Annotated in this window: 435 protein-coding genes, 23 tRNA genes, 3 rRNA genes, 1 other RNA gene, 5 pseudogenes, 2 CRISPR repeat arrays, 2 riboswitches and 7 other annotated features (2 of these 478 running past the window's edge); of the genes and pseudogenes, 394 read left to right on the top strand and 73 right to left on the bottom strand. The window is 40.9% G+C overall.

Going from position 1 to position 461,373, the window contains the following annotated elements:
• From UE46_RS11400 to UE46_RS11300, 20 genes are all read left to right on the top strand, one after another.
• Nucleotides 1-1,261: the 3' portion of an MSCRAMM family protein gene (locus UE46_RS11400; protein WP_036059539.1), read on the top strand. The gene continues 887 nt to the left of window position 1, outside the view; only the last 1,261 of its 2,148 coding nucleotides appear in the window; its start codon lies beyond the left edge, outside the window; it ends in the stop codon at nucleotides 1,259-1,261.
• A gap of 83 nt (nucleotides 1,262-1,344) precedes the next feature.
• Nucleotides 1,345-3,753 (top strand): SpaA isopeptide-forming pilin-related protein, encoded by a 2,409-nt coding sequence (locus UE46_RS11395; protein ID WP_051492828.1) that lies wholly within the window; start codon nucleotides 1,345-1,347, stop codon nucleotides 3,751-3,753.
• Nucleotides 3,754-3,923: 170 nt separating this feature from the next.
• Nucleotides 3,924-4,421, top strand: a complete 498-nt coding sequence (locus UE46_RS11390; protein WP_036059537.1) for a PcfB family protein — start codon at nucleotides 3,924-3,926, stop codon at nucleotides 4,419-4,421.
• On the top strand, nucleotides 4,418-6,172 hold the full coding sequence (locus UE46_RS11385; protein ID WP_036059535.1) for a VirD4-like conjugal transfer protein, CD1115 family: 1,755 nt from the start codon (nucleotides 4,418-4,420) through the stop codon (nucleotides 6,170-6,172). Before UE46_RS11390 ends, UE46_RS11385 begins: the two co-directional genes overlap by 4 nt.
• Before the next feature lie 14 nt (nucleotides 6,173-6,186).
• Nucleotides 6,187-6,399: a Maff2 family mobile element protein gene (locus UE46_RS11380; protein ID WP_036059534.1), complete on the top strand. Its 213-nt coding sequence runs from the start codon at nucleotides 6,187-6,189 to the stop codon at nucleotides 6,397-6,399.
• A gap of 81 nt (nucleotides 6,400-6,480) precedes the next feature.
• The gene (locus UE46_RS11375) at nucleotides 6,481-7,272 is read left to right on the top strand and encodes a VirB6/TrbL-like conjugal transfer protein, CD1112 family (protein WP_472463137.1); all 792 of its coding nucleotides are present in this window, start codon (nucleotides 6,481-6,483) and stop codon (nucleotides 7,270-7,272) included.
• A gap of 17 nt (nucleotides 7,273-7,289) precedes the next feature.
• Nucleotides 7,290-8,078, top strand: a complete 789-nt coding sequence (locus UE46_RS11370) for an LPD16 domain-containing protein (protein ID WP_036059532.1) — start codon at nucleotides 7,290-7,292, stop codon at nucleotides 8,076-8,078.
• Between the two features lie 15 nt (nucleotides 8,079-8,093).
• On the top strand, nucleotides 8,094-8,498 hold the full coding sequence (locus UE46_RS11365; protein WP_036059531.1) for a PrgI family protein: 405 nt from the start codon (nucleotides 8,094-8,096) through the stop codon (nucleotides 8,496-8,498).
• Nucleotides 8,446-10,893 (top strand): VirB4-like conjugal transfer ATPase, CD1110 family, encoded by a 2,448-nt coding sequence (locus UE46_RS11360; protein ID WP_459166160.1) that lies wholly within the window; start codon nucleotides 8,446-8,448, stop codon nucleotides 10,891-10,893. The genes UE46_RS11365 and UE46_RS11360 overlap by 53 nt, the downstream gene beginning before the upstream one ends.
• A 68-nt stretch (nucleotides 10,894-10,961) precedes the next feature.
• Nucleotides 10,962-13,379, top strand: coding sequence for a CD1108 family mobile element protein (locus UE46_RS11355; protein WP_118907629.1), 2,418 nt, complete (start codon nucleotides 10,962-10,964; stop codon nucleotides 13,377-13,379).
• Nucleotides 13,380-13,397: 18 nt separating this feature from the next.
• A complete protein-coding gene (locus UE46_RS11350; protein ID WP_036059529.1) occupies nucleotides 13,398-13,664 on the top strand; it encodes a DUF4315 family protein in 267 nt (88 codons plus the stop codon).
• Nucleotides 13,654-14,373, top strand: coding sequence for a CD1107 family mobile element protein (locus UE46_RS11345; RefSeq protein WP_051492825.1), 720 nt, complete (start codon nucleotides 13,654-13,656; stop codon nucleotides 14,371-14,373). The genes UE46_RS11350 and UE46_RS11345 overlap by 11 nt, the downstream gene beginning before the upstream one ends.
• The gene (locus tag UE46_RS11340; RefSeq protein WP_036059528.1) at nucleotides 14,370-16,430 is read left to right on the top strand and encodes a type IA DNA topoisomerase; all 2,061 of its coding nucleotides are present in this window, start codon (nucleotides 14,370-14,372) and stop codon (nucleotides 16,428-16,430) included. Before UE46_RS11345 ends, UE46_RS11340 begins: the two co-directional genes overlap by 4 nt.
• Before the next feature lie 51 nt (nucleotides 16,431-16,481).
• Nucleotides 16,482-17,252, top strand: a complete 771-nt coding sequence (locus tag UE46_RS11335) for an antirestriction protein ArdA (protein WP_036059526.1) — start codon at nucleotides 16,482-16,484, stop codon at nucleotides 17,250-17,252.
• Between the two features lie 21 nt (nucleotides 17,253-17,273).
• The gene (locus UE46_RS11330; RefSeq protein ID WP_036059525.1) at nucleotides 17,274-18,296 is read left to right on the top strand and encodes a hypothetical protein; all 1,023 of its coding nucleotides are present in this window, start codon (nucleotides 17,274-17,276) and stop codon (nucleotides 18,294-18,296) included.
• Entirely contained in the window at nucleotides 18,296-18,520 is a 225-nt protein-coding gene (locus UE46_RS11325; RefSeq protein ID WP_036059523.1) for a transposon-transfer assisting family protein, read from the top strand. The genes UE46_RS11330 and UE46_RS11325 overlap by 1 nt, the downstream gene beginning before the upstream one ends.
• Before the next feature lie 11 nt (nucleotides 18,521-18,531).
• The gene (locus UE46_RS11315; RefSeq protein ID WP_051492824.1) at nucleotides 18,532-26,163 is read left to right on the top strand and encodes a helicase-related protein; all 7,632 of its coding nucleotides are present in this window, start codon (nucleotides 18,532-18,534) and stop codon (nucleotides 26,161-26,163) included.
• Between the two features lie 168 nt (nucleotides 26,164-26,331).
• Nucleotides 26,332-26,955: a hypothetical protein gene (locus UE46_RS11310; protein ID WP_143812886.1), complete on the top strand. Its 624-nt coding sequence runs from the start codon at nucleotides 26,332-26,334 to the stop codon at nucleotides 26,953-26,955.
• 53 nt (nucleotides 26,956-27,008) lie between these two features.
• A complete protein-coding gene (locus UE46_RS11305; RefSeq protein WP_036059522.1) occupies nucleotides 27,009-27,770 on the top strand; it encodes a hypothetical protein in 762 nt (253 codons plus the stop codon).
• Nucleotides 27,771-27,798: 28 nt separating this feature from the next.
• On the top strand, nucleotides 27,799-28,440 hold the full coding sequence (locus UE46_RS11300) for a DUF1643 domain-containing protein (RefSeq protein WP_036059521.1): 642 nt from the start codon (nucleotides 27,799-27,801) through the stop codon (nucleotides 28,438-28,440).
• Nucleotides 28,441-28,508: 68 nt separating this feature from the next.
• On the opposite strand, the gene UE46_RS11295 is transcribed toward UE46_RS11300, so the two are convergent.
• On the bottom strand, nucleotides 28,509-29,654 hold the full coding sequence (locus tag UE46_RS11295; protein ID WP_036059520.1) for a DUF3800 domain-containing protein: 1,146 nt from the start codon (nucleotides 29,652-29,654) through the stop codon (nucleotides 28,509-28,511).
• 114 nt (nucleotides 29,655-29,768) lie between these two features.
• Between UE46_RS11295 and UE46_RS11290 the strand changes: the two genes are divergently transcribed.
• Complete coding sequence (locus UE46_RS11290; RefSeq protein ID WP_118907628.1) at nucleotides 29,769-30,566, top strand: hypothetical protein; 798 nt, start codon at nucleotides 29,769-29,771, stop codon at nucleotides 30,564-30,566.
• 325 nt (nucleotides 30,567-30,891) lie between these two features.
• Here UE46_RS11290 and UE46_RS11285 read toward each other — a convergent pair whose 3' ends face one another.
• Nucleotides 30,892-31,797 carry a helix-turn-helix domain-containing protein gene (locus UE46_RS11285; RefSeq protein WP_036059518.1) on the bottom strand — a complete coding sequence of 302 codons (906 nt, stop codon included), beginning with the start codon at nucleotides 31,795-31,797 and terminating at the stop codon, nucleotides 30,892-30,894.
• Nucleotides 31,798-32,332: 535 nt separating this feature from the next.
• Here UE46_RS11285 and UE46_RS11280 point away from each other — a divergent pair.
• The 4 genes from UE46_RS11280 (at nucleotide 32,333) to UE46_RS11265 (ending at nucleotide 34,763) form a co-directional block, all read left to right on the top strand.
• Nucleotides 32,333-32,806 (top strand): hypothetical protein, encoded by a 474-nt coding sequence (locus UE46_RS11280; protein ID WP_143812885.1) that lies wholly within the window; start codon nucleotides 32,333-32,335, stop codon nucleotides 32,804-32,806.
• Between the two features lie 15 nt (nucleotides 32,807-32,821).
• Nucleotides 32,822-33,388 carry a VanZ family protein gene (locus UE46_RS11275; protein WP_051492822.1) on the top strand — a complete coding sequence of 189 codons (567 nt, stop codon included), beginning with the start codon at nucleotides 32,822-32,824 and terminating at the stop codon, nucleotides 33,386-33,388.
• Between the two features lie 177 nt (nucleotides 33,389-33,565).
• Nucleotides 33,566-34,057, top strand: coding sequence for a hypothetical protein (locus UE46_RS11270; RefSeq protein ID WP_036059515.1), 492 nt, complete (start codon nucleotides 33,566-33,568; stop codon nucleotides 34,055-34,057).
• 211 nt (nucleotides 34,058-34,268) lie between these two features.
• The gene (locus UE46_RS11265; protein WP_036059514.1) at nucleotides 34,269-34,763 is read left to right on the top strand and encodes an SMI1/KNR4 family protein; all 495 of its coding nucleotides are present in this window, start codon (nucleotides 34,269-34,271) and stop codon (nucleotides 34,761-34,763) included.
• Between the two features lie 75 nt (nucleotides 34,764-34,838).
• Here UE46_RS11265 and UE46_RS11260 read toward each other — a convergent pair whose 3' ends face one another.
• On the bottom strand, nucleotides 34,839-35,684 hold the full coding sequence (locus UE46_RS11260) for a helix-turn-helix domain-containing protein (protein WP_036059513.1): 846 nt from the start codon (nucleotides 35,682-35,684) through the stop codon (nucleotides 34,839-34,841).
• Between the two features lie 382 nt (nucleotides 35,685-36,066).
• On the opposite strand from UE46_RS11260, the gene UE46_RS11255 reads away from it, so the two are divergent.
• The 13 genes from UE46_RS11255 (at nucleotide 36,067) to UE46_RS11195 (ending at nucleotide 50,346) form a co-directional block, all read left to right on the top strand.
• Nucleotides 36,067-36,648 (top strand): C39 family peptidase, encoded by a 582-nt coding sequence (locus UE46_RS11255; protein WP_036059510.1) that lies wholly within the window; start codon nucleotides 36,067-36,069, stop codon nucleotides 36,646-36,648.
• Complete coding sequence (locus UE46_RS11250; RefSeq protein WP_118907627.1) at nucleotides 36,642-37,715, top strand: hypothetical protein; 1,074 nt, start codon at nucleotides 36,642-36,644, stop codon at nucleotides 37,713-37,715. Before UE46_RS11255 ends, UE46_RS11250 begins: the two co-directional genes overlap by 7 nt.
• 248 nt (nucleotides 37,716-37,963) lie before the next feature.
• The gene (locus UE46_RS11245) at nucleotides 37,964-39,745 is read left to right on the top strand and encodes an ATP-dependent nuclease (RefSeq protein ID WP_118907626.1); all 1,782 of its coding nucleotides are present in this window, start codon (nucleotides 37,964-37,966) and stop codon (nucleotides 39,743-39,745) included.
• On the top strand, nucleotides 39,735-41,075 hold the full coding sequence (locus UE46_RS11240) for a UvrD-helicase domain-containing protein (RefSeq protein WP_118907625.1): 1,341 nt from the start codon (nucleotides 39,735-39,737) through the stop codon (nucleotides 41,073-41,075). Before UE46_RS11245 ends, UE46_RS11240 begins: the two co-directional genes overlap by 11 nt.
• Nucleotides 41,076-41,172: 97 nt before the next feature.
• Nucleotides 41,173-41,448, top strand: a complete 276-nt coding sequence (locus tag UE46_RS11235; protein ID WP_118907624.1) for a hypothetical protein — start codon at nucleotides 41,173-41,175, stop codon at nucleotides 41,446-41,448.
• A gap of 291 nt (nucleotides 41,449-41,739) precedes the next feature.
• The gene (locus UE46_RS11230) at nucleotides 41,740-43,761 is read left to right on the top strand and encodes a hypothetical protein (protein WP_118907623.1); all 2,022 of its coding nucleotides are present in this window, start codon (nucleotides 41,740-41,742) and stop codon (nucleotides 43,759-43,761) included.
• Between the two features lie 317 nt (nucleotides 43,762-44,078).
• The gene (locus UE46_RS11225) at nucleotides 44,079-45,554 is read left to right on the top strand and encodes an AAA family ATPase (protein WP_118907622.1); all 1,476 of its coding nucleotides are present in this window, start codon (nucleotides 44,079-44,081) and stop codon (nucleotides 45,552-45,554) included.
• 3 nt (nucleotides 45,555-45,557) lie between these two features.
• Complete coding sequence (locus UE46_RS11220; protein WP_051492820.1) at nucleotides 45,558-46,502, top strand: HNH endonuclease; 945 nt, start codon at nucleotides 45,558-45,560, stop codon at nucleotides 46,500-46,502.
• Nucleotides 46,503-46,627: 125 nt separating this feature from the next.
• Nucleotides 46,628-47,671, top strand: a complete 1,044-nt coding sequence (locus tag UE46_RS11215; protein ID WP_118907621.1) for a hypothetical protein — start codon at nucleotides 46,628-46,630, stop codon at nucleotides 47,669-47,671.
• A gap of 167 nt (nucleotides 47,672-47,838) precedes the next feature.
• Complete coding sequence (locus UE46_RS11210) at nucleotides 47,839-48,126, top strand: TIGR04197 family type VII secretion effector (RefSeq protein ID WP_036059485.1); 288 nt, start codon at nucleotides 47,839-47,841, stop codon at nucleotides 48,124-48,126.
• Nucleotides 48,127-48,152: 26 nt separating this feature from the next.
• Nucleotides 48,153-48,455 carry a hypothetical protein gene (locus UE46_RS11205; protein ID WP_143812884.1) on the top strand — a complete coding sequence of 101 codons (303 nt, stop codon included), beginning with the start codon at nucleotides 48,153-48,155 and terminating at the stop codon, nucleotides 48,453-48,455.
• Nucleotides 48,442-49,902 carry a T7SS effector LXG polymorphic toxin gene (locus tag UE46_RS11200; protein WP_233230924.1) on the top strand — a complete coding sequence of 487 codons (1,461 nt, stop codon included), beginning with the start codon at nucleotides 48,442-48,444 and terminating at the stop codon, nucleotides 49,900-49,902. Before UE46_RS11205 ends, UE46_RS11200 begins: the two co-directional genes overlap by 14 nt.
• A 12-nt stretch (nucleotides 49,903-49,914) precedes the next feature.
• Nucleotides 49,915-50,346: a YrhA family protein gene (locus UE46_RS11195; RefSeq protein ID WP_118907619.1), complete on the top strand. Its 432-nt coding sequence runs from the start codon at nucleotides 49,915-49,917 to the stop codon at nucleotides 50,344-50,346.
• Nucleotides 50,347-50,600: 254 nt separating this feature from the next.
• Here UE46_RS11195 and UE46_RS11190 read toward each other — a convergent pair whose 3' ends face one another.
• The gene (locus UE46_RS11190) at nucleotides 50,601-50,792 is read right to left on the bottom strand and encodes a ribbon-helix-helix domain-containing protein (RefSeq protein ID WP_036060802.1); all 192 of its coding nucleotides are present in this window, start codon (nucleotides 50,790-50,792) and stop codon (nucleotides 50,601-50,603) included.
• Nucleotides 50,793-50,815: 23 nt separating this feature from the next.
• Nucleotides 50,816-50,998 carry a ribbon-helix-helix protein, CopG family gene (locus UE46_RS11185; RefSeq protein ID WP_036060803.1) on the bottom strand — a complete coding sequence of 61 codons (183 nt, stop codon included), beginning with the start codon at nucleotides 50,996-50,998 and terminating at the stop codon, nucleotides 50,816-50,818.
• A gap of 140 nt (nucleotides 50,999-51,138) precedes the next feature.
• Between UE46_RS11185 and UE46_RS11180 the strand changes: the two genes are divergently transcribed.
• The 12 genes from UE46_RS11180 to UE46_RS11130 all read left to right on the top strand — a co-directional run bounded on the left by UE46_RS11180 (nucleotide 51,139) and on the right by UE46_RS11130 (nucleotide 59,593).
• A complete protein-coding gene (locus UE46_RS11180) occupies nucleotides 51,139-51,408 on the top strand; it encodes a hypothetical protein (protein ID WP_036060804.1) in 270 nt (89 codons plus the stop codon).
• Between the two features lie 291 nt (nucleotides 51,409-51,699).
• Complete coding sequence (locus UE46_RS11175; protein ID WP_036060805.1) at nucleotides 51,700-52,587, top strand: helix-turn-helix domain-containing protein; 888 nt, start codon at nucleotides 51,700-51,702, stop codon at nucleotides 52,585-52,587.
• A gap of 556 nt (nucleotides 52,588-53,143) precedes the next feature.
• Nucleotides 53,144-53,278: a hypothetical protein gene (locus tag UE46_RS16415; RefSeq protein WP_257791166.1), complete on the top strand. Its 135-nt coding sequence runs from the start codon at nucleotides 53,144-53,146 to the stop codon at nucleotides 53,276-53,278.
• A gap of 272 nt (nucleotides 53,279-53,550) precedes the next feature.
• Nucleotides 53,551-54,435: a hypothetical protein gene (locus tag UE46_RS11170; protein ID WP_036060806.1), complete on the top strand. Its 885-nt coding sequence runs from the start codon at nucleotides 53,551-53,553 to the stop codon at nucleotides 54,433-54,435.
• A gap of 14 nt (nucleotides 54,436-54,449) precedes the next feature.
• Nucleotides 54,450-54,767 carry a DUF4176 domain-containing protein gene (locus UE46_RS11165; RefSeq protein WP_233230923.1) on the top strand — a complete coding sequence of 106 codons (318 nt, stop codon included), beginning with the start codon at nucleotides 54,450-54,452 and terminating at the stop codon, nucleotides 54,765-54,767.
• A 15-nt stretch (nucleotides 54,768-54,782) separates the two neighbouring features.
• Nucleotides 54,783-55,208: a hypothetical protein gene (locus tag UE46_RS11160; protein WP_036060807.1), complete on the top strand. Its 426-nt coding sequence runs from the start codon at nucleotides 54,783-54,785 to the stop codon at nucleotides 55,206-55,208.
• A 2-nt stretch (nucleotides 55,209-55,210) separates the two neighbouring features.
• Nucleotides 55,211-55,507 carry a hypothetical protein gene (locus UE46_RS11155; protein ID WP_036060808.1) on the top strand — a complete coding sequence of 99 codons (297 nt, stop codon included), beginning with the start codon at nucleotides 55,211-55,213 and terminating at the stop codon, nucleotides 55,505-55,507.
• 2 nt (nucleotides 55,508-55,509) lie between these two features.
• Nucleotides 55,510-55,920 carry a hypothetical protein gene (locus tag UE46_RS11150; protein ID WP_036060809.1) on the top strand — a complete coding sequence of 137 codons (411 nt, stop codon included), beginning with the start codon at nucleotides 55,510-55,512 and terminating at the stop codon, nucleotides 55,918-55,920.
• A 9-nt stretch (nucleotides 55,921-55,929) separates the two neighbouring features.
• The gene (locus tag UE46_RS11145; RefSeq protein ID WP_036060810.1) at nucleotides 55,930-56,976 is read left to right on the top strand and encodes a hypothetical protein; all 1,047 of its coding nucleotides are present in this window, start codon (nucleotides 55,930-55,932) and stop codon (nucleotides 56,974-56,976) included.
• 16 nt (nucleotides 56,977-56,992) lie between these two features.
• A complete protein-coding gene (locus UE46_RS11140) occupies nucleotides 56,993-57,775 on the top strand; it encodes a hypothetical protein (protein WP_036060811.1) in 783 nt (260 codons plus the stop codon).
• A 60-nt stretch (nucleotides 57,776-57,835) separates the two neighbouring features.
• The gene (locus tag UE46_RS11135) at nucleotides 57,836-58,621 is read left to right on the top strand and encodes a hypothetical protein (RefSeq protein WP_118907617.1); all 786 of its coding nucleotides are present in this window, start codon (nucleotides 57,836-57,838) and stop codon (nucleotides 58,619-58,621) included.
• 189 nt (nucleotides 58,622-58,810) lie between these two features.
• Nucleotides 58,811-59,593, top strand: coding sequence for a hypothetical protein (locus UE46_RS11130; protein ID WP_036060812.1), 783 nt, complete (start codon nucleotides 58,811-58,813; stop codon nucleotides 59,591-59,593).
• Between the two features lie 150 nt (nucleotides 59,594-59,743).
• On the opposite strand, the gene UE46_RS11125 is transcribed toward UE46_RS11130, so the two are convergent.
• Nucleotides 59,744-61,087: a relaxase/mobilization nuclease domain-containing protein gene (locus tag UE46_RS11125; protein ID WP_036060813.1), complete on the bottom strand. Its 1,344-nt coding sequence runs from the start codon at nucleotides 61,085-61,087 to the stop codon at nucleotides 59,744-59,746.
• Complete coding sequence (locus UE46_RS11120; RefSeq protein ID WP_036060814.1) at nucleotides 61,042-61,377, bottom strand: MobC family plasmid mobilization relaxosome protein; 336 nt, start codon at nucleotides 61,375-61,377, stop codon at nucleotides 61,042-61,044. Before UE46_RS11120 ends, UE46_RS11125 begins: the two co-directional genes overlap by 46 nt.
• Nucleotides 61,378-61,717: 340 nt before the next feature.
• Here UE46_RS11120 and UE46_RS11115 point away from each other — a divergent pair, with 340 nt between their 5' ends.
• The 4 genes from UE46_RS11115 (at nucleotide 61,718) to UE46_RS11095 (ending at nucleotide 65,124) form a co-directional block, all read left to right on the top strand.
• On the top strand, nucleotides 61,718-62,161 hold the full coding sequence (locus UE46_RS11115) for an RNA polymerase sigma factor (RefSeq protein ID WP_036060816.1): 444 nt from the start codon (nucleotides 61,718-61,720) through the stop codon (nucleotides 62,159-62,161).
• Nucleotides 62,145-62,387, top strand: a complete 243-nt coding sequence (locus UE46_RS11110; protein WP_036060817.1) for a helix-turn-helix domain-containing protein — start codon at nucleotides 62,145-62,147, stop codon at nucleotides 62,385-62,387. The genes UE46_RS11115 and UE46_RS11110 overlap by 17 nt, the downstream gene beginning before the upstream one ends.
• 29 nt (nucleotides 62,388-62,416) lie before the next feature.
• Entirely contained in the window at nucleotides 62,417-62,755 is a 339-nt protein-coding gene (locus UE46_RS11105; RefSeq protein ID WP_036060818.1) for a hypothetical protein, read from the top strand.
• A 581-nt stretch (nucleotides 62,756-63,336) separates the two neighbouring features.
• Nucleotides 63,337-65,124 (top strand): recombinase family protein, encoded by a 1,788-nt coding sequence (locus UE46_RS11095; RefSeq protein WP_118907616.1) that lies wholly within the window; start codon nucleotides 63,337-63,339, stop codon nucleotides 65,122-65,124.
• Between the two features lie 40 nt (nucleotides 65,125-65,164).
• On the opposite strand, the gene UE46_RS11090 is transcribed toward UE46_RS11095, so the two are convergent.
• Nucleotides 65,165-65,641, bottom strand: coding sequence for a DUF2798 domain-containing protein (locus tag UE46_RS11090; protein ID WP_118907615.1), 477 nt, complete (start codon nucleotides 65,639-65,641; stop codon nucleotides 65,165-65,167).
• A gap of 195 nt (nucleotides 65,642-65,836) precedes the next feature.
• On the opposite strand from UE46_RS11090, the gene UE46_RS11085 reads away from it, so the two are divergent.
• The 6 genes from UE46_RS11085 (at nucleotide 65,837) to UE46_RS11060 (ending at nucleotide 69,800) form a co-directional block, all read left to right on the top strand.
• Entirely contained in the window at nucleotides 65,837-66,190 is a 354-nt protein-coding gene (locus UE46_RS11085) for a hypothetical protein (protein WP_036060820.1), read from the top strand.
• A gap of 6 nt (nucleotides 66,191-66,196) precedes the next feature.
• Complete coding sequence (locus UE46_RS11080; RefSeq protein ID WP_036060822.1) at nucleotides 66,197-66,484, top strand: hypothetical protein; 288 nt, start codon at nucleotides 66,197-66,199, stop codon at nucleotides 66,482-66,484.
• 66 nt (nucleotides 66,485-66,550) lie between these two features.
• Nucleotides 66,551-66,808 carry a hypothetical protein gene (locus UE46_RS11075; protein WP_036060824.1) on the top strand — a complete coding sequence of 86 codons (258 nt, stop codon included), beginning with the start codon at nucleotides 66,551-66,553 and terminating at the stop codon, nucleotides 66,806-66,808.
• Nucleotides 66,809-67,167: 359 nt separating this feature from the next.
• A complete protein-coding gene (locus UE46_RS11070; protein WP_118907614.1) occupies nucleotides 67,168-68,073 on the top strand; it encodes an acetamidase/formamidase family protein in 906 nt (301 codons plus the stop codon).
• A 1-nt stretch (nucleotide 68,074) separates the two neighbouring features.
• Nucleotides 68,075-69,430, top strand: coding sequence for an APC family permease (locus tag UE46_RS11065; RefSeq protein WP_036060826.1), 1,356 nt, complete (start codon nucleotides 68,075-68,077; stop codon nucleotides 69,428-69,430).
• 103 nt (nucleotides 69,431-69,533) lie between these two features.
• Nucleotides 69,534-69,800, top strand: coding sequence for a hypothetical protein (locus UE46_RS11060; RefSeq protein WP_118907613.1), 267 nt, complete (start codon nucleotides 69,534-69,536; stop codon nucleotides 69,798-69,800).
• 16 nt (nucleotides 69,801-69,816) lie between these two features.
• Here the strand turns inward: UE46_RS11060 and UE46_RS11055 are convergent, their stop codons facing one another.
• Entirely contained in the window at nucleotides 69,817-71,274 is a 1,458-nt protein-coding gene (locus tag UE46_RS11055) for a sodium:solute symporter family protein (RefSeq protein ID WP_118907612.1), read from the bottom strand.
• A complete protein-coding gene (locus UE46_RS11050) occupies nucleotides 71,271-71,462 on the bottom strand; it encodes a DUF3311 domain-containing protein (RefSeq protein ID WP_036060827.1) in 192 nt (63 codons plus the stop codon). Before UE46_RS11050 ends, UE46_RS11055 begins: the two co-directional genes overlap by 4 nt.
• A gap of 150 nt (nucleotides 71,463-71,612) precedes the next feature.
• Between UE46_RS11050 and UE46_RS11045 the strand changes: the two genes are divergently transcribed.
• The 3 genes from UE46_RS11045 to UE46_RS11035 all read left to right on the top strand — a co-directional run bounded on the left by UE46_RS11045 (nucleotide 71,613) and on the right by UE46_RS11035 (nucleotide 72,978).
• The gene (locus UE46_RS11045) at nucleotides 71,613-72,173 is read left to right on the top strand and encodes a molybdate metabolism regulator (RefSeq protein ID WP_118907611.1); all 561 of its coding nucleotides are present in this window, start codon (nucleotides 71,613-71,615) and stop codon (nucleotides 72,171-72,173) included.
• Nucleotides 72,174-72,279: 106 nt separating this feature from the next.
• On the top strand, nucleotides 72,280-72,636 hold the full coding sequence (locus UE46_RS11040) for an addiction module toxin RelE (RefSeq protein ID WP_118907610.1): 357 nt from the start codon (nucleotides 72,280-72,282) through the stop codon (nucleotides 72,634-72,636).
• Between the two features lie 12 nt (nucleotides 72,637-72,648).
• On the top strand, nucleotides 72,649-72,978 hold the full coding sequence (locus UE46_RS11035; protein ID WP_051492915.1) for a helix-turn-helix domain-containing protein: 330 nt from the start codon (nucleotides 72,649-72,651) through the stop codon (nucleotides 72,976-72,978).
• Nucleotides 72,979-73,108: 130 nt separating this feature from the next.
• On the opposite strand, the gene UE46_RS11030 is transcribed toward UE46_RS11035, so the two are convergent.
• Nucleotides 73,109-73,447, bottom strand: coding sequence for a YjgN family protein (locus UE46_RS11030; protein ID WP_036060831.1), 339 nt, complete (start codon nucleotides 73,445-73,447; stop codon nucleotides 73,109-73,111).
• Between the two features lie 129 nt (nucleotides 73,448-73,576).
• Between UE46_RS11030 and UE46_RS11025 the strand changes: the two genes are divergently transcribed.
• From UE46_RS11025 to UE46_RS10980, 10 genes are all read left to right on the top strand, one after another.
• Nucleotides 73,577-74,053, top strand: coding sequence for a hypothetical protein (locus UE46_RS11025; protein WP_051492916.1), 477 nt, complete (start codon nucleotides 73,577-73,579; stop codon nucleotides 74,051-74,053).
• Between the two features lie 67 nt (nucleotides 74,054-74,120).
• Entirely contained in the window at nucleotides 74,121-74,549 is a 429-nt protein-coding gene (locus tag UE46_RS11020) for an Ohr family peroxiredoxin (RefSeq protein WP_036060832.1), read from the top strand.
• A 169-nt stretch (nucleotides 74,550-74,718) separates the two neighbouring features.
• On the top strand, nucleotides 74,719-75,486 hold the full coding sequence (locus tag UE46_RS11015) for an ABC transporter ATP-binding protein (protein ID WP_036060833.1): 768 nt from the start codon (nucleotides 74,719-74,721) through the stop codon (nucleotides 75,484-75,486).
• Entirely contained in the window at nucleotides 75,473-77,452 is a 1,980-nt protein-coding gene (locus UE46_RS11010; protein ID WP_118907609.1) for an FtsX-like permease family protein, read from the top strand. Before UE46_RS11015 ends, UE46_RS11010 begins: the two co-directional genes overlap by 14 nt.
• Before the next feature lie 57 nt (nucleotides 77,453-77,509).
• Nucleotides 77,510-78,187 carry a response regulator transcription factor gene (locus UE46_RS11005; RefSeq protein ID WP_036060834.1) on the top strand — a complete coding sequence of 226 codons (678 nt, stop codon included), beginning with the start codon at nucleotides 77,510-77,512 and terminating at the stop codon, nucleotides 78,185-78,187.
• 13 nt (nucleotides 78,188-78,200) lie between these two features.
• The gene (locus UE46_RS11000; protein WP_118907608.1) at nucleotides 78,201-79,079 is read left to right on the top strand and encodes an NAD-dependent epimerase/dehydratase family protein; all 879 of its coding nucleotides are present in this window, start codon (nucleotides 78,201-78,203) and stop codon (nucleotides 79,077-79,079) included.
• 242 nt (nucleotides 79,080-79,321) lie between these two features.
• Nucleotides 79,322-79,768 carry a hypothetical protein gene (locus UE46_RS10995; RefSeq protein ID WP_036060835.1) on the top strand — a complete coding sequence of 149 codons (447 nt, stop codon included), beginning with the start codon at nucleotides 79,322-79,324 and terminating at the stop codon, nucleotides 79,766-79,768.
• 37 nt (nucleotides 79,769-79,805) lie between these two features.
• Entirely contained in the window at nucleotides 79,806-81,536 is a 1,731-nt protein-coding gene (gene ade, locus UE46_RS10990) for an adenine deaminase (protein WP_036060836.1), read from the top strand.
• A 1-nt stretch (nucleotide 81,537) separates the two neighbouring features.
• Nucleotides 81,538-82,581, top strand: a complete 1,044-nt coding sequence (locus tag UE46_RS10985) for a sensor histidine kinase (protein ID WP_036060838.1) — start codon at nucleotides 81,538-81,540, stop codon at nucleotides 82,579-82,581.
• A gap of 7 nt (nucleotides 82,582-82,588) precedes the next feature.
• Nucleotides 82,589-83,689 (top strand): iron-containing alcohol dehydrogenase family protein, encoded by a 1,101-nt coding sequence (locus UE46_RS10980; RefSeq protein WP_036060839.1) that lies wholly within the window; start codon nucleotides 82,589-82,591, stop codon nucleotides 83,687-83,689.
• A gap of 168 nt (nucleotides 83,690-83,857) precedes the next feature.
• Here UE46_RS10980 and UE46_RS10975 read toward each other — a convergent pair whose 3' ends face one another.
• Both UE46_RS10975 and UE46_RS10970 read right to left on the bottom strand, forming a co-directional pair.
• Entirely contained in the window at nucleotides 83,858-84,514 is a 657-nt protein-coding gene (locus UE46_RS10975) for an RloB domain-containing protein (protein WP_036060840.1), read from the bottom strand.
• Nucleotides 84,515-85,852: an AAA family ATPase gene (locus tag UE46_RS10970; protein WP_036060842.1), complete on the bottom strand. Its 1,338-nt coding sequence runs from the start codon at nucleotides 85,850-85,852 to the stop codon at nucleotides 84,515-84,517.
• A gap of 216 nt (nucleotides 85,853-86,068) precedes the next feature.
• Between UE46_RS10970 and UE46_RS10965 the strand changes: the two genes are divergently transcribed.
• The 15 genes and pseudogenes from UE46_RS10965 (at nucleotide 86,069) to UE46_RS10900 (ending at nucleotide 105,433) form a co-directional block, all read left to right on the top strand.
• Nucleotides 86,069-86,524, top strand: coding sequence for a hypothetical protein (locus UE46_RS10965; protein ID WP_036060843.1), 456 nt, complete (start codon nucleotides 86,069-86,071; stop codon nucleotides 86,522-86,524).
• A 19-nt stretch (nucleotides 86,525-86,543) separates the two neighbouring features.
• Nucleotides 86,544-96,071, top strand: coding sequence for an RHS repeat-associated core domain-containing protein (locus UE46_RS10960; protein ID WP_233230922.1), 9,528 nt, complete (start codon nucleotides 86,544-86,546; stop codon nucleotides 96,069-96,071).
• Between the two features lie 16 nt (nucleotides 96,072-96,087).
• Complete coding sequence (locus tag UE46_RS10955; protein WP_036060844.1) at nucleotides 96,088-96,444, top strand: hypothetical protein; 357 nt, start codon at nucleotides 96,088-96,090, stop codon at nucleotides 96,442-96,444.
• On the top strand, nucleotides 96,441-96,992 hold the full coding sequence (locus tag UE46_RS10950; protein WP_036060845.1) for an RNA 2'-phosphotransferase: 552 nt from the start codon (nucleotides 96,441-96,443) through the stop codon (nucleotides 96,990-96,992). The genes UE46_RS10955 and UE46_RS10950 overlap by 4 nt, the downstream gene beginning before the upstream one ends.
• Before the next feature lie 152 nt (nucleotides 96,993-97,144).
• Nucleotides 97,145-97,360, top strand: coding sequence for an RHS repeat domain-containing protein (locus tag UE46_RS16335; protein ID WP_051492919.1), 216 nt, complete (start codon nucleotides 97,145-97,147; stop codon nucleotides 97,358-97,360).
• Complete coding sequence (locus UE46_RS10945) at nucleotides 97,357-100,731, top strand: RHS repeat-associated core domain-containing protein (RefSeq protein ID WP_233230921.1); 3,375 nt, start codon at nucleotides 97,357-97,359, stop codon at nucleotides 100,729-100,731. The genes UE46_RS16335 and UE46_RS10945 overlap by 4 nt, the downstream gene beginning before the upstream one ends.
• Entirely contained in the window at nucleotides 100,721-101,266 is a 546-nt protein-coding gene (locus UE46_RS10940) for a hypothetical protein (protein ID WP_118907607.1), read from the top strand. Before UE46_RS10945 ends, UE46_RS10940 begins: the two co-directional genes overlap by 11 nt.
• Before the next feature lie 148 nt (nucleotides 101,267-101,414).
• Nucleotides 101,415-101,597: a hypothetical protein gene (locus UE46_RS10935; RefSeq protein WP_051493054.1), complete on the top strand. Its 183-nt coding sequence runs from the start codon at nucleotides 101,415-101,417 to the stop codon at nucleotides 101,595-101,597.
• A gap of 195 nt (nucleotides 101,598-101,792) precedes the next feature.
• Nucleotides 101,793-102,386 (top strand): hypothetical protein, encoded by a 594-nt coding sequence (locus UE46_RS10930; RefSeq protein WP_036062854.1) that lies wholly within the window; start codon nucleotides 101,793-101,795, stop codon nucleotides 102,384-102,386.
• A pseudogene (locus UE46_RS10925) lies at nucleotides 102,383-102,747 on the top strand (hypothetical protein). Before UE46_RS10930 ends, UE46_RS10925 begins: the two are co-directional and overlap by 4 nt.
• An 89-nt stretch (nucleotides 102,748-102,836) precedes the next feature.
• A complete protein-coding gene (locus tag UE46_RS16330) occupies nucleotides 102,837-103,385 on the top strand; it encodes a hypothetical protein (protein ID WP_036062851.1) in 549 nt (182 codons plus the stop codon).
• Nucleotides 103,386-103,426: 41 nt separating this feature from the next.
• On the top strand, nucleotides 103,427-103,903 hold the full coding sequence (locus tag UE46_RS10915; protein ID WP_036062848.1) for a hypothetical protein: 477 nt from the start codon (nucleotides 103,427-103,429) through the stop codon (nucleotides 103,901-103,903).
• 38 nt (nucleotides 103,904-103,941) lie between these two features.
• On the top strand, nucleotides 103,942-104,424 hold the full coding sequence (locus UE46_RS10910; RefSeq protein WP_036062846.1) for a hypothetical protein: 483 nt from the start codon (nucleotides 103,942-103,944) through the stop codon (nucleotides 104,422-104,424).
• A complete protein-coding gene (locus tag UE46_RS10905; RefSeq protein ID WP_036062844.1) occupies nucleotides 104,412-104,897 on the top strand; it encodes a hypothetical protein in 486 nt (161 codons plus the stop codon). Before UE46_RS10910 ends, UE46_RS10905 begins: the two co-directional genes overlap by 13 nt.
• 17 nt (nucleotides 104,898-104,914) lie before the next feature.
• Nucleotides 104,915-105,433 (top strand): hypothetical protein, encoded by a 519-nt coding sequence (locus tag UE46_RS10900; protein WP_036062842.1) that lies wholly within the window; start codon nucleotides 104,915-104,917, stop codon nucleotides 105,431-105,433.
• Nucleotides 105,434-105,466: 33 nt separating this feature from the next.
• On the opposite strand, the gene UE46_RS10895 is transcribed toward UE46_RS10900, so the two are convergent.
• A complete protein-coding gene (locus UE46_RS10895; RefSeq protein WP_143812883.1) occupies nucleotides 105,467-106,111 on the bottom strand; it encodes a hypothetical protein in 645 nt (214 codons plus the stop codon).
• Nucleotides 106,112-106,211: 100 nt separating this feature from the next.
• Here UE46_RS10895 and UE46_RS10890 point away from each other — a divergent pair, with 100 nt between their 5' ends.
• The 19 genes from UE46_RS10890 to UE46_RS10805 all read left to right on the top strand — a co-directional run bounded on the left by UE46_RS10890 (nucleotide 106,212) and on the right by UE46_RS10805 (nucleotide 115,240).
• On the top strand, nucleotides 106,212-106,688 hold the full coding sequence (locus UE46_RS10890; RefSeq protein WP_036062839.1) for a hypothetical protein: 477 nt from the start codon (nucleotides 106,212-106,214) through the stop codon (nucleotides 106,686-106,688).
• Between the two features lie 2 nt (nucleotides 106,689-106,690).
• Nucleotides 106,691-107,092 (top strand): hypothetical protein, encoded by a 402-nt coding sequence (locus UE46_RS10885; RefSeq protein ID WP_036062837.1) that lies wholly within the window; start codon nucleotides 106,691-106,693, stop codon nucleotides 107,090-107,092.
• A gap of 18 nt (nucleotides 107,093-107,110) precedes the next feature.
• The gene (locus tag UE46_RS10880; protein ID WP_036062836.1) at nucleotides 107,111-107,527 is read left to right on the top strand and encodes a hypothetical protein; all 417 of its coding nucleotides are present in this window, start codon (nucleotides 107,111-107,113) and stop codon (nucleotides 107,525-107,527) included.
• 10 nt (nucleotides 107,528-107,537) lie between these two features.
• On the top strand, nucleotides 107,538-107,957 hold the full coding sequence (locus tag UE46_RS10875; protein WP_036062875.1) for a hypothetical protein: 420 nt from the start codon (nucleotides 107,538-107,540) through the stop codon (nucleotides 107,955-107,957).
• Between the two features lie 4 nt (nucleotides 107,958-107,961).
• Nucleotides 107,962-108,498 carry a CPCC family cysteine-rich protein gene (locus UE46_RS10870; protein WP_051493053.1) on the top strand — a complete coding sequence of 179 codons (537 nt, stop codon included), beginning with the start codon at nucleotides 107,962-107,964 and terminating at the stop codon, nucleotides 108,496-108,498.
• 17 nt (nucleotides 108,499-108,515) lie between these two features.
• Nucleotides 108,516-108,890, top strand: a complete 375-nt coding sequence (locus UE46_RS10865) for a hypothetical protein (RefSeq protein WP_036062835.1) — start codon at nucleotides 108,516-108,518, stop codon at nucleotides 108,888-108,890.
• Nucleotides 108,891-108,935: 45 nt separating this feature from the next.
• The gene (locus UE46_RS10860) at nucleotides 108,936-109,658 is read left to right on the top strand and encodes a hypothetical protein (RefSeq protein ID WP_036062833.1); all 723 of its coding nucleotides are present in this window, start codon (nucleotides 108,936-108,938) and stop codon (nucleotides 109,656-109,658) included.
• Nucleotides 109,659-109,670: 12 nt separating this feature from the next.
• Complete coding sequence (locus tag UE46_RS10855) at nucleotides 109,671-110,159, top strand: hypothetical protein (RefSeq protein WP_036062831.1); 489 nt, start codon at nucleotides 109,671-109,673, stop codon at nucleotides 110,157-110,159.
• 9 nt (nucleotides 110,160-110,168) lie between these two features.
• The gene (locus UE46_RS10850) at nucleotides 110,169-110,492 is read left to right on the top strand and encodes a hypothetical protein (RefSeq protein WP_233230920.1); all 324 of its coding nucleotides are present in this window, start codon (nucleotides 110,169-110,171) and stop codon (nucleotides 110,490-110,492) included.
• 19 nt (nucleotides 110,493-110,511) lie between these two features.
• On the top strand, nucleotides 110,512-110,991 hold the full coding sequence (locus UE46_RS10845; RefSeq protein ID WP_036062829.1) for a hypothetical protein: 480 nt from the start codon (nucleotides 110,512-110,514) through the stop codon (nucleotides 110,989-110,991).
• Nucleotides 110,992-111,113: 122 nt separating this feature from the next.
• Nucleotides 111,114-111,626: a hypothetical protein gene (locus tag UE46_RS10840; protein WP_143812882.1), complete on the top strand. Its 513-nt coding sequence runs from the start codon at nucleotides 111,114-111,116 to the stop codon at nucleotides 111,624-111,626.
• 41 nt (nucleotides 111,627-111,667) lie between these two features.
• Nucleotides 111,668-112,066, top strand: coding sequence for a hypothetical protein (locus UE46_RS10835; RefSeq protein WP_233230919.1), 399 nt, complete (start codon nucleotides 111,668-111,670; stop codon nucleotides 112,064-112,066).
• Entirely contained in the window at nucleotides 112,051-112,545 is a 495-nt protein-coding gene (locus UE46_RS10830) for a hypothetical protein (protein ID WP_036062823.1), read from the top strand. Before UE46_RS10835 ends, UE46_RS10830 begins: the two co-directional genes overlap by 16 nt.
• Before the next feature lie 12 nt (nucleotides 112,546-112,557).
• Nucleotides 112,558-112,896 carry a hypothetical protein gene (locus UE46_RS10825; protein ID WP_036062819.1) on the top strand — a complete coding sequence of 113 codons (339 nt, stop codon included), beginning with the start codon at nucleotides 112,558-112,560 and terminating at the stop codon, nucleotides 112,894-112,896.
• Nucleotides 112,897-112,923: 27 nt separating this feature from the next.
• Complete coding sequence (locus tag UE46_RS10820; RefSeq protein WP_036062817.1) at nucleotides 112,924-113,322, top strand: DUF4279 domain-containing protein; 399 nt, start codon at nucleotides 112,924-112,926, stop codon at nucleotides 113,320-113,322.
• A gap of 14 nt (nucleotides 113,323-113,336) precedes the next feature.
• Nucleotides 113,337-113,888: a hypothetical protein gene (locus UE46_RS10815; RefSeq protein WP_233230918.1), complete on the top strand. Its 552-nt coding sequence runs from the start codon at nucleotides 113,337-113,339 to the stop codon at nucleotides 113,886-113,888.
• Nucleotides 113,889-113,900: 12 nt separating this feature from the next.
• Complete coding sequence (locus UE46_RS16325; protein WP_159103121.1) at nucleotides 113,901-114,038, top strand: hypothetical protein; 138 nt, start codon at nucleotides 113,901-113,903, stop codon at nucleotides 114,036-114,038.
• Between the two features lie 15 nt (nucleotides 114,039-114,053).
• On the top strand, nucleotides 114,054-114,488 hold the full coding sequence (locus UE46_RS10810; protein ID WP_036062812.1) for a hypothetical protein: 435 nt from the start codon (nucleotides 114,054-114,056) through the stop codon (nucleotides 114,486-114,488).
• Nucleotides 114,489-114,610: 122 nt separating this feature from the next.
• A complete protein-coding gene (locus tag UE46_RS10805) occupies nucleotides 114,611-115,240 on the top strand; it encodes a plasmid pRiA4b ORF-3 family protein (protein ID WP_036062808.1) in 630 nt (209 codons plus the stop codon).
• A 166-nt stretch (nucleotides 115,241-115,406) separates the two neighbouring features.
• Here UE46_RS10805 and UE46_RS10800 read toward each other — a convergent pair whose 3' ends face one another.
• The 4 genes from UE46_RS10800 to UE46_RS10785 form a co-directional block, all read right to left on the bottom strand.
• A complete protein-coding gene (locus UE46_RS10800) occupies nucleotides 115,407-115,625 on the bottom strand; it encodes a type II toxin-antitoxin system RelE family toxin (RefSeq protein WP_051493052.1) in 219 nt (72 codons plus the stop codon).
• 52 nt (nucleotides 115,626-115,677) lie between these two features.
• Nucleotides 115,678-115,899, bottom strand: a complete 222-nt coding sequence (gene relB, locus UE46_RS10795; RefSeq protein WP_036062806.1) for a type II toxin-antitoxin system RelB family antitoxin — start codon at nucleotides 115,897-115,899, stop codon at nucleotides 115,678-115,680.
• 139 nt (nucleotides 115,900-116,038) lie between these two features.
• Nucleotides 116,039-116,983 carry an amidohydrolase family protein gene (locus UE46_RS10790; protein ID WP_036062804.1) on the bottom strand — a complete coding sequence of 315 codons (945 nt, stop codon included), beginning with the start codon at nucleotides 116,981-116,983 and terminating at the stop codon, nucleotides 116,039-116,041.
• A gap of 15 nt (nucleotides 116,984-116,998) precedes the next feature.
• The gene (locus tag UE46_RS10785) at nucleotides 116,999-117,835 is read right to left on the bottom strand and encodes an alpha/beta hydrolase (RefSeq protein ID WP_036062802.1); all 837 of its coding nucleotides are present in this window, start codon (nucleotides 117,833-117,835) and stop codon (nucleotides 116,999-117,001) included.
• A 137-nt stretch (nucleotides 117,836-117,972) separates the two neighbouring features.
• On the opposite strand from UE46_RS10785, the gene UE46_RS10780 reads away from it, so the two are divergent.
• Entirely contained in the window at nucleotides 117,973-118,533 is a 561-nt protein-coding gene (locus tag UE46_RS10780) for a TetR/AcrR family transcriptional regulator (RefSeq protein WP_051493051.1), read from the top strand.
• 10 nt (nucleotides 118,534-118,543) lie between these two features.
• Here the strand turns inward: UE46_RS10780 and UE46_RS10775 are convergent, their stop codons facing one another.
• Nucleotides 118,544-119,437 (bottom strand): LysR family transcriptional regulator, encoded by an 894-nt coding sequence (locus UE46_RS10775; RefSeq protein ID WP_036062800.1) that lies wholly within the window; start codon nucleotides 119,435-119,437, stop codon nucleotides 118,544-118,546.
• 220 nt (nucleotides 119,438-119,657) lie between these two features.
• On the opposite strand from UE46_RS10775, the gene gltB reads away from it, so the two are divergent.
• Both gltB and UE46_RS10765 read left to right on the top strand, forming a co-directional pair.
• A complete protein-coding gene (gene gltB, locus UE46_RS10770) occupies nucleotides 119,658-124,253 on the top strand; it encodes a glutamate synthase large subunit (RefSeq protein ID WP_036062797.1) in 4,596 nt (1,531 codons plus the stop codon).
• Between the two features lie 177 nt (nucleotides 124,254-124,430).
• On the top strand, nucleotides 124,431-125,900 hold the full coding sequence (locus tag UE46_RS10765; RefSeq protein ID WP_036062794.1) for a glutamate synthase subunit beta: 1,470 nt from the start codon (nucleotides 124,431-124,433) through the stop codon (nucleotides 125,898-125,900).
• Between the two features lie 212 nt (nucleotides 125,901-126,112).
• A CRISPR array of direct repeats spans nucleotides 126,113-126,800; the repeat unit is 29 nt.
• A 771-nt stretch (nucleotides 126,801-127,571) separates the two neighbouring features.
• A CRISPR array of direct repeats spans nucleotides 127,572-129,338; the repeat unit is 29 nt; unit sequence GTTTTATCTAAGTAATGTGAAATGTAAAT.
• A gap of 70 nt (nucleotides 129,339-129,408) precedes the next feature.
• Here the strand turns inward: UE46_RS10765 and UE46_RS10760 are convergent.
• Nucleotides 129,409-129,969 (bottom strand): TetR family transcriptional regulator, encoded by a 561-nt coding sequence (locus UE46_RS10760; protein ID WP_036062792.1) that lies wholly within the window; start codon nucleotides 129,967-129,969, stop codon nucleotides 129,409-129,411.
• Between the two features lie 110 nt (nucleotides 129,970-130,079).
• Here UE46_RS10760 and UE46_RS10755 point away from each other — a divergent pair, with 110 nt between their 5' ends.
• From UE46_RS10755 to UE46_RS10730, 6 genes are all read left to right on the top strand, one after another.
• A complete protein-coding gene (locus UE46_RS10755) occupies nucleotides 130,080-131,081 on the top strand; it encodes an amidohydrolase family protein (RefSeq protein ID WP_036062791.1) in 1,002 nt (333 codons plus the stop codon).
• A 19-nt stretch (nucleotides 131,082-131,100) separates the two neighbouring features.
• Nucleotides 131,101-131,400, top strand: a complete 300-nt coding sequence (locus UE46_RS10750; RefSeq protein WP_118907606.1) for a DUF2316 family protein — start codon at nucleotides 131,101-131,103, stop codon at nucleotides 131,398-131,400.
• A gap of 210 nt (nucleotides 131,401-131,610) precedes the next feature.
• Nucleotides 131,611-131,958 (top strand): carboxymuconolactone decarboxylase family protein, encoded by a 348-nt coding sequence (locus UE46_RS10745; protein WP_051493050.1) that lies wholly within the window; start codon nucleotides 131,611-131,613, stop codon nucleotides 131,956-131,958.
• Nucleotides 131,959-131,969: 11 nt separating this feature from the next.
• Nucleotides 131,970-132,548, top strand: a complete 579-nt coding sequence (locus UE46_RS10740; RefSeq protein WP_036062789.1) for a histidine phosphatase family protein — start codon at nucleotides 131,970-131,972, stop codon at nucleotides 132,546-132,548.
• 73 nt (nucleotides 132,549-132,621) lie between these two features.
• Nucleotides 132,622-133,605, top strand: coding sequence for a Gfo/Idh/MocA family protein (locus UE46_RS10735; protein WP_036062786.1), 984 nt, complete (start codon nucleotides 132,622-132,624; stop codon nucleotides 133,603-133,605).
• A 99-nt stretch (nucleotides 133,606-133,704) separates the two neighbouring features.
• Nucleotides 133,705-134,847 (top strand): DEAD/DEAH box helicase, encoded by a 1,143-nt coding sequence (locus UE46_RS10730; protein ID WP_077912596.1) that lies wholly within the window; start codon nucleotides 133,705-133,707, stop codon nucleotides 134,845-134,847.
• 237 nt (nucleotides 134,848-135,084) lie between these two features.
• Here the strand turns inward: UE46_RS10730 and UE46_RS10725 are convergent, their stop codons facing one another.
• A complete protein-coding gene (locus tag UE46_RS10725) occupies nucleotides 135,085-135,948 on the bottom strand; it encodes a hypothetical protein (protein WP_036062785.1) in 864 nt (287 codons plus the stop codon).
• Nucleotides 135,949-136,123: 175 nt separating this feature from the next.
• On the opposite strand from UE46_RS10725, the gene UE46_RS10720 reads away from it, so the two are divergent.
• The 6 genes from UE46_RS10720 (at nucleotide 136,124) to UE46_RS10695 (ending at nucleotide 145,268) form a co-directional block, all read left to right on the top strand.
• Nucleotides 136,124-138,805 carry a sigma 54-interacting transcriptional regulator gene (locus UE46_RS10720; RefSeq protein ID WP_036062784.1) on the top strand — a complete coding sequence of 894 codons (2,682 nt, stop codon included), beginning with the start codon at nucleotides 136,124-136,126 and terminating at the stop codon, nucleotides 138,803-138,805.
• A gap of 167 nt (nucleotides 138,806-138,972) precedes the next feature.
• A complete protein-coding gene (locus UE46_RS10715; RefSeq protein WP_077912595.1) occupies nucleotides 138,973-139,281 on the top strand; it encodes a PTS sugar transporter subunit IIB in 309 nt (102 codons plus the stop codon).
• A gap of 78 nt (nucleotides 139,282-139,359) precedes the next feature.
• Nucleotides 139,360-140,640 (top strand): PTS sugar transporter subunit IIC, encoded by a 1,281-nt coding sequence (locus UE46_RS10710; protein ID WP_036062783.1) that lies wholly within the window; start codon nucleotides 139,360-139,362, stop codon nucleotides 140,638-140,640.
• A 335-nt stretch (nucleotides 140,641-140,975) separates the two neighbouring features.
• Nucleotides 140,976-141,281 (top strand): PTS sugar transporter subunit IIA, encoded by a 306-nt coding sequence (locus UE46_RS10705; RefSeq protein WP_036062781.1) that lies wholly within the window; start codon nucleotides 140,976-140,978, stop codon nucleotides 141,279-141,281.
• Nucleotides 141,282-141,352: 71 nt separating this feature from the next.
• Nucleotides 141,353-142,438 carry a DUF871 domain-containing protein gene (locus tag UE46_RS10700; protein WP_036062779.1) on the top strand — a complete coding sequence of 362 codons (1,086 nt, stop codon included), beginning with the start codon at nucleotides 141,353-141,355 and terminating at the stop codon, nucleotides 142,436-142,438.
• Nucleotides 142,439-142,577: 139 nt separating this feature from the next.
• The gene (locus tag UE46_RS10695) at nucleotides 142,578-145,268 is read left to right on the top strand and encodes a YhgE/Pip domain-containing protein (protein WP_036062777.1); all 2,691 of its coding nucleotides are present in this window, start codon (nucleotides 142,578-142,580) and stop codon (nucleotides 145,266-145,268) included.
• Between the two features lie 230 nt (nucleotides 145,269-145,498).
• On the opposite strand, the gene UE46_RS10690 is transcribed toward UE46_RS10695, so the two are convergent.
• Nucleotides 145,499-145,572: transfer RNA gene (locus UE46_RS10690), tRNA-Arg, on the bottom strand.
• An 88-nt stretch (nucleotides 145,573-145,660) separates the two neighbouring features.
• Here UE46_RS10690 and UE46_RS10685 point away from each other — a divergent pair.
• Both UE46_RS10685 and UE46_RS10680 read left to right on the top strand, forming a co-directional pair.
• Entirely contained in the window at nucleotides 145,661-146,716 is a 1,056-nt protein-coding gene (locus UE46_RS10685; RefSeq protein ID WP_118907605.1) for an LptM family lipoprotein, read from the top strand.
• 248 nt (nucleotides 146,717-146,964) lie between these two features.
• Nucleotides 146,965-147,600: a CPBP family intramembrane glutamic endopeptidase gene (locus tag UE46_RS10680; protein ID WP_036062772.1), complete on the top strand. Its 636-nt coding sequence runs from the start codon at nucleotides 146,965-146,967 to the stop codon at nucleotides 147,598-147,600.
• Between the two features lie 61 nt (nucleotides 147,601-147,661).
• On the opposite strand, the gene mreBH is transcribed toward UE46_RS10680, so the two are convergent.
• The 9 genes from mreBH to UE46_RS10635 all read right to left on the bottom strand — a co-directional run bounded on the left by mreBH (nucleotide 147,662) and on the right by UE46_RS10635 (nucleotide 155,951).
• Nucleotides 147,662-148,669 carry a rod-share determining protein MreBH gene (gene mreBH / locus UE46_RS10675; RefSeq protein WP_036062769.1) on the bottom strand — a complete coding sequence of 336 codons (1,008 nt, stop codon included), beginning with the start codon at nucleotides 148,667-148,669 and terminating at the stop codon, nucleotides 147,662-147,664.
• Between the two features lie 190 nt (nucleotides 148,670-148,859).
• Entirely contained in the window at nucleotides 148,860-149,906 is a 1,047-nt protein-coding gene (gene mreB, locus UE46_RS10670; RefSeq protein WP_051493049.1) for a rod shape-determining protein, read from the bottom strand.
• Between the two features lie 129 nt (nucleotides 149,907-150,035).
• Nucleotides 150,036-151,040 (bottom strand): alpha/beta fold hydrolase, encoded by a 1,005-nt coding sequence (locus tag UE46_RS10665; protein WP_118907604.1) that lies wholly within the window; start codon nucleotides 151,038-151,040, stop codon nucleotides 150,036-150,038.
• Nucleotides 151,041-151,061: 21 nt separating this feature from the next.
• Nucleotides 151,062-151,709 carry a TetR/AcrR family transcriptional regulator gene (locus UE46_RS10660; protein ID WP_036062766.1) on the bottom strand — a complete coding sequence of 216 codons (648 nt, stop codon included), beginning with the start codon at nucleotides 151,707-151,709 and terminating at the stop codon, nucleotides 151,062-151,064.
• A 117-nt stretch (nucleotides 151,710-151,826) separates the two neighbouring features.
• Nucleotides 151,827-153,086 (bottom strand): MDR family MFS transporter, encoded by a 1,260-nt coding sequence (locus UE46_RS10655; protein WP_036062763.1) that lies wholly within the window; start codon nucleotides 153,084-153,086, stop codon nucleotides 151,827-151,829.
• A 121-nt stretch (nucleotides 153,087-153,207) separates the two neighbouring features.
• The gene (locus UE46_RS10650) at nucleotides 153,208-154,440 is read right to left on the bottom strand and encodes an aminopeptidase (RefSeq protein WP_036062760.1); all 1,233 of its coding nucleotides are present in this window, start codon (nucleotides 154,438-154,440) and stop codon (nucleotides 153,208-153,210) included.
• Between the two features lie 86 nt (nucleotides 154,441-154,526).
• Entirely contained in the window at nucleotides 154,527-154,763 is a 237-nt protein-coding gene (locus UE46_RS10645) for a hypothetical protein (RefSeq protein ID WP_036062758.1), read from the bottom strand.
• A 93-nt stretch (nucleotides 154,764-154,856) separates the two neighbouring features.
• Entirely contained in the window at nucleotides 154,857-155,168 is a 312-nt protein-coding gene (locus tag UE46_RS10640) for a hypothetical protein (RefSeq protein ID WP_036062756.1), read from the bottom strand.
• A 333-nt stretch (nucleotides 155,169-155,501) separates the two neighbouring features.
• Nucleotides 155,502-155,951, bottom strand: a complete 450-nt coding sequence (locus UE46_RS10635) for a flavodoxin (protein ID WP_036062755.1) — start codon at nucleotides 155,949-155,951, stop codon at nucleotides 155,502-155,504.
• A 273-nt stretch (nucleotides 155,952-156,224) separates the two neighbouring features.
• On the opposite strand from UE46_RS10635, the gene map reads away from it, so the two are divergent.
• Together map and UE46_RS10625 are read left to right on the top strand one after the other, a co-directional pair.
• Complete coding sequence (map, locus tag UE46_RS10630; protein ID WP_036062856.1) at nucleotides 156,225-156,983, top strand: type I methionyl aminopeptidase; 759 nt, start codon at nucleotides 156,225-156,227, stop codon at nucleotides 156,981-156,983.
• A 69-nt stretch (nucleotides 156,984-157,052) separates the two neighbouring features.
• Nucleotides 157,053-157,850 (top strand): AAC(3) family N-acetyltransferase, encoded by a 798-nt coding sequence (locus UE46_RS10625; RefSeq protein WP_118907603.1) that lies wholly within the window; start codon nucleotides 157,053-157,055, stop codon nucleotides 157,848-157,850.
• On the opposite strand, the gene UE46_RS10620 is transcribed toward UE46_RS10625, so the two are convergent.
• Nucleotides 157,837-158,058 carry a DUF1128 domain-containing protein gene (locus tag UE46_RS10620; protein ID WP_036062754.1) on the bottom strand — a complete coding sequence of 74 codons (222 nt, stop codon included), beginning with the start codon at nucleotides 158,056-158,058 and terminating at the stop codon, nucleotides 157,837-157,839. The two genes, UE46_RS10625 and UE46_RS10620, sit on opposite strands and share 14 nt — an antisense overlap.
• Before the next feature lie 96 nt (nucleotides 158,059-158,154).
• Between UE46_RS10620 and UE46_RS10615 the strand changes: the two genes are divergently transcribed.
• The 5 genes from UE46_RS10615 to mprF all read left to right on the top strand — a co-directional run bounded on the left by UE46_RS10615 (nucleotide 158,155) and on the right by mprF (nucleotide 164,453).
• Nucleotides 158,155-159,012, top strand: coding sequence for a YihY/virulence factor BrkB family protein (locus UE46_RS10615; protein ID WP_036062753.1), 858 nt, complete (start codon nucleotides 158,155-158,157; stop codon nucleotides 159,010-159,012).
• Between the two features lie 30 nt (nucleotides 159,013-159,042).
• Nucleotides 159,043-160,416, top strand: a complete 1,374-nt coding sequence (gene rlmD, locus UE46_RS10610; RefSeq protein ID WP_036062751.1) for a 23S rRNA (uracil(1939)-C(5))-methyltransferase RlmD — start codon at nucleotides 159,043-159,045, stop codon at nucleotides 160,414-160,416.
• Nucleotides 160,417-160,437: 21 nt separating this feature from the next.
• A complete protein-coding gene (locus UE46_RS10605; protein ID WP_036062749.1) occupies nucleotides 160,438-160,908 on the top strand; it encodes a GNAT family N-acetyltransferase in 471 nt (156 codons plus the stop codon).
• A 239-nt stretch (nucleotides 160,909-161,147) separates the two neighbouring features.
• The gene (locus tag UE46_RS10600) at nucleotides 161,148-161,813 is read left to right on the top strand and encodes a VanZ family protein (protein ID WP_036062746.1); all 666 of its coding nucleotides are present in this window, start codon (nucleotides 161,148-161,150) and stop codon (nucleotides 161,811-161,813) included.
• 33 nt (nucleotides 161,814-161,846) lie between these two features.
• Nucleotides 161,847-164,453 (top strand): bifunctional lysylphosphatidylglycerol flippase/synthetase MprF, encoded by a 2,607-nt coding sequence (mprF, locus tag UE46_RS10595; RefSeq protein WP_036062744.1) that lies wholly within the window; start codon nucleotides 161,847-161,849, stop codon nucleotides 164,451-164,453.
• A gap of 58 nt (nucleotides 164,454-164,511) precedes the next feature.
• On the opposite strand, the gene UE46_RS10590 is transcribed toward mprF, so the two are convergent.
• Nucleotides 164,512-165,405 (bottom strand): TIGR01777 family oxidoreductase, encoded by an 894-nt coding sequence (locus UE46_RS10590; protein WP_036062742.1) that lies wholly within the window; start codon nucleotides 165,403-165,405, stop codon nucleotides 164,512-164,514.
• 105 nt (nucleotides 165,406-165,510) lie between these two features.
• Here UE46_RS10590 and recX point away from each other — a divergent pair, with 105 nt between their 5' ends.
• Together recX and UE46_RS10580 are read left to right on the top strand one after the other, a co-directional pair.
• Nucleotides 165,511-166,323, top strand: a complete 813-nt coding sequence (recX, locus tag UE46_RS10585) for a recombination regulator RecX (RefSeq protein ID WP_036062740.1) — start codon at nucleotides 165,511-165,513, stop codon at nucleotides 166,321-166,323.
• A complete protein-coding gene (locus tag UE46_RS10580; RefSeq protein ID WP_036062738.1) occupies nucleotides 166,323-166,550 on the top strand; it encodes a YfhJ family protein in 228 nt (75 codons plus the stop codon). The genes recX and UE46_RS10580 overlap by 1 nt, the downstream gene beginning before the upstream one ends.
• A 245-nt stretch (nucleotides 166,551-166,795) precedes the next feature.
• Here UE46_RS10580 and UE46_RS10575 read toward each other — a convergent pair whose 3' ends face one another.
• Nucleotides 166,796-167,776, bottom strand: a complete 981-nt coding sequence (locus tag UE46_RS10575) for a metal-dependent hydrolase (RefSeq protein ID WP_036062735.1) — start codon at nucleotides 167,774-167,776, stop codon at nucleotides 166,796-166,798.
• A gap of 290 nt (nucleotides 167,777-168,066) precedes the next feature.
• On the opposite strand from UE46_RS10575, the gene mutY reads away from it, so the two are divergent.
• The 3 genes from mutY to ntdP all read left to right on the top strand — a co-directional run bounded on the left by mutY (nucleotide 168,067) and on the right by ntdP (nucleotide 171,324).
• The gene (mutY, locus tag UE46_RS10570) at nucleotides 168,067-169,143 is read left to right on the top strand and encodes an A/G-specific adenine glycosylase (RefSeq protein ID WP_118907602.1); all 1,077 of its coding nucleotides are present in this window, start codon (nucleotides 168,067-168,069) and stop codon (nucleotides 169,141-169,143) included.
• Nucleotides 169,140-169,886: an enoyl-[acyl-carrier-protein] reductase FabL gene (gene fabL / locus UE46_RS10565; protein ID WP_036062733.1), complete on the top strand. Its 747-nt coding sequence runs from the start codon at nucleotides 169,140-169,142 to the stop codon at nucleotides 169,884-169,886. Before mutY ends, fabL begins: the two co-directional genes overlap by 4 nt.
• A gap of 910 nt (nucleotides 169,887-170,796) precedes the next feature.
• On the top strand, nucleotides 170,797-171,324 hold the full coding sequence (gene ntdP / locus UE46_RS10560; RefSeq protein ID WP_036062731.1) for a nucleoside tri-diphosphate phosphatase: 528 nt from the start codon (nucleotides 170,797-170,799) through the stop codon (nucleotides 171,322-171,324).
• A gap of 64 nt (nucleotides 171,325-171,388) precedes the next feature.
• Here ntdP and UE46_RS10555 read toward each other — a convergent pair whose 3' ends face one another.
• The gene (locus tag UE46_RS10555; RefSeq protein WP_036062728.1) at nucleotides 171,389-172,057 is read right to left on the bottom strand and encodes an NAD(P)H-dependent oxidoreductase; all 669 of its coding nucleotides are present in this window, start codon (nucleotides 172,055-172,057) and stop codon (nucleotides 171,389-171,391) included.
• Between the two features lie 114 nt (nucleotides 172,058-172,171).
• Here UE46_RS10555 and UE46_RS10550 point away from each other — a divergent pair, with 114 nt between their 5' ends.
• A complete protein-coding gene (locus tag UE46_RS10550; RefSeq protein ID WP_036062726.1) occupies nucleotides 172,172-172,543 on the top strand; it encodes a winged helix-turn-helix transcriptional regulator in 372 nt (123 codons plus the stop codon).
• 21 nt (nucleotides 172,544-172,564) lie between these two features.
• On the opposite strand, the gene UE46_RS10545 is transcribed toward UE46_RS10550, so the two are convergent.
• Both UE46_RS10545 and UE46_RS10540 read right to left on the bottom strand, forming a co-directional pair.
• Nucleotides 172,565-173,650, bottom strand: coding sequence for an FUSC family protein (locus UE46_RS10545; protein WP_036062724.1), 1,086 nt, complete (start codon nucleotides 173,648-173,650; stop codon nucleotides 172,565-172,567).
• 94 nt (nucleotides 173,651-173,744) lie between these two features.
• Nucleotides 173,745-175,037: a glutamate-1-semialdehyde 2,1-aminomutase gene (locus UE46_RS10540; protein WP_036062720.1), complete on the bottom strand. Its 1,293-nt coding sequence runs from the start codon at nucleotides 175,035-175,037 to the stop codon at nucleotides 173,745-173,747.
• 143 nt (nucleotides 175,038-175,180) lie between these two features.
• Here UE46_RS10540 and UE46_RS10535 point away from each other — a divergent pair, with 143 nt between their 5' ends.
• The 27 genes from UE46_RS10535 (at nucleotide 175,181) to UE46_RS10405 (ending at nucleotide 184,304) form a co-directional block, all read left to right on the top strand.
• Nucleotides 175,181-176,125 (top strand): D-2-hydroxyacid dehydrogenase, encoded by a 945-nt coding sequence (locus UE46_RS10535; protein WP_118907601.1) that lies wholly within the window; start codon nucleotides 175,181-175,183, stop codon nucleotides 176,123-176,125.
• Between the two features lie 107 nt (nucleotides 176,126-176,232).
• Complete coding sequence (gene perR / locus UE46_RS10530) at nucleotides 176,233-176,682, top strand: peroxide-responsive transcriptional repressor PerR (RefSeq protein WP_036062718.1); 450 nt, start codon at nucleotides 176,233-176,235, stop codon at nucleotides 176,680-176,682.
• Nucleotides 176,683-177,242: 560 nt separating this feature from the next.
• Nucleotides 177,243-178,794, top strand: a 16S ribosomal RNA gene (locus UE46_RS10525).
• A gap of 262 nt (nucleotides 178,795-179,056) precedes the next feature.
• A 23S ribosomal RNA gene (locus UE46_RS10520) occupies nucleotides 179,057-181,988 on the top strand.
• Between the two features lie 94 nt (nucleotides 181,989-182,082).
• A 5S ribosomal RNA gene (gene rrf, locus UE46_RS10515) occupies nucleotides 182,083-182,198 on the top strand.
• Together the 16S, 23S and 5S rRNA genes with 22 tRNA genes alongside form the textbook arrangement of a ribosomal RNA operon.
• Before the next feature lie 14 nt (nucleotides 182,199-182,212).
• Nucleotides 182,213-182,285: transfer RNA gene (locus UE46_RS10510), tRNA-Val, on the top strand.
• A gap of 9 nt (nucleotides 182,286-182,294) precedes the next feature.
• Nucleotides 182,295-182,370, top strand: a tRNA-Thr gene (locus UE46_RS10505).
• Between the two features lie 29 nt (nucleotides 182,371-182,399).
• A tRNA-Lys gene (locus UE46_RS10500) sits at nucleotides 182,400-182,472 on the top strand.
• A 5-nt stretch (nucleotides 182,473-182,477) separates the two neighbouring features.
• Nucleotides 182,478-182,559: transfer RNA gene (locus UE46_RS10495), tRNA-Leu, on the top strand.
• A gap of 15 nt (nucleotides 182,560-182,574) precedes the next feature.
• Nucleotides 182,575-182,649: transfer RNA gene (locus UE46_RS10490), tRNA-Gly, on the top strand.
• A 30-nt stretch (nucleotides 182,650-182,679) separates the two neighbouring features.
• Nucleotides 182,680-182,768 (top strand) — tRNA-Leu (locus UE46_RS10485).
• 13 nt (nucleotides 182,769-182,781) lie between these two features.
• Nucleotides 182,782-182,855, top strand: a tRNA-Arg gene (locus UE46_RS10480).
• Between the two features lie 4 nt (nucleotides 182,856-182,859).
• Nucleotides 182,860-182,936: transfer RNA gene (locus UE46_RS10475), tRNA-Pro, on the top strand.
• A 29-nt stretch (nucleotides 182,937-182,965) separates the two neighbouring features.
• Nucleotides 182,966-183,041 (top strand) — tRNA-Ala (locus UE46_RS10470).
• Between the two features lie 32 nt (nucleotides 183,042-183,073).
• A tRNA-Met gene (locus tag UE46_RS10465) sits at nucleotides 183,074-183,147 on the top strand.
• Nucleotides 183,148-183,158: 11 nt separating this feature from the next.
• Nucleotides 183,159-183,235: transfer RNA gene (locus UE46_RS10460), tRNA-Ile, on the top strand.
• 21 nt (nucleotides 183,236-183,256) lie between these two features.
• Nucleotides 183,257-183,346, top strand: a tRNA-Ser gene (locus UE46_RS10455).
• 40 nt (nucleotides 183,347-183,386) lie between these two features.
• Nucleotides 183,387-183,460: transfer RNA gene (locus UE46_RS10450), tRNA-Met, on the top strand.
• Nucleotides 183,461-183,465: 5 nt separating this feature from the next.
• Nucleotides 183,466-183,538: transfer RNA gene (locus UE46_RS10445), tRNA-Asp, on the top strand.
• Between the two features lie 10 nt (nucleotides 183,539-183,548).
• Nucleotides 183,549-183,621 (top strand) — tRNA-Phe (locus UE46_RS10440).
• A 27-nt stretch (nucleotides 183,622-183,648) separates the two neighbouring features.
• A tRNA-Thr gene (locus tag UE46_RS10435) sits at nucleotides 183,649-183,724 on the top strand.
• Nucleotides 183,725-183,738: 14 nt separating this feature from the next.
• A tRNA-His gene (locus UE46_RS10430) sits at nucleotides 183,739-183,811 on the top strand.
• A 27-nt stretch (nucleotides 183,812-183,838) separates the two neighbouring features.
• Nucleotides 183,839-183,909, top strand: a tRNA-Gly gene (locus tag UE46_RS10425).
• Nucleotides 183,910-183,923: 14 nt separating this feature from the next.
• Nucleotides 183,924-184,000: transfer RNA gene (locus UE46_RS10420), tRNA-Ile, on the top strand.
• A gap of 11 nt (nucleotides 184,001-184,011) precedes the next feature.
• Nucleotides 184,012-184,084, top strand: a tRNA-Asn gene (locus UE46_RS10415).
• A gap of 19 nt (nucleotides 184,085-184,103) precedes the next feature.
• Nucleotides 184,104-184,194: transfer RNA gene (locus UE46_RS10410), tRNA-Ser, on the top strand.
• Between the two features lie 38 nt (nucleotides 184,195-184,232).
• Nucleotides 184,233-184,304 (top strand) — tRNA-Glu (locus UE46_RS10405).
• Between the two features lie 165 nt (nucleotides 184,305-184,469).
• On the opposite strand, the gene UE46_RS10400 is transcribed toward UE46_RS10405, so the two are convergent.
• Nucleotides 184,470-185,693, bottom strand: coding sequence for an ISL3 family transposase (locus tag UE46_RS10400; protein WP_118907600.1), 1,224 nt, complete (start codon nucleotides 185,691-185,693; stop codon nucleotides 184,470-184,472).
• A 142-nt stretch (nucleotides 185,694-185,835) separates the two neighbouring features.
• On the opposite strand from UE46_RS10400, the pseudogene UE46_RS10395 reads away from it, so the two are divergent.
• From UE46_RS10395 to UE46_RS10365, 7 genes and pseudogenes are all read left to right on the top strand, one after another.
• Nucleotides 185,836-186,801 (top strand): annotated as a pseudogene (locus UE46_RS10395) (MFS transporter); the annotation flags it as partial.
• Nucleotides 186,802-186,884: 83 nt separating this feature from the next.
• A riboswitch (SAM riboswitch) is annotated at nucleotides 186,885-186,991 on the top strand.
• A gap of 101 nt (nucleotides 186,992-187,092) precedes the next feature.
• Nucleotides 187,093-189,375 (top strand): 5-methyltetrahydropteroyltriglutamate--homocysteine S-methyltransferase, encoded by a 2,283-nt coding sequence (gene metE / locus UE46_RS10390; RefSeq protein WP_036060858.1) that lies wholly within the window; start codon nucleotides 187,093-187,095, stop codon nucleotides 189,373-189,375.
• Nucleotides 189,376-189,449: 74 nt separating this feature from the next.
• Complete coding sequence (locus tag UE46_RS10385) at nucleotides 189,450-190,577, top strand: aminotransferase class I/II-fold pyridoxal phosphate-dependent enzyme (protein ID WP_036060871.1); 1,128 nt, start codon at nucleotides 189,450-189,452, stop codon at nucleotides 190,575-190,577.
• Entirely contained in the window at nucleotides 190,570-191,739 is a 1,170-nt protein-coding gene (gene metC / locus UE46_RS10380) for a cystathionine beta-lyase (RefSeq protein WP_036060859.1), read from the top strand. Before UE46_RS10385 ends, metC begins: the two co-directional genes overlap by 8 nt.
• On the top strand, nucleotides 191,739-193,589 hold the full coding sequence (locus tag UE46_RS10375) for a bifunctional homocysteine S-methyltransferase/methylenetetrahydrofolate reductase (protein ID WP_036060861.1): 1,851 nt from the start codon (nucleotides 191,739-191,741) through the stop codon (nucleotides 193,587-193,589). Before metC ends, UE46_RS10375 begins: the two co-directional genes overlap by 1 nt.
• A gap of 297 nt (nucleotides 193,590-193,886) precedes the next feature.
• Nucleotides 193,887-196,142 (top strand): InlB B-repeat-containing protein, encoded by a 2,256-nt coding sequence (locus UE46_RS10370; RefSeq protein ID WP_118907598.1) that lies wholly within the window; start codon nucleotides 193,887-193,889, stop codon nucleotides 196,140-196,142.
• A gap of 84 nt (nucleotides 196,143-196,226) precedes the next feature.
• Nucleotides 196,227-200,069 (top strand): right-handed parallel beta-helix repeat-containing protein, encoded by a 3,843-nt coding sequence (locus tag UE46_RS10365; RefSeq protein WP_036060864.1) that lies wholly within the window; start codon nucleotides 196,227-196,229, stop codon nucleotides 200,067-200,069.
• A gap of 53 nt (nucleotides 200,070-200,122) precedes the next feature.
• Here the strand turns inward: UE46_RS10365 and UE46_RS10360 are convergent, their stop codons facing one another.
• On the bottom strand, nucleotides 200,123-201,067 hold the full coding sequence (locus tag UE46_RS10360; RefSeq protein WP_036060865.1) for a 1,4-dihydroxy-2-naphthoate polyprenyltransferase: 945 nt from the start codon (nucleotides 201,065-201,067) through the stop codon (nucleotides 200,123-200,125).
• Nucleotides 201,068-201,264: 197 nt separating this feature from the next.
• Here UE46_RS10360 and UE46_RS10355 point away from each other — a divergent pair, with 197 nt between their 5' ends.
• Genes UE46_RS10355 through UE46_RS10335 form a run of 5 tightly spaced genes read left to right on the top strand, consistent with a single transcriptional unit; the run spans nucleotide 201,265 to nucleotide 207,462 of the window.
• Nucleotides 201,265-202,659, top strand: coding sequence for an isochorismate synthase (locus tag UE46_RS10355; protein WP_036060866.1), 1,395 nt, complete (start codon nucleotides 201,265-201,267; stop codon nucleotides 202,657-202,659).
• The gene (menD, locus tag UE46_RS10350) at nucleotides 202,646-204,388 is read left to right on the top strand and encodes a 2-succinyl-5-enolpyruvyl-6-hydroxy-3-cyclohexene-1-carboxylic-acid synthase (RefSeq protein WP_036060867.1); all 1,743 of its coding nucleotides are present in this window, start codon (nucleotides 202,646-202,648) and stop codon (nucleotides 204,386-204,388) included. Before UE46_RS10355 ends, menD begins: the two co-directional genes overlap by 14 nt.
• A gap of 2 nt (nucleotides 204,389-204,390) precedes the next feature.
• A complete protein-coding gene (menH, locus tag UE46_RS10345; protein ID WP_036060868.1) occupies nucleotides 204,391-205,215 on the top strand; it encodes a 2-succinyl-6-hydroxy-2,4-cyclohexadiene-1-carboxylate synthase in 825 nt (274 codons plus the stop codon).
• The gene (gene menB, locus UE46_RS10340) at nucleotides 205,215-206,033 is read left to right on the top strand and encodes a 1,4-dihydroxy-2-naphthoyl-CoA synthase (protein ID WP_036060869.1); all 819 of its coding nucleotides are present in this window, start codon (nucleotides 205,215-205,217) and stop codon (nucleotides 206,031-206,033) included. The genes menH and menB overlap by 1 nt, the downstream gene beginning before the upstream one ends.
• A gap of 16 nt (nucleotides 206,034-206,049) precedes the next feature.
• Nucleotides 206,050-207,462: an o-succinylbenzoate--CoA ligase gene (locus tag UE46_RS10335; protein WP_036060870.1), complete on the top strand. Its 1,413-nt coding sequence runs from the start codon at nucleotides 206,050-206,052 to the stop codon at nucleotides 207,460-207,462.
• Between the two features lie 40 nt (nucleotides 207,463-207,502).
• Here UE46_RS10335 and UE46_RS10330 read toward each other — a convergent pair whose 3' ends face one another.
• Nucleotides 207,503-208,444 (bottom strand): metal ABC transporter substrate-binding protein, encoded by a 942-nt coding sequence (locus UE46_RS10330; protein ID WP_118907597.1) that lies wholly within the window; start codon nucleotides 208,442-208,444, stop codon nucleotides 207,503-207,505.
• A gap of 181 nt (nucleotides 208,445-208,625) precedes the next feature.
• Nucleotides 208,626-208,886, bottom strand: a complete 261-nt coding sequence (gene yidD / locus UE46_RS10325; RefSeq protein ID WP_036061594.1) for a membrane protein insertion efficiency factor YidD — start codon at nucleotides 208,884-208,886, stop codon at nucleotides 208,626-208,628.
• A 75-nt stretch (nucleotides 208,887-208,961) separates the two neighbouring features.
• On the opposite strand from yidD, the gene ytkD reads away from it, so the two are divergent.
• Genes ytkD through UE46_RS10310 form a run of 3 tightly spaced genes read left to right on the top strand, consistent with a single transcriptional unit; the run spans nucleotide 208,962 to nucleotide 210,584 of the window.
• Nucleotides 208,962-209,438, top strand: a complete 477-nt coding sequence (ytkD, locus tag UE46_RS10320) for an RNA deprotection pyrophosphohydrolase (RefSeq protein WP_036061593.1) — start codon at nucleotides 208,962-208,964, stop codon at nucleotides 209,436-209,438.
• 5 nt (nucleotides 209,439-209,443) lie between these two features.
• Complete coding sequence (locus tag UE46_RS10315) at nucleotides 209,444-209,686, top strand: DUF2584 domain-containing protein (RefSeq protein WP_036061592.1); 243 nt, start codon at nucleotides 209,444-209,446, stop codon at nucleotides 209,684-209,686.
• Between the two features lie 13 nt (nucleotides 209,687-209,699).
• Nucleotides 209,700-210,584, top strand: a complete 885-nt coding sequence (locus UE46_RS10310) for an L-lactate dehydrogenase (RefSeq protein ID WP_036061591.1) — start codon at nucleotides 209,700-209,702, stop codon at nucleotides 210,582-210,584.
• A 60-nt stretch (nucleotides 210,585-210,644) separates the two neighbouring features.
• Here the strand turns inward: UE46_RS10310 and UE46_RS10305 are convergent, their stop codons facing one another.
• Complete coding sequence (locus tag UE46_RS10305; RefSeq protein WP_036061590.1) at nucleotides 210,645-210,926, bottom strand: hypothetical protein; 282 nt, start codon at nucleotides 210,924-210,926, stop codon at nucleotides 210,645-210,647.
• Between the two features lie 126 nt (nucleotides 210,927-211,052).
• On the opposite strand from UE46_RS10305, the gene UE46_RS10300 reads away from it, so the two are divergent.
• The 6 genes from UE46_RS10300 (at nucleotide 211,053) to UE46_RS10275 (ending at nucleotide 219,405) form a co-directional block, all read left to right on the top strand.
• Nucleotides 211,053-211,406 (top strand): thiol-disulfide oxidoreductase DCC family protein, encoded by a 354-nt coding sequence (locus UE46_RS10300; protein WP_036061589.1) that lies wholly within the window; start codon nucleotides 211,053-211,055, stop codon nucleotides 211,404-211,406.
• A gap of 62 nt (nucleotides 211,407-211,468) precedes the next feature.
• Nucleotides 211,469-211,573: riboswitch (SAM riboswitch) on the top strand.
• Nucleotides 211,574-211,765: 192 nt separating this feature from the next.
• Nucleotides 211,766-212,977 (top strand): methionine adenosyltransferase, encoded by a 1,212-nt coding sequence (metK, locus tag UE46_RS10295; RefSeq protein WP_036061588.1) that lies wholly within the window; start codon nucleotides 211,766-211,768, stop codon nucleotides 212,975-212,977.
• Nucleotides 212,978-213,135: 158 nt separating this feature from the next.
• The gene (locus UE46_RS10290; RefSeq protein ID WP_036061587.1) at nucleotides 213,136-213,915 is read left to right on the top strand and encodes a carbonic anhydrase; all 780 of its coding nucleotides are present in this window, start codon (nucleotides 213,136-213,138) and stop codon (nucleotides 213,913-213,915) included.
• Between the two features lie 549 nt (nucleotides 213,916-214,464).
• Complete coding sequence (asnB, locus tag UE46_RS10285; RefSeq protein WP_036061586.1) at nucleotides 214,465-216,330, top strand: asparagine synthase (glutamine-hydrolyzing); 1,866 nt, start codon at nucleotides 214,465-214,467, stop codon at nucleotides 216,328-216,330.
• Between the two features lie 367 nt (nucleotides 216,331-216,697).
• Entirely contained in the window at nucleotides 216,698-218,014 is a 1,317-nt protein-coding gene (locus UE46_RS10280) for a glycosyltransferase (protein WP_077912558.1), read from the top strand.
• Between the two features lie 38 nt (nucleotides 218,015-218,052).
• Nucleotides 218,053-219,405 (top strand): nucleotide sugar dehydrogenase, encoded by a 1,353-nt coding sequence (locus UE46_RS10275; RefSeq protein ID WP_036061585.1) that lies wholly within the window; start codon nucleotides 218,053-218,055, stop codon nucleotides 219,403-219,405.
• Nucleotides 219,406-219,436: 31 nt separating this feature from the next.
• Here UE46_RS10275 and UE46_RS10270 read toward each other — a convergent pair whose 3' ends face one another.
• The 3 genes from UE46_RS10270 to mnmL all read right to left on the bottom strand — a co-directional run bounded on the left by UE46_RS10270 (nucleotide 219,437) and on the right by mnmL (nucleotide 222,130).
• The gene (locus UE46_RS10270; RefSeq protein WP_036061584.1) at nucleotides 219,437-220,504 is read right to left on the bottom strand and encodes a MupG family TIM beta-alpha barrel fold protein; all 1,068 of its coding nucleotides are present in this window, start codon (nucleotides 220,502-220,504) and stop codon (nucleotides 219,437-219,439) included.
• An 82-nt stretch (nucleotides 220,505-220,586) separates the two neighbouring features.
• On the bottom strand, nucleotides 220,587-221,174 hold the full coding sequence (gene mnmM, locus UE46_RS10265; protein WP_118907595.1) for a tRNA 5-(aminomethyl)-2-thiouridylate-methyltransferase MnmM: 588 nt from the start codon (nucleotides 221,172-221,174) through the stop codon (nucleotides 220,587-220,589).
• Nucleotides 221,171-222,130: a tRNA modification radical SAM protein MnmL/YtqA gene (gene mnmL, locus UE46_RS10260; RefSeq protein ID WP_036061583.1), complete on the bottom strand. Its 960-nt coding sequence runs from the start codon at nucleotides 222,128-222,130 to the stop codon at nucleotides 221,171-221,173. Before mnmL ends, mnmM begins: the two co-directional genes overlap by 4 nt.
• Before the next feature lie 145 nt (nucleotides 222,131-222,275).
• Between mnmL and UE46_RS10255 the strand changes: the two genes are divergently transcribed.
• The 21 genes and pseudogenes from UE46_RS10255 (at nucleotide 222,276) to UE46_RS10155 (ending at nucleotide 246,635) form a co-directional block, all read left to right on the top strand.
• Nucleotides 222,276-223,682 (top strand): amino acid permease, encoded by a 1,407-nt coding sequence (locus tag UE46_RS10255; protein WP_036061582.1) that lies wholly within the window; start codon nucleotides 222,276-222,278, stop codon nucleotides 223,680-223,682.
• Nucleotides 223,683-223,789: 107 nt separating this feature from the next.
• Nucleotides 223,790-224,422, top strand: coding sequence for a hypothetical protein (locus UE46_RS10250; protein ID WP_118907594.1), 633 nt, complete (start codon nucleotides 223,790-223,792; stop codon nucleotides 224,420-224,422).
• A gap of 305 nt (nucleotides 224,423-224,727) precedes the next feature.
• Nucleotides 224,728-227,142, top strand: a complete 2,415-nt coding sequence (gene leuS / locus UE46_RS10245) for a leucine--tRNA ligase (protein WP_036061600.1) — start codon at nucleotides 224,728-224,730, stop codon at nucleotides 227,140-227,142.
• A 145-nt stretch (nucleotides 227,143-227,287) separates the two neighbouring features.
• Nucleotides 227,288-227,935 (top strand): response regulator transcription factor, encoded by a 648-nt coding sequence (locus UE46_RS10240; RefSeq protein WP_036061579.1) that lies wholly within the window; start codon nucleotides 227,288-227,290, stop codon nucleotides 227,933-227,935.
• A complete protein-coding gene (locus UE46_RS10235; protein ID WP_036061578.1) occupies nucleotides 227,928-229,301 on the top strand; it encodes a HAMP domain-containing sensor histidine kinase in 1,374 nt (457 codons plus the stop codon). Before UE46_RS10240 ends, UE46_RS10235 begins: the two co-directional genes overlap by 8 nt.
• Before the next feature lie 149 nt (nucleotides 229,302-229,450).
• The gene (locus UE46_RS10230; protein ID WP_036061577.1) at nucleotides 229,451-229,960 is read left to right on the top strand and encodes a transglycosylase SLT domain-containing protein; all 510 of its coding nucleotides are present in this window, start codon (nucleotides 229,451-229,453) and stop codon (nucleotides 229,958-229,960) included.
• Nucleotides 229,961-230,095: 135 nt separating this feature from the next.
• Nucleotides 230,096-230,983, top strand: coding sequence for an N-acetylmuramic acid 6-phosphate etherase (murQ, locus tag UE46_RS10225; RefSeq protein ID WP_036061576.1), 888 nt, complete (start codon nucleotides 230,096-230,098; stop codon nucleotides 230,981-230,983).
• A 15-nt stretch (nucleotides 230,984-230,998) separates the two neighbouring features.
• Nucleotides 230,999-232,462: a PTS transporter subunit EIIC gene (locus UE46_RS10220; protein ID WP_036061575.1), complete on the top strand. Its 1,464-nt coding sequence runs from the start codon at nucleotides 230,999-231,001 to the stop codon at nucleotides 232,460-232,462.
• Between the two features lie 105 nt (nucleotides 232,463-232,567).
• The gene (locus UE46_RS10215; protein WP_036061574.1) at nucleotides 232,568-233,416 is read left to right on the top strand and encodes a MurR/RpiR family transcriptional regulator; all 849 of its coding nucleotides are present in this window, start codon (nucleotides 232,568-232,570) and stop codon (nucleotides 233,414-233,416) included.
• Between the two features lie 90 nt (nucleotides 233,417-233,506).
• Complete coding sequence (locus tag UE46_RS10210) at nucleotides 233,507-233,893, top strand: DUF1801 domain-containing protein (protein WP_036061573.1); 387 nt, start codon at nucleotides 233,507-233,509, stop codon at nucleotides 233,891-233,893.
• Between the two features lie 105 nt (nucleotides 233,894-233,998).
• Nucleotides 233,999-234,243 (top strand) — a binding site (T-box leader).
• A 215-nt stretch (nucleotides 234,244-234,458) separates the two neighbouring features.
• Nucleotides 234,459-234,702: a binding site (T-box leader), on the top strand.
• 67 nt (nucleotides 234,703-234,769) lie between these two features.
• The gene (trpE, locus tag UE46_RS10205) at nucleotides 234,770-236,137 is read left to right on the top strand and encodes an anthranilate synthase component I (RefSeq protein WP_036061572.1); all 1,368 of its coding nucleotides are present in this window, start codon (nucleotides 234,770-234,772) and stop codon (nucleotides 236,135-236,137) included.
• Nucleotides 236,134-236,745, top strand: coding sequence for an anthranilate synthase component II (locus tag UE46_RS10200; protein WP_036061571.1), 612 nt, complete (start codon nucleotides 236,134-236,136; stop codon nucleotides 236,743-236,745). Before trpE ends, UE46_RS10200 begins: the two co-directional genes overlap by 4 nt.
• A complete protein-coding gene (gene trpD, locus UE46_RS10195) occupies nucleotides 236,717-237,736 on the top strand; it encodes an anthranilate phosphoribosyltransferase (RefSeq protein ID WP_036061570.1) in 1,020 nt (339 codons plus the stop codon). Before UE46_RS10200 ends, trpD begins: the two co-directional genes overlap by 29 nt.
• Nucleotides 237,733-238,497, top strand: coding sequence for an indole-3-glycerol phosphate synthase TrpC (gene trpC / locus UE46_RS10190; protein WP_036061569.1), 765 nt, complete (start codon nucleotides 237,733-237,735; stop codon nucleotides 238,495-238,497). The genes trpD and trpC overlap by 4 nt, the downstream gene beginning before the upstream one ends.
• A complete protein-coding gene (locus tag UE46_RS10185) occupies nucleotides 238,494-239,102 on the top strand; it encodes a phosphoribosylanthranilate isomerase (protein WP_036061568.1) in 609 nt (202 codons plus the stop codon). Before trpC ends, UE46_RS10185 begins: the two co-directional genes overlap by 4 nt.
• Before the next feature lie 2 nt (nucleotides 239,103-239,104).
• The gene (trpB, locus tag UE46_RS10180) at nucleotides 239,105-240,307 is read left to right on the top strand and encodes a tryptophan synthase subunit beta (RefSeq protein ID WP_036061567.1); all 1,203 of its coding nucleotides are present in this window, start codon (nucleotides 239,105-239,107) and stop codon (nucleotides 240,305-240,307) included.
• Nucleotides 240,304-241,065 carry a tryptophan synthase subunit alpha gene (gene trpA / locus UE46_RS10175; RefSeq protein ID WP_036061566.1) on the top strand — a complete coding sequence of 254 codons (762 nt, stop codon included), beginning with the start codon at nucleotides 240,304-240,306 and terminating at the stop codon, nucleotides 241,063-241,065. The genes trpB and trpA overlap by 4 nt, the downstream gene beginning before the upstream one ends.
• A gap of 173 nt (nucleotides 241,066-241,238) precedes the next feature.
• A pseudogene (locus tag UE46_RS10170) lies at nucleotides 241,239-242,932 on the top strand (Hsp70 family protein).
• Entirely contained in the window at nucleotides 242,929-244,578 is a 1,650-nt protein-coding gene (locus tag UE46_RS10165) for a J domain-containing protein (protein WP_118907593.1), read from the top strand. Before UE46_RS10170 ends, UE46_RS10165 begins: the two are co-directional and overlap by 4 nt.
• A gap of 215 nt (nucleotides 244,579-244,793) precedes the next feature.
• Nucleotides 244,794-246,416 (top strand): putative polysaccharide biosynthesis protein, encoded by a 1,623-nt coding sequence (locus UE46_RS10160; protein WP_036061563.1) that lies wholly within the window; start codon nucleotides 244,794-244,796, stop codon nucleotides 246,414-246,416.
• Between the two features lie 18 nt (nucleotides 246,417-246,434).
• The gene (locus UE46_RS10155; RefSeq protein WP_036061562.1) at nucleotides 246,435-246,635 is read left to right on the top strand and encodes a hypothetical protein; all 201 of its coding nucleotides are present in this window, start codon (nucleotides 246,435-246,437) and stop codon (nucleotides 246,633-246,635) included.
• Nucleotides 246,636-246,676: 41 nt separating this feature from the next.
• Here UE46_RS10155 and UE46_RS10150 read toward each other — a convergent pair whose 3' ends face one another.
• Complete coding sequence (locus tag UE46_RS10150; protein WP_233230917.1) at nucleotides 246,677-247,129, bottom strand: Lrp/AsnC family transcriptional regulator; 453 nt, start codon at nucleotides 247,127-247,129, stop codon at nucleotides 246,677-246,679.
• A gap of 124 nt (nucleotides 247,130-247,253) precedes the next feature.
• Here UE46_RS10150 and UE46_RS10145 point away from each other — a divergent pair, with 124 nt between their 5' ends.
• Nucleotides 247,254-247,841, top strand: a complete 588-nt coding sequence (locus tag UE46_RS10145) for a DJ-1/PfpI family protein (RefSeq protein WP_118907592.1) — start codon at nucleotides 247,254-247,256, stop codon at nucleotides 247,839-247,841.
• A 50-nt stretch (nucleotides 247,842-247,891) separates the two neighbouring features.
• Here UE46_RS10145 and UE46_RS10140 read toward each other — a convergent pair whose 3' ends face one another.
• A complete protein-coding gene (locus UE46_RS10140) occupies nucleotides 247,892-248,734 on the bottom strand; it encodes an NAD(P)H-hydrate dehydratase (RefSeq protein WP_036061561.1) in 843 nt (280 codons plus the stop codon).
• Nucleotides 248,735-248,849: 115 nt separating this feature from the next.
• Here UE46_RS10140 and UE46_RS10135 point away from each other — a divergent pair, with 115 nt between their 5' ends.
• The 12 genes from UE46_RS10135 to UE46_RS10080 all read left to right on the top strand — a co-directional run bounded on the left by UE46_RS10135 (nucleotide 248,850) and on the right by UE46_RS10080 (nucleotide 258,539).
• Nucleotides 248,850-249,257, top strand: coding sequence for an NUDIX hydrolase (locus tag UE46_RS10135; protein WP_036061560.1), 408 nt, complete (start codon nucleotides 248,850-248,852; stop codon nucleotides 249,255-249,257).
• Nucleotides 249,258-249,371: 114 nt separating this feature from the next.
• Entirely contained in the window at nucleotides 249,372-250,784 is a 1,413-nt protein-coding gene (pepV, locus tag UE46_RS10130) for a dipeptidase PepV (RefSeq protein ID WP_036061559.1), read from the top strand.
• Between the two features lie 136 nt (nucleotides 250,785-250,920).
• Entirely contained in the window at nucleotides 250,921-251,784 is an 864-nt protein-coding gene (gene dat / locus UE46_RS10125) for a D-amino-acid transaminase (protein ID WP_036061558.1), read from the top strand.
• A 59-nt stretch (nucleotides 251,785-251,843) separates the two neighbouring features.
• Nucleotides 251,844-252,191, top strand: a complete 348-nt coding sequence (locus tag UE46_RS10120) for a nuclear transport factor 2 family protein (RefSeq protein WP_036061557.1) — start codon at nucleotides 251,844-251,846, stop codon at nucleotides 252,189-252,191.
• Between the two features lie 169 nt (nucleotides 252,192-252,360).
• A complete protein-coding gene (locus UE46_RS10115; protein WP_036061556.1) occupies nucleotides 252,361-252,801 on the top strand; it encodes a MarR family winged helix-turn-helix transcriptional regulator in 441 nt (146 codons plus the stop codon).
• Nucleotides 252,801-254,276, top strand: coding sequence for a multidrug efflux MFS transporter MdrM (gene mdrM, locus UE46_RS10110; RefSeq protein ID WP_036061555.1), 1,476 nt, complete (start codon nucleotides 252,801-252,803; stop codon nucleotides 254,274-254,276). Before UE46_RS10115 ends, mdrM begins: the two co-directional genes overlap by 1 nt.
• 487 nt (nucleotides 254,277-254,763) lie before the next feature.
• Nucleotides 254,764-255,576, top strand: coding sequence for a phosphotransferase family protein (locus UE46_RS10105; RefSeq protein ID WP_036061554.1), 813 nt, complete (start codon nucleotides 254,764-254,766; stop codon nucleotides 255,574-255,576).
• Nucleotides 255,567-256,208, top strand: coding sequence for a tRNA (guanosine(46)-N7)-methyltransferase TrmB (gene trmB / locus UE46_RS10100; RefSeq protein ID WP_118907591.1), 642 nt, complete (start codon nucleotides 255,567-255,569; stop codon nucleotides 256,206-256,208). Before UE46_RS10105 ends, trmB begins: the two co-directional genes overlap by 10 nt.
• Before the next feature lie 57 nt (nucleotides 256,209-256,265).
• A complete protein-coding gene (locus UE46_RS10095) occupies nucleotides 256,266-257,108 on the top strand; it encodes an MBL fold metallo-hydrolase (protein WP_036061553.1) in 843 nt (280 codons plus the stop codon).
• 122 nt (nucleotides 257,109-257,230) lie between these two features.
• Nucleotides 257,231-257,464, top strand: coding sequence for a metal-sensing transcriptional repressor (locus tag UE46_RS10090; protein ID WP_036061552.1), 234 nt, complete (start codon nucleotides 257,231-257,233; stop codon nucleotides 257,462-257,464).
• Nucleotides 257,465-257,527: 63 nt separating this feature from the next.
• Nucleotides 257,528-257,953, top strand: coding sequence for a MerR family transcriptional regulator (locus UE46_RS10085; RefSeq protein ID WP_118907590.1), 426 nt, complete (start codon nucleotides 257,528-257,530; stop codon nucleotides 257,951-257,953).
• Between the two features lies 1 nt (nucleotide 257,954).
• Entirely contained in the window at nucleotides 257,955-258,539 is a 585-nt protein-coding gene (locus UE46_RS10080; protein WP_036061551.1) for an NAD(P)H-dependent oxidoreductase, read from the top strand.
• 50 nt (nucleotides 258,540-258,589) lie between these two features.
• On the opposite strand, the gene UE46_RS10075 is transcribed toward UE46_RS10080, so the two are convergent.
• Complete coding sequence (locus UE46_RS10075) at nucleotides 258,590-258,901, bottom strand: PepSY domain-containing protein (protein WP_036061550.1); 312 nt, start codon at nucleotides 258,899-258,901, stop codon at nucleotides 258,590-258,592.
• Between the two features lie 176 nt (nucleotides 258,902-259,077).
• On the opposite strand from UE46_RS10075, the gene UE46_RS10070 reads away from it, so the two are divergent.
• The 3 genes from UE46_RS10070 to UE46_RS10060 all read left to right on the top strand — a co-directional run bounded on the left by UE46_RS10070 (nucleotide 259,078) and on the right by UE46_RS10060 (nucleotide 261,451).
• Entirely contained in the window at nucleotides 259,078-260,151 is a 1,074-nt protein-coding gene (locus UE46_RS10070) for a M42 family metallopeptidase (RefSeq protein ID WP_118907589.1), read from the top strand.
• On the top strand, nucleotides 260,144-260,386 hold the full coding sequence (locus UE46_RS10065; RefSeq protein WP_036061549.1) for a hypothetical protein: 243 nt from the start codon (nucleotides 260,144-260,146) through the stop codon (nucleotides 260,384-260,386). Before UE46_RS10070 ends, UE46_RS10065 begins: the two co-directional genes overlap by 8 nt.
• Before the next feature lie 162 nt (nucleotides 260,387-260,548).
• Nucleotides 260,549-261,451 (top strand): GNAT family N-acetyltransferase, encoded by a 903-nt coding sequence (locus tag UE46_RS10060; RefSeq protein WP_036061548.1) that lies wholly within the window; start codon nucleotides 260,549-260,551, stop codon nucleotides 261,449-261,451.
• Nucleotides 261,452-261,453: 2 nt separating this feature from the next.
• Here the strand turns inward: UE46_RS10060 and UE46_RS10055 are convergent, their stop codons facing one another.
• Nucleotides 261,454-261,897, bottom strand: coding sequence for a YtoQ family protein (locus tag UE46_RS10055; protein WP_036061547.1), 444 nt, complete (start codon nucleotides 261,895-261,897; stop codon nucleotides 261,454-261,456).
• Between the two features lie 85 nt (nucleotides 261,898-261,982).
• On the opposite strand from UE46_RS10055, the gene UE46_RS10050 reads away from it, so the two are divergent.
• The 5 genes from UE46_RS10050 to murC all read left to right on the top strand — a co-directional run bounded on the left by UE46_RS10050 (nucleotide 261,983) and on the right by murC (nucleotide 268,081).
• A complete protein-coding gene (locus UE46_RS10050) occupies nucleotides 261,983-262,342 on the top strand; it encodes a thioredoxin family protein (RefSeq protein WP_118907588.1) in 360 nt (119 codons plus the stop codon).
• An 18-nt stretch (nucleotides 262,343-262,360) separates the two neighbouring features.
• The gene (locus UE46_RS10045) at nucleotides 262,361-263,161 is read left to right on the top strand and encodes a DUF1444 domain-containing protein (protein ID WP_036061545.1); all 801 of its coding nucleotides are present in this window, start codon (nucleotides 262,361-262,363) and stop codon (nucleotides 263,159-263,161) included.
• Between the two features lie 5 nt (nucleotides 263,162-263,166).
• The gene (gene ytpR, locus UE46_RS10040; RefSeq protein ID WP_036061544.1) at nucleotides 263,167-263,778 is read left to right on the top strand and encodes a YtpR family tRNA-binding protein; all 612 of its coding nucleotides are present in this window, start codon (nucleotides 263,167-263,169) and stop codon (nucleotides 263,776-263,778) included.
• 248 nt (nucleotides 263,779-264,026) lie between these two features.
• Complete coding sequence (locus UE46_RS10035; RefSeq protein WP_118907587.1) at nucleotides 264,027-266,447, top strand: DNA translocase FtsK; 2,421 nt, start codon at nucleotides 264,027-264,029, stop codon at nucleotides 266,445-266,447.
• Between the two features lie 296 nt (nucleotides 266,448-266,743).
• A complete protein-coding gene (gene murC, locus UE46_RS10030; protein WP_036061543.1) occupies nucleotides 266,744-268,081 on the top strand; it encodes a UDP-N-acetylmuramate--L-alanine ligase in 1,338 nt (445 codons plus the stop codon).
• A 121-nt stretch (nucleotides 268,082-268,202) separates the two neighbouring features.
• Here murC and UE46_RS10025 read toward each other — a convergent pair whose 3' ends face one another.
• The gene (locus tag UE46_RS10025) at nucleotides 268,203-269,315 is read right to left on the bottom strand and encodes an aminopeptidase (RefSeq protein ID WP_036061542.1); all 1,113 of its coding nucleotides are present in this window, start codon (nucleotides 269,313-269,315) and stop codon (nucleotides 268,203-268,205) included.
• A 259-nt stretch (nucleotides 269,316-269,574) separates the two neighbouring features.
• Between UE46_RS10025 and UE46_RS10020 the strand changes: the two genes are divergently transcribed.
• From UE46_RS10020 to UE46_RS09995, 6 genes are all read left to right on the top strand, one after another.
• Complete coding sequence (locus UE46_RS10020; RefSeq protein ID WP_036061541.1) at nucleotides 269,575-270,033, top strand: DUF948 domain-containing protein; 459 nt, start codon at nucleotides 269,575-269,577, stop codon at nucleotides 270,031-270,033.
• 24 nt (nucleotides 270,034-270,057) lie between these two features.
• A complete protein-coding gene (locus UE46_RS10015) occupies nucleotides 270,058-270,585 on the top strand; it encodes a YtxH domain-containing protein (RefSeq protein WP_036061540.1) in 528 nt (175 codons plus the stop codon).
• A gap of 359 nt (nucleotides 270,586-270,944) precedes the next feature.
• Nucleotides 270,945-272,030: a bifunctional 3-deoxy-7-phosphoheptulonate synthase/chorismate mutase gene (locus tag UE46_RS10010; protein ID WP_036061539.1), complete on the top strand. Its 1,086-nt coding sequence runs from the start codon at nucleotides 270,945-270,947 to the stop codon at nucleotides 272,028-272,030.
• A gap of 536 nt (nucleotides 272,031-272,566) precedes the next feature.
• Entirely contained in the window at nucleotides 272,567-273,565 is a 999-nt protein-coding gene (gene ccpA / locus UE46_RS10005) for a catabolite control protein A (protein WP_118907586.1), read from the top strand.
• A 107-nt stretch (nucleotides 273,566-273,672) separates the two neighbouring features.
• Nucleotides 273,673-273,877: a binding site (T-box leader), on the top strand.
• Between the two features lie 63 nt (nucleotides 273,878-273,940).
• Nucleotides 273,941-275,200, top strand: a complete 1,260-nt coding sequence (tyrS, locus tag UE46_RS10000) for a tyrosine--tRNA ligase (RefSeq protein WP_036061538.1) — start codon at nucleotides 273,941-273,943, stop codon at nucleotides 275,198-275,200.
• Complete coding sequence (locus UE46_RS09995) at nucleotides 275,193-275,654, top strand: GNAT family N-acetyltransferase (protein ID WP_036061537.1); 462 nt, start codon at nucleotides 275,193-275,195, stop codon at nucleotides 275,652-275,654. The genes tyrS and UE46_RS09995 overlap by 8 nt, the downstream gene beginning before the upstream one ends.
• A gap of 98 nt (nucleotides 275,655-275,752) precedes the next feature.
• On the opposite strand, the gene rpsD is transcribed toward UE46_RS09995, so the two are convergent.
• Complete coding sequence (rpsD, locus tag UE46_RS09990) at nucleotides 275,753-276,355, bottom strand: 30S ribosomal protein S4 (RefSeq protein ID WP_036061536.1); 603 nt, start codon at nucleotides 276,353-276,355, stop codon at nucleotides 275,753-275,755.
• 216 nt (nucleotides 276,356-276,571) lie between these two features.
• Nucleotides 276,572-277,060 carry a GAF domain-containing protein gene (locus UE46_RS09985; protein WP_036061535.1) on the bottom strand — a complete coding sequence of 163 codons (489 nt, stop codon included), beginning with the start codon at nucleotides 277,058-277,060 and terminating at the stop codon, nucleotides 276,572-276,574.
• Between the two features lie 169 nt (nucleotides 277,061-277,229).
• Here UE46_RS09985 and UE46_RS09980 point away from each other — a divergent pair, with 169 nt between their 5' ends.
• From UE46_RS09980 to UE46_RS09905, 17 genes are all read left to right on the top strand, one after another.
• On the top strand, nucleotides 277,230-278,948 hold the full coding sequence (locus tag UE46_RS09980; protein WP_036061534.1) for a septation ring formation regulator EzrA: 1,719 nt from the start codon (nucleotides 277,230-277,232) through the stop codon (nucleotides 278,946-278,948).
• Between the two features lie 99 nt (nucleotides 278,949-279,047).
• Complete coding sequence (locus UE46_RS09975) at nucleotides 279,048-280,184, top strand: cysteine desulfurase family protein (protein ID WP_036061533.1); 1,137 nt, start codon at nucleotides 279,048-279,050, stop codon at nucleotides 280,182-280,184.
• Complete coding sequence (gene thiI / locus UE46_RS09970; protein WP_036061532.1) at nucleotides 280,184-281,395, top strand: tRNA uracil 4-sulfurtransferase ThiI; 1,212 nt, start codon at nucleotides 280,184-280,186, stop codon at nucleotides 281,393-281,395. The genes UE46_RS09975 and thiI overlap by 1 nt, the downstream gene beginning before the upstream one ends.
• 165 nt (nucleotides 281,396-281,560) lie before the next feature.
• Complete coding sequence (locus tag UE46_RS09965) at nucleotides 281,561-281,764, top strand: CsbD family protein (RefSeq protein WP_036061531.1); 204 nt, start codon at nucleotides 281,561-281,563, stop codon at nucleotides 281,762-281,764.
• Nucleotides 281,765-281,972: 208 nt separating this feature from the next.
• Entirely contained in the window at nucleotides 281,973-283,001 is a 1,029-nt protein-coding gene (argC, locus tag UE46_RS09960; protein ID WP_036061530.1) for an N-acetyl-gamma-glutamyl-phosphate reductase, read from the top strand.
• A 46-nt stretch (nucleotides 283,002-283,047) separates the two neighbouring features.
• Entirely contained in the window at nucleotides 283,048-284,244 is a 1,197-nt protein-coding gene (gene argJ / locus UE46_RS09955; protein WP_036061598.1) for a bifunctional glutamate N-acetyltransferase/amino-acid acetyltransferase ArgJ, read from the top strand.
• A gap of 23 nt (nucleotides 284,245-284,267) precedes the next feature.
• On the top strand, nucleotides 284,268-285,020 hold the full coding sequence (argB, locus tag UE46_RS09950) for an acetylglutamate kinase (RefSeq protein ID WP_036061529.1): 753 nt from the start codon (nucleotides 284,268-284,270) through the stop codon (nucleotides 285,018-285,020).
• On the top strand, nucleotides 285,017-286,165 hold the full coding sequence (locus UE46_RS09945) for an acetylornithine transaminase (RefSeq protein WP_036061528.1): 1,149 nt from the start codon (nucleotides 285,017-285,019) through the stop codon (nucleotides 286,163-286,165). The genes argB and UE46_RS09945 overlap by 4 nt, the downstream gene beginning before the upstream one ends.
• Nucleotides 286,162-287,103, top strand: a complete 942-nt coding sequence (argF, locus tag UE46_RS09940; protein ID WP_077912556.1) for an ornithine carbamoyltransferase — start codon at nucleotides 286,162-286,164, stop codon at nucleotides 287,101-287,103. Before UE46_RS09945 ends, argF begins: the two co-directional genes overlap by 4 nt.
• Nucleotides 287,104-287,223: 120 nt before the next feature.
• Entirely contained in the window at nucleotides 287,224-287,367 is a 144-nt protein-coding gene (locus tag UE46_RS16320; RefSeq protein WP_159103106.1) for a hypothetical protein, read from the top strand.
• A gap of 219 nt (nucleotides 287,368-287,586) precedes the next feature.
• Nucleotides 287,587-289,539 (top strand): glycosyl hydrolase family 28-related protein, encoded by a 1,953-nt coding sequence (locus UE46_RS09935; RefSeq protein WP_036061526.1) that lies wholly within the window; start codon nucleotides 287,587-287,589, stop codon nucleotides 289,537-289,539.
• Nucleotides 289,540-289,905: 366 nt separating this feature from the next.
• A complete protein-coding gene (locus UE46_RS09930; protein ID WP_036061525.1) occupies nucleotides 289,906-290,679 on the top strand; it encodes a hypothetical protein in 774 nt (257 codons plus the stop codon).
• Nucleotides 290,680-290,779: 100 nt separating this feature from the next.
• On the top strand, nucleotides 290,780-291,544 hold the full coding sequence (locus tag UE46_RS09925; RefSeq protein ID WP_051492982.1) for a hypothetical protein: 765 nt from the start codon (nucleotides 290,780-290,782) through the stop codon (nucleotides 291,542-291,544).
• Between the two features lie 20 nt (nucleotides 291,545-291,564).
• On the top strand, nucleotides 291,565-292,362 hold the full coding sequence (locus UE46_RS09920) for a LicD family protein (protein ID WP_118907585.1): 798 nt from the start codon (nucleotides 291,565-291,567) through the stop codon (nucleotides 292,360-292,362).
• Between the two features lie 27 nt (nucleotides 292,363-292,389).
• Nucleotides 292,390-293,160: a LicD family protein gene (locus tag UE46_RS09915; RefSeq protein WP_118907584.1), complete on the top strand. Its 771-nt coding sequence runs from the start codon at nucleotides 292,390-292,392 to the stop codon at nucleotides 293,158-293,160.
• Nucleotides 293,161-293,241: 81 nt separating this feature from the next.
• Nucleotides 293,242-294,597, top strand: a complete 1,356-nt coding sequence (locus tag UE46_RS09910) for a lipopolysaccharide biosynthesis protein (RefSeq protein ID WP_143812881.1) — start codon at nucleotides 293,242-293,244, stop codon at nucleotides 294,595-294,597.
• Nucleotides 294,598-294,684: 87 nt separating this feature from the next.
• Nucleotides 294,685-295,119 carry a dUTP diphosphatase gene (locus tag UE46_RS09905; RefSeq protein WP_036061520.1) on the top strand — a complete coding sequence of 145 codons (435 nt, stop codon included), beginning with the start codon at nucleotides 294,685-294,687 and terminating at the stop codon, nucleotides 295,117-295,119.
• Nucleotides 295,120-295,381: 262 nt separating this feature from the next.
• Here the strand turns inward: UE46_RS09905 and UE46_RS09900 are convergent, their stop codons facing one another.
• Nucleotides 295,382-296,182, bottom strand: coding sequence for an NAD kinase (locus tag UE46_RS09900; RefSeq protein WP_036061632.1), 801 nt, complete (start codon nucleotides 296,180-296,182; stop codon nucleotides 295,382-295,384).
• Between the two features lie 162 nt (nucleotides 296,183-296,344).
• Between UE46_RS09900 and sppA the strand changes: the two genes are divergently transcribed.
• The 5 genes from sppA (at nucleotide 296,345) to UE46_RS09875 (ending at nucleotide 300,955) form a co-directional block, all read left to right on the top strand.
• Nucleotides 296,345-297,367, top strand: coding sequence for a signal peptide peptidase SppA (gene sppA, locus UE46_RS09895; RefSeq protein WP_036061634.1), 1,023 nt, complete (start codon nucleotides 296,345-296,347; stop codon nucleotides 297,365-297,367).
• A gap of 10 nt (nucleotides 297,368-297,377) precedes the next feature.
• A complete protein-coding gene (locus UE46_RS09890; RefSeq protein ID WP_411431068.1) occupies nucleotides 297,378-297,899 on the top strand; it encodes an RDD family protein in 522 nt (173 codons plus the stop codon).
• 123 nt (nucleotides 297,900-298,022) lie between these two features.
• Nucleotides 298,023-298,523: a thiol peroxidase gene (gene tpx / locus UE46_RS09885; RefSeq protein WP_036061636.1), complete on the top strand. Its 501-nt coding sequence runs from the start codon at nucleotides 298,023-298,025 to the stop codon at nucleotides 298,521-298,523.
• Nucleotides 298,524-298,745: 222 nt separating this feature from the next.
• Nucleotides 298,746-299,738: a class I SAM-dependent methyltransferase gene (locus UE46_RS09880; RefSeq protein ID WP_036061637.1), complete on the top strand. Its 993-nt coding sequence runs from the start codon at nucleotides 298,746-298,748 to the stop codon at nucleotides 299,736-299,738.
• Nucleotides 299,739-299,761: 23 nt separating this feature from the next.
• A complete protein-coding gene (locus UE46_RS09875) occupies nucleotides 299,762-300,955 on the top strand; it encodes an acetate kinase (RefSeq protein ID WP_036061638.1) in 1,194 nt (397 codons plus the stop codon).
• A gap of 60 nt (nucleotides 300,956-301,015) precedes the next feature.
• Here the strand turns inward: UE46_RS09875 and UE46_RS09870 are convergent, their stop codons facing one another.
• Nucleotides 301,016-301,474, bottom strand: coding sequence for a universal stress protein (locus tag UE46_RS09870; RefSeq protein WP_036061639.1), 459 nt, complete (start codon nucleotides 301,472-301,474; stop codon nucleotides 301,016-301,018).
• A gap of 326 nt (nucleotides 301,475-301,800) precedes the next feature.
• Here UE46_RS09870 and ald point away from each other — a divergent pair, with 326 nt between their 5' ends.
• Nucleotides 301,801-302,916 (top strand): alanine dehydrogenase, encoded by a 1,116-nt coding sequence (ald, locus tag UE46_RS09865; RefSeq protein WP_036061640.1) that lies wholly within the window; start codon nucleotides 301,801-301,803, stop codon nucleotides 302,914-302,916.
• Between the two features lie 33 nt (nucleotides 302,917-302,949).
• On the opposite strand, the gene UE46_RS09860 is transcribed toward ald, so the two are convergent.
• Nucleotides 302,950-303,321 (bottom strand): iron-sulfur cluster biosynthesis family protein, encoded by a 372-nt coding sequence (locus tag UE46_RS09860; protein WP_051492989.1) that lies wholly within the window; start codon nucleotides 303,319-303,321, stop codon nucleotides 302,950-302,952.
• Between the two features lie 105 nt (nucleotides 303,322-303,426).
• Between UE46_RS09860 and fosX the strand changes: the two genes are divergently transcribed.
• Nucleotides 303,427-303,828, top strand: a complete 402-nt coding sequence (gene fosX / locus UE46_RS09855; protein ID WP_036061641.1) for a FosX/FosE/FosI family fosfomycin resistance hydrolase — start codon at nucleotides 303,427-303,429, stop codon at nucleotides 303,826-303,828.
• 29 nt (nucleotides 303,829-303,857) lie between these two features.
• On the opposite strand, the gene UE46_RS09850 is transcribed toward fosX, so the two are convergent.
• Nucleotides 303,858-304,955 carry a M24 family metallopeptidase gene (locus UE46_RS09850; RefSeq protein WP_118907583.1) on the bottom strand — a complete coding sequence of 366 codons (1,098 nt, stop codon included), beginning with the start codon at nucleotides 304,953-304,955 and terminating at the stop codon, nucleotides 303,858-303,860.
• Nucleotides 304,956-305,086: 131 nt separating this feature from the next.
• On the opposite strand from UE46_RS09850, the gene UE46_RS09845 reads away from it, so the two are divergent.
• Genes UE46_RS09845 through UE46_RS09835 form a run of 3 tightly spaced genes read left to right on the top strand, consistent with a single transcriptional unit; the run spans nucleotide 305,087 to nucleotide 308,049 of the window.
• A complete protein-coding gene (locus tag UE46_RS09845) occupies nucleotides 305,087-305,770 on the top strand; it encodes a metal-dependent hydrolase (RefSeq protein ID WP_036061642.1) in 684 nt (227 codons plus the stop codon).
• Nucleotides 305,771-305,788: 18 nt separating this feature from the next.
• Nucleotides 305,789-307,102: a CBS-HotDog domain-containing transcription factor YtoI gene (gene ytoI, locus UE46_RS09840; RefSeq protein ID WP_036062008.1), complete on the top strand. Its 1,314-nt coding sequence runs from the start codon at nucleotides 305,789-305,791 to the stop codon at nucleotides 307,100-307,102.
• Between the two features lie 17 nt (nucleotides 307,103-307,119).
• Nucleotides 307,120-308,049: a DHH family phosphoesterase gene (locus UE46_RS09835; protein WP_036061643.1), complete on the top strand. Its 930-nt coding sequence runs from the start codon at nucleotides 307,120-307,122 to the stop codon at nucleotides 308,047-308,049.
• A 146-nt stretch (nucleotides 308,050-308,195) separates the two neighbouring features.
• On the opposite strand, the gene UE46_RS09830 is transcribed toward UE46_RS09835, so the two are convergent.
• Nucleotides 308,196-308,582 (bottom strand): GyrI-like domain-containing protein, encoded by a 387-nt coding sequence (locus UE46_RS09830; RefSeq protein WP_051492990.1) that lies wholly within the window; start codon nucleotides 308,580-308,582, stop codon nucleotides 308,196-308,198.
• A gap of 109 nt (nucleotides 308,583-308,691) precedes the next feature.
• Here UE46_RS09830 and UE46_RS09825 point away from each other — a divergent pair, with 109 nt between their 5' ends.
• The 9 genes from UE46_RS09825 (at nucleotide 308,692) to UE46_RS09785 (ending at nucleotide 315,824) form a co-directional block, all read left to right on the top strand.
• Nucleotides 308,692-309,600 carry a helix-turn-helix transcriptional regulator gene (locus UE46_RS09825; RefSeq protein ID WP_036061645.1) on the top strand — a complete coding sequence of 303 codons (909 nt, stop codon included), beginning with the start codon at nucleotides 308,692-308,694 and terminating at the stop codon, nucleotides 309,598-309,600.
• A gap of 322 nt (nucleotides 309,601-309,922) precedes the next feature.
• A complete protein-coding gene (locus UE46_RS09820; protein WP_036061647.1) occupies nucleotides 309,923-310,225 on the top strand; it encodes an urease subunit gamma in 303 nt (100 codons plus the stop codon).
• A gap of 18 nt (nucleotides 310,226-310,243) precedes the next feature.
• Nucleotides 310,244-310,552 (top strand): urease subunit beta, encoded by a 309-nt coding sequence (locus UE46_RS09815; RefSeq protein WP_036061649.1) that lies wholly within the window; start codon nucleotides 310,244-310,246, stop codon nucleotides 310,550-310,552.
• Between the two features lie 12 nt (nucleotides 310,553-310,564).
• A complete protein-coding gene (gene ureC / locus UE46_RS09810; RefSeq protein ID WP_118907582.1) occupies nucleotides 310,565-312,277 on the top strand; it encodes an urease subunit alpha in 1,713 nt (570 codons plus the stop codon).
• Nucleotides 312,278-312,286: 9 nt separating this feature from the next.
• Nucleotides 312,287-312,745 (top strand): urease accessory protein UreE, encoded by a 459-nt coding sequence (locus UE46_RS09805; protein WP_036061651.1) that lies wholly within the window; start codon nucleotides 312,287-312,289, stop codon nucleotides 312,743-312,745.
• The gene (locus UE46_RS09800; protein ID WP_036061652.1) at nucleotides 312,735-313,421 is read left to right on the top strand and encodes an urease accessory protein UreF; all 687 of its coding nucleotides are present in this window, start codon (nucleotides 312,735-312,737) and stop codon (nucleotides 313,419-313,421) included. The genes UE46_RS09805 and UE46_RS09800 overlap by 11 nt, the downstream gene beginning before the upstream one ends.
• Nucleotides 313,422-313,450: 29 nt before the next feature.
• Nucleotides 313,451-314,065, top strand: a complete 615-nt coding sequence (gene ureG, locus UE46_RS09795; RefSeq protein WP_051492991.1) for an urease accessory protein UreG — start codon at nucleotides 313,451-313,453, stop codon at nucleotides 314,063-314,065.
• Nucleotides 314,066-314,890 carry an urease accessory protein UreD gene (locus UE46_RS09790; RefSeq protein ID WP_036061656.1) on the top strand — a complete coding sequence of 275 codons (825 nt, stop codon included), beginning with the start codon at nucleotides 314,066-314,068 and terminating at the stop codon, nucleotides 314,888-314,890. It abuts the gene before it with no gap.
• 13 nt (nucleotides 314,891-314,903) lie between these two features.
• Nucleotides 314,904-315,824, top strand: coding sequence for an urea transporter (locus tag UE46_RS09785; protein ID WP_036061657.1), 921 nt, complete (start codon nucleotides 314,904-314,906; stop codon nucleotides 315,822-315,824).
• Between the two features lie 62 nt (nucleotides 315,825-315,886).
• Here the strand turns inward: UE46_RS09785 and UE46_RS09780 are convergent, their stop codons facing one another.
• Nucleotides 315,887-316,720 carry a helix-turn-helix domain-containing protein gene (locus tag UE46_RS09780; RefSeq protein ID WP_036061660.1) on the bottom strand — a complete coding sequence of 278 codons (834 nt, stop codon included), beginning with the start codon at nucleotides 316,718-316,720 and terminating at the stop codon, nucleotides 315,887-315,889.
• A gap of 946 nt (nucleotides 316,721-317,666) precedes the next feature.
• Between UE46_RS09780 and UE46_RS09775 the strand changes: the two genes are divergently transcribed.
• The 52 genes and pseudogenes from UE46_RS09775 to UE46_RS09525 all read left to right on the top strand — a co-directional run bounded on the left by UE46_RS09775 (nucleotide 317,667) and on the right by UE46_RS09525 (nucleotide 376,958).
• Nucleotides 317,667-319,415 carry an ABC transporter ATP-binding protein gene (locus UE46_RS09775; RefSeq protein WP_036061663.1) on the top strand — a complete coding sequence of 583 codons (1,749 nt, stop codon included), beginning with the start codon at nucleotides 317,667-317,669 and terminating at the stop codon, nucleotides 319,413-319,415.
• Nucleotides 319,402-321,183: an ABC transporter ATP-binding protein gene (locus UE46_RS09770; protein WP_036061665.1), complete on the top strand. Its 1,782-nt coding sequence runs from the start codon at nucleotides 319,402-319,404 to the stop codon at nucleotides 321,181-321,183. Before UE46_RS09775 ends, UE46_RS09770 begins: the two co-directional genes overlap by 14 nt.
• Nucleotides 321,184-321,715: 532 nt before the next feature.
• Nucleotides 321,716-325,039: a DNA polymerase III subunit alpha gene (gene dnaE / locus UE46_RS09765; protein WP_036061667.1), complete on the top strand. Its 3,324-nt coding sequence runs from the start codon at nucleotides 321,716-321,718 to the stop codon at nucleotides 325,037-325,039.
• A 282-nt stretch (nucleotides 325,040-325,321) separates the two neighbouring features.
• Complete coding sequence (gene accD, locus UE46_RS09760) at nucleotides 325,322-326,197, top strand: acetyl-CoA carboxylase, carboxyltransferase subunit beta (RefSeq protein ID WP_036061669.1); 876 nt, start codon at nucleotides 325,322-325,324, stop codon at nucleotides 326,195-326,197.
• The gene (locus tag UE46_RS09755) at nucleotides 326,187-327,143 is read left to right on the top strand and encodes an acetyl-CoA carboxylase carboxyltransferase subunit alpha (RefSeq protein WP_118907581.1); all 957 of its coding nucleotides are present in this window, start codon (nucleotides 326,187-326,189) and stop codon (nucleotides 327,141-327,143) included. Before accD ends, UE46_RS09755 begins: the two co-directional genes overlap by 11 nt.
• A gap of 150 nt (nucleotides 327,144-327,293) precedes the next feature.
• The gene (locus UE46_RS09750; RefSeq protein WP_036061671.1) at nucleotides 327,294-327,578 is read left to right on the top strand and encodes a DUF3130 family protein; all 285 of its coding nucleotides are present in this window, start codon (nucleotides 327,294-327,296) and stop codon (nucleotides 327,576-327,578) included.
• Nucleotides 327,579-327,581: 3 nt separating this feature from the next.
• Entirely contained in the window at nucleotides 327,582-327,950 is a 369-nt protein-coding gene (locus UE46_RS09745; protein WP_036061673.1) for a hypothetical protein, read from the top strand.
• Complete coding sequence (locus tag UE46_RS09740) at nucleotides 327,947-329,344, top strand: T7SS effector LXG polymorphic toxin (RefSeq protein ID WP_051492992.1); 1,398 nt, start codon at nucleotides 327,947-327,949, stop codon at nucleotides 329,342-329,344. The genes UE46_RS09745 and UE46_RS09740 overlap by 4 nt, the downstream gene beginning before the upstream one ends.
• 1 nt (nucleotide 329,345) lies before the next feature.
• On the top strand, nucleotides 329,346-329,636 hold the full coding sequence (locus UE46_RS09735; protein ID WP_051492993.1) for a hypothetical protein: 291 nt from the start codon (nucleotides 329,346-329,348) through the stop codon (nucleotides 329,634-329,636).
• Nucleotides 329,637-329,681: 45 nt separating this feature from the next.
• On the top strand, nucleotides 329,682-331,763 hold the full coding sequence (locus UE46_RS09730) for an AAA family ATPase (RefSeq protein ID WP_036061674.1): 2,082 nt from the start codon (nucleotides 329,682-329,684) through the stop codon (nucleotides 331,761-331,763).
• Complete coding sequence (locus UE46_RS09725; protein WP_118907580.1) at nucleotides 331,756-332,724, top strand: HNH endonuclease family protein; 969 nt, start codon at nucleotides 331,756-331,758, stop codon at nucleotides 332,722-332,724. The genes UE46_RS09730 and UE46_RS09725 overlap by 8 nt, the downstream gene beginning before the upstream one ends.
• 236 nt (nucleotides 332,725-332,960) lie before the next feature.
• Nucleotides 332,961-333,920 (top strand): 6-phosphofructokinase, encoded by a 960-nt coding sequence (gene pfkA, locus UE46_RS09720; protein WP_036061678.1) that lies wholly within the window; start codon nucleotides 332,961-332,963, stop codon nucleotides 333,918-333,920.
• Between the two features lie 238 nt (nucleotides 333,921-334,158).
• Nucleotides 334,159-335,916: a pyruvate kinase gene (gene pyk, locus UE46_RS09715; protein ID WP_118907579.1), complete on the top strand. Its 1,758-nt coding sequence runs from the start codon at nucleotides 334,159-334,161 to the stop codon at nucleotides 335,914-335,916.
• Nucleotides 335,917-336,263: 347 nt separating this feature from the next.
• Complete coding sequence (locus tag UE46_RS09710) at nucleotides 336,264-336,644, top strand: FxsA family protein (protein WP_036061682.1); 381 nt, start codon at nucleotides 336,264-336,266, stop codon at nucleotides 336,642-336,644.
• 123 nt (nucleotides 336,645-336,767) lie between these two features.
• Nucleotides 336,768-337,229 (top strand): DUF441 domain-containing protein, encoded by a 462-nt coding sequence (locus tag UE46_RS09705; protein ID WP_036062017.1) that lies wholly within the window; start codon nucleotides 336,768-336,770, stop codon nucleotides 337,227-337,229.
• Between the two features lie 60 nt (nucleotides 337,230-337,289).
• The gene (gene citZ / locus UE46_RS09700) at nucleotides 337,290-338,411 is read left to right on the top strand and encodes a citrate synthase (RefSeq protein WP_036061683.1); all 1,122 of its coding nucleotides are present in this window, start codon (nucleotides 337,290-337,292) and stop codon (nucleotides 338,409-338,411) included.
• 14 nt (nucleotides 338,412-338,425) lie between these two features.
• The gene (icd, locus tag UE46_RS09695; RefSeq protein WP_036061684.1) at nucleotides 338,426-339,694 is read left to right on the top strand and encodes an NADP-dependent isocitrate dehydrogenase; all 1,269 of its coding nucleotides are present in this window, start codon (nucleotides 338,426-338,428) and stop codon (nucleotides 339,692-339,694) included.
• 159 nt (nucleotides 339,695-339,853) lie between these two features.
• Nucleotides 339,854-342,481 carry a DNA polymerase I gene (gene polA / locus UE46_RS09690; protein WP_036061686.1) on the top strand — a complete coding sequence of 876 codons (2,628 nt, stop codon included), beginning with the start codon at nucleotides 339,854-339,856 and terminating at the stop codon, nucleotides 342,479-342,481.
• Nucleotides 342,482-342,502: 21 nt separating this feature from the next.
• Nucleotides 342,503-343,324 (top strand): DNA-formamidopyrimidine glycosylase, encoded by an 822-nt coding sequence (gene mutM, locus UE46_RS09685; protein ID WP_036061688.1) that lies wholly within the window; start codon nucleotides 342,503-342,505, stop codon nucleotides 343,322-343,324.
• 9 nt (nucleotides 343,325-343,333) lie between these two features.
• Nucleotides 343,334-343,930: a dephospho-CoA kinase gene (coaE, locus tag UE46_RS09680; protein WP_036061690.1), complete on the top strand. Its 597-nt coding sequence runs from the start codon at nucleotides 343,334-343,336 to the stop codon at nucleotides 343,928-343,930.
• A gap of 53 nt (nucleotides 343,931-343,983) precedes the next feature.
• A complete protein-coding gene (nrdR, locus tag UE46_RS09675) occupies nucleotides 343,984-344,448 on the top strand; it encodes a transcriptional regulator NrdR (RefSeq protein ID WP_036061692.1) in 465 nt (154 codons plus the stop codon).
• Nucleotides 344,449-344,464: 16 nt separating this feature from the next.
• Nucleotides 344,465-345,871 (top strand): replication initiation and membrane attachment family protein, encoded by a 1,407-nt coding sequence (locus UE46_RS09670; RefSeq protein ID WP_118907578.1) that lies wholly within the window; start codon nucleotides 344,465-344,467, stop codon nucleotides 345,869-345,871.
• Between the two features lie 5 nt (nucleotides 345,872-345,876).
• Entirely contained in the window at nucleotides 345,877-346,800 is a 924-nt protein-coding gene (gene dnaI, locus UE46_RS09665) for a primosomal protein DnaI (protein WP_118907577.1), read from the top strand.
• Nucleotides 346,801-346,875: 75 nt separating this feature from the next.
• Nucleotides 346,876-347,110: a binding site (T-box leader), on the top strand.
• Nucleotides 347,111-347,206: 96 nt separating this feature from the next.
• Nucleotides 347,207-349,129, top strand: a complete 1,923-nt coding sequence (gene thrS, locus UE46_RS09660) for a threonine--tRNA ligase (protein WP_036061696.1) — start codon at nucleotides 347,207-347,209, stop codon at nucleotides 349,127-349,129.
• Nucleotides 349,130-349,235: 106 nt separating this feature from the next.
• Complete coding sequence (gene yihA / locus UE46_RS09655; RefSeq protein ID WP_036061697.1) at nucleotides 349,236-349,820, top strand: ribosome biogenesis GTP-binding protein YihA/YsxC; 585 nt, start codon at nucleotides 349,236-349,238, stop codon at nucleotides 349,818-349,820.
• Between the two features lie 93 nt (nucleotides 349,821-349,913).
• A complete protein-coding gene (hemA, locus tag UE46_RS09650; RefSeq protein WP_036061699.1) occupies nucleotides 349,914-351,230 on the top strand; it encodes a glutamyl-tRNA reductase in 1,317 nt (438 codons plus the stop codon).
• On the top strand, nucleotides 351,227-352,159 hold the full coding sequence (gene hemC / locus UE46_RS09645) for a hydroxymethylbilane synthase (protein ID WP_036061701.1): 933 nt from the start codon (nucleotides 351,227-351,229) through the stop codon (nucleotides 352,157-352,159). Before hemA ends, hemC begins: the two co-directional genes overlap by 4 nt.
• A complete protein-coding gene (locus UE46_RS09640) occupies nucleotides 352,152-352,859 on the top strand; it encodes a uroporphyrinogen-III synthase (RefSeq protein ID WP_036061703.1) in 708 nt (235 codons plus the stop codon). Before hemC ends, UE46_RS09640 begins: the two co-directional genes overlap by 8 nt.
• Nucleotides 352,859-353,842, top strand: a complete 984-nt coding sequence (hemB, locus tag UE46_RS09635; RefSeq protein ID WP_118907576.1) for a porphobilinogen synthase — start codon at nucleotides 352,859-352,861, stop codon at nucleotides 353,840-353,842. Before UE46_RS09640 ends, hemB begins: the two co-directional genes overlap by 1 nt.
• On the top strand, nucleotides 353,843-355,129 hold the full coding sequence (hemL, locus tag UE46_RS09630) for a glutamate-1-semialdehyde 2,1-aminomutase (protein WP_036061706.1): 1,287 nt from the start codon (nucleotides 353,843-353,845) through the stop codon (nucleotides 355,127-355,129). It begins immediately after the preceding gene.
• Nucleotides 355,130-355,172: 43 nt separating this feature from the next.
• Nucleotides 355,173-355,389, top strand: a binding site (T-box leader).
• A 65-nt stretch (nucleotides 355,390-355,454) separates the two neighbouring features.
• Entirely contained in the window at nucleotides 355,455-358,097 is a 2,643-nt protein-coding gene (locus UE46_RS09625) for a valine--tRNA ligase (protein ID WP_118907575.1), read from the top strand.
• Between the two features lie 74 nt (nucleotides 358,098-358,171).
• Entirely contained in the window at nucleotides 358,172-359,449 is a 1,278-nt protein-coding gene (locus tag UE46_RS09620; protein ID WP_036061707.1) for a bifunctional folylpolyglutamate synthase/dihydrofolate synthase, read from the top strand.
• A 243-nt stretch (nucleotides 359,450-359,692) separates the two neighbouring features.
• On the top strand, nucleotides 359,693-360,436 hold the full coding sequence (locus tag UE46_RS09615) for a prepilin peptidase (RefSeq protein WP_036061709.1): 744 nt from the start codon (nucleotides 359,693-359,695) through the stop codon (nucleotides 360,434-360,436).
• Between the two features lie 12 nt (nucleotides 360,437-360,448).
• Nucleotides 360,449-361,123, top strand: coding sequence for a RadC family protein (gene radC, locus UE46_RS09610; protein WP_036061711.1), 675 nt, complete (start codon nucleotides 360,449-360,451; stop codon nucleotides 361,121-361,123).
• Between the two features lie 242 nt (nucleotides 361,124-361,365).
• Entirely contained in the window at nucleotides 361,366-362,379 is a 1,014-nt protein-coding gene (locus tag UE46_RS09605; RefSeq protein WP_036061712.1) for a rod shape-determining protein, read from the top strand.
• A gap of 83 nt (nucleotides 362,380-362,462) precedes the next feature.
• On the top strand, nucleotides 362,463-363,326 hold the full coding sequence (mreC, locus tag UE46_RS09600) for a rod shape-determining protein MreC (RefSeq protein ID WP_036061713.1): 864 nt from the start codon (nucleotides 362,463-362,465) through the stop codon (nucleotides 363,324-363,326).
• Nucleotides 363,326-363,850 (top strand): rod shape-determining protein MreD, encoded by a 525-nt coding sequence (mreD, locus tag UE46_RS09595; protein ID WP_036061715.1) that lies wholly within the window; start codon nucleotides 363,326-363,328, stop codon nucleotides 363,848-363,850. Before mreC ends, mreD begins: the two co-directional genes overlap by 1 nt.
• 179 nt (nucleotides 363,851-364,029) lie before the next feature.
• On the top strand, nucleotides 364,030-364,707 hold the full coding sequence (gene minC / locus UE46_RS09590; protein WP_036062019.1) for a septum site-determining protein MinC: 678 nt from the start codon (nucleotides 364,030-364,032) through the stop codon (nucleotides 364,705-364,707).
• Between the two features lie 2 nt (nucleotides 364,708-364,709).
• On the top strand, nucleotides 364,710-365,510 hold the full coding sequence (minD, locus tag UE46_RS09585; RefSeq protein WP_036061717.1) for a septum site-determining protein MinD: 801 nt from the start codon (nucleotides 364,710-364,712) through the stop codon (nucleotides 365,508-365,510).
• Between the two features lie 89 nt (nucleotides 365,511-365,599).
• On the top strand, nucleotides 365,600-366,229 hold the full coding sequence (locus UE46_RS09580) for a hypothetical protein (protein ID WP_118907574.1): 630 nt from the start codon (nucleotides 365,600-365,602) through the stop codon (nucleotides 366,227-366,229).
• Nucleotides 366,226-367,578, top strand: a complete 1,353-nt coding sequence (locus UE46_RS09575) for a ribonuclease E/G (protein WP_036062021.1) — start codon at nucleotides 366,226-366,228, stop codon at nucleotides 367,576-367,578. The genes UE46_RS09580 and UE46_RS09575 overlap by 4 nt, the downstream gene beginning before the upstream one ends.
• 61 nt (nucleotides 367,579-367,639) lie before the next feature.
• Nucleotides 367,640-367,717, top strand: a sequence feature (ribosomal protein L21 leader region).
• Between the two features lie 12 nt (nucleotides 367,718-367,729).
• On the top strand, nucleotides 367,730-368,038 hold the full coding sequence (gene rplU / locus UE46_RS09570; protein ID WP_036061720.1) for a 50S ribosomal protein L21: 309 nt from the start codon (nucleotides 367,730-367,732) through the stop codon (nucleotides 368,036-368,038).
• A 21-nt stretch (nucleotides 368,039-368,059) separates the two neighbouring features.
• The gene (locus UE46_RS09565) at nucleotides 368,060-368,380 is read left to right on the top strand and encodes a ribosomal-processing cysteine protease Prp (protein ID WP_036061722.1); all 321 of its coding nucleotides are present in this window, start codon (nucleotides 368,060-368,062) and stop codon (nucleotides 368,378-368,380) included.
• A gap of 14 nt (nucleotides 368,381-368,394) precedes the next feature.
• Nucleotides 368,395-368,694 (top strand): 50S ribosomal protein L27, encoded by a 300-nt coding sequence (rpmA, locus tag UE46_RS09560; RefSeq protein ID WP_036061724.1) that lies wholly within the window; start codon nucleotides 368,395-368,397, stop codon nucleotides 368,692-368,694.
• A 469-nt stretch (nucleotides 368,695-369,163) separates the two neighbouring features.
• Nucleotides 369,164-369,976, top strand: a complete 813-nt coding sequence (locus UE46_RS09555; protein ID WP_036061725.1) for an MIP/aquaporin family protein — start codon at nucleotides 369,164-369,166, stop codon at nucleotides 369,974-369,976.
• 44 nt (nucleotides 369,977-370,020) lie between these two features.
• Nucleotides 370,021-371,514 (top strand): glycerol kinase GlpK, encoded by a 1,494-nt coding sequence (gene glpK, locus UE46_RS09550; protein WP_036061727.1) that lies wholly within the window; start codon nucleotides 370,021-370,023, stop codon nucleotides 371,512-371,514.
• 685 nt (nucleotides 371,515-372,199) lie between these two features.
• Nucleotides 372,200-373,489 (top strand): GTPase ObgE, encoded by a 1,290-nt coding sequence (gene obgE / locus UE46_RS09545; RefSeq protein ID WP_036061729.1) that lies wholly within the window; start codon nucleotides 372,200-372,202, stop codon nucleotides 373,487-373,489.
• 18 nt (nucleotides 373,490-373,507) lie between these two features.
• The gene (gene pheA, locus UE46_RS09540) at nucleotides 373,508-374,365 is read left to right on the top strand and encodes a prephenate dehydratase (protein ID WP_036061730.1); all 858 of its coding nucleotides are present in this window, start codon (nucleotides 373,508-373,510) and stop codon (nucleotides 374,363-374,365) included.
• A gap of 130 nt (nucleotides 374,366-374,495) precedes the next feature.
• Nucleotides 374,496-375,222: pseudogene (locus UE46_RS09535) on the top strand (YebC/PmpR family DNA-binding transcriptional regulator).
• A 91-nt stretch (nucleotides 375,223-375,313) separates the two neighbouring features.
• The gene (locus UE46_RS09530; RefSeq protein ID WP_036061732.1) at nucleotides 375,314-375,679 is read left to right on the top strand and encodes a DUF4064 domain-containing protein; all 366 of its coding nucleotides are present in this window, start codon (nucleotides 375,314-375,316) and stop codon (nucleotides 375,677-375,679) included.
• A 137-nt stretch (nucleotides 375,680-375,816) separates the two neighbouring features.
• Entirely contained in the window at nucleotides 375,817-375,948 is a 132-nt protein-coding gene (locus tag UE46_RS16410) for a hypothetical protein (protein WP_257791165.1), read from the top strand.
• Nucleotides 375,949-376,019: 71 nt separating this feature from the next.
• Nucleotides 376,020-376,958 carry an L-lactate dehydrogenase gene (locus UE46_RS09525; RefSeq protein WP_036062023.1) on the top strand — a complete coding sequence of 313 codons (939 nt, stop codon included), beginning with the start codon at nucleotides 376,020-376,022 and terminating at the stop codon, nucleotides 376,956-376,958.
• 38 nt (nucleotides 376,959-376,996) lie between these two features.
• Here UE46_RS09525 and UE46_RS16315 read toward each other — a convergent pair whose 3' ends face one another.
• Entirely contained in the window at nucleotides 376,997-377,143 is a 147-nt protein-coding gene (locus UE46_RS16315; RefSeq protein ID WP_159103109.1) for a hypothetical protein, read from the bottom strand.
• Between the two features lie 187 nt (nucleotides 377,144-377,330).
• Between UE46_RS16315 and ruvA the strand changes: the two genes are divergently transcribed.
• From ruvA to dtd, 13 genes are all read left to right on the top strand, one after another.
• Nucleotides 377,331-377,933, top strand: coding sequence for a Holliday junction branch migration protein RuvA (gene ruvA, locus UE46_RS09520; protein ID WP_036061733.1), 603 nt, complete (start codon nucleotides 377,331-377,333; stop codon nucleotides 377,931-377,933).
• An 18-nt stretch (nucleotides 377,934-377,951) separates the two neighbouring features.
• Nucleotides 377,952-378,953 (top strand): Holliday junction branch migration DNA helicase RuvB, encoded by a 1,002-nt coding sequence (gene ruvB / locus UE46_RS09515; RefSeq protein ID WP_036061735.1) that lies wholly within the window; start codon nucleotides 377,952-377,954, stop codon nucleotides 378,951-378,953.
• A gap of 14 nt (nucleotides 378,954-378,967) precedes the next feature.
• Complete coding sequence (queA, locus tag UE46_RS09510; protein WP_036061737.1) at nucleotides 378,968-379,999, top strand: tRNA preQ1(34) S-adenosylmethionine ribosyltransferase-isomerase QueA; 1,032 nt, start codon at nucleotides 378,968-378,970, stop codon at nucleotides 379,997-379,999.
• 87 nt (nucleotides 380,000-380,086) lie between these two features.
• Complete coding sequence (tgt, locus tag UE46_RS09505; protein ID WP_036061739.1) at nucleotides 380,087-381,226, top strand: tRNA guanosine(34) transglycosylase Tgt; 1,140 nt, start codon at nucleotides 380,087-380,089, stop codon at nucleotides 381,224-381,226.
• 35 nt (nucleotides 381,227-381,261) lie between these two features.
• On the top strand, nucleotides 381,262-381,594 hold the full coding sequence (gene yajC, locus UE46_RS09500; protein ID WP_036061740.1) for a preprotein translocase subunit YajC: 333 nt from the start codon (nucleotides 381,262-381,264) through the stop codon (nucleotides 381,592-381,594).
• 286 nt (nucleotides 381,595-381,880) lie between these two features.
• Nucleotides 381,881-382,168 carry a post-transcriptional regulator gene (locus UE46_RS09495; RefSeq protein ID WP_051492996.1) on the top strand — a complete coding sequence of 96 codons (288 nt, stop codon included), beginning with the start codon at nucleotides 381,881-381,883 and terminating at the stop codon, nucleotides 382,166-382,168.
• A 71-nt stretch (nucleotides 382,169-382,239) separates the two neighbouring features.
• The gene (gene secDF / locus UE46_RS09490; RefSeq protein ID WP_036061741.1) at nucleotides 382,240-384,501 is read left to right on the top strand and encodes a protein translocase subunit SecDF; all 2,262 of its coding nucleotides are present in this window, start codon (nucleotides 382,240-382,242) and stop codon (nucleotides 384,499-384,501) included.
• A gap of 132 nt (nucleotides 384,502-384,633) precedes the next feature.
• Nucleotides 384,634-384,891 carry a hypothetical protein gene (locus UE46_RS09485; protein WP_036061742.1) on the top strand — a complete coding sequence of 86 codons (258 nt, stop codon included), beginning with the start codon at nucleotides 384,634-384,636 and terminating at the stop codon, nucleotides 384,889-384,891.
• 128 nt (nucleotides 384,892-385,019) lie between these two features.
• Nucleotides 385,020-385,349, top strand: coding sequence for a LapA family protein (locus UE46_RS09480; protein WP_036061745.1), 330 nt, complete (start codon nucleotides 385,020-385,022; stop codon nucleotides 385,347-385,349).
• A gap of 99 nt (nucleotides 385,350-385,448) precedes the next feature.
• On the top strand, nucleotides 385,449-387,812 hold the full coding sequence (gene recJ, locus UE46_RS09475; protein WP_118907573.1) for a single-stranded-DNA-specific exonuclease RecJ: 2,364 nt from the start codon (nucleotides 385,449-385,451) through the stop codon (nucleotides 387,810-387,812).
• Entirely contained in the window at nucleotides 387,809-388,330 is a 522-nt protein-coding gene (locus UE46_RS09470) for an adenine phosphoribosyltransferase (RefSeq protein WP_036061747.1), read from the top strand. The genes recJ and UE46_RS09470 overlap by 4 nt, the downstream gene beginning before the upstream one ends.
• A 446-nt stretch (nucleotides 388,331-388,776) precedes the next feature.
• Nucleotides 388,777-390,996: a RelA/SpoT family protein gene (locus UE46_RS09465; RefSeq protein WP_036061749.1), complete on the top strand. Its 2,220-nt coding sequence runs from the start codon at nucleotides 388,777-388,779 to the stop codon at nucleotides 390,994-390,996.
• Between the two features lie 21 nt (nucleotides 390,997-391,017).
• On the top strand, nucleotides 391,018-391,473 hold the full coding sequence (gene dtd / locus UE46_RS09460) for a D-aminoacyl-tRNA deacylase (protein WP_118907572.1): 456 nt from the start codon (nucleotides 391,018-391,020) through the stop codon (nucleotides 391,471-391,473).
• 500 nt (nucleotides 391,474-391,973) lie between these two features.
• Here dtd and UE46_RS09455 read toward each other — a convergent pair whose 3' ends face one another.
• On the bottom strand, nucleotides 391,974-393,260 hold the full coding sequence (locus UE46_RS09455) for an N-acetylmuramoyl-L-alanine amidase (RefSeq protein ID WP_036061752.1): 1,287 nt from the start codon (nucleotides 393,258-393,260) through the stop codon (nucleotides 391,974-391,976).
• 153 nt (nucleotides 393,261-393,413) lie between these two features.
• Nucleotides 393,414-393,651: a binding site (T-box leader), on the top strand.
• A 102-nt stretch (nucleotides 393,652-393,753) separates the two neighbouring features.
• Here UE46_RS09455 and hisS point away from each other — a divergent pair.
• Nucleotides 393,754-395,046 (top strand): histidine--tRNA ligase, encoded by a 1,293-nt coding sequence (hisS, locus tag UE46_RS09450; RefSeq protein ID WP_036061754.1) that lies wholly within the window; start codon nucleotides 393,754-393,756, stop codon nucleotides 395,044-395,046.
• Nucleotides 395,043-396,812: an aspartate--tRNA ligase gene (gene aspS / locus UE46_RS09445; RefSeq protein ID WP_036061755.1), complete on the top strand. Its 1,770-nt coding sequence runs from the start codon at nucleotides 395,043-395,045 to the stop codon at nucleotides 396,810-396,812. Before hisS ends, aspS begins: the two co-directional genes overlap by 4 nt.
• A gap of 423 nt (nucleotides 396,813-397,235) precedes the next feature.
• On the opposite strand, the gene UE46_RS09440 is transcribed toward aspS, so the two are convergent.
• From UE46_RS09440 to cymR, 4 genes are all read right to left on the bottom strand, one after another.
• Entirely contained in the window at nucleotides 397,236-397,613 is a 378-nt protein-coding gene (locus UE46_RS09440) for a hypothetical protein (RefSeq protein WP_036061756.1), read from the bottom strand.
• A gap of 151 nt (nucleotides 397,614-397,764) precedes the next feature.
• A complete protein-coding gene (locus tag UE46_RS09435) occupies nucleotides 397,765-398,133 on the bottom strand; it encodes a P-II family nitrogen regulator (protein WP_036061757.1) in 369 nt (122 codons plus the stop codon).
• Between the two features lie 12 nt (nucleotides 398,134-398,145).
• Nucleotides 398,146-399,351, bottom strand: a complete 1,206-nt coding sequence (locus UE46_RS09430; protein ID WP_036061759.1) for an ammonium transporter — start codon at nucleotides 399,349-399,351, stop codon at nucleotides 398,146-398,148.
• Nucleotides 399,352-399,641: 290 nt separating this feature from the next.
• The gene (gene cymR, locus UE46_RS09425) at nucleotides 399,642-400,061 is read right to left on the bottom strand and encodes a cysteine metabolism transcriptional regulator CymR (RefSeq protein ID WP_036061761.1); all 420 of its coding nucleotides are present in this window, start codon (nucleotides 400,059-400,061) and stop codon (nucleotides 399,642-399,644) included.
• Nucleotides 400,062-400,322: 261 nt separating this feature from the next.
• On the opposite strand from cymR, the gene UE46_RS09420 reads away from it, so the two are divergent.
• The 11 genes from UE46_RS09420 (at nucleotide 400,323) to UE46_RS09375 (ending at nucleotide 411,169) form a co-directional block, all read left to right on the top strand.
• Entirely contained in the window at nucleotides 400,323-401,597 is a 1,275-nt protein-coding gene (locus UE46_RS09420; protein WP_036061763.1) for a replication-associated recombination protein A, read from the top strand.
• A 90-nt stretch (nucleotides 401,598-401,687) separates the two neighbouring features.
• Nucleotides 401,688-401,877, top strand: a non-coding RNA gene (ssrS, locus tag UE46_RS09415) — 6S RNA.
• Nucleotides 401,878-402,330: 453 nt separating this feature from the next.
• Nucleotides 402,331-403,476 carry a cysteine desulfurase family protein gene (locus tag UE46_RS09410; protein ID WP_036061767.1) on the top strand — a complete coding sequence of 382 codons (1,146 nt, stop codon included), beginning with the start codon at nucleotides 402,331-402,333 and terminating at the stop codon, nucleotides 403,474-403,476.
• 12 nt (nucleotides 403,477-403,488) lie between these two features.
• Entirely contained in the window at nucleotides 403,489-404,604 is a 1,116-nt protein-coding gene (gene mnmA / locus UE46_RS09405; protein ID WP_118907571.1) for a tRNA 2-thiouridine(34) synthase MnmA, read from the top strand.
• Between the two features lie 83 nt (nucleotides 404,605-404,687).
• Nucleotides 404,688-405,413, top strand: coding sequence for an alpha/beta hydrolase (locus UE46_RS16310; RefSeq protein ID WP_036061771.1), 726 nt, complete (start codon nucleotides 404,688-404,690; stop codon nucleotides 405,411-405,413).
• A gap of 15 nt (nucleotides 405,414-405,428) precedes the next feature.
• Nucleotides 405,429-406,097 (top strand): tetratricopeptide repeat protein, encoded by a 669-nt coding sequence (locus UE46_RS16305; protein WP_036062029.1) that lies wholly within the window; start codon nucleotides 405,429-405,431, stop codon nucleotides 406,095-406,097.
• Between the two features lie 31 nt (nucleotides 406,098-406,128).
• On the top strand, nucleotides 406,129-408,522 hold the full coding sequence (gene recD2 / locus UE46_RS09395; RefSeq protein ID WP_036061773.1) for an SF1B family DNA helicase RecD2: 2,394 nt from the start codon (nucleotides 406,129-406,131) through the stop codon (nucleotides 408,520-408,522).
• Nucleotides 408,523-408,770: 248 nt separating this feature from the next.
• Nucleotides 408,771-409,121: a DUF4180 domain-containing protein gene (locus UE46_RS09390; RefSeq protein WP_036061774.1), complete on the top strand. Its 351-nt coding sequence runs from the start codon at nucleotides 408,771-408,773 to the stop codon at nucleotides 409,119-409,121.
• 191 nt (nucleotides 409,122-409,312) lie between these two features.
• Entirely contained in the window at nucleotides 409,313-409,504 is a 192-nt protein-coding gene (locus tag UE46_RS09385; RefSeq protein ID WP_118907570.1) for a hypothetical protein, read from the top strand.
• Nucleotides 409,505-409,534: 30 nt separating this feature from the next.
• Nucleotides 409,535-409,807 (top strand): hypothetical protein, encoded by a 273-nt coding sequence (locus UE46_RS09380; RefSeq protein WP_036061777.1) that lies wholly within the window; start codon nucleotides 409,535-409,537, stop codon nucleotides 409,805-409,807.
• Nucleotides 409,808-409,870: 63 nt separating this feature from the next.
• Nucleotides 409,871-411,169, top strand: coding sequence for a hypothetical protein (locus UE46_RS09375; RefSeq protein WP_118907569.1), 1,299 nt, complete (start codon nucleotides 409,871-409,873; stop codon nucleotides 411,167-411,169).
• A 62-nt stretch (nucleotides 411,170-411,231) separates the two neighbouring features.
• Here the strand turns inward: UE46_RS09375 and pieS are convergent, their stop codons facing one another.
• Both pieS and pieR read right to left on the bottom strand, forming a co-directional pair.
• A complete protein-coding gene (gene pieS, locus UE46_RS09370; protein ID WP_051492997.1) occupies nucleotides 411,232-412,677 on the bottom strand; it encodes a two component system sensor histidine kinase PieS in 1,446 nt (481 codons plus the stop codon).
• Entirely contained in the window at nucleotides 412,674-413,369 is a 696-nt protein-coding gene (gene pieR / locus UE46_RS09365; RefSeq protein WP_036061782.1) for a two component system response regulator PieR, read from the bottom strand. The genes pieS and pieR overlap by 4 nt, the downstream gene beginning before the upstream one ends.
• 176 nt (nucleotides 413,370-413,545) lie before the next feature.
• Here pieR and UE46_RS09360 point away from each other — a divergent pair, with 176 nt between their 5' ends.
• The 8 genes from UE46_RS09360 (at nucleotide 413,546) to UE46_RS09325 (ending at nucleotide 419,030) form a co-directional block, all read left to right on the top strand.
• The gene (locus UE46_RS09360; RefSeq protein WP_036061784.1) at nucleotides 413,546-415,057 is read left to right on the top strand and encodes an ABC transporter permease; all 1,512 of its coding nucleotides are present in this window, start codon (nucleotides 413,546-413,548) and stop codon (nucleotides 415,055-415,057) included.
• A gap of 14 nt (nucleotides 415,058-415,071) precedes the next feature.
• Entirely contained in the window at nucleotides 415,072-415,758 is a 687-nt protein-coding gene (locus UE46_RS09355; RefSeq protein WP_036061786.1) for an ABC transporter ATP-binding protein, read from the top strand.
• A 350-nt stretch (nucleotides 415,759-416,108) separates the two neighbouring features.
• Entirely contained in the window at nucleotides 416,109-416,471 is a 363-nt protein-coding gene (locus UE46_RS09350) for a hypothetical protein (RefSeq protein ID WP_036061789.1), read from the top strand.
• Nucleotides 416,417-417,385: a hypothetical protein gene (locus UE46_RS09345; RefSeq protein ID WP_143812880.1), complete on the top strand. Its 969-nt coding sequence runs from the start codon at nucleotides 416,417-416,419 to the stop codon at nucleotides 417,383-417,385. The genes UE46_RS09350 and UE46_RS09345 overlap by 55 nt, the downstream gene beginning before the upstream one ends.
• A 12-nt stretch (nucleotides 417,386-417,397) precedes the next feature.
• On the top strand, nucleotides 417,398-417,883 hold the full coding sequence (locus UE46_RS09340) for a C40 family peptidase (protein WP_051492998.1): 486 nt from the start codon (nucleotides 417,398-417,400) through the stop codon (nucleotides 417,881-417,883).
• An 11-nt stretch (nucleotides 417,884-417,894) separates the two neighbouring features.
• Nucleotides 417,895-418,239 carry a DUF3139 domain-containing protein gene (locus tag UE46_RS09335; protein WP_036061794.1) on the top strand — a complete coding sequence of 115 codons (345 nt, stop codon included), beginning with the start codon at nucleotides 417,895-417,897 and terminating at the stop codon, nucleotides 418,237-418,239.
• Nucleotides 418,240-418,267: 28 nt separating this feature from the next.
• Entirely contained in the window at nucleotides 418,268-418,606 is a 339-nt protein-coding gene (locus UE46_RS09330) for a DUF3139 domain-containing protein (RefSeq protein ID WP_036061796.1), read from the top strand.
• Nucleotides 418,607-418,688: 82 nt separating this feature from the next.
• A complete protein-coding gene (locus UE46_RS09325; RefSeq protein ID WP_036061798.1) occupies nucleotides 418,689-419,030 on the top strand; it encodes a DUF3139 domain-containing protein in 342 nt (113 codons plus the stop codon).
• Between the two features lie 83 nt (nucleotides 419,031-419,113).
• Here the strand turns inward: UE46_RS09325 and UE46_RS09320 are convergent, their stop codons facing one another.
• From UE46_RS09320 to UE46_RS09310, 3 genes are read right to left on the bottom strand one after another with little or no spacing between them, the layout of a single operon-like run.
• The gene (locus UE46_RS09320; protein WP_036061800.1) at nucleotides 419,114-419,608 is read right to left on the bottom strand and encodes a cysteine hydrolase family protein; all 495 of its coding nucleotides are present in this window, start codon (nucleotides 419,606-419,608) and stop codon (nucleotides 419,114-419,116) included.
• Between the two features lie 15 nt (nucleotides 419,609-419,623).
• Nucleotides 419,624-420,049 carry an EVE domain-containing protein gene (locus UE46_RS09315; RefSeq protein WP_036061801.1) on the bottom strand — a complete coding sequence of 142 codons (426 nt, stop codon included), beginning with the start codon at nucleotides 420,047-420,049 and terminating at the stop codon, nucleotides 419,624-419,626.
• Between the two features lies 1 nt (nucleotide 420,050).
• Nucleotides 420,051-420,500 (bottom strand): MarR family winged helix-turn-helix transcriptional regulator, encoded by a 450-nt coding sequence (locus tag UE46_RS09310; RefSeq protein WP_036061803.1) that lies wholly within the window; start codon nucleotides 420,498-420,500, stop codon nucleotides 420,051-420,053.
• Between the two features lie 405 nt (nucleotides 420,501-420,905).
• Here UE46_RS09310 and alaS point away from each other — a divergent pair, with 405 nt between their 5' ends.
• The 4 genes from alaS (at nucleotide 420,906) to UE46_RS09290 (ending at nucleotide 424,850) form a co-directional block, all read left to right on the top strand.
• Nucleotides 420,906-423,536: an alanine--tRNA ligase gene (gene alaS, locus UE46_RS09305; RefSeq protein ID WP_036061805.1), complete on the top strand. Its 2,631-nt coding sequence runs from the start codon at nucleotides 420,906-420,908 to the stop codon at nucleotides 423,534-423,536.
• A 319-nt stretch (nucleotides 423,537-423,855) separates the two neighbouring features.
• On the top strand, nucleotides 423,856-424,125 hold the full coding sequence (locus UE46_RS09300) for an IreB family regulatory phosphoprotein (RefSeq protein WP_036061807.1): 270 nt from the start codon (nucleotides 423,856-423,858) through the stop codon (nucleotides 424,123-424,125).
• Entirely contained in the window at nucleotides 424,122-424,538 is a 417-nt protein-coding gene (gene ruvX / locus UE46_RS09295) for a Holliday junction resolvase RuvX (protein ID WP_118907568.1), read from the top strand. The genes UE46_RS09300 and ruvX overlap by 4 nt, the downstream gene beginning before the upstream one ends.
• 18 nt (nucleotides 424,539-424,556) lie before the next feature.
• Nucleotides 424,557-424,850: a DUF1292 domain-containing protein gene (locus UE46_RS09290; protein ID WP_036061809.1), complete on the top strand. Its 294-nt coding sequence runs from the start codon at nucleotides 424,557-424,559 to the stop codon at nucleotides 424,848-424,850.
• Nucleotides 424,851-425,088: 238 nt separating this feature from the next.
• On the opposite strand, the gene UE46_RS09285 is transcribed toward UE46_RS09290, so the two are convergent.
• Nucleotides 425,089-425,712, bottom strand: a complete 624-nt coding sequence (locus tag UE46_RS09285; RefSeq protein WP_036061812.1) for a DedA family protein — start codon at nucleotides 425,710-425,712, stop codon at nucleotides 425,089-425,091.
• A 178-nt stretch (nucleotides 425,713-425,890) separates the two neighbouring features.
• Between UE46_RS09285 and mltG the strand changes: the two genes are divergently transcribed.
• From mltG to mtnN, 6 genes are all read left to right on the top strand, one after another.
• Nucleotides 425,891-426,958 carry an endolytic transglycosylase MltG gene (gene mltG, locus UE46_RS09280; protein WP_036061814.1) on the top strand — a complete coding sequence of 356 codons (1,068 nt, stop codon included), beginning with the start codon at nucleotides 425,891-425,893 and terminating at the stop codon, nucleotides 426,956-426,958.
• Nucleotides 426,959-427,047: 89 nt separating this feature from the next.
• The gene (locus UE46_RS09275; RefSeq protein WP_036061816.1) at nucleotides 427,048-427,698 is read left to right on the top strand and encodes an O-methyltransferase; all 651 of its coding nucleotides are present in this window, start codon (nucleotides 427,048-427,050) and stop codon (nucleotides 427,696-427,698) included.
• The gene (udk, locus tag UE46_RS09270) at nucleotides 427,695-428,327 is read left to right on the top strand and encodes a uridine kinase (protein WP_036061818.1); all 633 of its coding nucleotides are present in this window, start codon (nucleotides 427,695-427,697) and stop codon (nucleotides 428,325-428,327) included. Before UE46_RS09275 ends, udk begins: the two co-directional genes overlap by 4 nt.
• A 292-nt stretch (nucleotides 428,328-428,619) precedes the next feature.
• Nucleotides 428,620-429,096: a transcription elongation factor GreA gene (greA, locus tag UE46_RS09265; protein WP_036061820.1), complete on the top strand. Its 477-nt coding sequence runs from the start codon at nucleotides 428,620-428,622 to the stop codon at nucleotides 429,094-429,096.
• A 421-nt stretch (nucleotides 429,097-429,517) separates the two neighbouring features.
• Entirely contained in the window at nucleotides 429,518-430,156 is a 639-nt protein-coding gene (locus UE46_RS09260) for a DUF1510 family protein (RefSeq protein WP_411814723.1), read from the top strand.
• A gap of 94 nt (nucleotides 430,157-430,250) precedes the next feature.
• The gene (gene mtnN / locus UE46_RS09255) at nucleotides 430,251-430,925 is read left to right on the top strand and encodes a 5'-methylthioadenosine/S-adenosylhomocysteine nucleosidase (RefSeq protein WP_036062035.1); all 675 of its coding nucleotides are present in this window, start codon (nucleotides 430,251-430,253) and stop codon (nucleotides 430,923-430,925) included.
• A gap of 38 nt (nucleotides 430,926-430,963) precedes the next feature.
• Here mtnN and UE46_RS09250 read toward each other — a convergent pair whose 3' ends face one another.
• Complete coding sequence (locus UE46_RS09250) at nucleotides 430,964-432,769, bottom strand: M3 family oligoendopeptidase (RefSeq protein WP_077912567.1); 1,806 nt, start codon at nucleotides 432,767-432,769, stop codon at nucleotides 430,964-430,966.
• A 182-nt stretch (nucleotides 432,770-432,951) separates the two neighbouring features.
• Between UE46_RS09250 and UE46_RS09245 the strand changes: the two genes are divergently transcribed.
• The 12 genes and pseudogenes from UE46_RS09245 (at nucleotide 432,952) to holA (ending at nucleotide 442,735) form a co-directional block, all read left to right on the top strand.
• Nucleotides 432,952-433,473: a YqeG family HAD IIIA-type phosphatase gene (locus tag UE46_RS09245; RefSeq protein WP_036061825.1), complete on the top strand. Its 522-nt coding sequence runs from the start codon at nucleotides 432,952-432,954 to the stop codon at nucleotides 433,471-433,473.
• On the top strand, nucleotides 433,470-434,570 hold the full coding sequence (gene yqeH / locus UE46_RS09240) for a ribosome biogenesis GTPase YqeH (RefSeq protein WP_036061827.1): 1,101 nt from the start codon (nucleotides 433,470-433,472) through the stop codon (nucleotides 434,568-434,570). Before UE46_RS09245 ends, yqeH begins: the two co-directional genes overlap by 4 nt.
• Nucleotides 434,571-434,589: 19 nt before the next feature.
• Nucleotides 434,590-435,411, top strand: a complete 822-nt coding sequence (aroE, locus tag UE46_RS09235) for a shikimate dehydrogenase (protein WP_036061829.1) — start codon at nucleotides 434,590-434,592, stop codon at nucleotides 435,409-435,411.
• Entirely contained in the window at nucleotides 435,411-435,701 is a 291-nt protein-coding gene (gene yhbY, locus UE46_RS09230) for a ribosome assembly RNA-binding protein YhbY (RefSeq protein ID WP_036061831.1), read from the top strand. The genes aroE and yhbY overlap by 1 nt, the downstream gene beginning before the upstream one ends.
• Nucleotides 435,702-435,716: 15 nt before the next feature.
• The gene (locus UE46_RS09225) at nucleotides 435,717-436,286 is read left to right on the top strand and encodes a nicotinate-nucleotide adenylyltransferase (protein ID WP_036061834.1); all 570 of its coding nucleotides are present in this window, start codon (nucleotides 435,717-435,719) and stop codon (nucleotides 436,284-436,286) included.
• Nucleotides 436,279-436,854 carry a bis(5'-nucleosyl)-tetraphosphatase (symmetrical) YqeK gene (yqeK, locus tag UE46_RS09220; protein ID WP_036061837.1) on the top strand — a complete coding sequence of 192 codons (576 nt, stop codon included), beginning with the start codon at nucleotides 436,279-436,281 and terminating at the stop codon, nucleotides 436,852-436,854. Before UE46_RS09225 ends, yqeK begins: the two co-directional genes overlap by 8 nt.
• A 3-nt stretch (nucleotides 436,855-436,857) precedes the next feature.
• A complete protein-coding gene (rsfS, locus tag UE46_RS09215; RefSeq protein WP_036061839.1) occupies nucleotides 436,858-437,214 on the top strand; it encodes a ribosome silencing factor in 357 nt (118 codons plus the stop codon).
• A 60-nt stretch (nucleotides 437,215-437,274) separates the two neighbouring features.
• The gene (locus UE46_RS09210) at nucleotides 437,275-438,006 is read left to right on the top strand and encodes a class I SAM-dependent DNA methyltransferase (protein WP_118907566.1); all 732 of its coding nucleotides are present in this window, start codon (nucleotides 437,275-437,277) and stop codon (nucleotides 438,004-438,006) included.
• 104 nt (nucleotides 438,007-438,110) lie between these two features.
• Nucleotides 438,111-438,728, top strand: a complete 618-nt coding sequence (locus UE46_RS09205) for a ComEA family DNA-binding protein (protein ID WP_036061841.1) — start codon at nucleotides 438,111-438,113, stop codon at nucleotides 438,726-438,728.
• 71 nt (nucleotides 438,729-438,799) lie between these two features.
• Nucleotides 438,800-439,238: pseudogene (locus UE46_RS09200) on the top strand (ComE operon protein 2); the annotation flags it as partial.
• A gap of 167 nt (nucleotides 439,239-439,405) precedes the next feature.
• Nucleotides 439,406-441,631: a DNA internalization-related competence protein ComEC/Rec2 gene (locus tag UE46_RS09195; RefSeq protein ID WP_077912568.1), complete on the top strand. Its 2,226-nt coding sequence runs from the start codon at nucleotides 439,406-439,408 to the stop codon at nucleotides 441,629-441,631.
• Between the two features lie 72 nt (nucleotides 441,632-441,703).
• On the top strand, nucleotides 441,704-442,735 hold the full coding sequence (gene holA, locus UE46_RS09190) for a DNA polymerase III subunit delta (RefSeq protein WP_036061845.1): 1,032 nt from the start codon (nucleotides 441,704-441,706) through the stop codon (nucleotides 442,733-442,735).
• A 365-nt stretch (nucleotides 442,736-443,100) separates the two neighbouring features.
• Here holA and rpsT read toward each other — a convergent pair whose 3' ends face one another.
• Nucleotides 443,101-443,355: a 30S ribosomal protein S20 gene (gene rpsT / locus UE46_RS09185; protein ID WP_036061847.1), complete on the bottom strand. Its 255-nt coding sequence runs from the start codon at nucleotides 443,353-443,355 to the stop codon at nucleotides 443,101-443,103.
• A gap of 244 nt (nucleotides 443,356-443,599) precedes the next feature.
• Here rpsT and lepA point away from each other — a divergent pair, with 244 nt between their 5' ends.
• The 16 genes from lepA to era all read left to right on the top strand — a co-directional run bounded on the left by lepA (nucleotide 443,600) and on the right by era (nucleotide 459,721).
• Nucleotides 443,600-445,423, top strand: a complete 1,824-nt coding sequence (lepA, locus tag UE46_RS09180; RefSeq protein WP_036061848.1) for a translation elongation factor 4 — start codon at nucleotides 443,600-443,602, stop codon at nucleotides 445,421-445,423.
• 97 nt (nucleotides 445,424-445,520) lie between these two features.
• Entirely contained in the window at nucleotides 445,521-446,648 is a 1,128-nt protein-coding gene (hemW, locus tag UE46_RS09175; RefSeq protein ID WP_036061850.1) for a radical SAM family heme chaperone HemW, read from the top strand.
• Nucleotides 446,649-446,784: 136 nt separating this feature from the next.
• On the top strand, nucleotides 446,785-447,822 hold the full coding sequence (hrcA, locus tag UE46_RS09170; protein WP_036061851.1) for a heat-inducible transcriptional repressor HrcA: 1,038 nt from the start codon (nucleotides 446,785-446,787) through the stop codon (nucleotides 447,820-447,822).
• A gap of 14 nt (nucleotides 447,823-447,836) precedes the next feature.
• Nucleotides 447,837-448,427 carry a nucleotide exchange factor GrpE gene (grpE, locus tag UE46_RS09165; RefSeq protein ID WP_118907565.1) on the top strand — a complete coding sequence of 197 codons (591 nt, stop codon included), beginning with the start codon at nucleotides 447,837-447,839 and terminating at the stop codon, nucleotides 448,425-448,427.
• A gap of 59 nt (nucleotides 448,428-448,486) precedes the next feature.
• Nucleotides 448,487-450,328, top strand: a complete 1,842-nt coding sequence (gene dnaK / locus UE46_RS09160) for a molecular chaperone DnaK (protein ID WP_036061852.1) — start codon at nucleotides 448,487-448,489, stop codon at nucleotides 450,326-450,328.
• Between the two features lie 141 nt (nucleotides 450,329-450,469).
• Nucleotides 450,470-451,597 (top strand): molecular chaperone DnaJ, encoded by a 1,128-nt coding sequence (dnaJ, locus tag UE46_RS09155; protein WP_036061853.1) that lies wholly within the window; start codon nucleotides 450,470-450,472, stop codon nucleotides 451,595-451,597.
• Between the two features lie 69 nt (nucleotides 451,598-451,666).
• The gene (gene prmA, locus UE46_RS09150; protein WP_036061855.1) at nucleotides 451,667-452,608 is read left to right on the top strand and encodes a 50S ribosomal protein L11 methyltransferase; all 942 of its coding nucleotides are present in this window, start codon (nucleotides 451,667-451,669) and stop codon (nucleotides 452,606-452,608) included.
• Between the two features lie 2 nt (nucleotides 452,609-452,610).
• Entirely contained in the window at nucleotides 452,611-453,363 is a 753-nt protein-coding gene (locus UE46_RS09145; protein ID WP_036061857.1) for a 16S rRNA (uracil(1498)-N(3))-methyltransferase, read from the top strand.
• A 215-nt stretch (nucleotides 453,364-453,578) separates the two neighbouring features.
• Nucleotides 453,579-453,752, top strand: a complete 174-nt coding sequence (gene rpsU / locus UE46_RS09140; protein WP_036061859.1) for a 30S ribosomal protein S21 — start codon at nucleotides 453,579-453,581, stop codon at nucleotides 453,750-453,752.
• A gap of 20 nt (nucleotides 453,753-453,772) precedes the next feature.
• Complete coding sequence (locus UE46_RS09135) at nucleotides 453,773-454,219, top strand: GatB/YqeY domain-containing protein (protein ID WP_036061861.1); 447 nt, start codon at nucleotides 453,773-453,775, stop codon at nucleotides 454,217-454,219.
• A gap of 155 nt (nucleotides 454,220-454,374) precedes the next feature.
• On the top strand, nucleotides 454,375-455,337 hold the full coding sequence (locus UE46_RS09130) for a PhoH family protein (RefSeq protein WP_118907564.1): 963 nt from the start codon (nucleotides 454,375-454,377) through the stop codon (nucleotides 455,335-455,337).
• Nucleotides 455,338-455,375: 38 nt separating this feature from the next.
• Nucleotides 455,376-457,547, top strand: a complete 2,172-nt coding sequence (locus tag UE46_RS09125) for an HD family phosphohydrolase (RefSeq protein ID WP_036061863.1) — start codon at nucleotides 455,376-455,378, stop codon at nucleotides 457,545-457,547.
• Nucleotides 457,548-457,555: 8 nt separating this feature from the next.
• On the top strand, nucleotides 457,556-458,038 hold the full coding sequence (gene ybeY, locus UE46_RS09120) for an rRNA maturation RNase YbeY (RefSeq protein WP_233231020.1): 483 nt from the start codon (nucleotides 457,556-457,558) through the stop codon (nucleotides 458,036-458,038).
• Nucleotides 458,016-458,402 carry a diacylglycerol kinase family protein gene (locus UE46_RS09115; protein ID WP_036061867.1) on the top strand — a complete coding sequence of 129 codons (387 nt, stop codon included), beginning with the start codon at nucleotides 458,016-458,018 and terminating at the stop codon, nucleotides 458,400-458,402. The genes ybeY and UE46_RS09115 overlap by 23 nt, the downstream gene beginning before the upstream one ends.
• A 15-nt stretch (nucleotides 458,403-458,417) precedes the next feature.
• Nucleotides 458,418-458,816 (top strand): cytidine deaminase, encoded by a 399-nt coding sequence (locus UE46_RS09110; RefSeq protein WP_036061869.1) that lies wholly within the window; start codon nucleotides 458,418-458,420, stop codon nucleotides 458,814-458,816.
• Nucleotides 458,813-459,721: a GTPase Era gene (era, locus tag UE46_RS09105; protein ID WP_036061870.1), complete on the top strand. Its 909-nt coding sequence runs from the start codon at nucleotides 458,813-458,815 to the stop codon at nucleotides 459,719-459,721. The genes UE46_RS09110 and era overlap by 4 nt, the downstream gene beginning before the upstream one ends.
• A gap of 64 nt (nucleotides 459,722-459,785) precedes the next feature.
• Here the strand turns inward: era and UE46_RS09100 are convergent, their stop codons facing one another.
• Entirely contained in the window at nucleotides 459,786-460,478 is a 693-nt protein-coding gene (locus tag UE46_RS09100) for a DUF4352 domain-containing protein (RefSeq protein ID WP_118907563.1), read from the bottom strand.
• A gap of 121 nt (nucleotides 460,479-460,599) precedes the next feature.
• Here UE46_RS09100 and recO point away from each other — a divergent pair, with 121 nt between their 5' ends.
• Nucleotides 460,600-461,373 carry the 5' portion of a DNA repair protein RecO gene (gene recO / locus UE46_RS09095; protein WP_036061873.1) on the top strand. It continues 6 nt past the right edge of the window, so 774 of the gene's 780 nt are visible here — the first part of the coding sequence; the start codon lies at nucleotides 460,600-460,602; its stop codon lies beyond the right edge, outside the window.

Below are 461,373 nucleotides of genomic sequence, written 5' to 3'. Positions count from 1 at the left end.
TGAAAATGGCGTTGCGGAATTACTCGACATACCAGAGGGTACAGAAGTGAAAGTTTCGGAGTTATTGGCACCAACGAACTATCATAATTTTGGTGAGAGCCAAATAATTACGATTAAAGCGAATGAGACTATGGAGCTTATTTTTAACAATAAGGAACAGCTTGGAACAGTGTCCTTATCAAAAATTGGACAAGCGTTTGGTACAGAAATGCCAAATGAACATTATAGTTTGCTAGGGGCGGTTTACGGGATTTATGATGCCTCAGATGTCCGTGTTGGAGAGCTGATAACGGATGAGATGGGAAAAGCAAAATCCACAGCATTGCCATTAGGGAAGTATTATTTACTGGAGGAAAAAGCACCACTTGGTTATCTGTTAAGTGAAGAAAAACTAGACTTTGATTTAGAGTACGCGGGACAGGATGTTGCGGTCACAGATACTCAAATGCAGGCAACAGATGTGGAGCAAAAAGGTACAGCTAAATTAATAAAAGAAGATGCTGAAACTGGAATTACTCCACAAGGAAAAGCGACACTGGATGGGGCTGTTTATGAACTATATCGCGCAGCAGATGACAGCCTAGTTGAAACAGTCACAATCAAAGACGGGCAAGCGCAGGTGGAAAATCTTATGCTAGATAATTACTACTGGCTAGAAAAACAAGCACCAACTGGTTACCAATTGGACACGGAAAAACATGCTTTTGATTTAGTGTACAAAAGTGATGCAACGACTGCGAGTGAAACCATCACGGTTAAGGAAAAAGTCATCAAAGAAAAAATGAAAGTGATCAAATGCGATGAAACTACAAAAGAGGCAATCAAGGATAATCCTGCGATATTTAAATTAAAGGATATGCAAACAGGTGAATTCGTGGAGCAAGAAGGTAAATCTGAATTTAGTACCGACAAGTCGGGTGAATTTACAACAGGTAATTTACCGTACGGTGATTATGAGTTAGTGGAGACAACGGCACCAACAAACTATCAACTAACGAATAAGCCAATACAAGTTACTATTGATGGGACACATAATGGCATAGTAGAAGTGAAAGTTTTGAATACGAAAAAACCTACGCCATTGCTGAAAAAAGCGAACCCAGAAAAAGTAGAGCCTGTAAAAGCATTGAAAGTCACAGAATCCAAGCCACTGCCATTGCTCGGAGATAATGGAGGAATCGCTTTGTTATTAGTAGGTTTAGGACTTATTGTAACAAGCTTATCCATGTATTGGAGTAAACATAAGAAGCAAAAGAAATGACTGTAAACATAAAAATTTAGAGTCTTTTTTTGTTGCTCAGCAGCGAAGTGTAAAACTCGCTTAAGATTGAAAGGAAAGAAATTATGAACCAAATGAATATCAATAAAATGAAAGTTATCGGGAGTTTGCTTGTGCTGTGCATAAGCTTACTTCTCCCAAGCATCCAAGTTTTTGCTGAGGAATTGAATTTAGATACAAAAACGGGATACAACTATACTGGTATTAATCCCGATGGAAAAACGATTACAGATATCAATTTAGAACGTATGAAATTAGATGGATTTGACGTTTTTTGTATTGAACATGGGAAATACGCGACGGACGGGGATGTATATCAGTCTGCTACCTATAACGGTAGTCACAAAGAGTTGCTCTCTAAAATTGCGTATTTTGGTTTTACGAATACTGATCAAACAAACTATGACTATGCTGTAGCACAGTTGATGATTTGGGAAACGCTGGGAGACCAATACCAATCATCAACTATTCCTAATTATGCACAAAGAAAAGGTGAGATTATGAAGCTAATTAATCGTTATAATACAGACCCGTCTTTTGCGAATAAGACGTATACCGTAAATGTTGGGGAGACGCTTGTGATTGAAGACAGTCATACAGTACTATCTGATATGCAACTGGCATCCATTCCTAAAAACCTAAAAGTGGAGAAAGACGGAAACAAGCTGAAAATTACGGCTACATCGGATTCTCAATCGGGCGTTGTGAGCCTGCAAAAAGTGGCGAACAATAAGATAGGGACATCGATAGTATACACAAAGCCTGACCGACAAGCACTAGCAAAATTTCAACTAGAAGATAAAGGTGAAGCTAGCTTTTCAGTTGATGTTCGTCATCGTGGGGATCTTGAAGTCATGAAAATTGATGAAGATACAAAAAAACCACTTGCGAATGCAAAAATCAAATTTCAATACGGTTCAACAACGAAAGACGTTGTTACTGGAAAAGATGGTATGGCTAAGATTGAGGGCATTTTGGAAGGCACCGAAGTAACTGTGAGTGAAGTCACTGCACCAAATGGATATGTGAATAAGGGTGAATTACTAAAAGCAGTGATTAAGCCAAACTCTTGTGTCACGTTGACATTGAATAACAAAGAGCAATTAGGAACAGTCAATATCGTAAAAACAGGTGAAGAATTTGGAGCAACCATGCCGAATTCTTTTTATTCGCTTGAAAATGCGACATTTGGAGTGTTTACAGATAAAGACGTACGTGTAGGTACTATTAAAACAGATTTAAAAGGGCACGGAGCTCTAAGTGACTTGAAGTTAGGCAACTATTACTTGCTTGAAGAAATGGCGCCAAATGGCTTTAAAATCAGCACAGAGAAGATATCATTTGTATTGGCTTATGCGGGACAAAATGTCGAAGTGGCATCCACATCAGTAGCCATCACCAATGAGGAGCAAAAAGGGATTGCCGTGTTAATCAAAGAAGATAGCGGGACGGGAGCTATTCCGCAGGGAGCTGCCACGTTAGATGGTGCAGTATATGAATTACATCGCGCATCTAATGATGAGTTAGTGGACACGGTGATTATTGAAGCTGGTCGAGCGCAAGTAGAAAATCTAATCTTAGATGATTATTACTGGCTTGAGAAGCAAGCACCGATTGGTTATCAGTTAGATACGAAAAAACACGCCTTTACAATCGCCTATGCTGGTGAAAAAGTAGAAACCGCCATTCAAGAAACTGTTGTAAAGGAAGATATCATTCTTGGTAGCTTTGACATCATTAAATTCGGTAACTACGACTGGAAGAATAGCTTGATTCAATATCTAAAGGGTGAAAATCCAGCTATCCTCCCACTAGAAAATGTTGAATTCACGGTTATTAGTCGTACAACAAACGCAGTTGTACAAGTTGGTATCACAAATGTTGAGGGTTATGTGTCATTCAAGGACTTGCCATACGACACATACACCGTCAAAGAAACCACAACGCCCGAGGGTTACAAAGTGTCCAATGATTTTGACGTGACTATATCAGAACATGGACAGACACATCATTATGCGGTCGAAAATAAAGTAATTGAAGAGCGAATAAAAGTCGTGAAGTATGATTTAGCAACGGGTGAAACGATTCCGCGAACTGGTGCAGGATTTCAAATTCGAAATGTAGGAACGGGAGAACTCGTACAACTACCGAATGTAGATTCTGACGGACTTACAGACACGTTTTATACAAATAGTGAGGGATTTTTACAACTGTCAAAAGCGCTAGGTTACGGAAACTATGAACTTAGTGAAGTGCAAGCGCCAGAGGGTTATATGCTGTCTGCTGAAAAAGTAAGTTTTACAGTAGATGGAAGCCATGGTGGACTGATTGTCATCCGTTTTGGTGACCAAGCGATCCCTAAGATTACTGAAAATTTAGTGGAAACAGGACAGCCGTTATTTTCGCATATCGCAATGGGAGCAACACTTACACTGGCGAGTTTGCTCACGATCTGGCGAGTACGGAAAGCATAAACGACAGTGAGAGTTTGAATTGGTTTGGTACAAACCGATTTGAAATCGCACTGCCACCAACCGAAAGGGCGGTAGCTCGATAATTGTAAGGAGATGATAGACTGATTTATTCAGAGTGGTGGTTTCATCCGCCATAGATGTAGTGATAGGACAAAAAGAAAGGAGGAGCTATGCAGGAAGAAATAACACATAAATCAATCGCTTTTTCTGTTAAAACGACAAAGATGACAGCTCAAGTACTGAAAACAACGCTTTCTATATTTTTGGGAATTGGAGGCTATGTTTTAGACAAGAATAAACAGCGAAGTCATACAGGGAAACAATCGTTAAAAAAATTGATGAAGCAAAATACAGGCTTATCCAATGTGGAGATTACGGATGATAATATAGGGAGTTTTAAGCGTGTTGCTCGGAAATATGGGCTGGATTTTGCGTTAAAAAAGGACAAGACAGCAGAAGAGCCAACTTATATCGTTTACTTTAAAGGGCGCGATGTGGATGTCATGACACAGGCTTTTAAGGAGTATACGCAGAAGCACGTCCAATCGCAGGAAAAGCCCTCGATTATCGCCAAGTTACAGGAAAACAAAGTCGAAGTAGAGCACGATTTAGTAGGCAGTATCGAAAAAGTGCTTGGGAAAAATAAAACGCAGGGGTTGGAACGATGAGTTCTGAAATAAAAAAACAAGTGATTATTCATTTGCCTTATCTTTTAATATTTTATTTGGCAGATAAGTTGGCAGAGCTCTATCGGTTGATTATAGGTGAAAGCCCCATAGAGAAAATCGTTCTACTTGTTGGACATATTGATTTGTTGTTCAGAAGTTATACACCTAGTTTTCATCTCCAAGATCTTTGCGTGGCAGCAGTAACTGTTGTAATGATTCGAATGGTGATTTATCAGAAGAGCAAAAATGCTAAGAAATATCGAAAAGGCATCGAATACGGGAGTGCGCGGTGGGGAACGAAAAAGGATATTGCGCCTTATATTGACCCTATTTTCAAAAAGAACGTCATCTTGACTGAAACTGAACGATTGATGATGGATGGTCGTCCAAAGCAACCGAAATACGCACGAAATAAAAATGTGCTAGTCATTGGTGGTTCGGGTTCAGGAAAGACACGATTTTTTGTGAAACCAAATTTGATGCAGATGCACAGCTCTTATGTCGTGACTGACCCAAAAGGCACCGTACTAGTGGAGTGCGGGCATCTGTTAGAGAAGGCGAACTACAAAATCAAAGTCCTTAACACGATTAATTTTGAGAAGTCGATGCACTATAATCCGTTTGCATATATCCGTTCAGAAAAGGATATTTTAAAATTGGTGAATACGATTATTGCCAACACGAAAGGCGAGGGCGAGAAAGCAAGCGAAGATTTTTGGGTGAAGGCAGAACGACTCTATTATAACGCGCTTATTGGTTATATCTGGTATGAAGCGCCAGAATACGAGCAGAATTTTATCACGCTATTGGAGTTAATAAATGCGAGTGAGGCACGGGAAGATGATGAATCATTTAAAAATGCTGTTGATTTGTTGTTTGACGAATTAGAGGCGAAAGAACCTGACCATTTTGCTGTGAAGCAATATAAAAAATATAAACTAGCGGCAGGAAAAACCGCAAAATCTATTTTGATTAGTTGTGGTGCAAGGCTTGCACCATTTGATATTAGGGAACTGCGTGAACTCATGTCATATGATGAATTAGAGTTGGACAAATTAGGCGACCGAAAAACAGCTTTATTTGTAATCATCAGTGATACGGATAGTACTTTTAACTTTGTTGTATCAATCATGTACACACAGATGTTTAATTTGTTGTGTGATAAAGCGGATGACGTGTACAACGGACGTTTACCAGTGCATGTCCGATGTCTGCTTGATGAATTCGCTAATATTGGTCAGATTCCGCAATTCGAAAAATTAATAGCTACGATTAGAAGTCGCGAAATATCGGCTTCTATTATTTTGCAGTCACAGTCACAATTGAAAGCCATTTATAAAGATAATGCTGATACGATTATCGGAAACTGTGATACAACATTGTTTCTTGGTGGCAAAGAGAAATCGACGCTTAAAGAAATGACGGAGATATTGGGAAAAGAAACGATTGACTCATTCAACACAAGTATCACGTATGCCCAACAAAAGAGTCACGGACTAAATTATCAAAAGTTAGGCAAGGAACTCATGTCGCAGGATGAGATTGCCACGATGGACGGTGGGAAGTGTATCTTACAGATTCGTGGAACACGCCCGTTCTTATCCAATAAATATGATATTACGAAGCACAAGTACTACAAATATTTATCAGATTACAGCGATAAAAATGTCTTTGATATTGAACAATATTTAAGACCATCCAATAATATATCAATGGATGAATCTATGGATATATATCAAATAAAATTATAGAAAGAAGGAATGTAATGGAATTTTTTACAGAAGCGGTGAACGTTTTAAAAGTATTAGTCATTGCGTTAGGTGCAGGACTTGCCGTATGGGGTGTTATCAACTTGTTAGAGGGTTATGGTAACGATAATCCAGGGGCGAAATCACAAGGTATAAAGCAATTAATGGCGGGCGGAGGCGTTGTATTAATTGGAATGCAACTGATCCCTATGCTCGGGAAGTTGTTTTAAGTCATGTTTGGCGTTTTCGACAAACTGGCAGAATGGATAAAAGAACTTCTGATAGGCATGGTGGAATCAAATTTGACCAATATGTTTGTGGATGTCAATGAACAAGTTGGGATGATTGCCAAAGAAGTTGGTAAAACACCACAAGGTTGGAATGCTGATATTTTTGGCATGATTCAAGCCTTATCTGAAAATGTGATAGTTCCCATTGCAGGGCTCATTATCACCTATATTTTATGTTATGAGTTAATCACATTGATTACGGAAAAGAATAATATGCAGGATATTGATACCTTTATGTTCTTTAAATATTTTTTCAAGATGTGTGTTGCCGTCATGCTTGTCAGTCATACATTTGATATTACGATGGCAGTTTTTGACTTAGCACAATATGTGGTGAATCAAGCTGCTGGTACCATTCATTCGAGCGCAAGTATTGATATTAAAGAAGTACTAGCAACAATGAAAGAACGAATGCAGGAAATGGGACTAGGTGAATTATTTGGATTAGTCTTTGAAACACTCATGGTATCGTTTTGTATGAAGATTATGGCTGTATTGATTATGGTCATTATCTATGGACGTATGATTGAGATTTATCTGTATTGTTCTGTGGCTCCGATTCCGTTTGCGACATTAAGTAACCGCGAATGGGGAACAATTGGAACGAATTATTTCAAGTCACTATTTGCTTTAGGGTTTCAAGGATTCTTTATCATGGTTTGTGTGGGTATCTATGCGATTCTAGTAAAAGCGATGACCGTATCGGACAATATCCACATGGCGATCTTTTCGATTGCCACATACACGGTTTTGTTATGCTTCACGTTATTTAAAACAGGAAGTGTATCTAAATCAATCTTTGGCGCCCATTAAGAAGGAGGGAACAAGCCATGAATACCAATGAAAAAACAGAGCTTGCGGTATCCGTTAGTGATAAGTATGTAAGCATTCAGACATGTGACGAGGGCTATGACTATTCTATTTATAGTATGTCCTTTGATCTTTTAGATGGTGGTATTATCGAATCACCAGAAATACCAATACAAGAAGCGCTAGATGATATCGTCGAAGAATTGGCGATGTTGCCCATCTATGCGGCACCAATAGATTATGCTGTACTTCGTGAAAAAGTAGAGGCAGCGGAGGAGCAGGATACAGTAGATGGCATTGTGGCGTCCTTTCGTTATAAAACGGCGCTACATTTCGATACGATTGTCGGAATGGATGTTGAGGGCGTAGAAGATGAGATTCGGCATGTACTAGATGATGTGGTGCAAGAATCAGGTTACCTCATTTCACCACACGATGTCGTGTTGACTGGGAAACGAGCGCGAGGCTTAGAGAACGTACATGACCCAATTGACGTTGTGGTTACACATGGTACGACTAGTTTAAGCGAAGAAGAATTAACAGAGGTTTTGAACGAACGAAACTTGAAACTGGATGATTTACCGATTCGTATTCACCCAGTAGAGGCGCAACACCTTGCTACTCATCTATTAGTGGAAGAAACTAAGCTAGCACGAGAGATGCGTCAGGCGTTTGCCTATCATAAAGCCCATGAGAAAGAAGAAACAGAGATTACTATACGACCGTCAATTGTGCAAGCCTTAAAAGATACGGAAAAATCACCAGAAAATAAAAAGAAAAACCAGACACCAAAACGAGAAGAACGATAAGAAAGGAGTGATTCGATGCCTTTTGTGCCAGTCCCCAAGGATTTGACAAAGGTGAAAACAAAGGTGGCGTTTAATTTAACCAAGCGCCAACTTATTTGTTTTAGTATAGCAGGAGCCATAGGAACCCCAAGCTATCTTTTTTTAAAACAACATATTAGTACCGATTTAGCGGCAATTGCCATGGTTATCATCATGCTACCGCTATTTTTTGTCGCTTTATTTGAAAAAGACGGGCAACCGTTTGAAAAGCTAGCGCGAAATTATATCCGTTCTCGCTTTATAAAGAAGCGAAAGCGTATCTATCGCACGAAAAATTACTACAAATTATTAGAACAACAAAACCAATTAATAAAGGAGGTCACGCCGATTGTTCAAAAACCTATTAAGCAAAAACGCCAAACCAAACGCTACAAAAAGTAAGCCGAAGCAATTAGTGATTACACCTAATAAAAAATTAACATCGAGTGAAAAGCGACGTGTTGCACGGGCGATTAAAAAAGCGAAGCAACAAACACAAAACAAGGATAGCACGCAAGTGACAATTCCGTATCAAAGCATTAATAAAGCAGGGGTCTGTAAGGTCAATGACAGACTGTACACGAAAACAATTCAGTTTTATGACATCAATTATCAGCTAGCTCAAAATGAGGACAAGCACGCGATATTTGAAAACTACTGCGATTTCCTCAATTATTTTGATAGTAGTATTCATATCCAAATGTCGTTTATCAATCAGTCTGTGGATATACTTGATTTTGAAAAATCAATTGATATTCCACCGCAAAAGGATGGCTTTGATGAGATTCGTTTAGAGTATGCGACCATGTTAAAAAATCAATTGACGAAAGGAAACAATGGACTCGTACGCACAAAGTATGTGACATTTGGGATTGAAGCTAATTCAATTCGGGAAGCAAAAACCCGACTAGAGCGAATTGAGATGGATATTCTGAATAATTTTAAAACTCTTGGTGTCCTAGCGCATGTACTGGATGGCTTTGAGCGATTGAAGCTTTTTCATGATGTGTTACATCCCAATACTCAAGACAAATTTCTATTTAATAACTGGAATCTACTTGCTGGAACAGGGCTTTCCACGAAGGACTTTATTGCTCCCGCATCGTTTGATTTTCGAGAAACCGACAGCTTCAAAATCAGGCAGAGTTTTGGTAGTTCGTCCTTTCTTCAAATATTAGCGCCAGAACTCACAGACCGCATGTTAGCAGATTTTCTGGAAATGGAATGCAATCAAGTGATTAACTTTCATATTGAATCGGTGGATCAAGCATCGGCGATTAAAACTGTGAAACGCAAGATAACCGATTTAGATAAAATGAAAATTGAGGAGCAGAAAAAGGCAGTACGTGCAGGCTATGACATGGATATTATTCCGAGCGATTTGAATACGTATGGGAAAGAAGCCAAGTCATTGTTAGAGGATTTACAGTCACGAAATGAGCGACTATTTCTAATTACAGTGTTGTTTACACATACTGCTAACTCTAAACAACAATTGGAGGATACTCTTTTTCAAGCACGAGGAATTGCGCAGAAATATAATTGTGCGCTAAAAACCTTAGACTTCCAACAAGAAGCCGCCTTGATGAGCGCACTGCCGATTGGGCAAAATCAAATTGAGATTCAGCGAGCGATGACAACATCAAGTACCGCTATCTTTGTGCCGTTTACGACCCAAGAGTTATTTCAAGGACAGAATAGTCTGTACTACGGTTTAAATGCCTTATCATCGAACATGATTATGGTGAATCGAAAATTGTTAAAGAACCCGAATGGACTCATTTTAGGAACACCGGGGAGCGGTAAATCCTTTAGTGCGAAACGAGAAATCACCAATGTCTTCTTAGTGACTGACGATGATATTATCATTTGTGACCCTGAATCGGAATATGCGCCATTAGTCGTCACACTCGGTGGGCAAGTCATAAAAATATCGCCGACGAGTACGCAATATGTGAATCCGATGGATTTGAATTTGAATTACAGCGATGATGACAATCCGCTATCCCTAAAAGCCGACTTTATTTTGTCGCTGTGTGAATTAATCGTTGGTGGGAAAAATGGCTTGGAGCCAGTCGAGAAAACCTTGATTGACCGAGCCGTGCGCTTTGTCTATCAAGATTATTTACTTGATCCACGCCCTGAGAACATGCCAATTTTAGAAGACTTATACAACGTTCTCAAAGCACAGCCAGAACTCGAGGCGACACGTATTGCAACTTCCCTTGAGATTTATGTCACAGGGAGTTTAAATGTATTCAATCATCAAACGAATGTGGATATTAATAATCGTCTTGTTTGTTTTGACATTAAGGAACTTGGTAAACAGTTGAAGAAACTAGGTATGTTGATTGTCCAAGATCAAGTATGGAATCGTGTCACATTAAACCGTGCGCAGAGGAAATCTACATGGTACTACATTGATGAGTTTCATTTACTGCTTAAAGAAGAACAGACGGCTGCCTATTCAGTGGAGATTTGGAAAAGGTTCCGTAAGTGGGGTGGGATTCCAACAGGGCTTACCCAAAATATTAAAGATTTGCTCGCTAGTCGTGAGATTGAAAATATCTTTGAAAATAGTGATTTCATTTATATGTTGAATCAAGCCAGTGGTGACCGTCAAATTTTATCCAAACAGTTGAATATATCGCCGCATCAATTATCTTATGTTACCAATAGTAACGAAGGTGAGGGACTCATTTTCTATGGGAATGTGATTATCCCATTTGTTGATAAGTTCCCGAAAGATACGGAGCTGTATAAGATTATGACGACGAAACCTGATGAAGTGGCATAACTAAATAGTAGGAGTTAGAGCATTCTCGAAACATTGGGAATGCTCTTTTCTAAGAATTGAGGTGACAGATGAAAAAGGAAGAACGATTTGAACGAAGTACTGATCGTGATAGCCCGTTACAGTTCAACAGTGAAGAAACCGAAGCGGAGCAAGACTTTGAGAAGAAGCTTGACCGACTTGAAGGAAAAGCCAATCGTGCGGAACAAAAATTTCAAAAGACAAAGCAACGTTTACCGCAGAAACGCGTGTTGAAAAGTGAATGGGTGACCGATGAGTCCAAAGGCAAGATAAAGCGTCGTTTCTATTTTGATATGGAAACGGAGACACCAGAGGTAGGGTTGCCGAATAAAGCCAAATTAAAGGCGCACCAACTATCCCGAAAAATGAGTCAATCCATACATCAAAAAGTATCAGAACACGAAGATGAAAATGTGGGTGTAGAAGCGAGCCATAAGAGTACCAAGCTTGTCGAACATAGCTCACAGAAACTTAAACAACATACGCGATTACAGGAGAAACGAGCATTTCAACGATTACAAAAATCAGAAGTGAAGCTAACGAAAGCAAACGTGAATTATATGTATGAGCGAATGAAATCCGAACAACCATCAACTAATCTATTAAATAAGTTACTTCAAAAACGCAACATCAAGAAACAGTATGCACAAGCGAAAAAAGTCGCGGGAACGGCAAAAACAACAACTACCAATGTAAAGCGTATCAAAGGTGGCATTGAAAAAGCAGGAGCAATAGCAAAAGAAGTATTTGCAAAGCGAAAAATAGTAGCAATTGTAGGTGTCATCATTTTACTGTTTGTATTCATATCGACCATTTTGTCGATGTGTTCCGCCATTATGACACAAACGGGTACAATGGTCGTTGCCTCTACGTGGTTATCCGATGATAGTGATATTAATCAAGCAGAGCTCTATTACACTAAATTGGAGGCAGAATTGCAAAAGAAGATAAATAATATTGAACATGAGCATGGTGGTTATGACGAGTACAACTATAATATTGGTGCGATTGAACATGACCCTGTGCAACTTATTAGCTATCTCTCTGCAAAGTTTGAAGAATTTCATTATCCCGATGTACAGGCTGAGATTGATAAATTATTTCAGGCGCAATATCAATTGGAGCTAAAAGAAGAAACGATCACTCGAACGGTGACGAAGGAAATAAAAGTTGGTGAGAGCTTAGGAAAAGTGGTTACATCAGCATATTGTAGTTGTGTGATTTGTACAGGTCAATGGACAGGTGGACCAACAGGGAGTGGTGTGATGCCACGAGCGAAACATACAATTGCAGTTGATGCGAAAAATCCAGTTGTGCCTATTGGAACCAAGATTATCATGAATGGCATTGAGTATACTGTGGAAGATACAGGGAACTTTGCACGATTTGGAGTTGCATTCGATATTTACTTTGATACCCATGAAGAAGCGATTCAATGGGGGCATAAAACGGTAGATGCGTATCTCGCCAATGGTAATAAAAATACCGTGACGGTGACAACAACGGAAACCATCAAGCAGTTGAATTCTACCTTAAAGCAAACCTCCATGACTGATTATATCCATGCTAACTTAAATGATGACCAGTTAGCGCTGTATGAAGTGTATATGGAATCGCGGGGTAATCGTCAAAATTTTGGTAGTCCTTTTAACTTCGATTGGTACCCTAACATTACAAGCTATCCTGGTTATCGCACCGATCCTTTTTCGGGTGAAATTAAACTGCATAAAGGGCTAGATATTGGTATGGCAGCAGGCACACCAACGCAAGCGATTCATGATGGTATTGTGACAACCGCAGGCTTTTCAAGTGGGGGTTATGGTAACTATGTCATTGTGGAAGATAAAGAAAAAGGCTACAAGAGTTTGTATGCCCATTTTGAGACATTGAACGTCAGCCAAGGACAAACGGTTAAAGTTGGTGATGTGGTCGGTTTTGTTGGAACAACTGGAGCAAGTACAGGCAATCATCTTCATCTTGAATTCTATTACGAAGAAGAATGGATGGATGCTTATTTTTACGCTAGCAATGTTGGAGAATCGAAGTCCAATATTGGAACTGGCACGACTAATGGTGCGATGAGTACGGCGGATTATAACAGGCTGATTACGTACGCTGAACAATACCTTGGCTTCCCTTATGTATTTGGTGGCTCCACACCTGAGGCTAGTTTCGATTGTTCAGGATTCATTTCGTGGGTGTACACAAATTCAGGCGTACACAACCTACCACGAACAACTGCACAAGGAATCTATGACCAAACGACGAAAATTAGTCGTGAAGAAGCACGAGCAGGAGACCTGATTTTTTTCACAGAAACATACCCTGCGGGACGACCAGTCACGCATATTGGTATTTACGTAGGCAACGGAAAGATGTTGCATTGTGGTGACCCGATTCAGTATAGCTCCATTGATTCGCCATACTGGCAACAACATTTCTATGGCTTTGGACGATTAAAAAATTAAAAACGAAGGAGGAATTTTTTGAAGCTAGATCGAATTAATCTCTCCATTGAGAAAATGGAAGAGCGCATTAAAAAGTTCCAACAAGAATTAAAAGACTTGCGGGAACGAAAAGTAGAAGTTGAAAATATTAATATTGTAAAACTTGTTCGTAAGTATGAAGTCACCGAACAAGAGTTATTACAAGCATTAGAGTTGCTTAAAAATAAGCGCAAAGATATGCGAAAAGTGATCGAAAAAGAAGAAAAAAATAAAGAAATGGAGCGTGATGCAAATCATGAAGTATAAGTTGATAATCGCAAATTTACTATTAGCAGGGAGTCTGTTTGGTGTTTTTACACCAAACACGCTCGTTATGGCGCAAGCAAAGGATGGGACTGGAGATGTTACTGTTACACCTAAAATCCCTAGCACTGACTCTAGTACAGCAGAAACGAATGGTGAGACAGATACCTCGGATACTGATGTCACGATTGAGGAATCTGACAAGCCAAGTGGTGGCGGTAGTGTGGTAGAAAGTAATAATACGACAGGAGACGGCAAAACATTCTACACTGTAACGACTAAAGATGAACAGGTTTTTTACATTATTGTTGATAACACCAAAGCGAGTGATAATGTGTACCTTTTAACCGATGTCACGCAAGAAGACTTAGCTAAGTTAGTTGCTGGTGAAGAACCAATTATTCAAGAAAAGCCAGAAAAAGAAACGGACAAGACGGCGGTTACAGATTCAGAAGCAGCTACGGAGAAAGTTCCTGAGCCCACATCAACGAATTATTTACCAATGATTTTACTAGGGCTAGCACTCATTGGCGGTATTGGTGGTGCGTACTATTACTTTAAGGTTTATAAGCCAAAACGTGATTTGGATGATGCGGAGGATTTGGAAGATTTCTCGTTTGTAGATGAAGTGGAAAGTTACCGAAAAGAACAAAACCAGTCTGATGATGTATATGACTTAGAAGTTGAGTATGAAGAGGGTGATGACGAATGAAATTAGTGATTGCAGAAAAACCAAGCGTTGCACAAGCCATCGCTAAAGTACTTGGAGGTATGAAGCGTCAGAATGGTTATCTAGAAAATGAGGACTTCGTGGTGACGTGGTGTGTCGGACATTTAGTTGCACTTGCCACAACAGAAGTATACGACGAACGTTATAAGAAGTGGCATCAAGCTGATCTACCAATTATGCCTGATCCTTTTCTGTATCAAGTGCTCAAAGGGAAAGAAGCTCAATATCAGATTGTAGCGCAATTGATGGCGGATGAGCGTGTAGAAAGTATTGTATGTGCAACCGATGCAGGGCGTGAGGGAGAACTCATTTTTCGACTTGCGTATGAGCAGGCACAATGTGAGAAACAAATCGAACGCCTATGGATTTCAAGCATGGAATCATCAGCGATTGAAGATGGATTATCCAATTTACAGCCAAGTAGCACGTACGACAACTTGTATCATGCAGCACTCTGTCGTGCGCAGGCAGACTGGCTAGTTGGTATCAACGCAACAAGATTGTTTTCCACGCTATATAACGCCAAATTAAATATTGGACGAGTACAAACACCAACTCTGGCGATGATTGTCGAGCGAGAACAAGTAATCAGTGATTTCAAACCTACAGCTTATTACACAGTTTCTATTGCGGTGGAAGAAAACAAGTTTACAAGCGAAAAAATAGCAAATAAAGAGGCAGCGGAAGACTTGCTAGCAGGTTGTAACAGTGCAGTAGTAAAGTCCATCATTGTTTCTAAAAAGACAAATAATCCACCAAAGCTGTATGATTTGACCACGTTACAACGGGAAGCCAATCGAAAATTTGGCTTAACTGCGAAACAAACATTGGATACGGTACAAGTTCTTTACGAAAAGAAATTAGTCACCTATCCACGAACTGATAGTTGCTATATCACACAAGACATGGAGCAAACTACATTAGCGCTCATTCCATTGATTATTGACCGATTACCAATGACCACAGGAATCACGCACATACCTGATACAAAACGGCTTGTAGATGATGGCAAAGTAACGGATCATCACGCCATTTTAGTAACAAAAGAAATAGAACGAGCGGATATCACAGCACTTCCAAAAGTGGAGCAAGATATTTTGATCCTCATTGCTAAGCGACTTATGGTTGCAACCGCACCATCACATTTATTTGAAGAGCAAGTGATAACCATTGATTCAGGAAAAGCAGCGTTTACACTTAAGCGCAAGCAAATACTTGAAAATGGTTGGAAAGCATTTGCTGATTTAGAGCAGGAAAATAAAGCTGAAAAGCCAAATGAACATTCCTTTGAAGAAGCTCAAGTTATGGAAGACTTTGCGACACAAGTGAATGAGCATTTTACAAGTCCACCAAAATCCTTTACCGAGGATACATTACTTTCAGCGATGGAACGAGCCAGTGCCGAAGAATCGGAGGATACAGTAGACTTCGAACATAAAGGCTTAGGAACGCCCGCAACTCGAGCTGGAATTATTGAACGATTAGTGCAAGGCACGTTTGTGGAACGGAAAGGTAAGCAGATGATACCAACACAAAAAGGTATAGCTCTCATCCAAGTTGTACCAGATACTTTAAAATCAGCTAAATTAACAGCAGAATGGGAATTTGCCTTAGCTCAGATGGAGGAAGGAAAGGAAGAACCCGAACGATTCATGACTGCGATAGAGCAGTTTGTTGAGCAGCTAATAGCTAATAATCAAGAAAAGAATGTTGATTTAGCTAGTCTTTTCATAGAAGAAAAAGAATCTATTGGTAAATGTCCACGTTGCCAATCAGAGGTTCAAGAATTTCACAAAGCTTTTGGTTGTGTGAATAAAGACTGCGGATTTATTATGTGGAAAAACAATAAATTTTTTACATCAAAAAAGAAGGAATTAACAAAACGAATTGCCAAGACTTTATTAGAAAAAGGCAAGTGTAAAGTTACTAAATTGTATTCCGAAAAGACAGGAAAAACGTATGATGCCAATATTGTCCTAGATGATACTGGCGATAAATATGTCAATTTTAAACTAGAATTTATCAACAAGAAGAAGTAAGACTGAAGAGGATGCGTCTTTGCATCCTCTTCTAATAAGAAGGAGAACAAAATGAAAGACAACATAGTAATAAAAAGATTTGATGGTCGAGATTTTGCGCAAGCATGGAAAGATGAAATGAATGCGGATGTGCCAGATGTGAAATGTCTAGCGATTTATATTGCGAATAAAGCGAGTTTAGAAACGAGTGATATAAAAGGAGAATGGCTCCCATTTCCTACCACAAAAGAGAGCGTGCAACGTATATTTGAACGAATAGGATTAACAGAACAAGCGGATTATATCTGTCTAGGGATAACGAGTCCTGTCGCTCATCTAGCTGAAAAACTAGATGCCAAAACACATCTGGATATTTTAAATACGATAGGGGAAGGAATCCAATTATTAGCGAAATCACCTCGAGAGCTAGCGATATTTGAATCTTGCTTAGAAGTATTTCCTGTGAAAAAAGAGTTTGATATTCTCAATATGATCATGAATACAGGACGTTTTAATCTAGTACAGGACGATAAAGGAATGCAAGAAATGGCAAATCGTTACCGAGATGACCTCCATCTTCCAAAGAAAATAAATCGTATCATTCATGTGGAGATGCCAGCTGTAGCAAATGCGCCAAGACCAAACACACAAGCATATATGACGCGAAATGGTTTTTTAGAACGATTACATCGGTCAAAGGTCTATTATAAAACGCAAGCGAACATACCTGATGCATTCCGTGTATTACCTACAAAATCGATCCAATCGGCGCTAGAAGAAAAGCAACAAGCACAAGACAAGCAAATAAAATCAAAATCCATAAAAAAGGACTTAGAACGATAAAAAGGAAAGGAGCCAGAAACAATGGCAGGAGATAAGAGATTTAGTCCAGACGAGCTGAACGAGTACAACAAGAAACAGTTAAATCAAGCGTATCAAGCGATTGCTCGAGGCATGGAAAACTTAGAAACACCACAATTATATAAAATCTATTTAGAACATGTTGGTCAATTACAAGGGCATACCTTAAATAATAGTTTGCTGATTCATGAAGCCATGCCCAACGCAACAAAATTGGAAACGTATGATAACTGGGGAAAAAAATATAACTTGCAGGTTAGTGCAAAAAGTAAGTCGATGCGTTTACTAAAACACAGTTCCTACGAGATGGAAGTGGATAAAGAAGTCCTTGATCCGAAGACAAATACGATTCTGCGTGATGAGGCAGGAAATGCGATTACGAAGAAAACACTGATTACCATACCTAACTATAAAACCGAAGCCGTATTTGATATTGAACAAACAAAAGGGGAGCGAACGCTTGTACCAGAGGAAATCAAACCGAAAACAATGGAAGTGATTTTACAAACCATCGAAAAAATCACGGACAGACCGTTATCTACTATTTCAGATATGAGCTCGCAAGACCAACACACCTTAGCAAAAAGTGCGATAGAAGGCTTTGTGGAGCAACAATTAACATATAAGAAAGATGTTTTCGTAAAAGATGAACGAGGCGTAACCACACGTATACCTAAATCAGAAGCGATGGAAGCATTTGAAAAGGAAAGTGCAGTCTATGCCATCTGTCATAACTATGGTGTAGCGATGGATGTAGGAAAATTATTAGGTCTTGCGCGTGATTTAGACAAATCAGATAGGAACCAATTTAAAGGGTTATTGGAATCGGTACATCATACAACCATGAGCGCAATAAAACAATTAGATGGACAGTATAAATCACTTGTACAGGAAAAAAATCAAGGCAAAGAGGCACCACAAAAGACGTCTATTTTGGACAAGTTATCACAAAATAAAGATGTGATTTTACAAAAGGATCAAAGTAATCCAATACCATCTAAAACAAAAGAAATGGGGTTATCTTAATGGACTTATTTACACTAGAAGAACAAAACTTATTAGCTGCGTATGACGTATCGTCACGAATGAATTTGTTACAATCGTTAGAAGACGCATTACCATACGTCTATGATTATGAAATGATGGGACTGATTAATGGCATTATCGGTAAATTACTAATTATTGATGACGATGTATTTGAGCTGGTTTCGTTTGATTATACCGAATACTATGAGGCGAAGAATGATTAGGAGGTGCGGCTATGTATACCCAATTAAATCAAACCCTCGCTCAATTTTCGAATACAGAAGCATTTCAAACCTTTATGGCAAGTGCCGCGTATTTATACAAATATCCATCGTATAATCAAGTCTTGATTTATAGCCAAGCACCCGACGCAAAAGCTGTGGCATCCAAAGAAATATGGGGAAATATTGGTTGCAAGCTGATAGAAAACGCACCAATTATTACTATTTTAGGTGAAGATGGATTCTCAGAAATGACCGTTTATGATATACAAGCTATTGAAAATCAAGAACAAGCAGCATCGGTACTTTGGGAGTGGAATAAGGAACAGGAAGCACCATTAAATCAAGCGTTAGCAACATTCCGTACAACCACTGAATCGTATCCTGACATAGAAAGTGAACTTATTTCTATCGTTCATGACATGGTAGAGGAGTATGTAAGCGACCAATGGAACGACCTATGCTATCAAGTGGAGCATAGTATTTTAGAAGAATTAGATGATACTAATTTAAGGCTTGCATTCGTTCAGAAGATAGAGTATTATGTAAACTACGAAATCTTTAAAAGATTAGAGCTACCTTTTGAAGCCTATTTTAATCAAGAGGCAGGTCACATACAATCTTTTAATACCGTTGCCGCCTTAAGCAGTCTCACCCACAGTATTCAATTTCTAAGTGAGCAGGTATTGAGCCAAGTAGCTAAAGAAGTGCGGGCGATGAATCGAATACAAATAGAAAGAAGTGAATCACATGACAGTGACAGAGGCCTTAGGGAAATACGGATTAATGAGACAAACGTATCTCAAGGAACAGAGACCAATGGTATTTCAAACAATGATTTTAGAGAGGACATTGAAGAACCATCTACAAACCGTAGATCAAGAAGCGAACGAACGGTTGGAGATTCTGATGGACCAATTGTTCGAGAAGAACCAAGCACCGAGCAGGGAAACGAGCCAAATGGCATGGGTGACCCACATGAATACACTGAAAGCACAGGCAGAGGAAAGCATCAAACAGGAACTGATTTACGTTTAGAAGAAACCCCGCTTATCCGCTACGACCACTTAGTAACAGATAAAGTATATGCGATTATAAAAGGCACTGAATTTCTCAAAGCAAGTCATGAGGATATTCAGTCCTTTTTTCTTTCTCATGATATTGTGGAAGAAAAAGTAGCGTATTTAAAAGCTATTTTTAACGATGGCGTGACCGAATTTGATGTAACCATAAAAAAAGAACAATCGATACACGATATATTAAACATGTACTCCAATGAAAAAACAGAGGATGATGTGGAAATTGGAGTAGAGTATACCATCCGAGTTGGTTATCAAATAGAGGAACATCAAGTCCACTTCTGGGAAGGTCATTTTCCCGTCCGTACAGCTGAAACACAGAAAAACTGGGCAAATGTTGTAGCGTATTTAGATGGTATGATTCTACTGGATAAGTTAGTAGACGAGCCTGTGCATGAAGTATCGCAATTTACGCTTTTTGGAGAAGCAGAAGTGCAAGAAGAGCCGTTTGTTTTTAAGCAAAAAGTCATTGATGCCGTATTGGTGAATGAACATGTCCGTATAAGAGGAGAAATTTATGACCAACTGAATAAGGGAGAAAGCAATAAACAAAATATTGATTTTCTGAAAAAATTATTTGGTCAAAGTGGTCATACGCCTGCGGTATCTGGAACACGTCTATCACAACACGCTAGTCCGAAAGGATATGAGATTGACCTCATGGGAACGGATAAGCGGGTATTGTTAAAATGGCAAGATGTCCTAAAAATGATGGTACGCTTAGTGCAGACAAATCGATTTATGACACAACAAGAAAAGGAAAATTGGAATACAGCGAAAGCCGAGTTAGGGAATCAGCCTGACTCGGCTTTTTCGTCTACGCAAGAGGAAGATGAGGAAGAATTGGACGATAATGAGTTCATAAAGGAAGCCAGTTCTCACAAAGATACATTTGAGTACATTGTTACCAAGCCTTCACTTTCAGAAGCAGAAGTATTTGATATAATCAAAACATCGAACTTGCTCAAATTGACACAAAAGGATATTTATGATTTTTTCCAAAAGGCATTGAGTCAGGAAGAGAAAGCAATCTATATAAAATCTGCCTTTAATGATGAGTATAGTGGCATATTAGTGGGTGAAGACAACTTAAGATATGGGTATAAAGCGTATGAGAATGGCTTGCATTGTTGGAAAGGCAACTTTATGACGCTTAGTACAGAAAGTTTTCATGCATGGAATGAAGTGGTGGATTATATTGATACGATGATAGCCATGGATGTGTTTTTAGAGGAAGTGTCACCACCACAACCTGTACAAAGTGACCTTTTCAATACGCTAGAAGCGAAACCTGACGAAGCTACTGAATACCACGCGGATGATGCAAGAACTAAGGATAATACAGATGTAGATGATGTGCTAGAAAGCATGATTTTCTTGGATGCCGAGGAAAAAGAAAAAATGGTGCATTTACTCGGCTTTGAAAATGGATATGAACGTGTAGAAGCTTATCTTGAACAGTATATCGGGACATCGGAGAGCAGTGAGTTAGCTACGGGTGAACAGGTGGATGTTTTTATTACACGCCATGGAATTACATTGGAAATTGCTAATGATGATGGAAATGCACTCCCAACGGTTCTTGCGTATGACTGGCATGAAGTGATTCTTGAGATGCAGCGTGTCCTATATGAGGAAGGCTATATCATCACAAAAGAAGCGGATGCGACAAAAAAAGAAACGGTGATAGAAGCAACACCGCATGATTATCGCATTGTGGATACTGACTTAGGGACTGGCGGTGCCAAATCTAAGTTTGCGAATAACGTCGCTGCCATCAAAACATTGCAACAAATAGAGGGTGAAAATAGACTTGGCACGGTAGAAGAACAAGACATCTTAGCACGGTATGTTGGATGGGGTGGTTTATCGCAAGCTTTTCACAATGAAAATAAGCTGTGGGAAAAAGAATATCAAGAGCTAGTCACCTTGTTGCCAGAAACAGAGTATGCTTCCGCGCGAGCATCCACGCTGAATGCCTTTTATACACCACCAGTTGTTATTAAAGCAATCTATGAAGCCGTTGAAAAAATGGGACTAAGCTCGGGTAATATTTTGGAACCTGCGCTTGGAACGGGTCACTTTTTTGGCTTGTTACCAGATTCGATGCAAGCATCCAAGTTGTACGGTATTGAGCTTGATAGTATTACGGGACGTATTGCCAAACAGTTGTATCAGACTGCTGAGATTCAAATTACTGGTTTTGAGAAAAGCACCACACCAGATAATTTTTTTGATGTGGCAATTGGGAATATTCCCTTTGGTGCGTATAAAATTCCAGATGCTACGTATGATAAGCACAACTTTATGGTGCATGATTATTTCTTTGCGAAAGCACTCGACAAAGTTCGCGTTGGCGGTATCGTTGCTTTTGTAACCTCGAAAGGAACAATGGATAAGAAAGATAGTCGCGTACGGAAATATCTTGCGCAACGTGCAGAACTTATCGGTGCCATACGATTACCAAATGATACGTTTCAAAAAAATGCAGGCACCGAAGTAACCAGTGACATTTTATTTCTGAAAAAACGAGACCATCTTGTAGATATAGAGCCTGATTGGGTGTATCTTGGTTATACAGAGGATAACATTCCAATCAATAGTTATTTTGTTGAACATCCAGAAATGGTGTTGGGAAAGATGGCTTTTTCAGCGAATCAGTATGGGGACGAGGAAGCGAGCGTCTGTTTACCATTTCCTGATACTCCTTTAGAAAACCAATTACAAGAAGCTGTGCAGCACATAGAGATAGGTGAGTCACTGGAATCACTAACAGAAGAAAGAGAGGAAGACGCAAGCCTATTAGCCGATCCTACAGTTAGAAATTTTAGTTATACCTTAGTGAATGACGATTTGTATTTTCGCCAAGATGCACGGATGCACCGTGTCGTATTATCAGATACTGCGATGAAGCGTGTGAAAGGATTAGTTGCTTTGCGCGACTGCGTGCACACATTGATGGACTACCAATTAGAAGGTCATTCGGAGGAAGCGATCCAAGCGCAACAACAGCAATTAAATACTTTCTATGATGCTTTCACCAAAAAGTATGGCTTAATCAACAGTCAAGGAAATAAATTAGCGTTTGCGAATGATTCCGCGTATTATTTGCTCTGCTCGTTAGAAATTTTGAAAGAAGATGGCACCTTAAAAGCGAAAGCGGATATGTTTACCAAGCGAACAATCAAGCAACAAAAAGTCATCACACATGTCGAAAATGCACAAGATGCTTTGGTCGTGTCACTGAATGAGAAAGCAAAAATTGATATGGCTTTTATGGCTGAATTAAGTGGTTTATCTGAGGAGCAATTAGAAAGTGATTTAGCAGGTGTTATTTTTCGTGATTTTAGTCACTGGCATTTGGAGGAATCACCGAGTGAGGCTTTTGATATACAAGCTTTTGATTTTGTGATGGCAAATGAATACCTCTCTGGAGAAGTGTGTAACAAGTTAGCGTTAGTCGAAAAATTACTACAAACGATACCAGCACATCATGCTATCTTCCAAACGCACATCGAGGCACTAACGGCAGTACAACCACAAAAATTAGTAGCCAGTGAAATCGACGTGAGATTAGGGGCATCATGGATAGACCCAACGTTAGTGGAGCAATTTATGTTTGAATTATTAAAAACACCAAGATATATGCAACATACTATTGTGTTACACTATGCGACCTACACGAATGCATGGCATGTACAAAATAAAAATCGTGATAGTTTGAATGTTGCAGCGAACATAACGTATGGAACAGATCGTGTGAATGCCTATAAAATTATAGAAGAGACACTCAACCTGCGTGATATGCGCATTTATGATACCGTGCGTGATAGTGAGGGGCGAGAAAAACGAGAACTAAACCGAAAAGAAACAACTCTAGCCATACAAAAACAAGAAGCTATCAAGCAAGCGTTTAAAGACTGGGTATTTGCTGAGCCAGAACGACGGGAGCGGCTGGTATCCGAATATAATGCGCTATTTAATACGACCCGATTACGGACATACGATGGTAGTCATATTACCTTTACCGGCATGACCCCTGATATTCAATTAAAAGCCAATCAGCAAAATGGTGTGGCTCGCATTTTGTATGGAAAGAACACGTTACTTGGTCATGTCGTAGGCGCAGGCAAAACATTTACAATGGTGGCCGCGGCGATGGAAAGTAAGCGATTAGGGCTATCCAATAAAAATTTATTTGTCGTACCCAACCATATTATTGAGCAATTTGCTTCTGAATTTCTCCAGTTGTACCCATCCGCGAATCTATTAGTTTCCAGTAATAAAGACTTTGAAAAAGCGAACCGCAAGAAGTTTTGTGCGCGTATTGCGACAGGAGATTATGATGCGGTGATTATCGGACATTCTCAGTTTGAGAAAATTCCTATTTCACCAGAACGACAAGTCCAACAATTTCAAAAGCAAATAACGGAAATTACCGAAGGGATTAAAGAATTGAAACAACATAAAGGGGAACGATTCGCCATTAAGGAGTTAGAGCGAACCCGAAAATCATTAGAAGGAAAATTAGAAGGCTTATCCAAAGAAAAGCGCAAAGATGATGTGGTGACCTTTGAACAATTAGGGGTAGATAAGTTATTCATCGATGAAGCACATAATTACAAAAATCTGTTTTTATACACGAAAATGCGAAATGTCGCAGGGGTGCCTCAAACGGCAGCACAAAAATCCACGGACTTATTTATGAAGTGCCAGTATTTAGATGCTATTACGGGTGGGAAAGGTGTTGTTTTTGCGACAGGGACACCGATTTCTAACTCGATGACCGAGCTGTATACGATGATGCGCTACCTTCAATATGATGTGTTGGAAGCAAAAGGATTAGCTCACTTTGATGCATGGGCAGCTACGTTTGGCGAAACAACGTCTGCGATGGAATTGGCACCAGAAGGAACAGGCTACCGTATTCGCACCCGATTTGCGAAGTTTTTCAACTTGCCCGAACTTATGACGATGTTTAAAGAAGTTGCGGATATTCAGACGGCGGATATGTTAAACTTACCAACGCCAATGGTGCATCGTGAAACGGTTGTGGTACCAGCGACCGAGATTCAAAAGAAGATGGTGCAATCCCTTTCTGAACGTGCCAGTGCTGTACGAAATGGTAGTGTTGATCCATGGATAGACAACATGTTGAAAATCACTAATGATGGTCGAAAAATCGGTCTGGATCAACGACTGATGAATGATTTATTGGAGGATGACGAGGCAAGCAAAGTCAATGCCTGCGTGCGAGAGGTCTTTCAACTATGGGAGCAGACCAAGGAAAAGCGATTGACGCAGTTAGTATTTAGTGATTTATCCACGCCAAAGGATCACGATACCTTTTCTGTGTACACCGATATAAAAGCAAAATTACTAGCGAGCGGGGTACCAGAACAAGAAGTCCGATTCATTCATGATGCCAAAACAGATAAACAGAAAAAGGATCTTTTTGCGAAAGTACGGAGCGGACAAGTGCGGGTCTTACTCGGCTCAACAGCAAAAATGGGAGCAGGAACCAATGTACAAGACCGATTAATCGCTTTACACAATTTAGATTGCCCATGGCGTCCCTCTGATTTGGAGCAACGCGGTGGACGAATTGAGCGACAAGGGAATCAAAATAAAGAGGTCTATATTAAAAACTATGTGACCGAGGGAACCTTTGACGCGTACATGTACCAAACCAACGAAACAAAGCAAAAATTTATCAGTCAAATCATGACGTCTAAATCTCCTGTCCGTGCTTGCGATGATATGGATGAAGCCGCGTTATCCTTTGCAGAAATAAAAGCCCTCTGCGCTGGAAATCCGCATATCAAAGAGAAAATGGAGCTGGATGTGGAAGTTGCCAAATTACGGCTCTTAAAATCTAACTTTCAAACACAAAAACAACAATTAGAAGATAATGTTCGGACCAGTTACCCGCAGCAAATCAAGCAGCTACAAGCGATGGTTCAGGCACAAACCACGGATTTGAGTCTAGCCATGGAAACGCAGGAACAAGATTTCGCCATACAACTACAAGAGGTGACCTTCCGTGAAAAAGAAATAGCAGGACAAACACTCCTAGCCATCAGCAAAAAAGCAAGTCATACAGAAACACCACAGGTCATTGGAATTTATCGAGGTTTTGATGTGGAGTATACGTACGATACGTATTACAATAAGGCGAATATTCGCTTGAAACATGCCGAATCTTATAAATTAAGTCTAGGAAATGATGCGGTAGGGAATATGACACGCATGGAAAATGTAGTTAAAGGAATTAGCGAAGAATTAGTGGAGTCTAAGCAAAAACTAGACAATATGATTGCACAAACAGAAAAAGCAAAAGTTGAAATTAACAGCCCGTTTTCACAGGAACAAACACTACAAGAAAAAGCAGCTCGATTAACTGAATTAAATCTATTATTAGAAATGGATGGAGAATTGACAAGGGGAGATGTGGAGAAGAAAGAACCAACGTCTATTTTGTCGCAGTTAAAAGAGAAACAAGCGGAAGTAGGTACGTTTATTGGTATAGAAGAGGGACAAAGCGTTGGAAAGGAATTTATGTTATGATTTAATTGTGCTAGTCAGAAAAAGGCGGTATCTCCATTAGGAGATACCGCCTTTTTCTACGTAACAATACACAGATATATTTGGAAATGTTTTGTTAATATTCTTAGTTTGAGGTATAGTTGAAATTAGGAATAATTATGAGGAGAATATCAAAAAAGGGTGGTATATGTGGATGAATATGAGGAAATGAAGGAAGATATAAAACGAGTGAGTGAAGAATTTATTGTAAAATGGGAAAGAAAAATTTTTAATTTGAATCCTTCAGAAAGAAATATTGTAACTAAGCTAGCTGAGGCGATCAATCAACTAATTATTGAGAAGCCAAGTATATACAAAGGATACCAAACAGATACGGAGTACAATCGAAATGCTGATAAGGTGAAGTATATAGAAAATAATGATATAGGAACCGTTGAATATTTAGCAATCACATGCGATCTTATCATTCATAGTGAAGGGAAGCGTGGACTGGATGACACTAATCAAAATGAAGATAATTTAATTGCTTTTGAGGTAAAAAAAAGCAACAATACTAGCAAGAAATATAGTGCAGAAAGTGATAAAAAACGGTTAAAGTTTCTTACAACACATTTTAATGATTTACACGATAAAGGTATATTTTTTTTAGATGGTATAAAGCTTCCCGAATCTGTTTGTGGGTATACTATGGGAGTCTTTTATGAAATTGATAGAAGCAAGTCTAGAATTAATATGGAATTCTACAGAAATGGAGAATTTGAAGATAGATACAGTCATGAATTGCATCGGCAGAGTGATGAAAAATATTTTTAACTAAGCTCTAAGAAGATTTTGTGACAAGCAGTAGAATAATGGGGAGTTTTAGGATGAAAGAAAACAAAAATAAGAACAAACATAAAAGCAAAGGCAAAGACAGCAAAAAATCATCACAAAATATAATTAATATAGCACAATGGTGTATATCTATTATTTTGACAATATCTCTATTTCACATAACGCAGTCATTTACAGAAAGAAATTCAAATTTAATTTTGGACAAGGAATTGACTAATTTTCAACTCATAACAAATCAGTTTTCTATGGATGAAATCAGCTTGCCGTTTGATACAGCAATAAAGGATAAGCCTTATAGGTCGAGTATTGATATTTCATTTGATCAAGAGATAGAGCAAGGAAACATTGATAAAACATATTTAATAACTATCGAAGACAATAAAATTACTCCTAAAAACTTTAAATTGATTAAGTCTACAAAGGAGTTCACTATAAGGAAAAGTTCAGCTAATAGAATACAAGTCATTCCTTTTATCCTGTTAATTATAGACAACAATAAAAATAAATACTATCAGTACTATCACATTATTGCTGAAGCAAACGGTGCAATTAGCTCTATTGAGCCTTCAGGGCTTACTGTAGAAGTAAGTCTACCCAAATTTATAAAAGTATTTTTTATAAATAATGATCAGTTATTAAATAATGAGCGTTTTTCAGATATAAATGCGACTATACAATCTGACAATCTAGCAGGAAAAAGCAACCTCCCTGTGGAAGCACTACGGATTAACCAAGAAAGTGTATTGGGTTATGTAGCACAAACAAACAAGATATATAATCAGTTATATAATTAAATGGATTATAAAGGAGATTAATATAATCATGGTCAATTATAATGAAAAATATGTAAATATAGCTTCTATAAAAATGGACCCACCTCAAACTAATGAGATAGAATATCGTTATAAACTTGAAATAGATTTAGTCGCTAGAGAAGCAACAAATAAAAACAGCAAAAAAACCCTGCTTGTTATTATGATGAACCCAAGTAAGGCTAAAACCGATGAATCTGATAGGACAGTCAATAGAGTTGCTAAATATGCATGGTGTGAAGGCTACAAAACAGTTTTGATATATAATAGTATGCCTTATTATGGAACAACGAAATCGGAGGTGACAGCGCTTGAAACTACTGTTAAGGAAGACGAAGATATACTGACTCAGAATATGAAAGATATAGAAAAAGAATTAATGAATATGAAGAGTAAAGATTTATTCCTAGCAACAGGCGTCCCACAGGAGTATTTTGAAAAATATGTGTGGCAAATTCATGAAATAATCAATAAAGAAAAGATTTCCTTCCTTGCTGCTAAATTGAAAGATAGTGGGCAAGTTTTGTCTAATAAAAACTATACTTTCCATCCAATATATACGAAAAATAAGATGCGTAAATATAGCAATGAACATGGGAAGATATTGGACTTAAACCTAGTTGGAAATCCAAGTGGGTTATGTGTTAAGTAAATTCAATATAGGGTCATGTTTTTTTATTTGTAGCTATACAGAGGCCTAAATGACAGGCGGTTTGATTGTTAGTCTAGTATTAGTGCGAACTGAAGTATAGCTGCCTCAGCCTCTCGGTGCTCTAGACTGGTACTGGAATGAATCAATAATTTACTGATATTCTCGGATTTTTCTAATAGCTGAGCAAACAATTTTAAATTCTTCCTTTGTACCGAATCAAGGGAATCAATTAGCTGAATTATGTTTTTATGATTTAAATTATTGATGAAATTCAGATGTTTGCCGATCAGACCCACTACGCAATCAGAAATTTGTATTAAGAGATTTTCTTTTGAATCGACAAAGGAGTAGTTGTTAAAGATACTATTATTATATAGAAGGCTGTCATACTGGCTAAATAGTTCTTCAACTAAATATTCATGGTCAAATATATGTTGAGAAGTCGGGAAAAGACCTAATGGGCGCAGGTAGAATAAATGATAATCCTCAATAATTGTATTTTCGGGGTTGTTTTGTAAGAAAACCATTTCATTTTGAGATTTTGCAGAGACTAGTATTTTTCTGAGAAATAACAACTCCATTGAGAGTTCAGTAATTGGTCTATCTATAAAATTAATTATTTCTTGATAAAATGGTGCAATAGATTGTAGGTCTATGTTTGGATAATTATACGTTAGCAGTAATTTATAAAATTCAGGATAATTTTTACAAGCAAGTTTATATAACTCATTTTTCATTAAATCAATAAATTCTATGGTCTCTGCCTTCATGTTGATATCATCAATGATATCAACTATGGCATAGTATAAATTGTTTATATTAGAATAATGAACATATAATTCACTTTGATGGAGCCACCCTAAGAAAATACGAACTTTAGGCTCTTTTAGGCAGTCCAAAAAATCTGCGCTTTTACTGATATATCTGAACTTGATCTCTTTAACAGATTTTTGTAAACGTAAGACTATTTTTATAGAATCAAAATCAATTGGAGGGGCGTCTCCGAAATGCATCACACCGCCTAAAATAAAGTCTTTATCAATAGGTGCATTGAAATCTTGTTTGTCAAGCCAAAATTTACGAATGTTATTTGTTTCATCGTAATAAAAGCTAGAAGTTTGATTCTGGAATTTTTTTAAATCATCACTGATATCCATGAATTGATTATTTAAAAGTAGTTCATTAAAAACTGTTAAATCCATTGAATTTCCCATTATGCATCACTCCTCTAAATAAAGACTATTATAGTGAATAATTGGGTGTGAAGCAATATTTTTTATCAAAGGGTTGGAAATGCAAATTTTATTAAGGAAGTAGGAAGACTAAACATGAGCAAGCAAAAACAAAAAAAACAGCAATATAAGAAGAGCTGGTGGTTGATTGTTGCCGAGATATTGATTGCGCCAATATTCGTATCGTTGGTGATATTATGGTTGAATCAATTAGATCAAAATCGAGTTGCACCTCTGAATTATAATTTAAGTCTACTTAGTTCAGTGGAGCCTCATGAACCTAAAAAGAAATCTGCTTTTGGGGCATGGCTTGTTATTATGGGGCTAAAACAAGCAGAATTTGAATTGAAAAGAGAACATCGGTCAGGCTATTTAGACGATTTGTATTTAACTGCGGAGATGGTTTCAGGTAAAGAGGTCCAATTACGAAAATGGAAAGATGTTGATGAATACAGTATGAAGGACGCAAATAAGATGTCTGAAATATCGGGAAGTGGACTCGAATTATACTATGAAGCTAAAATGAATCATAATTATAAACTCTTTTTCGGAGATAGCGATGACTTGGGAAAAAGACAAGAGGCGCTTAAAATATATCATTTAATTATAAAAGGCAAAAATAATACATATCAATTACTTACGTTCCTATATAAAAGCAACTATGATGAAGCTAATTACACTCTCAGGGATGATGTGAGTGGGTATGATGTAAGTGATGATGTTACACCAGATACACTAATTGTGTTTAATGGATTGGAGTTATACGATAAAATGGCTTGGTTCGATAAAACAAAAAAATATGATGATAAACAAAACATCCGAAAAATGTATCAAAAGGCAACAGCTAGTTATGAAAACTTGAAAAAATTTGTAGAGGAAAGGACGCTAAATTAATGCATACAAAGGAAGAAGAGATGGTTAATTTATATATGGTGGAAATTGCTTGTTCAGAATAAATAATATAAAGGTAAAGTTTGTGTGCATAATAGGCGAGGTTTCGTGAATCAGAAAACATTATTTCTGACAGGCTTTTTTAGGGTCTTGAATTTACAATTGAAGTGCAACAGGGGATAAAAAGAGAAATCGAAATAAAGAAATAGAACTGTAAATGAAGTTATTTTATACTTTCATTGTGCTAGTCAGAAGAAAAAGCGATGCCCCTAAAAATGGGAGTATCGCTTTTTCTTCTGACTAGCACAATATTAATCTGGGTATTTATTCAGTGAAGTGAAATAGATTGATTCACTTTGAATTGTTCCCAATCTTTTTTCATATCCTCTGAGACTTTCAAATCACCAATGAATTCCATAGAAGAAATGATACCTGCAACCTCAAGATCGCTTTCATCTTTGAAACCTTTTAACCAATAAATTTGATTTAGGGCAAACTTAATATCTAATATCAGGGTACCTTCTCTTGCATTTTTGGCAGATGCTAAAAGCTCATTGAGTATGCTCTCGGTTTCAAAGTATCTATTTTGCAATCGTAGAAGCGTACAATAATTAAATTTTGTTATTCTACTAATCCTATCAATATCCGCGAATCCAGCATATAGTTCGAAATATTTGTATAACTCATCTAGAATAAATTGAAGCGATTCGTCTTCAAACATATAAAAGATATTCGACATAAGTATAATATCATTGTAATACCATGTTTCTTTTTTTTGTATGTTTTCCCAGACTGGATCAAAGTATTTTCTCGCCATATCGATATTGCTTGTTTCTTGAAGTATTAAGTATCCATTCAAAATATAGTGTAGATTTTGTATAAAAGCGCTTTTATTTTTGAGTAGATAGTCATCGACCTCTTGAATAAGGTTTCTCATAGCATCAGTATTTAAAGTTGTTTTGATGCTTCTGAATTTATGAAAGAGTGTCTGTGTCTCTGAGCGTGAATAATCATTACGAATATATTCAAATTCATCTACATCCATAGAAAATTTTTGTATCACATTGAGAAGTAAAGGATATGTAGGAGTTTGAACATTTTTTTCAATTCGTTGTAAATGAGCTCTAGACATGACATTGCTATAAACCTCGGTTTGTTTCATCCCAGAACTTAGCCGAATAGCCTTTAGTGTTTCACCAATTTCCCATTTGCTACCAGAGTTGTTTTCTAGCATCTAATCCCGCCTTTTATTTGTATTAATGACATTTTCAAAACATTATTTTTGTGTGACTCTTATAAGTTACATTTTGGGAATGTCAGATTTTATATGATAAAATAAATTTGTCAGGAGGGTGAAGAAAATGTTAGCATCAGTATTTGCATACTTTATTATTGCTTAGGTTTTGATAGAGGTAGAGCTATTCAATCCCAGTTATCCCCAACTTGATTAAATAGCCCCGTCAAAACAAATGTTATAGTAAAATATTTCTACTGTTAGTATAGTTTGTTTTTCCAATAATGTCTAACAAAAGCTAATGCGGATAGTTGCAAACAAATACAATCTTCCTGACACGAAGCATAGTTTATTTCTATTCATCTCATTGGCTGTGATCTATATCCTAATCTCTCCCCCCATAGTTTGAAATAGATCAATGCAGCAGCGCTGATAATTATCGGCGTTTTTTTGTTTACTAGATGAGAACGCTCTCTGGTATATGGAATGTTTAGAAATAGGGTATATTTTGATAATAGTTCTAGATTAAGGTATAGTGAAATTTGGTAATATAAAAAACATAAAAGAGGAGTTGGAAGATTTGAGAAAGAAAGAGTTCAAAAAGATGATAGCAGCATTAGCATTGGGGAGTGCTATGCTCAGTATTCCACTAGTTACTGCATACGCATCGGTAAGTCAAAATGTGAATATTTCGATGCTACATGAGGAAACTAATGGTGCGAAGAACAACAAATACCACAAGCTATCTAAGGGGTATGCGAATTTAAAATTGAGTGTAGCTGCATCTGGAAATGCTGCGCCAACTGTGACAGTTTCACTTATGAAAGAAAAATTTGGATTTGATTCTTCCTATGGTAAACGAAACTTCACTCCAGGAAAGAAATGGAGTTACAAAACAACGACGCACCAATATTATGTTGATGGGAATTCATCAAGCTATTATTTAGTTGCTGAGAAATCTGGTAGATACTACGAGATTAGAGCTACAGGAACGCTGAAAAATAAATAGACGGGTGGAATAAATTTGATAGTCATAAAATCAGAAATACTACTTGTTATTGCACCCCTTATTTACATTCCTTTCTTAATTCATTGGATAAAGCAAAAGACACCAATTGAAAAAATAGTATTCAAAAGTTTTATGTTTATATATATCATTGGTGTGATCTCATTTACATTGTTTCCGATTGATCTTGCAACAGGTGATAGAGACGCTATCTTTAGTGATTTAAGTTGGTTCAATTTAATTCCATTTGGAACAATAAGCGAGATTTATTCATACAGAGAATATGACACAGCCGCATCTGTATTTCAAGTAGTGGCTAATATTATTATGTTTGTACCTCTGGGGTGTTTGTATCCGCTGTGTTCCAAATATCAAGTAAGTTGGAAAAGAATGTTGATCACGGCATTTATATGTACGCTGTCTATTGAATTAGCACAATTAGTTCAAAACCTTCTATACCAGACTGTCCCGCATAGGATTGATGTGGATGATTTGATTTTGAATACAACAGGAGCGATGATAGGATTTGGTCTATTTATGATCTGTCGCCCAGTGTTTAAAAAGCTGAATGTATATGAGTTTTAATGAAAAAACAGTTTAACTGGTAACAATGATACAGGAGGATATAGGGTATAGGCTGATATAGTTTTAGCTTATATCTTGTATCTTTCTATTTGAAGAAATATAACTTTTCGGATTTGATAAAGTGAGCTTAAAATACGTGTAATTATTATGATTTTGATAGAATAGGAGAAATTTCGAATGAAGCATAGTGATTTAAAAATATTAATTGAAAAATATAGAGCGGAAAATAGTAATGGGAATGACGCAATCACTCTATTAATAGATCTGTGTAGAGGGTGCCTAGAAACAAATGTGAAGCGAGCTCAATTTTCAATAACCATTCTTACAACATTAATGATGGCAATTGTTGCAGGTTTTTTTGGTCTACAACTTTTTCAGTACACATTGCATGAATATGATTTGAAAACAAAACAAGAATATCTTATTAATTATATGGACACGCCAGATGAAAAAAGTGCAGAGTATGCAGAGACACTTAATCAATACAACGACACTATAGAACTCGCACAACGTGGTATTAAACAATCGGAACAGGCTATTTATATGACAATAGCAATATACTTTATTATTATATCAATCATACTTGTTACATACTGCTACTATAATTGTTCTTTGAAGAAGAAACTTTTTTACTTGTCTAAAGAAAAATTAGCATCAATTGAAGAATAGAGAATGAAAAATTAAAAATGATATTATTATTTAGCATTAATCGAGATTTGGGCGTAGAATTAAAATTGGACAAATATTCAAATCCATCATAGGTTACCGTTACAATATGGCGGTACTAACGCGTTTTCTAATCTATTGCCAATTGGTACGTTGATCCACCAGAAAGCAGTGTCACCTGATGGACAGGATATTAAGTAAAGGTGGTTAAAGCGTGACAGAGATAATGGATAAGGTACTCAACGAGCTAAAAAGTAAGTACAAGCCAGATACTCCTATTGAGTTGAATGTAGTAGATGGAGTACCATGTAATGCGATTTGTGAGTATAAATCAGCATCTACACGGGATGATTTACAGTTATTAGAACATTATTTAGGTCGGACAATACCAAATGATTATAAAATGTTCTTGAACTCATATAATGGAGCTAGCATCTTAGCCACTTATGAAGATGGAATGGTCATAAAATCAGAAGGTCTTGAAATATTTGATGTGGAAAATGCCATTGATAACTCAAAAAATCTAGATTTAGAATCCAACTATATCGCCGTAGGAATATTTTTAGATGACTATTGGGTAGTTTCAGATTTGGATAAGAATTGTATCTGTATCTGTGAGTACGGGGAAATGACAGAGTTGAATATCAGATTCGAGCAGTTTGTTGATAAATTCATGAAGACTAGTAGGCATGCATTTTGGCAAGATTAATAGAAATAGAAAACACCTATGAAATTAGAGTTAATCTAAATTCATAGGTGTTTTTGCGTTGAGGGGAGCATCTAATTAGTGGATGGCATCTTTGGGAAAGTATTCTTTTTCAAACTGAAATAAAATAGCATCCTTTTCGATGGCAAGAAAAATATTTTTCGCCTTAGCTATTAGGCTAGGATCATTAGCATTAACTCCTTGTAAATAATATGCGCTAGCTAATAGATCAAAACGGTTAATATCCTTAGAAATAATGATAGCGGCATTTAAACTACTTGTAGTAATAGCAGAGTTATGTTGCATGAAAATAGAGGCAGTGTTGATAAGTAACGCTGCTTTTAAAGAGTTTAAAGACTTATCAAAAGCATTATATTTATCAATCATTATTAATAGGCGAGGTACAAATTTTTCGATTACATCCAGTGGAAAGTAAAATAGTATATTACATACGAGCCGTACCTCAATTAGTGAGAAGTGATCAATCTTTTCTAGTCGCTCCCATATTGGTTTGACAAGTTCTTGTGCATATTCAAATTCATTATTTGTTAAAAGAAGTGACGCTTTCAACGCAATTTTTATATCTTCTAGCAGATTATCTTTAGGATCATTATCAAGATAAGTATCACATCTGCCGATGATATCCATTATTTTCTCTGTTTGTGTATTAGAAACGAGCTTGAAAAAGGCTGCAATGATTTCCTCACGGGTGCTTAGTTTATAATCATTTTTAATAAATCGAAGTTCATCCATTGTTACATCTAACTTAATGATAATACTTTCGACTGTAGTAATAGTGGGTGTGATGTTGTTATTTTCAATTTTAGAGATAGTAGTTCGAGCAAGAATGTTGTTGGATACGTCAGATTGAGAAAGTGATTTGTTCTTTCGAATCTGTCGTATAGCAGCTCCATATGTTTTCATGATAACTCTCCTTCAATCGTGATGAATAAATAAAATATTTCGGGGGTGAATATAGTGAACATAAAAATAAATATATTTATAATTAGTGTAACATAATGGATATACAAATAACAGGCTTTGTGAAAGGAGTATCATACGATGTGGCTAATGATTAATTGGTTTCTCGGTGGAACAAAGTATATAGGTTAGGCTGTTAAATAGAACGTTTTCTAGATTGTATAATTAGGCAAGGCAAAAAAATGAGAGTGGTGCGACATGTTAAATAGACTTAATAATTTTATAACAAAGAATATTTAACAGATCGTACAAATAATATGAATGGAGGGAAGAGTTAGTTTGCAATAAATTAAGTGAGGCATAATAAAAAGTGGAGGTAACTAAAATGAAAAAAATTATTATCAGTATGATGGTGGCTTTATTGATTTTTGGAATACCAAAGACGGCATTCGCGGAGAGTAAAAAATTACCGATAACGCAATACACTCAAGAAACAGGTTATTATTGTGGACCAGCAGCCTTAAAAAGTGCATTAAGTACTGTAGGTAGAGGAACTTGGTATACGCAAGGAACTCTAGCAAGTTGGTTAGGTACTACGAGTAGAGATGGAAGTAGTGGCACAAGAATTGCTCAAGAATTAACAAATTTAGCAGGAAAAGGCTGGTACGCCGCAACATTTCCTTCAAGTTATTATCGTGATGTGAATGACTTATGGACACGAGCACGTGGGAGTATCAAGTATCAAAGTCGCCCTATGGTAGCGGGTGTCTACGGTGCATTCCCTGGATTCACTTCTCCAGACACTCGTCATTTTGTAACGATATATGGATTTTCGGGTACAACTGCTTCCAATATGACATACTACTATGCTGATCCAGCTGGAGGAAGAAATCATAATATTAAATATGGAGAAATCAAGGCGGACAGACTAGCTTACTTTATTGCAGACGGCTCAATAATATGGTAAAAAAGATTGTATGTATATTGTTTTTAATTTTGATTTTAACAGGATGTTCTAATCAGAGTGAGGCTTCATCAGAAAGGATGAGCGAAAAACAAGAGACTATTAAGATTGAACTATCTACCGTTTTAGGAAAAAATGGCAGTATCGTTGAAGGCAACGCTAGAAATGGCAACACTATTATTTTAGGAAATGACACAGAGATTGGTAGTTTTGATTTTATTGAAAAAAAGTATACTAAATATTTTGATGTTAGCTATGGGAATGAAGGTGACAGCGTTGTGGACATATCAGCTTCATTCCAAGATGACAGATATTTAGTCATTACGCAATTTCAAAAGCGTTCTATCAATTCTCAAATTCTTTGGCCAAAAACTTATTATGTATATGACAAAGGTAAAAATAAGTTGGTAGAAACAATCGAAAATCCAATCGAAATTTCTGACGATAAAAAAATTGGAGGGTACGCACCATTATCGGTGTTCAAAGATAATCAACTTGTCATGGAGCTTCAAGAACCGACAACTGGTATCATATCGCTATATAAGTTTGATTGTACCACTAAAACCTTTGTAAAACTCATCAATAATGCAGGCAACCCTAAACTATATGATGATATACTTTTTTATGTAACTATGGGTGATAAAGCGGTAAAAAGTTCTACCATAAATTATTGTGAGGATTGGTTAACAGATTGTTCAAATCTCCAGCAATTAATCTCAAACAATAATTTAATTGAAGAGTATCAAATAGTCGGTGATAAGCAGGTAGTTTATATCGAAGTCGAAAAAGATGGAAGAGAGTACAAAATGATGCTCAATGATGAACTTGTATTTGGCCAAGTGTCAAACACAGGATTGATTAGTTCATCAGGAAATAATTTAGTTCTAGATTATTATACAAACGATAACATCATTCTGTTTGATTATATTCAGGGTGAAAAGTCAGAAATTGCAAGGGGTTCTTTTATATCTAATGTTTCTTTAGACGGTGATATAGTTACATGGATACAACCAAAAGAAGGAGCTGAAAAAGGGAAGGAAGAGTACGTGCTGTACATCTATACAGTGTGATAAGAGTTTCCGTTAATAACTACTTTGCAACTGAATAAGATAGCGAAAAGAACGACTAGAGTGAGAGCTGTCGTTCTTTTCGCTATGTCATTCTTGAAATGCGGATTATCTTTAGGCGAATAAAAGAAAAACTAGTTTTTGGCTAAAGTCATTTTTTATAAAGAAATAATAATACAGTGGTGAATACGTTTTCTTAATGTTATAATATTCATGTTAATATTATGCAAAAAGAGGGAGCTGTGGAATAGATGGAAATTTCAAAAGTACATATCAAAAATTTTAGAAATATAAATGATGTTTTAGTACCTATGTTTGGTGTTACAGCGATTATTGGTAATAATAATAGCGGAAAGAGTAATTTTTTGAGAGCGATTACTTTGCCATTGTTATCAGATGACCTTGGTACAGGAAGCAAAAATTTAGGATGGATAGATATTGGTGATAGGGCAAAAAAGAAATACTATGATTATATAAAGGATAATAAGGACGATTTATGTAATGGTACTATTGAGAGTGAATCTTTTGCAAAAATTATACCAACTGTATCTGTTGTTGTAGATTTTCGTGTTGATGGTTCGGAAGGGTACGTGATGAAAGATTTTGTAGTTGACTTTTCAGAGGATGGAGAAGCAAACTACCAACTAGCTTATTCTTTTTCCTGTAAAAAAGTGCAAGAATTGTTAGATCATGTTGTGGAGGTATTAACTAAAGCAGGGAATGGTGACTTAGATGAATTGAGATTGAATTTACTACCAATCGATTTTTATAGCTATTCTATTTATGTACCATTAAAAGAGAAAAGTGTTAACTATGATAACTTACGATTATTGAAATACAATGCTATTGCAGCCGAAAGAGATGAATTTTCAACTAGTAGCTCACGTTTAGGTTCAAAACCATTAGTTCAATTACTTAATAAAAAATTACCTATGACCTCGATGATGCATATTGAAAAAGAGTATGCTAGTTTTTTTGAACAAATAAAATCGCTCACCGGTATGGAAGAAATTTTGAATTGGCAAGAGTATTCAGAAGTTACAAATGCATCGGAGTTCTTTTCAAAAATATCCATTTTACCCAATATGCCACCGATGGCTTCTTTACTTAGCAGTGTGAAACTAGGATATGAGGAATCTAATTTGGCATCGCAGGGGTTAGGACACAGAAATCTTATTCTACAGTTAGTCATAATTAATTCACTGATAGAAGCTAGTAATACATTATTTTCTCTTTTGACTATAGAGGAACCAGAGGCGCATTTATGCTACTCTAATCAACAAATAATGAATAGTTTTATATCAAATGTTGTGGATAAGAACGATAATCTTCAGCTGATATATTCTACGCATAGTACACAATTTCTTGATAAGCTTGACTTATCAAATCTTATTTTGATGAATAATGGTGATGGTTACGCTTTTGAGGATGAATTTGAAAAAGAAGAAATGAACTACCTTTCTAAAAACCCTAATTTGGATTTATTTAAACTATTTTATTCTAGGCGTTGTATTTTGGTGGAGGGGCTGACTGAGGAGTTATTTATTAAATCCTACTTTAAAACAAATCAAAACACACTTTCAGATATAGAAGTAATTGCATTTCATAAAGGGTTTACAAAAATAATTGATATTTGGTTGAAATTAAACAAAAATACTAATAATAAGCTAGGGATAATAAGGGATTTTGATAATCAAACAAACGCTCAATCAGAGCACGAAAAGTATAATATTTATGAAAATATTTCGATTGAAACAACAATTGAATATACACTAGAAAATGAAATTGTTTCGCAGGTGGGGAATTTTGAAATTCTAAAGAACTATTTTCATAAAAAACATGGTTGGAATGATATTGAAACAGAGAAAGAGTTATCTTCTAAATGGATAGGTGGTAAAGCAGAAGTGATGTTGATGTTTTGTCAGGATATGGGGAGTGAGGATTTGAAGGATTTTAAATTACCAGCTCATATTGATAAAGTTATTCAATTTCTTGAGAAAAAGGAAGTAGTAGGTGAATTAGTTGAAGGTTGAAGTTGCGGGCGCAGGAGGCGGAAAGACAACGAAGTTAGCCGAAAAGATAATAAAAAGATATGAACAAAATAATGGAGAAAATATTTACTGTGTGTCATTTACTAATGCATCAGCGGACATTATTGTGGAGAAATTAAAGAGACATTACCATGAAATTCCTGAGAAGATTAAAGTAAGTACAATCCATTCATTTTTGAATTCTGAGCTGATAAGCCCTTACTATTTTCTCTTATATAAAAAACAATTTCATCACAGCTCGCGTATCAATCTTAGTCATATACCAAGGTATAAAGCAGTGCATATTGCAAGATTAGAGAGTAAAGGCTGTCTGCATGTGGAGTCTTTTACAAACAAAGCTAAATATGTTGTATGCGAGAAAAGCAGTGATAAGAAGAGTGTGAAAAAAAATAGAGAAAATATTTGTGCCCTAATTTCAAGCTATATGGGTGCTATATATGTCGATGAAGCACAAGATATTGATGTGGACTTTAAACAAATTTTGGTTAAATTAGATTCATTAGGCATTGATATTGAATTGATTGGAGATCCTAAACAAGATTTAAAAGGGAGAGGAAGATTGACGGAATTGATAGTAGATTATCAAGATGATGTGACATATATACAAGAATGTCACAGATGTCCTGTTGAGCATTTGGCTTTATCTAATCAATATATATCAGTTATGGAGCAACAATTTTCTCCTGAAAATAAGGGTGGGAATCTACAGTGTTTTTTTGAATCTGATTTGATAAATATGGAGGAATTTATTAATGAAAATAGTTATGATTTGAAATATATATATCAAAAAAATGATATGTTCGATACACATATTAACACCTCCAAGAATCCACTATTCAATGAGTTGAAAATAATAATTTCAGATCACACAAAAAAAACTATAGAGGATATAAGCGTAATTAAACATGCAAGTAAGCTAGCATATGAGCTAATATCTTTAGTTACTATCGATAATAATACGCCTAGAGCAGCAATTAATAAAAAGATACCATTTAACTCCATAACGAAAGCTGAATATGCAAGATTGTTTGAGGCTTTAGAAGCAGACACAAAGGTGAGCGAGGAAAACAAGATTGCTGTTAGGTCAATTGAAGCGGTAAAAGGTTTGGAGGAAGAAAAATGTTTGTTTATCGTTACGCCTGAAATTGCGCCATATATGTTGAGACTAAAGACTGATATGAATAAGATGATGGCTAGCTTGTATGTCGCACTTACACGCTCACAGAAGGATCTAGATATTTTAATTACACGTAAGGCAGAAGAACAGTTTGGAAAAGAAGCATTTGAAACAATATTTAATGTCTCTATATAGATAATGATACTAATAAGTGGAACCATTAAAGATTCAATACATTTAATATAAGATATATTGTTGGGAAGAAACAAGAGCGATTGTTTTAACGAAAGATGTGGAAAATGCTATCGATAACTCAAAAAATCTATACTTAGAATCGAACTATATCGTCGCAGGAATATTTTTAGATGATTATTGGGTAGTTTTAGATTTGGATAAGAATTGTATCTGTATCTGTGAGTACGGTGAAAAGAAAGAGCTGAATATCAGATTCGAGCAGTTTGCAGATAGTTTTTTTGTTGAGGGGATATCTAATTTATTGATTTCATTCTTGATTGTGTTGATATTTCTTGCAAGCTTACTATTGCTGGTATCCATTAAAGTAAGATAATGGATTTGATAGATGAACCAATTTCATAATTCAAAAGCGTTGCAGCCCAATGATTTTCAATGTCCAAAAATGGACTACCTCCCCATAATTCAGATGACATTGCTGCAATATCAATAAGGGATTAGATAAAATGACTAAAATTGGCCAATTACCCCCCATTGATATGATGCGGTTTCCACTCGTTTTCAAGAGAAATAAGATAAAAATCAGGCTATTTAAGCTATTTTTCGACTTATGAAATTGATTCAGATATATACTTAATTTATTTATAATAGGGATGAGGGATTAAATGTGAAAGATAGAGTGAAATTTTATTCAGCAGGCGACCTAGGAGTTGGTTATTACTTACCTAGAGTAAAAGAAATTCTTGATGATTTTATTGAAGACTCTAATATTACACCTTCTTGTGTAGAAGATGCTATTGAGTTTCAGAATGTAGTAAAGTTTATCAATGCTAATATATTCTCCATCAAGTGGGAAAGTGAATATATAGAAAAAGCAAAAAAAACAAGAGATACAATACAAAAAGCGACGGCGAAATACCTAGGTATGCTGTCTGGCGAAGAAATACTGACTTCTATGGACATGTTAGAGCATACATATTATGATGATTTTTTTGAAAATTTCAAGCAGTTTAAGTATGGAGATAAAATTTCTGAAATTGATTTCAAGCAAACTTTCCTTTCTACTAATGTTCCTGTCAGGTATCTATTAAAAACATCCTATCTTGGTAATGCATACTCCATTTTTTTGAGGGACTATCTTTTAAGTGACTCCTTGCATATTGAACTGTTGCTTTGGAATTACACTGAAGGTAACAGTGACAAACTGATTTTTCCTGAAAATATTACAAAAGAAGATTGGAGTAAATTAGTTGATTCTTATATTGAAAACACCGATAGCAATATAAACTATCTGGGAATGCTTGAAAACCCTATTAAGAATCTAGATGCAACAAGGTACTTCAATATTTCACCAAGACAAAAGCTACGCATAAAAGAGAGGCTGAAGAAGTTTAGCAAAAGTATAGCCACTGAAAACTCTGGTGTGGTTGGAAACATGATTGTATACACTATCCGTAAACAATATGAAGACGAACTGTTGGAGGCAAAATTAAACAATGAAATGAGCCCTAAGGAAGCCATAGAGCGTAGCATTTTGAATAACATGATAGCTTCAACAGGCGCCTCACCATCTGAGCGGTTTAGCTATACTTTGAGAGGTCTCATTGATAGTGAGCAAATTGCAGAAGCGCATACCTTCTTAGATATATTTAAATATATTCGTGATGAGTATGATTTTTTTTCATCTAAAGTAATTTCCAAGTTACCAAGTTACCCAAATGACGAAATGGGAGTCGTGTTAAAGTCTTTAGGAATTAAAACTAATAACTCTTATCTCTATGACATGCACTTTGAGACGAAGCGGCATATGGCTTTGCAAAAAATGAAAGTTATATCCAATTTTATAGGCGAATGGCATATAAGAATTGAAGATATTATTGAATGGTACTTTGTGGATTATTGTAAAGAAAAATATGATATTTCATGGATACCTTTCGATCTTCCGCACAGTGACGAGACTGTCGGTAATAAAACCTCTACGTTATTCAGGATTGAGGAAAATATTCGTACACAATACGTTATTTTTTCTGAAGAGCGAATAATTGATAGAAATTTAGTGAATGAGACTCCAACACCGTCGATTGAACAACTTTCAAGTTTACTCGAAAAAAAGTATGCATATCTTTCCAAAAAGGAAACGGCAAAAAATATTTTGTATTTACTTTTTTCAGATCAGTCAAGCATGTGCTATATAGATAAAAGTTTAAAGGGAGAAGATTTCACCGTACTAATCAATAGTTATGACATTCGCATTTGTGATTTTAATGAGTATCAAAAAGGGACATTACAGTATCTCATTGACAATAGTATTATTGAGGAAAATAATGAGTTTTTAAGATTTACTGATATAACAAAAATTGAATTACTTCGTGATATATATTTATTTGGTGTAACGAGTTTTATCCATGCATCAAGTAAAGAGAAAACTGCTTTAGATGAATTAGAGAGAGATAATATTATTATTTTTGATAAGTCGTTATTTACAAAACAAGAATCAGACTACTTAAATTTCATACTGAACAATAAAGTTTTTGATAATAGTTTGGCAATTCGGAATAAGTATCAGCATGGGGAGCCCAATTACGAAAATATTGAGCAGTACGAAATAGATAACGTGACTGCATTACTTGTTTTGGTTCATTATATGATTAAGATTGATGATGAACTTGATATATTCTATAGAGAATAGAGGTTCTTCTGTAGCAAAAAGTAAGTTTGTCACCGCACAGTTATAAGCTTATTTTTTTCTCTTCATTTCAACACTAAATCACTCCTTTGCATCTTATCATAAATCAAATTATCATAATCAGATTAAACAAAAATTGGCTGGTATGAGTCCAGCACAATACCGACTTCATACCAGCCAATTGATGGTTTAATAATACAGGGGTTCACATCAGTATCTATTTAGGATAATAGTTAACTTTAGATATAATATTTGCGCTTTTTATGATTTAATAGAGTTAGTAGACTATAAAAGGTAGAATATAAAAAGGAGAGAGTGGAATGGAATACTTTGTGCGATCTTTTACAACTCAAAGAATGTTTAAACCAGAGGTTAATAACACTTCAGATAACTTTATTGTATTGACTAGTGATAATTGGAATGATTTCGGCTATGAAACTTGTTTTTCAATAGATTTATTTCAGCAGAATGAATTTAAAGAGATTGGTAATATAAGAATCCTACATGTAGACAAAGAAAAAACACGTTATGTAATTCCAAAAGAATTTTCGTCATTAAGCAAAGAGTATGTATCTTTGGGTATGGACCAAGAATTTTATATCTCATTAATTGATGTTTTAGGTAAGGAGGAAGCTCTATCGGTATTAAACGATTTAAATGACATTGCTATTAGTGGCTTGGAAAACAACCCTAACTTTGATATTGATAGCGAAGGAATTCAGCAGTCGTTTTTCAGGAGTTCAGATGGCAGGTATTTGTATAGGGAGGTATCCAATACGTACTTTGAAAACCAACAATCCTCTGATTGGGATTACAAATTCACTTTTGAATTTGAAGTAGATGAAGATGAATATACTCCAATTGACATAGATTTTTTAAAGTATGATAAATTGCCAAATAGATTATTTGCGTTAATTGGAAAGAATGGTGTAGGAAAAACAAGATTCTTGAATGAATTATCAAAAGCTCTTTACGATAGTTCAAATCCAGATAATAAAAGTCGTTTTTATTCGAATGAAATACCAGCATATCATAAAATTATTGCAATATCATTTAGTGTATTTGACCACTTTTTTAAAGGTGAATATGAAGAAAGAAATAGAAATGTAGAAACAAAACAAGCTAACTATACATATATAGGACTACATAAAATTGATAATACCGTGTATACGTCTGAGGAACTTGTTGATATAAATATTAGTACATTTAAGCAATTAATAAGTAAAAATAGAAATGAAAGATTTGTTGAGTTACTGAATATGTCTAATATATTATCAAAAGAATTTAAAAATAAGGATATAGATGATGCTTTTTTCAAAGAAAACTATAGTTCTGGACAAAAAATTTTTATTTCAATGCTATGTAGATTATTATTGGAAATTGAGGATGGTTCATTAATATTTTTAGATGAACCAGAATTATTTTTACATCCTAATGCTATTGCAAGTCTTATGAATATCTTCTCTGATATTCTAACAGAATATCAGTCATACGCGATTTTATGCACCCATTCTCCAATTCTAGTTCAAGAAATTCCTTCTAGATATGTTAGAAATTTATCACTTGTTGGGGGCGATCTAATTCAAACTGAAATAGCTATAGAGACCTTTGGAGCCAATGTCTCTGATATTATTAAGGATGTTTATAATGTAAAGGAACATGAGAGTCTATATAAAACAACATTAATAAAATTAGCTAAAGAAATGAGTGAGAAAGAAATTGAAGCACTTTTTAATGATGAATTAAGCCTGAAGGCAAGAATGTTTTTATCTAGTCTATTTGTTGGAGGTGAGTAGACCATGGCACTATTTTCTTTAAGACCAATTAACCTTGAAACTACTACTTCCTTTTCTTACTATGAAGAAATTGCAAAAGTGAAGAAAAATAAACGAGGTGAAATTTTATATGGAGAAGTACATGGAGGGAGTGTATTGTATAGCGAACTATACAATCATATAAAAGAGAAATATAACTTTTATGATAAAAATAATACATCGCTTGAATTGATAGGGGTACCGACCATTTTCATGGATGATGAAAAAGAGGCTTTGCAACACTGCTATGACAAAGGGACCACTGCACTTACAACGTTAAAAAGGGAAATTATACAGAATCAGGTGAAATATTACCAGAGTAAGTGTGCTTATTGTGGTACTGGTAGTATTGATGGTATGGATCACTATGTTCCCAAAGGAGGATATCCTGATTACTCGGTGCATCCACATAACTTGATTCCGTGTTGCAGTCATTGTAATGGAAAAAAATTAGAGGCTTTTTTAAATGAAAATGGAAGCCGAATAATTTTTAACCCATATTTTGATACCGTGGATAATAAAGTGCTAAATTTAAACATAGAGTATTTACCCTCGAATAATAGTTTTATGTTTAGTTTAGATATTACAGATGACAGATATTCTCCTCACATTGAAAGGCTTAAAATCAAATCAAAATACGAATCAGAGGCAGTGAATATCTTTGATAGTATGATTAATGATATATTGGGTACGTTTGGTGGTCACAGTGGAGTTTACAATAGTCTAAGTGAGTATACAGTGGGGCATAAAAAAAATATGGAAAAGAATAGGGCTCAAATACTTAAAAATCAAGGAATTAATTCTCTAGAGTATTTGCTTTATGATGCGTTTATTGATACCTCTTACAATAATATTGTTTTTTTAGTTGGAAATTTTGGGGATATAGAATGTAAAATGCAATTAAAAACTCTCATTGAGCAGAATAATTAAGTATTCTTTTCAAGATCGTGCGTAAGTATGTACTTTACTTTTAAATTATTAGACTTTTTATAAAAAGTCTAATAATTATGCACTTCTGCAATTTGGATAAGTTATAAGACTGGAGGAGGTATAAGATGATAACTGAAAATATGTGCATATACACGAAAAAATGTGAGGGTGAAACATTTAAATCACAGGAGCATATTGTTCCTGCATCGATTGGTGGTAAAAAAAAATTGCCTAATGGTTATGTATCAGACAGAGTAAATAATGAATTTTCAAAACTAGAATTAAATTTTGCTAGAGATTCAGTGGTTGGCATAGTTAGAGAATTTGATGGACCGGGTAAACGTGGGAGCTTAAAACAGGCATCCAAAGGTAAAGTAAGAGAGATTAGTATAGACGAGGAATTTTTGCTGGGATATATGCAAAATATGGAACCCGTCGTAATTCCGCAAATTATTTTTGCTGGAATGGTTGCTACATTTACAAGTACTACAGCTGATATACAAACTGATATTAATGATATAGATAAGATACTTAAGGAAAAAGAATTGAAAAAATATAATTTCATCGAAGGCAAAATTGACACGGAAAAATATATTGTGGGATTGTTTAAGGGGAAAGTATACGTCTTAGTAGGTCAAGGATCTAAAAATAAAGTAAAACAAGAACTTCAAAGCTATGGATCTGTGAAGGAAAATAAAAATGTTCAAGTGCATAGTGTAAAGAATAAAGGTACTGAAATCCATATGGAGTTCCAGATGGATTTACCATATTTTTATACTGTTTGTTGTAAAATAATTTTTAACTTTTTTGCATATAGTTTTGGACAAAGGCTAGCTTGCATGGGGGAATTTGATTTATTGAGGAAGCATATAAAAAATAGATCTTGCGAAGAAATTTCCAAAATGGAACAGGTACCTGAAGTTTTCTGGAAATGTGGAGATGTAGCGAGACGTATTGGACATGAATACGATAAGAGCGCACATGAAATTTTTGTATTTAAAACAAAAAATGAGCTCTTGGGAAGTATTAGATTTTATGGATTAGATTTTGTAGTTACAGTAAGACTTAGTGATAACATAGAGGAAATTAAGGATGAATTGAGCAATTGTTTTTTTGTGTGCGATTGGAAGAAGCAGAATGAGTTTGTTGTAGGAATGGGTGTAGAATAAAAGTGGATCATAGACCCAGAGTATATCATTCTTAAGTTGGGATTAAAGAAAAAAACTTGTGGTATTTGCTTTTTTCATTTCGATAAATCTAATGGTATAATTAAGGCGATGTATGAGAAGATTCTCCAAAAATTGCATGAAAAAACTAACTAGAAAGGGTGCAGGTAATGTCAAAGAAAATCCAATTACCAAGCGGGCGTTTATCTGAACACGCCAAAGAAATAGGCAGCAGTGCAAATGATATTTCATTTAACCTACAACCAACGATGTCTTATTCCACGAGTTCCGCGCGCCAACTCGTACAAAGCAGTATGGATGTCGAACACATGCTAAAAACGATGCCAGAAGCCTTTAATAAAGATGTACAGAACTTGAAAAATGTAGAACAAGCATTTGTTGCCTCAGAAAAAGCCGTGGCGGATATGTGGAGTAAAGCGCTCCATTTAGACAAATAACAGGACATGAGGAGTGAATGGAAGGGATGAATCAGCAGGAGGAAGCAGTTAGAAAGAGTATGGAGAAACAACGGGAATTAGAAGAAGTAGAGCGCGAGTTTCGGCAATTAAAACGCCAACAAGAGGATTTGCTCGCACAGGTTGGGAATGCATGGCGAGGAAATCACTCTGAGAACAAATTAGGTGCGATAGCGTTAGATTTGACGCAGGAGCAACGAATGACGCAAAAACGCCTCTACAACTTAGATGACCAAATACAAGCAGAGCATAAACAAGCAAAAGCCGACGTCGAACGAGCGGAAGAGGCGAAAGCAGATGCCACGCATTGATATTGGCGAAGTACGTTATTTTGTGGAGCAGTTTTTACGAGAGTCGCAAAAATTGAAGGAAGCGCTGACGAATTATCGAAAAGCAGTCGCGAAGATTATAGCGGATGATGAAATAAAAGGTGAAATCGCAGACAGCGCGAAGAAGTACTATCAAACGGTGCATTATCCGATTGTGGACACCACCAAGGCATGTATGACGGATGCCGAAGAGATCCTTAAAAAATACACGACGGATTTTCACGATCAAGTTGACCCATCTATGAATGCACGAATTGATTCCGATGAATTACAGGCGCTCCAAGGAGATATAAGGAAGTGTCAAAATCGATATGAAGACTTGCTAGTCAAAATGAAATCGATGGCAGGCGGTTCCTCGCTAGGGCAACAAATCGGGATGCAGTTAGGGATGCAAACAGCAATGGGGCAATTACAGCAGGAAATGCAAATTATTGAACGTTATTTAGAATTTGATTCAAGCCATCAAAATGTGATGTATGATGTTGCGGCAAAGCTACACCAAGTGAAACAAGGACTAACGGAAATTCAGAGTAGTAAAGCATTCAACACAGTGAGTCACACCTTTAATACTAAAAATATGAGCATGGGTTGGCTAGAAGGTTTAACACCAGCAAAAGAAAAAGACCCCTACGCAAAGTATGAAAAAACATTACAAGGTAGCTATTGGGTACTTACGAAAAACGGGAAGACAGATGCCGAGGCAGCAGAAGCAACAATTGCCTATAATAAAGGAATTAATGATGGTACAATTAAAGTTCCGCGCGATGAGAATTCCGATTTTGATGCAGAGCGAATTAAAGGTGCACTAGAGGGATACGATCCGATTTCTGGAAATAATTTAACGAGTATGCAGAGTTTCTCGGTACTTGCGGGGATTGCATCGGGAATGGTCGCGATTAGAGGTCGTGGGAGAGTCTATAAAAAATCTAATTTAGAAAATATTGAAGCTAATTTAAAGAATAATGATGTTTATAAAGTGAACAAAGGTAAAGAACACATTGGAACATTAAAAAAACAAGAAGTGAGATTACCAGATGTGTATGAGCAACCAGTCAATTACACTAAGCGAGATAGAGTTGAATTTAACAATCTGCGAAAAGATTTTGATAATGGGATTAGAAAAAAATTCTTAAAATCTTTGGCTGCTGATAACGGATTGGTTGCAACTTTTGAAAAAGTTGGACTATCAGCTCAAGATATTAAGAAGATGGAAGCTGGTAAGGTTCCAACAGGATATCAAGTGCATCATAAACTACCGTTAGACGATGGAGGAACAAATGATTTTAAAAACCTGGTATTAATTAAAAATGATCCGTTTCATAAAGTGCTTACTAATACCCAAAAGACGTTAACGAAAGATTTAAACGTAGGAGAGACCGTGAAACTAGAATGGCCAATACCAGATGGCTCAATTTATCCTAAAAAATAAGGAGGACTAGACATGCTTGTAGATTTATTAAGACAGCTTGCTGAGGAACAAAAATCTTTTGATGAAGAGCCTGATGCGCCTGCAACAGAAACTGAAATTTTGGAGTTAAAAAGACGAACTAACGATGATAAAATTAGTGATGTTTGGTTTCCTGATTATGCGGATTTCCTTAAAATAAGAAACGGTCTGGATTATGATGGACTTGTTATCTATAATGCCAATATGACTGATACTAATAATGGATTCATTGCTGCAAACGAGATATGGAATGAGAACGTCTGGGAAGATAATTACGTATTTTTTGGGGATTCCAATATTTCTTGGTATTGTTATAGTATTACGAAAAACATTTTCTTAGAACTTGATAAACCAAGTGGAGATATCATTAATCAATTTAGTTCATTGAATGAATTATTAGAATCAGCTATTAGAAATATTTTATGAGAAACAGGTTGAACTAATAATTTAGGTCTAATCTTGAACTTGTTAAAAGTTTGCCTCTAGAGCTGTATGACATATATAATAAGATTAGGTGCAGAAATGCACTCCTTTTGAGAACTCTATCAAGCGATGCTAGCTAGCTTGATAGAGTTTTTTTGAACAGCATAATATAACAAAAGCCGTATCGGGTGCGATTTATTAATCAGCACCCGATACGGCTTTTTCTGTATTCATTTTTAGATCTGAGAGCTTACTAGTTATTTCTTCTCTACAATCTCAACATGTGAAACATAATATTCCAATGCTTTGACAATTAGGTTGTTTCTGGAATAGCCAGTCTCATTACTTAGTTTGTCGATCTGCTCAATCAGTTGTTTCTCAGCACGGACGCTGAATGTATAAATTGTATCGTCTTTTTTCTCGAGCGGGATTTTATCATTTTTAGCCATACTCATCACCTAACTACATAGTTCTATTTTTTAACGATTTCAACGTGTTCTACAAAGTGAGTTAAAGCTTGGATGATTAACTTATTGCGCGAATGCCCAGTCTCAGAGCTTAGTTTATCTAACTGTTCAATGAGTTTTTTCTCAGCTCTTACACTAAATGTTTGAATGTCGTCCTGCTTTGGTTTCAATGGTATTTTATCCGTCATATTAATCACCTACCATAATTATAACTAATATTTGATATTTAAAATATGATTGAAAAATGGTATCAAAAATGATATCATAATAGGTGCGGATAATTAAACTTTAAGATGGTGAGGATAGACAATGACAGGAGGAAGAGGATATGGAAACGACATTTCAACTTGATTTCACAAATTTTTGTTGTTCACGTGTTGAACAAATATTAAATGAAACGGATGTAACGCTAGATTTCAGTCGGTTGAGTAAAGAGCAGTTTGATGTACGTGATAGGTTAGATGGCATGTTGGAAAGTACAGAAGCTAAGGAATGTCTGGATGAAATTTTTAAGTATGAAGCAAAAGCATTTGCAGTTATTTATGAAAGGGCATTTAAAGATGCGATGCTTTTTCTACAAAACGATCAGCAACTATAATAAATAATTTTAATCCTGTCTTGGAATGTACTCAATAGACAGGATTTCTATTTATTATACTCAAATATAGTAGTGTTAAGGTGTGACTATATTCACCTTTTGTGAAAAAAGATGATACATATGATAAAATTTTACAATATATCTAGTACAGCACATATTGTGTAATGGTGAAAAAAACATTAGAGTAATAATAATATCGTCGTGTAGACTATTTTTTTGATATTCTATAGTAGAGAATTTATTGAGTGTTTTATATAGGGGAATAATTTATTTCAGTTGGGAGGTAAGAACATGGACATAGACTTTAAATTAGGCTCAGTGATTAAGGAAATACGCGAAGATAAGGGGTATTCGCAAACAGAATTATGTAAAGACATATGCCATATTAATACGATTAGGAATATTGAAAAAAACACAACATCACCGTCATTTGAACTTTTAAGAGCTCTTGCTGGTCGACTAGGTGAAAGTATTGATGTTATGATTCGCAATGCTGAATTAAAGAGAAATGCATTTTATGTACAGCAGAAAACACAATTAGAAAAATATGCCGAAGCCTATGATTTAGATGCTTGTGAATCCGTTCTGTCTTTAATTGATTCTGCGGAACTTTATCCGCAGTTATTAGCTTCGGAGCAACAATTTATTGATCGAATAAGAGTAGTTATTCTCTTGTATACCTACAAGGATGTCGATAGAGCTTATAGTTTGGCAGAGAAGTCGCTCCTTAAAACGTTTAAAAAGGATGCGTATTTTACAAGAGAAGAATGCTTACTTATAAATTTACTTTTAAGCATGAAGCAAACAACAAAAAATATAGAATTAGCCAAAAAGGCACTTAAATGGATCAAGAAAAGAGATAGCTATTTGCAAGATACATATGCTTTTGTACTACTGGTCAATGGCTTGGTTATGTTGTCCTACATACAAGAGGACTGGTTCGAGTTACTAGATTATGCAACTATTGGCGAAAAGGCAGCGCTTAAGCTTGATAAATCTAGATTTATACCGAATTTTATTTTTATGCAAGGGTTAGCAACGCATAAACTTATGATTGATCCGAATTTTGGATTAAGTGAAATGAAACGTGCTATGGAGTATGCATTATTAATTCGACAGTTAGACAACTATCAGGATTTATATGCATATGCAAGAAAGCATAATATTGATTTATCTTAAAAAATCTCGTAATAGTTATAAAACTATACGAGATTTTGTATTACATTCCCCACCAAGTAAAGATATTAAAAAACATGACTCTCACCTCCTACTTGTTCATTCTAAATATATTATAGCTAATTAGATGTATATTATATACAATATTTTGTTCATCGTGCTATTTATTGATTTAGTTTAGCCGTTTTTATATACAATATTATAGTGTTTTCATACATGAAAAAATGCGTATACTAAATAGTAGGAGTTCAAAAAAGAGGCTTTTTGATTATATTATAGATACAAATTATATACGCGAACTCTAGTAATGGCTGAATCACTAGGAAACTCAATATTCATCCTAATTGAAAAGGAACTTTCAATTTCATTAGTGATTCACCATTATGACTAATATTAGAATGCATGGCGGGGTACATTCTAAAGCAGATGGAACCACAAATGTTTTGTGGTTTTTTTATACTCTATTCAGCATTTTTGTGTTCATTATGGGAATAATGTGACTTAATTGTGAATTACATTGAAAATGAGTGTAAAGCATCATATAATTAAATTACAATATATGGAAGAGTGGAGTGATATGGCAAGAGTCGTTCGGTTATCACCAGATGAACTAATCGGCGGACAATTACGCGATGTCGCGCAAATTGTTGAAGAAACAGATCAACAAATCGCAGGGAAAATGGGATTCCAATAAAACATTCCATGTCATGCTTGGCATATCCGTCAGGCGTGACCCTTTTAATTATTGATTTTTGCATGGTAGGGGATTCAAAAATGAGTGATTAAAATATGGAGGAATATGATGAGGAAGACAGTTCAACTTATAGCAATTAGTATATTGATTATCGCGGTTCCGATGTTTAGCGCGTTTTTTGCGTTTTCTAGAACAAATGAAATATCGGGATATAGCTAAAAAATTAAGTGAATGTTGTTCAAAATCTAGTTATTATACGAGGAGGAAAACATATGAAAATAGAAAACCCAACTATGTTTCAAGTAGCGCTGCCCGCAAAAGGTGAAAATGAAATCGAGGTTATGAAGAATCTTTTAGAAGAGATTGAAAGAATGAATGCTGATTGGAAGGGGAATCGACCATTGCCAATTCCGATGGTACCAGAAATCTTAACATATCAAGAATTTATTGAAAAAGAATCTGTCCAAAATGATCTTCAATCATTAAACTTAATACCCATTGGCGTGGATTATGAAGATGTTGAAAGTGTTGCTTGGGATAACAATTTAGGAAATCTTTTATTGGTGACAGGAAAGCAGGAAGAGGCACAGGAAATAATCAATAATATTATCAAAATAAAGCACGACGTAGAGATTATTTTGTTCGATGAAATGCCATCTCTAATGGATGTTCGTGCTGGAGTAACAATTCTAAGTGAGAAAGAAGAATATGAAAGTATGATTGAAAAACTACATCAATCTATGACAAAAAGAAAAGAGCTGTTTATTAATGATAAAAAGAAATATGGAGCTCAGTTCAATATGACTGACTTTAATAACCAATTCACTAAGAAGATACTGATTATCAATGGATGTGTGAACTTAGTTGCTCAACTCAGTAGCTCATCGCTAGCAAAATTAGCAGAAATAATTCAAGCAAACGGAAAGCATGCCATCTCTGTTGTTATTGGAAATGAGCTTTTTTCATTACAAAGTGCATTTGATGATGTTTCGAAAATTATAAAACGCATGCCAATAGCGGTGGTAACGGTAAGATTAACAGATCAGAACATCTTTAATGTATCTAACAAAAACTTTAAAGAAGTAGTATTAACAAATGGCGAAGCATACATGATTAAAGATAACAATGCAAATAAAATAAAATTAATACAATATTAAGGGAGAGAATGCACATGGAACGACCAGAAATTTTACCAATAGGAAGTGTACTATACTTAAAAGAAGGAATCAAAAAAGTAATGATTATTGGAAAGAGAATGATGAAAGAAAAGAATGGGATACAATATTACTTTGACTATACAGCCTGTTTATTTCCAGAAGGATTAATGAGCGATGAAGTCATATTTGTTAATGAAGAAGATATAGCAGATATCATTTTTCTTGGATACGACGACACAGATAGTGAACAAATAAATAAACGCATCATAGAGTGGCAAAATGAAAGTAACGTAAAAAAAGGGTCAATGGCTATTTTTGTGGATGAGGAATAAAAGGAGTAATGAACTATGAATTTTGATCAGCGTATTCAATCATTAAAAGAGCTTTTAGTGGAATTGCGAAACTTAGAAAATAATATCTATAATACGAACCAACAAGTTTTTATTATGGAAAATGCAGAACACTGGAGGAATACATTAGCACATGGGTCAGCAGATGGCATGTTTTATAGAATTAGAGTTGAGACATCTAATATGAAAGACGCATTTTCTAACTTTATTGAAAGTGTAAGGAATCAAATTGAAAAGATAGTTTCAGAAAAAGAAGAGCAATTAGCGCAGTTTAGATACCTCACTTATGTGGATGCAATAAATGATTTGCAAACAAGGCAGCGAGAATTAAATAATGCAGATATTGATGAATGTGTGCGTGAACAATTATCAAAAGAACTGGAATATAGCGATGTGATGTTTGGTAGTGGAGGAGGATATTAAATATGAAGATAAAAATCAATAAAGACGCTTTAGAAAATGAAATCAAAATAATTGTTGAGAAAATAAACGCTGTACAAGAGAAAAATAGTAATCTAAAAAATGCAATAGGTAATGCTAGCGATAGTTTTGAAGGTGCGAGTGCAGATGTATTTGTTGGAAATATTGCCAATATGATTATTCGAACACAAGTTGATATTGAAACAGTGAAATTAATGTGTGATTTACTTTTAGGTTATTGCGACAGTATGATAGAAGCAGATAATCAATTGAAACAACATTTTGAAATGATGGTGAATTAGAGATGGGACAAATTCAAATAGGCGAGGCTACTTTAGAGCCAATCGGACAAGCACTTTTAGAAGTTATTGACGCAGAAGATGCCTTAGCACAAGCATTAATCGCTTTAAATCGGCAAATTTCAGAACAATTTGAAGGTGGTGCAGTTGCAGGAATGCACACATATATTGGAGAAATTATTAAATTAATAAATAGCACGATTGGTGATGCTGTTCAAAAAAATTATAATGACTTATCAGTACTGCAAAATACATTTAAGGAAGTAGATGTGACTCTCGGAAATTATATAAATAATTCTAACTATAGAACATCAGATTTTGACGTAAGTATATCTGAAACACCAGTTGGTGATGCAAGCGGACATACAAATCAAACGTTAGAACATAATGCTGGAACGCAATATGCAAGAAAGTAGGTGAAGAATATGGGACAAGGAATTTTAGACATTGATATGGAAGCAATCGTTGGGAAATTTAATGATATGAAGGCTCGTGTGGATAATTTTACAAATGAAGAAAAAATATTAAATAGGCATTTAGCTAACTATTATGATAAAATTGATGAGAAAGATAAATCAGCAATTGGATACAATGATTTTAAGAATTTAGTATACAGAAGCAGTTATAAGTGTGAGTATGATGTGGCGTATGAGTTAAATAAATTAGTTGCAACTGATGAGAGTAATAAGGTTTTAGCAACCTACTATGCTACGGGTGAAACATTTAATCAATTATTTGCAAACTACTTTGATGGAGCAAACCCGACATCGAAGGAGTACCAAGAGAACGTTCAATTTGCGGCAATGGCTAGTCTAGGAATAGGTGTAGACCTTGCAACTGGAACCTTCAAAGTACTTAAAGAGGGAAATAGTTGGTTAGGGAGAGGAAATAAACTATGGACTGCTCTAACGGATCAATTAGACAAGGGTGTTAAGTTTGGTTCTTCACAAGGAAAGATCACTTTGTTTGGGACAAATGATTTTATCAAAGCGAACTATGGAGGTAATGTAAGATGGATGAACAAATCCACTTTTCTAAATTACAATTTAACAAAGGGACTTACGAATGCAAATGAAAAGATAACTTTTAAAAGTGGCGGAGTGTTAAGCAAAGCTGTATTAATTGGCTCAGTCGCGATGGTAGGATGGAACAATTATCAAACCTATGCGTCAACTGGTGATAGAGATCGGGCTTTTACTGATACGGTAGTTGATTTGACAAGTATTGGTGCGGGGATTTATGCAGGTGAAGTTGCAGGAGCAGGGGCAACGGGCTTAACTGTATTTATTGCAACTAGTGCAGGAGTTACATGCCCACCCCTATTAGTAGCAGGAGTTGTAGTTCTAGTTGGGATAGGAGTAGGTTTCGCGGTTTCATGGACATTTAATCAGATAAAAGGTCCAGTTCATGATGGTTTTGAATCTATTGGAGATAAAATTAATAGTTTAAAAGATTGGAATGTTGGATACTAAGGAGATGTTAAGTACTATGAACAAAAACGAAATCCAAGAATCAGAATATATAAAGGATGGCTATGAAATATTATATGGGAAATTAGCGTTGATTCCAATGCGTGGAACGAATAAATTATATTACGGATTGTCTGTAATGGCGGTTCTCTTCACTTTAATTCCATTTGTTGTTCCCAACCCGAATCATAAATTATTACCTGAGATACTTATGATTTTGATATATGGCTATGCTATTATGACAGGGCTCTTTGCTTTGTATAGTTGCATACGAGTAAGAATGATTTATAGAACACCTCGACCATGGAACTATGGATTAGAATTCAGTACCTATTTTTATTGTATTGGTTTTTTATTTTCGTTTAGTGGCATGTTTATTGCATTAACGATGTCTGTATATTTGTATAATAGCTCATTTATTGCCCCTATTCTATGTTTTGTATTTTGGCTAATATCCGTTCTTGCATATTCCATATTCTTTATTTATCGTGGACGAAAAAAAAGAAGCGGCGTGAGGAAGCAACCGAAGATGGGGAATATAGGGAAACTTCAAGCGTTAGGTGGTATTGTAGGAGGATTAGTTGTTTTTCTATATAGTCCACAAGTAGAAACACTCGGATATATTGCATTCCTTGGGATTCCGCTATTACTTTCATTGACTTTTGTAGGATTTATCTTTAATCTTTTTTGCTTACACTATATAAAAGGAATAGATTTTGGTGCATACTATGCAGTAATAGATGGGATCAACCCTGACAAAAACTATCCACCAAACTATGGTGAGAAGAAGAAAGTAAAATAATAACGCTTCTAACATTGACTCAGATGGTAAGGTCGCATTGACTACTAAAGGAGTGGTGGTATGAACAGAGAAGTTATTCAAGAACGAGAATATATAAAGTCAGGATTTGAAATATTATATGGAAAGCTTGGCTTAGTGAGTATGCGTGGGACGAAGAAAATATTTTCTGGTATGTTGGTAATTATGATGTTTATGGCGTTGATGCCTGTTGTTGTCCCTAATCCTATGCAAAAGGAAATAAATGATATTTTAGTGTTCTTGATGATCTTGAATATAATTTTGAACGCTTCAATTTTAAGTATTCTCTTAATTAGAGTTAATTATATATATAACACTAAAAAGCCGTGGAAATATGGTTTGGAATATAGTATTTATTTTTATTTGTGTCCAGTTATGATGTCAATAAGTGCTATAATGATTGCAACTATTATGTCGATTACTTTATTTAATAGTGACTTTACAGGTGTTATTATAAGTGTTGGAGCTCTTATTTTTGCTGTGATAGTATATTCAATCCATTTTGTTTATAGAGGGTGGAAGGGAAAGAGTAGCCAGCGCCATACACCGAAAAAAGAAAGCTTGGGTAAAATACAATTTTTAGGAATTGCCATTGTAGTATTAATTATTGTCCTTCCTGACGTAAGTGTAAATAGATTCGGGTATGCAGTTCTTTGCATTCTTCCAGCTACTTTTGCCTTAGTAACAGCGGGATTCTTTTTCGATCTATTTTGTTTACGCTATAAAAAAGGTATAGATTTTGATGCATATTATGCGGTAATAGATGGGATCAATCCTGACAAAAACTATCCACCAAACTATGGTGAGAAGAAGAAAAAAAGAAAATAGTGCAGTTAGTTTATGAAAGAAATATTTTCTTATGCTATATCATGTGAAAATATATTCATTGTGGTTAAAACTAATTTTTTAAGGTATCACTTACTGAAAGGTATATGATGTAATGCCGTATGAATACTCCATGTACAGGACGATTTAGGAAGTAATCTTATTTTTGTTATCACACAAGGAGGTGAGAGCATGAACAATAATGAAATCCAAGAATCAGAATATATAAAAAAGGGATACGAAATATTATACGGTAAGTTAGGTCTATCTCCTATGCAGGGGGCAAATAGACTGTATTATGGTTTGGCAATTTTGGCTATTGGTTTTGCATTAGGTAGTTATATTGTGCCTAACCCGAGTAATAAATTATTACCTGATATGCTTGCAATTATGATCAATGCTTATAGTATTATTACAGTATGCTTCTGTCTATTTAGTTGTATACGAATAAGAGCTATTTATCGAACACCACAACCATGGAAATATGGATTAGAGTTCAGTATATATTTTTGTTTTGTATTATTTCTATTCGCCTTTGGTGCAATATTTATAGCATTTACAATGGCAGTATATTTATATAATAGTGCCTTTATTTTCCCGATTATGAGTCTAGCGTTTTGGTTAATATCAGTTATTGCTTATTCTTTGTTTTATATCTATCGTGGACGCAAAAAAAGAAGTGGTGTCCGAAAACAGCCGAAGATGGGTAATATAGGGAAATTCCAGATTTTAGGTGGTGTCGTAGGGGGATTAGTTGTTTTTCTATATAGTCCTCAAATAGAGACACTAGGATATATAGCATTTCTTTTGTTGCCAGTCTTTTCATCTTTCCCATTTGTGTCCTTTATTTTTGATGTTTTTTGCTTGCAATATAAAAAAGGAATAGATTTCGACGCATACTATGCGGTGATAGACGGTATTAACCCTGAAAAAAATTATCCACCAAATTATGGTGAGAAGAAGAAAAAAAGATAATATTACAGTTAGTTTATGAAAGAAATATTTTCTTATGCTATATCATGTGAAAATATATTCATTCTAGTAATACTGATTTTTTGATACGAAGAATTACAAAAAAATGAACGCAAATGAGCAGAATTAAGCGTACTAGAAGATAGAAAAAGATTATCTATCTTTATCTTCTTTATTCACATTATCTTGCTTTAAGGTTAAGTTGATATTTGTGCTTATTAATTGATACTCTTTCAATTTCTTCTTCACGGCTTTATGTTCTTGATTTAAATCTTGTTGCTTTGCTTGTAATGTGGAAAGTCTTTCAAGTAGCTTGTTTTTGGAGGTGGCAGCAGGATTGATATGGAGTCCTTGAAGAGATTTGCTTGCAGTTTGATGCAATAAAATATCAGTTGAATGTGTATTGAAAAATGCTTTTTTATTCTTAGCGCTACGATAATCAGCATACACATCTTTCGTTTGGTGGTACAGCGAAACATTCTTCATAATTTCTTTTTGTTGGTTCATATCATGCTCGATGTTTTTGATTTTTTGGGTTAAGCTTTGTAGTTTCTCACTCGTTTGGTTCATAAGCGTTTCAAGTTCATCTAGTGAATCTATGTTGTTCTCCTTTAAAAAATTGACCGTTTTGGCTGCTTGCTTTAAATTATGCAACTTTGCCCAATGTTCATAACCTTTATTCTCCATTGCTTTCTTATTTTTATCAAGTTCAATCATAATGCTCAGGGGCTTATCGGTTGGGCTTATTTTTTTGCGCTTTTTACCAAGAATGGGCTCTTTTTTAGCGATGCGTTCTTTTATTTTTTCTTCGGTATAAGCCTCACCTAAACGTTTGCAACGAGTGAATCGCTCTTGACCATTCGCGCGAAAAGCGATGTGTTTTCCATGCTTGATTTCATAGCCTGCGAGTTCCATCTTGGTTAGAAAATCCTCGAAAGATTTCGCAGACTGAATGGCATCATCAATTGTATTTTGAAGTGCTTGTTTCCAACTAGTATCCGCTTGTCTCATTTGCCACTCATGATGCGTAATACCTTTACTTTCGCTTGGAGGAATAACCGATAAACCATGTTCAGCACAAAGCGCGTCACTTGCTTCGCGAAGTTGATAATAAGTTTTCTTACAGTCGTTATATTTTTTATGATCTACATAGCTAGAAGCATTAAAAACGACATGATTATGGATATGCGAAGTGTCTACATGTGTTGTTAAGACATATTCGTACTTCCCATTTAGATGTTGCTCCAGTAGTTGCATGCCTATTTCATGTGCTTGCTCAGGTGTTGTTTCCTCGGGCTTAAACGATTGAATCATATGATATGCCTTATTCGTGCCACCAGAGCGACTATTTTGTCCGAGAGTTAGCGCGAATTCTAAATCAGCAGTTTCAGGAGCACAGGCATGACTGGATACATAAACAGCCTTATTCGGGTTCAAAATATATTGGATAGCTAGATAGAGTGTTTTTCTAATAGACCAGATCTTTGTAACTGCCATATTTGTTTCATCATCTCCTTTAATTCATAAATCTTTTCTTCTGATATATCGCCATTTGAGTTTGCTATATGAGCAATCTGATTAATATTAGTTCCAATTTTATGAAGTTCAAAAATCATTTTTTTAGTTTCCTCAAAGTTAGAAGTAATGATGGTTCCATCAATCGCCATTTTTCTTAGATATGCTTCCCGATTGGAAATATTTGCTTCTTTCATTTTAATATCAATAAACTTTTTTTCCTCCTCACTTACTCTAAATTTCAATTGAATTTCTCGCTTTCTATTTTCCATACTATGATTTTCTATCCTTTCATTTTAAATTTACAAAACAGGGGTTTGGGGAGTATCCCCAACAAGCATTTCCAACCTATAGCGCGTAGCGAAATAGGCTGGAAATAGGGAATGGGTACCCATTCCCAGTGCTTGCTACTAACTGACCCTCCACTAATACTACGGAATTAAGACACAATCTGGTCACGGAAATAGGAAACTTTACAAAATATAATATAAAAGGTCTGTTTGTTAATAAAAAATTTTTTTTGATAAATATGACCAAATGAGCGATTCGAAACGTAGTATTAGTGTAGAGGAGGCTACCAAAACCAAAAGTAAGGAACGGAGGTGATGGGAAATGTTAAAAAATTGCAAACAGAAAAAGGATGAGGAATGGAAAAAACATAAACAACATACATTTGATACATTTTGCAAAAGAATTATCAGAAATGAACTAGTTGATTTTTATCGAGAGTTAAAGCGACAGCGAACAAATGAAGTATCTTTAACTCACATAAAGGAACAACAACTTTTCAATGAAATATCAGATGATTATATTTTTGTATTAAATGATATTGAGGTGGTTGTACGGGATAGTTTGCTGGGGGAAGCGCTAGAAAAACTGAGTGATAGAGAAAGAAAAATTATTCTATTATCCTATTTTCTTGATTTATCCGATGTTGAGATTGCAAGTGAATTTGAGATGTCGACAAGAAAACTAAATCGACTACGTCATAAAACGTTAGTTGAGTTAAAGAAAATCATCAAAGATGGAGGAAGCTTAGGTGAGAGAGAAACTTAGAAACCATACATTATTAGAGTACGAAATCATTGAACAAGCAACGCAAGGCGATATATTCGCTGTCAGATATGTTTTAGAGTATTTCGGTAGTTATATAAGTAAACTTGCCACTCGAAAACTATATGATGAGTTTGGCGTCTGTCAGGTTGTTGTCGATCATGATTTGAAGTCCAGAATTGAATCAAGGTTAATTTCGAAAATTTTTGAGTTTAATCTGGAGTATTAAAAAAACAAAACTTTAAGGAGAGAATGAGAATGGAACATTTTAATTTTATGAATACAAACAGAGATGAAGTATCACGATTAGAAAAAATGGTGAGCATCCAAATATATTTAAAGCAGGTCATCGTTCAGCTAGAAACAGTTGTAGAATTAATCGAACAGTTAGAAGATGAAAAAACTGAACAAACTTGTGAATGTTGTCACGATGGATTGGCGTATGATGACATAGCAGTTGACGTTAGTGATGCTATTTTTATTGTTGATCCAAATGGAGTAGCGCATATTGTTACCACAGATACGGATCAAATCCAAGAAGTGGAAAGAACACCAGCAATGTTGCTGAAACTACTAATAGATTTAGCATCTAACTAACGAAAATATCTGCGTGATACTTCGCGGTGTCATGCAGATTTTATAACATGCTTTCAAAAGGTATTTCCAAGGAAGTATCTTTTAAAAGACTGTTATAGCAGTCGAATGTTCTTTGACAATAGAATAAAGCATATTTGAATACAAACAGTGTATTGCTAGCGAAGAATAAAGGTACGCAATGACGCCTATTAGATTAGGAAGAGCGATGTTACTTATTTATTCAACTTGATGGAAACAAGTGGCAAAGATCAATACATTGCATAATGATACTCACGTGTATACGTCCTGTCTGAATGAGGGGTGGTGAAATTCCAGTGATGCTGTTTCCAGCAGCTGTTCAAATATGAGAAAAAATAGTTTAGAAGGTGAATAATGAAAAAAGATATACTAAATTATAGTATTCATGTCGCTATGTTGAGACACTTGCTTATAGAAAATCTAATTTCAGAAGAGGAGTACAGTAAGTTGAAGATAGTCATAATGTCAGAATATAATGTTATATCTGATATTAATTCTTGATTTGTTTTTCTTTATAGCATATAATAGACACTATAAAAGGAATACAATTAAGGAGGCTCATCATGAACGAGAAAAAAATAGAATTTATCAAAGCGGATCGTAAGCTAATAGATAGAAGCAAGAGCGAAGAACATAAGCTACAACGAACAGCTGCTTATTGCCGGGTAAGTACTAATTCAGAAGATCAATTAAATAGTTATAGATCTCAAGTCACGTATTATACTGATTTGATTAATCAAAATCTAGAATGGGTTATGGCGGGAGTTTATGCAGATGAAGCGATGACAGGAACGCAAGCGTCTAAACGAGAAAGTTTTCAAAAATTGATTAATGATTGTATGAATGGTGATATCGATGTAGTTATTACAAAATCTATTTCACGATTTGCAAGAAATACATTAGATACTTTGCGTTATGTGAGGATGCTAAAAGAAAAAGGTGTGGCAGTATATTTTGAAGATGAGAAAATAAATACACTTACAATGGACGGCGAGTTGCTCCTAGTGGTATTAAGTTCAGTGGCTCAGCAGGAAGTAGAAAATATATCATCAAACGTAAAAAAAGGACTAAAAATGAAAATGAAACGCGGAGAATTAGTAGGCTTTCAAGGTTGTTTGGGCTATGATTACAATAATAAAGATAAAACCTTGTCTATTAATGAAGAAGAGGCAGAAATCGTTAGGTACATTTTCAACCGATACATTCAAGGCGTAGGAACACACATAATTGCAACTGAACTCACAAGCATGGGATATAAAACGAAACGTGGAAATAGTAAATGGCCTGATTCAACAGTTTTAGGAATCCTAAAAAATGAAAAATATAAAGGAGATGTCCTTCTTGGGAAAACTTTTACATTAGACCCTATTTCTAAAAGACGGATGCGAAATTTTGGTGAAGAAGATAAGTATTACATTCATGACCATCATGAACCGATTGTGAGCGACGATGTTTTTGAAAAAGTACAAGAGATTTTACTGAAGCGAGGTTCCAGCAGGGACACTGTCGAAAAAAATGGTAGGAGAAAAAAATACACTCGAGAATACGCCTTTAGCTCTCTTCTGGAATGTGGATTTTGTGGGGGAAATGCGAGTCGTAGGAGTTGGCATGCTGGAAAGGATCATCGTCAAATAGTTTGGCAATGTAGTGTTGCGACAAAAAAAGGCAAAAAACACTGCCCACATAGTAAAGGCTTAGTGGAGAGCGCAATTGAACAAGCTTTCATGGAAAGTTATCGACTAATATGTGCGGACAATACAACTATACTAGAACAATTTTTGAAAAAAATTGAACGAGGATTAGTTGATGATGGTGTAAAGAAGAAGATAACAAAATTGAAAAATGGAATCCAGAACACTGAGAAGAAACGGAATAACCTTGTTGATATGAAAATCGATGGGCTTATTGATGATGCATCTTACGAAGAAAAGTATACAGAACTATCAGCAAAACTGGATGAACTAAGTTATGATTTAGAAGAATTGGAAACAACATCTCATAACGAGAATGACATAAAAAAACGAATTAGCTCATTTAGAAAGAACTTGGAACAAAATCAATTTTTAGAAAAATTTGACCGATATGTGTTCGAAAGCATCATTGAAAAAGTCATTGTAGGAGAAGTAGAAGAAGATGGGACAGTAGATCCATATAGGTTAACTTTTGTCTATAAAACTGGAATTTTCGATGGGCAAGATTCAGCAAAGTTTAAGCCCAAAAGAAGAAATGCTAAGTCGAATAATAGTCCCAGTGAATTGTCTTCCCAAACCACTAACGACCCTGAAAAAATGTATACCCAACCGAGTGACGACACATGTGGAATGTGTAACGGTGTTGGAACGATAAAATGAAAAAAGCGCATTGGTTTTCGAGCCAATGCGCTTTTTAGCGTTATTTATGAAGATTCGCCATCGCTTTTCTTGCTAAAGGTTGGGCAATGAGTAGTTCTAAAAATAGAACAATCGCAAAGTTTCTAGGCCAGGCAGTGAAAAATCTAGAGATAATACCGCTTTCTAAAGTAAATCCGTGACCGATGAAATCACCGATAAATGTCATGCAAAAGGACATACCCAAAACGGTGAAGAGGACTGAAAAAAGGATATTAGCGTTAAAACTATCCCCAGTGGCTGCGAATTTAGAAACCATTTTATCCGAAAAGTGGCGAATAAAAAAGTTTTCTACTAGCATGGCAACGATGAAAAATAGGGGTAAGGATGTAAGTACGGCGAAGAGAAATTCTGTATTTACGGTTTGAAATTGTAGATACACATTAAGCGATGTCATAAAAAAGACGGTAATCCCGCAAATAATAATGCCATATAAAAGTCCTTCCTTGCTATTTTGTGGTAAACGATAATCTTGATTCATAGTAATTCTCCTATTCAATGTTACTAGTGAACATAAAAAAAGACGCAGAATCCATCCTTATCAGATGGTTCCTACGTCGAACGTGTAATATTCACTGTACGATTACTATAACATAATTTGTAAAGGCTGACAATAGACTATGTTATAATAAAATGGAGCAATGATCTACAGTAAATACACGAGGAGGATCTACAAATGAAAAAACTATTTGACGAAACGAACGAATTTGAATCCAAGTATTACCGCACGATCTGGTATGGTTATGTAGTGGGGAGTTTAGATGAGAGGTTGCAAGAAAAAGTGGTAGCTACGGTGCAAGCTGATCTTGCGCAAAAAACAGAAAATCCACTGGCAGCAACGCATTGGGTCTTTTATAGTGAGGAGACTAGCAAGGACGCGATTGGCGATACAGTAAGACCTTCTTTGATGATTCGCGAACGAGATGGAGTATTTGTAGCGAATTATAATGTGAGTGATTTTGGCTTTGTAACAGCTTTTGATATGATTGCTGATTTTACGGAGAAGTTGGAAGAACAATTAAACGCATAGAAAAGGATGGATTTTGTGATTACAGTCAGCCAATTATTTTGGTTTGTATTCATTGCGCTTGCCTCTCATGTGTTTGATTTTATCCCGAAACATAGAGGACGCGCTTGGATTACGTTGATCGTCTTGGGATTGCGAATCTATTGGTCGATTTTTTTGCTTGGAATAGGTATTCAGGCAACGATTATTTTAGTCGCATTCGAGATGCTTACCGTGTTTATCGCTACAATTTATACAGCAAAAACGAAAGATGAGCGTAAAAATTATAAAACGAATGCCTACTTTTTGAAGAAATAGGGAATAGAGACACTATATAATGTTGTGTTTTTATCTATATTGAATTTGGTGTGAGGTGGTTCATTTATGCGTGAGCTGTATTTTCAGGAAAAGATGAATGGATTTCAAATGAGGCTGACATCTGAGAATTCTAAGTGGTACACGTATGTAACGATTATCGCGGAAAATGAGGCGGGGGAAAGATTTGAATATACGACTAAACACGTGACTTTCTTATTCCACCCAGAGATAATTCTCCATCATGCGACTAAAAAGTTTAACCAGAAAAACCCGTATGGCATTTCGTTTGATTGGAAGAAAAAAGCGGATATTATATTAGAATAGTGTTATTTTGCAAAGCTTCCTTTTTAGGAGGCTTTTTTGCTTATTCAATAAATCGATTTTCAAGTGTCGTTTCTAAAATCATGGTTGTTGTGACATCGATATTTGCAAACGCGATGATCTAACTGGTATCAATACGTATCAAAAGCAGGTCACGATGGAAGCTGTTGCGAGGGATCAAGAGCGAGAATATACGCCGATTTTAGAAATTCTAGAGGAAGTAACATAGGAATGGATGGTAACTGAATCTATGTCTAGTTTTTTGTGTAGCCTCATGATTCGCAATTGTAAAAAAACTACATTGACAAACGCCAAGTTTAGCTATAAGATAAATGCAATCAAATGGAAAGGGTGACAGACAAATGACACAGATAATAAAAAAAGGCGCACCGATTTATGCCATGGACAAAAACAATAAAGCGGTGGCAACAGTAAAAGACGGCGATCGGCTAATTTTTGAGGCGTATGATTGTTTCGAGGATCAAATCACAGAGGAACATGGCGCTTTTGAAAAGCTGGACTGGAACCGGATTAATCCTGCGACTGGCCCTGTTTTTGTAGAAGGCGCGGAGGTTGGGGATATTCTCGCTGTAACGATTGAAAAACTGGATATTGGCAATACGGCAACATTATTTACGGGTCCTGATTCGGGTGTGATTGGGGACGAGTTGACGGAAAATACGATTCGCCGACTTCCAATCGAAAACGGAACGATTAAATTTTCAGAAAAAATAAACATTCCGCTTAATACGATGATTGGCGTAATTGGAACGGCGCCAGCTGGGGAGGCTGTGTCGTGTGGAACGCCAGATGCGCATGGTGGGAATATGGATTGTAAAGAAATTGGGGAAGGTACGACGTTGTTTTTACCTGTCAATGTGGCGGGTGCTTTACTTGCGATGGGAGATTGTCACGCTGCAATGGGAGACGGCGAAGTTTCCGTTTGCGGAGCGGAAGTACCTTGTGATATTACGGTAACGATCAAAGTTTTCAAAAATAAGGATTGGCCGACGCCGTTTTTAGTACGTGATGGGAAGCTTGCGACGATTGCTTCTGCGAAAACGTTAGATGAGGCGGGTGTGATGGCGACGAAGCAAATGGTTCATTTCGTGGAGAGCTATACAGATTTATCGAAAGGGAATGCGATTCATTTGCTATCACTTGCGGCTGATTTGCGCGTTTGCCAAGTCGTTGATCCGAATAAAACGGCACGTATGGAATTACCACTGACATATCTTACAAACTGGAGTATTGAGGAGCTGAACTAACATGGCAGAAGCAGAAAAAGGGAGTTTGGAGTCATTTGGCTACAAGCAGGAATTAAAGAGAACGTTAACGCTGAAAGATTTAGTAATTTATGGACTAATATTTATGGTCCCGATTGCTCCGTTTGGCATTTACGGAGAAGTTGTGACAGCATCGAAGGGAATGATCGTACTTACATATATGATTGGTATGGTCGCGATGTTATTCACAGCACTTAGTTATGGCTCGATGTCGCGTGCTTTTCCAATCGCAGGTTCGGTTTATGCCTATGCCCAGCGTGGAATTAACAAAACAGTTGGATTTCTTGCAGGTTGGATGATTTTGCTGGATTATGTTTTTGTACCAGCCTTACTTTATGTCGTTTCGGCGAATTCGTTAAAAGCGATTGTGCCTGATGTGCCAGTTTGGATCTGGCTGGTTATTTTTATCTTGGTGAATAGTTGGATTAATATTCGTGGTATTGCTTTTACTGCGCGTGCGAACATTGTTTTTCTTGTGGGGGAATTGATCGTGCTGGCGATTTTTATCGCGGTTGGCGTTGTGGCAATCTCGAATGGCGTTGGTGACGGTGTGACGATGAAACCAATTTATAATGCGGCCGATTTCAACTTACCGTTTGTTATGACGGCTGTTTCGGTGGCGGTGCTTAGTTTCTTGGGGTTTGACGGAATTAGCACGCTTGCTGAGGAGACGAAAGGTGGAAATAAAACGGTCGGAAAAGCGATTTTGTGGGCACTGATGCTGGTTGGTTTCTTGTTCATTATTCAGACCTATATTGCAGCGTTGATTCATCCGAATTACCTCAATTTTGACAATATTGACACCGCTTTTTATCAAATTGCAGGAGAAGCTGGCGGGCCTTTCTTGAAAAATACGACGATCATCGCAACGATTCTTTCTTGGGGCTTTGCGAATGCACTCGCAGCACAGGCGGCTATTTCACGGATTCTTTTCGGAATGGCGCGCGATCAGAACTTGCCTAAGTTCCTAGCAAAAGTACATCCGCGATTCCAAACACCATATTTGAGTACGCTCATGGTTGGATTTGTTTCATTAGTGGTTGGACTTGTGTTCGTGAATGATATCGGAATTCTATCATCGATCGTGAACTGTGGGGCGTTGACAGCATTTCTGGTGATTCATGTGTCTGTCGTGTATCATTATATTATCAAAATGAAATCGAAAAATTATCTGTTACATTTGGTCGTGCCAGTGATTGGTTTCTTGATTATTCTGTACGTGATGATTAATCTTGATATTTTGGCGAAGATTATCGGTATTTCGTGGCTTGCGGTGGGGGTTGTGTACTACACGATTCTGCGCCTGACGAAAAAGAAAACGACGATTGATATGAATTAATTATGAAAGAAAAATGGCACAAATATTATCATTTATTCATGATACTGAAGATTCCTATCTGTTATACTTATTCGGTAACTTCACAACTCAACAGGAGGTAGTCATGAAGAAAAACTCAATTTTAAAATGCAGCGTTGTCATCATGCTGACTCTTAGCTTTTTCTCAGGATTCAGTACAATGAGTGAGATGGGCTTAAGCGTGCAGCAAGAGGTACATGCAGCTGTTGTGGAACAAAAGATACCGGATATGAATAAAACGGTTAAATGGAGCGTAACTGCCCCAAGTCATGATAAGGTGCATGAAAGTGTAGACACGCCACTGCATTTAAAAGAAGCAGAGAGAGCAGATACGAAACGAAGGAAGAAATAAAAACTCGGAGCAGACATTAAATGGTGTCTGTTCCGAGTTTTTTTCGTGTTAGGAGACTTACAACTAGTGTCACGATAACGTTTGCGATTAGAGGTAAGAAGCCAATGTTGATATCGCTAATTGCAGTTGGCACGCCTGGAAGCAAGGTTGCAAGCGTCATACTGTAATTGCTGATGAAGATGGTAATCAAAATACCGACAATAATCCCAGCGAGGGCGCCTTGTTTTGTTACTGGATTGCGCTTCATTAAACTAGCGAATAATGATGGGCAGAGCTGAACGATGAGGCTGTATCCGACTTGTAAAATCGCAGCCAAGGCATTGCCTCCTTGAAAAACGAATAGGCAGGAGATGATCGCCAGAACTGGGACGCAAAACTTGGAGAGGCTCGCAATTTTGTGATCGGGTGTATCCGGTTTGTAGCTGTAAATGATGTTTTTCGTCAGCAAGGTTGCGGCACTCATGAGAAGCATTGAACCTGGAACGAGAGCGGTGAGCATACCAGCCGCGCCAATGATACCAACGAACCATGGATCAAAAGTTTTCATCGCAAGTTGCAATAGGGCAAGGTCGCTCGCGTCGCCTTCTAACCCAGGAATTTGTAAAACAGCGGCAAGTCCGATAAAAATAACAAATAAGAGCATTAATGTATAAATGGGACTTATAATCGCGTTTTTACGGAATGTTCGAGCATTTTTCGCAGTGAATGTGGAAGCGAAAACTTGTGGCCACATGTAGAAACCTAGGACGTAAAATAAGACGGTCGAGATGAACCAAGTGACGGTATATGTTGTGTGCGGAAACGTGAGTAGTTCGGGTTTAACCGCCGCTATCTGGTCGAACATTTGGCCGATACCGCCATAATAATGAATGGGCAAGTAGATTCCCATGAATACGATGACGGCGAGAATCATGATGTCTTTTAGGACTGCAATCCAGGCGATACCGCGAATTCCGGAGATCACGGAGTAGATGATGATCGCAATGGTTCCAACAACAACGGCAACTTTCATGGGAATCGCGCCGTAAGATGTTAGGGAAACGATGATGCCGAGCCCTTTTAGTTGGATAACGACGATCGGGATAATCGCGATGACACCAACGATTGCAACAACGACGCCGAGCAGATTACTATTGTATTTTTTAGCAAAAAAGTCTGATTGGGAGACGAGGCGATGTTCGTGCGCGTACTTCCAAATGAGTGGTAATAGGAAATAAGAGGTGACATAGGATAGGGCGATGTAAACCATGACGTACACCGCGGATATCCCTTTGGAGTATGCCCAGCCACTTCCGCCAAGAAAAGAGAAGGTTGTGTAAACTTCGCCAGCTGTAAGTAGGAATACAAAGACAGTATTGAAACTCCTACCACCAACCGCCCAATTTTCTAGGTTCATTTTTTGTTTTTGACGTGCTCTGATTCCGATCACTAAAGTTAGAAGAAAAAAAGCAGTTAAGATGATGAGCGCGGTCATTGTTCTTCCCCCTTATTTTGTTTGTCGAAATGATAGACAATCGCTAAAATACACGTGGAAAGTAAGATCCCAGCGGCAACCCAAAATAAATTAAATGGCATGCCGAGAACCATCGGCTGGATTCGATTCGCAAATGGCATTCCAACTAGGATGAAGACAAACGGAATAATAAGCAACAGCTTGATCATGACATTCCCTCTTTTCGTTTTGAAAACTGCTTTTATCTTACAATATTCAGAGCCTTTTATCAATGGGCAATGGCTTTTGTTTTCAGATGAGGTTTGATAGAATAGGGTTGTGTAGAGAATCACAAATACGTTTAAGAGGAGACGAATATAATGGCAATTGATATGTATTTTGATGATCGGAAAGTTGGACTGGACAAAAAAACGAGCCATCCGCATTTTGTCGCGCATTTTAAATCGGATTTTTATTTTGATGGTACGGATGAAGCCTCACCGTTTGGCAATAAGGCTGGTGCTGACACACTTGTTGCATTAGAAGAATTTTTTCAAGATAAGGAAGTAGAGGGCATTAGTTTATCGGATTTCCCTCGGCATATTGTAGAATCGCAGTTGGGAATGACGTATTTTCCTCCGAAAGATATGGACTCGGGATCGCTTGCTAAACTGATGGAGGTGAGTGAAGCTGATGTTTGGCGGTCGGATCAGGTGGTACTTGCAACGGCATTTGGGCAAATCAAAATTACTGGGTATATTATTCCAGCGCTTAAGGACATGGCTCATGATGCGCTTGGACGGATGAAGGCGACGAATGATTTGTTGGGGCGCGAGGACGAGTTCGGTTATTATGATAAAATGCTCTATGATTTGATGACGTTTGAGAAAACATATGTATCCGTGCTGCCAGATCTTTGGTGTAAGAGGTGCCAAATGTAAATGGGTAATTAGGTAAACAAAACTGGGGGAGCTTTTTTTAGTAGAATGGAATAAAAAATTGACTTACCCTATTAAGTAGGGTATACTAAAAGAAAGCGAGACGATAATGATGATGCAACTATCCAGAGAGTTTGTTTACGTTGATGAATTTGACAGTCGCACGAAGAAATTAGGTTTTACAAGCGCGGACTACTATAATATGGAGCAAATACTGCTTTTGGAGCCTAAAAAAGGAGCCGTCATGCCATATACGAATGGACTTAGAAAGCTCCGGTATTCGCCTACTCATTCTAATGCTGGTAAAAGCGGTGGATGTAGAATCTTTTACGTAGATATTGAGAGCCATCATCTAATCATACTAGTAACATTAATAAATAAGCGAGAAGCGGATAATCTTAGCGACGCGGAATGCATCTATCTCGGTAAATTTGTATCGAAGTTGAAGGAATTATATATTGGATGAGGAGTGATGGACATGACGGAACTATTTGATTCGCTAGAAAAAGGACTAAAACAGGCCATTGCCCATGCGGATAATACAAAAAAAGCACGTACCAAAAAAATATTGATCACAGAATTGCCGACGTATAGTGCTAAAGATATCAAGGGATTTCGTCAAAAAGTCGAGCTCACACAAAGTGCTTTTGCTGAATTGATGGGCATATCTAAGAAAACAGTAGAAGCATGGGAAAATGGTCGGAATTCCCCTAATGGCTCGGCCACACGCCTACTCCAAATAATAGACTCCAATCCAGAAGTGCTGATGGATGAGCTGACTATAGAAAATGAAGCAATCGTCAATTAAAATATAGAACAGTCTTGGATAGAACCTGAGATAAAGCAAAAAAGCCTACCCATTTTTGGGGGTAAGACGAAAAATTTTGCTTTATACAAATCGAGCGTTTGCCGCTGATTTATCTCGGTTGTGTCCCACTCTAGTTTTTGAATGTTGTGTTGCGGGCCTTCCAATCTTCTAGTTTAATAAACACCCAAAGTGAATAAATTCCAAGTGTAATAATCATGAGCAATAACCATTTAATCCAATTTCCGAAGAGTCCAAATGCAGAACCGTTAAATTGCATCCGACGACCTTCGATAACGGTGTGATTGATTTTCCATCCGTAAATCATCGTTAGTGCCCAAGGATAACAAATGCCGACCGTTAATACTGTGACAAGGGTTCCAAGGATAGTCCAACCGATAAATTGTAGTAAACCGCCATCAAAAAAAGAAGTTCGTCCGTTTTTCGTTTCATAAAATTCTTCGCGAGCCATTTTTTAGCCACCTTCCATTATGCTTATTTTAACTTAGAAAACCAATTATTGTCGAGATTAACCTATCTTTCTGGTTTTATTCAAGGTACAATAATAGTAATAAATCTATTCTAGAATGAGGTAATAAAAGTGACAGAAAATTTTGCGGAAAAGATTGCAAACGGTGAAAAGGCACAGTTTAAGGTAAATCACGTATTGGTTATTTCGAGCAGTCTCTTGTGGATTGCGATTGGAATACTATTATATGGTGTTTTTGATCATATAAAATCGGTAAATGGGACGGAAAAGCTTATTTTACTCATTTTTATTGGGATTATTATTTTACGACCATTATTCCGATTGCTTAATTTAACGCCAACGTTGGAACTTTCAGCTGAGGGCATGGCTTATCGTGGGGATTTCCAGTCGTGGAACAGCGTCGAGGAAATTAAGATTGCTGTACCAAAATTCAAATTTTTCGCGCAGGGGAAGATGTTGGTTTACACGAAGATTAAAGATCGACGTGAAATGGCGTGGGATATCGTAGCAGCGGATGTGAACTTGCCACTTGCAGATTTGGAAATATTGATCAAAGAATGTATGGAACTGTATAAGACGGAGAAATGATGTTTTTTAAGCGTGTTTTTAGGGAAATAAAGATAAGGAAACATACACTTTAAGGAGGTCTTTTCGAATGGGAAAAACTTTTTTTACGACGAGTGCAACTGGTGTTGGAGGTCGGACTGGAACGGTGAGTTCGAATGACAGCGATTTATCTTTTAAACTGAGCCGTCCAAAATCCTTTAATGGTGAAGGTGGGGACGGGACAAATCCTGAGGAACTATTCGCGCTTGGCTATGCGGCGTGTTTTGGCAGTGCTTTTCAATCGGTAGCGCGCAAAGAGAAGTCGGACGCTAAGGCTGCGATTACGGTGGCAGTTTCGATGAATGAAGATGAGACGCTCGGTGGATACAAGCTGAGCATTGCGATTTCGGCTGAAGTTGCTGATGCGAGTAGTCTTGATGAGGCGCAAAAAATTACTTCCATGGCGCATGAGATGTGCCCATATTCGAAAGCGACTCGAGGGAACGTTGATGTGAGCGTTGACGTGAAATTGAAATAATGGTGAATAAGAGTAAGGAATAAGGTACGTTTTGATGATGTTAGTATTGTCGGAAAACGCGCTTAATTCCTTGCTTTTTTGTATAAATACGCCTCAAGTTCCGGTGGGCAGGGGCCAGCTTTTAGTGTACAATAGATGAGAGAGAATTTTGAGCGGAGGTTCAGGCGAGATGAGTGTTATTTTACAAGCAAAGAATGTTAGAAAAGTATATGGCTCGAAAAGTACGCTTTTTCCCGCGCTGAATAGTGTGAGTTTAGAGGTGCGCAGGGGAGAATTTGTTGGCGTCATGGGACCAAGTGGTGCTGGGAAATCGACGCTTTTAAATGTGCTTTCGACGATTGATAAAGCGACTTCGGGGAGCATTGAAATCGATGGGAAAGCATTTGAGGATATGCGGGCAAAAGAGATGGCCATTTTCAGGCGGGACAAGTTAGGATTTATTTTTCAAGATTATAATTTGTTGGATACGATGACAATTAAGGATAATATTGCTCTGCCGTTGTCGCTTTCAAAAGTGAAGCCGAAAGAGGTGGAAGATCGTGTTGCGGAGGTGATGCGCCAGTTTGGTATTTTAGAATTGGCGAACAAATTTCCAAATCAAGTGTCGGGTGGGCAGAAGCAGCGAACGGCGGTTAGTCGGGCGATGGTGACGAATCCAGCGCTGATTTTTGCGGATGAACCTACAGGTGCGCTTGATTCTAAAGCGGCGACGAATTTGCTGGAAAGCTTGGTCTATGCTAGAGAAGCACGAAATGCGACGATTATGATGGTGACGCATGATGCCTTTGCAGCGAGTTTTTGTGAGCGGATCTTATTTATTAAGGACGGCGAGCTCTTTACGGAAATTTATCGTGGTTCATCGACGCGAAAACAGTTTTACCAGAAAATTTTAGACGTGTTAGCGATGCTTGGTGGTGGAATGAATGACTCTATTTAAAATTGCTTTCACGAATGTACGCAAAAATTTTGGGCAGTTTTCGATGTATTTGGGATCACTGATTTTGAGTGTGCTCATTTATTTTACATTCGTGTCGCTGGCGTATAATAAAAGTATTGGTATCATTTTTAAAAAATGGGGACTTGGTGGGCAAAGTGTTTTTGTGGCGGCGTCCATTGTGCTTATTATATTTGTAGCCTTTTTTGTTTTCTATTCTAGTAATTATTTCACGAGGAGTAGGAAGCGGGAATTGGGTCTTTATTCGTTACTCGGTTTACGTAAGGCGCAGATTGGGCGCATTATTTTTTATGAGAATTTGATGATGCATGTGATGGCGGTTGTTGCGGGCGTTTTGATAGGTATCTTTTTTTCTAAATTTTTCTCGATGCTATTATTCCGAATTATGGGCTTGTCCATTCCAAGTGGATTTACGTTTTCTATCGCTGCGATCGGCTCGACTGTGTTTGTGTTTGCAATTATCTTAATTGTGACGTCAGCCAATGGTTATTGGATCGTTTATCGGCATAGTATGATTGAGTTATTTAAAGCGGATGTGCGAGAAAAAAATCCACCGAAGGGTTCGCTGACTTTATCTATTTTAGGGATTTTCTTGATTGGTTCTGGCTATTTTTTGGCGACGCGATCGATAGATGATTCGATTTTTTGGACGGAAAACACTTTTTTTGCATCGATGCTTTTTGTTCTTTTTGGTGTAATTTTAGGAACATGGTTGTTGCTCCGCTTTTTATTTCCTTATATTGTTTATAAATTATTTCAGCGTAAGTCGTTTTTCTATAGTGGGACGAATATTTTAACGGTGACCTGGTTGCGCTACCGGATGAAAAAGACGGCAGGAACACTGACGATGATTGCGATATTAAGCGCGACGACGTTGACAGCGATTGGGGCGCTCAGTTCGCTATATACGAATATTATTTCTTATGCAGAGAGTTCGAATCCGGATAGTTATGAAACGGTTTGGAGTACGGAAACGCAGCGCAAGGAGATTTTTGCGGCGATTAGGGAGAGTAAGGGGCATGATTTAATTTACCACGAGAAGGCGGACGTTTATGATGCTAACGTGATAGATAAAGTGGATAAGAACGAGCCATATAGCCATCACCGTATGACTTATTTTTCAGTGATATCTATCTCGGATTACAATCGGCTGGCGATGAAGCTGGATAATAATTCGAAAAAAATTAAAAGTTTGGGAGATGAGGAAGCGATTTTTCTGAGTCCAAATGGTTCTTTGGAAAATTCTAAGCGCAAAAATATATTGACCAAAAAACCTTACATGCTCCAATTTAAGAATAATTCCAAACAATATAAAGTGAAAATAAAAGATATTTATAATCATACGGTACTGAACGCAGATATAGCTTCGTCGGTTTTGGTCGTTAATGATGCATTATATAGCGAAATTGCTCAAAAAACGATGCCGACGCACATTGATATTTTTCAGGTAACGAATGAGGATAAGGCAGAGTCGCTTGACCATAAGATTCAAGCGATAACTGGAGAACCGAATAGCTGGTGGAGCACAAATATGTCAAGCTTTTACTCGAACTATCACATGATGAGTACGCTTGTTGGGGTTATTCTTTATATAGGTGTATTCATCAGTATCGTGTTTTTCGCGGCAACAGGAAGTATTATTTACTTTAAACAAATTACGGAAGCTGTGGATGAAAAGCCACGTTTTGCTGTATTGCAGAAGATGGGCATGAGTCAAAAAGAAGTACGTGCGGTTGTCGCAAAGCAGGTGTTGCCGGTATTTTTGATCCCGCTTATTTTGGGGATTTCGCATAGTGTAGCCGCGATGATTGGGATGTCGCTCAACTTGATGTTTAGTGTCAGCGCACCTGTTATTATTAGTACGACGATTTATACGGTGTTTTTCATTATTTATTATTTTATCTGTGTGGAGACGTATACAAAAATGGTTTCGAGTGAAAATGATTAACGTTTGAATGGTGGCTTGATTTTCGGTACAATGAGGTTGAGCCGAGGAGGTAGAAATATGGTAAAGGTATATATAGTAGAAGATGATATCGTTATTCGCGATACGATTCAAAAGCATTTGTCCAAGTGGGGCTTTGATGTCATGGTGGTGGCGGATTATAATAATATTTTGAATGAGTTTTTAGAAGCAGAGCCACAATTGGTGATTTTGGATGTGAATTTACCGTATTTTGATGGATTTTACTGGTGTAATCAGATTCGTGAAGTGTCGAATGTGCCGATTATTTTCTTGTCATCGCGGGATTCGCGGATGGATCAGATTATGGGGATGAACATGGGCGCGGATTATTATATTGAAAAACCGGTCGATTTGGATGTCTTGATGGCACGAATTAATGCGTTGATTCGTCGGACTTACTCGTATGCGGAACTTGAGGAACCAAATGTGATCGAGCATAACAATGTTTTCTTGCATATCGATACGAACACGCTCACTTATTTAGATGAAAAAGTAGAGTTGACGAAAAATGAATTCTTAATTTTATATGAGTTGTTGAAGCAAAAAGGTCGGATCGTGAGTCGCGATGAGATTATGCGTGTACTTTGGGAGGACGAGAGTTTCGTTGATGATAACACGTTGACGGTAAATGTCGTTCGCATTCGTAAAAAATTAGCGGAAATTGATTTAGCGAATTTTATCACAACTAAAAAAGGTCAGGGATATATGATTGAGTAAGGGAGTGCTTCATTTGAAAATTCTTGTTATTGGTGGAACGCGTTTTTTTGGAAAGAAATTGGTAACGAAATTACTTGCGGATGGACATGATGTTACGATTGCAACGCGTGGCAAGACGGTGGATGATTTTGGTGATCAGGTGAAGCGTGTTAGGATGAACCGGGAATCACGAGAGAATTTATTTTGTTTAGCGCAGGAAAAATGGGATGTTGTCTACGATAATATTTGCTACGCGCCACAAGATGCGCTTTATTCGATCGCTGCATTTGCGGATAAGGTTGGAAAATATGTCTATACGTCTTCGCTTTCTGTATACCGTGTACGTGATCGGGCGCTAGTAGAGGCTGATTTTGATCCATTTCATTATGAAATCGTATCAGGATCGCGCGAGGATTTTGAGTACGGAGAAGGCAAGCGTTTGGCTGAAGCAACATATTTCCAAAAGGCTAAATTTCCTGTTGTCGCGGTACGTTTCCCGATTGTGCTTGGGGAGGATGATTACACGGGGAGACTCGAGTTTCATATTGACCATGTACAGGCTGGGGAAGAGATTGGCATGCCGAATGAGGATGCTGAGATTGGGTTTATTTCATCAGATGAAGCGGCAGAATTCTTATGTTGGGTTGGAACGAAGTCGGATATCATCGGACCGATTAATGCGGCGAGTGATTCTGTGTATCAGTTGTCGGAGCTGATGGATTTGATTGAAAAAGCTACTGGGAAAACCGCGATTGTGGAAGAAATAACAGAGGATAATGATGATTCTCCTTTTGGAATTGAAAAAACGTATTATTTGGATAACACGAAGGCAAAAGAGGCTGGTTTTGAGTTTCGAGATTTGCATGAGTGGTTGCCGAAGTTGGTGGAATTTGATATAACGAAGAAGAAATAGGATGCCATGCGTTAATAGGCTTTTCCACTAAAGCCGTTACAAATGTTCAGTACATGAAAGAAATGACCTAACTTGTCTAGAGGTGGAGGTCATTTCTTTTTGTCGTGTGCGGGTCTGTTATGAGAACTACTAATCTTGCACATGTCTGGAAAGGATTGTTTTCTTTTTTTCAACGTTTTGCGTGGGATTTTAGTGTATAATAAAGCAGTGAAGAAAAATGAGAAAAAGGATGTGACGAAGGAATGCTTTCCTTTGAAGAGAAAAAGAATATTATTGATGAATATACAGAACTAGAGGCGCATCCAGTTTCGATGGGCCGGATTAACTATCATTTTCCTGCGAGTGTTCGTGAAAAGAAAATTGCAGTGAATCATTTGCATCCGAACGGTAACGCGTTTGTTTATGCGCCTTATTTGGATGATGCGGACAAGAATGGCTTTGTGAATATTCGTGAGGCTTCTGAAAGTGAAATTAGAGAACTTGTCGCAGGTTCGATTGCGTTTTTGAGTACGGATGGCGATGAGTTTGAAGAAGGTTATGAGGAAGCATTTCGTGATGCGTATCGGACAGTCGTGATTTTGCGATATGAGAACAAAATGTGGGCGGTTTATTCGGATGATCATTTGGAAGCGATTTTCCCTTCTCGTGAAGCGGCGGATGGTTATTTAGCGGACGAAGGCTTTCAGTGATATAAAGGCAAATGAAGCGTGAAAGGGGGAAGCGTTAATGCGGAAAGTAAAGCAATTGCAAGAGCGCGTTGCAGTCAGTGATTTGCGAGCTGCAGCGGATGTTATTATTAAGAATGGCCGGATTGTCAATGTTTTTTCTGGTGAGATTATGGAAGGCGATATCGCGATAAAAAGTGGCTATATCGTTGGGATTGGCGATTTTGATGAGGCGGCGGAAATCATTGATGCGAAGGGGCAGTATATTGTGCCTGGTTTCATTGATGCGCATGTTCATGTCGAAAGCGCGATGGTTCCACCTTCTGAGTTCGCGCGGGTATTATTGCCGAATGGTGTGACGACAATTGTGACGGATCCGCATGAGATTGCAAATGTTGCTGGTGCGAAAGGCATCGAGTTTATGCTGGCTGATGCGGCAGAAACACCGCTTGATATGTATGTGATGTTACCTTCTTCCGTTCCCGCGACGCCGTTTGAACATAATGGCGCAACGCTTGAGGCCAGTGATTTACGCGCGCTTTACCAACATGAAAAAGTGATTGGTCTTGCGGAAGTCATGGATTTCCCGTCTGTTGCAAGTGGTAAAACAGATATTTTGCAAAAAATCGTGGATGCGGAGAAGCACGGCGGTCGAATCGATGGGCATGGCGCTGGGCTTTCAAAAGCAGATTTGAATAATTATTTAGCGGTTGGAATTCGGACGGATCATGAGAGTACGACGGCGATGGAGGCGATGGATCGTTTGCGCGCTGGTATGTTCGTCATGCTTCGTGAGGGAACGGTGGGGCGTGATATGATTCATACGTTGCCCGCGGTGAATCCGAAGAACAGCCATCGTTTTTGTTTTTGCACGGATGATAAGTTGATTGATGATTTGCTTGAGGAAGGCTCGATTAATTATAACGTGAGACTTGCGATTGCGAACAAAATCGATCCAGTAATGGCGATTCAAATGGCGACGATTAACGCTGCGACGTGTCATAAGTTGCCACATTTAGGCGCAGTTGCTGCTGGATACCAAGCGGATATCCTATTTTTACGTGATTTGGAAACCGTGACGATTACAAAAGTAATGAAGCGCGGTGAAGTAGTCGTGGACGATGGTATTCGCGAGGAATCACTGTTTAAGAAACAGGATAGCAATTTTGAGTCCCCAGCAATTCTACATACGTTAAAATTAGAGGACTTAAAACTTGAGATCGCGGGTACGGCGGCGAATATTATTGGTATGCAGCCCAACAGCTTGTTTACCGAGCATTTAGTAGAGCCAATCACGGTTCAAAATGGTGAATTTCAAGTATCGGTGAAAGACGATCAACTGAAAATGGTCGTTGTTGAGCGCCATAAAGGTACGGGGTGCGTTGGTGTTGGAATTGTGAAAGGCTTTGGTATTAGGCACGGAGCGATTGCAACGACAGTCGCGCATGATTCGCATAATATCGTGGCGGTCGGTTCATCGGACGCAGATATCATGCTAGCGATCGAACATATCACGAAAATTGGTGGCGGTATCGCCGTTGTGGATAATGGAAAAGTGGCGGCAAATCTAGCTTTACCAATTGCGGGGCTTCTCAGCACACAGCCATATGAAGAAATTCAGCATCAATTAGATCACTTGAATGATGCGTTTCGTGGTGTGAGCGCGAAACAAGGTTTTGATCCATTTTTGACATTATCATTTTTAACATTGCCGGTTATTCCTAATTTGAAATTAACGGATCAAGGATTGTTTGACTTTAATGTATTTGGATTTATCGAAGTGGGGGTTTAATATGACTTGGTGGAGCTACGTACGCGATAAGAAATTTTTCCTATTATTCTTTGTGGTTGTGATGTTTTTTATTGGTGTTTTGCTTGCGGTTGATCCGAATAGTCAGTTGACGCTCGGGAATATTATTTATTTATATGTGTTTATGTTGCTGTTTTTGATCGCGTATTTAGTACTAGGTTATTCGTTTAAACGCACGTACTGGAACGAAATGCAGGAACTCGTGGAAGGTGAGATTGAGGAAAATATTCTTGAATTATTACCAAAACCGCGGACGCGTGAGCAGGCTTTTTTCAATGAGTTGATGCGGAAAAAACACCTGGAGGAGCAGCGCGAGATTACGAAATTGCGCGATAAGCAACAGGAGTACCATGATTTTATTTTGTATTGGGTGCATGAAGTGAAAACGCCGATTGTAGCGAGTAAAATGTTGATTAATAATCCAGATTTGAATGATCCAGCGACGATTTATCGCGGGGTCGAGGCGGAACTGGATTCTATTGATCGTTTGGTGATGCAGGCGCTTTACTATTCGCGATTAGACACCTTTGCGAAGGATTATTTCATACAGGAAATGGCGCTTGGACCAGTCATTAAGGATTGCGTGAAGCGACATTCGAAGCTGTTTATTTCAAAAAAAATGAAGCTTGATTTGGCCGAAATTAATGTAGAGGTTCGTAGCGATAGTAAATGGCTTGGTTTTATTTTGGATCAGGTGATGACGAATGCGCTGAAATATACGGAACCGGGCGGGGAAATCAAGATTTGGTGCGATTCAAGCGATGATGGCACGAAAACGGAGCTTCATATTCGCGATAATGGAATCGGCATTAAAGAAGAGGATTTGCCGCGTGTTTTTGAACAAGGTTTTACTGGTATGATTGGCCGAACGGAGAAAAAAGCGACGGGAATGGGGCTTTATTTAGCGCGTCAAATGTCCGGGAAATTGGGACATAAGATCGCCATTTCCTCGGAAGATGGCGTTGGAACGGAGATCGTGATTACCTTCCAGCAAAAAGAAGACTATTTATTAATTGCAAAGGACTGAGAAGCGAATGGAGAAAAATTTGATTGTTCGCGGTGCGCCGCAGGAGTTTGAGTGTAAAGTTGGGGCTTGGCAGGAGCTTGGCGGTCATTTAGAGCGTCGAGATATTCGCCGTGTGTTAGTTGTGCATGGTGGCGTTTCGTGGGATAAGGCGAGACGATTTTTCCCAGCGTTGGCGGGCGTTAATGTGATATTTGAACAGTATCGCGGCGTGTGCTCGTTTGAGGAACGCGACCGGGTTTCGGCGATTGCTGAAGCTGGGGATGTCGATGCGATTATTGGCGTTGGTGGCGGAAAGGTCGCGGATTTAGCGAAGGCGATTGCGGTTCATTTGGCAATGCCGGTCATTATTTTACCGACTTTGGCGGCGACATGTGCAGCGTGGACACCGCTTAGTGTGATGTATGATGCTCGCGGTGAAATGCTGCAGTATGATGTTTTTGCGCGAAGCAATGCGTTGGTGCTGCTTGATCCTGAGGTGATTCTTGACTCGCCAATTGAACTTATGATAGCTGGAATCGGCGACACGCTGGCGAAATGGTATGAGGCTGACGTGATTATTTCGCAGCTTGCGGAACGTTCGGTGGAGATTGATATTTCGCTTTATACGGCAAAATTGTGTCGAGATATTCTGCTGGAATCGAGTGCTGCGGCGCTTCAAGCTATGCGTGACGGGAAACTGAGCGAGGCATTTGTGAAAGCTGTGGAGACGAATATTATGGTCGGTGGTATGGTCGGTGGATTTGGCGATGATTACGGTCGGACTTCTGGTGCCCATTCGATTCATGATGCGCTTACGGTCTTGGATGAAACGCATCATATATTGCACGGGAATAAGGTTGCGTATGGTGTTTTTGTTCAGTTGATGATTGAGAAACGCCAAGATGAGATTGTGAAATTGACGCCGTTTTATCAAGAGTTAGGATTGCCGACCTGTTTGCGTGATATGGGGCTGGATGGCTTATCGGATGAGGCGCTGGAACGTGTCGCTGAGCGTGCGACGGCCGCGGACGAGACGATTCATTTGATGCCTGGTGAGATTACGGCGAGGACTGTTTTGAATGCGATGAGGGAATTAGAAATTTTAATGGAGGAAGTGCGGGTTCGATGATTACGATTGATGTCGCGAAAAAGGAAGATGCAAAAGGGATTCGTGATTGGAAATGTCGGACCAACAAGAATATGAATCTTATTTAGCGGTTATAAATAATGCTCAAATAGTTCGGAAAGTTAAAAGTGGGAGATCCAGATATAAGATTCTCCACTTTTAACTTTCCTATCACCGACTCAAATACTGCAATTCCTTCACTAACAAATCAACATACGTAAAAGTTTCGCGAGCAATAAAATAGTCGAGCAGGGCTTCGTCGTTGAAATTGGGAAGTTCTGTTACATAGCGTTTTTGGTCGCGCGTGCCGCCTGACAGGATGATGCGTCGGGATTTTTTTGCGTTGGCGCTGGCTGGTTTTAAATTGTTGTAAAGTCGCCCGCGTTCTTGAATATACCAGCGCTCTTTTTTTGTGTAGTCTCGTGCGACTGCTTTGTTGAGGGCGCTTTGGGATATAAAACGCTTGGTATAAACTCCGTGATACATGCAGAGCCAAACTTCGAAACTGCGGCCAGAGACGAATAGTTGGGCATTTTCTCCAAGAGCGGCGAGATTGCTGATTTTTTTCTTTACATATTTAAGGTTGGAACGGTCTTCTGTGAAATCTAGATCGGTTATTATGAAAAATTTATCATCGGGATGGGCGCTGAATTTCAGCGCTTTTTTGAATTTCGTTTCTTGGGCGTGTGTGTAGATTTTTAGTTGGTAGTTTTTTAGTCTGCGCTGGAAAAGTAATTTGAAATAGTGGGCTTCGCAGCTGTTTGGTTTGATGCCACCACTGTCTTCGGGGATGAAGAGGTGGACGATTTTCCTGATTTCACGGCTCATTTAAAACACCTCCGGAACGGCTCCAAAACGACCGTCTAAATAGAGATTCGTCCAATTGTGGTTGTCGTAGGTGATTTCATGGAATTCGCTGAGGCTGAATACTTCGCTGGCCTGGGTTTCGCGATCTTTCTGGATGAAAATGACTTGTTCTTTGGCGAAACGATCGGGATTTAGCAGGAGTGGGTTATGGGAAGCAATCAGAAATTGCGCTTTTTTATCGTTTTCTTGATGGATGAATTTGTTTAGCAGGCCTTCTTGGATTTTCGTGTGGTATTTGTTGTCGAATTCGTCGCTGATAAATAGGATTTCGTTTTGCAGCGCGTCGAAAAGTCGGATCGAGCTTTCTAGGAATTTCTTGGTGCCATCGGATTCCATACTCATGCTTAGTGGGTATGTCACGTCGTCCACGATATGCGCGGTGCTGATTTCAAAGCGGCGGTTTTTCTTCGTTGTCGCGATGAGTTGGGCTTTGACGTCATCGGAAAAAGTGGCTTGTTCAATGGATTCGACGAGATTATCGGTCATGTCGGTGACGGAAAAATCTTGGATTGCGAAATCAAAATCGTACAGTGTTTCTAGTATTTCTTGTTTGAAACCGCTGTCTTTGTTGATTTGTTCGGCGAATGCTTCTAGGGAATTGCCATCGAATTGTTTGGTTTGGAAGCCTTTGGTAACTTCGGTTGCCAGACTTTCGACGATTTTATAGGCTAGAGATGCGGTTTCTTTGCTGAAATAGGCTTTATTGATGTCGTGGATGAGTACGGATAGGATGGATTTGTGGGTTATGTTTTCTTGCTCGATTTTGTTGAAAAGGCTTTTTAGTTGGATACTTTTTTTAGGAATTTGGCTTTTTAGACGTTCAAAAATGATGGTTGGTTTGGATAATGTTGTTTTGAGCATTTTTTTGTACGTTAGGGATTCTTCTTGGATTTCTAGGGTGCCCGCGTCGATGGCGAGTTCGTAGGTGTATTGGATGTCTTGATTTTCCTGGAAGTTGGGTTCTGTAAAGGTTATGGTGAAGCGGCTAGTGGTTTCTTTCGCCGTTGAAAATTGGAAGGCGTTGGGCGTGATATCAAAATCTGTTTTTTCGGTGTAGGTATGGCTTTTTTGGGTCATGGTGCGCATGAATTCGAAGGCGTAGAGTAGGTTTGTTTTGCCGGATGCGTTGGCGCCGTATAGGACTGCTCCGTTTAGAATGCTGCGCTTTTTCTGGTTATCGTAGTAGGTGTAGAGGGTGTTTTGGTTGAAAATATCGGCCGGGCTGTAGCTGTGATCGAGTGTCAGGCTTATTTGGTCGTGGATGGAAAAGAAATTGCTGATAGTTATTTTAGAAAACATCGGATTCGACTCCTTGTCTTTTTGTTTTATTATACCATCATGGGAAAAAAGGTGCGTTTTTTTGCTTTGTCAAATCGGAATTGGTCTGTCAAGCTAGATATACACACAAACTGGCTATTAAATGTGTCCAAATATCGACACTTTCCAGTTGCTTCTAAAATCGTCCTGTTTTTGTGGTATACTAGCCGAGATTGTGGAAAAATGGGAGGGTTTTGGATGCAGGAATTGTTAAAAAATAAGAAGGTTTGGGTGGTACTGGCACTGTTTTTGGTGTTTATTGTCATACTCTTGTTAGCGCTTCAACAGTGTTCGCGTGATGGAGAAAAGGGCGAAGGCGGGAAACCGGCGAAAGTGGCGCAGGATTTCAAACGGGATTATGCGAAGTGGTCGGATTTGAAGTTGAATGGGGACATTTGTCAGCCGGCGTATTTGGCGGAGTTGCGGGAGATGGAGACGGGGTTTCGGGCGGTTTATACGAAAGCTAAGAAGCCTGATGTTTGGGACGGATTGTCGGAGGCAGATCGGAAAATTTATACGGCTTATGGGGATGTTGGATTGGAACTGAAGGTCATGAATGATGCGATTGAGGCGCGGGATTATAAGAAGGCGCAAGCAGTTTTGACGGGAATTTTGGAGATAGAGAAGAACGTGAAGAAGGAAACTACATTATAAAGGGAGACGGGGATTACATATGAAAAAGGGATTGAAGATTTTATTGGTGACGCTTTTGCTATTTTCGATGATGCCGTGGCAGTTTGTGCAGGGTGCGATGAGTGTGGAGAGCGAGTTTGGGAATTATTATGGGAAACGGTTGGCGTCGCAGGATAAGGTGACGGTGGCGGATTTGGATAAGGATGCGCAGAAGCAGTTGAAGGATGGGGCGCGGACGCAAGATGTGACGGATGCGGAGAGTTCGGATGGTGCGAACGCGGATGCTGTTCGGTTGTTTGAGGCGGAGACGCCGAGTGTGACGGATGGCTTGACGGAGGATGCGACGGCTGCTGGGATGGATGAGGTGGTCGGGGATCGGACGGAGAATACGAAGACATTTGTGAATTCGGACACGGGTGAGGGTGAGACGTATTATTTCACGGAGCCGGTGCATTTTAAGGATAGTGCGACGGGGAAATGGGAGGATTTTGATACGACGCTGGTGAAGGATGGCGCGAAGGCTTGGACGGCGAATGAGACGGCGCGGGAGGTTACGACGCCTGAAATCGTGACGGAAGATGTGATGCCGACGCTTGGTTTGGATGGCGCGGATGTGGCGGTTCGGCCGAGTGGGGATGCGGATTTGACGCAGGTCGCGACGCAGGATAACCGGATTTTGTACGCGAGTGAGGATGCTAAGCAGGATGCCTTTACGGTGCAGGCGGATAGTTTTGGGATGGAGCTCGGGCAGTATGTGAAGACGGGAGACGAGACGGCGCAATCGGTTGCGTTTGATTTGACGGTTCCGGATGGTGTGACGCTCGTGGATGATGCGAAGCGTGCGGCGACGTTGATTTATCGTGGGAAAACGTTGATTGGCGCGATTGCGAGCCCTGTTTTGGAGGACGAGACGGGTTCTGTGATTGATACGTTGTCGGCGAAATCGGTGAAGACGGCGGATGGCTATAAGCTCGAGGTCGCGGCGTTTAGTACGGCGAATGTGACGGGGAGCCTCGCTAAGGTCGCGGTCTCATTTGTGAGTACGAAGATTACGAACGGGATTGAGGCGACGAGTTTGCGCCAGTATCGGGATGATGTGGCGTACTCGTTTCAGCCGTATATGTATATTGGATACGATGATGGAAATAACTCGGGAACGCTTGGTGCGGCTCATTTTATCACATATGGTGTCGTGAAGGTTCCGGATAGTGAGATTAAGAAAATCGGGACGAACCGCGAAATTGAATCGGCGGAGTTGTCTCTTTTTAGAAGTGGAACGGAAGGTTTTTGGGGAGATCGTGCGAAGGATAGCAGTGGCAAAGTGATTCAGCGCCAGTTCGAAGCGCACGGGATTACGAAGGATGTTGGGGCGATCGATGACCTGACGTATGGCAAATTCCAGAGCCTCGGTTTTCCGTATGGTCCGCCTGCGAATCTAGATGGTAATGAGACGTATATTGGCGGGATTGATGATGCGAATCGTCGGGTTTCGTTTGATATTACGACGGCCGCGAAGGACTGGGTGAATGGCGGGAAAAATAATGGGATTCTGGTGAAAACGGCGAAGGTGAATGGATTTGAATTGCCGTATTCGCAGGCCGATGTTTTTGCTGCGCCGAAATCTGGTGTTACGAGTGAGTCGCCGTATGTGGTGTTTAAGCACCGCGAGCGTCCGCCGATTGATGCGGATATGCCGCTCAAAGATACGACGTTGTATTTGCGTCCTTTTGTGAGTGCGAATAATGATGGTATGCTTGATTTTACGGCGCTTGGTATGGATGGTGTTGGTCGTCCGGATGCGAAGATTAATTATAAAATTGTCGATACGTCGGATAAAAATAAGGTGACGTTTAGCGGGACGGATCCGTCGATTGGGCGGGATTATTTGTTCCCGGATTATCCGAAGCTGAATAATTTGACGCAGGAGTATCGTGAGTTGATGAGTAATTGGCAAACGAATACGATGCTTTTGAAGGGTGCCTTGAAAGAGAATCATTTGTATCAAGTGGAGGCGGAGATTAAGGACGGGAACGAGTCGGCGAGCAAGAAGTATGATACGTTTCAGATTTATCGGGTAACGGGGATGGACTCGTTGCCGCGTTTGTTGAAGTTTTACGGGATTTCGAATAAGCGGTCGCAGTTTATGTTGGATAATAATATGAAGGATGAGTTGCTCGTTCAGGGGAACGTGGTGTTTATTCGGAATCCGCAGCAAAATGCGGGCAAGGCGTATCAGACGGCGGCATATTCTACGGCGGATAAGATGCGACTCGATGCGCTGGCGGTTGGGCGTGGCAAGCATTGTACGTTCGGATATGAGCCGATTAATTTTGATAGTGGAAACTTGCTTTATGATATGGAGGACGCGAAGTGGTTTGATTTCGATAAGGAGCAGACGATTACGCGGACGTATAATTCGATGGGGCAGGGTAAGGATAGTCCGATGGGGCGGAACTGGACGTTTAATTTGGCGGATCAGCTTGGGTTCTTGGAAGACGGAACGGTGATGTTGACGCGTGCGGACGGCGGGAGTGTGTTTTTTGATAAACAGGCTAACGGGACATTCGTGATTGCGGAGGATGAACCGCTTGCTTTGACGAAAAAAGTGAGTAAGGACGGTGCGCGGGAGTTTGAGGTCGTGAACTCGGAGACGGGCGACGTGTCGCTTTTTGCGGCGAATGGGCAGCTTTTGAAGGTGACGGATCAGGCGGGACACGTGACGGTTTATTCGTATAATGCGGATGGGGATTTGACGAAGATGGTGACGGGGTCTGGGAAGGTGCTGACCTATGCGTGGGATACGCAGGGGCATTTGAAGGAGATTACCTTGCCGGACGGTGGCAAATTGGCGTATTCGTATGATGCGGACGGGAATTTGACGAAGCTCGTGGATCAGACGGGGAAAAGGGTGACGTATCAGTATGATGATGCGCATCACATGACGTCTTATAAGGATCATGACGGGAAATTGTTGATTGAGAACGTGTTTGATGCGGATGGTCGTGTGACGAAACAGACGGATGGCGAGGGGCATGTTGCGACGCTTGCTTATGCGGACGGGAAAACCACGACGACGGATTTTAATGGGAACAAGCAGGTGATTTATTTTAATGAGCGCTTGCAGACGACGAAAATCGAATACGCGGATGGATCGGTGACGGAGAACGTGTATGATGGGAAAAATCAGTTGGTTGCTTCGGTGGATCAGCTGGGAAATAAGACGACGTTTGTGAATGATGCGAACGGGAACGTGACGAAAACGGTTTATCCGGACGGGTCGACGGAAACGGCGACTTTTGATGGGAAAAATCAACTTGTGCGGGAAACGGATAGTCTTGGCGGGGTGACGACGTATGAATATGATGCGGCGGGCAACGTGGTTAGGTCTATTTTGCCGAATGGCGGGGTGGAAAAGTACGCCTACAACGCGGATGGGCAGCTGGTTTCGGAAACGGACGCGAATGGGGCGACGACGAAAACGGTGTTTGACGCAGCAGGAAATCCTGTGCGGGAAACGGATGGCCGTGGGAATGTGACGGTGTATGCGTATGATGCGTTGTCGATGCTTAGCGCGGTGACGGATGCGAATGGTGGTAAGGAAACGTATGTGCGGAATGCGCGTGGGGAATTGACGCGGGAGACGAATGCGCGCGGGGACGTGACGGTTTATGGCTATGACGCGAACGGGAACAAGGTTAGTGAGACGGACGCGAATGGGAATAAGACGGCGTATGTGTATGATGGTTTGGGTCGCTTGACGGAAGAGACGAATCCGATGGGTGGCGTTACGAAATATGCGTATGACGGGAACGGGAATAAAATCAGTGAGACGGACCCGCTTGGAAACAAGGAGAAATTTGCGTATGATGCGCTGAATCGGGTTGTGAAAGCGACGGCCGCGGATGGTGCTGTGATTCGTTATGCGTACGATGCGCTTGGTCAGAAGTTGTCGGAGGAGACGGCGGACGGGCAGAAAACGACGTATCAGTATGACGCGAAATCGGGGTATATGACGGCGGAAACGGATCCGTTGGGGAACGTGACGGCGTATGCGTATGATGCGGACGGTAATGTGACGCGGATTACGTATCCGGATGGCACGACGGAAGCCTTTACGTATGACAAAATGGGGAATATTACGCGTTTTGTGGATCAGGAAGGGCACGTGCAGGAGTACGAGTTTGATGCGAACGGCAATACGACGAAGCTGAAAGAGGCTCGGCGTGTGTCGACGTATGATTATGATGCGAATGGCAGTGTGGTTGCGGAGCGCGATGCGGCTGGTGGCGTGAAGCAGTACGCGTTTGATAAGCTGGACCAGGTGCAGACGGAGACGGATGAAGTTGGCGCGAAAACGCGTTATGTGTATGATGCGGATGGCAATGTGACGCGGATTACGGATGGCAATGGGCATGTGGTGACGCTTGCTTATGACGGGGAAGCGAACGTGATTCGGGAGACGGATGCGGAAGGTAACGTGACGAAATATACGTATAATGCGCTCGGATTGGTGGCGACGGAGGTTTCGCCGACGGGGGACATTACGCAGTATCGCTATAATAAGAATGGCGATGTGACGGCGGAAATTGATCCTTATGGGAACGAGACTGCGTACGAGTATAACCAGACGGGCGACGTGACGGCGATTGTGGATGCGCTTGGGAACAAGACGACGTACGCGTATGATGTGCGTGGGAATGTGACGGAGAGCGTGGATCCAATTGGTCGGAAAACGACGTACGAATATGATTTGGCGGATAATGTTGTAAAGCAGATAAACGCCGATGGTACGGTTTCCACTTTTGCGTATGATAAAATGGACCGTTTGTTGGAGCAAAAAGACAATACGGGACAAAAGGAAAGTTATGCGTACAATAAAATTGGCGATGTGACGCGTGTGGCGGATCGTAAAGGCCGGAGCGAGACGTATGACTATGATGCGTTTGGAAACGTTGTTGGCGAGACGGATGTGCGTGGGAATAAGACGGGTTATGCGTATGATGCGGCGGATCGATTGGTCGCGCAGCAACATCCAGAGGGCACGACGCAGAGCATTGCTTACAATAAACGCGGCGATGTGACGTCGGAAATTTTGCCGAATGGTGGGAAATATACCTACACGTATGACGCGGAAGGCAACATGCTGACGGAGACGAATCCGCTCGGCGAGACGACGCGCTATGGTTATAATGGCAACGATGACTTGGTGAAAACGACGGACGCGGCGGGCGCAGTATCGAGCGTGACGTATGACGCGAACGGGAATGTGATTAAAGTTGTCGATGAAAATGGCGGCGTGACGCAGCAGAAATTTGATGCGACGGGACTTGTGACGAGTCAGACGGATGCGGAAGGAAATGAGACGCAGTTTGGGTATGATCCGCTGGGACGTTTGACGACCGAGATTGACGCGGCTGGCTTTAAGTTGCTGAATCGTTATGATGCGGCTGGTCGTTTGACGGCGGAAACGGATAAGCGCGGGAACACGACGGTTTACACGTACGACGATGCGGATCAAATTTTGGTGGCAAAAGAGCCTGCGGGAATTACGTCCAAATTTGAATATGATTTGCGCGGAAATGTGTTGAAAGAAATCGACGCGAACGGCAAAGCGACGAAATACGCGTATGATAAAGACGATTTATTGCTTTCCGAAACAGATGAAATTGGCTACAAGCAGAGTTACGCGTACAACCAGTTCGGCGATTTGACAGAGGAAAGCGACAATCAATCGAAGCAGGCCATTGTGAGTTATACGTACGATAAATTTGGCCAGCAGACGTCTGAAAAAGACGCGAAAGGCAGAATCACGCGCTATTCGTACGACAAAACACAGCGTCTAGAAGCCATTACGTATCCGAATAAGCTATCAGTCGGCTATTCCTATGATAAATTGGACCGCGTGACGGCGATGCGTGATGTGCGCGGTAACGAGTCGAAAGTGCAGTACGACAAGGTTGGCAACGTGACGTCGATGATTGACCCAGGAAATCAGGCGTATCAGTACGCGTATGATAAAAAGGGAAATGTGACGAAGGAAACCGATCCGTTGAAGGCGAGCACCGAATACCGCTACAACAAAAACGACCAAGTGGTGAGTATGAAAGACCCGACCAATGCGGTGACGACGTATCACTATGACGCGCGCGGTTTGTTGGATTCGGTGAAAGATGCACGCGGCAACGAGTCGAAAATGAAGTATGACGGCAACGAGAACGTGACGGAAACCACCGATGCGAAAGGTCAGAAGGAACAGTTTAAATATGATGCGCTGGATCGGATGACGACGGCGAAAAACCGCTTAGGCCAGACATCGACTTATACGTATGACAAAGTGGATAATCTGACGGAAATCAAAGACGCCAAAGGTTTTGTGACGAAATATAGCTACAACGACCGCAGCGATATGGTCAAAGAAGTGACGCCAGAGGGCAAGACGGAGAAATACGCGTATCGCTTGGACGGTTCGCTCCAATCCGAAACGAAACCAGACGGCAGCAAGACGACGTACAAATATGATGAGCTGAATAATTTGGTTGAGCAGCAATTTGACGGAGGCGGCTACAAATATACGTACGACGAAAACGACGAGATCAAAACGGCGACATCGAAAGACGGGACGGCGACCTTCACGTATAACAAATACGGCGATGTAACAGCGGTCAAAGATGCCAATGGCGAAAACCTGAAATACGAGTACGATACGATCGGGCGCAAAACAGCATTGATCTACCCAGACGGCACACGCGTGACCTACCGCTATGACGACACAAACCAGTTAACCGATGTCATCGAAGCAGACGGCAAGAAAACGACCTACGACTACGACGCCAACGGTTTACCACTCGCGATTCACTACAGCAACGGCACCAAAACAACGTACCGTTACTCCGCAATTGGCGAAACTGAACACGTCGAAACCAGCAATAAAGCCAGTAAAGTCATCGCGTCGTTCGATTACACCTACGATGAAAATGGGAATGTCACCAAAGAAACGATCAATCAAAACGGCACGAAACAAGTCAAAACCCACACCTACGACGCCGACGATCAACTCATCGACACCACCGTCAAAGCAGGCAAAAACACCGAAGTCATCACGTACATCTATGATGCCAACGGAAACAGAACCAAACTAAAGCGCGTCAAAAACGGTAAAAAAACCATCGAGGATTACCGCTATGATGACGACAATGTGTTGGCAATGATCCAAGCCGATGGAGACGCCGACACGACCTACACTCACGACAAAAACGGAAACATTACCAAAAAAGCACTAAGAAGTGGTAAAGTAGAAACATACACCTACAACGGTGAAAACCAATTGATTCAATCCGCCGACAACGAAGGCCACGTCACGACCTACAGATACGACGCCTTCGGCAACCGGATTGGCAAAGAAACCATCACCGACAAAACCAAAGAAGTCAAAGGCACACTCAGCGAATGGATCACAACCTATGACAAACAAGCCAAAGACAAACTTAAAGTAACACCAGGCAAAACAGCCACAGAAGGAACAAGCACCAAAGAAACCACAACAAAAGAAGAAAAAAGTAAACAAGAAAGTCTAACTAAACAACTAGAAAAACGAGCCAATGGCACGTTCGAAGGCTGTCCCGCGATTGCCGAAGATGGTGCAGATGTCGTGACAAAAGAAGATGGAACAACCACAACAACTACCAAGGAATCGACAGCATCCAAAGATGCGAAAAAAGTCAAAGACGGCATTCAAGGCAAAACCGAGCTAAAAGAAAGCGATGGCAACAGCTCGACCAGCACCGAGCGCACGACAGAAACAACCAAATCCGTCGGGTATCAAGCCATCAGCACGATTCGCTACATCAATGACTTAACCCAAGAATACACCCAAGTCGCGCAACTAGACGAAACCACCGAAGACAACGGCGAAACGACGGAAACCAGCACCGATTACCGATTTGGCGAAGACGACCAAATACTCGGCACCGAAGACGAAAGCTATCACGAAAACGGCTTAACAGACATCGCAACGACATCCAACGGCGAAGAAAGCACCGATTACGATTACACCGACTACGGCACAGCCATCGCAGCCGTTCCAATGGCGAACCAAATCGGTTACCGCGCGCAAATGCACGACACCAGCGACACACAAAACCTACGCGCCCGTAATTACGACACCAACACCGGTCGCTTCCTACAAGCCGATAGCTATCGCGGCGCTCTAGACGATCCGCGGACGCAAAACCGCTACATTTACGGCGGCAACAATCCGAATTCCTATAGCGATCCGAGCGGACACTTCATGAACTGGCTGAAGAAAAAAGCAAAAAAATTCAAGAAAAAAGCCAAAAAAGCCGCGAAGAAACTCAAGAAAAGTATTAAAAAAGGAATAAAAAAAGTCAAGAAAGCCATCAAGAAAACGGTCAAAAAGGTGAAACGTGCGTTCAAGAAAATCAAAAAAGCGGCTAAAAAGATTTATAAAAAAATAAAACGAGCCACCAAAAAAGCAGTGACTAAAGTAAAACGAGCCGTTGCTAAATTCAAAAAAGCCGCTAAGAAATCCATCAAACAAATCAAAAAAGTGGCGAAGAAGGTTTATAAAAAGGCAAAAGTAGCACTGAAAAAAGTACAAAAAGTAGCCAAAAAAGTGAAGCATATTGTAAAAACCATCAAGAAAGCAGGTATCAAACAACTACGAAAAGCTTTCAGTTATGTCAAAGCCACAGGAAAAGCCATCAAAGCAACGGTGAAAAAACAACTAGCAGCCAAGAAAAAAGCAAAACAAAAAGCAGAAGAAGCTAAAAAGAAGAAAGCTTACCAAGCCGTATGTAAAAATACACAAGCCATCAGTTCGTATAACTTCTCTGATTATCAGAAGAGTCCGCTGGATGATGGCACCTATTGGCTATCGAAACCAGGTAATACACCACAACAAAATGCAGCAGCCAGTAAAGCATACACCGCAGCCATAAAAAATGGTACGGTAGCGACAAGTTCAGGTGGTGTGAATAATGACTTGATGGACATTTACATGCGACAAATGATGGCAGTTGAAACTGGTCTAAATCCATTCACAGGAAAACCACTAACAACATGGGAGAAAACACAATTTGGATATGCTGGGACATATGGGATGCTGAGTTTAGGTTATCTAGGATTTTGGGGTAGTGGTGTGTATAAGAAAAAAACACCTATTAATGCTAACGCACAAGCGCAGAATATTAACCCATCTAAGATTAGGTTTAGCCAGAGTTCAGTTAATGGGTCATCGGAGATTATAAAAAGTATGAAGGATAAAGGATGGGTGGGAGATCCCATTGACATTGTCAAAATGTCGGATGGGTTATATACAACGGTTGATAATACTAGGGTCGCTGCAGCTAGAGCCGCGGGGATAGATGTCAAGGCTACTGTTAGGAATTTCAATGACATTCTACCAGCTGAAATGGTTGAGAGGTTTACTACTAATAAAGGCGTACCAAAAACATGGGGAGAGGCTGTAGAATTAAGAATTAAGAAACAAAAAGCTGAATTTAGGAATAATAACCCTATGGGTTCCAATGAATTAGAAAAAATGAAATAAGGAAAGGAAAATCGGTATGACATATTGTATAGATTCTAATATTTATGTATATCCAGAGTCATTTCAAAAAATAGTAGAGCTAAATATGGTGAACTTTGACCTTTGGTATCTATTTGATGCTGAAAGAGCAACAAGAAGATATTATGATTTGAAGCGCAGATATCCAAAAAGAGATTTAATACCGTTTGCTAAAAGAGATGATAATGATGATATTGTATGTTTTGAAATCGGAAAAGGGAATAAAATCCAATTAATTCATGATTACTCTTCAGAAGGTTATGAACAAAGAGGAGAGTATGAAGATTTTTGGACATGGGTTAGAGATGCTGTAAATGAAATGATAGAGTTTAATCGGGAGGATGGGATTGAATGAATAGTAAGGATTACTCAAAGTTGAGCAAAGAAATATCTTATGCACTGCGTCATGCCCCTTGGGAGTTTGAATTGGAGCTGGATGATGAGGGTTTCACTCTGATAGAGCCATTATTAAAATCTTTAAGAGAAATAGAGGGGTGGCAAGATATTACACAAGATGACGTTGAAAAGATGATCTCTTATTCTCATAAAAAAAGACATGAGATCGTTGGCGATAAAATAAGGGCTTTTTATGGACACTCTACTCCAAGTAAGGTTATGAAGGAAGAAGCCATTCCACCAATGTATTTATATCACGGAACATCTCCAGATTATATAAATGATATAAGAAATGAGGGGCTTCTCCCAAAATCTAGGCAGTATGTCCATTTGTCACAAGATATGGAAACTGCTCGCTTAGTTGGAAAGAGAAAAAATGCTTTTCCAGTTATATTAACAATTGACACTAAGATGGCTACAGAGTATGGTAGTAAATTTTATCTTGGAAATGAGATGGTTTGGCTAGCTGATAAGATTTCTAGCAATTGTATTTCATTTACAGAGTAATTTTTGAGTGGTACACAAATAAATTAATCTTATTACTACTTATTGCTTTTGAATTGCAAAATTGGTTCAAATAGGAATTTTTGTAGAAATTATTACACCAAGAGAGTCAGTAACTCTCTTGGGTACATAGAATTGACGTCGCTGGCTTTAAGTTGCTGAATCGCTATGATACAGCTGGTCATTTGACGGTGGAAACAGATAAGCGCAAGAACACGACGGTTTATACGTACGATGATGCGGATAACATTTTGACAGCAAAAGAACCCGCAGGCATTACGTCTAAATTTGAATATGATTTGCTCGGAAATGTGTTGAAAGAAATCGATGCGAACGGCAAAGCGACAATCAATCCAAGCAGGCTATTGTGAGCTATACGTACGATAAATTGGACCGCGTGACGGCGATGCGAGATGCACGCGGCAACGAGTCGAAAATGAAGTACGACGGCAACGAGAACGTGACGGAAACCACGGATGCGAAAGGTCAGAAGGAACAGTTTAAATATGATGCGCTGGATCGGATGACGACAGCGAAGAACCGCTTAGGCCAGACATCGACTTATACGTATGACAAAGTGGATAATCTGACGGAGATTAAAGATGCGAAAGGTTTTGTGACGAAATACAGCTACAACGACCGCAGCGATATGGTCAAGGAAGTGACGCCAGAGGGCAGAACCGAGAAATACGCGTATCGCCTCGACGGTTCCCTTCAATCCGAAACGAAACCAGATGGCAGCAAGACCACCTACAAATACGATGAACTGAACAATCTGGTGGAGCAACAATTTGACGGAGGCGGCTACAAATACACCTACGACGAAAACGACGAAATCAAAACCGCCACATCCAAAGACGGCACAGCGACCTTCGCGTATAACAAATACGGCGATGTAACAGCGGTCAAAGATGCCAATGGCGAAACCCTGAAATACGAATACGATACCATCGGGCGCAAAACAGCATTGATCTACCCAGACGGCACCCGCGTGACCTACCGCTATGACGACACGAATCAGTTAACCGACGTCATCGAAGCAGACGGCAAGAAAACGACCTACGACTACGACGCCAACGGTTTACCACTCGCGATTCACTACAGCAACGGCACCAAAACAACATACCGTTACTCCGCGATTGGCGAAACCGAACACGTCGAAACAAGCAACAAAGCCGGCAAAGCCATCGCGTCGTTCGATTACACCTACGATGAAAACGGCAATGTCACCAAAGAAACGATCAACCAAAACGGCACGAAACAAGTCAAAACCCACACCTACGACGCCGACGATCAACTCATAGACACCACGATAAAAGCAGGCAAAAACACCGAGGTCATCACGTATATTTATGACGCCAACGGAAACCGAACCAAACTAAAACGCGTCAAAAACGGCAAAAAAACCATTGAGGATTACCACTACGATGACGACAATGTCCTCGCGATGATCCAAGCCGACGGAGACGCAGACACGACTTACACCCACGACAAAAACGGAAACATTACCAAAAAAGCGTTAAGAAGTGGTAAAGTAGAAACATACACCTACAACGGTGAAAACCAACTTATCCAATCCGCCGACAACGAGGGCCACATCACGACATACAGCTACGACGCATTCGGCAATCGGATTGGCAAAGAAACGATCACCGACAAAACAAAAGAAGTCCAAGGCACACTCAGCGAATGGATCACCACCTACGATAAACAAGCCAAAGACAAACTCAAAGTAACACCAGGAAAAACGGCCACAGAAGGCACGACAACGAAGCAAAAAGAGTCCACAACTAAAACCGAGAGCCTAGCCAAACAACTCGAAAAACGCGCGTCTGGCGATTTTGAAGGGTGCTCTCCGATCGCAGGAGAAGGTACTGACGTCGTGACGAAAGACAACAGCACGAAAACAATGACATCCGAAGAAGGCACAACAACGAAAACGAAAGACGGCATTCAAGGCAAAACCGAGCTAAAAGAAAGCGATGGCAACAGCTCGACAAGCACTGAGCGCACGACAGAAACAACCAAATCCGTTGGATATCAAGCAATCAGCACCATTCGCTACATCAACGACTTAACCCAAGAATACACGCAAGTAGCACAACTCGACGAAACCACCGAAGACAACGGCGAAACGACGGAAACCAGCACCGATTATCGCTTTGGCGAAGACGACCAAATCCTCGGAACCGAAGACGAAAGCTATCACGAAAACGGCTTGACGGATATCGCGACGACATCAGATGGTGAAGAAAGTACCAATTACGACTACACCGATTATGGTACAGCCATCGCAGCCGCACCAATGGCCAACCAAATTGGATACCGCGCGCAAATGCATGACACCAGCGACAGTCAAAATCTACGCGCACGGAATTATGACACGAATACAGGCCGATTCCTACAGGCCGACAGCTACCGGGGCGCCCTAGACGACCCACGAAGCCAAAACCGCTACATTTACGGCGGTAATAATCCAACCTCCTTTGACGATCCGAGCGGTCACTTCATGAATTGGCTGAAGAAAAAAGCGAAAAAGGCAAAAGCTAAAGTCAAAAAAGGTATGAAGAAACTCGGCAATAGCATCAAAAAAGGCGTGAAAAAAGTCACCAAGAGCATCAAGAAAAGCGTCAAGAAAGTCAAGCGCGTCTTCAAAAAGGCCAAAAAAGTCGTTCAAAAAATCAATAAGACTTTCAAACGTGCCAAGAAAAAAGCTGTCACAAAAGTTAAACGAGCAGCAGCGAAATTCTACAAAGCAGCTAAAAAATCTGTGAAGCAAGTCAAAAAGATAACCAAAAAAATATACAAAAAAGCAAAACACACGATCGTGAAACAAGCAAAGAAAATCAGCAAGAAAGTGAAAAGTTTTGTCCAACCAATCAAACGAGCAGGCTTAAAAGCATTGGCAAAAGCATCAAGCAAAATCAAAAACATTGGCAAAACCATCCAAGCAACGCTGAAAGCAAGAAAAGCAGTGCTTGCCCAAGCCAAGAAGAAAAAAGCCGCAGAAACAGCAAGAAAAGCCAAAGCCTACCAAGCGCTCTGTAAAGGTAAGACATTCGTAGCTATTCAAAATACTGGCTTTCAAGATCCAACCGCCAAGGAAGGCTATCCAAAACCAGGCGAAGTATGGGCATTTGATGCGAAAGGAAACATCGATAAGAAGAAAAGCGCAGAGCTTTCTAAGAAACTGGGAAATTGGAGTACATTAGCTTTAGGTCTCGTTATTCCTGTTTCTGGCGAAGAAATAGTAGCAGGTCTCCTTATTAAAGCAGCGGGTAAAACAGTAGTAAAATACATGCCTAAAGCTGTCCTGAATATCGGACCAAAAGCAGCAGCGACAGTAAAAACGTTATTAAGTAAATTGAAAAAGAAAGAAGCTGCCCCAAGATATATCAAATTTAACATTCAACATTTTGCAGGCTCAGGTATTGCAAAATCTTTCGAGAGGAAAATTAGTAAAATGGCAGCTGGAGACCGAGTGGCTGCAGTGAAAAAAATGGCTGAAGATGTTATGGCTAAAAATGGATGGTCAGAAGTAGGTAGAAATATCAAGAATAAAAATCCAGGTAGGATAATTTATACTGATAATAAAAATTATTATTCAGTAGACACTCAACATGGCCGATTCGAAGTGTTAAATAAGAGAGGTAAGCACCAAGGAGAAATTGATATGGATCTAAACAAAGTTTCAAATAAACCAGCAGATAAATCAGGGAGGCACGATATTAATGTTAAATAATCAAGTTATAAATGTAATTAATATGTACTACAAAGGAAAAAATGAAGAACTATACACAAAAAAATCAACTGAAAAAATAGGATTACCAGGGATAATCTACGATTTTTGTGAGTTGAATAATATTGGAGTAAAGTCACTGACATCATATGCAAATCCATCCGAGGAATGGTACTTCACTATGGGGAAATATAGAGATAATAGTTTTGAAGTTGAGTATAATTCAATATTAACTGTATCCAAGTTAGCTGATGTTTATTCTCTAGAGCATAATTTTAAGGTAGTAAATCAGGATCCCAAAAAAATTGCACCAGTACTGGTAGGAGAATCTGAGGACGCGTACAACCTTATACAATTTGATTTAGAGGAATTAATTAAGCGAGCGTATGATGCGAATAATTTTAGTCGCATGTTCTGGGTAGATTCTCTGCGTAAAATAGAAGGTATAACTTTTTCGGATGATGTTATTTTATTCGGGCCAGATGTTACACAAGAAGACATATTATTTAGAGATGTTTTAGACATACTGCCAGACTGAATATGGCTAGCGACTCAAGGGGGACTCTGTGGATACGATAATAAGTAGTTATTATGATGGATTTGAAGGAGAAATACAATTTATTCATGAATTTAAAAATGGTGATAAGGCTGTATTACGTATTTAGGATAGTTATTTTGATAATATAATGGATAAAATTGAGCCAGAGGGTAAAGGATGGACTGGTATTACCTATTATTATAAACTTAATGAAGGTTGGTATGAGGATAGTTCTTGGTTGATACCAAATAAGAAGAAGGTATTAGAGCAGTTTTATGGTATCGATAAAGCTGTATTAAAAGAAGTGGAGAGCGTCATAGCAGATGAGTAAATAAAAGATGGTGTAATTCATTCATAGACAAGAAGAAATGGTTAGAGAAAAATAACTTTAACACCAAGGGAAGTTTTATACTTCTCTTGGATACATAAAGAATGGATAGGTAAGATCAATGGATGGCATGTTATTACCTGATAAGATCAGTTTTACAGAAAGTATGATTCATAAACAAGAAAGGAGCGGTTATCAGTGATAAATAAATTATATCTATCCGTAAATGATCAGGATAGGCTAGAACTACATATACCAAGTACAGAAATTGATATTCACAGGTATGATGAAATAAAGATATTACTAAAAGCTCTTCATGACACCTTTACATTGTACAGTGAAGATTTCATTATTGAAGCTATAGTCGCTCTAAAAAATCTTCTTGAAAAGGTATTAAATAACGAACTTGAAGTACCAGATTCATTATCAAAGCTAGAGATTGGAAGATTGAGCAATGATAGTTATCAAGATATAGAGGATGACTTGATTTATGAAGATGCTAATTGGATTGGTACAAAATTTAATGTATGGAGTACGAACAACCTTGAAACATGGCTATACAATAAAAAAGGAGAAATATATATACAAGTAACACCAGTTTACAGATGGCATTTTGCTAAGCCGAAAAGTAATGATAAATTCAGCTGCTATTCACAATTTGTAAAAGAATATAAGATTATTTATAAAGCTAAAATAGAAAGAGACAACGCAATTCAGTGGTTAAATAAATGTAAAGAGATAATTAATATTATTGAAATGAATCAGAGGAAATCGGAGAAAGGAAGATTATGATGTCATATTTCATAGATTCTAATATTTATGTATATCCAGAATTTTTTCGGAAAATTGTAGAGTTAAATCTGGTAAATTTTGATCTCTGGTATCTATTAGAGTCAGAAGAAGTATCAAGGAGATACTATGATTTAAAACTTAGGTATCCCAAAAGAAATCTAGTGCCATTTGCTAAAAGAGATGATATTGTATGTTTTGAAATTGGAAATTGGAAATTGGAAAAGGAAACAGAGTTCAATTAGTCCATGATTTTTCTTCAGAAGGCTATGAGCAACGAGAAGAATATGAAGATTTTTGGTCATGGGTTAGAGTGGCGGTCAATGAAATGATAGAGTTTAATCGGGAAGACGGAATTGAGTGAACAGTAAGGCGTATTTGAAAAAAAGCTACTCGATGCCTTTTTAGACTTCTTAAGTTCCAACTCATTTAAAACAGGAGGAGATTTTACAAATGGAAGAATTCATTTTGGAAACAATAGACAGAGTTTATCGGAATAAAGATTATGATTTTTTTAAGCAGAAATGTGAAACAAGCTTGGCTATATTAGATGATTTTGTTAGCTTGATTGAGAATGCTGGATTTAAGGTTGCAGCGCCAGAAATAGAATCAGAGCCATCTATATCTGCATATATTCACTTTCCCGATTTTGAAAAAGGTGAAATGAAGGTTTCTTATAGAACCACTATTGAGATTTCAAAAATTATTCCTATTTATTATGTTAGTCATTATTTTGCAGTAAAAAATATCGATGAAAATCGTATGTGTCCTGAGTTAGATGGGGATAGTGGTATGCCATATACATTTAGTCAAGCCGAAACGTATGATGAAATATCTAAATTTTTGAATGAAAACGGATATTCGGAGACTACTTATGCAGAAATGAGTACAGTCGTACCTGATATAGAAATGCCAGATGATGTTTGGATATTCGGCCCTCAGTTTACTGTTGAAACTTGCCTGTTTCGTGATGTTTTAAATATTTGTGAGGTTGACGAGTAAATAACAATGAATTCCTAATTTTGAGGCTATAGGGAGATAGTATGAATAATGATATTGTTAGTTTATACAATAATTATAACGAAAATCAATTATCGGATTTTTTTGATCGGTTAATTGAATTTATTAATAAATATGAACGGATATTTTCCAGATTTGTTTTTGAAGATACACTACAAGCTGTTAAAAAGTTGGATTCCAGTGATTTTTACTTAGGGACATCTAAGGACAACACAGAAGGACTTGTTCGGGGTTATGCTAAGGAAATGGTGAAAGCCACTAAAAAAGAAATTTGCTACGATGCAGTGCACTTAATTTGGGATATAGCAGCTTTTACCACGCAGGAGACATGTCCAAGTTGTCAAGACGATGAGTTGAAGATCGCGTCTTCAACTGATCAAATGAAGATATACAAAGTTTGTGACAATTGCCTAATTACGCAATTAGATGGTGAATTCGTTGATAGACCTCAAGAAATGATACCAGCAACTAAAAAGCAAGTCCATATTCTTATAGGATAATTATTATTTTGTAGAATATTTAATCGCAGGAGGAAAAGATGAAACAGAATTTATTAGCTATTTATACAAAGTTTAACGTTAATAACAGGGCTCCTTTTTTTGACGGACTGGTGGCTTTCGTTGGAGATGAAGAAGTTATATTTTCCAAGTATATATCCAGGAATTTGCTTATTGGAGTGGAGAATTTTAAAGCTAGCGATTATATTTTAGGTCATTCTGATGATTTTTTTGAGGCAGGTATTTCGTATTATATTGATGTGTTTCCGGATTTAAATGATCGGCAAAAATGTGAACAAGTTATTGCTCTTATCTGTCGTATGGCGAATTTCATGATAACTAAGATATGTCCGAGTTGTAAGGATACAAATTTAATATTATATACTCCGAGTAGCAGGGAACAAATATATGAGTTTTGCGAAGAATGTTTATATATAGGTTTAGATGGTGAGTATATTGAGGTCGATGAAGAGCTTTTTCCTGCCAACAGGAGGCAAGTGGAGGAATACGGATGCGAGATGTGACAATTATGAAGCAACTGTGTGTGGAGGCTTTGAGCGAATTGAAGGATGAGCAACTTGCTGAGGGGCTGGAAGGTTTGAAAAGATTTGTTAATTTATTTAAAAATGATTTCAAATCGTGTGCGGATGCGTATTTTTTAGAGTTTGTAGGTCAACTGGATGTGAATTTATATAAGTTAGACAGTTCGGGAAATAATTTTAGGGAATTATCTAAAACGTATATTAAAAGAGTGAACCAAACTAATGTTGATACAGAGACGATTTGGGAAATTGTATCATCATTGATCTGGGAATTATGTGCCTTTTGTACAGACGAAATTTGTCCGCAGTGTAAATCCGATAATTTGAAAGAAGTTCAGAATCTAGATTCAGAGATTTATGAAGTGTGCGACACATGCTTTTACGCGGAATCAAATGGGATTGCTGTTTTGATGCCGATGGAGTTGTTACCAGTTTTGAAACGACACCGATTCTGAAATTTAGGAGAGCGTTTATGAAGAAAAATAAAGTATTTAGAAATCTATCAATAGATTACCGGTTAATATTTGCAGACGATACGAATTTGACCGATTACAAAAATTACTATGCTGCATTAGTCAACTTCATTAATAAAAATAGACCGTTCTTTACACCTCCTATTATGGAAAAGTGGGGCTTAGACGTCTTGGTAGCAATCGATCCAAATGAGTATGTTGTTGAAAAACCAGACCTGTCTTTAGATTTTGAGAAAATAAGGCTTGGCGGGGACTATAAAAATATAGATTCGTTAGCAATGTCAATCAGAGAAACATTATGGGATTTGGTAACTATATACTCGGGAAAGGATTGCCCAATAACGCCGAATGACGAATTACGATATATTAAAATTCGAAAGGATGACAACTCTGAGCAGTTTCTCTTAGAATGTGCCGGATGTGGACGGGCAGAAGATATATATGGGAATGAATATGTTGGGGGTGTGGGGAAGATGTGGCCAGTGAATCGAGTGGATATGAATAGATATTTGAAGTGAAAAATAACGACATTTTAGACACACTGAAAGGCATCATTTCTTAAAACAACTAAAAGTCAGCCCAACGTCTGGATTAACTGCGTTTGCAAGAAATAAATCCAAGTGAGAGTGCGGCAACGATTCTTCATATTCACTGTCATCGGTGTTTGATAAAAAGAAAATCATATCATTGTATAAATCGGTGTAGACGGGAGAACTTCCGTTGAGTAAAAGATAATTATTTACACGATCTATATCTAATTTTATTGTTGTATCTTTATAGTAGTATTTGTCGTAAAAAACTTTTTGGGGTTCTAAAGTATAATTCAGGCGAAATGATTCAGGCTTGATGTACTTGACTTGGCTTAGCAACTTTCTTAATTCTTTAAAACTGACTTGTTGTTTGCGATGCTTAATAATTATGTTCGCCGATTCCCAATCTTCTGGTGTTGAAATTAGTGGTGACTCTAGGTTTATGCCTTTTGGTGCTGGTAGTATGAAGATTCCTGTTGTTGACGTGCTCAGATATTTTAAAATGCCCGCTAAATTGGCGTAAAACGATGCAGTTCCGCTAATCCAATACGCTGTCTTCTTATTGAGATACCATTCTTGTTGAAGGAAATGCGGAATATATAGATAGGCGTTTAAAGATTTGATGTAGTATTTCTCGCCTTGCAATGTGATTTTGATAACGTTCAACTCCTGAATGTGTTTTATTTTTGAATGAAGAAGTAAGCTTATGTATATATTTTACTATACCTGTTTTAAATGAGCTAGGATTAAAGGAAGTGTTGGCGCAATGCATGAATATCGAATTACAAAATATAATCCAAAGTATAGAAATGTTAAAGGAGTTTTTGAACGAGAAGAATGGACCTCGTATTCTGATATTGGGCAAGTTTTTAATGGTGTGAAATTAACAGCGAACGAGTATGTGGCAACGGAAGAAAAGTATATTAGTGCGATTTTGTTAATGATGGTGTGTGAGAATGTGAAAACTATGTTTCTTAAAAATGTTGAGATGGATAGTTGTGATTTTGAGGCTACTTTTGAAGTGAGGGAAGGCGCTGCGTTGGATGTTAGTGAGATTCCCGTCCTGTGTCAACTTATTCTTCGGGAGCATATTTGGGCAAAACTAGAGTCGGAAAGAATGTTTGTGCATTTTGGATATGATTTTTATATGTATATTGGGGTAGCGGATAAGTGCGATGATGTACTAGCGAAAATAAGCGATTTAGGATTATATGTGGAGGAATATCGTTCTCCGTATGAGTGAGAGTGGGTGCAGCAATGTTAGTGAAGTGTATAGAATCATTTCGGCAACAAACAATTGAAGGGGAAATTTATTTAGTTTTAGAAATTTATGGAGCATTTGAAGCACGGGAAGCAAATTACCGAATTATTGATAGCGACGGATATCCTGCAATATATCCAGCGGCAAATTTTTCTATCGTTTCGAGTAGACTAGATGGATTAAACTTTTTTAGGAAAGGATCGAAAGCTGTTATTTCACACTCATTAATACAGAAATCGATTTTAAATGAGGAACATACGGAAGGTTTTTGGGGGTTGTTTTTTGATGAAGATAATGAGATGACGCGGGAAATACTTCAAGAAGTTGTAGTGGATTTGGCAAGAGCAGAGAATATCGATCCGCCGATAATACGGTTGGATGATTGAATATATGGAGGAGATGCAATGAGTTTGATACATGATTTTTTTCTATGCGATAAAGAACATATAGATTACCGGATAAATCATGGTGGGATTGAAATGGATGATGATTTGATCAGGTATTTGTCGGATTCACTAGGCTGGATTGATACGGAGTGGAATGAATTAGATAATAATAAAAGCGGATTGAATTACCATGGGATGACGATTTTTAGAGGGGAAAGCTTGTCTGAGCTGGTAAATATAATAAAAGGCTGGATAGAAGTCTTTAAGAATGCACCAGCGCGATTTTTGCTGACAGTAGATTATGATATTGATTCTGGTTTATACGAGAAGAAGGAGTTTGATAAGGTGCAGGTTATGGCTCAGATGACGGGATTGTTGGAGATGTGTGGCAAGGCTCAAGTAAGTAATAAGGTCCTCGTGCATGCTGGAATATAGTGAGGTGGCTATGAATCTAGAAGAATATGAGGAATTGCCGGATTTGTTATCGACGGATAAATTGGTCGCCTTGTTTCAAGGGGCTGTGGATACTTTTAAGGCTGGAGCCATCGATAAGGAATTGCTGTTACCAGTTCTGATCGAATTAACAGATAGGCAAGTGAATACGTATGAATTACTTGAAAATGAGGTGAGGGAGCAGGTAGATCGTATTCTTTGTAGTTTGTGGAATACTTATTGTTATAATGATGTGGACAGGATACTTTCGATTGTTGTGAATCTTGGGTTGAAGGATTGCTTTCGAATGGCTCAAAAAGCTGCTTACCAGAATGAAAATATCGACAAAAAGATTATGCTGGAGATATCGGAGGCGGTTGCTGAGGTTGGCTCGAATATATTGAATCCTTATGCTGGTATAGAAGGGATGTAATTGCATGGAGAGGCAAGAGGCGTTGGTTTTGATTAGTCAATATGATTTAGAAAAGCTATCGATTGAAAAAAGGCGGGATTTGCTGGAGGATTGGTGGGGAATCAATGCTGAGGAAGCTGAATTTCACAATCTACCAGAGGATTTGCAGAGTGAAATAGTTGAGTTTGAGGTTCCTGTGTTCCATTTTCAGGATACGAAATATAATCCTTTACTTTTAGAAGCGATCAAATATGGTTTTATCGGGGTTAAAAATGAATATTTGGCGGCATATGTTTCGGATATTTTAAAGAAAAGTGTGGAGGTTACCGGTGAAGAGGAGAAGCTTCTGGTATGCTTTTGCTGTTCGTATTTAACGATTCAGGAACGCGGGATGTATGATATATGTCCAGTTTGTGATTGGGAGGATGATGGTGGAGACAGTCTAGCTCATTACAGTTGCCCCAATCATATGACGCTGCTTGATGGGAAACAAAATTTTGAGAATACTTTTAAATTAGAGGGTATTAGTTTTGGAGGCATTGAAAAATATTATTCTGAGTAGTGGGAGGTTAGTGAGATATGAAAATTGCTTTGGATAAGATAGAATTCCATGAAACGCCGTTAGAGAAGGTGAGTATGGAGGCGATGTCTATTTGTGTAGCGCTTGATGATGTGACAGAAAAACGATGCTCTATTCGATTTTCACCATTCCAAGCATTTCGAATAACGACGGTTGATTGTGTCTTAATGGAAACTTTTTTGATTGATGGGCGTAAACCTGCATATTTGTTAGAAGATGTTGATTCAAGTTGGATTCGTGGGTTGAAAAAGGAATTAAATCGTAATGATGGTGGAGCTGATTTTTTGGATAAAGCGCATCATTATGTTTTCGCTTTTCAGGATAATGTTATTGAGATAGTAGCATGGGGTTTTGAAGTGGAGGAAGTGATCTGAGTACATAAATCTATGATTCAAGATATGAGGTGAGGAGGGGGATATATGTCGATAGTGAAATATATGGATATTCAAAATCATGATGTTTATCAAATGGGAGCTACCAAAGATTTTATTATTATCAATAATGGTTATACTGGAATCATGATATATGATAAGGAGTTGAATATCCAGAAAACGATGGTGATAGCTAGTGAACTCTTGATATCTAACATATATTCATCGCTTTTAAATAACTTTGTTGTCCTTCTAGATGCGGAAAATGAAAAATTATATGTGGTGAATTTGATGGAGGAAACAATCACGAGTATAGATACGAATAATAAGATTTTTAATGACTATTATTTTGTGGATTCAGATCGCTTTAGTTTGCGGGCTGGGGACAAAGCATATACATTTTTGTATGAATCTGTTGACGTCATTGACTTTACGGAGGTATCCAGACAATTTTTACTGGCAAATTATCAGGATGAGGAAGTGATCTGTAATGAATTTGGTGAGATTTTTTATTCGATACATGGCGGTGCTAATAGGCTTATTAAGGGCGTTTTAGGGCATGATAAAATTGCGACAGTTCAAGATGGGAATGTTATGATTTATGATGAAGAGCAGCTTTTTGTTTATTCGGATTTTATTTTAAAAAGGAAACAAGATGTTCCGCCAGATTATTCTTATCGAAAAGTAGTGTTTTTGGAAGATGGGAGTTTTATTGTGCTTTTGAATCGAAAAGACAATCATTTGTGTAGTAGATTGGAGAAATACGATTAGGGTGGGTTTGTGATGGAGAAAATGATGAACCAACGAATGCGTTTAAAAATTGGTGAATTAGGCGAGAAACATGCTACTAGATTGGATGAAAGTAAAGTTTCTAGGGTGCTTTTTCCAGATTTTGTTTCGGCTGATGGCTGTGTTTTGCTACACTTGTTTGAGTTGCCAAACTTGGATAATAATCGATTTATATCGAATGAACAGATTCCAGATCGAACCCAGTTAGAGGCATTTGTAAATCATATTCACCTCAGCGATATTTTTGAGGAATGTGCCGATTTCCCAGAGGATTCTTTGAGATTTGGTTTGGAAATAGTGGAAGCTTGGGCAGGTCGATTGAAAGTTTTGTTTCCTCAGGATCATTTTCATTTGGTGCTTTCTTATGATGAATTTGGAAGTGTGGTTCGCTTTTATAAGTTGAGAGACGATGAGGAACCTTGGATGGATGTCGAGAGGCTAGATGGTTATAGCGATGAAGGTATTTTGGTAAGGATAATTTAAGAAGGGCGGGTGAACGGCTTGTTTATTCAGTACGATGAGCTCGAGTTATTGGAATTATTTCTGCGTGAGCCGGTTAATATACTTGATGATGAATCGGGAGAATATATGTATACATACGAGGATGGGAATAAATTCAAGTTGATATTGATGATTGGAACGTATGAAAAAATGTGCAGGTTAAGTTTGACTTATAATGATTTTGACGTTTTCGATGGGGAATTTCGTAATGTAACCAGTCTAGAGAAAAAAGGTGACAGCCTGTTCATCAATGTTGAGGGACAGGAGGCAGTGAGGATTAAATTTTCGAAGCAAGTTGGGATTGAATTATTATAATGCTAAGGGAGGAAAGGACATGTCTTCAAACTGGAAACTAGATGAGGTGGATTCGGTGTCGCTTTTGAGTCATTGTGATGTGATGCTTGGTGAGACGGTAGAAGCTCGCGGATGCTACTATTCTTTGGAGCTTCATGATGGTATGCAAATTGGTCTGGTTGGTGCGGGGCATGGATTAGTGCCGCAAGTTTTAGGTGTATCGGTAAATAAATATGTGGTAGGAATTGATGATAATGTGTATTTTATTGATTCAGAAACTGGTGAGGCTTCCACACAAATATTGAATTCGCTTGTATATGAGTTCTTTATTTTTGAACGGTCGATTATAGTGGTTTGCGAATTGGATAGTTACAGCTTTTCATTTAATTTTGATAGGAATTGGGTAGTGAGTTTGGACGATGTGGTCATTGATTTTAGTTTGAGAGCGGGGAAATTATTGATTGAAACGGAGAGCGGCAGTTATGTAGTGGACTTGGTTAGCGGGTACATAATAGGCTAGGAGTGGAATGGATGATTATAAAATGTATTGCAAAACGGAGTCAGAGAGCGATAACTAGGGGTAAGGTATATGCAGTTTGTGCTGGTGAATATGGTGGTGAAACTTTTCAATCATATAAAATAGTGGATGATGCTGGTGGTCTGTCGGTGTATGAAACGACTGATTTTAAGGTTATCAATGAGGATCTTACTGGTTATGAATTACAGCGAGGCGAGAATGAGTATGTACATAATTTGATTGCTTATCCTAGTTTTTATGAGGATTATTATAATGATGATAAGCAAGCTAGAGAAAATTTGATGAGGGCAATGCAAGGAATTTATGAGAAAGACTGCTCGGAAGAAGATTTGGTAGATTGTATTTGTTGTGATGATTATTCTGATGATATGAAGTGCATTTTTCTGGAAATTTTAGTGTTAAAAACTGAGGAGATTGATACGACGGTATTACTAGGTTACTTTCATTTAGACTATTTAAGGAAGGATATGACACTGACGAAATCATTGTTTGCTGTGCTTGCTAAATCTAAGAATGAGGATGTGTACCATTTCTTTTTAGCGTACCTTTATGAGAATGCGGGACTAAGTGAGGAAATAGACGAGATAGTGCGGGTTTATTTTGATGATTATTATTGAGATTTGGATTGGTATTTTTGTGAGAGGAAGTTGGAAATTTGATGACGGAGGATAATGTTCAGTACGTTATGGAGACCACGATTTTAAAAGTTGTGAAGGATCTGGGTTTAGCGGCTCCAGATGATTTTTGCCAAGATTGGGAGTATGTTGTAGCGGATGCGTCTAGAACCGAGGAGTTTATTGCTTATTATGAAACTGCTAAACTTACGATAAATGAAAAATTTGCGTTGATGATTGTCGTTATTGCTTCTTTTAATGATTTACTGAAAGACAAGGAGAAATATTTACTAATTTGGGAACGGATTAAAAAGCAGCTTGAACGTGATAAAGGAATTCATGAAAATACAATGCATTATTGGGCTTTGAGTGGAGAAAAATTAGAAAATTGCTTTGCAGTTACGCCTTGTATTAGGGAGGTTTGTAGATGTCATTTGAGCTAAATGTTCTTGTGTTGGATCAAGAACAGCCGACTTATTTGGATGATTATGATTTTATTGTAGAAATTGCTAATGAACGAGATAATGAGGAGATATTTAGACGAAATGGTTGGGACTACATGAATCAACAGTCTGGTATCTGGTATAACTTAGGCATCGAAGAAGATGGGGGATTTTGGGCATTGCGGATGCTGGATGCAGACTTTGATACGAATTATTCCGTGCTACCTTACTGGATAGATGACGAATCGGTGACTTCTAATTTATATCCATTGACTGTGGTTGAGCGGTACCGTCGGGATGTGGAGCGGATTTTGGAACTATTGCTTGAGGGATCGCCGAAACGTACGGTTTATATTATGTCTAGAATGCAGGGCTGGGATACGGAAATTATTGTTGGTCCTGTTAGTCTGAAACGATTCTGGGAGCTTCATGATGCGGGGAAAGTGTTGTTCAATGTGTGTTATTTAATTAAGGAATAGGAGGAATCAAGTTTGGATAGAGACGACGTTTTGGAATTGGCGAAAAATATTAATCATGAATATGAAACTGGGATATGGTCGGAAATTAATTCTTTTTTTGGGTATCGAGAAGATGTTGCTGGTTTTGATTTAGTCTTTAATCGCGATGGAGATTTTTTTCAGTTGGATGTGCGAATGAAAAGCTTTAGTCATCATTCTGCGGATGATCTTTTTCTAGCGCTAGTTCGGTTTATTGAATATAAAGAAGCGACGTTTTATGTACAAGAAAGAACGGAGAATATGACGATTTTTCTAATGTTATCTTGTATGCATGGTAAAAAAGGTTTTCTGTTAGATTTGAAGTTTGGCTGATAAGTCCGAATTAGAGAGGATAATAATATGACATTCGAGCTACCTAGAGTACGCGTAAGTTTTTGCCTTACTGGGGCTGATTTTGATTTGGATACTGTTACGAAGGTTCTCCAAATAATTCCGACAAGTACACGAACAAAACGCGATTGGCCAGTAGCTGCAATGGCTAAAACTTGTTGGGAATTGGAAACGGAGAAGGAAGAATGCAAGGCAGTTTCTTGGCAGTTTGCGAAAATTATGGAGAAATTAAGTGGGAGGGAAGAGAGAATCAAGGCGTTATGTCGGGATTTAGAATTAGAAGTAATGTTCACGATTGTGATAGATATGGAGAGCGCGAATGGGCCGGAACTTGTGTTAACGAAGGAAATCGTGCAGTTTATTGGGTCGATGGGTGCTGAGGTTGGATTTGATGTGTATGTAGATTAAATATAAAGATCGTGATGGATCGAGAAAAGGATGATTGTATGGCTTTTTTAATTCAGGCAAGTAATCCACGACAGACTGGGATATTTGATGAGGCAGATTATAATTTATCAATGGCTATTGAAACGGTATTTCCGATGAATACGGAGGATGCGCTTATTGTGTGGAACCATATTAGGATACCTTTATCGTATAAATATGATTTGAGCTGTATGATGGATGATATTATTGATATGCTTCAGAAGCTTAGAATGTTATCTGCTGGGAAAACGGTTATCAGATGGCCATCAAATACTTTTGAAGGTACATGGGATATGGAGTGGGATGGAACTAAGCTTAGAATCGATAGCAGTTGGGAGAATGTTGTTGGGGGTGTGGGTGATTTATTAAATGCTAATAGCAAGCTCGTGATATCGAAGCTCGATTTTATAAGTGAGTGGAAAGAAGTTCTTGGGAATGTTATCTTAGGGTTAGAGCGTTCGGGTTATAGTGTGGATAGACTTAAGGATATAGATGCTTTGGTGGGTGAATTTATATCTATAGAAAGGGCCGGTATTTTGTATCGCTGAGAGGGTGTCAGAATGTTATTTTCAAATATTGATTTTGGACGAGGTAAGGTTGTTTTTGTTGATTTTGAGATTGATAAAGAGAACCGTTTAGATGCGCAGTTGGAAATAGATATTAAAGCGTGTATTACTTTTATCGAGGGAAAACTGTAAAAGAGGAGGCGGCTGATGGCGATTTGGCAATTTGAAATGTTTATTTTACCTGAGGAACAGGTTCATTCGGGTTACAATGATAGAAGCGAGATAAGTTGGGAAGGGAAATCTATCACGGAGTCATCAAAAGGGAAATTGGAAGATATCCTTATTCGAACGAAGAGTTGGTCCGATGAGATAGAACAATACGGCAGTAGCGATGGAACCTGTATGGAAATTTTTCATGATGGGAATCAAGTGATGGATATTCATGCCAGATTGAATCTTCGTAATTTGACTAAGACAGAATTGTTAGGGATTATTGATTTTATAAAAGAAAATAAAGCGGCAATTTTATCGGATAATGGTGAGGCAATACCTCTTCATTTAGTGGATATTATGGCAGAAATAAAGAAGTCAAGGGCATATAAATTTGTTAGAAATCCACACGGTAACCTTACCGATAAATGAGGTGCCTATTCACAAATAACATAAAACAAAGGAGCAATCAAATGAAGAATAATCAAACGCAAAATAATCATTTATCTATGATATACTGCATCTAATACATATTATTTAGAAAGAGGTGCGAGATGAAAGCATACTTATTAGATATTACATTACGATATTGCGAGCCGAGAATAAGTCGGCGCGTTATTTTGCCAGCAGAAATTACCTTTGAACAATTACATCGTGTTATTCAGGCAGCAATGGGATGGGAGGATTCTCATCTTTATGAATTTATTTTAGATGAGGCGCAAACGCAAATTTTAGATGGTATGGTTTATGATGATATGAAGGCGCAACAAAAATATTACCAATCATTATCTGTGAAAGATCTGGCGAAAATGCCGAATCCTTTCTTAGCGAAATTAAAGATTCGTAAACCTAGGGCGAAGATAGACCAGTATCTGGAAAAGGGAATGATTTTTCAGTATATCTATGATTTTGGGGATGATTGGATTCATGACATCAATGTAGTAGAAATAGAAGACAATTATAAAGCTAATTATCCAGAAGTCTTATCCTTTGAGGGTGGTTATCCTATCGAGGATTGTGGGGGACCACCTGGTTATGAAGAAATCCATCATGTCATGTCAAATCCCAATCATCCGGAATACAAGGACATGAAAAGTTGGTTAGACCCAAGTTGGGATGCTCCATATGATCTGGATTATGCAAATATCTATATGGAGGCCTATTTGCAATTAAAACGCAAATAGGGAGAGTGCTGCGTTTGGTCAAAGTAAAGCCCCTATCACTAGTATGCGATAGGGGCTTTACTTATTGGTTACTTTTTCTGGTATAGATTTTTTAGCAAGTAATTAGCCTGTGACTAGACCGATGAATATTAAAGGCAGAATCGTATATGTTATTACACGGAATCCACTATTTGTCATAGATCATGCGACGATGCCCGATGTTTAGAATCAAAATAACGATTTCATCATCTTTAATTTCCGCGATTAATCGATAATCACCAACTCGATACCGCCATTGTCCACCGCGATTTCCAACACGGCTCTTTCCGTGCACACGTGGATTTTTTGTTCCCTCTAAATGTTTTTCAATCCATGAAACAAGGAGCTTTGCCTGAAAACGATCCATTTTTTTAATGTTTTCTGTGCTTCTTTCTCGAAGCGTACATGATAGCCATCACTCATAAATCAAGTGCCTTTTTCATCTCTTGAAGAGAGAGGCTTTCATCTTTCGCATGATGGGCTTGCAGTGCGCTTTTGTATAGGTCTAAGTCGATTTGATTTTCTAAGCTTTCAAGAATTTGATTTCGACTGAGTTCAGATACAGAAATTCCATTAAACTCGGCCATTTTTTGGATGAATTCTTTTTCTTCATCAGAAACGCGGAATGTGATAGTTGTCATTGGTTAACACTCCTCTCAATATGCGTACCTTCTTTATCTTATGAATAATGTAACACATATGTGTACAGAAGGGGAGAAGAGGAGTTTATAATATCGGTCGAGTGTACTAACTTTTCGAGAAGGTTATTAAAAAAGTCAATCAACGCCCTAAAAGCTCTTGCGCATTCTCAAAAAATAATTTCTGCTTAAACTCCATAGAATACAAATCACTTTCCTCCAACACGCTAGCCAAGTGCAATACCGCAGGCGTTGGCGTGTAAGGCGTATCAGATGCATACACAAGTTTTTCAGGATCTATAAAATCCATCAATGCTGGCAATTGCTGCGGTAATACAAAGCCTGCTACATCAAAATATAGATTTTTCATAGCGCCTTTAAGATTCACTTGCGCGTCTGTCAATGCAGGGTTCAGCGCTTGTGCTAAGCCAACGCGTTCCACAATCAGCGAGAGAACAGCTCCACCGTGCGGAATAATGAATCGAATATTTGGATACCGCGTGAAAACGCCATTTTGAAGCATATTCATTACTGTGCGTGTTGTATCAAAGAAGAACTCCATAATCGGTGCGGGAATATCTCCAGCAACATTTTTGTCATGCGTCGCCGGTTCGTTAGGATGAATGGCAACGATGGCCGCCCGCTCATTCAATCGAGCCATAATCGGATCCAATCTAGCGTCACCAAGATAGACGCCATGCGAGTTTGTCGGAAGTGTAAAACCGATAGCATGTTGTTCATCTAGCGCCGTATCAATGGTTTCTAAGCTTGCTTGAACGTATGGAATAGGCAACGATGCAAAAAAGCCAATTTTGTCTGGGTAGCTTGCTTGTTGAAGCGCGCCGTAGCTGTTCACCTCATGAATCAAGGCAATTGTGCTGTCTTCTTCACCAGTATTGGGATGGGGAGAAGAAATCGAAATAACGGAATAGTCTATATCAGTCTGCGCCATAATACCAAGCGTTGTTTCAATTTCATATGCTGGCGTTTTCACACCGTCCCCCATGTCATCAAAATAATCATGCAAAAATTGTTTGTAGCCAGGGGAAAGGTAATGCGCGTGTAAATCTATTTTTTTATAAGTCATCGTGTCCATCTCCTTTTAACGAAAAAGCGCCATTAGTGTCGTTGCAAAGCCTTCTGGTTTTTGAACGTAGCCCAAGTGTGCACCCGGAATATCATAAATAGGTAAGTCTAAATAATCGCCAAGAACGTGCATAACGTCTTGAGGGAACGAGCCTTTTGAGTCGGTACCATTCAATAAACGAATTTTGTCGCGGTGTTGTTTAAAAGCATTAAAATCAATGTCACGGCTCGTATATTGGCGAATTTCATAATTAAACCAATAATTCATGCCTTGTACTTCTGGATTGCTCATATCAGTGAGATCAACATCAGCTCGTGACATCATCTTTTTATCTAATTCCACGGTACGCATAGCTTCGGCGAATTTTTCCATACCAAGAGCAAAGTTTTCCGTCAAAGCAATCGTCACAATCTCATTGTTAGCGTCTTGCCATTTCTTTGCATCCGGTAAAATAGTGTTGATAGGCGATTCATGGAAGGCTATTTGCTTCACAATCTCTGGGAAATCCTGCAATGTTTCCATGGCTACGATAGACCCTGACGATGATCCCAGAATGAATATTTTTTCGTCCCCACTTACAGCTTGTGCTAATGCTGAAACATCGGCGGCATCTGTTTTCAAGCGGTATGTACTGTTGATATCAGCTACCTCTTGCGGCATGTCTCCCGTCAATTTACTTTGACCAAAACCGCGGCGATCGTAAGTAACGACATTAAAATGCTCCTTCAAAAACATGCTAGCCGGTTTGAAAATATCACCAGTTCCATTAGCACCAGGGATCAGAATTAAAGTAGGTCCTTGCCCAGTTGTTTCATAAAATAAATTTGCTCCATCACGTGTTAAAATTGCCATTATCTATCGCTCCTCTAAGCTTTTTTGTGTAAATCAATATCAAAAACTCATGCCATGAGTTGAATGATTTATAAACGTAGTATACACTCATGGTATGAGTTAGTCAACAAATTGTATTTTAGGGGGCAGGAAATAGGATGAAACGTCGAGGATTGACGCGTGAAATCGTTTTAGAAAAGGCGCTAGAAATTACGTATCAAAAGGGGTTTCGCGACCTTACTTATAATGGTCTAGCGCGCGAACTTTCTGTACAACCACAATCACTTTATCGCTGGGTTAGTAATATTGCAGATGTCAAAAGTAGTGTTTTGGCAACATATTTGGGTAGTTTAGTGGATGCACTGCAAGCAGAGTTAGAGAATTATTCTGGGAAAGAAGTGTTAGAAATTTTTGCGAAGCGCTTTTCTGAATTTGTGGAGGCGGATTCGATTGATCGGTTCAATGTGTTGGATATATTAAGCGGTTTGACGGAATACGGGCACATAGAAACGGTGAACGAAGTATTGCTGAACTTGCGGGAACTTGCGCTTAAACCAGTGAGGGAGCTAACGAAGGACCCTGATTCCGCTCATTTGAACGAGTTGCTTTTTTTGAATGTTGTCATTGGGTATATCACGCTGGCCAGCACCGGTTTACAGCCAGCGGATTCCAAACAGGCTTTTCAAGAAAATATCCAGCGTATTATCGCGTTGTTTTGACTTGTTAAAGCTAGTTATTTTCTTCAAAATACCCCAACAAAAAATCACGGAACAGTGTCTCAGACGGCGACATGTTCCGTCTTTTTGTCGTGATAATCCCAACCGACCGCCGCAACTCATGGTCCATCAACGCAATGCTTCGCGTCTCTTTAAATATCGCCCCATCCAAAATCATCTCTGGTAAAATGCTGATGCCAAGCCCCGCGCCAACCAATCCTTGAATCGTGTGGAAATCGCGGCTTTGAAAAATTGTCTCGAGTTCAATGCCTTTCATCCGCGCCGTATCTTCCACTAAATGATACAAATCGAAATCTTGCGGGTACAAAATAAACTTCTCGTCCGCCAAATCTGCAAGCGAAACGGAGTGCTTCCCAGCCAACCGATGCCCACTCGGCACAATCAACTTCAACTTCTCATCAAAAAAGCGATGCGGCATAATCTCGTCATCTTCTTCTGGAACCGGCGATAAAAACGTCACATCAAGCGCGCCAGTCACCAACATCTGCTTCAAATCGCGATTCGAACCTTCCATGAAACGATACGTAATTTGGGGATACTTCTCCCGAAACGCAGAAATAACGGCGGGTAAAACTTTTGTGGCAATCGAGTTTGGCAGTCCGATGCGAATTTCACCAATCGTTGGGTCGGCGTATTCTTCCACGAGTGCTTGTGCTTTTTGCAACTCCTGTAAACCGATTTTGGCTTGGCGCAAGAAATCCTGACCTACCGCTGTCAGTTGCATATTGCGGCCAATCCGGTCGAATAGCTTGATTCCGAGCTCTTCCTCGAGTTTTGTTATCTGTCTACTGACGGCAGATTGGGCGACGTGCAAATTTTCCGATGCTTGGGTCATATGTTCGACGCGCGCGACTTCAATAAAGTACTTTAATTGTCGTAATTCCATTTCTTGTCTCCGATCTATCTCGAAATGAGATCGTTTTATTCTATTATATATATTGTTCCGATAAATGAAAAGGATTAAAATAGACATTACACCAAAACGTTACAAACTAGAAATTAATGGGTAGAATATAGAACGGGATAGAAATACATAATTACGGTCAGTTAGTTGGGGATCGAATTATCTGAACTCTTGAAAAATTGCGGTACAAGGAGGAATTAGGATGAAACAGACGAATATGCCTGAAAAACATGGGTTGTACGATCCGAAAAATGAACATGACGCTTGTGGTATTGGTTTTGTAGCGAATATTAAAGGGCGTTCTTCGCATAAAATTGTCGAGCAGGGAATTTACATGCTTTGTCAGCTGAAACATCGTGGCGGCGAGGTTGGCGGGGATACTGGCGATGGTGCGGGGATTCTTCTGGAAATTTCGGATGACTTCTTCCGCGATGCTTGCGCGAAAATAGATATTGTATTACCTGAAAAATATCATTATGCGGTCGGGATGTTTAATTTCCCGCAAAACGAGGCGCAACGCAAAATTTTACAAGCGGCGACGGAGTGTTTTATCGAGCAAGAGGGGCAAACGTTCTTGGGCTGGCGCAAGTTGCCAACGGATGTGACGAAAGTTGGGCTGGGTGCGCAAAAAACGGAACCGGCTGTGTATCAACTTTTTATCGCGAAAGATGAGACGCTTAATGAGGAAGCTTTTGAACGGAAATTATACTTAATTAGGAAACAAGTGGAGCGTTTTGCGGTGGGCGATGCGCGGATTACGGAAACGTTTTATGTGCCAAGTTTGTCGACGCGGACGGTTATTTTTAAAGGAATGTTGACGCCAGAACAGATTAATCAGTATTATTTGGACTTGGCGGATCCTGCTTATACGTCGGCTTACGCGCTGGTGCATTCGCGTTTTAGCACGAATACGTTTCCGAGTTGGGAACGGGCGCATCCGTATCGTTATTTGATTCATAATGGCGAAATTAATACGCAGCGTGGGAATTTGAATTGGATGAAAGCTCGTGAGAAACGCGCGGAATCGGATCTGTTTGGCGCGGATTTGGCGAAACTTTTGCCGGTTATTGATGAGGATGGAAGTGACTCGGCGACGCTTGATAATGCGCTGGAATTCTTGGTGCAAACGGGGCGGACGTTGCCTCACGCGGCGATGATGTTGATTCCGGAGCCTTGGGATAAAAATAAGGCGATGACGGATCCGAAACGGGCGTTTTATGAGTATCACAGTACGCTGATGGAGCCTTGGGATGGGCCGACGTCGATTTCATTTACGAACGGGCGCGTGATTGGGACAATTTTGGACCGGAATGGTTTGCGTCCTGCGCGTTATTATGAGACGAAAGATCACACGATTATTTATTCTTCGGAGACGGGCGTTGTGCCTGTGGAACCGGAGGAAGTGATCCGCAAAGTGACAGTTGGCGCGGGTACGATGTTGTTGATCGATTTGGAAAAAGGCGAGATTATTTCGGATGATGTCATTAAATCGGAGTTGACGACGGAGCATCCGTATCGTGAATGGCTGGACGCGGAGTTGACGGAGATTGGGACGTTGACGGAAAAAGATCGTTTGGAATATATTTCATTGAATAAGAAGGATTGTTTCAAGTTGCAGCGGGCGTTTGGCTATACGCAGGACGAGCTGAGCAAAATCTTGATTCCGATGGTAACGGAGAAAAAGGATCCGATGGGGGCGATGGGTTACGATGCGCCGCTTGCCGTGCTATCTTTTCGACCGCAGTTGTTGTTTAACTATTTCAAGCAGTTGTTTGCGCAGGTAACGAATCCGCCGATTGACGGGTTGCGTGAGGAGTCGGTTATTTCGACGATGACGCTACTTGGAAATGAGGGCAATATTTTAAATCCGACGGCTGAAAATGCAAACCGAATCCGTTTGGAGACGCCGATTTTGTCTCGGAAACAGTACGCTTCGATTGCGTTACAGAAGAAATTTGCGAAACCGACAGCGTTCATTAATGCGTTGTTCAAAGCGGAGGAAAAGGATAATTTGGCAGAAGTGCTGGATCGACTTTTTGCGGAAGCAGATGCGAAAATTGAGGCTGGCGCGGAGTTGCTCGTGATTACGGATGACGGCACGAACGATGAATTTATCGGGATTCCGGCGCTGCTCATCACGAGTGGACTGCATCATCATTTGGTGAAACGGGGCACGCGGATGAAGGTGAGCTTGATCGTGAAAACGGCGGAGGCTCGCGACGTGCATCATTGTGCGATGTTGGTCGGCTACGGTGCGGACGCGATTTTCCCATACTTGGCGATTGACGTCTTTACGAATTTAATCAAAGATGGCCGTATTAAAGGCTTTACGGTTGATGAAGCGGAGTCGCGCTACATTCAGGCGATTACGGACGGGATTTTGAAGGTGATGTCGAAAATTGGGATCTCTACCGTGCAAAGTTATCGAGGCGCGCAGATTTTTGAAGCGATTGGCATTGGCAACGATGTGATTGCGGATTATTTCCCAGGAACGGCGTCACAACTTGGCGGGATTCCACTGGAAGTCATTGCGCAAGAGTCATGGTTGCGTCACCGCGAGGCGTTTCACGATATCGGTTTCCAAGAGTTCACGCTGAACACAGGTGGCGAGTATCAATGGCGCTCGAACGGCGAATATCATGTTTTCAATCCGCTCGCGATCCATTCATTGCAACAGGCGACGCGTGAAAATAACCGCGAAACGTACGATCTATATTCAGATTTAATGCAAAATCAAAATAACGCTTTCCTTCGTGGTTTGCTGACATTTAATTCACACGGTCGCAAGCCGATTCCAATTGAGGAAGTTGAGCCTGCCGAAGCGATTTTCAAACGTTTCAAATCAGGCGCGATGTCCTACGGTTCCATCAGTCAAGAGGCGCACGAGTCGCTGGCGATTGCGATGAACCGAATTGGCGGGAAAAGCAACAGCGGGGAAGGCGGCGAAAATCCAGATCGGTTCGAGCGCGATGCAAACGGCGATTGGCGTCGGAGTGCAATCAAGCAAGTCGCGTCTGGTCGGTTCGGCGTAACGAGTCACTATTTAGTGAACGCCGACGAGCTGCAAATCAAGATGGCACAAGGCGCGAAACCAGGCGAGGGCGGTCATTTGCCAGGCGAGAAAGTGTATCCATGGATCTCGAAAACCCGCGGATCAACGACGGGAGTAGGCCTCATCTCGCCACCACCACATCACGATATCTACTCCATCGAGGATTTATCCCAACTTATTTTTGACTTGAAAAATGCCAACAAAGACGCGCGGATCAACGTGAAACTCGTATCGAAAACGGGAATCGGAACGATCGCAGCGGGTGTTGCGAAAGGATTTGCCGACGTGATCTTGGTCAGCGGTTATGAAGGCGGAACGGGTGCGGCGGCTAGAAGTAGTATTCGTCATACCGGTGTTCCGTGGGAAATCGGCTTGGCAGAAACGCACCAAACGCTGCTACTGAACGGTTTGCGCAATCAAGTAGTCGTGGAAACGGACGGCAAACTGATGACTGGAAAAGACGTGCTCGTTGCGGCAATGCTCGGCGCGGAAGAATACGGTTTTGCGACGGCACCGCTTGTGACGTTAGGTTGCGTGATGATGCGCGTGTGTCATATGGATACGTGTCCCGTCGGAGTGGCGACGCAGAACCCAGAACTTCGTAAAAAATTCGGAGGTTCCGCAGATTACGTCGTGAATTTTTTCAACTTTATCGTTGCTGAAATGCGCGAAACGATGGCCGAACTTGGTTTCCGTAGCCTCGAAGAAATTATCGGGCACAAAGAATATTTGGAAACCCATGAACGCAAGGAATCGCATTGGAAAGCGAAACATCTCGACTTTTCCAATATGCTATACACGGACGAATTTTATCAAAATCAAGTCCAATTCTGTACGAAAGAACAAGACCATAAAATCGACCAAACGCTTGATATGCGCGAACTGAAAGCCGTTGTGGCGCCTGCGATTGAACGCGGGGAGAAAGTCACGGGACGCTTTCCAATTCGCAACATCGACCGGGCGGTGGGCACGATTACGGGTTCTTATATCAGCAAGAAATACGGCGCGGCTGGCCTCCCAGAAGACACGATCGACCTAACCTTCACGGGCGCGGCTGGTCAAAGCTTCGGCGCCTTCGCTCCAAAAGGCATGACGCTACGCATTGAAGGCGACGCGAACGATTACTTTGGAAAAGGCCTATCTGGCGCGAAACTCATCGTATCACCAGACGTAAAAACACCAATCGTCGCGCATAATTCAGCGATTGTCGGAAACGTAACGCTTTACGGTGCAACAGACGGCGAAGCTTACATTCACGGAAAAGCCGGCGCCCGTTTTGCCGTTCGTAACAGTGGCGCAGACGTGGTTGTCGAAGGAATTGGCGATAACGGCTGCGAATATATGACAGGCGGAACCGTGGTTGTCCTTGGCGAAACCGGTGAGAATTTTGCAGCAGGGATGTCGGGCGGTGTGGCTTACGTTTACGCCCCAGACCAAGCCCATTTCAACGCAAAAGTGAATTCAGAACTCGTGACGTGTCGAGGGATTACGACACCGCGCGAAGAACGGAAACTACGCGAACTCGTAGAAAATCACGCGCGCTATACCGACAGCGAATTCGCCCGCCAACTACTTGCAAACTGGGAACGCGAAATCACCAATTTCGTCTACGTCATCCCGAACGAATTTGAAATCATGCTAACCCGCATCGAAAAACTAGAAGGGGAAGGTCAAACCCACGATTCCGCGGAACTTCAAGCTTTCTATGAACATAAAGACGGATTACTGGTAGAAGTGACCAAATAGGAAGCTGAATCCGCTCGTTCAGCTCTGAAAAAAACTGGAGCGGCCGCAGTGAAAATCCTCTTTTGATTTTTGCGGAGGGCGTGAAATTTTCGAAGAGCTAGCGGATGAAGCTAGACTGCGAACACTTGAAAGAGGCGCAGAGCTCAGAATAATTTCAAAACAAGGAGATGAAAAACAATGGGAAAACCGACAGGATTTATCGAATATGACCGAATTCCAAGCCCAGTACGCGATCCACTTACACGGACGCGTGACTGGAACGAATATAGTTTGCCAATGCCAGTTGTCGATTTACAAATCCAAGCCGCGCGTTGCATGGATTGCGGCGTACCATTTTGTCACACCGGCGAAGAAATCAAAAACGGCGTATCCGGCTGCCCGCTACACAACTTAATTCCGGAGTGGAACGACGCCGTGTACCGCGGAGAATGGCGCGAAGCCTTAGATCTCCTTTTAAAAACCAATAACTTCCCAGAGTTCACCGGCCGCGTTTGCCCAGCGCCATGCGAAGGTTCTTGTACAGTCGCCATCTCCGAACCAGCAGTCGGCATTAAATCCATCGAAAAAGCGATTATCGACCGCGGTTTTGAAGAAGGCTGGATCAAAGCCCAAGCACCGCAAAAACGAACTGGAAAACGCATCGCGATCATCGGCTCCGGCCCAGCAGGACTCGCGTGCGCCGACCAACTAAACAAAGCCGGCCACAACGTCACTGTTTTTGAAAAAAGTGACCGAATCGGCGGACTGCTCATGTACGGTATTCCGACGATGAAACTTGAAAAAGACTCGATTAACCGTCGCGTCAACCTGATGGCCGAAGAAGGCGTCGAGTTCGTGACCAATGTCGAAGCCGGAAAAGACATCACGATGGCGCAACTAAAAGAAGAATACGATTCCGTCGTGCTAGCAACTGGCGCCGGAAATGCCCGCGACGTCAAACTTCCAGGCCGCGACGCAAAAGGCATCCATTTCGCCGTCGACTACCTCACACAAAGCATCAAAGACAACCTCGACAACAAAGGCGTTCAAACCATGTCCGCAGAAGGCAAAAACGTCATCGTCATCGGTGGCGGGGACACAGGCGCGGATTGCGTTGCGACAGCTCTAAGACAAGGCGCGAAAAGCATCTACCAATTCGGCTTGCGAGACAAACTCCCAGATCTGCGTGCCATCCAAAATCCGTGGCCACAATTTCCAAAAGTGTTCCAAATGGATTACGCACATAGCGAAGCACAAGCAGTCTACGGCGATGACCCGCGCGAATACTTAGTCAACACCACCGAATTTATCAAAAATGAAAAAGGCGAACTCACAGGGTTGCGTACGATCGACGTGGATCACGTTGACGCCGATCGTAACCTCGTTGAAGTTCCAGATTCCACAAAAATTTGGGATGCCGACATCGTGCTCATCGCCATCGGATTCGCCGGTGCGACCCCATCTGTTTTTGAAGATTTCAAAGTAGGCAAAACAAAACGCCACACGATAGAGGCAGCAAAAGGCTTTTACCGCACCGACGTAGAAGGAATCTTCGCATGTGGTGACGCAAGATACGGCCAAAGTCTAGTCGTGACCGCGATTAATGAAGGACGCGAAGCCGCACGAGAAGTGGATTTCTATCTCATGGGTGAGACGTTTTTACCATAATAACAAAGAAGGCTCAAAAATCTGTCGACCTCCAGTAGCGTAAAAACTACAGGACATCGACAGATTTTCTTTATGGACTGGTATGACAGGGTTTGGGCGGTTTTTAAAAGAACTGAATGTAAGGTTAAGTAGGCGAAAAAGCCAATTTTGCAATCGGTCGACAGAAATGGGCTCTTGAGGTATTATGGGAGTAAGGCTAAAATAGCACGGGGTTTTTATCTAAGTAATGTGAAATGTAAATGTTTGAGCATTTACGTGTTGAACAAGTTCAAACAACGTTTTTATCTAAGTAATGTGAAATGTAAATCCATTTCCGCGGAAGATGAATATTCTGCCAACTGCCCGGTTTTTATCTAAGTAATGTGAAATGTAAATTGGATCTATTGTAAAACTTCCAGCATTATAGATAGTGTTTTTATCTAAGTAATGTGAAATGTAAATATTGATTCCAAAAATGCCTAACACAGTTTGTGCAACGTTTTTATCTAAGTAATGTGAAATGTAAATCCCACTGTCAAAATCATATCTAACGCCATATCTTGTTTTTATCTAAGTAATGTGAAATGTAAATACCATCGCTTAGGCTTCCACCGAATTGATGGAATCGGTTTTTATCTAAGTAATGTGAAATGTAAATCCCTTTGCATTTGTGACTATTGACCCAGGTTTTGTAGTTTTTATCTAAGTAATGTGAAATGTAAATCCGATTGAAGATTCATCCAGAATATTTTCAACCAGGTTTTTATCTAAGTAATGTGAAATGTAAATACGTATTACGTGTCAATACAGTCTTTCATCAAGTGCGTTTTTATCTAAGTAATGTGAAATGTAAATCACGATCTAAAAAAGTAATGGGTAAATTATAGCATGGTTTTTATCTAAGTAATGTGAAATGTAAATGTCATTAAGTTTTTCGGATTGTTATTCTCTCCCGTGTTTTTATCTAAGTAGTGTGAATTTAAATAAGCCGTCTCAAATAAATAACATTAATCGCGATTTATGCCTAAAAACCACTAAAAATACAAAACTCCAGGCCCAAATCAATTTCTTTAGGTTGCGTTTTAATCCAGTATTGTGTAATCTATATGAAGGAGCCGTAAAATATAGGCAATTGAACAACAGACTTATTCCAAAAGTCATCGAATCAGGCATCAATCTATAAAGTGAAAACGCAGTTGAAGGTGGGATCGACATGAAAAAAGGGCCAACAGCATGAACAGATCTATTTACAATGATTATTTATAAAATAGCACTATTTTCCTTGGCGATCGTATCTTGTATTATCTTTCTATTTAAAAGGAAAAAAGGCTAATCCGCAAAAGTAATAAACCTGTAAAAATATATCTAAACTATAGCAATCACTCCTTAATAACTGGAAATTCGATGTCCAAGTTAAAAATATAGAGTCAAATTGCTATTTTTTTATGCAAAAGAATAACCCATTTCTTCCTTCAAATTAAAAAACAGATAAACTATAAAAAATCTGTCGACCGCCAGTAGCGTAAAAACTACAGGCGATCGACAGATTTTGTTTGTTGACTGATATTACTGAGGTTAGAAGCATTTGTAGGAATTTATTTGTGAAGCTGACGATTAAAAATCATGATTTTGTTGTCGGTCGACAGATTGGGGGCTTTGAGGTATGATGGGAGTAAGGCTGAAATGGGTACGGGTTTTATCTAAGTAATGTGAAATGTAAATGTTTCAATAAGTCTACGTTTTAAATTTTCGTTGCGTTTTATCTAAGTAATGTGAAATGTAAATATCGCAATAATTGTTAATGGTTTATTGACCAATCTGTTTTATCTAAGTAATGTGAAATGTAAATCTGTAAGTTCCTCAGTGAACACCATGTAAGCGTCCGTTTTATCTAAGTAATGTGAAATGTAAATCATGTATTAGGCTATGTGAATGGAGATAAAAAGCTCGTTTTATCTAAGTAATGTGAAATGTAAATCTGCTAATTACAGTAAGTATTCAAAAGGCATGACGTTTTATCTAAGTAATGTGAAATGTAAATAACAACGAACGGTTGTCACTTTTACTTCAAAGGTTGTTTTATCTAAGTAATGTGAAATGTAAATTAGGATCGCCGTATTCTTTAAACCATATTTTTTTAGTTTTATCTAAGTAATGTGAAATGTAAATTCAGTCGCTAAGGTACCATTATCCGCGGTAAATTGTGGTTTTATCTAAGTAATGTGAAATGTAAATTTGAAAAGGTACGTTCTTCTGGTGCACCTACAAGCAGTTTTATCTAAGTAATGTGAAATGTAAATTGGGTTGAGCTCCTTTCTACTATTTATGTTCAATGTTTTATCTAAGTAATGTGAAATGTAAATGCAATCGCCAGCTTTTCGTAGTAACTAGCGGCATAAGTTTTATCTAAGTAATGTGAAATGTAAATAAACATACGCTATAGCCCTATCTGTTGTTGATTCATGTTTTATCTAAGTAATGTGAAATGTAAATGAAGAAGAGAATATAGAAAGCAAGCGCAAGCAAGCGTTTTATCTAAGTAATGTGAAATGTAAATATATGTGCAACATTCTTTTCGTATCTTAGGATCAAAGTTTTATCTAAGTAATGTGAAATGTAAATTGACCTGCTAATCGCAAGCCCATTGCTGTTATTTCTGTTTTATCTAAGTAATGTGAAATGTAAATCTAAGTCAGGGTGTCGGGTAATAGTGAGTAGTTACTGTTTTATCTAAGTAATGTGAAATGTAAATCTCGCAGCCTTTCGCCCATCTCTCTGCGGGTTTCTTGTTTTATCTAAGTAATGTGAAATGTAAATCCCTTTGTGTACGGAATGCTAGAATTTGCTGATAGTTTTATCTAAGTAATGTGAAATGTAAATCCCTTTGTGTACGGAATGCTAGAATTTGCTGATAGTTTTATCTAAGTAATGTGAAATGTAAATCCTCTAAAGGCAGTCGGTAAAATGATAGAAAGTCATGTTTTATCTAAGTAATGTGAAATGTAAATGGCGTTAATTGATCAAGATTTAGACGTTATTTATCAGTTTTATCTAAGTAATGTGAAATGTAAATGTAGGTACCCCAGTAGAGGTACTCAGTTGACCCTGGTTTTATCTAAGTAATGTGAAATGTAAATATTTGGCAGCAATCTCCGCTAGTTTGATTTGTTTGTGTTTTATCTAAGTAATGTGAAATGTAAATACGAGTAAAGACCCTTCACCTGATACTGTCCGACAGTTTTATCTAAGTAATGTGAAATGTAAATCCGTAAGATCCGCCCCCTAAAAGAGGGATCTGCATTGTTTTATCTAAGTAATGTGAAATGTAAATAAACAAGACGTGGGCGAGTTGGAAAGAAGATTGCGTTTTATCTAAGTAATGTGAAATGTAAATACCGCCACCGCCGCTTAAGGAAAGACTTGCTACGCAGTTTTATCTAGGTAATGTGAAATATAAATTCCATAACCACAATTTCATCTTGAGACATGAGCTCCTATTTCATCCAAGCACCATGAAATAAATCCACCCCTATCCCCGCGCCACAACCCCAACACTCTCCAAAACCAACCCAACCAACTGCCCATTCTCAAACTGCGTATCCGCCAGTCCAACTTCCAGCCCTAACTCCAAAATCATCCGCGCCAAATAATTCCGCGCAAACTGCTCATGCGTGAATTCCGCGCCAAGCAACAACCCAATCCGCAAAAATTCCCCAGAAATAATCTCCACAAATCCGCTTTCCATCCGACTCCACTCAATTACCTGAAACAACTCCCGATTATTCTGCACCATCTCAACAACCAGTCGAACCACATTTTCCCGTAACAACTGCTCTTGATCGAATCTAACCGAAAACTCTCGTAACTTCCGCAAAATCTGCACCTCAATAATCTGCGAAACCCACTCGTGATGCCGATAAAAAGTAGCACGAGATACACCAGCCTCTGCACATAAATCCTGCACAGAAATCGACTCGAAGGTCCTCCCAGCATGAAAAAAACCAGCTAAAACGCCATACAATTTGGTCTGCGTCTTCTGAACCCGTAGATCTATATTCAGCGGTTGACTAACTTGCAAACGAGCGCTCATGATCCTAACCTCCATTTTGTGATACATATTAGCTCTTATTGTATCGAAACGCGACTATTATTACAATCAAAATGGGCGTATTATATACATTAACAAGAGGAGGAATTATCATGAAATTAATTACAATCGAAGAACATTTTGAATCCGAACTAATCACGAATGAAATGAACAAAATCGCAGGCAACGCAATAAGCGGGCAAGTAAGCGCCGAAATGCTGGAATATATGAAAACCGACTTACCATCCGATGAAGAAATGCAGAGCACAGAAAAACGTCTTGCATTCATGGATAAACACAAAATAGATCGCCAAGTGGTCTCATATGGCAACATGTGCCCACAAAATCTGCCACCTAACATTTCTATCGATCTATGCCGAAGAGCTAATGACGAGCTCGCAAAACTAGTTCAAGCCCATCCCGAACGTTTTTCAGGATTCGCCGTTTTACCTGTAGGCTCACCAAAAGATGCGGCCCAAGAGCTGAAGCGCACCGTCGAAGAATTGGATTTTAAAGGCGTGCTTCTAAAAGGAAACTACGATCATAAGTATTTTGATGATCCGTTCTTTTTCCCAATCTTTGAAATGGCTCAAGAGCTTGATGTACCAGTCTATTTCCATCCTTCCTTTATCCCAAATACGATCACCCAACAGTATTTTGAGAGCGATCAATGGTCTGATGTCGTGACTGGCATTTTTTCCTCCGCAGGTTTCGGCTGGCACATGGACGTCGGCATCCAAGTCATCCGCATGGTCGTTTCTGGTATTTTTGATAAACTTCCTAACTTGAAAATTATTTCCGGTCACTGGGGCGAACTCATGCCTATCTTTTTAGATCGGATGGATGATATGCTGGCACCGCGGACGACTCTCAAACGTAAAATTTCGGAGTATTATCAAGACAATGTTTACATCACACCAAGCGGTATTTTGCACGCACGTGAGTTGAGATTTATACTCGATGTCATGGGCCCAGATCACATTATTTACTCGATCGATTACCCTTACGTAAAACCTGAAAATGCAGGAACTTTCTTAGATGAACTGGATCTTGACACAGAAACAAAAGAAAAAATTGCGTACAAAAATGCAGAAAAATTATTGCGTTTAAAATAAAACACGAGGTGAAATAATCATGACACTAACAAACCAACAAATCGCTAACACAAAAAAAGAATTCGCGGATAATATCCAAATTTCTGGACTAAGCATCCCGACGATTGCAAAAGAGCTCAACACAAACGAAGAAAAAATCGAGAGCATCTTAGCGTTGAATACGAAAGCATTTGAAGACGGCTGGATTTTGCGCAACTACCTACTTGAAAAAATTGAAGAACAAGGCAAACAACCCGAACCATTCACAGCGTTAGTAGGCGACCATCACGATTATTGGTTCCTAAATGCTCGAAAAATCGATAAGAGGAAAATGAGCTAAAACGCTAATTAATAGGAAAAAGTCAGATTCAGCAATTGGATCTGGCTTTTTTGCGTTGCTTGCAAATAGTACTTTAAAATTGACTTGGAGCCCACTTCAGGGTTTAGAGTTTACATAGAAGGCAAAATAATTAGAGCTTCCAGGTACAATCAGAGAGGACGACATCCAGAGACTTTCCGACAGAAAATCAATAAAAGGGAGGAATTGCAAATGTCTATTAGTAGAACGATACAAGCCGACCGCAATCAAATAGTAACTACATTAAAAGAAACAGATTCCGAATTCATCTCACTTTCCGATAATTTTGCGTTAGATGAAGTCTTGCAATGCGCAAAAGGGACAGGCAAACAGCGCATGAAAGAGATACTTGCCGTCTTGGTCGCGATGCAGTGCGTGGAGAAATACAAAATAATGCTAAACGGGGCTTTGAACAATGGCGTGACACCAACCGAAGCAAAAGAAATCGTCTACCAAGCCGCTCCAACTGTGGGATTAGGAAAAGTATTCGAATTTTCGCAAGTAACCAATGATATACTGATAGAAAGAAACATTTCTTAAGGAGGAGAACCATGAAAAAAACACTTTATCTCATGCGCCACGGTCAAACACTATTCAACGTAAGGAAAAAGATTCAAGGTTTCTGCGATGCTCCGCTAACAGAACTCGGCATCCAGCAAGCAAAAGTCGCGGGAGAATATTTCAAAGCGAACGGAATTACATTCGGCGCGGCATACAGCTCCACGTCGGAACGTGCTTGCGACACGTTAGAGTTGATTACGGATATGCCATACACACGTCTCAAAGGCTTAAAAGAATGGAATTTCGGCCTGTTCGAAGGCGAGAGCGAAGACTTAAACCCACCGCTCCCGTATGGCGATTTTTTCGCGGGATTTGGTGGGGAACGAGAAATGGATTTCAGGGCGCGGCTTGTCGAAACGATGGAATCGATCATGAGCCAAGAAAATCACGACGTCGTTTTAGCGGTTTCCCACGGCGCGGCTTGTGCCCAGTTCGCTCGAAATTGGGAAGCAAATAGTCAGATTGGCCAAATAACCGGCTTGAAAAACTGCTGCATTTTGAAATTTGAATATGAAAATAGCAATTTCACGCTCGTAGACTTTAAAAATCATGATTTTGCAAATGCCTAGCCAATCTTTTCGCAAAATGGCCGAATTTCCGCTATACTAAAGAAAGAACTTATTAAGAAGGGAAGTTTGGCTAATGAAACTTGGAATTATGGGAACAAACTGGATCACAGACGCATTTGTTGAAGGCGCGATTAACTCAGGAGAATGGGAAATGAACGCGGTCTATTCACGCACGCTCGAAAAAGCATATGCCTTTGGTGAAAAATATAAAGTAGAAAACTATTTTGATGATATCGAATTAATGGCAAGTTCTGATACAATCGATGCGGTGTATATTGCTTCGCCAAATGGTATGCATTATCAACACGCGCTTCAATTTTTACGTCACAAAAAACATGTCATCGTTGAAAAACCGATTTTCTCTACTGTTGCCGAATTAGAAGATGCGCACAAAGTAGCAAAGGAAAATGGTGTCTATCTTTTTGAAGCAGCGCGTCACATCCAAGAACCAAACTTCAAAATTTTGCAAGATAGTGTCCGTAAAGTAGGGAAGATTCACGGTGCTACACTTGCTTATATGAACTATTCCTCGCGCTATGACAACGTACTTGCGGGCGAAGAACCAAACATTTTCTCGCTCCAATTTTCAGGCGGATCGATTGTTGATTTAGGTGTTTACCCGATGTACACGGCCGTTGCGCTGTTCGGTGTTCCTGAGAAGGCGACATATTTTGCGACGAAATTACGGACAGGCGTTGACGGTGGCGGTCCTATTATTTTCGAATATCCCGATTTCACGGTGACAATTTTGCAGGCGAAGATGTCTCAGTCGTTCTTACCAAGCGAAATATACGGTGAAAAAGGGACGCTAGTCATCAATCCACTGACTGGCATCAAGGAAATCAAATACGTCGATAACCACACGAAAGAGACCGAAGAACTAGCAATGTCAACGATTCCGAATGATATGGAATTTGAAGCAACAGAATTTGCGAGAATTATCGCAGAAAAAGATACATTGGCGTACGAAGACCTGGAAGATATCAGCCAAGCGGTGCTCCAAATTTCCAACGACCTACGCCACCAAAATGGTATTTGGTTCAAAGCTGAAAAATAAGAAATGGAAACCAGATGATGCGAATTGTCTGGTTTTGTTGATTCCAGAAAAACATGGTATGATGGGAGTATCGAATTTAGAGGGAAAAAGGAGTTTATTATGACTATAAAAGAAATACCTGAAATCTGGGCCGAGCAGTGGAGCGCCCATAATTACGAAGAAATGACCGCCATCCAACAGGAATTATATACACCGATCAAAGAGGGCAAGGATGTTATCGCCGTTTCGCCAACAGGAACGGGAAAAACAGTCGCCTATTCCTTACCAGCAATCGAACGCCTAGAAGTAAAACCACACACGCAATGGCTTATCCTAGCGCCATCACACGAATTAGTCATGCAAATCGCTGACGTCGTGCGTTCGTGGTTACCGGCCGGCCTCAAAGTCGTTGGAATCATCGGCAGCGCCAACATCAAGCGCCAAATCGATAACCTGAAAAAGAAACCGCAAGTCATCGTTGGTTCGCCAGGTCGTGTTTTGGAATTGATTAAACAAAAGAAAATCAAGATGCATGAAGTTAAAATGATTACGCTCGACGAATGTGATCAATTATTGATACGCGAAAATGTTCCCACTGTACTTGAAATCGTCAACAGCGCGATGCGTGACCGCCAATTGGTGATGGCTTCGGCGACGAAACTAGAAGACCCAATGATGTTTTACCGTAATAGTGAGATTGAGCCTGTCGTGATCGAAGCGAAAGCGGAAGAGAGCAACGCCAACGTGAACCATCTGTATATGGATGTGGAGCAGCCGCGTGACAAGGCAATTTTGCTGCGACGGATATCGAACGTGGAAGGCATGCGCGCACTTGTTTTCGTGAAAGACAAAGTTCGGATGGACATCATTTTGGAAAAATTGCAATATGATGGTGTTGCCGCAGCTGGAATTCACGGTGAAGTACGCAAAGAAGACCGCAAAAAATATTTAGCAGCCTTCAAAAAAGCTGAATTGACGTATCTAGTTGTAACGGATGTAGCTGCGCGTGGTTTGGATATTCCCGATTTACCATTCGTGATTCATTGTGATGTAGCGATGGACGCGAAACAATATACACATCGTTCTGGTCGAACAGGGCGGATGGGTAAAGCGGGTACGGTTCTCTCGTTCGCAAACGAACGCGAAGCACGGACGCTGCGCCAATATTTGAAAGAACTGGGTAAAGATCCGATCAAAGTACGCTATTACGAAGGCGTTTTGACGGATGACTTGGGAAGTAAAGTAAGCGATAAACGTAAATAAGCCCTAGAAAGAGCTTGAGACAAAACTCAAGATAAAGCAAAAGCGCCCTCCCATTTCTTCGGGTAGGACGAAAGATTTTGCTTTAAACAAATCGAGCGAAAGCGTTTGTATTCAGGGGATTTGGTGGAAGCCGGAAGCGGAGTGTACGACTGTACATGAGAACCGGAAGTCCGCCAAATCCCCTGAATGCGAGCGCTTTTCGCCGATTTATCAGGCTTATGTCCCAGATTCTTTCAGTCATTTGTACTCAGAATTGCCTTTATTTTTGATTACCGTATTCAACTTTTTCTCCGACCAATTCGATAATCCAAGATACGTTGGATAACCCGATGTGATCGCCTCTTGACCCGAAGCAACATACGTTACCTTAGGCTTCAAAATAAACCAGAGATATTTTGATGAATCGGTATTAAGATCGAGCTCATGCGATACAGCCTCATTTCCTGGTGGAACGGAAAACGCGATAGATTGTAATAGCATCGCATCTGTTTTGGCCTCTACACGCTTTATTTTCACGGCGTTGAACTTATCTTTATTCTGCACTTCCAAATGGTAACTCTTCATGCTCGCTTGAACCCCAGCCCCAGCAAACGTAAGATCAGCAGGGGGTTTCGACGCATCCACATCAAATATCAGTTCGCCAATATTGACGGTGACGGACCTATCCCCAGAAACAAGCGTCATTTTCTGAGCGGTAAATTGGCCAACTTTATCAGATGAAATATTTAAATTGATATAGCCAATCTTCGTTTCCGCGTCTTTTGAATCCTTATTTTCCGTGATATCATCGACCTCAGCCTGCAAATCAGGCGTATCGAAAGTCACTTCAGAAATTTTATCGATATTCGTCTCGCCAATTAAAAACGGCAAACTAAGCGAAAAAGTTTCTCCTTTATGAAGCGAAATATAACCGTTACTCTTCAGAAAAATTGGATTGCTAATCTTTTGGAGATTTAATTCACTATCCGCAGGCGCTGGGTCATCTTCTTTTGTTACTAAAAAGACAACAACTATCGCGGCCACAGCAGCTATAATGAGGATTGGAACTAGATATTTTTTTATAGACAAAACAGAACCTTCTTTCCCTTTTATGGCAATCATTATCCTCCTCATCATACCACCTGAAAATAATGCCGTAAACCTTTGATCGAAATCGTGTATCCATTTGAACACCAATAAAGATGCTTATTTTGAGATCTGTTGATTTTTAGTTTGCCGAAAGAGTGTGATTACAGGTATAATAGAAGAATAGAGCTTTTAGTAAGGAGTCGGGCGCATGCTTAGTAGAAAAGAGGAAGTTTTTAAGCTTCTTAATAGTGTAAACGGTAAATTAACTGCCAATGATGTCGCTGAGAAATTACAAATGGATCGTGCTAACGCAAGTCGTTACTTAAATGAGCTTTTTAAGGAAGATAAGATTGATAAACTTCCTGGAAAGCCGGTTCTGTATCAAGCGTTTACAAAAGAGGAGAGCCTTGCTGGAATCGGCAGTACACAAACGGCTTTTGATCGGTTGATCGGTTCATCACAAAGTTTGAAGGTTAGCATTCAACAAGCAAAAGCTGCAATTCTTTATCCACCAAATGGTTTACATACATTAATTCTTGGGAAAACAGGTACAGGGAAGTCTTTATTTGCGGAGTGCATGTACAAGTTTGCCCGTGAAGCCGATATGGTCGATAAAAAAGCGCCGTTCGTATCTTTTAACTGTGCGGACTATGCGCAAAATCCACAACTGCTTTTTGGTCATATTTTCGGGGTCATAAAAGGAGCGTATACAGGCGCGGAGCAAACACGCGAAGGCTTGCTGGCAAAAGCTGACGGCGGAATTCTATTCTTAGATGAGATTCACCGCCTACCACCAGAAGGTCAAGAAATGTTGTTCACGTTCATTGATAAAGGTGAATATCGCCCACTTGGTGAGAGCCAGGCCGTTCATACAGCGGAAGTTCAAATTATAGGTGCCACAACGGAATCACCGGATAATTTCTTATTGGAAACCTTCACACGACGGATTCCAATGACGATTACGTTGCCACCACTTGCAGAACGGCAGTTGGAAGAACGTTATCAATTGATCGAATTTTTCCTAACGCAAGAAGCAACAAGGTTACACCAAACAATTCGCGTGCATCGCCAAGCACTAATGGCATTTTTGCTATATCATGCGAGCGCGAATGTAGGGCAGTTGCAGCGCGATTTAAAGCTGGCGTGTGCGAAGGCATTTCTACATTATAAAACCAAGGCAACGAACTATATTTTAATTGAGCAGGATGATTTGCCGATTTATGTTCAAAAAGGTCTGCTTCATTTAAAAGACGAGCCGGAGAAGATGAACCGGTTGATCGATGTGAACAAGACCATTTTTAAATTTTATGATACGAGTGAAGCGAATGATATCGCGATTGAGGATGTCGACGATGTGTATCAAGCGATTCAGACGAAGGCCGACCAGTTGATGAAAGAGGGCAAGGACCAGTCAGAACTTGAAAAAGCGCTTTATATGGACGTGGATCAATATTTCCATGAATATATGGGGCAACTTCCAACACAGCAATCCGCGAAAGAAATCATCAGCCCGGAGATTTGGGTGCTCACCGATGAGGTCTATACATTAGCAGAACAGCGCCTAGAGCGTAAATATAATGAAAAAATGCGTTTTGCGTTTGCGCTACATTTGCAAAGTACGATCGAGCGAATTCGCGAACAAAAACATATTGTCCATCCAGATTTAAATAATATTCGCAAAAAATATTCAAAGGAATTCCAAGCTGCGATCGATATCTCGGCACTACTAGAACAAGCGCTTGGCATTGAGATTCCTTTTGATGAAATTGGCTTTTTGACGATGTTCCTAACAGAAGAAGTAGTGGAATCTATTTTCACACAAGAGGCACAAGTCGAGGTCATCGTGATGATGCATGGTCGCTCAACGGCAACGAGTATGGTCGAAACAGTGCAGGAATTGCTTAATATTGAGTCGGGAACAGCGCTGGATATGCCATTATCGGTGGAAGTAAAAGCGATGTATGAAAAAGTGAAAGCGAAAGTGCACCAGCTAAATCCGACAAAAGGCGTCTTAATTTTATCGGATATGGGATCGCTTACCTCTTTTGGAAACATGTTAACCGAAGAACTTGGCATCCGCACCAAAACGATCAGTATGGCAAGTACGCCAGTCGTTTTAGAAGCAATCCGCAAAGCCTCACTGGGGCGCGGACTGGAAGACATTTACCAAAGCTGCCAACAACTTTTTGAAAATAAATATAAAGCACAAATTCTGCGTACGAAGCCAACGAAAAATGCGGTTATCTTCACTTGTTTCACGGGAGAAGGCGTCGCCGAACAGTTGCGTGCACGTGTAGAACCAGTGATCGACGAGACGAAAGTAGAAATTATCGTTTTACAGTTCCTTCATAAAGAAGCTTTCCGCGAACGAATCGATCAACTGATGGAGGAATACAATATTTTAGCGATTATGGGTTCGGTAGCATTCCAATATCGCGATATCCCATTTTTCAGTGCCATGGAAGTGTTTTCCGACGGCGGGCTTGATATCGTGAAGCGAATTATTAACGATGAAGTCCCATACGATCAGCTAATTACCTCACTTGAGGGCAATCTAAAAGAAGTTGAATCACCAGAACAACTTGTCTATTTCTTGCGTAAAATCATTTCGGAGTTACAAGTCCAGATGAATCTAGTGCTCGAACCAGGCGTTGATATCGGTATTATTCTACATCTCGCATTCCTAGTAGAACGAATGAAACTAGGCGGTGTCGATCGCGAATTCCCGAATATAGATCAATTTACGAAGCAGCATATGATTGAAATGCAAATCACGCAACAAATGATGGAAAACGTCAACATTGAGTATGATATCATCGTGCCACAGTCAGAAATCGCCTATCTAACACAGATGATGACGGCAAACAAAGTAATCACAAAAGAAAATTAACGCAGCGAATATAAGTGTGTACATATTTTACACACTTATCTTTTGTTCATGTGTAAGTGATGAAACCGCTTAGCAATACGTTTTTAGCCCATTTTAAAAGTTGGCACGGAACTTGCATTTATAAGAGTGAGGGTTAAGAAATAGCGTTTTAGGGAGGATGAATCGAAGTGAAAACAATCATGTTAGTTTGTTCCGCGGGGATGTCAACCAGTTTACTCGTTACAAAAATGGAGAAAGCTGCCGAGTCAAGAAATCTCGAAGCCAAAATTTTTGCAGTATCTGAAGCCGAAGCACCAGATAATATAGACAAGATCGACGTCTTATTACTTGGACCGCAAGTCAGGTTTTTAGAAAGTAAATTCAAGAAAAAGCTAGAACCACTAGGCAAGCCCGTTGCAGTCATCAATAGTATCGATTACGGTATGATGAACGGTGAAAAAGTATTAGAACAAGCACTAACCTTACTTGGGGAATAAGCGGTACTTCGTTACTGCTTAAATATAGGAGGGGACAAAATGTCTCATCCAAATTAAAAATTATTGGGGGAATTACAAATGAATGGTTTTATCGCATTTATGGAAAAATATTTTATTCCGTATGCAGCCAAAATTGGGGGACAGCGTCATTTAGTCGCTATCCGTGATGGTTTCATTTCAACAATGCCATTAATGATCTTGGGGTCATTAGGGACATTAATTAACAACTTACCAATCCAAGCTTACCAAGACTTTATGAACAACTTATTTGGGGAAGCACTTTGGAAATCTTTCGGGGGAAATATTTGGAACGGTACTTTCGCGATTCTAGCACTTTTAACTGCTTTTACTGTAGCTTATAACTTAGCGAAATCATATGATAAAGATGCTTTATCAAGTGGTGTTGTATCTGTTTCTTCTTTCTTTGCCATTGGTGGTTTAACAGGACTTAGCTCTTCAGGTCTATTTTTAGCACTTATTGTAGCTTTAGTTTCAACTGAACTATTTACTCGTTTAAGTGGAAATCAAAAACTTATTATCAAAATGCCAGACGGTGTTCCACCAGCAGTATCTAGATCATTCGCAGCACTTTTCCCAGCGATGATCACAGTAAGTATTTTCGCAATGCTTACAACGATCCTATTCGGACTTGGTGTAAAAGATATCGTTGGCGAATTCTACAAACTAATTCAAGAACCGTTCATGGGTCTTGCTAACACATTACCAGCAGCTTTATTACTAGCTTTCATTTCTTCATTCCTATGGTTCTTCGGACTTCACGGTGCGAATATTATCGAACCATTCATGCAAACAATCAACGTTGATGCGATCGCTAAAAACGTTATCGCAATCAATCATGGTTTAGATGCTCCTTATATCGTTAACAAACCTTTCTTTGACTCTTTCGTCAACTTGGGTGGAACTGGTGCAACGATTGCAATCATTATTTCGGTATTCCTATTCGGTCGCCGCAATAAGCAATACGTTACTGTATCAGGATTAGCTTCAGCGCCAGGACTATTCAACATCAACGAACCATTAATGTTTGGTCTACCGATTGTGTTAAATCCAATCCTATTCGTACCTTACATCTTGGCTCCACTAGTGCTTGTAACAATCGCTTACTTCGCGACATCATGGGGAATGGTTCCGGCAGCAACAATCGTAACACCTTGGACTACACCGCCGATCATTGGTGGGGTACTCGCAACACAAAGTTGGACAGGTGGTGTACTTGCCGCAGTCAATATCGCTGTCGCCGTACTCATCTACGCACCGTTCATTAAAGTAGCAGAAATTCAAGAAATTCGTCGTGAAAAAGCAGCAGCAGCCGGCGAAGAAACAAAAGATAACTTTTGATTAGAAGTGCTGACAACGCCCGTTAGCTTCGACAGAAATTGTTAGGGGACTCAGAAAAAGCCTTCCTTTGGCTTTTGCGGAGGCCACGAAATTTCCGAGAAGCTGGCGTTAGGAAGCCGGACACGATGAAGTGCTGACCACACCCGTTAGCTCCGAAAGAAACTGGAACAGGCGCAGTAAAATCCCGCAATTGGATTTTAAGGAGGCTGTGAAGTTTTCGAGGAGCTGGTGTGAGGAAGCCAGACAAGAAAAACACTACAAATTACATTGAGAACTTAAGTAGCCACCAGGTCACCTTAAATCTCAACAAAATCGACTCAAGGATGTGGAACTTAATGGAAGAATTAGAATTAACAATTATGAATCTAATCATGTTTGGCGGTAACGCGAAAAGCGACGCCATGCTAGCAATCGATGCAGCTAAAAAAGGTGATTTTGTTTTAGCGGATGAACAAATCCAAAAAGCAGAACAATCATTGCTTGAAGCACATCATTCTCAAACAAAATTAATTCAAGGCGAAGCTCGCGGCGAAAAAACAGAAGTATCTTTACTTCTAGTTCACGCGCAAGATCACTTGATGAACGCTATTACTTTTAAAGATTTAGCGATCGAAATTGTAGAATTATACCGCATCAAATAAAGCTACAAATGAGGAGTGAGGATTTTTCCTCGCTCCTTTTTTAATAAATATAGAGAGGAAGTTTACTTATTATGAGAAAATTAGGTATATCAGTATTCCCACAACATGCACCATTGGAGGACTCTTTAAACTACATCGAAACAGCTGCAAAATATGGTTTTAGCCGTATATTCACGTGTCTAATCTCGGCAAACGATGAGGCGGAATTCGCGAAATTAGAAACAATTTGCCAAACAGCGAACAAATTAGGCTATGAGGTTATTGCCGACGTTGATCCTGGCGTTTTTGCTTCACTAAACCTGACATATCAAGACTTAGGACGTTTTAAAGAACTAGGATTATCTGGTCTTCGTTTAGATCTAGGATTTTCTGGCGCGGAAGAAGCGGCAATGTCTTTTGATGATAATGATTTACAAATCGAACTAAACATCTCGAATGGAACGAAATATGTGGATAATATCTTGTCATACCAAGCGAATACAGCAAATATTATTGGTTGTCATAACTTCTATCCACGTCGTTACACAGCGCTTTCTCGTGAACATTTCCTTCGCACAAGTGCTCAATTTAAAAAATATAACTTGCGTACAGCGGCTTTTGTATCGTCTAACGCTGGTAAATTTGGCCCGTGGTTCGTTGTAGACGGTGGACTTCCAACATTGGAAGAACATCGCGGCATGTCAATCACAGTCCAAGCGAAAGACCTATGGAACACAGGTTTGATCGATGATGTGATTATTGGCAATATGTACGCGTCCGAAGAAGAACTAAAAGCGCTAGGCGAATTGAACCGCAACGAACTAGAGCTTGCTGTTACGTTCCTTGATGGCACGACAGACGTTGAAAAAGAAATCGTAACAACGCAAAAACATTTCAACCGTGGCGATGCTTCAGAGTACGTGCTTCGTTCAACAATGACACGTGTGAATTTCAAACAACATGAATTCCCAGCGCATGATACGGATACAATCGAACTCGGCGACGTAACCATTGACAACAACGGCTATGAACGCTATAAAGGCGAAATGCAAGTGGCGCTTCGCGAAATGGAGAACTCCGGCAACACAAACATCGTCGGCCGAGTGATTCCAGAAGAGCGCTATTTACTAAAAACAATCCAACCATGGCAACATTTCCGTTTAAAAGAACATAAATAAAAAGCACAGAGTCTAGTACGAGTCGCGAGTTCAGCGTCTTCTCCGTACTAGACTTTTTTTGTGCTTTTCTTCTCGTTTGCAGTCGGTCAATTCGGTCTGTATAATTAAATATAGAGAAAATATTAGAGGGGTGTAGAAAATGAAGAAAATCTGGGGAATTTTTATACTCGATTGGCGGCGGTTATTTAAGGCCCCGATTGCGTTAGTCCTAGTACTCGCGCTGATCATTTTACCATCTCTATATGCGTGGCTTAATATCGAGGCGCTTTGGGACCCGTATTCCAACACCTCGGGGATTAAGGTAGCGGTAGTGATTCAAGATGAGGGAGCCGAAATTAACGTTCCAGGCAAAGAACCGCAGAAAATCAATGTAGGTGCGCAATTAAAAGATCAACTTAAGAAAAATGATGCACTCGGTTGGACTTTTACGAGTGAAGATAAAGCGAAAGAGGGCGTGAAAAAAGGGGATTATTACGCGGCACTCTTTATTCCTAGCGATTTTTCCAAGGATATCGTTTCATTCGTTGGCGGGAATCCAACCAAACCAACCATTAATTATACGGTCAACGAGAAAATCAATGCGATTGCACCAAAAATCACGGATAAAGGTGCTTCCACGATCGTCGAACAGATCAGTACGGAGTTCATCGATAAGGTGAGTAAATCGGTGTTATCTGAACTAAATCAAGCAGGTGTTGACCTCGAAAAAGAACTACCGACAATTCGCCATATTAAAGATAAAGTTTTCCAAGTGAAACAGAGTATGCCGCAAATCATCGAGATGGGCAAGCAAGCCGTGCTATTAGAGAAGAAGCTGCCCGATCTTAAACAAAAAGCAAATCAAGTGGTCGAATTAAACAAGAGCATGCCTCAAATCAACGCAGCGGCACAAGACCTCTTACGAATCGAGGATCAACTACCACAGCTCGATAAGCTCGGAAAAGACATCTTAGTGTTACAGCAAAAAATCCCAGAGATCAAACAAATCGCGACTGACGTGAAGGCGATTGACGCTAATTTCGGAACGATTCAAAAAACGGTCAATGATGCGCTGGGGGAATCAACAAAAGCACTGGGTATTATCTCAGAAGCCGAGCAAGCTTTGCCAACCGTGAAAAAAATTGCGGATGATGGCTCGAAATATGTTAATAAAGTAACCGATTTTTCAAAACAAGTCGATCAGTCGTTCCAAACCGTGACACCAGCAATCAAACAGAATTTAATTTTGCTGCAACAGGTCACGAATAATGTTTACAGTCTAACCGAAGCGCTCAAAAATGGCAGTATCGACCCTGATAAAATCGTCGGCGTACTAGATCAAATCGATGAGCAATTGACAAGCGCTAACGGCATGCTAACTAAACAGATCGAACTTTTGACGTCATTAAATGAAACATTACCAAACAAGCCGTTAACAGGGTTCATAAGCGATCTGAAAGCAATGCAGCAAGATCTTAACGCGCAACAACAAACGCTTGCTGAAATAAGGCAAATCGTGCAGGATGGCAAAGAACCGAGTCAAGCGCTACTCGATCAACTAAACGCCGATGCGAAAAAAGTGAGCGATGATCTAACCGCGGTCATCAGCCAGTACGACTCGAAAATTGTACCAACGATCAATGCCGCGCTAAAAGAAATCACTGCTGATTTAACGAAGAGTAGCGATTTACTCGCCGGCGCTAAAGATAAACTACCAGAAATATCGTCTATCTTAAAAAATGCCAATCAGACATTAACAACTAGCCAAACGTATTTGAAAGAATTCCAACAAAGACTTCCAGAGTTAAAACAAACATTGGACGATGCGACGGCTTTCATCAATACGAAGCTCGACACCGTTATATCAGGCATCAATACTGCCGCAGCTTTTTATCAAAATGATTATCCAGAAGTAAAAGCGAAGATCCATAAAGCGGGAGATTTCGTTCGTAACGACTTACCAACTCTGGAATCGGAAATTAACAATGCTGCCAAACTAATTCAGCAGAAGTTTCCAGAATTTGAGAAAGCGGTGAAACTTGCGGCAAATTTATCTAGAGAAGAGTTGCCACAATTCGAGCAAGCAGTCAATAAAGCGGCAGCAAGAATCACCGAATTTGATCAAAACTATGATATGCAGCAAATCATTTCCTTCCTAAGAAATGACGTAGAAAAAGATAGTGATTTCATCGCGCATCCGATTCAACTAAAAGAGACGAAAGACTATCCAATTCCAAACTACGGATCTGCGAGTGCACCATTTTATACAGCGCTTTGTCTTTGGGTCGGGGCATTATTACTTGTCTCACTATTACGAGTAGACGTAGAAGTACCGCGAGGAATTTTCAACCATCATCATGTATATTTCGGAAGATTACTCACATTCCTATCGATTGGGCTCGCACAGGCGCTTATCGTAACGCTCGGTAACATCTACCTACTCGGTGTATACATCGCAAGTCCACTCTATCACGTACTGTTTAGCATGCTCATTAGTTTGGTATTCATGACGATCGTATACACGCTTGTTTCACTCTTTAATAACGTCGGAAAAGGAATTGCGATCATATTGCTCGTACTCCAAATATCAGGGGCAGGAGGGAACTTCCCAATCCAAGTTTCCCCGCCATTTTTCCAAGCGATTTATCCATTCTTACCGTTCACCTATGCGGTTGGTCTCATTCGCGAAAGTGTCGGCGGCATCTACTGGCCAAATGCAACCCACGATATTTTGATGCTAGTCATGTTCGGACTCCTTTTCATCGCCCTAGGACTCCTACTCAAAAAGCCGCTAGATAAAATAGTTCCTGGACTTTCCGCTAAAGCTAAAAAAAGTAAATTAATTCACTAATACGCATAACGTGAAAAAGGATCTGGTCATGATACCAGATCCTTTTTTGCATCAAAATATAGAAAATGTAATATTTCGGAAACCTTTCTGTAACATTAAAGTAAAAAAAGAAGATTAACGCTTTATTTTTGACATAAAAAAAGCTATAATGAAATAGTACGCGAAAAGCGTAGCAATTTCATTATAGCTGCTTCAAAAGAGAAATAGTTAACGTTTTATTATGTAGAAAATGTCCTGAGAGGGAATCGAACCCACGGCCTACAGCTTAGGAGGCTGTCGCTCTATCCTACTGAGCTATCAGGACACGTCATGAATCAACTTTATCATTTTACCATAAAACAGAGGCGGGGAGCAATCTGTTTGCAAAAAATTAAAGAGAGGCAGGGAATGGATTGAAGAAATTTATACCAATACTAGCAGGAGTATTACTTCTATTTACGTTAGCAGCATGTGGCAAAGAAGGCATAGACAAAGTTCTCAGCGATAATTCGCTCACCGTAATCCAAAACGTCAAGACAGATTTAAAAGACTACAAATTAGCGTACGTGGAGAATAAGAACGATAAAACAGGTGTGCTTGAGTACTATAAAGACACGAATGGTAAAGATATTTCTAATATACAATTGGACTCCGCGCTGAAAAAAGAAGATTCCAAGGTGAAAGTAAATCTAATGAATGGCTTAAACGGCCTTATTGCTATGGTAGAAATCAAGGATACCAAGCTTGCGAAAGAAGCGACAGAACTTGTTTTGATGGATAGTAATAAAGAAGTAGACGAGGCGACCGTCATTTCCCTCACGAATAAAAGTACGAATGATGGGACAACAGTAGCCATTATCGAAATACCGTCACTTGATCCGACGACAGCAAGTGCCCTAAAAAGCGTCGAGTTGCGCAATGATAACCACGAAAGTATTTACCAAAATGGTCTGAAAGCCAGCAAAATAAAACCACAAGCATCATCAGAACGCGCGAAAAAGAATGGCTTTTTTCCAGCGGTAAATAAATATATTGCTGACAAAGAATGGAAAATAGTAAGCAGCGCAACGCAGAAGAAACAAGTTTACACAGCCATTTTACGCGATAAAAATGGAGGCTACCATCTAGTGGAATTTACATATCCCGATGGTAAGTTAGCTGTAAAAGAAACGTCAAAAAATGATAATCCACAGTTCGATAACGAGCTATCCTTGTTACAATTACAAGGGGATAAGAATCAGTATATCGGCGTCGTCGCAGAACTTGAAACAATCATTCAAAAAGGTACGACAGTTGTTTTGAAAGCAACAGACGGCACGGAATATCAGCAACCTCTACACCAAGGTTATAATGATAGAAACGCGCTGATCCAACTTACGAAGAAAACAAAGATGACGATTGGGAACATCGCGTCTGTTACGATTCAAGATGCAGACGGCAATACACTTTACGAAATGACATTGAATTAAATAACGACAACAAGTTGGTATGGATTTAGCGAAAAGCTAAGGTTCATACCAACTTTTTTTTGATGGCACTTCATGTGACAAAAATGTAAGTTTAAACCCAATGAATGTAATATACTTCACATGTATAATGACTATTTATTTTGTATAATAATTGACAGGCCTTAAGATAATACATATTTTAGATTTATAAAAGTAGATAAGGGGTAAATAAACGTTATAATTTAAATTATTTTAAAAGGAGTACGCCAATGGAAAATTCAGTAAAAAACAAGAAGCAAGGGTATTTAATTATTTTGAGCGCTATTATAGTGGGGATTCTCTATCAGCTAATACCGCTAGTACTTCCAATAACGAGTACGACACAGGTTATTGCTTCCTTTTTCAACGTTACACTTATGTTTGTTATTTTATATGTTATCCTAAAAGAAGAATTTTTAGACTGGTTCAAGCATTTTAGCTTTAAATGGTTATTGATTGGGATTCCGTTTTTGGTGGTTGTGGGCACAGTCGCTGGTGCTCTTTGGTCTGCGATTGCAGGTGGCACAACGGCGAATGATATAAACAGCATCTTAACGTGGGATTATGTCATTAAAAATGTTCCATTCATGCTGATGGGGGAAGAATTACTCTCGATTGCCATTCTTTACGGAGCCTGGAAAAAGTTAAATTGGAGTTTCTGGCAAGCTACCTTACTATGCTCCGTCCTGTTTGCACTATGGCACTTACCTTCTTATGACTACAACGCATTACAATGTTTAGTCACGATCATCCCAAGCAGATTAGTTTTAAATTATCTATTCAAGAAAAGTAATTCCATCTGGGTTACTTGGATCGTCCATATCGCATTTGATCTCCTTACCTTTTTGCCGATATTATTAAAATAAGTTGCAAAAAAAACCAGGAAACACGAGCCGAATGACGACTTGTATTTCCTGGTTTTGCGTTTTAATTAATTTTTTTTGCTACTTTATCAATGTATTCCAGTGACAGGCCAGTTCCGATAGCGACGGACTCTAAAGGACTTGGCGCCATATGTACAGGAACATCAATCTGATTGATTAACCATTCTTGAACACCGTGTAATAATGCACCGCCACCAGTTAGGATGATGCCACGATCGACAATATCACCACTTAGCTCAGCAGGACATTGCTCAAGCGTCACACGAATCGCCTCAAGAATTCGATTTAACGTTTCTTCTAGCGCTTTTTGAATTTCAGTAGATGTAATCGTTAGTGTCATCGGTAGACCTGTTAAAAGATCACGACCGCGAACATCCATTGTGATTTCTGTGTGAGGAAGTGGCGCGTATCCAAGTTCCATTTTAATTCGCTCAGCTGTAGCCTCACCAACAAGGAGATTATAGTTTTTACGGATATGTTGGATAATTTCTTCATCCATATGGTCACCGCCAGTTCGCACGGACGTACTCGTTACGATGCCACCGTAAGAAATAATAGCGATTTCACTTGTTCCACCGCCAATATCGACAATCACATTTGCAATCGGCTCATCTACGGGTAAATCAGCACCAATAGCAGCTGCGACAGGTTCTTCGATGAGAGTAACAGCTTTTGCTCCCATCATTTTAACCGCATCCACAATAGCACGACGTTCCACAGAAGTTGCTCCAGTTGGTGCACAAACAACGACGTTAGGTTTCTTCACAGAATTACCAACAACTCCTGTAACACGGCGCATAATCTCGCGCAATAGCCCAGCAGTAACATCAAAATCAGCAATGACGCCATCTCTTAGCGGACGCACGGCAATAATATTAGTAGGTGTTTTCCCAATCATTTCTTTGGCTTCTTGGCCAATGGCAAGCACGGATTTCGTATTCACATCCATCGCGACAACAGAAGGCTCATTCAAAATTATTCCTTTAGATTTGCTATATACTAAGATGTTCGCGGTACCAAGGTCGATACCAATCGTTGTATTTCCAAACATTTTTTTAGCCTCCATATTTCCTTTTTCATGCTTTTATCGGCATAGTCTCTAGTATAAAGCAGTTTAGCCGTGGATGGGGCATATAAAGATAATGATATAAAAAGGTAATATAGGAATCGCGCGGGAATAGGCTTTCACTTGAAAAACGTAAACCGCATGTAAAAAACTTAATACAAATCCAGTATTTAACTTAAGAGAAAAATGGCAAATTAAGTCGTGGTGTCGTTAGTTCCAAATCACCAGATACCGTGCGTTGACTGTAAAATTGAATCCGTCCAGTTCCAATAGCAATTGATTCCAGTGGATTCGGATCGAGGATGACGGGGAAATCGACTTGATTTGTTAGCCATTCTTTAAAGCCATTTAGCAAGGAAGCACCACCAGTTAAAATAATACCTTGATCCATAATATCACCGCTCAGTTCAGCTGGAGATTGCTCCACCATTACATGAATCATTTTGATGATTTTTGCTAAAAATTCTGTAATTAATGGTTGGATGTCAGTAGAGGAGATGTTTGTCGTTGCTGGGAGGCCAGTTAGCAAGCTGCGACCACGAACATCCATTGATTTTAGAAGATGCGGGATGGGCGCAGAACCAAGTTTCATTTTAATTTTTTCGGCGGTCAAATCACCAATGAGTAGATGGTGTTCTTCGCGGAAATATTGGATAATTTCGGCATCTAGCGAGTTGCCAGCCGAGCGGATGGACATGTTTGCGAGCACGCCTCGGTAGGATACAATCGATACTTCTGTTGTGCCAGCGCCAATATTGACAATCATATTGGAGACAGGTTCGTTGATAGGAAGGCCAGCACCAATGGCGGCGGCAACGGGAGCTTCGACAATGGTGACTACTTTGATTCCAGTTGCAAGTACAGCATCACGAATAATATTTCGCTCGACAAGTGTTGCACCAGCGGGGACATTGACACTCGCGGCTGTTTTACGAATGGAGATATTAGCGATGCGAGCAACACGATCCAGAACCGCTTGCAATAACTTTACTGTATTATCAAAATCTGCAATAACACCGTCTTTTAGTGGTTTAATGGCAGTTAAAGTGGTAGGCGTTTTTCCGTACATTTGTTTTGCTAAATTCCCGATCGCATAGACTTCTTTTGTCTTAACATCTAAAACGACAACAGCAGGTTCACGAAACATGATTCCCCGCAGTTCATTGTAAACAACGATATTCGCTGTTCCGAGATCGATCCCAATGGAAGAATGACTAAACATAAGCACACACCTTACTTTCTAAATATATTTTTTTAATAGTACATATTCAGATAATTGCCGTAAAACGGTAAACGTAAACATTTCTTTCACAATAATTTGCGGATAATTTGAATAAATCTTTCCGGCTCCTCAATTAATGGAGAATGGGCGGAGTCTTCGAATGTGAAAAAAATCTTTTGCAGGAGCTTCCATAGTTTCGAAAAAGCGCTTGGATAGGACGTAGGAAACTTGATAATCGTGTTCTCCGTGAATGATATAGACCGGTATCTTAAAAGTAGTTGGCATATTATCGAGTAACAGGTCAGGAAAAAGGCACTGCAACGAGAATAGGGAGCCGCGCAAATAGTTTACTTTTTCTTTTAGCGTGTAGCCTTTGAAGAATAGAATTCGCATGGTTTGGCTATACATCGTGCGTTTTTTGTGCTCCAAACCAATACCATATTTGTTCATTAACGAAAGTCTTATACTTGTAATATAGCCTAATGATGGGAAGTCGGCCGAGTTTGAATCATATTTTTTTAACGCACGTAAAGCTCGTTTATCGCCAATTTCCGTTGCATGATGAAACACATAATCGTAAGCTAATTTTTCGGATGGCAGTTGTTGCGTGACTTGCCCAGTTCCAATATAGGCGTGGTAACATTCTGGGTATTTTTCAATTGTTTTTAGTCCTAGAGCAGATCCCCAAGAATGGCCTAAGATGTATATTTTCTCCTTTTGAAACCGCTGTTGTAGGTAGTTTGTTACTGCCAAATTGTCAGCTACCAGTTGTTCCATAGTCACACTCTCGGGCGAGATTGACTTATTAAAAGACATACCTGCTCCACGTTGATCTAGATAGCAAACGGTAAAAAGTTGCTCCAAGCGTTTATCAGGATCTTTTATATCAAGAAGTGGGAGCTCTGGACTTCCTGGACCGCCGTGTAAAAATAAGAGAACAGGGTTGTTCGTATTTTCGCTTTGGATAAAGCAACCAAGATGTGTATCGTTTATTGGCAACATTACTTTTTCGCAAATCGCAGTTTGTATTATTTCTCCATTTTTATTTTTCAGTGTAGCCAATTTACCAGGACTAATAAGTATTAATAATAATGAGAGCGCTAATATGAATAGCACTAATATTGCAAGTATCATTTTGTGAAACCTCCTTCTATGTCAGTATGAATCCGCTATCAATCGTTTCAAGTGAGCGCTAAATTCCTTGATAGTTGCATTATCTACACAAAGTATCCGCTGAATTAATTCCAAGAAGGCGGCAGTTTTCTGCGAACGAAAGAGATCATCGTTTGGAAATTCGCCGAGTGCAGAAAAAAACATGTCCCCAATGGTGTAGAGCGACTGAGCAATATCTTTCGGGTAGTCTGTGTGAAAAATACCTTCAGAAACACCGGTTACGATTATCTGCTCTAAATACGGTACAGCATATTTGGCATTTAAAATCTTGACTCGATAGGCGACAAGTGAATTCATTTGTGCCTGTTTGAATAGGGCAAATTGTGATTGGAATTCAGAAGGACTAAAAAAATCTGTGCGCATAAAGACGACTAATTTCTCTATTACTGTGGAGGCATTATTTATTTTTTCTTCAAAAGCTGGTAATTGTTCCTGAATCGCGAAAATAATAACAGCGTCTAATATGGCATCTTTAGATTCGAAATAGTGGTACATCCCGCCTTTTGATAATTGACAGGCTTTCATAATATCGGTGATTGTCGTTTTCTCATAGCCTTTTTCGATAAAAAGTTGTAGCGAGATTTTTACGATTTCAGCTTGCTTTATAGGGAAATTTATATTAGACTTCATAGCTTAACAAGAACTCCTTTCATCATAAACCGACCTCGGTCTATTTATTCTAGCACGAAAACGCAAAAAAGTCATTTATCCATAGCTAAGAAAAAGCGATGAATAAATGACTTTGAGTTACTGAGCACGATCTTGTTTTTCATACAGACTATACATGTAGAAGTAAATAAATCCGCTTATAACCGCGAGTACAGCAATCGTTGCAAATGTGGCAAAATAGCCGACAAACGTTGATAGTGTAATCGCAAGTGGTGCAATAACTTTACCGAATGTATAGCGAAGTCCAGCTGCTGAGAAATACATCGCCCGTTTATCGTCCGGAGCAATTTTAGCAACGAAGTTCTGTTGGATTCCGACGGTCATCAATTCTGCGAAACTAAATAAAATAATCGCTACGATAGCGCCCCATGGTCCTGTCGCGATCCCGAATAAGATGATCGCAATCCCGTAAAGGAAAGAGGAGTTCATGAAAACAAGTTTTTCACGGTAACGGCTCATCATTCGTGTGAAGAATACGGTCAATAAAGCGACACAAAAGCCGTTGATGGAAACAATGAAGCCGAATAATTGTTCTCCTGTAAGTTGTACGGAGAAAATCGACGCATCGCCGATAACCTCTGTAATATAGAGTGGAAATAATAAATCCAATTGCATAAAGGACTGCGAAATAATGACGCCAGCCACGATGTATAAGAAGAAAACTTTATCCGTAAAAATAAGTTTGTAATTGCGTATCTGCTCCATCAATACCGTCGTTAGTTTTTTCTGTTTTTGCGCTAGGCGTAACTCTGGATTAATAGCCATTGGCGCGGTTTCATGTCCAAATTTAGTGAGTAGGAATAGCAGTAATAAATCCGCCAAAACGATCGCGATCAACGTTTGTGACGTGTACTTATTAAACACCAGCGCCCCAATAATTGGCCCGATAACCACCGCGATATTGATCATCATGTAAAAAATCGAGTAGACGTGGCTCCGATGTTCCGGTTTCACGACATCCGCAATCATTGCTTGGCTTGCAGGTTGGTAAAATGACATGAAGATACTAGCAATCATGAATCCAAGAAACGCTATATAAGGCGAGTGAAACATCGAAGTCGCCGCAATCGCAAAAATTAAGAACCCAGCACCTTCACCGATAACCGAAATACTCATCATGCGCTTTCGCCCATATGTGTCGGCAAAATAACCCCCGAGTAGCGCAGTAATAACAGACAAAGCCTGCGATAGAATGAGTAGTAAACTCGTTGTTTGCCTCCCGATAGAATCCGAAAAATAAATAGTCAGAAAGGGGAATACCGCCCAAAAAGAAATATCAAGCAAGGCCTCCCCGAATAATCGCACTTTGAGATTAATATCCCAAGTTTTAAACTTCATATTAAAAATCACCTCTTTTATTCATTCATTAAAAAAAAAACCCTTGAAAAAACCATTTCAAGGGCAAATCATTAGAAAATAATACACAACTTAGAATCTAATATTCATAACTCAGGCGATATTAAAATGCCCAATCACCATTACGGAAAACAGGCACTTTTTCGCCAGTTTTTGTAATGCCGTCAATATTCATTTGGTCAGAACCAATCATGAAATCAACGTGAGTCATACTTGAATTGACTCCAGCTTTCTCTAGTTCTTCACGGCTCATATCTTCGCCACCTTTAATATTAAATGCATACGCACTACCAATTGCTAAGTGATTCGATGCATTTTCATCAAACAACGTATTGTAGAATAAAATTCCAGATTGAGAAATAGGAGATGGATCTGGAACTAGTGCCACTTCGCCTAAGTAATGCGAGCCTTCATCCGTTGCGACTAGATCTTTTAGAATTTCTTCTCCTTGTTCTGCTACCACATCCACAATTCGACCATCTTTAAAGGTGATTTTAAATTTATCAATGATATTTCCAGCATAGCTAAGCGGTTTTGTACTAGATACATAACCATTTACCTTATCTTTTTGAGCGCAAGAGAAAACTTCTTCTGTCGGCATATTTGCCATGAATTCTTTACCTTGTTTATTATAGCTACCAGCACCAACCCAAACATGGTTTTCCGGTAGACCAATTGTCAAATCAGTGTCAGGAGCTGTGTAATGAAGCGCCGTATACTGTTGGTCATTTAGATAAGCTGCTTTACTATTCAATGTTTCATCATGTGTTTTCCACGTTTGAATAGGATCAGCGGTGTTAATACGCGTCGTTTCAAAAATAGTTTCCCATAACGTAGCAACTTGCTCGCTTTGTGGAAGATTAGGGAAGACTTTTGCAGCCCAACCTTCAGATGCAGCACCGACCACCGTCCAACTAATCGCGTTCGACTGAATCATTTGGCGGAACTTCTCAAGCGCTTGTCCCATTGCTTTTTGGTTTGCAGCGATTTTTTGACCATCTACACCTTTTAAAAGGTCTGGATTTTCAGAAACAATCGATACAAATGCTGCGTTCTCACCAGCAAGTTCGATGCGTTCAGCGGCACGATGAAGTGGCGCTTGTTCAAAGATTTCAAGCGGTGAATTTTGGTAGCGAAGTAATGTGATTTCGTCATCCGCCCAGTTAATAATAACGTCACTTGCGCCAGCTTCATATGCTTTTTTAGTAAGTAAACGGCTTAGTGGTGCGCTTTCAACGGAACTATTAATTACTACTTTCTGATTGGGTTGAATATTTACCCCAACCTTGACGATTAATTCTGCATATTTTTCTAATTTCTCATTAAATGTTGCCATATGTAGCACCCCTCTTCTATTCGATAAAAGCATTGTATCCTAAAAAAAAGCGTAAAGCAACTGTTGCGACGCTTTCACGGGAACATTTATTCAAACCATTCTTGATGCAACTCTGTCAAAAAGTCAACAGAGATTGGAAGCTCGTCTAATTCAGGTAGAACAGCATCGATAGAGCAGAATGGGCAAATTGCCGTATCCTCCGCGTCCAACCACATCGTAATTTCACGCGGATCAAAAATTTGTAGACAGTGAAAACAGCCACATCGCTTGGAAGTGGCAAGAAGTAGCTTGTTGCCAATACAGTAATCATCTATCATCTTCATTTGCGATCTGACGTAAGCCGCCAGCTCCTCAAAAACTTCATGTCCTCCACAAAAAATAAAGGTGGTTTTTTCTTGCGGTGTTTCCGCTTGTCATTATTCAAACTCAATCTCACTGAGCGCCTCATCCATGGATTCTAAGATACCATATTTCGTAAAATAATCTAACCAAGCTTGGCGCAAATCTGGTGCATCGCGCTTAATCGATGGTTTTATTTTATCATACATTGTTTTCATAATACCTTGCCACATTGCATTGACCGCGCGATCTAATTTCACTTGTTTCCAGCGTTTAGCAGGTGGACGTTTCTTATTTTTCTCATTCTGAAATTCGAGTGCCTTTTCATAAAAGCTTTCTCGGGCAGTTAAGTTTTCCGTCATATAGACAGAAAATTCATTGAAAGTCATGGTAACACTCCTTCTAACTAGGTCATATAGTAACAGTAACATATCCAAAACAGAGCGTCTACTACATCCGAAATTGTAAAATTGATTTATGACGGATGCCACGTGATTTTAGACGCTGAAAAAAGTTTTTTAGAAAGGTTCTACATTTTTTTAGTTTTGCTGTTTTAACAAGGGAAATCATTGCAGGAGAACAGATACAGCTGTTCATAGCAAAGAATGTAAAAAATCATTTTGAAACTTTTTTGCATATTCGTAATTCCGCCGGATGAAGACAACTTGGGAGATATACAAAAAATGCACAAACCTATGATGGTTTGTGCATACAGTCTACATTTATTTACCTAGTAAGGCATCAGCAAACGTTTTAGCGTAAGCTTCCGCGCGAACAACATCGTCTTCATCAGGATCTAAATCCACTTTCAAGCCTTCTACAGGAACCGTCGCGCCTTGTTCTTTCAAACGCTTTTCAACAAGGTCTACAGTTAAGCAAAACTCATCGTAGAACGTATCGCCAGAACCGAATGAGGCGCAAACTTTACCAGAAAAATCAACGTCGGACATATCCTCATAAAAATCAACAAACTCATCAGGAAGTTCACCGTCATCATACGTGTAGCCGCCAATTAGCGCGCCATCATATTCTAATAATTTCTCAGGTTCAACCGAGATACACTCCTCAATTTCGACCTCAATATCATATTTTTCTAGTTCTTCGCCAAGGATATCTGCTATTTCTTCTGTATTACCAGTCATGCTGGCATATACGATCATTACTTTTGCCATTATATACATCACCATTTCTTTCCTTAAGTTCTAAGTTAATACGCTAAAAAAAGCACACTTGCAAACGCGGAATATGCTTGTTTCATCATTCACTAATACTTCCATTATAAAGAATTTCAGAAAAACTGCAAGAAATTCCGTTAAATTTAGCAAAAACGGCATATTCTTACTTTCAAAATGAGGCGAATAAAGCTATAATGGTAGAAGTGAGAATTTCTAGTTGGAACCCAAACTTAGATATTTTAAGGATAGGAAAGAGAAGGGATGGAAAAAATGATTACATTAAAATCAAGACGCGAAATTGATGAAATGAAACGCGCGGGAGAAATCCTCGTTGCGACCCATAAAGAAATTAAAAAACTAATTAAACCTGGTATTACAAGCTGGGATTTAGAGGTGTTCACAGAAGAATTTTTACGCAAGCAAGGTGCGACACCAGAGCAAAAAGGGTTCGAAGGCTATGAATTTGCTACCTGTGCGAGTATTAATGACGAAATTTGTCATGGTTTCCCACGTAAGCAAATCCTGAATGAAGGTGACATTATCACGGTAGATATGGTTGTTAATTTCCACGGTGCACTTGCTGATTCAGCCTGGACATACGGCGTTGGACAAGTATCTCCAGAAGCAGAGCGCCTGATGGAAGTCACTCGTAAATCGTTATATCTTGGTATCGAACAAGCACAAGTTGGAAGCCGAATCGGTGACATCGGCCATGCTATTCAAACCTATGTGGAAGCAGAGAAATTATCTGTTGTTCGCGAATTTATCGGTCACGGCGTTGGCCCAACATTGCACGAAAAACCCGAAGTACCTCATTTCGGCGCTGCAGGCAAAGGCCCACGTTTGAAAGAAGGTATGGTTATCACGATCGAGCCAATGGTAAACACAGGCGGTTGGAAAGCGAAAATGGATGATAACGGTTGGACAGCACGTACCGCTGATGGATCTCTTTCAGCACAGTATGAGCACACCATTGCGATTACAAAAGATGGCCCAGAAATTTTAACATATCAAGGCGAAAATGACTAAATAAGACTTAGGTGTGTTGCAATGAACGCGACACACCTAACTTTTTTGATGGTAAAGGGAGAAGTTTATATGGGAGAAAAAAGAGCCATTCATAGATCAAAGGTGCCACATACGGTGGATTCGATCAGTAAGGAACTACATAACTTAGGCATTACAAAAGGAGATACCGTGATTCTTCATTCTGCACTCGGTCAAGCTGGCTGGGTTTGTGGCGGTGGGGTTGCGATAATTAAAGCTTTTCAACAGGCTGTGACGAAACAAGGTAATCTAGTTATACCAGCACAAAGTAGCAATGTTTCCGATCCTGCAAAATGGCGTAATCCTGCTGTTCCTAAAGAATGGTGGTCGACGATATATGCCGAGATGCCTGCCTATGATCCTGAGGAGACGCCGACTTTTTTTATGGGCGTAATTCCAGAGACCTTTCGCAAAATGAAAGATGTAAAGCGGAGTTCTCATCCGAAATATTCTTTTTGCGCGTGGGGAAGCGATGCTGCGTTTATCACAGAGAAACATGCGCTTAATTTTGGCTTCGGCGAGCAATCTCCGTTAGGTCGGTTATATGAACTGCAAGCAAAAATTGTGTTGTTTGGTGTCGATCATGATAAAAATACGTCGCTGCATCTCGCAGAGCATCGGGCGAAAAAATTCCGCATTCAACAGGAGCAATCGCCAATGATGGTGAACGGGACGAAAGTTTGGCAGAAATATGATGAACTAGCTTATAATAGTGATGCATTTATCTCGATTGGGCGTCAATATGAACGCGAAACGGCACACCAGCCGACAACGCTTGCTGGTGCGCCTACAAAAATATTTGATATGTGTCGTCTGGTTGATTATGCGTCTGATGTTATTTCCGAATAGTACTCAGTTCCTCTGCAAAAAGTTGCATTTCACGCATGCTAATATTATTTTTGCGGTGAATGAGCGTATAAATATCAAGCAAAGACTCATAATGAATGGCGTCTAGAGTTAGATTTTCAAAGACGGACGCATTAACCATTTTTAATTTTGTCGTAATTTCAGTTAACATAAACGCAACATTTTCCTGCGTCGGATTTTCTAAATTCATAAGTAGGCACTTCCTTTCATACTTCAAAAATTGTAGCATAAAGACAAGAGTGGCGCCAGAGTTAGTATCTGTATTTGGAAAGAAAGGGGGAAAGAGATGCTAAAAAAAATACAAAATAATCGTTTATTTCGCTTTTGTATGGTCGTGAGTAATCGTTTTACAAAGAATGATGTATCAGGAAGCGCGGCCCAGCTTGCGTATTATATGCTTTTTTCGATTTTTCCAATCTTACTTATTGTGGCCTCTTTGCTTCCATATTTTCAGATTGATCAAGAGCAGCTTTTTACAACGATTAAACAGTTTGTACCAGAGGAGATTTACGATTTCATTAACTCCAATTTGGACCAACTTTTAAATAGCAACTCGGGAGGGATTCTTTCCATTGGTATCATTGGGACGTTGTGGTCGGCCTCTAATGGAATGAATGCAACGACAAAAGCGCTGAATAAAGCGTATGGTGTGAAGGATCGGAGAAGTTACATTATTAAACGCTTGCTGTCAATGGTTTTCACATTGGGAATGCTCGCTGTCGTCGTTGTAACGCTTTTACTCGTCGTGTTCGGACAACAAATCGGGATGTTTATTTTCAATCATCTCAATGTTTCTAAAGAGACGCTCGATACGTGGAATAATTTCCGTTGGGTCGTGACGCTTGCTGTGATCTTTGTCGTGTTCTCCTTTATTTATTGGATCGCACCAAATAGGAGAAGCAAGCTTATCAGTATTCTACCAGGAGCCGTATTTGCATCACTCGGCTGGGCGATTGCCTCGATGGGATTTGCCTATTACGTCAATAATTTTGCGAATTACTCAGCAACATATGGCAGTATCGGAGTCATTATTATTTTGATGCTATGGTTTTACCTCACAGGCGTTATTTTGATGATAGGTGGCGAAATCAACGCTACATTAAGCATATTAAGGCAGAAGAAGCTAGTTGGAGAGATCAATTAAAATTCAACAGTTAACAAAGGAGAGAATATTTTGAGCGAAAATCCAGTAACAGAAGGTCAACAATTCCCGCTGACAATTAAACGAATCGGTATTAACGGCGAAGGCATCGGCTATTTCAAAAGATCCGTCGTATTCGTAACAGGCGCATTAACAGGCGAGGAAGTCGTGGTGGAAGCAACGAAAGTAAACCCTCGTTACACAGAAGCAAAAATCCGCAAAATTCGTAAAGAATCACCACATCGCGTAAATCCACCATGCCCAGTATACGACGCATGCGGTGGGTGTCAATTACAACATTTAGCCTACGCGGAACAATTAAAAATGAAAAAAGATTTGATCGTGCAATCTCTTGAAAAACATACTCAATTTCCAGCAGATCAAATTCAGATTCGCGATACGATCGGAATGGGAAATCCATGGGGCTACCGTAATAAGAGCCAATTTCAAGTACGCGAAATCGATGACACAGTCGAAGCCGGCTTATTTGGAGCTGAAAGTCACGAACTTGTTCCAATTGAAAACTGCGTTGTGCAGCATCCAGACACAGTCAAAGTGACCAACCTTGTTCGTGATCTTTTAGAGGAGCTGGATATTCCAATCTACGAAGAACAGCGTAACAGCGGTATTGTCCGTACAATCGTCGTTCGTACAGGTATTAAAACTGGCGAAATTCAACTCGTTCTAGTAACGAATAGTAAAAAATTACCTCGTAAACGTGAACTAATCGAACGAATCCAAGCGACAATTCCAGAAGTTGTGTCAATCATGCAGAACGTCAACCAAGAAAAGACGTCTTTAATTTTCGGAGAAGAAACATTATTTTTAGCAGGGAAAGAAAAGATCACCGAAAAATTAGGCGAAATCGAATTTGATCTATCCGCACGTGCCTTTTTCCAACTAAATCCATCGCAAACGGAGAAATTGTACCGAGAAGTAGCACGCGCCATCCGCTTAACAGGTAATGAAAAAATCGTGGATGCCTATTGTGGCGTTGGAACGATTGGACTTTCCTTAGCAGGCAAAGCAGCAGAAGTTCGTGGTATGGACACCATCGCAGAATCCATTGAAGATGCCAAAGCGAATGCAACTCGTGCGGGAATCACGAATATAACGTTTGAAACAGGAAAAGCAGAGGAAGTTTTCCCGAAATGGATCAAAGCAGGATTCAAACCCGATGCAATCGTTGTCGATCCACCACGAGTAGGTTGTGAAGACCAGTTACTACAGTCGATTCTACGCACAAACGCGAAGCAAATCGTCTACGTATCATGTAACCCATCCACACTTGCCCGCGATCTACAAATACTATCCAAAAAATATAAAATCAAGTATATCCAACCATTAGACATGTTCCCTCATACGGCCCACGTGGAAAGTGTCACGGTATTAAACTTAAAATTCTAATTGAAAAAGGTGTGATAACGAGTGACACTAACATTGCAAAGTTATACAAAAGAAGCCCAACAAGCTATCCAAAACTATACGCTAACCGATGATACATTCTGCGCACACCCATTAGAATTACTCGCAAAAGCTGCTGACAAATCAAGTTACCATTGCATACTCATGTACGATCAAGACCAACTAGTAGGATTTTTCGTATTAGACAACGACGAGGACGTAAAAATCTACACAGAAGCACCTGATACTTTGCTTTTGCGCGGCTATTCTATCGATTCCACAAAACAAGGAAAAGGCTACGGCACACGATCTCTATCCCAACTAAGCGACTACGTAAAACACCATTTCCCAACCATCAAAACAGTCGTTCTAGCCGTAAACAAGCGGAACATCCCAGCTCAAAAACTCTACCTAAAAAGCGGCTTCATCCAGACAAACCGCACTATAATGGGCCCACGCGGCGAACAGTTTGTTTATGAATTAGCCATGAAATAAATGTTTTCAACATAAAAAAACTCAAAGCAAGATAATGTCGCCGAACGAAGAGGTTTTGGCGTAAGACGTACATTCCGCTTCAAACAAATCGAGCGAAAGCGTTTGTATTCATCCCGCATATACACAAGTCCCCACCTTGCGATAATGTAAGGTTGGATAACGCGACAGTGCTTTTCATTGGTCGCGTTTTTTGTTAAACTAAGGTAGACAATAGTCGAGAAGAAAGCGTGGCAGATATAATGAAAAATGATAAAATCCGATTTTTAGTTCTCTTAATACCGATCTTGTATATGGTGTATGGTATTTTCTTAGGTATTGATTTTGCTAGCAAAGCAGAGCTAATTAATGTGATTTTCAACGGCATTTTACTAGGTGTTTGCTCGGTTTTTATTGTTTGTAAAGCAACAATTCGGAATGTTGTAGATGTTATTTGGCTCGCGGTATTCATTATATATATATTTATTTTACATCATTTAGTTACATATATTTCAGCAGGAGATATTTTAAAAAGCACCTACACTGGAAATTTCCATATTCAGCGAGAAATGGTGAATCTTGTTCCATTTACGACGATTGAAAACACAATACATCAGGCCTTACCAACGATGCCAACACTTGTGCAACTTCTTGGGAATGCTTTGTTGCTAGCGCCATTAACTTTCTTTTTACTCTATTTTCAGATTGTGACACGAGTTTGGACGGCGCTTCTGACAGCGATTCTAGTCTCTACTGGGATCGAGTTAATACAATTCATACAAACGACAGTCATCACAGGATTCAGCGGTATAACACTTCCTGAGAACCGCTCCACAGATGTAGATGACATTATTTTAAATACACTGAGTGGACTTTTGGGCATTCTGGTAGCGTTCTGTATACCAAGCATACGCAAAAAACGAAAATAAGATAAAACGGGAAAAGCAAAGGGGATAAAGAGAATGAAAGAAAAATTTGCAAAATTAGTAACATGGTTCCAACAAAATAGTACGAAGGTTAAAATTATATTTGTTGTTTTTGTACTAGCGTTTGTTGTGTACGAAGTTATTAGTATCGGAACAACCACCGATTTTGGCGCGTTAAAAGACAATCTAACATCGCAAAGTCCAGAAAATATTATCATTATGATTGTCGTTGGGTTGCTTGCTGTAACACCAATGCTCATTTATGATTTTGTGATCGTAAAACTCCTGCCGGGAACTTTTCCGACGAGTCACATTATCGCCTCAGGGTGGATTACGAATACATTTACGAATATCGGAGGCTTTGGCGGTGTACTTGGAGCCTCGTTACGTGCCAACTTTTATGGAAAAAATGCCGATCATAAACAAATTCTCTTAGCTATCTCAAAAATTGCGCTATTCCTCGTTTCTGGCTTATCGATCTATTGCTTGGTTGGCCTTGTAACACTTACCATTCCTGGATTCGCTGACCATTTCCGTAATTATTGGCCATGGCTCTTAGCGGGAGGTTTATATTTCCCAATCTTATTCTTCGTTACAAAATGGAAAAGCAAAACCTTATTTGAAGACTTGCCGTTAAAACGAGAACTATTACTTGTACTCGCTTCATTACTTGAGTGGGCGTTTGCATTCGGTTGCTTTATCATCATCGGTGTTTTGATGAACGAGCCAGTCGACGTAGCAAAAGTATTTCCATTATTCGTTATCGCATCTGTTATCGGGATAGCATCGATGGTTCCTGGTGGTGTGGGCACATTTGATGTAGTCATGATTTTAGGACTCGAAGCACTTGGCGTACCGACAGATTTAAGTGTTGCATGGCTTTTATTCTACCGTATTTTCTATTACATCATCCCATTTGCTGCTGGATTATTATTCTTTGTCCAAAAAGCAGGGAAGAAGTTCAATGATTATTTAGAAGGCTTGCCACAACTCTTTTTACAGAAGTTAGCGCATCGTTTTCTAGTCATCTTTGTTTACTTCGCAGGGTTGATGCTGATTATCTCTGCTGCTATCCCAAACGCAATATATCATTTACCATTACTCTATAAATTAGCGCCGTTCAGCCTTTTCTTCGTATCACAAATTACGATGATCGCCTTTGGTTTCCTGCTTTTGGGCTTAGCTCGCGGGATCGAAAGCAAAGTGACGAAAGCTTACGTGACAACAATCGTAGTGTTAGGCTGTGCTATTTTTAACACGTTAGCACAAGGATTTTCCATCAAAGCTGCAATATTTCTAGGAATCGTCCTATTCTGCGTTTACTTGGCGCGGAACGAATTTTATCGTGAAAAGCTCGTTTACACGTGGAGTAAGATTATTTTTGACAGCGTCCTATTTATTGCTTGTATTGCCGGTTATGCCTTGATTGGAATTTACAACTCACCAAAAGTACCACATCACAAGAAGATTCCAGACTATCTCTTGATTCCATCAGAACATGTTTGGATTACAGGGTTTATCGGTGTCGCCATTGCGATTATAAGTCTGATTATTATCTTCTACTATTTCTCCATGACGAACACTACGATTGGTGAACCATTTGATGCTAAACGCTTACGAGCACATTTAGCAAAATACAAAGGTAACGAAGTAAGCCATACCATGTTTATGCGCGATAAATTATTATTCTGGGCAAAGGATGACAAAATGGTATTTCCATTCCGACTCAAGGCCGACAAAATGGTCATTATGGGAGAACCGGTCGGAGATAAAGCCTATCTCGAAGATGCTCTAGAAGAATTAATGATATACGCTGATAAATTTGGCTATCGTCCTGTCTTTTATGAGGTAGATGTGGATATGCTGGCATTCTTGCACGATCATGGATTTGATTTCATGAAGATTGGGGAAGAAGGCTTCGTATCTCTACCAGAATTCACGTTGACAGGTAAAAAACGAAAAGGTGAACGTGCCCTAATGAATAAATTCGAGCGAGAAGGGTATACTTTTGAGATTATCGAACCAGATTATGACGAGCGGACGATTCAGCGCTTGCGTGATATTTCAGATGACTGGCTAGACGGTAGAAGCGAAAAAGGTTTTTCACTCGGTTACTTTGACGTCTATTACTTGGAACAAGCTCCGATCGCGATTGCACGAAACGCAGAGGGTGAAATCATTGCCTTTGCCTCTATGATGCCATGTTATAATGACGAAATGACATCGATAGATTTAATGCGCTACGGCAAAGATGCACCGAGTGGGATCATGGATTTCCTATTCATTAATCTTTTCCAAAAAGGTCAAGAAGACGGCTATCAGATTTTTAATGCAGGTATGGCGCCACTCTCGAACGTCGGGGCCTCACAATTTGCCTTTTTAGGAGAGCGGCTTGCAGGACTTGTATACCGTTATAGCCAAGGATTCTATGGTTTCCAAGGGTTGCGTAATTACAAATCGAAATACGTGACTACTTGGGTACAAAAATTTGTTGCGTTCCGAAAACGTAGCTCGATCGCCTTTACAATGTTACAACTCATGGCTCTCGTAGGGAAAAAACGCCCACTATCACGAGAACAAATTGTAGAAGATATACCTGATGAAGATATTGAAATCATCGCAGAATCTGAAGAAATGAAATAAAAATAAGGCGCTTAGAAGATGTTTTGCTAATCTTCTAAGCGCCTTATTTCGCCTATTATTATTCTTTAATTAAGTCCGCCAATGCATCCTCAATTTTGGGGAATTTAAAGCTGAAATTCTCATTCAGCAGTTTTTGCGGATAGACGCGTTGCCCTTCTAAAATAAGCATCGCGCGCTCACCCATTGCTAAGCGAATCATGGAAGCTGGGGCTGCAATTTTGGCAGGTCGATTCATCGCTTCTCCTAATAGCTCTGCAAATTTTTTCTGTTGAATAGGATGTGGTGCCGTTATATTGATAGGGCCTTCCAGTTTATCATTTTCGATAATAAATAAAAGCGCCCGAACAACATCGTCAATATGAATCCACGAATACCATTGATTTCCATCGCCGAGCGGTCCACCAATCAAAAAGGAAAACTGCTTTGTGAGTACTGGTAAGGAACCACCGTCTGTACCTAAAATTAAACCGAAGCGGGTGAATACAGTCCTGATTCCAGAAGCACGTGCCGCTTTTTCCCAAGAAATAACGGTTTCAGCAAGGAAATTATCCGCTGTTTCATGTTCTTCGGTATCCAAGAAAAAGGTTGTTTGTGAGGTTGGATAGACACCGATCGCGCTGGCATTTAGCAATAATTTCGGTTTAGGTTGTAGATTATGAATGATTTTTACGAGTTCCGTTGTAGCATCGACACGACTTTCCAATATGACTTGTTTCCGATTATCCGTCCAACGCTTATCAGCAATCGCAGCGCCCGCAAGATTTATACATATATCAATAGAAATACCACTTAAATCAGGCGTATCTCCATTCATCCACTTGAGATAATGAATTTTCCTTGTATCCTCCTTGTCTTGACGCGTTAAAATATAGACGGTATGCCCATTATCAATAAGAGCTGGTACGAGATGACTACCGATAAAACCAGTGCCACCTGTCATTAAAATATTCATGTTTGTTCACTCCTGACGTGATAGATTTATAATACTTTTCCCTTTTAGATAGCTTTAAAACGGTTTATTGCGTATGATAAGAAGATAGAATAGGAGGCGATGACGATGAAAATAACATCCATTTCACAGCAACAGAAAAATAAAGAGCGTTACAATGTTTTTGTTGCAGAGAAATATTTATTTAGTGTAGACGAGGTCGTTCTTGCCAAATACCAACTTTTCAAGGATCGTGAATTGACGGATGAAGAACTTGCTGAAATTCAAGAAGAGGATGCGATCCGCCGTGGTTTAAACAAAGCGATTCAATATTTAGCGCATCGAGTTCGTTCAGAAAAAGAAATCCGCACACATCTTGCAAAAGCCGAGATGGAGCCTGATGAAATAAGTCTGGTTATTAAACGCTTGGCCGAAATGAAGTATATTAATGATTTAGAGTTCGCTCATCTTTACGTTCGGACGCAAGTGAATACGACAACAAAAGGGCCGCGCCAAATCGAGCGTGAACTCGTGACAAAAGGAATTATTCGCGACTATATTGAAGAAGCCCTTGCTGACTTTAAAGACGATGATCAACTTGAAAATGCCATAAAACTAGCTGCCAAAATCGTCAATAGAAGTCGAAAATCGGCCAAACGCCAACTGCAACAAAAATTAGTCACAGAACTTATCCAAAAAGGTTATACCACAGACCTTGCAAAAGAAGCAAGCGCTATTGCTCTAGAAGATTTTTCGGAAGAGCAAGAGCAGGATATTCTCGGTGAACAATTAGAAAAGTTACTGCGTAAAAATCGACGTTACGGACCAGGGAAGTGCCGCCAGAAGACGATCACATCGCTCTTGCAAAAAGGATTCTCCTATGATATCATTCAAGATTATATGCGTGAGAATGAATTAGATTTTGAAGAGGAGAAAGATTAATGCAAACCTATTTTGAAAAGTTAAAACTTGAATTATTAGCGGTAAACGATAATCTAACCCCAGACGAAGCCCTTTGGTGGGTCGAAATGCTATGGACTGATTTTGAAGCAACATACGCCAAAGCTGGTTACCCATATCGAGGTACGGAATACGCCTATGATTATGTTTCCAAGCAAATAAAGCAACACGGGGCATCGCTTCACTTAGTCGAACGAAAACCCCGCTAAAGTCTCTCAGCGGGGCGATAAATGCTCATCTCTGTCGTTAAAAGCTCTGTTCCGATGCTCATGTACCTGAGTACATTCCGCGTCGGTACTCGCTTTTGCCTAGGATCTAAGCATTTGTCGCCCCGCTGAGGTTTGGTGGGATATCATCAAGTCGAGCGGTTTTTCTGAGTCTACAATAAAACATAAAAACAATAAAATATAAAAGACCTTCTCGGTTTTAGTCTGAGAAGGTCTTTTATGTGCGATCAATTTGTTACGGGATGCAATTTTTTGTGTAGTTTTTCATCACTAAAGATCCAACCTGTATAAGAAGACTCGATATTTAGATCGTCATCCAATTTAACGACTGCGACGAATGGATAGTGCCCATTGCTACGATATCTTAAATCGGTATACGTAACGTAGGTGCCGTCCATTTTTTCTTCAATCCGCCAGTTATATACTTTGGAAAACGATACAAATGCCGCTAGATTCTTATCTTTCATTGCTGCGTGAATAATGTCATTGTCGGGAACTGGTAAACGATCAAATTTCTCATAAATCGAGATATTGCGTTTAAAAGCGCGACCTACATAATAGTGATCTTTTGTTGTTACAGCTACGCGCCATTGGAAAAAGCGAATGGTAGATGCGACAATAATTTCCTCAGAATCAGGAATGAGATTTTTAACAGCATGGGTGATGACTTTCTGTGTGATAAATCTTGCTACATAATAAACCGCCAGAATCGCGTAAAGCGTGAAGAACGTTGGTAGAGCTGGTGCGCCCATTAACCAAATAATGATAGCTACAACATGTGAGGCGAAGATGAAGATATCAAAAGTATTGATAAATCCAAAAGCGACCCACGTGTCCTTAAATGGCCTTAACGCCTGTGTTCCATATGCATTGAAAATATCGACAAAGATATGGAACGCGACTGCGACGAACGTCCACAACAAGAGATGCCAGAACGGTGCTGCTGGAAAAATGAGTGACAAAATGAAAGATAGTAAAAGAGGCCAAATTGCAAGACCTGGAAGGGAGTGTGTGATCCCACGGTGATTACGAATATAATCTGCATTATTTTTAAGTTTTAGAACAGTATCAATGTCCGGTATTTGTGAACCAATAATAGTGGCTGTCATGATACCTATGGCAGCGGAACTACCGACGATAGCAGGGTCGATTGCCGTTGCTACAGCGCCGAGTGCAATTCCCATTACAACATGTGTGCCAGTGTCCAAGATATTTCCTCCTCAAAATAAGTTACGATATGCCGTTCACGGTGTTATAACAACAACAAAAAGCCAATATTGACGTCTGTTCAAACAAGGCTCGGCATCTTATTTTATGATTTGTGAAAAATTCCGTTAAAGCAATTGGCTGTCCAATCGCATCTTGATTCTGTATAATAGTAACGGTGCCAAATCAAGGCTAGGAATTTTTCTTCCTGTCTACATTATACTACAAAACCTAGGAAAACGTTCATTAGAAAACTATGAGAATATACACATAAAACGAGGAGTAATATACGATGGATTGGAAACAAGAAAAAATAGTCACATTTAGAACAGCGTTAATTGACTGGTATGAAAAGAATAAGCGCGTTTTACCTTGGCGCGAAAATACCGAACCGTACCGAATTTGGGTTTCAGAAATCATGCTACAACAAACAAAAGTGGACACAGTTATGCCATATTTTGAACGATTCATGACTTGGTTCCCAACAATGCAAGATTTCACTGAGGCGCCTGAAGAGCGAATTTTAAAGGCTTGGGAAGGTTTGGGCTATTATTCGAGGGTGCGTAATTTACAAGCCGCGATGAAAACGGTTGTCGAGGAGATGGATGGAGTCGTTCCAGATAATTTAACCGATATCCTAGAACTAAAAGGCGTTGGGCCATATACGGCAGGAGCAGTTCTGAGTATTGCTTACGAACGCCCAGAGCCAGCAGTTGATGGTAATGTCATGCGTGTTATCTCACGCGTCCTTGAAATTGACGACGACATCATGAAACAGAAAACCAGAAAGAAATTTGAAGCCGCGCTCTACGAACTAATTGATCCAGAAAAGCCTGGTGAATTTAATCAAGGCTTGATGGAAATTGGAGCCCTCGTTTGTACACCGAAAAAGCCGATGTGCCTTGTGTGTCCGTTACAAGAGTTTTGCGAAGCGCACAAAGCGGGTGAGGAAGAACTTTATCCAGTTAAAATAAAGAAAACAAAAGTTAAAAAAATGTACCTTTCAAGCGCTATTGTGCAAACAGGAGCGGATCAGTTCATCATCGAACAACGCCCTGACACTGGATTGCTCGCTAATCTATGGCAATTTCCAACGGTCGAACAATCAGATAATCAAGAAGCGCTAAAACTAGCCTTTTTACAAAAGTACGGTATGGAGCTCCAAATCAAACCAGAACCAATAACGCACGTCAAGCACATCTTTTCACATCTAGTCTGGGAAGTGGACGTTTTCGCAGCGCAAGCGATAACAACACAACCCGTCGATTTAAAATTAAAAACCGTCACAAAAGAAGAAATGGGACACTTAGCTTTTCCGGTTCCATATCAAAAAATGTGGCAAGCATTTCAAAAGGGGGAAATACAATGAATAAAGTAGCATTAATAACGGGAAGTAGTCGAGGGATTGGTCGGGAAATCGCTTTGGAACTCGCGAAGCAAGGATACGATATCGCGGTAAATTTTGCGAGAAGTAGAAGTAAGGCGGAGGAAGTGGCCAAAGAAATTGAAGCGCTGGGACAAAAAGCAATTTTAGTTCGTGCCAATGTGGGCGATGTCGAAAAAATAAAAGGCATGTTTGAAGAAATTGATGCAGCGTTTGGAAGGCTTGACGTGTTAGTAAATAACGCGGCAAGTGGAGTATTACGTCCGATTATGGAATTAAACGAGTCTCATTGGGATTGGACGATGGATATCAACGCTAAGGCGCTACTTTTTGCAAGTCAAGAAGCTGCGAAACGGATGCAAAAAATCGGCGGAGGCAAGATCGTGAGCCTAAGTTCGGTCGGCGCGATTCGTTATTTAGAGAACTATACGACGGTTGGCGTGTCAAAAGCAGCGGTGGAGTCATTGACGCGCTACCTAGCTGTTGAATTAGCGCCATTCGGAATTGCTGTCAATGCCGTTTCTGGCGGACTGATTGAGACGGAGGCGTTGGATCATTTTCCGAATCGAGAAGAATTATTGGCCGATGCCGTTGCGAAAACACCTGCTGGACGAATGGTAGAATCACAGGACTTAGTGAAGGCTGTGTCATTCTTGATTAGTGATCAGGCAGATATGATTCGCGGGCAGACAATTGTTGTTGATGGCGGAAGAACGTTGCTGCTCTAAAGAAGAGATAAGTTATGAGTATACAAAAAATTAAAGAGCAGTTAGGCAAGGCATACAACAAAATTAGAAAAAGAAGTTGAACCATGTATAAAAATATTACAATTTAAAGCAGATTATAAGAAAAAAGTGAGGACAAAAATTATCAAAATTTTTTACTTCGCTAATCCTCAAAGTAGAAGTGAGATTCGAAGGTTGATGGAAAAATAATTTGGTAAAAATCGGGTAGGTCTCTGTACAGTAAAGAAAATTAAGTAGGCTGGCAATGCTTTGGTTTGTATATTTATAAGGAATCCATGTAGTTATTGGGCAATCCCATTGAGTTTTGTGATTATTTAAGCTCGGCAATCACTAGTACAAGAATGGTTTTGGGGCTGACTTATCATCATTTCGCGATCTAGCTTCGGAAGCCAGCCCCTCGAAATCTTCGTGGCCTCCGAAAAATCTAAAAGAGGGATTTATCTGCGCCCCCTAACAAATTTTTTCGGGTCTAACGGGCTTCCTTAGCTTTTCGCTAGATCTAGCTTCAAGAGCCAGCCTCTCGGAAATTTCGTGGCCTCCGCAAAAATCAAAAGATGATTTTCTCTACGCCCCTAACAATTGTTGAGACTCTTATGAAGCATCTTTTGCTGAATTAGAGTCTCAATATGCATGAGAACAAAGTGAGCATGTAATCCATGTACTGCGTCATGATTGGCGCTTTCAGATCCAGCTTCAACGGCTAGCTTCTCGAAAACTTCACACCCTCCATAAAAAGCAAGAGCGGCTTTTTACTGCGGCTGCTCCAGTTTTTGTCGGAGCTAACGAGCCGTTTCAGCTTTTCATCAGCCTTTTCAGTTTTTTTGCAGCGTATTGCATGCTATAATGGAAAAGGATGTTAGATCGATAGTACATGGAGAAAGTAGGATAGCGGATGTACTTACCTAAGGAGAAAGAAATTATTCAAATCAAGAGCTACAAACATGATGGATCACTTCATCGTACTTGGAAAAAAACAGTTGTCTTGAAATCGACAGAAAACGTTATTATCGGTGGAAACGATCACACGCTAGTGGTAGAATCGGACGGTCGCAAATGGGTGACTCGCGAACCTGCCATTTGCTATTTCCACAGTGAATACTGGTTTAATGTGATTTCAATGATTCGAGAAGACGGGATTTATCACTACTGTAACTTAGGTACGCCTTTTGCATCAGATGAGGAAGCGGTCAAATATATTGACTATGATCTGGATATTAAAGTTTTTCCAGACGGCCGATTCCATCTACTAGATGAAGGCGAATACGAACAACATAGAAGACAGATGAAATATCCAGACTCAATCGATCGTATACTGCGACACAATGTAGATGTATTATCTCACTGGATTTTGGACAAAAAAGGCCCATTTTCTAAAGATTACATTGACATTTGGTATGAAAAGTATAAAGAATATCGCTAAAATTGTAGTAAAAAACACGTAAAACAAGCTCTCTTAATGGAGATCTCGTTTTACGTGTTTTTGTTTAGTAAATCGTTTCTATAAGTGTTTCTAATGATTGGCGCTTTTTATCACGACTTGGTGGATTTGCACGATAACCAAAGGCTAACATGGCAGAAACCCCAAATTCTTCACTATTTATCACGTTCTTATCAGCCAGTAATTGCTCCACAGCTTTCATATCGAATCCTTCAATCGGACAAGAATCGATACCAATGGCCGCAGCGCTCGTCATCATGTTTGCCATTGCTAAGTAGGCTTGACGACTAGCCCAATCAAATACGCGGCGATCATCTACGAGCAAATCGAAATCATTCTTCAAAAAATTACCGAAATGTGCTGTATAAGCCTCTGCAACCTCAGCAGGCATTTCCAAAACATGATTCACTTGATTTTGAATATAATCTGACTCAGGCAGCAACGATTCTTTTTTGCGGGATAGGATAATTAAAAATTTGTCAGCAGTCGGTAATTGCGTTTGTGCGCCCCAAGCAAGTGGCATGATTTCTTGACGCAAAGTTTTGTTTTCCACAACGAGGATCTTCCAAGGCTCCAAACCGAAAGAAGAAGGTGATAATCTCCCAGTTTCCAAAATGAATTCGAAATCCTCATCAGAAATATTTTTCGTTGTATCGAATACCTTACACGCGAACCGGTAGTGAAATGCATTTATAATTTCTTGTTTTGTTGACATCTGAATATTCCTCCTAAATTTTTGACTTCTCAAGTATACCAAGTACAATTAAAAAAGGAAGTATGCACATTTTTGTTAGATAGGCACATTTTTAATACTATAAGGAGGCTGAATATGCAAAAACGTAAAACAGAATTTTCATGTGGGGCAGATGTTACGTCCTCCGTGATCGGCGGCAAATGGAAATTACAGATTTTGACTCACCTGATGAGAAGAACCACGCGTTTCAACGAGTTTCGCCGGCTTATTCCAGAAATCACACAACGCATGCTCACATTACAATTGCGAGAATTAGAGCAGGACGGCGTTGTTCATCGTAAAATATATCATCAGATTCCGCCAAAAGTTGAGTACAGTCTAACCGAATTAGGTATCTCGATGGTGCCACTCATCCAAGTAATGTGCGATTGGGGAATAAAGAATGAACAAATAATCAGTCAAAATCGTATCACCGCGAACCAAATAAAAGAACCGAGCCAGCTCTGAAGCTAACTCGGTTTTTCGCGTTTATTCATGCACATCGATATCAATTTTATTATCTTTATTATGTCGTAATTTGAAGCTATGCATTAATTTTTCCAGATAATCAACTGTTTCCTGATAAGCAAAGACACAAGCGATAATCCGCATTAAATGGTACTGATCAATGCCCTCATCATCGTCTTCCTTATCAATAACCTTCATTTCATTCAAGAACAACCGCATCAAATCTTGCGGGTCTTGCGCCAAATGTTTCTCTGCATAATGCAAATCCACAGAAACCTTATCAATATACGTTAAAAGAAGCTGCTCATGCGTATCCGTCAAATAATCAATTTGCCAGCGAATCACCTCTTGTTTATCAGGAGGTAGCTGTAAAAAGTCATTTTCATAGCGGTGCAGTATTTTTAACAACTCATAACCTTTTTGAGAACACAGGATCATTTGCCGGTAGATCGCTATTTTTCGTGATTTAGAAACCCTCGTTCGCCTCAGAAAAGTTCGCTCTTCCTGATATAACTCGTAGTAGCTCGTCATTTGCTTAATTTGCTTTTGCATCCACTTCATATCTTTCTTAAGGAGTGGAAAATCAGCAGCGTGCCTTAAATTAAGCTTAATCCAGCGCATAATCTCATCATTCGTACTGTAAATAAATTGGAATAACGTTTCTTCATATTTGGGAGGCAAGAAAATGAGATTCACAATAAACGCCGCGACAAGCCCCAGCATAATCGTACCAAACCTAGTGAGGGCAATCATCAAGAAGTCATTTGTTGGCGAGTCCATCACAATAACCAACGTCACAAGCGCAAGACCAATCGTGCTTTCAAGCTTAAACTGAATTAGCAAAGCGACACAAATAATAGATGCGACCCCGATTAAAATAAAGTCATTACCAATATAAAGTCCGAAACCAATCGCGATTGCAGCACCAATAATATTACCCTGTCCTCGCTTCAAAATTTCTAAATAAGACCGATAGATGGATGGTTGCACTGCGAAAATGGCCGAAATCCCTGCCAAAGAAGGCGAAGGGGAGTGGCAAAGTTGGGCAATAAAAAGTGCTAAGCTAATCGCAATTCCTGTTTTTAGAATCCTAGCCCCAAATTTCATCGCTGATTATTCCTTTCTTTCATGTATTAGAGTACAGGTTATCCTAAACTCATTTCTTCTATATATATCCGTAAATTGGACTTTGCAAACAAAATTAAGCCGTCATTTTTGCAAAAACGCGTTCCACAGCAGCGATTGTTTCGTCGATATCCGCCTGCGTATGAGCTGTAGTAATGAACCAAGCTTCATATTTGGAGGGAGCAAGCATAATTCCTTCTTTCAACATCAACTTAAAGAATTGGCCAAATTGCTCACCATCTGTCGCTTGCGCATCAGCATATGTCACAATTTCTTGATCCGTGAAGTACACAGTAAGCGCGCCTTTAATCTGGTTGATCGTAATCGTTATATGATGTTTTTCCGCAGCATCTAAAATCCCTTTTTTCAGAGAAGCTCCGAATTTGTCAAAGCGATCATATATCCCATCTTCCTGCAAAACTTCCAAACATGCAATTCCCGCCTGAATAGAAGCTGGATTTCCCGCCATCGTTCCTGCTTGATATGCTGGGCCAAGCGGTGCCACTTTTTCCATAATATCGATTCGCCCACCATAAGCGCCAATCGGTAAACCACCACCAATAATTTTTCCAAGGGCAGTCAAATCAGGTGTTACATGCAGCAAATTTTGCGCGCCACCATACATGAAACGAAACGCGGTAATCACTTCATCGTAAATAACGAGCGCACCAGCATCGTGCGTTAATGTATTAACTTCTTCTAAAAAGCCAGGAACCGGCCCAACAATTCCGAAATTCCCAATAATCGGCTCGACTAAAACGGCCGCAACTTGGTCTCCCCAAACGCGCAAAGCTTCTTTAAAACTCGTGATGTCATTAAAAGGAACCGTGATTACCTCTTTTGCAGTCGCCGTCGTAACCCCAGCCGAATCAGGCGTACCGAGTGTAGAAGGTCCAGAACCAGCCTCGACCAACACCAAGTCAAAATGCCCGTGATACGAACCAGCAAATTTAATTACTTTATCACGACCTGTGAAAGCACGAGCAACCCGGATCGTCGTCATCACAGCCTCTGTTCCCGAATTGGTAAAGCGAACTTTCTCTAAGGAAGGAATAGCCTCTCTCAACATGTTCGCAAACGTAACCTCATGGCGTGTAGGTGTTCCATATAAGATACCAGTTTCCGCCGCATGTGTAATAGCTTTTGTAATATGCGGATGTGCGTGCCCCGTAATGATCGGACCGTAAGCCGCCAAATAATCAATATATTTATTACCGTCCACATCCCAAAAATAAGCACCATTTGCACGTTCCATCGCAACAGGGACGCCACCGCCAACTCCTTTATAAGAACGAGAAGGACTATTCACACCACCAACAATACAGTCCAGCGCCTGTGTATGTAATTTTTCTGACTCAGAATGTTTCATTTTTCAATACATCTCCTTCATAAAATAACTTCCTCTCTTATTTTAGTGTAAATGGAGAGGAACTGCAATGATATAGAAGCAAGTTGATTGTTTAAGACACGAAAAGAGTTTAAAATAAGAAGGACAGAAGAGGAGTGATACATTTGAATATTCTTTTTACAATGGCAATTCCAACTGATTTAAAACAAAAACAAGAGCAACAATTCCCCGAACATACTTACAATTACATAGAAGATATAGCACTATACGAAAATTTAGCGGAAATAGATTGCATCGTGTCCTACGGTTCAGACATAACAGAAGCAGTTCTCGAAAAAGCAAAAGGATTGCGCTGGCTCATGGTATTTTCAGCGGGCGTAGAAGAACTTCCTCACGCAAAACTTCAAGAAAAAAATATCATAGTCACCAATGTTCGCGGTATTCACGCGATCCCGATGGCCGAATTCACAATGGCGTACATGTTATCTCACGTGAAAAAGCTATCCGATTTTGCCTCGAATCAAGCGAAATCAATCTGGGACCGGTCCATAGAGACGTTTGAATTAGCCGAACAAACAGTCATCGTCGTTGGAACAGGTGCTATCGGAAGCCAAATATCTCATTTAGCCCAAGTCTTCCAAATGAACGTTATCGGTGTCAACACGAGTGGTAAACCTTCCAAAGCCTTCGATAAAGCAATTGCAATTGAAAACCTAAAGGACATTCTACCCGATGCTGATTTTGTAGTATCCGTTTTGCCCGAGACCAAGGGAACGATAAATCTATATCAACGAGCTCATTTTGAGGCTATGAAAAAAACAGCAGCATTTATTAATATAGGTCGCGGATCCGCTGTTTCAGAAGAAGTCTTGCAAGAAGTAGCCAAGCAGCAACTCATTGATCACCTGTATCTAGATGTAACTCCAATAGAACCATTACCAAGCGATCATGCCCTGTGGACTTTCCCAAACGTAACGATTACCCCACACGTATCAGCACTTTCACCGAAGTATCTCTATAGAAGTTTCGAGATCTGGCTAGAAAATATGGAAAAATTTCAAAAGAAAGAACCATTATTAAATACAATTAATTTAAAAAGAGGGTACTAAACCGCGCGCAGAAAAACCAATAACAGCCTAATGTTGACAGACCTAGCATTTGTTCGGTAGAATAGTGGTAGTATACAATCTATTTAAATTAAGCGAGAAAGGAGTGCATGACGGTGTCTAATTCTCATTTACGAGAAGCAATAGATGTCTTGAAAAAAACTGGAGTCAGAATAACTCCTCAACGTCATGCTATACTTGAATTCTTAATTAATGCCGATACCCATCCTACCGCCGACGAGATTTACAGAGCGCTTGAAGGGAACTTCCCCAATATGAGTGTAGCTACAGTCTACAATAATCTACGCGTATTCCGAGAAGCAGGACTAATTAAAGAATTACCATATGGCGATTCATCTAGCCGATTTGATTTTTCTACATCCGAACATTACCATGCGATTTGCAACGAATGTGGTAAAATTGTAGATTTTCATTATCCAGGTTTAGATGAAGTGGAACATTTTGCTGCTAGTGTTACAGGATACGAAGTGAATAAACATAGATTAGAAGTCTATGGAACTTGTCCAGAGTGTCAAGAAAAAGCAAAATCAAACACTTGAAATTATAAATACATCCAGTAAAACCATCATTTCAGTAGAATTGGTGGTTTTCTTTTTTTGAAATGCATAAAACTATAAATTTTTATGCAAAAAATTTATAAAATCATAAATGGCATCACAGCAATGTTTAATGCATACATTTTTGTGGAATTAAAGTATAGAACGAAAAAAAAATTAAATAAAATGCATAACTTGGTTGACATTAGTAAGATTAATTGATATATTAGTTCTCGGCGCTACTAACCAACACTTTTACACAGAAAAACATCACAAAATAAATTATAAAAAAATGTTGACAGATAAGTGCTTGAATGGTATGATTTAAAAGTCGCGAAAAACAAAACAACATAAGTGATAGCAACGCGATAATGACCTTTGAAAACTGAACAGAAACAAAGATAAAACCAATAGAGACAGCGATGTTTCTAGGTAAGAATCGCAGGGCGGAAATAGAAAGCTATTTCCAAAAGTAATACTAGTAAAGTAATTTGCTAGCGAAGTCAATTTGACGCAAGGATCTTATTCACGGTGTTGAATAAGTATTCAGATTCATCTTTAATTTTAAAGAGAGTTTGATCCTGGCTCAGGACGAACGCTGGCGGCGTGCCTAATACATGCAAGTCGAACGAACCGAAGAAAGAGCTTGCTCTTTCCGACGTTAGTGGCGGACGGGTGAGTAACACGTGGGCAACCTGCCTGTAAGTTGGGGATAACTCCGGGAAACCGGGGCTAATACCGAATGATAACAAGCGTCGCATGACGTCTGTTTGAAAGATGGTTTCGGCTATCGCTTACAGATGGGCCCGCGGTGCATTAGCTAGTTGGTAGGGTAATGGCCTACCAAGGCAACGATGCATAGCCGACCTGAGAGGGTGATCGGCCACACTGGGACTGAGACACGGCCCAGACTCCTACGGGAGGCAGCAGTAGGGAATCTTCCGCAATGGACGAAAGTCTGACGGAGCAACGCCGCGTGTGTGAAGAAGGTTTTCGGATCGTAAAGCACTGTTGTTAGAGAAGAACAAGGATAAGAGTAACTGCTTGTCCCTTGACGGTATCTAACCAGAAAGCCACGGCTAACTACGTGCCAGCAGCCGCGGTAATACGTAGGTGGCAAGCGTTGTCCGGATTTATTGGGCGTAAAGCGAGCGCAGGCGGTTTCTTAAGTCTGATGTGAAAGCCCCCGGCTCAACCGGGGAGGGTCATTGGAAACTGAGAGACTTGAATGCAGGAGAGGTAAGTGGAATTCCACGTGTAGCGGTGAAATGCGTAGATATGTGGAGGAACACCAGTGGCGAAGGCGGCTTACTGGCCTGTAATTGACGCTGAGGCTCGAAAGCGTGGGGAGCAAACAGGATTAGATACCCTGGTAGTCCACGCCGTAAACGATGAGTGCTAAGTGTTAGGGGGTTTCCGCCCCTTAGTGCTGCAGCTAACGCATTAAGCACTCCGCCTGGGGAGTACGACCGCAAGGTTGAAACTCAAAGGAATTGACGGGGGCCCGCACAAGTGGTGGAGCATGTGGTTTAATTCGAAGCAACGCGAAGAACCTTACCAGGTCTTGACATCCTTTGACCATTCTGGAGACAGAACTTTCCCTTCGGGGACAAAGTGACAGGTGGTGCATGGTTGTCGTCAGCTCGTGTCGTGAGATGTTGGGTTAAGTCCCGCAACGAGCGCAACCCTTAATTTTAGTTGCCAGCATTTAGTTGGGCACTCTAAAGTGACTGCCGGTGCAAGCCGGAGGAAGGTGGGGATGACGTCAAATCATCATGCCCCTTATGACCTGGGCTACACACGTGCTACAATGGATAATACAAAGGGTTGCCAAACCGCGAGGTCGAGCTAATCCCATAAAATTATTCTCAGTTCGGATTGTAGGCTGCAACTCGCCTACATGAAGCCGGAATCACTAGTAATCGTGGATCAGCATGCCACGGTGAATACGTTCCCGGGCCTTGTACACACCGCCCGTCACACCACGAGAGTTTGTAACACCCGAAGTCGGTAGGGTAACCTTTATGGAGCCAGCCGCCGAAGGTGGGACAGATAATTGGGGTGAAGTCGTAACAAGGTAGCCGTATCGGAAGGTGCGGCTGGATCACCTCCTTTCTAAGGAAAAGGAAACCTGCTTTTGTTTTATCTTCTGTTTTGTTCAGTTTTGAGAGGTCAATTCTCTCTAAAGAAGAAAGTTGTTCTTTGAAAACTAGATAAGAAAGTTAGTAAAGTGCGGTATAAGTCTTTGACTTGTACCAACCAAGTAAGAACCGAGAATCAACTGAAAGTAACCTTTCAACTAACCGATACGGCCATCGCTGGCTCGTAGACGTTAGGAACATACCCGTGGCGAGTTCGAAAGAACAACGACCCACATGGTTAAGTTAGAAAGGGCGCACGGTGGATGCCTTGGCACTAGGAGCCGAAGAAGGACGGGACTAACACCGATATGCTTTGGGGAGCTGTACGTAAGCGTTGATCCAGAGATTTCCGAATGGGGGAACCCACTATCTTTAGTCGGATAGTATCCTTACGTGAATACATAGCGTAAGGAAGGCAGACCCAGGGAACTGAAACATCTAAGTACCTGGAGGAAGAGAAAGAAAAATCGATTTCCTGAGTAGCGGCGAGCGAAACGGAAAGAGCCCAAACCAAGAAGCTTGCTTCTTGGGGTTGTAGGACACTCTATACGGAGTTACAAAAGAAAGTGGTAAACGAAGTGGTCTGGAAAGGCCCGCCAAAGAAGGTAACAGCCCTGTAATTGAAATCATTTTCCCTCCAGAGTGGATCCTGAGTACGGCGGAACACGTGAAATTCCGTCGGAATCTGGGAGGACCATCTCCCAAGGCTAAATACTCCCTAGTGACCGATAGTGAACCAGTACCGTGAGGGAAAGGTGAAAAGCACCCCGGAAGGGGAGTGAAACAGTTCCTGAAACCGTGTGCCTACAAGTAGTTAGAGCCCGTTAATGGGTGATAGCGTGCCTTTTGTAGAATGAACCGGCGAGTTACGATTTGTTGCAAGGTTAAGCGGAAAAAGCGGAGCCGTAGCGAAAGCGAGTCTGAATAGGGCGCATGAGTAACAGGTCGTAGACCCGAAACCAGGTGATCTACCCATGTCCAGGATGAAGGTGAGGTAATACTCACTGGAGGTCCGAACCCACGCACGTTGAAAAGTGCGGGGATGAGGTGTGGGTAGCGGAGAAATTCCAATCGAACCTGGAGATAGCTGGTTCTCTCCGAAATAGCTTTAGGGCTAGCCTCGAGGTAAAGAGTCGTGGAGGTAGAGCACTGTTTGGACTAGGGGCCCTTCTCGGGTTACCGAATTCAGATAAACTCCGAATGCCATGTACTTATACTCGGGAGTCAGACTGCGAGTGATAAGATCCGTAGTCGAAAGGGAAACAGCCCAGACCACCAGTTAAGGTCCCAAAATATATGTTAAGTGGAAAAGGATGTGGGGTTGCATAGACAACCAGGATGTTGGCTTAGAAGCAGCCACCATTGAAAGAGTGCGTAATAGCTCACTGGTCGAGTGACCCCGCGCCGAAAATGTACCGGGGCTAAACATATTACCGAAACTGTGGATGAACATCTTTGGATGTTCGTGGTAGGAGAGCGTTCTAAGGGCGGTGAAGTCAGACCGGAAGGACTGGTGGAGCGCTTAGAAGTGAGAATGCCGGTATGAGTAGCGAAAGACGGGTGAGAATCCCGTCCACCGAATATCTAAGGTTTCCTGAGGAAGGCTCGTCCGCTCAGGGTTAGTCGGGACCTAAGCTGAGGCCGATAGGCGTAGGCGATGGACAACAGGTAGATATTCCTGTACCAGTGCTGTTTGTTTGAGCAATGGGGTGACACAGAAGGATAGGGAATCGCACGGATGGAAATGTGCGTCCAAGCAGTGAGTGTGAGAAGTAGGCAAATCCGCTTCTCGCGAAGCATGAGCTGTGATGGGGAAGGAAATTAAGTACGGAAGTTCCTGATTTCACGCTGTCAAGAAAAGCCTCTAGTTAGAATAGTACTGCCCGTACCGCAAACCGACACAGGTAGATGAGGAGAGAATCCTAAGGTGAGCGAGAGAACTCTCGTTAAGGAACTCGGCAAAATGACCCCGTAACTTCGGGAGAAGGGGTGCTCTATTAGGGTGAAAGCCCGAGAGAGCCGCAGTGAATAGGCCCAGGCGACTGTTTAGCAAAAACACAGGTCTCTGCAAAACCGTAAGGTGACGTATAGGGGCTGACGCCTGCCCGGTGCTGGAAGGTTAAGAGGAGTGCTTAGCGCAAGCGAAGGTACGAATTGAAGCCCCAGTAAACGGCGGCCGTAACTATAACGGTCCTAAGGTAGCGAAATTCCTTGTCGGGTAAGTTCCGACCCGCACGAAAGGCGCAACGATCTGGGCACTGTCTCAACGAGAGACTCGGTGAAATTATAGTACCTGTGAAGATGCAGGTTACCCGCGACAGGACGGAAAGACCCCGTGGAGCTTTACTGCAACCTGATATGGAATGTTTGTACCGCTTGTACAGGATAGGTAGGAGCCGAAGAGACGTGAGCGCTAGCTTACGAGGAGGCAATGGTGGGATACTACCCTGGCTGTATGACCATTCTAACCCACCACGCTTAGCGCGTGGGGAGACAGTGTCAGGTGGGCAGTTTGACTGGGGCGGTCGCCTCCTAAAGAGTAACGGAGGCGCCCAAAGGTTCCCTCAGAATGGATGGAAATCATTCGCAGAGTGTAAAGGCACAAGGGAGCTTGACTGCGAGACTGACAAGTCGAGCAGGGACGAAAGTCGGGCTTAGTGATCCGGTGGTTCCGCATGGAAGGGCCATCGCTCAACGGATAAAAGCTACCCCGGGGATAACAGGCTTATCTCCCCCAAGAGTCCACATCGACGGGGAGGTTTGGCACCTCGATGTCGGCTCGTCGCATCCTGGGGCTGTAGTCGGTCCCAAGGGTTGGGCTGTTCGCCCATTAAAGCGGCACGCGAGCTGGGTTCAGAACGTCGTGAGACAGTTCGGTCCCTATCCGTCGCGGGCGCAGGAAATTTGAGAGGAGCTGTCCTTAGTACGAGAGGACCGGGATGGACACACCGCTGGTGTACCAGTTGTTCCGCCAGGAGCATCGCTGGGTAGCTATGTGTGGCAGGGATAAACGCTGAAAGCATCTAAGCGTGAAGCCCCCCTCAAGATGAGATTTCCCATTTCTTCGGAAAGTAAGATCCCTGAAAGAAGATCAGGTAGATAGGTTTGGAGTGGAAGTATGGCGACATATGGAGCGGACAAATACTAATCGATCGAGGACTTAACCACATGTAATATGGAGGATCGGACTCCGAACGGTCACGCACAGACCGACTTTCTTATCTAGTTTTGAGAGAACAGCGTTCTTTCTATCAAAACATTGTCTGGTGGTTACGGCGAAGAGGTCACACCCGTTCCCATCCCGAACACGGAAGTTAAGCTTTTCAGCGCCGATGGTAGTAGGGGGCTTCCCCCTGTGAGAGTAGGTCGCCGCCGGGCAATGTACATATTTTGGGGGCTTAGCTCAGCTGGGAGAGCATCTGCCTTACAAGCAGAGGGTCAGCGGTTCGATCCCGTTAGCCCCCATTTAATCAGGCCGGCTTAGCTCAGTTGGTAGAGCAACTGATTTGTAATCAGTAGGTCGCGAGTTCGACTCTTGCAGCCGGCACCATATTTTTCACAGTATATATTTTGTATTGTGAGCCGTTAGCTCAGTTGGTAGAGCATCTGACTTTTAATCAGAGGGTCGATGGTTCGAGCCCATCACGGCTCATTTTTGCGGGTGTGGCGGAATTGGCAGACGCACCAGATTTAGGATTTGGCGCCGCAAGGTGTGAAGGTTCAAGTCCTTTCACCCGCACTATTATATTATGGTGCGGAAGTAGCTCAGTGGTAGAGCACCACCTTGCCAAGGTGGGGGTCGCGGGTTCGAACCCCGTCTTCCGCTCCAAATTTCAGTTGCCATTATTAAGTTTCCAAAGCCGGGGTGGCGGAACTGGCAGACGCACAGGACTTAAAATCCTGCGGATAGTGATATCCGTACCGGTTCGATTCCGGTCCTCGGCACCATTAATTATATTATGCGCCCGTAGCTCAACTGGATAGAGTACTTGACTACGAATCAAGCGGTTAGAGGTTCGACTCCTCTCGGGCGCACTTTCGGGAAGTAGCTCAGCTTGGTAGAGCACTTGGTTTGGGACCAAGGGGTCGCAGGTTCGAATCCTGTCTTCCCGACCATTAAGAAATATCCCTAATTTTATTATGAAGGGGCCTTAGCTCAGCTGGGAGAGCGCCTGCTTTGCACGCAGGAGGTCAGCGGTTCGATCCCGCTAGGCTCCACCAACTTTCTTGAGATAAAGGTATGTAAATATTATGGCGGTGTAGCTCAGATGGCTAGAGCATTCGGTTCATACCCGAAAGGTCGTGGGTTCGACTCCCTCCGCCGCTACCTTTAATTTTGGACCTTTAGCTCAGTTGGTTAGAGCAGACGGCTCATAACCGTCCGGTCGCAGGTTCGAGTCCTGCAAGGTCCACCATCACTATTATCATTTTATCATGGAGGAATACCCAAGTTTGGCTGAAGGGATCGGTCTTGAAAACCGACAGGCGGGTAAGACCGCGCGGGGGTTCGAATCCCTCTTCCTCCTTTTTCTACTTAGTGATTTGTGGATAAAATATTATTATTGTCGCGGGGTGGAGCAGTCTGGTAGCTCGTCGGGCTCATAACCCGAAGGTCGCAGGTTCAAATCCTGTCCCCGCAATTAGTGGTTCCGTGGTGTAGGGGTTAACATGCCTGCCTGTCACGCAGGAGATCGCGGGTTCAAATCCCGTCGGGACCGCTTTACATATGGCTTGGTAGCTCAGTTGGTAGAGCACTTGATTGAAGCTCAAGGTGTCGGCAGTTCGATTCTGTCCCAAGCCACCTTTTTACTATTAATTTGTATCTTAAGCCGGCTTAGCTCAGTTGGTAGAGCAACTGATTTGTAATCAGTAGGTCGCGAGTTCGACTCTTGCAGCCGGCACCATATTTATCATAGCGGCGGCTATGGCGAAGTGGTTAACGCACCTGATTGTGGTTCAGGCATGCGTGGGTTCGATTCCCACTAGCCGCCCTTGTAAGTAGTTTTAATTTGGATGATGCGGGTGTAGTTTAGTGGTAAAACTACAGCCTTCCAAGCTGTTGTCGTGGGTTCGATTCCCATCACCCGCTCTTTGTTTTTTTATGGGCCTATAGCTCAGCTGGTTAGAGCGCACGCCTGATAAGCGTGAGGTCGATGGTTCGAGTCCATTTAGGCCCACCATATTTTATTATTCCACAGTAGCTCAGTTGGTAGAGCAATCGGCTGTTAACCGATCGGTCGCAAGTTCGAGTCTTGCCTGTGGAGCTTGTAATTTGTTTATATTGGGGAAGTACTCAAGTGGCTGAAGAGGTGCCCCTGCTAAGGGTATAGGTCGTTAACGCGGCGCGAGGGTTCAAATCCCTCCTTCTCCGCCAGTATAAAATAAAAGATGCGAATTGAAATTAATAATTATGGCCCGTTGGTCAAGCGGTTAAGACACCGCCCTTTCACGGCGGTATCACGGGTTCGATTCCCGTACGGGTCATCGCTGATTAAAAAGAACAATGTCATAAATGACATTGTTCTTTTTAATGCAAAAAATTCATAGGAGGATAGGTATGAAAAGTAATAATTTTAAATTGGCTCTTTGTCAATTGTTGGGGTGAAATATCGAAGTACAAGCTAGAGAAACAATGGCTTGTACCTCTTTTTAACCTACAGAAATGTCAAAATCTTTGATAAAATGCTGGGCAAGTATTTTGGCACGGAATCGTGAAAAGTTTTGATAGCCATAAGAAGTGCGCTTGATAACTTTGGTTCGGTTGTTAATTCCTTCTACGAAACCATTGGACAGATGTGGGTAAATGAAGGCATTGATGATTTCTGTTTCCCAGCGTCGGAAAGTACCGATAGCTTTTATGAATTCTGGAAGCTGTTTGTCTTGTACGAGTTGATAGAAATCGTGTAAGGATTGACGAACGTCGTGGCGTTCTTGTGCTTTATTGGCATCAAACCAAGCCTGATAGGCTTCCTTGATGGTGTAGGCGGTTTGTAGATCAGGGTGCAAGCTTAAGTAACGGCGAATGATGCTTTTTTGCGCTGTGTCCAGCTTATGAGATCGCTTGAAAAGGAGTTTTTGTATCCGTTTCCCGTGTTTTCGATCTTTTTCTGAAAAACGTTGTTGGACACGAACGCGGACTTTATTCAGCGCCCAATAGATGTAGCGAGAGAAGTGGAAAGAATCGGCAATAATAACTGGTTTGTCAAGGGCTTGTTGCACGGCGTTTTTGAAGGTCGAACTCAAATCCATGATAACCATCTCTACCTGATGCCCGCGTTCTCTTAAATAACGTTGAATGGTTTTGGCGCGACGGTTTTCTAAGATATCAATGGGGCGACGAGTCATGGGATCAGCGATAATGAGTTGAAATTTGCCTTTGTCGGTATCTCCCTTGAACTCATCGATAGCGATGACCTTAGGAAGAGAGACGGGAGGCGTGGAAAAGGCTTCTGTACGCGCGTCGAATAGACGCATAATTTTAGGTGCGGTGGTCCCAAATGTTTTAGCAGTATAAGTAAAGGACGGAGCGGAAATACTATGAAAAAGGGCCGCTTGGTGCCAAAGCGTTGAAAAACGCTGATAGCGTGCCACAAGTCCTTGATTTTTTTCATCAAATGATTTTCCGCAGGAACAAGCATATCTGCGTTTTCGATAGTGCACATAGACACGTTTTTCTGCGACTTTTAGATGTTGGAAAGTGTGCGTACGATAGTCTTTAATGCGATCTGTCCGTGTTTTACAAGAGGGGCAGGCATGTTTTTTTCGTTTTAGTTGGATATGAATGTGGCAGATATGATTTTCAATCGAATAATCAAGAAGTTGGATGTTTTTATTTTCTAAACCGATGAGTTGTATGATAAAATGGTCTGGCATGGTAATATCGCTCCTTTGGATTGGGTTTCGTCACTTTTATCTTAAAGGATTTTGATATTACTGTGTATTTTTTTGTCTTGAAATGAGAACAAAAAAATGCTGAGGTAGATTATTTTCTACCCCAACATTTATTATAGAACCTGGGTATAAGCCTATTATTATTGTGGGTGGGGGACTTGTGGCCGTTGCGTTGCTTTTGTTCCCAATGTGGTTTAATTTATATTTTTGGTTTTTCTTACGTTTGGTGATCGGGGTTGGGGATCATATGCTGCATTTTTCATCGCAAACTTGGATTGGTGCCATGAGTCACCCGTCAAAACGTGGTCGTAACATGGCGATATATGGCTTGTTTTTCTCGTTAGGTTTTGCAATTGGACCGCAATTAGTAAATTTGATGGCTATTAATGTGAATTTGCCATTCTTTATATCAGGTATAATGGTAGTCATTGCATGGACACTTGTTTGGGCTTTGAAAAATGAATTTGTTGGAGAGCAGGCTGTTATTCGAGAAATTTCATTCTTTGGTAGTTTGAAACGTTTTTCGGAAGTGTTTAAAATGGCTTGGATTTCGATGATTCCACCTTTTGTTTATGGTATTTTGGAAACGGCGTTGAATGCTACTTTCCCAATTGTAGGGCTTCGAGATGGTATTCCACAGGCGATGGTTGTGACGATTATTTCTTCCTTTTCTGTTGGTACGATTTTATTCCAAGTTCCGATTGGGATTTTGAGTGATAGGGTTGGTCGGGCTAAGGTTTTGCCAATATTTGTGGGAGCGGGAGCTGTTGTTTTTTTTGTGACGGCGTTTGTTTCTAATAGTATTGTATTGATTGGGATGTTTTTCGTATTAGGGATTTTACTTGGGTCGATGTATTCGTTAGGCTTGTCTTATATGACAGATTTGACGCCGCTTGAGTTGTTGCCTGCTGGAAATATTTTAGTAGGGATGAGCTTTAGTTTGGGAAGTATTATTGGGCCTTCTACGACTGGGATTATGATTGGATTATTTGGAAATGATGTATTTTATTTTGTGATCACGGGGCTTTTGATAGCAGCGTTTTTGGCTTTGTTTTTTGGGAATATTCGTAAAAATTCGAGCTTGGCGTGATATTTTTAGTTGACAGGAATTTGATGGGATGGTAATATAAGTTCAACACATTCGAACTGGATGTAATTAATTTCATATAATAACTCTTATTGTGAGTGGTAGAGGGACTGGCCCTGTGAAACCCAGCAACCTTTCAATTTTTTGAAAAGGTGCTAAATCCTGCGAAGTGTGATGCTTCGAAAGATAAGAGAGTGAATACGTGTCTGCAAAATTCGGATATTCGTAGCCTCTCTGGTCTTGACTGGGGAGGCTTTTTATATGAAAAAAATAATAAGGGAATGGTGATGTGAAATGGCAAAAGTTCAAAGTTCAAATTTAGGGTATCCGCGTTTAGGTGAGAAACGGGAGTGGAAGAAGGCGCTTGAGAATTATTGGAATCATAAGATTTCTGAAGAGCAATTACTTTCTGAAACTAAAGAATTGCGTTTACATGCTTTGAAGAAACAGCAGGACAAAGGGATTGATTTGATTCCTGTCGGGGACTTTTCTTTTTATGATCACATTTTAGATACGAGTATTACGTTTGGGATTGTGCCAAAACGATTCAATTATGAGGCTGGGAAAGTGGATCTTGATACATATTTCGAGGTTGCGCGGGGGAATGATGGTGCGGTTGCTTCGGAGATGACGAAGTGGTTTAATACGAATTATCATTATATTGTGCCGGAACTTGTGGATGCGAAGCCGCAATTGACGGAAAATCGGGCGTTGTTTTATTATGAGGAAGCAAAACGAGAACTAGGGATTGATGGTAAGCCGGTGCTTGTTGGACCGATTACTTACTTGAAATTGGCGAAGGGGAATGATGATTTTAAGGGGTTGTTAAGTCAGTTAGTTCCGCTTTATGGTCAGGTTTTGAAGGAGTTGCAGGATGCTGGTGCGAAGTGGGTACAGATTGATGAGCCTTACTTAGCCACTAGTTTTGATAAGGAGGAGTTAGCGGTTTTTGAGGCGGTTTATGCTTCGCTTAAGGCAGTTGCTCCTAGTTTGAAGATTGAATTGCAAACCTATTTCGAAAGTCTTGATTATTTCGAAGATGTTGTGAAACTGCCGGTAGACGCGATTGGTGTGGATTTTGTGCATGACCATGGGGAATCGATTGAAGCGCTTGAGAAATTTGGATTTCCTGAGGATAAAATTTTGGCGGCTGGGGTGATTGATGGACGGAATGTGTGGCGTGCGGATTTGGATGCGAAATTGGAATTGCTTGAGCGAATTGCAAAAGTGGTGCCGAAAGATCGCTTAATCGTACAGCCTTCGAGTTCTTTGTTGCATGTGCCGGTGACGAAAGCCAGTGAGCCAGACTTAGATGAGGTATTGCTTGGTGGGTTATCGTTTGCGGATGAGAAATTACTGGAATTAGTGGCGCTGACGAAGGCGTTGAATGATGGGGATGTGACGGCGGAATTTGCGGATGCGAAAGCGGCATTGGATGCAATTAATGGATCGCATCACCGAAATAATGCGGAGGTTCAGGAAGCGATTCGCAATTTGGAAAATGTGGAAGTGAAGCGTGATTTACCATTTGCGGAGCGGATTAAGTTGCAACACGCGTGGTTGCAGTTGCCGTTATTGCCAACGACGACGATTGGTAGTTTTCCGCAGTCGCCTGAGGTTCGGAAAAAACGTTCGGACTGGTTGAAAAAAGTGATTACGGATGCGGAATATGAGAAATTTATTGAGACGGAGACGGAGCGTTGGATTCGAATTCAAGAGGATTTGGACTTGGATGTGTTGGTGCATGGTGAGTTTGAAAGAACGGATATGGTCGAGTATTTTGGTCAGAAGTTGGATGGTTTCCAGGCGACGAAATTTGGTTGGGTGCAGTCTTATGGATCGCGCGCGGTGCGTCCGCCATTGGTTTACGGGGATGTGGCGTTTACGGAAGCCATTACGGTGAAGGAAAGTGTTTATGCGCAGTCGTTAACGGATCGTCCTGTGAAGGGAATGTTGACGGCACCGGTGACAATTATCAACTGGTCGTTTGTGCGTGATGATGTGCCGGATTATGTGGTTGCTAATCAAGTTGGTTTGGCGCTACGTAAAGAGGTGGAGGCGCTTGAGGAGGCTGGAATTCGCGTGATTCAGGTAGATGAGCCGGCGCTACGTGAAGGGTTGCCATTGAAGCGTTCAAGATGGCAGAAATACTTGGATGATGCGGTTTATTCGTTCAAATTAACAACGACTTCGGTTAAAAATGATACGCAGATTCATACGCATATGTGTTATGCGGAGTTTGAGGATATTATCGATACGATTAGCGCGCTGGATGCGGATGTTATCTCGATTGAGACGTCTCGCAGTCATGGTGAAATTATTGAAACGTTTGAGAAGGTTGGGTATGATAAGGAAATCGGATTGGGTGTATATGATATTCATAGTCCGCGTGTTCCGACGACCGGTGAGATTCAAGAAAATATCCGCCGAGCGTTAAAAGTGATTGATGCGCGCCAATTCTGGGTGAATCCGGATTGTGGTTTAAAAACGCGTAAAGAGAAGGAAACGATTGAGGCGCTTCGCGATATGGTGAATGCGACGAAAGAGATTCGTGAAGCGTATAAAGTGATAAAATAATAGCAAAATTAGGCGCTAGGAACGGCATCATGTTGCTACTCCTGGCGCTTTTTAAATTGATGGAGGGGATTGGAATGACAAAGTTAAAAAAAGAAACAATTGTAGCGCAAATTGGAAATCGGAAAAGTGGAGCGACTGGTGCTGTAAACATGCCGATTTATTTGTCGACTGCATACCGTCATGAAGATCTTGGTGTTTCAACGGGGTATGATTATACGAGAACGGGAAATCCGACGCGTGAGGTTTTGGAAGAGGCGCTGGCGACATTGGAAAATGGGACGGCTGGTTTTGCGACGAGTTCGGGTATGAGTGCGATTCAGCTTATTTTCACATTGTTTGCGAGTGGTGATCATATTATTTCTTCACGGGATTTATATGGCGGTACATATCGTTATTTTGAATTGATTGCGAAAAAGTATAAAATTGATTTTTCTTATTGGGAGTCAACGGATTTGGCTGATTTGGAAGGGTTGCTGACGCCTGCGACAAAGGCTGTGTTTATTGAGACGCCGACGAATCCTTTGATGGTGGAGACGGATCTCGCGGCGGTTGTAGCTTTTGCGAAAAAGCATGATTTGTTAGTGATTGTGGATAATACGTTTTTGACGCCGATTTTGCAGCAACCGCTGGATTTGGGTGCGGATATCGTTTTTCATAGTGCGACGAAGTATCTTGGTGGGCATAATGATGTGCTTGCGGGTGCGGTGATTGTGAAGGACGAGGAATTGGCTGTGCAATTGCGTGATTTCCATAATTCGATTGGTGCGGTGCTTTCGCCGTTTGATAGTTGGTTGTTAATGCGAGGATTGAAGACGCTTGTTTTGCGGGTGGAGCAGCATCAGAAAAATGCGCGAAAAGTGGCGGAATTTTTGGAAGGACACGAGGCTGTGACAAAGGTGCTTTATCCTGGAAAGGGCGGCATGGTGAGTTTCTTGATTAAGGATGCTGCGCTTGTTTCGCCGTTGTTGCGGAGTTTGGAGTTATTTACGTTTGCGGAGAGTTTGGGCGGCGTGGAGAGTTTGATTACGTATCCGGTGACGCAGACGCATGCGGATGTGCCACGCGAACTTCGGGAATCTTATGGGCTGACGGATGAGTTGTTGCGAATTTCGGTTGGGATTGAAAATAGCGATGATTTAATTGCGGATTTGGATCAGGCTTTTGCGGCTGTTTTGAAAGAGGGGGTGGGCGTGCATGAGTGAGAAGTTTTCTTTTAATACGAAGGTTGTGCATGCGAGTCTTGGGATTGATGAGGCGACTGGTGCTCTCAATACACCGCTTCATTTGTCATCGACGTTTCACCAGCCGGATTTTGATAATTATCATGAATTTGATTATGCGAGATCGGGAAATCCGACGCGTCAGGCTGTGGAAGATGCGATTGCAAAATTGGAAAATGGGACGCATGGTTTTGCGTTTGCGACTGGGATGGCAGCCATTTCTGCAGCATTGTTGACGTTGTCGCAAGGGGATCATTTTATTATTTCTGGAGATGTGTATGGCGGTACGTTTCGGCTGACGGAGCAAATTTTGCCGCGGTTTGGGATTACGCATACGTTTGTGGATATGGGTGATTTGGATGCGGTGGCAGCGGCTTTTCAGGAGAATACGAAGTTGGTTTATGTGGAGACGCCGTCGAATCCATTGATGCGTATGACGGATATTGCGGCGGTGGCGCGACTTGCGAAGGAGCATGCTTGTTATACGTTTGTGGATAATACGTTTTTGACGCCGGCTTTGCAACGACCGCTTGATTTGGGTGCGGATCTGGTCGTGCATAGTGCGACGAAATTTATCGGTGGGCATAGTGATATTCTGGCGGGGCTTGTGGTGACGAATAACGAGGAACTCGCGAAACAGGTTTACTTTATGCAAAATTCGACGGGTGGCGTGCTCGGTGTTCAGGATTGCTGGTTGTTATTGCGCGGACTTAAGACGCTTGCTGTGCGGATGAATGTAGGCACAGATTCAGCGCAAAAACTGGCGGAATTTTTGCAAGGCGATGATCGGGTGAAAGAGGTTTTTTATCCTGGTTTGGCTAGCCATCCGGATTATGATATTCAGCAGAAACAGGCGGATTCGGCGGGCGCGGTTTTGTCATTTGACCTCGGTAGCGAAGAGGCAGCGCGCCAGTTTGTGAATCATGCGAAATTGCCAGTATTTTCGGTGAGTTTGGGCGCGGTAGAGAGCATTTTATCGTACCCTGCGCGGATGTCGCATGCGGCGATTCCAGAAGAAGAACGGTTGAAACTTGGTATTACGCCAGGATTATTACGCTTTTCGGCGGGGCTTGAGGATATTGCGGATGTTATCGCGGACTTCGAACAAGCGCTTGCTTATACAGTGGAAAGGAGTGCTCGGTGATGAATTTACGCCGCGATTTAAGTGAAAAAGTTTTAATTGCTGATGGTGCAATGGGTACGCTGCTTTATTCTTACGGAGTTGACCGTTCCTTTGAAGAGTTGAATTTATCACATCCAGATGATATTGTTGCGATCCATCGGGCTTATATCGAGGCCGGGGCGGATATTATTCAAACGAACACGTATAGCGCGAACTATATTAAGTTATCGCGATACGGATTACAAGATGATATTAAAAAAATTAATCAGGCGGCTGTGCGGCATGCAAAAGAGGCGGCGCGCGGGACTGGTGTGTATATTTTTGGTACGATTGGCGGGATTAATGGGGCAAATGATGCTCGAATTGCGGCGCCGAGTTTGGAAGAGATTAAGCGTAGTTTTCGGGAGCAATTGTATTGTCTGTTACTTGAAGGTGTGGATGCGATTTTGCTGGAGACGTATTATGATCTTGAGGAACTGAAAACGGTGTTAAAAATTACACGTGAAACGACGGACTTGCCGATTGTGGCGAATGTGTCGATGCATGAACCGGGGCTTTTGCAAAGTGGGCAAACGTTGGCATCCGCATTACAGGAATTGGCGGATTTGGGCGCGGATGTCGTTGGCGCGAATTGTCGACTTGGTCCATATCATATGTCCAAAGCGCTTGAGAGTGTGCCGTTGCTCGAAAATGCCTATTTGGCAGCTTATCCGAACGCGAGTTTACCTCAAATGGATGAGGGAAAAGTCGTTTATCAGACGGAAACGGATTATTTTGAGCAGTATAGCGAGATTTTCAGGCAGGAAGGTGTGCGTTTGATCGGTGGTTGTTGTGGAACGACGCCGGACCATATTCGGGCGCTACGACGAGGTTTGAAGTCGATTAAACCGGTGACGTCAAAAGTGGTTCATCCGATTTTGGAATTGGCGGAGTTGGATGCGGCGGAGGACGCGGGTGTGCGGCTTACGGATAAAGTGAAGGAGCAGTACACGGTGTTGGTGGAGCTTGATCCGCCGCGGACATTTGATACGGCGAAATTTTTCGAAGGGGCGCAGAAGCTTGATGCTGCGGGTGTGGATGCGATTACGATTTCGGATAATTCGCTTGCGACGCCGCGGATTAGTAACATGGCGCTGGCGGCGATTTTGAAGCAGGAGTATGATATTCGGCCGCTCATTCATTTGACGACGCGGGATCATAATTTGATCGGGATGCACTCGCATATCATGGGTTTTCATAAGTTGGGGATTCAGGATGTGCTGGCGGTGACGGGAGATCCGAGTAAAGTTGGCGATTTTCCAGGTGCGTCATCGGTGTTTGATTTACGATCGGTGGAACTTGTGCAGTTGATTAAGAAGTTCAATGATGGGATTTCCTATACCGGGAAATCGTTGAAGGAGAAGGCACGATTCCAAGTGGCGGCTGCGTTTAATCCGAACGTGCTGAAGCTAGATAAGGCGGTGCGTTTGATTGAGCGTAAAGTAGAATATGGTGCTGATTATATTATCACGCAACCGATTTATGATACGGAAAAAGCGGTACAGCTGAAAGAAGCGCTGGTTGATGCTGGGATTACGGTTCCTGTTTTTGTTGGTGTGATGCCGTTACTTTCGAGTCGGAATGCTGAGTTTCTGCACAATGAAGTTCCTGGTATTCGATTGACAGATGAAGTCAGAGAGAGAATGCGAGAAGCTGATAAGAGTGGAACAGGTCGCGAAGAAGGTATGGCGATTGCGAAGGAAATTCTCGACGCGATTTGCGAACATTTTAATGGGGTTTACATTATTACACCGTTTTTACGTTACGATTTATCGATTGAATTGACGAAGTATGTGCAGAGTAAGGAAAAAATCAGTGAGCAAACAGTATAAGTTGAGGCGAGGAATCCGCGAATGGATTTCTCGCTTTTTTTTCGCGCTGAAATGAAAATAAATTTTAAAAGTGAAAAACTATACTATTTCATGGATTGGATAGGAAGTTACTTAATCCAGCTATATCAACACTTTTGAGTTTTTGGAGAATCCATTTTTGTAGTAAATTTGGCATAATAAAATACACAAATAAGACACAAATAAAGCGCAAGAGCTATGCTATACTTAATATATAGTTTGTTACGAAAATAACAATGTATCCGTTTTAAAAATACATATAATTAGGAGGAGCATAAAGTGAAAAAATTAAAAAGCAGCATCGCGGTATTATCAATCGTGGGGCTATGTTTACCGAGTGTCGTCATTGGAATGCCAGTAATAGCAGAAACAACGGTAGGAGAAAGCGCGAAATCGACGAAATTAAGCGCAGAGGCAGATCTGTCAGAAACTAAACCGATTTCGGAATGGATCGAGGACCCGTGGTTAGCGATAGACATTGCAGAAAATTTGGGTGTTTCAAAAACAGCGAATGTCTCACGAGCGACGCTGGAAAATAGGAAATCATTGATACTATCGGATGAGTATAACCCAACTAAATTCAAATCCATGAAAGGGCTTGAAAACTTCAAAAATTTAACCCGTCTGTTATTTTTTGGTGAAGAAATACAAGATTATAGTGCATTGAATAACTTGCATCAATTGACGAGTTTGAGTCTGGGGCATTTTAACGATATAAAGCTGGATTTTATTAAAGAGATGCCATTATTAAAATCGCTTGTTATATACGATAGCCCCATAAAAGATATTTCAGCCCTCTCTAGCTTGAAAAACGTGACACACTTACAGGTGACGAGGGCTCAAGTAAAGGATATTAGTGTTATAAACCAAATGCCAAGCTTAGGTTCCGCATGGTTTGATGGTAATCAAATAGAAGAAATACCAACATCACTAAACTCGGATCAGATGCATAATTTATCATTAAATCAGAATAAGATTAAGTCTGTAGAAGGATTAAAGGGACTAGATGCGTTAATAACGCTATCTATCACGGACAATGAGGTAGAAACATTAGCGCCTTTACGTGGATTAACAGGTTTGCAAGAGTTAACCGCCATGAGAAATAAGATTACTACAATGGAAGGCATAAATGAAATGACGGGACTGCAAGAGCTTAGTTTGACAGAGAATGAGTTAACGGAAGTGGTGCCAGTGACGAATCTTACGGCGTTAAAGAAACTTTCTGTAGCAGCTAACCATATTTCAAACATAACTCCATTTAAGGATATTCCTAGTACCGTGAATTGGGATGCTAGTAGTCAATATTTAACTTTACCTAAACAGCGTATAGGTAAAGGCGACTCTTTAACGGCTATAAACTCAGTCATAGATTTGGGAAACTTACTTGTTACCGATATTATACCGCGGAGTGAGGGAATTTTTGATGAGAGTACGAATACGATTACATGGAATGGATTGGATGGTGAAGGCTCTGTCTACTATGTTTTTAGGGGTGGTCAGAGAGATGTGTTTTCAGGTTACGTCTATGCGCCCTATGAGGTAGTTGAAAAAAGGATGCTTACATTTGCTAGTGATAGTAAAAATATACAGGCTCTCGTGCCAGGAGATAAAGCTGTAGAGCCAGTGGAAGTGACGAAAAATGGGTACACCTTTCAAGGATGGACTTGGGAAGAAAATGGGATAGAAAAGCTGTGGGATTTTGCGACTACGGTAATGCCAGATTACGATGTATTATTACAAGAAAAGTGGGGCTTAAATAAGTACCAGTTGGCCTACAATGGTAATGGAGAAGATGAGAATAGCCTTCTTCCGAGTAACCAAACGTTCACAGTAGAGGAAGAAGCAATAGTAGTTGAACCAACAAGACTTGCTAAGAAAGGACATCATTTCTTAGGGTGGAACACGAAAGCGGATGGAACTGGAAAAAGTTATGCAGCTGGTGAGTCTGTTTCAGAAGCAAGTGATATAATTCTATACACACAGTGGGAGGCGAATACGTATACGATTCAGTTCGAGTTAAATGGTGGAGATTCAAAAATCCCAATAGCACAATTGTTAAATATAGGAGAATATATAGAAGAACCGGCAACCCCAACAAGGGCAGGCTACGAATTTCAAGGTTGGCAAAGTAACGTAGATGGTAAAGAAATTATATGGAATTTCAATACAGATACGGTATTAGCTCAAGATATGACGTTAACAGCGGTATGGGAGAAAGGAAATAGTGACCCAGTCAATCCCGTTACGCCAAGTATTCCTATTGCGCCAGTACTTCCTAATTACCCGAGTATTCCAGAAATACCAGTTTTTTCTAATAATGAGGATGGAACAAGCGATGGGGAGAAATCAATAGTAAAACATGCAAGTAAACTACCAGTAGAAGCGAAAAGAGCTGTGAAAACGAGCATACAAGATACCGTCAATCAGAGTTGCTTACCTCAGACGGGAGAAACTTCTAACTTGCCGATGACGATGGTAGGTGGCATTTTGGCGATGAGTGGATTAGTGTATCTATTTATTAGGAGACGATTATAATAATATATTTGGTATTTGAAGGAGGTGATCGTGAAAGTATAATTGGTAAAAAATACGATAAAGAAAATATGAGGAGGAAAATGGATGAAAACAGCAAGTATGAACAACTTTAAAACAAGTACTATTAAAGGGGAATATGCTAGTGAAAATGTGGAAGCATGGAGAGCGTTGACGGAAACGCTTAAATCAAGTGAAGAAGAGGTCGTTCTTCAATTTGGAGTGGGAGAGTATTTTTTCAATGCGTCTATTCCAGTGGTTTCGAATATAACCGTACGAGGCGTCGAAGCGAATGGTGAAAAGAAGACGAGTTTAACTTTCATTCATGCTGGATCTGGCATAGTCACCGGGTTGGAAAAGCAGCCTGCGGAAGGTGTTGCCGGTGATATGCTCACCAATGTATCGTTTCAGGATATTCAGATACAATATAGAATATCTCAAGATGGTTATGTTCCGGCACTAACTTATGCTAAGGAGGATCCAGCCAAAGACTATTCTTTAATTACGTTGCTACGACCATACGACCATAAATATAATGCCTATAGTGGTCTATCCAATATTAACTTTACGAATGTGCATGTCAACGCGAATGAGCGCGGACACGTGGCGTTAAACTTTGGTGGCGTGACAAACTTAACTATCCGAGATTGCCACGTAGAGGGCTCGGGTTATGGGAATGGTATCGGCGTGGAGTACAGCGAAAAGGTGTTAATTGAAAATAATACGGTGCACAATACTGGTCGTGCAGGTATCCAGTTATACCGTGGTAATAAAGATGTTACCGTGAAGGGGAATCATGTATCGAACTGGATGCAACGCTATGGTGTGTATCATTATCTGTATGTGATGAAGGAAGAGAAAGTCACGAATATGTTTGATGCAGGGATCGATAGCTATGGCCCGCATAATGATACGATTCATATTCTAGACAACATGGTTCAAGTAGGGGAATCGCATTTGGATGAAAATCCGTGTAATCGAAAAGCGGATGAGATGCTTAAAAAATGGGGTGTAGATAAGCCGCTCCTCAATGGTCAAGTACATGCTTACTACCAACCCTATCGCCTAAGCGGGGCTAAAAATGTCCTGTTAGAGAACAACAAAGCAATCATCAAAAGTGTGCACGCTTTTGGTTTCCTATTTGTTGCGGAACGAGCTTTTTCCAATGTACGTGGTGGAACAGAAATCGGAACACCATCCAATATCGTTGTTAGAAATAATGAAATGGAGATCAGCGGTGAATCGAGATTCCCACTTCGCCTTGTAAGCATCGCGAAAGAAAACGGAGTAGGCGTTGAATTTTATGACAATACGTTTACGATGGAAGGGCCTATCAACCATGGTGGTATTGTTGGGAAGCCAGATCCAGCCAGTAAACCAGCTTTTGCTACTGTTCGATTGGCAGATAGCGAACCAGAGTCGATCGATCTTGTAAAACCTTCCGAAGAACTGGTCCTCATAAATAACCGGATCATTCATAAGCCGATACCAGAGTCTGACGTTGTTTGGGCAAGGGTAGAAGTAACTGCCACGACAGCTACAATGGAAACAGGGATGGGTGCTTACAAAAGGATTAAACCCGTGTTGAATCGCCTGATCACTGTTGGAAATAAGGCAGAGCGGAATAAAGAAGTGGCTGATTTAAATAGTAAAACGGGAAATATACAAGACTTTGCCTTCAACCTTCTAACAGCCCCAATCTACGATGATATCCTAGCGAAATCGGAATACCAAGGAAATCTCGAAGCGCCAGTTGCGAAAGTTGTTCTGAGTCGGGATGGTGTGGATGTGAAAGAGGCTATGATGCAATCGAATGCTTTTCAGTTTACAGGAATGAATACGCTAACAGCTCAAAAAGACAGCAAATATGTGGTGAAAGGCTTTGATGCGAAGGGGTATCTTTTGCAAACGTTACCATTACAATTGCTATCTGCTGCTAATAAACTGTCAGCGAATGATTACATGATTGATGCCACATCGCTTTCTGGGAAGTATGGCGAAAATATAGCCTATGTTCGGATTTGGAAAGATGGAAAAGCGATTGGTCAGGCCGCGACGAACAATGGCATATTTACCCTTAGTGCGATGCTGAATTATAAGCTGAACGTGGCGGATAACGTGGAAATCGTTGGTGTGGATAAGAATTATAAAGAGTTGAATCGGGTTGCGCTTGGAATCTATAGCTATGAATTATCGGCGGATGTCTATTTGGTTGGAGCGGCTAGCCTCACCGGGAAAGTCGGAAAAGGCATGGGTAAGATCCAATTAACGATGGCGGGTAAAGTCGTGAAGGAAGTGGCGCCAAAAGGGGATGGAACGTTCGAATTCACCAATGTGGCTGATTTGTTAGTAGCGGGAAGTGATGTGAGGGTTTCAGGACTAGATAAAGACAACATCATTCAAAAAAGTGTCATCGTCCCTGTTCGCGATTATCGTTTGTCTGTAGAACCGTATCAAATTGGGCAAAATGAGCTGGTTGGAACATGTGGGCAGGATATCGTTAGTGTGGATTTCCAAACGCTAGACGGCATGTGGTTAAGCGCTGTCATTAATCCGACTACACGTCGTTTCCATTTTGCTGGTATGGCGGAATATGCCTTTAATGAGACGATCCATTTGGAGGCACGGAACAGCGACGGAGATATCTGCCATACGATGGTGGTTAATGTGAAGGATTACACGTTGATGGTATCGGCTTACGAAATGGGAAAAGTGCAATTGGACGGGATAGCCGGGAAAGATATTGTGAAAGTACAACTTATGAACGGGAATGGCACTCCGAAAATGGTAGATGTTCGGAATCGTGCGTTCCAATTTACGATAATGCTCTTGCAAGATATTCAACCAACGAGTGATGTCATGATTCAAGGGCTAGATTCGTTTGGAAAAGTGCAAAACCAGGTAACGCTTACGATACTTGATTACACGGTGACGGCCCCATTTTTGGAGGTTGGTCAAGATGTGTATCGTGGAACGTATGGAAAAGATGTATTTAAAGTCCGATTCATAATAAATGGTACTGTTGTACAAGCGACGACAGAAAACGGGATTTATACGTTCACAGGGTTGAAAAAATTCAATATTCAAACGAAGGACACGGTCGATGTGATTGCGGTACAACAAGAGAAGCATATCGAGCGCTATCGGGTTCCAGTTGCGGTGTATGATTTTTCATTAGCGGGACCGGTTTATAGTTTAGATCAGACTGTTTATTCTGGGAATTACGGAGAACATATCTACATGGTGGCGCTTTTAGTGAATAGGGTACAAAAAGCAGTGGCGACAAAAGCGAACGGCGTGTATACATTTTCTAACATGGCATCATGGATAAAAAACAGCGAGGACACCGTTGAAATTGTTGGGATTGACGCGCAAGGTGTCGTACGTAAAACATATCCGTTAAGCATCAAAGACGAACGATTACTGATATCAGACTATGTTTTGGGTGAAGGTACATATCAGGGAAGTTTCGGTGGCGCAATTGCCAAGGTTCGTTTGTGGGTGAATGGGAAAGTGGAGCAACAAGCGCAAACATCGCAGGGGATTTTTACATTTACTAACATGGATGGACTGATTAAGAGCGACCAAGTGTTGGCGGAAGTCGTCGGTGTGACTAGTAATTATGTAGAGCTAGCACGACGCGTGGTGACGATTCTTGATTACCGCTTGACGCTGACAACGTCCACCTATATATTAGGAAGTCCGAACTATCTTACGGGGAGTCGCGGGAAAGATATCGCGAAAATATTCCTCTTCATTAATGGTGAAAAAACGACTCGGAATGCGGGTTATACCGATGCTGGGTTCCAAATCTATCTGCCGCTTCATGTGAAGTCCGTGAGTAGTCCGACGCAAAAATATGAACTGGTTGGCTTTGATAAGGACGATCAAATACGCAGTCGACAAGAGTTTACGGTTATTCCTAGATAATGCATAAATAAAGCGAGGTAGCCGATTCATTAGGATACCTCGCTTTATTGTAGTTAAAAATCAACCATATTTGCGCTTAATAAGCTGATCAAAAATGCGATTGCTAGTAAAATTCCGAAGAACGTGAGCGCCTTACTTGTTGCTTTCATCGCGGGTACCATTGTGATTGGCACGCTTTTACCGATGAAGTGGCGAACGGCTTTCACGGCTTCTGGAACGCTGAGTAGGATGATTAGAATCCACGGTGTTGCTTCGATAGTGAAAATAAGTGCAATCTCCCAAACGTACGCGAAAATGAAAGCGCCGATGAATAACGCGAGTGCTCCTTTTCGTCCTAAAAGAATTGCAAGTGTGAGGCGACCGTTTGCTTTGTCGGGTTCTAAATCGCGGATACTGTTGGCGAGCAATAAGTTACCGACCAATACCATGACTGGAATCGAAACGTAAACAATGAAGGACCCGATAAATCCGGCTTGGATGTAGAAGGAAATGAATGTTATAATACCTCCCATGAAAAAACCCGCCATGATTTCGCCGAATGGTGTGTAGGCAATCGGATATGGTCCGCCGGTGTATAAGTATCCGACAACCATGGAAATAATACCAAGCAAGCCGATCCACCAGTTATTCACGTCCATGCATAAGTAGATACCGCCAAGAATCGCTAGTACGTATAGAAAAATGGCTAAGAATAAAATAAAGCCCGGTTTCATCCCGTTTCGGACTATGGCGCCACCGTTTCCTACAGTATGTTCATCATCTTGCCCTTTTTTGAAGTCGTAATATTCATTGAAAAGGTTCGCCGATGTTTGTATTAGGAAACAGGAAATTAGCATGACGAGGAAGCGCGTAAAATGAAAAGTTTCGTAGCTCATTGCGACACTAGTTCCTAAAAATACTGGGACAAAAGATGCGACCAGCGTGTGTGGGCGTAATAACATCCACCATTTATGAAAACCAGAGCGTCTTGCAATGGCTGATTTTGAGCCGTGTGCCATTAGTTTCTCTCCTTTTATAAAAGCATTGTACTTGTACAATTTTAGGCAATGTTCCCTCATTAGTCAATGAATATAGGAGATTTCTTTTTCAATTGGCTTTGGGAACTGTTTTTTCGGGAGTCTCTGGAGGTGTACAAATGCGCTTCTTTTGTTATAATGATGAGGTGAGTTGAGGCAATGAAGGAGAGATGAGTTATATGGGTTTAACATTGCCGATAGAGCTATTTGAGCAGGCAAAGCGGACGATGATTTCGCAAAATGAGAATGTGTTATTGAGCTGGGTGACGGAGCTAGAAGAGGGCTCGGCGAAGCACATATTTGATCAGGCAAGTGGGGCTTTTAAGGGGGAGCGTTTCTTCTGGCAAAATAAGGAGCGAACGTTGCGTCTTTCTGGGCTCGGTGCGATGGATCAGTTGAAGGTAGAACGCGGTCAGGATCGTTTTTTGGCGTTACATACGAGAAAAGAGCAGGTGCTTCGGCAGACGGTAACGAACAGCGAGGAAATGGCTTGTGGTGCTGTATATTTTGGTGGATTTAGTTTTGATGATGAGCATGATACGTCGCCAGAATGGGAAAAGTTTGGGGAAGGATTTTTTTATTTACCGCTTTTTTTAGTGACGGAGAAGGATGATCGTTGTTATTTATCGGTGAACATTTGGCTTTCGGCGGACGATGTGTATTCGAAAGTGGAGGCTGTGATGGCGCAGTGGGAAAAGATTGCGGCGGCGGAAGTTACGGCTGATCCTGAGGTTGCTTGTATTTTGGAGGAGCGCTTGGCGGAGGATACTTGGTTGCGGGCTGCGACGGATGTTGTGACGCTACTTCAAGAAGCGCCAGATATGCAAAAAGTGGTGCTGGCTCGGCGAATGCGACTTGGATTTGATGGCTTTCTTTCGAGTAGTCGGATGATCGCGCATATGGAGGAGCAGCAAGGGAATAGTTATTGTTTCGTACTCGAAAACGGGGCGAGTACTTTCTTTGGCGCGACGCCGGAACGATTGCTATTGGCGGATGAGGAGAAATTGGAGTCGGCTTGTGTGGCGGGTTCGATTGCTCGTGGGGACACGGAGAATGCGGACGCGATTCTTGGGTCTACGCTGCTCAATGATGCGAAAAATTTAGCGGAGCACCATTTTGTTGTGGAGATGATTAAGGCAACGATGGAGCGCTTTTGTGAGGATGTTGAGGTGTCGGCGAATCCGATGCTGCTCAAGAATCGGGATATTCAGCATTTGTATATGACGGTTTCGGGACGGCGAGGCGAGGCGGGGATGCTGGATGTGTTGCGTGCGCTACATCCGACGCCGGCGCTTGGTGGTTGGCCGCAAAGAGAAGCGATGACGGTGATTCGTTTGAAAGAAGAGATGGATCGCGGTTTTTACGGAGCACCGATTGGTTGGATTGATTCGCTAGATCGTGGAGAGTTTGCGGTCGCGATTCGGTCAGCGCTTGCGATAGACACGAACGCGATACTTTATGCGGGATGTGGGATTGTGGCGGATTCGGTGCCGGCAGAAGAACTTGCGGAAACGGCGATTAAGTTTCAGCCGATGTTGCGGGTATTAGGAGGTAAGGTACATGAACGAACATAGACAGGTCATGACGGAATATTTGGCGGCTTTTGTGGAGGAATTGGTGCAGGCTGGTGTGAAAGAGGCGGTTATTAGTCCAGGTTCGCGCTCGACGCCGATTGCTTTATTGATGGCTGAACATCCGACGTTAAAAATTTATGTGGATGTGGATGAACGCTCGGCGGGATTTTTTGCGCTGGGGATTGCGAAGGCTTCGAAAAGACCGGTTGTACTTTTATGTACATCGGGAACAGCGGCTGCGAATTACTTTCCAGCGGTGGCTGAGGCGAATTTATCGCAGGTTCCGTTGCTTGTTTTGACGGCGGATCGGCCACATGAATTACGAAATGTTGGGGCGCCGCAAGCGATGGATCAGGTTCGCCTGTTTGGATCGCATGTGAAGGATTTTACGGATATGGCGTTGCCTGAGAATTCGACGGAGATGTTGCGTTTTGCAAAATGGCATGGCTCGAAGGCTGTGGATATTGCGATGAATGCGCCACGTGGGCCTGTTCATTTGAATTTTCCGTTGCGTGAGCCGTTGATGCCGATTTTAGAGCCATCACCATTCGCGGTAACGGAGAAGAAGCGCCGCCATGTGCATATTTATTACACGCATGAGGTGTTGGAAGATGCAGTGATTGAGCAGATTACCCGAGCTTGTGCCGGGAAGCGTGGCGTTTTTGTAGCGGGACCTTTGGATAAAAAGGCTTTCTCGCCAAAACTGGTGGCGCTTGCGGAACAGATTGGTTGGCCGATTTTGGCGGATCCGTTGTCGCAGTTGCGGAGTTATGGCGCGATGAGTGATGTGGTGATTGACCAGTATGATGCGATTTTAAAAGAGGAGATGGCACGCGTGGCGTTGCAACCGGAAGTTGTGATTCGCTTTGGTGCGATGCCGGTTTCGAAGCCGCTCATGAAGTGGCTCGAGGCTTTGGAGGACGTGATGTTTTACGTTGTTGATCCTGGTGCGGCGTGGAAGGATCCGATTAAAGCGGTGACGAATATGATTCATTGTGACGAACATTTCCTTGTTGGCGCGTTGACGGCTGGTTGGCAGGTGAAAACATCGGCTGATTGGTTGTCGACTTGGGAGAGTTTGAATGGCAAATTGAAGACGGTGATGGATGCGCATATGGAAACGGTGACGGTTCTGGATGAAGGAAAACTTGTGTATGATCTTCGTGCGTGGATTCCAGATAAAGCAGGCTTGTTTATTGGAAACAGTATGCCGATTCGCGATGTTGATACGTATTTTGCGCAGGTGGATAAGCAGGTTCGAATGCTTGGAAATCGTGGCGCGAACGGGATTGATGGTGTTGTATCTTCGGCACTCGGCGCGAGTTTGACGGAGCAACCGATGTATTTATTGATCGGGGATTTATCGTTTTATCATGATATGAACGGACTTTTGATGGCGAAAAAATATGGCTTGAATTTGACGATTATTGTGGTGAATAATAATGGTGGCGGGATCTTCTCGTTCTTACCGCAGGCGTCTGATCCGAAGTATTTTGAATCGTTGTTTGGAACGGGAACGGATCTGGATTTCCGCTATACGGCGGCGCTTTATGAGGGTGATTTTCATGAGGTTGCGGATTGGGATGAGTTCCATGATGCGCTTGATCGGGCTCATTTTCATAAGGGGTTGGATATTATTGAGGTCAAAACGAATCGATATGAAAATGTGGACGCGCACCGGGCTTTATGGGAAGAGATGGCGACGGCAATTCGTTCGGAGTTGAAGTAGGGATGCGGATTCGGAACGTGGATTACCATGTTGTGGAAACGAACCAAGAATCTGGACGGGGAACGTTGTTGTTGCTCCATGGCTTTACGGGGTCGCACGCTACGTATGATGCGATTTTACCGATGTTTGCTGCGGACTTTCATTGTGTGACGGTGGACTTGTTGGGGCACGGGAATACGGATGCTCCGCTTGATTCTGCGCGATACGGAATGGAGGAACAGGCGGCGGATTTGATCGCGATTTTGGATGGGCTTGGCGTGCGTGCGGCATCGGTGCTTGGTTATTCGATGGGAGGGCGCTTGGCTCTTGGGCTTGCGACGCTGTACCCTGATCGGATTCGGACACTTGTTTTGCAGAGTGCTTCGCCTGGTTTGGAATCTGAGGAAGCACGTGAGGCACGAATTTTGAAAGATAACGCGCTCGCTGATAAAATTAGAACGCGAGGTGTGGCGGATTTCGTCGCGGATTGGGAGCAGTTGCCACTTTTTGCGACGCAGCGGTCGATCTCGGAAGATGCGCAGGATAAGGTTCGCGCGGAACGTTTGAATCAGCGGGCACACGGCTTGGCTGGAAGTCTTGATGGGATGGGAACGGGCGCGCAGCCTTCTTTATGGGAGGCGTTGCCGGAGCTTCAGATTCCGACGTTACTTTTAGCGGGGCAAGAGGATCAGAAATTTTGCGGGATTGCGCTGGAAATGAAAACGGTGCTTCCTGATGCAAAATATATAACTTTTTCAAATGCGGGACATACGATTCACATCGAGCAACCAGAAGCTTTTGGTTGTGCGGTTCGCAATTGGCTACGAATTAGAGGAGGAACGGAATAATGGGTTTTGAATGGAAGAAAGAGAAGGATTATACGGAAATTAAGTACGAAACATACGAAGGAATCGCGAAAATTACGATCGATCGCCCGCAAGTGCACAATGCGTTTACGCCAAAAACGGTGATGGAAATGATTGATGCGTTTACGATTGCGCGTGAGGATGCGAGTGTTGGCGTGATTATTTTAACTGGAGAAGGCGACAAAGCGTTTTGTTCGGGTGGGGATCAGAAGGTTCGTGGAAACGGTGGTTATGTCGGTGATGATAATATTCCACGTTTGAACGTGCTTGATTTACAGCGTTTGATTCGTGTGATTCCAAAACCAGTGATTGCGATGGTTGCTGGTTGGTCGATCGGTGGCGGAAACGTGTTGCAACTCGTGTGTGATTTGACGATTGCGGCGGATAATGCGAAATTTGGTCAAACTGGGCCGAATGTTGGTAGTTTTGATGCGGGTTATGGCTCTGGCTATTTGGCGCGCGTGATTGGTCATAAGAAAGCGAAGGAAGTTTGGTTCATGTGTCGTCAATATACGGCTGCTGAGGCGCTTGAAATGGGCTGGATTAACACGGTTGTTCCGCTTGCAGACTTAGAGACGGAGACGGTTGCTTGGGCGAAGGAAATGTTGAAGAAAAGTCCGACGGCGCTTCGTTTTATCAAGGCAGCATTCAACGCGGACACGGATGGTTTGGCGGGTCTTCAGCAATTGGCTGGCGACGCGACGCTTCTTTATTACACAACGGATGAGGCGAAAGAGGGACGGGATGCGTTTAAAGAGAAACGTGATCCGGACTTCGATCAATTTCCAAAATTCCCTTGATTGTTGGTGAAAAATGATGGAACTAACGAATTGGTTAGCAAAACGAGTGCGGCTTTCTCCTGGGAAGACCGCGCTCGTTTTTCAGGATAAGCAGGAAACTTTTTCAGAGATTTATGATGCTGTGCGGGAAGTGGCTGGGAAATTGGCTTCGTTCGGTGTTCGGGACGGGATGTATGTGGCGCTTCTTGGTAAGAATGATCGGGATACGTTTTTGATGATTCATGCGCTAGCTCAACTGGGGGCGCGGACGGTATTTTTGAACAATCGGTTGACAGCGACGGAGATCTTGTTTCAAATAGAGGATGCACGGGTGGAGCGGTGCTTTTATGCGGATGATTTTGTGGATAAAGTGACAGCGAATTTGGCCGTTTCGTTTACGTGTGTGAAGGAAGCACCTGTTTTGGATGCTCCGCTTGTCTCTAATTTTGCGATGGATACTGTGGCGTCGGTGATGTACACGTCTGGCACAACTGGGAAACCTAAAGGTGTGATGCAGACGTTTGGGAATCATTGGTGGAGCGCGACTGGATCAATGCTGAATCTCGGTTTAGTGGCGGGAGATAGCTGGCTGTGCGCAGTGCCGATTTTTCATATTAGCGGACTCTCGATTTTGATGCGTTCGGTGATTTACGGTATTCCGGTTTATTTGGAGGAGAGGTTCGATGTAGAGCGCGTGGATAAACTTTTGCGGAGTGGTGAGGTAACGATGATTTCCGTGGTGAGTACGATGGCGCAACGCTTGTTGGATGTTTTTCAGGCCCCTTATCACGCAAACTTCCGCTGTATGTTACTTGGAGGTGGACCGGCGAGTAAATCGATGTTTGAGGCGTGTTTTGAACGAGGGATTCCACTTGTGCAGTCGTTTGGCATGACAGAAACGGCCTCGCAAATCGTGACTTTACCGCCAGAAGAAGCGCTTTTGAAAATTGGCTCGGCAGGCAAGGCATTATTCCCAGCTGAGGTTAAAATCGGCGAACACGATGAAATTTTGCTAAAAGGACCTTCGATTATGGCGGGCTATTTGCACAATGAAGAGGCAACAACAAAAGCATTTGACGTGGATGGTTGGTTTCAAACGGGAGATATTGGTTATATCGATGATGATGGATTCTTGTTCGTACTAGAAAGACGTTCGGATTTGATCATATCTGGCGGTGAAAATATATATCCGACGGAAATCGAACATGTATTGCTGGAACATCCAAATGTGAGGGAAGTGGCTGTAGTCGCTTCGCCAGACGTGGAATGGGGAGAAATACCGGTTGCGTTTATTGTAGCGAACGGCGTTGTGGATTTGGCGCAACTTTATGAATTCTGTCAAAAACGACTCGCGAAGTTCAAGATACCACGCCAGTTTTATTTTTTAGAAACGTTGCCAAAAACAGCGTCACAGAAAATTCAGCGGCATCGCTTGAAGGAACGATTATAAAAAAAAGCCGAGTGATTTCGCATCACTCGGCTTTTTCTAGTTAATAATTCAATGCCTTATCCAGCGCTGCCAAATTATCTTTCATAATGGACATATAATCGCGTTTTGCATCGATATCTTTTTGTGTTAACGTCTCTAAATTATGCAGTTTCATCGTTTTTGTATCCGTTTCTTTTTGAATCACGTCTGCAATCTTAGAATTTGTATTTTGCTCTAATAAAATGTAAGGAATCTTATCTTTTTTTATCGTGTTCACAATCGATGTCAGTTTCTTTTGAGATGGTTCGTCGCTTGTTGAAATACCTGCAATCGGAATTTGCGTCAAGCCGTATTCATTCTCCCAGTAGCCATACGCCGCATGTGCAGTCACGAAATCTTTATGTTTCGCGTTTGCCGCCATCGTTTTGTAATCGGTATTCAGTGTTTTTAATTGCGATACGACTTGCTCATAATTTTTTTCAAATGTATCTTTTTGTGCAGGAAGTTCCTTACTCAAGTTATCCCGAACAACGCCCGCCATCGTCACCATATAATTCGGGTCAAGCCAAACGTGCGGATTCACATCACCGTGGTCATGATCCTCTTCGTCTTCATCCTCATGTTCGTCATGCGTCACAGTTGGTAATTTCAAGCCGTCTGTTGTCACGACAAACTTCACGTTCTCATTTTTTAGCGATTGTTTGGCTTTATCAACAAAGCCTTCCATACCAAGTCCGATATAGAAAAATAGGTCGCTATCTGCAATATTCATCATGTCTTTTTGTGAGGGGTCAAAGCTGTGGGCATCCGAACCAGCTGGATACACCGAATGCGCATCGACATAGTTGCCGCCAATCTGTGCCGCTAAGTATTGTAATGGATAAACCGTTGTGTAAACCGTTAACTTATCCGAATTTTTCGTCTTTTCGTCACTATTACCGCAACCGACTATAAAAACCGAGACAAGTAAGATCGTACTAAGTAAAATTGCTATTTTCTTCATGAAAAGTGGAACCCCCTAAATCGAAATGATTCTTATTTGATGCTGAAAAATATAAATCGTAGCCATTACGATTTAACATCAGAAATTTATAATACCGCATCTTTTGAAAAAAGGCAAGTGTTTTAAATCTTTTTTTCAATAAAAGAGAGCAGTTGCAAACACGGGTTTCTTGCACCTGCTCCTATTTTTCACTATAATGATGGTTATGGTGATGTTCTTCGTGATTGCACTTAACTGGTACTAAATCGACGCCGCCTTTATGAAAAGGATGACACTTGGAAATCCGTCGAATTGTGAGCCAGCCACCTTTTAACGCGCCATGTTCTGTGATTGCTTCCATTCCGTATTGAGAACAAGTGGGGTAGAAGCGGCAAGTCCCAGGTTTTAGTGGCGAAATATATTTGCGATACAAACGAATACCGCCTAGCATGATTTTCTTCATATATGGTCACCTTCATTTTGAGAAATTAGATATCTTTATCGTACCATAAATTTTGAAAAAAGAAAGGAAATAAGCATGTATATGTATCAGGATTCGCTTGGTAACGCGGTGTCAATCCAGTTTGATGCCACAAAAGAAGCAGATGATGTACTTGTCATTGCCAAATTTCATGATGCTTGGCTGTTTACCACGCATAAAAGTCGCGGCATTGAGTTTCCCGGTGGTAAAGGCGAACTTGGAGAAACAAATGAGGCAGCTGCGAGACGCGAAACAATGGAGGAAACAGGCGCTAAATTAGACAAATTACATAGGATAGCGCAATATGAAGTAAAGACAGCGGAGAGAGTTTTTAGTAAACGCGTCTATTTTGCGAATGTGATTGGGTTTGTGAATCAAGTTGATTACATGGAGACACTGGGACCAACGCTAATTGCAGGAGATTTAGCGAATATTGTGCAGCAGGAGCAGTTTAGTTTTTTTATGCGTGATGAAGGAATGCAGGTCGTGATCAAAGAGGCTTTGCGCCAACTAAAAATAAATAATTGGAGGTAATACAAATGGGAATGCCATTAGAAGTCAACACAATGATCGTAACGAAAGGGAAGGAAAAGCGGATTTCGGATAACTTTTTTGAATTGGAGAAGACGGGATATCGGATTTACCCAATCGATGTGCCGATAGAAGTACGCACGACAAAAGAAAGTGAATCAAACGGTATTGCGGTGCCTCTGAAGTTGACTTGGGAAAATGATACAACGGTGATTACATATGAATTGGTATCGCTGAACTCGAGTAACTAGGGGAGGTCTTTGTTTGAAACGAAAAGTTGGTATTATCGGTGTAGGTAATGTCGGATCGCAAACCGCTTTCTCGCTCTGTACGCGGGGCATTTGCGATGCGCTTGTCCTTATTGATAAAGATGAGAAGAAGGCGCAAAGTCATGCGCTTGACTTAAATGATATGGCGGCTTTTACAAACCCTGTTACAATTACGACGCAGGACTATGTGGAGCTTCGCGATGCGGATGTGATCATTTTGGCGGCTGGTCCGGAAATGATGGCGCAGGAAGATCGACTGACGGAGCTTGACGAAACGCTCGAAATTTTAGACGATGTTTTACCGAAAGTCATGATGACGGGTTTTGATGGGATCTTTTTAGTGATTACGAACCCATGTGATGTGGTGACATACTTCGTTCAGAAAAAAACAGGACTGGATCATCATCGCGTTTTTGGGACTGGGACGGCGCTTGATACAGCTCGAATGAAGCGGATTTTGGGGAACCTTTTACAAGTCGCTCCTGATTCGATAGAAGGTTATGTATTGGGTGAACATGGCGATTCACAGTTTATCCCATGGTCTACGGTACGCCTAGCAGGAAGCCCGATTTTAGAAGGTCTTCGCGCGAGTGTCGAGAAGGAAACGCGGGACGCTGGTTGGGCTATTTTACAAGGAAAAGGTTGTACGAATTTTGGTATTGGAACCACAGCCACCACGATTACAAAAGCAATTTTGGCAGACGAGCGACGGATTTTTCCAGTCTCGGTATTCGATGAGGAGGCGCAAGTGTACCTTGGATTACCAGCGCAGATTGGCCGTGAAGGCATTATTTTCACGAGTTGTCCCAAGTTAACGGAAGATGAGGAAAAGAAGCTACAGCATTCGATTCAAGTCATCCAGCAGGCTGCAAGTAAGTAATAGTTAGACAAAAAAAGTTGAGCCCCGTAAAAAGAGGATCAACTTTTTTGTAACTACTATTTAATCGTTTTTCTTAGCGGATAGACGGCGCATCCAAGCTACTAGACTAATAATTAACGCGAAAATGTATTCTCCAAGTGTGGCAACAAAGAGGGAAATCGCGATTTCAGCTTGTGACGTTCCGCCGCCATAAAAGCTGATAAAGAAGAGGACAGCACTGGCGATCAAGCCAAGTGTTGCTAAAAAGTACTTGAACCAACGCCATTTTAAAATGAATTCAAAAATGCATACAGCGATAATAAAGATCGCAAAAATAATCAAAGTTAATACTGAAAATATCATAGTTTCTTCTCCTTTGGTGAACCAAGCATTCATACGATCTGAGAAATTCCCGACGTATAAAACTCATTTTAACATAGTTTTGGGAGAATGGTAAGCGGGAAATATAATAGAAGGAGGTGCGAGAAGATGAAAGATATTGTTCTGTACGACCAAAAGTGCCGTTTTTGTAAGGCTACTAAGCGCGTATTTGAAAAGCTAGATTGGATGAACGCAATCGAGTGGATACCGCTTCAAGAAGCAGATAGCACGCGCTTTACGGAAGAAGAGTTACTACGTGAGATTCATCTGATTACACCGAATGGTAGCGCAAAAAAAGGCTTCTTTGCAGTTCGGCGGATGCTTATTCGTTTTCCATTAACTGGTCTGATCGGATTGATCCTCTATCTTCCGTTTTTAAAACCTGCTGGGCGTGCTGGTTACAAGATGGTAGCGGACAATCGAACTTGTCTTATGGGGAAAAAGAAAGATATTACCCAATAGATAATTTTCATGCGTGACAAGGTAAATGAAACATGTTACAATAACATGAAAACTAAATTAAACTCTTATCCAGAGCGGTAGAGGGACTGGCCCTTTGAAACCCGGCAACCTACAATTATTGTAAGGTGCTAACCTGTGGCAGGAATTGACTTCCTGATCGATGAGAGCGAAGGTATTGTAAATAATAGCCTTCTCTCTATTCCGCGCGCAATTGGCAAAATAGGGAGAAGGCTTTTTTGTTGGCATGCATTCATATGTATGTCACATAAAGCGTGAACAAAAAGGAGCAAGTCAAAATAAGTTCGCATTTTTTGCAAAGCCATACTTCGCGATGGACGAGAAAAAAGGAGGAAACAAGAATGGCAAGAAACCGTCATTTATTTACGTCAGAATCTGTTTCTGATGGACACCCAGACAAAATTGCAGACCAAATTTCAGATGCAATTTTAGATGCAATTTTAACAAAGGATGCCGATGCTCGTGTTGCTTGTGAAACGACAGTAACGACAGGATTGGTACTCGTAGCAGGAGAAATTACAACGTCCACCTATGTGGATATTCCGAAAATTGTACGCGATACGATTAAAGAAATTGGCTATACACGTGCAAAATATGGCTTTGACGCAGAGACATGTGCTGTTTTAACGGCGATTGATGAGCAGTCACCAGATATAGCGCAAGGGGTCGACGTCGCATTAGAATCACGCGATGGCTCGGATGATGCAGCAATTGACGCGATTGGAGCAGGGGATCAAGGCTTAATGTTCGGCTTTGCAACGGATGAAACCGAAGAATTGATGCCACTTCCAATTTCACTTGCTCATGCGCTAGCTCGAAAAATTGCAGAATTACGCAAAAATAACACGCTTACGTATCTACGTCCTGATGCTAAGACACAAGTGACCGTGGAATATGATGATAATAATCAACCAATTCGTGTCGATACGATTGTTATTTCGACACAGCATCATCCAGATATTTCACAAGAGCAAATTGCGACAGACTTGCATAAATTGGTGATTGAAGAAGTCATTGATCCAGCGCTTCTAGATGATGAAACGAAATATTTTATTAATCCAACTGGGCGTTTTGTTATCGGCGGACCTCAAGGAGATGCGGGTTTAACGGGTCGTAAAATCATCGTGGACACATATGGCGGCTATGCGCGGCATGGTGGCGGTGCATTTTCCGGTAAGGATCCAACAAAAGTCGATCGTTCTGGCGCTTATGCCGCACGTTACGTTGCTAAAAACATCGTTGCAGCAGGTCTCGCTAAAAAAGCAGAAGTGCAATTAGCTTATGCTATCGGCGTTGCCCATCCTGTATCGATTTCGATTGATACGTATGGTACAAGCGAATATAGCGAACAAGACTTAATCAACGCTGTCAATAAATTTTTCGATCTACGTCCAGCAGGTATTATTAAAATGCTTGATCTACGTCGTCCAATTTATCGTCAAACTGCGGCATTCGGTCATTTTGGAAGATTAGATTTAGATCTACCGTGGGAAAAAGTGGACAAAGCGCCACAAATGAAAGAATTTTTATTGCAAACTGCGACTATAAAATAAATGTAGAAAAACTAGCACTGGGGCTACCTTTGCTAGTTTTTCTACATTTTTGCGTCATTTTTAATAAAAAAACCTTGATTTAGACACAAAAAATACACACACTTATGAATCATTATGTAATATAATAATTAAGTTACTTAACGAAAGGAGTTTTCATCATGAAAACAAAATTATTAGCAGCTTCAGCAATTGCAGCATCACTTATTCTCGTAGCAGGTTGCGGAAATAGCGATGCAAGCGATACGAAAAAAGAGGAAAAAACAGAAACAACAGCAAAAACAGAAACAAAACACGAAGATCACTTAGACTATCATGATCAAAAATCGTGGCAATTTGAAGCAGGCGACACACAGTCCCCAATCAACATTGAAACAACAAAAACAGAACCAATGAAAGACACAGGGGCAATTGAATTAAATTACAATCAAAAAGTGACCGATGAAGTAGATAACGGCCATAGTATCCAAGTGGATGACGGCGGACAAGCGACTATCAACGGACGCAAATTTGAATTAAATCAATTCCATTTTCACGCAGAAAGTGAGCATACAGTGGATGGCAAACATTATCCAATCGAAGCCCATTTTGTAAATGAAAATCAAGATAGCCGTCTAGCAGTTATCGGCGTTTTCTTTAAAGAAGGTAAAGCAAATCCAGCCTTCCAAAGCATTTTAAACAATGTTAAAAAAGGCGAAAAAACAACAGTTAGCGAGCCAATTGACGTAGCAGCATTACTTCCAACAAACAAAACATATTATCACTACCTAGGTTCTTTAACAACACCACCGTTATCTGAAAATGTAGAGTGGTATGTTATGGCTACTCCAGTAGAAGTTTCAAAAGAACAAATTGCAGAATTCAACAAATACTATGATGGTAACAATCGTAAAGTTCAACCACTTCATGACCGTCCAGTATTGAAACATACGGAAAATTAAAAAGCACCCAGTGGCCGCCAAACGCTTATCTCCTTCGTTAAAAGCTGTGTTCCGATGCTCATGTACTTTAGTACATTCCGCGTAGGTACTCGCTTTTGCCTAGGAGCTAAGCATTTGGCGGCCCTTTGTGGTTTTGTAATGGATTTTTAGATGTACATAAAATACGATTTTTTTTTGCAAGAGACTTAGAAATAGGTTAGAAGGAAGTCGAATCATGATAAAATTGCAATATCATTGATTATTTTTGAGATAGGACGAATCCCATTTTTTTTGGTAAGACGTAAATTTTGCTTCAAACAAATCGAGCGAAAGCGTTTGTATTCAAGAGGTTTGGTGGAAGCTGGAAGCGGAGCATACTGGTGTATGTGAGAACCGGAAGTCCGCCAAACCTCTTGAATGCGAAAGCTTGCCGCCGATTTATCGGGGTTATACACCAATTCTAACCGTCTTTTTTTGCGGGATGCTGTTCAAACAAACCCTATTTATGATATGATAGACGTTGTTGAAAAAGAGAACTTAAATAGTTGAAAATAGAGGAGAAATGTGACGATGTGTGGATTTATTGGATGCGTGCATGACCGCATTGCTGAGATTACTGGCGAAGAGAAACAAACATTTAAAGAAATGAATGACATGATTACTCACCGTGGCCCGGATGATGAGGGTTATTTTACGGATGAACATGTTCAGTTTGGTTTCCGTCGCTTAAGTATTATTGATGTAGAGAATGGTCATCAGCCGCTGACGTATGAAAATGAACGGTATTGGATAATTTTTAATGGTGAAATTTATAATTACGTGGAACTGCGCGAAAACTTAGTGAACGAAGGCATGACATTTGAGACGAGCAGTGATACGGAAGTTATTATTGCTACATATGCCAAATACAAGGAAAAAACGGCGGAACAATTGCGCGGTATGTTTGGTTTTGTTATTTGGGATAAGCAAGAAGAGAAAATTTACGGTGCCCGCGATCCGTTTGGTATCAAGCCATTTTTCTATGCTGAAGAGGATGGAAAACTTTACATGGGATCAGAGAAGAAATCAATCTTGCACGCTCTTAAATCCACAAAATTGGATGAAGTATCTTTGCAAAATTATATGACTTTCCAATTCGTCCCAGAGCCTGATTCGTTAACGCAAGGTATTAAACGCTTAGAACCGGGACATTATTTCACTAAAAATCTAGGTGAGTCCATGAAGATTAGCCAATATTGGAAAGCAAAATTCCAACCAGTGGCTAAATCTGAGGACACGTTCATTAAAGAGATTCGCGATGTGATGTATGACTCTGTAAAAATGCATATGCGCAGTGACGTGCCAGTCGGTTCGTTCTTGTCTGGCGGTATCGATTCCTCGATTATTGCGGCGATTGCAAAAGAATACCATCCAGCGATTAAAACTTTTTCTGTTGGCTTTGAGCGCGATGGTTTTAGTGAAGTCGACGTTGCGAAAGAAACCGCTGAAAAACTTGGCGTTGAAAACATTAGCTACATTATTACACCGCAAGAATATATGGATGAATTGCCGAAAATTGTTTGGCATATGGATGACCCGTTGGCAGATCCAGCTGCGATTCCATTGTATTTCCTATCTCGCGAGGCGCGTAAGCACGTGACTGTAGCTTTATCAGGAGAGGGCGCGGATGAGCTTTTTGGTGGATATAATATCTATAACGAGCCGAATTCCCTATCTATGTTTAACAAGATGCCAGGAGCTTTGAAATCGATGCTACGCGGTGTTGCGAACGTCATGCCAGAAGGAATGCGCGGTAAGAGTTTCTTAGAACGCGGAACAACGCCGATGGAAGAACGTTATATTGGTAACGCGAAGATGTTTACAGAAGCTGAGAAGAAAATTTTGCTACCGAAATATCAATCAGGACACGATTATACAAAAATTACAGATCCGTTATACGCTGAAACAGTTGGTTACAATCCAGTGGAACGGATGCAATATATCGATATTCATACGTGGATGCGTGGCGATATCTTATTGAAAGCAGACCGTATGACGATGGCTAATTCACTTGAAGTTCGAGTACCTTTCTTGGATAAAGAAGTATTCCGAGTGGCCAAAGACGTTCCTGCATCGCTTAAAACAACGAATGGTACGACGAAATACGTCTTGCGTAAAGCAGCAGAATCCTTCGTGCCAGAACATGTTCTAAATCGTCGTAAACTTGGATTTCCAGTGCCGATTCGCCATTGGTTGAAAGATGAGATGAATCAGTGGGTTAAAGATATTATTCGCGATTCACCAACAGACGATTTAATTAATAAAAAGTATGTCTTACAATTGCTTGAAGATCATTGTGCTGGAAAACAAGACTATAGCCGTAAAATTTGGACGGTTGTTATCTTTATGATTTGGTATGATGTGTATGTAGTAGATAAGTATGATTTTGGAAAGTGATAATATAAACATCAAAGCACTTAATCTTTTTGATTAAGTGCTTTTTTACTACATTTATATAAGGTTTAATTTTTAACAATAAATGCTAGTATTGTTAGCGTCACCATTGCATTAAATCACCCTGTTTATGTATATATTGTGAATTTTTCTCTGAGAGCTTGAATAGTTAGGTTTATGAGGGTATAATGAATTAAGTAAGTGGATATTTACATTTTTAGGAACTTTTAAGGTGAATGAATCTAGACGTGAGAGGAGTTTGTAGTAGGAGTGTACCACATGATTTTTAAGAGCTCTGGATTAAAAAAAGTGATTATTCATTATTCTATAAAATATTTTCTAAATATTCAAAAAACAAAAGGAGTTGAGAATGCTGATTTCTGTGGGGGAACAAGAGAAAGTCTTAGAGAAAGAATACAAATATAGAACAGAGGAGACAGTCTGGTCGCGATTGCTGTTTTTAGCAATTATTGCAGTCTGTAGTGGTTTGATGTTTTACATATGTATTGTTGTTTACACAAACTGGGGAATGATTACAAGTATGCTAATGGCAGTACCATTATTATATACGTTGTTAAAATTATTTTTATCCTTTTTTTATCGTGCGTACCAAGATGATGTGGGCGAAAATAAAAAAGTAAGTGTTATTGTGCCTTCTTATAATGAATCACCAGAAAGTATTACAGATTGCGTACATTCCATTCTAGCTCAGGAGTATACTGTTCACGAGATTATTTTTATAGATGATGGTAGTCCAAATCAAGATGGTTATCAGGCTGCGAAGGAAATATCTCGTTATGTGAATAATAATGCAATGGAGACAGTCATGATTACGCATCGATTTCAAGAAAACCAGGGTAAACGAGAAGCCCAAAAATGGGGTTTTGAGAAAGCAACTGGTGACTTCGTGATGATTATCGATAGTGATAGTTACTTCTTCAAAACAACGATTAAGGAGATTATGAAGCCTTTTGTAAAAGATGATATTTGGGGTGTTACTGGACACGTTAGAGCTCGTAATAAGACTAAAAATATTCTAACGCTTTATCAGGATGCTCTTTATGATCGTGCTTTTTATGTGGGTCGTGGTTCTCAGAGTTTATCTGGCGATGTTCTGGTGTGTTCGGGAGCGTTGACAGTGTTTAGACGGGATTTCATTATCGAAAATTTGGATGATTTTACAAGAACTACCTTTGGAAAGAAAAATTCGATTGGCGATGATCGTAGATTGACGAATATGGCACATGCTGGTGGTGGACGAATTGTTTATCAAGCAACAGCGCAGTGCTTGACGGATGTACCTGATAATCCTAAGCAGTTTTTGAAACAACAAACGAGATGGTCAAAATCGTTCTTTGTCGAAAGTATTCGAGCGTATCAATTTGCTTGGAAAAGGCCGATATTCCTGTTTTGGCTAACTTGTGAACTTGCTTTATGGCTCTATTTTTTAATATCGCTCCTATTTCATCTAGACACGTTACATGAGTACTTTAGCTGGAGATTTTTGTTTTATCAAAGTATTTATATTATGATGATTGGATTTGTATGTAATGCTTACTATGCGAGGCAAAATTTTTGGTCATTTTGCTTATCACCAATCTACATTATTATTCATGCCTTATGGTTAATTCCTGTTAGAATCTATGCATTGTGTACACTAAATAATGCGAAATGGGGAACACGTTAAACTAGAGAGAAAACTATGAATATGCGGGGGACGAGCGGATGAATAATTTCGAACTTTTAAAAGACTATTTAAACAAAAAAGAAGCAGTTATTGCTGTTATGGGACTTGGTTATGTAGGTTTACCATTGGCGATTTCTTTCGCAGAGGCTGGATTCCAAGTTATCGGTTTTGATCCAAGTGAACCAAAAGTGACGCTTGTAAATCAAGGAATGTCGGATATCATGGACATAACGTCGGAGAGGCTTTCGAAGCTAGTTTTGAAAGAACAACTCATAGCGACGACAGATGCGAAAGAATTAGCTCGAGCGGACGCTATCATTATCTGCGTGCCAACACCGCTTACGAAATCATATGAACCAGATACATCGTACATCGTGAGCGCGGTTGACATGATTCGCGAAAATATGACACCAAATACGATCGTTGTGTTAGAGAGCACGACATATCCAGGTACTTCTAAAGAGCTGATCTATGCGCCCATTGAAAAAGATGGTTGGCGTCTGGACGAAGATTTTTACGTATGTTATTCGCCAGAACGAGTGGATCCAGGGAATAAGACATATCAGACCGAAAATACACCAAAAGTATTGGGTGGTATGACGCCAATTTCAATGCAAGTTGGGACGGCTTTGTATGAGCAGGTCATTGATCATGTGGTTCCTGTCGCATCAACAGAGGTTGCTGAAATGAGTAAGCTACTTGAAAATACATTCCGCAGTATTAATATTGCCTTTATTAATGAGATGTCGCTACTATGTGAAAAATTGGATATTGATGTCTGGGAAACCATCGAAGCATCAAGTACAAAACCATTTGGCTTTATGCGCTTCAATCCAGGTCCGGGAATTGGTGGGCACTGTATTCCACTTGACCCAATATACTTGTCTTGGAAAGCAAAAGAAGTGAATTTTTTCAGTCGTTTTATTGAACTTGCGCAAGAAACGAATCATCAGATGCCAGAGCATGTCGTGCATAAAGCGATGACTACTTTAAATAGTAAACAAAAGGCTTTGAGTGGTTCACGTGTTTTGATTTTGGGCATGGCTTATAAAGAAAATATTGATGATCTTCGGGAATCTCCGAGCATAGAAGTATATGAAAATCTCTTGAAAGCTGGGGCTAATGTTGATTTTTGTGATCCGCTAGCAACAAAATATAGAGAAAAAGACGGCACGATTCGCGACACAATTCCGCTTGATTATAGTAGTTTTGCTTTGTATGATTTGGTTATTATACTTACGTGCCATGATCTATTTGATAAGGAACAAATATTAGCGAATAGTTCACTTATTCTAGATACGAAAAATGTGATGCGCGAGTTTGGCTCAGCAAAAGTTGCTCGTTTTGGCGGGGGACCAGTTTTAGTTGCTAGTGAAATGTTAACAGTTTGATACTATAGAAGTAGCCTTAAGAATCGCGAGGCTACTTTTTAGTGTGTAATCGTAGTTGAATGATTTGTCCAGGTTGGATGAATGGCAATATTTGAATCGCGGCTGGATCTAGCTGACCAATGATGTTGCTTTTTGATTCTGCTGGTAAGTTGCGTAGAGCGATTGTAATTTCTCCTTGATAGCGGCCAAATAAGGCGTTATCAATCATGATACTACCTGTTGGACAGGCTCTTGATGGAATTGCTGGGATGTTCAAGTTTGCTAATGCGAGGCGTGATTTTTCTAAGCGAATGAGGTCGCGCGCTGGGTCCATTCGGTTATTGTCAGGCGATAGTAGATGTTGCTGAATTTGTGGGTCAAGATCGTTGTCTAATTGGCAATCAAGGAGTAGTGTGCTATTTTGCTGAAATGCTTGAAACTGGTCTGTTGTGCTAGGTTGCAATGATGGATCTCCAATATAAATGTGGTCAATGCCAAGTGTTTTTAACTCAAGCGCTGCGGCAAATGGGTGGATATCACGGTGTTTTTCGAGTGTAGGTAGACCGGCGTATAATGGTTGGCGTTTTTCCCCATTACCAGGTACGAAAGCGGCGATTTTTAAGCCATACTGGTGTAGAAAATCGTTCGTTTGCTTGAAAAAGGGAATATCCAGGCCTGTGTGTGGTTTTGGGTAGTAGTTATGAAAAGCTTCGACTTGTGAGATATCAACGCCGGCCTGCAACAGTGCGTCTAAAAAGGTTTTATTAATAGTGCTAGCGTTAAGGTAAACCTTGATTTTCGTCGCGAGTTTAGCTATTTCAGCTATGTTTAAGCCATAATCAACACGTAGACCAGTGACGCCTAGCTTGCTAATTTGATCTGCTTGGTCAATGGTGAGATCAAGGTGTGCCAGCGATTCCGCAGAAATATCGAGGATTAATTGCATCTTGTGTGCTTTTGCAGCATTGCCCAGCCGTGTAAGTAGATGGGAATAATGAGCGGGATCTTCTTCTGGGATATGTAAGGAGCTGAAAATAAGCGAGAAACCTTTCTCAGAAGCGCGTTCTATTGTTGTTTCAAAATCGTTGTTTTCAGATAAATAAATGGAAATACCGAACATGTGAACCACCGTATCTTTCTTTTGTTTTATTTTAAGTATACATTTCGTGAAACTTTATTTCAAACAAAAACCAGTTGCCACTTTATTTCGCGGGAACTGGCTTTGTTTTTCTTTTTTCGATAGCGATAACGAAAGGTGGGTTGTTGCGTTGGTTGATAAAGCGATATTCTAAAACGTGAAATTGCTCTTGCGCTAAAGATTCAGCATAATGTAGCACGGCTGATTTCTCTGTTTGACCTTCTGGATGACCGTGGTAAATCACGAGAATAACGATACCTCCAACAGCAAGCAAGGATAGGGCGCTTTCGATTGCCTGAATCGTTGTGTCCGCCAGCGTTGTAATTGTTTTGTCACCACCGGGCAAATAGCCGAGATTAAAAATGGCGGCTTTGATTGATTGATCTGCAAGCAAAGAGGTCATGTTAGCGTGGCTCTCACAAAAAAGTGTGACTTGATCGGCTAGTTGCTTTTCTTTTAAAAGTTCTGTCGTCGCGTCGATGGCTTGTTGCTGAATGTCAAAACTAAAGACGTGACCGTTAATGCCAACAAGTTCTGCTAGAAAGGCCGTATCATGACCATTTCCAGCGGTTGCATCGACGACGATATCGCCAGGCACGAGGAGGCGTGTGAGTAAATCATGACTGAATGGCAAAATGCTTTTTAAGTTCATGCTTCATTACCGACTTTCGCTGTTTTGTAGAACTTTCCTTGCCAACTATCGCGACGGACAAGTTCGGCATCGATGGAATTGAGAACTTCCCATTTATTTAAGCTCCAAATAGGGCCAATGAGGTCTTCTAGAGCGCCGTCACCAGTAATACGATGAATAACCATTTCGGGAGGCAGAATTTCTAACTGATCGCAAACAAGGCTGACATAATCCTCTTTTGTTAAAAACTTCAGTTCGCCGTTTTTGTATTGCTGCACCATTGGCGTGCCTTTGAGTAGGTGTAATAAGTGGATCTTGATTCCTGCAACGCCGCTTTCAACGACTTTTTGCACGGTTTCCATCATCATTTCTGGTGTTTCGCGAGGGAGGCCGTTAATAATATGCGTGCAAACACGGATACCACGCGCGTGTAATTTTTCGACACCGTCCACGTAGCAATCATAGTCATGCGCTCGGTTGATTAACACGCCAGTCTCATTGTGCGCGCTTTGAAGGCCAAGTTCCACCCACAGGTAGATTCGGTCGTTTAACTCGGCTAAATAGTCCACAACATCATCAGGAAGGCAATCTGGACGTGTTGCGATCGAAAGTCCGACGACACCTGGTTCATCCAGCACCGATTCATATTTTTCCCGAAGTTCCGCAACAGGGGCATGTGTATTCGTGAAAGCTTGAAAATACGCCATATATTTGCCATCTTTCCATTTTGTATGCATTTTATCCTTGATTTCATGAAATTGTGTTTTGAGATCATCGACACGATCTCCCGCGAAGTCACCCGACCCAGCAGCACTGCAAAAAGTACAACCACCGTGCGCCACTGTGCCATCACGGTTGGGGCAATCAAAACCACCATCAAGCGCGACTTTGAAAACCTTATAGCCAAAATGTTCTCGCAAGCAGTAATTCCACGTGTGATAGCGTTTATTATCGTTCGTATATTCAAATGGATTCATCTTTTTGTCAAACTCCTTCAAAATTAAAATCTTATCTTTGCTTATTTTATCACATTTTACGTGGTTGCGGTGATTGGGTCATTGTGCTATGATATAAAAATACTTTACTTTGGTAACGTGTTAAATCAACTTGGAGGTAATGGACATGGTGAAAACTAACAAAAAAATGGGATATCTCGTATTAACATCACTTGTTGTAGGAAATATGATTGGATCAGGAATATTCATGTTACCGCGTCAAATGGCAGCAGTGGCAAGCCCGCTCGGCATTATGCTGGCATGGATTTTAACGGGAACTGGCGTATTAATGATCGCGCTCGTATTCGGAAATTTGGCTGTGCGACGACCAGACTTAACAAGTGGTGCGCAAAGCCATGCGTTCGAATTATTCCGAAATCCGAAGCTAAAAAGGCTTGCAGGATTTATCGCAGTATGGAGTTACTGGGTGGCGAACTGGGCAGGAAACGTCTCGATAATCACCTCATTTGCAGGTTATCTATCGGTCTTTTTCCCCGTTTTAAACAGCCGGAAAATCATTTTTACAGCAGGATCGTACGAACTTGGACTTGGACAATTGCTCACATTCTTGATCTGTTCGCTACTCTTATGGGGCGTGTGTTTGATCATTATTCAAGGTGTGAATGGGGCTGGGCGGATTAATTTCGTAGCAACGACCGCTAAAATTGTAGGCTTCTTCCTATTCATTGTCGTTGGTCTGTTTGCCTTCCAATCTGCCATTATGGGCGCGTGGTACCATCCCGTTGTCGACACGAGTGGCTTGGAGCACGGTCTACTATCTCAAGTGAATAGCGCGGCGATCGTGACGTTGTGGGCTTTCATCGGTATCGAATCTGCTATGATGTTCGCAGGTCGTGCCAAATCAGGAAAAACGGTTCGCGCAGCAACAATATCAGGGCTTATTATTTCTGTTTGCCTCTACACCACCATCACGATTTTGGCGTTAGGTTTGATTCCTAAGTCGAAATTATTGCATTCCGCAAGTCCGCTTGCCGATGCGCTCAATGTTGTGACGGGTAGCGGTGGTTCCGCCGTGATGGCGCTCCTAGCTTTGATTTGCCTTTTTGGTTCCGCGGTAGGCTGGATTATGATGAGTTCTGAGGCCCCGTACCAAGCTGCTAAAAACGGCCTTTTCCTGCCATTCCTAGCGAAAACGAATAAAAATGGGACACCGGTTCTTGTGTTGATTTTGACATGTTGCGCGTCGCAGCTCTTTATTTTATCCACGCTTTCAGGCAATATCGCAGCCGCGTACGATTTCGTGGTCAAAGTGTCGACGCTGGCTTTCCTCGTGCAGTATTTCATTTCGCCATTATTCCAGTTGAAACTGACAATAACAGGTGCTACGTACGAAACAAATTCCATTGCTAAACGCTGCTTTGACGGCTTTATTGCGGCACTTGCTCTCACATATGCCTGCTGGATTATCAAAAGTGGAACGGAAGATTGGCGCGTATTTGCCTTGAGTCTAGGTCTGTTTTTCTTAGGATTTTTACTATACCCATTGATGAAATATAAGCCAAGTATGAAATAAAAATAAAGAGCGATTGTGTCTATCATAGAAGGCAGTATAATCATTGCTTTATCCGTTTATTTATGCTATTTTTAAGACATCTTTGTAAATGTGAAAGAAGTGGAGAAATGATAATTTTATATCTTGTTTTGGCTATTATTGCTTTAATGATTATTACAGCTTTTTATGGTAAATTTAATTTCAAAAAACATTGGATTGGCGTTGTTGTCATCATATTGTTACTGGCAGGGACAGCAATATTCTTTCGGCAAACTTTTTTCGTGGCGGGTAGTCCTTATCACGAAATTCATAAAGAAATTGCTTCCACCGACTTGTCATCTGAATCTGTGAATGACATCAAAATCAATCAATTGTTGGATACGGCTACTCAGAAAAAAGACTTTACATCGAAAAAAGTGACGGACAAAAGCTTGCAAAAAGAGATCAAAGTACTAGTTCCGAAGAAGAAGGATACAGCAACATATTGGATTTCGATTGAAGATGCCGATAAAAATCGCGTGATACATATTGAATATGCGAGCGATGCATTAAAAACGAGCCGAGGTATCAAATTCGGTGATTCTGTCGATAAGGTGACGAGCGCGTATGGTTCGGCGTATCGCAACTTGACGAAATCGGATCGTTACGAGCAAGAATTAGTTTACGAAGACCGAGATAATAATATCGAGTTACGCTTTGGTTTTTGGGATGATAAAGTCGAGATGATTTGGTTGACTTCACTTGATAAAGCGCCAATATAGAGGGTTGCTAAAGTATTCGGAATGGGCTACAATAGAACTATTGAAGATAAGACGGGGAGTAGTAGTATTTTAAGTTCATGCGAAGAGAAGTGGCGGTTGGTGCGAGTCACAGATGAACGAAATACGAACTTGCCTTGCCTAGCATAGATGCGGAACATTCCGCCGTTTTTTCCGCGTTAAGGAAATCGAGTTGAGTGGTGACACTAATTTGGGTGGTACCGCGGGAGTTCAGACTCTCGTCCCATGGCATTTTTTTTGCTGTGGGATTTTTTTATGCTTTTATTTAAAGAAGGGAAGTTGAAATGATGACATTTAATCACAAAGAGATGGAGCCGAAATGGCAGAAGAAGTGGGAAGAAGAGAAGATTTTTAAAACAACGGAGGACGCGGATAAATCGAATTTTTATGCGCTTGATATGTTCCCGTATCCATCTGGTTCAGGCCTTCACGTTGGGCATCCAGAAGGTTACACAGCGACAGATATTTTGGCACGCATGAAGCGGATGCAAGGTTTTAATGTACTTCACCCGATTGGTTGGGACGCTTTTGGTCTTCCAGCAGAGCAATATGCGATTGATACAGGGAATGATCCTGCTGCGTTTACGGCGCACAATATCGAGAATTTCACACGCCAAATCAAATCGCTTGGTTTTTCTTATGACTGGGATCGCGAAATTAACACGACCGATCCAAGCTACTATAAATGGACGCAGTGGATTTTCACGAAATTGTACGAAAAGGGCCTTGCTTATGAAGCAGAAGTGGCGGTTAACTGGTGCCCAGCGCTTGGAACGGTACTTGCAAACGAAGAAGTTATCGATGGCAAAAGTGAGCGTGGTGGACATCCTGTTTTCCGCAAGCCGATGCGTCAATGGATGCTAAAAATCACGGCATATGCGGATCGTTTGCTGGATGATCTTGATTTGGTAGATTGGCCAGAAAATATTAAAGATATGCAGCGCAATTGGATTGGCCGTTCAGAAGGAGCGGAAGTCGCGTTTCAAGTGAAGGATACCGATGCGAACTTTACTGTATTTACGACGCGTCCGGATACTCTTTTTGGAGCAACATATGCGGTCCTTTCACCAGAGCATGCTTTGGTAGACAAAATCGTGACGCCAGAACAAAAAGAGGCTGTAAAAGCGTATCAAAAACAAGTGGAACTTAAAAGTGAATTGGAGCGTACCGATCTTGCGAAAGATAAGACGGGCGTTTTCACAGGAGCTTATGCGATTAATCCTGTAAATGGCGAAGAAATGCCGATTTGGATTGCCGATTATGTGTTGATTCAATACGGAACTGGTGCGATTATGGCCGTTCCAGCGCATGACGAGCGTGATTATGAATTTGCGAAGCAGTTCGAGTTGCCGATTAGAGCCGTTCTTGCTGGTGGAAATGTGGAAGAAGAGGCATATACAGGCGACGGCGCGCATATTAATTCAGGATTCCTTGATGGTCTAGACAAGGACGATGCGATCAGTAAAATGATTGCATGGTTGGAAGAAAATAAAGCTGGTACCCGCAAAATTAGTTTCCGTTTGCGCGATTGGTTGTTCAGCCGCCAGCGTTATTGGGGAGAGCCAATCCCAGTTATTCATTGGGAAGATGGCGAAACAACGACGATTCCAGAACAAGAATTGCCGCTCCTACTTCCAAAAGCAACCGAAATTAAACCATCTGGAACAGGCGAATCACCACTTGCTAATTTGACGGATTGGGTTCACGTTGTCGATGAAAATGGTCGCAAAGGCGTTCGCGAAACGAATACAATGCCACAATGGGCTGGCTCTAGCTGGTACTTCTTGCGTTATATCGATCCTAACAACGATCAAGCTCTTGCGGATAAAGAAAAACTAGAACAATGGCTACCTGTCGACGTTTATATCGGTGGCGCCGAGCATGCCGTATTGCATCTCCTTTACGCGCGTTTCTGGCACAAATTTTTGTATGATATCGGTGTGGTTCCAACGAAAGAACCGTTCCAAAAATTGTTTAACCAAGGTATGATTTTGGGCGACAACAACGAAAAAATGAGTAAATCTCGCGGTAATGTTGTCAATCCAGATGATGTTGTCGATAAATATGGTGCCGATACGCTACGCCTTTATGAAATGTTCATGGGGCCGCTAGAAGCATCGATCCCGTGGAATGAAAATGGGCTGGAAGGCGCTCGTAAATTCTTGGATCGCGTGTGGCGTTTGTTTATCAACGAAGAAACAGGTGAAATAAACACGAAAATCACACCAGAAGCGAATGTAGACCTTGAGAAATCGTATCATCAAATGGTGAAAATGGTTTCCGAGCATTATGAAAATCTGCGTTTCAATACGGGAATTTCCCAATTGATGATCTTCATTAATGATGCCTACAAAGCAACAACCGTTCCAAAAAATTATGCAGAAGGATTCGTTCAACTTCTTTCGCCAATTGCACCACATTTGGCAGAAGAACTTTGGCACCGTCTTGGTCATACCGAAACGATCTCTTACGTGTCGTGGCCAACTTTTGACGCTTCGAAACTCGTAGAAGATGAAGTGGAAATCGTGCTTCAAGTCAACGGCAAAGTAAGAGCGAAAGTAACCATTGCGAAAGATCTAAACAAGGATGAACTAGAAAAAATCGCCCTTGCAGACGATAAAATCAGCGAAGAAATAGCGGGCAAAACGATCCGTAAAATCATCGCTGTCCCTGGCAAATTGGTCAATATTGTAGCGAACTAGAATAAATAAGAAGTCCCTCTAGCTATTTTCTTGAGCTAGAGGGTTTTTGACGTTTCTAAAGAATTTCTAAAGGTTTCCTTTTTGTCAATTTCGCGTCATAAAACTATGGTATGATGGAAAAAAATAAAGCAATAGGTGATAAATCATGAACGTACTCATAGCAGACGATCAAAAAGATATGTTGAAAATTTTGTGTGCTTATTTTGAAAAAGAGGGCTTTACTGTTTTTCAAGCAGAAAATGGGGAAGAAGCTTTAACTATATTTTATCGTGAAAAATTAGATTTAGCGGTGTTGGATTGGATGATGCCAGGCGTTGATGGTGTGGAAGTTTGCAAGGAAATGAAGGCGTCAAGCACGATTAAAGTCATCATGTTAACGGCCAAAAGTGAAGGGGAAGATGAGTACCTTGCTCTGGAGGCGGGCGCGGATGACTACGTGAAGAAGCCGTTTTTCCCGAAGGCACTTTTGGCGCGGGCGAAGAACTTAACAGGTTTTCAGAACTGTTTCCAAGTGGCTGATGTCATGATTGATACATATGCCAAGAAGTTATTCAAAGCAGGTGTTGATATTAATGCGACGAAAACAGAGTATGAATTGATGCGCGTTTTATATCAAAATAAGGGTGCGATTCTGAATCGGAATCAGCTACTAGATATCGTTTGGGGCATTGATTATGAAGGTGAAGAACGCACGGTGGATACGCATATCAGGCGACTTCGCGAAAAAGTGGGCGATGGCTTAATTAAGACACATCGCGGCATGGGATACAGTATCGAGGTTCATCATGAGTAAACTTGGCAGAAAACTGACGTGGCGGATATCGGCGGTCGTGATTGGCGTATTTGCCTTGTCGATATTGGTCAATCAATTTTTCCTACCAAAATATTATCATTATGAAATGAATCAAAAAGTGACGCAGGCGATGAAAGAGGTTGAAAGTTGGAGTAAGAGGCAGATTGAGAACGACATCTGGAAGCTTGAGGCAAAGTATGACGTCACGATTGTCTCGGAACAAATGACGAATAATGTGGACGATTTGAATGAGATGTTATCGCTTGATTTAGCCAAGAAACAAATCGCGTTGAACCGTTTTTGGGTCACTGGAGATACGCTAGATGAGCTGAAAAATGGCGCTATTGTTAACAAACTATACGATCAAGGAAAGCAGAAATCGAGTTTTCTTGTTAGCCTCAATGAGAAGGACGGTTTACTTGTCGTAGCTGGGGTTTCGATCGCAAATTATAGTGAAACGGCGAAAATAATTAATGAATTTAACTTGATGTTGATGTTGTTTGGATCGATTTTAGTCGTTGCGTTGACGGGTTTCTTATCTCGGAAAATTACGAAGCCACTTGAAGAATTAAAAACAGTTGCTGATCAAATTTCAAAGTTGGAATTTGGCACAGTGACGGTTGAAACGCGCGATGAGTTAGAGGATTTGGCCACGAGTATTAATGTGATGAGTGATGATTTGAAAACGGCGCATTACACGTTACTTCGCCGTAATAAAGATTTGAAGTATTTTATGGCGGATCTCACGCATGAGCTAAAGACTCCACTGGCGCTGATTAAAGCTTACAGTATGGGGATTCAGGATGGTTTGGATGATGGGACTTATATGGAGACGATTGTGAAGCAAACAGATCATATTTCGGCTATTATTGAAGAACTGTTGCGCTTTTCTAAAATGGAAGCTGATCCGCTACAGCTGGAGAAAATTCAGGTTAGGACGCTTTTTGATGGCTTGCTTGCGAATTATCAGGAAATGATGGGCATGGATATTCGAATAAAATCGGCAATTGGACCGGAAATCGTGATTTTGGCAGACAGAGCGAAACTAGAAATGGTTTTTAATAATTTAATTACGAATGCAGTGAAATATGCAACGACGGATCGGATTGAAATTGAATGGTCCGAGCGTAATGATAAGCTTTATTTTGGGATTAAGAATGAGACGACGATACGCGATCCACAAATTTTAGAACATATTTGGAAGCCATTTTATGTACGGGAAGCTTCACGAAATAAGAATTTTTCTGGAACGGGGCTGGGGCTTGCGATCGTGCAAACAGTGATGGAGCAACATGATTTTGACTATGGTGTCGATTTGCGAGAAGGCTGGATTACGTTTTATCTTATGTTTCAGAAAGTGGAATAATGAGGGAGGTACGGGCGAATATGAAAATCAGAAACATGATAGCAAGTGTTGCGCTTGTCTTGGTCGTCGCGATTTTACTTATTGTCCTAATTTGGCAACCAGATCAGGCTGGAAGTTTACCAAAATATAACTAATGAGAGGTTAAGGCTATGAAAAGAGAAACATTTATTTTTATATTGGGCGTATTAGCGGCCGGCGCACTTGTGTTTCACTTCTATGATCAGCATCAGGAGCGGGTTGCCATGATGGATATGATCCAAAAAACAGCGAAAAAACATGATATACCAGCTTGGATCCCACTTTCCATTGCTGAAACAGAGAGCGGCTTTGATCCAAAAACAATTGGTGATGAAGGAAGTTCGTTTGGCTTATTTCAATTGCATCGCGGTGGACTTGCGCCAGAGGAATTAACGGAAGAAGAGTTGCTTACACCTGAGAAAAATGCGGAAATTGCCATTACAAACATGACAAAAGCGTTTAATCGCGCGCAGACAAAAGGCTTAGAGGGAATCGAAATGTTGACGTATATCGCGAATACATCTGGTTGGCCGACCCAGCGCGGCACGGATTGGACAGATCAAAATACGAATTATAATAAAAAATTAGCAAAAAATTTCAAGAAACATATTAAAGTGACAGAATTGACATCAGTAGAATAAAGAGGAAAGTGGCTTAACACGGCAGTTAAGCTGCTTTTTTATCCTCATTTATGAAACTTTATTTCAAATTATAAAAATAAACATTGAAATATAATTCCGTTTGCGATACAATGATCGTATGAAAGAGGTGTTCTTATGTTAGAGAATTTATCCACGGAAAAGCGAAATGAAAAAACGACAGCTTTAGATATGCTAACTGTAAAAGAAGCATTGCAGATTATGAATGAAGAGGATGCGAAGGTACCGACGGCGATCGCGACGAATCTTACGTCAATTGAAACCGTTATCAATGGCGTGATCGGAAGTTTTAAAAAAGGTGGGCGGCTCATTTATCTTGGCGCTGGAACGAGCGGACGTCTAGGTGTTTTAGACGCGGCGGAATGTGTGCCAACGTTTGGAGTACCCGCGACAATGGTTGTTGGCCTGATTGCAGGTGGTGAGAAAGCGTTTTTACAAGCGGTGGAAGGCGCGGAAGATTCGGTTGTTTTGGGTAAAGAAGATTTACAAGCTATTTCGTTAACGGCGAATGATTATGTGCTGGGAATTGCGGCAAGCGGTCGGACGCCGTACGTGATTGGTGCGCTTGATTATGCGAAAGAAGTTGGTGCAAAAACAGGAGCTTTGTCATGTAACAAGAACGCGGCGATTTCGGCTCATGCGGATACGGCGATTGAAGTCGATTGTGGTCCTGAAATTTTGACGGGATCCACGCGATTGAAAGCTGGAACGGCGCAAAAGCTAGTTTTAAATATGATTTCAACGGTTTCGATGATTGGAATTGGTAAGGTATATAAAAACTTGATGGTTGACGTGATGCCAACAAACGAAAAATTAGTGGAACGCTCAAAACGTATCATCATGGAAGCAACAGAATGTGATTACGCGACAGCGACGAAGTATTTTGAGTTGGCAGGACAACATGTGAAGCCAGCGATTGTCATGATTTTAACGAAAACAGATCTTGCAACAGCGACAGAAAAATTAGCATCAGCGGATGGTTTCATCAGACGCACGCTAAACTAAAGGGAGGCGACGAACATGAGTAAAGAACAGGATTTAGGACAGAAGATTTTTGAAGAAGTCGGCGGTATGGGGAATGTTTCTAAGATCGCGCATTGTATGACTCGCGTGCGTTTAGGCATTAAGGATACGGATAAAGTGAACGTGGAAGGCTTGAAAAAAGCGCCAGGCGTGCTTGGTGTTGTAGAGGATGACACGCTTCAAATCATCGTTGGACCAGGCTTTGTCAATAAAGTAGCAGGTGCGATGTGTGAGATGGCGGGTGTGAAACTTGGCGAAACATTGCCAGATAATTTGGATGAAAATTTGACGCAAAGTTCGGCTAAAACAGGGAAAGAACTAGTGGAAGAAAAAGCTGCGGCAACAAAAGCGGAGCTGAAAAAGAAACAAAATAACACATCAGGTTTCAAACGTTTATTGAAATCAGTAGCGAACATTTTTGTCCCGCTAATTCCTGGTTTCGTTGGCGCTGGATTAATTGCTGGTATTGCAGCGATTCTTTTCAATAATATTCAAGCTGGAAAATTGGATGCTGAAACATGGATGCAATATGTGACAGTTTTAAATGTTATTAAAAATGGTATTTTCTCGTTTCTCGTTATTTATGTAGGGATTAATACAGCGCAAGAATTCGGAGGCACGCCAGTACTTGGTGGCGCCGTCGGTGGTGTGACGTTGCTCATGGGTGTGACACCAGAATTACCGATTAAAAATATTTTTAATGGTTCGGATATGGTCGCTGGACAAGGTGGTATTATCGGTGTACTTCTAGCGGTTTACTTGCTTTGTGTGTTAGAGAAGTTTTTACGTAAATGGATTCCAAATTCGCTAGACATTATTTTAACACCGATGTTAGCGCTGCTCATCATTGGCCTGTTCACGATTTTCATCATCATGCCATTTGCAGGCGTTATTTCGACAAGCTTGGTAGGAAGCATCAACTGGATTATCGCAAAAGGTGGACTGTTCGCTGGATTTGTTCTGGGGACGCTATTCCTACCAATGGTAATGCTCGGCCTTCATCAGGTCTTGACACCGATTCATGTTGAAATGATTGCGCAAGATGGATACACAATCTTGCTCCCAATGCTTGCTATGGCAGGAGGCGGACAAGTTGGCGCATCAATTGCAATTTGGATGCGTTGTCGCAAAAATAAACCTTTAGTTAACATGATTAAAGGCGGTTTGCCAGTCGGGATTCTCGGTATTGGCGAACCATTAATCTACGGTGTTACGGTCCCACTTGGTCGTCCGTTTATTACGGCGTGTCTTGGTGGCGGTATCGGTGGAGCTATTATTGGCTTCTTCGGTAATGTTGGCGCCATCGCAATTGGCCCATCTGGCGTAGCGCTCATCCCGCTTATCGCTAATAACACATGGTTTGAGTACGTAATTGGCTTACTAGCAGCCTATCTTGGCGGTTTCATCCTAACGTACCTTTGGGGTGTTCCAAAAGACGCAATGGAAGCAGTAGCAGAATAAAACAAAGAAGTGGGGCGAATCTGTCTCACTTCTTTTGTTGTATGCGCTAACTCCGTGTTATAATTGAAGCATAGAATGTATTCAAGGGAGGTGGCAACGTAGATTATGGGAAGTGTCATTAATCGAATTCAAGGTATTTTAGAAGAATTGCCGAAATCAGAGGCAAAAGTTGGTCGCGCGATTTTAGCAGACCCTAGCAAAATTGTAAAAATGTCCATTCACGAATTAGCTGAAAATTCTGGAGCGAGCGGTGCTGCAGTGATTCGTTTTTGTCATTCGATGGGGTTAGAAGGTTTTCCAGAGCTAAAAATGAAGTTATCCGTTGAATTAGTGCAACCTGAAAAAACGGGTTATTATGACATCGAGCCGAATGAGGATTTTGAGGAGATCACGCGAAAACTGGTATCCAATACGGTACAGACGTTGAACGATACAGTTGGGCAGCTTGATAAAGCAAAAGTACTGCTTGCGTGTGATATTTTGCAACAAGCAGACACCATTTATGCGTATGGCGTTGGAGCTTCCTGGTTGATCGCTGAGGATATCGCCCAAAAATGGATGCGTGCAGGGAAACATGCGATTGCGATTGCCGATCCCCATATTTTAGCGATGGCTTTTGCCGCGGGTTCTAAAGAAGCGGTTTTCTTCGCTGTCTCCAATAGTGGGGAAACGAGTGAAGTATTGCAGTTAGCGGATGAAGCGCTGAACAATGGCTTGGAATTACTGAGTCTAACTCGTTTTGGACAAAATAAATTAAAGCAAAAAGCAACGGTGGCGTTAGAGACATCACGTGCACCAGAAACCGAGCTCCGAAGCGCTGCGACGAGTTCAAGACAAGCGCAATTCTTAGTGATTGATATCTTGTTCTATTTCTATGCATCGCATCATTATGAAGAGATGATTGAGCAGATTAGAGCGTCACGGGAAGCGACGAACCGGTTTAGGGAATCGTAAAAGGGAGCTACATATATTTGGGAATGGCTGAAATCAGGATTAGCATCTATATTATTTTCATATGTGACGTACTAATGGGAGGAGGCAAAGATGGCTACAATGAATAATGAAATGCAACTGCGTTTTGAACAATATCCTGATCCGTACCGAGAACGACTTCTGGAAATTCGGGAACTGATTATGGAATTAGCAAAACAGGTTGTACCAATTGCCACTGTAGCAGAAAGCTTGAAGTGGAGCCAGCCTAGTTATGTTGTTAAAGGTGGTACGCCAATACGGATAGATCGGTTTGAAGAAGAGAATATTGCGCTATTTTTTCATTGCCAAACAACATTAATTGCTACTTTTCGTGATATGTTTTCAGATACATTGCATTTTTCCAGGAATAGGGCGATTATACTGGATCCTAGAGCGGATTTGCCGATTCAGGAGATTTCGATGTGTATTCAGATGGCGTTGACTTATCATAAAAAATGAATGGTATAATGAGAAATCCTGTTTTAAAGGTTGGACGATTGAAAAATTTACTATAAAAATGCTTGACTTTAAAGCGAACATCCGCTATCATGAATTCTATATTAAATAAACGCGTTGATGAAGAGTAAGTAACATGATGGATGTTTTAAGAGAGCTGATGGTTGGTGTGAATCAGTAGCAGAGATGATGTGAATGGACTTCGGAGCAACTAAACTGAACGGGATTTTTCCTCAGTAGGAGTTAGCGATTAGGCCTTATCGTTACACAAGGCACCCCATAGTGATTTGTGGGATTGAGTGAATCGGTTTTTCGATTAATAAAGGTGGCACCACGGGTCTCCCGTCCTTATCTAATGTTTATTTAGATATGGAGGGAGGCCCTTTTTTGTTGTGGTTCTTACGAAGCGTAGTGTGCTGAGTTAGAACCTCAATATGCATGAGAACGCAGTGAGCATGTAATCCATCAGCGGTTCTTATACGCTAACCAAGAACAACCAGTAAGCGAGTAAGAAGCAGAAAATCCAGAGAACTGCAATATGCATGAGAACAATAAATTATAAAAATAAACTAAAACATAAAGCGAGAAGAGTAAGCAAAGATAATTTTTCCAGAGAATCAGTGGTTGGTGTGAACTGATAAAGTTATTTTGCTGAAGTGGTCCTTGCGCGTGTGGCTTTGAACAATTGTAAGTAGGAGCTGCCGGGTTCTCCCGTTATAGAGATAGAGTATGTGATTCGTACTTGAATGAGATGGAATTATTAAGATTCCAATATGAGGTGGTACCGCGGTATTTGATTATTCGCCCTCTAAAGAAAACAGTAATTTGGCTGGGTTCTTTAGGGGGCTTTTTTGTATTCTAAAATTGGAGGAATGAGCGATGAAATTAACGAAAAAAATAAATGCGGATACGATTACGGCGATTTTGGCATATGAGCGATTGGATGGAAAAAATAAGGCTTTGCTTGAGGGCGCAGCGCGGGATGCGGATGCGGGACGGTATTCGATTATTGCGATGGATCCAGTGCATGAGATAAAAGTTTATGGGCAACGATTCGTGATGGATGGGGTGGAGAAGATAGTGGCTGATCCGCTGGCGGAGCTTGATAAGGTGATTCGGACGGCGCCAAAAATGGCAGACTCGCTTCCTTTTGAGGCTGGTGCGATTGGATATGTTGGCTATGACACGATTGCGTTATATGAAGATTTGGGTGAGATGCCGCGGGAAACGCGCGAGGGACTGGCGGATATTCATTTTATGTTGTACGAGTCGTTTTTGATTATGGATCATCAGGCGGAGGAAATGACGCTGGTGCAGGATAATTGTTACTCGAATCGGACGGAGAGTGAGATGCGGGAGGCGCTTGATCGGATGCAGGAGCAGTTGGTGACGGCGGGGGAACGTGAGATGCGGGATGTTGTGGTGACGCCGATGGAATATACGAGTAATGTGACAAAAGCCGAGTATATGATGCAGGTCGAGCGGGCGAAGGAGCATATTAGGAACGGGGACTTTTTCCAAATTGTATTATCGCAGCGTTTGGAGGCGCCATTCGCGGGCGATGCGTTTGATTATTATCGGAAGTTGCGATTGTTGAATCCTTCGCCGTACTTGTTTTTCGTTGATTTTGGTGAGACGAAGTTGATTGGGTCTTCTCCAGAGAGTTTGGTGAGTGTGACGGGGGATGTGGTTGTGACGAATCCGATTGCTGGGACGCGGAAACGTGGGGCAACGAAGCAGGAGGATGAGCGTTTGGCGGACGAGCTTTTGCATGATGAAAAGGAACTCGCGGAACATCGGATGTTGGTGGATTTGGGACGTAATGACATCGGGAAAATTGCGGTGACGGGAAGCGTGAGTGTGCCGGTTTACTTGACGATTGAGCGATATCGCTTTTTGATGCATCTGGTGTCGGTTGTGGATGGGGTTTTGAAACCAGGCTTGACGGCGATGGATGCGCTGAAATCGGTGTTGCCAGCAGGAACGGTGAGTGGTGCGCCTAAGATTCGAGCGATGGAACGGATTTATGAATGGGAAAATGTAAAGCGTGGTCCTTATGCGGGTGCGGTTGGGTATTTGACGCATCAAGGGGATTGTGATTTTGCGCTGGCGATTCGGACGATGGTGTTGCATCAGGAAACGGCGTATGTGCAGGCGGGCGCGGGGATTGTGTATGACTCGGATCCGGAGAGTGAATATTTAGAAACGCTGCAAAAAGCCAAAGCGTTACTGGAGGTTGGAAAATGATTTTATTAGTCGATAATTATGATTCGTTTACGTATAATTTGGAGCAGTATTTGGCGGAATACGCGGAAGAAGTCGTTGTTCGCCGAAATGACGCGGTGGATTTGATGGAGGTGGCGGCGAATGCGACGGGAATCGTGTTGTCACCTGGTCCTGGGAAGCCAAGTGAGGCGGGACTTTTGGAAGAGGTTGTTCGGCAGTTTGCGGATAAGAAGCCGATGTTGGGCATTTGTTTGGGGCATCAGGCGATCGGCGAGGTGTTCGGTGGAACGGTGAGTCAAGCGGATGCGATCAGGCACGGCAAGGTTTCCAACATGAAGCAAACGGCGGGCGCGATTTTTGCGGGCCTTGGTGAGGAGCTTGAAATCATGCGATATCATTCGCTGATCGTGGAGAAGAAAGGATTTCCTGATACGTTAGAAATTTTGGCACGGTCGCTTGATGATGACGAGATTATGGCGATGCAGTTACGCGGATTTCCAGTGTATGGTTTGCAGTTTCATCCAGAATCGATTGGAACGTTGGATGGTAAAAAAATGATGGCGAATTTTGTGGCGATTGTCAATAAGGAGGGGAATCAGGATGGAAGCTTACTTGCAGAAAGTATATGATCAACAAAATTTAACGCGAGAAGAGATGCAGGTTGTAGCGTCAGCGATTTTTGCGGGGGAATTGAGTCAGGCGCAAATTGCAGCATTTCTGATGGCCCTCAAAATAAAAGGAGAAACGATTGAGGAGATGCAGGCGATTGCACAGACGATGCAAGGTGTGGCGCTACAGTTGCCGATTGCGTCGGAAAACACGATGGATAATTGCGGAACCGGTGGGGATAAATCGCTTAGCTTCAACGTTAGTACGACGTCTGCTTTTGTTTTAGCGGCGGCGGGGATTAAGGTTGCAAAACATGGTAACCGTAGCATTTCGAGTAAGTCAGGGAGTGCGGATGTTTGTCAGGAATTGGGCATTGATATTTCGCTTGGTGCCGAGGATATGGTATATTTACTGGAGAATGCTGGTATTGCGTTTTTATTCGCGCCACATGTGCATCCGAATATGAAATATGTGATGCAGGTGCGCCGTGAGTTGAACACGCCAACGATTTTCAATTTGATTGGCCCGCTTACAAATCCTGTGAAATTAGAGACGCAATTGATGGGCATTTACCGTCGTGATTTGCTTGAACAAACCGCGCAGGTTCTTGGGAAATTAGGACGAAAACGCGCGATTGTTGTGAACGGCGGTGGTTTCATGGATGAGGCTTCGCTTGCTGGCGAGAATCATTATGCGTTGCTTGAAAATGGTGATGTGACTGTGCATACCTTTTTACCGGAAGATGTTGGCTTGGAAAGTCGAGGATTAGAGGCGATTCAAGGTGGCGATGCAAAACGGAATGCGGAGATTTTGGTGTCGGTGTTAAAAGCGGAACCGAGCGCATATTATGACACCGTGCTTTTGAACGCTGGTCTAGGTTTGCTGGCGCATGGCAAAGTGGCGACGCTTAAGGCGGGGATTGAAATGGCGCGCAATTTAATTGATAGCGGTGCGGCCTATGAAAAATTAACGAAATTACTAGCTTGTCAAAAGGAGCGATTAGTAGGATGACATTTTTAGAAGAAATTTTAGCGAAAAAAGCGCAGGAAGTTACAGAAATGCCTTTGGAAAAAGCGAGTTTGCCACGTCGGAAACCGTATTTTTATGATTTTTTAAAGGCGAATGAAAAAGCGGTACAATTGATCGCTGAGGTGAAACGAGCTTCTCCATCAAAAGGGGCGATTAATTTGGATGTCGATCCAGTGGCACAAGCGAAAAGTTACGAAGCAGCAGGTGCTGGCGCGATTTCTGTTCTAACGGACGAACATTTTTTCAAAGGCGATATCGAGGATCTGCGGGCAGTGGCGAGCGCGGTTAGCATACCTGTTTTATGCAAGGATTTCATTATTAGCGAGAAACAATTGGTGCGCGCGAAAAATGCTGGTGCTTCGATCGTATTGCTTATCGTCGCGGCTTTGTCAGAGCAAGATTTAGAAAGCCTCTATAGATACGCGACCTCACTTGATTTAGAGGTCTTGGTAGAAGTGCACAACGAAGCGGAATTAAATGTGGCGGAGAAGCTTGGAGCTAAGTTAATTGGTGTGAATAACCGTGATTTACATAGTTTCGTTGTGGATATCGCGGTGAGTGAACGTTTGGCGGATGAATTTTCGCGAACGGATGCGTTTTATATTAGCGAAAGTGGCTTCCGTGAACCTGCTGATGTAGCTCGTGTAGCGAAATCGTATCGTGTTGTTCTCGTTGGGGAAGCGCTAATGCGAGCGGATAATGTGGTGCAGGCTGCCAGTGATTTGAAGGTGAGTCGCCGATGACGCAGGTCAAAATTTGCGGGTTGAAATACCGCCAAGACATCGAGATCGCGGTCGCGAACGGGGCAAATATGATTGGCTTTGTATTCGCCGCGAGTAAGCGCCAAGTGACGCCAGATCAGGCACGAATTTTAGCGCAAGATATGCCAGCGAGCGTGAAAAAAGTGGGCGTATTTGTGAATGAAAGTCCCGCGGAAATAAACCGAATTGCGGCGATGGTTCCACTCGATATCGCGCAGTGCCATGGTCAAGAAACGCCAGCGGAACTAGCCAAAATAGAGATTCCAACTATAAAGGCGTTCTCAGTTAAAAATGGCCAGATCATTGGTGATATCACCGCGTATCCAGACAGTTTGATCTTGCTCGACGCGCCCGCTGCCCAATTTGAAGGTGGAAGTGGGGAAGTATTTGATTGGGAAGCACTTGCGAAAAGCGATTTACCAAGCGAACGACTTATCATCGCGGGTGGCTTGAACGCCGGCAATGTCCCAGAAGCAATCAAGCAATTTCAACCGTTTGCCGTCGATGTCTCCTCTGGCGTAGAAACAAATAACACGAAAGATCCTAAGAAAATAATCCAATTCATTCAAAAAGTAAAGGAGTCCTGAAAATGAGTTATAACGCACCGAACAAAGCAGGTTTTTATGGAAATTATGGCGGGAAATTTGTCCCGGAAACATTGATGAAAGCCGTCACAGAACTAGAAGAGGCGTATGAAATGTCGAAAACAGATGAGGCGTTCCAAAAAGAATTAAGCTATTATTTGCGAGATTATGTAGGCCGCGAGTCGCCACTTTATTTTGCAGAACAATTAACGGCGCATGCAGGTGGCGCTAAAATCTACTTAAAACGCGAAGATTTAAATCATACAGGAGCGCATAAAATCAATAACTGCATAGGACAAGCCTTGTTAACACGCCAAATGGGCAAAAAGAAAGTCGTAGCAGAAACGGGCGCAGGTCAACATGGCGTTGCAACAGCGACTGTGGCAGCTCTATTTAACTTAGAATGCACCATTTTTATGGGAGAAGAAGATATTCGCCGTCAGCAGTTGAACGTGTTCCGAATGGAGTTGCTTGGCGCGAAAGTTGTCAGTGTTTCAGGCGGAAGTGGCACACTAAAAGACGCGGTAAATGAGGCGCTCCGTTATTGGGTCGCAAATGTGGAAGATACGCATTACATCATGGGCTCCGTTCTTGGACCGCATCCGTTCCCTGAGATTGTCCGCGATTTTCAAAGCGTGATTGGATTGGAAGCACGGGCGCAACATCTCGAAAAAGAAAATCGTTTACCAGATGCGCTTGTTGCTTGTATTGGCGGTGGAAGTAACTCGATGGGACTTTTCTATCCGTTCGTCAATGATACATCTGTGAAAATGTATGGCGTTGAAGCAGCTGGATCTGGACTGGAAACGGCTTTTCATGCAGCATCGCTTTCCAAAGGTGAAATTGGCGTCTTGCATGGCGCGATGATGCACGTGTTACAAGATGATGCAGGCCAAATTCAGGAGGCGTATTCGATTTCAGCAGGGCTTGATTATCCGGGAATTGGTCCGGAACATAGCTTTTTACGAGACGAAGGACGCGCGGAGTATGCCTCTGTAACCGATGACCAGGCCGTTGAAGCGTTCCAATTGCTTTGCCGCACCGAAGGAATCATCCCTGCTTTAGAGAGCTCACACGCGATCTCTTTCGCTGTAGAACTTGCTGGCAAAATGAAACCCGAAGAAAGCATCGTCGTTTGCCTATCCGGCCGTGGCGATAAAGATGTAGATCAGATCCGCGCACGTTTGAAAGGAGGAGATGACAAATGAAGTTACAAGCAGCAATCGAACAAGCCAATTTGGCGGTAGTTCCCTATATTATGGCAGGTGACGGTGGCCTTGATCAACTAGAAAATCAAATGCAGCTCCTCAGTGACGCTGGTGCAACGGCGATTGAACTTGGCATCCCGTTTTCCGATCCAGTAGCAGATGGTCCAGTGATTCAAGAAGCTGGCGCGCGAGCCTTGGCCGATAAAATAAGTTTAGAACAAATTCTAGAAACATTAACGACGAGCAAAATCGATATCCCGCTTGTTGTGATGAGTTATTTCAACCCGATTTATCACCTTGGTGTGGAAAAGTTTATCGAACTTGCTAAAAAAACACCGATCAAAGGCTTAATCATCCCGGATTTACCGTATGAACATCGCGATTTCATCCTACCTCACATAGAAAATACAGATATAGCCCTGATTCCGCTGATTTCGTTGACGAGCCCAAAAGAGCGCATGGAGTTAATCGCAAATCAAGCACAAGGCTTTATTTATGCCGTAACGGTGAATGGGACAACTGGTGAGCGTGCGGTGTTTGGCGATAAGATTGACGAAAACCTAACCTACTTGAAAAAAATAAGCCCAGTTCCCGTTTTAGCTGGTTTTGGAATTTCAAACCTGGATCATGTGGCGCGATTTGCTGCCGTGTGTGATGGCGTTATTGTTGGTAGTAAAGTTGTACAACTGCTTCATGATCAGAAAATGGAGGAATTGAGCGAATTTATTGCAGGTGCAAGTGGATTAACGAGAAAATAATGATATAAGCAGTTTAGAAAAATGTAGGGGTTCCAGAATTTTTATTTTTGGAGCGCCTGCATTTTTCTGTTTTGGTGCCTAATTGTGACAAAAATATGGACTTTTATAAAATGTAAAGTTTTTCTATGTAATAACCGTTATAATAGATAGGAATACATAATTAGGAGGAAGCTATGGGAAAAATTGGGATTGATTTAGGGACATCAAATAGTTTGGTATCATACTGGCGAGATGGGCGTGCGGAAATTATTCCGAACGTTTTTGGAAATAATTTGACGCCGTCGGTGATTAGTGTGGATGATAATGGTGAAATTTTGGTTGGAGAGATTGCTAAAGAACGCCTGTTAACGCATTCTGATCGTACGATAAGTACATTTAAACGATTTATGGGAACGGAGAAAAAATATAAAATGGGGCAATTCTCTTTTACACCAGTGGAACTATCTTCACTTATATTGAAAAATTTACGCGTAGATGCAGAAAAGTTTTTATGTGAGGATTGTTCGGAAGCGGTTATTAGTGTACCTGCCTATTTTAATGATGCGCAAAGACAGGCGACGATGACCGCGGCGACACTTGCTGGGATTAAGGTGGAGTGCCTAATCAGTGAACCAACAGCCGCCGCAGTTGCCTATGGATTACATCAAACAGAGGAAGATATCACTTTTTGGTAGTGGATCTTGGCGGCGGGACGTTTGATGTATCTCTTTTGGAGATGTTTGATGGTGTCATGCAGGTGAAAGGGATAGCTGGGGATAATTTCTTGGGTGGGGAAGATTTTACGAGAGCCATTTTGAAAAGTTGCCTAGCCCAGAATGCGTTGAATGAAACACTCCTCTCAGCCGCAGAGTATGCGCTTTTATATCATAGAGCGGAGAAAGCAAAGTGTGAAGTAGGGACAAGGTCAGCGTACTTGATATCATTTGAATGTGGATCGAAAAATTATGAATACCAACTGACCGAAGAGAAATTGCAGGAATGCTGCGAGGATCTTTTTTTTAAAATGCGTGCGCCAATTATGCGAGTGTTGCGCGATAGCCAAGTATCAGTTTCGGAGTTGGAGCAAGTTATTTTAATAGGTGGGGCAACTAAATTACCACTTATTCGAAGTTTTTTAAGCAAGCTATTAGGGCAATTTCCTTATGTATCTATCAATCCTGATGAGGCTGTTGGACTAGGTGCAGCAATACAAAGCGCGTTGAAAGAACGGAAAGAAGGACTCGATGAGATTATTTTAACAGATGTGTGCGCTTTTTCATTAGGAACAGAAGTTGTAAATGAGGTGAACGGCGAATGGCGTGACGGCTTTTTTGCACCAATTATTGAACGAAACACAACGATACCGGTGAGTAAGGAGCAGGAATTTTATACAGTTGTTGATAATCAGCAATATGTGAAGTTTACTGTGTATCAAGGAGAAAATCGCTTAGTTGCTGAAAATATTAAACTCGGAGAAATAGAAATTAAAGTCCCCAAAATGCCAAAAAACCAGCCAGTTCAAGTACGATTCACATATGATAGCAATGGAATTCTTGAAGTCATTACTTGTGTACCAAAAACAGGTGAGACGAAGCGTTTAGTGATAGAAAATAAAACTTCTAGTATGACTAAAGAAGAAATAGAAGCGCGTTTAGTTGCTCTGGCTAATTTGAAAATACACCCACGGGAGCGATCAGAAAATCGGCTTCTTTTAGCAAAAGCAGAACGTTTATATGCGGAGTCGCTTGGAGAAAAGCGGAAATATGTAGAGCATTTAATTTTTCAATTTGAGAATGAACTAGCAAAACAGGAAGAGATGGCAGCGAAGAAGGCAGCGAAAGAATTTAGCCAGATCTTAAATCAGTTAGAAGAGGATATTCGGATATGACATGTTGGGAAATACTTAATATAGAGATTACAACGGATCGGAAAAAAATAAAATCAGCCTATGCAAAGAAGTTGAAAATAACACATCCAGATGATGATATAGAAGCTTTTCAGGAACTCAAGGAGGCATTTGATCAGGCGCTTGCTTATGCGAAAAATGATCAAGCGGATGGCTCAAAGTTAAGGGAAGAAATTATTATTTGGGAGGATACAAATGAGACTCCGATAGCAGTGGAAGATGATTTCGAAGAGCGAATTCAAGCGCTATGCCAGTCTTATAATACGAGAATTGATGTAAGTGCTTGGAAAAAAATATTAGCTGAGAGCATGGATTGGGATATGTATCAATATGAAACGTACCGGGAATGTATAAAAACATTATTGCTGGATTACTATACAATAATGTCTCGACCAGTGATAAGACTTCTTTTTGAGCATTTTCAATTATGGGAAACAGATGGATCTTATTATTATGAAGCGGAAGATTATATATTTGAAAATTACGCAGAAGAAATTTATGATGCGCCAGACTTTGCATTTGATACACTTGGTGATTTAAAAGGTGTGGTGTTAGATCAATTCTTAACGTTGCGCTATGCACTATATCGTTCCATTAAACAAGAGAAATTTACCGAGGCCGAAAAAATTGCAGAACAAGCTAGTGCCATTTACGCTTTAGACGCTGATTTAGTAGTTTTACAAGGTATGATATTATTCGAGAAAGGCTTGGAAAATTTACAAGATTATGGCGCAACCTTTAAGCGTAGTTTTGCTTATTTTAATAAAGCGCTGAGGCTTAACGCAAAGAACGTGACAGCCAGATTTTATACCATATTAATAAAAACGAAGAATGCAGAACGATTAGAAGCGGCTGATCGCTTATTTTTAAAAGATGTTCAGGGTGGATATGTACTGCATGTTGAACTTTTGACAGGCTTTATTTATTATTTCGGAAAAGAATATGGTGAAGCGATTCCTTTTTGGGCGGAATTATCGAAAGAACAACAAGCGCAAATAAAAAAAGAATGGATCTACGCACTACGCCACCAATTGAAATTAGTGAAGCAGATAGATGATATGGAGGAATATCGCGTATTAAAAATGTATCTTAAGGAAAGTAAGTCATTGATAAAAGACCGATTCAAGTATTGGAATTGGGCCATACAAATGGGAGTTTACATTTTAATTTTTGCAGCTATACAAGGTTGTATAAACCTGATGCCTGATCATTCGAGTGAATCAACACCAACGGATTATGAGGAGCAGATTGGTAAAGAATTTAGAAATGCGACCAGTGCTGAAAAAGAGTCACAGGCTGGACTTATTGCTCGCTTTATCGTGGCGTATGATAAAAAAGAAGATGCGAGCACGCGGGAATTATTTATGGAAGATGATGTGGCATTTTCCTATCAATGGGAAATTCGAGATGCAGTGACAAAGCCAGCACGTGACCTATTCGCTGATCGTCTGAATGAAAATATTACGTTTGCCGATAGTGATGGACAGGTGTATTCGCTTCTCTATGGCAATGATTTTTCAGAGTTGATTATTATAAGTGAAAATGAAAGAATCGTTAAAATTATGGGGGCCTATTTTGATCCAATGGACGGCGAGTTACGTGCAGCGATTGAACAAAAAATGGAATAAGGAGTCTAAATTAAAAACCATAATCCCACCTCAATAAAAAGGAGATATCGTTTTTCTCCGCTTTTTTCTAATTATTTTCAACTAATCATTGCAAGCTTGTTCAAGAAGGAGTAAACTAAAATTTAGTTGAGTTTTTGAAAAGTCATTTTTCATTTAAAAAGCGAAAAGTATTAATCGGCTCAAATAAGAGCACTTTATTATAAAGGACGAGGTCTATGTCTTCATCAAAACTGCTTCGAGGAACTTTCATTTTAACATTAGGAACCTTCATTTCTAAATTCTTAGGTCTGTTTTACGTCATTCCGTTCTATTGGATTATGGGTGGCGCTGGGCCAATGACTTTGTATAATTTCGGGTATGTACCATATCAAATTTTCCTTGGAATCGCAACGGCTGGAGTTCCGCTCGCAGTCGCGAAATACGTTGCGAAATATAACGCGCTTGGCGAATATGAAATCGGTCGTCGTTTGTTCAGATCTGGCGTTTACTTAATGCTTGCGACGGGGGTTGTTAGCTTTGTTGCGATGTATGCTTTAGCACCAGTACTGGCTGGCCTGCAATCGATTGAAGGGAGTGGTTATACAGTCGAGGACGTGACAGGGGTTATCCGAGCTGTCAGTTTTGCGCTTATCGTTATTCCAGTAATGAGCTTGATTCGCGGTTTCTTCCAAGGTTATCAGTCGATGGGGCCATCAGCGGTTTCTCAAGTGATCGAGCAAATCGTTCGGATCGCATTCCTGCTTATCGGTTCATCCGTGGTGCTTTACGTGCTTCACGGTACGATCACGAGTGCTATCAGTGTTGCTACATTTGCCGCATTTATCGGGGCTCTAGCTAGCTTAGCGTGTCTTCTGTGGTATTTCTTCAAACGGAAAAAAGGACTCGATGCCTTGCTGCGAACAAGTAAAGGCGAAGTAACGGTTTCTTTGCCCGCAATGTATAAAGATATTTTCATCACGGCGATTCCCTTTGTCGTGGTCGGTATTGCGAGCTCGCTTTACCAACAAATCGATCAATTTACGTTTGGTCGGATTTTGACATGGATTGGTTATAGTGGTCACGAAGCTGAGAATTTACTCGGTATTGTAAACTTTAGTGCGCAAAAACTAGTCATCATTCCAGTAAGTTTAGCGACGGCGTTTTCGATGACGATCGTGCCACTCGTAACAGCAGCATATGCACGTGGTGAACAAGAAAATGTGAAAAAACAATTAAACGATGTTTTCCAAGTACTACTTTTCATCACATTACCTGCGTGTATCGGGATGTCACTTTTGGCAGAACCGCTTTACACCGTGTTTTATGAACATGATCCAGCAGGAATTCAAATTCTAGCCTTTTACGCTCCAGTAGCGATTTTACTGTCCTTATTCAGCGTAACAGCCGCAATTTTACAAGGGATCGATGAGCAACGTTTCACAATTATGAGCTTGCTTCTCGGCCTACTTACGAAATCCGTTTTCCAAATGCCGCTGATGATGTGGATGGGAGCACGCGGATCTGTTGCTGCGACAGGGCTTGGTTATACCGTATCCGTTATTTTTGCGATGTACATGATTCGCAAGTACGCTAATTACAATTTCAGCGTGATTCTTAGAAGAACCGTTCTAATGTTGGCCCTGAATCTCGCGATGGCAGTAGCCGTATTACTCGTATATTTTGGACTAACACAATTCATTAGCCCAGAATCAAAACTTAATTCTATGATTTTACTGATTATCTGTGGTGCTGTAGGAGCCGCTGTTTATGGCTATCTAAGCTTGCGACTACGCCTATTTGATAAAGTATTTGGAGCAAGAGCCGCTGGAATTCGTCGTAAATTACGAATCAAAGCTTAAAAGAGGAGACAAGACTTCATGGAAAAACGAACAAGAAAAAGATCCAAAGAAGCAAGCCGCGCACGATTATGTTTTGTATTAGGTCTAGTTTGTATCATTGCTGGATTTGGCGCATTATTTCTCGGCTACACGTGGGTTGCAAGTTCGCTTGAAATAATAGGCGCGCTTTTAGTCGGAATTACGATTGGTATAAAACTACCAAGAACACGCGAAAATTAAATCAAAACGTCCTGCCAATCGAAATCGGGCAGGACGTTTTTTCATATTCCAATTTGGACATTAAAAATCGGCTTTTCGGTAGAGGAAAAAATAAGATGTGTCGATGATTTTCCGTATTTTATCGCCTCATCAATAAATAATTCGAGTGCTTCCATGCTGACGGAGCTAATTTTCACGAGATAACTAAATTGGCCGGCGAGGCGGTGGCATTCTAAAACATCAGGTTGTTTAACGCAGAAATCATAGAACGCCTTACAATTATGCGTTTCGAACAAGATAAAAGCAGTCATTCTACGGCCAAGCGCATCCAGTGAAATGTTGGTCGTATAACCCGTAATCACGTCTTTTTCTTCTAATTTCAGAATCCGTTCTTTGGTGGCAGGTGGGGTTAGCATCACAAGCCCAGCTAGTTCTTTCATCGATATCCGTGCATTCTTTTCTAAAATAGCTAGAATCTTTTCATCCGTCGCATCCAGTGAAATCACGTCCTTCATTTAATAAATTATTTAGCTTTATAATCTTTATTTTACAAAGTATAACACAAAAAAGTGCTTATAAAATAGATGTAGCTTTCCTTTTAAATCAGTTAAACTTAAGTAGATAAGAGGAGGTAATACGATGGCGAAAATTATGATGTTGTTAGCGGACGGATTTGAAGCAGTCGAGGCAAGCGTTTTTACGGATGTGTTGGGATGGAACGAGATGGAAGGTGGCGGCGGGACGGAGCTGGTAACGGTTGGTTTGCGTGATCGGCTGAAATGCACGTGGAATTTTACGGTGATACCAGAATTTACATTGGGCGAGGTGGAGCTTGCAGAATTTGATGCGCTTGTGATACCAGGTGGCTTTGAAGAAGCTGGTTTTTACGAAGACGCTTATGATCCCGCATTTCTAGATGTAATTCGGCATTTCGATACACATGAAAAGTGGATTGGAACGATTTGCGTTGCGGCGTTAGCACTTGGAAAAGCAGGAATTTTGCAGGGGAAACGAGCGACCACATATAATGGCGTGGGTAGCGTTCGCCAAGCACAATTAAAGGATTTCGGAGCGCAGGTGCAGCAAGATCCTATCGTAGTGGAAAATCATATTATCACCTCGCATAATCCTTCTACAGCGTTCGACGTTGCCTTTCTTGTACTGGAAAAGTTAACAAATACGGAAAACACCAAACATGTTAAAAAATTAATGGGCTTCGAAAAATGAGAAATGGCGTGAAATCAGGTGTAAAAACCCATTTTCACGCCATTTCTTATTTAATAAGGATTACCGTCCGTCTCGCTAAACTTCTTCAAGTAGAAAGGAATTTGTTCGGCGACTTCGGTAGGTAAAACAACGTATTTTTTCTTCGCCAACGTTTCGCCAATATAACTATGCAGGAATACGGCGGTGAGTACGGCATGCTTTGGTGTATCCAGCTGTCCCATGAGTGCAGCGATCATTCCAGCAAGCGTATCGCCCATACCTCCTGTTGCCATTGCTGGTGTTCCGTATATATTTTGCCAAATATCTTCCCCGATGTAAACGCGGGTTCGGTGGTCTTTTAACACGATAATCGCGTCCATTTCCGCTGCGAAATCTTGATTTTTCATGTCATCCAAATTTTCTGTATCGGTATGCGTCAACCGTTCCCATTCGATCCGGTGCGGCGTAAAAATGAGCGCTGCTTTAGGTTTTGCATAATCACCAGTAGCATAAAGCGTAATTCCGTCACCATCAATAATAACTCGCTGATTGGACGTTGCATATTCACAAACGAGCGCTAACAAGTTCTGCGCAGTTTCATCCAAGCCAAGCCCAGGACCAATTAAGATCGAATCAAATCGTGGTAAAACCTCAATTAAATAATCGAAGTCTGTGTAATCAATGAACATTGCTTCGGGTAATCTGGCGTGAAGTGCAGAACGATTCACGTGATGACCTGCGACGGATACAAGGCCAGCGCCACTGTAAACAGCCCCTTGCGCCGCCATAATAATAGCACCACCGAGTCGTTCATTACCACCGATCAGAAGTACGCGCCCGTAATCCCCTTTATTCGTTTCTTCATCGCGCTGATTAATCCATGCACAGATAACTTTTGGCGTGATCTTTTTCATTAGGAATCATCCTTTCATATTCTTGTATTTCGTATGTAATGTGTTCTATTTATTATAACGCTACTTGCTTAATTGTCCAATTTAGTATAATCTATCCACAAAAGGAGTGATGATGATGAAACCAATTTTTCCAGCAGTAAAAGCAGTCATTATACATAACGGTAAATTTCTAGTGTTGAAAAAAACCGATGTAGAAGGTGATGTTTGGGAATTACCTGGTGGCCGGATGGAGTTCGGTGAAACGAAAGGAGAGGCGCTGTTCCGCGAAGTGCAAGAAGAAACTGGGCTTCAAGTACAGCCATTTATACTGTATGATACGTGGGAATTTTTCCAACCAGAATATCAAATTACAGGCGTGATTTATTTGTGTGAAAAACCAGAGGGAGAAGTCCGATTATCGAGTGAACACCAAGCATACGAGTGGTTTCCGCTTGAGGCAAGCAGTTTGGAACGGATGGATGTTGTCTTTGCATCGCGTATGGTTCGCTGGGATTTTGAAGCAATTCAAGGATTTATGGCTTAGTTTACCCCAAAATGCTTTCATACGAGTCTAAAAGGGTATACAATAGGGGAGAATGAGTCTAGAGCTTTGTTCCAGACTTAGTAAATTATTACGACTTGAAGGGATTGTTATAGGATGAGTACAATTAATTGGCAAGAGGAAGTAGAAAAACGCCGCGACGATTTTAAACGCGATTTATTTGCGATTTTAAGCATTCCAAGTGTGCGCGATGATTCGAAAGCAACAGAAGAAGCACCATTTGGCCCCGACGTGAAAAGAGCATTGGATTTTGCTCTCGAACTAGCGGAAAAAGATGGTTTCACAACGAAGGAAGTAGGTCATGTTGCTGGACATGCGGAGTTCGGTCAAGGCGAAGAGCTCGTTGCAGCGCTTGGTCACGTGGATGTTGTACCAGTTGGCGATGATTGGTCACATGATCCGTTCGATCCTATTTTGAAAGATGGCAAAGTATTCGCGCGTGGCTCAGCGGATGACAAAGGCCCTGCAATGGCGGCTTATTACGCGATGAAGATCATCAAAGAGCTTGAATTACCACTATCTCGTCGTGTGCGCATGATTTACGGTTCTGATGAAGAAAGCGGTATGTCTTGTGTGGAGCGTTATTTCGAAACGGAAGAACAACCAACAATGGGCTTTGTTCCCGATGCTGAATTCCCAATCATCCATGCTGAAAAAGGTATTTCCGAGTTGGATATTTCCTTTAAAGATGGTGAAAAAGAAGGCAACGCGGATTTCCGTCTGATGAGCTTTACATCTGGTGAACGTTATAACATGGTTCCAGATCACGCGACAGCTGTTTTAGAAGATGTGAAAAATGTGGATCAAATCTCGAAACAATTTGCAACGTATTTGAAAGAAGCGAAAGTGACAGGTTCTATCGAAGAATCTGGCAACTCCGTGACGATTTCATTAGTTGGTAAAGCCGCGCATGCGATGGAGCCAAACAATGGTGTGAACGCTGGACTTCACTTAGTTGGATTCCTTGGTAAATTCACGCTAACTGGTGCAGCAAGCGATTTTGTAACGTTTGGTAAAGATTACTTATATGGCGATTCTCGTGCGGTTAAACTTGGCATTCGCTATGAAGATGAAGAAAGTGGCGAATTAACGATGAACGTTGGTGTCATTCGTTATAGCGTGAGTGAAGGCGGTCGTTACGGCTTGAATTTCCGTTATCCAGTAACAGCGAATATGGATCAACTGAAATTAAAAATGGAGACGGTGGTCAATGAATATAATGGGCAATACACGCATTATGATGATTCTAAACCATTGTTTGTGCCAAAAGACCATCCATTGATTCAAACATTACAAGAAGTTTACACGAACCAAACTGGCGAAGAAGCAACATTGCTTGCCATTGGTGGTGGGACTTACGCGCGTCATATGGAGACTGGTGTTGCTTTTGGAGCGCTATTCCCAGGCCGCGAAGACACGATGCATCAAAAAGACGAATTCGCCTATTTCGACGATTTAATAAAAACAATTGCGATTTACGCTGAGGCGCTTTACAAACTTGCAAAGTAAGGATATAATTGAAAAAAATTAAAGCAAAGATAGGAATAAGTGAAGGCGCTGGGATGCGATATCTCGGCCTTTCGCTCCTATTCTTATCGTGAATTTTTTGACAGTTGCAAAAACATTTTGTAAAGGAGCGCTGACGATGAAAGTATTAGTAAATGATCAGTTAATAGAACGTGACGAGGCAAAAATAGATATTGAAGATAGAGGTTACCAGTTCGGAGATGGGGTCTACGAAGTTGTACGTATGTATAATGGCAAGTTTTTTACATATGAAGAACATATAGATCGTCTGTATGCGAGCGCGGCTAAGATTGACCTAGTTATTCCTTATAGCAAACCAGAATTGCGTGCGATTTTGGACAGTTTAGTAACAGCGAATAACGTTGGAACTGGTAATGTGTATCTTCAAGTGACGCGAGGCATTCAATCTCCGCGTAATCATGTTATTCCTGAGACACCTCTAAAAGCAGTCTTGACGGCTTCCACAAGTGAAGTTCCGCGTGACATGACGCTGTTTGAAGATGGTCGTAAAGCGATTGTCGAAGAAGATGTTCGCTGGTTGCGTTGCGACATTAAGAGCTTGAACTTACTAGGTAATTCGATGGCTAAAAATAAAGCGCACCAAGCAGGAGCTTTGGAAGCGATTTTGCATCGTGATGGAAGCGTGACGGAAGGTTCGGCAACCAACGCGTATATGATAAAAGATGGAACGCTTTTCACACATGCAGCAGATAATCTTGTTTTAGCAGGTATTACGCGTCAAGTTATTTTACGAGTAGCACGCGAAAATGGGATTCCAGTGGATGAATCTGGCTTCACGCTTACCGATTTAGCAACAGCGGATGAGGTCTTCATTTCTAGTACAACGATTGAGGTCACGCCGATTATTGCGATTGACGACAAACCAGTTGGCGATGGCAAACGTGGCCCAATTACGAAACAGTTGCATACGTATTTTACAGCTGAAATTTTGAAACAATGTGGCGAATTAGCGTTTGTTTAAAATATGGAAACGAGTGGAATCTTCGGAATCTGCTCGTTTTTTATAGGAGGAGACTGGAAATGGAGACGTTGAAAAGGCATTTGCTAGCGCTCGAAGAAAAATTATTGCATGCAGACGTTCGCGGATCAGCGGCCGAATTAAATAAAATATTAGCGGATGGCTTCTTTGAAATCGGTAGTTCGGGACGGGTCTTATATAAGGAGGAACCGATCGCCGAAGCGGGAATTGGCGAGGTGGAGATGGCGTTGACGGACTATGAGATTCAGATCGTGACAGCCGAAGTCGTATTAGCAACTTATCGGATATTTGACGTGACCAAAAAACAACATTCGCTACGTAGTTCTCTTTGGAAATTTCAGGAGGATCGCTGGCAATTAGTTTTTCATCAAGGTACGAAATCTATATAATTATTTACATATAAAAAATAATCGCTAGAACGCCAGCATTGTGTTCGCTTTCATGCCGAAATTGTAAAAAAACACGCTTGACAACAGTAAAATTAGGCGTATAATTGCTAATGTTAATAGTTCGCATACGAATCTTTCGTTAGTGAACATTAAAGGGGGAGAACAAAATATGGATGAAAAATTGATACGCGAAGTTGTCCTCTCATTTCGAACGATGCAGCGGAAAATACACCATTATTTACAAGAAGAGGCTACAAAGCGTGATATTACGACGGTGCAATTATTCTCTCTAGGTACTCTAAAGAGAGAACCGCATTTGACGCTGGGGGAGCTTGCTGAACGAGTAAAGGTGAATAAAAGTACGATGAGTGGTATTGTAGACCGCTTAGTCAAAGCTAATTATTTAACGCGAGGCCGTGATGAAGGAAACAGACGCGCACTCAATTTACAGTTAACACCAGAAGGTCTGGCAAAAGTAGATGACACATATGATGTCTTTTTTGACCGTTTAGAGGCGGTTTTAGAAATAGACTCGGAAGAATTAAGAGCCATGCTCGCAACCCATGATAAAATGATTGCGTTATTAGAACGAAAAGGAGAAGCAGAATAATGAATATGAAAGCAGCAAGTGATGGAATTAAAACAAACGGTATCTTAATTGTGATGTTGATGGGGGCCTTTGTCACAATCTTAAACCAAACGTTGATGAATGTGGCGCTCCCAAGCATTATGACGGATTTCAATATTACGGCGAGCCAAGGACAATGGCTAACGACAGGATTTATGCTGGTCAATGGTGTCATGATTCCGATGACGGCGTTTTTAATTGAAAGATTTACGACGAGACAACTTTACTTATTCGCGATGATTACGTTCGCGATTGGTACGACGATTTCTGGCTTTGCAGGAGATTATACCGTACTTATTATCGGGCGGATGGTGCAAGCGATCGGAGCTGGTATTGTGATGCCACTTCTAACGGTCGTTGTACTGAATCTATTCCCAATGGAACGACGCGGACGGGCGATGGGACTTATTGGTCTCGCGATGAACTTTGCACCAGCGATTGGCCCGACTTTATCTGGTTGGATCGTGCAAGAATATGATTGGCGGAACCTATTTTACATTATCATTCCATTCGCCATTTTAGATGTAGTAGTTGCCTTTTTCCTACTTAAAAATGTTGGTAAAAGAACCTTTCCAAAATTGGATTTTCTCGGTGTTATTATGTCGACGATCGGTTTTGGTAGCTTGCTTCTAGGCTTCAGTAATGCTGGAGATCACGATTTCCTATCGATGAAAGTACTCGGATTTGTTCTTTTAGGATTCGTTGTATTGGCCGTATTTATTTGGTACCAAGGCCGTGCAAAAGCGCCTCTACTAAATTTCAACGTCTTCAAACACAGAACGTTTACACTAACAACGACCATCAGCTTTTTCGTTATGATGGGATTATATGGTGGTATGCTATTATTCCCGATTTTCTTACAAAGCGTACGACACTTCACGCCGCTTGAATCGGGGCTTGTCCTCTTGCCAGGCGCTGTTATGACCGCCGCGCTTTCACCAGTCACGGGAATCATGTTTGACCGCTTTGGCGCGAAGTATTTATCCTTGATAGGCCTGATTATTATGGCTGTAACGACGTTCATGTTTACCAATTTAGACGAGAGCACCACGCTCACCTATATCGTGGTCGTACAGACAATTCGGGCAAGCGGCATGGCAATGGTGATGATGCCACTGCAAACCGCCGCGCTCAACTCATTGCCACTATCCATGGCAGCGCACGGTTCGGCGATGTTTAACACCGTCCGACAAATCGCAGGCTCACTTGGAACAGCCTTGCTCATCACCACCATGTCAAAAAGTGCGAAAAGCTTTGGTGAAAATTTAACCGCAGCAGATGTTGCAGGTAAAACAAAAGAGCAGATTGCGAATCACGTATTGATTCACGGAATCGAAACGGCCTTCCTTGTTTCATCCATCTTATCTGTGATCGCCGTTATATTGGCTATCTTTATTAAAAAGAAAAAACAATCATTAGCACCAATTGTTACCAAAACAGAAGTTATGGAACATTAATAAGGACGAGGGTGGGACAAAACCTCGGGGTACACAAAATAAGCGAGATATCACGAATTCCTTTTTTCTGGGTAAGAAGTGAATCTTGCTTCAAACAAATCGAGCGAAAGCGTTTGTATTCAGGGGATTTGGTGGAAGCCGGAAGCGGAGCATACTAGTGTATGTGAGAACCGGAAGTCCACCAAATCCCCTGAATGCGAGCGCTTTTCGCCGATTTATCAGGGGTATGTCCTACACTCTTTTTTTATGAATTTCGCGTCGTTCTGCCATCTTTTGCAAAACAGAACATATGTTGACTTGACGGGAGGCTATAAGAGAAGTAAAATTTAAAAAGTAGCTGTTATAGAATGTAATAGCTATTTTTTTATCCATCTTTCTAATGTACATAGATAATAGTTCGTGCAACTGTGATTGGATTCGTCGTTGGAGTGAAAATAAGCGTTATGCGGTAGCAAGAGATAAACGACGTAATGTAGGTGAATGTAGAATGGAAGATAATTTGTTTGGGCAAGATTGGGAAATAGAACCAGCAGGTGGCGAAACTGGTAAAGCTTTTGTCGCTGTTCATGAAGACGAAAAATTCTTTTTAAAAAGGAATTCCTCGCCTTTTTTAGCTGCGCTTTCTGTTGAAAATATTGTGCCTAAATTAATCTGGACGCGACGTGTAGAAAATGGGGATGTCATCACAGCTCAGAAGTGGATTGACAACGGTCGGACGCTTACGGCAAGTGAAATGCGAGAACCACGAGTGGCCCGAATGATTGGGAAGATACACCGTTCAGAAGCGCTACGTGATATGTTACAGCGCATTGAAAAGAAAGACTATGCTTGTATGAATCTATTGACAAAGGTATTAGAAGATAAAAGTTTGCCTGATCAAAAGGAAGACCTTGTTTTGCATGCGAAAAATTACTTGCTCGCAAACGTGGAGCAACTCAAAGAAGGGCGTCATGTTGTTTGTCACGGTGATCTCAATCATAATAATTGGTTGGTTTCAGAACAAGATGAGCTGTATCTTGTAGATTGGGATGGAGCGATGCTTGCGGATCCGGCGAACGATCTAGGCGTCTTATTGTATCAATATATCCCTTATTCGGAGTGGCGCAGCTGGCTTGAGGAGTATGGTCAGGAACTAACAATAGAATTATACATGAGAGTCAAATGGTTTTCCGTTTGCCAAGTTTTAATGGCGATGAATTGGCAGTTAGAACATGGCAGGAAGCCGGAGCTTGCAAGACTCGAGCTTATTTTAAAAAAAATATTAGAAGATGATGAGGTGTACGGTACATTATGCGAGTGAAACACAAACCGTGGGCGAGAGATCATATTTTAGCTCACCCAGAAGTATGCGTGGCAAAACCTGAGGAATGGAAAGGGAAATGGCACCAACTTTTTGGAAATGAAAACCCAATCCATATCGAAATTGGTACTGGAAAAGGTCAATTTGTAACAGGAATGGCAGTCGCGAATCCTGAAATTAATTATATTGGCATCGAAGTCGTGGAAAGCGTGATTATAACAGCGCTCGATAAAGCACTCGCTGCAGGAATCCCGAACTTGCGTTTATTATCGGTGGACGGGGCAGAGTTGCTTGAGTATTTTGAGCCAGGCGAAGTAGCGCGCGTGTATTTGAATTTTTCCGATCCGTGGCCAAAAACGCGTCACGCTAAGCGTCGTTTGACAAATCCGCGCTTTTTAGATATTTATAAGGCGTTATTACCAGCGGATGGTGAGATTCATTTTAAAACGGATAATCGCGGGTTGTTTGAGTATTCCCTTGTGGCGTTCTCAGAGTATGGCTTACTGCTTCAATATTTGTCGCTTGATCTCCACCATAGCGATTTTGAAGGCAATATTATGACAGAATACGAAGAAAAATTTTCAGCCCAAGGGTTTCCAATCTATCGTTTGGAAGCAACATATAAATCATAGAGAGGTACCAGAGTTCGGGAATGTGGAGCTCTGGTCTCTTTTTTAGGAGGAATAAAGATGGATACATTGCGAGTAGGGGAGATAGAGATTCATTGGTTGCGTGGCGGCGTGACGCATTTTGACGGTGGAGCGATGTTTGGTGTCGTGCCTAAGGCTTTGTGGAGCAAAAAGTACCAGCCGAACGAGAAAAATCAGATTCGCTGTGTGACCGATCCGATGTATTTTCATTATCAAGGCAAGCATTATTTAATTGATGCTGGTCTTGGGAATGGGCGTTTGACGGAGAAACAAAAGCGTAATTTTGGCGTGACGGGAGAATCGTTTATGATTGAGGATTTGGCAACGCTTGGTGTGAAACCAGAGGACATCGATGTTATTTTAATGACGCATTTGCATTTTGATCATGTCGTTGGTTTGACGAATGCAGCGGGTGAAAGTATTTTTAGCAACGCGATTATTTATACGACGGCAACGGAATGGGACGAGATGCAGCATCCAAATATCAGATCCAAGGCGACATATTGGCCCGAAAATTGGCCGGGGATTGCAAGTCAAATAAAAACCTATGAGCAGGAACTTTTATTGAACGAGGCAATCACACTTCGCAAAACGGGAGGACATAGTCTTGGCCACGCGGTAATTGAGATTAATAGTGGTGGCCAGTCTGCAATTCACATGGCAGATATATTTCCAACCCATGCGCATAAAAATGTTTTATGGGTGACAGCATACGACGATTATCCAATGGATTCTATTTTTGCGAAGGAGCGATTGATAAAGGAAATTGACGGTAAGAAGAAGTGGTTATTATTTTATCATGATGCGTATTATCGCGCGTTGCAGTTTGATTTGGACGGGAATATTACTGAAAAAGTAGAGATGAATCTGGTTGGCGAATAATATACCTCTATACGGTATGTGAAAAATATATCCTCTATAGGGGGTTAACAATTCTCTTTAATATAGGGTGGTTATCGTGAAAATAGATTGAATTTAAATATTTTTCTATAGGGGGTATCCGGATGTTGGAGGTTAGAAAAGCCGTTTCCAATCGGTTGGCTAAGATCGAGGGGCACGTTAAATCGGTGAAAAAAATGACGGATGAAGACAGGCCGTATGAAGATATTATGCTACAAATAGCGGCCGTCAAAAAAGCATTAGAAAGCGCTGAAAAAGTTATTTTTAGTGAACAAATGAAAGAAATGGTCGCGCGTGGTGAATTCGATCAGAAACGTGTGGATAGTTTTATTAAATAAGGCTTGACCCTAAACCGTACTTTAGCGATATAATAAGGCTAAGTAAGGAAAGAGGTGTCAGCCATGCGTGGGCATGAATTAGGAGAATTGTTACACATACCAACGTCAACGCTACATTATTACGAGAAAAAAGGACTGATCCAGCCAGAACGTGAGGGAAATCATTATCGCAATTATTCTGCGCGAGATGTTCAAATGTTGAAGTATATCTTGATTTTAAAAGAAGCTGGTTTGACTTTAGCAGAAATCAAACAAGTTTTCCATCGCTATTTTCATCAGTCTCATGACGAGGCGTGCCAACGAGAGGCGCAACATTTTTTTAATCAAAAAATCAAGATCATGGAAGAAAAAATCGCGCGTTACAACACGATTATGGAGATTATGAAGGATTTGCCGGTCATGCTTGGAGATCAGTCTCTTACGGCTATTCAGGAAAAAAATGAGCAGCTTGTTGACGATTTCTTCGAGAAGGAACGGGGAGGTCGCTAATATGGCGCGTATTCTTGTCGTTCAGGCGGATTCCAGAGAAAAAGGCACAATGAAAAGCCTCAGTGAAATTTATATTGCTTACATGCAGGAGTTGAAGCATGAGGTGAAAGTGGTAGATCTCGCTACACTTGATTACGATAAAACCCTTAGTAAGGGGTACAAAACGGAGCGAACATCAGAAATGTTAAAGGTAAACGCTTACGCACATCAATCAGATTTACTTGTTTTCTTTTATCCGATCTGGTTTGCTAACGTACCATCTGCGCTAAAAGGATTTATTGAGAATTTATTCTGGGTGGGAGAAACGTACAGTTTTAAAACGAAGGAATATTTATTTCAAGGGAAATGGCGAGGCAAACGCGCGAGTATTTTTTATTCCATCGGAGGTAGTGAGTTCTATCATTATTTATTTGGATGGAGCGGTTATCGAGGACTTCGCCAGCCGCTTTGGCTCAGTGGTGTTTTTCGAATCAAGCACACAAGTTTTGATAGAATGGATCGCACGAAACGAAAATCAGAGACCTATTACAAAAAGCGAGTAGTAGCTTTAGCGAAGAGAGATGGTCGTCGTTTAGCGCATCTATAAAAAAATCCTCTTTTTCGGTTATAAAGCCGAGAAAGAGGATTTTTGTCTAATCAAGTTAAGTAAATATCGATAATTGTTCCTGTTGTAGCATCTGCGATAAATTCGAATTGTTTCTTTTCGCCGTCGCGAATAGCTGTGATGCCGCCATGATATACAAATGTATCCATCGCGAATTTTTTGTAATGTTGTTTTTTAAGTTGGATCCATGAGCCTTCAATGGGACCTTCTTTTTTGAATGCCTCTTTGACATTTTCAAGAATCACATCGCCCGACATTGTTTTTGGCTCAAGCAGATAGTGGTTGATTAAGTGACCAGCTGCTGCCCCTGCGATAACGCCTGTTATAAAAGCTTTACAGTTCATTATTTGCCTCCCTAAAATAGTACTTGTCTTTATCTTTCATGCTTGACTGTTTCTTATTATACCCTCTAAACTAAAAATATAAAAGCCTTTACATCTTTATCGCTACTCTTTTCTTAGACGCGGGCTTTCTAAAAGTGGTATAATGCAATGGATATCACCGAAAAGGACTGATTATATTGGAAAAAGAAACGTTGGATTTATTTAAAACATTGACGGAACTCCCTGGAACATCTGGAAGCGAACAATTTGTAAGAGACTTTGTTAGAAAAGAAATTACGCCAGTCTCTGATGAAGTTATTCAAGATGGTTTGGGTGGTATTTTCGGCGTGCGTCATGGCGCAGAAGGTGGACCTCGTATTTTAGTAGCCGGCCATTTGGATGAAGTTGGCTTTATGGTGACGCGTATTACGGATAACGGGATGATTGCGTTCCAAACGATTGGTGGCTGGAATCCGCAAGTGCTTCAAGCGCAACGAGTACAGTTGATTACGGCAAACGGTCCTGTGATTGGAGTCGTGGCTTCTGTTCCACCGCATTTATTGACCGAAGCGGAGCGCAGTAAACCAACAGATCCGAAAAATCTGCTTATCGATATTGGCGCGGATGATCGGGATGATGCGATTGCGATCGGCGTGAAACCTGGTCAGCAAATTGTGCCAGTAGCTGAATTTACACCACTAGCGAATCCAAAAAAAATCATGGCAAAAGCGTGGGATAACAGATACGGCGTAGGCCTTGCGATTGAACTTTTAAAAGCGGTGAAAGACGAGCAATTGCCGAATACGTTATTTGCTGGTGCGAATGTACAAGAAGAGGTTGGACTTCGCGGCGCTGGCGTTAGCGCACACATGATTCAACCCGATATCTTTTTCGCCCTCGATGCAAGTCCTGCAAATGATACGACGGGTGATAAAACACAGTTCGGCCAAATCGGACAAGGTTTCTTGATGCGTATTTTCGACCGAACAATGATTATGCATCGTGGCATGCGCGAATTTTTACTTGATACTGCTGAGTCCAATAAGATTCCTTATCAGTATTTTGTGTCGCCGGGTGGCACGGACGCTGGGAAAGTCCATACGTCGAACGATGGGATTCCGAGTGCGGTTATTGGTGTTCCTGCGCGCTATATCCATTCATCTAATTCGATTTTGCATGTGGATGATTATGCGGCAGCCAAAGAGATGATTACGACGGTGATTCGTAACTTGGATAAAACGACGTACGAAACGATTCGTGATAATGCTTAAAAAGTGGCGCTCGCCTGTCATTCTGATGGGTAGTATTATGTTTGTCTCGGCGCTGGTCTTTTTTATTGGCTATATGTTCCGCATCCCGTATTTGCGAGATGCCGAACTGGGATGGATTTTGACAACGTGTATAGGCGCGTTCTTAGTATTAGGCTTTGGCTTTTTCTGGGCTTGGAAAGACGATGTTAATAAACGAAAACGCAGCGGGACGACAAGCACTCATTCCCATCGTTAAAAGCTCCGTTCCGGTGCGCGCGTATTCAAGTATATTCTGGGCTGGTACGCGCTTTTTCCTAGGAACTGAGCGTTTCTTGTCTCGCTTGAATTTGGCGAAGAATCGTGTAGTTTGAAACGCCTGAAATAATGGGCGTTTTTTTCGTGAGAGGAGGGTTTGGTAATGTTAGTTGGTGGCCACGCGTACACGTTTAGGAAAGATTATCAGGAAACAGACGTTTTGCGACAGGAATTTAATCGTTTAACAAGGAATACTTACGGCTTTGATTTGGAGAAATGGTATCAAAATGGTTACTGGAGCGAGGGATGTCATCTGTATTCGCTCTTTGATGGTGAGGCTATCGTATCGCATGTGACGGTCAGTGAGATGGCGTTTTCTGTTCTTGGTGAGCGGCAAAAGTTTGTTCAAATTGGGACAGTTATGACGGATGAGTTTTATCAGAAACGTGGACTTAGCAAGGCTTTGCTTGAGGTCGTGTTGCGGGAGTGGGAGACGAAATGCGATTTGATTTATTTGTTTGCGAATGATGCGGTGCTGGATTTTTATCCGAAATTTGGTTTTGTGTCGGTAAATGAATATCAGGTGACTAAGTCTGTGCCAGTTCAGCGGAAAAACAATCCTGTGAGGCAATTGGATTTAGGAATAAAAGCGGATCGTGATTTCTTGTTCCGTGTAGCAGCCGAGGCGTTCCCTCAAGGGCGGTTGGCGATGCTCGGTGGCGCGGGTATGGTCATGCTTTATTGTGGTCATTTCGAATTGTTTACTTTGGAGAATAATCTGTTTTATATAGAGGAGCTGGATGCGATCGCGGTGGCGGAGTACGATGGCGTTGATTTGATTCTACACGATATTTTAGCGAGCGAAAAAGTCGATGTGGAGTTGGTTATCGATGCGTTGGTAAAGGATGAAACAAATCGGGTGACACTCGGATTTATGCCGAACGATATGACAACTTATGATGTAGCGCTGTTGAAAGAAGAGGATTCGACCTTGTTTGTGAAGCGGGGAAAAGAGTCGCTTTTTGAGAAAAACAAACTCATCTTCCCCTTGCTGTCACATACATGATGCTACGCGAAAAGATAATCGATGACTTTCGCGGCTTGTTCAATCGTATCCACAGTCACATTCGCTTTTTCCGATAGTTCTTTTAGTGGGTGATGTAGATCGGTTGGGCGAATTATGATGGTAGGTTTGCCTAGTGAGATAGCTGTTGCCGCGTCGGTAGCGGTATTCCATTGCTTGAACTTGTCGCCGAACAATGCGATGACCAAATCTGCTTTTTTCAAATGAAGCTCTGTACGTAGATTATTGATTTTGGATGCTTGCAAGTCTTTATATAGCGCGTTTGGTTGTGTGCCGAGGATGGATTCGCCGATCGCGTCAGACGTGTCATGATCCTCTTGTGGTCCCCAAAAATGAAACGTGATGCCTGGCTTTGCTTGAATGCTTGCGCGAAGCTTGTCGCGCCAGTCGGAATGAATTTCGCCTGCTAGATAAATATGATAGTCCATAAAAAACGCCTCCTTATCTTGTAATCATAAAAGAAACCAGGCATGATAGCAACTTTTGTGAGCGTAATTCTTTACTAATATCGGCATGAGCTTTAGGATTAATAAGTATAGAACGAAGAAGGAGTCGAGTAGAATGAAGCATTTAGAATCAGTAGAAGCATTTAATGATTTAAAAGATAACGGTAAAACAATTTTTATGTTCAGCGCCGATTGGTGTGGGGATTGTAAATTTATCGAACCTATCATGCCTGAAATTGAGGCGGAACATGACGATTTCACTTTTTCACATGTGGATCGTGACCAGTTTATAGATCTTTGTGGTGATTTGGCGATTTTCGGAATTCCGAGTTTTCTCGCTTTTGAAGATGGGGAAGAGATCGGTCGTTTTGTCAGTAAAGATCGCAAAACAAAAGAAGAAATTAACGATTTTATCAACGCTCTGTAACGAGAGGGGAGGGGGCAAATGATGAAAATGACAACGATGAAGATGAAGGAGCGCCTTGAAAAAGAGCTTGCGAGCGCGGCGCGGACCTTCCGTTATGATCGCGATAAAGACACACTGAAAGTGACGGAAGCGGGCAATTCAATTACATTATCGATCCCGCAAATTATCGCGAATTGGCAGGAAAACGGTGAAGTCGCTGTTGAAAAAATCGTCTATTATGTGGAAGAAGGATTGAAAGCGTCGCAAGCTAACATTGATATTCGAGCGAGTTTGCCAAACGTATACCCGGTTATTCGAGCGACATCTTTTCCGCGCAAAACGAAAGACGATAAGGCGCTTTTAGTGGAAGATCACACGGCAGAAACAGCGATTTTTTACGTGGTGGATGTAGGTTCGTCGTATCGTTTTATCGAAGAAGACGCGCTTTCTGGGACAGATGTGACGCTGGACGATGTGAGAATGGCCGCTTTCTCAAATTTGCGGACACGTGCCACGACGATGAAAAAAGATACGGTGAGTGACAACGATTATTATTTTGTGCGAACAAATGATGGGTATGACGCGAGTCGGATTTTGAATGAGCCATTTTTAGAAGAAATGCGCGCGAAAATCCAGGGTGAAATGGTGCTTGCAGTGCCGCATCAGGATGTGTTAATTATTGCAGATATTAGAAATAATACGGGCTATGATGTGTTGGCGCATATGACGATGGATTTCTTTTCGAGCGGACTCGCACCAATTACCTCTTTACCTCTCGTGTATAATGATGGTAAACTAGAACCGATCTTTATTATGGCCAAAAACAGACCAAAGGAGTAGTTAACGTGATTGTAAATGCATTTTATAACGAAAAAGGAGTAGGGGACACGCTTTTAGTCCACCTCAATGATGTAGAAAAAACAGATTTTGAATCAAAAGGAAATGTCACACGTATTTTTGATGTGGAAACAGGCGAAACGGTTGCGATCAACATTTTCGAAGTATCGAAAAAACGCACATTTGAGGCAAACGGTAAGGTGAATTTGACGCTAGAAGACGTGGAATTCATGAATAAAGAACTTGCGGATAACGGTTTTGATTTTGTTATTGAAGCAGATCTTTCGCCAAAGTTCGTAGTGGGACACGTAATCTCTAAAGAAAAACATCCTAATGCGGATAAATTGAATGTATGTCAAGTTGATTTGGGCGATAAAACGGTACAAATCGTATGTGGAGCCCCAAATGTAGATGCGGATCAAAAAGTAGTCGTTGCTAAAATTGGCGCTGTTATGCCAAGCGGTTTGATCATTAAGCCATCTAATCTACGCGGGGAAGACTCGTTTGGAATGATCTGCGCGGCGCGTGAGTTGGCGATTCCGGACGCACCAGAAGAAAAAGGTATCATGATCCTTGATGACAGCTATGAAGTAGGCTCAGAATTTCCAGTTTCATTTTAAAGGATAGGCGGCTCTTTTAACGAAGGGCCGTCTTATTCCGGTGTATTTCGTATACAATATAACGCCAAATTGTTCTTTTTGCGCTAAAGCAACGGGGGATAAGTTTATGTTATGTGTAATGAAACGTTGATATTAAGCCGTTTTTAGAGTATGTGACCTATCCAAGTGTCTTGTTAATAGCTTTATCCAATTTTCTCTGTTAGAATCAGTTTAGAAACGGATAAAAAATGAAGTAGGTAGTGATATAAATGGGATGGTTCAAAGATTTTTTCTTCGCAGACCGAGACGAAGAGTATGAAAAAACAGAAGTGGCTAAGCCAAAAAAAGAGGCAAAACCAGCGCCACAGATCCAATTGGCACCAACAACTAAAACTAAAAAACCAATAGAAACCACACAACAGAAGATGCAACCTGCAAAACAAAAACGAGAAATACAAGCAAAAGTCGTCTATCAATATCCAAAAGGAGAATTTCGTTTTCCACTTATTCCTGATGGCGGACAACAAGTAACAACGAATACAGCGTTACATAGCGAACCGAAGCAAGTGACACCAAAGCGGAATACGCAGCGGGTCATCGAAAAAAATAACGTACCAATAATGGAGAAGAAGCGACCGTTCAAATTGACTGATGTTCCTTCGCCAGTCTTTGCTTTCCAAAAAAGACCAAGCCGTTTTGAGTTTGATATTACAAAAGAATTAGAAACGGGTGAGCCAGTTCTTGATGAAGTTTTAATGGAAGAGGTTTCCAAAGTACATCCTGAAACGACCGTCGTGCCTGAGTTGGAAGAGGAAATTACTGTTTTAGATCAAGTAGAAGAACCTGCATTGGTGAAAGACGAGATCGAGGTGTTAGAAGAGGAGCTACCAGAAGCGGTTTTTGAGGAAGCTTTTGTCGAAGTAGAGGACGTATCGCTATCTGAAGCGGAAGAAATGGCTATTTTAGAACAAATTAAAGGCGCAGATGTGGTTGCGGATGAAGAAATCGCAGTGGCTCCCGTTGAGGAAGTGGAGCCAAAAACGGAGCGCATTGAACTTATTCATGAAGCGCCAAAGCCTGAGAAACCAGTGCGCACAAACGCGCCGCCAAAAACGCGCATTCCATTCAACGTTATGATGGTGAATCAAGACAAGCAACGCGTTGAGAAAAAAGAGGAAGTAGAGCAACAGCCAGTGAACACGACATTCGAGACTCCAAAAGAAGCAGAAATAGCACCCGTTTTCCCTGTGGAAAAAGCAACAACCGATAAACCAAGTAGTTACTATTTTCCGTCCTTAACTTTACTCAAACCACCCGTTTTTGAAAATGAAGACGAGGAGTGGCTAGCGTTTCAAGAAGAACTTTTAAATGAGACGCTTTTAAACTTTAACGTTGCTGCAAAAGTGGTCAATGTGACGCAAGGCCCAGCAGTTACGCGATTTGAAGTACAGCCTGAAAAAGGCGTGAAGGTCAGCAAAATCACGAATTTGACCGATGATATCAAGCTTAATTTAGCGGCAAAAGACATTCGTATTGAAGCGCCAATCCCAGGAAAAAGCACGATTGGTATTGAAATTCCAAATGCCACGAGCCGTCCTGTGATGCTGTCAGAAATCATGAATAGTCAAGCGTTCCAGATGAGTAAATCACCGTTAACAGCGGCGCTTGGGCTCGATATTTCAGGCAGACCAATCGTCACCGACTTACAAACGATGCCGCATGGACTTATTGCTGGTGCGACTGGATCAGGAAAAAGCGTCTGCATCAATTCCTTGCTCATCAGCTTACTGTATAAAGCAACCCCAGATGAGTTGAAACTATTGCTCATCGATCCAAAAATGGTTGAACTTGCGCCGTATAATCGGATACCGCATCTTGTTAGTCCAGTTATTACAGATGCTAAAGCGGCTACGGCGGCATTGAAGTGGGCTGTGGAAGAGATGGAACGCCGATATCAATTATTTGCTCATGCTGGCGTTAGGAACATGGAGAAGTTTAACGAATATTCTTCCCATCCAGAACATTCTGGCGAGAAATTGCCGTACATTTTAATCATTATCGATGAATTAGCAGATCTGATGATGGTGGCGCCAAGTGATGTAGAAGAAGCCATTAGCCGCATTGCCCAAAAAGCAAGAGCGTGTGGTATTCACATGATTGTGGCAACGCAACGTCCTTCTGTAGACGTTATTACAGGTCTTATTAAAGCGAACATTCCAACACGCGTTTCTTTCTCTGTGTCATCACAAATTGATTCTAGAACGATTATCGATACCGCTGGTGCTGAGAAATTACTTGGAAAAGGGGATATGCTATTCCTCCCAAGTGGCGCATCCAAACCCGTTCGTTTACAAGGGACATATGTCGGCGACCAAGAAATCGATGCCGTCATTGCCCATGTTCGTAATCAGGGCGAACCGAATTATCTATTCAAACAAGAAGAGCTTCTAGAACGCGAAATTGCCAAAGAAGAAGAGGACGATTTATTCGATGAAGCGTGTGATTTTGTATTAGGACAAAACGGAGCATCAACATCTTTATTACAACGTCATTTCCGAATCGGATATAACCGCGCAGCAAGACTGATGGAAGCACTAGAAAAGCATAATATCGTCTCCGCGACAAATGGATCGCGACCGCGTGATGTGATTATCACCAGAGAACAATTAGAAAAGATACGTGATAATTAATACATCAGTAGTCCTATTAGCGTATAAAAACATACTTTAAATCGCATAAAAGCTGAAAAATATAAGTCCTTGGATATAAATTTCGCGCAAGGATTTCTTAATGGCCAAAAAAGTGCTATAATTATCTAGTGAGATTTTTCATTCAAGGTCAACAAGTAACAACAAACACACATTCGAAAAGTAAGAACAAGAAGATGTCTAGAAATAATAAAAATAATGAAAATGCTATTTAAAATAAGCAACACACTATTTTTTAGGCTACCTCTTCAAAGATTATAATTCTGGGGGTTCAAGTAATGACAACGTATCATTTTGTTGGGATTAAAGGTTCAGGTATGAGTGCACTGGCTCAAATTATGTTTGATAAAGGTTTCCGAGTGCAAGGAAGCGATGTAGAAAAGTATTTTTTTACACAGAAAGCGCTAGAAGAAGATGGCATCAAGATTTTGCCTTTTTCAGAAGACAACATTGAGGAAGGCCTAACGATCATCGCAGGTAACGCATTTAAAGATGATCATCCTGAAATCAAGAAAGCACTGGATATGGATTTGCCAGTGATTCGTTATCACAAATTTTTAGGTCAATTATTAGAAGGATATACAAGTATTGCTGTTACTGGGTCGCATGGTAAAACATCGACAACTGGTCTTCTTTCCCATGTGTTAGAAGAGTTACGTCCGACATCTTATTTGATTGGTGATGGAACTGGTAAAGGTAACCGAGATGCAGAATATTTTGCTTTAGAGGCCTGCGAATATCAACGTCATTTCCTAGCTTATTCTCCAACATACGCGATTATGACGAATATCGATTGGGATCATCCAGATTATTTCAAGAGCGAGGATGATGTTTTCAGCGCGTTCGAATCATTTGGCCTCCAAGTGAAAAAAGCTGTCTTTGCGTTAGGCGATGACAAGCAATTGCGTCGTTTGAAATTGGACGTCCCCGTTGTTTATTTTGGTTTTGAAGACCATAATGAATTCCAAGCGAAAAATGTGATTAAAGAAACGACTGGCTCGACATTCGACGTGTATCATAATGGCGAGTTTTACGGTAATTTCGTGATCCCAACATACGGCGATCATAACGTCATGAATGCACTTAGCGTGATTGCTGTTACGGAATATGAAAAAATTTCAGCTGCAGATGTGGCGAAAGAATTACGGACATTTGAAGGTGTGAAGCGTCGTTTTAGCATCACGGAGAAAAAGGATCAAGTGCTAGTCGACGATTACGCCCATCATCCTTCTGAAATCCGCGCAACGATCCATGCAGCACGTCAAAAATATCCAGATCGTCCAGTAGTTGCTGTTTTCCAACCGCATACTTTTACTAGAACACAGGCCTTTTTACAAGGATTTGCAGATAGCTTGAATTTAGCAGACGAAGTATACTTATGCGATATTTTCGGCTCTGCACGTGAGAATCGTGGCACGCTAACGATCCAAGATTTATCCGCGAAGACAAAAGGAAATCATGTGATTCAAGAGCAACACACGGAAAGCTTGCTGGCATACAAAAATGCCGTTATCCTGTTCATGGGAGCGGGAGACGTTCAGAAGTTCCAAGCAGCATATGAAAGTGTTCTTGATGCAGGTGTGGAAATAATGGAGGAAAAGCGAGCAGTAAATTAAATAAACGAAAGAAACTGTAAGCTGGGTATTCCTGGTTTGCAGTTTTTTTATTCTAAGATGGCAAAAATGCATACAAAAAGGAACCCCATTCGTGACGTCGGGATTCCTTTTTGTGGTTAGGTTAAATTAGGTTTTCAGGATTCAACTTCTCAAGTTCTGGAATAACGAAACGGCCATCTTTACGAATCAGCACGTCGTCAAAATAAATTTCGCCGCCGCCGTACTCTGGACGTTGAATATTCACGAGATCCCAATGTATCGCTGAATTATTGCCGTTCGGCGCTTCATCATAGCATTGGCCAGGCGTGAAATGGAAACTACCTTCAATTTTTTCATCAAAGAGGATATCTTGCATTGGTTCGTGAATGAAAGGATTAACACCAATCGCAAATTCACCAATAAAGCGGGCGCCCTCATCTGTATCCAATATTTTATTAATGCGCTCAGTATCATTCGCCGTCGCTTTCACGATTTTACCATTTTCGAACGTAAAGGAAACATTCTCAAAAACGAAGCCTTGGTAAGGGGAAGGCGTGTTATAAGTGATAGTACCGTTGATAGAATCGCGCACAGGAGCTGTGTAAACCTCACCATCAGGAATATTTAACTGACCTGCACATTTGATCGCTGGGATGTCTTTGATCGAGAAACGCAGGTCTGTGCCTTCTCCGACAAGGCGAACGCGATCTGTTTGATTCATCAGTGTCACAAGGCTTTCCATTGCTTCACCCATTTTGCTGTAATCAAGGTTACAAACTTCAAAATAGAAATCTTCGAAGCCAACGGTGCTCATCTTAGATAACTGCGCCATCGAAGCACTTGGGTAGCGAAGAACAACCCATTTCGTTTGTTTCACGCGGATACTTGTATGCATTTTACCAACCGTTTCGCCGTTGATTTTTAATTTCTCAGCAGGAACATCGGATAATTCATTGATATTATCACCAGCACGTAAGCCGATGTAAGCGTCCATTTCTTTCATAACATTGCCTTCAAATTCAGCAATCTTCGCGTACTGTTCTGGGTTCGCACCAAGCATCATTTCGCGGTCCACTTGTGGCTCTTTCAAAGATACAAAAGGGAATCCGCCAGCTTTATAGGCTTCTGCGACAATCGATGTTACTAATTCCTTTTGCAAGCCAAAGTTTTCGATAAGTACTTTTTCACCTGGTTGCAAGCGTACAGAGTAGTTAATTAAGTTATAAGCTAATTTTTCGATACGTGGGTCTTTCAAGAAAATCACTCCATTTCATTTTTTCCACCGTTTTGCGGCACCTTTATAGTTTACTCCAATTCCTTCAAATATGCTCTCAAAAAGAACTTATAATCTGTGGCAGATGTAACGATATTGTTTAATGTGCGCTGGATATAGTATTTTACTTTCTTTTTTCGCGTAATATTGCTAAAATGAAAAGGACCCGTTCTTCAAAATAATCGTTTTACAAGAGGGCACGAGGGGTAAAGTGCTAGATATACGTGGAGGTGTGAAGAAGGTGGAAATAATTTTATACATTGCGGCTTTGATTGCTGCAATCGCGCTACTGGTTATTGCTGTTTACCTTGGCAAGACGCTAAAGTCAACATCAAAAACAATGGATGAAGTAGCTAAATCGCTCGAAGAAATGACAGGTGAGGTCAAGGGAATCACAGACCAGGCCGAGAAATTAATGAGTAAAACCAATGATCTTCTCGAAGATATCAATGGAAAAGTTGCGAAAGTAGATCCAGTATTTGATGCTGTTGGGGACATTGGCGTTTCATTACTCGGTCTTAGTCAATCTGTTCGTGAGTTGGCGACGCTTGCGACGAATAAAGTCCAAACCAATGAGACTAAAATCGTACAAGCAGTATCTTTTAGCAATTCGATCTTAGCTTTTCGTGAAAAAATGAAGGCAAACAAAGCAGCCAAACAAGCGGCTGCAGAAGCAAAAGAAGAAACAATAAGCTTATAAAAAACAAATATGGAGGTAATATATATGTCTGGAAAAGATGGAATTAACGTAAAAGATCTTCTAATCGGTGGTTTAATCGGAGGGATCGTAGGTTCTGTAACGGCACTACTTTTAGCTCCAAAATCAGGTAAAGAACTACGCGGTGACTTAAATGAGCACGTAGACGTGATGAAAGAAAAAGGTGCACAATGGAAAGACGTTGCTTACGAAAAAGGCATCGAGATTGGCAATGTAGCAAAAGATAAAAAAGATGCCATTATCGATTCTACATCAGGTTTTGTTGAAGTAGTTAGAGACAAATCAGGTCAATTATATGATACAGTTTCTAAACAAGCAAAATCAGTAAAAGAAACAGCTGTAGCAGGTACAGAAGCAACAAAAGAAGCGGCTAAAAAAGCTGCGGAAACTTTCAAATCAGAAGCGAAAGACACAGAAAAAGAACTAAAAGATGCGGCTGATAAAACAAAAGAAGAAGTAAAAGATGCTTCGAAAACAGCGAAAGACAAGACAGAGAAAATTGTTGACGACGCGAAAAAAGAATTGAAGAAATAACAACTAAGTGAGAAATCGCCTGAGTATAACAGGATATAAACAAAGTTTACTACTTTGTTTATATCCTGTTATTTTTCGTTATGAAATAGTCATTATATTCTCATGAAAATCTCTCATTTGAGGTAATTGGGTGTAAACGATTTATAATAAGCGTATTTATATGTAACGCCCCTTTGCTACTTGAAAAATAAGCTTGCAATTATAGATTAAGAATGTTACTATTAATCTATATTAGTCGCTTTAACACTTAAAAGCGCTTAAGTAGAAAAGCGACATGGTGACAAATCAATCGTTATCATTTATAATACAATACTATACTGTACAATCATATACAGGGAAATTGGAGAGGTGGCAAAATCATGGGAAATCCAAATTTAGAAGAATTACGAGCACAAGTTGATAGCTTAAACATCGAGGTTTTAGAGGCTATTAATAAACGAGCAAATTTAGTGAAAGAGATCGGCAAAATCAAAGGAATGCAAGGTGTGATTCGTTTTGATCCAGTTCGTGAGCGTCAAATGTTAAACGCGATCACAGATGCAAACGAAGGTCCTTTTGAAGATAGCACGATTGAGAAGCTATTTAAAGAAATTTTTAAAGCTGGTTTGGAGTTGCAAGAAGATGACAACTCGAAGGCTTTACTTGTCTCTCGTAAAAATAAGAAAGAGGACACAATTGTTAATGTGAATGGCGTGCCGATCGGAAATGGCGTACCAACATTTGTATTCGGTCCTTGCTCTGTTGAATCCTATGAACAAGTAGCTACCGTTGCTGGAGCTGTTCGCGATAAAGGCCTGAAATTACTTCGCGGTGGCGCATTTAAGCCACGTACAAGCCCATACGACTTCCAAGGTCTCGGTTTAGAAGGCCTACAAATTCTAAAACGTGTAGCCGATGAGTTCGGCTTAGGCGTTATTAGTGAAATCGTGACACCTCGTGATATCGACGCGGCGTTAGATCATATTGACGTTATCCAAATCGGTGCTCGTAACATGCAAAACTTCGAACTTCTAAAAGCGGTAGGTCAAGTCGACAAACCGATTCTATTAAAACGTGGTTTATCTGCAACGATTGAAGAGTTTATCGGTGCTGCTGAGTACATCATGGCTCAAGGTAATGATCAAATTATTCTTTGCGAACGTGGTATCCGCACATATGAAAAAGCTACACGTAATACATTAGATATTTCCGCAGTTCCAATTCTAAAACAAGAAACACATTTACCGGTAATGGTCGATGTGACGCATTCTACAGGACGTAAAGATTTACTACTTCCTTGTTCTAAAGCGGCATTGGCAATCGGGGCAGACGGCGTTATGGCCGAAGTACATCCAGACCCAGCAGTAGCTTTATCTGACTCGGCACAACAAATGGATTTGAAAGAGTTCGACGCTTTCTGGGAAGCTATTTTAAATTCAAAATTAGTCCCATCCAACATCCAATAAGCGGTCAGCGTGGCGACAAACGATCAGCTCCGTCGTTAAAAGCTCCGTTCCAGTGCTCTTCTACACTGCGTTTCGCATAACTTCTCACATGGTCGGGGATGAGACTCCCTCCTTGTTTTCAGTCAACGTACTCTAGTACGCTCCGCCCTGGTACTCGCTTTTGCCTAGGAGCTAATCATTTGTCGCCACGCTGAGGTTTGGTGGGGAGATCGGATTTATAAGTGAATCGTGTTTTGAGAGTGATTAGGGAATGATTTCCTAATCACTTTTTTTAGTGCTTGAAATTATGAGGTGGGTAGTTAGATAGATTTTTGTAAGGGAATACATTGGCTGTGTGTGGAGATTCTTTGGTTTTTTTGGTGAATAATCAAATGAAACGCTTTCTTCTGAATTTTTAGTAATGTAAATAATAAGTGAAAACAATTGCATAACGAAAAAAACTATCGTATTATTAAGTGTAGGCACGGTTGTGTACGTTTACAATGGTTACATATGGCTAACCGTTAAAATAAAATAAATTTGGAGAGTGAAAACAAATGAATATAACAATTTATGATGTGGCGCGTGAAGCGAATGTTTCGATGGCGACGGTTTCTCGAGTTGTCAATGGCAACCCGAACGTTAAACCAATCACAAGAAAGAAAGTTTTAGATGTTATCAAACAATTAGGATATCGTCCTAACGCCGTGGCTCGTGGACTTGCCAGTAAGAAAACAACGACGGTTGGTGTGATGATTCCAGATATTTCGAATGTTTTCTATGCGGAATTAGCGCGCGGAATTGAAGATATTGCAACAATGTACAAATACAATATTATTTTAAGTAACTCGGATGAAAATGAAGATAAAGAGCTACAGGTGTTGAATACATTGCTAGGTAAGCAAGTTGACGGCATTATTTATATGGGAGAACGTATTTCTGAGCAATTACAAGAGGAATTTGATCGTTCACCAGCGCCGGTTGTTTTGGCAGGTTCCGTCGATCCAGCGAACAAAATTGCATCTGTAAATATCGATTATAAACAGGCAAGCTATGAGGCTGTATCTCGCTTCACGAAGAATGGCCGTAAAAAAATAGCGTTTATCAGTGGTTCGCTAGATCAACCAGTGAACAGCGAGCTAAAATTGGGCGGTTACCGTGAGGCACTAAAAGAAGCGAAAATTAAATTTAACGAAGACTATGTTTTAGAGGCTGCTTACAATTACGAAGCTGGTGTCAAAGCTTGGGCGCAATTAAGTGCTTTAAAGGCTACTCCAGACGCAGTTTATGTGGCAGATGATGAGCTTGCAATGGGTGTTTTAAATGCTGCACTTGATGCAGGTGTGAAAGTACCGGAAGAGCTTGAAATCGTAACATCTAATAACACCAAATTAACTTTAATGGCACGTCCGCAATTATCGACGGTTGTTCAACCACTTTACGATATCGGTGCGGTTGCCATGCGTCTATTAACGAAATTGATGGCAAGCGAAGAAGTAGAAGAAAAAACAGTTATTTTGCCACATAGCGAGAAAATGCGCGGAACTACGCGTTAATTTTACGGAGAGTCGGGTGATCTAGAAATAGATTTGCTCGGCTTTTTCTGTGGTGCATCTTGACATCTGTTTCGTGCTATGTTAAAAATAGAAGTACAATCATATATCGTAAAGCTATGAACGGACGAAGTAGTCGCTTATCCCTGTAGAAAAGAGAGCTGGTGGTCGCTGTAAACCAGTACAAATAAGTTATGACGAATTACATCCTGGAGCGTATTTGCATTTGCAAACGGTTTTTGCCGTTATCTTAATGAAGCGAGGAAGATTTATTTCCTAAGTTGGGTGGTACCACGTATATTTTGCGTCCCTTCGTCTATTGACGGAGGGGCGTTTTTGTTTTTTAGCTAGAATTAAACTCGAAAAGGAGCGGTTGAGATGAATATTATTGATGAACTGGAATGGCGTGGCGCGATATACCAACAAACGGATGAGGCGGGACTTCGTGAATTAACAGAGAAAGAGTCGATTTCGCTATATTGCGGGATTGATCCAACGGGAGATTCGATGCATATTGGGCATTTGATTCCATTTATGATTTTGCGTCGTTTCCAAAACAAGGGGCATCGTCCAATTATTTTAGTCGGCGGCGCAACAGGGTCTATCGGTGATCCGAGCGGTAAGAAAGAAGAGCGTCAACTACAATCCATCGAACAAGTAAATAAGAATGTGGAAAGTTTACGTGGCCAGCTAGAGACAATTTTTGATTTTTCTGGTGATAATGGTGCGATCATGGTGAATAATTATGAATGGACGAAGGATTTAACGGTGCTTGATTTCTTGCGTGATTATGGGAAGAATTTCAATGTGAACACGATGTTAGCGAAAGATATCGTGGCGAATCGTTTGGAAGTCGGGATTTCGTTTACAGAGTTCGCATATCAAATTTTGCAAGCGATGGATTACAATGAGTTGTATGAAAAACATAATTGTCGCCTGCAAATTGGTGGTAGTGATCAGTGGGGGAATATAACGGCCGGACTTGATTTAATTCGTAAGAAACAAGGCGAGGGTTCTAAAGCGTTTGGGCTGACGATTCCGTTATTGACGAAGGCGGATGGTACGAAATTTGGTAAAACGGAAGGTGGCGCGATTTGGTTGAATCCAGAGAAGACGACGCCATATGAGTTTTACCAGTTCTGGATTAATACGGATGATCGTGATGTTGTGAAATACTTGAAATACTTCACATTCTTAGATCAAGGCGAAATTAGTGATCTGGAATCTGCGGTAAAATTAGAACCACATCGTCGTGCGGCACAACGTTCTTTAGCAGCTGAAATGACACGCTTTATTCATGGGCAAGCAGCGCTCGATCAAGCGATTAAGATTTCAGAAGCGTTATTTAGCGGAGATGTGAAGGCGTTGACGGCGGATGAGATTGAGCAAGGTTTTAAAGACGTACCAACGTTTACGGCAGGGCAAGAAGAGGCGTTGCTTGTAGATTGGCTTGTGGAGCTTGGAATCGAGCCTTCGAAGCGCCAATCACGTGAGGATATTGGAAATGGCGCGATTTACATTAATGGTGAGCGTGTACAAGACCTTGAAAAAGTTGTGACAAAGGCAGATCGCGTGGAAAATCGCTTTACAATTGTGCGACGTGGTAAGAAGAAATATTTCTTGGTGCGCTATGAGTAAGCTGTATTTTGAGCCCATGAAACAAGAGGAATTCAAAGATTTCTCTGAAAATCTAAGCGTTAATTATGCGGAGGACAAAATTCGGGCTGGGCTTTGGGATAAGGAAGATGCGCTCGATCAAGCGAGATTTGATATGTTGCATCTTTTACCAAAAGGCGTCATGACAAAAGATCATTTGCTCTGGAATGTGTGTAATGAGGATGATGAAAAAGTTGGGACGTTATGGGTTCTTGAAGAGAAAGATACGTACTTTATCTATGATATTATGATTTTTGAGGCATTTCAAAATCAGGGTTACGGAAGCGAATTGTTACGCGTGCTTGAAGAAAAGGCGCGTGATGAAGGTATCTCAGAGATTGAGCTGCATGTTTTTGGACATAATAAGCGAGCACTACATGTGTATGAGAATATGGGGTTTGAAGCGATTGATATCAATATGAGGAAACGTTTATAGGAAAAGGTGGCTGTTGCGGGGGAACTCGTAACGGTCTTTTTTTGTCAAAAAAAGAAGTTTGGATGCTTTTTGCATCCAAACTTCTTTGATAAGGCGTATTAACGTGAATAGAATTCTACGATAAACGCTTCGTTGATTTCAGCGTGTAATTCTGAACGTTCTGGCAGGCGGTTTAATGTACCTGTCAATTTTTCAGCGTCGAAAGTTAGGTATTCAGGCACGAATGCTGCAACATCTAAGCTTTCTGCAATTGCTGATAATTTTAGAGATTTTTCACGAACACTGATTACTTGACCAGGTGATACTTGGTAAGAAGGAATGTCTACGCGTTTTGAATCTACTAAAATGTGACCGTGGTTTACTAGTTGACGTGCTGCACGACGAGTGCGAGCAAGACCTAAGCGATATACCACGTTGTCAAGGCGTTGTTCTAGTAAGATCATGAAGTTCTCACCATGTTTACCTTGTAATTTGCCAGCTTTATTAAACGTGTTTTTGAATTGACGTTCAGTTAAGCCGTACATGTGACGTAATTTTTGTTTCTCTGCTTGTTGTAAACCATACTCAGAGATTTTTTTGCGTTGTGTTGGACCGTGTTGCCCTGGAGCATACGGACGACGTTCTAATTCTTTACCTGTTCCTGAAAGTGATAACCCTAAACGACGGGAAATTTTCCAGCTTGGACCTGTATAACGAGCCATTGATTGACTCCTCCTTTATATTTGTTTTAGCATAAAACAAACAAGTGTGATTAACCAAATAAGTGCAGTTTATCTTCATGTATCTTCGCCCTTGCAGCAGCAGGTTACAGGATACACCACGAAAAATCGGGGATAAACAACGGTCTTATTCATTTCACTCAAGCTGCATTTTACACGATCTTTAGTATAGTATAGTTTATAGGGTGTTGTCAATCTTTATTGTATAGATTTTGTTAAAATGGCAACGACTTGTTCTAAATATTCCTGATCTGTTGTGTCGAAGCGTTCTAGGGACGGGCTATCTACGTCAAGCACGCCAACAAGTTTATCTTGATGCACGATCGGGATAACAATTTCAGACTTGGAGGCCGCGTCACATGCGATATGTCCAGGAAACTCGTTCACATTTTGAACAAGATATGTTTTGCGTTCTTGTCCTGCTGAGCCACAAACGCCTCGGCCAAGCGGGATGCGAATACATGCGGGAAGACCTTGGAACGGTCCGAGAACAAGCTGATTCGTGCTTTCTTCATATAAATAGAAGCCGACCCAGTTAATATCGGTTAAAGCTTGGTTTAATAGGGCGGAAATATTACTGATATTAGCGATAAAATTGGGCTCACCAGCAATCATTGCTTCCACTTGTTTAACGCATAATTGGTAGTTTTCTGCTTTTGTTCCTGTAAATTTTGGAATTTCAATCATTTTTTTCACCACTTTTTCATTATTTTTGATTTTAAATAAGGCAAATACGGGAGAATCGTGTTAGAATAGTCTATGTGTATAATGAAATTAGTATAGCATGAAATTATTATTTTTACTTAATGAAGCGATTTGAAAATAGAGATAAAATTGAATAGTAGGAGGAAGCAACATGTTTGTTTGGTATTTAGTCGGCTTTGTGGTGATTGTAGCAGTCATTTTCGCAGTCGGATACATAATGAAACGAAAGCATTATCAACGCATCAACGCACTTGAGGCACAGAAAATTGAGTTGATGGAGCGTCCGGTCATTGATGAGCTTACGAAAGTGAAGAAATTACGGTTAACAGGGCAGACAGAGGATTTATTTGAATCGTGGCGTGATTCTTGGGACGAGATTGCAACGAAACTATTTCCTGATTTAGAAGAATATATCCTAGGGGCAGAGCAACATACAGACCGTTATCAATTTGGAAAAGCAACGCAGATGGAAAATCAGGTGGAGCAAGTTATTCATGATATTGATACGCAGATGAAGCAAATTTTGCGAGGATTGAAGGAATTAATTGCTAGTGAAGAACGCAATGCACTCGATATTCGCGCGGCAAAAGATACGTTTACGACGATACGCCGCGATGTGCTTAGCAATGGTTACAAACTTGGCGATGCGTTACACAGTATTGAGGGAGAACTTGATACGGTCGCGGAAAACTTGAACCGATTTGATATGTTAACGGAGCAAGGTGACTACTTGGAAGCGCGAGAAACCGTGCTTAATCTACAGCATGATTTAGAAAAATTGGCGAATAAGATGGATAAAATTCCAAGCTTGTTACGCGAAAGTGATATCATTTTGCCAGATGAAATGAGTAAACTACAAGCAGGCTACGATGAAATGGCGAATCAAGGTTATTATTTAGAGCAATTACAATTAGCAGCGGAGTTAGAGCGAATGAGTCATCGGGTTTCTGATTTAAAAGGCAAGATTGTTGCGGGTGAACTTGAAGCTGTGGAGAATGGCGTGGCGGAGCTGCATACGGAGATTAATCTGTTTTATGATACGCTGGAGCATGAAGTTGAGGCGCGTCATTTTGTGAAAGAAAACCGTATTGTTGTGGAAGCGAAATTAGAGAAGCAAATGGCTGTATCAGATGCGCTTGCGGAACAAATTAAAGAAGTGAAGCAGACATATCACGTGGCAGATGACGAACTGGCGGTCTATTTGAAAGTGGCGAGCCAATTGCAAACGCAAAAAGAACAGCTCGAAACGGTCACAGAACGCTTGTCTGAAGTTAAAATTGCTTATTCGGCGGCAGAGGATACGTTAAAAGAAATTGACGCGATTGTTTCTGGCATTGCACTGGAACAAGATACATTTGCTGAGGAGTTGCGTTCGCTCAGAAAAGATGAGCTCGAGGCGCGTGAGGATGCTAAGCGCATGCGCCGAGCGATTATGAACTTGAATCAAAGGCTAGATCGTGAGCGCCTTCCTGGTAAGCCTGATGAGTATATCACGCTATGCGAACATATGGAAGCATCGATTTCAAAATTAGAAAGCAAGCTGGAAGAGAAACCACTGAATATGAAAGCTGTGAACAATGAATGGCGTGTGGCGAAAGAAGATCTCGAACATTTGACAGAAAAAGCGGATGAAATGATTGAGAACGTCCATTTAGTGGAGCATGTTATCCAATACGCCAATCGTTATCGTCTACGTACACCAGACCTTGCAATCGCTCTTCGTAAAGCAGAAGATCATTTTTATGACGACTATCAATATAAAAAAGCCTTAGAAATAGCGGTAACTGCTTTGGAAAAAGTGGAACCAAATGCGTTTAAGAAAATTGAAAAAGCATATGAAATGAAGATTAATGTGGATGAAGTTGAATGAATAGTGAAAAGCGGGGAACTTGATTCCTCGCTTTTTTAATGCAAGGCTTGACATGTGTGGTAAAATAATTAGTGAGAATAGGATCGTGGAGGCTTTTAAATGATTTATTTTGATAATAGTGCAACGACGAAACCGCTAGATGCGTGCGTGGAAACCTATACAAAAGTAGCGACGAATTATTTTGCGAATCCGTCGTCGCTTCATCGGTATGGCGCGAAGGTGAGCGACTTGCATGAACAGGCGCGAACACTTGTGGCAGGAATGCTTAGCGTGAGTCCTGAAGAAGTTATTTTTACATCGGGTGGGACGGAAAGTAACAACATGGCGATAAAAGGCATCGCTGGTTTCTATTCTAATAGAGGGAAACATATAATTACGACGGCAATCGAGCATCCATCCGTTCAAAATACGATGCGGTATTTGGAGACGCAAGGCTTTGAGGTCACGCGCCTTCCTGTAGACGCATCCGGTGTCATTTCGGTGGCAGATTTGAAAAATGCATTGCGCGAAGATACGATTTTAGTGTCTGTGATGCATGTGAACAATGAAGTCGGCTCTGTGCAACCGATAGCGGAGATTGCGACGCTACTTGAGGACCGAGAGCAGACGTTTTTTCATGTGGACCATGTGCAAGGTTTGACAAAAGTGGCGCTTGATATGGCAGGGATCGATTTAGTGAGCGTTTCTGGACATAAAGTGCATGGCTTGAAGGGAACTGGCGTTTTAATAAAGAAGAAACGTGTATCATTGACGCCGCTTTTAGATGGTGGTGGACAGGAATTTGGGCTGCGTAATGGAACGGAGAATACGGCTGGAGTAGTGGCGTTTGCGAAGGCTTTACGAATCGGTTTGGAGGATCAAAAAGCGCATTTCACAGACTTAGAGACGATTCGTGATTATTTGCTAACGGCGCTTGCCGACATTCCGGAAGTATCGATTCATACAGATAAAAAGAAGGCCGCTCCTCATATTTGCTGTTTTTCCGTTATTGGGCATCGCGGTGAAATTTTAGTCCATGCGCTCGAGGAATATGAAATGTATGTTTCGACGACAAGCGCGTGTTCTTCCCGTGCCAAACTCGCCAGCAGTACGTTAAAAGCAATGAAGGTGACGGATGAAGAGGCGGTAGGTGCAGTTCGCGTGAGCCTGTCTTATCAAAACACGATGGCAGAAGCGCAACGTTTTATAGAAGTAATACAAGTGATTATCAAAAATTTGAATGAAGTGGTGAAATGATGAAATATGATCGTATAGTCGTTCGGTACGGCGAATTATCAACAAAAGGCCGTAATCGGAAACAGTTTATTAAAAAATTAGCGCATAATGTGAAACGCGCAATTGCAGATTTTCCAGAAGTGAAAGTGTTTGGCGAACGGGATCGGATGTATTTGCTATTGAATGGAGCGGATGATCAGGTTATTTTAGAGCGTTTGCGTCCGATTTTCGGCATTCAGTCGTTTAGTCCGGCGGTTCGGGTACCTCAAGATTTGGAGGAAATGAAGCAAGCTGGGTTGTCACTTGTACGTGCGATGCATCAGCCAGGTGGTAGTTTTAAAGTGAATGCGCGCCGTGCGGATCGTTCGTTTGAGCTCGATACGAACGGGATTAATCAGGAGCTTGGCGGGTATATTTTGCAGAATATGGAGGATTTACATGTTGATGTGAAGAAGCCAGACGTGAAGTTGCTTGTAGACGTTCGAAGCGAAGGTATTTTCTTGTCATGCCAAACGATTCAAGGTGCTGGTGGCTTGCCGGTGAGTTCTTCTGGGCGCGCGATGTTGATGCTTTCGGGCGGGATTGATAGTCCTGTTGCGGGGTATTTGGCGATGAAACGTGGCGTTGAAGTCGAGGCAGTGCATTTCCATAGTCCACCATATACGAGTGAACGCGCGAAGCAAAAAGCGGTTGATTTAGCTGGTAAATTGGCACAATATAGCGGTCAAGTACAGATGCATGTTGTACCATTTACAGCGATTCAAGAAATGATTAAAAAACAGATTCCAGAAGGCTTTACAATGACAGTGACGCGTAGGATGATGTTGCGGATTACGGATGAACTGCGTCGCCGTCGTGAAGGATTGGCGATTGTGAATGGTGAGAGTTTAGGCCAGGTGGCGAGTCAGACGCTAGAGAGCATGCTTGCGATCAATGCTGTGACGCCAACGCCGATTATCCGACCTGTAGTATCGATGGATAAAAATGAGATTATTGAGATTGCACAAGCAATTGATACGTATGATATTTCGGTACAGCCGTTCGAGGATTGCTGTACGATTTTCACGCCTCCTTCTCCAAAAACACGCCCTAAATTAGAAAAAGTAGAGCGTTACGAGAGCTTTATCGATTTTGAGGCGATGGTACAAGAAGCTGTGAATATGACAGAAACATTTTCAGTGGAAGTTGCTGATACGAAGAAAGTACAGGATGAATTTTCAGATCTATTTTAAAAAAGTGAGACGATGCCCAATTTTGCGGTATCGTTTTTTTTGTAGTGAATTTTGTGATATTTCAGACATGTTTTTTCAATTGTTGTTAGGGTAAAAAATAAATATAGCCAAGTCAGCGCTTGTGAAAATGATCGTTGGCTTGAATTTGAAGGAGGAATGAATATTATGGTAGACGATAAAGGCAAGAAGGATCAATTAAAAGGTGATGTCAAAGAAAAGACAGGGAAATTGACTGGCGATAAAGAGAAGCAGACAGAGGGCTTTGTGGAGAAAACGAAGGGCAAAGTGAAGGAAGCCGCGTCGGATGTAAAGGAAGCCGCAGAAGGCTTGAAAAAAGGTATGAAAAAGGAATCGGATAAAGAGAAATAACAGGTATTCGTATGGAAAAGTCGTTCTTATGAGCGGCTTTTTTTGATAAGGTCAAACTAGGATGTGAATCTATTTTGCATAAAATAAGCGATAATATACATATAAAACGCATAAATAAGCGTAATTATTTATAAAAAACCATTTGACATTATAAATATACAGGTTTATAATAAGTTTTATCATAAAAAATAAGAAGGGTGGGAAAAGCATGAAAGTTTCGATTATTGGAGCAACAGGTTATGGAGGTCTTGAATTACTCCGATTGTTACATCAACATCCGCACGTTGAGATCGTATCTTTGCATAGTTTCTCCGCCCAGACGGACGATATATCGCGATTCTACCCTCATCTACATACGGTTTATCATCATGAGCTTGCCGAGATTGACGTGACCAAAATCGCGGAGGAAAGTGAAGCTGTTTTTCTAGCAACGCCTAGTGGGGTGGCCAAGGAAGCAGCGCAACCGTTTATCGATGCGGGAATGAAGGTCATTGATTTGTCGGGAGATTTTAGGTTGTCGAAGGAAAAATATGAGAAGTGGTATAACAAGGACGCGGCGCCTGAGGCTTATTTGAATCAAGCGGAGTATGGGTTGGCGGAATGGCGCGAGAATGTGGAGACGACATTTATTTCGAATCCTGGTTGTTACGCGACGGCGACTTTGCTTGGTTTAGCGCCACTTGTGATGGAAGGTAAGATCGAGGCTGATTCGATTATTGTGGATGCGAAATCGGGAATTTCAGGGGCGGGCAAGACGCCGAGTGCGAATACGCATTTTCCGGAGACGAACGAGAACATGACGCTGTATCGGATGAATCAGCATCAACATATTCCAGAGATTATCCGGCAGTTGCGTGTTTGGGACGCGGGGATTGATGCGATTACGTTTTCGACATCGCTCATTCCAGTGACGCGAGGCATTTTTGCAACGATTTATGTGAAGGCGAAAGATGCGACATCGACGGAGGAACTGCTTGCACTTTACCGAAAAAGCTATGATGGGAAGCCATTTGTGCGAGTTCAGGACAAGGATGTTTATCCGAGTTTGAAACAGGTGACGGCATCGAACTTTTGCGATATTGGGCTTTGTTATAATGAACGAACGAATATGATTACGATTGTTGTGGTGATTGATAATTTGGTCAAAGGGGCGGCGGGACAAGCGATTCAGAATTTGAATTTGATGGCCGGATTTGAGGAAACGGCTGGGCTTGATTTTATACCGGTTTATCCTTGATTTAGGGGGAAATACGATGGAGAAGCTATTAGAAAAAGAGGATTGGATCTTGATTGAAGATGGTACGATTGCGACGCCGCTTGGTTTCTATGCGGACGGGAAGCATTGTGGATTGAAGCGTAGAAAGAAGGATATCGGCGTTATTTTTTCGGAAACTCCTGCTGAAGCGGCTGCGGTTTATACGATGAATCAAATGCAGGCAGCACCAATTTTTATAACGAAAGATAGTTTGGCGGCGGATCAGACGTTGCAGGCAATCGTTGTGAATAGCGGAGTCGCGAATGCTTGTACAGGAAAACAGGGCTTGGAAGATGGTTTTGCGATGCGAGCGATAACGGCGAAGCATTTAGGAATTGCCGAAACAGCGGTAGCAGTGGCTTCGACTGGTGTTATCGGAGACTATTTACCAATGGAAAAAGTGACAGCGGGCATCGAATCGCTAGTTGTAAAATCAGGAACGAGCAGCGGTTTTCATGAAGCGATTTTAACGACGGATACAGTGCAAAAAGAACTAACATTGCAAGCTGAAATTGGCGGGAAAACGATCACAATTTCAGGCGTGGCCAAGGGGTCAGGAATGATTCATCCAAACATGGCGACGATGCTTTCGTTTATTACGACAGATGCGGCAGTTCCGGCTAAACTATTGCAAAAATTACTAAAACAAAAAGTAGATCAAACTTTCAATCAAATAACAGTGGATGGCGATACATCAACGAATGACATGGTGGTTGTGATGGCCAATGGATGTGCTGGAAATACTGCATTTTCGGAAGGGACGCCAGAATTTACTGCTTTTACAAAGATGTTTTACGCAGTATGTCAACATTTAGCGAAAAGCATTGCGAGAGACGGTGAAGGCGCGACGAAGTTGATCGAAGCACAAGTCAAAGGTGCGACGTCAAAAGAAGATGCGAGAATGATCGCGAAACAGATTGTATCATCGAGCTTGGTGAAGACCGCGATGTTCGGCGAGGACGCCAATTGGGGCCGAATTATCTGTGCGATTGGCTACAGCGGTGGACGTTTTTCACCGGATAATATCACAATAAAAATTGGCGAGACTGCCATTTTGGAGAAAAGTGAGAACGCAGATTATGATCCTGAGGTGCTTGCTGACTATCTACAAAAGGAAAACATTTTAATCGAAGTGAATTTGCATAGTGGTTTGGAGACTGGAACTGCTTGGGGATGCGATTTGAGCTATGATTATGTCAAAATAAATGCGTGTTACAGAACGTGAACTAAAGAGGGGCGTGGGATCGGATGAGTGAAATAATCGTTGTCAAAATAGGTGGCGTCGCGGGAAGTCATCTGCATGAAAGTTTTTTCAATCAAATCAAAACGTGGCAGGCGAACGGGAAACAGGTCGTGCTCGTTCATGGTGGCGGCGTGCAGATCAATAAAATGATGGAGGCCCTGCAAATTCCAGTGGAAACGAAGGCGGGCTTGCGCATCACGACAAAAGAGACACTTGCTGTGACGAAAATGGTGCTGATCGGACAAGTGCAACCGGAGATTGTAACGGCGCTCGAAAAGGAACATATTTCTGCGGTGGGGCTACATGCAGGAGACGCCGGGCTGATGCAGGCGGAACAATTGACGGACGGCGAACTCGGATTTGTCGGTGAAATCACGCTTGTTAAAACAGATTTGATATCTCATTTGACGGAGCAAGGAATCGTGCCAGTTATCGCGCCACTTGGCTTAACAACAGCAACACAGTGGTTGAATGTGAACGCGGATTTAGCGGCATGTGCCGTCGCGGCGGCGCTTCAAGCAGAGGAGCTTATATTGTTGACGGATGTCGCGGGAGTCCTTGATGCAGGCGAAGTACTGACGCATATCGACACGGCAGAACTCGGTGAATTATTCGCAAAAGAAGTAATCACGGGTGGCATGATTCCCAAACTCGCAAGCGCGAAAAATGCGGTTACACAAGGTGTTGGGCAAGTCATTATTACGAATGAAATCACTACCAAAGGGACAATAATAAGCGATGGGGTGAAAATAGGATGAGCGATTTATTTCCAACATATGCAAAATTTCCAATCGAGATTGTAGAAGGGAAAGGAACCGTTGTTAAAGACGCGAATGGCAAAGCGTATCTTGATTTTACATCGGGCATCGCCGTTTGCAATTTAGGACATTGTCACGACGAGGTACTGGCTTCTGTGCAAAATCAACTCGGTCAAATTTGGCATACATCCAACCTATTTGAAAGCAGTATTCAAGAACAAGTAGCGACTAAACTAATCGCTGGTGTCGACCGCGCTGTATTTTTCTGTAACAGTGGGGCAGAAGCCAATGAAGCCGCGCTCAAACTAGCGAAAAAACATACTGGATGTGATGAGATTATCACGTTCAAACAGTCCTTTCATGGTCGCACAATTGCCACGATGACGGCGACGGGGCAAGGAAAAATCCACGATGGTTTCGGCGCACTCCTTCCAGGTTTTACATACTTACCATACAATGATTTAGCAGCTCTTAAAAACATGATTTCTGGAAAAACCGCAGCTGTCATGCTAGAAGTTATTCAAGGCGAAGGCGGTGTACTCCCAGCTACGACGGAATTTTTAGTTGGCGCATCAGAATTATGTCAGAAAAACGGTGCCTTGCTCATTATCGACGAAGTCCAAACAGGAATGGGCCGTACTGGAAAACGTTTTGCTTTTGAACATGCCGGGATTGAACCAGACATTTTTACATTGGCAAAAGGGCTTGGAAATGGCTTGCCAGTTGGCGCGATGGTTGGGAAGGCTGAACTTGCGGAAACATTTGGGCCAGGCGTCCACGGTTCGACATTTGGTGGAAATAAAATCGCGATGGCGGCGGCAGAAACTGTCATTGATATCATTTTTGATGATGATTTCCTTGCAGGTGTGACTGAAAAGGGTGTTTATTTTAAAGAATTGCTCACTGAAAAAATAGCAGCAAACATCGTCGAGATTCGTGGGGATGGTTTGATGCTCGGAATAGAGTTGGAAACAGAGGCAGGCTCGGTAGTTAAGGCGCTACAAGAAATCGGATTACTCACATTGACCGCTGGCCCCAATGTTTTGCGAATTTTACCACCGTTAACGGTAACGAAAATAGAGCTTGAACAGGCGGCGAATTTGATCGCGTCAGTGCTTATAAAACAGGAAGTAGGGATGAAATAATGATGTATCATAAAGAAACGACTAAAGGTAAAGATATGTTGAGTTTACTGGAATGGAGCAATGAAGAAATCGCGGAATTGGTGCAGTTAGGCCTTGCGATTAAGACAAATCCAACGCATTACAGCCATACGCTGAGCGGCCAGATTTTAGGGATGATTTTCGATAAGTCATCCACGCGGACGAGAGTTTCTTTTGAGGCTGGAATTTTGCAATTGGGAGGTCAAGCGATTGTGATGTCGTCAAAAGAGCTCCAAATTGGGCGTGGCGAGCCAATCAAGGACACGGCGCATGTCTTGAGCGAATATATAAACGCTGTGATGATTCGGACGTTTAGCCACGAAGGCGTCGAGGAACTTGCCGAACACGCTTCGATTCCGATTATAAATGGCTTGACCGACCTACATCATCCATGCCAAGCGCTTGCCGATTTATTGACGATTTTTGAAGTGAAAAACACCTTTGAAGGCGTGAAACTTGCGTATATCGGTGATGGAAATAATGTATGTCATTCGCTACTCTTAGCTGCTGCAATGGTTGGCTTAGATATTTCATGTGCGATGCCAGCAGGTTATGAGCCCGATGAGATGGTTCTAAATGAAGCCTATAAAATTGCCACAAAAACAGGTGCTAAAATCGAGATTACGACTGATCCAATTCTTGCCGTTTCTGACGCTGATTTTGTATATACGGATGTGTGGACGAGTATGGGGCAAGAAGAGGAGAACGCGAAACGTTTTGCAGATTTCAAAGGCTATGCCGTGACGAATGAACTGGTATCACATGCCAAATCGGACTATCATTTCTTGCACTGCTTACCAGCACATCGCGAGGAAGAGGTCGCAACGACGGTTATCGATGGCCCCCAATCACTTGTCTATCAACAAGCTGGAAATAGACTGCATGCCCAGAAAGCTTTACTCGTGCTGATTTTAGGATAAAATGGAAATCCAGTACGTGCTCCTACGCATGTATTGGATTTTTGAATATTTGACAGGGCTAACATAGAGCAGTGGAATGGTAGTATATGGGCAATGAGAATAGTAAATGAGGTGTAATAGATGAAAAGTAGAGTGGCGTCTTGCGCTATTTGTGGAAAATCATTTACTGAAATAAAGGGACTTTTCTTAGCGATAAATACAGAAACAGACTGCCGGGATGCGCTTAGTCCATCAACGGAGTACGTGGAAATAACGAAAATATAAGAAAATAATCTCGGGATTGCTAGATACTACTAGTGATTCTGAGGTTATTTTTTTAATTATGATACGATAGACCAGATTATTTTGATTAAAGTTCATAAAGTTGTCACATTATGCGGGTTAGGAAGTGACATATTACAACTCTAATTAAATTTATACTACCAAATTATATGTTATGCTTTTTTTGTTACATAAATAAATTTATAAAAGGAGAACAACGAGATGGCAGAGATGAAGAGAAATAATGTAAAAGATTTTGGGGCACTTGGGGATGGAGATTTGACGAAAGATGATTCAGTAGCTATACAGAAAGCAATTGATGATTTGTACAAGTCACCGATTGATGGGGTTTCTGGATTATTTGAAGAAGGTGGAATTGTATATTTTCCTCCAGGTAGCTATGTGGTGAAAAAACCAATATATATAAAAAGGGCAGGAGTAACCTTGGAAGGGCTTACTCCAATGTCAACTCAAATAGTCCCTATAAGTGAAGAACTTGTTGGGAAAAAGTCATTTGATGATCAAACAGATGGGAATGCTGTATTCGAATTTGTTTACTATAATGGGGCTGAATTACCAGGAAATAGAACGTTTATTCGAAATATAGGCATAAGAAACTTAGGATTTAATCTAAGGGGAATAAATACGACAACAACTATACGTATTTTAAGACCTTATGATTTATGTCTTTTCGAAAACTTAATTTTCTTCAATATAAGAGGAACTGCAATCAAGGCTGTGGGTGAATATGGAGAAATACCTGATACTAAGGCTAAAGGTCTTGGACAAGGTCTTATATTACGAGATATCCACATAGATAATAGTGCAACAGTAAGTGATTCAATGACTAACGGTATATATACTACAACCACTAAACTTCTAGATAGTGGTCGGATTGATTTAGCTGAAAAACCAGCTATACACTTAGAGAATATAAATGAAAGCAGCCTTACTAATGTGAAATTCATTGCATGCATGAGTCAAGTAGATGAGAACGGGAACATAATACGCAAACAAGTGGGGGATGAGATGGTTAGAACTCCAGCTCAAGCACCAAGGCAAGGTGTTCTCTTAGAAGGCTGTGCAGGCATATCGATAAAAGAATCTTCCTTTACGAATATCTCGAAACCAGCAATTCATATTCGGAGAGGGACATACGGAAGGCAGATGCAGGCTCTATACCACTTTATTCAAAGTAATACATTTGAAGAGATAACGGGATCAGGAGTAACAATTGATGGAGGGGCACCACAAACAGATGACAAAGGGCGTAAGGGAGTCAGTCAAATCACTATCTCTGAGAATCGTTTCTTAGGTAATAGTATTAATCAATATGCGTATATATTAGATAATTGTGATCTAGTAACTATACGAGATCGTGCAACAATTTATATCGGGGAGAAAGCTAGTAATACAACTGTCTATGCAGTAGACACTAATTCAGGTATAACACCTAAAATTGTCGATAAAGGCTTGCGTAGTATAATTATGGGAAGAAAGTATAATACTCTGGATCAAGAGAATACCTACACTTTTAATACAAGAATAGAACCACGTCGAATAACAATACCGACTATTAGTAAAAATAATTTATATAATTCTAGCGTAAAAGATGTGGAAGGTGATATCGTTTTAGTTGCATCTGATGATAGTTCAGAACATAAGTTAGCAATATTGCGAAAGTGGATAGACGGCTCGTTAAGGTGGACATACATGCAAAGTGAGTTAGTGTTGGCAGGACAACTTGAAGCTATCAATCCTTTTTTAGTGGAGGATACCTATATTCGTGGTGTTTATTCAGGGGATGTATGGTCGCTCATTGTAACAGCAACGCTTATGGATGGCTCTGTTATAGTGAAAAAAGGTGGGACACTAAAAGATGACGGGACTTTTGAATTCTACTATAAAGGTGTTGTTAAAGAATTTAGAAGGTGTAAAGGAATACAGGTTGAAACGCTAGATAGAGCGGGGAATAAGTTAAGTGAGCATAATGTTGAAATAATCAGACCTACCCTTTTGATATCGCCAAATTACCAAGTTGGAGGCAGTTTTATAACGGGTAATTACACGATGGTAAAGACGCTAGGACTGTACGTAGCAGATGAAGATGTAGAATATCCAGGAGGCGACTTAAATTCAGATGGCAGCTTAAATATTATGCATTGCCTCGAATAAAGAAAATAACTAGTACTTATATTTTACGAGGGTATAATTCAGAACGTGTGAAGGTCATCTCAGTAAATGTTTTAACAGGAGAAATAATAGATGAAGCTTAATAGATAGGCGCATGCCTCCTCAATTATTTTAGATATTCAAATTTGAGGGGGTTAACACGCAGAGTTATGCTGTAAGGCTCCCTTTTTGAATAAAATTTAAAGAACTAAGATTTTGCTGCAGGATTCAGCCTAGTATAGCATTCCATCTATGCCAGAAAATATTATAGCGGCATATGGATTGTTGTATATGTATAGATTCAAGGTAAAAAAATTTTAAATCACCTAAAAAAGGATAACGCAGTGATTAAAATAGGTAAGGTGAATTATGAAAAAATTACTCAGAAGTCAAATGAAAAAAATATACTTTACTTGTTTTCAAAAGAAGAAAAAAATGTCGAATGGGATAGAATTAACTTATTTACACTACAAAAAAGTCAAGAGTGATCAGTTAGTAGTAGTTTTTAGTGCTATGACAAGCGGTGATAATAAATATGCCTATAATTATATTCGGACACTGAAAGAAATGTCTTGCAATCGATTATTTATACTTGATAATTTTGGACTAGAGAAACGAGGGGTGTTTTATCTTGGTGAAAATGGAAGCATGGATGTGAGGGATGCTGTGGAAGAATTAATTCAACAAATTGTGAAACAGGATAACATCAGAAAAACTATTTTCTCAGGATCTTCAAAAGGTGCATTTGCTGCATTATATATCGGCATACGTATGAGCGTTCAACATATTATAATCGGTTCGCCGATTGTGCAAATAAAATTATATTTAGAAGGAATTGCAAATGAGAACGCCCTTTTTAAAACAATATCGCAATCTCAGAATAATTCTAATTTATATGATGAATTATTGCTAGACACTATCTCTGAATTTGATTATGCAGGTAAAATATATCTGCAGTATTCATCCAATGAAGAAACATATCAGCCCCATACTCAAAGCTTGATAAAGCAGTTAAAGCAATATAACTATGAGATGGAATTAAACGAACAAGCATATCTTAAGCATGAAGACACGCGGCTCTTTTTCCCTGTTTTTCTTCATGAAAAATTAGGAATATATATTAAGACGGATAAAAAAAATTAGAAAACTTCAATTGAAAATTTCAGATGAAAGCACAGTAATAATACTCCATTGCACCATACAAAGCAGAATACAAACTTAAATAAAAAAGGAAGTGCATTTTTTGAAAAAATGGTTCATTTCTCAAAGTAGAAAATTATATTTTGGGTGGATTCAACGTAAGAAAAAGATGAGCAATGGCACTAGATTAACATATATACTGAATACAGTACCACAGAGCGACACACTTGTTATTGTTTTGAGTTCACTAGCTTTAGAAGGAAAATCTGTCTATAATCACGTTCGTTCACTGAAAGATACTCCTTATAACCGATTATATGTACTCGATAATTTTGGTTATGAAAAAAGAGGTGTTTTTTATCTAGGAGAGAAGAATGGGATGGAAGTTCGTGATGCGGTAGAAGAATTGATTGGTGAAATTTGTGATTCAACTGCGATTACTAAGAAAATTTTCACGGGTTCATGTAAGGGCGGTACAGCGGCAATTTATCTTGGGTTACGTTTAAAAGCTTCCAAAATAATTGTTGGGGCTCCGATGTACTATATTAGCGATTGCTTGAATATGAAATTGAGAGAATATCTGATTCCAATGTTAGACAAACGAAATCCCAATGGTGAGAATGAGTTAAATCAGGTTATTAGAGAGACGGTTCACAATGTAACTTTTAATGGGCAGATGTATGTCCAATACTCAAGTAAAGATGAATACTATCCTTCTCAAATTAGGCCGCTTATCAATGATTTGGAAGAGCAAAAAATATCCTTAGTTGTGGAGCAAGCTGATTATTTGAGGCACGACCATTGTTCGCGATATTTCTCAAGTTTTCTAAAATCTGTGTTAGCAGATGGAATAAAGTTGTCTAGTTAACCTAAGTCAGGAGTTTTTTTATGAGTGCTTCAAGTGTAGATACTAAAGTCAAATTGTTAAGGGAACAACAGTTATCCATCTTGAAAAATGTTATTGAAATATGTAAAAAATATCATTTAACATATTTCTTAGATGGCGGTACACTAGCTGGAGCTATCCTGCATAATGGTTTTGGTGCATACGACGATGATATTGATATTTCCATGCCACGAAAGGATTTTGAAAGGTTCATCAGTATTTGTCAAAATGAGTTGTTGCAGGATAATTATTTAGATTATTATACAACTAATCCTAACTATTATTTAACATTTGCAAAGGTGAAGAACAGAACTGTAAACTACCCAGAAAAAGATAGAGAGAGTCAAGACTACAGTCATGTTTTCATAGATATTTTCCCTCTAGATGAAATAAAAAGAAAAAAGGGTATAAGCACGAGTATGACTATGTTTTTAAACGATATCATCAAAAATATGATTTTCATGAGAAATAGCACTAAGAAGAGACAGAAAATCAAGATAGCGTATAGTTATCTTTTGCAATTAATAAAAACAGCCCACTTGTTTAGACTATATTATTTTTTATTCACTAGAGAAAAAAACGGAAAATATTATACAAACCATGGAGGCAGAAGGAAAACTACAAGGCATCAAGTTATTCAGAAAGAATTGTATATACCTGCAAAAAAATGTTATTTCGTGGATAGTTACTATGATATACCGAGGATACCCGAGGATATAATCGGAACGTATGGTATCGGGTATATGGAGCGATACAGGAGTAAAGTGACATATAGTCATGTAGATGTCGAGCGATTATAGGCTGTTTTTATACTAAGGGGGCGCAAAATGCTGACACAGATTCGAGAAGAACAGCTCGCTATCTTAAGATATTTCATCCAAATATGTGAAGATAATGGGCTAACATACTATTTAGATGGTGGGACACTTGCAGGGAGTCAGTTATATAAAGGCTATTTACCGCTTGATGATGACATTGATATTTCTATGCCACGTAGCGATTATGAAACATTGATAAAAGTGGTATCCTTGGAACATGATAGTACTTTTATTGTAGAATCGTTTCGCAACAACTATTCTTGTCATGTAACATTTGCTAAAATAAAAAAAAGAAATACGAGTTATTGGGAAGTAACAACAAAGCGGATGACCGAAAATTTTATTGATATATTTCCTTTGGATCAAGTGAAACGCAGAGAGGGATTGAAATGGATATTAAGGGTAGCTTTTATTCAAAACCTAAAAGGCCTTTTGTTTTTGAGGCAGATAAATAAGGATATAAGGTTTTCTAAAAAGATGATGCTCTACAGCACTTATTTTATTCCTTCTCTAGTTATTCACAAAATATTATATTATTTGATGACCTATCAGAATGGGAAAGATGCTCGATTTGTAGCTAATTTCCCTGGGATGGTTCGTAGTGAAGAACGTGCGAGCAAATATGAGGATTACTTTCCACAAATAAAGACAACATTTTGTGAAATTCAGGTGAATGTGCCCCGTAATAGCAAACAAATTCTGATTGATATTTATGGCGATCATGTACAACAGTATGTACAAGTGAAACATTTTGAAGTGAAGCGAAATAGCTCTATATGATTAATAACTAATGCTCAAGAAAGGTAAGCCAAAAACTGTTGAAATAAGCAAATCTTGGCGGTGACATACATGAATAAATACATGAAAAAAAACATAATTATCGGCGTCGGGATGCAGAGTGTTTATTTGTTAGCATCTTTTGGAATACGTACGTTATTTATCCATACGTTGGGCGAGGTATACGTTGGGATGGACCGCTTATTTTCTAATATCTTAACGTTGCTTTCCTTTGCAGAGTTGGGAATTGGCGAGGCAATTATATTCCAGCTATATAAACCAGTCGTTCAAAAAAATTATGATAAGGCTAGGGATTTTCTTCTTTTTTATCGGAAAATTTATCGATGGATTGGTAGCCTTATTTTTATTTTAGGATTGTGTCTGGTTCCTTATATTATGAGTCTTTCTTTACTTGGTGAGGCGGGGGATGTTGAGGTTGGTCTCATTTTTATTCTATATGTTGCGAATACAAGCCTTAGCTATTTCTTTACGTACCGAAAAGCCTTGTTTTTAGTGCAGCAACAAGAATATATTAATGTGCTCTATAAACAAGGTAGTTTCTTAGTACAAGCTGTTTTGCAGGGGATTTATTTGTACATGACGCACGACTTGATTGGCTTTTTGGTTATTCAAATTCTATGTACGTTTTTGTTTAATTTATTCCAATCTATGTATGCGTACCGAAAGTTTCCAGAGTATTTGAAAGGGCGACCGAATCCACTTGAAAAACTAGAAATACGGGCTATCGTGGAAAATGTGAAAGGGATCGTTCTATATATGGCAAGTGGTGCTTTAGTTTTTGGGACGGAGAGTATCTTTATCACGTATTTTTTAGGTCTACAAATGACGGGAATATATTCGAATTATACGCTGATTTTTAGTGCGGTTGTTAGTATTCTTGCAAGGGCTATGCGAGGATTGCTTGGTTCCCTTGGACAAATGAACGCTAAAAATGATTTGGAACAGTCCTATCGTGTTTTTAATAAATTGTATTTGGTAATTGGAATTGTTTACAGTGTGATTGGATTAATGCTTTTCTTCATTATTAATCCGTTTATTGGACTATGGATTGGGGACAGCTTTATTTTACCGCAATATGTGGTTCTTGTTCTTGTCATTCAGTTTTTTATAAATGGCATGCAATATCCAGCGTATTCGTACAGGACAACGCTAGGATTATATACGAATGGGCGATTATCACCAGTGGCTTTAATCTTTATTTACGGGGTTTTATCCGTTCTTTTGATACCGCGGATTGGCGTGGCTGGCAGCGCTCTTAGTATGTTTGCTGCACGGCTATGCACGACAACGTGGGTTGATCCGTATCTTGTATTTCATGACTTTTTCAAGCGCAAAAGTGGTAGGTTCATATGGCGGCATTATGGGATTATTACGCTATGCATCATGCTACTTAGTTTGCTGACTATCATTATTTGGTAGATTCGCATACATTGGAGTGAAAATAAAGTACATAAGTCGGCGTATTTATGATACGATTGGGAGGTAAAGAATTAAATTATTGGAGTGATGAAAGTGGAGATAAAAGTAAAATATGCAGCAGACCAAGATGCAAGACTAAATAAATTAGAACAGGGAGATTGGATCGATTTATACGCGAATGAAGAGGTTCACTTGGCTTCCGGCGACTATAAATTGATCGATCTGGGGCTTGCGATGGAGCTACCAAAAGGATACGAAGCCCATGTTGTACCGCGTTCTAGTACATATAAACATTTCGGGATTATTCAGTCGAATAGTATGGGAGTCATCGATGAAAGCTATTGCGGCGAGAATGATTTCTGGAAATTCCCTGCGATCGCGATGCGTGACACAGTCATTGAAAAAGGCGATCGAATTTGTCAGTTTAGAATCATGGCGAAGATGCCAGAGGTGAAAATAACTGAAGTAACAAGTCTTGGGAATGCAGATCGTGGTGGATTTGGTTCGACTGGGAAGAAATAACGAGAAAAAAGCGGGGCTGGGACATAACCCCGATAAATCGGCGAAAAGCGCTCGCATTCAGGGGATTTGGCGGACTTCCGGTTCTCACATACACCAGTATGCTCCGCTTCCGGCTTCCACCAAATCCCCTGAATACAAACGCTTTCGCTCGATTTGTTTAAAGCAGAATTTTTCGTCCTACCCGAAGAAATGGGAGGGCGCTTTTGCTTTATCTTGAGTTTTGTCCCAAGCTCACTTTGTTTATTATCTAAACGTGTTTGTATTACAAGAAATTACGTCTTACTTTATCCCAGAATGAATTATTATGCAATTTGATAATATTCACAAAGCGATCGCCAACTTCAAGTTTAATTTCATCTACATGTTGGATGCTAAGCGCCTCTGAATCCATCCCCATAATCGGGAAATCATTCACGCCATTTGCACGCATATCTAAACGCAATTTACGTTTTGGGCTCAAAATGAAGGATGAACCAAGTGTACGGTAGCGGTTATTGTTGATCGAAGCGAGCTCACTCACTTGCATGGATGGTAACAACGGATCTACAATCGAACCGTTAATGGATTTGTTGTAAGCGGTACTTCCTGTTGGCGTTGAAATAACCATGCCATCACCACGGAATGTTTCGAACAAGCTATCATTGATATACACGTCGATTTGCAGTGTACGAATGATCGATGAACGGATATTGAACTCGTTTAGCACGTAAAAAGCTTTGGAATTGTTTACCGTACCATAAATCGTTGGGTAACGGCGAACAAGCCAGCGATCTTCTGCCGCAGCTTTAATAATTTCATCGATTTGATGTACGTGGAAATCGCAATATTGTCCAAGTTGTTCGGTAAGCGCAATGCCTGCATATAAACAATCAGAACGGAAACCAGTTTCGCGAACGGATTTCAAGAAAGCGCCGTCTCCACCGATACTGATAATTGCTGTTGCCTCTTCGAAATCATCGGTCACTTCAAAACCGTATTCTTTCGTTACTTTTTTTAGTTCATCGGCATGTTTTTGTAATTCTTCTGTTTTGCGATAGGAAAAGTAAAAAATTGTTTCAGCCATACTAAAACCTCCAGAGTTCTTAATTAATTCAATCTCGACTTATTATAACACGAATGCTCACTACTAATCTTGTAAAAAATAAGAAATTTGCAAGTTTTACTGTAAAATGTGCCAGTTTTCCGTTATGATGGTTCTATGGTAATAAAAAAAGGGGGAAAAAATGTGAATGCAAAAAGATGGATAGCGATCGGAATTGTGGCTGCATTATTAGTAGTAAGCGGCATCACGAAGATCGCAAGTACGCTTCTCGCAAGCGATGATGAAAATGAAATGTCCCTTGTAGATTCGTTAATGGCGACGGATTCTGGTGTAGCGGAAGTGGTTATGGAAGAAGGTAACCCTGATAAACGGATTGCGGTGCTTTCGATTGATGGCGCGATTCAAGATACAGGTTCCAGTGACTCGCTTCTTGGCGGTAGTGAAGGCTACAACCACACGAGTTTCATGGATCAACTGGAGCAAATTCGCGAGGATGACTCCGTTTCTGGTGTGCTTCTAAACGTGAATTCACCGGGTGGTGGCGTTGTGGAATCGGCTGAAATTCGCGATAAAATTTTACAGATCAAAAAAGAGAAGAAGTTGCCCGTGTATGTTTCATTCGGGAGCATGGCCGCATCAGGCGGTTACTACGTTTCAGCACCAGCCGATAAGATTTTTGCGAGCCCAGAAACTCTGACTGGTTCGATCGGTGTTATTATGCAAGGGTATGATTTCAGCGAATTAATGAAGAAAGTCGGTATTTCGGATAACACGATTAAGAGTGGGAAATATAAGGATATCATGAGTTCGACGCGCCCGATGACGGCAGAAGAAAAAGCGATTATGCAGTCGATGATTGATGATTCTTACAGTCAATTCGTGAAAGTCGTGGCGGAAGGTCGTCATATGACAGATGCCGAAGTTCGCAAAATTGCAGATGGTCGGATTTACGATGGTCGCCAAGCGAAAGCGAACGGCTTAATCGATGCGTTTGGATATGAAGAACAAGCGCTTGATGCTCTGAAAAAAGAGCAAGATTTAAAAGGTGCACAAGTGTTTGAGTACGATTCAAGCGGTGGCAGTTTAGCGTCGTTATTCTCATCGTCTGTTAGTCAAATCGTTGGACAAAAAAGTGAGGCACATCAAGCGGTTCAGTTGATGAATATGATGGAAGCGCCTCGTTTAATGTACTTGTATGGAAAATAAGGGAGGAATTCTGATGGAACAGGAAACGTTGCAACAAACCGAACGTCCAGTGTTTAAATATGAGCCTCCAAAAGACGAAAAGATGGGTTTTCCAGCGCAATATTATGCGGGTTTTTGGATTCGTTTTATGGCGTATCTGGTCGATTTACTGGTGACGACGGCCGTTTCAGGCATATTGATTAGTCCTATTTTCAGGTTGGCTGATTGGAACATGGATCGTTCGTTTTTCGCGATCTACGGTGCGCTTTTAACCCTTGTATTCCTCGCCTATTTTATCGTGATGACGAAGTTTTGGGGTCAAACGCTGGGTAAAATGATTTTCGGGATTCGCGTGGTTTCATTGAAAAACGAGAAGTTAACATGGCCAAATGTTCTTTTTCGCGAAGGGGCGTTGCGCTTTGTCACGTCGGTCGTTTGGGGATTGTACCTTGTTTGTGCGTTTACACCGAAGAAGCAGGGAATTGCGGATTTACTGGAAGGCACGGCCGTTGTACACGAAGGCTATTTAAAATTGGATAAAGATTGGAATTAAAATTGGAACTTGCGGGCATGTCTCGTAGGTTCTTTTTTCGAGTTATAGGCAAAAAAATAGTACATCGCCAAACACTTCGGTAGAATAGAGGGCGTAGATAGAAATCAAAGGAGGCAATTCAAAATGGCAGAAGTTACATTTAAGGGGACCCCAATGACATTAGTTGGGAAAGAAGTAAAAGTTGGTGACACAGCGCCTGATTTCACGGTTTTAAACCAGAGTCTTGAAGCCGTAACATTAAGCGATTACGACGGCAAGGTGAAAATAATCAGCGTGATTCCATCAATTGATACAGGTGTCTGCTCGCAACAAACACGCAAATTCAATGAAGATGCGTCTGGCTTAGATAACACGGCGATACTTACAATTTCTGTTGATTTACCATTTGCGCAAAAGAAATGGTGCGCGGCAGAAGGGCTTCCAAACGTAATTACACTTTCTGATCATCGCGATCTTTCATTCGGCGAGGCGTATGGCGTAGTTATGAAAGAATTACGCTTGCTGGCACGTTCTGTTTTCGTTCTTGATAGCAATAACAAGATCGTGCATGCGGAATACGTTGGTGAAGGCACGAATCATCCGGATTATGATACAGCAATCGCAAAGGCAAAAGAAGCAAAATAAGTATTTTTGGCTAGTGAATCGCATCCGGTTTACTAGCTTTTTTCTGTTACAGTATAAATGGAAGCGAAGACTAAAACAAGGCATCACGAGGTGGAAATAAAGCGCTTGCTCATTTGATCGCAAATATAACTTTTTAGGAATATAAAATGCTATCATCTTGGTTGGAAATGCTGTATAATATTTAATTGGTGTTAGAAAAGAAGGAATTCGAGGTGTTCACTTTTGACAAATGCAACAGTTGAGGAATTATTCCGTGTTCTCGATGATACAGCGATTATTATTCAGAATGAACTCGAGATGAGTTATCTGGAAGCTGTTTATGAGACAGGAGAGAATTTATTTCAGAAAGAGGTACTTCAAAAGGATGAACTTTCTGCTGAGGCGATCAAAAATCTGGAAGAGCGGTATGGTTCTGTTCAGTTGGAGGAGTTTGCAAAAGAAGATATCCGTAAGAGTTATCAACTTGCACTCTTAAAAGGTATGAAGCATGGTATACAAGTCAATCATCAAATGACGCCGGACTCGATTGGGTTCATTATTGGCTATTTGGTAGATAAGGCTTTTTCTGGTGAGAAGCAGATTCGCTTACTTGATCCTGCATGTGGAACGGGTAACTTAATCGCAACGATCGTGAATCAGTTGGAAGGCAAATTGGAGCTTGATGCTACAGGCGTTGATATTGATGATTTGCTGATTTCACTTGCCTATGTCGGCGCTGATTTGGAACGTTTACCGATCAATCTTTTACATCAAGATGGGCTTGGCAACATGCTTGTCGATCCAGTGGATGTAGTTGTCAGCGATTTACCGGTGGGGTATTATCCTGATGACACGCGCGCGGCAGAGTTTGAACTACATCACGAGGAAGGTCATTCTTTTGCACATTTCCTATTCATGGAACAAGGCATGCGCTACACAAAGCCAGGAGGATATTTATTTTTCCTAGTGCCGAGCTCGATGTTTGGAACGTCCGATTTTGCGAAAGTAGATCGCTTTATTAAAAAACACGGACATATCCAAGGTATTATTCAGTTGCCAGAAACACTTTTTGCGTCAGAGGGAGCTCGAAAAAGTATCCTGATTTTGCAAAAAGGGGCAGATGATCTGCAGCCACCAAAAGAAGTATTACTTGCGAATTTACCTAGTTTGACCGATCCAAGAGCGACGGCAAACGTGTTAGCTAAAATTGAAAACTGGTTTAACGAAAACAAGTAACGAAGGGAATGGATTAAATAAACATGGAAAAAACAATTGCAATTAATGCTGGGAGTTCATCACTTAAATTCCAATTATACGACATGCCATCAGAACGAGTTATTACAGCGGGAATCGTAGAGCGTATTGGCTTGAAAGACTCGATTTTCACAATCTCCGTCGATGGAGAAAAAATCAAAGAAGTAACGGATATTCCGGATCATGAAGTTGCGGTTCAAATGGTTCTTGATAAATTGATTTCGCACAATATTATCAAATCATATGACGAGATTACAGGTGTGGGTCACCGTGTTGTTCATGGCGGCGAAAAATTCACAGAATCTGTCCTTATTGATGATAAAGTTATTGCTGATATTGAGCAACTTTCTGAGCTTGCGCCACTTCATAACCCAGCGAACGTTACAGGTATTCGCGCATTCCGTAAAGTATTGCCGAATATCGTTGCGGTAGCAGTTTTTGATACAGCATTCCACCAAACAATGCCACAATCAAGCTACCTTTATAGTTTACCGTACAACTATTATAAAGACTATGGCATCCGTAAGTATGGTTTCCACGGTACGAGTCATAAATATGTTTCTGAGCGTGCCTCAGAGCTACTTGGTCGTCCTGTAGAAGAGTTGCGTTTAATCACGTGTCACTTAGGAAACGGTGCTAGTATCGCGGCGATTGAAGGCGGTAAATCTATGGATACATCGATGGGCTTCACGCCACTTGCAGGTGTTTCTATGGGAACTCGTTCTGGTAACATTGATCCTGCGCTCGTGCCATTTATTATGGAGAAAACAGGGAAAACAGCAGAGCAAGTATTGGACGTATTAAACAAAGAATCAGGTATGCTAGGCGTATCCGGTATTTCAAGTGATCTTCGTGACCTTGAAAGTGAAGCGGCAAAAGGAAATGATCGTGCGGAATTAGCGCTAGACGTTTTCGTTGACGGCATTCACAAATTTATCGGATCTTATGCTGCACGTATGAACGGCGTCGATGCGATTATTTTCACAGCTGGTATTGGTGAAAACAGTGCGTACATCCGCGAGCGTGTTCTTCGTGGCTTAGAGTTCATGGGCGTTTATTGGGATCCAGCTCTAAACCAAGTTCACGGTGTAGAAGCATTCCTAAACTACCCGCATTCTCCAGTAAAAGTAATTGTTATCCCAACAAACGAAGAATTGGTTATTGCGCGCGATGTTGAAATGATTCGTGCAAGAGGCTAAAATATATGCAAAAAAAGTAGGTTCCTTTTAACGGGAACCTACTTTTTTAATGATTATAAATTAATCTTTATACACTGGATCTTCGGTTCTAACTACAAGTACGTCACAAGGCGAGTGGCGGATGATGTATTCAGAGACACTACCGATAAGTAAACGTTCTACTGCATTCAGGCCTGTAGCACCACACATAATGAGGTCGGCTTTGAATGCTTGCGCAGCTTCTTTTGTGATGGCTGTTTTTGGAGAGCCATATTCGATGTATGTTTCAACGTTGGTTACACCTTGTTTTAAGGCATCATCTTTATATCCGTTTAATAATTCGTCCGCATATTCTGTGGCTTTGTCAGCCATTGATGTGTCGTAGTTTGCAACAGACGAGAAGGCACGCGTATCGATAACGTGAACAAGTCCAAGTGACCCTTCATTTCTTTTAGCAACTTGAATTGCTTTTTGGAATGCACTTTCCGCTTCTTTTGATCCATCGACTGCAACTAAAACTCTACCGTATTGTTGTAACATATTAATTCCTCCTACCCAGCGTGTCGGCAAACGCTCATCTTCGTCGTTAAATTCTCCGCGCCAGTGTTCGACTTTGCCTAGAATCTAAGCATTTATCGAGACGCTGTTGTTTGGCGGGGATAATGAAGATGGTTTTTTCGACAGTTTGGAAAATCTATTTATACTACTATTGTACCCTTTTTCTGCAAAAACAACCATTAAAAGCATTGCGGAATTTTTAAACCCGTATATTTTTACAATTTGGGTCATATGTGTTATTCTTATTATGTAAGCGTATACTTAATGTGTACTCATAGGCAATACTACTTAGTGAAGGGGCGATTAATGTGTTAATAGGTGTTCCAAAAGAGATTAAGAATAATGAAAATCGTGTAGCAATGACGCCAGCCAGTGTTTTATCTTACGTTCAATCAGGCCATAAAGTGCTTGTAGAGAAGAATGCAGGTGTTGGTTCTGCGTTCCATGATGAAGATTATGTGAAAGCTGGTGCAACGATCGTAGAAACGGCAGCAGAAGCGTGGGCTGCGGATATGGTTGTGAAAGTGAAGGAACCGATTGCGTCAGAATATGGTTATTTCCGCGAAGGTTTACTGCTATTTACATATTTGCATTTAGCAAATGAACCGGAACTTGCAAAAGCATTAACTGAGAAAAAAGTGAATAGTGTGGCGTATGAAACTGTCGAGCTCGACGATCGTTCGTTGCCGTTACTTAGCCCAATGAGTGAGGTTGCTGGTCGTATGGCAGCGCAGATTGGGACGCAATTTTTACAAAGAAATAATGGCGGACGCGGTATTTTACTTAGCGGTGTGCCAGGCGTTGAACGTGGGGAAGTTGTTATTATCGGTGGCGGTATGGCCGGAACGAACGCTGCAAAAGTAGCGATTGGGCTTGGTGCTAACGTGACGATTCTAGATCTGAACTTGCATCGTTTACGCGAATTAGATGATATTTTTGGCAATCAAATTACGACGTTGATGAGTAATGCTTTCAATATCGAAACAGCCGTGAAAAAAGCTGATTTGGTAGTTGGTGCGGTACTTATTCCAGGCGCGCGTGCTCCAAAACTTGTGAAAGAATCGCTTGTGAAGGAGATGAAACCAGGTGCGGTTATCGTGGATATTGCGATTGACCAAGGTGGTATCTTCGAAACGACGGATCGCGTGACGACTCATGATGATCCGACGTATGAAAAACATGGCGTCGTGCATTATGCTGTGGCGAATATGCCTGGCGCAGTGCCACGTACATCGACCATCGCGCTGACGAATGCGACATTGCAGTTCGGCTTGACACTTGCGAATAAAGGCCTTGCTGATGCGGTTCTTGGCAATCTTTCGCTGTATAAAGGTGTGAATACGATCGGCGGTTATGTGACGTATAAAGCCGTTGCGGATGATTTAGGCTATGAATATAAAGCGGTAGAAGAAGCTTTGGTCTAATTTAAAAGACATGAAGAAACGAGCAGGAACTCTTTAGTTAGAGATTTCTGCTCGTTTTTTTGTTGGGGTATAGATATAATTGTTATCAGCGTCCATGAGTAGGAGATTGCGATTATAAAATTGGCCGTCGCTTTTTAGAATAAGGGCATTGGATGTGGCGTCATAATCGATTTTTAGCTCCTCTTCCAGAAAAACTGCCGTCCAGCGTGCAATTAGGATAGGACCGAGATTAGATGAGAACTCGATGTCTTCTGGCGTTGTTTCCGTGACTAATTTGAGCGTGAAAATACCGCTATTTTCACAGCCGCAGCCTTCTGTTCGGTAATATAGATGGAGTTTGCCAGGATGGTCACCGCGAAGGGCTGAGAGACGGGAGATAGCCATTGCTGTGAATGTTAGGTTCATTTGGAATCACCTCTTTTGTTTTTATTGTACGGCGCGGCGTGTAGATTGGAAAGTTTATTGCTCACATATTTGAATTTGTATATTGTAGAAGAGGAGTGGTTTAGGATGGAAGGAATAAGTCATATGACGTTTATCGTTCGAGATTTGGAGAAGGCGACTATGTTTTTTGAGCAGATCTTTGATGCGAAAGAGGTGTATTCGAGTGGCGAGGACACTTTTTCTTTGTCGAAGGAGAAGTTTTTCTTGATTGGTGATTTATGGATTGCGATTATGGAGGGAGAAAGTTTGCCTAGTAGGACGTATAATCATATTGCTTTTAAAATCGAGGATGCGGATTACATGATGTATTTGGAGCGGATAAATGCGCTTGGTTTGGAGATAAAAGAGGGACGTGCGCGCGTGGTTGGTGAGGCGAATTCGATTTATTTTTATGATTTTGATAATCATTTGTTTGAACTTCATACGGGGACGCTTATAGAGAGGTTGCGGGAATATAAAAAGAAGTAGCTCAGCGGATGAACTACTTCTTTTTGTGCTTATTTTACATACGTTAATTCTTTCGGAAACTCCGTCAAAATTTCGTAACCGTCTTTTGTCACAACGATATCATCTTCAATACGCACGCCTGCAACGCCTGGAACGTAGATGCCGGGCTCGATGGTGAAGACCATATTTTCTTGTAGCGCCATTTCGTTTGTTTCGGTGATGGATGGGAATTCATGAACGCTTGCGCCTAAACCGTGACCAAGTCGATGTGGGAAATAGTCGCCATAACCCGCTTCTTTGATGATGTTTCGAGCGGTAAGGTCGACTTCTTTCGCGGGAACGCCAGCTTTTACTTTTTCGATAGCTGCGAGTTGTGCTTTTAATACGGTGTTATAGATTTTTTCTTGTTCGGCGTTAATTTCGCCGTATGCGACGGTGCGCGTGATGTCGGAGCAGTAGCCTTTATGCACAACGCCTAAATCGAATAATACGAGGTCGCCTTTTTTGATTTTGGTGTCGCCTGGTGTACCGTGAGGCAGGGCGCCGTTTGTGCCGGTTAGGACCATCGTTGAGAAGGACATCGCGGACACGCCTTTTTTCTTCATTTCGTATTCGATTTTAGCAACGATTTCAGCTTCGGTTTTGCCTTCTGCGATTTCGTCAACGCCAACTTGGACGGCGTAATCAGCCAGTAGCGCGGCTTCTTTTAAAATTTTGAGTTCTTCGGGTGTTTTGATGAGGCGGATCATCTGGATTTTTTCTTCGATCGAGATGAAGTTCGCATCGGTTAGGTACTTGGATAAAATTTCGAAGCGGTCAACGCTCATATGTGATTTTTCAATTGCGAATTTTTTCACGGTTGGCACGCGTTTGGTAATTTCTGTGACAATGATTTCCCATGGATTTTCAATGTCGCTGTAACCGTATGCATCATGTGACCAGTCGCTATTTTTTACGTCTTCTACTTCTAATCCTGGTGTGAAAAGGAACGGTTCAGCTTCGGTAAATACCGCCAGGCCTAGAACGCGTTCGTGTGGATCGCTGTGGTAGCCGGTGAAATAGGCAATGTTTTCAGGGTCGGTGATGAACGCGACCTCAGCATTTTGTTCTTTTAGCCAGTTTTGCAAAACATCAATATTTTTTTCCATCCTACATCCTTCTTTCCTTGATTCGTCCGCTTTATCATAACACGAAAACGCGCAGAAATTAAATGTTTTGAAATTCTGTTATAGTATAGCGTATAATGAAACTAGTACAATACAGAAGGGAAGTCATAAATATGAAAATTTCATTTCATGGGCAATCATGTATTAAAGTAGTAACGGAGGATGTGACGATTCTTGTCGATCCGTTTATTTCGGGGAATCCTCAGTGTGATCTAGTTGTGAGCGAGGAGAAACCGGATTATATTATCGTCACGCACGGTCATGATGATCATGTTGGGGACACGGTGACGATTGCGCAGAATTCGGGCGCGACGGTGATTACGAATGCTGATTTGGCAACGTTTCTTGGCATGGAAGGCGTAGAAAATATCGCGGCGATGCATATTGGTGGAAAGCGCAAATTTGATTTCGGTGTCGTGAAGTTGACGCAGGCATTTCATGGTTCTGCAACGGTTCGTGATGGTAAAATTATTAATTTAGGTTTGCCAACGGGATTTGTATTGACGATTGACGGAAAGTCGATTTATCACGCGGGAGACACAGGATTGTTCTCGGATATGAAATTGATTGGGCAGTTGAACGAGCTTGACGTGGCGTTTTTACCGATTGGGGATAATTTCACGATGGGGCCAGAGGATGCGGCGATTGCGGCGGAGTTTTTGCAGGCGAAGGTAGTTGTGCCAATGCATTATAATACATTCCCATTGATTGCGCAGGACCCGCACGCGTTTGTTGCGAGTCTAAATACGGAATTGCGTGGGAAAGTGCTGGATATTGGCGTGTCGATGACAATTTAGAGGGAATGGGTGAGTGGCTTGGCGACAAAGCATGAGCAGATTTTGAAATATATTGAAGAGCTTGCGGTAGGGGAAAAAATTTCGGTTCGGAAAATCGCGAAAAATTTGCATGTAAGTGAAGGAACGGCTTACCGAGCGATCAAGGACGCGGAAATTGTTGGCTTTGTTAGTACGATTAAGCGTGTGGGAACGATTCGGATTGAGCGGAAGCAAAAGGATAGTATCGAGAAGTTAACGTATGCGGAGATTGTGAATATGATCGATGGACAAGTGCTTGGTGGCCGCGCTGGACTACATAAATCGCTGAATAAGTTTGTGATTGGAGCGATGACGGTTGAGGCGATGGAGCGCTATACGGATGCGGGAAACTTGGTGATTGTTGGGAATCGGGTTGATGCGCAGGAATTGGCGCTAGAACGTGGAGCGGCAGTTTTGATTACGGGTGGTTTTGATACGGTGGACTCTGTGAAGAAGTTAGCTGATGCGAAGGAACTGCCAATTTTATCGACGACGTATGACACGTTTACGGTTGGGACGATGATTAACCGCGCGATTTTTGATCAGTTAATTAAGAAGGAAGTCGTGTTCGTGGAGGACATTTTGACACCGCTTGAAAAAACGGCTTATTTGAGCACTTCGGATCGGGTGGAAGACTGGTACAAGAAGGAAACTGCGACGGGACATAGTCGTTTTCCAGTGGTGAACAAGGCGATGCGTTTGTCAGGGATGATTACAAGTAAAGACGTGATTGACAAAAATTTATCGATCTCGATTGAGCGGGTGATGACGAAAAATCCGCTGACAGTTGGTCCGAAAATGAGCGTGGCGTCCGTATCGCATATGATGATTTGGGAAGGTATCGAGGTTATTCCAGTTGTGAAGGATGACTTGACGTTGATTGGAATTGTGAGTCGGCAAGATATTTTGAAATCGCTGCAAATGATTCAGCGTCAGCCTCAGATTGGGGAGACAATTGACGATACGATTACGAACCAGTTGATGGAGAAACAGACGGATGATACGGAGCTCGATTTCCAGTTTACGGTGACGCCGCAGATGACGAACAATATTGGGACGCTTTCTTATGGTGTGTTTACGCAGATCGTGTGTGATGTGGTGCAACAAAAACTGTTTTCTTTGAAGAAGCGGAATGTGGCGCTGGAGAATATCTCGATTTACTTTTTGAAACCGGTTCAAATGGATGCGACGATCATGATTAAACCGCGGATTCTCGAGATGGGACGTAAAGCCGGGAAAATTGATGTGGAGTTATTTTTGGAAGGTATTTTAGTCGGTAAAGCAATTGTTGCTTGCCAAATGATGGAACGTTAAGGATTGGTGGAGATAGGATGAAACGAGCAATTTTAGATGTGATGAAGAAATATGAAACGATTATTATTCACCGACATGTGCGGCCTGATCCGGATGCGTATGGTTCGCAAATGGGATTAGCCGCGATTTTGAAAGGTAATTTTCCTGATAAGAAGGTTTATTGTGTTGGGGAAGGCGAGCCGTCGCTTGATTTCCTCGGCGAAGTGGACAGGATCGAGGATTCGGTTTATGATGGTGCGCTTGTCGTTGTTTGTGATACGGCGAATACGGAGCGAATTGATGATGCGCGTTATACGCTTGGCGCGGAGCTGGTGAAGATTGACCATCATCCGAACGAGGACGTTTATGGCGATTATGTTTGGGTGGATACGGAAGCTTCGTCTTGTAGCGAGATGATTGCGGCGTTCGTGGAGGAGTTTCCTAAGGAACTTGCGATGAATGAGGCGGCTGCACGGTTATTGTACGCTGGTATTGTCGGTGATACGGGACGGTTCTTGTTCCCAAATACGACGCCAAAAACGTTACGTTATGCGGCAGATTTAGTTGCTTTCCCGTTTGACCGCACGGAAATATTCACAAAAATGTATGAAACACCACTAAATGCGGTTAAATTGTCAGGCTATATTTTGCAAAACTTCCAGATGTCGGAAAATGGCGCGGCACATATTTATATTAACCGTGCGTTGTTGGAAAAATTCGATGTCACGCCACGCGATGCGGCACAGTTGGTGAATCGGATTGATAGTGTGATAGGAATTAAAGCGTGGATTTTATTTATCGAAGACGGTGATATTATCCGAGCACGCGTACGTTCTAAAAAGCCTGTCATCAATGGCTTAGCAAAAGAATATCGTGGCGGTGGTCATCCGCTCGCAGCTGGTGCGACGCTTGAATCAGAAGCAGAGATTCCAGAAATGGTCGCGAAATTAGAAGCATTATGTGATTAAATAAGAGGAGGGTGGGACAAAACCTCTGGATACACAAAATAAGCGAGATATCATGAATTCCTTCTTTCTGGGTAAGACGTGAATCTTGCTTCAAACAAATCGAGCGCTTTTCGCCGATTTATCGGGGTTATGTCTCATACTCCTCTTTACGTGTTCAGGCCAATATAAATCCGAATGGAGCCGTCCGCCGAATATTCTTCGTAATCAAATAGGTAACTCCGATCTAACTCTGTCTTCCAAATTTCCTGCCATGTCGCGAAAACATCTTTTTCAACAGGAAAAGCGTGATATTTCTGCTCAGGGATGGATATTGTTTTCGCTTCTTTAAAAGGACAAATACTACTCGCAACGCTCACCGTATAGTCGCCTTTATAATCACTTTCATAATCTGCGTAAATCCCGTAAAAAATAGCCCCTTCCTGTTGATATTTCTGTGCTTGTCCCCATAAACCGCCTATTTTCACCGCTACGTCGGGATCTGTAAAGTTGTTTGTGCGCGTTTCGCTAATTAAAAATATGTCCTTGTTCTTCATTGTTAAAACCTCCTTTTCTTCTATCTTAACGGATTCAATTGACAACACTATGTCATATTTAAATTTTGTGGTACGATAAGTAAAAATGAAGTGGGAGGTGGGAGAAACTGTGAAAATTGATCGTTTGTTAGAGATTCTGATTTTATTAATGCATCGGAAAAATATCCAAGCAAAGGAGCTAGCGAGTTATTTTGGTGTTTCCACGCGCACGATTTACCGAGATGTGGAAACGCTCTCTGTTGCAGGATTACCGGTCGAAATGACACGCGGGCGAACGGGTGGGATTAGCTTGATGCAAGGCTTTACGCTTTCGAGGATTCCCGTCACAGCGAAGGAAAAAGATGTGTTGCAATTGGCACTTCAAAACCTTTCCACGACTAAATTTCCAGAAGTCGAGACGTTGATGCAGAAGTTTCAAGCGTTGTGGGATGCTACGATCGAAAGGGAGTGGATTGTGATTGATCCTGCGGAATATGGTGCTCCGCCTGAACGGAATGAAATTTTTGCAGTGATGAAGGAATGTATTTTAGAAAATCGTCAATTGATGTTTACCTATTATAATAGTAATCGTGAGGAAACGCGCAGGGAAGTGGCGCCGCTCAAGCTTTGGTATCGGGGGAGTGCTTGGTATTTGTGGGGTTATTGTTATTTGCGGCAAGATTATCGATTATTCCATGTTCACCGGATGCTGGATTTGGAGATATTGGACTATTTTCAGCCGATTTATGAGGAAGCAGCCTTTATACAATTTCGGGAAAATGCAGTGACGCCTGCGCCAAAAATCGCTGTCCATCTTCGTTTTGATCCATCTGTTTATTACCGACTGATGGCTATTTTTCCAGCAGAAATTCTGGTGAGCCTGTCTGGTAGTATTGAGTTGAAAACAGAGATTCCAAAGACGGATTGGCTCTATTCATTTTTATTGTCGTTTGGTGCAGATATGGAAGTTATTAGTCCAGATAATTTGCGCACAGAAATAAAGCAACAACTTCAAACGGCTCTGAATTTATATGAATGAAGCAGAAACGTTATTTTTTGATGTAAAATTTAATACTTTATAGCATGGTACTCTTTCAAGTTTAGAGTACTTTTTTTCTGTTTTGGTGCGTTTTTGCGACCTATAGCACAAAAATAAAAAAGCCCTAATTTAGCAATTAAAATTACGGGAAACTCCTAAAAAAGCACAAAAATACTACCCGAAAAAGCATAAATATAGCGATATTGTGACTTTCCATGTTTTCACTAGACGGTGCGATATCATAGTGCTAGAATTAGTCCCATTAATCGGCTAATACTTTAGTGGGTTAAATTAAATTTTGAAATGAGAGGAAGTCTGGATCATGAATTTAACAGCCAAGGAACAAGAAAAATTATTAATTGTCGTCGCTGCGGATTTGGCGAGAAGAAGGCGAGACCGTGGGCTGAAACTGAATTATCCTGAATCAATTGCGCTAATAACGTATGAAGTTTTGGAGGGCGCTCGTGACGGGAAAACGGTTGCCGAAATGATGCAGTATGGCGCTACAATTTTAACGGTGGATGACGTGATGGATGGCATCGCGGACATGATTAGTGATATTCAGGTGGAGGCGACATTCCCAGATGGGACGAAGCTTGTAACCGTGCATAATCCGATCCGATAAGCGAAGGAGGAAAACAGAATGAAACCAGGAGAACTTATTTTAGAGGACGGCCCGATTGCGTGTAATGTTGGGCGCGATACAGTGGAAGTAGAAGTGACGAATACGGGAGATAGACCGGTGCAGATCGGCTCACATTATCATTTTTTTGAAATTAATAGCGAGCTTGCTTTTGATCGTGATAAAGCGTTTGGCTATCGTTTAAATATACCTGCGGGGACGGCGGTTCGTTTTGAGCCTCAGGATAAAAAGACAGTAGAACTTGTAGCGCTTGCTGGAGAACGTAAAGTGTACGGCCTAAACAATAAAACAAATGGATCACTAGACTAAGGAGCGATTAGGATGAGTTTAAATATACCTCGTAAACAATATACAGATTTATATGGACCAACTGTCGGTGATGTTGTGCGGTTGGCGGATACAGATTTACTTATTGAAATTGAAAAAGATTATACCTCATATGGTGATGAAGTCGTTTTTGGTGGCGGGAAAGTGATTCGTGAAGGAATGGGCATGCATCCGACTGCTGTACGTGATGATGGCGTGCCTGATTTAGTTATTACGAACGCAACCGTGATTGATTATACTGGAATTTTTAAAGCAGATATTTCTGTGAAGGATGGCAAAATTGCGGCGATTGGTAAGGCTGGAAATCCGCTTGTAATGGATAATGTAACGATTCCAATCGGTGCTTCTACGGAAATTATTGCTGGTGAAAATAAGATTTTGACGGCTGGTGGGATCGATACGCATATCCATTTTATTTCTCCGCAACAAATTGAAGTGGCTGTGAATAGTGGTGTTACAACGTTAATTGGCGGTGGAACGGGGCCTGCAGAAGGCACGAATGCGACGACGGTAACGCCTGGTGCTTGGAACTTGGAACGGATGCTACAAGCGGCGGATGGTTTACCAGTCAACATCGGCTTACTTGGAAAAGGACATGCAGCATCAAATGAACCGCTTGCCGAACAAATTGAAGCAGGCGCGATGGGTCTTAAAATCCATGAAGACTGGGGCGCAACATTCGCCTCGATCGATCATTCCTTGCAAGTAGCCGATGAATACGATGTGCAAGTAGCGATTCATACTGATACGCTCAATGAAACAGGATTTGTAGAACGCACGATTGAAGCATTTGGCGATCGCGTGATTCATACGTACCATACAGAGGGCGCTGGCGGTGGACATGCACCAGATATTATTCGTTTAGCGGGTTACCCGAACGTGTTGCCTTCTTCCACAAACCCAACCTTGCCGTTTACAAAGAATACAATTGATGAGCATTTGGATATGTTAATGGTTTGTCATCATTTAAATCCAGATATTCCAGAAGATCTCGCGTTCGCTGACTCACGGATTCGCGAAGAAACGATTGCGGCGGAAGATGTTTTGCAAGATATGGGCGTTTTCAGTATGACCAGCTCGGATTCCCAAGCGATGGGCCGGATTGGCGAGGTTATCATCCGGACGTGGCAAACAGCGGACAAAATGAAAGCTCAGCGCGGCGCTCTAGACGGTGATTCAGCGAAAAGTGATAACACACGCGTGAAGCGTTACATCTCGAAATATACGATCAATCCAGCGATCACACATGGTATTGCGGATTATGTGGGTTCGATTGAAGTCGGCAAAATTGCTGATTTAGTCTTATGGGAACCGAAATTTTTCGGCGTTAAACCTGATAAAATTTTAAAAAATGGGATGATCTCAAACAGCGTCATGGGTGATCCAAATGGTTCGATCCCAACGCCACAACCAGCGCTTTATCGTCCGATGTTTGGCTCGATTGGTACAGCTTTAGCAAGAAGTTCGTTCACGTTTGTATCACAAGCTGCGCATGATAAAGATATCCGCTCGAAGTATGGCTTACAAAAAGAAACGTTGCCTGTAAAAGGTGTGCGTAAGTTAACGAAAAAAGATATGAAATGGAACAATGAGACACCAAATATCGACGTGAATCCACAAACATATGAGGTTAAAATCGATGGCAAATTGATCACGTGCGAAGCGGCGGAAAAACTTCCAATGGCACAACGATACTTTTTATTCTGAGGTGACGAAATGATTGTAGAACAAGTGGTTGGAAATATAGAAGATTTAACAGAAGAAGAGCTTGGAAAGTATCATGTGGAGCGTGTTTTCATCGAAAATGAGTCGCTTGCAAAACGGATGCACCTTGTGAAAACGGATCACGGCAATGAAATTCGAATTCGTTTGGCGCAAGGAAAGCATTTACACGTCGGCGATATTTTGCAACAAGAAGCGGGGAATATGGTTGTGGTCGATGTTTTATCGGAGGATGTATTGACGATTTCGCCACGCTCGATTCACGAGATGGGCGAGATTGCGCATGCACTCGGAAATCGGCATTTACCCGCCCAATTTATCGAGGACACGATGGTTGTTCAATTCGATTATTTGGTGGAGAACTTGTTGAAAGAAGCTGGGATTCCTTTCGAGCGAGAAAAGCGGTATTTAAAAGAAGCATTCCGCCATATTGGGCATAGTCATGATGAATAAAACGCTGACTTTTTTCCAATTGTGCGATTCTAATTTTCCGACGGGCGCTTTTAGTCACTCGTTTGGTTTTGAGACATATATGAACGAAGAGGCGATTCACGATGCTTCTTCGTTTGGTGTCTGGTTGAAGATTTTTTTGCAGGAGCAGCTAGTGTACTCAGAAGGGTTATCGGCGCGTTTGATTTATGAGGCGCTTGAGAATGGCGATCCAGATGAAATTATATATCGTTCGCAAGCGTTGACGGCGCAAATTTTGCCACGAGAAGTACGGGTTGCGAATCAAAAAATGGGCGAGCGGTTTCTTGTTTTAGGGCAAGACTTGTTTGAAATCAAGGAACTCGATATGTATCATCAAGCTGTTGTGAATAAAGAGGTTGACGCGCATCCAGTGGTGGTTTTGACGGTGATTGGGCATCATTTAGGATTGGGCAAACAAGAAACGATCGAGGCATTTCTTTATTCGACAATCGCAACAATGGTGCAAAATGCGGTCCGCGGTGTTCCGATTGGACAAACCGCGGGACAAAAATTATTACTTGCTTTTCAGGCCGAAATTAATGAGGCTTATTTACAAATTGAACGGTTGTCAGAAGGCGATTTTGGCTCGACACCGCCAGGACTTGAGATTGCCCAAATGCGGCACGAACTGCTATTTGCGCGGAATTTCATGTCGTAGTAATTTTTTAGGGAAGAAGGATGAGAATCATGGCAGATACAATAAAAATTGGCGTTGGCGGACCTGTTGGGGCTGGAAAAACGTTTCTTGTAGATCAGTTAACGCGTGTTTTGAAAGATGAAATAAGTATGGCGGTCGTGACGAACGATATTTATACGAAGGAAGATGCGAAATATTTGGTCGAAAACGGCGTGCTTGAGAAAGATCGAATTATTGGTGTAGAGACTGGAGGATGCCCACATACTGCGATTCGTGAAGATATTTCGATGAATGTTTCGGCAATCAATGAACTAGAACATTTGCATCCTGATGTGGAGCTTATTTTTGTGGAAAGTGGTGGCGATAACCTGGCGGCGACCTTCAGCCCAGAACTTGTTGATTTATCGATTTATATTATTGATGTAGCGCAAGGCGAGAAAATTCCGCGTAAAGGCGGCCAAGGCATGATTAAATCGGATTTATTTATTATTAATAAAATTGATTTGGCGCCATATGTTCATGCCAATTTGGACGTCATGGCTTCTGATACGAAAAAATTCCGTGGGGAAACAAAGCCGACTATTTTCACGAATTTACAAGATGGCACGGGACTTGCTGATGTTGTGGCTTGGATTCGGAAATATGCGTTTTTGGACGCGGTTTAAATGGAGAAATGGACAGGAATTTTAGAATTGGGTATTGCATCAAAAGATGGTAAATCAGTGCCGGCAGATGTGTATTTTCAAGGTGCGCTGAAGGTGATGCGACCGCAGTATTTGGATGAGTCTGGGCAGGTTGTCTATTTCATTTTGAATCCTGGTGGTGGGTACGTCGATGGGGATCGTTATCGGATTGCGGTGACACTCGAGGATTACGCGGAATTGATGTTGACGACGCAATCGGCGACGAAGGTTTATAAGACGCCAACGGGTGAGGTACGCCAAGATACGGAGATAACGCTTGGTAAGCATAGTACGCTTGAGTTTATTTCAGACCCGGTGATTGCGTATGAAGAGGCGCGTTATATTCAAAATCAAGTGGTGCATATGGATGCGACGGCGAATCTCTTTTATAGTGAAATGATTACGCCAGGCTGGGCTAAAAAGCAAGACGGTTTTCGCTATGAGAAACTATTGTTGAAAAATCAAGTGTATGTGGACGGGAAATTGGCGGTCATTGATGCCTTCCGTTTGACGCCTGCCAGCGGTTTATTGCATGAAATGGGGATGCTAGAAGGTTTCTCACATGTAGGATCGCTGTTGGTGGTGACGCAAGGAATTGACGAGGAGTTTATGCATGATTTCCAAGAAGAGCTGAAAGAGGCGTTTCCAGCACTTCGATTCGGGATTTCCTTACTCAATGTTAGCGGTTTTTCCGCGCGTATTTTAGCTGATTCGACACAAGAGTTGGAGCATTTTATCGCGTATTGCAATCGGTATGTTCGCAAGCGTTGTTTTGGAAAAGGCCCACTATTACTGAGAAAATATTAAAGAGGTGAATAATGTGGGGGAGAATGATGGGATTGTATCGCCTACAAGTGTTTTAAAAGGTATTTCGCAAGTGCTGCTGATTGAAAATGTGTGGAGCGGTTTTCTTATTTTAATCGGCCTATGCCTGGCTTCGATGGAAGTTGGCATTACCGCGCTTGTAGCAAGTTGTCTTGGGACGGCGACAGCCTATTTGATTGGTGCGAACAAGGCAAAAATTAATCAAGGTTTGTATGGTTTTAGCTCTGTTTTGACGGGGATTGCGTGTTTGCTTTTCTTAGATGGGGCTTCAAAATATGTGGCAGCGTTCATTGGCGCTGTTATCGCTGTCTTTTTCACGGTTGCATTTCAGAGTATCGCTGCTCGCTTTAACTTGCCAGCGCTCACTTTTCCGTTTATCGCGGTGACGTGGTGTATTATTTTGGCGAGTTATGCAATGACTCATGTTCATTTGAGTGATGCGATAGCGGTAACGCCGATTCAACAAATGACAGATAATCCGCAAACGGTGGATGTTTTTGGTGCCTTATTTAAAGATTTTGGTGAGGTATTTTTGCAAGATAGCTACCTTTGCTCGCTCTTTATTTTAGCGGGGATCGCGGTTTCAGGCTGGCGTAACACGATTATGGCGGTTGCGGGTGTGATTATTAGTATTATCGTTGTGTATATTTGTGGCTTGAATTTGCATAGTTTGGAAATGGGGCTTTATTCGTATAATACGATTTTGACGATGATTGCGATGGGCTCGGCATTTTACACGAAAATCCGTGGTGGTTACGTGTACGTCATTATTGCAGGAATTGTGACGGTATTGATGACGCCGGTAATTACAATTATGCTGGAACCGCTTGGATTACCAGCTTTAACAATGCCGTTCGTCGTGACAACTTGGCTTTTCTTGACGATTACGGAAAGTATGAAAAAAGGCGAATATTAATGGAAAAAAGGAACTGTATTTTTCTTAGGCCCGCGTGGACTTTGAAAAAGCAGTTCCTTTTTTTAGCTCGTTTTTTTGAGGACATCGGATGGTGGGAAGCCGTAGTATTTTTTGAAAAGTTTACTAAAGTAGAAGGCATCGTTATATCCGACGAGTTTAGCGGCTTCTTTGACGGTGACATCTTGGGAAGCAAGTAAGTCGTGAGCGCGCGCCAGACGAATTTTGATAAGGTAATTGATTGGCGAATCGCCGGTTTCTTCTTTAAAAATTTTAGAAATATAAGTTGGGCTGATGTACATTGTTTGGGAAAGACTGGAAAGCGTGACATCCTCCGTGTGATGCTTTTCCATATAGTGAATAATTTCGTTGACGAGTGATTGTTTTTCTTGCGCTTCGGTGGAGAGTTTGAAGCCATTATTTTCGAGTTGTTCTGGATCCGCGTCGCGCAGAATATAGATGATAAGGTGCATAACAAGCGCTTTTAGCATGAGATCGTATCCAGGTTTTTCATGGGATTTCTCGGTGAGGAGTTGGTTGCAAGTTTCCATGAATCGGGTTTTATTTTCGCCAAGTTGAATCACGGATGTTTTGAACGGGAAAGTATCGCGAGGATAGCCTTCGAGTGAAAAATGGCGGAAACCGATGTGGATTTGAGTATTTGGCGTCGCTTCTTTTGAAAATTCGAAATGGTCAACACCGGGATTGAAAAGGAGGACATCGCCTGCTTTTAGGTGGTATATTTTGTTGTTTATATTGTAGCTGACGCTGCCAGAATAGATAATACTCATTTCGATGAAGTCGTGGTGGTGCTTGGTTCCTGTACGGGGCTCGTTCATGTAGCAATCGGCGACGTAAAGGATTTGTGGGTTGAAGGTTGTGGTGTTGATTTTTAGCATTTGGGGATTGGCCTCCTTAATTGAGTGAGTTTTTTTGGTTGCGCTTACTTTTGTTGAGGCTCTTATGAGGCATCCCTAGCCGATTTAGAGCCTCAATATGCATAGGAGCGCAAGCGACTATGTAATCCATAAGTGGCTCTTATGACGCTGAGCTAGGAATGACCAGTATGCGTGTATTGGGGCAGAAAATTTAGAGCCTCAATACGCATAGGAGCGTAAGCGAGTATGTAATCCATAAGTGGCTCTTATGACGACGAGTTAGGAATGACTGGTGTGCGTGTATTGGGCAGAGAATTTAGAGCCTTGGTTATGTATAAGAGAGTTTTGAATATCTAATCCATCAGTGGTGTTATGGCTGTGAGTTTGGAATGATTTATGCATGTTTTGGAGTTGGTGCTTTGTTTTTAATTGAAGTTTGGAATTTAAGGGAGGTGTGGTTTCGAATTTTCGGTGCTTATTCGTGCTCTGCGCCTTCGGATCTAGCTCCAGCAGCCAGCCTCTCGGAATTTTCGGTGCCTCCGCAAAAACCAAGGGTGGGTTTTCACTGCGCCTCCTAACAAATTCTGTCGAGGCTAACGGGCTGCTTTCGCTTTTCGGGTGATCTAGCTTCAACGGCCAGATCCTCGAAATTTTCGGTGCCTCCGAAAAATCCAAAAGAGGGATTTATCTGCGCCCCCTAACAAATTTTGTCGGATCTAACGGGCCGTTTCAGCTTTTCGGGTGATCTAGCTTCGACAGCCAGCCTCTCGGAATTTTCGGTGCCTCCGCAAAAACCAGAAGAGGGTTTTCACTGCGCCCCCTAACAAATTCTGTCGAGGCTAACGGGCTGTCTGCGCTTTTCGTTTCATTATACAACATCCTCCATCCTTTTTCCTAACATACACCATTCTCTTTCGCCGTTAGGGGAGTAAACTAAATGGATGAATAGTTTGGGAAGGGTGGTCATATGGCTAGTTTGAAATGGATTTGGTATTATACGAAAGGAAAAAGGGGATTTGTTTGGCTGTCGGTGTTTTTTATCGTTATTGCATCGATGCTCAGCATGGTTTATCCGCTGGTCGGTGGGAAGGTTATCGATATTGTAATTGATCAGGGGAAAATGGGCTGGTTGTTGCCACTCCTTGGGATCATGATTGTGACGACGTTTTTGCGAACGATTTTACGGTATACGTATCAGATTATGTTTGAGCGTGTGGGGCAAAATGCGCTTTTTCAAATTCGGGAGGACTTATATAAAAAATTGCAATCGCTTGATTTCGCTTTCTTCAACAATACGCGGGTTGGAGATATTATGGCGCGAATGACGGGGGATACGGACGCGATTCGGCATTTTGTATCGTGGGTTGTCTATAATATCTTAGAGAACACTTTCTTGTTCCTGTTTGCGATTGTAGTGATGGCTTCGATCGACTGGAAATTAACGCTAGCGCTTGTTATTATAACTCCGATCATCGCGATTTTGACGATCCAAATGTCGAAGCGTGCGCAACCGATTTTTTACGAAATTCGGGAAAGTTTTTCGCGACTGAACTCGATGGTGGAGGAGAATATTAGCGGAAACCGGGTTGTGAAGGCCTTTGCTCGGGAGGATTATGAAATTGAGAAATTTAAGGAGCATAATGAGGATTTTAAACAACGAAACATGGATTCGGCGGATGTTTCTAAGAAGTACTTGCCAGTTCTGGATTCGCTTGCAGGCACTTTAGTGATTATTACGTTGATTTACGGTGGATTTCTCGTGATTCAAGATCAGATGACGCTGGGTGATTTAGTCGCTTTTAATGGGTTCTTATGGATGCTGAACGGGCCGATGCGGATGAGTGGCTGGTTGATTAATGATGCGCAGCGTTTTGTAGCTTCTTCGTTTAAAATTCGCGATATGCTAGAAACCGAGACGAAAATTCCGATTCGTTCGGAAAAAGAAGCGCCAGAATTAAAAGGTTTTGTGGAGTTTCAACACGTATCTTTTCATTTTGAGGATGATCCTAATACAGATGTACTTTCCGATATTTCGCTTACGGCCGCACCTGGTCAAACGATAGCGATTCTTGGTGAAACGGGTTCTGGGAAGTCGACATTGGTCAATTTGATTTGTCGATTTTATGATCCGACAGAAGGCATTATTTTGCTTGATGGTGTGGATGCGCGGAAATGGCATGTGCGTGAGCTTCGGGATCATATTGCAACGGTGATGCAAGACATTTTCTTGTTTTCCGATACGATTGAGGGAAATATTGCTTTTGGTGCGCCAGAAGCGACGATTGAAGATGTTCGGCGGATGGCGCGTATTGCAGACGCGGATCATTTTATTGAAACGATGCCTGAAAGCTACGATACGATTGTTGGAGAGCGTGGCGTCGGTTTGTCTGGTGGCCAGAAGCAGCGGATTTCACTTGCCAGAGCGCTTTTGAAAGATCCTTCCATTCTTATTTTGGATGACACAACATCGGCGGTTGATATGGAAACCGAAGTGAAAATTCAGGAGGAACTCAGTCAAATTACGCAGGATAAGACGACATTTATTATCGCGCATCGGATTTCGTCAGTGAAAGATGCGGATGAAATTTTGATTTTAGACCATGGGAAAATCGTAGAACGCGGAACACACGTGTCGCTACTTGAAAAGAAAGGCTATTACTATGATATTTACCAGAAACAACTAGGATTGGAGGGGAATGACAATGGCGCGCAATAAGTTTGATGTGGATGAGGAGTTAGAATCAGAATTTAATTTAGCCCATTTGAAACGGATTATGGTATTCGTGAAGCCTTACAGAAAGCCAATTTATATGACGCTGTTCGTTATTTTACTTGCCAATGTAGCGACGATGTTGGGGCCTTATTTAACAAAAGTTGTTATCGATACAGCGATTCCAGAAAAAAATATGACATTGCTTGCTTGGATTGGCGTCGTTTTTCTGCTATCGGTCATTGTGACAGGTATATGTATGAGATACCGCATTGGGGCAATCACACGAATTGGACAGGATATTTTAAAAGACATGCGGGCGTCCATTTTCGAGCATCTGCAAAAACTTCCGTTCGCGTATTTTGATAGCCGTCCGCATGGTAAAATTTTAATCCGAGTCGTCAATTATATCAATATGCTCAGCGACTTACTCTCAAATGGCTTAATCAACCTGATTTCTGATGTTTTGAGCGTGGTTGTGACGTTGGCATTTATGTTTGCCATCGATGTCAAGATGACGCTCTACAGCTTGATTTTACTCCCAGTTTTGTTTGTAATGGTGATGTTTATCAAAAATGCCCAACGTCGAGCGTATCAAAAACTGAGCAACAAGCAATCTAATTTAAACGCGTATATTCATGAAAGTATCGCAGGCATCAAAGTGACACAATCTTTCTCGCGTGAAAAAGAAAACCATGAAATTTTTACAGAAGTTAGCGATGCGTATCGCGATTCTTGGATGAAGGCCGTCAAAATTCAATTTTTGCTTTGGCCAGGTGTACAAAATATCGCGGTTATCACGACATGCCTCATTTATTTTGTAGGTATTAAAGGGCTCGGCGTCGAAGTTTCTACTGGGACGCTCGTTGCATTCGTTGGTTATGTCGGTAACTTTTGGAACCCAGTTATTAATATCGGGAATTTCTATAATTCCTTGATCACCGCGACGGCTTACCTTGAGCGTATTTTTGAGACGATGGACGTGGAGCCAGATATTAAAGATATGCCAAATGCGCGTCAAATGCCAGTTATCAAGGGAAATGTGCGCTTTGATTCCGTTCGTTTCCGCTACGAAGAAGGCAAGGATATTTTAAAAGGAATTTCATTTGATGTCAAAGCAGGCGAAAGTATCGCGCTCGTTGGTCCAACGGGAGCTGGGAAAACCACTGTTATCAACTTGCTGAGCCGTTTTTATGATATCAATGAAGGGAAGATTCTAATTGATGGAGAAGATATTTCAGAAGTGACGCTGCGTTCATTGCGGGAACAGATGGGCGTGATGTTGCAGGATACATTCATTTTTTCAGGCACAATTTTAGAAAATATTCGTTACGGGAAGCTGGATGCGACGGAAGAAGAAGTGATTGCAGCCGCAAAAATTGTCCGAGCGCACGACTTCATTTCAGCGCTAAAAGGTGGCTATCACGCGGAGGTAAAAGAACGAGGTAGCACACTTTCCGCAGGGCAAAGACAGCTGATTTCCTTCGCGCGCGCCTTGTTAGCAGATCCGAAAATCCTTATTTTAGATGAAGCAACATCAAGCATTGACACACAAACAGAAATGCTATTGCAAGAAGGACTGGAGAAACTCCTAGAAGGACGGACATCATTCATCATCGCACACCGACTTTCGACAATCAAAAACAGTTCACGAATTTTCTATATTGATAACGGACGCGTGCAAGAAGCAGGTAGTCATGCGGAATTGATGGAGAAAAAGGGATATTACTATCAGCTTTATCAGGCACAGTTCGACATGTTACAAGCATTGTAGAGAAAAATGCGAACGTATGGTTTCTTTTTTAGGGGAGAAGGGATATAATAGATTAAAAAGCTAAAACGGCCCGTTCAGCACCGAAAAAAACTGGAGCGGCCGGAATAAAAACCCGCCCTTGGTTTTTGTGGAGGGCGTGAAGTTTTGGAGGAGTTGCTAAAAGGAAGGCAGTTTCATTACATTCAACTGCATATTGAGGCTCTAAAAAAGCAAACGACGCTTTTCAAGAGCCACAACAAAGCTAGATCCGAAGACACAAACCACGAATAAACACCCAAACACGAGACCACACTTTCTCTAGACTCAAAACTTTAACAAAAAACAAAGCACTAATTCCAAACATAACGAGCAAGAGCGTCTGGTGTAACTTCTAAATGCTTCAGTTCCAATCTACGCACATCAGTGATCTCAAACTCGGCGTCATAAGAGCCACTGATGGATTACATATTCGCTGCGCTCTTATGCATATTGAGGCTCTAAATCGGCTAGGGATGCCTCATAAGAGCCACAACAAAAAGGAGGAAAAAGGATAATGAAATTCGTTCACTTACAAGTCGCAACAGCGTACGATCTTCTATCGAGCACAGCGGCTATCGACAATATCATTGAAAAAGCAAAACAATTTCATTATCCGGCCGTGGCAATCACGGATCATAATGTGATGTACGGTGTGATTGAGTTTTACCAAAAATGTCATGCTGCGGGAATTAAGCCACTCATCGGAATGACAATCTCCATAGAAGGCGTGACACAACCACTCGAAACCCACGAACTCCTCCTGCTTGCCAAAACAACACAAGGTTACCGAAATCTATTAAAAATTTCAAGCGCTATCGAAACGCGTGAGGAAACTAAATTACCAATAAAATGGCTAGAATCATACAAAGAAGGACTCCTACTATTTTCTCCAGGAATGACAGGTGAAGTCGAGCGTCTCATTGGACAGGGTTTACATGATGATGCCCATATTGTTATTGCAAAATGGCGCGAGATTGCCGATGATGCTAACTTTTATATGGCGTTACAAAAAGAAAATCCGCAATATGAGGCTATTCGTTCGTTTTGCGAAACAGAGGGGATTCCAGCTGTAGCAACGAAAAACGTCCAATACTTGGAGCCAAAAGGTATCCGTAGTACCGAAATTTTACGGGCAATCCGTGATAATGAAACGGTGTCATGGCAAAATTTACCGAATGCTGGTGGAGCTTATTTTGCTTCGCCGGAGGAAATGGAAGCGTTATTTACAACACCATTTGAAAAAGAAGCCCTCGCATTAACTGGGGAAATAGCAGACATGTGTGACGTCGAAATTGCGATGGATCAACATTTGCTTCCTAAATTCCCGCTAGCAGAAGGGTTCGAAGCTGGGCCAGTATTAAAGGACTTATGTTACGAGGCACTCAAAAAACGAGTGAGCAATCTTAGTGCCGTCTATTGGGAACGCCTGGATTACGAGTTGAATGTTATCCAAGATATGGGCTTCTCTGATTATTTCCTCATTGTCTGGGACGTCATGAAGTACGCGCGCGAAAGTGATATTTTAACAGGCCCAGGTCGTGGTTCCGCCGCTGGTTCACTGGTTTCTTTCGTATTACAAATCACAGATGTCGATCCGATAGAGTACCAACTTTTATTTGAACGATTTTTAAATCCAGAACGAGTAAGTATGCCGGATATTGACTTAGATTTTCCAGATAACCGTCGTGATGAGGTTATTTCGTATGTCGTCGAAAAATACGGGACGCAACATGTCGCTCAAATTGGCACATTTGGAACGCTCGCAGCCAAGGCGGCAATCCGCGATACAGCGCGGACGTTTGGACTCAACTCCGTTCAATTAACCGACTGGTCTAAACTTATATCACGGGAACTCGGAATGACACTCACAAAGGCGTATGAACAGTCTACAGCCTTACAACGCCACATTATTAGTTCGGAACAAAACCAGCTTATTTGGGAAATTGCGAACGAAATTGAAGGCCTGCCGCGCCACATCTCAACCCACGCAGCTGGAGTTGTTATCAGTGATAAACCGCTAGTCGATCAAATAGCCCTGCAAAAAGGGAGTGGGGATGCACTTTTAACCCAGTTTGCGATGGGAGACCTTGAGAAAATCGGACTCTTAAAAATGGACTTTTTGGGGCTTCGAAATCTAACATTACTCGATCGAACGATAAAAAATGTAAACTATCTCCGCGACACGCCATTAACCATACAGGATATCCCGCTAGATGATGCAAAAACCCTTCAAATTTTTCAAAAAGGTGATACAACAGGGATTTTTCAGTTTGAATCAGATGGAATCAGGCGCGTACTCAAGCATTTGCGCCCGACTTCCTTTGAAGATATCGTCGCGACCAATGCACTGTATCGTCCAGGCCCGATGGAGCAAATTGATACATTTATCGCGCGAAAACACGGGAAGCAAGAAATAGTTTATCCTCACCCTGATTTAGAGCCAATTTTAGGCGTGACTTATGGGATCATTGTTTACCAAGAGCAAATCATCCAAGTCGCCTCCCAGATGGCTGGATTTTCACTCGGAGAAGCCGATTTATTGCGTCGTGCAGTGAGCAAGAAAAAGGCGGATGTACTAGAAGAAGAACGGATACATTTTGTCACTGGTGCTAGTCAAAAGGGCTATACAAAAGAAAGCGCAAACCAAGTGTACGACCTAATCGTGCGTTTTGCCAATTATGGTTTTAATAGAAGTCACGCCGTCGCCTATTCGAAAATCGCCTTTCAACTTGCTTATCTAAAAGCTAATTATCCCGCAGCATTTATGGCCTCTTTGCTCAGCGCAGTGATTGGAAACGACGATAAAATTAGCCAATATATGACCGAAGCAAAAAATTATGGCATCAAAATGAAAGGTCCATCGATTAACCGCAGTTATTATCATTTTCAAGTAGAAGGTGATGCGATTCGCTTTAGCTTGCGCGTGATTCGTAAAGTGCCAAGTAAGTTTGTGATGGCGATCGTGAACGAACGAAAAGGCGCGCCATTCCTAGATTTCTTTGATTTTTGCGAACGGATGCCTCAAAAACAACTGACAAAACAAGTCCTAGAGGCTCTCATATACGCGGGATGTTTTGATGAATTTGGTAAAGATCGTGCTACTTATATGGCTTCCATGGATGCGGCGCTGCAATACGTCCACTTACTCGGCGATGATGAGAAGGGGATCAATCTCTTTACCACGGATGACGAACTTTTCAGCAAAATGAAGCCGAAATACCGTGAAGCAAGTCCGCTAGCATTAGATACGAAACTGGAAAAAGAGAAGGAGTATGTGGGACAATACGTTTCCGCGCACCCCGTCACTTTTTATCAAGATAAATTAAAACTTCTCGAAATTACAGCTTTATCGCAAGTGAAATCGGGTAAAAATTATAAAGTTGCGGCGTACATTCATGACATAAAATCAATCCGCACCAAAAAAGGCGAGTCGATGTGTTTCCTCACAATCAGCGATGATAGCCGTGAAATGAGCGCTGTCATGTTTCCTGAGACATACCGGAAATACGCCGATCTAGCCCAAAAAGGACTTATTGTTCTACTTCAAGCAAAAGTAGATCAGCGAAATGGCGAGTTACAATTAGTCATCAATAAAGCAGAGAACGTCAAAGATATTGAAGTTCCCAAGAGAGCCTTTTTAAGAATCAAGGATGTGTCGAAGCTGGAGCAACTAAAAACGATTTTGCTTGCAAATAGAGGCGATATTTCTGTTATTTTACATGATGAAACAACAAAAATAACGACGCAATTACAGCCCAAATTTTGCATTAATGGAAGCCCAGAAACGATAAAAACAATAACAGAATTTCTTGGAGAAGGAAATTTTATCATTCGTTAGACTTTTAAAAAATAAAAAAAATGTGGTATAGTGAGTGGACGGATAAAGTGTCAGGAGCCTGATAGAACCTAGGATTTTGCTTTTTCACGTCCGCTCTCGTCTGTAAATAGGCTAGAAAATAAATAAGACAAACAAGCCAAAAAATGCTACTATGGGAGAGTAACCGATTTATGTAGTAGGAAAATAGCTACCAAATGAAAGCGCGCTACGAAAAGCTATTATTATATGTATTATTTTTGCGCTGGTAGTAAAGAGATTGTGTTTTTAAGGGGGGTTCATCCTTTGTTAGGAGATTTATTTACAAAACCAAAGAAGAGAAAATATGCCACGATTCCATCAGACGGCTCGAAACCTGATGTTCCAGAAGGAATCATGACGAAATGTCCATCGTGCAAGAAAATTATGTACTCCAAAGAATTGCAGAAGAATATGAAAGTATGCACCTATTGCGGATATCACCACTCTCTTGGCGCTCAAGAACGAGTGGCTTATTTAGTGGACGAAGGCTCATTCCAAGAGTTAGACGGGAATTTGACAACAGCGAATCCATTACAGTTTGAAGATTATATGGATAGAATTGTAAAAGATAAACAGAAAACAGGTTTAAATGAGGCGATTTTAACAGGTACCGCAACGATAGCATCTTTACCATTTGTTGTAGCGGTGATGGATTCCCGATTCAGAATGGCAAGCATGGGCTCTGTTGTCGGTGAAAAAATACTGCGCGGCGTTGAAAAAGCAGACAAACTTGGCGTTCCATTCATCATTTTTACAGCATCAGGTGGGGCGAGAATGCAAGAAGGAATGGTTTCACTCATGCAAATGGCGAAAACATCCGCTGCATTCAAACGATTTAGCAATCATGGTGGGCTTGCAATCTCGATCATGACGCATCCTACAACAGGAGGCGTGTCAGCGAGTTTCGCGTCACTAGGTGATTATAATTTTGCAGAACCTGGCGCTATGATTGGTTTTGCCGGTCGTCGTGTCATCGAACAAACGGTACGTGAAGATTTACCAGAAGACTTCCAAACTGCGGAATTTTTGCTGAAACACGGTCAGCTTGATAATGTCATTTCGCGCCTTGATATGCGGGAAACTCTGCGCTTCCTCCTAGATATCCATACGAAAAAGGAGGACTCGATCAATGGCAAATGAGCTAGAGTTTGAAAAACCGATTTTAGAGTTACAAACAAAAATTGCAGACCTCAAAGAATATAATGAAAAGTCCGATGTGGATTTATCAAAGGAAATCGTAAAACTAGAAATCCGACTTGGTAAATTAGAGGACGCAATCTATGGCAACATGTCAGCTTGGGATAAATTCCAAGTGGCGCGTCATCCAGAACGTCCAACAACACTCGACTATATTCCATTCATATTTGATCAGTTTATGGAACTACATGGCGATCGTTACTTCGGTGATGACGCTGCGATCGTGTCTGGTGTTGCAACTTTCCAAGGTATGCCGGTAACTGTTATCGGTCATCAACGTGGAAAAGATACAAAAGATAATTTGCATCGCAATTTCGGTATGCCTCATCCTGAAGGCTTCCGTAAGGCGCTACGTTTGATGAAGCAGGCCAATAAATTTGGACGCCCAATTATCTGTTTTATCGATACAAAGGGTGCCTATCCTGGTCGAGCAGCAGAAGAACGCGGACAAAGTGAAGCAATCGCGCGCAATCTCTATGAAATGAGTGACATGACAGTACCAATTATTTCAGTTGTTATCGGTGAAGGTGGAAGTGGTGGAGCTCTAGGGCTTGGCGTCGGAAACCAGATCTATATGCTTGAAAATGCGGTATTCTCCGTTATTTCACCAGAAGGCGCTGCGGCAATTTTGTGGAAAGACGCAGGACTTGCCAAACAAGCTGCCGAATCCATGAAAATAACCGCTGCTGATCTCTTTGATTTGGGCATCACAGACGGAATTATTCCAGAAATTCGTGGTGGAGCACATCGCAATACCGAAGAACAAGCCGCTTTAATCTCAACCGTTATTCGTAAAGGCTTGAACGCATTGTCTGCCCTTGACGGCGAACAATTGGCGGATCAGCGATATGAGAAGTTCAAGAAGATTGGCGTTTACGAGGAATTATAAATGATAATAAAAAGTCATTAAAGTATGAACTAACTAATGTTGGTGACTATTTTAATGGCTTTTTTATGGGTTTCAAAATTTTACCTGACAATATCTCCATGTTCCTGTATAATAAGTAATTATCACTCAAAAGAGAAGAGGAGATACCAGTTGTCAGAAATCAAGGTAAATAGAGATGTTATGATGAACCATGCCGCGAATTTGGGCGATAGTGTTCAGCAATTAGATTATTATCCGATGAAAAATAATAATATGTCGTACACGCAAAGTCATTCAATATCAAATTGTCGTGAAACACTCATCACTTTATTAGAGAGCGTAGAGTCTTTTAAAGACATTGTGCAGGAAGATGCGATTCGAATCAAACAAGTGGGAGAAGCCTATGCCGCAAAAGACCAGGAAGTGGGTCAAAAACTACAGATGGAGGTACGTTAAGAGATGGATGCCAAAAGTGAACAAATCTATGAGACGCTCAAGCAACTTAGAAAAGAGCGGGGTAGTTATCTTGATAAGCTGATACGTGTCAATCGAAAACAGGCGGAGTTAGAAGAATTGGAAGAACGGTTACATAGAATGGAAAGGGAAAAATCAGAGATTCTGGCACAATCACAAGAAGTATGGCAAGGCAATCAAGGTAGAAGTGTGGCTCATTATGCAGAAGATATGGCAAGAGCACATCGGCAAAAAGTTACGCATACAATGGAAGCGCTACAAGAAGAGGTGGAGTTAGAACGAAAAACAATTCAGAATAGGCTCTATGATATGGAAAGTCAGGAAAAAAGGTTGCATAGGGAGCTGATTTTGTGACACGCATTGATATTGCAGAAGTTACGCATTTTGCACACCAACTTCGATCGAGTAATCAGGAAGCGCGTACAGGCATTGCGGCTGTCAAGCGAGCGGTGGAAAACTATATTAATGACAGATCAATCACTGGCGAAGCGATTACAACCTCGAAAGAATATTATGCGGCGACTTATTTTCCGTTATGCAATTCCATCAAGCAAGGATTAAACTTGAGTGAAGACTTACTTCAAAAATATATTACAGATTTTCATAGTCAAGTGGATGCTTCACCCAATGCTAGGTTGGACGCAGATGGGATTTATGATTTAGGACAGAAAATGAATACGTACGAAAATAAAATGGAAGATATCACCGCACAATTGAGTCATTTAACAGATGCCAAGAATGTATTTGAATTAAATGGATTAACTGCACAAATTTTCGAGGCACATAAAAAAGAACAGATCTTAGAGAAGCTTTTGGATTTTGAGCGTAGTCATGCCCGCTTTTTCGATGAGCTAGGGGACTTGGCGCATCATATTCAAGTAGCTATTCAGCAGATCAAACAGAATTTACGGTTCGATAGTCGTACAGGGAGTTATCATTTGGATACGTTGTCGGCAGAACCATTTGCGGATTTAGTGCGGATGTACGCAAGCCAGCAGGCAATCGATGATAAGATAAAAGCGATGGAGGAAATTGGGCTGACACCAAACATTCCAAAAGGAAATCAAGCTGGTTTTGTGCTTACGGATGGTATTTTAAATACGGAAGCGACTTTAGATTTGGCGAACCAGCAAATTATCTACTGGCAGAATGAGAGTACAATGCGCGAATTATTTGGGGTGGGTGCTTTATATCGCGCTGTATATGGTATTGACGCGGTTACTGCTGAGCGAATTAGTAATAGCAGACGTGCGATAGATGGTGTATCGGTAGTGACGATGTATGCGGGAAGCCTTTTTGGAGTTAGCAAATTCGTGGATACTATTGATTTACTGCCAATGTATCGAAAAACTGCAAATACGGGTGCTTTCAGTGGACTTAGTGAGCCAATGCAGTTACGGCATGTGGAACAAGTGGCTAAAGATGCGGGAATTGGATTGGAAGGTATTAAGATTAAAATTATTAGAGATACAGATTTGGTGAATAGGGAATTTTACGGAAGAGCAGTGCCAAAAGGAAATAGTATTGAACTATATCCAAGGGCTTTTACGGATAAGGAAAATTTGATAATGACCTTGGGGCATGAGCGCATGCATGTGTATCAAATTAAAACATTTGGAGCACCAGATAACTCTCGAATGTTGGGATTATATGAAAAGGGTGCAGAACTATCAGAACCAGAATGGCTGAATTATTATTACACAAATAATAGCGTGAAAACAAATGATTTTTTCAAGGTGGGAAAATAGAGTGAAGCAGAGATTTAGAAGATGGCTACCAATAATTGACTCCATTAATAGCATGTTACCGATGCGGGAGAAGTTAGTATGCCCTAATTGTGGCGAAAAAGAAGTTGACTACGCATATATTGGAAATATGGATACTCGGGTTGGTTATATGGTTGTTTGGTGTGAAAACTGTAATCATGGAATTCATGTGAGCAGAGTAGAAGTGCCAGAAAATGCTGAAATGATAGCGTTTGAAGATGATGAGAAATTTCAGGAAAAAGTGCCAGAAGTTATTCAATATGATGAAGCATGAGCTTATGTTTGAAAAATGTAATTAGTTAAGTGAGGTGTGTTAATAATGATGTCTCTTAGTAATGAAAGTAAGAAAATATATATGCAGATGGTGAAAGATTATTTCGCTTATGAAAATATTGACCAAAGTAGAGATTTGATTGAGTATCCGTTGCCAATTCCTGGTATATTTTGTAAAGAGGTAAAGTCAAAATGTCCTTTCTGTGGAGGAATTGAAGAGCTCTTTTTATCAGACTTCATCCCAATGAAATTTCATCCGTGGGAAAAAAAGGATGTAGAAGAAGGTTGGTCATTTAATGAGCAAATTTATATTGAGAGATTGGAAAGAAATAAATCGTTAATTTCAAACAAAATAGTTATTTGTGGTAATTGTTTGAAGTATAGAAGAGGTATTTTTCCTGTAAATAGTAAGGGGGAAAGGGAACTTTTGAACCCATTGAATTTAAATACAAAAATTAACTCGCATTTTAATTATACAGATGAGGGTGCTTTATTTGGAATTACCCGCAAAGGAAAAGTATCAATTGAGGTTTATGGACTAATGCGTAGAATCCTCATAGATACGCGTGCAGAAATGAGATTTATAGAGCGCCTTCCAGGTTATGATAAATCAAAACCTTTAGACTTAAATGATGATTTTGCCTGCGAACAAATAGATTTTTTACGGTATCGTTTTTTAAATGATGAATTATTTTATTTAGAAAGTGAAAAGTATTTTGATGATAGCATTGAAAGAATGGTGAATCAATTAATTCTTAGAAACTTTAAATCGAAGATATTCAAAAAAGAGGACAACATTGTCAGAGATGAAGTTACTCATCCAGAATTTGGAGTGATCGAGCATCGAATTAAGGATAACAATAGCGCTGTTTCTAAGAAGGATTGGATTAACAACGGAGAGGTCTATAGTTTTAGAAAAGGATTTTTCTCTATTGGAAGGGAAAAAGATGTGTATGGAGAACAGATTAAACCGGTATTTATAAATAGAGTACAAATAAAAAACTATAAAACTGTGAAAGATATCGAATTTAATATTAGGACTGAAAAAGGAATCAAACCTTGGGTAACTATACTGGGGGAAAATGGTGCAGGAAAAACATCTATATTACAGGCTATCGCCCTAGCCATGGTTCATCCTGAATATAGTAATCAAATCATTGGAAGTGAACTAGATTACGAAGTAAATGTGTTTTCAGAACTTGGGGACATCTACACTTTTAATAATAATAATGGGAAGTACCCACTGGTAATCGGGTATGGTTCAACAAGATTGAGGGATGGTGAGAATGTTGAAAGTAGTAACTATCCCAGCTCGATTAAGAATTTATTTGATTCAAGGATAGGATTGGTGAACTCAGAGGAATATTTATCAACTTTGAGTGCTATGGATTTTGAGACAGTTGCCAATGTAGTGAAAAAGATATTTATGCAGCCAACAGATATCTATTTAGAGCAGAAAACTCTATTTTTTAAAAATTACGATTGGATAGCTAAATTTAATGAATTAAGTGATGGATACGGTACTATGGTTGCATTAGTAGTTGATATTATGAAAACCATTAAAAATCATTATAGTCACTTTGATGGACAGGCAATAGTCTTAATTGATGAGATCGAAAATCATCTCCATCCTAATTGGATTATTAATCTTTCTGATATATTTAAAAAAATATTTCCTTATATCCAATTTATCACAACTTCTCACAATCCTCTATCAATTAGAAATTTAAAGCCATTTGAGGTATTGCGGTTAGAGAGAATGGATGGCAAGCTTACCATGAGTGATATATATATGGATCAATCAAATTTTTCTTTGGAAGGGGTGTTAAATTCAAATTTATTTAAATTATATGACACAAATCCTCAAAAAAATGAGCGAATAAGTAACCTTTATTCTGAAATAGAAAGGCTTAGATTGAGTGAAAACAATAAGCAAAATCTATTAGAGGATATTACAAAAGAGCTTAAAGAAGAGGTTAGAAACTTTCAAGGAAGTACTCAAACTATGAATTATCAATATTACTTAGAAGCAAAGCTGACAAAAGAGTTTGAAATAAGTGGACTTTCGATGAAGGAAAGAATTGATAGTTTGGTTAATAAACTACTTGATGGAGGGTTAAATGAATAAAATAACAAGAAGCAGAGCTCCGTTAGTTCTGCATAACAGAAAGGGATCGAGGAAACGCGCTGAACTGAATAGGAACAAGTTGAGAGTATCGAGAAATGAAAAATTGGAAAGTGGGCATTTCCGTGTCTATAAAGATCCAGAAGTCCGAGAATTATTAGAAAAAAACTTTTTGAATAAATGTTGCTATTGTGGGACGAAGGTACCTCTACATGTTTCACATGCTCATATTGAGCATTTTCGACCAAAGACTGCTGTTACCACATTGACAGGTAAAGTGAAACCTGGATATTATTGGTTAGTTGCTGAATGGTCTAATTTGCTATATGCTTGTCCATTGTGTAATGAAAATAAAGACACTCATTTTCCAGTCAGTGACGAGCGTCAGAGAAAAATAGAAATAGAAGACATTTTGGAAGAGAAAGAATTATTAGTTAATATATCTAGCCGAAATTATAGATTTGATGATAATTATTCGTATGACTTTGGTTGTAAAGAAAGTTGGATTAGTGAAGCGGTAGTGTTGGAAGGGAAATCAGAAAAGGGATGGAAAACAATAAGTATATGTAAGTTGTCTAGACCTGAGCTTAATGCTAAAAGAATGGAAATTAAGCAGAGTGTTTTAAAAGAGTGTAGTATGTTTTTGGAATTCTTGAAATTATGCGAGCAGGCAATAAGCAAAGACAATTATTTAGTCAAACGAAGATATTGTGAATGCGCAAAGGATTTTTTAAACAAATATTTTTCCAAAAAAAGTTTGGAATTAGAGCATTATTCGCTTAGAGTTAAAATTTTAGAAATGGCTATCATTAAAGATAGTAAGAGTTTAATAAAATTTAATAAAGTAGTAGAGAAGGAGTCTCAAGCTATTAAAATTTATGAAGAGCAAGAAGATGAAGATGTGTTGACAGAACTGAATGATATGGGTGTTATAGATGTTATAATCTCGAACTATGAGCTTTGAGAATATACGGATACAGCTTTCGTATATGATGTTTGATATACTCTACCAAAGGGTAAAAAACCAATACCAATTCCTAATAAAAAGGAATTGGTATACACCATTCGCAGGTGGAATTAATGAAAAGTTTCACAAAACATGAAAAAAGAACTAGATTCCTGCTTTCATTTTTAGGAAAAGTGATGTAGAATGTAACCATGTGATGAAAAAATATATTCATTGTTTGAGGTGGGATTTTGATGAAACGTATTGCAGTTTTAACAAGTGGTGGAGATGCACCAGGAATGAACGCTGCGGCTCGTGCCGTTGTTCGTAAAGGTATTTATGAAGGACTAGAAGTTTATGGTATCGATTACGGCTTTTTAGGCTTAGTAAACGGAGATATTCATAAGCTTGATCTAGGTTCTGTTGGTGATTTACTTCATCGCGGAGGAACGTTCCTATATTCGGCACGTTATCCTGAGTTTGCGACAGAAGAAGGACAACTAAAAGGTATCGAACAGTTGAAGAAATTCGGTATTGAAGGTCTTGTTGTTATTGGTGGCGACGGTTCTTATCACGGAGCTGAAGCACTAACAAAACGTGGCTTCCCAACAGTTGGTATCCCAGGAACGATTGATAACGATATTTCTGGTACTGATTTTACAATCGGTTTTGATACTGCTCTAAACACAGTGCTTGACGCGCTAGATAAAATTCGTGACACAGCAACAAGTCATGAACGTACATTTATCATCGAAGTGATGGGCCGCGATGCTGGTGATATCGCACTTTGGTCAGGTCTAGCTGGAGGCGCCGAAGCAATTATCGTCCCTGAACATAATTTTGTGATGGAAGATGTTGTGGAACGCTTAAACAAAGGTCTTGCTCGTGGTAAAAAACACAGCATTATCGTTGTTGCAGAGGGTGTTATTTCAGGTAACGAATTTGCAACTCAACTAGCCGAGTATGGCGATTATCATGCACGTGTAACGGTTCTAGGACATGTTCAACGTGGTGGTAGCCCAACAGCATTTGACCGCGTACTAGCAAGTCGTTTAGGCGCGCGTGCTGTCGATTTATTAATGGAGAACCGTGGCGGACTCGCTGTCGGTATCAAAAATAACAAAATCGTCGAAAATGATATTACCGCAGTTTTGAAAGAAAAACATGTGATTGATAAAGACATGTTTGACTTAGCACAAATTCTTTCAATTTAATACCAACGATAGAGGTTTCGGGTTTTTCCAATAACTTAGAAGCCTCTTCATACGGGTTGAAATGAAACAGGCATGAAAATATTACATAAACAAGTGCCTAAAAGGTTTGAAATGAGTAGTTAATATGCGCATAGATTCACAAAGCCTGTTATACACTAGTGAAGTTACTGGTAAAATGGAGCGGATGCGTTTATAATAAGTAATGAATGAATAGGTATTCTTAGGAGGAGTATAAAAGATGAAAAAAACTAAAATTATTTGTACGATCGGACCAGCAAGTGAAACGGTGGAAACATTAGTACAATTAATCGAATCAGGTATGAACGTATGTCGTCTTAATTTTTCACATGGTGATTATGAAGAGCATGGCGCACGTATCAAAAATATTCGTGAAGCTGTTAAAATTACAGGAACAGAAGTAGCGATTTTACTTGATACTAAAGGTCCTGAGATTCGTACAAACAATATGGAAAACGGTAAATTAGAATTTGCAAAAGGGGACGTTGTTCGCGTAGCAATGGAAGAAGTCCTTGGAACAAAAGAAAAATTCTCCGTAACATACACAGAACTATTTGATGACGTAGAAATCGGTTCGACAATTCTTTTAGATGATGGCCTAATCGGTCTTGAAGTTATCGAAAAAGACGCTGCAAACCGTGAACTAGTAACAAAAGTTCAAAACCCAGGCGTACTTAAAAACAAAAAAGGCGTAAACGTACCAAACGTATCAATCAACCTACCTGGTATTACAGAAAAAGATGCGAACGACATTCGTTTCGGTCTAGAACAAGGAATCGACTTTATCGCGGCATCATTCGTTCGTCGCGCAACAGATGTTCTTGAAATTACAAAAATTCTAGAAGAAAACAACGCAACACACGTTCAAATCATTCCTAAAATCGAAAACCAAGAGGGCGTTGACAACATCGACGAAATCTTACAAGTTTCTCAAGGTCTAATGGTTGCTCGTGGAGACCTAGGCGTTGAAATTCCTGCTGAAGAAGTTCCGATTGTACAAAAACAATTGATTAAAAAATGTAATAAGCTTGCAAAACCAGTTATTACAGCAACTCAAATGTTAGATTCTATGCAACGTAACCCGCGTCCAACTCGCGCAGAAGCAAGTGATGTAGCCAATGCCATTTTTGATGGTACAGATGCAATCATGCTTTCAGGTGAAACAGCAGCTGGGGATTATCCAGTAGAATCCGTACAAATGATGACTAAAATTGCGCTACGTGCCGAAGAAGCACTAGTTGCTCAAGATAAATTTGCACTTAAAGCCCACCAAAATTCTGATATGACAGAAGCAATCGGTCAAGCAGTTGGTCACACAGCGCGCAACTTGAACGTACACACAATCGTTGCAACAACGCAAAGTGGTCACACAGCACGTATGATCTCGAAATACCGTCCAAAATCACATATTTTAGCGGTTACTTTCAACGAACGCGTATGTCGCGGCCTATCTCTAGTATGGGGCGTATACCCACGTCTAGCTGAACCAATTGCTAATACAGATGATATGTTTGATCTTGCAGTAAAAGAATCCCTAGCGTCAGGTCTTGCAAAACAAGGAGATCTAATCATCATCACAGCTGGTGTTCCAGTAACTGAATCAGGAACAACAAACCTAATGAAGATCCAATTAATCGGTGACAAAGCAGTATCAGGTCACGGAATTGGCTCCACTTCTGTTATTGGTAAAGCAATCGTTGCTAAATCAAACAAAGAAGCATTAGAAAAAGCTGAAGAAGGTGGCGTTCTAGTCGTTAAAACAACAGACAAAGAAATGTTACCAGCATTCGAAAAAAGCGCAGCAGTAGTCGTTGAAGAAGGCGGTCTAACTAGCCACGCAGCAGTAGTTGGAATCACACTTGGAATTCCAGTTATCGTAGGCGCAACAAACGCAACAGACCTAGTAAAAGACGGCGAAACAATCACTGTCGACGCACGCCAAGGTAATGTTTACAACGGTAAAACAGCAACACATTAATAGAAGTGCTGAAACAGCCCGTTAGCCTCGACAGAAATTGTTAGAGGGCGCAGTAAAAGTCCTCTTTGACTTTTGCGGAGGCCACGAAATTTCCGAGAGGCTGGCTGTTGAAGCTGGATCCGAAGGCGCCAAACAAGACGCCCCACAAGAATTAACGCCTCACATCACACCAAACACCGAGGTGCTAACTCCAAACAAAATGCTAAACAAGAGATAAAACCAGATCACCATCCTTTCCCTAAAGGACATTGATCTGGTTTTTCTAATCCACCATACATCATCTTTTTCATTTCCTCCAAACTAAGTTATAATAAAAGAATCCACACCAACCAAAGGAGGCACCAACCATGAAGAAAATAATCTACTACTGGGCAGCGTACGGCCTAATAGAACTAATCACCTACATCCTATTATTCCAATGGATCGGCTTCTGGCCATTACTATTTATCCAAATCGCCTCCACAGCATTTGGCATATTCATCGTCAAACGCTTATGGCGCGGAATCACTCAAAATATGCGCGACAGAAAAGCAATGTCTCCATATTTACTCGACACAATCTGCTTAGTTTTCGCAGGAATTTTACTCGTTATTCCAGGTATCATCACAACTATCTGCGGATTACTCCTTTTCCTACCATTTGTCAGGTCATGGATAAAACCGCTTATGAATCGCTGGATAGAACGCAGAATGAGCCAAGGGAATTTTACCTATTTCGATATGAAGTAATAGGTCATTGGATTTTCTTATCTATTTCCTGATATACAATAAGTATCGCTTTACATGAAGGGGTATGTACGTGTTATAATACAACTAATCTGAAATTTTCTCAGAAGGAAAGGTTTGTTTTTCTTGTTCACAGAAAGCATGCTATTTTTACTACTATTTCTCGGACTCGGATTACTAGCCAAAAATAACTCGCTTATCATTGCTGTAGCCGTCGTCATTTTACTGAGGCTTTTTCACGTAGACGGCAAAATCATGGAGCTGATCCAAGCAAGAGGCATAAACTGGGGCGTCACAGTCATCACCGTAGCCATCCTGATTCCCATCGCGACAGGACAAATCGGTTTCAAAGATCTAATCGACTCGTTCAAATCGGCGGCTGGCTGGATTGGACTTTTTGCGGGGATTGCCGTATCGATTTTAGCAAAAAAAGGCGTTGGATATATGGCGGTAGACCCACAAGTAACGGTTTCCCTTGTTTTTGGTACGATTTTAGCTGTCGTATTATTTCGGGGCGTTGCGGCTGGGCCAGTTATTGCGGCAGGAATTGCTTACGTGCTTATGCAAGGAGTCGCTTTATTCAAATAATATAATAAACAAGTACATAGCAGGTTACGCTAAATTTGTTGACTGATAGGGGGAAAAAAGATGACAGTTTCAAGAGGATTGGAAAATGTATATGTGGCGGAAACGTCGATTAGTTCGATTTTAGATGATATGTTGACGTATGTTGGTTACGGCATCGATGATTTGATGGAAAGCAACGCAACATTTGAAGAGGTTATTTATTTACTTTGGCATTTACGCTTACCAAACGAAGAGGATTTAGCTAAGTTCACGGGCGAAATACGTGAAAATATGGCGGTATCTGAAACAATTATTACGAGCTTACGATTGCAAAATCACCAAAAATTACATCCAATGAGTGTGTTGCGGACGACGGTTTCCATGCTTGGCGTTTTTGATACAGAGTCGGAGATGGAGGACGGGGAAGCGGTTTACAGAAAAGGGATTCGTCTCCAAGCAAAAATGCCTACCATCGTGGCGGCTTTTTCAAGGATTCGCCGTGGCTTAGATCCAATTCCACCCCGCGATGATTTGAGTATTGCAGCGAACTTTTTGTACATGCTAACGGGTGAAGAAGCAGGATATCTTGCGGTAGAAGCCATGAATAAAGCGCTAGTTCTTCATGCCGATCATGAATTTAACGCTTCGACGTTCACAGCGCGTGTATGTGTAGCGACGCTTTCTGATGTGTATTCGGGTGTTACAGCGGCGATTGGTGCGCTTAAAGGACCGTTACACGGTGGTGCGAATGAGCGCGTGATTGACATGCTAGAAGAAATTAAAGAACAAGGGCGCGCTCGCGAATACATCCAGAGCAAAATTGACAACAAAGAAAAAATCATGGGCTTCGGGCATCGCGTTTATCAAGGCGGAGACCCACGTGCAATGCACTTAAAAGAACTATCCAAAAAATTGACGGAGCTAAAAGGCGAGCCAGAATACTATGAAATTTCAGCAGAAGTAGAAGAGGCTGTTTGGGAATTTAAACATCTAAAACCAAACGTAGATTTCTACTCCGCATCTGTTTACCATGCTTTAAACATCGATCATGATATGTTTACGCTCGTTTTTGCAATGAGTCGCGTATCAGGTTGGTTGGCGCATATCTTTGAACAATACCGTGATAACCGTTTGATTCGTCCACGTGCTATTTACGTAGGGCCAGAATCGCGAGAATATATTCCTGTCATAGAACGGGACTAGAGGAGGAAATTAATTTGACACAAGGTGAGAAAATTCAAGTAGTAGACGGTGCTTTAAAAACACCAAATAATCCAGTCATTCCATTCATCGAGGGAGACGGCACAGGTCCAGACATTTGGCGTGCTTCTAAACGCGTACTTGATGCTGCGGTTGCAAAAGCTTACAATGGCGAAAAAGAAATCGCTTGGAAAGAAGTTTTGGCAGGGCAAAAAGCGTTCGATCAAACGGGAGAATGGTTGCCACAAGCGACGTTAGATACAATTGATGAATACCTTATTGCGATCAAAGGACCTCTAACAACACCGATTGGTGGCGGAATTCGTTCGTTAAACGTGGCATTACGACAAGAGTTAGATCTTTATGTGTGCCTTCGCCCAGTGCGCTATTTTACAGGCGTTCCTTCTCCAGTGAAGCGTCCCGAAGATACGGATATGGTGATTTTTCGTGAAAACACAGAGGACATTTATGCAGGAATTGAATTTAAAGAAGGCAGCGATGAAGCGAAAAAACTGATTGCGTTCCTAAAAGATGAATTTGGTGTGGATAAAATCCGTTTCCCAGAAACATCAGGAATTGGCGTGAAACCTATTTCTAAAGAAGGAACAGAACGCTTGGTTCGCGCAGCTATTGAATACGCGATCAAAGAAAATCGTAAATCATTAACACTTGTCCATAAAGGGAATATCATGAAATTCACAGAAGGTGCTTTCAAAACGTGGGGCTACGAACTTGCTGAACGCGAGTTTGGTGATAAAGTCTTCACTTGGTCAGAATATGATCGCATTGTTGAAACAGACGGTGTGGACGCAGCTAACGCGAAACAAGACGCAGCGCTTGCAGCTGGCAAAATTCTTGTGAAAGATTCGATTGCAGATATTTTCTTACAACAAATCCTGACGCGTCCAGCGGAATTTGATGTTGTGGCAACGATGAATCTGAACGGAGATTACATTTCAGATGCACTGGCAGCTCAAGTCGGTGGTATCGGGATTGCACCTGGTGCGAATATTAACTACCTAACAGGGCATGCGATTTTTGAAGCAACACATGGCACAGCGCCAAAATATGCGAACTTAGATAAAGTGAACCCATCGTCGGTTATCCTTTCTGGAACGCTATTATTGGAACATATCGGCTGGGGTGAAGCGGCAGATCTGATCATTAAATCGATGGAAAAAACAATTGCTGATAAAACAGTGACGTATGATTTCGCTCGTTTAATGGACGGCGCAACAGAAGTAAAATGTTCTGAGTTTGCAGATGCTTTAATTCGCAACTTTTAAGTAATGGAAAACCGTATTTTAGAATCAGAGAAGGATTTCTTTCTCCGGTTTTAAAAACGGTTTTTTTGTGCTCTAAGGCAGGCTTTTTGTTACGGGCGTATTCGCTGTTTTTATGGTAAAATGGACATAATGAGCTTTAAATTTTGAGGAGGAATCCCTGTGAATAAACTTGTACTAATCGATGGAAATAGTATTGCGAATCGTGCCTTCTATGCACTTCCGCTTTTGAGCAATGATAAGGGTGTATATACAAATGCTGTATACGGTTTTGCGATGATGATTATGAACGTGCTAGAAAAAGAGCAACCAGATCATGTTTTGGTGGCTTTTGATGCGGGAAAAACGACTTTTCGAAACAGCCAATATAAAGAGTATAAAGGCGGACGCCAAAAAACGCCGAGCGAGTTGTCCGAACAGTTCCCATTCATTCGCGAACTCCTAGATGCATATTCCATTCCTCGTTACGAACTGCCCAATTATGAAGCAGATGACATTATCGGAACGATGACAAAACTGGCCGAAAAAGATAATCTAGAAGTGGTTGTTATTACGGGAGATCGCGATTTAACACAATTGGCCAGCGATAAAACAACGGTCTATATCACGAAAAAAGGCATCACCGACATGGAAAAAAATACACCAGAAACACTCAAGGAAAAATATGACCTTACGCCAGAGCAAATTATTGATATGAAAGGCTTGATGGGCGATGCATCGGATAATATTCCAGGCATTCCAGGCGTCGGTGAGAAAACAGCTTTAAAACTTTTACATCAATTCGGCACGGTGGAAGAGGTCCTAGCGAATGCTGATAAGATATCAGGCAAAAAGCTCCAAGAAAAAGTGAATGACAACAAAGAATCCGCGATTATGAGTAAAGAATTGGCGACAATTGATATAGATTCTCCAATCGAAATGAAAGTAACCGATACAAAATATGCTGGCTATGATATTGAAAAAGTGATTCCGTTACTAAAAGAACTCGGTTTTGCAACGATTCTTAAAAATCTGCAAGGTGAATCCACAGAACCGGAAAAAGAATTGGCGTCGATTTCTTTTGAAATGGTAGACGAAATAACGGCAAACCATCTTAGCGATAAGGCAGCATTATACGTCGAATTAGATGCTGATAATTACCATACCGCGCCATTTATCGGTATTACTTTTCACTCCAAGGCGGGTACGTTTTTCGCGAATGAAGCAACTCTAAAAAAATCAAAAGCGCTAAAAACATGGTTACAAGACCCGACGAAAGAAAAAGTTGTATATGACGCTAAAAAAACGATTGTTGGCCTATCAAAGTTCGATATTGCAGTGGAGGGTATTACTTTTGACATCATGTTAGCATCATACTTACTAAACCCATCCGATACGATTGATGATTTCGCAAGTGTTGCGCTCAGCCACGATTACGATGCCGTGAAAACCGATGAACTTGTGTATGGAAAAGGTGCCAAACGCGCTATTCCAGAAGAAGCCATTGTCGCAGAACATTTAGCACGCAAAGTAGTCGCTGTTTCTGAACTCGAGAAAAAGATGCGAGCAGCACTCGAAAATAACGAGCAACTAGGTCTATTTGAAGATCTTGAATTGCCGTTATCCAAAGTATTAGCAAAAATGGAAATGTATGGCGTGAAAGTGGACGTCAAGCGTTTGGAAGGTATGCAAGTGGAACTCGCCGGTCGCCTAAAAGAGCTAGAAAAAACGATTCACGAACTCGCTGGATCAGAATTCAATATCAACTCACCGAAGCAACTAGGCGTCATTTTATTTGAAAATCTGGGCCTTCCAGCAGAAAAGAAAACAAAAACAGGCTACTCTACGTCTGCTGATGTCCTAGAAAAATTAGCAGGATCGCACCCCATTATTGAAAGCATCTTGATGTACCGCCAGTTAGGAAAGCTACAATCCACCTATATCGAAGGGTTGCTAAAATTAACACATAAAGACACACAAAAAGTATACACGCGATTCAATCAAACATTGGCGCAAACAGGCCGACTCAGCTCGGTGGATCCTAACCTGCAAAATATTCCGATCCGACTAGAAGAAGGGCGTAAAATTCGTCAAGTGTTTATTCCGTCAGAGCCAGGTTGGAAGATTTTCGCGGCCGATTATTCCCAAGTCGAATTACGCGTTTTAGCTCATATTTCAGAAGATGAGAATTTGCAATACGCGTTCCAACACGACTACGATATCCATACAAAAACGGCAATGGATGTATTTCATGTTGAGCAAGACGAAGTAGATTCACTCATGCGTCGCCAAGCAAAAGCTGTAAACTTTGGAATTGTATATGGAATTAGCGATTATGGCTTGTCTCAAAATCTTGGCATTACAAGAAAAGATGCACGCGACTTTATCGATCGTTATTTTGTAAGTTACCCAGCCGTGAAAGAATATATGGAGGATATCGTGCGTTCCGCGAAAGAAAAAGGCTATGTAGAAACGATTTTACATCGCCGCCGCTATATTCCAGAAATTACAAGCCGTAATTTCAACGTCCGCGGATTTGCTGAAAGAACGGCAATGAATACGCCGATCCAAGGAAGTGCTGCAGATATTATCAAAAAAGCGATGATCTTGATGAATGATCGCTTGATTTCAGAAAAATTGGAAGCACGCTTATTGCTCCAAGTACACGATGAATTGATTTTCGAAGCGCCAGAAAGCGAAATTGCCAAACTGGAAGAAATCGTACCCGATGTGATGGAACATGCCGTAGAGCTCTCTGTCCCACTCAAAGTCGATAGCGCGTTCGGAAATACATGGTACGATGCTAAATAACACAAGTAAGGGGTTAAAAACATGCCAGAATTACCAGAAGTTGAAAATGTTCGGGCAACACTCGCCGAACTTGTTATAGGAAAAGAAATAGATCAGGTGACTGTAGGCGTTCCAAAAATGATCGTCGGTATGCCAGCAGAAATCTTTATTGGTAATATGATCGGTCAAAAAATCGAAGCAGTCCGCCGGCGGGGCAAGTTCTTACTTATTGATACAACGGATGGTACGCTTCTGTCCCACTTGCGAATGGAAGGTAAGTATCGACTAAATAAAGACGCGGATCCAGTGGATAAACATACGCACGTAACGTTCCATTTTACAGATAGTACTGAATTGCGTTACCTTGACGTTCGTAAATTTGGTACGATGGAACTCGTTCTAAAAGGTCAAGAAGGCCTCACCAAATCCATTCAAAAACTTGGACCAGAGCCGCTTTCCGATACGTTTGAAAAAACTGCTTTTGCAACAAAATTAAAGAAATCAGGACGCGCGGTGAAAACGGTGCTTCTCGATCAAAGTTTGGTCGCTGGAATCGGTAATATTTATGCAGATGAAATTTGTTTTCAAGCAAAAGTACTTCCTGAACGACCAGCGAATACGCTGAAACCCGCAGAAATCAGACGCCTTTTCGAAAGCACAAAGGCGATCATGACAGAAGCAGTTGCACTTGGTGGCTCGACGATTCGAACTTATGTGAACTCACAAGGAAAAATCGGCGGCTATCAAGACAAACTCCAAGTATACGGCGAAAAAGGCAACCCATGTCCGGTATGTGGCACGCCTATCGTGAAAATAAAACTAAACGGCAGAGGCACACATTTTTGCCCAAAATGCCAGAAATAGGTGCTAAGAATGGCTTACATTATCGGGTTAACGGGTGGTATTGCAAGTGGTAAAAGCACTGTCAGCCAAATGCTACAAGAAGCGGGTTATCCAATTGTTGACGCGGATATCGCAGCTAGAAAAGTCGTTGAAAAAGGAACAGAAGGTGCCCGTCAAATAGAAGCGACGTTTGGCATAGAAGTTTTTCAAGCGAACGGAGAGCTTGACCGTCAAACATTAGGTAACATTATTTTTCATGATCCTAAGAGACGAGAGCAGCTCAACGCGATCGTTCACCCGCTCGTAAAACAGTGGATGTTAGCAGAACGGGATCGGCTAATAGAAAATGGTGCAGAAATTATCGTCTTTGATATCCCGCTTTTAATCGAAAGTAAGCTGGAGAAACTTGTGGATACCATTGTTGTTGTGGCAGTGGACGAAGAAACACAATTAACACGCTTGATGGAGCGGAACAATGCAACAGAATCGGAAGCAATCGCGAGAATTTCCAGTCAAATGCCATTATCCGAGAAAGTGAAGCACGCGAATACTGTGATCGATAATAGCGGTAGTTTGCAAGAAACAAAACAGCAAGTAGATGCGCTCGTTCAGACTTTTTTAAAGTAAGCGAAGTCGTGGTATACTAGTGAAACGAATAAGATAAATAGGAGTGGGTGACAATGAGATGTCCATCTTGTAAAAGTAATAGTTCGCGTGTCGTGGATTCAAGACCAGCCGATGATGGCAATTCGATTCGCCGGCGCAGAGAATGTGAGGCGTGCGGTTTCCGATTTACAACCTTTGAAAAAGTAGAAGAGAGCCCGCTGATCGTTGTCAAAAAAGATGGCGTCCGCGAAGAATTTGCGCGTGATAAAATATTGCGAGGATTAATCCGCGCATGTGAAAAACGTCCAGTCTCCGTAGAGCAGCTAGAAGACGTTGTAAATAGCGTCGAGCGTGAACTAAGAAGTGACGGAGAAAGTGAAGTATCCTCTCATTTAATCGGAGAAAAATTGATGGATAAATTGGCAACACTCGATGAAGTAGCTTACGTTCGTTTTGCTTCCGTGTACCGTCAATTCAAAGATATCAGTGTTTTTGTAGATGAATTAAAAGATTTGATGAATAAAACAAGACATGAATAAAGAAAGGTGGAGTAGAGTGGCAGAATTTTGGATGGAATTACAACCGGTAGATAGCTATCAAGTAAAAGCGAATGGCGTCCTATCAGAAAAAGATCGCAAAATTATGACCTTCTTGTATCAGCCACTCATGGGCGCGGAATGTCTAGCGCTTTACGACACACTCGTTACAGAAGTGGAAGAAAACAGGCTGTGGTCAGAAAGTCATAGTCACAGCCAATTATTAAATCTACTCGGAATCAGTTTAGCTAATCTTTTCCAAGCACGATTGAAATTGGAGGGATTGGGTTTGTTACGTAGTTTCGTGCGAACGACAGGTGAATCCCGACATTACATATATGAAATGGCAGCACCGCTTTCGCCAGAACAATTTTTCTCAGATGGCCTTTTAAATATTTATTTATACAGCAAAATTGGTAATGCGCAATACCAACGCTTACGCCGCTTCTTTTCCGATGAGCCGATGTCAGAAGAAGGATTCGATGAGGTGACGTGTTCGTTCCAAGATGTTTTTGAGACGTTTAATGGTAGCGAGCATCCCGTAAGTGCCGTAACGAACGGTGAGCCGATTGGTCGCGCCAAATCACAGGGGGTTACCCTCGACGACAAGACCTTTGATTTTGCAGTATTGCTCCAGAGTTTATCGCCAACAATGTTATCCCGCAATGCGATAACCGAAGAAGTTCGCGCGTGTATTTTGAAACTCCATGCCATTTATGCCGTCGAAGAGCTCGATATGGTGCATTATTTATATCGCTCTGTACAAGCGGATGGTTCGCTCGATTTGGATTATTTGCGCAAAATTGTTCGAGATGGCTACCAATTGCAGCATAATCGTTTACCAGAATTAACAGCCAAAACGCAGCAAAATGTTAACAAAGAAGAAGCTGAGCAAATAACAAGGCCAGAAGATGCCTCTGATATCGAAGCGCTCCAAGCCTATCTAGACAGAGTCACGCCATATCAGTTACTCATCGACATAAGTGACGGAGCAGTTCCCGCCGAAACCGATTTGAAAATCATCGATGAAGTGATGAACCAACAAAACCTACCAATCCCAGTGATGAACGTATTAATCGAGTACGTATTGTTGCGTTTAGACGGTAAAATCGCGAAAAACTTCATGCTAACCATTGCGGCCCATTGGAAACGTAAAAAAGTGCAAACGGCAAAAGAAGCGATGGAAATGGCTTGGGCAGAACATGAAAAATATAAAAAACTACAAGAAGAAGGCACGAAGAAAGAACCAACAGATTACCGCAATAAAAATAATAAATATAAACAGCAAGGTCGAAAAGAAGTATTGCCAGACTGGTTCGATAAAGAAGAGGTCAAACCTGTTGAAAAAGCAATGACAAGCCGTGAAAAGTCAACTCTCGACAAGCAAGTAGAAGAAATGAAAAAACGCTTAAAAGAAGGTAGGTGACAAAGATGGATAAAATTGAACGCACACTTGGCCAACTATTCCAAGGTCGTGATTTTGAGAAGCAATATGAAACGTTAAAACAACAAGTTCTCGCCTATAGTCCAGTTCAGGACTTCTTAAAAGCAAATAACGAGGACATCAATGAGCAGATTATTAATCAAAACTTATCGAAACTGTACGAATTCATGACGGAGCATCAAAAATACCAAGATAAGAAAGACACATTAATGCCTGGTTATGCGCCTCGTCTAAGTCTGAATGGTGATTACATTACGGTAACTTATTATCCAACAGAAGAAAAAATACAAGCGGACCGACAGCGCGCTATCGAAAAACGAATTCGTTCTTTGTATATGCCGAAACAAATCATGGAAGCAACAATGGATGATTTCACAATAGACAACGAATCGCGCAGTGCGGCATTTTTAGCAGCAGGAGAATTCCTGAGCACGTACCAAAAAGGTTCAACCGGTATGCAAAAAGGCTTATATATTCATGGAAGTTTTGGAACGGGAAAATCTTATTTGCTTGGTGCCATGGCGAAGGATTTAGCCCTAAAAGGAATCTCCACAACACTTGTTTATTTACCTGAATTCATGCGTGAAATCAAACAATCTATCGCGGATAATAGCGTTGGTGAAAAGATTCAATTCGCGAAAGAAACAGAAATTCTGATGTTGGACGATATAGGCGCAGAATCCATGACAACATGGACTCGTGATGAAGTACTTGGTGCTATTTTACAATTCAGAATGCAGGAAGAATTACCGACTTTTTTTTCTTCCAACTACAGTATGGAGCATTTAGAGAATCATTTAATGTTCTCAAATAACGGAAATGAAGAACGGATGAAAGCACGTAGAATCATGGAGCGAGTGCGCTATCTAGCCAAAGAGGTAGAGCTTGACGGACGTAATCGCAGGTATTAGAAATCGTATTTTGAAATTTGCTTCAAGTAAAGCTTGCCATTTCAAGCAATCCGATTTATAATACAAGTAATGATGAAACAAGTATTGATAAGGACAACATTTTATTTTGTGTCTGATTCACAGAGAAGGAGGCATTGCTGAGACCCTCCTAATTAGCCAATAAAGTGACCCCCTTTGAACTTTTCACTCGAAATCAAGTTCTCTTGAAAGTAGGTTGAAACGGATCACACCGTTAACTGTGACAAGAGTAGAATTTTTCGGAATTCTTAAATCTTGGGTGGAACCACGTGTTGAAAGACTCGTCCCTTGCATAAGCATGGGATGGGTCTTTTTTTGTTCCTAAAAAGTTAGAATGTGCTTCAAATGTCCGCGTTTCGTCTAAAAATTGAAGAAGGAGTCGAAGAAAATGAAAATTACATTTCCAGATGGTGCAGTAAAAGAATTTGAGGCTGGCGTTTCCACAGCGGATATCGCGGCATCAATCAGCCCAGGCCTTAAGAAGAAGGCATTAGCAGGTAAAGTGAACGGAACATTGGTTGACCTTGTGACACCGATTCACGAGGATTCAAAAGTTGAAATCGTGACTCCAGATCATGAAGACGCGCTACAAATTCTACGACATAGCTCGGCACATTTACTAGCTCAAGCTCTAAAACGCTTATATCCAGATGTGGCTTTTGGTGTTGGTCCAGCAATCGATACAGGATTCTACTATGATATCGATACAGAGGCTGTAATCAGCGAAGAAACTTTCCCAGTGATCGAAAAAGAAATGCAAAAAATTGTTCGTGAAAACCTACCGATTACTCGCGAAGAAGTGTCACGTGAAGAAGCAATTAAGCGTTTCAAAGCTATCGGTGATCATTATAAACTGGAGCTAATCGAAGCAATTCCAGCAGACGAAACAGTGACTATCTATACACAAGGCGAATTTTTCGATCTATGTCGTGGTATTCACGTTCCTTCCACTGGCAAAATCCAAGTATTCCAATTACTAAGCGTTGCTGGTGCTTACTGGCGTGGAGATAGCAACAACAAAATGCTACAACGTATTTACGGCACAGCCTTTTTTGATAAAAACGGTTTGAAAGAATTTTTACGTATGCAACAAGAAGCGAAAGAGCGCGATCATCGTAAGCTAGGTAAAGAGCTAGAACTATTCGCTAACAGTCAAGAAGTTGGACAAGGCTTACCGCTATGGCTTCCAAAAGGTGCGACAATTCGCCGCGTTATTGAGCGTTACATCGTTGATAAAGAGGAACGCCTAGGCTACAACCACGTTTACACTCCAATCATGGCTAACGTGGAGCTTTACAAAACAAGTGGTCACTGGGATCACTATCACGAAGATATGTTCCCAACAATGAAAATGGACAATGAAGAACTTGTGCTACGTCCGATGAACTGCCCACATCACATGATGATCTATAAAAATGATATTCACAGTTACCGTGAGTTGCCTATTCGTATTGCAGAACTTGGTATGATGCACCGTTACGAAATGAGTGGGGCGCTTTCAGGATTGCAACGAGTTCGCGGCATGACGCTTAATGACGCGCATGTGTTTGTTCGTCCGGACCAAATTCAAGACGAATTTAAACGCGTAGTAGAGCTTGTTTTGGCTGTATATAAGGATTTTGATATCACTGACTATAGTTTCCGTCTTAGCTATCGTGACCCAGAAAACACTGAAAAATATTTCGATGACGACGCTATGTGGGAAAAAGCGCAAGGCATGTTAAAAGATGCGATGGATGATATGGGCTTAGATTACTACGAAGCAGATGGCGAAGCAGCGTTCTACGGACCAAAACTCGATGTTATGGTTAAAACTGCGATCGGCAAAGACGAAACATTGTCTACTGTGCAGCTAGATTTCCTACTTCCAGAACGTTTTGACCTAACTTATATCGGCGAGGATGGAGAAAAACATCGTCCAGTCGTTATTCACCGCGGTGTCGTGTCTACTATGGAACGCTTTGTTGCCTATTTGATTGAAGAATATAAAGGCGCATTCCCAACATGGTTAGCACCGATTCAAATGGAGGTTATCCCTGTTAGCATTGATGCCCATATGGATCATAGTAAAGCATTAAAAGACAAGCTAATGTATGCAGGCTTCCGTGTTGAAATCGACGAACGCAATGAAAAATTAGGATATAAAATCCGCGAAGCACAAACTAAGAAAATTCCTTACGCACTTGTTATCGGCGATCAAGAGGTCGAAAATAACACAGTCAATGTACGGAAATATGGCGAAAAAGATTCAGAAACATTGCCATTAGATGAATTTATTGCACGCGTTCAAGCAGAAGTATCCCAATTCTAGTATAATAAATGTAAATGAGGTTCTCCCATTATAGGAGAGCCTTTTTGCTTAATTGGGCTAATTCCGTTATACTTAAAAAAGATCATTTTAGATAAAGGTGGAAAATATGAATATAAATAATGTAGAACTTGTAATAAGTGCTGTTTGGAAAGAACAGTATCCAGATGGTGGATTGCCAGAATTCGCGCTTGCGGGCCGATCTAATGTAGGTAAGTCTTCTTTCATCAATACGATGATTCGCCGTAAAAGTATGGCTCGGATATCACAAAAACCAGGGAAAACGCAAACATTGAACTTTTATAAAATTGAAGATTCCTTTTTCTTCGTCGATGTTCCCGGCTACGGCTTTGCAAAAGTTTCTAAAAAAGAACGTCAAAAATGGGGCGAGATGATTGAAACTTACATGACGAGTAGAACGCCATTAAAAGCGGTGATTCAAATTGTAGATTTACGTCATAAACCGACCGAAGATGACCGGAATATGTATGAGTTTTTGAAATACTATCAAATTCCAACAATTGTTATTGCTACAAAAGCAGATAAAATTCCGCGTAGTAAATGGCATAAAAACATGAAAATTGTCAAAGAAGCACTAGATTTTGACCCAACAGATGGTTTTGTAATGTTTTCATCAGAAACAAAAATGGGCAAAGAAGAAGCTTGGCAACTTATTGAAGAGGCAATGAAATAAGTTCCGCTAATTCACAAGCGAACAAGTTGGCGCCCACTTGGAAAAGTGTTAGAATGAAGCTTGAATTTATTAAATGAAAAAGGAGGCTTATTGATGTACATTCTCTCTGTCGGTCTAAATCATACAAGTGCGCCAATCGAAATACGAGAGCGGCTAACTTTCAATCCAGAAGAAGAGGAGATGGCATTAGTTTCCTTGCATCAAGAAAAAAGCATTTTAGAAAACGTCATTATCTCTACCTGTAATCGCACCGAAATCTTTGCTGTAGTGGATCAAATTCACACAGGCAGATACTATATCAAACGCTTCTTAGCAAATTGGTTCCAAATGGACATGCAAATTTTGGAGCCTTATTTGCTGTTTTTTGAAGAAGAAGCTGCAGTTAAACATCTATATCGCGTCACAAGTGGTCTAGATTCTTTAATTATAGGCGAAACCCAAATTCTTGGACAGGTGAAGGACGCTTTTACCCATGCTCAAGATTTCGGGACAACTGGAACAATTTTAAATCAACTTTTCCGGGAAGCGGTTCATTTTGCTAAAAATATGCATCATACTATGAAGATAAATGAAAATGCAGTATCGATTAGTTACGCTGCTGTGGAAATCATCAAAAGAAGAAGCGAAGACGTAGCGAATAAGAAAACACTTATTATCGGAGCAGGTAAAATGGGCGTATTAGCGCTTCAAAATATGAAAGGAGCTAAAATATCAGATATAACTTTACTCAACCGTACGAGCGAACGCGCGGAAATGCTTGCGAATAAGCACGAAGTAAAGTGGGATCATCTGACTGATATAGCTCAAAAATTAGCAGAGGCAGAAATTGTGATCACGTCAACTTCATCAACAAAACCAATCATTGATCAAAAGATGATCGCGGATGTAATGTTGCATCGCGAAAAAGAGTTGATCATTGTTGATATTGCATTGCCGCGTAACGTTGAAGCGACATGTTCAAATGTTCCCAATGTAACGCTATTTGATATTGATGATTTAGGTGGCGTCATCGAAGAAAATACACAACAACGTCAAGCGCTTGTGATAGAAATAGAACAACAAATTGAAGAGGCATGTGCGCAGTTTTATGAATGGGAAAAACAACTTGGAGTCGTCCCAATCATTAAAGAATTACGTGAAAAAGCACTCATTATTCAAGCAGAAACAATGCAAAGCCTCGCCAATAAATTACCAGACCTTACAGAACGAGAACAAGTCCTAGTTGGGAAGCATATGAAAAGCATCATTAATCAGCTTCTTAAGCATCCTATTTCAGAGCTAAAGGAAATGGCGATGTGTCCCGACGCAACACACGATATAGAAGTCTTCCAGAAAATTTTCGACCTCGAAAAATCAGGATCTAAAGAAGTATCACAAACAATCAAAGAAAAAGTGGGTGAAAAAGCATGACTCGTAAAATAATTGTAGGCTCAAGGCGCAGTCAATTAGCCTTAACTCAAACGAAATGGGTTATTTCAAAGCTTCAAGCACATTTTCCTGACGTTGATTTTGCAATCGAAGAAATCGTGACAAAAGGGGATCGAATTCTAGATGTAACCCTTAGCAAAGTCGGCGGAAAAGGGTTATTTGTATCAGAAGTAGAAGATGCACTTATCGAAGAACGCATTGATTTCGCGGTACATAGCATGAAAGATGTTCCCTCAGAATTAGCAGAAGGACTTGTCATCGGCGCGATTCCGAAACGTGAAAATCCATTGGACTGCCTTATTTTTAAGCGTGAAAAGACGCTAAATGACTTAGCAGAAGGTGCGGTTGTTGGTACAAGCAGTTTAAGACGAGCGGCACAATTGCTTCATGTCCGGCCAGATTTAACAATTCAACCAATTCGTGGGAACATTGATACAAGATTAAGAAAGCTAGAAGAAGAGAATTTTGACGCTATCGTGTTAGCTGCAGCGGGCTTGAAGCGAATGAATTGGCTTGATAAACTCGAGCATGATTATATTTTTCTAGATGAAGCCACCTGCCTGCCTGCAGTTGGACAAGGCGCGCTGGCGATTGAATGTCGTGAAACAGATTCGTTTGTCAAAGAGCTACTGGAAATACTGCAAGACGCGGAAACCACTAAGGCAGTCATTTCTGAGCGAACCCTATTAAAAGCGCTCGATGGTGGATGTGAAATTCCAATTGCCGGGCATGCAACGATTAAAAATGGTCAACTTGAACTTAAAGGTCTGGTAAGCACTGTCGACGGTAAGGTAACCCATCAAGTCACAGAGCAAGGCCAAGATCCAATAGTATTGGGTCAAAGTGTTGCAGATAAATTGATACAAATGGGAGCCAAAGAAATTATTCAAGAGTTGAGAGAAAATGGCTAAACATGTGTTGCTCACACGCGAGGAATCTAAGAATAAACCTTGGTCTACGAAGCTGATGGAAGCGGGATTCACTGTTTCCGAAGTCCCGATGATTGAAACAAAAGCGATCAGAGCGGAAATTCTTGTTCATGCATACGATTGGATTATATTCACGAGTGCTAACACGGTTCATTATTACTTTCAAATGGGAGGCCATCTACCAAAATCAATCAAAATAGCAGTAATCGGTGAAAAAACGGCAGATGAACTCAAATATCATGGCTATTCCGCGGATTTTCAACCAACGCTTTATACGACTGATGTGTTTATAGTAGAGTGGTTAAACCTTGGAATGGAACCTCAACGTGTTTTAATACCCAAAAGTAGTATGGCGCGTAGCGAAATCGCAAAATGTTTTTCAGAGCAAGGGCATGATGTCACGGAGAACATTATCTATGAGACCGGATTGCCTGAACATGCATGTGAGTCATTGCAAAAAGCGACGTCGAAACAATCTATTGATGTGGCTATTTTTGCGAGTCCATCCGCTTGGAATAACTTTGTAGATTGTTACCAAGAAGATATTTCTAAGCTAACCATTGCGTCGATCGGACCAGTTACAACGGACGTGATACGTAAATCAGGCTTTTCCGTACTTTATGAGCCAGAAAATTATACAATGGAACAAATTTGTCAGCAATTAATTGAGGGGGAATTATAATGCTAAATCAAAATTTTGATCGGCACCGGAGATTGCGTAATAGTGCTGCCATGCGTGATCTTGTACGCGAAACGGTGTTACATACGGATGATTTAATTTATCCTATTTTTGTAAAAGAGGGACAAGAGCCCAAAACAGAAGTTACATCGATGCCTGGGGTTTTCCAATTTCCGTTGCATGAGCTGGAATCAGAAGTAGCTACACTTATCGATTTGGGTATTAAAGCCATTATTCTGTTTGGGCTTCCCGATGATAAAGACGATGTTGGATCAGGTGCTTATCACGACCATGGTATTGTTCAAGAGGCGATTCGGCTAGTTAAGCGTGTTGCGCCTGAGATGATTGTTATTGCGGACACGTGTCTTTGTGAATTCACTGACCATGGACACTGCGGTATCTTTGAAAACGGTGATGTAGAAAATGATAAATCCCTTGAGTTACTTAAAAAAACAGCGATTAGTCAAGCGGAAGCAGGAGCTGATATCATTGCGCCCTCCAACATGATGGATGGTTTTGTGAAAATAATCCGTGAAGGTTTGGATGAGGCTGGATATAATAATATTCCGATTATGTCTTATGCTGTTAAATATGCGTCTGCTTTTTATGGTCCATTCCGAGATGCTGCCAACAGTGCACCGCAATTCGGAGATCGTAAAACATACCAAATGGATCCAGCTAATAGATTAGAAGCTCTGCGAGAAGCTGCTAGCGATGAGCGTGAAGGTGCCGATTTTTTAATTGTAAAACCGTCACTTTCTTACATGGATATCATTCGTGATGTTCGGAATCAGACGAATTTACCAGTTGTAGCCTATAACGTCAGCGGTGAGTATGCGATGGTAAAGGCCGCTAGTGCTAACGGCTGGATTGATGAGAAACGTATTGTCTTAGAAATGCTAACAAGTATGAAACGTGCTGGTGTGAGCCTTATTATTACCTATTTTGCTAAAGATGTTGCGACCTATTTAAAAGGAGATGCATAAATGAATAAATATACTAATTCAATAAAAGCATTTAAAGAATCCAATAAAGTATTACCTGGGGGAGTAAACAGCCCGGTCAGAGCCTTTAAATCAGTCGATGCAGACCCTGTTTTTATGGATCATGGGAAAGGTGCATATTTAACGGACATCGATGGCAATGATTATATCGATTACGTGTTATCATGGGGACCACTTATTTTAGGACATGCTAACGAAACCGTTGTAAAAGCAGTAGCAAGTGCTGCGCTAAAAGGAACTAGTTTTGGCACACCAACCGAAATTGAGACAGAATTAGCAAAATTGGTTATCGAGCGTGTGCCATCCGTTGAAATGGTCCGCATGGTATCTTCTGGGACCGAAGCAACGATGAGTGCCATCAGGCTAGCAAGAGGATACACGAATAGAAATAAGATTGTAAAATTTGAAGGAAGTTATCATGGTCATGGCGACTCCCTCCTTATTAAAGCAGGGTCGGGCGTGGCAACGCTGGGACTTCCTGATTCACCTGGTGTCACACCTGGGCTTGCTGCAGATACAATTGCAGTTCCATATAATGACTTAGAAAGTGTTCAGTATGTTTTTGAAACATACGGCGAAGAGATTGCAGCGATCATTGTTGAACCTGTAGCAGGAAACATGGGTGTTGTTCCTCCAGTTGAAGGGTTTTTAGAAGGTCTTCGTGAGGTAACAACGAAATACGGTAGCTTGCTAATTTTTGATGAGGTTATGACCGGTTTCCGAGTAGATTTTTACAGCGCACAAGGGCTATACGTTGTGACTCCTGATATCACATGCCTTGGAAAAGTTATTGGCGGTGGCCTACCAGTTGGGGCGTACGGTGGTAAAAAAGAAATCATGGAACACATTGCGCCAGCAGGTACAATTTATCAGGCGGGAACGCTCTCAGGAAACCCCGTAGCAATGAACGCTGGCTATGCAACATTGAAGCAATTAACCCCGCATCATTATGATAGTTTTAGAACACTAATTGATCAGCTTGAAGAAGGATTATTAGTACTATCCAAGCAATATGATGTCCCAGTGTCTATTAATAGAGCAGGCTCCATGTTTGGTTCCTTCTTTACAGATCAAAAAGTAACAAACTATGAGACTGCAAAAACATCAGATTTGAGTTACTTCGCTAACTATTACCGAGAAATGCTGAATAACGGCATCTTCTTACCACCATCACAATTTGAAGGATTATTCATGTCAACGGTGCACACCGATGCTGAGATAGCTAAAACGCTTGAAGCAATAGAAGCATCAATGAAGGCACTACGTTGACGGTAGTATTTTTATTTGATACAATGAATTTATTCTAATATTCGTAAATGCATGGACGAGGAAGAGTAAAATATTTTTTCTTTCACAGAGAAGAGGCGGTTGGTGAAAGCCTCTAAGAAAAATATTTGAAAGTAGCCTCCGAGCAGTATTCCTGAACTAGAGTAGGGAATACCGGGAAACTTTCTCTCGTTAAATTAATGAAGTGCTGTATTTTTACAGTAAGAAGGTGGTACCGCGGAATAACTCTTTTCGTCCTTTATGGATGAGAGGAGTTTTTTGTGTTTTGCAAGTAAGAACGATAAATCGCTTTCTAGGAGGAAAAAAGATGACCGAGTTAAACATGCCAACAAAATATAATCCGCAAGATACTGAAAAAAATAGATATGACTGGTGGATAGAACAAGGTTTTTTTGAAGCAGATGGAAAAAATGAAAAGCCAGCTTATTCTGTTGTTATTCCGCCTCCCAACGTTACTGGGAAACTTCATTTAGGACATGCTTGGGACACAACCTTACAAGATATTCTTACACGTATGAAGCGAATGCAAGGATACGATACGCTATATTTACCAGGTATGGATCATGCAGGTATTGCAACTCAGGCGAAAGTCGAGGCTAAACTACGTGAGAATAATATCACACGTTATGATCTTGGACGCGAAAAATTTGTTGCTAAAGCTTGGGATTGGAAAGAAGAATATGCTTCTGTTATCCGTGAACAATGGAAAAAAGTTGGTTTAGGCCTCGATTATTCTAGAGAGAGATTCACACTAGATGCAGGTCTGTCCGATGCTGTAAATAAAGTGTTCGTATCCCTTTACGAAAAAAAACTAATATATCGCGGTCAATATATAATAAATTGGGACCCAGTTGCAAAAACTGCCTTATCAGATATTGAAGTTATCCATCAAGATGTAGAAGGGCAATTCTATCATTTGAAATACCCATTAACAGATGGCTCTGGTTTTCTTGAGGTAGCTACGACTAGGCCTGAAACTATTCCTGGAGATACTGCAGTTGCGGTACATCCAAAAGACGAACGGTATAAAGATTATATCGGTAAAACAATCACATTACCGATAATTGGTAGAGAAATTCCGATTATTGCTGATGATTACGTAGAACGCGAATTTGGTTCAGGGGTTGTAAAAATCACACCAGCACACGATCCAAATGATTTTGAAGTAGGAAATCGCCATGATTTACCACGCATTATCGTTATGAATGAGGATGCTACGATGAATGAGGCTTCTGGAAAGTATAACGGCATGGACCGCTTCGAAGCACGTAAAGCTATTATTGAAGACTTCAAAGGACTAGATTTATTCATTAAGCAAGAGCCGCATCTTCATTCAGTAGGTCATTCTGAGCGAACAGGTGCCATCGTTGAACCTTATTTATCCATGCAGTGGTTCGTTAAAATGCAACCACTAGCTGAGCAAGCTGTTAAATTACAAGAAAATGAAGATGAAAAAGTAAATTTCATTCCTGAGCGTTTTGAGAAAACCTATTTGACTTGGATGGAAAACATTCATGATTGGTGTATCTCGCGTCAACTATGGTGGGGGCATCGCATTCCAGCTTGGTACCATAAAGAAACTGGTGAACTATATGTCGGAGAAGAAGCTCCAACAGATATTGAAAATTGGAAGCAAGATGAAGATGTTCTAGATACTTGGTTTAGCTCCGCGTTATGGCCTTTTTCAACAATGGGGTGGCCCGATGAAGAAAATCCAGATTTCAAAAAATTCTTCCCAACGAGCACACTGGTAACGGGTTACGATATTATTTTCTTCTGGGTATCTCGAATGATTTTCCAATCAGTAGAGTTTACCGATGTAAAACCATTTAAAGATACATTGATCCACGGTCTAGTGCGTGATGCAGATGGTAAAAAAATGTCGAAATCACTAGGTAATGGTGTAGATCCAATTGAGGTAGTTGAAAAATATGGCGCAGATTCTCTAAGGTATACGCTATCAACAGGAACTGCCCCAGGTCAAGATTTGAAATTCAGCTTTGAAAAAGTAGAATCGACATGGAATTTCATTAACAAAATTTGGAACGCTTCTCGTTTTGCATTGATGAATATGGAAGGTATGAAATATGAATCTATTAATCTGTCGAATGTTACAGAGGTAAGTGATAAATGGATTCTGACGCGCCTTAATGAAACTATTGGGACTGTTACTAATTTGGCGGATAAATATGAGTTTGGTGAGGTCGGTAGAACCCTATATAACTTTATCTGGGATGAATTCTGTGATTGGTATATTGAAATAACGAAGATTTCTTTATACGGCGACGATCTGGAAGCAAAACAAACGACAAGATCCGTTTTAGCTTATGTTTTAGATAACACAATGAGATTATTACATCCATTTATGCCATTTGTAACAGAAGAAATTTGGCAAAACCTACCGCATAATGGTGTTTCCATTACAATCGCATCTTGGCCAGAAGTGAACGAAAGTCAGATTGACAAAGATGCAGCTGAATCCATGAAATTGCTAGTGGAAGTTATACGCGCTGTTCGTAATATTAGAGCAGAAGTTAATACACCATTAAGCAAACAAATTGAATTACAATTGAAACCAAAAACAGAGGCACACAAAGCCATTCTAGAGAAAAATATCTCTTATATTGAGCGTTTTTGTAATCCAGAAACAACGACAATTTCCTTTGACATTGAGCCATCTAAAACTGCGATGACAGCAGTAGTTTCAGGTGCAGAAATTTATCTACCTTTAGAAGGGCTAATAAACATTGACGAAGAAATCGCTCGCTTGGAAAAAGAACTTTCAAAATGGAAAAAAGAAGTTTCACGAGTACAAGGTAAATTATCCAACGAAAAATTTATGGCTAAGGCGCCTGCTAATGTTATTGAAGAAGAGCGAGAGAAAGAAAAAGACTATATGGATAAAAAATCATTAGTAGAAGAACGGATAAACTCATTGAAAAATAATTAAAAAGACTAGTCGGGCCTTCTGCGTAAACTTATGACAGGAGGCCTGCTTTTTAATAATTGGAGGAGAATATAGCGATGTATTTCAAAGAATATTCAGAAGCAATAACATGGATTCACGGTACGTTACGAATGGGAATCAAGCCAGGGCTTAAGCGTATGGAGTATATGTTAACAAAGCTTGACCACCCTGAAAATAAAAATAAATGGGTACATATTGCAGGTACAAATGGAAAAGGATCCACATTGACTTTTATTCGAAATGTTTTGGAACAATCAGGCTACAAGGTGGGTACATTCACATCCCCGTATATTGAAAGTTTCAATGAAAGAATTAGTATCAATGGTATTCCGGTGGATAACGATGCTATTATTACGCTTTGTAATCGTATCAAGCCTTTAGCAGATGAGCTAGCAGACACAGAGTGGGGTCATCCGTCTGAGTTTGAAATTATAACCGTGATGATGTTTCTTTACTTTGCAGAATACGCCACGATTGATATTGGTCTTGTGGAAGTGGGGCTTGGAGGAAGGCTAGATTCAACAAATGTTATCACACCATTAATCTCTGTAGTGACCACAATTGGGATGGATCATATGGAATTCTTAGGTAATACTATTCATGACATTGCTTTAGAAAAAGCCGGGATTTTCAAACCAGATATCCCAATCGTGAGCGGGGTTATACAGGTTGAAGTTCAGGAATTATACAAAGTGAGAGCAGATGATCTTGGCTCTGCTATTTACCAACTAGGCGTCAATTTCATTGCTGAAAAAGATAGTAATCAAAGACTAAGCTATGCGGCTCCTGGTTTGGAATTGACTAACATTCCAGTTGGGCTATTGGGAGATCATCAATTAAATAACGCTGCTGTAGCTTTGAAAACTGTGGAGTTATTAAAAGAAAAACAGTTTCAAATCACAGATAATCAGATGAGAGCGGGTTTGAAGGGCTCACGCTGGCCTGGCCGTTTAGAAAAAATGCAGGATAGTCCCACTATTTATTTAGATGGAGCGCATAATATTGAAGGGATAAAGGCTTTAGTAAAGGCTAGCGACATCTTTCATGGTGAACCAGTTAAACTACTTTTTACCGCTCTACAAGACAAAGAGTTTGTAGAAATGATTAAGCTTTTGAAAACTATTGAGAATGTTGATATATTCCTTACTACTTTTGATTATCCGAGAGCGTTATCAGTCAATGAAATAGAAAAAATTGCGAGTGAGAACGACATATCGTTTGTTTTAGATTGGAAAATGGCGACGGGTAAATGGGCGCAAGATAAGAGCGAGAATGTCATTATGGTCACAGGCTCGCTATATTTTATTGCTGAGGTTAGAAAAATGTTACTTTAATAAATGGATTCGTTATTAGAAGGCTCTTTACAAGGGTCTTTTTTTTATTATATTAAACGATTTTATATTTTTTGTAAAAGTACTATAAAAGTATTTTGAAGGGTGAAACCAATTGAAAATCTTTTTTTGTTCTAGATGAGAATACGATTTTCAGACTGCTTTTTCTGAGAGAAAAGATTTTTACTAGTATGACAGTAAAGATATATCGTGATATATTTGTGTCCAAGAAATTGGAGGTGCAATGTGGTTTATTTTATCTTGTCAGTCTATAGTTCGGTTTTTGCATCATTTCTACATGTTGTAGGTGCTAATTACCCAATAGGGAGACCATTTTTATTTAGAAGTTCTTCAGAATGTGATTTTTGTAAAACGAAATTGTCGATGAGATTTATGATACCGATTTTTTCTTTTATCTTTCTTAAAGGAAAAACGAATTGCTGTGGTCAATCAATGAGTAAAACTTATATTTTCGTTGAGACATTGGCACCAATATTCGTATGCTCCTTATATGCATTATACGGTTTTGAAGCGAATTTCTATGCATACATTATCAGTTTTTCTCTACTGCTAATCTTATTTGTGAGTGATATGCTCTATTTGCACATCCCGAACCGAATCTTACTGATTTATTTTATTTTTGCCGCCATTTTTTATGCATACACTGACATGGCTATTTTATTTCATCAATTAGAGCAATTTTTACTTGGTGGTGTGACGTTTTTATCATTGTATCTATTGATTAGAAAAGGGATAGGATTAGGAGATATCAAATTATTGATTGTGCTTTGTTTTTTACTAAGCTATAAGGAAGTATTATTTGTTTTTATTGCCGCTGTATTTGTAGGAACGCTCATAATGAGTACTATGGTGATGTTACGTCCGGACTTAAAAATGAAAAAGATACCATTTGTTCCATTTATATTGTCAGGATTTGTATGGAGTCCATTTTTATATGATATGTTTTGGGATTTTATTTTACGTCAATAAGGAGGAAATGACATGTTTATGAGAGAAATGGCGCAAACAGACAAACCGAGAGAGAGGCTTCAGAAGAAGGGAGTATCGAGTTTATCCAATATTGAATTACTTGCGATAATTTTAGAGACAGGGAGTAAAACAGAATCGGTTGTTGAACTTGCCAACAAGGTGATTAATCAATATTTAGAGATTGGAGAACTAAAAGATGCTACCTTACAGGAATTAACCCAAATAAAAGGTATTGGTCTAGCTAAGGCTGCAAAAGTACTTGCAGCAGTTGAAATAGGTAAACGAATGGGTCAGCAAAGGATCATAGAGAGCCCTATTATTAGAGGGCCACAAGATGGTGCAAATCTTGTTATGCAAGAAATGAGCCTGCTTTCCCAAGAGCATTTTCATTGTTTTTTCCTAAGCACTAGAAACCGATTACTGCATAGGGAGACAATTTTCATTGGGAGTCTTAATAGTAGCGTAGTACATCCAAGAGAAATTTTTAAGCAAGCGATGAAATATTCTGCAGCAAGTGTTATGTGTTTCCATAACCATCCATCGGGTGACGCAAGCCCTTCGCCACAAGATGTAACCGTGACGAAGCGATTGAAAAAAGTAGGCGATTTATTGGGTATTCCGTTGATAGATCACATTATTATAGGCAACAACGTTTATACTAGTCTAAAACAAGAAGGGTATTTCTAAAGAAAAGATAAATATTTCATGTATCTCATCAAAAATTAATGTCTGTTCTTCGTAGTTATGTTATAATAAGGTGGTTGTTTACATGTATCGGTTTTTACATAAAACATCATGGGATATCAGCATACCTAATTATTATAAGACAATACTTTGGGGCTGGAAATTTAAAAGCTAATATAGTAGTTAATAGAGAGACAGCAATCAAGAACAAAGTGATAATTTAGAAGAGAAAAGGAGATTAATAAATGTTTGGATTTGGGAATAAAGATATTGGAATTGACTTAGGAACCGCAAACACTTTAGTATATATGAAGGGGAAAAGTATCGTTTTAAGAGAACCTTCAGTTGTTGCGATGAAAAAAGACACACAAGAAATTGTCGCTGTTGGTAGTGAAGCTAAGAATATGATCGGTAGAACACCGGGTAATATTGTTGCTATACGCCCAATGAAAGATGGCGTAATTGCTGACTACGATACTACAGCTGCCATGATGAAATACTATATTCAAAAAGCAAGCAAGGGATCAAGTGCAAGTAAACCACGTGTTATGATCTGTGTACCTTCCGGAATTACAGGTGTTGAAAAACGTGCTGTAACGGATGCTACTCGTCAAGCTGGGGCAAAAGAAGCTTATACAATTGAAGAACCTTTCGCTGCTGCAATTGGTGCTGGATTACCAGTTTGGGATCCTACGGGTAGTATGGTAGTGGATATCGGTGGTGGAACGACAGAAGTTGCAGTTATATCTCTAGGTGGGATTGTAACAAGCCGTTCTGAGCGTACAGCTGGAGATGACATGGATGATGCTATTGTTAATTTTATACGTAAGAAGTATAATTTATTGATAGGTGACCGTACATCTGAAACTATTAAGATGGAAATTGGTTCAGCAGATCCAACCAATCTTAATTTAGAACCTTTTAGTATTCGCGGGCGGGATTTAGTAACGGGCTTACCGAAGACAATTGAAATTTCTCCTGAGGAAATAAGTGAGGCACTCGCAGATACAGTAGCTTCTATCATTGATGCTGTGAAGAGTACATTAGAAAATACACCTCCAGAATTATCTGCTGATATTATGGATAAAGGTATTGTATTGACAGGCGGCGGAGCGCTTCTTCGTAATTTAGATACAGTAATTGCTGAAGAAACTAAGATGCCAGTCATTATTGCTGAGAATCCACTTGATTGTGTTGCAATTGGAACTGGTAAATCACTAGAGAATATGGATTTGTACAAAAAGAAAAAAATGAACTAATACAACTTGCCTATTTTTGGTGAAATCAGAACCTATTTAACAGAATCATGAAAGAAGCGGATTGACGAGATGAGGTGTTCATTATGCCGCAATTTTTCTTAAATAAACGTTTAATTATCTTGTTGGTATCTATTATTGTTTTAGTTGCACTGGTAGGATATTCATTAAGTGGGAAAAGTAAAGCTTCATGGCCAGAACAGTTTGTAAAAGATGTTGCTGGTTTTGGTGAGAATATTGTATCCAAACCGGTAGGCTTTATCGCAGGCTTTTTTGATGGGGCACAAGACTTAAAAAACACTTATACAGAAAATGAACATTTAAAGGAACGTTTGGAAGAATTAGCGCAGCTTGAAAGTAAAGTAGCAGATTTAAGTAAAGAAAATGCAGAGTTGAAAAAATCATTAGATATTGAAGCTGATCTTAGTGATTACGATCCAATTAATGCAACGGTTATTTCTAGGAATCCTGATAATTGGAATACTCAAGTTCAAATTGATAAAGGTTCCGTTGATGGCGTGAAGCCTAATATGGCTGTTAGAACGCCAGAGGGAATGATAGGTAAAGTCACGAAAACAGGCGCTAAATCGTCTACAGTGAAGTTGCTTAGTTCCACAGATGATAGAAATCGAATCTCTGCAATAGTTCAAGGTAAGTCGGTGGCATATGGCATTATTAATGGATATGATGCTGAACAGCGTCTCTTGGAAATGAAGCAGTTGCCAGTAGATCAGAAATTTACTAAAGGTGAGAAAGTCGTAACATCTGGATTAGGAGGAATTTTTCCATCTGACATCTTTATTGGAACGATTGAGAAAGTGGAAACAGATAAGATGGGATTATCACAAACAGCATTTTTGAAACCAGGCGCTGATTTGTATGATTTAAACCATGTGATCGTATTGAAGCGAACACTGGAAGGTGACACTTCGGAAGGATCTGGGTCCTGATGAATATTAGAAAGTTTGTTGTAATGCCACTTATTGCGATTGCGGTTTTTATTCTTGAAGGTGTCTCTAGTCTTATGTTTAGTCAGTCTTTTTTTGGAGAACAACGCTTTTTTATTCCGCATTTTCTCATTGTTATGCTGGTACTAATGGCGACATTTTATGGTAGAAATCCTACTTTAATTTATGCCTTTATACTAGGTATGGTTTTTGATATCTATTATACTGGTATCTTAGGTATTTATTTCGCTATTTTTCCATTAGTCGTGTATCTTACAGATAAATTTATGAAAGTACTCCAAAACAGTCTTATTTTGGTTGGATTAGTAGTTGTGTTTAATGTGATTCTTACGGAATGTTTAGTTTATAGTTTTTACCTCCTTATAGGGGGAACGGATATGTTGTTTTCTACATTTGTGGATCAACGTCTATGGACCACTATTTTATTAAATCTAGCATTCTTTTTAGTTGTCTTTTTCCCATTCAGGAGTTTTCTCTTAGAATTAAAGAGAAGCGATGGAAGATGAAACTAACTTAAATTTGATATCAGTCTGTTTGCTTGTATGTATTTTTAATATGTACGTATCAGTTTAGTATTTATACTTGCTGAGAAGGCTTTACAGACTGGTATATTTTTATTACTATGGGGAATAGTATCTTTTGAATTCTATGGTATACTAATAATGAGCTGTGAGGTGAGTGTATGTTGAAAAAATACGTCCAAATAAAAGGGACTAAAGATGGTATTAGTATTTCGTTGAGTGATACGGCAAGTATTTTGGAGTTAGAAGAAGGATTAGTACAACACCTTAAAGAACAGCAAAAAACAGTATCGCAGGATCAGAAGCTTGCTGTTCAAGTACATATAGGTAATCGACTTTTTACTGAGGAAGAAGAAGCAAAAATCCGGACGATTATCCAAGAAAACAGTGCCATGGAAGTGAAGGGTTTTACTAGTAATGTGATGAGTAAGCAAGATGCTAAGAAGTGGAAAGAGGATGAGCAAATTTTCTCTCTTGCTACAGTTGTACGTTCAGGCCAAGTTATTAATGTTCCTGGGGATTTATTACTTGTAGGTGATGTTAATCCTGGTGGTTCTATACGCGCTTCAGGAAATATTTTTATTCTGGGTAATGTAAAAGGGATTATTCATGCTGGGTTTGACGGTGATACAAAAGCTGTTATAACAGGTAAATTTCAGTACCCTTCTCAAATTAGGATCGCTGGAGAAATTCGTGGTTTTGATGACGAAGAAAATAAAAATAAGATTGAAGAAAATATTTTAACGGCGTATATAGACAACACAAGTAAGCTTGCAATCGACAGCTTGCATATTTTAAGAAAAATTAGACCAGAGATCTCTAATTTTCAAGGAGGACAATGATCATGGGTGAGGCTATAGTTATAACTTCAGGAAAAGGTGGCGTTGGTAAAACAACTACAACTGCAAACCTTGGGACAGCACTTGCGTTGCAGGGTAAGAAAGTTTGCTTAGTCGATATGGATATCGGGCTTCGAAATCTAGATGTTATTTTAGGTCTGGAGAATCGAATTATTTATGATCTAGTGGATGTTGTAGAAGGACGTTGCAAGTTACATCAAGCTATTATTAAAGACAAGCGTTTTGAGGATTTACTTTTCCTCTTACCGGCAGCACAAACAACAGATAAGAGCGCTGTTTCAGGAGAACAAATGAAAGAGCTTATTGCACAAATGAAGCCAGATTATGATTTTATCTTGATTGACTGTCCTGCAGGGATTGAGCAAGGATACAAAAATGCTGTCGCGGGTGCTGATCATGCATTAGTTGTAACGACGCCAGAAATATCTGCGGTTCGCGATGCTGATCGTATTATTGGTTTGTTGGAACAAGAGGATATTGATGCACCAAAATTGATTATTAATCGAATTCGGACGCAAATGATGCGCAATGGTGACGTCATGGATATAGATGAGATTACGACGCATTTGTCGATAGAATTAATAGGTATTATCATTGATGACGATGAAGTTATTCGCTCTTCCAATAGTGGGGAACCTGTTTCTATGCAGGCGAGTAATCGAGCTAGTATTGGTTACAGAAACATTGCTCGAAGACTTTTAGGCGAATCTATTCCATTGATGTCTATCGATGAGCAAAAACAAGGATTCTTTAGTCGTTTGAAAACTTTATTTGGCGGTAATTGATCAGACAAGAGACGAAAGTTGGATCTATTAATGAAGACTGCTTTGGTCTTGATTAGTAGCCAGCTTTTTTGCTACAGGAGGAATTTCATATGGATAAACGGGAAAAAATGAAAACAGAACAGGCGATAGAACGTTATAAAAAAATGAACCCTCTACCTCATGAAAAACAGGATGAAGCTATGTATGATGAGATTATTCAGCATGTTCTAAAGCGTACGGACGACTTAACGGAAGACGAAATAAGGGCTGTTGTCGCTACGTCCTGCTACATGTATTTAGTGCCAGCTGACAAGCGAGCTTTCATTGGGGTGATAGCTAATTCCTATGATGTGACAGAGAGAGAAATAGTGGAGTGGGACAAAGCTATAAATACTTCCTTAGAAGAGCCTTCACCTGAGAAGAAAACAATTCCTTTTGATGTAGAGGAAGTGTTACTCTATTCGAGAACGGTGATGTCTCATTACGGTGTTTTGATAGAGGAAGAAGCACAGCATTTGCTGCGGCATTTTTTCGAGGCATTTCCTAAGACGATTAAACGGAATGTCAATTATCGTTCGATTGTTGGAGCAGTGGAATATGCTGTTATTGTGACAAATCATCCAGAGCTGAAAGAATTTGATCAACAGACATTAGCGAATAAATACGAAGTTTCTAGGACATCCCTGGCTGTTTGGTATAAAAATATAAAAAAATATTGTGGCCAGGAGGCAGTGCTTTGATAATAATAATAAATGCCATTGGAAAAGAGAAGCGGATTGCTTTTTTAGAGAACAAGGTTTTGATGGATTTAGAAATCATTAGACCGACAGATGAACCGCAAGTTTCAGATATTTATTTAGGTACGATTGTCAAAATCAATCCGAAAATAAATGCTGCTTTTGTGAATATAGGCTGTAAAGAGAACGCGTTTATACATTTACAGGATATACCAGAAACATACCGGGTACATGAGGGGCTGAAACTGCTTGTACAAGTGAAGCGCGAAGGTAATGCCACGAAAGCGCCTTTACTTACTGGTATGGTAGAAATATCGCGAGGAACCATTGTTTATAGTTATGGGAAGCCCTTTTTAGCAATATCTAAAAAAATAAAAGAGGCAGATAAGCTACGATTGCAACAAAGTATTTCTCCAGTATTAATGGAGCAAGAAGGTATCATTGTACGGTCAGTTGCTGCCAATATGCCAGTCTCGGAGATTGAAACGGATATTACCAAAGCTAGGGAAGAGTTTGAGGAGATTTTAGCGCGTGCAAAAGGCTCTAATCGGAAAATCCAAGCTACGACAACAAGTGTCATTTCGATGTTAACTAAAAATCCACTTATGACTAAAGATGCAGAGATTATTTGTGATAATCCCGAATTATGCCAAACGTTGAAGGAAACTTTTCCACATGTGACGGCTTTTCGAGATAAAAGTGGCATTTTTTCTGCTTACAATCTAGAAGTGACGATAAATCGATTATTACGCCCAACTGTCTTTTTGAAAAATGGAGCATCGATTGTCATTGAAAAAACAGAGGCGATGTGGGTTGTTGATGTTAACTCTGGCAACTATAAATCTCAAAAAGAAGCAGCAGATGTGGCCTTGGATATCAATTTATCCACTGTGGAAGAAATTGGACGTCAGATGAAACTACGTAATATGAGTGGGCTTATTCTGGTTGATTTTATCAGTGGGATGGACCATAAACAATTGGATTTGTTAAAAAAACACGTGGAAAAAATAACAGCTTTGGATGCAATAACTGTTCGTATCGAGGCGCTGGCTGAAAACGGTTTGATGCAGTTAACGCGACGTAAACGACAAAAATCTCTCATTGAAGAAATGCAATGTAAATGTCCTATTTGTGACGGAAGTGGCTATATACCTTCTGTTCAGACGCTTATTTATCAGTTGGAACGAGAACTTCGAGGGGTCTTTGCGAGTGATCCGTCTTATGTTGCTGTTACAGTTACAATGGATGTGATGGATGCCTTTTTGGATGAAATTTCGTTTGATGGGGATATTGATTGGATGATTGCGGATGAAGTGCGACCGTTTTACCGGATATCGCAAGTCGAACATTGAGAATAGTTGTTGACACGGGCTTTCTTTATATGGTATCATTCTAATGTTATGTTTGTAGCGCACCATGCTACAACCGCTCAGAATAGGGCTAAGTATTGTTTTTAACAATCCCCTCATGATGGCGAGTCTAAGTATATGAGGAGGTGCAAGTATGTACGCAATTATTGAAACAGGTGGAAAACAAGTTAAAGTTGAAGCTGGCCAAGAGATCTATGTTGAGAAATTAGCTGGAGAAGTTGGTGACGTGGTAACATTTGACAAAGTTATTTTTGTTAGTGGTGACGCTGTTAAAGTTGGGGCTCCATTCGTGGACGGCGCAACAGTTACAGCTAAAGTTGAAAAACAAGGTCGCGCTAAGAAATTGACTGTTTTCAAATATAAGCCTAAAAAGAACTATCACAAAAAACAAGGTCATCGTCAACCTTATACAAAATTAACGATCGATGCGATCAATGCTTAATTTGTAAAGGGGATGATACTTATGATTCATGTAGATTTTATTCGGCATGAAGAACGAATCGTTGCTTTTGAGATGGATGGACATGCGAATTTCGCTGAAGAAGGCGCTGATTTGGTTTGTGCAGGGGCCACATCGATTACTTTTGGCATGGTAAATGCTATTGGTGAACGAATGGGGGTCGAACCTGTGATGGAAGAAGATGATGGTTATCTTTATTATTCTGTCCCTGAAGAGTTAGGAGCTAGTGAGGATGTTCAGATATTGCTGGAAGGCATGGAGCATCAATTGATATCTTTAGCGTATAGCTATCCTGATTATATTACAATTAACTCCAAAAAGTAGGAGGTGGAATTTTCATGTTAAAATTTGATATTCAACATTTTGCCCATAAAAAAGGCGGTGGTTCTACATCCAATGGACGTGACTCCGAGTCAAAACGCTTAGGTGCTAAACGCGCTGATGGCCAATTTGTGACTGGTGGGTCTATCCTTTACCGTCAACGTGGGACAAAAATTTATCCTGGAACTAACGTTGGACGTGGCGGCGACGATACTCTTTTCGCTAAAGCAGACGGCATCGTACGTTTTGAACGTATGGGTCGCGACAAGAAAAAAGTTAGTGTTTATCCAGAAGTAGAAGCAGTACAAGAAGCATAATATGTTTAGAGACCTTTCTTTTGAGGGGTCTCTTTTTGTTGGGAGCGTTCGAACGAAGTGAGTTACGCTCCCAATATAAGAGTGAGCAAAGCGAGCGTTTAATCCATATCGTATGACTAGATAACACTTCCAAACCACATTCTTGTTATTTTTCACAAGAATCATGTTTACCTACTCTGGATGTTAGGGTATAGTCCATAAACAAGTGCAATAAAACACAAGCGAACCGATGGAACTAAAGGGTTGACAGCGTTTTCTTGATATGGTTTAATAGCTTTAAGTTAATAAATTTGTCAGGAGAAGAGATGACAATCAAAACGTCGGTAAGTGTGCCCTTTGGCATATCTTAGTTTTGGTTGTCATTCTTTTTTTGAAATAAATGAAGAAAAGGTTTACATCGAAACAGTAACAAGGGGTGCTTTATGTTGCAGGTGTTTAGACCAAAACTAATCAAAAGGAGCTGGAATAAATGGACACGAGTATTGGGACACAGTTTTTAGGAGAGTTATTAGGTACGATGATTTTAGTATTATTTGGCGGAGGCGTTGTGGCAGGCGTTTCGTTAAAAAATTCAAAGGCTGAAGCGGGTGGTTGGATAGTTATCACGATCGCTTGGGGTTTGGCTGTTACAATGGGTGTTTATGTGTCCGGTTACATGAGTTTGGCGCATCTGAATCCTGCGGTAACAATCGGTATGGCACTTGCTGGTAAATTCCCTTGGGCAGATGTTTTCCCGTACATATCCGCGCAGTTTATCGGTGCATTTATCGGTGCGACGCTTGTATGGCTTCATTACTATCCACATTGGGCAAAAACGGAAGACAAACCGACGAAACTTGGCGTATTTTCAACGGCACCAGCGATTCGTCATTTTACTTCTAACTTTTTCGGTGAAGCATTGGGTACGTTCATTTTGATCTTTGGACTACTTTCGATCGGTGCTAACAAATTTTCAGAAGGTTTGAATCCGCTTGTTGTCGGTGGTTTGATTGTTGTCATTGGGATGTCACTTGGTGGGACAACGGGTTATGCGATTAATCCAGCTCGTGATTTAGGTCCTCGGATTGCACATTTTGTTTGGCCAATTGCTGGAAAAGGTGGTTCTGACTGGTCGTATTCATGGGTTCCTGTTCTAGGGCCAATTATCGGCGGGGCGCTTGGTGGGCTCGGCTACAATGCAATTATAAACGAAGATTTCGGGATTTGGTTATGGGTTTTTGTGGCCTTGTTCCTTCTAGTTTTACTTTTCACCATGCAACTCGACAAAAAGCAAAAAGCGTGACAAAATGGAAAAGAATGCATACTTATTTTGAGGGGGAATTATAAATGGAGAAAAAATATATTTTAGCGTTAGATCAAGGTACAACGAGTTCAAGAGCAATGATCGTGGACGAAACCGGTGAAATAATTGGTGTGGAGCAAAAGGAATTTGAACAAATCTTTCCGAAACCAGGTTGGGTAGAGCACAACGCGAACGAAATTTGGGCATCGATTCTTGCGGTTATTGCGGGAGTACTTTTAAAAACGAATATTTCGTCAAAAGATGTGGCGGGTATTGGGATTACGAATCAGCGGGAAACGACGGTGGTTTGGGAGAAAGAAACGGGTAACCCGATCTACAATGCTATCGTGTGGCAATCTCGTCAAACGGCTGACATTTGTAATCAACTGAAAAAAGATGGATATAACGACATTGTTCGTGATAAAACGGGGCTTCTCATTGATGCCTATTTTGCGGGAACGAAAGCGCGTTGGATTTTAGATCATGTGGATGGTGCGCAGGAACGTGCGGAGAATGGTGAATTATTATTTGGTACGATTGACACATGGCTTGTTTGGAAATTAACTGGTGGGAAAGCCCATGTAACGGATTATTCAAATGCATCGCGTACGCTACTTTATAATATTTATGATTTAGAGTGGGATGATGAGTTGCTTGAGATGTTGAACGTTCCAAAAGTGATGTTGCCAGAAGTGCGTCAATCCTCGGAAGTTTATGGCACAACTGTACCGTATCATTTCTTTGGTGAAGAGGTTCCTGTGGCTGGTATTGCGGGAGATCAGCAAGCCGCATTATTTGGACAAGGTTGTTTTGAAAAAGGTGAGGCAAAAAATACGTATGGCACCGGTTGCTTCTTGCTCATGAATACGGGAGATAAAGCAGTGAAATCGGAGACTGGCTTGCTTACAACGCTTGCTTGGGGTATTGATGGAAAAGTGGAATATGCGTTAGAAGGTAGTATTTTCGTTGCAGGTTCAGCGATTCAGTGGTTACGAGATGGCATGCGGATGCTGCGTCATTCGGGCGATTCTGAAAATTACGCGTCCCGTATTGAATCATCTGACGGCGTCTATGTTGTACCAGCGTTTGTAGGTTTAGGAGCTCCATATTGGGATTCTGACGTACGTGGTGCGGTATTCGGCTTAACACGTGGTACAGAAAAAGAACAATTCGTTCGCGCGACACTTGAGTCCCTAGCGTACCAAACGAAAGACGTGCTTGATGCGATGGAAAAAGATTCAGGCATCGAATTGAAATTATTACATGTAGATGGCGGCGCATGTGCGAATGATTTCCTAATGCAATTCCAAGCAGACATTTTGAATGTTCCAGTAGAACGCCCAGAAAACCGCGAAACAACAGTTTTAGGAGCAGCATTCCTAGCTGGACTCGCAGTAGGCGTTTGGAAAGATAAGAAAGAGATTAAGAGACATTGGAAATTGGATAAGAAATTTGAAGTGAAGATGGAAGAAGAAGAACGCGCAGAATTATACGGTGGTTGGAAGAAAGCCGTGAAAGCAGCGCAAGCTTTTAAATAGAAAAGCTGAAAGAGCCCGTTTAGACTCGACAGAAATTGTTAGGGGACGCAGTAAAAGTCCTCTTTCGACTTTTATGGAGGCCACGAAATTTCCGAGAGGCTGGCTCTTGAAGCTGGATCACCTGAAAAGCTGAAAGAGCCCGTTTAGACTCGACAGAAATTGTTAGGGGACGCAGTAAAAGTCCTCTTTCGACTTTTATGGAGGCCACGAAATTTCCGAGAGGCTGGCTCTTGAAGCTGGACCACCTGAAAAGCTGAAAGAGCCCGTTTAGACTCGACAGAAATTGTTAGGGGACGCAGTAAAAGTCCTCTTTTGACTTTTGTGGAGGCCACGAAATTTCCGAGAGGCTACTAAAAGGAAGGCAGTTTCATTACATTCAACTGCATATTGAGGCTCTAAAAAAGCAAATGACGCTTTTCAAGAGCCACAACAAAGCTGGATCCGGAGGCGCCCGAACATGACGCATCACAGGATGGACGACGTACTCATAACGTTGCTCAAACTATTTCCAAAACCATTCCGAAAAAGAGTTTAAACCATGTTTATCGGTTTAAACTCTTTTTTTATGGTATGATAACACGATGGAAATAGGAGCATCCTATAAAAAAATTTCGAAAAAGGATGACTATGTAGCTAAAGTTCGTTATAATGAACAGATGATATAAAATTGGACGGGAGAATGATTATGTTTATAGATCAAGTTAAGATATATGTAAGAGCTGGTGATGGTGGAGATGGAATGGTGGCATTTCGTCGTGAGAAATTCGTCCCTAATGGTGGCCCGGCTGGTGGAGACGGTGGTAATGGTGGAGACGTTATTTTTGAAGTAGATGAAGGTTTGCGTACATTGATTGATTTCCGTTATCAACGTCGTTTTAAAGCAGAACGTGGAGAACACGGGATGAGTAAGAGTATGCATGGACGTGGCGCAGATGATTTAGTTATTAAAGTACCACAAGGAACAGTTGTATCTGACGCGGATACAGGTGAAGTCATCGCGGATTTAGTGGCGCATGGTCAACAAGCCGTTATCGCAAAAGCTGGTCGTGGTGGACGTGGAAATAAACGTTTTGCAACGTCAGCAAATCCAGCGCCTGAATTATCGGAAAATGGTGAGCCAGGCGAAGAGCGCTCGATTCAATTAGAGCTAAAAGTACTCGCAGATGTTGGTTTGGTAGGTTTCCCAAGTGTTGGTAAATCGACGTTACTATCCGTTGTTTCAGCGGCTCGTCCGAAGATTGCGGCATACCATTTTACAACGATTGTTCCTAATTTAGGGATGGTAGATACTGGTGATGGTCGTAGTTTTGTTATGGCTGATTTGCCTGGTCTGATTGAAGGTGCTAGTCAAGGTGTTGGCCTAGGTCATCAATTCTTGCGCCATATCGAACGGACGCGTGTTATTGTGCATGTGATTGATATGTCCGCATCAGAAGGTCGCGATCCATATGATGATTATTTAGCGATTAATAGTGAGTTAGAACAGTACAATTTACGTTTGATGGAACGCCCGCAAATCATTGTTGCCAATAAGATGGATGTGGAAGGCGCAGAAGAACAGTTAGAAATTTTCAAAGGGAAATTAAAGGATGAAATTCCGATTTTCCCAATCTCAGCGGTGACGCAATCTGGTTTGAATCCGTTGTTGCTTACGATTGCTGATAAATTGGAGAAAACAGCTGAGTTTCCACTGGACGAGTTACTTGAAAAAGAAGAAGAAGAAACAGTTCTTTATAAATACCAAGCAGAGGCGCCTGATTTCGAAATTACGCGTGATCCTGATGGTACGTATGTACTCAGTGGTGAAAAATTAGAACGACTATTTGCGATGACGAATTTCGAACGTGATGCTTCGATTCAACGATTCTCTCGACAATTGCGTGCGATGGGTGTCGATGAGGCCTTGCGTAAACGTGGTGCGAAAGATGGCGAAACGATCCGTCTCTTTGATTTCGAGTTTGAATTCATCGATTAATAAAGGGGTGGCATTTTGATGAAGGTTGGTTATTTGGGTCCGGTGGCGACATTCACACATTCTGCGGCAGTTAGCGCATTTCCTGATGAGGAGGCAATTGCATACGCGTCTATTCCCGATTGCATTATGGCGATTGAAAAAGGGAAAGTCGATGTAGCGGTCGTTCCGATTGAAAATACGCTTGAGGGAACGGTGAATATCACGCTCGATTATTTGTATCATATTTCAAGCGTGCCCATCGTAGCGGAAATTGTCGTTCCGATTGCGCAACATATTATGGTGCATCCGAATAACAAAGCGACGTGGCAATCTGTTCAAAAGGTGATGTCACATCCGCAAGCAATCGCGCAGTGCCATACGTTCTTACAAACAGAGCTATATGGTGTCGAGCGTGAGACGACCCCTTCTACGGCTTATGCGGCGGAATGGGTGAGTAATCATCCTAGTGAGCTTGTTGCTGCTATTGCGCCTTATATGGCGGCTGAGCAGTATGGTCTCATGATTGTAAAAGAAAATGCCCAAGATATTGAGTTGAATCAGACGAGATTTGTCGTTTTAAGTCGAAATCCAGTGAATATCGCGTTGCCAGATCGCGCGGAAGAGAAGACATCGGTAAGTGTTATTTTACCGAATAACATGCCGGGTGCGCTTCATAAAGTATTGGCTACTTTTGCGTGGCGGAATATTGATATGAGTAAAATTGAATCTAGACCGCTAAAAACATCGCTTGGCGAGTATTTCTTTTTAATTGATTTACTTTCTGACGGTGAGACGCAGCTGGTTCAAAATGCCTTGGAAGAGATTGCTTTGCTGGGTGGTAAAACACGAGAATTAGGAACGTATCATGTTTACAGACTGCCTGTGAAGATGAAATAATATATGGGAATCACGCCGAACCATGTAAAAATTGGTTCGGCGTGATTTTTTGTAGCGTTTTCATTGATGTTTTGAGTGAACTAGGCTAGACTTTTAACTAACAAATGAGTTTGAGGGAGTGTAGTGAAATATGGCAGGACATTCGAAGTGGAAAAATATTCAAGGCCGGAAAAATGCGCAGGACTCTAAGCGGGCAAAAGTTTTTCAGAAGTTAGCGAAGGAAATTTTTGTGGCGGCGAAGGGTGGGGCGGATATTGCTACGAATGCGTCTTTACGACTTGTGGTGGATAAGGCGAAAGCGGTGAATATGCCGAATGATAATATTAAGCGAGCGATTGATAAGGCTGCTGGGAATACGAATGGGGAGCATTACGATGAGATCACGTATGAAGGATATGGACCAGGTGGTATTGCGGTGCTTGTGCATACGTTAACGGATAATCGGAACCGGACATCAACAAACGTGCGCGTTGCATTTAATAAGAACGGCGGTAGTCTTGGTGAGACGGGAAGTGTTGCGTATATGGTTTGATCGTAAGGGATATATTGTGATCGAACGAGAGGGCTTGGAGGCTGATGAGGATACGTTTATGCTGGAGGCGATTGAGGCTGGGGCGGATGATGTGGAAGTTAGCGACGAAGCTTTTGAGATTTACACCGAGGCGGGAGCATTTACGGAGGTCAAAGATGCGCTTGATGCGGCGGGGTATCATTTTGCGACGGCGGAGTTATCGATGATTCCACAGGTGATAAACGAAGTTCCAGAGGATAAAAAGGAACAATTTGAGCGGATGGTTGATGCGCTAGAGGACGATGATGATGTGCAGGAAGTATACACGAATGCGGATGGGTATTGAGGTACTTTACAGCGCGCTGATATTAGTGTAATCTTGTTCTATAGGCTTTTTTACGTGGCTTTTAAATTCAAGAACAAAGAAGGAGAGCTCAATGAACAGAACAGCAGAATTTGTATTAGGATTAATTGGCGGGATTACAGGTATTATTGCAGCTGGAACAACGATGCTGGCTGGTTTATTTATGACGGCAGCTTCGGTTGCAACGATGGAGGATTTCGGTAGCCTCTTTGGATTTGGCGCTATTGCATTTGGTGTATTGATTTTTCTAATGTCCGGATTTGCGATTGTCGCATCTTGTCTAATCAAAGCGAATGCTAAACTTTGGGGTATTATCTTGATTATTATCGGCGGTGTTGGCTTTGTATTGATTCAACTACTTTGGATCGTGCCAGGCGTACTACTACTTATTTCAGGTATCATGTGCGTTTCTCGTAAACCACCATACGAAGATTTTTAAAAGAGGAACTTGCTTACTTTTGTAGGCAGGTTTTTTTTGTGTCAAAATTGTAAGGTAGATGTCATCTAAATCGCGGGAATTGGTCGCTCTTTATTGATAAAATGAACCTATAAATAAGGCGAATGGAGCGGGTAAAGATGAAAAAATTAATCGTAACTGGGGCAGTTTTAGGAACATTATTATTAGGTTTAAGTGGTTATTTCTTGTATCAATTAGAAGGTGCGGTTGTTGGGGCAAGTTCGCCACAGTTGGAATTGCTGCAAAAATAGTAAATCGATTACTTCCTTTTCGACTTAATTCTGTGTAAAATAGGAACATGAAGTGGGAAGGATTGATGAATTTGAAACCTAGAAAAGTGATGATTATCGGTGCTGGGAATGTTGGTTCGGCGGCGGCGCATGCTTTTGTGAATCAGAATATTTGTGAGGAATTAGTCCTTGTCGATTTAAATACAGAACGTGTGGAAGGCCATCGCAAGGATTTAGCGGATGCAGCGGCTTTTACGCATGGTATGATGAAAATTAGCGTACGTGAGGCGAAGGATTGTCGTGACATCGATATCGCGGTGATTACCGTGACGGCCGGTGCTTTGAAAGAGGGCCAAACGAGGTTGGATGAGCTAAAAAGTACATCGCGGATCATTGCAAATATTGTCCCAAAGATGATGGAGAACGGGTTTGAAGGTATCTTTTTAGTAGCGGCGAATCCGGTTGATATTATTACGTATCAAGTATGGCAGCTCTCTGGATTACCGCGTCATCGGGTGCTTGGTACTGGCGTTTGGCTAGATACAACCAGATTACGTCGTTTGTTATCTGAAAAATTGGATGTGGCACCGCAAAGTATTGATGCGTTTGTACTTGGTGAACATGGCGATTCACAATTTCCAGTTTGGTCGCATTCGTCGGTGTACGGAAAGTCGATCAACGCCTACAGCAAAGAAAAGTTTGGAACGGAATTTGATTTGAAGGATATCGGTGAACGTGCGCGCGATACTGGCTTTGAAATCTATCATCAAAAAGGGTGCACGGAATATGGTATCGCTGGAACGATTGTGGAAATTTGCCGTAATATTTTCAGTGGAAGCCACCGAGCCTTGGCGGTTTCTTGTGTCCTGGATGGGGAATACGGCAAGCATGGTATTGCAATTGGCGTGCCAGCCGTTTTATCGCAGGATGGTGTGAAGGAAATTATCACATTGCAATTGAATGCGTTGGAGCAAGAGCAGTTTGATGCTTCGGCCGCGGTGATTGCCGAAAATATTAAGCATATTGGCTAATTTATTAAACCTTACGAGAGAATTTTCGTGAGGTTTTTTTATCTGTTTTTGTTATCTTCTTTGTTCAATTGCTTTAGTTTTTGATCGACTTGATGTTGGGACAGATTTCGGTTAGTTGGATTTGCAATGGATGGCATCGCTTGAATGATTTTTCTTAGTGTTTTGAATATTGTTTTTTCAGTCATTATAATCCCTCGCAGTCTCTTTACTTTTATCCATTGTATGCGATTTCATTCGTCTTTACAAGAATTATTTGGAGAGTTGTGTAGTTTTTAAGTTTGTTGAAATTGTTGCGCGTTTAATAGTACAAATGTTCTTTTTTATGCTATCATGGAAGGAGCGAATTTATTTTTAGATGGAGGGGCATTTTCTTTGTATGAATATATAAAAGGTACGGTGACGGATATTTCTCCGGAATATATTGTGATCGAAACGGGCCACATTGGTTATCAAATTATCACTGGAAATCCGTTCTCTTTCTCCAGTTTGGAAGGGAAGGAAACGAAGGTTTTTCTATATCAGCATGTACGTGAGGACAATATTTCCTTGTTCGGTTTTCAGACATCAGAAGAGCGTTATTTATTTAAAAAACTGCTAGGTGTTTCGGGAATTGGTCCAAAGAGTGCGCTTGCGATTATTGCGGCGGGCGATCCTGTGCCACTTATTTCGGCGATTGAAGCGGAAGATGATGTGTATTTGACGAAGTTTCCGAGTGTCGGAAAAAAGACGGCGCGCCAAATTATTTTGGACTTAAAAGGGAAGCTTGCGGATGTGGCGGCGGATCAGATTACGGTTCAAAAGGCGACGAAGGACATTTCCGATGGGCTACCGCCGGCGCTTGAGGAGGCAGTTTTGGCACTCGAGGCACTTGGTTACAGCACACGTGAGCTCAAAAAAGTATTGCCTAAATTGGAAAAAGAAGTGTTGACGAGCAATGATTATATCAAATTGGCATTGCAGCTGATGACCAAGTAAGAACAGGGGGAATGTGACATGGAAGACCGCATCATTTCTGGTGAAAATGTGAATCAAGAAGAGGTTTCCTTCGAGAAAAGTCTCCGCCCACAGACCTTGGCGCAGTACATCGGACAAGAAAAAGTGAAGAATAACTTAGAGGTGTTCATCGAAGCGGCGAAACAGCGCGAAGAGGCGCTGGATCATGTGCTTTTATATGGGCCACCTGGGCTTGGGAAGACGACGCTTGCGATGGTGATTGCGAATGAAATGGGAACGACGATGCGAACGACGAGTGGTCCTGCGATTGAGCGACCAGGTGATTTGGCGACGATTTTGACGACGCTTGAGCCTGGAGATGTGTTGTTTATTGATGAGATTCATCGGTTGAATCGTTCGATCGAAGAGATACTGTATCCAGCGATGGAGGATTATTGTTTGGATATCGTGATTGGTGCAGGCCCTACAGCGCGTTCAGTACGCTTGGATTTACCGCCATTTACGTTGATTGGTGCAACAACGCGTGCTGGGCAGTTATCAGCGCCTTTGCGTGATCGATTTGGCGTGATTGACCACCTGGAGTTTTATTCGGAGGAGCAGTTGACGGAGATTGTGACACGGACGGCGGATATTTTGGATACGGAAGTTGAGAAATATGGCGCAGTTGAGATTGCGAGACGATCACGTGGAACGCCGCGTATTGCGAATCGTCTACTAAAACGGGTGCGTGATTTTGCGCAAGTTCGTAGTGATGGCTTGGTGACGGAAAGCTTGGCGCGCGAGGCATTGACGCTACTGCAAGTGGATCCGCGTGGTTTGGATACCATTGATCAGCGATTGCTTGCGACAATTATCGGCTCATTTCGTGGTGGGCCAGTTGGCTTGGATACGATTGCAGCGAGCATCGGCGAAGAACGCGAAACGATTGAGGATATGCAAGAACCATATTTGTTACAGATTGGATTTTTACAGCGGACGCCACGCGGAAGATTGGTGACGGACGCGGCTTACGAGCATTTAGGATTAACGAAAAGTGAATGAAAAGGTGTGTCGAAATGAGAGTAGAAGATTTTGATTTTGAATTACCAGAAGAATTAATTGCACAGACGCCGCTGCTTGATCGGACGTCGAGTCGGTTGTTGTTACTCAATAAGGAAACGGGCGCGATGGAAGATAAGCATTTCCCTGCGATTTTGGAGCATTTGAAGGATGGAGATGCGCTTGTTTTGAATGATACGCGTGTTTTACCAGCACGACTTCACGGCGAAAAAGCGGAGACGGGTGCGCATATTGAAGTTTTGTTGCTGAAGCAAATGGAAGGCGATGCTTGGGAAACGCTTGTTAAGCCTGCCAAAAGAATTCGTAAAGGAATGCGGATCGTATTTGGTAACGGTGAACTTTCAGCGGTTTGTTTGGAAGAGCTGGAGCATGGCGGTCGTATTTTACAATTTGAGTACAGTGGTATTTTTTATGAAATTTTAGAGCGATTAGGTGAAATGCCGTTACCTCCGTATATCAAAGAACAACTGGAGGATCAGGATCGTTATCAGACTGTCTTTGCTCGTGAAAATGGTTCGGCAGCAGCGCCAACAGCTGGTTTACATTTCACGCAGGATTTATTGGAACAGGTTCGCGCAAAAGGTGTGAAGGTCGTTTTCTTAACGCTCCATGTTGGTTTGGGAACGTTCCGGCCAGTGGATGTGGAAGATACGGAAAATCACAAAATGCACTCGGAATTTTACCGATTGACGGCAGAGGCTGCGCACGAATTAAATGTTGTGAAGGCTGCTGGTGGCAAAATTGTTGCGGTGGGGACAACATCGATTCGGACGCTGGAAACGATTGCGTCGAAATTTGACGGGAAGTTGCAAGAAGATAGCGGCTGGACGGAGATATTTATTTCGCCGGGTTACACGTTTAAAGCGGTGGATGCCTTGATTACGAATTTCCATTTGCCGAAATCGACGCTGATTATGCTGGTAAGTGCGCTTGCTGACCGTGAAAAGATTATGGCGGCCTACGAGCATGCGGTCGCGGAAAAATATCGATTCTTTAGTTTCGGTGATGCGATGTTTATTTACGCTTAATTTATTTTTTTACTAGAAAAGACTTGTTTTTCAGTGCTTTTTTAGATATGCTATGGTTTGGATATAACAAATAGAAAGAGGTAGAAAATGGCTGCGATTACCTATGAACTAATAAAAACAGATAAGCAAACGGGCGCCCGCCTTGGCAAAATTCACACGCCTCACGGTTCTTTTGATACGCCTATGTTTATGCCAGTGGGAACGCTTGCGACTGTTAAAACAATGTCTCCAGAAGAACTAAAAGCAATGGGTTCTGGTATTATTTTGAGCAACACGTATCACTTGTGGTTGCGACCTGGTGAGGATTTGATTGAAGAAGCTGGTGGTCTTCACAAATTTATGAACTGGGATCAGGCGATTTTGACGGATTCTGGTGGTTACCAAGTATTTAGTCTGAGCGATATGCGTGATATTAAAGAAGAAGGCGTGCATTTCCGTAATCATTTGAACGGGGATAAATTATTCCTTTCACCTGAAAAAGCGATTCAAATTCAAAATTCGCTTGGCTCGGATATTATGATGTCGTTTGACGAGTGTCCACCGTATCCTGCAACGCATGACTACATGAAAAAATCGATTGAGCGAACGTCTCGCTGGGCAGAACGTGGTTTAAAAGCACACGCGCGTCCGCATGATCAAGGACTTTTTGGGATTGTGCAAGGTGGTTCGTTTAAAGATTTACGTGAGCAAAGTGCGCGTGATCTTGTATCGATGGATTTTCCTGGTTATTCGATTGGCGGATTGTCGGTTGGGGAACCAAAAGATATTATGAATGAGGTACTTGAGTATACGACACCGCTCTTGCCTGCGAATAAACCGCGGTATTTGATGGGTGTTGGTTCGCCTGATGCCTTAATTGATGGTGTGATTCGAGGTATTGATATGTTTGACTGTGTACTTCCGACGCGTATTGCTAGAAATGGTACGTGTATGACGAGCCAAGGTCGTTTAGTTGTTCGTAACGCCAAATTTGCGCGTGATTTTCGTCCAATTGACGAAGCTTGTGATTGCTACACATGCAAAAACTATTCTCGCGCCTACATTCGTCATTTGATTCGTTGTGATGAAACATTTGGAATTAGGCTTACCACTTATCATAATCTACATTTTCTGTTAAACTTAATGGGGCAAGTTCGTGGAGCAATTATGAACGACCGCCTTGCTGATTTCCGGGAAGAATTTTTTGAGCAGTATGGCCTTAATGGTCCGAATGCGAAAAATTTCTAATATAGAATTAAGAATGAAAGGAGCTGAATAAACACATGGCAATGCTAATACCATTATTACTTATGATCGTATTATTTTACTTCTTGCTTATCCGTCCACAACAGAAACGTCAAAAAGAAGTGACTTCAATGCAAAGTGGTCTTTCTAAAGGCGATAAAATCATTACTATCGGAGGGTTGCACGGAACAGTCGTAGCAATTGAAGATGGCAATATTGTACTTGATTGTGCAGGTAGCGAACTAACTTTTGATCGCAATGCAGTCCGTACTGTTTTAGCGAAAGCAGACGCAGTTGAAGAAGTAGTGGAAGTGGAAGAAACAGAAGTGGAAGAAACACCTACCACAGACGTAGATACAGAGAAAAAGTAAGACATATTTTCCGATAAAACAAGCCATGGATTAATTTCCGCGTATTGGCTTGTTTTTTCTTGCAAATATCGGGGTATAAAGAAGTTAACTGCTTTTAAAGGAATTGTTGTGTTTTTGCTAGTAAAACCCTCTTTTGAACGCAAAAAAAGGTGCTTTTTAGGGCTAGATTCGATCAATTTGTGAACAACGTAGAAATAAAGATTTGTGTTTTTTGAAGATTATGCTTCCCATTTACTTCATAATTAGATAAAATGAATCTATGTTGTTTGAAAAAGAAGGTGTGAGAATGAGACGAAGATCTGACAAAGAGTGGTACGACCAGTTAGAAATAGCAATTTTAATTAGAGTAGAAGATTTTAAAATTATGGGGTACCGTGAAATCGAAGCGGAACATATTTGGTCTTTTTTAGTGGAAGTTATTTGGAAAGATCAAGAAGATCCGCAGTTGCATCAACGCATTCACGACATTTTGCAAATGAAAATAGCAGAACTAATGGACTTTATTACGATGGGTCCGCCAGATGAGGAAATGAAGGAAGATGCTTTAGAACTTCTGATGGGAGAGCAAGACTAGCATTCTACATAGCGTAACGACGTCAAAAAGGGCGTTCTGTTGTTAGTAGATGAGGGAGGAATTAGAAAGAAATGATAAAGAAGAGTAAGATAATTACATTTTTCCTGATTGTGGCGATTATTTTTGGAGCGGTTATTTTTACAGCAAAACCTGTTCTAGATAAAATCAATCTCGGCCTTGATCTTCAAGGTGGTTTCGAGGTTCTTTACCAAGTAGAGCCAGCTGACGGAAAAAGTAAAGTAACCAATGAAACACTGAAAGAAACCGTAGCAACACTTGATCAGCGTATTAATACGTTAGGTGTTACGGAACCGGTTATTACAATTGAGGGCGGCAACCGTATTCGTGTGCAGCTCGCAGGTGTAACGGATCAAACAGAAGCACGAAAAATCCTATCGACACAAGCTGTATTGTCATTCCGTGATGCGAATGATAAGTTGATGATGGATGGTAGTGACCTTGTACCAGGCAGCGCTAAAGCTGTGACAAACGATAAGAACCAAGCAATCGTTACATTGGAAATGAAAAGCAAAGATAAATTTGCTAACGTAACAAAAACAATTGCTGCAAAAGCGCCAGACAATCAATTAGTTATTTGGTTGGATTGGAAAGATGGACTGAAATATAAAACAGAACGCGTAAAAGAAAAACCAGCATTCCTTTCTGCACCAAACGTAGATCGGGAATTGGATACGAAGAAAGTAGAAATCTCTGGTAGTTTTACAATGAAGTCTGCAAAAGAACTAGCGAACTTGCTAAATTCTGGTGCGCTTCCAGTTAAATTAACAGAAGTTTATTCGACATCGGTCGGCGCACAGTTTGGACAAGATGCTTTGTCTGAAACGGTTGTTGCTGGTCTTGTAGGTGTTATTGCAATCTTTATCTTCATGATCGCTGTATACCGTTTACCAGGTATTGTGGCGTCTATTACGCTCGTGGCATACACATACATTGTGCTACTCATCTTAGGTTTACTAAACGCAACCCTTACTCTACCAGGTATTGCCGGATTAATTCTCGGTATTGGTATGGCGGTCGATGCCAACGTTATTACCTACGAGCGGATAAGGGAAGAACTCAAGGTTGGTAAATCCACGAAAACAGCCTTCGATACAGGTGGGAAAGAATCCTTCAGAGCTATCTTTGATGGAAATATTTCGACACTGATCGTTGCTGGAGTTCTTTTCTACTTCGGGTCAAGCTCGATTAAAGGTTTCGCGACCGTATTGATTATTAGTATTTTAGTGAGTTTCTTGACTGCCGTTTGGGGTTCAAGAGCGCTTATGGGACTTCTTGTAGGCAGTAATGCACTGAATAATAAGCCAGGATTATTCGCGGTTCGCCGTAAAGATATCCATGACTTACATGAAGGTAAGCAAACATTCGATTTGAAAACGCATTTTGATAAGTATGATTTCGTAAAACATCATCGCGCATTCTTAACTACTTTCGCGGTCATTGTGGTCGTCGGAATTGTTATTCTATCGGTGTTCAAATTGAATCTAGGTATTGATTTTGCGAGTGGTACGCGTGCGGAAGTCACATCGACGCATGCACTTACGGAGACGCAGATTAATAAAGATTTGAAGGAAATTGATATGCCTTCTGATGATGTTAATTTCCAAAATAACAATAAAACGGCTGTTATTAGTTATAAGGGTGCCTTGACGCAGGATGAAATTGCGAAGTTTAAAACGTATTTCAAAAAAGCGTACGGGGAAGATCCGAATATTAGCACGGTAACGCCAACTGTTGGACAAGAACTGGCGAAAGATGGTCTGTGGGCACTTGCCATTGCATCACTCTTGATTGTCGTTTATATTGCTTTCCGATTCGAGTTATCGATGGGGATCGCGACAATTCTTTCGCTACTGTTTGATGCCTTCATGATCTTTATCTTCTTCAGCATATTCCGCTTAGAGGTCGATCTGACATTTATTGCGGCGGTGCTGACCGTCATCGGTTATTCGATTAATGATACGATCGTTACGGCTGATAGGATCCGGGACGTTTCCTACAAAATGGGACGTTTCAAAAAACCAGAGGATATCGCGTTTGCGGTCAATCACGGTTTACGTCAAACCTTTATCCGTTCGATCAATACCATTTTGACAGTATTGTTCACGGTTATCGCTTTGATTATCTTCGGTAACGAGTCGATTCTGAACTTCTCGATTGCGCTATTAATTGGATTAGTATCTAGTGTGTTCTCATCCATCTTCATGGCAATGCAATTGTGGTATGTATTTAAGAAACGCGAACTGAAGAAAAAAGGCGTTATTAATACGCAGAAGAAGAAAAAACGCTCAAGAACGGACCAACCAGTCGTATAATCTGTGATAAGCGGATTTTCGGCAAGACTTAGCTAAGAAGCGTCTGATGCCGAATGTTTATCTTATCTGAGGAGAATCAGGTGAGATAAGCATTCGGCATTTTTTATTGATAATAAGGAGTAGGGCAAACATATGATTTGGCAGATAGTTGTGATAGCGCTTGGCGTGGGGCTTTTTGTGCTCGGATTATTCTATTCGAAAGATTGGCATAACGGTTGGCTAGATGGTGGTTGGCCTGATTTTGACGGGTGGGATTCATTTTTCATCTCGATTATTATTGGGATTATTGCTTTTATCTTTATGATTTTACCGTGGTATGTTATGAAATCGATCTTTATTGTGGGCGGCCTAACGCTTGTGTATTGCGGGATTTGGGTGTTTTCATTTTAGGAAGATTTCGATGACGCTGCGCAGTCGTATGGTGAGATTCATTTTGAACTGGCGGCAATTTTAGATATAAATATTGGTACGAGAGATTTGCATAATTTAACGTTGCTATACGAGAGGGGATTTTTAGAATGAAAGTACAATGGCAAGTAATAGTTGGGATTGTGTTAGCGATTGTAATTGCAATTTTTGCGATCATAAATGTGGATTCTGTTGAGGTGAATTTCTTATTTGCGAAGGCGAGTTGGCCGCTGATTTTAATTATTTTGGGATCGGTGTTGATTGGTTGCTTGATTTTCTTCTGCTTGAATATTGTTCGTGTTAATTCGATGAAAAAGCAGATTAAGACATTGGAAGCGGCGAAAAAAGATTTGGAACGTAATCTAGCTGCTGAAAAATCACGTAAAGTGAAGGTTTCCGAAGTGAAAGTTGCTGATGAAGCGCCAAAACCAACTGTTTAAAAATATCGGCAAAAGGACCGCCTGAACTTGGTGGTCTTTTTTGCGTATACTTTTATCATGTTTTTCGGTATAATGGGTAAGGTTGAGGGGTGGTATATCATGATTCATTCTAAATATAAATGGCAGGTCGAAACGGCCGATGAAACAGCGATGCAACAAGTGGCGGAAGAGCTGAAATGTACGTTACCGATGGCAGAGCTTTTTGCACGGCGCAAGGTGACGACGGCTGGTCAATTGGATAAATTTTTAAATCCGGATAAGTATGAGGCGTATGATCCATTTTTATTTGCAGAGATGGACAAGGCTGTTGCACGGATTAAGCAAGCGATTGAAGCTGGGGAAAATATTTTGGTATACGGTGATTACGATGCAGATGGTGTGACGAGTGTAACGGTGTTGCTAAAAACATTGCGAAACCTTGGCGCTAATGCAGATTTTTATATTCCTAATCGGTTCTTGGAAGGATATGGTCCGAATAGCGCGGCATTTACGCAGGCGAAAGAATCTGGCGTTGATTTATTGATTACTGTGGACAATGGGATTTCAGCGCTGGACGTTATGGCGCACGCGAAAGAAATCGGGCTTGATGTGATCGTGACGGATCATCATGAGGCGAAGGAGACGATGCCTGAGGCGGTCGCTGTGATCCATCCGCGGCATCCAGAGTCCAATTACCCATTTCCTGATTTAGCGGGTGTAGGCGTGGCTTACAAGCTTGCTCACGCGCTGTTAGGTGAGGAACCGACAGAATTGCTCGATTTAGTGGCGATTGGAACGGTGGCAGATCTTGTTTCTCTGACAGATGAAAACCGCCTATTCGTGCAAAAAGGATTGCGCGTTCTTCGTGAAAATGCCAATATTGGTGTGGCGGCACTTGCTAAACTGGCGAGCGCTAAGTTATCTGAGGCGACGGAAGAAACGATCGGCTTTATGATTGCGCCACGGTTGAATGCTGTTGGTCGTTTAGGTCCCGCAGATCCGGCGGCTGATCTTTTACTAACGGATGATCCCGAGGAAGCGGTTTTTCTAGCAGAGGAGATTGATGAGGCGAATAAAGAGCGTCAAACGATTGTATCTCAAATTACGGAAGAAGCTTTGGCGATGATTGAAGCTGATTTTATGGATGAGGGCAATGAGGTGCTTGTGATCGGTAAAGTGGGCTGGAATCCAGGGGTTGTCGGGATTGTGGCGTCTAAACTGGTCGATCGTTTCGCGCGACCTGTGATCGTGCTTGGAATCGATGAAGTGACGGGTATCGCGAAAGGGTCTGGACGGAGTATCGAAGCGTTTCACCTGTACAAGGCGCTTGATGCTAATAAGGAACTTTTAAAAGCGTTTGGCGGTCACCCGATGGCGGCTGGTATGACGCTTGATGCGGCGGATGTTGAAGCGTTACGCAAAAATTTATCGCAATTAGCGCGGGAAACATTGGCTCCTGAAGATTTTGTGTCCATTTTGCGGGTAGAAGAAACGATTCCTGTTGAGACGGTTACCGTTGAATTTATCGCCCAGTTAAATAAGTTGGCGCCATTTGGGACGGACAATCCAAAACCTATTTTTGCGTTTGAAGGGGTTCGCTTAGCGGGCACAAAGCGGATTGGTGCGGATAAAACACATTTGAAAACAGCGCTGACAGCTGATTCTGGCGCTTCGATGGATGCAGTTGGATTTGGCAGCGGCGAACTTGTTGAGAAAATTTCTCCGATGGCAAGAGTAGACGTTGCTGGGGAACTGTCCATCAACGAGTGGAATAACATGCGAAAACCGCAACTTCGTATTGTTGATTTACAGATTGGACATTGGCAATTATTCGATGTTCGCAGCCGTTCTGAATGGGAAAAACTATTGGAATCTAGAACGACGACGGATAAAGTTTTTGTTTGTTTTAAAGATGGCACGAAAGAAAAATTACTAGCTCAGAATGAGAACTTAATCTGTACGCAAATTCAGACGGAAACGGACTTGGTCGAGACAACAACGAAAGACCTTATTTTTGCGGATATACCAGATGATGTGGGCTTGCTTGAGGCGATTGTGATGAATACAGAAGCGGATCGGATTTACCTGCACGTTGCGGCTGAAAATGGTAATGCGATTGCGTCGATGCCGAGTCGTCAACATTTTGCGCAACTTTATGCGGTGCTCAAAAAACACCAACCTTTCCCACTCGCGCAGAATATGTCGCGGCTTTCCAAACAGTTTAGCTGGACGAATGATCAAATTGATTTTATGTTACAGGTGTTTTTTGATCTAAATTTTGCTACAATAGAGGATGGCGTGATTAGATTAAATGATGTCAAAGAAAAGCGTAACTTGGAAGATTCGGAGATTTATAAGGCTCGGGTATACCGAATTGCGTTGGAACAGAAATTACTCTATTCAAACTACAATGAACTGTACGAATGGATTGAGAAGCTGATGAATTCAAAGGGGAATTCAATTTTGGAGGAAATAGTAAAATGAACTTAGACGAATTGAGAAATTATGTAGCGATTGTAAACGACTGGCCAAAAGAAGGTATTGTTTTTAAAGATATCACGCCACTCATGAGTAATGGTGAGGCTTATAAATTCGCAACGGATCAGATTGTGGCATACGCAAAAAAATTAAATATTGATGTGATCGTGGGACCAGAAGCGCGTGGCTTTATTATCGGTTGTCCAGTGGCTTATTCGCTTGGAATCGGCTTCGCGCCAGTTCGTAAACCGAATAAATTACCGCGTGAAACGGTAGACATGGAATATGATTTAGAGTATGGTACCAATAAATTATCGATGCACAAAGATGCGATTAAACCTGGTCAACGCGTCCTAATTACGGATGATTTACTGGCAACAGGTGGCACGATTGAAGCAACAATTAAACTGGTAGAAGAACTCGGCGGCGTTGTTGCTGGGTGCGCATTCTTAATTGAACTGACAGAACTTGAAGGACATAAAAAACTAGCGGGTTACGACAAACTTATTTTAATGGACTTCTAAAAAAGTGGAAAAGCAGTTAACTCATTGGAGATGGCTGCTTTTCTACTTGGATAGGAGCAATTTCAAGGACATTTTCTGGGTCGCATACAAAAGATAAGAAAAGATTCGGCGGATATAGCTAAAATCAGTCAAAACTACTTTGTCAGTTTTCTAAAATATGCTATAATGTTAAATAAGATTCGATTTAGAAGAGCACTCACTTGTGGGTGCTTCAGACTGTAGAAAAACCGCTTTACATGATATTTTTTCTAAATTTCAGCATGTCGACAAATGCTTAGTTTCTAGGCAAAAGTGAGTACCAGCGTGGAGCGTACTAGGGTACGAGAGCACTGGAACGGAGGTTTTAACGACGACAATGAGCGTTTGTCGACATGCTGCAGCACTCACTTGTGGGTGCTTTTACATACTTAAAATTATTATGCGGGATGAAAAGGGTGTGGGGCATTATGGCTAAAGAACAAAATTTAACAGCGGATCAAGTGATAGAAATGGCTTCTCATTATATGAATGAGGAACATCTTACACTTGTTAAAAAGGCTTGTGACTACGCACGGGAAGCGCACAAAGACCAATTCCGCAAATCGGGAGAACCGTACATTATTCATCCAATCCAAGTCGCGGGGATATTAGTAGAATTAGAAATGGACCCAGCTACCGTGGCATCTGGATTTTTGCACGATGTCGTAGAGGATACGCCAATTACATTGAAAGACTTGGAAGAGGCGTTTAGCCCAGAGATCGCGATGATTGTAGACGGTGTAACTAAACTGGGAAAAATTAAATATAAATCGCATGAAGAGCAACAAGCGGAAAATCACCGCAAAATGTTCATTGCGATGGCGCAAGATATCCGCGTCATGCTCGTGAAACTGGCAGACAGGTTGCATAATATGCGTACTTTGAAACATTTACCAGTGGAGAAACAACGCCGAATCGCGAATGAAACGTTGGAAATTTTTGCACCGATCGCGCATCGTTTGGGGATTTCGCGTGTGAAGTGGGAGCTAGAAGATACAGCGCTTCGCTACTTGAATCCACAGCAATATTATCGTATTGTGCACTTAATGAAACAAAAGCGAGAAGAGCGAGAACGTTATTTGCGCGATGTTATTGATGGTGTAAACGAAAATTTAGACGAGTTAAATATTAAAGCTGATATTTCTGGCCGTCCAAAACATATTTACTCGATTTATCGGAAAATGTCGGAACAGCATAAACAATTTAACGAAATTTATGACTTGCTGGCTGTTCGAATTATCGTGGATAGCATCAAGGATTGTTACGCCGTTTTGGGTATCATCCATACGCGCTGGAAGCCGATGCCAGGCCGTTTTAAAGATTATATCGCGATGCCAAAATCAAATATGTATCAATCGCTTCATACAACAGTTATCGGTCCGCAAGGCGAGCCGCTAGAAGTTCAAATTCGGACGCTGGAAATGCACCAAATTGCTGAATATGGGGTTGCGGCGCATTGGGCTTACAAAGAAGGAAAAGTCATCAACTCGAAGACTTCTTTTGATAATAAAATGAGCTGGTTCCGCGAAATTATCGAATATCAAAATGAGTCGGAGAACGCAGAGGAATTCATGGAATCCTTGAAACTCGACTTATTTACCGATGTTGTCTACGTTTTTACACCAAAAGGCGATGTTTTCGAGCTACCAAACGGTTCTGTACCACTGGATTTTGCTTATCGAATCCATACTGAAATTGGTAACAAGACGATCGGCGCTAAAATTAATGGCAAAATTGTCACGCTTGATTATAAATTAAAAACTGGCGATATCATTGAAATTTTGACATCGAAACATTCTTACGGTCCGAGTCGTGATTGGTTGAAACTCGTGCAAACATCGCAGGCGAAAAATAAGATTCGTCAATTCTTTAAACGCCAAGCGAAAGAAGAGAATGTCGAAAAAGGCCGAGATATGGTCGAGAAAGAACTTCGCCAACTTGATTTTGAACCGAAGAAAGTGATGACAACAGATAATATTAATAAACTAGCGGAGCGCTTGAATTTTAGTCATGAAGATGATTTGTTTGCGGCGGTTGGGTATAACGGTATTACCGCGCTTCAAGTGGCCAATCGTTTGACGGAGAAAGAGCGTCGTGAGCGGGAACTAGAAGAGCAAACTGAGAAACTTTTAAATAAAATAGAAGAAAAGCCGAAGAATCCAGCAGATAGTAACAATGAACGTCTTAAAATCAAGCATAATGCGGGTGTTGTTGTACAGGGCGTGGGTAATTTGCTCATTCGTCTATCTCGTTGTTGTAACCCAGTTCCAGGGGATGAAATCGTTGGCTATATCACGAAAGGTCGCGGTATTTCGATTCACCGGAAGGATTGTCCGAATGTTAATGGCCCGGATACCGAGCGATTAATTGATGTCGATTGGGAAGACGCGGATATGACTGCTAAAACGGACTACAACGTTGATATTGAGGTATTTGGCTATAATCGTAATGGAATGCTCAATGATATTTTACAGGTCGTTAACAGCCTTACAAGCAATATTAACGGTGTCAATGCGAAAGTTGATAATAATAAGATGGCGACGCTTGTTCTGACATTGCAGATCCATAATATTACGCATTTACAACGAGTTGTTGATAAAATCAAGCAAGTTCCTGATGTGTACACGGTTAGGCGTTTAATGAATTGATAGTGAGCGGAGGAATGAGCGATGCGAGTTGTGGCACAGCGTTGTTACGAAGCAAGCGTGACGATTGATGATGAGATTGTGGGAGAAATCGCTAGTGGGCTATGTCTGCTAGTGGGTTTCACGCATGATGATACAGAGGAAGATGTGAAATATATCGCTAAAAAAATTGTTGGCTTGCGTATTTTTGAAGATGATTCTGAGAAAATGAACTTGTCGATTCAGGATTTTGGCGGTGCGATTTTGAGCATCTCACAATTTACGTTATATGCAGATGTGAAAAAGGGAAGGCGTCCGAGTTTTACGAATTCGGCTGGACCTGATGTAGCGTCTGGGCTGTATGATTTGTTTAATGACTTGCTTGGGCGTGAGGGAATAATTGTTGAAACTGGGGTTTTCGGGGCGTCTATGGATGTTCGAATTGTGAATCATGGTCCGGTGACAATTATTTTGGATTCGCAGGAGTTGTTGGGGAAATAGGGAATTTAAAGAGGAACGTGCTTGGGAGATCTGGATTTGCTTTTAAGTAGCGTTGCTGTATAAGAGATATTTATTTTTAGAATTAAAATAAGCCGCCTAAACAATTTGTTTAGGTGGCTTATTTGGCATGTTATGGCTCTTATGAGATAATGCTCGCTGATTTAGAGTCTCAATATGCGTGAGAAAAAAGTGAGCATGTAATCCATGCGGTTGGTTTTGTGGTTTGATTGCTAGCCTTGGAGTTATTCATGTTCGGCCCTCGAGTTTGAGGGAATTCATGTTTCTGTGGTGTAGTTTAATTTTCAGATCTAGCTCCAACAGCCAACTCCTCGAAAACTTCACGCCCTCCACAAAAACCAGGAGCGGGTTTTTATTGCGGCCGCTAACAGCTAAATGGTTGTCAGTTTCGCGTTGCTCAACTGCCTATTGATTCACTACAACAAAGCACACTACGCTTTGTAAGTTCATCAACATAAACGGGCTGTTTTCGCTTTTCGTCTTTAATTCCCAAAATAATTCCCTAATCCTTCGTAAATCGAGTTTGCTACTTCTTCGCGGAAGCCGTTGGAGTTCATTTTGGCTTCGTCGATAGTCGAGCTTAGGTAGCCTAGTTCGAGTAGGACGGATGGTTGGGTGTTTTCGCGTAGCACGTAGAAGTCGCCGTCACGTGTGCCGCGGTTTTTGCTGTTTATGTTGCTTTTTAGACTAGCGTTAATGCTGTCGGCTAAACTTTGATCTTTGTTTTTGTGATAGTATGTTGTTTGGCCATTGACGCTGGTATCGCTGGTGTCTTCTAAGGAATCGAAGTGAATCGAAATGAAGGCATCGGCGTTGTATTTTTCTGCAATTTTAGCGCGCTCTTTTAATGAAATGTACTCATCGCTGTCGCGTGTTAAAATTACTTTGGCGCCACTCTGTTCTAGACGCTTCGCAACTGCTTTCGCGGTTTTCAAGGTTGCTTTTTTCTCGACGGTACCGTTTTTGCCTTTTGCTCCAGGATCATTACCACCATGACCTGGATCAATGACGATAGTTGCTTCGGCAAGGGAGGTTGTCTTAGATTTTGGCGCACTCTGAGTTTTGGAATTGGAAACATCTACAACCCAGTTGGCGACATAACCATCTTCGCCGGAAGCGGTTTTGACTTGATACCAGTCACCTTGCACGCCTTCGATATTATATACGGTTCCTGAATCGGCTTTTTCAATGGTATTTGTATTTCGTCCAGCTCCAGATCGGATATTCGTTCCATCTGATCGTATGGTTACGGTCTGCAAATTGCTAGTAGATTCTTTTGTTGCGGATTCTTGCATCTTGATGTAAGAGGAGTTAACCCAGGCTGATTTTCCTTGATACTGAATCTGAGTCCAGCCGTTAGATTGACTTGTCACGGTGACTTGATCGCCAGCTTTTAGAGTTCCAAGGACAGAACTATTGGTGGATGCTTTACTTCGAACGTTTAAACCGCCGTCGCTTGTTACGGTTGCGAGGCTGTTACTCGAGGCGCTGACATCTACATTTTCAACAAGCCAACTAGCAACATAGCCGCTTTGGCCATTGCTCAGTCGAACTTTATACCATTTATTTTCTTCATCTATGACATTTAAAATTTCGTTCTTTCTGACTTGGGCTGTGACATCAAACGCGAGTCCTGGTCCGCCTCTGACGTTTAAGACTTCTGCTTTTACTTGCACTGTGTTAGCATTTGCCATTGCGATAGTAGATAAAACACCAGCTGCAATAAGCAAAAACGAGAGTACAGTGATAAACAGGAACTTATTTTTCATCAATCACATCACCTACACCTTAAAAAAATAGCTACTACCAAAAGATTATCACAAAAGGATGTATTATGAAACACTAAAGCTGTTTTTTTGTCATTATTTTTAAAACATTGTTGACTTTCGAGGCAGATTCTAGTAATCTTAAGGGTAATTAATAGATGACCGATGACGGAGAAAAGTAAGACATGCATTTGCTGAATAAGAGAGTCAAACCCTTAGGCTGAGAGGTTTGCCACAGTTGAAATTGTCAGGAAAGACACTCCCGAGGCTTCTTGCTAAACGGCATAGTGATGCTCAGTAAGTAAGGACGTTGACAGGCGTTAACTGTTTTGAGTGGAGGAAGTTTTTTATCCTCAATTTAGGGTGGTACCACGGGTTAACTCTCGTCCCTTGTTTTATTTAGTTAAGACAAGAGACGGGGGTTTTTTCTTTGGTTTCCTAGAAACAGCCGCCAAAGTCAGCGATACTATCGTAATTATTAGGAGGGATATATAAGATGCAAATGAAATTGCCAAGAGGAACACGCGATATTTTACCGGGAGAAGTAGAAAAATGGCATTATGTCGAGCGGGTTTTCCAGTCGATTTGTGAGAGATTTCAATATGAGGAAATCCGGACGCCGATTTTTGAGCATACAGAATTATTCCAACGTGGTGTAGGGGATACGACGGACATCGTTTCAAAAGAGATGTATACCTTCGAAGATAAGAAAAATAGAAGTTTAACGCTTCGTCCGGAAGGCACCGCATCTGTTGTGCGCGCTTTCGTAGAACATAAATTATTCGGACAAGTGAACCAACCTGTAAAATTATACTATTCAGGCCCGATGTTCCGTTATGAACGTCCGCAAGGCGCGAGACAACGCCAATTTACGCAAATGGGGCTAGAGGCGCTTGGAAGTAATGATCCAGCGATTGACGCGGAAATCATTTCACTCGCGATGACATTTTATAAAGAATTAGGGTTGCAAAACATCGAACTTGTGGTCAATAGTTTAGGCGATAAAGAAAGTCGTTTGAAGCATAAAGAGGCCTTGGTAGCTCATTTCGAACCACAAATTGATGAGTTTTGCGCGGATTGTCAAGTACGCTTGCATAAGAATCCACTGCGAATTTTGGATTGTAAAGTTGATCATGCGCACCCGCTAATAGCAACGGCACCATCGATTTTGGACTTTTTAAATGAAGAATCTACGGCTTATTTTGTAAAAGTGAAGACGTATTTGGATGCGCTAGGTATCACGTATACGGTCGATCCGACGCTCGTTCGTGGTTTGGATTATTATAATCATACGACATTTGAAATTATGAGTACCGCAGAAGGTTTTGGTGCGAAATCCACACTTTGTGGTGGTGGACGTTATCACGGTTTAGTGCAAGAATTCGATGGTCCAGAAACACCTGGAATTGGGTTTGGACTGGGTGTAGAGCGCCTGTTTGCGGCACTTGATGCGGAAGGGATTGAGCTCCAAGTCGCGCGTGAGCTAGATTGTTACATCGTTACGGCGACAGAAAGCGCAGAAGTGAAAGCTGTCACACTTGTTAATGAGTTGCGCCTGAACGGTTTTAGCGCAGAGAAAGACTACATGGGTCGAAAAATGAAAGGCCAATTAAAAGATGCTGATCGCAAAAAATCGCGTTTTACGATGGTTTTGGGTGATACGGAACTTGAAAATGGCGTTTGTAAATTGAAAAATATGCAAACAGGCGAACAAACAGAAATAAAATTAGATAATGTAACGGCAGGGCTTAAAGCGGCTTATAAACAAATAGAGGGGGAAATTAAATGAAGAAAAGAACATTATATTGCGGAGACGTGACGGAGAAACAAATCGGTGAAAAAGTAACATTACACGGTTGGGTTCAAAAACGTCGTGATTTAGGAGGGCTTATTTTCATCGATTTGCGTGATCGTGAAGGAATTGTCCAAGTTGTTTTCAATCCAGATTTTTCTGCGGATGCACTTGCAATTGCCGAGTCAGTTCGTAATGAATTTGTTGTGACGGTGGTTGGAACTGTTGCAGCGAGAAGTGAAGGCGCAAAAAATGATAAATTAAAAACAGGGCATATCGAAATTTTGGCTGAGGAAATTGAAGTGTTGAATGCTTCAAAAACACCGCCGTTTTATATTGAAGATGGGGTCAATGTTTCGGATGAATTGCGCTTGAAATATCGCTATTTAGATTTGCGTCGTCCAGAGATGAACCAAATTTTCCAAATGCGTCATACGGCAACGAAGACGTTCCGCCAGAAGTTGGATCAGATGGGCTTTTTTGATATTGAAACGCCTTATTTGACGAAGAGTACGCCTGAGGGTGCGCGTGATTATTTGGTTCCGAGTCGTGTTTATCCTGGTAATTTCTATGCGTTGCCACAATCACCGCAAATTTTGAAACAGTTGTTGATGTCTGCTGGTTTCGATAAGTATTACCAAGTGGTGCGTTGTTTCCGCGATGAAGATTTGCGCGGAGATCGTCAGCCTGAGTTTACCCAAATCGATTTAGAGACGAGTTTCCTGACGAAAGAGGAGATTCAAGAAATTACAGAAGAAATGTTGGTTGCGGTTGTAGAAGCGACGAAGGGTATTAAAATTGAGAAACCATTCCCGCATATGACGTATGCAGAAGCGATGGATCGTTTTGGTAGCGATAAACCAGATGTACGTTTTGGTCTAGAGTTGAAAAACGTGGCGGAAGTAGTTGCGGATGTTGACTTTAAAGTGTTCACAAACGCGATCGAAAGTGGTGGGCAGGTAAAAGCAATCAATGCGAAAGCTGCTGCGGCGAACTATTCACGTAAAGACATTGATGGACTGGGCGAATTCGTCGGTAGATACGGCGCGAAAGGCCTTGCTTGGATGAAGGTAGAAGAGGACGGTTTTAAAGGGCCGATTGCTAAGTTCTTCACGCCAGAAAATCAAGCGGCTGTAGCCAAAGTTTTAGATGCTGAAGTTGGTGATTTACTATTATTCGTAGCGGATAAAGCAGAGGTTGTTGCGGCGTCTCTTGGAGCGTTACGTTCAAAATTAGGTCAAGATTTAGATTTGATCGACCAAAATGAATTGGCATTCCTGTGGGTGACTGATTGGCCGTTATTCGAATATGATGAAGAAGCTGGCCGTTTCGTGTCTGCCCATCATCCTTTCACGATGCCACAAGACGCTTCGTTGCTTGAAACAGCACCAGAAAAAGCGATGGCCGAAGCGTATGATATCGTCTTAAATGGTTATGAAATTGGTGGAGGATCACTCCGTATTTATAAAAAAGAAATGCAACAACAAATGTTCCGTGCGCTTGGATTTACGGATGAAGAAGCGACCGATCAATTTGGATTCTTGTTAGAAGCGTTAGAATTCGGAACACCGCCACATGGTGGAATCGCGCTTGGCTTGGACCGGATTATCATGATCCTTGCAGGTAGAACGAATTTACGCGATACGATTGCATTCCCTAAAACAGGAAGTGCAGCAGATCCGTTGACGAATGCTCCAAGTGAAGTGAGCGCAGCGCAATTGGCTGAGTTAGAACTTGCGGTTGAGGCGAAGAAAGCGGAATAAAGATGGTTGGAATTTTGAAAAAGGATTTTCCGCGTTAATTTGCGTGGGAAATCCTTTTTTGATATGGCAGAGAATTTGATGTACAAAAAAAGTAGGCGTCGCAACTCGGTGCTGCACCTGCTATTTGAAGAGTCTTGGATAAACTTGAGATAAAGCAAAAACGCCTCACCCGTTTTGGGGGTAAGACGAAAAGTTTTGTTTTACACAAATCGAGCGAAAGCGTTTGTATTCAGGGGATTTGGTGGAAGCCGGAAGCGGAGCATACTGGTGTATGTGATGACTGAAAACAGGGAGAGGGTAGTTTTCCTCGACCATGTAAGAAGTTAAGCGTAGCAGTATGCGTAGTAGAACCGGAAGTCCGCCAAATCCCCTGAATGCGAGCGCTTCTCGCCGATTTATCTGGGTTATGCCCCAGACCATTTTTTAATTTGCTGAGGATGTATCTATCATTGTGACCTCAACCTCGTTCGCTAGGATTCCTGTGTTGGCATCGTTTGACCAAAAGGGACCTTCTAATGTTTTCTTCTCTTTGTTACTGACTTTATTCTTGTCATAAAATCTGGCTTCTACAGTGTAGCGATTGCCGACTTTTACTGACTTCCATTGGGATTTGTCAAGGTCGAGCTTAATCTTTTTGCTACCTGCTCCTTCGATGTTTCCTGAAATGGAATTGTCATCATTTTTCTGAGTGACTAGAAAATTAAACGAAACATCTATTGGAGAAGCGGAGTTTTGCAGAAAGTAATAACCTCCTGCTAAAAAAACAATCGCGATAATTGTAAAAAAGGGGATCTTTCGCATCTTTGTCTATCTCTCCTTCATATATAAAACATCCATTTAGCTACTTTCTCATTATAAGCGCTGTTTTTCATTTCGGGAAGGGGAAAACGCGATTTCTCATTGTATTTTTAGAATTAGTCGCTTTTTATTTATCCGCATCTCATTTGAAAGGTTATTTTTCTTTCGGATGATCTTGTAACGCATCCACGCCACGCTCGCCGGTGCTGATTTTAATGACTTCTGCAACGGGATAAATGAAAACTTTGCCGTCGCCTGGTTCGCCGGTTCGCAATGTATTTTTAACGACTTCTAAAACAGCTTCCACAGGGACCGTGCTAACAACAATCTCGATTTTCATTCGTTCGTGAACGTTTGTTTCTTTCTTTTTGCCGCGATAAAGCTCAATCAAGCCCTTTTCAAGACCGGTGCCGAGTGCTTTTGTGACGGTTAAACCGCTGACGCCGATTTCTGCGAGCGCTTTTTGGAATTCGTAAAAACGATTTGGTCGAGTTATAATTTCGATTTTTGTTAAATTTGACAATAAAACCACCCCTTAATCATGATAGGCTTTTTCACCGTGAAGTGTTAAATCAAGCCCTTTGTACTCTTGTTCTTCGTCTACTCTGATAGGTATGAATATTTTGATAACATAGATAATGATGATAGTAGCGATGGCGACGAAAACGACGGTGGAACCAATGGCGATCAATTGTTTACCGAGCAATCCAGCGTTTCCATAAAATAAGCCGTCCGCGCCGAGTTTGTTAATTTTGGTAGTGGCAAAAAGTCCTGTGGCAATACCGCCCCAGATACCGCCGATACCGTGTAAGCCAAAAGCATCGAGTGCATCATCATATTTCAACTTGCCTTTCAACCAGAAGACGGCCCAGAAACAAATCGCGCCACCGAGAAAGCCAATCAATAGGGCGCTGCCAACCGTGACGAATCCAGCGGCGGGCGTGATGGAAACAAGTCCTGCAATTGCACCAGAAATTGTGCCGAGCATGGTAGGTTTTTTATTGATCAGCCATTCAACTGCGACCCAACCGATAATACCAGCTGCAGCGGCTGAATTGGTGTTCACGAAAGCCGCCATTGCAACGTTATCAATCGTTAGCGCGCTACCAACGTTGAATCCGTACCAACCGAACCAAACTAATATACCACCAATTAAAGCGAGTGGCAAATTATGTGGGGAGGAATTCTCTGCTTCTTTACGTCGACCGAGAACAATCGCGAGCACAAGTCCGGTAACCCCAGAACTAATATGAACGACATTTCCGCCAGCAAAATCAAGCGCGCCGAGTTCGCGTAACCAACCGCCGTTGCCCCAGACCCAGTGAGCAACAGGAGAATAAACGAGTAGCGACCATAAAATAATGAAAATTAAGTATGCTGCAAAATTCATCCGTTCTGCAAAAGCTCCAGAAATGATGGCGACTGTTAAAATCGCGAATGTCATTTGGAACATCATGAATAAAGTATGTGGAATCGCATCGGAGTATGTTGCGTTAGGATCGAAACCGACGCTGTGTAGGAAAGTCCAGTCAAAACTGCCGATAAAGGCATTTCCAGGCGCGAAGGCTAGCGAGTAACCAACGACAACCCAAAGAATAGAGATGATAGCCATGGAACTGAAACTATACATTGCGGTACTAAGCACGTTCTTGCTGCGAACCATCCCCCCATAAAATAAAGCAATCCCTGGTGTCATCAGCCAAACTAACAAGGTACAAAAGAACATAAATACTGCTTCCATGCGACACTCTCCTTTTTGTTAGATATTCTAACATTTGTTTTGTGTTTATGTGCTAATAATACTGCAAACTGAAAATAAAGCAAGCTATTTTAACTGAAAATTTAAATTTTGTTAGATAATCTTACAGGTAGCGCTTTCTTTCTATGTTTTTGGAGTTTTAATTCGAATTTTCTTTTTATTAGAAGTTAATTTTTTGTGAGGAAATAGGTGACATATGGATGTGAAATGCAAAAAAAGACGAAATGGAGGATGCTCACTTCAGTCGGTGAGAACGCTTCATTTCGCCTTTTTTAAATATAGAACATGTAGCCGTCAAGTAGTGGATCATCGCCATGGCTAGCTAAATCTTCTAATGTTGTACTATCCAACACTTCTTTCACTGCGTTCCGGATACGTAACCATAATTCACGTTGCGCGGCTTCTTCATCTTCAATGCTTTCAACAAGCACGATAGGGCCTTCTAATGTACGGATGATGTCGCCTGCTGTGATTTTGGCGGGTTCATCACCTAAGATATAACCGCCATGTGCGCCGCGGATACTTTTTACAATACCAGCATTACGCAGTGGGCCGATCAGTTGTTCTAAGTAATGTTCCGACAAGCCTTTTTTTTCAGCGATAGAACGTAGGGAAATAGGGCCTTGGCCAAAACATCGTGTTAATTCTAGTACAATGGTTAAACCATAACGGCCTTTCGTTGTAATTTTCATAATAACCTCCAAATAATGTTGCGATTTTCTGATACAATGAAGAAGATCGCTTTCGTACGATTAGTTATAAAATGGCTAATCGTGATATCAGCATAATTATAAAGCAATTTGCTGAAAGAAGCGAGTAAAAGATGCGCACTCCTTGATTGAATGAAATGTTGGAGGAGAATCAAGTTTTTAGTAACAGAACAAATGTTCTTGTGTTATAATAGAAATAGGCGTTTTGTTGAGTTGTGAAAATGAAAGTAGAGGAGTGGAGATATGGCTATTCAACCACTTGCTTATCGAATGAGGCCAAAGTCGCTTAATGATATCGTTGGGCAGACGCATCTTGTTGGTAAGGATAAAGTTATTTATCGGATGGTAAAGGCAAAACAGTTGTCTTCCATGATTTTATATGGACCGCCTGGCATTGGGAAAACATCGATTGCAAGCGCCATTGCAGGCAGTACGAAATATGCGTTTCGGATGTTGAATGCGGTAACAAATAATAAGAAGGATTTAGAAGTTGTGGCGGCGGAAGCGAAAATGAGCGGAACGGTTATCTTGCTTTTGGACGAGGTGCACCGTTTGGACAAGCCTAAACAAGATTTTTTGCTGCCTCATTTAGAGAGTGGCCAGATTATTTTGATTGGAGCAACGACGAGTAACCCATACATTGCGATTAACCCAGCGATCAGGAGTCGGACGCAAATTTTTGAATTAAAGCCGCTTTCGGTTGCAGATATTGAGACGACGATGGATCGGGCGCTTGCCGATTCGGAGCGTGGGCTTGGGACATATGATGTTGTGCTGGATCTGGATGCGAAAACCCATTTGGCAACAGCGAGTAACGGCGATGTCAGGAGTGCACTCAATGCGCTTGAGTTAGCGGTTATTTCCTCGGAGCCAGATGACGAGGGGGAAGTGCATGTGACGCTCGAAGTTGCTGAAGAGTGTCTCCAGCGAAAAAGCTTGGCGCATGACAAAGACGGGGATGCGCATTATGATGTTTTGAGTGCGTTTCAGAAGTCGGTTCGAGGTAGTGATGTGAATGCCGCGCTCCATTATATGGGAAGGCTTATTGAAGCTGGCGATTTAGTCAGTATCAGTCGGCGCATGCTCGTTATGGCGTATGAAGATGTTGGGCTGGCAAATCCACAAGCGGCGACACACACGTTATCAGCTGTTCAGACGGCGGAGAAAATCGGCTTTCCAGAAGCGCGTATTCCGTTAGCGAATGCCGTTATAGAGCTGTGCTTATCGCCAAAATCGAATTCTGCTATTATGGCGATTGATAGTGCTTTGGCAGACATTCGAGCCGGGAAAAGTGGCGAGGTTCCAGATCATTTGCGAGACGGGCATTATTCTGGTGCAAAAGAGCTTGGACGAGCGCTCGATTATAAATATCCACATAGTTACGAAAATGCTTGGGTGGATCAGCAGTACTTGCCTGATCGGCTGTTGAAAGCGAAATACTATGAACCAAAGTTGACGTCGAAGTATGAGCAAACGATTGCTGGTGTATATGAGAAGATTAATCAGAATAAAAAATAGAATGAGCGTACAAAAAAATACATTTTTAAGTATGATGGAGTGTTCCAAATTGAAATCTACAAATTTTTGTGGTATTCTTAGGTCAATAAAGAAACCCTAATGTATTCGTTATGGTACCTATATTATTGAACCGAACAATTTGATCTACCTAGGGAGCCCAAGTTCGGGCGCAGCGCACATGCCTTTTCACGAGGACTTGTAAACCGTCAGACAGAGCACCCACCTGCTGTTAATAGCGGGTTCAAACAATGGTATTAAAGACGGTACGATTGGGGTTTCTTTATTATTAAATTAAGATTCGAGCGCTTCATTTGTGAACGGGATTCTGACGTTTCGCGAATGGGGTGCTTTTTTGTTGTGGGTCTTACGAAGCGTCCTTTGCTGAGTTAGAGCCCCAATATGTATGCGAACGAAGTGAGCAGGTAATCCATCAAGTGGCTCTTCGACGCAAAGCTCGAAATAAAATCAAAACAAATATAAGCAACCGATGTTTATTCTGAACAACTGTAAAACACAGGTAAGTAAGCAATTTTAAGAAATCAATCATTATACATCATGCTTTTCACTTAATAAATAGAACTAATTTTACCCAAACTAAACTTTTATCAGATCCCAGGACTAAATGCATCTCCCTTTTTTGCTTTCGGTAGCGTTTCTTGCTAAAATAGGGTAGGTTATAAAAACAATTTTTAAAGGCTGATTCTTAGTTTTTAATATAGAAAGAAGCGATTTTATGGTAGAACGAGTATATTTAGATCATGCAGCGACTAGTCCGATTCATCCAGAGGTTGTGCAGGCGATGTTGGCTAGTTTTACAAATAATTATGGCAATCCTTCAAGTATTCATTATGCGGGGAGAGAGGCACGTAAGGCGCTTGATGAGGCGCGTGCGGTTGTCGCGGAAAGTATCGCAGCTGATGAACGAGAGATTGTGTTTACGAGTGGCGGTACGGAAGGTGATAATATTGCGGTCATTGGTGCGGCGCTTGCCAATCAGGAACGTGGCAATCATATTATTACGACGGCGATTGAGCATCCAGCAGTTTTAGAGGCATGTGTGTATTTGGAAACGCAAGGATTTAAGGTGACGTATTTACCGGTTGATCAAACAGGCGTCATTTCACTTGAGGATTTTGATGCCGCGTTAACGGACGAGACGATTTTGGTTTCGATTATGTTTGGAAATAATGAGATTGGCTCAGTGCAACCGATTCGCGCAATTGGCGAGCGTTTGACGGATCATGAGGCGTTATTCCATACAGATGCGGTGCAGGCTTTTGGCATGTTTGACATCGATGTTGCGGTGCTTGGTGTGGACTTGCTTACGGTGACGGCGCATAAGATTAATGGACCGCGAGGCATTGGCTTTTTATATGTGAAAAATGGGACGAATTTGGTGTATCCTTTTCACGGCGGAGAGCAGGAACGTAAGCGTCGTGCTGGTACAGAAAATTTGCCGGGGATTTGTGGTTTGGCGGAGGCAGTGCGAATTGCGCAGGAGTCGCGGAAACAGAAGCGATCGGACTTTCTGGAGTATAAGCATGTTTTAGTGGATACATTTACAGAAAGAGAGATTCGTTTTGAAGTAAATGGATCGCTTGAAAAAGGTTTGCCGCAAGTTTTGAATGTGCGTTTTCCAGGTGTTTCGGTGGAGCAGTTATTGATGAATTTAGATATGGAAGGAATCGCGGTTTCAAGTGGTTCGGCTTGTACGGCTGGAACGGTGGACCCATCGCATGTTTTAGTGGCTTTATATGGCGAGGACCATGCGGGTGTGCGCGAATCGATTCGAATTAGTTTTGGCCTTGGTAATTCTTACGAGGAGATAGAAAGTGCGGCAAGCGAGATTGTAAAAGTGGTACAACGACTTTGTAAGTGAAGGTGAGGAGTAATTAAAATGGATAATAGTAAGACACGGGTAGTTGTTGGTATGTCTGGCGGCGTGGACTCGTCGGTAACGGCTTATTTGCTAAAAGAACAAGGCTACGATGTTATCGGAATCTTTATGAAAAACTGGGATGATACGGATGAATTTGGTATGTGCACGGCGACGGAGGATTACGAGGATGTTATTCGTGTCGCGAATCAAATTGGGATTCCGTATTATGCCGTTAATTTTGAAAAGGAATATTGGGACAAAGTGTTTACGTATTTCTTGGATGAATATAAATTGGGTCGGACGCCGAATCCAGATGTGATGTGCAATAAGGAAATTAAGTTTAAAGCGTTTTTGGAGCATGCGGAGAGTCTGGGTGCTGATTTTGTGGCAACGGGACATTATGCACGTGTTGAAACGATCGATAATGAAGTGAAAATGTTACGTGGTGTGGATAATAACAAGGATCAAACGTACTTTTTGAACCAATTATCGCAAGCGCAAATTTCGAAGGTAATGTTCCCGCTTGGTGGAATGGAAAAACCGGAAGTGCGTCGGATTGCGGAAGAAGCTGGGTTGGTGACGGCGGGCAAGAAAGACAGCACAGGAATTTGTTTTATCGGAGAACGCAATTTCAAGCAATTTTTGAGTGAGTATTTACCGGCACAACCAGGTGAAATGAAGACGCTGGACGGCAAAGTAATGGGTAAGCATGATGGCTTGATGTATCATACGATTGGGCAACGTCATGGCTTGGGCATTGGTGGCGACGGAGAGCCTTGGTTTGTTGTTGGGAAGGATCTTGCGAATAATGTCTTGTTCGTGGAGCAAGGATTCCATCATGATAGCCTTTATTCCGATTCGCTTGTGGCAACGGATATGAGCTTTGTATCGGATCGCCCGATGGAAGCAGTTTTCCATTGTACGGCAAAATTCCGTTATCGCCAAGAAGATGTTGGTGTGACGGTGCATTTGTTGGATGGAAATAAGGCAAATGTGGTTTTTGATGCGCCGGCTCGTGCGGTAACGCCAGGCCAAGCGCTCGTGCTTTATGATGGGGATGTTTGCTTAGGCGGCGGAACGATCGATGAAATTTACAAGCAAGATGCGCAATTGCAATATGTAGGATAAATAGTTAGAAAAGGGTTCGGGGCGTGATGTACGTCATGTTTTCCTGAACTCTTTTTTCGATAAAAGTTGAAAAGAGGATTTAGATGAAAAAGACGCTATGGATTGTGTTAGCCGTGCTGATTTTGATTGTTGGTGGCAGTTATTTTTATTTTAATACATCACCGAGCCCGTTTGCTGAAGCGGCTGGAGATTCGACGAAAAAAGTGGATGTCGTGGATGATAGTGGTTTTCTGATGTTCACGCCTTTAAATCAAGAGGTGAAAGAAAGTGTGATTTTTTATCCGGGTGCTTTTATTGATTCTTTGAGCTATGCACCGATGGCAAAAGGGCTTGCTGATGCTGGTTACAAGGTATATATTGCAGATATGCCGCTCGGTTTGGCTGTTTTCGGACAGAATAAGGCGGCGGATATTATGGATAGCAACACCGATGAACATTTCGTAATAGGTGGTCATTCGCTTGGTGGCGCGATGGCAGCTCGGTTTGCTCATAATAATATGGGTGAATTAGACGGTATTTTCTTTTTAGCGAGTTATGCAGATGAGAAAGGAACGCTTGCAGAAGCTCCGTTTCCAGCGTTATCGATCACTGCGACGAAAGATGGCGTGCTAAATTGGGATACATATGAAAAAGACAAAAAGTACCTGCCTGAGGACACGACTTTTGTATCAATCAAGGGTGGAAATCATGCACAATTTGGCGCTTACGGGAAGCAAAATGGTGATAATGATGCCACGATTAGCGTGGAAGAGCAGACAAAACAGACAGTGGCAGCGCTAAAAACCTGGCTTGCTGTTGCGGTAAAATAGGAGGAAAAAAACATGATGGATAAAAATGCACAAGGTATTGAAGCGATGCAAAAAAATGATTTAGAGACGGCGGTACGTCTTTTTACGGAGGTCATTGAAGAACATCCGAATGATCCGGTTGGCTTTATTAATTTCGGAAATGTGTTGCTTTCAATGGATGATTTTGAGCGGGCGGAGCGCTTTTTCGAGCGGGGAATTGAGCTTGATAGCAAGGCTTCAGCGGCGTATTATAGTTTAGGAAATTTGTATTATGTGTTGGAACGTTACCAGGATGCCGCGCAGCAATTCGAACAGGCGATTGCGAATGGGCTTGATTCAGCGGACGTTTATTTCATGATTGGGATGAGTTTTGCGCAAATGGATGAGAACTTGCTCGCGATTCCATACTTGCTTCGTTCGGTGGAATTGGCGCCGGATGACGTGGAGGCGGCGTTCCAGTATGGGATTGCACTCGCGAAATCGGACATGTTTGAAGAGGCGATTGGAGCGCTTGAACGGGTGCTTGTATTGAAGCCTGATGATGCAGATGCGTTTTACAATATTGGCGCGGCGTATTTGGCTTGGCAAGGCGATTTGGTGATCGGGAAAACGTATTTTGAAAAGGCTGTGGCAAGTGATGAAAATCATGAATTGGCGGCGAATGCGCTTGCGGCGATTCAAGATTTAGAAGCGAGCGGGGAATAAAAAACGGCATAAAAGACGAGGAGGTGGGGAAATGGACACGCAAGAAACGTTGGGACTGCTCGGTGAGAACGAGGAATTATACATGAAGGGAACCGTGATGTCGACGATTTTTCACAATAGTGAGAACTTGTTTTCTGTGGTGCGGATTCAGGTGCAGGATACGAATACGACGTGGGACGAGAAGGATATCGTTGTGACGGGTTTTTTTCCTGCCCTTCATGAGCAAGAGGTATACATATTTCACGGGAAATTGATGGATCATGCCAAGTTTGGACAACAGTTTAAAGCGGATCGGTTCAAAAAAGAGATGCCGCAGACGAAGCAGGGTTTGGTGCAGTATTTATCTGGGGAACTTTTTAAAGGAATCGGGAAAAAGACGGCGGAACGTGTGGTCGATACGCTGGGTGAGGATGCGATTAGTCGGATTTTGTCTGATCCGTCGCTACTTCAAGAGGTGCCGCGATTGCCGCTTGCGACGGCGGAAAGTTTGCTGGAATCGCTGCGTGAGAATCAAGGTTTGGAACATATTATGGTGAGTTTGAATGAGTATGGATTTGGTCCGCAGCTCTCGATGAAAATTTTCCAGGCGTATAAGCAGGATACGCTGAATGTGCTTGAGAATAATCCGTATAAGTTGATTGAGGACGTGAAGGGGATTGGGTTTAACCGCGCGGATGAGTTGGGGCGTAAGCTTGGACTTGGTGGGAATCATTATTCGCGGTTGCAGGCGGCGATTTTGTACATGTTGGAGCAGGAGTCGTTGCAACAGGGGAATGTATTTATGGAGCGGGAAGTGTTGTTGGAGACGGTGACGCAGCTGCTTGAGAATAGTGAGCCAATTCGGATTGAGCAGGAGCAGTTGACGAAGCAGTTGTTGGCGCTTGAGGAAGATCAGAAGGTGATGACGGAGAACACGCGGGTGTATGTGCCATCGCTTTATTTCGCGGAGGCTGGATTTGCGGCGCATGTGAAACGGATGATGCGACAAAAGGAATACGAGGAACTATTTCCAAAATCGGAGTTTTATATCGCGCTTGGTGAATTGGAGGATCGGATTGGTGTTTCTTATGGGGAAACGCAGAAGGTGGCGCTTGAGCAGGCGTTGATGTCGCCGATGCTGATTCTGACTGGTGGACCTGGTACGGGGAAAACAACGGTTATTAAGGGAATCGTGGAACTTTACGCGGAATTGAATGGTGTAAATTTGGACCCGATGTCGTATAAGGACGGGCAGAAATTGCCGATTTTGCTGGCGGCTCCGACGGGACGTGCAGCGAAACGGATGACGGAATCAACGGGATTGCCTGCGATGACGATTCACCGCTTGTTGGGAATGAACGGGCAGGAGCAGTTGGACGATGATAATGAGCGTTCGATTGAAGGGAAATTGTTGATTATTGATGAAATGTCGATGGTCGATATTTGGCTTGCAAATCAGTTATTCCGAGCTTTGCCAGCGCATATGCAAGTGATTTTAGTGGGAGATCAGGATCAGTTGCCGTCTGTTGGACCAGGGCAAGTTTTGAAGGATATGTTGCGGTCGAACGAGATTCCGACGGTGGAGTTGACGGATATTTACCGGCAGGAGGATGGGTCGTCGATTATTGAGCTGGCGCATGATATTCGGCAAGGATTTTTACCAGCGACGTTCACGAAAAATAGCACGGATCGATCGTTTTTCCATTGTACGGTGAACCAAATTGCGGAAGTCGTGGAGAAGGTTGTGGAAAACGCGAAGAAAAAAGGCTTTCGCGCGAAGGATATCCAAGTTTTGGCGCCGATGTACCGTGGACCTGCGGGAATTGATATTTTAAATCGCAAAATGCAGGAGATTTTCAATGCGAATCCGGATGGTAAGCGTAAAGAAGTGAAGTTTGGCGATATCGTTTTTCGGATTGGGGATCGGGTGTTGCAGCTTGTGAATCAGCCAGAGAAGAACGTTTTTAATGGTGATTTTGGCGAGATTGTCTCGATTATTTATGCGAAGGAAAACACGGAGAAGCAGGATATGGTCGTGGTGCAGTTTGATCAGACGGAGGTCGAGTATTTTCGGCAGGAGTTTGGCCAGTTGACGCACGCGTATTGTTGTTCGATTCATAAGGCGCAGGGCAGCGAGTTTCCGATTGTGATTATGCCGGTGGTGCGGAGTTACTACCGGATGTTGCGGCGCGATATTTTGTATACAGCGGTGACTCGAAGCAAGCAGTTTCTGATTATTTGCGGGGAAGAGGACGCGTTTCGGATGGGCGTCGAGCGGATCGATGAGGAGAAGCGGAATACGACGCTGTATGAACGGTTGCTGAGTGATGAAGATATGCTTGCGACGGTGAGTAATCGGAAGTTGTTGACGGAGGAAAATTGGATGACGATTAATCCGATGATTGGGATGGATGACATCACGCCGTATCAGTTTATGCGGGGATAGTTGGATATGCGGAGTAAATCGGTGGCAAGCGTTCGCATTCCGCAAGTTTAGCGGACTTCCGGTTCTTCTACGCTACGCTTCGCATAACTTCTCACATGGTCGGAGAAACTACTCCCTCCCTGTTTTCAGTCATCATGTACAGTCGTACACTCCGCTTCCGGCTTCCACCAAACTTGCGGAATACAAACGCTTTCGCTCGATTTGTGTGAAGCTAAGATTACGTCTTACCTGTTGGAAGGGGCATGAAAATGGAGATTCAGAAATTGGAAAGTGATGGCATTGCTCGGGTTAAGAGTGGTGAGGTTATAATAAAAGATACGGCGTCGATGTTAGACTTTGTGATGAGTGTGCAATACGAAACGACGTATTATAAAATTATCATTGACAAAGTCGCTATTTTAGAGGCGTTTTTCGATCTCAAAACAGGATTGCTAGGCGATGCTTTTCAAAAATTGGTGACATATCAGCTGAAAATGGCGATAATTGGTGATTTTTCGATGTATAGTGAGAATTTTAAGGATTATATATATGAGAGCAATAAGGGGAGTCATGTTTATTTTGTTGCTACCGAGGAAGAAGCGGTTGATAAATTGAGATGAGAAATAATGAAATTACGTCTTGCCTGGAAAAAAGGGTGAGGCGTTTTTTTATGGAGAAAATTTTGGTTTATCACATTAAAATATGTCTAAAAGTTCATAATTTAACCTTGAAATTAATATTATGACCTCCCAAAATGTACAAAGTGTAGTTATTTATCATGTAAAATTGTATGTGGAAGAAGGTTTTTAATATGAGGATTAATAATAAATCGCAAACATATCAAGAAATAAGATTATGGATTTGGGCAGTTGCTATCGTTTTTTTTGTTATTTACTTTTTAATCACTCATGCAAAACCATTACTTATTCCAATAGGATTTGGAATAGTTTTGTGGTCTAGAGATATGTTTTTTTATTGGAAAAGAAAAAAACATAAAGTTTGATATTAAATTGTAGACAGGAGCAATATTGAAATGAAAAAGGGTTTGATATTTACTATTATTTTCATGTTAGGATGTGCCTTATTTCCCGCAACAGAATCATCTGCACAAGAGAATGATTTAATCAATTATTTAGGATTAGAAAACATAAATGTTGAAAATTCTTTAGAAAAACCGGAAGGGCAATTTGCAAAATCAAGAAATCTTCTTCGTTCGGGATTGACAAATTCTATAATGACGAAACCCTATGTGAAATCAGGAGATATAACAGGGAAAGAGGATTTGGGTTATTTAGATATCTATTAGGCTAAAGCTGAAGGAGCTATTTCTTACAAGATTGGTATTTTTAACGGCTTTGAATATGATTTTGTGGATGTAGGAGACACGACTAGATGGAACTCGAATGGAAAAGGAATCTGGCCAACAAAAGAAGAAGTTTCAAATGGAAGATATAAACTCCATATAGATGGCAGTGGTGGGGATATTCAAAAAGATTCTTCTCTAGTTTATAAAAACGCCTACAATGCTACAAAAAAATACGATTATAGCACAAGGATTGCTCATTTTGTCAGAGTGATTGCTGTTTATCCACAAGGAGAGAGTCAGCCATCTGATATTGTTATGAATCTATTTAGTTTTCCAAAAATTAATGTGGGTGTTATATCTCAAGAAAATGAAGATAATAGAAATGGTTATTTAAGTTTTAGCTGGGATGATGTAGAATCAGCGGTAGGATATAAGGTTTGGATTTTTGATGGCAAATATTATGTTCCTTTCGATGTTGGAACAGCTACCTTGTGGGATACAGATGAAAAGGGAATTTGGCCAACAAAAGAGGAGTTAGAACGAAATATTAATAAGCTTCATACTGATTATAATGGAGGCGAGCTCTCCAGTGAGCCCTCAAGGCTGTATAAGTTAAATAGCATTGATTTTTCTTCAAATGATTTCTACCATACGAAGGTAACAGCATATGACAAATATGGTGCTACGATTGCTTATTTTCAAGTACCACCTATAAACTTAGGGGAAAATATAAATGCTGATGTAGGAGCCATAGATAATATACAAGGGAGTAATAATAGATTAGAGACAGAAAATTTTTCTATCTCGTACGAAGGAAATAATTCTTACAATGTAGAGGACAAAGTAAATAAAGAAAATATAGAAATTCAATTTACAAATGATGAACAAACCGAAGGAACTTGGACTGAAAGTGATGGTACTACATTAGCAATTGAAAAAGATTCAGAAGGTAGTATTTTTTTAGCTGGAGAAATGGTTTTGGACTCGCAATTTGATCCTAATCAGGCTACTTTAGATGAAAAGCTCACAAATGACTCGAATACAGAAGCTTTTACACCGCTACTTAAAGCGAATGTCAAGTACATTTATAGGACTACAACATATTTTGATATGAATTCAGTTCGCACGTATCGTGGCTTGCTTATTGGTGCTTGCGGATTTATTCCAGGTATAGGGTTCGTTTCGTGGGCAATAGGTGGTGCATATTCATTGTATGCGCTAAATTCTCCAAACTTATATGGAAAGCAACATATCTATAGTAGTCCAGACTATCGTTACTATAGATATAATATTTATATCTATAAGGACAAGAAAAGAACAAAACTAGTCAAGCAAACTACTAAATATATGAAATACTGGTAATATATAATTTTAATAGGCTGATTGAGAATGTAGCTATATTCTCAATCAGCCTATTTGCTTTTTTATTTGTCTCCGTCATTATCCACAAAAAACGGTAATTTAATCGTAAATGTCGTCCCTTCACCTGCCACGCTATGCACACTAACCTCACCATCATGATAGCTAATCAACTGCTTCACAATCGACAGCCCAATACCGGATTCACCAAACTTTGTGCTCGTCCGCGACATGTCGGCTTTATAGAAGCGATCCCAAATCTGCTCGACTTCGGATTCATTCATGCCAATTCCTGTGTCGCTAATTTCGAAAATCGTTTCTTTATATTCCTGCCTCGCCGAGAGGGTAATCGTGCCGTTCTCTGTAAACTGGATACTGTTTTTCACGATATTAATGAAAACTTGCATCAATCGATCGTAGTCTGCAAAAATTTGGACGGAATCTCGAGTGTCCACAATAATCTGGTCGCCTCTATTTTCAGCAGTCAATTGTAGCTGATCCTTGATAATATCCAAAAATTCATTCGCGGCGAAGGTCGTCTTATGCAGCTGAATCTGATTCGAACGAATGCGCTCATAATCGAGATTCTCATTCACAAGCCGTGCCAAGCGCCGTGCCTCTGTATCAATCAATGCAATACAGCGATCCGTCTCACTTTTTGGAATAATATCGTTGACTAAACCTTCCGTCAAACCGCTAATCGTCGTGAGTGGCGTCCGCATTTCATGGGAAACATCGGCGATAAACTGACGGCGACGCTTTTCTTGGCGCTCAATCTCAACGGCTGATTCTTCCAAAGTCTGCGTCATTTTATTAAAATCACCGGCCAGCGCGCCAATCTCATCCATCGAACTTTCCTTCAAACGCACGCTATAATTGCCCTTAATAACTTCTTTCGTCGCTGAACTTAGCTTGCGGAAGCGGTTTACCTGTAGTTTTGCGATAATCGCGCTCAAAATCAGAGCAATCGTAATCGAAATGAGAATCGTATAGAAAACGTACCAATTAATTTTCCCGATGACTTTCTCGGTGCCGCTAATCGGCGATGTAAGCATGATTCCACCGGCAAATTCGCCGTCCTTCTCAATCGGAATACTCACGCGCGTCAACTGATCGCTGAATCGTGTATCCATCAACGTCGAAACGGTCTTGCCTTCTTGCAATTCCTTCCATTCATCGGTTTTCAAATGGAAATCAGGTGGAAGTGGGCGATTGGACTGCGGATAAACAATCGCAGCGGTATCATCGAAAATCACATAATGGATGTTTTTCACGCCTAAAATTTGCTGATACGTCTGCAAAATCGGACTTCCAGTTTCCCGGTCCGACATGTTCTGCACATCCTTCGCAATTTCTTCCCCATACGCCGTCAAATCCGAAACTTGTGTCTCGTACAAATAATCCTTCATAAAATGCGAAATCAGCAGGCCAATCATCAAACAAGCGATAAACAAAATAATAAATTGTGTCAAAAAAAGCTGGTAAAAGTATTTAAATTTCATACGTATCATTCCGTTTCATCGAATTTGTAGCCGACGCCCCATATGGTATGAAGAAAAGGGTGCTCCTCGGTCGCGATTTTTTGTCGCAGTCGTTTAATGTGTACGTCCACCGTACGCTCATCTCCATAAAATTGGTAACCCCAAACCTGTTCTAACAATTGCTCCCGCGAGAAAACTTGGCGTGGATGCTGCATCAAAAAGTACAACAAATCAAATTCCTTCGGCGTCAAAGCCTCGAGTAATTGCCCTTCAAAATACATTTCCCGCGTCTTTTTACTAATTTTGAAATACTTCGTTTCTAAAATGTCGTCGTCCGCAGGTTTTGCCGTCGCGTCCACAGCTTGACCTTTACGACGCGTCACAGCTTTAATCCGTGCCATCAACGTCAGCGGGCTAAACGGTTTGGTAACATAATCATCCGCACCAATCTCAAGACCCAACACCTGATCTGACTCCGATTCCTTCGCCGTCAAAATAATAATCGGCACATCGCTCGTCTCGCGAATTTTATGACAAATCGTCATGCCATCCATCCCCGGCAACATTAAATCGATAATCACGATATCCCAGTCTTCCTTGCCAAATGTCTCAAAACCTTCCAAACCATCATGCACAAACGTGGCGTCTATCTTTTCCTTCATAAAAAACATCTCGATCATCGTACAAACACTGACGTTATCTTCTATCATTAATAGTTTCATCATTTTTGCCTCTCTCTCATTAAAGCTCTCCCTTAAAATTAGACTATATTCGCCATGAAATCAAGCTAAATAATGTTTTTCGCAAAAGTTTAAAATACCGCTCATAGTTTGTTCATATTTTTTTCACACCTTACGTCTAATCTATAGAAAGAGCAAGACGAAATGGAGGAAACGATATGAATTTTATCAAACGAGCATTACTCAGCATGAAAGCACGAAAAGGAAGAACAATCCTGCAATTATTTATTTTTACAATCGTATGCGTACTTATTCTTTCCGGATTCACGATTCAATCCGCGGCAAATAAAGCAAGCGAACTAGCACGTCAAGAACTTGGTGGGGACGTGACCTTAAGCGTTGACCGCGAGAAACAGATGGAGGCTCAGCAAAAAGAATCAACATCGAGTGATAGTACTACCAGCAGCAAACCAAAAATGTTCGAATCTACACCAGTATCCGTGGCAGCGGCGAAGAAATTAGCCGCACTTGACCACGTAGCAGGTTACAATCTTTATTCCAACACCCAAGCCCTGGCGTCCGGATTTGACCCGATCGCATCATCAAGCGACACATCTCAATCCGACGATTCCAGCACATCTTCAACAACCGAACAGCAACAAGGCCCAGGCGGCGATAGCAACGACTCAAACCGTCCGCAAATGGTTCAAGCTGACCTAAGCGTTTCTGGCGTACTTGATTCCGCGACAGCAACAACATTTAAAGCAGGCACCGATAAACTCGTATCTGGGAAAGCCATCACAGCAAGCGACGTCGGCAAAAACGTTGTTATGATCGAAAAAACTTTAGCAGAAGCCAATGACCTTAAAGTCGGGGACAAAATTAAAATCCAGTCGAGCGACGAAAAAACAACAGTAGAGCTAACAATTAAAGGAATTTACAAAACAACTGATTCAGGAAGTGACGCAGCCGCTAACTTCTCATTCTTAAATCCTTATAACACAATTTATGTACCATATACAGTTGCCAACACAATCAAAGGCAGCGATGCAAAAGACACGGTTGATTCCGCGATTTATTTCATGGATGACGCAGCCAACATCACTGCTTTTGAAAAAGAAGCTAAAAAAGTAAGCGCGGTGGATTGGGATACATTCAAATTAGATGCCAATGATGCGACGTACCAACAAATGATCGGACCTATTAACAACGTAGCTTCGTTCTCGAAAAACGTTGTCTATATCGTGACCATTGCTGGAGCACTCATCTTGGCATTACTCGTGATGATGCAAATTCGCGAACGCAAATACGAAATGGGCGTGTTACTCGCCATCGGGGAAAAACGCTCCAAACTTATCGGCCAGTTCCTCGTTGAAATTTTAGTGGTGGCGGTACTATCATTCGGAATTGCCGCGGTAAGTAGCCATTATGTCGCGCAAGTTGTCGGCAATCAGCTGTTGACACAACAAAACGAAACAGCATCCGAATCGACATCTACCACAACGAACCAACGTGGCCCAGGCGGAAATGGCGGCGGACCAGGTCAAGGATTCGGTTCATCGCTAACATCAAACACAGCAGAAATCAAATCACTAGACATCCAAGTCAGCCTTGAAGACATGCTGAAAATGGGCGGTATCGGCGTTGGCATAGCCTTCATCTCCGTATTACTCCCATCCATCCTAATATTACGCATGAATCCGAAAACAATCTTAACAAAACAAGAATAGGAGCGTGACCCTTTATGACAAAAATTCTCGAATTCTCAGATGTAAGCTATTCGTACCACCAAAATGATAATCCAATTCTCGATAAAATAAACTACACCTTCGCGACAGGCGTTTTCTATACGGTAGTAGGCAGCTCGGGATCAGGGAAAACGACTTTCCTGTCCCTCGCTGGTGGGCTAGATTCCCAAAAAGACGGCGATATTTTCTATAAAGGCTTATCCTTGAAAAAAATCGGCCTCAATAAATATCGAAATCAATACGTCTCCATCGTGTTTCAAAGTTATAACTTACTAACCTACATGACAGCATTACAAAACGTGACAACCGCAATGGAAATCACGCATGTCGATCAAAAAGATAAGCGCCAATTCGCACTCGACATGCTTGCCAAAGTCGGCATCGATGAAAAAATGGCACGCCAAAAAGTCCTCACTTTAAGCGGAGGACAACAGCAACGTGTATCGATTGCCCGCGCCTTATGCTGCGAAACCGACCTAATCGTTGCGGATGAACCAACAGGAAATCTTGACGAACGAACGAGTAAAGAAGTCGTGTCCCTATTCCAAGACCTGGCGCACAAAGAAGGGAAGTGCGTTATCATGGTAACGCATGATCCTGAAATCGCGAAAGTTTCCGATGTGAAAATTACGATGAAGAACGGGAAGTTTGATGTGAAAGAACAAGTAGTAGCAAGCATATAAAATAATAGAGAAACTAGTCCTAGCAAGCGATATAGGGCTAGTTTTTTCATGTTCTATAAAATATGTCGAACCAGTGACGATTTTTCTGAGAAAATCGAATTTAGAGCAAAGAAGTAATCAATAAAATCTTTTTATAGCAACGAATGAGATGATTTGTAGCATTAAAACAAAGTAGAATTTTCCTGTTAAAAATAATACATATAACCGAAAAACACCCGTTTAGCTCATAATGCTCAAAAAACCACAAGAAATTTATTGTAACAAGTGTTAAAAATGGATAAACTGGAAACAGGTGTCGCGAAACGATAGATAGCCTCACCAATATTAAGAGAAAAGGGAGATAGATCACCATGAAAAAATGGCTAATAATTTTTACAGTAATGATTTTGGCGTTAAGTCCACTCGCCAGTAATACGGCTATGGCGGAAGACGAGGTTACAAAACCAGCAGTAAGAATATCAGAAGAAAGAATACAATCACCGTTAGGAGAAGAGTTATTAGATTCTCCAGAGGGACAGTTTGGCAAAAAATTATTGAAAAGTCAATCGACGACACACGAGAAAATGAAATCGCCAGCTGTAGTCACAGAATCACTAGGGGTAGTGAAGGGGAACTTATCATTAGTTGGCCAAAAGCTACAGATGCGATTGGTTACAAAGTGGGTATATTTAATGGTAACACCTACGACTTTATCGATGTTGGAAATACAATAAGTTGGTCAACAAAAGGAAAAAATATTTGGCCTACTAAATCAGAACTATCAAATGGCAAGTACAACATACGTTCTGATGGACTTGGTAGCGAACTGCCCCTTGATCCTTCAAGTACGTATAAAACGGCTTATGCTGTTACTAAAAAGACAGACTATAGTACTAGATTGACCTATTTTGTACGTGTTATGGCGATATATGAAGATGGGGAAGGTCCAGTTTCGGATATTGTTGCTCCAATGATGCCGTTTGATGGGATATATTACACAGATGTCCAAACAAAATTAAATGATGCCAACACTGGGGCTACAACTTTATTTTGGGAAGCAGTGGAAGGTGCGGTTGGATACAAAGTGTGGGTATTTGACGGTAAACTGTATCATCCTTATGATGTTGGAAGTAGTTATAGTTGGAGTACAGAAAGTAAAGGAATTTGGCCAACGAAAACAGAGATTTCACAAGGTAAAAAAGGCTTACACCAAGATGGAAAGGGAGAAAATCTTTCTGTAGTTCCTAATGATGTTTATCAGGTAAACAACCCAGGTTTCCCAGAGGTTCCTAATTATTATTTACGTGTCACTGCATATGACGCGGATGGCGCAACAATTGCTTATCAAAATACACCACCAATTGTTTTGGAGGAGCAAGTAAAAAATCAATCGACGGATGATATTGATTTTCGAGAATTATATAACCAAGCTATTCAAGAAGGCGCGGTTGATGGGAGTACCAAGACATACGAACAGTTTGTAACCGATCAGGAGAATATATTACCGATTTATGAGAATGGCGTTGAGGAGTCTGCGATTGACAATACAATATCCGCAGAAGAATGGTTAGCTGGAAGTAATTATGGTGAAGCACCAGTAGCGAATGATATGGTGGAAGATATTACATTGCAGTTAAGGGCAACATAGAATGGATTTACAATGAAAAAAGGAGACATTTTAATTACAAATGCAACATCTGCTAAGGGGATTACCGGGCATGCAGCGATTGCAAATAGTGATAATTATGTTTTGGATATGCCTGGACCTTCAAAAAAATCGAAAAGTGATAATAATAGACAACTTCTTCTTAAAGAGTGGTTAAGCGATTATACAAGTGGTTGGATTAGAGCATATCGCTTAAAAGATCAGAGATTAGCACAGCAAATTGGGACTTACGCTGATAGGAATTTTTATTCAGCAAATGGTACGTCAACAAAGACGGTTCACATGCCGTACGATGTTTCAACATATCATTTGTATGAGAAAAAACCTAGCTATTGCTCGAAATTAGTATTTCAATCGTACTATTTTGGTTCTGGTAAGGTCGCTCTTATGAAACCGTATAGTGGATTTATTGGCCCATATGGATTGATTCGTGCAATTAATTGGCAATACCGGCCCGCAGAATATAAGGTATACAGGTAGGAGGAGAGCCAGTGAGGAAAAGTTTAATCTTAGTTACTACTTTAATTCTTATACTAGTTATAGTGGCAGTTTTTGTAGGTTTGCATTACAATAAAAAAGCTTATGCTGAAAGACAAATCGATGCCTTTATAGCTAAGCAAGGAATTCCTAAAGATAAAATTTATGATGAAAAATTTGTTTGGGATTGGAGTAAAAGTGGGGATTATGTCAAAAATTTTCACGTCGAAGGGGATGATCCTGCTATTTTGTATCAATATTTTTTCACGGAGAAAGGAAGCCTGATATTGTTTCGACCGTATACATCGACAACGGATTATCCTGATGTGAAATACCCTGCACCAACAGAGGAAAAGTAGTTTATACAAGGGATTGGAGTGATGTATATTGCGAAAACTAGTAATCGTAGGTATTTTGTTAGTCATAATGACTACAGTCGGGATGATGACGCTAAATCATTACAACACCAAAAGAATAGCGGAAGAAAAAATAGTGCAATATATAGAACAACAAAAAATCCCGAAAGAAAATATATACAACGAAACTTTTACATGGGACTGGGAAAATAGCGGACACTATATCAAGCAATTTAATGTAAAAGGCGATGATTCTAGAATAACGTATCAGTATAGTTTTATAGCAAAGGATAAACCCATTGTTTTTATCCCGTATACATCCACGGCGTTCGAAGTCAAAGTGAAATATCCAGCACCTGAAATAAAATAGGCAGGATTAAATTCTATTTTGCGAATCTAATCTTACTCATTTTAATATCAGATGTCGCAAGGATAGATAAGGAGTCAATGATTTGAAAAAATGGAGCATATTAGGAATCGTATGTATAGCATTAATACTAGTCACTTTTACGTTTGTAGCACTTCACTATAATAAAAAAGTATATGCCGAAAAACAAATTGATGATTATATTGAAAAGCAAGGAATTCCACATAAAGATGTCTATGATGAAAAATATGCATGGGATTGGCAAAAAAGCGGTTCTTATGTTAAAAATTTTCACTTAAAAGGAGAAGACCCTGAGCTTGTATATCAATATGTGTTCACTGCAAAAGGTCATCCTGTGATTTTTGGTCCATATTCACCATCAGGTGATTACCCAAAAACGAAATATCCAAAATTAAAGCAGAAATAAGATAGTAAACTATTAAGGTAGAAATTATCAAATTAGGCCGTCCTGATCCATTTCTTCGCAAAATGGATCAGGACGCTTTTTAATCACAAAAATGTCAAAAATCTCTTATCCCAAAGCGACTCATGATGCGCCATAATCGTTCCCGCATCCATCAAATCACTATCTGCCGTCGTATGCAATCCACGAACCATATAACAATCAAATCCCAGTCCATGCGCAAAACGAACCGTCGTATCTACACAATATTCCGTCTGTGCACCACAAAATTCGATTTTCTGGACATCTAACCCAGCAAGAATAGCGGGCAACTCCGTCTTATAAAACGAATTCGCATGCGTCTTATTCACATAGATATCATCCTGCCGACTGTCCATGTCCGGCATCAAGGCCCACGCATCACTGCCAATCACCAATTTCTCATCCACTTGCTGCACAAAAATAACCGATTTCCCAGCATCCCGATAACTCGCAATTCGTTGATTCACACCAGCCAATACACTTTCCAAATGAACTAACGGATAATCCACCGAATTCACACCATTTTGCAAATCAATCACAACCAAAACATCACTTATCATTCCGCGAAATCCTCCTTACGATTCATATTTCATCGGCAAACCCATCTGTTCGGCCAGCATCAAGAAGAAATCCTTATCAATCTCAAAATGCCCGTAACGAAGGGAAGAGCGATATTTCTGCCAAGCTTCTAGCTGTGACACCGCGCTGAGCGACACTTGTTTTGCACCTGGAAAGAAATCGACATCCTTACGATAGGGCACGAAGGTTTCCGTCATCGCAAATGGGTAAACATCCGCGCCTTTCACACGCCCAATCGCCGTAAATCGTTGACACTTCTCATCGCTGCCAAGCTCCTGTTTTGGACTATAATAAACCAACCAATCGCCAGGCTGCATCCGTTTCAGCGGCGCTTCTTTACCGTGACATAACTGCGAAAACCCGCCCTCCACACCACCCATCACATGATTCAAAGAAGCCACACCAATCCAATATTTCGTCATTTTAATCATCCTCTTTCGTTAGTTCTTGTAATGCCTGTTGAAAAAGTTCTGGTTCAGAAAGGTTCGCGAAAAACGTCGCGTCAATATTTTCTACAATCGGAAGTGCCATTTCCAGCTTCGCCTGTCCCGCCGTGGTGAGTGAAATAGCCTTAGCTCGCGGATCATTTTTGGCGATCGCTCGCGAAACAAGTGCCTTCTTCTCCAGCAATTTCAAAATTTGCGAGACCGTCATTACATCTATATCCGCCAATGTTGCAATATTTACTTGAAAAACTTCCTCGTCAGGTGAAGAAAGATAGCCAACTGCCGTCAAAACAACAAATTGGGGATGTGTTAAATCGATTTTCTTCAGTTGATGCTTCACTTGTGTGTGCCAATGGTTATACGCGCGTATGAATAAAAAACCAGTAGAACGCGAAGTATCTCGTCCAAAATTTGATGGAAAGTTCATTAAAACCCTTCTTTCTATATTGTATGTACACTTATTATATAACTTATTACTATATTGGTCAACCTAGCCCACTTCATTAATGATTGACAACAGCCCAACATATCCTTTATAATTTCAAGTATCATAAAATTAAAAATAGTGTGAGCTTAAAGAAACACGCGCGTTTGCAAGAGAAATGTTCCTATGGCTGGAAGAACATAAACGATAAGGCGATTTCTGTGCTACCTCACATCAACAAAGCTATTTTTCGTATTATCCGCGTTAAGGATTCTAAAGAGGTAATGATCAAGTCTTATATCATTGCAAACAGGGTGGTACCGCGAATATATTCGTCCCTGTATTGCGAGACGATATGAGGCTTTTTGTTTTGTATTCATGCTCGCGCAATCAAAAGGAGGAAATAAAATGAAACAATTAACCAGTGCTGAAGTAAGACAAATGTTCCTTGATTTTTTCCAGGAAAAAGGCCATAAAGTGGAGCCAAGTGCACCGCTCGTGCCAATTAACGATGCATCTTTGCTATGGATTAATAGTGGTGTCGCAACATTGAAAAAATATTTCGATGGTAGCGTGATTCCAGACAATCCACGGATTACAAATGCACAAAAATCAATTCGTACAAACGATATCGAAAACGTAGGGAAAACAGCGCGTCACCATACATTTTTTGAGATGCTGGGTAATTTTTCTATCGGTGAATATTTTAAAGAAGAAGCGATTGTTTGGGCATGGGAATTCTTAACGAGCCCGCAGTGGATTGGCTTTGACCCTGATAAGTTATATGTCACGGTATATCCTGAAGACGAAGAAGCAAAAATAATTTGGAAAGAAAAAGTTGGTTTAACGGACGATCACATTGTGCCGATTGAGGACAATTTTTGGGATATTGGCGAAGGTCCAAGTGGTCCAGACAGCGAAATCTTCTACGATCGCGGGGAAGCTTACGGAAATGACACGACAGATCCAGAATTATATCCAGGCGGCGAAAACGAACGTTATTTGGAAATCTGGAATCTAGTATTTTCGCAATTTAACCACAACGCAGATGGCACGTACACGCCACTTCCAAAGAAAAATATTGATACAGGGATGGGTCTAGAACGGATGGTTTCGATCATTCAATACGCGCCAACAAACTTTGAAACAGATCTATTCATGCCGATTATTCGTGAAGTAGAAATACTTTCAGGCGAAAAATATGGTCAAGATCCAGCAACAGATACAGCGTTTAAAGTTATCGCTGACCATGTTCGTACCGTTGCATTTGCGATCGGCGACAGCGCGTTACCGTCCAATGAAGGCCGCGGATATGTGTTGCGTCGCTTACTACGCCGTGCCGTTCGTTACGCTAAAAACTTAAATATTAACGAACCATTCATGTATAAACTCGTGCCTATCGTCGGCAAAATCATGAACAGCTACTATCCAGAAGTTGAAAATCAAACGGAATTTATCCAAAAAATCGTGCGTACCGAGGAAGAACGTTTCCACGAGACGCTAAACGAAGGCTTGGCAATTTTAGAAGAAATGATGGCTGCTGCAAAAGACTCAGGTCAAATGAACGGCGCCGATATTTTCAAATTATATGACACATTCGGTTTCCCAGTCGAATTGACAGAAGAATATGCAGAGGATAATGGCTTAACCGTTGATCATGCAGGCTTTGAAGCAGAAATGACGAAACAACGCGATCGTGCTCGTAACGCGCGTGCTGATGTTAAATCAATGAGTGTTCAAACTGAATTATTAACCAATTTGACAGAGAAAAGCACTTTTGTAGGTTATGAAACAACGACTGCTGCAACAGAAGTTCTCTATATTATCAAATCAGGTGGCCTAGCTGAAAGTGCGTCACGTGGCGATAAAGTCCAACTTATTTTCAAAGAAACACCATTTTATGCAGAAAGTGGCGGTGAAATCGCGGATCAAGGAACCATTACAAAATCAGGATTCCGAGCGGAAGTTTTAAACGTGCAAAAAACACCAAATAAGCAAAATATCCATGAGGTTCGCATTGAAGAAGGAAGTCTAAACAAAGGCGATCACGTCACGCTTAATGTTGATAAACACTCTCGTCGCGGTGTTATAAAAAATCATACAGCAACCCACTTACTTCATCGCGCGCTAAAAGATGTACTTGGGGATCACGTGAATCAAGCTGGATCTTTAGTAGAACCGAATCGTCTCCGTTTTGACTTCTCGCATTTCGGTCAAATCACAGATGCAGAACTGCAAAAAATGGAACATATCGTGAACCGCAAAATTTGGGAACAACTCGCAGTCGACATCAAAGAAATGCCGATTAAAGAAGCAAAAGAACTCGGCGCAATGGCACTATTTGGCGAAAAATATGGCGATGTAGTCCGCGTTGTCCGCATTGGCGATTACAGTATCGAACTATGTGGTGGTATCCACGTTAAAAATACATCCGAAATTGGGCTTTTCAACATCATTTCTGAGAGTGGAATTGGAGCAGGAACTCGCCGTATCGAGGCAGTTACAGGCGAATCAGCATATCGTTTCCTAAACCAACAAGAACATTATCTAAAAGAAACGGCGCACTTGCTTAAAGTAACACCAAAAGAATCGCCGCAAAAAGTGGAGCAGTTACATCAAGAAATGCGCGAATTAAAACGCGAAAATGATTCGTTGCTAGCTAAACTTGCGAACGCAGCAAGTGCCAATATTTTCAGTAATCCAGAAATGGTTGGCGGCGTACCAGTCATTGCGAAACAAGTGAACGCGAAAGACATGAACCAACTGCGTCAATATATGGATAATTGGAAAGAAACGAAGGCGAGCGGTATTCTAGTTCTTGGTGCAGCGCATGATGATAAGGTTAGCCTGATCTCAGCTGTTTCTGATGATTTAATTAAAGAAGGTTATCACGCTGGAAAACTATTGAAAGAAATCGCGACTCGTTGCGGTGGAAATGGTGGCGGACGTCCTGATACAGCACAAGCTGGTGGAAAAGACCCAGAGAAACTAGCTGGGGCGCTGGAGTTTGTTAAAGAATGGGTCGCTTCCCAACAATAAATCTCTCAGCGAAGCGACAAACGCTCATTTCCGTCGTTAAAAGCTGTGCTCCGATGCTCACGTACAAATCGTACGCTCCGCTTCGGTGCTCGCTTTTGCCTAGGAACTAAGCATTTGTCGCTCCGCTGAGGTTTGGAGGTTTGATCTTCGTTTAGAACATAAGAGATTTTAACTTTAAGACTTGGGACATTTGGAGTTGAGCTAGCGAAAATAAATGATTTGGTGGTTTGGTTAGCATCTTCTTTGTTATTTTCTTGGACTTAGTGTAAAATGAAGCATGGACAATAGTGATGACAAAAGAAAAGAGGTGCTGATCAAAATGGCTTCTGATAAAACAATGTTTTATAGCTTTGGTGACGATTCTATTGAAGAAGATGTTAAAATTCTGATGGGGAAAGTGTATGTAGCCTTAGAGGAAAAAGGATATAATCCGATTAATCAGATTGTTGGTTACTTGCTTTCTGGCGATCCTGCTTATATTCCGCGCCACAATGATGCTCGTAATTTGATCCGCCGTTTAGAGCGTGATGAAATTATTGAAGAATTAGTGAAGGCATATCTAAAAAACAATAAGATTGGTGACAAATGAGGACAATGGGATTAGATGTGGGCTCGGTAACGGTTGGTGTAGCTATCAGTGATGGGCTCGGTTGGACCGCACAAGGTATTGAGACAATTAAAATCAATGAACGCGCAAAGCAATTTGGCTATGATCGTGTTAAAGAGCTTGCCGCAGAATACGATGTCACAAAAATTGTCGTCGGTTGGCCAAAGAATATGAATAATACGGTTGGCGAACGCGCAGAAGCGTCAGAAAAATATGCGGAAGTATTGGAAAAACGCGTTGGTATTCCCGTTGTTTTATGGGATGAACGCTTGACCACTGCAGCAGCAGAACGCACATTGCTTGAAGCTGATGTTAGCCGTAAAAAACGTAAGAAAGTCATTGATAAGCTTGCAGCAGTTATGATATTGCAGTCTTATTTAGATTCAAATAATTAATTAAAAGAGGTGTCCATTATGACAGAAAATCACGAACATGATCACGAACATATCACAGTAGTAGACGAAGATGGCAACGAGGAGCTTTACGCAGTACTTTTCTCGTTCAATTCCGATGAGTTTGAGAAATCATACGTTCTTTATTACCCAGAAAGTTCCGATGAAGACGAAGAGATTGAATTACAAGCATCTTCTTTCATCGAAAATGAAGACGGTACGCAAGGTGAATTAAAACCTGTTGAAACCGAAGAAGAATGGGACATGATCGAAGAAGTGTTGGCAACATTCTTAGACGACGAAGACGCAGAATAATCGTTCAGAGGGCCGACAAACGCGCATCTGCGTCGTTAAAGCCTGCGCTACGATGCTCACGTATGTTTATACGTTCCGCTTCGGTGCTCGGCTTTGCCTAGCATCTGCGCATTTGTCGGCCCTCTGAGGTTTGGCGGGTACTACGCTTAATTTTGAAGTGATTCGGGGATTTTACTGCAAATAAAGAAGACGGGAAATTGGCACGGATTGTTTTGTGCTGACTCCTGTCTTCTTTTTGTTATGCGGTTGGTTTGCGTTTTTTGATGATTTTTACGATGAGGTAGACAACGATGATGACTAGAAGGGCTAGCATGGCGTAGCTGATTGGGCGGGTGTATTGTTCAACGACACTCCAATTGGCGCCTAGTTTGAAGCCTAGATATGTTAGGAAGATATTCCATGGGATACAGCCTAGAACGGTGTAGATGATGAATTTCCAGATGTTCATTTGGGCAATTCCGGCGGGGAGTGAAATGAAGGTACGGATGACCGGGAGAATGCGTCCGAAGAATACTGCTGAAGAGCCATATTTTTGGAACCAGCTTTCTGCGAGGTCTAAGTGTCCTACGTTTAGGAAAATATATTTGCCGAATTTCAAGACGAGTGCTCGTCCGCCGAATTTACCGATGTAATAAGCGATTAGGGATCCAACCAGGTTTCCAGCGATTCCAGCAAAGATAACGAGCCAGAAATTGAGATCGCCTGCTTCGGCCATGAAACCTCCGAAAAGCATAATAACTTCACTTGGGAGGGGAATACAGACACTTTCGATGACCATAGCCCAGAAAATTCCCCAGTGCCCGAAAAGATCAATTAATGTCATGACAAAATTCTGTAGTGCTTCAATAATGGAATGTAGCATAGATAGCCTTCTTTCAATAGAGTTCATTAGTCAATAGTGCTCCCTTATTATAGCTAAATTTGGCGAAAACGTCACGAATTTATATTTTTCTTATAAATGTAGTTGAACTATCATAGCGATTACCGTTATAATAGAAAAGAAAATGTTTCTAGCATAGACGAGTGAAAGAGGTTTAAATATGAAAAAATCTAAAAGCAGAATGATCACGATTATCATTTCAAGCATTGCTGTGATACTAGTTGCCATAACGGTAGGGGGCTATTTTTATGTTAATTCGCAGCTTCAAGCGGTAGATACAGCCGATAAAAAAGCAGTTATTGTCGACATTCCAGCAGGCTCAAAAGTGTCGGAAATCGGTGATATCTTGCAAAATAATAATGTTATAAATAGTAGTATGATTTTTACGTACTATGTGAAATATAAAAATGAGACGAACTTAAAAGCAGGAAAATATAAATTAAACCCATCCATGACAGTGGAACAAATCGTGTCGGAATTGAAAAAAGGTGAGGTAGTGGCGCCTTCAAAACTTGTCATACCAGAAGGTTATACGTTGGATCAAATTGCAGATCGGATGGTCAATTACCAACCAACGCTGAAAAAAGAAGACATTTTAAAAGTGATGGATGACAAGGCATTTATTAATGAATTAATCACGAAATATCCAGATACGGTGACAAATGATGTGTTAGCGGCGAACATTAAACACCCGCTAGAAGGTTATTTATACCCTGCCACGTATGAATTCTCGGGTAAAACGGATATTAAAACGATGATTTCAGATATGGTGAAGACAACAGATGCTAATATCGCGCAATATAAACCTGAACTCACGAAACAAAAAATGTCTGTGCATAAATTCCTAACAATGTCGTCTATTGTAGAAAAAGAAGCAACGGCAAATGTGGATCGTAATAAGATTGCAAGTGTTTTCTATAACCGCTTGAAGGCCAATATGCCATTACAAACGGATCCAACGGTGCTTTATGCGCTCGGTAAACATAAGTCGCGTACGATGTATAAGGATTTGAAAGTAGACTCTCCGTACAACACTTACAAAAATAAAGGTTTACCGCCAGGCCCAATTTCAAACAGTGGGAAAACATCGATGGAAGCTACCCTTCATCCAGAGAAAACAGAGTTCTTGTACTTCCTAGCAAACACGAAAACAGGTCAGGTATATTTTTCGAAAACATTGGAAGAACATAACAAACTAAAAGAAGAACATATTACCAGTAATAATTAATGATAGCATGCGATAAGCGTTTGTTCTTGGTCTTTCGGGACGTGAGAAACAGGCGCTTATCGTTAGTCTATTGAAGGGGAATTAGACCAGTGAATGATACATTAATTCATAATTACTTGCTCTCGCATATCCCAGAGCGCAAGCCATTTTTTATGGAACTAGAAGCGTATGCTAAAGAACATGAAGTGCCAATTATGGAAGTGGATTCGATGCATTTTATGTTACAGATTATGCAGATTCAACAACCAAAGCGAATTTTAGAAATTGGAACGGCGATCGGTTACTCGGCACTAAGAATGGCGGATGCTTTGCCAGACGTACATATTGTGACGATGGAACGCGATGAAGTAAGATACGACCGAGCTTGGCATAATGTCCGTGAATTTGGCGTGGAAGATCGAGTGGAAGTTTTACTGATGGATGCGTTAGAAGACAGTTCGATTGTTCTCGAAAAAGAGAACTTTGATGCCATTTTTATCGATGCAGCGAAAGCGCAGTACGCGAAATTTTTTAACGTCTATATTGATAAATTAGCGCCAAACGGGGTCATCTATAGCGACAATGTTCTATTTAAAGGCCTGGCGCTACATGATTCACCTCGTGCGCAACAAAAACAACGCGTTTCTAGAAAAATGCGCGAATTCAACGATTGGTTATTGCAAAATCCAGATTTCATTACGACGACTGTTCCTCTTGGGGATGGCCTTGCGATTAGTCGCAGAAAGGAAGGCGCGCAATGACAAAGAAGAAGCCGATAGTGGTTGGTGTGACTGGTGGGAGTGGTTCAGGAAAAACGAGCGTGAGTAAAGCGATTTATGATCATTTTACGGGACATTCGATTTTAATGCTGGAGCAAGATTTTTACTATAAAGATCAAGCGGAAATGGATTTTGAAGAGCGATTGCAAACGAACTACGATCATCCACTTGCTTTTGATACAGATTTGCTGATTCGCCACGTCAAACAATTATTACGTTATGAAGCGATTGATAAACCGGTATATGATTATGAACTCTATACGCGTTCGAATGAAATTATTCACCAAGAACCAAAAGAAGTCATCATTTTAGAAGGTATTTTGATTTTGGAGGATCCTAGATTGCGTGATTTGATGGACATTAAAGTGTATGTCGATACGGATGATGATATTCGGATTTTGCGGCGGATGGTGCGTGATGTAAATGAGCGTGGACGTACAATGGAATCTGTGATTGAACAATATTTAACGGTGGTCAAACCGATGTACCAGAAATTCATTGAACCAACGAAAAAATACGCTGATATTATCATCCCAGAAGGCGGCGAAAACAAGGTGGCCATTGATCTGATGACCACAAAAGTAGCGACGATTTTAGAAATGCACGTATAAATCGACGCTGTGGCTTGTAATTACACGTGAATTAAGATAAAATTTCACTATTGGACAAAAATTTGCTGGACATTTCCTGAGAATCATGTTAATCTTTCAGGCGTAAAGTAAATACATGTTGAGGTGTTTGGGGCGAAACTCACTTGCTCGCGAATCCATATATGATTAACATCCGTGTTTTATGATGATTCAATCATTATGTTTTGCGACGAATCAGGCTATATGATGCTGATTTATGTGAATTTTGTTCCAACCCTTTTCTAATAACATAACGATGAAGGAGAGAAAGCACTTGGCTACAGAAAAAGTATACCCAATGACATTAGAAGGTAAAGCAAAATTAGAAAATGAACTCAATGATTTAAAAACAGTAAAGCGTAAAGAAGTTGTAGAACGTATCAAAATTGCCCGTAGTTTCGGAGATCTTTCGGAAAACTCCGAGTATGATTCAGCAAAAGATGAGCAAGCGTTTGTAGAGGGCCGCATTACAACCCTTGAAAATATGATTCGCAATGCACAAATCATCGATGCAAACGCTATGAGCGGCGAAGTAGCACTAGGTAACACGGTGACTTTCGTAGAATTGCCAGAGGGCGACGAAGAAACTTACACAATCGTGGGTAGCGCAGAAGCAGACCCATTTGAAGGCCTAATTTCCAACGATTCACCAATCGCCAAAGCACTTCTTGGCTTTAAAGAAGGCGACGAAGTATCGATCCAAACTCCAGGCGGCGAAATGAACGTCAAAATCGTCAAAATAAGCGCTTAAAGCAAGGCGCAAGCAAAAAACAAAGAAAACCAACGCAAAACTTCAGCAGAGCGAGAACCGTTTATATTCTAGGCAAAGGCGAGTACCAGAGCGGAGCATACTTGGGTATGTTGACTGAAAACAGGGAGGGGGTCTTATCCCCGACCATGTGAGAAGTTATGCGAAACGAAGTGTAGAAGAGCACTGGAATAGAGTCTTAAACAAAGAGAAAAGCAGGTTCTCGTTGAGAACAAAAAACAAGTAGCAAACAAAGAAAACCAACGCAAAACTTCAGCGGAGCGAGAACCGTTTATATTCTAGGCAAAGGCGAGTACCAGGGCGGAGCATACTGGGGTATGTGAGCACTGGAACGGAGCCTTTAACGACGAAGATAGACGGTTCTCGCTCCGCTGAACAGAGGTTGGATGAGTAAGGTGGTGGCATTATGGACAAGAAATTACAAAAGGAAGAACAACAACGCATTGCCGAAAATCAAGTAGGAGCATCACGCTCTGAGCAGAATAGTAAACATAAAAAGACGAGTATTACTTTGAACGTTTTAATCGTAGTAATGATTTTAGCAATTATTGGCGTTTTATGGCTTGTTTTTTTTTTAACGGCTGATGATTCAAAAGATCAGGTAGAAACAAAGCCCGCAACAACGCAGACGCAAAAGTCGGATGAAACAAAAAAGGATGACTCGAAATCAGAGGACACCAAGAAGACGGAAGAGCAGACAACGGAAACAAGCGACGATCCTAATGTCTCAAAAGTTATTAAAAAAGATTGGAAACCAGTTGGGACGGAACAAAAAGGCGATCATGTAAATTCCTATGAAATGGATAGTCAAGATTGGGAAGAAAAAGTGAACGCATTTTCTGAGGCTACAGGTATTGCTAATGGCGATATGACAATTTGGTATGTCGGCCGTGGGGAAGAACCTGCTACGCAATCTATTGGAACGATCTCAACAAAAACGGATCCGGACAAAGCTTTCCGAGTTTACATTACTTGGGTGGATGGATCTGGTTGGCAACCTACAAAGGTAGAAGAACTAAAAACGAATGATAAAAGCAACTGATAAGACTGTGTTTCGGATGGATTATCCAATTCGAACACAGTTTTTTTAAAATGAAAGGGTGAGTGCAGTGGGGAAAATAGCGATTATTGGTGCGATGGAAGAGGAAGTCACGATTTTACGTGAGCAGATAGTGGGGCTCGAGGAAACAACGATAGCTGGTGCTGTTTTTTACACTGGGAGTCTGAGTGGCAAAGAGATTGTTTTACTGAAATCGGGAATTGGTAAGGTGAACGCGGCTTTATCAACAACGCTTTTGTGCGACCACTATGATATTTCGTTGATTATTAACACGGGTTCTGCTGGTGGTATTGGTGCTGAATTAGAAGTTGGGGATGTTATTATTTCGGATCATTTAGCCTATGGAGATGTGGATGCGACAGCTTTTGGTTATACATATGGACAAGTACCACAGATGCCTGCGCTTTATCAGGGCGATGAAGAGGCAATGCGCGTGGCACAACAAATCTACCAAGAAAACTTTTCAGAAGGAAATAAGGCAGTCTACGGGCTTGTGGTGACGACGGATTCCTTTATTCATCGACCAGATCAGCGAGAATTGATCACGACTTTCTTTCCTGAGGTAAAAGCGGTGGAAATGGAAGCCTGCGCGATTGCACAAGTAGCACATCAATTTGACGTTCCGTTTTTGATTATCCGGGCGCTTTCGGATGTGGCAGATAGTGAGGCTAGTGTGTCTTTTGATGAATTTTTAGTGACAGCAGCGAAGAATTCATCGGCTTGCGTTATTAAAATGATCGAACAATTATAAAAAAACGCCCGCTTTTTTTGAGTCAGCGGGCGTTATTATTATACTAGATCATTTGTAAGTGTTAGGAATTCTTCGACATCACTAACCGCTATTTCTAATGCGTCTTCCCAAAAATCTGGTTGGGTTAAGTCAATGCCGAGATGTTTTTGTGCAAGCTGTTCGGTTGTCATAGCGCCTGTGTCTTGCAATAAGGCGATATATTTATCTTCGTAGCCACTTCCTTCTGCAAGCGCTTGGTGATAAATTCCAAGAGAGAATAGGTAGCCGAATGTGTATGGGAAGTTGTAAAATGGCACGTCTGCAATGTAAAAGTGTAACTTGGAAGACCAGAATTGTGGATGGTATTCTGATAACGCATCTTGGAAGGCCTCTCGTTGTGCTGCTTCCATCAATGTGTTTAAACGGTCAGCAGAAACGATACCTTCTTTACGGGCTTCATAAAAACGTGTTTCAAATAAGAAGCGAGCGCGGATATCCATGAAAAAGGCGATACTGCGTCCGATTTTATCTTCTAACAGAATGATTTTTTCTTCTTTTGTTGCTGCTTCTTTAACAGAGGCATCAGCAATAATCATTTCGGCAAAAGTAGATGCGGTTTCAGCTACGTTCATCGCGTAGTTTGTATTTTCAAAAGGCTCTTCGCGAATAACGTGGGAATGGAAAGCGTGGCCCAGTTCATGCGCAAGTGTTGCAACAGTTCCAGGAGCGCCATCGTAGGTCATGAAAATACGACTTTCTTTCTCAGCCGGGAAGTCAGTACAAAAGCCGCCTGGACGTTTATTATCGCGGTCTTCTGCTTCAATCCATTGTTGTTCAAATGCATGTTTTGCAAAACTAGCCATTTTAGGACTGAACTTCGCGAATTGCGTCAAAATGAAATCGGCACCTTCTTGGTACGTATATTTTTTTGGCTCAGAATCTAGTGTCAATGGTGCAAACACATCGTGGAAACTCAATTTTTCGATACCAAATAGTTGTGCTTTGCGATTTAAGAACGAGACAAAAGTTGGTTTATGCTTTTCGATGACATCCCACATCGTACTTAATGTTTTTTCATCAAGGCGGTTGATTGCAAGTGGTTCGGAAAGGACATTATCCCATTTTCGCGTCCGATAAACAGCAAGTCGGAAACCGGCTAAATGATTGAGTGTGTCGCTGAATAGTTGTGATTTTTCTTGCCATGCTTTTCCGTAAGCTTCAAATACAGCGACACGAACGGCGCGATCAGGATGGCTCAGTAGATTAAGGGCTTGACCAGCGGAGACTAATTTCTCTTCACCATCAATGACAACAGGAACGCGGATGGTTGCAACCACAGTATCGTAATGATCAGACCAGCCACGGTAACCGTCAACATTTAATGCATTGATAACTGCTTCTTCCTCGCGTGTACCTTTTTTCTTACGATTTTCGCGTGCTTCATTCAAGACAAAGGCGATTTCGCTCAAGCCGTTTTCTTTCAATAAAGCATCCCATAAGGTATCAGGAATTAAGGCGAATTTTTCATGCCATTCATTTTCGATCGTTTCTAGTTCTGACAACTGTTGGTATACGCCACCGGTTAATTCGACTGCCTTTAAATCGCGTGTGTCGGCAGAAGATAAACATTCTAAAAAAGCCGCCGCATTCATAAGTTGCTTCGTAATATCTGCGTTTTGATTAATTAAAAGTAAAAATTCACTGACATCGTCTTTATTTTCTGGAATGGGCCAATCGCTCACCGCTTGTTTAAATAATTCGATTTCTTTCGTGGTCTCAGAAAGTGTTGCGGCTAAAGATTCCGAGCCACTTCCGCCTGAATAAATCGAATCCAAATCCCAGATTAATGCATAGTTTTTTGACATCATAATCCCCCTATAGTTCCGTATTTTCCACTTCATTATAGCACTTATCTCAGATTTTTTTGTAAAATAAGCGGAAAGATGTTAAAATTTATAAGGATTACATGTAAACGTGATTGTTTGGCATTCAAAAAGGATGATGTCAAAACACTTTTTAACCCACTAAATAAAAAGAGGTGCCTATTTTGCTGAAAAATTTTTCACCGGATAAAATGTTAACATCACCATTTGGTATCACCGCGGACCAATTGCGAAAAATGGGGAAAACGACGGTATTAACAGATTTAGACAATACATTACTTGCCTGGGACCAACTGGATGCGACTGACGAAATTTACAACTGGTTTCGGATTCTAGAGGAAGAGGGCATCAAAGTAATGATCGTGTCGAACAATAATGAGGAACGTGTGAAACGAGTGGCTGTTGCAACCAAAATTCCTTACTTGGCGAAGGCGAAAAAACCACTTGCCGCTGCGTACAAAAAAGCACTAGCTGATTTGGGTTCAACACCTGAGGAAACAGTCATGATTGGCGACCAAATTATGACGGATATTTTCGGTGGTAATCGCCAAAAATTAATGACCGTTTTTGTGCGCCCAGTGAAAGATACAGACGGTTTTGCGACGAAGTTCAATCGTTTTATGGAACGCATTATTTTAAAAAGACTAGCTAAAAAATCAGAATTAAAATGGGAGGATTCTCTGTGACTGAAGAACTTAGATGTATTGGCTGTGGAGCCGTGATTCAAACCACTGATAAAAATCAACCTGGCTATGCGCCGGAATCTTCATTAGAAAAGGAAGACATTATTTGTCAGCGCTGTTTCCGTTTGAAACATTATAACGAAATTCAAGATGTCCCGCTGACCGACGATGACTTTTTGAAAATATTAAATCAATTAGGAACGAAAGAAGCGCTGATTGTTTATGTTGTCGATATTTTCGATTTTGACGGCAGTTGGCTACCAGGTTTGCACCGTTTTGTTGGGAATAACCCCGTATTGCTTGTCGGAAATAAAGCCGATTTGTTACCTAAATCATTGAAACGCGAACGCTTAACACAATGGATGCGTGGCCGTGCACGTGAACTTGGCCTTGCACCAACCGATTGTGTATTAGTAAGCGCTGAAAAAGGCCAAGCATTTGACGTTTTACTTGAAAAAATAGAAGAAGAACGTGCTGGACGTGATGTTTTTGTTGTTGGCTGTACAAATGTTGGTAAATCAACGCTAATCAATCGTATTATCAAAGTTGCCACTGGTGAAAATGATGTAATTACAACATCTCAATTCCCTGGTACGACGCTTGATAAGATCGAAATTCCGCTTTCCGATGGTAGTGTTCTGGTAGATACGCCAGGAATCATTAACCATCACCAAATCGCGCACGTTATCGATACCAAAACGTTAAAACTAGTATCACCGAAAAAAGAAATCAAACCCGTTACCTACCAATTAAATGAGGAACAAACCTTATTTCTTGGCGCATTGGCACGATTTGATTATACAAGCGGTGGCAGAAGAGCGTTCGTTGTTTATACATCGAATAACTTGATGATTCATCGTACAAAATTGGAAAAAGCCGATAATCTGTACGAAACACAAGCTGGTAAACTGCTACAACCACCTGGTGAAGAAGACATTGAAACGCTACCGAAACTCGTGCCTTATACTTTTTCGGTTAAAGAGAAAGCGGATATTGTATTCTCTGGTCTTGGCTGGATAACCGTTTTAGAAGGTGGAGCAAAAGTAACAGCTTGGGTTCCAGAAGGCGTGAGTGTTTCGATTCGTCGTTCCATCGTGTAATAAAAGGAGGGCTCCCACAATGAAAGAGTTATATTGCGTTATTGGCAATCCCATCGCGCATTCGTTGTCTCCTGTGATGCATACGGCGCTATTGGAGCAGAACAAGATCGACGCGAGTTTCGTTCCTTTTTTAATAAAAGAAGGCACGTTTACAACCGTCATGGAAGGACTAAAAGCACTCGGGATTAGTGGATTTAACATTACTAGCCCGTTTAAAGAAGATATTTTACCGTTTTTAGATGAACTTGATCCAGAGGCCGAATCTTGCGGGGCAGTAAATACTGTCGTCTCACAAAATGGGCGTTGGAAAGGCTTTAACACAGATGGTATCGGTTATTTGGAAGGTTTGCAGGATATTCGAGCAATCACAGAAGCAGATCGAATTTTAATCGTTGGTGCAGGCGGGGCGAGTAAGGCGATTTTCCAAGCACTGACGCACCACACGGATGCGCGTTTAACCGTTGCTAATCGAACGCTTGAGAAGGCGGTGCAAATGGTAGAAGGAACAGCGCATAAAGCCATTAGTTTAGCGGATGCGGAATCCCAAATTGCCAATTATACCATCGTTATCCAAACAACATCATCAGGACTTACAAAAGAAAATGCCAACTTACCTATCAGATTACATGATTTGACCGCAGGAACGATCGTGTCAGATATCATCTATAACCCAGCACAAACCCCGTTCTTAAAAGAGGCAAAAGCATATGGTGCCGTTACTCAAAACGGTTTGCCGATGTTTGTTAATCAGGCAGCGATTGCCTTCGAACTTTGGACAGGGAAAAAAGCAGATCGTGATCTCATGCGAGAAATCGTATTGAAACAATTAGGAGGAAAATAATGTTAACGAATGTACAAAAGCGTTTTTTACGTAAAGAAGCTCATGATATCGATGCCATTTTTCAAGTAGGAAAAGGCGGCGTAGCACCAAATCTAATTAAGCACGTTGCAGAAGCAATTGAAGTTCGCGAGCTTATCAAGATCTCAATTCTACAAAACTGCGAGCAACCAAAAGAAGAAGTAGCAGAGATGATCAGCTCACGCTCAGGTTCAGAAATCGTGCAAGTCATTGGCCGCACGATCATACTCTACAAAGAATCTAAAAATAAAAAACAAATCCAATTGCCGTAAGAAGGTGTATCTGATTTGAAATCGAAAATCGGTATTTTAGGTGGTACATTTGATCCGCCACATCATGCGCATTTAATCATCGCAAACGAAGCACGTATAAAATTGGGGCTTGAGAAAGTGATTTTCTTGCCGAATGCCGTTCCTCCGCACAAACAAAAAAGTGGTCTGACAAGCAACGCTGATCGCCTAAAAATGATCGAACTTGCCATCGCTGACAATTCTTTTTTTGAAGTGGATGACCGTGAAATGCACCGCTCAGGCAAGTCTTATACGTATGATACGATGATTGAAATGACAAAGGAGTTCCCAAATGCCGCTTTTTCCTTTATAATTGGCGGAGACATGGTTGAATATTTGCCGAAGTGGTATCATATTAATGAACTGATAAAACTTGTAAGCTTTGTTGGCGTGAATCGACCTCATTATTCAGAGGACAGTCCTTATAACATTGAAACGATTCGTGTTCCAGCGATGGACATCTCGTCTGCCATGTTACGAGAGCGTTTGGAAAACGGACTGCCAATCGATTATTACGTTCCAAGCCAAGTGAGCAAGTATATAAAGGAGCATCATTTATATGAATAGAGAAGAAATATTAGAAGCAGTCAAAGAAGCGATGCCTGAAAAACGTTTTATTCATACACTTGGCGTTGAAAAAACAGCTTTAGAGCTTGCCGATCACTATAAAATAGATCGAAACAAAGTGAGCCTTGCTGCGCTGTTACATGATTATGCAAAATATATGGACAAAGAAGCGATGATGGCCGTTATGGTGGAACAAAAAATGGATCCGAAATTATTCACCTACAATCAAGAACTTTGGCATGCACCAGTTGGCGCGTTTTTTGCCAAGACAAAATTTGATGTAGATGATGAGGATGTTTTGCAAGCTATTTCTTGCCATACGACAGGAAACGCAGCGATGACAACACTCGACAAAATTCTTTATTTAGCTGATTATACAGAACCGAATCGCTCTTTCCCAGGAGTTTACAAAGCGCGTCGTCTTTCTTTTGACTCGCTTGATAAGGCTATGTTATTTGCTTTGGCGAACACAATCACGTTTTTAATTACGAAAAGACAACCCATTTTTCCAGATACATTCGATGCTTACAACTATTTTGCACGTTTACAAATTGAAGGTGAGGTATAACTATTGAAAAGTCATGATTTATTAATGTTAACCGCAAAAGCAGCGGACGATAAACGCGCAGAGGACATTTTAGCGCTGAATATGGAAGGACTATCCGCATTTGCCGATTATTTCGTCATTTGCCATGGTAACTCCGACAAACAAGTACAAGCCATTGCCCAAGAAATCAAAGAACAAGCGAACAAAAACGATGTAGAAGTGAAACGTTTGGAAGGCTTCGACGCTGCCAAATGGATCTTAATCGACCTAGGAGACGTTATCGTTCACGTTTTCCATAAGGATGAGCGTAGTTACTACAATCTTGAAAAACTATGGGGAGATGCTCCGCTTGAAGATGTACGCGAAGCATTTACTGTATAATAAAACGAGAAGGGGGCTTTCATTGGCTCCTTTTTTTGTGGAGAGGAGTTGCGATAAGTTATGAGTTATGAATATTTCCCGAATTTCTATGATCTCCTGATGGACGAGGAGCTGTATGACGACTGGTTTTCATTCGCGACGCCCTATTTGCCAAAAGAAGGCGGAAAAGTGCTTGACGTCGCTTGTGGGACCGCTGAGCTTGCTGTGCGTCTAGCTAAGCGTGGATTTGAAGTCACAGGTGTAGATTTATCCGAAGAAATGCTGAGTGTGGCAAGTGAAAAGGCATTTCAGGAAGAAGTTCCTTTAACGTTATTGCAGCAGGATATGTCAGAGCTGGAAAAACTAGACACATTTGATCTAGTGACGTGCTTTTGTGATTCACTAAACTATTTGGAGACGGAAGAGGCTGTTCATGGGACGTTGCGCAGTGTATATGCTAATTTAAAAGAAGACGGCATATTTTTGTTTGACGTTCATTCTGTCTATAAAATAGACCAACTTTTCAAGGATTATAGTTATGGTGACAGTGATGAGGAGGTTTCGTGCATTTGGAATTCGTTTGAAGGTGAGTTTCCGCATTCCGTTGAACATGAACTAACATTTTTCAAACAAAACGAGAACGGTAGCTACGATCGCTTTGACGAGCTACATAAAGAGCGTACTTACCCCGTAGAATGGTACAAAAAAGCAATAGAAGCAGCGGGATTTCGTAAAATAAAAATTTGCGCGGATTTCACAGATTTTGAACCCACTGAAACAAGCGAAAGAATCTTTTTCATATGTGAGAAATGACTTTTTACCGTCATTTCTCTTTTTTTGTGTTTTCGAGCTTCTAGAGGAAATAAAGGAAAAAGAGGAGAGAGCGCGAATATAAATACTAAAGGCAGGTGATAAGAATGTTGGAAAAATGGCAAGCTTACAAGAAATATATCATTGGTGTCGCGGTATTACTCGTAGCTATCGGTCTATTCTTTTTTAATCAGGATCAAGAGGAAGCCGCAGTCCCAACGGCAGCCGTGGCAAAAGAGGAAACACCAGTAAAGGAAGCGAAAGGTACAGATGTAGTGTCGACAAAGATGCTCATTGTCGATGTAAAAGGCGCTGTAAATAAGCCAGGCGTTTACGAACTGGCTCCGGATAGTCGCGTGAAAGATGCTATTTTAAAAGCAGGCGGTTTGTCATCAGAAGCAGATGTGAAGCTGTTAAACATGGCTCAAAAAGTGACGGATGAGATGGTTGTCTATGCAGGGAAAGTAGGCGAAGAAGGTCTAACCCCGGTGACAACAACAGCTGGTGCAGAGGCGACAGGCACAGATAGCAGTAAAATCAATATAAACACAGCAGACGCAACAGCATTACAGACTATCCCAGGAATCGGAGCAGTAAAAGCCCAAGCTATCATAGATCATCGCGAAAAAGAAGGACTATTTACAACCATCGCTGACCTTGCAAAAGTATCAGGAATTGGTGCTAAAACAGTAGAACGATTGAGTGAACATATTACAGTGGAGTGATAAAGCTATTGACGCGGCGAATTCTAAAAGCATATACTAAAAGCATCAACCTATAAAAAGGAGCGACAAATATGCAAAGAATAGCTTGGGATCAATTCTTTTTGGCGCAGAGCCATTTAATATCTTCTAGGAGTACATGTACACGTCTGATGGTAGGAGCAACGATTGTTCGGGACAAGCGGATTATTGCTGGGGGTTATAATGGATCGATAGCTGGTGGAGATCACTGTGATGAAGAAGGTTGCTATGTTGTAGAAGGACATTGCATTCGTACCATTCACGCAGAAATGAATGCCATCTTGCAATGTGCTAAGTTTGGTGCATCCACAGATAATGCAGAAATGTATGTGACACATTTCCCTTGTATAGCATGTTGTAAATCGATTATTCAGGCTGGAATTAAAGCGGTATACTACGCCAAAGATTACAAAAATCACCCCTATGCGATTGAGCTTTTTGAACGTGCCGATGTGATTGTTAAGAAAGTACCTTTGGATGAGCATGTGCTGAACAATACGGCCCAAATCGAGCAAACTGTGATACAGACCGTACAAGAAGTGTTGCAACAAGAGGACGTAGCTCAGGAAACGATTGCGCACCTAGAAGATAAATTGCGTCAACAATTTCTAAAATAAAATGAGGTGAGGACTATAGAACGTCTTTTTTTGACGATAACTATGGCTATTATCCTCGCTGTCTTATGTTTATCCATTTCAACAAATATTCTTCTGTTACTTGGTATTCTACTCGTTATCTCGTTTCTGTTTAAGCGATCTAAGCTAGTAGTCTTTTTCAGTCTTACCCTTGTAGCAGGAGGTTTTTTCTGGTTTTCAGACAATCAAAATAGTTCACAACATGCGGCTGGTGAACTTACAGGAACTGTTACTTTAAATGATGGTATTGTCATTGACGGGGACGCTTTTCGTGCCCAAGTTTTATATCAAGGGGAGCGATTCCAACTAAGCTATAAAATAACATCAGAACAAGAACAAAAAGAATTCATGAAGTTAAACTATGGCGACCAATTGCAAGTAGCTGGTGAATTAGAAGCTCCTGAACAAAACCGGAATAAGAATCAATTCAACTATCAAGCCTTTTTGTACCGAAAGCAAGTTCATTGGCTATTAAAAACGAATACCGTACAACCAATGGCTGGAAAAAGCACATCATGGATCTATAGTTTAAAAAATTTTCGGAAAAAACAATTGGAAAAGATCGACACAGAAATGGACCCCCAAATTGCTCCATACATCGCCTCCCTAATATATGGAGATAGAAGTTACGTGGAAACATCGGTTTATGAGAGTTACCAACGTCTTGGTGTGGTTCATTTGCTGGCGATTTCTGGATTGCACGTGAACTTAATTATCTCAGGATTATTGTTGTTACTAAGGCGCTTAGGTTTTCAAATTGAAAAAACAGCCATTATCGTAATGTGTTTATTACCGCTCTATTGTTTTATGACTGGCGGAAATGCCCCAGTTGTTCGCGCAGCAATAATGACTATTTGTCTGATGGCAGGACGATTATCACCAATACGCGTGACATCACTTCAAGCGTTATGTGCTAGTTTTATTTTAGTTTTCCTGTTCAATCCATATAGTATTTTTGAAATTGGTTTCCAACTTTCTTATGCCGTTTCATTTGCCATTATATTATCTGGCCGGAAAATTTTGCGCAAGGTATCGTCGTCTATACTCAGTTCTCTTTATATCTCGCTGATTTCTACTGTCTCAGGAATCGCTGTCATGAGCTATCATTTTTATGAGTTCTCGATTGTAGGCGTGTTTCTAAATATTATTTATGTGCCACTATTCACGTTTATCTTATTACCACTAAGTTTCTTAGCGATATTTTGTCTAAACATAGCTCCATTTTTACTTTTCATCCCGTCTGTGATTATGAAAATGGCAGTAAATATATCGGAATCACTCGCCACACTCCTACAAAAAATTCCCTTCACAACATGGATAACAGGAAGGCCAGATCAAATTTTACTGTTACTATTAATCATTTTTACCATTTACTTTTTCTATAGTTGGGAGAAAACAGGTAAAGCATATCGCTATCTGATTCCAATATGTCTATGCCTTCTTATCGGGACGATTAATATAACCGGTAAAGTATCGTTTATCGATGTTGGACAAGGTGACAGCGTTCTGATTCAATTGCCGTGGAATAAAGGAACGTATGTGATTGATGTAGGCGGGCAAATGGCTTTTGAAAAAGAAGCATGGGCGGAGCGTAAAGAGCCATTCTCCGTAGGGAAAAATATTGTGACACCAGTCTTAAAAGCCAATGGGATTTCGAAAGTCGATAAACTAATCGTGACACATAGTGATGCTGATCATATGGAAGGGCTCATTGATGTCGGAAAAGCGATCCAAATCAAGGAATTAATTTATGCAGAGGGCGCCGAAACAAAAGGTATTATGAAAAAAGCCCTTCAAGCTCTTCCAAATATCCCTGCAAAAGCGATACTATCCGGTTACAGATGGAAGAAAGGGGATGCCACTTTCCAAGTTATCAGTCCAACTAAGAAAGGCGAAGGCGGTAACAATGATTCCATCGTTATTTCAGCTCTATTAGATCAAAAAAGGTGGTTGTTTACAGGCGATATTGAGAAGGAAACAGAACAAGCCTTGTTGGAAGATCCTTTAATAAAAGCAGATATCTTAAAAGTTGGGCATCACGGTAGTAAAACATCAACCACCCCAACATTTATCGATAAAGTAGAGCCATCAATATCCATTATTTCTTGCGGTGTTGCCAATCGGTTTGGCCATCCACGTGAAGAAACCTTAGCAACCTTACGAAATTCTAATACGACCATATATCGTACAGATCTCCAAGGTGAGATTATCTACACTTTTTCGAAGGGATTTACCTTTGGGATAGAGTGATATTTGCACTTGCACAAACTTCCTTCTTGATTTACGATAGGGTAGAGATATTTAGGAAGGTGAGGGCGGTCTATGATTGCAGAATGGAAGAAAATAGAGAAGAAACAATTTGCACCTGTTTATCTAATTATTGGGACAGAGGACTATATTATTAACGAAACGAAAAAGCGCCTTGTCACAGGTATCTTAGATGCAGAAGATACAGATTTTAATTATGCGAATTTTGATTTGGAAGAAACAGCAATTGAGCAAGTTGTGGAAGAGGCAGAAACAATCCCTTTCTTCGGCGATCGGCGTCTTATTATTGCATCTAATCCAACATTTTTAACGACGGAAAAAACAAAGAGTAAAATCGAGCATCGAACGGCGAGACTAGAAGATTATTTGAACGAACCAGTGGATTATTCCATTTTAGTTTTTGTTGCGAGGGTAGAAAAACTAGATGAACGAAAAAAACTCACCAAACTAATCAAGAAACAAGCGACAATAATTGATGCGAAGCGCCCAAACGAAGCCGAATTACGAAAGTGGCTACAAGGTGTAACGGATGCCAACGAATTCCAAATGGACAACGCAGCTACAAATCGACTTATCGAACTAACAGGGGGCCAATTAACAACGGCGATGAATGAATTAGATAAACTGATGCTCTACAAACTAGATGAGCGGGCTATCCATACAACTGATGTTGAAAGCTTAGTTGTGAGATCACTTGAACAAAATATTTTCTTGCTACTCGACAAAATGATAGCTCTAGATATCAGTGGAGCACTGAGTATTTATTACGATCTCTTAAAACAAAAAGAAGAACCAATCAAAATATTGGCCCTCATTGCTAGCCAGTTCCGTTTACTGACCCAAATTAAATTATTAGAAAAACAAGGATTTAGTCAACAACAAATAGCCCAAAAATTAAAAGTTCACCCGTTTCGAGTCAAAGTAGGCGCTAGACAAGCTAAAAGTTTCTCCTATCAAGAACTAACAGCAACCTTAGAAAGACTAGCGCAAATGGACTTCGAAATGAAAACTGGCTATGGAGACAAATCTCAAAAACTAGAATGGTTCCTATTCTCCCTACAAGACCAAAGAAAACTACAACGATAGGGCTAAGAATTATTTTTAAAGGGGTAGGACAAACACCACGGTTTCAACAAATCGAGCGGAAGCGTTTGTATGCATTTAGGCCAAAGGAAGCTGGAGAGCTGCACCTATTTGTTTATGTAAGAAGTTAAGTGTAGCGAGTATTGCGTAGCCGAACCATAGAAATGAACCGCATCCTTATTCTAAAACTCCTGAAAGAACGCCTATTCGCGATGCTCGCTCATAGGCATATTGGGGCTGTAACTCACTCTGTTTCGAACAGCCCCAACAATGCGAACGATTGCCGCCGATTTACATCGCATAAGAGCTATTTCCAAGCACAAAAAAACATCACACGGGGTGCGATGCTTTTGCGGTTTTAAATCATATTATTTAGCTAGTTTTTTAGCTAAACGAGATTTATTACGTGCTGCATTGTTTTTGTGAAGTAGACCTTTGCTTACCGCGCTGTCTAATTTTTTGCTAGCTTCAACGTAAAGTTCTTTCGCGTTTTCTGCATTGTTTTCTGCAGCTTGTTCGAATTTTTTAACAGCTGTACGCATTGCAGTACGTTGAGAAGTATTACGGCTATTGCGAGTTTCAGTTGTTCTTACTCGTTTGATTGCTGATTTAATATTTGGCATTTCATTCACCTCCGCCCAAAATTATGAGGTAGTATCTATAATATATACCATACCCTTCAAAATTACACTAGAACAAATGTTATTATACCTAAAGAAAGCGGATATTGCAATATTACTTTACTAATTTATTTATTTTTTCACAAAAAAAGTCGGAAGTGATTGAAAATAGCGAGCTCTACTGATATAATCTATCTTAGCTTGCCATCGTTTTAATAAGATGAGTTCGAATTCGGGAGCTGGAGAAATGAAGAAGGAAGAAATGCTAGAAAGACAAAAGAAAATAAGAAATTTTTCGATAATAGCGCATATTGATCATGGTAAATCAACGCTTGCCGATCGTATTCTCGAAATGACGAATGCACTCACGCATCGTGAAATGAAAGCACAACTGCTCGATTCGATGGACTTGGAGCGCGAGCGGGGCATTACTATTAAGTTGAATGCTGTGGAATTATCGTATAATGCCAAAGATGGCGAAACATATATTTTTCACTTAATTGATACACCAGGGCATGTCGATTTTACGTATGAAGTATCGCGTAGTTTGGCGGCGTGTGAAGGTGCAATTCTAGTAGTAGATGCGGCGCAAGGGATTGAGGCGCAGACACTTGCTAATGTTTATTTGGCGCTAGATAATGATTTGGAAATTATGCCAGTTATCAACAAAATTGATTTGCCAGCAGCGGAACCAGAACGTGTTCGTGGAGAAATTGAAGATGTTATAGGGCTAGATGCATCGGATGCTGTACTCGCGTCTGCTAAATCGGGCATTGGAATTGAAGAAATTTTAGAGCAAGTGGTAGCGAAGATTCCAGCACCAACGGGAGATATTGATGCGCCGCTAAAAGCACTTATTTTTGATTCTGTGTTTGATGCGTATCGTGGTGTTATCGCGAATATTCGTATTATGGATGGTGTTGTTAAAGCCGGTGACAAGATTCGAATGATGGCGAATGGTCGTGAATTCGAGGTTACTGAAGTTGGTGTGTTTACGCCAAAAGCGACGCCGAGAGATCAGTTAATGGTTGGAGATGTTGGTTATTTGACGGCTGCTATTAAGAATGTTAGCGATACAAGTGTTGGGGATACGATCACACTTGCCAATAACCCAGCATCCGAGGCATTGCCAGGTTATCGTAAATTAAATCCGATGGTATATTGTGGTTTATACCCTATTGATTCGGCGAAATACAATGATCTACGTGATGCGCTTGAAAAATTAGAATTGAATGACTCGGCCTTACAATACGAAGCAGAGACATCTCAAGCTTTAGGTTTTGGTTTCCGTTGTGGGTTCCTTGGGTTGCTTCATATGGAAATCATTCAAGAGCGTATTGAGCGTGAATTTAATATCGATCTAATTACGACGGCGCCAAGTGTTATTTATCACGTGAACTTGACGGATGGATCGATGGTTGTTGTTGATAATCCAGCAGAAATGCCAGAGCAAGGTGTTATAGAGTCTGTGGAAGAACCTTACGTTAAGGCGACAATTATGGTACCAAATGATTACGTGGGTGCTGTCATGGAGCTTGCTCAAAATAAACGTGGTAATTTCATGACGATGGAGTATCTAGACGATATTCGTGTCAGCGTTATTTACGAAATGCCACTTTCTGAAATTGTGTATGACTTCTTTGATCAATTGAAATCAGGTACAAAAGGGTATGCGTCGTTCGATTATGAACTTATTGGCTACCGCGAATCTAAACTTGTGAAGATGGATATCGTGTTAAACAATGAAAAAGTCGATGCGCTTAGCTTTATTGTTCACCGTGACTTCTCGTATGATCGCGGAAAAATTATCGTAGAAAAACTAAAAGAATTGATTCCAAGACAACAATTTGAAGTGCCAATTCAAGCGGCTATTAGCACTAAGATTGTGGCGCGTTCGACGATTAAAGCGCTCCGTAAAAACGTCCTTGCCAAATGTTATGGTGGAGATGTATCGCGGAAACGGAAACTTTTAGAGAAGCAAAAAGAAGGTAAGAAACGTATGAAATCTATTGGTTCTGTAGATGTTCCGCAAGAAGCATTTATGGCAATTCTAAAAATGGATGATAAATAAGAAATGGCGAAAAAAGCGATTTTATCTTGTTCACTTTTGCAAAAAATGTGAGCGAGACAAGTTCGCTTTTTCTCCTTAATGAAGAGGGTGTATCAAGATGACGGCTGTATATATTCACATTCCTTTTTGCGAGCATATTTGTTATTACTGCGATTTTAATAAAGTTTTTTTAGAAGGGCAACCAGTGGATGAATATGTGGATTTATTAATTAAAGAAATGGAAATGGTGACAAGCAAGCATACAATGGAGCCGGTTGAGACGGTTTTTGTGGGTGGTGGGACTCCGACGACGCTTACCGAGCAACAACTGGCTAAGTTGTGTTCGGCGGTACAGCGCATTTTTCCAATGACAGAAGACGCTGAATTTAGTTTTGAAGCGAATCCTGGAGATTTAACGATCAGTAAACTGCAAGTGATGAAGGACCACGGTGTTAATCGTTTGAGTATGGGAGTCCAAAGTTTTAATAATGAGCTCTTAAAAAAAATAGGGCGTATTCATACGGTGGACGATGTTTATCAATCTGTAAATAATGCTAAGCAAGTAGGTTTTGAGAACGTTAGTATCGATCTTATTTTTAGTTTGCCAGGTCAAACGGAAGCGGATTTTGAGGATACACTGACGAAGGCACTTGACCTTGATTTGCCACATTACTCTGCCTATTCCTTAATTATCGAGCCGAAAACGATTTTCTATAATCTAATGCAAAAAGGAAAACTGATGCTTCCAGGTGAAGATGCTGAGGCGAACATGTATGAAATGTTGATGACGACGATGGAAAAACATGGCCGTAAACAGTATGAGATTAGTAATTTTGCAAAACCTGGTTATGAAAGCCGTCATAATATTGTGTATTGGAGCAACGAGCATTATTATGGTTTTGGTGCAGGCGCACATGGTTATATTGGCGAAACACGTTATTCGAACTACGGCCCCATCAAAAAATACATGCAACCGCTAGAAAATAACGAACTTCCGCTTTTTCAGCAAAAGGAATTAACCATGAAAGAAAAAATGGAAGAAGAGATGTTTCTTGGTTTGCGCAAAGTTGCTGGTGTGGATAAAATGCATTTTAAAAATAAATTTGGACAAGAACTGGATATAACATTTGGACACGCGATTGATAAGACAATCGAAAAAGGCTGGTTGGAATCAACATCAGAAAGTGTCCGTTTAACGCGAAGAGGGCGTTTTTTAGGGAATAATGTTTTTCAAGAGTTTTTATAAGAACGCTTGGTTTCAGCTAATTACTACTTTAGTCTGAAATCGAGTGTTTTTTGTTGACAGTTGGCGACCATAATGGTAAATTTATAATTGTATTTAGCACTTAAACCTATCGAGTGCTAAAAAGAGGTGATAGATTATGTTAACGGAAAGGCAATTGTTGATCTTTCGTGCCATTATCGACCATTTCATCGAGACTGTGCAACCAGTTGGATCCAAGAATTTGCTGAAGGAGAATAACTTACCATTTAGCTCAGCGACGATCCGCAATGAGATGAGCGTTTTAGAAGAACATGGCTTTATTGAAAAGACGCATTCTTCATCTGGACGTATTCCTTCTGAGAAAGGCTATCGTTTTTATGTGGATTATTTACTCGAACCGCACAAGTTGGATAAGAAAGATATCATGTCGATTCAGTCGCTTTTTTCGGAGACTTACTTTGAAATGGAGCAACTTATCCAGAAATCAGCCTTTATGTTATCGGATTTGACGAATTATACATCGATTTTACTTGGCCCAGCGTCGAAACAAAATCGATTGAGCGGATTCCGATTTGTACCAATAAATCGAAATCAAGCGATGCTAATTCTAATCACCGATCAAGGGCATATTGATAATCATGTGGTGAGTATCCCTGAAACGATGACGCCGAGTGACATGGAGCGAGTCGTTAATATTTTGAATGAGCGTTTGGTGGGACTTCCTTTGGATCAAATGAATGCTAAGATTCCAGCAGAGGTCGCAGATTTACTTCGCACCAATGTTGTGAATCACGAGTTGATGCTTTCGGTTTTGAAAGAATCATTTCAGCAAATCAGCAAAGAAAAAGTATATTTTGGTGGAAAAACGAATATTTTGAACCAACCTGAGTTTCATGATTTTGAAAAAGTTCGTGAGTTACTAAGATTGATGGATCAGGAAAAGGATGTGTATCAGCTCTTTTCTGATCTTCCAAAAGGTCTAAATGTGAAAATCGGTACGGAAATCAATAATCATTTGATGGACAATTGTAGTATTATTACTGCGACGTACAGTATCGCGAATGAGCATGTAGGAGGCATTGTCCTTCTAGGTCCGACCCGAATGGAGTACGATCGCATGATAGGTTTAGTTGATCTCGTCAGTCGGGATTTGACTACCGTTTTAACAAAGCTTTATCATGATAATCAAAAATAGAAGAGGTGACAAACGTGTCTGAGCAAAAAAACAAAAAAGAAAAAGTAGAACAAGAAATCGAAAAAGAAGCAGCAGAAGAATTGAACGCAGTGGAAGAAGAGATGGAAGTTCACAATGAAAACGTGGAGAACGAGGATGTCACGTTGACAGAAGTTGAGAAACGTTTGCTAGAAATTGAAAACAAATTAGAAGCATCTGAGGATCGTTACTTGCGCTTGCAAGCCGATTTTGAGAATGTAAAAAAACGTAATATAGCGGAGCGTACGGCGAATCAGAAATACCGTTCGCAAAGCATTGCCGAAGAGTTACTGCCGGCGCTTGATGGTTTCCAGAAAGCATTGGATACTGAAAGTGACTCAGAGCAAATGGAAGCACTTTTAACCGGTATGAAAATGGTGTATGGCCAGATCATGACGGCGCTTGAAAAGGAAGGTTTGGAAGTAATTCCCGCACTCGGCGAGCAATTTGACCCGAATTTCCATCAAGCGGTAATGCAAGATAATGATGAAACAAAAGAAAGCAATGAAATCACGATGGAGCTGCAAAGAGGGTACAAGCTGAAAGATCGCGTTATCCGCCCATCGATGGTAAAAGTAAACCAATAAAATAAAACGAGAATCCGATTGCTGTTGAGGCGGTTGGTAACAATAGGAGGAATATTATTATGAGTAAAATTATCGGTATTGACTTAGGAACTACAAACTCTGCGGTGGCAGTATTAGAAGGCGGAGAAGCAAAAATCATTCCAAATCCAGAGGGTGCGCGTACAACACCATCTGTTGTCGGCTTCAAAAACGGCGAACGTCAAGTTGGGGAAGTTGCAAAACGTGCAGCGATTACAAACCCAAACACGGTAGCATCGATCAAACGCCACATGGGTACAGATTACAAAGAAACAGTGGAAGATAAAGACTATTCACCACAAGAAATCAGCGCTATCATCTTGCAATACCTTAAAGGCTACGCAGAAGATTACCTTGGTGAAAAAGTTGATAAAGCGGTTATTACAGTACCAGCTTATTTCAATGATGCACAACGTCAAGCAACAAAAGACGCTGGTAAAATTGCAGGACTTGAAGTAGAACGTATCATCAACGAACCTACAGCAGCAGCACTTGCTTACGGTATGGACAAAACAGACAAAGACCAAACGATCCTTGTTTTTGACCTAGGTGGCGGTACTTTTGACGTATCTATTCTAGAACTTGGCGATGGCGTATTCGAAGTTCACTCAACAGCCGGCGATAACTTGCTTGGTGGGGATGACTTTGACCAAAAAATTATTGATTTCCTAGTTGCTGAATTTAAACGCGACAACGGTATCGACCTTGCGCAAGATAAAATGGCATTACAACGCTTGAAAGACGCTGCTGAAAAAGCGAAAAAAGATCTTTCTGGTGTGACAAGCACGCAAATCTCTCTACCATTTATCACAGCTGGAGAAGCTGGTCCACTTCACTTAGAAGTAACACTTACTCGTGCTAAATTTGATGAGTTAACACACGATTTAGTAGACCGCACAATTGCTCCAACTCGTCAAGCGTTGAAAGATGCGGGACTATCGGCTAAAGATATCGACGAAGTTATCTTAGTTGGTGGATCAACTCGTATCCCAGCTGTGCAAGAAGCAATCAAAAAAGAATTAGGCAAAGAGCCGCATAAAGGTGTTAACCCAGATGAAGTTGTAGCGATGGGTGCTGCAATCCAAGGTGGCGTAATCACTGGTGACGTGAAAGACGTTGTACTTCTAGACGTAACTCCACTTTCTCTAGGAATTGAAACAATGGGTGGCGTGATGACTCCACTTATCGAACGTAACACAACGATTCCAACATCGAAATCACAAACATTCTCGACAGCGGCTGACAATCAACCAGCAGTAGATATTCACGTATTGCAAGGTGAGCGTCCAATGTCAAAAGATAACAAAACGCTTGGTCGTTTCCAATTAACAGATTTGCCACCAGCACCACGTGGCATTCCGCAAATCGAAGTTTCTTTTGATATCGATAAAAATGGTATTGTAACAGTTCGCGCGAAAGATCTTGGAACTGGTAAAGAACAAAACATCGTAATCAAATCTTCTTCAGGCTTAACAGACGAAGAGATTGAAAAAATGGTGAAAGATGCAGAATTAAATGCAGAAGAAGATAAGAAAAACAAAGAAAACGCAGAACTTCGCAACAATGCGGATCAATTAGTGTTCACTGTTGATAAAACATTGAAAGAACTAGAAGGCAAAGTAGACGAAGAAGAAGTGAAAAAAGCAGAAGCGGCTCGCGATGAGTTGTCAGAAGCGCTTAAAGGCGAAGATTTCGAGGCTATCAAAGAAAAAACAGACGCGTTAAATGAAATTGTTCAAGCTCTCTCTGTAAAACTTTATGAGCAAGCAGCGGCAGAACAACAAGCAGCACAAGGCGAAAACCCTGAAGCTGGCGCAGCAAACGACGATGTTGTAGACGCTGAATTTGAAGAAGTAAACGACGATGACGCTGAGAAAAAATAAGCGCTAAAAAATAGCAGGGGAAAAGAGTCAAAGTCGAGCTGGCTTTGGCTTTTTCTCTTGGTATGTTGTTTAATTTTGAGAAAACATGTGTTACAATACGTTAAGAGAAATACGAGAAGGACAAGGAGTGAGACGCAAAAAATGGCTAAACGTGACTATTATGAAGTGCTTGGCATTTCCAAAAGCGCCTCAGCAGATGAGATAAAAAAAGCATATCGTAAATTATCGAAGCAATTTCATCCGGATATCAATAAAGATGCTGGCGCTGACGCGAAATTTAAAGAAATATCTGAAGCCTACGAAACACTAAGCGATGAATCTAAACGCGCACAATACGACCAATACGGACATGTTGACCCAAATCAAGGTTTTGGTGGAGGCGGCGGTGGATATAGCAGCCAAGGATTCGGTGGTTTTGAAGATATTTTCGATACGTTCTTCGGAGGCGGTGGTTCGGCTCGTCAAGATCCAAATGCCCCGCGTCAAGGTAGCGACCTGCAATACACGATGCGCTTGAAATTCAAGGAAGCGATTTTTGGTAAAGAAGCTGAAATCGAAATTCCTCGTGAAGAAGCCTGCGATACGTGTGACGGCAGCGGTGCAAAACCTGGAACGCATCCAGAAAAATGTTCGCACTGTGATGGGAAAGGTTCGATTAACGTTGAGCAAAATACGCCATTCGGTCGGATTGTCAATAAACGTACGTGCCAATATTGTCATGGTACGGGTAAAGAAATCAAAGAAAAATGCGACACATGTCATGGTTCAGGTCGCGTAACGAAGAAGAAAAAAATCAAACTTAAAGTACCTGCTGGTGTGGATGATGGACAGCAAATGCGCGTTGCTGGTGAAGGTGAAGGCGGCGTTAATGGAGGACCAAACGGCGATCTTTATGTTGTATTCTCCGTAACACGTGATGAATTCTTTGAACGAGAAGGTAACGATATCTATGTGGAAGTTCCAATCACGTTCGTTCAAGCAGCCCTTGGTGACGAGATTGATGTCCCAACCGTTCATGGTAAAATCCGCTTGAAAATTCCTGCTGGCACTCAAACTGGTACGACTTTCCGTTTAAGAAACAAAGGTGTTCCGCATCTTCGTGGTAACGGAACGGGCGACCAGCATGTCGTGGTTAAGATTATCGTTCCGAAAAAACTGGACGAGAAACAAAAAGAAATTCTCCGTGATTTCGCGACAACAACAGGTGATAAAGTAGATGAAAACAGTGAAGGTTTCTTTGATAAAATGAGAAGAGCTTTTAAAGGATAAAATAGATGAAAAAGGCTCAGGTATTGCGTTTTCAGTAATACTGAGCCTTTTATTTGGAGGGAATTAAAAATGAAATGGTCAGAGATTGAGATTCACTCTGTAAATGAGGCGGTAGAGCCGATTACATATGCTTTGAATGATTCGGGGGCAAGCGGTGTTTCGATCGAGGATTCTGCTGATTTGACGCGTGAACATGAGGATCGTTTTGGTGAGATTTATGATTTGCAAGCAGCAGACTATCCTGAAGAAGGCGTTATTATTAAAGCTTACTTTTTAACGACGGAGGACTTTCTAAAGATGGTTCCGGAGATCGAAGCGCGTATTCGTGGTTTGGTCGAGTTTGATATACCGCTTGGCGACTTAACTTTTCAGGTCAATGAAGTGAATGATGAAGAATGGGCGACGGCTTGGAAAAAATACTATCATCCTGTTAAAATTACGGATCGGATTACAGTGGTACCAACATGGGAAGACTACACCCCAGAAACGGAAGACGAGATGATTATCGAGCTTGATCCAGGTATGGCGTTTGGCACAGGGACGCATCCGACAACGCAATTATGTGTGCAGGCTCTTGAGAAAATCGTGAAACCAGGCGATGAAGTGATTGATGTCGGGACGGGTTCTGGCGTGCTGAGTATTGCCAGCGCAAAACTTGGTGCTAAAAGTGTCTTGGCAACGGACCTTGATGAAGTAGCGGTTCGCGCGGCGAGAGAAAATATTGCGCAGAATCATTGCGAAAAGATCGTGACAATTCAGCAGAACGACTTACTAAAAGGCATCGATCAAAAAGCAGACGTGATCGTAGCGAATATTTTGGCGGAAGTAATCGTGTTGTTCCCGGAAGACGTACACGCGGCGCTAAAACCAAATGGTATTTTTATCGCGTCAGGAATTATTGAACCAAAACGCGAAATGGTGATTGAAGCGTTAACGAAAGCTGGATTAGCGGTCTATCACGAGGAGCAAATTACGGATTGGGTAGCAATCTACGCCAAGCGAGGTGAATAAGGATGCAACGTTATTTTGTGGATGAGATAAAAGCAGAGACGGCCGTGATTACTGGGGATAATTTTCATCATATAACACGTGTGATGCGAATGAAGCTCGAGGATGAAGTCTATCTTGTCACACCAGACGAGAGAACAGCGGTAGCGGCGATTAGTGAGCTTGGCGAAGATTTTGTACGACTCAATGTGATATCATGGCTGGAGGCGTCTTCAGAGCTTCCTGTTGAAATCACGATTGCGAGCGGTTTGCCAAAAGGTGATAAATTAGAACTGATCACGCAAAAAGGAACGGAACTTGGCGCCAAGCATTTCTTGTCTTTCCCAGCGAAACGTTCGATTTCCAAATGGGACGGTAAAAAAGCGAAGAAGAAGACAGAGCGTTTAGAAAAAATCGCAATGGAAGCCGCTGAACAGTCTCATCGGAGTTTTATTCCTGATTTTGAGCATCTGGATACGTTTGCGGCCTTGCTCGAAAAGTCGGCCGCGTACGATTATGTCGTGGTTGCCTATGAAGAAAGCGCTAAAGAGGGTGAAACGGCTGCTTTAGCCACACTTTTTGGCACGATGGAAAAAGACCAATCGGTACTCGCTATCTTTGGTCCAGAAGGCGGTTTTGACGCGGAAGAAATTGCTAAACTAGAAGCTCATCATGCGCTTAAAGTAGGGCTGGGTCCACGAATTTTGCGAACGGAAACAGCACCGTTTTATTTTTTAGCAGCGGCATCTTATGCGTTTGAACTTGCTAAAAATGGGTAAAGGAAAAGAAGATTGTTAACAAACTGAAAAATAAATCGGCAAAAGTTAACGATTGCATATTGACTCGCCTCAAGGATTGGTTTATAATTTTTAGTGAGTGAATGCAAATAGTATGTGCATTACTTTGGACTCATTCACAGGCTAGTCTTGTGCGAGGTTTCCAAATAGCTTAGGGCATCCTTGTCCATTTAAGTGTCGGAGGGAGGGAAAGAGAGATGTCAAAAACAGTAGTTCGTAAAAACGAATCGCTTGAAGATGCTCTTCGTCGCTTTAAACGTACTGTTTCCAAAACAGGTACAATGCAAGAAGTTAGAAAGCGCGAATTTTATGAAAAACCAAGCGTAAAACGTAAAAAGAAATCAGAAGCAGCAAGAAAACGCAAATTCTAATCGAAGGGACGAAGTAAAGCATGAGTCTCCTTGACCAACTGAATGAGGATATGAAGCAAGCGATGCGCGCGAAAGAGAAAGAAAAGCTTTCCGTTATCCGCATGTTAAAAGCGGCTTTGCAAAATGAAGCCATTCGTCTAGGTACAGATGATCTATCTCCTGACGACGAAGTGACCATTCTTTCCCGCGAAATGAAACAACGTCGCGACTCTCTAAACGAATTCGAAAAGGCAGATCGAGCTGACCTTGTCGAGAAGTTACAAGATGAGATTGTGATTGTGGAGGCGTATTTGCCAAAACAACTTTCTGAGGAAGAAATCGCTGAAATTGTAAAAGTTACGATCGAAGAAGTTGGTGCAACATCTCCAGCCGATTTTGGCAAAGTGATGACCGCTGTTATGCCTAAAGTAAAAGGTAAAGCAGACGGAAATGCAGTCAATAAATTCGTGAAACAATATCTTTCATAAAACAAAATCAAAAGAGTCAGTTCGCTGGCTCTTTTTTTGATACGCTACATATCCATTAAATGGCTCTTGTTGCGCCGAATAATACCCAAATCCCGCGCTTTCGTGTATAATATAGTCACACACGAAGTTAATTTTAGAGTGAAGGGGTTATTTGGATGCCAACAGACCATGAAAATAAAAAGATGACACTTGCGGACGGGTTTGACGCTAGGGAACTGTTTGGAAATAATGATGCACACATTAAATTAATCGAAGACGCTTTCCAAGTACAGATCATCACTCGCGGAGAGACGATAACAATACAAGGAACGGAAGTTGATGAGGCGCATGTAGCTGCAGTTTTGGAAGCGCTAGTCAGTGTTATTTTAAAAGATATACATGTGGATGAACGAGATGTGACACAAGCTATAAAAATGGAGCAAAATGGGACTGTTGAGTATTTTGCTAGTCTCTATGATGAAGAAATAACGGTGAATGCAAAGGGAAAGATGATTCGTCCGAAAACGTTTGGTCAGCGCAAATATGTGCGCACGATTAATAAATTTGATATTGTTTTTGGAATCGGTCCTGCTGGAACTGGGAAAACGTATCTTGCGGTCGTGAAGGCTGTAGAGGCTTGGAAAAAAGGGACGGTGAACAAGATCATTTTGACGCGTCCGGCTGTCGAGGCTGGCGAGAGTCTAGGTTTTTTACCTGGGGATTTGAAAGAGAAGGTCGACCCATATTTACGCCCGGTTTATGATGCTTTGTACGATATTTTTGGCGTAGAGCATACAACTCGTTTGATGGATCGTGGGGTTATTGAGATCGCACCTCTTGCTTATATGCGTGGGAGGACACTCGATAATGCATTCGTTATTCTTGATGAAGCGCAAAATACGACGGTCGCGCAGATGAAAATGTTTTTAACGCGGCTTGGATTTGAATCGAAAATGATTGTCAACGGCGATACGACGCAAATTGATTTGCCAAAAGGTGCAACGAGTGGGCTTGTCAATGCTGAGTCGGTTTTGCGTGATGTGAAAAATATCGGTTTTGTCTATTTTGAACATTTTGATGTTGTGCGTCACCCGCTTGTTGCGGAAATCATTAAAGCGTATGAAGGAAAGTTGAAGTAGAATGAGAGAGTTTACTTTATGCATAAAAGGAGGTACGGATGAAAAATCGAAAGAAATGGATAGACTGGTATGATAAAACGGGGAAAAGGTACGTAACACCAGTTATTTTAATCTTCTTTTTCGTTGTAGCCTTTGTACTTATTTGTCAGATGGTGAAGCCGGAATCTTATAATGTGAAGCTTTTTGAAGTAGCGGAGAAAACGATTCGTTCGCCGCAAACGATTGAAGATCCAGAGAAAACGGCGGAGGAGCAAACAAAAGCTGCCGCGGACGTGGATGATGTGTATGTCTTTAACCGGGAAACGGCGCAGAATCGCGAATCGCTCATTAGCTCTTTATTTGCTTATGTGACGGAGGTAAACCGAGACGCGGCTGAAAAGGATGCGGCTAATAAAAAAGCAGCAGAGGCAGCGAATAATGCCACTCCTGCTCCAACGACGCTAGATGAGAAGCTGGCATCTTTAAAATCAAAACTATCAAAGGATGTTTCTGAGAATATCACGTCAGCACTTAGTAATACGGTTCTAACGACACTTCTACAGATGACCGTGAAAGACATACAGGCTGTTGAGAAAGAGGTCATTAGTGCTCTTGATGTCGCGATGGATCAGAGTGTTCGTAAAGATAATTTAACGGATATAAAAGTTGGTGCGCGTGATACGATTGAGCTTTCTAATTTGCCAACGAGCTATAAAGGTATTGCTAAAACGATCCTTTCCTACGCGATTGTTCCAAATGAGGTTTATAGCGCACAGCAAACGGAGGACAGGCGGAAGGAAGCCTCGGCTAATGTCGTCCCAGTGAAGATACTTCAAGGTCAGGTTGTTGTGCAGGAAGGACAAATTATTGATCGCGAAATTTATCGGCAGTTGGACTTACTACATCTATTAGATCAAAAAATGCCAATTAAACAATATGCAGGATTCGCTTTGTTGTTATTATCACTTGCGGTCATGCTATATTTCTTCACAAACAAGCAGAAAAGTCTTGATAAACCTACTAAAAATCAATATATGTTAGTTTTTTCATCGGTATATATCATTGTATTACTGATGTTACTTATCATTCGCTTTTTAGAAGGTGTTTATATCAGCAACATTTCCTTCCTGTTCCCAGCCGCGTTTGGCCCAATGATTATTAAAATCCTGCTAAACGAGAAGTTTGCCTTTATGATGACCATTTTTACGTCTGTCGCGAGTTTCTTTGTGTTCCAAAGTGATGCAACGGCAGCGGTTAACATAACGGTTCCGACATACATTTTGCTTAGTGGTCTAGCTAGTATTGTTGTTTTGCGCGATTACAGTCGACGTTCTGCGATTTTACTCTCAGGATTTATCGTAGGGCTCGCGAACACGGCTTTTGTCATTTTGCTCCTATTAATCAGTAATACAGGCCTGCTCACGCTTGCGTTTTGGGGACCTGTTGGGTATGCTTTTCTAGGCGGTGTCGGTTCCTTTGTTCTCGGGATTGGCATGATTCCACTGTTTGAAACTGTCTTTGGGATGCTTACGACCAGCCGTTTAGTGGAGTTATCGAATCCAAATCATCCATTACTTAAGAAAATTATGATGAAAGCGCCTGGAACATATCACCATAGTTTGATGGTTGCAAATTTGGCTGAAGCTTGTGCGGACGCCATTGGTGCGAACAGTTTGCTAGTGCGTGTTGGTTGTTTTTATCACGATATTGGGAAAACGCTCAGGCCGCCTTACTTTGTAGAGAATCAGCTGCAAGGAATTAATCCGCATGACCGCTTGACGCCAGAGCAGAGTCGCGATATCATTATTGCGCATACGACGGATGGTGCTGCGATTTTGCGTGAGAATCATTTCCCGCAACCGATTATTGATATTGCGCTGGAACATCACGGTACGACGCTTGTGAAGTATTTTTATTACAAAGCGAAGGAAGAAAATCCAGACGTGAAGGAAGCCAATTTCAGATATCCAGGGCCAAAACCGCATACGAGAGAAATTGCGATTATTAATATTGCGGATAGCGTTGAGGCAGCGGTGAGATCTTGTGATGCGCCGACGAAAGAGAAAATTAAAGCGATTGTTGACAGTATCATTGAAGATCGAATAAAAGATAAACAGTATGTCGAATGCGATATTACGTTTCAAGAAATAGAAGTGGTGCGTGCAACTCTGTGCGCCACGCTGAATGGAATTTATCATCAACGGATTCAATATCCTGCGGAAGATAAGTGAGGAGGTAAATAATGACTTTAGATCTTGCTATGATGGATGAAACAGAGGAACTATCACAAGAGGCGCTTGAATTGGTCGAGGATTTACTACAATTCGCGGCTGAAAAATTGGAAATTCAAGATGAAAGCGAACTTGCGGTAACGTTTGTTGAAAATGCGCGAATTCAAGAGATTAACCGAGAGTATCGGGATAAAGATCAGCCGACAGATGTGATTTCGTTTGCCCTAGAAGAATTGGGTGAAGGAGAAGTAGAAATTGCTTGGGATGCGGATATGGCGGCACCTCGTATTTTAGGGGATATCGTTATATCGACGGAACGGGCGTTAGAACAAGCGGACGAGTACGGGCATGGATTCGATCGCGAACTTGGTTTTCTAGCGTTACACGGCCTGCTGCACCTCTTAGGCTATGATCATATCGAGCCTGCGGATGAAGACGAGATGTTTTCATTACAAAGAGAAGTGTTGAATGCCTATGGACTCGAAAGATAAAGTAGTAGCTTCGGGTAACCGGCGTTTCAGAAAATCATTTATTCATGCCTTTACAGGGATTAAAACAGCTATTTTAGAAGAGCGCCACATGCGTGTTCACATTACAGCTGGAATGATTGTCATTATTTGTGGTGTATTTTTCAAAGTGACAAAAGTAGAATGGTTATTTCTGATCTTTTCCATTTTTAACGTGTTGGCGTTTGAGATGATTAATACAGCGATAGAACGTGCGGTGGACGTGGCGACAGAAGAATTTCACCCCTACGCAAAAAAAGCGAAGGACGTTGCAGCAGGCGCAGTTTTGCTCGCTGCGTTATGTTCTGCCGTCATTGGACTTATTATTTTTATACCAAAATTATTTTAAAAGGAGCTTTTTGAGATGAAAGAAAATAATTTAATTGATTTAGCGAAACAAGCACGTGAAAATGCGTACGTGCCATATTCTAAATTCAAAGTTGGCGCAGCGCTTGTGACAACGGATGACGAGGTCGTGCTTGGTTGTAACATCGAGAACGCGTCGTACGGCTTAACTAACTGTGCGGAAAGAACGGCGATTTTTAAAGCAGTGTCAGAAGGTAAACATACTTTCAAAAAATTGGTGGTCGTGGCTGATACTGAAGGTCCCGTTGCTCCTTGTGGCGCTTGCCGTCAAGTTATCAGCGAATTTTGCGCACCAGAAATGCCAGTAGTTTTAACAAATATGAAAGGTGATACTGTGGAAGTGACTGTTTCCGAACTACTTCCAGGCGCCTTTACTCCGGGGGATCTTAAAAAATGAGTGACGTTTTCAAGTCAGGTTTTGTGGCAATTGTCGGCCGTCCTAACGTAGGAAAATCGACGTTATTAAATCAAATTATTGGGCAAAAAATCGCGATCATGAGTGACAAAGCCCAAACAACACGCAATAAAATCCAAGGTGTGTACACAACGAATGATGCGCAAGTCGTGTTTATCGATACACCGGGGATTCATAAACCAAAGCATAAATTAGGCGATTTCATGGTACGCGTAGCACTAAATACGTTCCGAGAAGTGGATATGATTTTCTTTGTGATCGACGCGGAAGCAGGTTACGGTCGCGGCGATGAATTCATTATCGAAAAACTGAAAAGAGTAGAGGAAACACCAATTTTCCTATTGATTAATAAAATTGACCTCGTTCAACCAGAAGCATTGTTGGACTTGATCGCAAAATATAGCGAGTTGCTTGATTTTGAGGAGATTGTTCCGATTTCGGCGCTTCAAGGTAACAATGTTGAGACCTTACTTGTGGAAACAACGAAGCATTTAGCGGAAGGTCCGATGTATTATCCAGAAGATCAGATTACGGATCATCCAGAGCGCTTTATTATCGGCGAGCTGATTCGTGAGCAGGTTTTGAAATTTACGCATGAAGAAGTACCACATTCCGTTGCGGTCGTTATCGAAGGCATTGAAACAAATCCCGAGACGCAAAAACTGCATATTATGGCACAAATTATCGTAGAACGCAGCACGCAAAAAGGTATTTTGATTGGGAAGCAAGGCCAGATGCTGAAGCAAATCGGGATGCGCGCGCGGAAAGAGATCGAACTTTTATTAGGATCGAAAGTGTATTTGGAAATCTGGGTGAAAGTGCAAAAAGGCTGGCGTGATAAAGAGCATTATTTGCATGACTTTGGTTTTGATCATGACGAGAGTTAAGACGTATTAATGAAATAAAAACAGAACCGACTCTAAAAAGTCCGTTCTGTTTTTATTTACCGTCTTATTTTACCGCGCCACTCCATGACACATCATAAAGCGCCACATGAAACGGTCCATCCCCGTAAACATCAAAGTAAACGGTCTTCGTTACTTTCGTTCCCGGTTTTACAATCTCGCGCCAGTCTTCTTTGTACGCGTTATCGCCCTCGGCACCAGTGTTATCATAAATCAAGAAATCGTCAGCGTAATAAGTAGCTGATCGCGTGCCTTTATTTTCGATAGTGACGGTTGCTTTCACGTAATAACCCGCCATTGGACTGTCTAAATCTGTGTCACCAGGCCATTTTTCTAGCTTCGTAACATTGATCCAGACGTTATCCTCGAATTCAGCTACTTGGCCAACTTTGTAGGTGATATAGTCATCTGCGTAGTAACCTTCGTCTTCACTATATTCCTCAGAACCATCATAAGGATCATCTTCGCCGTTCGTATCATCGTAGTTCGAACCATCCATTAAATCGTCGTACATCATGGAATGGTTGCCCATCATCGAATAATCGGATGAAAGGCCGCTAAAAGCGATTCCTACAGCAAATACGCCGCAAAAAATAATACCAAGAAAAGCAGAAGCGGAAGTCATGATCGCGCCAGGCCATTTATTTTTCCTAACAATGAGTAGGATAACACCAACAACGAGGGCGACAAAACATAAAAATAAGAAAAAAACTGTAAAAACAAGCAATGCTGTGATCATCTGAAACGCTCCTTTTATATCTTAATATTACCATTGTACAATAGCGCACGCATTAAATAAACGAAAATTTATCTTTTTTTCAAAATGATGTTGTATAATGGAGGTTAAGGAGTGAAACGAAATGGAAAAATGTGAAGGAATTGTCATCCGAACGACCGATTACCGAGAATCTGATAAAATTGTCGTTATCTACTCCCGAGAATACGGTAAAATTGGTTTAGTCGCTCGTGGCGCGAAGAAAACGAAGAGTAGACTCGCTGGTGTGACGCAACTTTTCACAAATGGTGTCTTCACTTTTTATCCGAATCGAGGGTTAGGAACGCTACAACAAGGCGAAGCGATTACTTCTTTTTCATCGATTCAAACGGATATTTTTCTAACGGCGTATGCGACCTATGCTTGTGAATTGTTAGATAAAGCGACAGAGGAACAGCAAGCGAATGGCTATTTATATGAACTTTTTTATCAAATTATTCATCATATTGATGAGGGATACGATCCGCAAGTATTGACGCAAATTTTTGAGATGAAGATGTTGCCGGTTCTAGGTTTATACCCGACGATGGATAAGTGCGCGATTTGTGGGCAGACAGAGGGGCGATTTGATTTTTCGGCGTATTCGAATGGTTTGGTGTGTCACCGCTGTTTTGAGCGTGATAGATATCGTTTACACTTGTCGGAAAACGTCGTGAAATTATTGCGTTTATTTTATATTTTTCAGTTGGATCGCCTTGGAAATATCAGCGTAAAACAAGAGACGAAAGAGCAGTTGCAGCGCGCGATTGACACGTATTACGAGCAGTATTCTGGCCTGTATTTGAAGAGCAAGAAGTTCCTTAATAATATGAAGAATTGGGATGAATTATTAAAAACGAAGCCGGAAAAAGAAGATGGC

Origin of the sequence: Listeria weihenstephanensis (assembly GCF_003534205.1) — a bacterium.
Taxonomy (GTDB): Bacteria; Bacillota; Bacilli; order Lactobacillales; family Listeriaceae; genus Listeria_A; species Listeria_A weihenstephanensis.
Note: the sequence above shows the minus strand (reverse complement) of the source record. Positions and strands in the feature narration are given on the sequence as shown.

Bases quoted from the DNA above. Each gene is read 5' to 3' on its own strand.
- UE46_RS11395 (WP_051492828.1), top strand. From the start codon at position 1,345: ATGAACCAAATGAATATCAATAAAATGAAAGTTATCGGGAGTTTGCTT.
- UE46_RS11390 (WP_036059537.1), top strand. From the start codon at position 3,924: ATGCAGGAAGAAATAACACATAAATCAATCGCTTTTTCTGTTAAAACG.
- UE46_RS11385 (WP_036059535.1), top strand. From the start codon at position 4,418: ATGAGTTCTGAAATAAAAAAACAAGTGATTATTCATTTGCCTTATCTT.
- UE46_RS11380 (WP_036059534.1), top strand. From the start codon at position 6,187: ATGGAATTTTTTACAGAAGCGGTGAACGTTTTAAAAGTATTAGTCATT.
- UE46_RS11375 (WP_472463137.1), top strand. From the start codon at position 6,481: ATGTTTGTGGATGTCAATGAACAAGTTGGGATGATTGCCAAAGAAGTT.
- UE46_RS11370 (WP_036059532.1), top strand. From the start codon at position 7,290: ATGAATACCAATGAAAAAACAGAGCTTGCGGTATCCGTTAGTGATAAG.
- UE46_RS11365 (WP_036059531.1), top strand. From the start codon at position 8,094: ATGCCTTTTGTGCCAGTCCCCAAGGATTTGACAAAGGTGAAAACAAAG.
- UE46_RS11355 (WP_118907629.1), top strand. From the start codon at position 10,962: ATGAAAAAGGAAGAACGATTTGAACGAAGTACTGATCGTGATAGCCCG.
- UE46_RS11345 (WP_051492825.1), top strand. From the start codon at position 13,654: ATGAAGTATAAGTTGATAATCGCAAATTTACTATTAGCAGGGAGTCTG.
- UE46_RS11340 (WP_036059528.1), top strand. From the start codon at position 14,370: ATGAAATTAGTGATTGCAGAAAAACCAAGCGTTGCACAAGCCATCGCT.
- UE46_RS11335 (WP_036059526.1), top strand. From the start codon at position 16,482: ATGAAAGACAACATAGTAATAAAAAGATTTGATGGTCGAGATTTTGCG.
- UE46_RS11330 (WP_036059525.1), top strand. From the start codon at position 17,274: ATGGCAGGAGATAAGAGATTTAGTCCAGACGAGCTGAACGAGTACAAC.
- UE46_RS11325 (WP_036059523.1), top strand. From the start codon at position 18,296: ATGGACTTATTTACACTAGAAGAACAAAACTTATTAGCTGCGTATGAC.
- UE46_RS11315 (WP_051492824.1), top strand. From the start codon at position 18,532: ATGTATACCCAATTAAATCAAACCCTCGCTCAATTTTCGAATACAGAA.
- UE46_RS11305 (WP_036059522.1), top strand. From the start codon at position 27,009: ATGAAAGAAAACAAAAATAAGAACAAACATAAAAGCAAAGGCAAAGAC.
- UE46_RS11300 (WP_036059521.1), top strand. From the start codon at position 27,799: ATGGTCAATTATAATGAAAAATATGTAAATATAGCTTCTATAAAAATG.
- UE46_RS11295 (WP_036059520.1), bottom strand. From the start codon at position 29,654: ATGGGAAATTCAATGGATTTAACAGTTTTTAATGAACTACTTTTAAAT.
- UE46_RS11290 (WP_118907628.1), top strand. From the start codon at position 29,769: ATGAGCAAGCAAAAACAAAAAAAACAGCAATATAAGAAGAGCTGGTGG.
- UE46_RS11285 (WP_036059518.1), bottom strand. From the start codon at position 31,797: ATGCTAGAAAACAACTCTGGTAGCAAATGGGAAATTGGTGAAACACTA.
- UE46_RS11270 (WP_036059515.1), top strand. From the start codon at position 33,566: ATGAAGCATAGTGATTTAAAAATATTAATTGAAAAATATAGAGCGGAA.
- UE46_RS11260 (WP_036059513.1), bottom strand. From the start codon at position 35,684: ATGAAAACATATGGAGCTGCTATACGACAGATTCGAAAGAACAAATCA.
- UE46_RS11255 (WP_036059510.1), top strand. From the start codon at position 36,067: ATGAAAAAAATTATTATCAGTATGATGGTGGCTTTATTGATTTTTGGA.
- UE46_RS11250 (WP_118907627.1), top strand. From the start codon at position 36,642: ATGGTAAAAAAGATTGTATGTATATTGTTTTTAATTTTGATTTTAACA.
- UE46_RS11245 (WP_118907626.1), top strand. From the start codon at position 37,964: ATGGAAATTTCAAAAGTACATATCAAAAATTTTAGAAATATAAATGAT.
- UE46_RS11225 (WP_118907622.1), top strand. From the start codon at position 44,079: ATGGAATACTTTGTGCGATCTTTTACAACTCAAAGAATGTTTAAACCA.
- UE46_RS11220 (WP_051492820.1), top strand. From the start codon at position 45,558: ATGGCACTATTTTCTTTAAGACCAATTAACCTTGAAACTACTACTTCC.
- UE46_RS11215 (WP_118907621.1), top strand. From the start codon at position 46,628: ATGATAACTGAAAATATGTGCATATACACGAAAAAATGTGAGGGTGAA.
- UE46_RS11210 (WP_036059485.1), top strand. From the start codon at position 47,839: ATGTCAAAGAAAATCCAATTACCAAGCGGGCGTTTATCTGAACACGCC.
- UE46_RS11205 (WP_143812884.1), top strand. From the start codon at position 48,153: ATGAATCAGCAGGAGGAAGCAGTTAGAAAGAGTATGGAGAAACAACGG.
- UE46_RS11200 (WP_233230924.1), top strand. From the start codon at position 48,442: ATGCCACGCATTGATATTGGCGAAGTACGTTATTTTGTGGAGCAGTTT.
- UE46_RS11195 (WP_118907619.1), top strand. From the start codon at position 49,915: ATGCTTGTAGATTTATTAAGACAGCTTGCTGAGGAACAAAAATCTTTT.
- UE46_RS11190 (WP_036060802.1), bottom strand. From the start codon at position 50,792: ATGGCTAAAAATGATAAAATCCCGCTCGAGAAAAAAGACGATACAATT.
- UE46_RS11185 (WP_036060803.1), bottom strand. From the start codon at position 50,998: ATGACGGATAAAATACCATTGAAACCAAAGCAGGACGACATTCAAACA.
- UE46_RS11180 (WP_036060804.1), top strand. From the start codon at position 51,139: ATGGAAACGACATTTCAACTTGATTTCACAAATTTTTGTTGTTCACGT.
- UE46_RS11175 (WP_036060805.1), top strand. From the start codon at position 51,700: ATGGACATAGACTTTAAATTAGGCTCAGTGATTAAGGAAATACGCGAA.
- UE46_RS16415 (WP_257791166.1), top strand. From the start codon at position 53,144: ATGGAAGAGTGGAGTGATATGGCAAGAGTCGTTCGGTTATCACCAGAT.
- UE46_RS11170 (WP_036060806.1), top strand. From the start codon at position 53,551: ATGAAAATAGAAAACCCAACTATGTTTCAAGTAGCGCTGCCCGCAAAA.
- UE46_RS11165 (WP_233230923.1), top strand. From the start codon at position 54,450: ATGGAACGACCAGAAATTTTACCAATAGGAAGTGTACTATACTTAAAA.
- UE46_RS11160 (WP_036060807.1), top strand. From the start codon at position 54,783: ATGAATTTTGATCAGCGTATTCAATCATTAAAAGAGCTTTTAGTGGAA.
- UE46_RS11155 (WP_036060808.1), top strand. From the start codon at position 55,211: ATGAAGATAAAAATCAATAAAGACGCTTTAGAAAATGAAATCAAAATA.
- UE46_RS11150 (WP_036060809.1), top strand. From the start codon at position 55,510: ATGGGACAAATTCAAATAGGCGAGGCTACTTTAGAGCCAATCGGACAA.
- UE46_RS11145 (WP_036060810.1), top strand. From the start codon at position 55,930: ATGGGACAAGGAATTTTAGACATTGATATGGAAGCAATCGTTGGGAAA.
- UE46_RS11140 (WP_036060811.1), top strand. From the start codon at position 56,993: ATGAACAAAAACGAAATCCAAGAATCAGAATATATAAAGGATGGCTAT.
- UE46_RS11135 (WP_118907617.1), top strand. From the start codon at position 57,836: ATGAACAGAGAAGTTATTCAAGAACGAGAATATATAAAGTCAGGATTT.
- UE46_RS11130 (WP_036060812.1), top strand. From the start codon at position 58,811: ATGAACAATAATGAAATCCAAGAATCAGAATATATAAAAAAGGGATAC.
- UE46_RS11125 (WP_036060813.1), bottom strand. From the start codon at position 61,087: ATGGCAGTTACAAAGATCTGGTCTATTAGAAAAACACTCTATCTAGCT.
- UE46_RS11120 (WP_036060814.1), bottom strand. From the start codon at position 61,377: ATGGAAAATAGAAAGCGAGAAATTCAATTGAAATTTAGAGTAAGTGAG.
- UE46_RS11115 (WP_036060816.1), top strand. From the start codon at position 61,718: ATGTTAAAAAATTGCAAACAGAAAAAGGATGAGGAATGGAAAAAACAT.
- UE46_RS11105 (WP_036060818.1), top strand. From the start codon at position 62,417: ATGGAACATTTTAATTTTATGAATACAAACAGAGATGAAGTATCACGA.
- UE46_RS11095 (WP_118907616.1), top strand. From the start codon at position 63,337: ATGAACGAGAAAAAAATAGAATTTATCAAAGCGGATCGTAAGCTAATA.
- UE46_RS11090 (WP_118907615.1), bottom strand. From the start codon at position 65,641: ATGAATCAAGATTATCGTTTACCACAAAATAGCAAGGAAGGACTTTTA.
- UE46_RS11085 (WP_036060820.1), top strand. From the start codon at position 65,837: ATGAAAAAACTATTTGACGAAACGAACGAATTTGAATCCAAGTATTAC.
- UE46_RS11080 (WP_036060822.1), top strand. From the start codon at position 66,197: ATGGATTTTGTGATTACAGTCAGCCAATTATTTTGGTTTGTATTCATT.
- UE46_RS11075 (WP_036060824.1), top strand. From the start codon at position 66,551: ATGCGTGAGCTGTATTTTCAGGAAAAGATGAATGGATTTCAAATGAGG.
- UE46_RS11070 (WP_118907614.1), top strand. From the start codon at position 67,168: ATGACACAGATAATAAAAAAAGGCGCACCGATTTATGCCATGGACAAA.
- UE46_RS11065 (WP_036060826.1), top strand. From the start codon at position 68,075: ATGGCAGAAGCAGAAAAAGGGAGTTTGGAGTCATTTGGCTACAAGCAG.
- UE46_RS11060 (WP_118907613.1), top strand. From the start codon at position 69,534: ATGAAGAAAAACTCAATTTTAAAATGCAGCGTTGTCATCATGCTGACT.
- UE46_RS11055 (WP_118907612.1), bottom strand. From the start codon at position 71,274: ATGACCGCGCTCATCATCTTAACTGCTTTTTTTCTTCTAACTTTAGTG.
- UE46_RS11050 (WP_036060827.1), bottom strand. From the start codon at position 71,462: ATGATCAAGCTGTTGCTTATTATTCCGTTTGTCTTCATCCTAGTTGGA.
- UE46_RS11045 (WP_118907611.1), top strand. From the start codon at position 71,613: ATGGCAATTGATATGTATTTTGATGATCGGAAAGTTGGACTGGACAAA.
- UE46_RS11040 (WP_118907610.1), top strand. From the start codon at position 72,280: ATGATGATGCAACTATCCAGAGAGTTTGTTTACGTTGATGAATTTGAC.
- UE46_RS11035 (WP_051492915.1), top strand. From the start codon at position 72,649: ATGACGGAACTATTTGATTCGCTAGAAAAAGGACTAAAACAGGCCATT.
- UE46_RS11030 (WP_036060831.1), bottom strand. From the start codon at position 73,447: ATGGCTCGCGAAGAATTTTATGAAACGAAAAACGGACGAACTTCTTTT.
- UE46_RS11020 (WP_036060832.1), top strand. From the start codon at position 74,121: ATGGGAAAAACTTTTTTTACGACGAGTGCAACTGGTGTTGGAGGTCGG.
- UE46_RS11015 (WP_036060833.1), top strand. From the start codon at position 74,719: ATGAGTGTTATTTTACAAGCAAAGAATGTTAGAAAAGTATATGGCTCG.
- UE46_RS11010 (WP_118907609.1), top strand. From the start codon at position 75,473: ATGACTCTATTTAAAATTGCTTTCACGAATGTACGCAAAAATTTTGGG.
- UE46_RS11005 (WP_036060834.1), top strand. From the start codon at position 77,510: ATGGTAAAGGTATATATAGTAGAAGATGATATCGTTATTCGCGATACG.
- UE46_RS10995 (WP_036060835.1), top strand. From the start codon at position 79,322: ATGCTTTCCTTTGAAGAGAAAAAGAATATTATTGATGAATATACAGAA.
- ade (WP_036060836.1), top strand. From the start codon at position 79,806: ATGCGGAAAGTAAAGCAATTGCAAGAGCGCGTTGCAGTCAGTGATTTG.
- UE46_RS10985 (WP_036060838.1), top strand. From the start codon at position 81,538: ATGACTTGGTGGAGCTACGTACGCGATAAGAAATTTTTCCTATTATTC.
- UE46_RS10980 (WP_036060839.1), top strand. From the start codon at position 82,589: ATGGAGAAAAATTTGATTGTTCGCGGTGCGCCGCAGGAGTTTGAGTGT.
- UE46_RS10975 (WP_036060840.1), bottom strand. From the start codon at position 84,514: ATGAGCCGTGAAATCAGGAAAATCGTCCACCTCTTCATCCCCGAAGAC.
- UE46_RS10970 (WP_036060842.1), bottom strand. From the start codon at position 85,852: ATGTTTTCTAAAATAACTATCAGCAATTTCTTTTCCATCCACGACCAA.
- UE46_RS10965 (WP_036060843.1), top strand. From the start codon at position 86,069: ATGCAGGAATTGTTAAAAAATAAGAAGGTTTGGGTGGTACTGGCACTG.
- UE46_RS10960 (WP_233230922.1), top strand. From the start codon at position 86,544: ATGAAAAAGGGATTGAAGATTTTATTGGTGACGCTTTTGCTATTTTCG.
- UE46_RS10955 (WP_036060844.1), top strand. From the start codon at position 96,088: ATGACATATTGTATAGATTCTAATATTTATGTATATCCAGAGTCATTT.
- UE46_RS10950 (WP_036060845.1), top strand. From the start codon at position 96,441: ATGAATAGTAAGGATTACTCAAAGTTGAGCAAAGAAATATCTTATGCA.
- UE46_RS10940 (WP_118907607.1), top strand. From the start codon at position 100,721: ATGTTAAATAATCAAGTTATAAATGTAATTAATATGTACTACAAAGGA.
- UE46_RS10935 (WP_051493054.1), top strand. From the start codon at position 101,415: ATGGATAAAATTGAGCCAGAGGGTAAAGGATGGACTGGTATTACCTAT.
- UE46_RS16330 (WP_036062851.1), top strand. From the start codon at position 102,837: ATGGAAGAATTCATTTTGGAAACAATAGACAGAGTTTATCGGAATAAA.
- UE46_RS10915 (WP_036062848.1), top strand. From the start codon at position 103,427: ATGAATAATGATATTGTTAGTTTATACAATAATTATAACGAAAATCAA.
- UE46_RS10910 (WP_036062846.1), top strand. From the start codon at position 103,942: ATGAAACAGAATTTATTAGCTATTTATACAAAGTTTAACGTTAATAAC.
- UE46_RS10905 (WP_036062844.1), top strand. From the start codon at position 104,412: ATGCGAGATGTGACAATTATGAAGCAACTGTGTGTGGAGGCTTTGAGC.
- UE46_RS10900 (WP_036062842.1), top strand. From the start codon at position 104,915: ATGAAGAAAAATAAAGTATTTAGAAATCTATCAATAGATTACCGGTTA.
- UE46_RS10890 (WP_036062839.1), top strand. From the start codon at position 106,212: ATGCATGAATATCGAATTACAAAATATAATCCAAAGTATAGAAATGTT.
- UE46_RS10880 (WP_036062836.1), top strand. From the start codon at position 107,111: ATGAGTTTGATACATGATTTTTTTCTATGCGATAAAGAACATATAGAT.
- UE46_RS10875 (WP_036062875.1), top strand. From the start codon at position 107,538: ATGAATCTAGAAGAATATGAGGAATTGCCGGATTTGTTATCGACGGAT.
- UE46_RS10870 (WP_051493053.1), top strand. From the start codon at position 107,962: ATGGAGAGGCAAGAGGCGTTGGTTTTGATTAGTCAATATGATTTAGAA.
- UE46_RS10865 (WP_036062835.1), top strand. From the start codon at position 108,516: ATGAAAATTGCTTTGGATAAGATAGAATTCCATGAAACGCCGTTAGAG.
- UE46_RS10860 (WP_036062833.1), top strand. From the start codon at position 108,936: ATGTCGATAGTGAAATATATGGATATTCAAAATCATGATGTTTATCAA.
- UE46_RS10855 (WP_036062831.1), top strand. From the start codon at position 109,671: ATGGAGAAAATGATGAACCAACGAATGCGTTTAAAAATTGGTGAATTA.
- UE46_RS10845 (WP_036062829.1), top strand. From the start codon at position 110,512: ATGTCTTCAAACTGGAAACTAGATGAGGTGGATTCGGTGTCGCTTTTG.
- UE46_RS10835 (WP_233230919.1), top strand. From the start codon at position 111,668: ATGACGGAGGATAATGTTCAGTACGTTATGGAGACCACGATTTTAAAA.
- UE46_RS10830 (WP_036062823.1), top strand. From the start codon at position 112,051: ATGTCATTTGAGCTAAATGTTCTTGTGTTGGATCAAGAACAGCCGACT.
- UE46_RS10820 (WP_036062817.1), top strand. From the start codon at position 112,924: ATGACATTCGAGCTACCTAGAGTACGCGTAAGTTTTTGCCTTACTGGG.
- UE46_RS10815 (WP_233230918.1), top strand. From the start codon at position 113,337: ATGGATCGAGAAAAGGATGATTGTATGGCTTTTTTAATTCAGGCAAGT.
- UE46_RS16325 (WP_159103121.1), top strand. From the start codon at position 113,901: ATGTTATTTTCAAATATTGATTTTGGACGAGGTAAGGTTGTTTTTGTT.
- UE46_RS10810 (WP_036062812.1), top strand. From the start codon at position 114,054: ATGGCGATTTGGCAATTTGAAATGTTTATTTTACCTGAGGAACAGGTT.
- UE46_RS10805 (WP_036062808.1), top strand. From the start codon at position 114,611: ATGAAAGCATACTTATTAGATATTACATTACGATATTGCGAGCCGAGA.
- UE46_RS10800 (WP_051493052.1), bottom strand. From the start codon at position 115,625: ATGGATCGTTTTCAGGCAAAGCTCCTTGTTTCATGGATTGAAAAACAT.
- relB (WP_036062806.1), bottom strand. From the start codon at position 115,899: ATGACAACTATCACATTCCGCGTTTCTGATGAAGAAAAAGAATTCATC.
- UE46_RS10790 (WP_036062804.1), bottom strand. From the start codon at position 116,983: ATGACTTATAAAAAAATAGATTTACACGCGCATTACCTTTCCCCTGGC.
- UE46_RS10785 (WP_036062802.1), bottom strand. From the start codon at position 117,835: ATGGCAATTTTAACACGTGATGGAGCAAATTTATTTTATGAAACAACT.
- UE46_RS10780 (WP_051493051.1), top strand. From the start codon at position 117,973: ATGAAACGTCGAGGATTGACGCGTGAAATCGTTTTAGAAAAGGCGCTA.
- UE46_RS10775 (WP_036062800.1), bottom strand. From the start codon at position 119,437: ATGGAATTACGACAATTAAAGTACTTTATTGAAGTCGCGCGCGTCGAA.
- gltB (WP_036062797.1), top strand. From the start codon at position 119,658: ATGAAACAGACGAATATGCCTGAAAAACATGGGTTGTACGATCCGAAA.
- UE46_RS10765 (WP_036062794.1), top strand. From the start codon at position 124,431: ATGGGAAAACCGACAGGATTTATCGAATATGACCGAATTCCAAGCCCA.
- UE46_RS10760 (WP_036062792.1), bottom strand. From the start codon at position 129,969: ATGAGCGCTCGTTTGCAAGTTAGTCAACCGCTGAATATAGATCTACGG.
- UE46_RS10755 (WP_036062791.1), top strand. From the start codon at position 130,080: ATGAAATTAATTACAATCGAAGAACATTTTGAATCCGAACTAATCACG.
- UE46_RS10750 (WP_118907606.1), top strand. From the start codon at position 131,101: ATGACACTAACAAACCAACAAATCGCTAACACAAAAAAAGAATTCGCG.
- UE46_RS10745 (WP_051493050.1), top strand. From the start codon at position 131,611: ATGTCTATTAGTAGAACGATACAAGCCGACCGCAATCAAATAGTAACT.
- UE46_RS10740 (WP_036062789.1), top strand. From the start codon at position 131,970: ATGAAAAAAACACTTTATCTCATGCGCCACGGTCAAACACTATTCAAC.
- UE46_RS10735 (WP_036062786.1), top strand. From the start codon at position 132,622: ATGAAACTTGGAATTATGGGAACAAACTGGATCACAGACGCATTTGTT.
- UE46_RS10730 (WP_077912596.1), top strand. From the start codon at position 133,705: ATGACTATAAAAGAAATACCTGAAATCTGGGCCGAGCAGTGGAGCGCC.
- UE46_RS10725 (WP_036062785.1), bottom strand. From the start codon at position 135,948: ATGATTGCCATAAAAGGGAAAGAAGGTTCTGTTTTGTCTATAAAAAAA.
- UE46_RS10720 (WP_036062784.1), top strand. From the start codon at position 136,124: ATGCTTAGTAGAAAAGAGGAAGTTTTTAAGCTTCTTAATAGTGTAAAC.
- UE46_RS10710 (WP_036062783.1), top strand. From the start codon at position 139,360: ATGAATGGTTTTATCGCATTTATGGAAAAATATTTTATTCCGTATGCA.
- UE46_RS10705 (WP_036062781.1), top strand. From the start codon at position 140,976: ATGGAAGAATTAGAATTAACAATTATGAATCTAATCATGTTTGGCGGT.
- UE46_RS10700 (WP_036062779.1), top strand. From the start codon at position 141,353: ATGAGAAAATTAGGTATATCAGTATTCCCACAACATGCACCATTGGAG.
- UE46_RS10695 (WP_036062777.1), top strand. From the start codon at position 142,578: ATGAAGAAAATCTGGGGAATTTTTATACTCGATTGGCGGCGGTTATTT.
- UE46_RS10680 (WP_036062772.1), top strand. From the start codon at position 146,965: ATGGAAAATTCAGTAAAAAACAAGAAGCAAGGGTATTTAATTATTTTG.
- mreBH (WP_036062769.1), bottom strand. From the start codon at position 148,669: ATGTTTGGAAATACAACGATTGGTATCGACCTTGGTACCGCGAACATC.
- mreB (WP_051493049.1), bottom strand. From the start codon at position 149,906: ATGTTTAGTCATTCTTCCATTGGGATCGATCTCGGAACAGCGAATATC.
- UE46_RS10665 (WP_118907604.1), bottom strand. From the start codon at position 151,040: ATGATACTTGCAATATTAGTGCTATTCATATTAGCGCTCTCATTATTA.
- UE46_RS10660 (WP_036062766.1), bottom strand. From the start codon at position 151,709: ATGAAGTCTAATATAAATTTCCCTATAAAGCAAGCTGAAATCGTAAAA.
- UE46_RS10655 (WP_036062763.1), bottom strand. From the start codon at position 153,086: ATGAAGTTTAAAACTTGGGATATTAATCTCAAAGTGCGATTATTCGGG.
- UE46_RS10650 (WP_036062760.1), bottom strand. From the start codon at position 154,440: ATGGCAACATTTAATGAGAAATTAGAAAAATATGCAGAATTAATCGTC.
- UE46_RS10645 (WP_036062758.1), bottom strand. From the start codon at position 154,763: ATGAAGATGATAGATGATTACTGTATTGGCAACAAGCTACTTCTTGCC.
- UE46_RS10640 (WP_036062756.1), bottom strand. From the start codon at position 155,168: ATGACTTTCAATGAATTTTCTGTCTATATGACGGAAAACTTAACTGCC.
- UE46_RS10635 (WP_036062755.1), bottom strand. From the start codon at position 155,951: ATGGCAAAAGTAATGATCGTATATGCCAGCATGACTGGTAATACAGAA.
- map (WP_036062856.1), top strand. From the start codon at position 156,225: ATGATTACATTAAAATCAAGACGCGAAATTGATGAAATGAAACGCGCG.
- UE46_RS10625 (WP_118907603.1), top strand. From the start codon at position 157,053: ATGGGAGAAAAAAGAGCCATTCATAGATCAAAGGTGCCACATACGGTG.
- UE46_RS10620 (WP_036062754.1), bottom strand. From the start codon at position 158,058: ATGAATTTAGAAAATCCGACGCAGGAAAATGTTGCGTTTATGTTAACT.
- UE46_RS10615 (WP_036062753.1), top strand. From the start codon at position 158,155: ATGCTAAAAAAAATACAAAATAATCGTTTATTTCGCTTTTGTATGGTC.
- UE46_RS10600 (WP_036062746.1), top strand. From the start codon at position 161,148: ATGAAAAATGATAAAATCCGATTTTTAGTTCTCTTAATACCGATCTTG.
- mprF (WP_036062744.1), top strand. From the start codon at position 161,847: ATGAAAGAAAAATTTGCAAAATTAGTAACATGGTTCCAACAAAATAGT.
- UE46_RS10590 (WP_036062742.1), bottom strand. From the start codon at position 165,405: ATGAATATTTTAATGACAGGTGGCACTGGTTTTATCGGTAGTCATCTC.
- recX (WP_036062740.1), top strand. From the start codon at position 165,511: ATGAAAATAACATCCATTTCACAGCAACAGAAAAATAAAGAGCGTTAC.
- UE46_RS10580 (WP_036062738.1), top strand. From the start codon at position 166,323: ATGCAAACCTATTTTGAAAAGTTAAAACTTGAATTATTAGCGGTAAAC.
- mutY (WP_118907602.1), top strand. From the start codon at position 168,067: ATGGATTGGAAACAAGAAAAAATAGTCACATTTAGAACAGCGTTAATT.
- fabL (WP_036062733.1), top strand. From the start codon at position 169,140: ATGAATAAAGTAGCATTAATAACGGGAAGTAGTCGAGGGATTGGTCGG.
- ntdP (WP_036062731.1), top strand. From the start codon at position 170,797: ATGTACTTACCTAAGGAGAAAGAAATTATTCAAATCAAGAGCTACAAA.
- UE46_RS10555 (WP_036062728.1), bottom strand. From the start codon at position 172,057: ATGTCAACAAAACAAGAAATTATAAATGCATTTCACTACCGGTTCGCG.
- UE46_RS10550 (WP_036062726.1), top strand. From the start codon at position 172,172: ATGCAAAAACGTAAAACAGAATTTTCATGTGGGGCAGATGTTACGTCC.
- UE46_RS10545 (WP_036062724.1), bottom strand. From the start codon at position 173,650: ATGAAATTTGGGGCTAGGATTCTAAAAACAGGAATTGCGATTAGCTTA.
- UE46_RS10540 (WP_036062720.1), bottom strand. From the start codon at position 175,037: ATGAAACATTCTGAGTCAGAAAAATTACATACACAGGCGCTGGACTGT.
- perR (WP_036062718.1), top strand. From the start codon at position 176,233: ATGACGGTGTCTAATTCTCATTTACGAGAAGCAATAGATGTCTTGAAA.
- UE46_RS10400 (WP_118907600.1), bottom strand. From the start codon at position 185,693: ATGCCAGACCATTTTATCATACAACTCATCGGTTTAGAAAATAAAAAC.
- metE (WP_036060858.1), top strand. From the start codon at position 187,093: ATGGCAAAAGTTCAAAGTTCAAATTTAGGGTATCCGCGTTTAGGTGAG.
- UE46_RS10385 (WP_036060871.1), top strand. From the start codon at position 189,450: ATGACAAAGTTAAAAAAAGAAACAATTGTAGCGCAAATTGGAAATCGG.
- metC (WP_036060859.1), top strand. From the start codon at position 190,570: ATGAGTGAGAAGTTTTCTTTTAATACGAAGGTTGTGCATGCGAGTCTT.
- UE46_RS10375 (WP_036060861.1), top strand. From the start codon at position 191,739: ATGAATTTACGCCGCGATTTAAGTGAAAAAGTTTTAATTGCTGATGGT.
- UE46_RS10365 (WP_036060864.1), top strand. From the start codon at position 196,227: ATGAAAACAGCAAGTATGAACAACTTTAAAACAAGTACTATTAAAGGG.
- UE46_RS10360 (WP_036060865.1), bottom strand. From the start codon at position 201,067: ATGGCACACGGCTCAAAATCAGCCATTGCAAGACGCTCTGGTTTTCAT.
- UE46_RS10355 (WP_036060866.1), top strand. From the start codon at position 201,265: ATGGGTTTAACATTGCCGATAGAGCTATTTGAGCAGGCAAAGCGGACG.
- menD (WP_036060867.1), top strand. From the start codon at position 202,646: ATGAACGAACATAGACAGGTCATGACGGAATATTTGGCGGCTTTTGTG.
- menH (WP_036060868.1), top strand. From the start codon at position 204,391: ATGCGGATTCGGAACGTGGATTACCATGTTGTGGAAACGAACCAAGAA.
- menB (WP_036060869.1), top strand. From the start codon at position 205,215: ATGGGTTTTGAATGGAAGAAAGAGAAGGATTATACGGAAATTAAGTAC.
- UE46_RS10335 (WP_036060870.1), top strand. From the start codon at position 206,050: ATGGAACTAACGAATTGGTTAGCAAAACGAGTGCGGCTTTCTCCTGGG.
- UE46_RS10330 (WP_118907597.1), bottom strand. From the start codon at position 208,444: ATGAAGAAAATAGCAATTTTACTTAGTACGATCTTACTTGTCTCGGTT.
- yidD (WP_036061594.1), bottom strand. From the start codon at position 208,886: ATGAAGAAAATCATGCTAGGCGGTATTCGTTTGTATCGCAAATATATT.
- ytkD (WP_036061593.1), top strand. From the start codon at position 208,962: ATGTATATGTATCAGGATTCGCTTGGTAACGCGGTGTCAATCCAGTTT.
- UE46_RS10315 (WP_036061592.1), top strand. From the start codon at position 209,444: ATGGGAATGCCATTAGAAGTCAACACAATGATCGTAACGAAAGGGAAG.
- UE46_RS10305 (WP_036061590.1), bottom strand. From the start codon at position 210,926: ATGATATTTTCAGTATTAACTTTGATTATTTTTGCGATCTTTATTATC.
- UE46_RS10300 (WP_036061589.1), top strand. From the start codon at position 211,053: ATGAAAGATATTGTTCTGTACGACCAAAAGTGCCGTTTTTGTAAGGCT.
- metK (WP_036061588.1), top strand. From the start codon at position 211,766: ATGGCAAGAAACCGTCATTTATTTACGTCAGAATCTGTTTCTGATGGA.
- UE46_RS10290 (WP_036061587.1), top strand. From the start codon at position 213,136: ATGAAAACAAAATTATTAGCAGCTTCAGCAATTGCAGCATCACTTATT.
- asnB (WP_036061586.1), top strand. From the start codon at position 214,465: ATGTGTGGATTTATTGGATGCGTGCATGACCGCATTGCTGAGATTACT.
- UE46_RS10280 (WP_077912558.1), top strand. From the start codon at position 216,698: ATGCTGATTTCTGTGGGGGAACAAGAGAAAGTCTTAGAGAAAGAATAC.
- UE46_RS10275 (WP_036061585.1), top strand. From the start codon at position 218,053: ATGAATAATTTCGAACTTTTAAAAGACTATTTAAACAAAAAAGAAGCA.
- UE46_RS10270 (WP_036061584.1), bottom strand. From the start codon at position 220,504: ATGTTCGGTATTTCCATTTATTTATCTGAAAACAACGATTTTGAAACA.
- mnmM (WP_118907595.1), bottom strand. From the start codon at position 221,174: ATGAACTTAAAAAGCATTTTGCCATTCAGTCATGATTTACTCACACGC.
- mnmL (WP_036061583.1), bottom strand. From the start codon at position 222,130: ATGAATCCATTTGAATATACGAACGATAATAAACGCTATCACACGTGG.
- UE46_RS10255 (WP_036061582.1), top strand. From the start codon at position 222,276: ATGGTGAAAACTAACAAAAAAATGGGATATCTCGTATTAACATCACTT.
- UE46_RS10250 (WP_118907594.1), top strand. From the start codon at position 223,790: ATGATAATTTTATATCTTGTTTTGGCTATTATTGCTTTAATGATTATT.
- leuS (WP_036061600.1), top strand. From the start codon at position 224,728: ATGACATTTAATCACAAAGAGATGGAGCCGAAATGGCAGAAGAAGTGG.
- UE46_RS10240 (WP_036061579.1), top strand. From the start codon at position 227,288: ATGAACGTACTCATAGCAGACGATCAAAAAGATATGTTGAAAATTTTG.
- UE46_RS10235 (WP_036061578.1), top strand. From the start codon at position 227,928: ATGAGTAAACTTGGCAGAAAACTGACGTGGCGGATATCGGCGGTCGTG.
- UE46_RS10230 (WP_036061577.1), top strand. From the start codon at position 229,451: ATGAAAAGAGAAACATTTATTTTTATATTGGGCGTATTAGCGGCCGGC.
- murQ (WP_036061576.1), top strand. From the start codon at position 230,096: ATGTTAGAGAATTTATCCACGGAAAAGCGAAATGAAAAAACGACAGCT.
- UE46_RS10220 (WP_036061575.1), top strand. From the start codon at position 230,999: ATGAGTAAAGAACAGGATTTAGGACAGAAGATTTTTGAAGAAGTCGGC.
- UE46_RS10215 (WP_036061574.1), top strand. From the start codon at position 232,568: ATGGGAAGTGTCATTAATCGAATTCAAGGTATTTTAGAAGAATTGCCG.
- UE46_RS10210 (WP_036061573.1), top strand. From the start codon at position 233,507: ATGGCTACAATGAATAATGAAATGCAACTGCGTTTTGAACAATATCCT.
- trpE (WP_036061572.1), top strand. From the start codon at position 234,770: ATGAAATTAACGAAAAAAATAAATGCGGATACGATTACGGCGATTTTG.
- UE46_RS10200 (WP_036061571.1), top strand. From the start codon at position 236,134: ATGATTTTATTAGTCGATAATTATGATTCGTTTACGTATAATTTGGAG.
- trpD (WP_036061570.1), top strand. From the start codon at position 236,717: ATGGAAGCTTACTTGCAGAAAGTATATGATCAACAAAATTTAACGCGA.
- trpC (WP_036061569.1), top strand. From the start codon at position 237,733: ATGACATTTTTAGAAGAAATTTTAGCGAAAAAAGCGCAGGAAGTTACA.
- UE46_RS10185 (WP_036061568.1), top strand. From the start codon at position 238,494: ATGACGCAGGTCAAAATTTGCGGGTTGAAATACCGCCAAGACATCGAG.
- trpB (WP_036061567.1), top strand. From the start codon at position 239,105: ATGAGTTATAACGCACCGAACAAAGCAGGTTTTTATGGAAATTATGGC.
- trpA (WP_036061566.1), top strand. From the start codon at position 240,304: ATGAAGTTACAAGCAGCAATCGAACAAGCCAATTTGGCGGTAGTTCCC.
- UE46_RS10165 (WP_118907593.1), top strand. From the start codon at position 242,929: ATGACATGTTGGGAAATACTTAATATAGAGATTACAACGGATCGGAAA.
- UE46_RS10160 (WP_036061563.1), top strand. From the start codon at position 244,794: ATGTCTTCATCAAAACTGCTTCGAGGAACTTTCATTTTAACATTAGGA.
- UE46_RS10155 (WP_036061562.1), top strand. From the start codon at position 246,435: ATGGAAAAACGAACAAGAAAAAGATCCAAAGAAGCAAGCCGCGCACGA.
- UE46_RS10150 (WP_233230917.1), bottom strand. From the start codon at position 247,129: ATGAAGGACGTGATTTCACTGGATGCGACGGATGAAAAGATTCTAGCT.
- UE46_RS10145 (WP_118907592.1), top strand. From the start codon at position 247,254: ATGGCGAAAATTATGATGTTGTTAGCGGACGGATTTGAAGCAGTCGAG.
- UE46_RS10140 (WP_036061561.1), bottom strand. From the start codon at position 248,734: ATGAAAAAGATCACGCCAAAAGTTATCTGTGCATGGATTAATCAGCGC.
- UE46_RS10135 (WP_036061560.1), top strand. From the start codon at position 248,850: ATGAAACCAATTTTTCCAGCAGTAAAAGCAGTCATTATACATAACGGT.
- pepV (WP_036061559.1), top strand. From the start codon at position 249,372: ATGAGTACAATTAATTGGCAAGAGGAAGTAGAAAAACGCCGCGACGAT.
- dat (WP_036061558.1), top strand. From the start codon at position 250,921: ATGAAAGTATTAGTAAATGATCAGTTAATAGAACGTGACGAGGCAAAA.
- UE46_RS10120 (WP_036061557.1), top strand. From the start codon at position 251,844: ATGGAGACGTTGAAAAGGCATTTGCTAGCGCTCGAAGAAAAATTATTG.
- UE46_RS10115 (WP_036061556.1), top strand. From the start codon at position 252,361: ATGGATGAAAAATTGATACGCGAAGTTGTCCTCTCATTTCGAACGATG.
- mdrM (WP_036061555.1), top strand. From the start codon at position 252,801: ATGAATATGAAAGCAGCAAGTGATGGAATTAAAACAAACGGTATCTTA.
- UE46_RS10105 (WP_036061554.1), top strand. From the start codon at position 254,764: ATGGAAGATAATTTGTTTGGGCAAGATTGGGAAATAGAACCAGCAGGT.
- trmB (WP_118907591.1), top strand. From the start codon at position 255,567: ATGCGAGTGAAACACAAACCGTGGGCGAGAGATCATATTTTAGCTCAC.
- UE46_RS10095 (WP_036061553.1), top strand. From the start codon at position 256,266: ATGGATACATTGCGAGTAGGGGAGATAGAGATTCATTGGTTGCGTGGC.
- UE46_RS10090 (WP_036061552.1), top strand. From the start codon at position 257,231: ATGTTGGAGGTTAGAAAAGCCGTTTCCAATCGGTTGGCTAAGATCGAG.
- UE46_RS10085 (WP_118907590.1), top strand. From the start codon at position 257,528: ATGCGTGGGCATGAATTAGGAGAATTGTTACACATACCAACGTCAACG.
- UE46_RS10080 (WP_036061551.1), top strand. From the start codon at position 257,955: ATGGCGCGTATTCTTGTCGTTCAGGCGGATTCCAGAGAAAAAGGCACA.
- UE46_RS10075 (WP_036061550.1), bottom strand. From the start codon at position 258,901: ATGAACTGTAAAGCTTTTATAACAGGCGTTATCGCAGGGGCAGCAGCT.
- UE46_RS10065 (WP_036061549.1), top strand. From the start codon at position 260,144: ATGCTTAAAAAGTGGCGCTCGCCTGTCATTCTGATGGGTAGTATTATG.
- UE46_RS10060 (WP_036061548.1), top strand. From the start codon at position 260,549: ATGTTAGTTGGTGGCCACGCGTACACGTTTAGGAAAGATTATCAGGAA.
- UE46_RS10055 (WP_036061547.1), bottom strand. From the start codon at position 261,897: ATGGACTATCATATTTATCTAGCAGGCGAAATTCATTCCGACTGGCGC.
- UE46_RS10050 (WP_118907588.1), top strand. From the start codon at position 261,983: ATGAGCTTTAGGATTAATAAGTATAGAACGAAGAAGGAGTCGAGTAGA.
- UE46_RS10045 (WP_036061545.1), top strand. From the start codon at position 262,361: ATGATGAAAATGACAACGATGAAGATGAAGGAGCGCCTTGAAAAAGAG.
- UE46_RS10035 (WP_118907587.1), top strand. From the start codon at position 264,027: ATGGGATGGTTCAAAGATTTTTTCTTCGCAGACCGAGACGAAGAGTAT.
- murC (WP_036061543.1), top strand. From the start codon at position 266,744: ATGACAACGTATCATTTTGTTGGGATTAAAGGTTCAGGTATGAGTGCA.
- UE46_RS10015 (WP_036061540.1), top strand. From the start codon at position 270,058: ATGTCTGGAAAAGATGGAATTAACGTAAAAGATCTTCTAATCGGTGGT.
- UE46_RS10010 (WP_036061539.1), top strand. From the start codon at position 270,945: ATGGGAAATCCAAATTTAGAAGAATTACGAGCACAAGTTGATAGCTTA.
- ccpA (WP_118907586.1), top strand. From the start codon at position 272,567: ATGAATATAACAATTTATGATGTGGCGCGTGAAGCGAATGTTTCGATG.
- tyrS (WP_036061538.1), top strand. From the start codon at position 273,941: ATGAATATTATTGATGAACTGGAATGGCGTGGCGCGATATACCAACAA.
- UE46_RS09995 (WP_036061537.1), top strand. From the start codon at position 275,193: ATGAGTAAGCTGTATTTTGAGCCCATGAAACAAGAGGAATTCAAAGAT.
- rpsD (WP_036061536.1), bottom strand. From the start codon at position 276,355: ATGGCTCGTTATACAGGTCCAAGCTGGAAAATTTCCCGTCGTTTAGGG.
- UE46_RS09985 (WP_036061535.1), bottom strand. From the start codon at position 277,060: ATGATTGAAATTCCAAAATTTACAGGAACAAAAGCAGAAAACTACCAA.
- UE46_RS09980 (WP_036061534.1), top strand. From the start codon at position 277,230: ATGTTTGTTTGGTATTTAGTCGGCTTTGTGGTGATTGTAGCAGTCATT.
- UE46_RS09975 (WP_036061533.1), top strand. From the start codon at position 279,048: ATGATTTATTTTGATAATAGTGCAACGACGAAACCGCTAGATGCGTGC.
- thiI (WP_036061532.1), top strand. From the start codon at position 280,184: ATGAAATATGATCGTATAGTCGTTCGGTACGGCGAATTATCAACAAAA.
- UE46_RS09965 (WP_036061531.1), top strand. From the start codon at position 281,561: ATGGTAGACGATAAAGGCAAGAAGGATCAATTAAAAGGTGATGTCAAA.
- argC (WP_036061530.1), top strand. From the start codon at position 281,973: ATGAAAGTTTCGATTATTGGAGCAACAGGTTATGGAGGTCTTGAATTA.
- argB (WP_036061529.1), top strand. From the start codon at position 284,268: ATGAGTGAAATAATCGTTGTCAAAATAGGTGGCGTCGCGGGAAGTCAT.
- UE46_RS09945 (WP_036061528.1), top strand. From the start codon at position 285,017: ATGAGCGATTTATTTCCAACATATGCAAAATTTCCAATCGAGATTGTA.
- UE46_RS16320 (WP_159103106.1), top strand. From the start codon at position 287,224: ATGAAAAGTAGAGTGGCGTCTTGCGCTATTTGTGGAAAATCATTTACT.
- UE46_RS09935 (WP_036061526.1), top strand. From the start codon at position 287,587: ATGGCAGAGATGAAGAGAAATAATGTAAAAGATTTTGGGGCACTTGGG.
- UE46_RS09930 (WP_036061525.1), top strand. From the start codon at position 289,906: ATGAAAAAATTACTCAGAAGTCAAATGAAAAAAATATACTTTACTTGT.
- UE46_RS09920 (WP_118907585.1), top strand. From the start codon at position 291,565: ATGAGTGCTTCAAGTGTAGATACTAAAGTCAAATTGTTAAGGGAACAA.
- UE46_RS09915 (WP_118907584.1), top strand. From the start codon at position 292,390: ATGCTGACACAGATTCGAGAAGAACAGCTCGCTATCTTAAGATATTTC.
- UE46_RS09910 (WP_143812881.1), top strand. From the start codon at position 293,242: ATGAAAAAAAACATAATTATCGGCGTCGGGATGCAGAGTGTTTATTTG.
- UE46_RS09905 (WP_036061520.1), top strand. From the start codon at position 294,685: ATGAAAGTGGAGATAAAAGTAAAATATGCAGCAGACCAAGATGCAAGA.
- UE46_RS09900 (WP_036061632.1), bottom strand. From the start codon at position 296,182: ATGGCTGAAACAATTTTTTACTTTTCCTATCGCAAAACAGAAGAATTA.
- tpx (WP_036061636.1), top strand. From the start codon at position 298,023: ATGGCAGAAGTTACATTTAAGGGGACCCCAATGACATTAGTTGGGAAA.
- UE46_RS09875 (WP_036061638.1), top strand. From the start codon at position 299,762: ATGGAAAAAACAATTGCAATTAATGCTGGGAGTTCATCACTTAAATTC.
- UE46_RS09870 (WP_036061639.1), bottom strand. From the start codon at position 301,474: ATGTTACAACAATACGGTAGAGTTTTAGTTGCAGTCGATGGATCAAAA.
- UE46_RS09860 (WP_051492989.1), bottom strand. From the start codon at position 303,321: ATGAACCTAACATTCACAGCAATGGCTATCTCCCGTCTCTCAGCCCTT.
- fosX (WP_036061641.1), top strand. From the start codon at position 303,427: ATGGAAGGAATAAGTCATATGACGTTTATCGTTCGAGATTTGGAGAAG.
- UE46_RS09850 (WP_118907583.1), bottom strand. From the start codon at position 304,955: ATGGAAAAAAATATTGATGTTTTGCAAAACTGGCTAAAAGAACAAAAT.
- UE46_RS09845 (WP_036061642.1), top strand. From the start codon at position 305,087: ATGAAAATTTCATTTCATGGGCAATCATGTATTAAAGTAGTAACGGAG.
- UE46_RS09835 (WP_036061643.1), top strand. From the start codon at position 307,120: ATGAAACGAGCAATTTTAGATGTGATGAAGAAATATGAAACGATTATT.
- UE46_RS09830 (WP_051492990.1), bottom strand. From the start codon at position 308,582: ATGAAGAACAAGGACATATTTTTAATTAGCGAAACGCGCACAAACAAC.
- UE46_RS09820 (WP_036061647.1), top strand. From the start codon at position 309,923: ATGAATTTAACAGCCAAGGAACAAGAAAAATTATTAATTGTCGTCGCT.
- UE46_RS09815 (WP_036061649.1), top strand. From the start codon at position 310,244: ATGAAACCAGGAGAACTTATTTTAGAGGACGGCCCGATTGCGTGTAAT.
- ureC (WP_118907582.1), top strand. From the start codon at position 310,565: ATGAGTTTAAATATACCTCGTAAACAATATACAGATTTATATGGACCA.
- UE46_RS09805 (WP_036061651.1), top strand. From the start codon at position 312,287: ATGATTGTAGAACAAGTGGTTGGAAATATAGAAGATTTAACAGAAGAA.
- UE46_RS09800 (WP_036061652.1), top strand. From the start codon at position 312,735: ATGATGAATAAAACGCTGACTTTTTTCCAATTGTGCGATTCTAATTTT.
- ureG (WP_051492991.1), top strand. From the start codon at position 313,451: ATGGCAGATACAATAAAAATTGGCGTTGGCGGACCTGTTGGGGCTGGA.
- UE46_RS09790 (WP_036061656.1), top strand. From the start codon at position 314,066: ATGGAGAAATGGACAGGAATTTTAGAATTGGGTATTGCATCAAAAGAT.
- UE46_RS09780 (WP_036061660.1), bottom strand. From the start codon at position 316,720: ATGCTAAAAATCAACACCACAACCTTCAACCCACAAATCCTTTACGTC.
- UE46_RS09775 (WP_036061663.1), top strand. From the start codon at position 317,667: ATGGCTAGTTTGAAATGGATTTGGTATTATACGAAAGGAAAAAGGGGA.
- UE46_RS09770 (WP_036061665.1), top strand. From the start codon at position 319,402: ATGGCGCGCAATAAGTTTGATGTGGATGAGGAGTTAGAATCAGAATTT.
- dnaE (WP_036061667.1), top strand. From the start codon at position 321,716: ATGAAATTCGTTCACTTACAAGTCGCAACAGCGTACGATCTTCTATCG.
- UE46_RS09755 (WP_118907581.1), top strand. From the start codon at position 326,187: ATGGCAAATGAGCTAGAGTTTGAAAAACCGATTTTAGAGTTACAAACA.
- UE46_RS09745 (WP_036061673.1), top strand. From the start codon at position 327,582: ATGGATGCCAAAAGTGAACAAATCTATGAGACGCTCAAGCAACTTAGA.
- UE46_RS09730 (WP_036061674.1), top strand. From the start codon at position 329,682: ATGATGTCTCTTAGTAATGAAAGTAAGAAAATATATATGCAGATGGTG.
- UE46_RS09725 (WP_118907580.1), top strand. From the start codon at position 331,756: ATGAATAAAATAACAAGAAGCAGAGCTCCGTTAGTTCTGCATAACAGA.
- pfkA (WP_036061678.1), top strand. From the start codon at position 332,961: ATGAAACGTATTGCAGTTTTAACAAGTGGTGGAGATGCACCAGGAATG.
- pyk (WP_118907579.1), top strand. From the start codon at position 334,159: ATGAAAAAAACTAAAATTATTTGTACGATCGGACCAGCAAGTGAAACG.
- UE46_RS09710 (WP_036061682.1), top strand. From the start codon at position 336,264: ATGAAGAAAATAATCTACTACTGGGCAGCGTACGGCCTAATAGAACTA.
- citZ (WP_036061683.1), top strand. From the start codon at position 337,290: ATGACAGTTTCAAGAGGATTGGAAAATGTATATGTGGCGGAAACGTCG.
- mutM (WP_036061688.1), top strand. From the start codon at position 342,503: ATGCCAGAATTACCAGAAGTTGAAAATGTTCGGGCAACACTCGCCGAA.
- coaE (WP_036061690.1), top strand. From the start codon at position 343,334: ATGGCTTACATTATCGGGTTAACGGGTGGTATTGCAAGTGGTAAAAGC.
- nrdR (WP_036061692.1), top strand. From the start codon at position 343,984: ATGAGATGTCCATCTTGTAAAAGTAATAGTTCGCGTGTCGTGGATTCA.
- dnaI (WP_118907577.1), top strand. From the start codon at position 345,877: ATGGATAAAATTGAACGCACACTTGGCCAACTATTCCAAGGTCGTGAT.
- thrS (WP_036061696.1), top strand. From the start codon at position 347,207: ATGAAAATTACATTTCCAGATGGTGCAGTAAAAGAATTTGAGGCTGGC.
- yihA (WP_036061697.1), top strand. From the start codon at position 349,236: ATGAATATAAATAATGTAGAACTTGTAATAAGTGCTGTTTGGAAAGAA.
- hemA (WP_036061699.1), top strand. From the start codon at position 349,914: ATGTACATTCTCTCTGTCGGTCTAAATCATACAAGTGCGCCAATCGAA.
- hemC (WP_036061701.1), top strand. From the start codon at position 351,227: ATGACTCGTAAAATAATTGTAGGCTCAAGGCGCAGTCAATTAGCCTTA.
- UE46_RS09640 (WP_036061703.1), top strand. From the start codon at position 352,152: ATGGCTAAACATGTGTTGCTCACACGCGAGGAATCTAAGAATAAACCT.
- hemB (WP_118907576.1), top strand. From the start codon at position 352,859: ATGCTAAATCAAAATTTTGATCGGCACCGGAGATTGCGTAATAGTGCT.
- hemL (WP_036061706.1), top strand. From the start codon at position 353,843: ATGAATAAATATACTAATTCAATAAAAGCATTTAAAGAATCCAATAAA.
- UE46_RS09625 (WP_118907575.1), top strand. From the start codon at position 355,455: ATGACCGAGTTAAACATGCCAACAAAATATAATCCGCAAGATACTGAA.
- UE46_RS09620 (WP_036061707.1), top strand. From the start codon at position 358,172: ATGTATTTCAAAGAATATTCAGAAGCAATAACATGGATTCACGGTACG.
- radC (WP_036061711.1), top strand. From the start codon at position 360,449: ATGTTTATGAGAGAAATGGCGCAAACAGACAAACCGAGAGAGAGGCTT.
- UE46_RS09605 (WP_036061712.1), top strand. From the start codon at position 361,366: ATGTTTGGATTTGGGAATAAAGATATTGGAATTGACTTAGGAACCGCA.
- mreC (WP_036061713.1), top strand. From the start codon at position 362,463: ATGCCGCAATTTTTCTTAAATAAACGTTTAATTATCTTGTTGGTATCT.
- mreD (WP_036061715.1), top strand. From the start codon at position 363,326: ATGAATATTAGAAAGTTTGTTGTAATGCCACTTATTGCGATTGCGGTT.
- minD (WP_036061717.1), top strand. From the start codon at position 364,710: ATGGGTGAGGCTATAGTTATAACTTCAGGAAAAGGTGGCGTTGGTAAA.
- UE46_RS09580 (WP_118907574.1), top strand. From the start codon at position 365,600: ATGGATAAACGGGAAAAAATGAAAACAGAACAGGCGATAGAACGTTAT.
- rplU (WP_036061720.1), top strand. From the start codon at position 367,730: ATGTACGCAATTATTGAAACAGGTGGAAAACAAGTTAAAGTTGAAGCT.
- UE46_RS09565 (WP_036061722.1), top strand. From the start codon at position 368,060: ATGATTCATGTAGATTTTATTCGGCATGAAGAACGAATCGTTGCTTTT.
- rpmA (WP_036061724.1), top strand. From the start codon at position 368,395: ATGTTAAAATTTGATATTCAACATTTTGCCCATAAAAAAGGCGGTGGT.
- UE46_RS09555 (WP_036061725.1), top strand. From the start codon at position 369,164: ATGGACACGAGTATTGGGACACAGTTTTTAGGAGAGTTATTAGGTACG.
- glpK (WP_036061727.1), top strand. From the start codon at position 370,021: ATGGAGAAAAAATATATTTTAGCGTTAGATCAAGGTACAACGAGTTCA.
- obgE (WP_036061729.1), top strand. From the start codon at position 372,200: ATGTTTATAGATCAAGTTAAGATATATGTAAGAGCTGGTGATGGTGGA.
- pheA (WP_036061730.1), top strand. From the start codon at position 373,508: ATGAAGGTTGGTTATTTGGGTCCGGTGGCGACATTCACACATTCTGCG.
- UE46_RS09530 (WP_036061732.1), top strand. From the start codon at position 375,314: ATGAACAGAACAGCAGAATTTGTATTAGGATTAATTGGCGGGATTACA.
- UE46_RS16410 (WP_257791165.1), top strand. From the start codon at position 375,817: ATGAAAAAATTAATCGTAACTGGGGCAGTTTTAGGAACATTATTATTA.
- UE46_RS16315 (WP_159103109.1), bottom strand. From the start codon at position 377,143: ATGACTGAAAAAACAATATTCAAAACACTAAGAAAAATCATTCAAGCG.
- ruvB (WP_036061735.1), top strand. From the start codon at position 377,952: ATGGAAGACCGCATCATTTCTGGTGAAAATGTGAATCAAGAAGAGGTT.
- queA (WP_036061737.1), top strand. From the start codon at position 378,968: ATGAGAGTAGAAGATTTTGATTTTGAATTACCAGAAGAATTAATTGCA.
- tgt (WP_036061739.1), top strand. From the start codon at position 380,087: ATGGCTGCGATTACCTATGAACTAATAAAAACAGATAAGCAAACGGGC.
- yajC (WP_036061740.1), top strand. From the start codon at position 381,262: ATGGCAATGCTAATACCATTATTACTTATGATCGTATTATTTTACTTC.
- UE46_RS09495 (WP_051492996.1), top strand. From the start codon at position 381,881: ATGAGACGAAGATCTGACAAAGAGTGGTACGACCAGTTAGAAATAGCA.
- secDF (WP_036061741.1), top strand. From the start codon at position 382,240: ATGATAAAGAAGAGTAAGATAATTACATTTTTCCTGATTGTGGCGATT.
- UE46_RS09485 (WP_036061742.1), top strand. From the start codon at position 384,634: ATGATTTGGCAGATAGTTGTGATAGCGCTTGGCGTGGGGCTTTTTGTG.
- UE46_RS09480 (WP_036061745.1), top strand. From the start codon at position 385,020: ATGAAAGTACAATGGCAAGTAATAGTTGGGATTGTGTTAGCGATTGTA.
- recJ (WP_118907573.1), top strand. From the start codon at position 385,449: ATGATTCATTCTAAATATAAATGGCAGGTCGAAACGGCCGATGAAACA.
- UE46_RS09470 (WP_036061747.1), top strand. From the start codon at position 387,809: ATGAACTTAGACGAATTGAGAAATTATGTAGCGATTGTAAACGACTGG.
- UE46_RS09465 (WP_036061749.1), top strand. From the start codon at position 388,777: ATGGCTAAAGAACAAAATTTAACAGCGGATCAAGTGATAGAAATGGCT.
- dtd (WP_118907572.1), top strand. From the start codon at position 391,018: ATGCGAGTTGTGGCACAGCGTTGTTACGAAGCAAGCGTGACGATTGAT.
- UE46_RS09455 (WP_036061752.1), bottom strand. From the start codon at position 393,260: ATGAAAAATAAGTTCCTGTTTATCACTGTACTCTCGTTTTTGCTTATT.
- hisS (WP_036061754.1), top strand. From the start codon at position 393,754: ATGCAAATGAAATTGCCAAGAGGAACACGCGATATTTTACCGGGAGAA.
- aspS (WP_036061755.1), top strand. From the start codon at position 395,043: ATGAAGAAAAGAACATTATATTGCGGAGACGTGACGGAGAAACAAATC.
- UE46_RS09440 (WP_036061756.1), bottom strand. From the start codon at position 397,613: ATGCGAAAGATCCCCTTTTTTACAATTATCGCGATTGTTTTTTTAGCA.
- UE46_RS09430 (WP_036061759.1), bottom strand. From the start codon at position 399,351: ATGGAAGCAGTATTTATGTTCTTTTGTACCTTGTTAGTTTGGCTGATG.
- cymR (WP_036061761.1), bottom strand. From the start codon at position 400,061: ATGAAAATTACAACGAAAGGCCGTTATGGTTTAACCATTGTACTAGAA.
- UE46_RS09420 (WP_036061763.1), top strand. From the start codon at position 400,323: ATGGCTATTCAACCACTTGCTTATCGAATGAGGCCAAAGTCGCTTAAT.
- UE46_RS09410 (WP_036061767.1), top strand. From the start codon at position 402,331: ATGGTAGAACGAGTATATTTAGATCATGCAGCGACTAGTCCGATTCAT.
- UE46_RS16310 (WP_036061771.1), top strand. From the start codon at position 404,688: ATGAAAAAGACGCTATGGATTGTGTTAGCCGTGCTGATTTTGATTGTT.
- UE46_RS16305 (WP_036062029.1), top strand. From the start codon at position 405,429: ATGGATAAAAATGCACAAGGTATTGAAGCGATGCAAAAAAATGATTTA.
- recD2 (WP_036061773.1), top strand. From the start codon at position 406,129: ATGGACACGCAAGAAACGTTGGGACTGCTCGGTGAGAACGAGGAATTA.
- UE46_RS09390 (WP_036061774.1), top strand. From the start codon at position 408,771: ATGGAGATTCAGAAATTGGAAAGTGATGGCATTGCTCGGGTTAAGAGT.
- UE46_RS09385 (WP_118907570.1), top strand. From the start codon at position 409,313: ATGAGGATTAATAATAAATCGCAAACATATCAAGAAATAAGATTATGG.
- UE46_RS09380 (WP_036061777.1), top strand. From the start codon at position 409,535: ATGAAAAAGGGTTTGATATTTACTATTATTTTCATGTTAGGATGTGCC.
- pieS (WP_051492997.1), bottom strand. From the start codon at position 412,677: ATGATACGTATGAAATTTAAATACTTTTACCAGCTTTTTTTGACACAA.
- pieR (WP_036061782.1), bottom strand. From the start codon at position 413,369: ATGAAACTATTAATGATAGAAGATAACGTCAGTGTTTGTACGATGATC.
- UE46_RS09360 (WP_036061784.1), top strand. From the start codon at position 413,546: ATGAATTTTATCAAACGAGCATTACTCAGCATGAAAGCACGAAAAGGA.
- UE46_RS09355 (WP_036061786.1), top strand. From the start codon at position 415,072: ATGACAAAAATTCTCGAATTCTCAGATGTAAGCTATTCGTACCACCAA.
- UE46_RS09350 (WP_036061789.1), top strand. From the start codon at position 416,109: ATGAAAAAATGGCTAATAATTTTTACAGTAATGATTTTGGCGTTAAGT.
- UE46_RS09340 (WP_051492998.1), top strand. From the start codon at position 417,398: ATGAAAAAAGGAGACATTTTAATTACAAATGCAACATCTGCTAAGGGG.
- UE46_RS09320 (WP_036061800.1), bottom strand. From the start codon at position 419,608: ATGATAAGTGATGTTTTGGTTGTGATTGATTTGCAAAATGGTGTGAAT.
- UE46_RS09315 (WP_036061801.1), bottom strand. From the start codon at position 420,049: ATGACGAAATATTGGATTGGTGTGGCTTCTTTGAATCATGTGATGGGT.
- UE46_RS09310 (WP_036061803.1), bottom strand. From the start codon at position 420,500: ATGAACTTTCCATCAAATTTTGGACGAGATACTTCGCGTTCTACTGGT.
- alaS (WP_036061805.1), top strand. From the start codon at position 420,906: ATGAAACAATTAACCAGTGCTGAAGTAAGACAAATGTTCCTTGATTTT.
- UE46_RS09300 (WP_036061807.1), top strand. From the start codon at position 423,856: ATGGCTTCTGATAAAACAATGTTTTATAGCTTTGGTGACGATTCTATT.
- ruvX (WP_118907568.1), top strand. From the start codon at position 424,122: ATGAGGACAATGGGATTAGATGTGGGCTCGGTAACGGTTGGTGTAGCT.
- UE46_RS09290 (WP_036061809.1), top strand. From the start codon at position 424,557: ATGACAGAAAATCACGAACATGATCACGAACATATCACAGTAGTAGAC.
- UE46_RS09285 (WP_036061812.1), bottom strand. From the start codon at position 425,712: ATGCTACATTCCATTATTGAAGCACTACAGAATTTTGTCATGACATTA.
- mltG (WP_036061814.1), top strand. From the start codon at position 425,891: ATGAAAAAATCTAAAAGCAGAATGATCACGATTATCATTTCAAGCATT.
- udk (WP_036061818.1), top strand. From the start codon at position 427,695: ATGACAAAGAAGAAGCCGATAGTGGTTGGTGTGACTGGTGGGAGTGGT.
- mtnN (WP_036062035.1), top strand. From the start codon at position 430,251: ATGGAAGAGGAAGTCACGATTTTACGTGAGCAGATAGTGGGGCTCGAG.
- UE46_RS09250 (WP_077912567.1), bottom strand. From the start codon at position 432,769: ATGTCAAAAAACTATGCATTAATCTGGGATTTGGATTCGATTTATTCA.
- aroE (WP_036061829.1), top strand. From the start codon at position 434,590: ATGAAAGAGTTATATTGCGTTATTGGCAATCCCATCGCGCATTCGTTG.
- yhbY (WP_036061831.1), top strand. From the start codon at position 435,411: ATGTTAACGAATGTACAAAAGCGTTTTTTACGTAAAGAAGCTCATGAT.
- yqeK (WP_036061837.1), top strand. From the start codon at position 436,279: ATGAATAGAGAAGAAATATTAGAAGCAGTCAAAGAAGCGATGCCTGAA.
- UE46_RS09210 (WP_118907566.1), top strand. From the start codon at position 437,275: ATGAGTTATGAATATTTCCCGAATTTCTATGATCTCCTGATGGACGAG.
- UE46_RS09205 (WP_036061841.1), top strand. From the start codon at position 438,111: ATGTTGGAAAAATGGCAAGCTTACAAGAAATATATCATTGGTGTCGCG.
- UE46_RS09195 (WP_077912568.1), top strand. From the start codon at position 439,406: ATGGCTATTATCCTCGCTGTCTTATGTTTATCCATTTCAACAAATATT.
- holA (WP_036061845.1), top strand. From the start codon at position 441,704: ATGATTGCAGAATGGAAGAAAATAGAGAAGAAACAATTTGCACCTGTT.
- rpsT (WP_036061847.1), bottom strand. From the start codon at position 443,355: ATGCCAAATATTAAATCAGCAATCAAACGAGTAAGAACAACTGAAACT.
- lepA (WP_036061848.1), top strand. From the start codon at position 443,600: ATGAAGAAGGAAGAAATGCTAGAAAGACAAAAGAAAATAAGAAATTTT.
- hemW (WP_036061850.1), top strand. From the start codon at position 445,521: ATGACGGCTGTATATATTCACATTCCTTTTTGCGAGCATATTTGTTAT.
- hrcA (WP_036061851.1), top strand. From the start codon at position 446,785: ATGTTAACGGAAAGGCAATTGTTGATCTTTCGTGCCATTATCGACCAT.
- dnaK (WP_036061852.1), top strand. From the start codon at position 448,487: ATGAGTAAAATTATCGGTATTGACTTAGGAACTACAAACTCTGCGGTG.
- dnaJ (WP_036061853.1), top strand. From the start codon at position 450,470: ATGGCTAAACGTGACTATTATGAAGTGCTTGGCATTTCCAAAAGCGCC.
- prmA (WP_036061855.1), top strand. From the start codon at position 451,667: ATGAAATGGTCAGAGATTGAGATTCACTCTGTAAATGAGGCGGTAGAG.
- UE46_RS09145 (WP_036061857.1), top strand. From the start codon at position 452,611: ATGCAACGTTATTTTGTGGATGAGATAAAAGCAGAGACGGCCGTGATT.
- rpsU (WP_036061859.1), top strand. From the start codon at position 453,579: ATGTCAAAAACAGTAGTTCGTAAAAACGAATCGCTTGAAGATGCTCTT.
- UE46_RS09135 (WP_036061861.1), top strand. From the start codon at position 453,773: ATGAGTCTCCTTGACCAACTGAATGAGGATATGAAGCAAGCGATGCGC.
- UE46_RS09130 (WP_118907564.1), top strand. From the start codon at position 454,375: ATGCCAACAGACCATGAAAATAAAAAGATGACACTTGCGGACGGGTTT.
- UE46_RS09125 (WP_036061863.1), top strand. From the start codon at position 455,376: ATGAAAAATCGAAAGAAATGGATAGACTGGTATGATAAAACGGGGAAA.
- UE46_RS09115 (WP_036061867.1), top strand. From the start codon at position 458,016: ATGCCTATGGACTCGAAAGATAAAGTAGTAGCTTCGGGTAACCGGCGT.
- UE46_RS09110 (WP_036061869.1), top strand. From the start codon at position 458,418: ATGAAAGAAAATAATTTAATTGATTTAGCGAAACAAGCACGTGAAAAT.
- era (WP_036061870.1), top strand. From the start codon at position 458,813: ATGAGTGACGTTTTCAAGTCAGGTTTTGTGGCAATTGTCGGCCGTCCT.
- UE46_RS09100 (WP_118907563.1), bottom strand. From the start codon at position 460,478: ATGATCACAGCATTGCTTGTTTTTACAGTTTTTTTCTTATTTTTATGT.